Below are 461,373 nucleotides of genomic sequence, written 5' to 3' on the forward strand. Positions count from 1 at the left end.
ACGGTTGGCGTGCAGCACGCTGGTCAGGGTAGGGCTGCCCAGCGCAAAGCGGACTTGCTCGCGGCTCATGCCCGGCTGGAGCAGCGCGACTTGCTCCTGGGTGATCCAGTTGCCTTGCTGGACACCGGCCTTGTAAGGGAAGCCCCACTTGTCCCCCGAGCAGCCGGCAAGGGCAATGGCCAGGGCGGCGACGGCCAATCCGGTCTTCAGCGAGCGGGAGGGAATTCGTGCAATCATGGACACTACGCGCCCCTATTATTTGGAAGCAGACAAAACCGTTATCATAAAGGTTTCATAAGGATAGTTCCGCGAGGCGGCATGAAATCAGGTGAGCCGACTCGCGGTGCACCCTTGATCCTGCCCATGCCTACGCGGACGGAGAGCGATTACACCATGAGCGACCAAAGCGAACTGAAGAACATGGGTTTGAAGGCGACGTTTCCGCGCCTGAAAATTCTTGATATTTTCCGAAAATCCGACCAACGCCACCTTAGCGCCGAAGACGTCTACCGCGCGCTGATCGGCGAAAACGTCGAAATCGGCCTGGCAACCGTCTACCGTGTGCTGACCCAGTTCGAGCAGGCCGGCATCCTGGCCCGCAGCCAGTTCGATAGCGGCAAGGCTGTGTTCGAACTGAACGACGGCGATCACCACGATCACCTGATCTGCACGAATTGCGGCACCGTGGTCGAGTTTTCAGACCCGGAGATCGAAAAGCGCCAGCAGAAGATCGCCAAGGACAACGGTTTCGCGCTGGAAAGCCACGCGATGGTGTTGTACGGCGTGTGCAGCAGCTGCGTGAAAGGGCGCTAAACCGCTAGCGTCCGCCCCACGGTCCGTGGCCGCGCTCGTTGCGGGCCAGTGAGATCAAAAGCCCCTTCTTGATGAAGGGGCTTTTTTTTGTCTGCGAGGGGGCGGGGCTTTTGCCTGGCTTTGCCTGGTTTTTGCCTGGCTTTCTCGCGGCTTCGGGCCGCATTTTGTACGGCGTTCGCGCGAATTTGCCTTGGAACCCGGGCTGGACTTGCCCCCGGCTTGCGCCCAACCGGCTCAGGCCGCGGGCTGGCCGAAACCTTCCAGCATTTCGCGGGCGTGCTCGCGCGTGGTGGCGGTCAGCTTGATGCCGCCCAGCATCCGGGCGATTTCCTCAACACGCGCCGCCGCGTCCAGTTCTTCGATGCTGGAGCGCGTGGTGCCGCGAGATTCCGTCTTGCTGACCAGGAATTGGTTGTTCGCGCAGGCGGCTACCTGGGGCAAGTGGGTCACGCACAGCACTTGATGGCGTTCGCCCAGCTCGCGCAGCAGCTTGCCCACGGCTTCGGCCACCGCGCCGCCTACGCCGCTGTCGACTTCGTCGAAGATCAACGTCGGCACGCGCGCCGCGCGGCTGGCAATGACGGACAGCGCCAGCGAAATCCGCGACAACTCGCCGCCCGAAGCCACTTTGGCCAGGGGGCGCGGGGTGGTGCCGGCGTGGCCGGCCACCAGGAATTCAACCTGCTCGTTGCCGTGCGCGGACGGCGCGGCGGCGGTCAAGGTGGGTTCGAACTTGCCGCCCTGCATGGCCAGCGTCTGCATGGCCTGGGTGACTTGCTTGCCCAGGTCCTTGGCAATCTTGCGGCGGGCGCTCGTCAGCTTGGCCGCCGCCGTGTCGTATTGCGACTGCGCCGCAACTGACTGAGCCCGCAGCGCATCGATATCGCCCGCCGCTTGCAAGGCGGCCAGCTCGGCATGCAGGGAATCGCGCAATTCGCACAGGGCGTCGGGCTCGACGCGGAATTTGCGCGCGGTCTCGAACACCAGGCCCAGGCGTGCTTCGAGGTCGGCCAAGCGCTTGGGGTCCAGATCGACGCGGCTGACGTAGTTGTTCAGGTCGGACACGGCTTCGCTGATCGCGATGCGGGCGGACTCCAGTTCGTCGTACACGCCTTGCAGGCCGGGGTCATGCCGCAGCATTTGCTGAATGCGGTGATTGGCGGCTGTGACGCGGTGGTGCGCGGAATCGCCTTCGCCGTCCAGCGCTTCCAGGATTTGCGAGGCGCCGTCCAGCAGCGACTGCGAATGCGACAAGCGCGTGTGCTCGGACTGCAAGGATTCCCATTCGTCGGGGCCCAGTGCCAGCTGATCCAGTTCGTCCACCTGCCATTGCAGTCGGTCGCGTTCGTTGGCCAGGCTGGCGGCGTCTTTTTCGGCGGCTTCAAGTTGTCGCGCCAGCGCGCGCCATTGCTTCCACGCCTGACCCACGGCCTGGCGCAGATCGCCATGGCCGCCGTGCGCGTCCAGCAGATCGCGCTGCGCGTCGGGGCGCATCAGGCTTTGATGGGCGTGTTGGCCGTGGATGTCGACCAGGCTGTCGCCCAATTCGCGCAGCTGCCCCACGGTGGCGGGCGTGCCGTTGATGTATGCGCGGCTGCGGCCCTGCGCGTCGATGACCCGGCGCAGCGACAGTTCGTCATCGACGTCGATCTCGCGTTCGTTCAGCCAGCTGTGCAATGACTTCGGCGTATCGAACACGGCAGTGATGTCGGCGCGCGGTGCGCCTTCGCGCAGCATGCTGGCGTCGCCGCGTTCGCCCAGCGCAAGCGCCAGCGCGTCCACCAGGATGGATTTGCCCGCCCCGGTCTCGCCGGAGAACACGGTGAAGCCGGGGCCGAAATGGATTTCGGTCTGTTCGACGATGACGAAGTCGCGGATATGCAGGGTGCGCAGCATGTCGGGGCGCTTACTACTCTACGTTGTCGGTGGCCTGGGGCATCAGGTTCCAATGCAGCTTGCGGCGCAAGGTGGAAAAGAAGCTGTAGCCCTCGGGGTGCACGAAGCGAATGGTGTACGGCGCGCGCTGCACGACGATGCGGTCGCCCGGTTGCAGGTCGGACCAGGTCTGCATGTCGAAATGCACGCTGGCGCCCACTTCCACGCGGCCCATCGCGGTCAGCGTCATGTTCAGCACACCGGTGTCCGGGATGACGATGGGGCGATTCGACAGCGTTTGCGGCGCCACGGGCACCAGCACCATGGCGTTCATGCCGGGGTGCAGGATGGGGCCGTTGGCGGACAGCGCATACGCGGTCGAGCCGGTAGGGGTGGCGATGATCAGACCATCGGCGCGCTGTGTGTACATGAAGGCGCCGTCCAGTTCGACACGCACTTCGATCATGCCGCCGCGCCCGGCGCGGTTCAGCACGACGTCGTTGAGCGCCGACGCGGAATACATTTTCTGGTCGCCACGCCACACGCTGCCTTCCAGCAGCATGCGTTCTTCAATCTGGAAGCTGCCTTCAAGCACGCGCGCCAATGCACCGTGCGCGTCTTGCAGCGGGATGTCGGTGATGAAGCCCAGGCGCCCGTGGTTGATGCCCACCAGGGGGACACCAAATGGCGCCAGATGCCGGCCGGCGCCCAACACCGTGCCGTCGCCGCCCATCACGACGGCCAGCGATGCGTTCTGGCCGATCTCTTCGAGGGTAGCTATTGGGTATTCGGTCAGGCCGGTGTTGCGCGCGGTGTCGGCATCGATCAGCACATGCCGGCCCGCTTGCGTCAGCGCGTGCGCAAGGGCTCTTAGCGGGGTGTCCAGGCCGGTGTCCTGGTATCTGCCGATCAGGGCGACGGTAGGAAAGTGCATGGATGCGGGCGTATCAAAAGGGCGAAGCCGAAGCCAAAACCTGCCCGGAATGGGCCGATTAGCCGATTATATGGGGCCGCATATCTGCTTGCGGGACAAAAATCGCCTTTATCCTAAAAGATTCCTTAAAATGCCCGCTATGGATGACCGCGCACGCGCACTACTGAAAGCGTTGATAGAACGCTACATCGCCGATGGGCAGCCCGTCGGCTCGCGGACGCTATCGAAAGTCTTTGACTTGTCCCCGGCTACCATCCGCAATGTCATGGCGGACCTGGAAGAGCTGGGGCTGATCCATAGCCCGCACACCTCCGCCGGCCGCGTGCCTACGCCGCGGGGCTATCGCATGTTCGTCGATTCCCTGCTGGCCGTGCAGTCTTATCAGCTGCAACCGCACAACATGGGCGAAATGCTGTCGGCGGCCGAACCTACCCGCGCCGTCAATGCCGCCGCCGCGTTGCTGTCCAACCTGACGCAATTCGCGGGCGTGGTGCTGACCCCCAAGCGCGCCCAGGTGTTCCGGCAGATCGAATTCATCCGGCTGTCGGACAAGCGCGTGCTGCTTATCATCGTCACGCCGGATGGCGATGTCCAGAACCGCATTCTCTTTGTCCAGCGCGATTACGCCGAGGCGGAATTGCTGGAAGCCGGCAATTTCTTCAACATGCATTTCGCGGGCAAGTCGTTCAACGCCGTGCGCCAGACGCTATCGACCGAACTAGCCCAGCTGCGCGAAGACATTTCGCGGCTGATGCAGGCGGCGGTCGAGGCCAGCGCCGAGGCCGCGGAAGACGGCGACACCATGGTCATCTCGGGCGAGCGCAAGCTGCTGGACGTTACCGATATCGCGTCCGACATGGATCGGCTGCGCAAGATGTTCTCGCTGTTCGAGAAAAAGACCGACCTGCTGCAACTGCTGGACGTGTCCAGCCGCGCGCAGGGCGTGCAGATCTACATCGGCGGCGATTCCCAATTGGTGCCCATGGAAGAGGTCTCGGTCATTACCGCGCCCTATGGCGTGGACGGCAAGGTCGTGGGCACGTTGGGCGTCATCGGCCCGACCCGCATGGCTTACGAACGCGTGATTCCCATCGTGGACATCACGGCGCGCCTGCTGTCCAACGCGCTCAGCCACAACCAGTAGTCCCATTCAAAGCTACATCCTCCTCGCGGAGGAAGGGGAGTTTTTGTGTTTCTTCGCCTGTTCAAGTACCTGTGGCCTGAACGCTACCTGCCGGAAGCCGAGCAGGACGACCCCTTCAACGAAGACCCGCCGGCCCGCGCGCCCGGCAAAGTCGGGGTGCTGCTGGTCAACCTGGGTACGCCGGATACGCCGGACAAACAGGGCATCCGCAAATACCTGGGCGAATTCCTGTCCGACCCCCGCGTCATTGAAATTCCACGTTATTTATGGAAACCCATCCTGTACGGGCTGGTGCTGACGCTGCGACCCAAGAAGCTGGCGCCGCGCTATGCGGGCGTCTGGCTGAAAGAAGGGTCGCCCCTGATGGTCTATAGCCAGCGTCAGGCGGACGGCGTACGCGCCGCGCTGGAGGCGGCGGGCATCGACGCCGTGGTGGAACTGGGCATGCGCTACGGCAACCCGTCCATCCCCGACGCCATCACCCGTTTGCGCGCGGCCGGTTGCGAACGCATCCTGACCGTGCCGCTTTACCCGCAATACGCGGCCAGCACCACAGCCACGGTCGTGGACGCGGTTACCCGCCATGCCGGGCGCCTGCGGGATCAGCCCGAACTGCGCTTTACCAAGCGCTTTCACGAGGACCCCGCCTGGCTGGACCCGCTGGCCGCCCGCATCGAGTCGTTCTGGCGCGAGCACGGCAAGCCGCAGAAGCTGGTCATGAGCTTTCACGGCTTGCCGCGATATTCCATCGAATTGGGCGACCCCTACTACCGCGACTGCATGGAGTCGGCCCGCCTGTTGTCCCAGCGGCTGTCGCTGCCGCGCGAACAGATCGAAGTCACCTTCCAAAGCCGCTTTGGTACTGCCCGCTGGCTTGAGCCCTATACCGAACCGACCCTGAAAGCGTTAGCCGCTTCGGGTGTTACCGAGGTGGATGTGGTGTGCCCGGGATTTGTGGCAGACTGTCTGGAAACCCTGGAAGAGATCAGCCTGGAATGCCGGGACGCCTTTATTGAGGCGGGCGGCAAGCAGTTTCGTTACATCCCTGCGCTGAACGACGATCCCGCGTGGATCGCCGGCTTGGCCACTTTGGTGGAACGCAACTTGCAGGGCTGGCCGTTGAAGATCCAGGCCAACACGGACTTGAAGGAGAAGGCGCATGCACCATGATCCCAAGAGCGGCAAGAGCGTAAAAAAGGGGACCGTTGCCACCCCGGTGGACGAGGATCAGGTCGAACACGATCTGGACGAAGCGCTAGCCGAGACCTTTCCCGCCAGCGATCCCATCGCCATCCGCCCTGAACCGGACGACGATGACGACAAGGTGGATCGCGGGCTCGAAGAGAGCTTCCCCGCCAGCGACCCGGTCGCCCCGGCGCAGCCCCACAAGAAGTAAGCAGCCGGCCCCGCCGGGCCAAGCCCGGGCGGGCTTGCTGCCTCGGGCGGGCGCCGTCAGGGAATATTTCCCTTTCCCGGGCTTGAAATAGGGGTATTGGCCCCCATTCATGTCTGCGAAAGCCATTCTTTTTGGAGGATTCCCCATGACGGCACCCCACGAGCCTGTAGATAAGACGCCCGAAGCCGGCCAGAACGCCGACGCGGCACCCGCCGACCAGGGCGCGGCAGAGGCCGAGCTGAACGAGTTGCGCGCCCAGCTGGACGCCGCCCAAGCTACCGTCAATGAGCAGCACGATCAGCTTCTGCGTGTGCACGCCGAAGCTGAAAATGTGCGCCGCCGCGCGCAGGAAGAAGTGTCCAAGGCGCGCAAGTTCGGCATCGAATCGTTTGCCGAAAGCCTTGTGCCGGTCAAGGACAGCCTTGAAGCCGCCCTGGCCCAGCCCGACCAGACCGTCCAGACGCTGCGCGAAGGGGTCGAAGTCACCCTGAAGCAGTTGTCGGCCGCGTTCGAGCGCAACATGCTCAAGGACATCGCGCCGGCCCAGGGCGACAAATTCGACCCGCACCTGCATCAGGCGATTTCGTCGATCCCCCACGAGCAACCCGCCAACACGGTGGTGCAGCTGCTGCAAAAGGGCTACGCCATTGCCGACCGCACGCTGCGTCCGGCGCTGGTAGTCGTATCGGCCGGCCAAGGCTGAAACGCCGGCAGCGTGTCATGACCGATCCCCGTTTCGATCCGGCTCAAGTCTTCCAGGTGTTCGGCATGCGTCATGTCGACACCGAGGGCTTTGATGCCACCGTGGTCCAGGCGCCGGGAACGGATCTGCGCTGTGTGTTTTTATGGGGACAGGATTGCTATAACTGCAATCTTTTCAAGCAGGCGGCGCTGCTGCACCAGGAAACGTTGCTGAAGCTGGGCCTGACCTGGTTCGAGGCCGACGTTTACGCCGACGAACCCCTGGGCCGGCGCTTTTCCCTGCATGGTGTCCCCACTTTCGTGCTGTACCGGGCTGGCAAACGGCTGGGTCGTATCACCGGTTGGCCCGGATTGCCCCAGTTCACGGCGGCAATTTCGCGGTTGCAGGACCCGAATGCGGAAAATTCCGGCAAGGCGTCTTGAAAACCCTGCGACTAACCCCAGTTATGTGGGGACAAGAAGTTTCTCTCTATTTTCATAGATCAATTCAAGGTAACCCACCATGAGCAAGATTATTGGCATTGACCTGGGCACGACCAACAGCTGCGTGGCTGTGATGGACGGCGGGCAGGTCAAAATCATTGAAAACGCGGAAGGCGCCCGTACCACCCCCTCGATCGTCGCCTACATGGACGACGGCGAGACCCTGGTTGGCGCTCCCGCCAAGCGTCAGGCCGTGACCAATCCCCGCAATACCCTGTACGCAGTCAAGCGCCTGATTGGCCGCAAGTTCGAAGAAAAGGCCGTGCAAAAGGACATCGACCTGATGCCCTACACCATCGCACGCGCCGATAACGGCGATGCCTGGGTCGAAGTGCGCGGCAAGAAGATGGCGCCTCCCCAAGTGTCGGCCGACGTGCTGCGCAAGATGAAGAAGACCGCCGAGGACTACCTGGGCGAAGAAGTGACCGAGGCCGTGATCACCGTGCCCGCCTACTTCAACGACAGCCAGCGCCAGGCCACCAAGGACGCCGGCCGCATCGCCGGTCTGGAAGTCAAGCGCATCATCAACGAGCCCACCGCGGCCGCGTTGGCGTTCGGCCTGGACAAGACCGAAAAGGGCGACCGCAAGATCGCCGTCTATGACTTGGGTGGCGGCACGTTCGACGTGTCCATCATCGAAATCGCTGACGTTGACGGCGAAAAGCAGTTTGAAGTGCTGTCGACCAACGGCGACACCTTCCTGGGCGGCGAAGACTTCGACCAGCGCATCATCGACTACATCATCTCCGAGTTCAAGAAAGAACAAGGCGTTGATCTGTCCAAGGACGTGCTGGCGCTGCAACGCCTGAAGGAAGCTGCTGAAAAGGCCAAGATCGAGCTGTCCTCGGCCCAGCAGACCGAAATCAACCTGCCGTACATCACGGCGGATGCCTCGGGTCCCAAGCACTTGAACCTGAAGATCACGCGCGCCAAGCTGGAAGCGCTGGTTGAAGAACTGATCGAACGCACGATCGAGCCCTGCCGCGTCGCCATCAAGGACGCTGGCGTGAAGGTTTCCGACATCGACGACGTGATCCTGGTCGGCGGCATGACCCGCATGCCCAAGGTTCAGGAAAAGGTGAAGGAATTCTTCGGCAAGGATCCGCGCAAGGACGTGAACCCTGACGAAGCCGTCGCCGCTGGCGCCGCCATCCAAGGTTCCGTGCTGTCGGGCGACCGCAAGGACGTGCTGCTGCTGGACGTGACGCCTCTGTCGCTGGGTATCGAAACCCTGGGCGGCGTGATGACGAAGATGATCCAGAAGAACACGACGATCCCGACCCGGTTCTCGCAAACCTTCTCGACCGCTGACGACAACCAGCCGGCCGTGACGATCAAGGTGTTCCAGGGCGAACGCGAAATCGCCGCGGGCAACAAGGCGCTGGGCGAGTTCAACCTTGAAGGGATCCCGCCGTCGCCGCGCGGCATGCCGCAAATCGAAGTCACGTTCGACATCGACGCCAACGGCATCCTGCATGTGTCCGCGAAAGACAAGGGTACCGGCAAGGAAAACAAGATCACCATCAAGGCCAACTCGGGTCTGTCGGAAGACGAGATCCAACGCATGGTCAAGGATGCCGAGGCCAACGCCGAGGAAGATCACCGCGTTGCCGAACTGGCTCAGTCGCGCAACCAGGCCGATGCGCTGGTGCACGCCACCCGCAAGTCGTTGACCGAGTACGGCGACAAGCTCGAAGCTTCCGAAAAGGAAAGCATCGAGGCCGCCATCAAGGACCTGGAAGACACGCTGAAGGAAGGCGACAAGGCCGCGATCGACGCCAAGGTGGAAGCCTTGTCGACCGCGTCGCAGAAGCTGGGCGAAAAGATGTACGCCGACATGCAGGCGCAACAAGCCGCCGGCCAGCAGCAAGCGGCCGATAACGCGAAGCCGGTGGACGACAACGTCGTCGACGCCGACTTCAAGGAAGTCAAGCGCGACCAATAATGGCCGGGCGCTGACCAGCCTCTGCCGCCCGGTAGCCGGAGAAATCCGCCTACCGGGCGTACTCATTCTGTAGCACTGAAAAGACGGCTCTATTCGAGCCCACGGATCATGGCAAAACGCGACTATTACGAAGTTCTGGGCGTAGCAAAAAACGCCTCGGACGACGAACTCAAGAAGGCCTATCGAAAGCTGGCCATGAAATACCATCCGGACCGCAATCCGGACAGCAAAGAAGCCGAAGAGAAGTTCAAGGAAGCCAAGGAAGCCTACGAGGTCCTGGGCGATGAACAAAAGCGTGCCGCCTATGACCGCTACGGCCATGCGGGCGTGGATCCCAATTCCGCCGGCATGGGCGGGGCAGGGATGGGCGGCGGCTTTGCCGACGCTTTCGGCGACATCTTTGGCGAGATCTTTGGCGGCGCGGGCGGCGGCGGCCGTCGCGGCGGCCCGCAAGTGTATCGTGGCGCCGACCTGAAATACGCGCTGGAAATCACGTTGGAACAGGCTGCCGCCGGTTTCGACACCGAGATCCGCGTGCCCAGCTGGGAAAACTGCGACACCTGCCACGGCTCCGGCGCCAAGGTCGGCACGTCGCCCAAGACCTGCCGCACCTGCGGTGGCTCGGGCGCCGTGCGTATGCAGCAGGGCTTTTTCAGCGTGCAGCAAACCTGCCCGACCTGCCACGGCAACGGCAAGGAAATCACCGACCCGTGCCCGTCGTGCGATGGCGTGGGCCGCATCCGCCGCAACAAGACCTTGCAGGTGAAGATTCCGGCCGGCATTGATGACGGCATGCGCATCCGCTCCAGCGGCAATGGCGAACCGGGCATCAACGGCGGTCCTCCGGGCGACCTGTATGTGGAAATCCACATCAAGCAGCACAAGATCTTCCAGCGCGATGGCGACGACCTGCACTGCGAGCTGACCATTCCGTTCACCACGGCGGCACTGGGCGGCGAATTGCAGGTGCCCACGCTGGGTGGCAAGGCCGAGATCTCGATTCCCGAGGGCACGCAGTCGGGCAAGACTTTCCGCTTGCGCGGCAAGGGTATCCGCGGCGTGCGCGGCAGCTATCCGGGTGATCTGTACTGCCACGTGGTGGTGGAAACGCCGGTGCGCCTGAGCGAAGACCAGAAGAGCATCCTGCGCCAGTTCGAGACGTCGCTGAACGACGGGGGCGATCGCCACTCGCCGCAAAGCAAGTCCTGGACGGATCGGGTGAAGGAATTCTTCAGCTGATCGGGTTGAAGGACGCTAAAAAGCCGCGATGGAAATCGCGGCTTTTTCTTTTTGGGGGGCGTTTGGCAATGCGCGATCATCCTGGCCCCGGGGGCGTGGAGGATCGCCCAACGTAAAAAGGCCGCGGCTGGCTCGCCGCGGCCTTACTGCTGGTACTGCAACTGCTTGGTACTTCAACTGCTGGGTACTTCAACTGCTTGGTACTGCAACTGCTTGGTACTGCAACTGCTGGGTACTGCAACTGCTGGGTACTGCCACTGCTTGGTACTTCAACTGCTAAGTACTGCTACTGCTAAGTACTGCTACTACTACTGCGGTTGCCGCTGTGCCGGAAAAAACCGGTCCCAGGCCATGATGCCGCCCGAGACCGGCCGGGCTACAGCAAGCAGCTCACCGGGTGATCGGCGGGTATTCGAGCTCGCCGAACGTGTACTGGCCGCTGGCCTTGGCTTGCGCCAGTTCCTGCTGCACCTGGGCGCGGGACTTCGCGCTGGCCGAGGTGGCAATGACGGGCGGGTATTGCAGTTCACCAAAGGTGTATTCGCCGCTGATCTTGGCTTGTTGCAGCTGGGCGCGCACTTCGTCCGAGCTCAGGCTGGCTGCCTGGGGTTGGGCGGGCGGGTAGTCCAGTTCGCCAAACGTGTATTGGCCGCTGGCCTTGGCTTGCTGCAATTCGGTCACGACCTGGTCGCGGGTCTTGGCTTGTTCCAGACCGGCGGCTTGGGCGCCAACGCCAACAAGCGCCAGGGATAGCAACAGGGTGGTGGTTAGGGTTTTCATGATTGAGACCTCCGTGTCATCTTGGATGGGGACCGAATCCGGCGGCCCTCCGTCGTGGTTCGTTGTTTGTTCCCGATGACTGAATTCTGCGCTTGATCCCACCTGGGATAAACCCTTGCTTGTTGAAAACATCTTTCCAAATAACCGAGTAATAAGCGTGATAGTGAAAAATCTCCCCGTTTTTGGCATGGTCTTGGCATGGTCGCGCCCTCCAGGGAAACTTCCCTTACCGCCGGGACGGCAGATGGCGCAAAAAAGCCCCTGCCGTCATCCGGCAGGGGCTAGGGCGTAACTGCCGGGGATCCGGCGCGCTCAGGCGCCGGCAGTACCCGGATCGGTTCAGGTCAAGGCGCGGCTTTCTTCTTGAAGTCGCCGGCGACGGCGGTACTGAAGCCGTCGGGACGCAGGTACTTGCGCAGCGCGGCGTTGACCGCATCTGGCGTCAGGGCCGAGATCTTCTTGTCCATCTCGGCTGACCACTCAAACGTGCGACCACGTTGCAGATAGTCCAGCCAGGTGCTGGCCAGGATGTCGTCCTGCGCGCGCGCCAGGTTGCGGTAGTTGAGCAGCGCGTTGATGCCATCGGTGATTTCCTTGTCGGAAAAGCCGTCTTTCAGCACGCGAGCCAGTTCCTCGTTGATGGCCTTTTCCAGCCGTTCACGATTCTGCGGCGCGTAGATGGCGTACATGGTCCAGCTGGCGCTGGGTTCGAACGAGGACACCGACAACGAACTGCGCACGTTGTACGACAGCCCTTCGGTCTCGCGCACGCGATTCCACAAGCGTGACGTTTCCGACGCACCGAACAGGTAATTGCCCAGATACAGTGCCGCGTAGTCGGCATCGGTGTCTTGCAGCTTGAGCGGCATGCGCGACAAGTAGAACGCATTGGCCTTGTCAGGCGTGTCGATATCGAACTGCTTGGCGGGGATGTCGCGATACGGGTTGGGCACGCGCGTGTAGGCGGGCGCCTTCTTCCAGCCGGCAAGGCCCGTCTTGATGGCCTTTTCGACGGCCGCCGGTTCAAAGTCGCCGACGGCGGAATACTCGATCTTGCCGGCGCCGTAGAACTTGGCGTGGAATTTGACGAGCGCGTCGCGGTTCAGGCCACGTACATTCGTCAGCGACTCTTCGAACGTGGGCACGTAGCGCAGGTCATCCACGGGCCACGGATTGTCCTGGCGGGCCAGGGTGCGTCCGGCCAGGGCTGACGGTTCGGTCATGGCGTTTTGGATCGACGTTTCCAGCTGACGCTGGTATTCGTCCAACTGCTCTTTCGGGAAGTTGGCGTTGCGCACGATGTCCAGCGCCAGGGCAGTGAGCTCGGGCAGGTTTTCGCCCTTGGTCGACATGGCGATCTTCAACGTGGTGCCGCCGCCGCTGAAACCAAGTTCAGCCTGGAGCTTGTCCAGCCGATCCTGGATGTCCTGGCGCGACAGCTTGGCCGTGCCGCGTAACAGCAGGTCGGCCACCGCGCTGGCGTTCACGCGTTGCCCGCGCAGGTCTTTCTCGTTGCCGAACTGGATCAGCATCTGCGCCTGCACGCGGTTGCCGCGCGTGGCCTTGGGCAGCAGCGCCAGTTGAACCGGCCCGTTGGGCAGGTCCAGCTTCTTCCTTTGCGTCAGCTTGTCGATGTTTTCCGGCGTGGGATCGAATGCCGAGGCGGCCTTGAAGTCCGGGTCGCCCTTGTAGTCCTTGAACACGGCGGTCAGGTCCACGCGTTGCGTCTGCGGAGCGCGCAGCGGCTTTTCGGTGGGGATATAACGACCTTCGATGCGATTGCTTTGCAGCAGGTACGTGGTGGCCGCCTGCTGGACTTCAGCCAGCGTGGCCTTGCGGGCGCGGTCGCGCTGCAAGAAGAACAAGCGCCAGTCGCCGGCCGCAATGGCTTCGGACAGCGCCACGCCGACTTGCTCGGGATCGCTGTAGGTTTGTTCCCATGCGGTCAGCCACTTGCTGCGGGCGCGGTCCAGTTCTTGCTGAGTGAACGGTTTTTTACCCAGGGATTCCAGCGTGCCGGTCAGCGTCTTCATGGCGGCGTCCAGGTCTTTGCCGGGCGGCAATTGCGCGCCGAACATCGCCAGGCCCGGATCGCGGTTTTCCATGGTGAAGCCAAATACGCCCGAGGCCATTTTCGTGGCGACCAGCGCGTGGTACAGGCGGCCCGACGGCGTGTCGGACAGGATCACGGTGGCCAGGTCCAGCGGCACGAAGTCGGGGCTGCCAGCGGCGGGGATGTGGTACATCGCGGCAACCAGCGGCGTGCCGCCCGTGCGGCGCAGCGTGACGGAGCGTTCGCCGTCCTGCACGGGTTCCACGGTGTATTCGGGCGGCAGCTTGCGCTCGGGCTTGGGCAGCTTGCCCAGCGTTTGCTCGATGTCTGCCAGGGTGGCTTGCGGGTCGAATTTGCCGGCCACGATCAGCACGGCGTTATCGGGCTGGTAGTACTCGTGATAGAAGGCGCGCAGCTGGCCGATGTCTACGTTTTCAACGTCGGAGCGCGCGCCGATGGTGTTCTTGCCGTAGCTGTGCCACTGGTAGGCGGCGGCCTGCATCTTTTGCATCAGGATGCGTGACGGGCTGTTTTCGCCGCTTTCCATTTCGTTGCGGACGACGGTCATTTCCGAATCCAGGTCTTCCTTGGCGATCAAGGAATTGACCATGGCGTCGGCCTGCCAGCCCAGATACCACTTCAAGGTGTCGGGGTTGGCGGCAAAGCTGGCGAAGTAGTTGGTGCGGTCGCTGGAGGTGGACCCGTTGGCTTGCAAGCCTCGGCGCGAAAACTCGCCCATGGCGTTGCGGGTGGTGGACGTGCCCTTGAACAGCATGTGTTCAAGCAGGTGAGCCATGCCGGTCTGGCCGTAGTTCTCGTTGCGAGAGCCGACCAGGTACGTCATGTTGACCGTGGTGGATGGTTTGGATTCGTCGGGTACCAGCAGCACCCGAAGGCCATTGGCCAAGCGATATTCGGTGATGCCTTCAACCGAGGCGGCCTCCGAAACGCCGGCCGGAAGATTGGCGGCGCCGGCCTGGAAGGCCAGGAAGGAGGAGAACAGCAGCGCACCCAACGGGCGCGGCAGCTTCGACAGGGACAGGCGCATGGCAGACAATTCCTTTGGCATGGCAGAATTCGTTGGAGTGTATACGTTGGCAATGGTTCAGGGGCTGCGGACCTGGGCGCAAGACAAGGAAGTGCGACATGTCGTTATCTCTTGAAGTAGAAACACCGCGTCTGGTGCTGCGGCAATGGCGGGCGGACGACCGCAAGCCCTTCGCCGCCATGAATGCCGACCCTTGCGTAACGGAATTCCTGATCCCGCTTTCCACCGAGCAAAGCGATGCGCTGGCCCAGCGGCTGGCAGCGGGCATCGACGAGCACGGCTGGGGCTTTTGGGCGGTAGAAGCGCCTGGCGCGGCGCCGTTCATCGGCTTTGTCGGCATCAAGCCGTTGCCGGCCCTGCTTCCGTTTGCGCCAGGCGTGGAAGTGGGCTGGCGGCTGGCTCGTCCCTTTTGGGGGCGGGGCTACGCCAGCGAAGCGGCCGAGGCGGCGCTGCGCGTGGGCTTCGACCAGGTGCACCTTCCCGAAATTGTGGCGTTCACCGCCGTGGGCAACCAGCGTTCGCAGGCAGTGATGAGGCGTCTGGGCATGCAGGCCGAGCCCGGCACGTTCGATCATCCCGCCTTGCCCGAGGGGCACAAGCTGCGCGAGCACGTGCTGTATCGACTGCGCCGCGAACAATGGCTGCGCCAGAATAACGGTGACGCAGAGATAGGCGGCGTGCCGGTTGCAGCCGCATAATCGGCCGAAAGTGGCGTCGTCACAGGGTGCTGCACCGCAACACCGTTCGTGCACAAGGCAAATTTGAGCTTGCCCGGCTTGCGGGTGTAAGCTTTTCAACACGTAGTAGCTGTTGCCGACGGGATGCGCGACAGCCGTCTACCCGGCTTCCCGTCCAACGCCAGACGCCGCTGCAAGCGCGGCGCCGGTGCTTGTCGTTCGCGCCTTCGCTGCCGGCATCCTGCCGGCGCATTTTTCGGAGGAACGACCCATGCTGACCGAAATCGTCACGCGTGCCTTGTCCCAATTGACCGGTAGCGCCCTGAACGGCGACGGCATCAAAGGACAGTTTCAGTACGCCTATGCCAGTGATGACGGCCAATTCGTGGCCATACTGACCCATGATATGACCACCTATGTGGTGGACCTGAACGCCCAACGTTATTTTGCCGAGTGCGGTGGTTCGCCCCGTGGGTTTGCCGGGCACGTGCTGGAGATGGAAGGCGCAGCCACGCGCAGCCACCCCTGGCCGGCCGCGAACGATCTCTTTGACTTGGATATGGACGGCGACGACCTGTCCTGGCGCCAATGTCCCGGCCTGCGGCATGCGTCCGCCAACAACCGATCAGTGGAGAGCCGCGCCGCCTGAGAGTGGCCAGAAGCGGCAACACCTCATTGAACCGGCGGATTCGCCGGTCTTTTTTTTGTGCGGACGCTTTCGGCCGATGCGATCGACGCGGCTCGTGACAGTACAATTTCGCGCCATGAACTCGCCCGACATCCACGTCCCACCAGGCGCCACCCTGGTTGATTGCACGCATGCGCGCCATGCCGATCAGATACTGGCCATCTTCAACGACGCCATCGTCAATTCCACGGCGTTGTACGACTACAAGCCGCGTCCGCCAGAGGCCATGCAAGGCTGGTTCCAGGCCAAGCAGCAGGGCGGTTTTCCGGTGGTGGGCTTCGAAAACGAGGCCGGTGAGTTGATGGCCTTTGCCAGCTACGGCACCTTCCGTGCCTGGCCCGCGTTCAAGTATTCGGTCGAGCATTCCGTTTACGTGGACGCGCGTTTTCGCGGCAAGGGGCTGGGCGAAGCGATGATGCGGGTATTGATCGAACGTGCGCGCGCCAACCAGGTGCACGTGTTGGTCGGCGGCATCGACGCCTCGAACGAAGGCAGCATCCACCTGCACGAAAAGCTGGGCTTCACGCATTCCGGCACGATTCGCCAGGCCGGGTTCAAGTTCGGCCGCTGGCTGGATCTGGCGTTTTATCAACTGACGCTGGACACGCCCGAGCAGCCGGTCGACGGCTGACGCCCCGCAGGGCCTTACCGCGCGCCGTTACCGCAACCCCTTACTTGGACAGCAGCCGCATGGCCTGTTCCAGGCCGGCGACGGTGACCGGGTACATGCGGTCCTGCATGATGTCGCGCATCAGCGCGATGGACTGCCGATACTGCCACGACGCGGTGGGCTCGGGGTTCAGCCATACCGACTTGGGCCACGCGTCCAGCAGCCGCCGCATCCATTGGGCGCCGGGTTCCTTGTTGTAGTGCTCGACGGACCCGCCCGGTTGCAGGATTTCGTACGGGCTCATGGTGGCATCGCCCACGATGATCAGGCGCCAGTCCGGGTTGTATTTGCGCAGCACATCCCAGGTGTCGAAGCGTTCGTTCTGGCGGCGGCGGTTGCTTTGCCACAGGCTTTCGTACGGGCAGTTGTGGAAGTAATAGACTTCCAGATTGCGAAATTCGCTGCGCGCCGCTGAAAACAATTCTTCGACGCGGCCGATGTGGTCGTCCATGCTGCCGCCCACGTCCAGCAACATCAGCACCTTCACGGTGTTGTGGCGTTCGGGCACCATGCGCAGGTCCAGGTGGCCGGCGTTGCGCGCGGTGCTGGCGATGGTGTCATCCAGGTCCAGTTCCATTTCGGCGCCTTGGCGCGCGAAGCGGCGCAAGCGCCGTAGCGCCACCTTGAAGTTGCGCGTGCCCAGTTCGACCTGGTCGTCGTAGTCCTTGAACTGGCGCATGTCCCAGACCTTGACGGCCGACCGGTTGCCCGCCGACGCGCCGCCCACGCGAATGCCCTCGGGGTGGTAGCCGCCGTTGCCGAACGGCGACGTTCCGCCGGTGCCGATCCATTTGCTGCCGCCCGCGTGGCGCTCTTTCTGCTCTTGCATGCGTTCCTTGAAAAGCTCCATCAGCTTGTCCCAGCCGTGCTTTTCGATGGCCGCTTTTTCTTCGGGCGTCAGGTTCTTTTCAAACTGCTTGATCAGCCAGTCCAGCGGAATTTCCTTGCCCGGCGGCAGCGCGGCCTCGATGCCCTTGTAATAGGCGCCGAAAGCCTTGTCGTAGCGGTCGTAAAGCGATTCATCCTTGACCAGCGTGGCGCGCGCCAGGAAGTAGAACTCGTCCAGCGTGGGCGCCATCAGATCGTGGCGCAGGGCGTCCACCAGGGTCAGGTATTCCTTGACCGAGACGGGCAGCTTGTGCGCCCGCAGGTGATAGAAAAAGTCGATCAGCATAGGGTGCGCCGGTGGCTGCAAGATCAGCGGCGCTGGCCGCCGCGGGTCATGGCCGCCAGGCGTTCCAGCAGGTGCACATCTTGCTCGTTCTTCAGAAGCGCGCCGGCCATCAGCGGCACGGCGGTTGCTGTGTGGGCGTCGATCTCGGCCGCCGTGGCGTTTTCGGCCAGCAGCAGGCGCAGCCAGTCCAGCAGTTCCGAGGTAGACGGCTTTTTCTTCAGGCCGGGCGCATCGCGCAGCGCAAAAAAGGTGTCCAGCGCCGCGCGCAGCACGTCCTGTTTCAAGTGCGGATAGTGCACGGCCACGATGTCGCGCATGGTGTCGCGATCGGGGAAGCGGATGTAGTGAAAGAAGCAGCGGCGCAGGAACGCGTCGGGCAGGTCTTTTTCGTTGTTGGACGTGATGATGACCAGCGGGCGATGGCGCGCCGAAATGGTCTCGCGCGTTTCGTACACATGGAATTCCATGCGGTCCAGTTCGCGCAGCAAGTCGTTGGGAAATTCGATGTCGGCCTTGTCGATCTCGTCGATCAGCAGCACCACCGGCTCATCGGCCTGGAAGGCTTGCCACAGGGTGCCTTGCACGATGTAGTTGCGGATATCGCGGACTTTTTCGTCACCCAGCTGCGAATCGCGCAGGCGCGAAACGGCGTCGTATTCGTACAGGCCCTGGTGCGCCTTGGTGGTGGATTTGATGTGCCATTGCAGCAGCGGCCGCCCCAGCGCGCGCGCCACCTCTTCGGCCAGCATGGTCTTGCCGGTACCGGGTTCGCCTTTGATCAGCAGCGGGCGCTGCAAGGTCAGGGCGGCGTTGACGGCCAGTTTCAGGTCATCGGTGGCGACGTAGCTGTCGGTCCCGTTGAAGCGGGCAGGCGAGGCGGAGTGTGCGGACTGGGCTGCGGACATTGGCTTATGGCTTCCGAGGATTGACGGTGATCAATACCCATCGCAAGGTATTAATCCTGAGCAATTATCGTACAATCAGGCGGTTTTGCAGTTGGGTTCGACCCGCAACGTGTTTGCAGGGGGCCGACGTGTGAGCAGGCCCTAGTCCTTAAGCCATACCAAGAAGAGCCATTCCAATGAAGTTGCGAACCTCTCTGAAGTGCACGGTTTACGTGTTGGCCGCGATGGCATCCTGTGCGATCGCCGGTCAGGCTGTTGCTGCCGACGCAGCGCCTGTCGGTAATATCCAAAACGCCCGCGACAAGGTCTCCATGTGCATCGGCTGCCACGGCATCGAAGGCTACAAGGCGACGTTCCCCGAGCTGTATCACGTGCCGATGATTGCTGGCCAGAACGCCAAATACATCGAAACCGCCCTGAACGAGTACAAGAAAGGCGCGCGCAGCCATCCCACGATGGACGCCATTGCCGGCAGCCTGTCCGACCAGGACATCGCCGATCTGGCCGCGTACTACTCGAATCTGAAATAAGGGGCAAACAATGAATCGCACGATGCTTGCCCTTCTGGGCGCGACTTTCGCCATGGCGGGCGCCTCCGTCCAGGCGCAGGACCTGGCGGCCGGCAAGGCCGTTTTCGACAAATTCAATTGCGCGTCGTGCCACGGCGCCGACGCCAAGACCGCGGTGGACCCGGCCTACCCCACGCTGGCCGGCCAGCATGCCGACTACCTGTCGCATGCCTTGAAAGCCTACAAACGCGGCGCCTCGGGCAGCGCGGCCACCGCCAACGTGCGCAAGAACCCCATCATGGGCGCCTTTGCCACGCAGCTGTCCGACCAGGATATTTCCAACGTGTCGGCATGGCTCGCGTCTCAGCCCAGCGACCTGGGCGTACGCAAATAAGCCATAACGCTTGCGCGTTGCACGCTACATAAGCGTCAAAGCAAGCATCAAAGGCTGGCGCGGCGCCGGATCAGATCGATATAGGTGTCGCTGTCCAGCGGCGTGCCCAGGCGCTGCGCCTCCCATACGACTTGCCCCAGGCATTCCATGATTTCATGGGCTGCATGGTGCGCGTCCGAGCGGGCGGTCAACTGCTGGTAAGCCAGACGGATGCCGGGCGGATGGTCGATGGACAGCTGCTCGGCGATGGCCAAATGCATGGACAGGTGCAGGAAGGGGTTGGTGCGCCCCTTTTCCACCGCGTATTCCATGGTCATGGCCTCGGGGCTTTCAAGGTCGCCGTGGTATTCGGGATGCTCGATGATCCAGTCCAGCGCGATGGCCTCGAGCGGGGTCAGCACCTCGTTGGCGCGGTGCTTGCGCCAGGTGTCGATAAAGAATTCGCGGACTTGGTCGCGTGAGGGATTGAACATCGGTGGGGGCGCAATGCGGTCTATGGACGCATTATTTTACCGCGCGCCCGATGGCCGCTGGTTGCCGGGAACCCTTTGCGATATAGAATTGGTTGCTATCCGCCATCCGGTGTGCGGTCAGACAGGGGTTTTTCCCTGCGGAATCGGACGCTTTTCGATGCGGCGCGTGCAGAAAAACCACCCGGAGCAAATGGAGCATTCATGTCCTACCAACATATCAAGGTTCCCGCTGGCGGCCAGAAAATCACGGTCAACGCTGATTTCTCGCTGAATGTGCCTGAACAGCCCATCGTTCCCTTCATTGAAGGCGACGGCACGGGCGCTGACATCACCCCGGTGATGATCAAGGTTGTCGATGCCGCGGTGCAAAAAGCCTACGGCGGCAAGCGCAAGATCCATTGGATGGAAGTCTATGCCGGCGAGAAGGCCACCAAGGTCTACGGCCCGGACGTCTGGCTGCCCGATGAAACCCTGGAAGTCGTCAAAGACTACGTGGTGTCCATCAAGGGCCCGCTGACCACCCCCGTGGGCGGCGGCATCCGGTCGCTGAACGTGGCGCTGCGCCAGCAACTGGACCTGTACGTCTGCCTGCGCCCGGTGGCGTACTTCAAGGGCGTGCCTTCGCCGGTGCGTGAACCGGAAAAGACCAACATGGTGATCTTCCGCGAGAACTCGGAAGACATCTATGCGGGCATCGAATACATGGCCGAAAGCGAACAGGCCAAGGAACTGATCCAGTTCCTGCAGACCAAGCTGGGCGTCAAGAAGATCCGCTTTCCGAACACCTCGTCCATCGGCATCAAGCCGGTGTCGCGCGAAGGCACCGAGCGCCTGGTGCGCAAGGCCGCGCAGTACGTTATCGACAACGATCGCACGTCGCTGACGCTGGTGCACAAGGGCAACATCATGAAGTTCACGGAAGGCGGCTTCCGGGACTGGGGCTACGAGCTGCTGCAAAAGGAATTTGGCGCGCAGCTGATCGACGGCGGCCCGTGGTGCAAGTTCAAGAACCCGAAGACGGGCCGCGAGATCATCGTCAAGGACGTGATCGCCGACGCCTTCCTGCAACAGATCCTGCTGCGTCCGGCCGAATATGACGTAATCGCCACGCTGAACCTGAACGGCGACTACATCTCGGATGCGCTGGCCGCGCAGGTGGGCGGCATCGGCATCGCCCCGGGCGCCAACCTGTCGGATTCGGTTGCCATGTTCGAAGCCACCCACGGCACCGCACCCAAGTACGCCGGCAAGGACTACGTGAACCCCGGTTCCGAAATCCTCTCGGCCGAAATGATGCTGCGCCATATGGGCTGGACCGAAGCGGCCGACCTGATCATCTCCAGCATGGAAAAGTCCATCCTGTCCAAGAAGGTCACGTATGACTTTGCCCGCCTGCTGGAAGGGGCGACGCAGGTGTCGTGCTCGGGCTTCGGCCAGGTCATGATCGAAAACATGTAAACCCGCGGTTCGTATCAAGATGGTCCGCTGAACCCGCCCGCCGTCATGGCGGGCGGGTTTTGTCTAACGTATCCGCATGAAGCGCGCTGGCGCTTACGCTGCTCTTTCCAGGTTGATCGCTGTGCCCCGACTGTATGTATCCCTAGCCACCTGGCTTGTATTGCTGGTTCCCGCGCTGGCGTTGACCAGCCCGGTGGGCGGCCCCGCCGTTCTCTATCTCAGCGCGCTGATTGCGCTGACCGCGCTGGCCGTGAACGCCGTCAAGCGCTACGAACCCATGGACTTCCGGGCCTTGTGGCCCATGTCGCTGGTGCTGCTGCTGCCCCTGGCCTGTATGTTCATCACGTCGGCGGTGCGCGGCGTGTGGAGCAATTCCGAACTTGAAAAGCTGTTGCGCTTCGCCTTGGCGCTCCCGGTGCTGTGGCTGCTGCTGCGTGCGCCGCGCCCGTGGTTGAAGGCGGTGCAATGGAGCGTGCTGGTGGGCGCCTTCGGCGGGGCCATGCTGCTGATCGTCACGATGGCGACGGTGGGCCGCAACGGCATGGTGGACGTGGGCGGGCGCTATAACGCGGTGGCGTTCGCCAACCTGACTCTGCTGCTGGGCGGCATGACCTTGCTGTCGATGGGCTTTGGCGCCTGTACGCGCTGGCCGCGCATCGAAATGGCGGTGAAGCTGGCGGTGGTGCTGCTGACCGTCTACGCCACGTGGCAGTCCGAGACGCGCAGCAGCTGGATGTTGCTGCCGATTCTGGCGCTGGTATTCCTGCTGGGCCTGCGCAACTGGAGCCGTCGCCACAAGGTGTATTGCGCGCTGGCGCTGTGTGTGGCGCTGGCCGCCAGCGCCGCCGCGATCTGGACGTTCAGCAGCCGCATGCACGAGATCACGTCCGACGTGCAGGGGTTTGCCACGTCGTCCAACCGCGATACCTCGTTTGGCATCCGCTTGCAGCTGTGGCATGCGTCGCTGCTGATGTTCCAGAAAAGCCCCATCGTGGGCGTGGGCCCCAGCATGTTCCGGGAAGAGCTGCGGCACTTGCAGACGCAGGGGATCGTGACGCAAGAGGTGGTTGAAGGCTTCGGTGAGCCTCACAACGATATGCTGGGTGCGTTGTCCGGATATGGCTTGCTGGGCTTGATGACCATCCTGACCTTGTATCTGGTGCCGGCCGCCGTTTTCTTCCGGCGCATGGCCAGCGACGACCGCGTGATACGGGTGGGAGCGCAGCTGGGCTTGTTGTTCTGCCTGGGTTATTGCGCGTTCAGCTTGACGGAGATGATGTTTCGCAACATGCGCAGCGTGCCCAATTACTCGCTGATCGTGGTCACGCTGATCGCGCTGACGACGCCGCGGCCGACCAAGCAACCAGTGACACCGCCGGCGGTGCCCCCGAGGCCGGTACCCCCGCAGCCATGACCTCCCATCCCTGACGACCCGGCATCCAGTCGCCGGGCCCGCACCAAACAAAACGCAAGGCGTCCCGCGCCTTGCGTTTTTTTTGCGCCCGGCGCTTGCGCCAGATCAACAAGCCCGCGCGCGCTTGGTGAAAACCCTGTGTCTTCTCCGTATCCTGACAAATCTCAATACATAAACAGTCACATTTTGCCGTCTATCGTTTCAGGCGCGCAGTGGGCATGACAAGCACTACAAGGAAATCCGGTGAAGAACTCCAGTCTGCGCAGAGAGTTGTTGTGGTTCGTTTTCGCGATAGGCGCGGCCGTGCTGGCGCTGGGCGCCTGGGATGCGTGGCAGCGTCGGGGTGAAATGGTCGAGGACCGCAAGACGGAACTGCGGCACGTGCTGGACCTGTCGGCCGGCATTTTGCGCAACGGCAAGCAAAGCGTCAGCGAAGGCATGCCGCTGGCCGAGGCCAAGCGCAACGTGGCCAAGCGCCTGTCGCAACTGCGCTATGGCGCCGACGGCTATGTGGGCGCTTTTGGCGATGACTACGCCTTGCTGGTGCACCCTGACCCGAAATTGGTGGGCACCAACGTGCGTGACATCAAGGACGTGGACGGGCTGCCCATATTCCAGCGGCTGTATGCCGGCGGCAAGGCGGGCGGCGGCTATGTGCACTACCGCTTCCCACGGCCCGGCGCGGAGGAAGCGCTGCCGAAGATCAGTTACGCAACCTACGACGCGGAATGGGGCTGGCTAGTCTTCACGGGCCTGTATGTAGACGATGTGGACGCCGCGTTCTATCAGACGCTTTGGCGTCAGGGCGGGGCCACCATCGGTCTGTTGGTGTTGTTGCTGTTGGCGGCGCTGCGTTTTTTCCACACCCATGTGATCCGCCCCTTGGACGAGGCCGTGGCGCTGTGCGAACGCGTGGCCAACGGCGATCTGGCTGGCGAAGTGTCCAGCAACCATCGTGGCGAGATCGGGCAGCTGTTCGAAGCCATGGGGCGCATGCAGACACGGTTGGAAGTGGCCTTGCGCAGCATCGTGCAATCGACCGGGTCCATCGCGGCGGCCTCGCGCCAGATCGCGGCGGGCAGCCTGGACCTGTCGGACCGCACCGAAAAGCAGGCGGCCGCGCTGGAACAGACGGCGGCCAGCGTTGAAGAGATTACGGCTACTGCCCGCCAAAGCGCGGAACACGTGCGCGAAGTCAGCGCGCTGGCCGCGCAGTCGGCAAAGTTGGCGCGTCAGGGCAGCGAAGAAACGCAGCACGCCATCGACGCCATGCGCGAGATCTCGCACAGCTCGCAGCGCATCGGCGAGATCATCAGCGTGATCGACGGCATTGCGTTCCAGACCAACATCCTGGCCCTGAACGCGGCGGTGGAAGCCGCGCGCGCGGGCGAGCAGGGGCGTGGGTTTGCGGTGGTTGCGGGCGAGGTGCGGGCCTTGGCGCAGCGCTCGGCCACGGCCGCCAAAGAAATCAAGGACCTGATCGAAGCCTCGTCCGATTCGGTGGCGCGCGGCAGCGAACGCGTGGGGCAGGCCAGCGCCACGATGGGCAGCGTGCTGGAATCGGCGGCCACCAGCGCGCCGTTGATGGGGGAAATCGCCACGGCGTCGGCTGAACAAAGCGCGGGCATCGAACAGATCAACCAGGCCGTCACGCACCTGGACAGCGTGACGCAACAGAACGCCGCACTGGTCGAAGAGTTTGCCGCGTCGGCCTCGACCCTGCACGATCAGGCCGACGGCCTGGCGCGCGCCGTGTCGGTATTCAAGCTGTCTGCAAGCGGCTCGGCAGCGCCTGCATTGCGCCCAGTGCTCGTTGCAGCCGCGGCGTAAGCTCGCGGCTGGCGGGCATCATCGGCATGCGCAGTTCGTCGGCGATCAGGCCTTGCATGGCCAGCGCACGCTTGATCGGCGCGGGGTTCGGTTCGGCGAACAGCAGCCGGATCAACGCGCGCAGCGGTTCGAATAGCGCCCGGGCGGCGTCGGCCTGGCCCGCGCGCGCCAGCCGCATGATTTCAACGTGGCGTTCGGGAAACAGATGCGCGGCGGCCGGTATGGCGCCGTGTCCGCCGGCCAGCCAGTGGTCCAGCAAGGACAAGTCGTCGCCACACAGCGCATCCAGCTTGCCGCGCGCATTCAGGGCGGCAAGCACGGGCGCATCGCATTCCTTCACCGCCGAAAAATTGGGCAAGGACGCCAGTGTTTCCATGGTTTCCACCGTCATCGTCACGCCGGTGCGCTTGGGGATGTTGTACAGGATGATGGGGCGATCGGTGGCCCAGGCGATCTGCCGGTAATGCCAAAGAATGCCCGCCTGCGATGGGCCCAGATAATAAGGCGGCGGCACCAGATAGCCCGCCGGCCGTAGCTTGTCCAGGCGCCGGATGGCCGTGGCCACGCCGCGCGTGTCCACGCCGCCCGCGCCGAACACCAGCGGCAGCGCGTGCGGATCGCTGTTGATCGCCTGCGCCATGTCGATCTTTTCGGACAGGCTTAGCAAGTTGCCTTCGCCGGTGGACCCGAACAGCACCAGCCCGGCGATGCCCGCGTTGCGGTAATAGCGGGCCAGCGCCTGGGCCGCGTCCACGTCCACATAGCCGCCACGCAGCGGCGTGATCATCGGCAGCCAGATGCCTTCAAAGCGGGGGGTGACGGGCATGTCCATGGTTATTGCCCCGTCAGGGTGGCGGCCGGGCGCACGGTGCCGAATTCGGCCTGCGGCAGCCCACGCATGACGGCTTGCATCATGTCATCCAGTTGGTCCCGGCTGCATTGCAATTGCAGCGTGCTTTGCGCGCGGGCGTGGTCCACCGACAGCAAATAGATGCCGATGCGCGTGCCCAGGGCCCGATGCAGCGCCAGGCGCACGTTCAAGGCATCCAGCGTATCGATCCTGACCGTCAGCGCCACCTGTTCGTTGCGCGCCTGCGCAGGCGCGGGAAAGGGGGCAAGCAAGGCGGGGCCAGAGGAATTGGGTTGGGCGATCATGGCGGGGGCGGGGCGGAAGGCGCTGCTTGCGGCGATCCGCGTATCGGTTGGTTGATGACGATTCCACTATAGGAAGGGCGCCGTAAACCGCGCCGATAAAAGCGGGTGCGGCGCGTAAAAATCGCGTCAACGCCCGGGGGGATCAAAAGGTTTTGGTCAAGGACAGCACGCCTGTCGCGCGGCCCATGTCGCGACCGCGGGTGTTGGTGTAGACGGCGCGATCCGCGTTGGTGTCCAGGTAGGCCAGCGATACCGACAGGCCTTGTCCAAAGTCCTTGGTCAGCCCCAGCTTCCAGTCGGTATACGACCCGTTGTCCACGTTTTTCACCATCTGGCGGCCGGCATGGGCGTTCAGGGTCAGGCCCCACACCCCGGTGTCGACGTTGGCGCTCAGGTCGAAGTATTGGCTGTATTTGCTGTCGGCAAAGCCGAACAGGTTGGTCATGGCAATGGAATACTTGAACATGACCGGGCCATAGCCGATGCCGGCGTAGAGTTCGGTGGTGTCGGGGCTGGTGTAGCCGGACGGGAAATCGCCCGGGTAGTAGTACTGCAAGACACCCAGGTCCACGGGCACGCCGTCGGCCACATTGCCCTTGTAGCCGCCGTAGAAATCCATTTCCACGGGGGCGGAAACGTCGGGGTTGCTGTCGCCGAGCCAGCTGATGCTGGAATTCCAGTTGCCCAGATAAAAGCCGCTGCGGTGGGCAAGGTCGAAGCCGCCTTGCACGGCGGGTTTGTTGTCCGACTGCATCAGGCCGCGATAGCGGTATTGGCTGGTCAGGCTGAGGTTTGCGGACAAAGTGAAGTCGGGGTCGGCGGGGGCGACCGGGGCGTCATTGGCTTGGGCGGTGGCGGCCAGCGTCAGCAGCGCCAGCGCGGCCAAGGAATTGCGGGACATGGAATGCTCCTGCTGTTGAACGGATGGCAACAATAGGAGGATCGGCATAAAGCGCGAGACAAGACACAGGCGGCACGCGTAAAGATCGCGTCAATGTGGATTACAGGCACGACGATCGCAGGCACGGGGATCACAGGCACGTTGATTACATCCACGTTCACTACATCCACGTTCACTACATCCCGGTCACCGCGATCCGTTGCCCCGCTCAGCCCGCGAAGCGGTACCCCACGCCGATCTCGGTCAGCAGGAACACGGGCTGCGCGGGGTCGGCTTCGAGCTTTTGCCGCAGGTGCCCCATGTAGATGCGCAGGTAGTGGTTGCTTTCGATATGCGACGGCCCCCACACCTCGCGCAGCAGTTCTCGATGCGTCATGACCTTGCCCCGGTGCGCCAGCAGTGCGGCAAGCAGTCGGTATTCCATGGCGGTCAGGTGCACGTGCTGGCCGCCGCGTTCGACGACGCGCCGCGAGAAGTCGACGCGCACGTCGCCAAAGCTGATCTCGGCGGCGCTGGCCGCGCCCGCCCGCGCATGGCGGCGCAACAGCACGCGCAGCCGCGCGAGAAGTTCGCTGACGCCGAACGGCTTGGTCAGGTAATCGTCGGCGCCCGCGTCCAGCGCCGCCACCTTGTCCGGCTCGGCGCTGCGGGCCGATAGGACCAGCACCGGCACCTGCGTCCAGCCGCGCAACTCGCGGATCAGCGTCATGCCGTCTTCGTCGGGCAGCCCCAGGTCCAGCACGATGGCGTCGGGCTGGCGCGTGCCGGCCTCGATCAGGCCGCGCTTGACCGTGTCGGCCTCGTGCACGGCGCAGCCCTCGCTTTCCAGGGCCTGGCGTACGAAGCGCCGGATGTTGGCGTCGTCTTCAATGATCAGGACGGTAGGCTGGTAGTCGAACATGCAAAAGGCGCTTTCAATGGGAATTGGGGGAATTGGGGGAATCGGCGGATTCGGTGGATTCGGGCTGGACGTCGGGCGGGGTGCCCAGCGGCAGGCTGAAGACGAACTGCGCGCCATGGGCCTGGCCCGGCGTGTGCTCCACCCAGATACGGCCGTGGTGGGCCAGGATGATGGCTTCGCATACCGCCAGGCCCAGGCCCACGCCGGGGGTGGCGGATTCGCGGTCGCCGCGCGTGAATTTTTCGAAGATGCGGCGCTCGGCGCCCGGTGTGACGCCCGGGCCGTTGTCGCAGACGGCCACGCGCAGCGAGTCATCGTGCACCGCCGCGTGGATATGCACGGTACTGCCGGGCGGCGTGTACTTGGCGGCGTTTTCAAGCAGGTTGCACAGCACGCGTTCGATCAGCACGCCGTCGCATTCCACCAGCGGCAGGTCGGACAGGCGCGCAACGGTGACGTGGTGCGCGGCAAGCGGCTCGCGCATGGCGGCCAGCGACGCGCCCACCAGTTCTTCAATGGACTGCCATTCCAGGCGCAGCGGCGTGTCATGGCTTTGCAGCCGCGCCATGTCCAGCAGATTGACCACCAGCGCATGCATGCGCTGCGCCTGGTCGCGCATGGCGCGAATGGTGTCCTGCACATCGTCCGGCAGCGTGCCCGGCCGGCGCGTCAGCGTGTCCGTCATGCCGACCAGGCTGGTCAGCGGGGTGCGCAGGTCATGCGACACCGCCGCCAGCAGCGAATTGCGCAGCCGTTCGGATTCCATGCTGACCAGTGCCTGCTGCGCGACTTCGACATAGTGCAGCCGCTCCAGCGCAATGGCGATCAGCGTGGCGTAGGCCTCGATCTGGCGGCGCGCGTCGGGATGCGTGAACAGACTGCGGCGCGGCGCGGCCAGGGCCAGCACGCCGCGCGTGCGCATCGGCGCTTTCAGGGGAAGGTACAGCAGGTCGCTGTTGGACAGCGTGGCGGTCCCCGCGCCGGCGGGTTGGCCATGGTCGTACACCCATTGGGCCAAGGCGGACTCCAGCGCCGGCATATCGTCGGCGGCGGGCGAGGCCAGCTTCAGGCGGTCGTCCAGCCCCAGGATATACAGCGCGCAGCGCGAGCCGAACGTGGCGTGCACGAATGCGCCGGCCAGCGCCACGATCTGTTCCGGCAACAATGCCGACGACAGCTCGCGCGCGAATTCGTACAGGCTGCGCGCGTCGGCTTCGCGCTTGACCGACACCTGCGCCTGTAGTCGCAGCCCGGCCGTCAACTGCCCGATCAGCAAGCCCACGGCCAGCAGCACGGCGAACGTCAGCAGGTACTGCACGTCCGACACGGCAAAGGATGCCAGCGGCTGTACGAAGAAAAAGTCGAACAACGCCACGCTGACCACGGACGCCAGCGCGGCCGGGCCACGCCCGTGACGCAGCGCCACGGCCACTACCGCCAGCAGGAACAGCATGACGATGTTGGTCTGGTGCAGCGCCGGAAACGCCAGCATCGACAAGCCCGTGGCGGCCGCGCAATAGCACAGCGCCCAGGCATAGCCCGACCAAGGTGTGGTGTTGCGGTCATCGGCTGGCGTGCGTGCGCGATGCCCCAGCGTCAGCGGGTCGCGCCCTGGCGCCGCGCTGGCGGGCAGGGGCGGTGCGCCCAGCCGGATGATGTCGATTTCGGGGCAGCCCGCGGCCAGCATGTCGGCAAAGCTGTGGCGGCGCCACAGCCAGCCCGGCGCCAGCGCCGCCGACAGCAAGGCGGATAGCGACACGCGCAGCCGTTGCAGGCCGCTTGCGCGGGTGCGCCCCACGACGGCCTTGGTGATGTTGTGCCGACGCACGTAGCGCACAACGGCATCCACCATGTCGCCGCCGGGCAGCGTTTCCGTGCGCGCGCCCAGGCCGTCGGCAAGCGCCAGGCTGCGCTGCATGCGGTCTTGCTGGGCCTGGGGGGTGGGCGCCGCGCGCGGCGTGTCGATGGTGACCACGTGCAGGTCGCAGTCCAATTGCTGGCTCAGGCGGTGCGCGCTGCGGATCACGTATTCGGCGTCCGCGTCCGGGCCGATGCAGGCCACCACGGCTTCGCGCGTGCGCCACACCGAATCAATGGCGCGGTCGCGGCGATAGGCCTGCACGTCGTCGTCCACGTGGTCGGCGGTGCGGCGCAAGGCCAGTTCGCGCAGCGCGATCAGGTTGCCCTTGCGAAAGAAATTGCGCGTGGCGTGGCGCGCCTGCTCGGGCAGATAGACCTTGCCTTCTTTCAGGCGCCGCAGTAGTTCGTCGGCCGACAGGTCCACCAGGATGACCTCGTCGGCGGTGTCGAAGACCTCGTCCGGCACGGTTTCCCACACGCGCACGCCGGTGATGCTGCCCACCGCTTCGTTCAGGCTGTCCAGATGCTGCACGTTCAGCGTGGTCCAGACGTCGATGCCGGCGGCCAGCAATTCGTGGATGTCCTGCCAGCGCTTGGCGTGGCGCGAGCCCGGCGCGTTGGAATGCGCCAGCTCGTCCACCAGCACCAGCGCGGGCCGGGCGGCCAGCGCGCCGTCCAGGTCGAATTCGCGCAGCACGTGGCCCCGGTACGCCACGTCTTTCAAGGGCAGCGTTGCCAAGCCATCCAGCAGGCTTGCCGTTTCGCGGCGGCCGTGGGTTTCGACGATGCCGGCCAGCACGTGCACGCCTTGCTCGGCTTGCGCGCGGGCGGCCACCAGCATGGCGTAGGTCTTGCCCACGCCGGCCGATGCGCCGAAGTACACGCGAAGCTTGCCGCGCACCGCCTGGCGCGCGGCGTCGTCCAGCGTTTTCAAGAGCGCGTCGGGATCGGGACGCTCGCCAGCAATGTCAGCCATGAAGCGCAAAGTGTGGGGTGGAAAAGGCTGGCGCTACTATACGCCGCGCCGTCATGGCGCAGGGCGCAATGCATCCAGCGCCAGGTTCAAGGTCAACACATTGACGGTCGGGTCACCCAGCACGCCGATCCAGGGCTTTTCGGTGTGCGCCTGAATCAACGCATCCACTTGAGCGCGCGGCAGATGGCGGAGGCGCGCCACCCGCGCGGCCTGATAGTTGGCGGCGGCCGGGCTGATGTGCGGGTCCAGGCCGCTGCCGGACGCGGTGATCAGGTCCACCGGCACCGGCGTGGGGTTGTCCGGATCGGCCGCTTTCAAGGCCGCGATGCGTTCCTGGATGGCTTGTGCCAGCGCGGGGTTGCGCGGGCCCAGGTTGGACCCGCCGGAGGCCGCGCCGTTGTACGGCATGGGCGCGGTGGCCGACGGCCGGCTCCAGAAGTACCGCGGTTCGCTGAACGCCTGGCCGATCAGCGCCGACCCGACGACCTTGTCGCCCTGCGTGATGAGCGAGCCGGCCGCCTCGTGCGGGAACACCACGGCGGCCACGCCGCGCGTCAGGAAGGGGTAGGCCAGGCCGGTCACGAGCGACAGCGCGGCAAAGACGACCAGCGCGGGGCGCAGGATGCCGCCTTGGCGGGCCGGGGTGGGGGCAGTGGCGGCTGCGTTTGGGGAAGTTGTGGCTTGCATGATGAATTCCTTGAATGAGGCAGGCTCTGGGCGGGCTCACCGGCGGGCGCGAGGCGCGCGCCGGGGGCCGGTAGTGACTGGGTGCGGGTTACGTCGGCGGCATGACAGACGTGGGCTACGTGCTTATGTTGCGGGCCGCGCCAGGCCGGCGCGGGCGTCAGGCCCACCCCAGCGCGGCCAGCACCATGTCGACCAGCTTGATGCCGATGAATGGCACCAGCAGGCCGCCCAGGCCGTAGATCAGCAGGTTGCGGCGCAGCAGCACCGAGGCGCCCAGCGGCCGATAGCGCACGCCCTTGAGGGCCAGCGGAATCAGCACCACGATGATCAGCGCGTTGAAAATCACGGCCGACAAGATGGCCGAGGCTGGCGTGGCCAGCTGCATGATGTTCAGCACGTTCAACTGCGGATACACGGTGGCGAAGGCGGCCGGAATGATGGCGAAGTACTTGGCTACGTCGTTGGCCACGCTGAACGTGGTCAAGGCTCCGCGCGTCATCAGCATCTGTTTGCCGATTTCAACGATCTCGATCAGCTTGGTGGGGTTGGAATCCAGGTCCACCATGTTGCCCGCTTCCTTGGCGGCCTGGGTGCCCGAGTTCATCGCCACGGCCACGTCGGCTTGCGCCAGCGCGGGCGCGTCGTTGGTACCGTCGCCCGTCATCGCCACCAGCCGGCCTTCGGCTTGATAGGCGCGGATCAGCTTCAGCTTGGCCTCGGGCGTCGCTTCGGCCAGGAAGTCGTCCACCCCGGCTTCGGCGGCGATGGACGCGGCGGTCAGCTTGTTGTCGCCGGTGATCATTACCGTCTTGATGCCCATGCGGCGCAGTTCGGCAAAGCGCGACTGGATGCCCGGCTTGACGATGTCTTTCAGCTCGACCACGCCCAGCGCGCGATTGCCGTCGCTGACCAGCAGCGGCGTGCTGCCGCGCCGGGCTACGTCTTCGGCTTGATGCAACACGGCGTCGGGCACGTTGGCGTCCAGCGCTTTGAGCCAGGACTGTACGGCGTCTATCGCGCCCTTGCGGATCATGCGTTCGCCCAGGTTCACGCCGCTCATGCGCGATTGCGCGGTGAACGGGACGAACTCCGCGTCTTCCACACGCGTGGCGGGGGCGTGCGTGGTCTTGTCGGCCAGCGCCACGATGCTGCGTCCTTCGGGCGTTTCATCGGCCAGCGAAGCCAGCCGTGCCGCGTCCGCCAATTCGCGGGCCGACACGCCCGGGGCGGGCAGGAAGGTGGACGCCTGGCGGTTGCCGAAGGTGATGGTGCCCGTCTTGTCCAGCAGCAGGACATCGACATCGCCCGCCGCTTCAACCGCGCGGCCCGAGGTCGCGATGACGTTGGCGCTCATCATGCGGCTCATGCCCGCCACGCCGATGGCCGACAGCAGGCCGCCGATGGTGGTCGGGATCAGGCACACCAGCAGCGCCACCAGCACGGTCACGGTCACCGCCGCACCGCCGCCCGCCGCGCTGACCGCGTAGATGGAGAAGGGCATCAGCGTCACGACCACCAGCAGGAACACCACCGTCAGGCCGACCAGCAGGATGGTCAGTGCCAGTTCGTTGGGCGTCTTCTGGCGCTTGGCGCCTTCCACCATGGAGATCATGCGGTCCAGGAAGCTCTCGCCGGGGTCGGCCGCGATGCGCACGAAGATCCAGTCGGACAGCACGCGCGTGCCGCCGGTGACGGAAGAAAAATCGCCACCCGATTCACGGATGACGGGCGCCGACTCGCCGGTGATGGCGCTTTCGTCCACCGAGGCCACGCCCGCGATGACCTGCCCGTCGCCGGGAATGGTTTCACCCGCTTCGATCAGCACCACGTCGTCCCGGCGCAGCAGGCCCGAAGCCTGGCTGACGGCCTGGCCGCGCCATTGATCGGGATGTGCGTCGCGGGCGTCGGCATCGTGAAAGTTCTTGAGCAGGCGCGCGTTGATGGTGGTGCGCAAGCCGCGCAGCGTCGCCGCCTGCTGCTTGCCGCGGCCTTCAGCCAGGGCCTCGGCGAAGTTGGCGAACAACACCGTGAACCACAGCCATACGGCGATGGCCAGGATGAAGCCGGCGGGCGCTTCGGCCTGGCCGCGCAGGGCCATGACCCACAGCACGGTGGTCAGGATGCTGCCCACGTACACCACGAACATGACGGGGTTTTTCAGTTGCGCGGCGGGCGACAACTTGCGCAGGCTGTCCAGCAGCGCGGGCGCGACCAGCGATCGGGACCACATGCCGAACGGGGGCTCTTGGGGGGTGACGTCGGGTGCGCGGGCGGCGCCGCCGCCTGCGCTTGAGGTTTGCATTTCAATCTTGGCCATGTTGTTTCCTAGCCTGTTGCATTCAAGGTTGCAGGTGTTCAGCGACCGGCCCCAGGGCCAGCGCGGGCACATACGTCAGCGCGCCCACCAGCAGCACCGCGCCGATCAGCAGCACGACGAAAAGCGGGCCGGTGGTGGGCATGCTGCCGGGGCCGGCGGGCAGGCGCCGCTTGGCCGCCAGCGAGCCGGCCATGGCCAGCACCGCCACGATCACGGCAAAGCGGCCAAACCACATCGCGATGCCCAGCAGAACGTTGTAGAAAGGCGTGTTGGCCGATAGCCCGGCAAACGCGCTGCCGTTGTTATTGGCGGCCGATGACAGTGCGTACAGGATTTCCGAAAAACCGTGGATGCCCGGATTGAGCACGCCCGCCTGGCCCGCCGATACCGACACGGCCAGCGCGGTGCCGCCCAGCACCAGCAAGGGGGTGACAAGGATGATGATGGACACCATCTTCATGTCGTAGGCTTCGATCTTCTTGCCCAGGTATTCGGGCGTGCGTCCGATCATCAAGCCGGCGATGAACACCGCCAGCACGGCGAAGGCCAACATGCCGTACAGCCCGGAGCCCACACCGCCGTAGACCACTTCGCCCAACTGCATCTGCAACATCGGCGGCAGGCCGCCCATGGCGCTGAACGAATCGTGCATGCCGTTCACCGCGCCGCACGATGCCGCCGTGGTGATGATGGCAAAGAGCGACGTGGCCGCGATGCCGAAGCGCGATTCCTTGCCTTCCATGTTGCCGCCCGGCGCCAGGGCCGTCATGGCGCTGTCCGCGCCGGCTTGCGCCGCCATGGGGTTGGGCTGCTGTTCGAAGTAGGCGGTGGTCAGCGCAAACGCGGCAAACAGCACCGTCATCGCGGCCAGGATGGCGATGCCCTGCCGACGGCTGCCCACCATTTCGCCAAAGGTGAAGCACAGCGCGGCGGGAATCATCAAGATGGCCAGCATCTGCATGAAGTTCGCCAGCGGCGTGGGGTTCTCGAACGGGTGCGCGGAATTGGCATTGAAGAAGCCGCCGCCGTTGGTGCCCAGCAGCTTGATGGCTTCCTGCGAGGCCACGGGGCCCATCGCCAACGTTTGTGTCGAGGTGACGGCCGGGTCCGTCACGGCCTGGCCGGACGCGTCCAGCACCGGCTGGCCGTCGGCGCCCACGCGCGGCTGTTCGTAGTGCAGGGCCTGCACCGTCTGCACGTCTTGATACGGGCTGAAGTTCTGGATGACGCCCTGGCTGACCAGCAACAGCGCCAGCACGAACGACAGCGGCAGCAGCACGTACATCGTGCAGCGAACCATGTCCGCCCAGAAGTTGCCCACCGTGGCCGAACAGTGGCGCGACAGGCCGCGTATCAACGCAAACAGCACGGCGATGCCGGTGGCGGCCGAGACAAAGTTCTGCACCGTCAGCGCCAGCATCTGCGTCAGGTAGCTCATGGTGGATTCGCCGCCGTAGCCTTGCCAGTTGGTGTTGCTGACAAAACTGATCGCGGTGTTCAGCGCGGAATCCGGGCTGACGGCGCCCAGGGCGGCAGGGTTCAGCGGCAGCATGCCTTGCAAGCGCTGCAAGCCATAGACGACCGCGATGCCGACCATGTTGAACACCAGCACGGCCACGGCGTAGCGCTTCCAACCCATTTCGGCCTGCGGGTCAATGCCCGCAAGCCGGTAGATGCCGCGCTCCAGCGGGCGGCCCCAGGCGGTCAGCCTGGATTGCCCGTTTTCCATGGCGACGCGGATGTAGCGCCCGAGCAGCGGCGCGATCGCAAGCAGGATTGCCAGGTACAAGGCCAGCAATCCGACGAATTCGGCGGTCATCAGAATTTCTCCGGTTTGAACAGCGCCACCAACAGGTAGACGAACAGCACGGCCGCGGTCAGGCCGCTAAGCCAGTAAAGCCAGTTCATGACGGCTCTCCTCCGGACAGGGCTGCGCAAAATTGCAGCAGGGCTAGCGTCGCGCCGGCCATGACGGCGAAGGCGGCGATATAGATGGCATCCACGTTTTTCCTCCCGGGAGCAGCGCTCCCTTCGAACGACGGGCCTGCGCGGCAAAGGCGGATGCGCGCCGGGGCAGGCCAGGTGACCAATCAGGACACCGGCAGGTTACGGAGCGGGGGGTAAAAACGGGATATAGGTTGGGCGGGCGGGTGTAAACAAGAAATAAAAATGGCGCGGCGTCCGGGGCGGACCAGGGGGCTAATGGGCCGGACCGGCGCGCCCGATTCCGGGCATGGCGCGGTGGCGGCCGTCATATTGCGGGACGCGCCAGATTCCTGAATTCGGCTCAATTCCGGCTTTTTTGCCAAAAAATCCCAATATTTAGAACTTTCCGGTCAAATGGCACCGTTGTGGTGCGAGGAATATGTAAATGAATGCTCCGTCTTAGGGCATTCCCCTAGTGTGGCATTCCCGCACTTGGTGCAGAATCTCTTCCCATGCAGGTGAGGAGACAAAGCCCTGCATGGGCAAATACCGGCGGCACCGGTACATAAAAAAAGTAAAGCAGTACTCAAAAAAAGCAAAACGCACAACGGCTGGCACCAAAGAGTGCCAGCCGTTGTCGCATAAAAAGCCTGGATTTCATCCGCAAGGGCTTTTCAGACGCAGCGTTTCGCGCTATCCAGATAGGGTCTGAAAACATCCTAGCTATGCCGAAATCCCGCGCATCTCTTTCCCCGCCTATCACCACCCCCTATTGGCGCCGCAATCTGCGGCTGATTCTGTTGCTGCTTGTGGTCTGGGCGGCACTGACGTTCGTGCCCGCATTCTTCGCGCGTAGCCTGAGCTTTGATTTCATCGGATGGCCCTTCGCGTTCTGGATGGCGGCCTATGGCGCGCCGTTGGCATATCTGATCATCGTTGGCGTCTACGCGCGGGTCATGAACCGCGCCGATGAAGCCGCCGAGGCGGCGCTCGATGCGGGCGGTGGAGGGGGCGCTGAAGTGGAGACCCCTGCGGGCGGCAACGGCAACGGCAACACCCCCGGCAACGGCGATCGCGCGGGCGGGGGCCGCTGATGCCGTTCAGCGGAGATACCCCACAGGAATTCAAGATCCGGCTACGCCGTATCTACGTGCTGTACACGGCCGGCTTTGCCCTGATGATCCTGCTGATGGCGCTGGCCGAGGTCCTGGGGATGCCGCGCAACTGGATCGGCTACGTTTTCCTGCTGGTCACGGTCAGCCTGTATGCCGGTATCGGCATCGTCTGCCGCACGTCGGACCAGGTCGAATACTACGTGGCGGGCCGACGCGTGCCCGCTATCTATAACGGCATGGCCACGGCGGCCGACTGGATGTCGGTGGCATCGTTCATCGGCGTGGCGGGCACCCTGTACCTGACCGGCTACGGCGGGCTGGCCTACATCATGGGCTGGACGGGCGGCTACGTGCTGGTCGCCATGTTGCTGGCGCCTTACCTACGGCGCTTTGGCCAATACACCATTCCCGACTTCATGGGCGCGCGCTACGGCGGCAACATGCCCCGGCTGGCGGGCGTGGCCTGCGCCATCCTCTGTTCGTTCACCTACCTGGTCGCGCAGATCTACGGCGTGGGCATCATCACCACGCGCATGACGGGTATTTCGTTCGAGCTGGGCATCTTCGTGGCGCTGGGCGGCATGCTGGTGTGTTCGTTCCTGGGCGGCATGCGCGCCGTAACGTGGACGCAGGTGGGGCAGTACATCATCCTGGTCATCGCCTACCTGGTGCCGGTGGTGTGGCTGTCGGTCAAGCATACGAACATGCCGGTGCCGCAATTGTCGGCCGGCGTGGTCTTGCAGCAGGTGACCGAAAAAGAAATCTATCTGCAAAACGATCCTTCCGAAATCGAGGTGCGGCGGCTGTGGCAGCAGCATGCCGATGAAATGGCGTCGCGCGTACAGGCCCTGCCCGAATCTTGGACCCTGGAAAAGGACAAGCTGCGCAGCCGGCTGGCGCAATTGAACGCGTCGGACGCGCCGATGGTCGAGATTCGTTCGGCCGAGCGCGAGCTGGCCGCCTACCCCGCCAGCGTGGAAGACGCGCGGGTGGCGTGGTCGCAGGCACGCGCCACGTTCGAGGCGCGGGCCGCCCCGGCCACCCCTCACGCGGAACCCTTTCCCGCCAAAGACCCCGAAGAACAGCGCAACATGCGCGTCAACTTCCTGGCGCTGGTCTTGTGCCTGATGCTGGGCACGGCGGGCATGCCGCACATTCTGATGCGTTCATACACCACGCCCTCGGTGATCGAGGCGCGCAAATCGGTGTTCTGGTCACTGCTGTTCATCCTGCTGCTGTACTTCATGGCGCCCGCGCTGGCGCTGCTGGTCAAGTACGAGGTCTATACGCAGGTGGTGGGGTCGAACTTTCTCAGCCTGCCCAATTGGGTGCATGCCTGGAGCGCGGTCGACAGCAACCTGCTTGACGTGACCGACATCAATCGCGATGGCGTCGTGCAGCTAAGCGAGATCAGCATGGGGGCGGACGTGGTGGTGCTGGCGATGCCCGAGATAGGCGGCTTGCCTTATGTGATTTCGGGCCTGGTGGCGGCCGGCGGGCTTGCCGCCGCCTTGTCCACGGCCGACGGCCTGCTGCTGACGCTGTCCAATTCCTTGTCGCACGACATGTGGTACCGGATGGTGTCGCCGCGCATGTCGGCGGCGCGCCGGGTAATGGTGTCCAAGATACTGTTGCTGGTGGTGGCGTTTGGCGCGGCCTGGGTCGCCGCGCGCAAGCCTGCCGACATCCTGTTCATGGTGTCGGCCGCGTTCTCGTTTGCGGCCTCGTCGTTCTTTCCTGCCCTGGTCATGGGCGTGTTCTGGCGCCGCGCCAACAAATGGGGCGCTACCTTGGGCATGGCGGCCGGGCTGCTGGTTACCTTTGCCTACATGACGCATACGCATCCGTGGTTGCGCGAATGGGTGCTGGGCATTTCACGCACGCAGCCGGTGGACCTGTGGTGGGGCATCCAGCCGATTGCCGCTGGCGTGTTCGGCGCGCCGGTGGCCTTCCTGACGATCATCGTGGTGTCGCTGCTGACCCCGCCGCCGGACCGTGCCACCTTGGCGCTGGTGGATTATGTGCGGCATCCGGGCGCGCGCCATCCCGGCGATTCGCTGCCGCCCCCCAACAATTCCTAGGGGGCACCGCAGGCATTCGCCTGCCGGTTGTCGGCGTTGGTGCACGCTTCCCACACGCCTGGGGGCAGCGTCTGCAATAGCGTGTAGACCTGGCCCGGCGCCCACAGCCAGTGCACGCCGCCGGGGTTTTTCCCTGCCGCTTCCCAGACTTGGCGGCGCTGCGCCACGCTAAGGGTGAATTGGCCGTCCGGGCCGCTATTGCCCTGCGCCAGGATGGACGATGGATCGCGCCTGGCGCCGTAGACGTCGCCGTCATCGCCCTTGGGCTGCACGATGGCCCAGTCGTAGTGATACGACTCCATGGCCGGCGCCGCCCAGTTCGCGCCGGGCAACACCAAGACGGCAAATTCGGATGGGCGTTCCTGATAGGGCAGCCCCAGCATCAACTTTTCGTTGTGCCAGTCCAGCCGTTGGCGACGATAGCGCTGGGCGGGTTGGCCTTGCTGATCGAACTGCGTGACTTCCCGGGCATCGCCCTGGTTTTCCACATACGAAATCGTGCGCAGCAGCCGACCGGCGGCATCGTGTACATAGCGCATCAGCGGTCGAGACGGGTCGCTGCAAGCGTTGGCGCCATGTTCCGCCAGCCATCCGTTGCTGTCATAGCGCAGACAGAAATAGGCCGAGGGGTTGGGCCCGCCCTGCGCATTCCGAGAACGCATTTCGTAGCCCGCAAGCCGGCCGGCGCTGTCGTATTGAAAGCGGGTTTCGTAGTAGGGCTTGGGCAGCCCGGGCCGCCCGGCGGCTTGCGCTGCCTGGAGGGTGCCGGGGTCGAATTGGGCGATGCCGCACAGGTGGCGGACGCCGTCGGGGCCGCGCTCGAACCGCAGCACGGTGGGGCCGAGCGTGGCGTTGGCGATGGGGTTGGCCTTGGACCCCGCGTTGATGGGGGCGGGAGACGCGGCCCCAGACGCGGGGGAGGCGTTCGCCATCGGGTCGGTCACATACACCGACCAGTCCACCTGCTCGGCCCAGATGACGGGCGTGGCGCGTGTGCCCGTTTGCACCGCAACGGGCGGTTCCCAGGTCTTGATGCGCGAGCCGTCCAACGCCAGCAAAGTGGCGGTTTCGTCCAGCCGTACCTGGGCCACCACCGTCTCGCGCTGGGCCGATGCGGCCATGGGCTGGCACAGCGCGTGCGCCCACGTGGACGCGCACGACAGCCCGGTCAGCAGCAGCAGGCGCAAGGTGCGATCAATAGGCGGCATTGTGCAGGTAGACGATCAGGCCCCAGAGTTCGCTGCTGATGCCGCCCAGGCGCAACGCCTTGTCGCGCGTGTCCATCAGCAGGAAAGGGTAGGCGTCGCGTTCCAGCTTGCCGGGCGGGGGTAGCCGGTAGGGCTTGAAATGCTCGGGTGACAGCAGGTAGGTATTGGCCATGTCGCCCACGTCCACGTGCAGGTACCAGACGGTCAAATCGCCGACATCGACGGCGGGCGTGGTCTCGGGGTAGACGCCGCCCTGGCCGGCCGGGATGGCGGTGGCCAGCACGCCCGTGAACACCGCGCGCGACCCGGCTTGCGGATAGTACAAGCCGTCGTCGCCGCGCCGCGTGAAGGTTTGGCGCAGGAAGCTGGCAGCGCGCGAACCCGGCACGACGGAGCGTGCAAAGCGTTCGTCCAGCTGCGCCTCGGTCAGCGGGCCGCGCGTGGCGGCAAGCGCATCAAGATCGTGGGTGAATGCCTGGAACCAGGCGCGGTAGCGGACGAGTTCGGCGGCGCGGTTGAAGTCCTGCGCCATGGCGTTGGCGCTCCAGAGCCCGCCCAGGCAGGCCAGGCTGACGAAGCACAGCCAGGCAAGCCATCGGCGCCAGAGCGGCATTCTGGCCACGCGCCAGCAGGCCGCGCCGGACAATTCCGCGTCACATACAGCGGCTGCACCCCCCGCGGCAGGCGCGGTCAATGGGATACCGACTTCGAAAATACGTTCATTACCACCACGCCGGCGATGATCAGGCCGATGCCAACCAGCGCGGGCGTGTCCAGGTGCTGCTTGAACAGCACCGCGCCCACGATGGAGATCAGCACGATGCCCACGCCGGACCAGATGGCATAGGCGATGCCCACCGGGATCTCGCGCAGCGTCAGAGACAGGAAGTAGAACGAAATCAGGTAGCCGCACACGGTGATCAGCGACGGCACCAGACGGGTGAATCCTTCGGAACCCTTTAGCGCGCTGGTGGCGAAGATCTCGGCGATGATCGCCACGCCCAGGTACAGCCATTTCATTTGCGCGACCCTTCGGATTGCCGCAGCAGCACCAGCAGCGCACCGGCGCCGCCTTCGCGTTCGGGGGCCTCGGAAAAAGCCAGCACTTCGTTCTTTTGCACCAGCCAGGTCCGCGCCTTGTCTTTCAGCACGGGCTCCAGCCCTTCGGATCCGTAGCCTTTGCCGTGCACGATGCGCACGCAGCGGATGCCATGGTCCTGGCATTCGTCCAGAAACGACAGCAGCGCGTGGCGCGCCTGTTCGACGCGCAGGCCGTGCAGATCCAGTTCAGCGCCCGCGCGCCATTGGCCGCGCCGCAGGTTGCGCGCGGTGTCCGGCGCCGCGTCACCACGCACAAAGGCGGTGCCGCCTTCGGACAACAGGTGCGTAATTTCGCCACCATCGGATACGCCCACATCGGCGCGCGACGGCGTTTCGCCCAGCGCGTTGGCCCGGCGTAACGCCGGGGCAGGTTCCGCCACGGGTTTGTGTTCAACCCGGGCGTCCTGCTTGATCGGCGTGACGGACTTCATCGTGCGCTGAAACGCCGCCATGTCATCCATGGGGGCGGTTTCAGGCTTCTTGATGGCGGCAACCCGCTTGGCAAGCGCTTCCCGTTCGCGCTCGGTTTGCAGGTCTTTCTTCAGGCGTTTCAGGTCGGCCAGGCCGACCTTACTGCCCCGCATTCTCCAACCACCGTTGGGCGTCCAGCGCGGCCATGCAGCCCGTCCCGGCGCTGGTGATGGCTTGGCGATAGACGTGGTCCTGCACGTCGCCGGCGGCGAACACGCCGGGCACGGACGTCATCGTGGCCATGCCGGACAAGCCGCTCTTGGTGACGATGTAGCCGTCCTTCATTTCCAGCTGGCCCTGGAAGATTTCCGTGTTGGGCTGGTGGCCGATGGCGATGAAGGCGCCGGTGACCGGCATGTCTTCCGTGACGCCGGTGTCCACGTGGCGTACGCGCACGCCAGTTACACCGCTGTTGTCGCCCAGCACTTCTTCCAGCGTATGGAACAGCTTCAGTTCCATGTTGCCGTTCTCGACCTTGGACATCAGCTTGTCCACCAGGATGGGCTCGGCGCGGAACTTGTCGCGGCGATGGATCAGGGTGACCTTGCGGCAGATGTTGGACAGGTACAGGGCTTCTTCCACGGCGGTGTTGCCGCCGCCGACCACGACCACGTCCTGGTTGCGGTAGAAGAAACCGTCGCAGGTGGCGCAGCCCGACACGCCGCGGCCCATGAAGGCCTCTTCAGAGGGCAGGCCCAGGTATTTGGCCGATGCGCCAGTGGCGATGATGAGGGCGTCGCAGGTGTAGATCTTGCCTGTGTCGCCGGTCAGCGTGAACGGGCGCTTGGACAGGTCGACCTTGGCGATGTGGTCAAACAGCATTTCGGTATTGAAGCGTTCGGCGTGCTTCTGGAAGCGCTGCATCAGGTCCGGACCTTGGACGCCATCCGCGTCGGCGGGCCAGTTATCGACGTCCGTGGTGGTCATCAACTGGCCGCCTTGGGCCAGGCCGGTCACCAGGACGGGGCTCAGGTTGGCGCGTGCCGCATAGACGGCCGCCGTGTAACCGGCGGGGCCGGAACCGAGTATCAAAACTTTAGCGTGCGTGGGCGTGGACATGGGCGGGTATCTTTAGGTTAACGCCCAATTATAATGAGCCGCATGCCGCGTATCTCGACTGCTTCCCCGCGCGCCTCGCGCAACACCCGCAACGGGCCTTCGCCGCTACAAACGCGTATCTCCGCGTTGCTGCGTGAAGCCCGCTGGATCCTATTTGCCGCCCTGGCGGCCTGGCTGACTCTGGTGCTGGCCACCTGGAGCGCGTCCGACCCTGGCTGGTCGCACTCGGTGCCAGGCGACGTGGTGCGCAACCACGGCGGCCGCCTGGGCGCCTACCTGGCCGACATCCTGCTCTACCTGTTCGGTTTTTCCGCCTGGTGGTGGGTAATTCTGCTGCTGCACCGGGTTCGCGCGGGCTACCGGCGCCTGGCCAGCCAGCTTAAGGTAACTAACAGTAAGCAACCGGAAGTGCTGCCGCGCGTCCATTGGGAAGAGGGCATCGGCTTCTTCCTGCTGCTGGTGGGGTCGCTGGGCATGGAAGCCCTGCGCCTGTCCAGCCGGGGCACGCACCTGCCCGGCGCGTCCGAAACGGCCAGCGGCGCCGGCGGCGTCATCGGCCACACGCTGGCCGACTTGATCAGCCGCAGCATCGGTTTTACGGGCAGCACGCTGGCCTTTTTGGTCATGCTGGCCATCGGCCTGAGCCTGTTTTTCTCTTTTTCGTGGTTGGCGGTGGCCGAACGCGTGGGCTCCTGGCTGGAAGGCCTGGTGCGCCGCGTCCGTAATTCCTACGCCGCTCGCGAAGACCGCAAGGTCGGCCAGGTGGCCAAGGCCGTGCGTACCGAGCAAGTCGTGGCCAAGCAGGAAAAACTGGTGCACGAACAGCCGGTGCGGATCGAACCCGCCATTACGGTGGTGCCCAAGTCCGAGCGGGTCGAAAAGGAAAAGCAGCAGTCGCTGTTCTTCGCGCCCGCCGGCGGCGCCGAAGGCGACCTGCCCGCGATCAGCCTGCTGGACCCCCCGCTGACCAACCAGGAAACGGTGTCGGCCGAAACCATCGAATTCACCTCGCGTCTGATCGAAAAGAAGCTGGCCGACTTCGGCGTGTCGGTCACCGTGGTGGCGGCGCAGGCCGGCCCGGTCATTACGCGCTACGAAATCGAGCCCGCCACCGGCGTCAAGGGCAGCCAGATCGTCAACCTGGCCAAAGACCTGGCGCGCGCCTTGAGCCTGGTCAGTATCCGGGTGGTGGAAACCATACCCGGCAAAAACCTGATGGGCCTGGAATTGCCCAACCCGCGCCGCCAGATGGTCCGCCTGTCGGAAATCCTGGGGTCGCAGACTTATCACGCCAGCCATTCCGTCGTGACGATGGCGCTGGGCAAGGACATTGCCGGCAACCCGGTCGTGGCCGACCTGGCCAAGATGCCCCACCTGCTGGTGGCGGGTACCACGGGGTCGGGCAAGTCGGTGGGGATCAACGCCATGATCCTGTCCCTGCTGTACAAGGCCGACGCTTCGCACACGCGCCTGATCCTGATTGACCCGAAGATGCTTGAAATGAGCGTCTACGAAGGTATTCCGCATCTGCTGGCGCCGGTTGTCACCGACATGCGCCAGGCCGCCAACGCGCTGAACTGGTGCGTGGGCGAAATGGAAAAGCGCTATCGCCTGATGAGCAAGATGGGCGTGCGCAACCTGGCGGGCTACAACACCAAGATCCGCGACGCCATCAAGCGCGAGGAACCTATCCCGAACCCGTTCTCGCTGACGCCCGACCAGCCCGAGCCGCTGGCGCCGCTGCCCACCATCGTGGTGGTCATCGACGAATTGGCTGACCTGATGATGGTGGTGGGCAAGAAGATCGAAGAACTGATCGCCCGCCTGGCGCAAAAGGCGCGCGCTGCCGGTATCCACCTGATCCTGGCCACGCAGCGCCCCAGCGTGGACGTCATCACCGGCCTGATCAAGGCCAACATCCCGACGCGCATCGCGTTCCAGGTGTCGTCCAAGATCGACTCCCGCACCATTCTTGACCAGATGGGCGCCGAAACCCTGCTGGGCCAGGGCGACATGCTTTACATGCCGCCGGGCACCGGCTTGCCCGTGCGCGTGCACGGCGCGTTCTGCAGCGACGATGAAGTGCACCGCGTGGTGGAAAGCCTGAAGGCACAAGGCGAGCCCAACTACATCGAAGGCCTGCTGGAAGGTGGCGTCGAGGGCGATAACGGCGAAGGCGCCAGCAGCGTCACCGGCATCGGTGGCGACGCGGAATCCGACCCGATGTACGACCAGGCCTGCGAAGTGGTGCTCAAGCATCGCCGCGCGTCGATTTCGCTGGTGCAGCGCCACCTGCGTATCGGTTACAACCGCGCGGCCCGGTTACTGGAGCAGATGGAGCAATCGGGTATGGTGTCGGCGATGCAGTCCAATGGCAATCGCGAGATCCTGGTCCCCGCCGCTGCCGCCGCCCGAGAGGAAGCCTGATGAAGACGTTTCACCGCCTGGCCGTTGTCGCCGCCCTGAGCCTGGCGCCCGCGCTGACGTTCGCCGCCAGCGCGCAAGAGCAGTTGAAGTCGTTCGTGGCCACGGTCACCTCGGCCACCGGTTCGTTCTCGCAATACACCGTGAACAACCAGGGCCGCACGCAGCCTGCCCAGATCGGCGTGTTTTCATTCCAGCGCCCGGGCAAGTTCAAGTGGGCGGTGCAAAAGCCCTATGAACAGCTGGTGGTGTCCGACGGGCGCGTGCTGTTCCAGTTTGACCCCGACCTGGCGCAGGTTACCGAACGCAAGGTGGACGCCGCCATCGGCACGTCGCCGGCCGCGATCCTGTTCGGATCGGGTTCGCTGGAACAGTCGTTTGATGTGTCGGCCTTGCCGTCCAAGGACGGCGTGGACTGGCTGCGCGCCAAGCCGCGCACGGCGGATGCGGGCTTTTCGCGCGTGGACATCGGCATGAAAGACAACCTGCCCGTGCGGGTCGAGCTGCTGGATTCGTTTGGCCAGACGACGCGCGTGGACCTGTCGTCCATTGCCGCCAACCCCAGCCTGCCCGCCAAGGAATTCCAGTTCACCGCGCCCAAGGGCGTGGACATCGTCAAGATGTAAGGCCGCGCCGCGCGCCGGCAGGCGCGTGGCCGGCGATTCACCGCATCAAGGGCGCTTGTACGCCACGCAATCGATTTCCACCTTGGCGTCCACCATCAGGCTGGACTGCACGCAGGCGCGGGCGGGCGGATTTTCACCGAAGTATTCCTTGAACACCTTGTTGAACGACGGGAAATCGCGCGCGTCGTCCAGCCATACGCCGCAGCGCACGACGTGTTCCGGGCCGTAGCCCGCTTCCTTCAAGATGGCCAGCAATTGCTGGATGGCCTTGTGGCATTGCGCCACCGTGCCGCCCTCAATCACTTCCCCGTTTTCCATCGGCACCTGGCCGGATACGTGCAGCCAGCCGTCGGCGGCGACCGCGCGCGCGAACGGCATGTGCGAACCGCCCTGGCCGGTGCCGCCACCGACGCCGTAGCGGGTGATGCCGTTTTGATCGGGGGTGGGAGTGTTGCTCATGGAGGTGCTCCTTAATTCGTAGTGGGCAAGGAAGATTCGGGCAAGGAAATTCAGGCCAAGGCCGAATAGGGCGAGGCCGCCGCGAAGCTGGCGCGCAAATCGCCATTGCGCGGCAGCCAGCGGCCCGCGCGTTCGCCGGTGGCCTGGCCGTGCCGGTAGGACAGCGCGCCGTTGACCCACACGGCCTCGATGCCAGCGGCCGTTTGCACCGGCTCGGCGAAGGTGGCGCGGTCGATGACGGTATCGGGATTGAACAGCACCAGGTCGGCGTGATAGCCCTCGCGCACCAGGCCGCGATCAGCCAGGCCGAAGCGGGCGGCGGAAAGACCGGTCATCTTGTGTACGGCCTGGATCAGCGGCAGCAAACCCACGTCGCGGCTGTAGTGACCCAGCACGCGCGGAAACGCGCCCCACAGGCGCGGGTGCGGCATCGGGTCATTGGGCAGGCCGTCGGACCCCACCATCGTCAATGGATGCGACAGGACGCGGCGCACGTCGTCCTCGTGCATGTTGTGATACACGGCGCCGGCCGGTTGCAGGCGGCGCGCGGCGTCCAGCAAGGACACGCCCCAGTCGGCCGCCACGTCGGCCAGCTTGCGCCGCGCCTGCTCGGGATGCGGCACCGACCACGTGATGTCGATATCGAATTCGTCGGTCACCTGCTTCAAATCCAGCGTGGACGAGCTGGCCGAATACGGATAGCAATCGCAGCCCACATGCTGCATGCGGCCTGCGTTTTCCAACGCGAACAGCACTTCCTTCGTGCGGCCCCAATTGCCCGCGCCCGCGCATTTCAGGTGCGACACCACCACCGGCACGCGCGCGTGCCCGGCAATGTCGAAAGCTTCCTGCATGGCATCCAGAATGGCGGCGAACTCGGAACGCAGGTGCGTGGTGTACAGCGCGCCGAATTCATCCAGGGCTTCGGCCAGCAACTTGACTTCAGCGGTGTCGGCTTCAATGGCGGACGCATAGGCCAGGCCGGTGCTCAGGCCGATGGCGCCGTGCGCCAGCGCATCGCGCAGCTGTTCGCGCATGGCCAGCACTTCGTCGCGCGTGGCGACGCGGTCCAGGCGGTCCATGTGGTTGCTGCGCAGGGCGGTATGGCCGACCAGCGCGGCCACGTTCACGGCCGGACGCGCCGCTTCGATGGCGCGCGTGTAGTCGCTGAACGAGGGGTAGTTGAAGTCTTCACGGCCACCCAGCAGGTTCATCGGATCCGGCGGGTCGGCGCGCAGCGACACGGGCGAGGCGCTGATGCCGCAGTTGCCCACCACCACGGTGGTCACGCCCTGCGACAGCTTGGGCAACATGCCCGGAGTGCGGATCACGTTGGTGTCGTCGTGCGTGTGCACGTCGATGAAGCCGGGCGCCAGCGCCAGGTCGGTGCCATCGATGATCTGGCGTGCCTGCGCGCCCGGCAAGGCGCCGATGGCTGCGATGCGGCCGTCGGCCAGCGCAACGCTGGCGCGGTACTCGGGGCCGCCGGTGCCGTCCAGGATACGGACGTTGCCGATAAGGGTGTCGTACATCTTGGGTTCCAGGTTCAATCGCCCAGCGGCAAGCGGTTGGGGCCACCACGGTGTTCGTCCAGCGCCAGCTTGATGCGGCGCAGGCGTTCGCGGTTTTCCTCTTGGTTCAGCATGGCCAGTTCGGTGGACAGCAAGTCGATGGCCAGCATCATCGCGTAGCGCGATGCCGAGGGTTTGTAGATGAAGTCGGTTTCGTCCGTGCGGATGGGCAGCACCACATCGGCCAGCTTGGCCAGTTCGGACGTGGCGTCGGTGATGGCGACGATGCGGGCGCGATACTGCTTCACGATGCGGGCCGCGCCAAGGATTTCCGGCGTCAGGCCCGACGCCGACAACACCAGCACGGCGTCGTGCTCGGTAAGCGTGGCGGCCACCATGCGCAGCAGCACGGCATCGCTGTACACCGCGATGGGGTAGCCCAGCCGCACCAGCCGCGACTGCACTTCCTGCGCCAGCACGGCCGACGCGCCGCCCATGCCGAACACGTAGATCATCCGCGCGCCGTCCACGATGGATGCCGCCTGTTCGAATAGCGGTTCGGTGAACGTGGGCAGATGCGCGCGCAAGGTGCTTTCGATGTCGGCGTAGATGCGTGCGTAAAAGGTGCTTTCCTCGGCCGGCGCGCTGGGGTCCAGAAAGCGGCTGCCCACCGTGCTGGCCTGCGCCAGTTTCATTTTCAGGTCACGCGTGTCGTCGCAGCCCACGGTGCGCGCAAAGCGCGAAATCGTGGCGATGCTGACCCCGGCCTTGGTGGCCAGCTGGTCGACGGTGGCGCTGGCGCCCCAGATGATGTCGTCAAGAATGGCGTCGGCCACCTTGCGTTCGGTCACGCTCAATGCGTCCCGCCGACTGCGTATCTGGAAGACGATGTCGCGGATGATGTCCATGTGGGGTTTCCTGGGTCTGATCGGGTCGTGCAATGCGCTAGGCCGCCAGCTCGGGGGCGTCCAGGCGCGAACAGGCCACGAAGTGGCCCGCGCCCACCTGGACGGCTTGCGCCTCGATGGTGGCGCAGGCGTCGATCGCGTGGGGGCAGCGCGTGCGGAACACGCAGCCGGACGGCGGATTGACCGGGCTGGGGATATCGCCCTTGAGCAGAATACGCGATCGCGGGGCGCGCGGATCCGGCACGGGCGCGGCCGACAGCAGTGCGCGAGTATAGGGGTGGCGCGGCCGTGCATAGACTTCGCTGGTCGGCCCGCGTTCCATCACGCGGCCCAAGTACATGACGACGACTTCATCGCACAGGTAATCCACCACGGCCAGGTCGTGCGCCACGAACAGCATGGTCAGGCCCAGGTCGCGTTGCAGGTCTTGCAGCAGGTTAAGCACCTGCGCCTGCACGGATACGTCCAGCGCCGACACCGGCTCGTCCGCCACGATGAAATCGGGTTCAACGGCCAGCGCGCGTGCGATGCCGATGCGCTGGCGCTGTCCGCCCGAGAATTCATGCGGGTAGCGGCGGCTGTGGTCCGCGTTCAGGCCCACGCGTTCCAGCAGTTCGCCGATGCGCGCGGCGCGGCGATGTTGCGCCAGCTTGTGCGTGTCCAGCGCTTCGCCCAGGATCTCGGCCACCGTCATGCGGGGGTTGAGGCTGGCGTACGGGTCCTGGAACACAATCTGCATGCGGCGGCGCCACGGCAGCATCTGCTTTTCATTTAGATGCGTGATGTCGGTGCCGTCAAACAGCAGGCGGCCGGCGGTGGGCTTGAACAGGCGCAGCAACGCGCGGCCCGTCGTGGTCTTGCCCGAGCCCGATTCGCCGACCAGGCCGACGATGGTGTTGCGCGGCACATCGAAGCTGACGCCATCCACGGCACGCACGACCGGCGCATTACGGGCTTGCGACGTGGGAAAGTGGACCTTCAGGTCTTCAATGCGGACCAGCGGGTCTTGGGCCCGCACGGTGGCTTGGGGGCTAGTCATATCGGATTCACCTTGATGCAGCGCGCGCGGTGTTCCGCTTGCACCGCAACCAGTTCGGGCACGGCGGCGCGGCAATCGTCCGCCGCCAGTTCGCAACGCGGGGCGAAGGTGCAGCCGGCGGGCAGCGACAGCACGCTGGGTACGTTGCCGGGAATGGCGCGCAGCCGTTCGCCCGAAGCCAATAGCGCGGCCGTGGGCAGGCAGGACAAGAGGCCGCGGGTGTACGGGTGCGTGGGTTTTTCGAACAGGTCGTAGACACCCGCGTCTTCCACCACGCGGCCGGCGTACATGACGGCGACGCGGTGCGCGATTTCCGCCACCACGCCCAGGTTGTGCGTGATGAACAGGATGCTCATGTTCATTTCTTTTTGCAGGCGGCGCAGCAGGTCCAGAATCTGCGCCTGCACCGTCACGTCCAACGCGGTGGTGGGCTCGTCGGCGATCAGTACCGCCGGGTTGCAGGCCAGCGCCAGGGCGATCATCACGCGTTGCCGCATGCCGCCCGACATCTGGTGCGGATATTCGTTGACGCGCCGGTCGGCGGCCGGGATCTCCACGCGTTCCAGCATTTCGCGGGCGCGGCGGATGGCCGACGCGTACGAGCCGCCTTCGTGCTGCAACACGGCTTCGGCGATCTGGTCGCCCACCGTGTACAGCGGGTTCAGGCTGGTCATGGGTTCCTGGAAGATCATGGCGATTTCGGCGCCGCGTATCTTCTGCAGGGTGGCGGACGAAGCGCGTGCCAGGTCATGCTGCACGCCCTGGCGGTCGCGAAACAGGATCTTGCCCGCTTCGATGCGGCCCGCTGGTTTGGGCAACAGCCCCATGATGGACAGGCTGGTCACGGATTTTCCGGAACCGGATTCGCCTACGATGGCCAGCGTTTCACCGCGCGCCAGATCAAAGGTGACGCCGTCCACGGACTTGGCGATGCCGTCGCGGCTGTGGAACCAGGTCTTGAGCCCTTCCACGGACAGCACGACGTCTCGGTTGCTTGACGTCATGATTACAGCTCCTTGCGCAGGCGCGGGTCGAGTACGTCGCGCAGCCCGTCGCCCACCAATTGCAGCGACAGCACGGACAGCACGATGGCGATGCCGGGGAAAATCATGATCCAGTCCGCCGACCCCATGTATTGCTGGCCGGCGTTGATCATGGTGCCCCAGGTGGGGATGTCGGGCGAAACGCCCACGCCCAGGAACGACAGGCCGGCTTCGGCCAGAATCGCGTAGGCGAAGATGAACGTGCCTTGCACCAGAATGGGCGACACCAGGTTGCGCAGCACGTGCACGGTGACGATGCGCCACGTGGGCACGCCCAGCGCGCGGGCGGCTTCCACGAACGGCAATTCACGGATCACCAGCGTGGAGGCGCGCACGATGCGGGCCAGGCGGGGCGTGTAGACGATGCCCAGCGCAATCACTACGTTGATCAGCGAGGGGCCCAGCGCGGCCACCAGCGAAATGGCCAGCAGGATGTCGGGAAACGCCATCATGGCGTCGATCAGCCGCGAGACAAACTTGTCGGCCGAGCGGAAGAAGCCGGCGATCAGCCCCAGCGCGATGCCCAGCACGCTGGACACGATCACGACCGAAAAGCCCACCATCAGCGAGAGGCGGCCGCCGTAGATGACGCGGCTGAAGACGTCGCGGCCAAAGTCGTCGGTGCCGAACCAGTGCGCGGCGCCCGGCGCCTTCAGCCGGTTCATGATGGACAGCTTGAAGGGATCGTAGGGGCTTACCCACGGCGCCAGCAGCGCGGCGGCCACCAGCACGATGATGACGATCAGACTCAGCAGCACGGTCTTGCGCGACACCAGCAGGCGCAGCACCTGCCAGCGGTCGGCGCCGCCGGCGGATTGGGGGGAAGTTGCAATAGCCATATCAGTAGCGCACCCGGGGGTCGACCAGCAGGTAGAGCAGGTCGATGATCAGGTTGATCAGGACGTAGATGGCCGCGATGATCAGCAGCGCGCCCTGGATGACGGGGTAGTCGCGGCGCAGCACCGCCGACACCACCAGACTGCCCACGCCGGGCAGGCCGAACACGGTCTCGGTCACGACCGCGCCGCTGATCAAGAGCGCGGTGGTCAGGCCCAGCACGGTCAGGATGGGAATCAGCGCGTTGCGCACGGCGTGCTTCAGGATGACCTTGCTTTCCGGCAGGCCCTTGGCACGCGCGGTGCGCACGTAATCGTCGCGCAGTACGTCCAGCATGCTGGCGCGGATAAAGCGGGTGATCAGCGCCGAGTTGACCAGGCCCAGCACCACGGCGGGCAGGATCAGGTGCGACAGGCGAGTGGCCAGCGAGGCGTCCGGGCCGCCATAGCCCGACACCGGCAGCCAGCCCAGCTTCACCGAGAAAATCTGCATCAACAGCAGGCCCAGCCAGAAGCTGGGCACGCTGGAGGTAAACATCGAGAACGACAGCACCGACTGGTCCAGCGTGGTGCCGCGTTTGACCGCCGACAGGATGCCGACCGGCAGCGCGATGGCGCTGGCAATCAGCAGCGACATCAGCGTCAGCAAAATAGTGGGCTCGGCACGGTCAGCCAGCGCCGACAGCACGGGCTTGTTCATGAAGATGGACTGGCCCAGGTCGCCTTGCACCAGCTTGCCCAGCCACGATACGTATTGCAGCGCCATGGGCTGGTCCAGCCCCAGTTGCGCGCGCAGCGCGGCGATGTCCTGCTGGCTGGCCTGTGGCCCAAGCATCACGGCCGCCGGATCGCCGGGTGTGACGCGAATGATGACGAACACGATGGTCGCGACGATAAACATCACGGCCACCAGCCCGACCAGCCGGTTCAAAAGATAACGCAACACGATAGAGTCCTAGAAAAGCGGCAATCAGTGCACGCGGAGCGAAAGACGGCTTGGGGCGCGGCAGGCGGCGGGATCATTCACCGCCTGGCCGCGCGTTTCCCTACTTACTTGGCGCTTTTCCAGGCGTTCCAGAAGTACGGCCACGGAGCGGGCTGCGTGCCTTGCAACGACGGCGAGCGCGCGGCCTGGGCGTTGAAGTCGCCCACCTTCACGAAGGGGATTTCGTCATACACGGCCTGCTGCACGTCGGCCCAGCGCTTGATGCGTTCTTCCTGCGTGCGCGCCTGGTTGAAGGCGTCCATCACCTGCGCGCGGCGCGGCGTGTCCCACCAGCCGGGGGCGTCCTTGGACGGGAAATCGATCAGCGCGGGTTCGGGCAGGAACACGCTGTGGGTAATGAAGATGTCCCACACGGCGGGGTCCTGGCGGCGCTGCGTCAGCGTGGCCCAGTCCACCACCTGCATGTCCACCGTGAAGCCGGCGGCCTTCAGGTATTCCGCGGCCACCAGCGCCATCTTGTAATGGAATTCGTACTGCTGGCTGGTCAGGATGCGGATCTTCTTGTCGGCCACGTTGGCGCCGTCAAGCAGCTTCTTGGCGGCGGCGGCATCACCCTTGTTGTAGACCTTGCCGCCCAGCGACGTGGCCCACGGGTAGCCTTCCGGATACAGGTCGCCGTTCAGCTTGTAGAAGTCCTTGTTGCCGAAGGCGGCGAACAGCATGTCTTCTTCATTCAGCGCCAGCTGCACGGCCTGGCGCACCGCCAGGTTGGACATGATGCCTTGCTTGGTGTTGAGCACCAGGCGCGGCCAGCCGAAAGGCTTGAGCATCACCGGGTCGGAACGGCCACCCTTGAGCTTGGCCAGCGCTTCCACCGGCAACGAGTCGACGTAGTCGAACTGGCCGGCGGCGGCGGCTTCGGAACGCGTGTTGGCGTTGCTGACCGGCACAAAGCGGATTTCGTCCAGGTACTGCTTGCGCGCGCCGCCGTAGCCGTCGGGCTCGCCGTCGCGTTGCTTGTAGCCGTCAAAGCGCACCAACTGGATGTACTGGTCGGGCACGCGGGCCTTCAACTGGTACGGACCCGTGCCGACGATTTCGGTCAGCACCGGCGCAATCTTGCCCTTGGGCATGATGACGGCGGCGGCGTTGTTCATGGCCAGCAGCGCGGTCAGCGGCGCGTAGGGCTGCTTGAGCGTGATGCGGATGGTGTTGGCGTCGGGCGCCTCGATGCTGCTGATGACGTTGGCCGCGCCCTTGCCGCGCGTGGCGGTTTCGGTCCAGCGCTTCAAGGACGCCAGCACGTCGGACGAGTCCATCTTCGAGCCGTCATGGAACGTGATGCCCTGGCGCAGCGCAATCGTGTAGACCAGGCCGTCGGGCGTGACGTCGGGCATCTTCTCCGCCAACAGCGGGGTCAGGTTCCACTTGGCGTCGAAGGTGTAGAGCGTTTCGAAGAAATGCTGCGTCAGGATGCCGACCAGATCCGCCGTGCTGGTCATCGGGTCCAGCGTGGGCGGTTCACCGATGGTGGCGACGGAAATCGTGCCCCCCTTGACCGGCGTGGCACTCAGGGCGGGGGAGGTCATTGCGGTCAAGCCAATTGCGCCGGCCGCGAGCAGGCTGGTCAGCCCACTGCCTCGCCGGGAGGGTCGGAAGTTCATGATTCTCTCTCCAGAGGGTCAAAAACAAACAGGTTGTCGCGTGTGATCGGATTCGCGCCGGGATCCCGGTCGTCGTGCAGCAGCCCCCTTGGGCCAGGCGCTTGCGGCGGGCTAGGGGGCGTTCAGAAGAAGGTTTCGGCTACGTCGGTGACGCGGTACTGCTCGTCCACCAACAACACCTGGCGCCACTTGTCGAACGTCAGGCAGGGGTGGGAAATGTCGAAGGCGATCATGTCGCCGACCTGGATGTCGTCGCCGTCGGCGATCTGCATGAAGGCATGCTGGTCCATCATGGCGGTCAGCTTCCACGCCTGGGGCGCGGCGCTGGGGGCGTTTTGGCCCGGCGTGGCGTCGCCCGGCGAGGCGTCGCCCGGCGTGGCGTCGCCCGGCGTGGCGTCGCTCGGCCTGACGCGGCCCGGCCGATAATGCAGCGCGGGCGTGGGCAGGCCGGCGTCGAAAGCGGCATCGCGCTTGCCCAGCGCAATGATGGCGCGGCCTGGTTCGGGCAGCGACTGCACATAGGCCCAGACTTGCAAGGCGGGCAGCAGGCCCGGTTCCATTTTTTGCGCGACGGGGTTGTGGGCGTTGATGCGTTCAGCGGCGGACCGGTAGACGCCCACGTCGTGCGACAAATAGCAGCCGGGGCGCAGGATCACTTCCAGCGGCGCGCCAATATCCAGCTGCGAGAATTCTTCGGCCACCACATCGAACCAGGCCGAGCCCGCGCCGGAAATAATGGCGGGGCCGTTCTTGCGCAGACGGCCGGCCGTGGCCAGTCCGCGCAGCGCGTCGGTGGCGCGGCGCAGGAACGCGCGGATCGCGCCTTCTTCCTGCAACACGCCTTCATAGACTTCAATGCCCGCCAGCGCCAGGCTGGGCCAACGGCCAATTTCGTCGATCACCGCTTGCAACTGCGCATCATCGCGCACGCCGGTGCGTCCGCCCGTGGGACCAAGCTCGATCAGCACAGGCAAAGTCAGGCTCTGTTCGGCAAAGAACTGGCCTAGCTGGGCGGCGTTGGCGGGGGAATCGACGATGCAGAAGTAGGTGAACGCCGGATCTTGCAACAGGCGCGCGATGATGGCCATGTTGGCGCGGCCCACCAATTGGTTGGCCATCAGCACGCGGCGGATGCCGTGCTGGTACGCGGCCAGCACCTGCGGCGCGGTCGCCAGCGTGATGCCCCATGCGCCGTTGTCGATCTGGCGCTTGAACAGCGCCGGGCTCATGGTGGTCTTGCCGTGGGGCGCCAGCTTGACGTGGTACGCCTCCATGAACTGCTGCATCCATTGCAGGTTGTGGCGCACGCGCGCTTCGTACAACACGGCCACGGGCAGGCTGACGTCTTCGTCCAGCAGGTTCCAGTTCAGGGCGGCCACACCGGCCGTCGTACAGGACTCGGGGAACGCGCCCAGGCCTTTGCCGTTCACATCCAACAGGGCTGCGGGGGAAGAGGAATGGATCATGGCGGCGCGCTCGTTATGGAAAATATTTACGTGGAAATGCTTTTTTTTCATTATCGTGAAAGAAATTTACAAAGGCAGCTAGGACTTACCCGTACGGTGCCGGCCGGCCGAGTTGGCGCGACAATAGGAAATTCGCGAAAAAAACGCGCTCCATGAAGGAATAGCCATGTTGAAAGTTGCCTTGGGCCAGTTCGCCGTCAGCCGTGTCTGGGAAGAGAACGCGCAGGTCTGCATCGACCTGATGGAGCGGGCCAGCGCGGGCGGCGCCGGTCTGCTGGTCTTGCCCGAAGGCATCCTGGCGCGCGACATCACCGACCCGCAAATCGTGCTGAAAGCCGCGCAGTCGCTGGATGGCCCGTTCATGACGCGCCTGCTGGAGGCCAGCCGGGGCTCGTCGCTGGCGACCATGATGTGCGTGCACGTGCCGACCGGCGAAGGCCGGGTCTGGAACACGCTGGTCACGGTGCAGGACGGGCGCATCGTGTCGCAATACCGCAAGCTGCACCTGTACGACGCCTTCACGATGAAGGAATCCACCAACGTCACGCCGGGCACCGAGATCCCCCCGTTGCTGGACATCGCCGGCCTGCGCGTCGGCCTGATGACCTGCTATGACGTGCGCTTTCCCGAACTGGCGCGCCGCTTGGCGCTGGATGGCGCCGACCTCCTGGTGCTACCCGCCGCCTGGGTGCGCGGGCCGCTCAAGGAAATGCACTGGGAGGTGCTGGTCACGGCCCGTGCGCTGGAGAACACCTGCTACGTGGCGGCCACGGGCGAATGCGGCGAACGCAATATTGGGTGCAGCATGGTGGTGGACCCGCTGGGCGTGGTGACGGCGCGCGCGGGCGAAGCGCCGGCGCTGGTGTTTGCCGACATCGACCCCGAGCGCCTGGCGCATGCCCGCAAGGTGCTGCCGGTGCTGGCCAACCGCCGCTTCGGCCCGCCCGAACTGGCCTAGGCGCCCCGGGGCCAGACGGTCCAATGTGTGGTCCGGCGTGCGCTCCGGGGGCGCCCGGAAAGGGCGCGGCGGTCATGGTGTAATGCTGACTTGATCTTCTTGCCGTCTTCCCCCATCTGCTGCCAATGAGCAACGATCTCTTCGCGGCCGATCCTGCGCATCGGCCCTATGTGCCCCTGGCCGAGCGCCTGCGCCCGCGCACGTTGTCCGACGTGGTCGGGCAGTCGCACCTGCTGGGGCCCGACAAGCCCCTGCGCGTGGCCTTTGAATCCGGTCGCCCGCATTCCATGATTTTCTGGGGGCCGCCCGGCGTGGGTAAGACCACGCTGGCGCGCCTGATGGCCGACGGTTTCGACGCGCAATTCATCGCCATTTCGGCGGTGCTGGGCGGCGTCAAGGACATTCGCGAAGCGGTCACGGTGGCGCAAGTGGCGCAAGGCCAGGGCCGCCGCACCATCCTCTTTGTTGACGAGGTGCACCGCTTCAACAAGGCCCAGCAGGACGCCTTCTTGCCCTATGTGGAAAGCGGGCTGTTCACCTTCATCGGCGCTACAACCGAAAACCCCTCGTTCGAAGTCAATTCGGCGCTGTTGTCCCGTGCCCGGGTGTACGTGCTGCAATCGCTGTCGCCCGAGGAATTGCAGCAGCTGGTCGACCGCGCCGTGCACGCGCTGAACGAAGGGCTGGACGACGGCGACGCCGCCATCCGCATCGAACCCGACGCGCGCGAGCAACTGGCCGCCTGGGCCGACGGCGATGCGCGACGGCTGATCAGCGCGGTGGAAGTGGTGGCGGAATCGGCGCAGTCGGCAGGTCGCGACACGGTGGACGCCGCCTGGCTGGAAATATCCCTGTCGCAAAACCTGCGCCGTTTCGACAAGGGTGGCGACGCGTTCTACGACCAGATCAGCGCCTTGCACAAGTCGGTGCGCGGCTCAAATCCCGATGCCGCGCTGTATTGGTTCTGCCGCATGATCGACGGCGGCGCCGATCCCAAATACCTGTCGCGGCGCCTGGTTCGCATGGCGGTCGAGGACATCGGCCTGGCCGACCCGCGCGCCACCGACCTGGCCGTGAACGGCGCCGACATCTACGAACGCCTGGGCTCGCCCGAGGGCGAGCTGGCGCTGGCGCAAGCCGTGGTCTACATGGCCTGCGCGGCCAAATCCAACGCCGTCTACAACGCCTACAACCAGGCGCGCCAATTCGCGGCGGAACACGGCAGCGCGCCGGTGCCGATCCACCTGCGCAACGCGCCGACCAAGCTGATGAAGCAACTGGGCCATGGCAAGGCCTATCGCTATGCCCACGACGAGCCACACGGCTACGCCGCGGGCGAACAATATTTCCCTGACGGACTCAAGCCTTCCTTCTACCGGCCGACCGATCGCGGCCTGGAGGCTAAAATCCAGCAAAAGTTGGCATTTCTGCGCGAGCTGGACGCGCAGGAACGCGCCAAGAACCGGTAACGGGCCCCGGCCCGCCGCCTTCACCCAACCTCAACCGACATCAACATGCTAGACCCGATACTGCTGCGCAAAGACCTGCAAACCGTCGTCGACCGCCTCAAGAGCCGTGGCGTGTCCTTCGACACGGAACGGTTCAACGACCTGGAGTCCCGCCGCAAGGCCGTCCAGACCGAAACCGAGTCCCTGCAAGCCCGCCGCAACGCGCTGGCCAAGCAGATCGGTCAGTTGAAGGCCAAGGGCGAAGACGCCAGCGCCGTCATGGCCGAATCGCAGGCCGTGCCCGTTCGCCTGAAGCAGCTGGAAGAAGAGCTGGCGGCCTTGCAGGCCCCGCTGAACGACCTGCTGATGTCGGTGCCCAACCTGCCGCACGCCAGCGTGCCGCTGGGCGAATCCGCCGACGACAACGTCGAAGTGCGCCGTTGGCTGCCCGGCGCCGCCGGTGCGGACGGCAACCCGCCCGCCCTGGCGTTCGAAGCGCGCGACCACGTCGCCATTGGCGAGCCGCTGGGCCTGGATTTCGACATGGCCGCCAAGCTGTCGGGCGCGCGCTTCTCGTTCATGCGCGGCCCCATTGCGCGCCTGCACCGCGCGCTGTCCCAGTTCATGCTGGACCTGCAAACGGGCACGCACGGCTACACCGAGTGCTATACGCCTTACATCGTCAACGCCTCCACCTTGTACGGCACGGGCCAGCTGCCCAAGTTCAAGGACGACATGTTCGCCGTGTCCAAGGGCGGTGGCGATGACGACCCCAAGGTCGATGCCGCCGGCAACCCCTATGTGCGTGAAGACCAATACCTGATCTCCACGTCGGAAATCACGCTGACCAGCGTCGCGCGCGACACCATCCAGGCCGCCGCCGACCTGCCTTTGAAGCTGACGGCGCACACGCCTTGCTTCCGTTCGGAAGCCGGCAGCGGCGGCCGCGACACGCGCGGCATGATCCGCCAGCATCAGTTCGACAAGGTTGAAATGGTGCAGATCACGCAGCCGGATCAATCGTACGAAGCGCTGGAAGACATGGTTGGCCACGCCGAACGCGTGCTGCAATTGCTGGGCCTGCCGTATCGCGTCATGCTGCTGTGCACGGGCGATATGGGTTTTGGTTCGGCCAAAACCTATGACCTGGAAGTGTGGTTGCCCGCGCAAAATACCTGGCGCGAGATTTCGTCGGTGTCCAATTGCGAAACGTTCCAGGCTCGCCGCATGCAGGCTCGTTTCCGCAATGCACAGGGCAAACCGGAATTCGTGCACACGCTTAATGGATCGGGCCTTGCCGTGGGCCGCGCGCTGGTGGCCGTGCTGGAAAACCATCAACAAGCCGACGGCAGCGTATTAATTCCGGAACCGCTGCAAGCTTATATGGGCGGTTTGACGGTACTGAAACCCTGATGCGCATTACGTCTATCGGCCATTTGGCGGATAAGAAAACGGAGCCTGGCGGCTCCGTTTTTTTTTATCATAGCGACACATTGCTGTCTTTTTTACTCATTATCATCACAGTGTGAGTGCATGAATTTGATGTGAGCAATTGTGTATTTCTAATATAAGGGCCGGATAGTTGCGGCACAATACACCCGCGTTCTTCACGCTTCATTCACTTATATAACAAGGAGTTGTCCATGACTTCAAGAATGATTGGAGATTTTCGTGTGAGATGCTCTGTCGCTCGCGAAGACGAGCAGGGCTACCGAGTGCAGATATGGACCCGCCGAGTCGGCGGAACCGCGCCGGAAAAATGCTGGACGGTACCCGGACAGGCGCCGTTTTCGGATTTGCACGAAGCAGAGCAGGAAAGCCGTCAGTTGTTCCAAGAAATCAATGGTGTGCGTTTTAACGGTGAGCCGGAGTTTGCCCATGCGTCCGCATAATGGTTGGTGGCGCGCGTCCAGTGCGCCGCGCAGATGGATTGATCTTGTACAGGAATCGCCGCGTTGGGTGGATGGAAAGCCCGCGCCGGTATCGCAAAAATCCGCCTTGGTGGCGGAAAAACCGCTACGAGCCCCCGCGGCTTAATAGGCATCCACCGGGACACCGGACATTGTCCCCACGGAAAAAAGGCCACTCATTTGAGTGGCCTTCGTATTTATCGGCGCCAATCTCCATGGCCCTTGCCATGGCCGTGCCCGTCACGATAATAGCCAGGGCCCGGACCGTAGTAGCGCGGGGGCGGACCGCCGCGCCAGTGGGGGCCGCCGCGGTAATAAACCGGGGCGGGGTAAACCACCGGGGGCGCCACGTAGACGGGAGGCGGACGGTAGTAAACCGGGGGCGGCGGGGCCACGTAAACGGGAGCGGGGGCAACGTATACCGGCGCGGGATACACCACACCCGGCACGCCGATGGAAATACCCACGTCCACTCGGGCCAAGGCCACGCTGGAGATCAGCAGACCTGCGGCACCCACACCAGCAATAAGCCACTTTTTCATGTTGCACCTGCCTGCTGCACGACACAGCAAAGTTATTTGACGCCCCTATTTTCGGGCTTTTCGGCCGCGTATTCGTAAGCGCCCCAAGCGCAATAGCGACAATCCGCAACCGTCCCCCGTCACAAGGCTCGGATCGTGCTGCGATGCGGGACTAGTGCTTCTGCTCTGGTAGGCCCAGATCTGAAATCGATTGAAATGAAGTGGAATGCGATGAAGTCACCGGGGGTCGTTACACCCGGTCACCATCCGCCGGGGGCGGCGTGGCGACATCGCTACAGCGTTTGGGTGCGCCGGTATTCCACGACCCAGACCCAGGGGTTGGCGGCCCAGGCATGCGAGCCATAGCGCTCACACCACATCAATGCAAACGCTGTTTGAAGAGGAACGCCGGGCAATAACGCCGACGCTTGGTAAATCGCTTCGGTGCCTTCGGCCCGGGCGTCGGCTTCGGTCAGGGTTTGCAGCCGTTGAATGCGCACGCCTACTACCAATGCGTGCGCAAACGGGTTGCCCGCTTCGTCGCTCAGGACGATGCTTTCACCGGATTTCCCAAAGGGGCATCTGACCCAGCTGGAAGTGCGGCGTAATTCGGTGGGGTTATCGCGATCAGGGCCCATTGCAACCCAGCGCCCGGCGTCGGCCGCGTCCGCGTACCAAGCCGTTGTGAGCTTGGTGGGCTGCGGTTTCAGGATGCGTCGGCTCTGCACTTTCGTGCCCGCCAGAACGGCTTGCTTGTGCGGCTCGCTGAATTGAAGTGACTGCCTTTTCATGCGCTCGCTGTTCTCCTATCTACCAACGTCCGCGGATTCCAAGTGCCGCAGCGTGACACATGCACCAGCTTATTCAGATCAGGATCACGCAGTATGACGTGTCGTGTTCGCGCTGTCAGGCAAGCTTTGTATTAGTGTTGTCTTTTTGTCTTGTGGCGTTGTTTGTATACTCGAGCAATGACTACTGACCTGCATAATCTCAAGCCCGGGTACTACTGGTACACCATGGCCAATGACCCGCTGGCCGTTATCCACATTCATGAAGACGGTGGCGCATCGCTCATGGGTTCGGACTATCGCATCGGCGCCGAAGGCGTTGCCGACATGGTCCGCCAAGGCGAACGCTTTTTCTGGATCGAACCGCCGCAAGTCTGAGCATTCAGGCTGATACGGCCGGCCCCTCGGGCCGGCCGCTTTCGTTTGTCCGGGAACATCCATGACCGACCTCTTGTTGAAGAACGTCCGCGTGTCGGCGGCCGAAACCGTCGACGTGCAAGTGCGCAACGGGCGCATCCTTCAGATCGGTACCGCCGTGCACTCGCCGGCCGACGTGCTGGTCGAGGAGGGCGGCGGCGCGTTGTTGTTGCCGGGCCTGATAGAAGGGCATACCCATCTGGACAAGACGACCTGGGATTCCCCCTGGTACGTCAACGAAGTTGGCCCGCTGCTGACCGACCGTATCGATAACGAACGCGCCTGGCGCGCCAGTTCGGGTCATGATGCCGCCAGCCATGCGCGCGCGCTGGCGCTGGCGTTTTTGCGTGAAGGCACCACCCGCATCCGCAGCCATGTCGATGTCGACACCGACGCGGGCCTGCGCCATCTGGACGGCGTGCATGCCACCCGCGACGAACTCGCGGGCCGCATTGAAATCCAGACCGTGGCATTTCCGCAGTCGGGCCTGCTGGTACGCCCCGGCACCGCGCAACTGCTGGATCAGGCGCTGGCGCAGGGGGCCGATGTGCTGGGTGGGCTGGACCCGTCCGCCATTGACCGCGACCCCGCCCAATCCCTGGATGTGCTGTTCGGCCTGGCCAACAAGCATGGCAAGCCGGTAGACATCCATTTGCACGAGCCCGGCGAGTTGGGCGCTTTTACGTTGGACCTGATCCTGGACCGCGTGCAGGCGCTGGGCATGCAGGGCAAGGTGGTGATCAGCCATGCGTTTTGCCTGGGGGGCGTGGACGCCAAGCGACTGGACGGCTTGCTGAAACGACTGGCCACGCTGGACGTTGCGCTGCTGACCACCGCGCCGCCATCGCGGCCCGTGCCGCCCGTGCGCGCTTGCCGTGAGGCGGGCGTCACGATCTTCGGCGGCAACGATGGCATTCGCGACACCTGGACGCCCTACGGCAGCCCCGACATGTTGGCGCGCGCCATGATGATCGGCCTGCGCAACGACCTGCGGCGCGACGACGAAGTGGACTGGGCGTTTGATTGCGTCAGCGGCGCCGCCGCCCGCGCCTGTGGTTTCGAGGGCTATGGCCTGACGCCGGGCGCGCGCGCCGACCTGGTGCTGGTCGACGCCAGCTGCGTGGCCGAAGCGGTCGTCACGCGCAAGCCGCGCCGCCTCGTCATATCCGGCGGCGTCATCGTGGCGCGTAACGGCCAGGACGCCATCGCCTAGCCGCGCGTCAGGCCCAGCTGCGTTTCAGTCAACGCCGCGAAGGCCCGCATCAACTCCGACCGCACGCCGGCGCGCTGCCAGATCGCACCCACCGTGCGCATGGGGCAGGGCGCGGGCAGGGGCCAGCGCTTGACCCGCGCCACGGGCTCGCCCATCACCGCCCAATCAGGCAGCACCGCCACGCCCAGGCCCTCGGCCACCAGCTTGGCGATGGAGTCGATACCATCCAGTTCGAACCGTACATGCGGCCGCAAATTGCGCGCGCGCAGGTAATCGTCGGCCATCTTGCCGCCCACCACGCTGCGGTCATAGCAGATGTACGGTTCGCGCGCGATCACCGCAAGCGGGTCGCGCACCTTCATGCCGGCGGGCGTCACCAGCACCAGCGGTTCGTGCCGCAGGTCGCGCCATTCGCAGGTCTTGGGCAGGGAGAACAGCGGGTGCACCAGCAGCGCGCCATCGAGTTCGCCGGACAGTACCTTGCTGTAAAGCAGCGTGGTGGGCGCGGGCTCTATGTAGATCTCGATATGCGGGTGGCGCGCCACCCAGGTCCGCAGCACGGGCGGCATGATGCCGGTTAGCGCGGTGGGCGTGGCGCCCAGCCGCAAGGGGCCGGCGGGCAGCTCGGTGTCGCTGGCCGCCGAACGCAGGTCGCGCACGTCGCGCAGGATATGGCGGGCGCGCTCAAGAATGCGCAGGCCGGCGGGCGTGGGCTTGACGGTGCGGCCCGAGCGGGCAATCAGCGCGCTGCCAACATCCCCTTCCAGCGCGCGCAAGCGCTGCTGCACGGTGGCCGGCGTCAGGCCTTGATGGCGCGCGGCCTGCGCGATGGAGCCTAGTTCCACCACATGCACATAGGTTTGTAGAAAGCGCGAGTCCACGGCGATTGCGCCCCTTTTGAAAGATGGTTTTTCCGTATTCTAAAGATGGATGAAGATAATTGTTGTTTTCTTTGACGGCGGCAAGAATACGTTCAACCCCAGCCGCCCGCGCGCATCAGGCCACGGCGCGGCATGTTGGAAACCCGCCATCAAGGAGCTTGCCGTGCCCATTATTGAATCCATCGACGTTTGCGCCGCCGCCGTGCCGCTGGACAAAGTCACGTCGTTTTCAAACCGCAGCGTATCCACCCGCCACTACGGCCTGGTCAAGGTTCGTTCCGCCGACGGCGTCGAGGGCATCGGCTTTTGCTATGTGGGCAGCGCCGGCGGCGCCATCTTCGAAGCGGCCGTGCAAAGCCTGTTGGCGCCCGTGCTGCTGGGCCGCGATTCGCATGCCGTTGAAGGCCTGTGGCAGGCCATGTACCAAGAGGCGCTGCTGCAAGGCCGCCAGGGCACGGTGATGCGCGCGTTGAGTGCACTGGACATCGCGCTGTGGGACTTGAACGCCAAGACGGCCGGGTTGCCGCTGCACAAATTCCTGGGCGCCGTTGAACTGGAGACGGTGCCGGCCTACGCCAGCGGCGGCTATTACCTGGACGGCAAGACGCCGCAGCATCTGGGCGAAGAAATGGCCAGCTATGCGGACAAGGGCTTTCGCGCCGTCAAGATGAAAACGGGCCGCCTGTCGCCGCGCGAAGAAGAGGCGCGCCTGAAGGCGGCGCGCGAGGCGGTTGGCCCGGACGTCGAACTGATGATGGATTGCAATAACGCCTGGCAGGACGTGACGCAGGCCATGCAGTACATCCGCCGCTTCGAGCAGTACGAACCGTATTTCATCGAAGAACCCTTTGGCCCCGACGATATCGACAGCCATGCCAAGCTGGCGCGGCTGACGCATCTGCCCATCGCCACGGCGGAAATCGGCTATGGCCGCTGGTACCACAAGGAACTGCTGGACAAGGGCGCGGCCGGCATCCTGCAAACCGATGCGGCCGTCTGCGGCGGCATCACCGAATGGAAGCGCATTGCCGCCACCGCCGCCAGCTACGGCGTCGTGGTGTGCCCGCATTGGTTCCACGACGTGCACGCGCCGCTGGTGGCGGCCACGCCTAACGCGCGCTACGTGGAGTTCTTCTGGGACGATCAGGTGCTGAATTTCCGCAAACTGGTCGATCGGCAGTTAACCCACAAGCAAGGTCGCGTGGTGCTGCATCAGGAACCGGGCCTGGGTTTCGGGTTTGACGAGCGCATGGTGGAAAAATTTGGCAAGTGGGTCCGCGTCAGTCGCTAGGCGCCATCACAAGCAGGCGGCGCTTTTCCAATAAAAGCTGCCGGCCTTCGGGACCGGCGCAAGGAGACAAGAATGCAACGCAGGCAATTCATGACCGGCGCCGCGGCGCTGGGGGCGGCGCTCGTGCTGCCCGTGACGGCGCGAGCGCAGCAGGACATGCCGTCCGGCCCGGTGAAAATCGTGGTGGGTTTTCCGGCGGGCGGGGGCACCGATGTGCTGGCGCGCCTGTTGGGGCAAAAGCTGGGTGTGATGTGGAACATACCCGTCATCGTCGAGAACCGGGCGGGCGCGGCCGGCGTCATCGCCGCCGAACAGGTCGCGCGCCAGCCCAATGACGGCAACACCTTGTTGATGGCGCATGTGAACAGCCACGGTATCGCGCCCGGCCTGCATCCCAAGCTTGCCTATTCGGTGGACCGCGATTTCACGCCCATCGCGCTGGTCGGCAAAACGCCCACCATCCTGATCGGCGGCGCCTCGCAACCCGGCAAGACCTTGCCTGACCTGGTCAAGCTGTGCCGCGCGCAGCCGGGCAAGATTGTGTTCGGGTCCGCCGGCGCCGGCTCGGCCCAACACCTGGCGCTGGAGATCTTCAAGGCGCGTGCTGGCATCGACGTGCTGCACGTGCCCTACAAGGGATCGGCGCCGCTGATGAACGATCTGCTGGGCGGCCATGTGCAGTACTGCTTCGAAGGTATGACCACCGCCACGCCGCTGCTGCAATCGGGCAAGGTGATCGCGCTGGCGCAGACGCTGCAACAGCGTTCCAAGAGCCAGCCGGATGTGCCGACGGTGGCCGAACAGGGCTACCCCGGTTTCGAGGCCAGCATCTGGTTCGGCATGGTGGGGCCGAGCAAGATGCCGGACGCCATGGTCCGGCGCATGAATCGAGACATCGACCAGGTGCTGGCGATGGCGGACGTGCAGGAAAAGCTGGCGCAGGTCGGCGCGGAAGACGGTGGCGGCAGCGTGCAGCGCTTTGCCGATTTCATGGCGCAGGAACAGCGCAAGTACGCCAAGACGATCAAAGACGCGAAGATCGTGGTGGAAAGCTGACCCTGCCGGCGCGCCCCGGCATGCACCTGAGCCGGCGTCGCGCGTCAACCGGCGCGCGTTGCCCCGACCGGCTCTGACCCTTCCCATCCCGCCATCGCCGATATCGACCGCGCTTTTTCGCGCAGCAGCCGCGCGGTGCCGGAATCCAGGTCGTCGTCGATGGCGCCCACCGGCCCCATCAGCGTGATGGCGGCCGTCATTTCGCCCAGCATGTCGAAGATGGGCGCGGACAGCGACGTAAAGTGCGGCAGCAGCGCATGGCGGCAGCGGCTGATGTGGTGCTTTTGCACTTCGTCGCGTATGGCTTGCACGTCTTTCAGCGTGTAGGAATTGCCCGGCGCCCCGCCGTGGCTTTCCGGCACGGACGATGCCAGTTCCCGCTCCAGCAGGTCGCGCGTCAAGGCATCGGGCAGATGGGCCAGAAAATTGCGGCCCAGCGCGGATGACAGCAGCGGCATCACGGTGCCCACGCGCAATTCCAGCAAGGGCCGGCTGCGGCTGCCTTCCACGCGGTAGACGATGGTCGGCCCCTTGTTGCCCCACACGCCCAAAAACACGGTGTGCCCGGTGACGGCGGCCACTTCGGCCATGATCGGCCGCGCCGTGGTGAAGACGTCGAACTGTTCCAGCGCGGCCAGCCCCAGGCGCAGCGCGTAGGGCCCCAGGCCGTAGTGCCCCGTGTCCGCATGCTGCTGCACCACGCCCACCTTCTGAAAACTGACCAGGTAGTAGTGCACGTTCGGCACGGTCAGCTCACAGGCGTCCGCGATGTCCTTCAGAGGCAAGGGCCGGCCCGTCTTGCGGATCAGGTCCAGGATGCGAAAGCCCACTTCAATGGACTGGATGCCCCTGCGCGCCGCGGTCGGCGTCTTTTCCGTGTCCTTGTCTACCTTGCCGGCGGGCCTTGCCATCACTGCCTCCACTGTGTGTTTGGCGGCAGTGTAGCAGCGGCGTCCGGCCGCTTTCGACGGGTCCCCGCGGCCCGTTCCGGGTTTCCCCCAGCTTTGTCCGCCCGGGTTTTAAGTTTGATAATAGTTAATGCGTACAGCAGTATCAATCTAAAAACACAGGGGAAAGCAAGCATGGAAGCTAATGTGGCAATGGGGCGCGCGGCTGCGGCGCCGACGCTAAGTCGCAAAGAGGAACGCCAGGTGGTGGTGGCCTCGACCTTGGGCACGTTGTTCGAGTGGTATGACTTTTTCATCTACGGGACGCTGGCGGTTTTCATGAGCCAGGTGCTGTTCCCGCAGGACAATCCCACCGTTGCGCTGCTGGCCGCCTTGGGCGCGCTGGCGGTCGGCTTCATCATCCGGCCGCTGGGCGCGGTGATGTTCGGGTACCTGGGCGACAAGTGGGGCCGCAAGTACACCTTCCTGATCACGGTTGTGATGATGGGCGGGGCTACCGTGCTAATCGGCTGCCTGCCCACCTATGAATCGGCGGGCCACCTGTCCTGGATTCTGTTGCTGACGCTGCGCGTGGTGCAGGGCCTGGCGGTCGGCGGCGAGTACGGCGGCGCGGTGATCTACGTGGCCGAGCACTGCGAACCCAAGCGGCGCGGTCTGCTGACGGGCTGGATCCAGATCACCTCGTCGGCCGGCCTGATCCTGTCGCTGATCGTCATCCTGTGCACCCAGGCATCCATGAGCGCCGATGATTTCCGGCAGTGGGGATGGCGCCTGCCGTTCATCCTGTCGATCGTGATGCTGGCCATTTCGATCTACGTGCGCGCCAAGCTGCACGAATCGCCCGTGTTCACGCGGATGAAGCAGCAGAACCGCCTGTCGAAAAACCCCATCAAGGAAACGTTTGGCCAGTGGTCCAGCTTGCGCCTGGTGATCCTGGCGCTGATCGGCGTTACCGCCGGCCAGGGCGCCACGTATTTCACGGGCCAGTTCTACGTGATGATCTTCCTGCAACAGGCGGTGCAGCTGGACCAGACCAGCGTCTACACCCTGATCCTGATCGGCTTCATCATCGGCGCGCCGACCTTTGTGCTGTTCGGCTGGCTGTCCGACCGCATCGGCCGCAAGTGGATCATGATGGCGGGGCTGTTCATCGCCGCCCTGGGTTATCACTCGATGTTCGACGTGCTGCTCAAGGCCGGCAACCCGGCGCTGGCGCAAGCCATGCAAAGCACGCCGGTCCGCGTGCACGCCGACACCAGCGGCGGCGCGTGCGACTTCGGCTTGCAGGCCGCCATGATCGGCAGCCACGCCGATCACAAGAAGGTGTGCGTGCAGGCCAAGAAATTCCTGGTCGGCAAGGGCATCAACTTCGAATACGCCGCGCCGCTGCCGGGGCAGGAAATCGCGATGAGCGTAGGCGGCACCACCGTCAACGGCTTTGACCGCGCCGCCTACGCCCGCGCCCTGAGCACGGCGGGCTACCCCGATCGCGCCGACCCCGCGCGCGTGGACCGCGCCACCATCATCCTGATCCTGGTGCTGATGACCGCCGTGGTCGCCATGGTGTACGGTCCGGTCGCGTCGTACCTGGTGGAATTGTTCCCGGCCCGCATCCGCTACACCGCGCTATCCTTTCCGTATCACATCGGCGCCGGCATCTTCGGCGGCATCGTGCCCTTTACCGCCACCTATCTGGCCCAGGCCAGCGGCAATATCTTTGGCGGGTTGATGTACCCGGTTGTCGTGATGGTGGTAGTGGGCGTTATCGGCAGCCTGTTCCTGCCGAACACCCGCGCCCAAGCCATCGACGAAGACCCCATCCACTAAAAAAGCGAGGAGAAACATGTCCGTGCAAGCGAGTTTCAAGGCCGCCGTGATCCAGGCCGCGTCCATCCCCACCGACAGCGTTGCCTGCGCCAACAAGGCGGCTTCGCTGATCCGGCAGGCGGCCGAGCAGGGCGCGCGGGTGCTGGTGTTTCCCGAAGCCTTTCTGGGCGGCTATCCCAAGGGCAATTCCTTTGGCGCGCCCATCGGCATGCGCAAGCCCAAAGGCCGCGACGCGTTCGCCAGCTACCACCGGCAGGCCATCGCGCTGGATGGCGAGGAAGTGGCCATCGTGGCGCAGGCCGCGGCCGACACGGACAGCTTCGTGGTGATGGGCTGCATCGAAGCGGACGGCGGCACGCTGTATTGCACCGTGCTGTATTTCAACGGCGCCAAGGGCCTGGTCGGCAAGCATCGCAAGCTGATGCCCACGGCCGGAGAACGGCTGATCTGGGGCTTTGGCGATGGCTCGACCATGCCTGTTTTCGACACGCCTTACGGCAAGATCGGCGCTGTGATCTGCTGGGAAAACTACATGCCCATGCTGCGCATGTACATGTACAGCCAGGGCGTGGCGCTGTATTGCGCGCCCACGGCCGATGACCGCGACAGCTGGATTCCCAGCATGCGCCACATCGCGCTGGAAGGCCGCTGCTACGTGTTGACGGCGTGCCAGCACTTGCGCCGCCAAGCCTACCCGGAAGACTTCGAATGCGCGCTGGGCGATGCGCCCGACACCGTGTTGATGCGCGGCGGCAGCGCTATCATCGACCCCCTTGGTGAAGTGCTGGCGGGGCCGGATTTCGCGGACGAGACCATCCTGTACGCCGACATCAACCCCAACCAGATCCTGCGCGGCAAGTACGACTTCGATGTGGCCGGCCATTACGCTCGCCCCGACGTGTTCCAGTTGCAGGTCGACACCCGAGAAAAGCGGGCCGTCTCAGCGCTTGGCGCGGGCGGCCAGGAGCCCTAAGCCATGCATTTTGATTTCAGCGCGCTGCCTTCGCAGACGGTCTATAAGCTGCTGACCTCGACCGTCACCCCCCGGCCGATCGCGTGGGTCACCACGATATCGGCCGACGGGTGCGTCAACGCCGCGCCGTTCAGCTTCTTCAACGTCATGGGGCACCAGCCGCCCACCGTCGCCATCGGCCTGATGCGCCGCGCCAACGGCGACTTGAAGGACACCAGCGCCAACATCATCGAAAACGGCGAGTTCGTGGTGAACCTGGTGCCCGAAGCGCTGATGCAGCAGATGAACCAGACCTGCGCCGACTACCCTCCTGGCGTGGACGAACTGGCCAAGGCCGGGCTGACCGCGCTGCCCGCCGCGCATGTTCGTCCACCGCTTATTCAGGGCAGCCCGGTGTCGCTGGAATGCGTCAGCCAGGCCTCGATCGTGACCGGCCCGCACCAGGTCGTTGTCATCGGCCGCGTGCTGGGCGCGCATGTGGACGACGCCTTTGTGCAGGACGCCGAGCGCGGCTATGTGAACACGACCGAGATGGGGCTGGTGGCGCGCATGCACGGCAGCGGCTGGTACGCCCGCAGCACGGACCTGTTCCAGCTGGCGCGGCCCACCGTGACGGATTGACGCAACAAGGCGGCCATTACGGCCGCATCATTTTTCAGCGGCCGCGCATCGTGCATCGGCCGCTTTTTTTTCGCCCTCGGCGGCGGGCGGGCGGTTACGCAAACGCGCGAGCTTGTGGCAAAAAGTTCTCCATTTCGCCCGATGCCGCCCAAATCCGGGCTGCTAGCATTTCCCGGACCGTCAAGAGAATCCTCGAATCCGACTTCTCCGGCGGCATTTACCTGACACAACGAACACCAATATTTTTGGGGGCGGATCATCCAGGGGCTTGCGGGCGTCTGGCTTGCGACGGCGGCGGCATAGTCCGGCGCCATGCAGCTGCCAAAACCCGCATTCACGCGCCTGGGTGGATGCTGGAGGCAGTATGAAAAACATGAAGCTTGGAACCCGTCTTGCGGGTGGCTTTTCCGTCTTGCTGGCGATGATTATCGTCATGTGCATCGTGGGGTTGGTCAGTCTGGCCAACATCAACGAATCGGTCGAAACCGTGACGCAGCGCTCGCTCATCAAGGAACGCCTGATCAGCGACTGGGGCCGCAATATCCAGACCGGCGTGACGCGCACCACCGCCATCGCCAAAAGCGCCGACGCCAGCCTGGCCGGTTTCTTCACGGAAGAGGCGGCCGCGTCCACCCGTAATTCGTCGGCGCTGCAACAAAAGATCGAACCGCTGATCGAGACCGACGAGGAAAAACGCCTGTGGGAAGGCATCCGCAAGTCTCGCGGCGACTACCTGCGCACGCGCGACGCCATCTTCAAAGCCAAGCAGGACGGCGACGTCGAGGCGGCCAACCGCGTCTTCACGCAGGAATTCCTGCCGGCCACGCGCCAGTTCATCGACCAGATCAACAAGCTGTCGGACCTGCAACGCGCCGAGATCGATGCCAGTGCGGCCGACATCCAAAGCGCCTACGGCGCCGCCAACTTGTGGATGATCGTGATCGGCTCGATTGCGCTGGTTACGGGCCTGGTACTGGCCGTGTTGCTGACGCGCGGCATCACTCGCCCACTGGCCGACGCCGTGCGCGTGGCGCGCACCGTTGCCGCCAATGACCTGACCAGCACGATCACCGTGCGTTCGCGCGACGAGATCGGCCAGCTGATGCAGGCGCTGGAATCCATGAACGCCAACCTGGCCGGCACGGTTGCCAGCATCCGCACCGGCGTGGACAGCATGGCGTCCGCGTCGGGCGAAATCGCGGCGGGCAACACCGACCTGTCGTCCCGCACCGAACAGCAGGCGGCATCGCTGGAGGAAACGGCGGCCTCGATGGAGCAACTGTCTTCCACCGTGAAGCAGAACGCCGACAGCGCCCGCCAGGCCAACCAACTGGCTGCGGCCGCCTCCGACACGGCCTCGCGCGGTGGCGCGACGGTGTCCGAGGTCGTCAGCACGATGAACGCCATTTCGTCCAGCTCGGTCAAGATCGCCGACATCGTGTCCGTCATCGACGGCATCGCGTTCCAGACGAACATCCTGGCGCTGAACGCGGCAGTGGAAGCCGCGCGCGCGGGCGAGCAGGGCAAGGGCTTCGCGGTGGTCGCAGCGGAAGTTCGCACGCTTGCGCAACGCAGCGCGCAAGCAGCCAAGGAGATCAAGACGCTGATCGAAGACACCGTCCAAAAGATCAGCCAAGGCTCGATCAGCGCCGAACGCGCCGGCACTACCATGCAGGAAATCGTCAGCTCGGTGCAGCGCGTGACCGACATCATGGGCGAAATCGCGGCGGCCTCCGCCGAACAGGCCGACGGCATCGAACAGGTGAACCGCGCGGTATCGCAAATGGACGAAGTCACGCAGCAAAACGCAGCACTGGTAGAAGAAGCCGCCGCGGCCGCCGGGTCGATGCAGGACCAGGCAGCGGAGCTGACCCGGGCAGTCAGTGCGTTCAAGTTGCCGGGGGTTGTCGCGGTAGCGCATGCCTCGCCGCGCGTCGCGATCGGCCACGCATTGGCCCGCGCAGGGTAGGGCGGGGTAGGGCACGGCACGGCGGGGTCACCTGACTCTTCAGCCGTCTGCCCGCCGCACAAAGAAAAAAGCCCCTGATTTCTCAGGGGCTTCGTTCTTGAATACTGGCGGAGAGGGTGGGATTCGAACCCACGGTACGGGGATACCGTACGCCTGATTTCGAGTCAGGTACATTCGACCACTCTGCCACCTCTCCGTGGCTGGGTTCCAAAACGGTGGTGCCTCTTGCTTTAAGGCTAAGACCTTTAAGGCTTAGACCTTTAAGACCCCAGACTTCAAGTTCTTAAAAGAGGCTTCACTGAAAGATCCCTGGTCGGAAGGATCTTCGTTGTTGGAGCAGCGAAGCCCGCAATTCTACAGGAATTTTTTCTTGTGTGTAAAGGGGGTGCGAAAAAATCTTTGAAGGGAGGCATCGCACGCTTCCGGTGGTCGCGATCTTTGCCCAGAATCCTTCCATTCGCGCTGCGCGCCTTCGGCCTTCCCCCATCATCCCCAGCCGGCATCCTGTTCCATGGACCTGATCCTTATCCTTCTGCTTGCCGCCGTGTTGTGCGTGCCGATCACCCAGCGGCTGGGGCTGGGCGCCATACCGGGCTACCTGATCGCGGGCGTGCTGATCGGGCCGTCCTGCCTGAAGCTGGTGACCAACGTCGACACCATGATCAACGTGTCGCAATGGGGCGTGGTGATGATGCTGTTCATCATCGGACTGGAACTGTCGCCCAAGCGCTTGTGGGCCATGCGCAGCGAGGTCTTTTTGCTGGGCACCTTGCAGATGCTGGTTTGCGGCCTGCTGCTGGGCCTGGTGTTTGGCGCGGCGCTGCGGCATCTGGCCGGTATGGGATGGCAGGCTGCCGTGCTGTGCGGCTTGTCGCTGGCGTTGTCGTCGACGGCGGTGGCGCTGCGGCTGCTGGATGAGCGCACGTTGACCCGCACGCCGCTGGGGCGATCGGCCCTGGGGGTGCTGCTGTTTCAGGACATGGCAGCCATTCCGATGTTGGTGGCGGCGGGGCTGCTGGGCTCCGACGGCACGTCGGCCCCGTCTTTCAAGGAAGCGCTGGTGGCCGTGGCGGTGGTGACGTTGGCCTATCGGCTGCGCCTGCTGGGCTGGGCCGCCAAGGCGCAGCTGCAAGAACTGTTCACGGCGGCCGCGCTGTTGATGGTGGTGGGCGCCGCGCAGTTGTTCGACTACGCCGGCCTGTCAGCCGGTCTGGGCGGTTTCCTGGTGGGCGTGTTGATGGCGGAATCGCGCTATCGGAACGACCTTGAAAGCGCCATCGAACCCTTCAAGGGGCTGCTGCTGGGCCTGTTCTTCCTGGCCATCGGCATGTCCGTCAACCTGAAGGTGGTGGCCGACCACTGGTCGTTCATTCTTGGCGGCGTGGCGGCTTTGCTGGTCGTCAAGGCGCTGGTCCTGTATGGGTTCGCGCGATTTCTGGGCTTGCCGCGCTACCACCGGCTGCTGTTCGCGATGGTGCTGGCCCAAGGCGGCGAGTTCAGCTTCGCCATCTTCAACGAAGCCTGGGACAACCACCTGGTGAATCTTGAACAGCGCGATGTGCTGTCCGTCGTGGTTGCGATTTCGATGGGCGTGGTGCCGGTGCTGATCAAGCTGCTGGAGCGCGTGCCGGAGAACCGGGGCGGCATGGCGGATCTGCCCGGCGCTGCGCAGACGGCGCCTTCGCCGGAGTCGGAGCCGTTGTCCGGTTCTTCAGCTGACACGTCGACAAGCGTCTCGGCAAGCGCCGCGGCAAACACGCCCGCAAGCCCCTCGACAACCCCCTCGGCAACCCCCTCGGCAACCCCCGCCGACAGCCCCCCTCGCGCTTGACCCCGCACGGCGTGGGGTCATGGCATGATTGCCGTCTTGTTGGGCGGCTACACTTGTCTCCGCTCTGCTTTTCGACCCCACGGTCACCCCACCGTCACCCCCGCCAGACCCCAGGAGAATGCGCATGCTTAAAGGAAAAGTCGCCCTAGTCACCGGTTCCACCAGCGGCATCGGCCTGGGTATCGCCACGGCCTTCGCGCAGCAAGGCGCCGATATCGTCCTGAATGGGTTTGGCGAGGCCGCCGAGATTGAAAAAGTGCGCGCCGGCCTGGCCGACAAGCATGGCGTGAAGGTCGTCTACGACGGCGCCGACCTGTCCAAGGGCGACGCGGTGCGCGGCTTGGTCGAGAACACGGTGCGCCAGCTGGGCCGCATCGACATTCTGGTCAACAACGCCGGCATCCAGCACACCGCGCTGATCGAGGATTTTCCCGCTGAAAAGTGGGACGCCATCCTGGCGCTGAACCTGTCCGCCGTGTTCCACGGCACCGCCGCCGCGCTGCCCCACATGAAGAAGCAGGGCTTTGGCCGCATCATCAATATCGCGTCGGCGCATGGCCTGGTCGGGTCGGCCAACAAGTCGGCCTATGTGGCGGCCAAGCATGGCGTGGTGGGCTTCACCAAAGTCACGGCGCTGGAAACGGCCGGGCAGGGCATCACCGCCAATTCCATCTGCCCGGGCTGGGTGCGCACCGCCCTGGTGGAAAAGCAGATCACCGCGCTGGCGCAAAAGAATGGCGTCGACCAGGAAGCCGCCGCGCGCGAACTGTTGGGCGAAAAGCAGCCGTCGCTGCAATTCGTGACGCCCGAGCAATTGGGCGGCACCGCCGTGTTCCTGGCCTCGGACGCCGCGGCGCAAATTACGGGCACGTCCGTTTCGGTCGATGGTGGCTGGACGGCGCGCTGATAAAGGAACTACGAATGTTGTTTTTGCTTTCCCCCGCCAAGAAGCTGGACTACGACTCGCCTTTGCATATCGAGACGCACACCCAGCCGCTGTTCGTGGATCAGGCCGCCGGCCTGATCAAAGTGCTTAAGACCAAGTCCGCCGAAGACATCGCCGGCCTGATGAGCCTGAGCCCGGCGCTGTCGGAACTGAACGCGCAGCGCTATGCACACTGGAAGCGCAGCTTCACCCAGACCAACTCGCGCCAGGCCGTGCTGGCCTTTAACGGCGATGTGTACGAAGGGCTGGACGCCTCCAGCCTGTCGGCCAAGCAGCTGGACTGGGCGCAAGAGCACGTGGCCATCCTCAGCGGCCTGTACGGCGTGTTGCGGCCGCTGGATCTGATGCAACCGTATCGCCTGGAAATGGGCACGCGGCTGGAAACGCCCAAGGGCAAGAACCTGTACGAGTACTGGGGTTCGACCATTGCGGACTATTTGAACGAGCGCCTGGAAGGCAAGAAGGCGCCGGTCATCGTGAACCTGGCGTCCGAGGAATATTTCAAGTCAGTTGACTTGAAGACGCTGAAGGCGCGCGTGGTGCAGTGCGTGTTCCAGGACTGGAAGAACGGTGCCTGGAAGATCATCAGCTTTCACGCCAAGCGGGCGCGTGGGTTGATGGCGCGCTACGCGATCCAGCACAAGGTGACCAAGCCCGAAGGCTTGCAGGGCTTTGACCTGGAAGGCTACGCCTACGACGCCTCGGCATCGACGGACGACAAGCTGGTGTTTCGCCGCAAGCTGGCGGATTGATGCTGTGATGCTGTGATGCGGTGATGCGTGGACGGCGTGGTCCGTCGACGCCGTCATCAGTCGACGCGGTAAGCGCGCGGTTGACGTGAGTACTGTTCCACGTCTTCGCGCGCTTTGCCCGTCTTGCGGGTTACCGATACCTTCGGCTTCAGGCCGCCGCCGCCAGCGGCGGTGCGTGCGTCGGGTCAGCCAGCGCCTGCAACTCCTGGCGAATCATGTGCGAGGCCTTCAGCATCTGTTTCAGCGGATAGGCCAACGCCGCCTGCTCTCCGGATGTGTCGAACTGCGTGGGCAGGGTGGTGGCGATCTGCGGGCGCTTTTCGTCCAGCAGGTCGACCATGCCGTTCATGGCAAGCTGCACCGCCTCGGGCGTTTTGGGCAGCGCGGCCAGGATGGGAATCGCCGCCGTGATCTGTGATGCCAGCACGTGGTTCTGGATCAGCAGGTTATTCAATTCCGGCACGCTTTGCTGGTGCGACTTTGGCTCGCTCATCATTCGATAGAACGCTTCGGCGAAGTTGCTGAACGCAATGTGCACGTTCTTGCGCGCCAGCCGCCAGGCCAGGTCGGCGTCGATGACGGCGGGCGTGTCGGCGGCGGATGTGGCAGTGGGGCTGGCGGCGGGGGATGCAGGGGTTGTGCCGGCAGTCGTGGCGGCATTCGTGGCGGTAGCTGTGGTCGCGTTTGACGGCGCGCCATGCGCCTGCATGGCTTCCACGTAGCGCAGGCCCGCAACCAGGTACTCGCGGTTGGCGCGCGTGGCGGCGGCGGCCAGCGGCTTCAGGTAGCGCGCTTCCCACCACGGCAGGATGTAGCTGCATATCAGCGCCAGCGCGCAACCCAGCAGCGTGTCGATGGCGCGTTCGCCAATCACCGACATCGACACCGTGCCCGGCGACACGAAGTGGAACACCAGCACCACGAAGAGCGTGTTGAATATGGCGCTGGCCATGTAGTTCAGCTGCACCAGGCTGTTGCCCATGATGCAGGCGCCCAGCAGCACGGCGAACAGGATCTCGGGGCTGTCGGTCAGGTTGAACAGCAGCAGGGCGCAGATGCAGCCGATCAGGGTGCCGCCCAGGCGCCAGCCGTTGCGTTGCCGCGTCAGCGCGAAGCCGGGCTTCATGATGATGACGATGGTCAGCATGATCCAGTAGTTGTGCGCGGAAAACTCCGGCGACAACCAGCGGCTGGCCAGCGTCATGGCAATGGCGGCGGCGGCCGTCACGCGCAGCGCGTAGCGAAAATGGGGGGAATCCAGCCGCAAGTTGCTGGTCAGGAGCCCAAAGCGGAATTCCTGCCGCGAGATGAATCGCGTCAACGACTTGTTGATGCGCAAGACGTCGGTGGGCTTGGCGTCGGGCGATGCCGCCGTGTGGTCGGCCAGGCGGTCCACGATGCGGGCCGAATTGCGCAGGCGGCGCAGCACCTGGATGATCAGCGCCAGCATCTCGGGTTCGCGTTCGCCCAAGCCTTGCTGTTTCAGCTGTTCGATTTCGTATTCGATGGCGCGCAGCTCGGCCTTGGCGCTGCTGCGGTATTGCACCGGGCGGCCGCGCGACACGTCCAGCGCGATGCGATTCAATTCCAGCGACATCTTGACCAGCGCGTCACGCATGAACATCAGGCAGTCGTTGCCGGCCAGCGTGCGGCGCAGCGACGCGTAGTCGGTATGCGTGGCAACCAGCGTGTCCAGCAATTGCAGCATGTCCACGAACATGTTCCAGATCATCACGCGCTGGCGGTCACCCACGCCCTTGCCGCGTGGCAGCGCGCGCAGCACCATGTCGCGCGCGGCCTGGTGCTTTTCCGTCATGATGGACTGGCGCTGGATCAGTGCGCGGTAGGCCTCGTCCAGGTCGGCCGTTTCGTCGTAGAAAGCGGCGCGAGCGGCCACGTAGTCGGCGGTGGCGAACAGCGCCACCGACATGGCCTGCTGTTCTTCGCGCAGCCAGAACAGGCGCGAAAAGCCCAGGCTGAAGACCACGTAGAACAACGCGCCGCCCAGCGTCGCGGCGGCATGCGCCAGCACTTGGTGCGGCTCCAGCGGCGAATGCATGGTCAAGGTCATCAGCAACAGGCCGGCAAAGCCGATCAGCCCGCCGCGCTTGCCGAACACCGTGAACATCGAATAGACAAAGCACTGCGCAATCACCACCAACCAGATCAGGACGGGGTTGCTGGAGGCCAGGCCGGTAATGATGACGGTAAGCGTACCCAGCGCCGCGCCGCCCAGCATTTCGTTGGTGCGATGGCGCTGCGGCCCGCCCGGCTGGTCGATGATGGCCAGGCACTGCGCGCCAAACGTGGCGACCAGCCCGGTGGTGTAGTTGCCGAACAGCCCACCCAGCACCAGCACGGGCAACAGCATGCCAACCCCCTGGCGCACCCCCCCGAAGAAGTAGTGGCTGTAAAGGAAGCGGCGGATGCTGGCGATGCGCAAATCCATGGGGGCGGGGCCTAATTCTCGCGATGCGGCAAGTATATAGATGCGCCCGCGAGTTAGGGCCTTTCCCCGCCGGGCCGCCCCAAGGGGAAAGCTGCCCCCCTTGGGGGGCAGAGAGCGCACGAAGGGCGCGAAGCGTGGGGGCCCCTTTTTCCGCTGGGCCGCCCCAAGGGGAAAGCTGCCCCCTTGGGGGGCAGAGAGCGCACGAAGGGCGCGAAGCGTGGGGGCCCCTTTCCCCGCTGTGGCCGGCCCAGGGGGCAATGCTGCCCCCGTGGGCGGCATATATTCTGGGGTCGGATGGTTGCGGGACTTTCTCGCAATTTGCCTTGCATCGCGCGTGCAACGGTCGCTTCACGCCGATTTGCTACCTTTGACGCAACGCGGTAAATTCCATCTCTTGCGCCGGTCTGCCTATCCGATACCGGTGCGTTGAGGCGGATGGTAACGGGTCACCTCCCCAGCCATCCCGCCGCAGTGATACTTGCTGTTGGCCGCGCCACAAGCGTGTGTTGCCAAAGCTTCCATTTCGACCTCCAGCGTCCCCCAGGGGCGTTTGCACTGCGTTCTGTCGAGCGTGTGCCGGGTCGGCAGGGTGTCCGGGTGGCGTGGCTCCGTGAGCCGCTAAGCGCCGGATCATGTTGTCGTAGCCGGTATGGGTTCCGTTGCCGCCGTATCCGGGCGAGCAGCAGTCAGGGTTGCAGGGCCGGTACTGAAAGGAAATACAACATGGAAATGAATGGCGCCGATATCGTCGTGCGCTGCCTGGCCGATGAGGGCGTGGAACACGTTTTCGGCTATCCCGGCGGCGCAGTGCTTTACATCTACGACGCGATCTTCAAGCAAGACAAATTTCAGCATATCCTGGTTCGTCACGAGCAAGCCGCCGTGCACGCCGCCGATGCCTATTCGCGCTCGTCGCAAAAGGTTGGCGTCTGCCTCGTGACCAGCGGCCCGGGCGTGACCAATGCCGTCACCGGCATCGCCACCGCCTATATGGATTCCATCCCCATGGTCATCATCAGCGGGCAAGTGCCCACTGCGGCCATCGGCGAAGATGCGTTCCAGGAATGCGACACCGTCGGCATCACGCGTCCCTGCGTCAAGCACAACTTCCTGGTGCGTGACGTCAAGGACCTGGCCGAAACCATGCGCCGCGCGTTCTATATCGCGCGCACGGGCCGCCCCGGCCCGGTGCTGGTCGATATCCCCAAGGACATCACCGTCGCGCAGTGCAAATACACGCCGCCCAAGGGCGAGATCTCGATGCGTTCCTACGCGCCCGTCAACAAGGGCCACCAGGGGCAAATCAAGAAAGCCGTGCAGATGCTGCTGGCCGCCGAACGGCCGATGATCTACACGGGCGGCGGCGTCATCCTGTCGAACGCCGCGCCCGAGTTGAACAAGCTTGTGTCGCAACTGGGTGCGCCTTGCACCAGCACCCTGATGGGCCTGGGCGGCTACCCGGCCAGCAGCGGCCAGTTCGTGGGCATGCCCGGCATGCACGGCACGTACGAAGCCAATATGGCGATGCAGCACTGCGACGTGCTGCTGGCCATCGGCGCGCGTTTCGATGACCGCGTGATCGGCAACCCCAAGCACTTTGCGCAAAACGCCCGCAAGATCATCCATATCGATATCGATCCGTCGTCGATCTCCAAGCGCGTGCGCGTGGACGTCCCGATCGTCGGCAACGTCAAGGATGTGCTGGCCGACCTGTCCGCCCAATTCGAAGTGGCGGCCGCCGAGCACAAGCCCGCGTCCATCACCAAGTGGTGGGAGCAGGTGGAAACGTGGCGCGGCAAGGAATGCCTGAAGTTCGCCAACTCGGACGAAGTCATCAAGCCGCAGTACGTGGTGGAAAAGCTGTGGGAAGTGACGGGCGGCGACGCCTTCGTCACGTCCGACGTGGGCCAGCACCAGATGTGGGCGGCCCAGTACTACAAGTTCGACAAGCCGCGCCGCTGGATCAACTCCGGCGGCCTGGGCACCATGGGTGTGGGGCTGCCGTACGCGATGGGCGTGCAGATGGCCAACCCTGGGCACGACGTTGCCGTCATTACCGGCGAAGCGTCGATCCAGATGAACATCCAGGAACTGTCGACCTGCCATCAATACCGCCTGACGCCCAAGATCGTCTGCCTGAACAACCGTTTCTTGGGCATGGTCCGGCAATGGCAGCAGATCGATTACGGCTCGCGCTATTCCGAGTCCTACATGGATTCGCTGCCCGACTTCGTCAAGGTGGCCGAGGCCTATGGCCACGTGGGTCTGCGCATCGAGCGTCCGGCGGATGTCGAACCCGCGCTGCGCGAAGCCTTTGGCAAGCACAAGGAACGCCTGGTCTTTCTGGACTTCATCACCGACCGCACCGAAAACGTGTGGCCGATGGTCAAGGCCGGCCGTGGGCTGACCGAAATGCTGCTTGGCTCTGAAGACCTGTAAGGAGGCCACCATGAAGCACGTGATTTCCGTCCTCCTCGAAAACGAACCCGGCGCGCTGTCGCGCGTGGTGGGGCTGTTTTCCGCGCGGGGCTACAACATCGAAACCCTGACCGTGGCGCCCACCGAGGATTCCACGCTGTCGCGCATGACGATCGTGACGACCGGTTCCGATGAAGTCATCGAACAGATCACCAAGCACCTGAACCGCCTGGTGGATGTCGTTAAAGTGGTGGACCTGACCGAAGGCGCCCACATCGAGCGCGAGCTGATGCTGGTGAAGGTGCGCGCCGTTGGCAAGGAACGCGAAGAGATGAAGCGCATGGCGGACATTTTCCGCGGCCGCATCATCGACGTGACCGACAAGTCCTACACCATCGAATTGACCGGGGTGCAGGAAAAAGTACAGGCCTTCCTGGAAGCCCTGGACCGCAGTGCCATCCTTGAAACCGTACGCACCGGCGTGTCCGGCATCGGACGCGGTGAACGGATTTTGAAGATTTGACCGGCCTTCCAGGCCACGCCACACCCTACATCTGAATTAATCGAATATCCAAAATACTGGAATCTGGAGCACAACCATGAAAGTTTTCTACGACAAAGACTGCGATCTGTCCCTCATCAAAGGCAAGACCGTTGCCATCATCGGCTATGGTTCGCAAGGCCATGCGCACGCGCAGAACCTGCATGAATCGGGCGTGAAGGTCATCGTCGGCCTGCGCAAGGACGGCGCTTCGTGGAACAAGGCCGCCAACGCCGGCCTGGAAGTCAAGGAAGTGGCTGATGCCGTGAAGGCCGCCGACATCGTCATGATGTTGCTGCCCGACGAGAACATCGCTTCGGTCTACAACAAGGAAGTGCACGGCAACATCAAGGCCGGCGCCGCCCTGGCTTTCGCCCACGGCTTCAACGTCCACTACGGCCAGGTCGTGCCGCGCGAAGACATCGACGTCATCATGATCGCCCCGAAGGCCCCCGGCCACACGGTGCGCAACACGTACAAGCAAGGTGGCGGCGTGCCCCACCTGGTGGCCGTGTACCAGGACAAGTCGGGCGCCGCGCGTGACGTGGCTCTGTCGTACGCCAGCGCCAACGGCGGCGGCCGTGCCGGCATCATCGAAACCAACTTCCGCGAAGAAACCGAAACCGACCTGTTCGGCGAACAAGCCGTCCTTTGCGGCGGTACCGTCGAACTGATCAAGGCCGGTTTCGACACGCTGGTGGAAGCCGGCTACGCGCCCGAAATGGCGTACTTCGAATGCCTGCACGAACTGAAGCTGATCGTCGACCTGATCTATGAAGGCGGTATCGCCAACATGAACTACTCGATTTCGAACAACGCTGAATTCGGCGAATACGAAACGGGTCCGAAGATCGTCACCGACGAAACCCGCAAGGCCATGCGCCAGTGCCTGACGGACATCCAGACCGGCGAATACGCCAAGAAGTTCATCCTGGAAAACACCGCCGGCGCCCCGACGCTGACCTCGCGCCGCCGCATCAACGCGGAATCGCAGATCGAGCAAGTGGGCGGCAAGCTGCGCGCCATGATGCCCTGGATCGCCGCGAACAAGCTGGTGGACAAGTCCAAGAACTGATCGACGTCCGGTGCGGGGCTGGCCCCGCGCCCCGTCCTCAAAGACGGCATGCTCGCAAGGGCGTGCCGTTTTTTTATGGCCTTTTCGTCAGGCACGGCTCTTGCTCTGTCCCGCAAGCGGGGCCATATGAGTTAATCTTTCACAGTCCGTTGTAAGTTATTGAGACTATGCCCAATTTTTCCATGCGCGATTCCGAGAACCGCCACCGAAGCATCTACTTGCTGCCCAACGCATTCACCACCGCGGCGCTGTTCGCGGGGTTCTATGCCGTCGTGCAGGCCATGAATGATCGCTTCGAAGTCGCCGCCATCGCCATTTTCGTGGCGATGGTGCTTGATGGCATGGATGGCCGCGTCGCCCGGTTGACCAATACGCAGTCTGCCTTCGGCGAGCAATATGATTCGCTGTCGGATATGACGTCGTTCGGCGTTGCGCCCGCGCTGGTCATGTACGAATGGATCTTGAACGACCTGGGCCGCTGGGGTTGGCTTGCCGCCTTCGTCTATGTCGCCGGCGCCGCGCTGCGCCTGGCACGCTTCAATACCAATATCGCCGTCGTCGACAAACGCTATTTCCAAGGCTTGCCCAGCCCGGCGGCCGCTGCCTTGGTTGCCGGCTTCGTCTGGCTGGCTGTCGATAACAAGCTGCCGATCCATGACAGCCTGATGGCCTGGGTGGCCTTTACGCTGACCATGTACGCCGGCATCACCATGGTGTCGAACGCGCCGTTCTTCAGCGGCAAGAGCTTTGCGCTGGGCCGCAGCGTGCCGTTCTGGGGCATCTTGCTGGTGGTGGCCGTGTTCGTGTTCGTGTCCAGCGATCCCCCGGTGGTGCTGTTCGGCCTGTTCGTGCTGTATGGTCTTTCGGGCTGGGTCATGTGGGCGTGGCGCTGGAATAAGGCGCGCCGCCTGACGCAAGAGCGTCGCGGGCAGTCATCCTCCTGACCGCTGTCGGTATTACTTACCGCTTACACAAAACCCGCCAGTCGGCGGGTTTTGTATTTCATCTTTGACGTTTGACGTTTGACGTTTGGCGTCGGGCGATTATTGCCCGGACACCTTAGCGCCACATGAACCTTTCATCGTCATACATCGGGTCCGGGCCAGGATGGAAGTGCGTCAGCTTGCTGCCGTCGCGGCTCATGTAGACGTACATCAGCGAATTCCAGACGCCGTTTTCCTTGTAGCGATACGACCACACGACTTCGCGCTTTTCGCCCAGCCCTGCCTCTTCGATGCGGGCGGGCGGGCCAAATTCACAGCGCACCCGGTCCGGCCCCCAATCGCCGACTTCCAGCACCTTGAAGTGCGCGTCCGTCAGCAAAGGCACGACAGGACCCACGCGCCCATCGGTGCCCACGTTGGTGCCCCAGGCAAATTGCCCCATCGGCTGCTGGGTCCAGATGACGCGTTGCCCGCCGCCCGCTTGCGGGCAGGTGTAATTGGGCTTGCCAAACTGGGTCAACACATCGGCGTACGGGGTGCCGGGCGGCACCTGGGCCAGGTTCGCGCAGGCGGCCAGGCCGGTCAGGGCCAGGGAGGCGAGGGTGATGCGGGCTGTTCTGTAATATTTAGACATCTATTGCTCCTCTAGGCGCCGTGGGCGCTTGCCGGCCTCTGCCGAACAGGCGAAACCGTCTCTGGGGTAATTCTAGCGTTTCAGCTATAATCACCGAGCTTTATCAAACGTATTGATTGATTTTGCAAGATGCTTTGCGCCGGCAGTCCGGCTGCACGGTAGCCGAAAGCGGCCACTTTGCAGCTATTGAAGCAGCAGTGAGAAAGCAAAAACGCTTATCGCCGGGTCTTACGCAAAATTTTCCCAACCACGTCAGGGCACCTCGGCCCTGTCGCATGTCCGAAGAGGTCATCAATGTCTGTAGCTGACATCAAGAAATCCGATATCGTTGCGCAGTTCCAACGCGCTCAAGGCGATACCGGCTCCCCCGAAGTTCAGGTGGCTCTGCTCACCGCCCGTATCAACGAACTGACCGGTCACTTCAAAGAACACATGAAGGACCATCACTCGCGCCGCGGTCTGCTGCGTATGGTCAGCCGTCGCCGCAAGCTGCTCGACTATCTCAAGGGCCGCAATCCCGATTCGTACCGCGCTCTGATCGAAAAACTCGGTCTGCGCAAGTGATCGACGGGGCTGGCTCCCCATGACGCAACCGTGGTCGGTGCGACGTATTGTCGCAGCGGCCACGGTTTTTCATTTGTAAGGAATAATCGTCATGTTCAACAAAGTGACAAAATCGTTCCAGTACGGCCAGCACACGGTCGTCCTGGAAACTGGCGAGATCGCTCGCCAGGCCTCCGGCGCCGTTGTGGTGTCGATCGAGGACACCGTTGTCCTGGCTACTGTCGTAGCTTCCAAGAAGGCCAAGCCGGGTCAAACGTTTTTCCCGCTGACCGTCGACTACATCGAAAAGACCTACGCCGCCGGCCGTATTCCGGGTGGGTTCTTCAAGCGCGAAGGCAAGCCGTCCGAAAAGGAAACGCTGACCTCGCGCCTGATCGATCGTCCGCTGCGTCCGCTGTTCCCCGAAGACTTCTACAACGAAGTCCAGGTGGTCATCCACACGCTGTCGGTCAATCCCGAGATTGATCCCGACATCGCCGCCATGATCGGCGCCTCGGCCGCTCTGGCCATTTCGGGCATCCCGTTCAACGGCCCGATCGGCGCCGCTCGCGTGGGCTACATCGACGGCCAATACGCACTGAACCCGACCGCCACGCAGCTGAAGTCCTCGAAGCTGGACCTGGTGGTTGCCGGTACGGAAAACGCCGTGCTGATGGTGGAATCGGAAGCCCAACAGCTGTCCGAAGAAATCATGCTGGGCGGTGTGGTGTTCGGCCACGAGCAAATGCAGGCCGTCATCAACGCCATTCACGAATTGGTGAAGGACGCCGGCAAGCCCGAGTGGGACTGGCAAGCGCCCGCCAAGGACGAAGCCCTGATCGCCGCCGTGACCGCGGCTGCCCAGGAAGGCTTGAACGCCGCCTACCAGATCCGCGAAAAGCAGGCCCGTACGGCCAAGCTGCGCGAAGTGTCGGCCGACGTGTCGGCCAAGCTGGCTGCCGCCGCTGCTGAAAAGGGCGAGCCCGCGCCTGACGCCGTCACCGTCGACAACATCATGTTCTCGCTGGAATCGGCCATCGTTCGCGGTCAGATCCTGAACGGCGAACCGCGTATCGACGGTCGCGACACCCGCACCGTTCGCCCCATCAGCGTGCGTCTGGGCGTGCTGCCCCGCGCACACGGCAGCGCGCTGTTCACCCGTGGTGAAACGCAAGCGCTGGTCGTGGCCACGCTGGGCACCAAGCAAGACGAACAGATCATCGACGCGCTCATGGGTGAATACCGCGACCGCTTCATGATGCACTACAACATGCCTCCGTTCGCCACCGGCGAAACGGGCCGCATCGGTGTGCCCAAGCGCCGCGAAATCGGTCACGGCCGTCTCGCCAAGCGTTCGCTGATCCCGCTGCTGCCGGCTCCGGAAGACTTCCAATACACGATTCGCATCGTGTCGGAAATCACCGAGTCCAACGGCTCGTCGTCGATGGCTTCGGTCTGCGGCGGCTCGCTGGCCATGATGGACGCCGGCGTGCCGGTCAAGGATCACGTGGCCGGTGTGGCCATGGGCCTGATCCTGGACGGCGGCAAGTTTGCCGTGCTGACCGACATTCTGGGTGACGAAGATCACCTGGGCGACATGGACTTCAAGGTTGCGGGCACCGAAAACGGCGTCACCGCACTGCAGATGGACATCAAGATCCAGGGCATCACGAAGGAAATCATGCAAGTGGCGCTGGCGCAAGCCCGCGAAGGCCGCCTGCACATCCTGACCAAGATGAAGGAAGCGCTGGACGGTTCGCGCGGCGAGCTCTCGGCTTTTGCCCCGCGCATGCTGACCATCAAGATCAACCCCGAGAAGATCCGCGACGTGATCGGCAAGGGCGGCGCCACCATCCGCGCGCTGACCGAAGAAACCGGCACGCAGATCGACATCTCTGACGACGGCACGATCGTGATCGCCAGCGTCGACGAAGCGCAGGCCAAAGAAGCCCAGCGCCGCATCGTCGAACTGACGGCCGATGTCGAAGTGGGCCAGATGTACGAAGGTTCGGTCCTGCGTCTGCTGGACTTCGGCGCCATCGTGCAAGTGCTGCCGGGCCGTGACGGCCTGCTGCACATCTCGGAAATCGCCAACTACCGCATCGCGAACATCAACGATGTGCTGAAGGTCGGCCAGCAAGTCCGCGTCAAGGTCATCGAGGCCGACGACAAGGGCCGTCTGCGCCTGTCCATCAAGGCAATCGGCGGTATCGAAGCGCAGCAACCCGCTGCCGCTCCCGATGCAGCCCCCCAATCGGAACCGCAAGCTGAATAAGCTGGCAGGCTGATTGAACAAGAACGGCGCCGCAAGGCGCCGTTTTTTATTGCGGCGCCGCAAACCGCGACTGACGCGCTGATTCATCTTCTTGCGACTTCACCCCGCTGTCGTCCCCCAACTTCGCCGACCTTGCTGTAAAGTCGTGCGCGAGAAAAGGGGGAATCGGATGATCCAAGCATGACCAGATGGCCTGCCGCCGCGGGCGCGGTGCTGTGTGGCGCGCTGTCCGCCGCAATGCTGACCGGCTGCATGAGCAGTCCGGGCCCGGGACAGCGCGGCCCCAACAGCGAAGCCATGTCGGCCGACCAATTCGGCCAGACGGATTTCAATCGCACCGTCACGCTGGAAGTGCGCGACAACCTCACCAGCCTGTATTCGCTGCTGGACAAGCTCTACCGGCGCAATCCGCGCGAATGGCGCAAGACCGGCGTGGCCGATCAAAAAGCCGCCGTGAACCGGGTCAAACACGCCATCGAAGTGCGCATCCCGCCCAGCGACCTGGCCGGCCTGCGAGACATCCAGATCCTGGCCGTGTCGCTGGACCCGAACTACTCCGGTGACCGCGTCGGCGCGTTCATCTACGGCATGGCCGACACCATCATCGCCGCACACAACGGCAAGACCCGCCTGTATGCCACCGACGCGCTGGACGGCCAGCGGGTCTACAATGCCGCACGGAACGTCGAGGCTGCCGCCTGGCTGCTGGCCTCGCGCCGCAACAATCAGGGCGAGCTGCTTTTGCTGGCCAATGAAATGTCTCCCAATGCCACGAACCTGAGCTTCGAACGCGAGTTCGGCGCCATCATTGGCAGGCTGGACCTGATCGCCAACCTGCTTGGCGAGAATTCCCGCCGCATCGGGATCAACTATGCGCAAGGCCTCTTGCTGTTCAATTTTCTGCCTGTGCGTTAACAGGACCCACCCATCGTGATCGATATCGCTTCCATCCAGACCGCCCGCGAACACTTGCGCGGCCAGGTCTTGAAGACCCCGTTTACCTTGTCCCGCACGCTGTCCGACATCTTCGGCGCCGAGATCTGGCTGAAGTTCGAGAACCTGCAATTCACGGCGTCGTTCAAGGAACGCGGCGCGTTGAACCGCATGCTCAGCTTGTCGGACGAGGAGCGCGCCAAGGGGGTTATCGCGGTGTCCGCCGGCAACCATGCGCAAGGCGTGGCCTACCATGCGCAGCGCATGGGCGTACCGGCCGTGATCGTGATGCCGCGCTTCACGCCCACCGTCAAGGTGGCCAACACGCGCCGCTTTGGCGCCGAGGTGGTGTTGGCGGGCGATACGTTCGACGATGCGAAGGCGCACGGCTACGAGCTGGCGCAGGCGCGCGGGCTGATCATGATCCACCCCTACGACGACGAAGCCGTCATTTCGGGGCAGGGCACCGTGGCGCTGGAAATGCTGGAAGACCAGCCGCGGCTGGACATGATGGTCATCGCCATCGGCGGCGGCGGGCTGATTTCAGGCGTGGCCACGGCGGCCAAGGCCTTGAAGCCGGACATCGAGATCGTGGGCGTGCAGACCGAGCGCTTTCCGTCGATGTACGCGGCGGTCCAGGGCGTGGACATGCCGCAGGGGCAATACACCATTGCGGAAGGCATCGCCGTGAAGTCGCCCGGTGCGCTGACGCAGCCCATCGTCGCCAAGCTGGTCGATCACATTGAACTGGTCAGCGAAAGCGACATCGAGCACGCCATCGTCGTGCTGCTGGAAATTGAAAAGACCGTGGTCGAAGGCGCCGGCGCGGCGGGCCTGGCGGCCCTGCTGCGCGCGCAGGAAGCGGGCAGCGACCGCTACAAAGGCAAGCGCATCGGCCTGGTGCTGACGGGCGGCAACATTGACCCGCTGATGCTGGGCGAGCTGATCGAACGCGGCATGGTGCGCGCCGGCCGCCTTGCCCGTATCCGCGTGGACTTGCGCGACCTGCCGGGTGCGCTGGCGCATGCCACCAAACTCATTGCCGACGCGCAGGCGAATATCACCGAAGTGCATCACCAACGCGCTTTCACGTCATTGCCGGTGCGCAATGTCGAAGTGGATTTTGTCTTGCAGACCCGTGGCCCGGACCACATCCTGGAAGTCATCGACGTACTGAACGCCGCGGGCTTCGCGGCCAGCAACCACGACCACTGACCAGGGCGGCGGCACCGGCTTGAGGCCGCCTTCACCCGACACCGAATCCACCTCACGGACGCCCGCAACTTGCGGGCGTTTTTGTTTTCGCGCGCACGCTTGAAGTCGGACGTTGTTGCAAAAAAAGTTGCGCAGCGCAGCCACTGCGAAAATTTTTTCACGTCACCCCTGGAACTTTTTCGTCCTTGGCCAACATCCCCGCAGTGCCTGCGTTGAAAGCAAAGTGAAGGGTGTTTGTAAGCCGCCATCACGGCCAGACAGGTGAAAAATGTCCACTATTTGACTCAGGGATATCCCCAAAAAAGTCATGGTTCTTACGGATGTTCGATATGTCGGCATGCGATTTAGGATCTCCCACTTCGCTTTTCTGCCTGTCGTTCGCGACGGTGCCGCAAGGCGTTGGGATAAGCACGCGCCGTTGTTTTCAGTGATGGTTCGGCGCGTCAGACAAGGGAGACCGCAGCTTGATTAGAAACAGACAGGACTTTTGGTCCGGAGCCATGTTCATTGCTTTGGGAGGGGCCTTTTCCGCGCAGGCCACCGAATATTCCATGGGAAGCGCGGCACGTATGGGACCGGGATATTTCCCTTTCTGGCTGGGCATCGTCCTGGCGCTGATGGGCGCGGTCGTGCTGATCAGCGCGCTGGCCAAGAACGCCCAGACGACCACCATCAGCCGCTACGACTTCCGCATTCTTTTCCTGGTGGTCGGGTCGGTGGTGTTGTACGGTTTCGCGCTTTCGCACCTGGGGCTTTACCTTTCAGTTTTTCTGCTGGTGCTCATCAGCAGCCTTGCCAGCCACGAATTCAATTGGAAAGTCGCCGTTGCCAACGGCCTGTTCCTCGTGGCGTTCTCCTACCTTGCGTTCATCCGCGGCCTGGGCTTGATATTTCCCCTGTGGCCCAGCGCATTCGCCAACTAGGAGACGGCAATGGAACTACTGCAAAACCTGATGCTGGGTTTCTCCGTGGCGTTCACGCCGGAAAACCTTAGCTACGCATTCCTGGGCTGCCTGCTGGGCACGTTGGTGGGCGTATTGCCGGGCCTGGGTCCGGTGCCCACCATCGCGATGCTGCTTCCCATCACGTATGTGTTGCCGCCCACGGCCGGCCTCATCATGCTGGCGGGCATTTACTACGGCACCCAGTATGGCGGCTCGACGACGGCCATTCTGGTGAACCTGCCGGGCGAAACATCCGCCGTGGTGACGGTGCTGGATGGTCACCAGATGGCGCGCAACGGACGGGCCGGCGCGGCCTTGTCGCTTGCCGCCATCGGGTCCTTCTTCGCGGGTAGCGTCGCCACCGTGTTGATCGCCGCCTTCGCGCCGCCCTTGGCGGAAGTCGCCTTTGCATTCGGCCCCGCCGAGTATTTTTCATTGATGGCCCTGGGTCTTATCGGCGCGGTGGTGCTGGCGTCGGGGTCGCTGCCCAAGGCGATTTGCATGATCCTGTTGGGCTTGCTGCTGGGCATGGTCGGGACCGATGTCAATTCGGGCGTCGCCCGCTACGATTTCAGCATCCCGGAATTGCAGGACGGTATCGACTTCGCCATCGTCGCGATGGGCGTTTTCGGGCTGTCCGAGATCATGGCCAACCTGGAGCAGAAAGAGAATCGGGTCGAGATCACCGACAAGGTGGGTTCGCTGTATCCCAGCCGGCAAGAGTTCCGCGAAGCCGCGCCCGCCATCGTCCGGGGCACGGCCCTGGGTTCCGCATTGGGCATCTTGCCAGGCGGCGGTTCTGTCTTGTCGGCGTTTGCCTCGTACACGCTTGAGAAGAAACTGTCGAAACAGCCCGAGCGTTTCGGCAAGGGACATCCGGCCGGCTTGGCAGGTCCGGAATCCGCTAACAACGCGGGCGCGCAAACCTCGTTCATCCCGCTGCTGACGTTGGGTATTCCGGGCAACGCGGTCATGGCCTTGATGGTGGGCGCGATGACCATCCACAACATCCAGCCCGGCCCGCAAGTGATGACGAGCCACCCCGAGCTGTTCTGGGGCCTGATTGCGTCCATGTGGATCGGCAACCTGATGCTTGTCATCCTGAACCTGCCGTTGATCGGCATCTGGGTGAAGCTGTTGCGCGTTCCCTACCGCATGCTGTTCCCGGCAATCCTGGTGTTCTGCACGATTGGCGTGTATTCGCTGAACTACAACGTGTTCGACATCTTCATGTTCGCCATCTTCGGCGTCATCGGGTATGTCTGGAGCAAGCTGGGCTGCGAAGGCGCGCCGCTGTTGCTGGGCCTGGTGCTGGGTCCGATGATGGAAGAAAACTTCCGTCGGGCGCTATTGCTGTCGCGCGGTGAATTCAGCACCTTCGTCACGCGTCCGCTGTCCGCCACATTGCTGGCGCTGGCCGCCATTTTGCTGGTGCTGGTGATGCTGCCGGCGCTGCGAAAGAAGCGCGAGGAAACGTTCGTCGAGGTCGACTGACCACGGGGAACAAGCTTGGCTCCGGGCCTGGTGCGGCGCAAGCTGGCCAGGCCCTTTTTTTGCCCTCTTGTCGCCCTGCAAGGCGCCCCAGCAGGCGTCTTAGCAGGCGCCTCAGCAGTCGTGTCGGAAGCCGCCCCGCCTTTTTACCCCGCGTCGCGCGCCACCAGGCTCTTCAAGCCATACAGGCGTTCGCGATGCAGCGTCGTGGCCAGCGGTTCGGGCTCGCGGCCCAGCGCAACGTAGTCGTCGGGAATCTGCGCAATGGCCGCGCGCATGGCGCTCGCGTCCGCCTGCCACCATTGCACCAGCATGCGATCGGGGTTGTACACATCAAGCCCCTGGCGCCGCAATTCCGACCGGTTGAAATCCTTCAGGTTCCAGGTCAGCACCTGCACCACGGGCGGCTGCTGCCAGCCACAACGCGCGCGGCGCGCCAGGCCGGCGGCAATCACGTGAAAGTCCTTGGGGTCGCTGTAGCGCAACGAGGCCTCATACACCTGGGTGTCGGCTTCGTTGGCGTCGGGAAAGCGCGCGTTCATCTCGGCCCAGAACTCGGCCAGCACCTCGGGCGGAATATCCCAGATGCGCGACGCGTTGCGGCGCCATTCCTCGCCAATGCGTTCGGTCCACACCGGCGTGTACACGCCGGCATCCGCCAGACGCAACAGCAACCGCCGCAAGATGCCGGACATCAGGACGCACGCGTCCAGGACGATGAAAGGGGGGCGGGCGGCGGGGGCGTTCAAGACGACAGGAAGAAAGGGAAAACCGGGGAAAGCGCAGGGCAGGCGCAAGACAGGCGACCCGAAAGGCCGATGCCTTTCGATCGCAAAAGTGGTGCCCGAGACCGGAATCGAACCGGTACGACCTTGCGGTCGAGGGATTTTCTTACCACTTCGGCTTTCGCCGCCAGCGCGGGTGCGCTGTTCGTGGTCTGGAGCACGCCTTCACCATAGCCTTGCGGCCTTAGGTGCCCGCCGTCTGCTCTCTACACCTTCCCCGATTTTTCAATCGGGGCTTGGCTCGGCGTTGGCTCGGAACAAGTCCAGGGCATTCGCCGAGTTTGACGGGCTACACCTTTGAAGTTTCCTCCAAAGGGCTCAAATTTTTTCAAGTCCCTTGTGTCTACCAATTTCACCACTCGGGCGATGCGCGGCCCTTTGCAAGGGTCGGCAGCGGGCGTGACTATAACATCCCGCCGCGCGCGTTCCGGCTACTTGCGGCCGAACAGCCGTCCCAGGAAGCCGGCGGGTTTGGCGGCGGCCGCTTCCGCTTCCAGCGCATTCTTCATCGACAGCTCCTGAAAATACGGCTTGCCGTTTTGCTGGTAGGACGAGGAGGCCTGGCGGTAGGCCACGGCCGATTCCGCGTGGCGCTTCATCTGGCCGTAGATCCGGCCGCGCGCGAACAGCGCCCAGCTTCGGTAGTCGGGGTCCAGCGCCAGCAGGCGGTCGCAAGCGGCCAGCCCTTCGTCATTGCGCTTGGCGGCGATCAGCGCGTTGATGCGTTCGGCGTGCAGCGGGCCGCTGTCGGGCCAACGTTCCAGGGCGGTGTCGGCGTAGGCCACGGCCTCGTCGGCGCGGTTCAAATTCGTCAGCGCTTCGATGCGGACGCGACGCCATTTCAGCCAGTCCGGGTCCAGCGAAATGGCCACCTCGGCCAGCGGCAGCGCTTCGTCGTAGCGTTCCAGGTAGTTCAGCATGTCGGCCGCGTTGCCGGGCAGGAAGTCGTCGCTGGGGGCGAGCTCATAGCCTTTCAGGTAGTACGCCAGCGCGGCTTCCCAATTGCGCTGGTCGCGCTGGGCGTTGCCCGCCACGAACAGCAGTTGCGCGTCGCCGCTGTCAAGCGGGTCCAGGCCGATCAGCGCTTCTTCGGCAAGTTTCGGTTCGCGGCTGCGCACGTATTCGCGCGCTTGCTCCTTGCGGCCCTCCCAGCCGGTGTCGGACAGCGTATCCAGATGGCGCCACAAGGGCACGGCTTCGTCCGCGCGACCCAGCCGGTGCAGCGACCGCGCCTTGCCTTCCAGCGGCCAGTCCCAGTCGGGCTCGCGTCGCAGCAGGCTGGTCCATTCCTCGATGGCGTCGGCGTGGCGTTCCATGGCTTGCAGGCAGGACGCGCGGTTGTGCTGGATGGCGTTTTGTTCGCCCAGGATGGCGCGGGCGCGGTCGAACATGGCGATGGCGTTTTGCAGGTCGCCCAGGCGCCGGTAGTTGTTGCCGGCGTCGTACAAAAAGCCGCCATTGTTGGGTGCCAGCGCGACGGCACGCTGGTGGTAGGGCAGGGCCTCGGTATAGCGACCGGCGTTGTGCAGGTTTGATCCGATATAGCAGTGCGGCGCGGCGGCGGCCGAACGCACTTGAGAGGCGCGGGTCCAGCTGGCGATGGCGTCTTCCAGGCGACGGTCGTTGATCAGCAGGTAGCCTTCGGCCATCAGCAGGCCAAAGTGCGAAGGCGCCCGTTGGCGGGCGTCCCGCAATCCGCGCCACGCCTGCTGCTTGTCGCCGTCGTCGTATTGCACCACCGCCTGCACGGCGATGGCGTCGCTGCATTGCGGGTCCAGCGCCAGCGCGCGCGCCAGGTCGGCGTCACGCTGGACATAGGCTTTGCGTTGCGCGTGGCAGCGGGCACGCAAGGCCCACGCGGTGGCCGATGCCGGCTGTTCGCGCACGGCCTGGTCGCACAGCGACAGCATTTTTGGCAGGTCGCTACCGTCTTCGGCGCGGTGGATGGCTTCGATCAAGGCGGACATGCGTGGGTTCCGTCGTTACGTCGGTTGCTTGGCGGGTGCTGAGAATGGCCGGGCGGCCTAGCGCGAGAAGGCGCTGGCGTCGTGGCGGCAACTGTAGGTACGGTCGCTGGCGGGGATGTCGTCGCTGCCGCATTGCCACCGGCGCACGCCGCCGCCTTTGCGTTCGGCGCGCAGTTCCGGCACGTAGACCAGATGCTTGCCCGCCAGGCTGGGCGTGCCGTCGGTGCTGGGCGTGCCGGCAATGGTGAAGCGCAATACGCCGTTGACCGGGTTCATCTCCACCTTGGAAAAGCCGCTGTCTTGCATGGACTGCTGGCTGATGCCCAGGTCGTCCAGGCTGGCCGGAAACTTCTGCGTGCGCCGATAGTGGTTTTCCGCCAGGCGGCGCACCGGGTCGGACACCAGGTCATAGCGGTTGATATCCGCATGCAGCGGGTTGTCGCTGTTGCGATCGCCGGTGGCGTTCACGCCAATGACGATGCCCACCACCACCAGGACCAGGGTGCCGAAAACAAAAAACAGGAACTTGCCCGCGCCGGTGACAGACGGGGCGCGCGCCACGGCCGCCTGCATCGCGTGAGGGTTCGCATCGCGTGTGATCACGTGCGTGCCGGCCAAGGCGTTGTGCATGGCGCGTTCGCCAAAGATCATTTGCTGCAAGTGGTGAAACAGGCCCGGCAGCAGCATGTTCACCGTGTACTTCAACGTGTGCCGCCACAACGACCGCACCAGGCCCGGCGCCTTGCCTTTGCGATTGACCACGCGCAGTTTCACCGCGCGCTTGCCCGGCGACCCGTTGCCCCACGCGTCCATGATGGCGGGCAGAAACCAGCCGATCAATCCGGCGATCAAGGCAATCCAGAAGGGCGCCTTGTCACCGGTCAAGCCCTCGTAGGTCAGCTGGGACGCCAGGATCAAGACGGTCATCCCCACCGCCATCACCACGGCGTCTATTGCGCTTGCGCCCAGCCGTGGCCAGATGCTGGGGAACACCAGCGCGTTGCCTTGTCCGGCGGGGGCGGACCGGGCGGCGGCTTTAGGCGCGGAGGCCTTGGCGGGTTTTGTTTTTTTCTTGCCCGTGGCGAATGCGCCGGCGGGTTGGGCGGCCGACGAAGCCGGGACAGGCAGCGGCGCCTGGCAACTGAAGCATTGCGTATTCGAGGCGGGGTTCTGCCAATTGCAGCGAGGGCATTGCATGGAAACTGAGATCCTGGAGGCGCCTGGGGCCGTACAACAACGACCGGAGCGCGGATGATACTCAAGTCTTGCGCTAGGGAAAACCCGGATCACCGCGTGTGCGAACAGCCGCCACTGAAACAGAGGTGGGGCGCAGCGCTCCGCGGTGTCGCAAGGTTCCGTCGCGATGCCGGGCGCGGATCATCGCCCGGCGCCGGCCCATGTTTATGCGCCCGTGGCCTCGCGCAGGGCAACAATGAAAGCGTTCAGTGCTGCATCGCGGTCTGGCTCGTTGGGGCTCGCGTAGCGCGGCTCGGGATAGGCGGCAAGCTGCACCACCGCCAGCTGTGCGCGCGTATCGATGAAGATGCGCTGACCGGAATGGCCCATGGCCATCATCGCGCCGTCCTCGCGCAGCCACCAGCTGTAGCCGTACGCCGCGAGGCCCAGCGCCTCTCGATGCGCGGTGTGCTGGTCGGCCGGGATCTGGAATGCCGGGGTGCCGGACCGTGCGACCCAGCCTTCGGGCAGGATGCGCTCGCCGCCCGCCACGCCATCGTCCAGGACGAACTGTGCGAAGCGGCCGATGTCGCGTAGCGTCATGCCCGCGCGGCTGCCTCCGATCTCCTGCCCATCGTCAGATTCCAGCGTGTAGAACCCGTCGAATTCCATGCCGCACGGCTGCCAGATTCGCCGTGACATATAGTCGGCCAGCGTCCCGCCGGTGGCGGCGCTGAGTACCGCGCCCAGCAGATACGTATCCCCGGTGTTGTAGTGCCATACCCGGCCGGCGTCGTGGGCGCGATGGCAGGCGCGCAGCAAGCCCAGCACGCCGCCCGGCACCTTGTCGGCCAGCGATTTGCTATAGCGATTCACATCCGAGGACTTGTCGGTGTAGTTTTCTTCCCAGGCGATACCTGATGACATTGTCAGCAGGTGGCGCACCGTCACGGCATCGTAGGCGCAGCCGGCCAGCGCCGGCACATAGGCCGTCACCGGGTCGTCCAGGCTCGCAATCCAGCCGTCGTGCAAGGCCGCGCCCGTCAGCATGGCCGTCATGGACTTGACCGTGGACATGGTCGACCAGCGCTCATGCGCCTGGAAACCCAGGCCATAGCGTTCCAGAACAATGTGGCCGCGATGGATCGCGATCAGGCCGGCAACGTTGTTGCGGTCCATCAGATCGGCCACACCCAGCTGTTCATCGCCCTGCGTGAAGCGCACGTCGATTTCGGGAGCGCGCGGCAAGGGGCGTGGCTGCGAACCACGGCGGATGGCGCGGGTGGCGAACAGGCGATCGACGATGCGATAGCCATACGACTGCAGGCAGGGCGGCCACAGCAGGAAGTCTTCACCGCGCGGCAGGTGTTCAACGGCCTCGGCCAACCGCGGGGAGGGGATAGCGTTCATGGATACCTCAATAAAAAGCCGGGCGCGCGGCCCGGCATAAATCAGTCGTTGCGCACGCCCAGGCGTTTCACGATCGGGCCCCACACATCGGCCTCGGTTTTCATCGACTCCGCCACCGAGGCGGGTCCAAGCTCCTTGGGCGGCGTCATGTAGATGTCGGCCATTTGCTTGCGCACCGCCGGATCAGCCCAGAACTTGCGCGTGGCCTCGGTAAGCCGAGTCACGATCTCGGGGGGCGTGCCCTTGGGCGCCATCAAGCCGTACCAGGCGTCGCCGGGAAAGCCCTGCACGCCGACCTCCGCAATCGTGGGCACATCGGGAAGCTGCGCGACGCGGTCTGCGCCGAAGATCACCAGCGGTACCGCCTTGCCGGTCTTGACCTGCGGCACCGCGCCGGTAAGCGCGTCCGCGGTCAGGTCGATTTGTCCGCCGATCAAATCCATCATTGCCGGCGCTGCGCCCTTGTACGGTACGTGCGACAACTCGATCTTGAAGTGCTCGGCCAGAAATGCCACGTTCAGGTGTGTGGAATTGCCGATACCGGCCGAGCCGTAGTTCAGATGACCGGGGCTGGCCTTGGCCTTCTTCACCAGGTCATCCACCGACCGGATGCCGGTGGCGGGATTGGCCACCAGCACCTGTGAGGTGCCGGCGATCTTCGTGACCGGATCGAAGTCGCGCGTGGGGTTGTAGGCCAGCTGCGAGTAGGTGAATGGGTTTACCGACATGTTGGACGTGCTGCCGAACAGCAGCGCATAGCCGTCGGCCGGCTGCTTGGCCACATAGGCGGCCGCGATGCTGCCATTGGCGCCGGGCTTGTTTTCCACCACCACGGTGCCGCCGATCTCTTTGCCGGCGTAGGCGGCCCAGGCACGCGCCAGCGCGTCGGCCGCGCCGCCGGCAGCCACGGGAACAAATACCGAGACCGGGCGGGCCGGCCAGTCGGCGGCGCTAGCTGGCGCGGCGCAAGCCATGGCCAGCGTGCCGGCTGCGGCCAGGCCTATCAGGCGTTGAAAACGGGAAGAAGCCGACTGCGGAAAGCGCGAACCGAGGGCCATGGCCTGTTGCTCCAGTTGAATTCGGATGGTGAACCCGCATTCTGGAAGTCCCGATTCATTACGTCCAATGCATAATTAATCATCAAAGCATAATTAAGAAGTAATAAAACCACGGGGTCCGCATGAACTTGCAGCAGCTGGAACACTTTCTTGTGTTGGTGGAGACTCGATCTTTCAGCCGTGCAGCCGTCAAACTGCACCTGACACAGCCCGCCCTCAGCCGCAGTATCCAGGCGCTTGAAGAAACGCTGGGCGGCCGCTTGCTTGAACGCGACAAAGAGAAAACGCTGACAGCGCTGGGCGAGTTGGCCATCGTGCGTGCGCGGCGCATCCGGGTCGAACTGTCCGAGCTGCGTCGCAGCGCCAGCCTGTTGGCCGACTACGCGGGCGGCACGCTGCGGCTGGGCCTCGGCCCCACGCCCACCGCGATTCTTTCGGTGCCGCTGCTGCGCGAGATGAAGGAGCGCTATCCGGCAATCAAGCTGCTGCTAAGCGGCGGTGCACCCGAGATGCAGGTGCAAGAGCTGCGCGAGGGGGCGGTCGACGCGCTGGTGGTTCACCGCAATCACATCCCGGCCGACGCGGATCTGCATCTGATGTTCTTTCCCCGCACGCCGCTGGGCTTCGTGGTTCGGACCGGGCATCCACTGGCCGGCCGGACCGATCTCGATTTTCAGGCCTTGCGTCGTTTCGGCGTAGCCGCCAGCGGACGAGCCATGAGCGACGAGGTGATGCACCGACTGAATGCCTATTTCGGCCCAACAGCGCATTTCATCGAAGCGATCCAGTACCAATCGAACGACATCCACCCGCTGGTCGATTTGGTCCGAACCAGCGATACGGTGTTCTTTGGCGTGCTGCGCGTGGCGCAGCCTGGAATCGCCCATGGCGAGTTGGTGCACTTGGATATCCGACCGGCATTGGAGTTGTCGTCCCAGTTTGTGTTTGTGACTCTGGAAGGCAAAACACTGCCACCCGCGCTATTGCGGCTCAGGGAACTGTGCACGCGCTACATGTCGGGAGAGGATGCCCCGTGACGCGACGGGAAGCCGGTGTCTTTGCGTGGCGACTGCCGATATAGCGCGCGAGCGCCGGGGCGAAGGCCGTATTTCGGGCCGGTCTGCAACGCAGGTAGGGGAACGCAGCCGCGCCGCAAAGGCGCGTGGGCTGCTGTCGAGGGTCTGGCGGAAGCGGTGAGATTCGAACTCACGAACGGTTGCCCGTTGCCGGTTTTCAAGACCGGTGCAATCGACCACTCTGCCACGCTTCCGGGGTGATGCCGCGCCGCGCGTCGGTTCGCGGCGTTACGGTTTGGGGATTCGGCCGTCAGGCAAACATTCTGCCCGAACGATCCCGCGAGATGCCGTAAAGGGCGCAATAATAATCTATTTGCTGCAAAGGAGGCACGCGATGCACGCTGTAGAAATCTCCCGCCCCGGCGGCCCCGAGGTCCTGGTCCCCGTAGAACGCCCCACGCCCGAACCCGGCGCGGGTGAAGTCCTGATCAAAGTCAGCGCCGCGGGCATCAATCGCCCCGACGTTTTCCAGCGCAAGGGCAACTATGCCCCGCCGCGTGGCGTGTCCGACCTGCCGGGCCTGGAAGTGGCCGGTGAGATCGTAAGCGGTGACGTTGCCGACAGCGGTTTTGCCATCGGCGACAAGGTCTGCGCCCTGGTGGCCGGCGGTGGTTACGCCGAATATTGCGTGGCGCCCGTGGCGCAATGCCTGCCCATTCCCAAGGGCTTGTCAGACGTTGAAGCGGCCGGTTTGCCCGAGACCTATTTCACGGTCTGGAGCAACGTGTTCGATCGCGGCCGCCTGTCCGAAGGCGAGATCCTGCTGGTGCACGGCGGCGCCAGCGGCATCGGCACCACGGCGATCCAGTTGGCGCGCGCCATGGGCAACCGCGTGTTCGCCACGGTCGGCAGCGACGACCGCGCCCGTGCCGTCGAGGCACTGGGTGCTGAAAAAGGCATCAACTACAAAACCCAGGATTTCGTGAAGGAAGTCATGGGCGCGACCGATGGGCGCGGCGTGGACGTCATCCTGGACATGGTGGCCGGCGACTACATCGCCCGCGACATGCAGTGCCTGGCCGATGACGGCCGCATCGTCATCATTGCGCAACTGGGCGGTTCGCGCGCCGACGTGGACACCTCTCAAGTCATGCGCCGCCGCCTGACCATCACGGGCTCCACCCTGCGTCCCCGTCCCGTCGCCTTCAAGGGCGCCATCGCCCGCGCCCTGCGCGAACAGGCTTGGCCCTTGCTGGAAAAAGGGGCCATCAAGCCCATCGTTCACGCCACCTTCCCGCTGGCCGAGGCCTCCAAGGCGCACGCCATGATGGAAGGCGGTGAAAACATCGGCAAAATCATCCTGACAATGTAAGAATCGCGCGGCGATCGGCGTATCGCCGCGCAACAGGATACAATCTTGGGTTTCGCCTGGAATTTTTTCCAGGCAGGCCCGTGGGCGGTTGCATCATTGCCCGGGGCTCACCCCCACTCTGACACCTGCCATGACTTCAGTCGACAATCGCGCCCGCCTCGTGCTGGGCAACTGGAAGATGCACGGCAACCTGGCCGAGAACGCCGCGTTGCTGACCGAGCTGCGCGCCGCGGATGCCGCGAGCCACTGCGAGATCGGCATCTGTGTTCCGTTTCCCTATCTGGCGCAAGCTGGCTCGGCCCTGACCGGAAGCAGCGTGTCGTGGGGCGCGCAAGACGTCAGCGCACACGAAAAAGGCGCCTACACCGGTGAAGTGTCCGGTGCAATGCTGAAAGAATTCGGTTGCCGCTGGGCATTGGCCGGCCACTCCGAGCGCCGCGTGCTGCACGGTGAAACCGACGAAATCGTTGCCGCCAAGGCGCAAGCCGCGCTGGCCGCAGGCCTGACCCCGGTGGTCTGCGTCGGTGAATCGCTGGCGGATCGCGAAGCGGGCAACACGCTGGCCGTCATCGAGCGCCAGTTGAAGCCCGTGCTGGCCCTGGGCGCCGAATCGGTGGCGCGCATGGTCCTGGCCTATGAGCCCGTCTGGGCCATCGGCACCGGCCGCACTGCCAGCCCCGAGCAAGCGCAGGAAGTTCACGGCGCCATCCGCGCCGCCCTGCGCACGCTGGGCGCGGCGCAAGTACAAGTTTTATACGGCGGTAGCGTCAAAGCTGCCAACGCCGCCAGTTTGTTCGCCATGACTGATATCGACGGGGCCCTGGTCGGCGGCGCGTCGCTAGTGGCTGAAGAATTTTTGCGTATTGCCGCCATCTAAGTTTCCGTTCCGGAGTCTGTAATGCCCTTGATGCTTAAACTTTTGCTGGCCGTCCAAGTACTTTCGGCGCTGGCTATCATCGTCCTGGTCCTGCTGCAGCAGGGCAAGGGTGCCGACATGGGGTCCGCTTTCGGTAGCGGCTCGTCCGGCAGCCTGTTCGGTGCCACTGGCGCTGCCAACTTCCTGTCGCGCGCCACGAAGTGGGCCGCCGTGGTCTTCTTTGCGTCCACCGCCGGCCTGGCCTACGTCAGCCACAAGGGCACCAGCGGCCCGGCCGTTGACTCCGGCGTGATGCAAAGCTTCCCGGCCGACCGCTCCGTGCCGCAAGTGCCGGGCGCAGCCCCCGCTGCTCCCGCAGCCGGTGGTTCTTCGGTTCCGGGTGCCGCTTCGGTTCCGGCGGCGCCTGCCGCGCCGGCCAAGCCCGACGCTTCGGTGCCCGCTGCCCCGGCCGCTCCGGCCACCAAGCCGGCTGAAACGCCCGCCAAGTAAGATCGGGCAAGGTTGAAAAAGCCGGCGTGCGCGCCGGCTTTTTTATTTTGCGCCGTTGGGACCGGAGCCCGAAATCTGCTCCATTCCGGGTTCTACTAAATCCATGCTAGAATGCTCGACTTTCTGGCCTTGCCTATCGGTAGGGTTACAGAAATCTGGTGAATGCCGACGTGGTGAAATTGGTAGACACGCTATCTTGAGGGGGTAGTGGCGAAAGCTGTGCGAGTTCGAGTCTCGCCGTCGGCACCAAGAATTCCTCGCAAAAAAGCCCGCTGAAACGCTACGTTTCAGCGGGCTTTTTGCTTTGAGTGTGCGTTTGCCTTTGCCTTTGGCCTTGGACACATGGCCATTGATCCCTCAATGCAAGTTCCCGCCAAACGCCACCACCGCCACCACGAACGTCGCGAGCCCGACCGCTGCCAATCGATACGCCCGCTTCGCGTCATGCGCGTTGTTTCGGCTTAGCCCGATCAGCGTCGCCACCGTCGACCACAATCCCGTGAACGCCAGCAGCGACAGCGTGTACACCCAATCCGACAGGTCATAGCCGCCACCCCCAATCGATACAGGCGCCGACGTCCGTGGCCACAGCAACGCAATCAGTGTGCCGGCCACCACGGCAAAGACGGCGAGCCAGGCCAGAAATGCGCGGTCCTTCAACATGGTTTCGATCCTAGGGTTTCAGTTAGGGGATGTAATGCGCACGCCCCTGCACGCCAAAACAGTGATGCGGCACTGTTATAAAGGGCGTTGTAGATTCAACGGTAGGGCAAGCTTATGTCGATTCAACAGTTGATCCGTTGCGGTGCGGCAGCGTCGCTAATCGCGATGGGTACAGGATGTTCCATGGTTGGCTTGGGAGACTCCCGTAGCAGCGAGTGCCAGTGGTATCGCAGCAGCTGCATGCACGAAGGCTCATACGACCCCGGCGAAGAAGACTACGCCGAAGAAGAGGCAAAGCGCTTGAACAAGCAGTCTTCCGATCGGCTGCGCCGCAGCTCGGGCGACTGAAGCAACTGAAGCAACTGAAGCGGCTGAAGTAGCTGAACCCGCCGAAGCCACTGAATCGCGCCCGCGCGGCAAGATTCAGGCTTCCAGGTAATGATTGCGCAAGACGTCGGCGTCTATCTTCAGCGCGTCTTTCAGATACCGGTCCATGCTGCCGTATTCCTGCTTGATGGCCTGCACCGACGCGTCCAGGTACGCGGGCGCCACTTCCAGCAGCGGCATCATCACGTCGTCCTTGATGCCGCTGGCGCCGGACTTTGCCAGGATGTCCTCAAAGAACCGGGCGTTGCAGTGATTCGATTCCAGATAATTCGACAGGATATCGTCCTGCGCCACGCCCAGCGCCGATAGCAGCAACAGCGATGCGAAGCCGGTGCGGTCCTTGCCCGCCGTGCAATGAAAGAGCAGCGTCTTGCCCGTCATCGCCGTGTTCATGAAGCCGCCAAACGCGGCCTGGTAGTGCGACGGAAATTCTCGGTAGATCTCGACCATCATGGTCGTCGCGAATGCCGGGCTGGCGTCGCGCAGGCGCGGCAGCAGGGATGCCATGGCCATATTGCCGTCCAGCACGGGCGATGCAATCCAGTGAAAGCGTTGGCCGAAGTGCGCCTCGTCGTGGGCCTTTTCCGGTTCAGCGCGAAAGTCGATGACGGCTTCCAAACCCAGCGCGCCCAGCCGTTCCAGGTCGGCGGCGCTGGCGCGGCCCGGGTTGCCGCTGCGAAACAGTTTTCCCCGCCGCACGCGCCGGCCGTCGATCCCGGCCAGCCCGCCCAGGTCGCGCGCATTGTGCACGTTCTCAAGCTCCAGGCGGCGCTGCATGGCTTCGGGCGTTGGCATGAATGGGTCTTGCTGGCGCATGGGGGTCGGCATGGGTTCCTTCACGTGTAAACGGGTCGGTGGATCGTAGCACCACGGGCGCGCTCGCAGCGGCCATGCCGCCCTTGTGGGGGGGGGGCGCCGGCGCTCGTTTGGGCAATAGCCGCCCGGGCCTAAGCCCCCAGCTTGCCCAGCAATTCAATCAGCTGCCGCTTTTCCGCCGCACCCAGTTCCTGGCTGATCCGCGCGTCATGCGCCTGCACGGCCTCTGTAATGTCGGCCAGCACGGCGCGGCCGGCGTCGGTGGCTGCCAGGGAATAGGCGCGCTTATCGTGCTCGGCGTCCTGCCGTTCCACATAGCCCAGCGCCTGCAACTGGTTCACGATCTGCACGGCGCCCGACCGCGCAATGCCCTGGATGCGAGCCAGGTCCGTTAGTTTCAGGTGAGTATTCGCCGCAATCAATGTCAGCGCCGAAAACCGCTGGGGCGTGATGTCCCACGGTGCCAACGCGGCCAGGAAGTCCTCATAGATAACGATCTGCGCGCGTCGGATGGCGTAGCCGACCAGACCGTCCAGTGCGCCGTACTGGACGCCGGGGACGTGGGGCTGAAACTGCTCGCCTCGCGCGCCGGGGCGGCGGGGGCGTTGGGATGCGGCTCGTGACATGGCGGTGGCGCGGGGCAGGGTCCTGGTGTCAGGGGGCTCAACACTAATGCAGTCATGCGCGCCGCGCTACCGGATTACGGGAAATCCCCGGTGCGGAATCGGCGGCAATTTTGTTATGTTGCATAACAAATAAGACCAGGAGTAGACATGCAAATCGTCATCGCCGGCGCCGGCATCGGCGGGCTGACGCTCGCGCTGATGCTGCATCGGCGCGGCATCGAATGCCGCGTATATGAAAGCGCCCAGGAACTGAGACCGCTGGGCGTGGGCATCAACCTGCTGCCACACGCGGTCAGCGAGCTGGAACAGCTGGGCCTGATGCCCGCGCTGGCCGAGCGCGCCATCGAAACGTCGCAGCTGCACTACTACAACAAGTTCGGCCAGCCCATCTGGCGCGAGCCGCGTGGCGTTCAGGCGGGTTATCCGCTGCCGCAATTCTCGGTGCACCGGGGCGAATTCCAGATGCTGCTGGCGCAGGCGGTGCGAGACCGTTTGGGCAACGATGCCATTGTGACGGGCATGGTGCTGGAATCCGCCGAGCAGGACGCGGACGGCGCCACGGCAGTGTTCCGGCGGCGCGCGGACGGATCGTTGCACCGCGTGCGCGGCGATATCCTGGTGGGCGCCGACGGCATCCATTCCGCGTTGCGCCGCCAACTGCATCCGGTGGGCGACGAACCCCGCTTCTCTGGCCGCATGCTGTGGCGCGCGGTCACGGAGGCCCCGCCCTACCTGGACGGGCGCAGCATGTTCATGGCCGGTCATCAGGACCAGAAGTTCGTCTGCTACCCGATCTCTGAACCGCTGCGCCGCGAAGGGCGCTCGCTGATCAACTGGATTGCCGAACTTTCCGTGCCGGGCGCCGAACTGCCGGCCACCGACTGGAACCGCCAGGTGGACAAGTCGGTGTTCGCGGACAGGTTCGCCAACTGGCGCTGGGACTGGATCGACATTCCCGCGATCATCGACGGCGCAGAAGCCATCTACGAATTTCCCTTGGTGGACCGCGACCCGCTGCCGCGCTGGACGCGGGGGCGCGTGACGCTGTTGGGCGACGCCGCGCATCCCATGTACCCCATTGGTTCGAACGGATCGGCGCAGGCCATTCTGGACGCGCGCTGTCTGTCGGATTGGCTGGCGCAGGCGGCCGGCGGTCGCGTGCGCACGCCGGAAATCGCATTGTTGGAATATGAGGCCGAGCGCCTGCCGCGCACGGCCGGCATCGTGCTGCGCAACCGCTTGAACGGCCCCGAACAGGTCATGCAGATGGCCGAAGAACGCGCGCCGCAAGGTTTCACCGACATCCACGATGTGATGGCGCACGAGGAATTGGCGGCCGTATCGCTGCGCTACAAACAACTGGCGGGATTCGATCCCGCCGCCTTGAAGAAAAGCCGGGAATCCACGCCATGAGCGCCATCGATGCATTGACCGACCCGGAAGCCCCCCGGCTCGAACACGTCACCACCGTTATCGTCCAGGTTGGCGCACCGCAGGAAGTGGGCGACACGCCGCAAGGCCGCCGCCGCGTCATCCCGATTACGGGCGGCACCGCGCAAGGCCCACGCCTGACAGGCAAGGTGCTGCCGGGCGGCGCCGATTTTCAGGTGATCCGCTCGGCCACGTACACCGATATTCACGCGCGCTACGTCATCGAAACGCCCGAGGGCGATCGCGTCTACGTCGAGAACACCGGCATACGCACCGGGCACGCGGACGACATCGCCCGGTTGGTGCGCGGCGAACCCGTGGACCCCGCCAGGATTTACTTCCGCAGCTATCCGCGCTTTGAAACGGCGGCGCCCGCACTGGGCTGGATGAACGAAAGCCTGTTCATCGGCACGGGCGCACGCTATCCCGACCGGGTCGAACTGCGCTTCTACCGCATTTGCTGAACCCGCGGCATCCGCCGTGGCATGACGATAAAAACGACTCGGAGACAACCATGACTTCAATGCTGCGCCGCCTGTTGGGCGGCTTCCTGCTGTGCGTGCCGCTTGCCGCGATGGCGCAATTTCCCAATGGGCCGGTGCGGCTGAATGTGGGGTTTCCGCCCGGCACCGGGCCCGACATCGTGGCGCGCACGCTGTCGCAACACATGGCTCCGTTGCTAGGCCAAAGCGTGGTCGTGGAAAACAAGGTGGGCGCGGGCGGGCAGATCGCCGCGCAGACCGTGGCGCGCAGCCCGGCCGATGGCCAGACGATTCTGCTGGGCGAAGTCGGCTCCATCAGCATCTCGCCCGCCACCTACCGCAACCTGAATTACGATCCGCCGCGCGATTTTGCGCCGATCTCTGAAGTGGTGCGCGCCGACTTCGTGCTGGTCGTGCCGGCCGATTCCCCGTATCAGGACCTGACGGCGTTTATCGACGGCGCGAAGAAGGCGTCCGATCGTATCAACTTCGCCACCTTCGGAGCGGGTACGCCGGGCCACTTTGGCGCCGAATTGTTTGCGCGCGAAGCGGGCATGAAGATCGAGGCCATCCACTACCGCTCAACGGGCGACGCGGTGTCCGGCCTGGTGTCCGGCGCGGTGCAGGCCGCGTTCGTGACAACGGCGCTGGCCGTGCCGCAAGTGCAGGGCGGCAAGCTGCGCGCCTTGGCCATCACCGGCGCGCAGCGCTCGCCGGCGCTGTCGGCGGTGCCGACCTTTGCCGAACGCAGCCTGCCCGCCGTGAACTTCGGCGCGTGGTTCGCGCTGTTCGCGCCCGCCGGCACGCCGGATGCGGTACTGGACCGCCTGCAAAAAGACAGCGCCGCCGCGCTGCGCCAGCCCGCTGCCGTACGCAGCCTGGCCGAGGCCGGCTTCGTGGTGGTGGGATCCGACCGCCAGACGCTGCAAGCGTTGTTGACCAGCGAATCCAAGCGCTGGAGCGATGTGGTGAAGGCCACGGGTTTCCGCGCCGACTGATCGTTGCCGGCCCCTCCCGTTTGCCGGCATCCACGTTGCCGGCATCCCGTTGCCGGCATCCCGTTGCGGGCATCCCGTTGCGTGGCCGCAAGCCATCACGGCGCCATCAGCGCTTCGGCCTGATAGGCGTCGTGCAGCAATGCCATGAACGCGGGCGCGTCCGGCATCGCGGTGTCGCCGATACGCCTCACCGCGACGCCCGGCGTCCAGGAGTTCATCACGGCGGCCCCCGCCATGGCCGGCAGGTCGGCCAACGTCACGGGCTGCACCCGCTGCGGTATCTGCCTGTCGCGCAGCTGCCGCTGCACGATGCCCATCGTCGTGCCGGTCAGCATTTGGGCATCGGGCCACACCACGGCCTGCCCATCCCAGAACGCAAGGTTCCAGATGGACGCCTCGCTCAAACGACCCTGCCGGTCGACGAAGGCTGCGTCGTCGGCGCCTTGCCGGGCCGCCTGCCGCAACAGATACGTCTTGGCGACTTCGCCCACATGCTTCACGGCCGGCAGCATCCGCTCGTGCTGCATCGCCGCCAACGACAGGGGCCCGGCCGGGCCATTTGAAGGCGGCCCGGTCCGTACCAGGATGTCCAGCGGGGTATCGCCCTGGGCAACGGTGAATTCGCCGGCTGGGGAATAGACGGTGGCGACCAGGGATAAGTCCTCGGGGCTGGCGCGGATGGCTGAACGCAGCGCATCCACGATGGCGGTATCGGGCAACGCCCGCCCGAACATCGTCAGCGAGGCCGCGCGCAAACGTGCCAGGTGCAGGTCCAGGCCCCGGACCCGTCCGCCGCGTACCTGCATCGCGGTGAAGTGGGCGTAGCCGGCAAACGCCAGCGGGGCCAGGTCGGCGGCGGTGGCGGGCAGGCCGTTGCGCTGCATGACATAGGGAAAGCTTTCCAAGGCGGGCATGAGGGATATCCGGGCTGATCATCAAGTTTCGCCACTATCCTGCATTGCCATTACCAGGCGAAACGAGTTATTTTCACGCCATTATCAAATTTGGCTTGAAGATCATGAATCGCCTGCTGCCCGGCACCCGTGCTCTGCGTACCCTGGAAGCGGCAGCGCGTCACCTGAACTTCACGCGCGCTGCCGACGAACTTGGGCTGACGCCGGCAGCCGTCAGCTATCAAATCAAAGAGATCGAAGAACAACTGGGCGTGGTGCTATTCACGCGCACCAGCCGCAGCATTCAATTGACGCCTGCCGGCACGGTGCTGTTCGACGCCGCTGCCGACGCGTTGCACACGTTGCAGCAGGCGGTGTCCAAGGCGCGACGGCTGACGCGGGGCGATGCCCAACTGCGGCTGTCAGTGGGCGCGCGCTTTGCCACGCACTGGCTGTTGCCGCGCCTGCCCCAGTTTCAGGCCGAACACCCCGGCTTGGCATTGACGTTCGACATCAGCGATGCCGTGCGCGACTTTGCCGCTGACGATGTGGACGCGGCCATCCGATTCGGCGCGGGCGATTACCCCGGTGCGGTGTCCCATCGGCTGTTTCATACCGTCGTCGTTCCCGTGTGCAGTCCGGCGCTGTTGCAATCTGGCCGCCCATTGGGTCGCCCGCAGGACTTGTTCAACCACACGCTGTGCTACGTAGACTGCCGGCCCGGCGGCATTGTCTGGCCGAACTGGCCGATGTGGATGGCGGCGGCGGGCGTTGATGGCTTCGACGATAGCCGTAGCGTCGCCTTCGCGGAATCCAGCCACGTGGTGCAAGCCGTGATGGATGGCGCGGCGGTGGGCTTGGTGGAATGGGAACTGGTCGAACGCGATGTGCAAGCCGGCCGCCTGGTCCGGCTGTTCGATGTTGGGGTTCGGGTGGCGCCGGAATACGCCTATCACCTGGTGTATCCGGCGGCCAGCGCGTCCGACCGCCGGGTATGCGCGTTGCGGGATTGGATGCTGCGGACCGTCAGCGCCGCGGATGCCGTCAAACAGCACTATCAACCCGGCTCGTTCCACGAATAGAACAGTTTGTTCCGTCCAAAACCAGCCGTTTTGGCCGTGCTGCTAGTGCGCGTGTCACGGTTCGACCGTTAGAATTCGTTCCCATACCACCCCCTATCTACCAGTCGAAAGGTCAAGTCCCATGAGCAACGCTTATCTCGAGGCACTCAAGAAGCGCCGTACGCAGTATTCGCTGGGCCGTAATGTGTCGGCCTCCAAAGAAGAACTGGCCAGCCTGATCCAGGAAGCCATCAAGCACAGCCCTTCGTCGTTCAACTCGCAAAGCTCGCGCGCCGTCATCCTGTTTGGCGATGAAAGCGTGAAGCTGTGGGACCTGGCCATCGAAGAAGTGCGCAAGGTTGCACCGGCCGAAGGTTTCGACAAGACCGAAGCCAAGCTCAAGAGCTTCGCCGCCGGCGTGGGCACCGTGCTGTTCTTCGAAGACCAGGACGTGGTGCGCAGCTTGCAGGAAAAATTCGCGCTGTATGCCGACAACTTCCCGGTGTGGTCCGAGCAGTCGGGCGGCATGGCTCAATTGTCCACCTGGGCAGCCCTGGCCAACGCCAACGTCGGCGCCAGCTTGCAGCATTACAACCCGCTGATCGACGGCGTGGTCGCGCGTGAATGGAACGTGCCGGCCTCGTGGAAGCTACGCGCGCAAATGCCGTTCGGCTCCAACGAAAACGGTTTTGGCGACAAGCCTTTCATGGACGATGCCGAGCGTTTCCGCGTGGTTGGCTGAATGCCCTGACGTGACGTGACGCAGGCGCCGGTCGCCTGATCAAAAACGCCATGCAAGCCCGCACTTCCGACACAGGAAGCGCGGGCTTTTTCATGGGCCGGCGCAAATTGTCGACAAGTGCATAATGGTCGTTTGTCCGGCCCGACTCCTTTGGGCCGGCAGCGCTGCCGCGCGGCGGCAAGCGCGCTTGAAGGAGAGATGCCGTATGGATCCGATACTTGCCGGGCTGTCCAGATCCTTGCCCCAAGCCAAAACGGTCGAGCAACTGACCCGCCCCTTGCTGGACATGTTGGGCAGCGTGACGGGATTGGAATCCACGTACCTGACCGAGATCGATCTGAAGGCCGATTTGCAGCATGTGCGCTACGCCCGCAACGTGGGCGATTTGCAGATTCCCGAAGGCTTGTCCGTGCCATGGTCGGACACGCTGTGCAAGCGCGCCCTGGAAGACGGGCGCATGTGCACCAGCGACGTCGCCAATTGCTGGCCGGATTCCGAAGCCGCGCGCCAGCTGGGCATCCAGACCTACGTCAGCGCGCCGGTGCGTACCGACGAAGGCCAGTTGTTGGGCACGTTGTGCGCCGCCAGCGCGCGCCAATTGCAGTTGGCGCCGCAGGCCGAGTCCGTGTTGAAGCTGTTCTCGAACGTGATCGCCAACTTCCTGCAACGCGAAATGTTGATGGAACAACTGCACTCGGCCAACGTCCAGCTGATGTCCTACGCGATGACGGACCCGCTGACGGGCCTGCCGAATCGCCGTGCCCTGTACGAAGAGCTGGAACGCCTGGAGCAGCGTGCGCTGCGCGAAGGCGGCAGCGTGTTGGTGGGCGTGATCGACCTGGATGGTTTCAAGGGCATCAACGATACGTACGGCCATCAGCAAGGGGATGTGTTCTTGCAGGAGATCGCACGCCGCGTCGCCGCCGCCTTGCGCACCTCCGACATGCTGGGCCGCATCGGTGGCGACGAATTCGTGCTGGTGGGGCCAGGCCCCGAGCTGGATCGCACGGACGCCACGGCGGGCGCCGCCGCGCAACGGGGTGACGCCATGGAAGCCGCGCGGTCGCTGGAAGAACGCGCCACGGCGGCCACGGCAGGGCGCTACCAGCTAGGCGATGCCGTGGTGTCCTACGAAGGAGCCAGCGTGGGTGTGGTGGCCGTGGACCCGCGCGGCCTGGATGCCGAAGCGGCGGTTCGCCTGGCCGATGCGCGCATGTACGAGATCAAGCGCGCGCGCAAAGGGGCGCGCACGATCCATTAAGCATCACCGATACGCCCGCTCGGCCGCCGACCACTTCAACGTCTTGCGCCACTTGCCGCCTTGTTGGCGCAGTTGCAGGTCAAAGTAGCCGTCGGTTTTCTCGGGCAGCACAATCAAGAGGTTGCTGGCGTCGGACATGTCGTGATCGCGCGTGCCGTCGGGATGCCAGTCGCCCGCGATGGACTTGAAGAAGGACATGGGCTGCGCGAACACCACGCGCAGCGTGGGGCCGTCGATGTGAAACAGGTACAGGGCCTCGAAGTTGGCGCCGCCGCCTGAATAGCCTTCGCTCCATCCGGCGCGCACGCCGAAGGCCACGGCGCCGGGGGCGATCTTGTAGGCGGCCAGATCGAAGCGTTTCCATTCGGTGGGCACCGACAGCAACGGCGCGTTGGCGTCTTCCGTTGCCACGTCCTGGGGCAGGTCGATATCGGTATCGCGCCAGTCGGTGGGCGTCTTGACCGGGCCGTTGGTGCGCGCCAGCAGCGTTGGGGCGGCGCCCGGCGTCGTGCCGAACACGCCAAACCAGACGCCGTTCTTGTCGTCGTCGCTGGACAGGTCGGCGCATTCGCCGCCACCGTATTTGATCAGCTGCGCCGCGCGTTCGGGCGTGGACGCCAGGCAGACCATTGCGACAAACGTGCCCGGGCGCTGCCCCCACGGCTTTGCGCCGGCGACCAGCAGCCGCTTGGGATCCTGGCCCGGGGCCAGTTGCTGCACCAGGAATTCACGCGTGAAGCCGTCGGGCAGCGCAACGCCCAACCCGTCCGGTTGGGGCGCGCCGCTCATTTGGCTGTCGTACATCCGGCGGGCATCTTCCGTCTGGATGGCGCCGCGCGCCTTGTCCAGCGACGGCACCGTCGTGTCTGCCCATGCTTGCGGCACATATGACGCGCAGGCCAACAGGGGGGTCAACAGTAGCGAGGCGAATCGGATGCGCATGGGTAAGGGAAGCGTGTTAGGGGTTGAGGAAGCCGGCGCAGGATAGCGCGGGTGCACGTTTCAGAACGTTGAACTCTGTTTCTATTTTGTAAGTTGATTTCATGCAGAATGGCACGCCGGGGGTCCGGCGCCACGCTGGCCCCGCTGGCTTACGCAAAGAGAGAAGACGCAATGACATTGGCACGTTTCCCACTGAACGCGGTGAAGGGCGTTTTTCTGGCCGGCGTGTTCGCGCTGTCCGCGCCGGCGATGGCCATCAATTGCGCCAAGGCGGGTACCGCCGTCGAAAAGCTGATCTGCGCCGACAAGGCCACCGTCGCGGCCGATGCGAACTTGAATCGCGCTTACCAGGCGATCTTGAAGCAGGCGCCCGACGACAGCATCCGCGCGATGCTGGTCGCCAGCCAGAAGCGGTGGCTGGCCGCGCGCGATCGTGCGCTGGACCGCTTGCTTGGCGACCCGGACACCGTGCCCGATGACAAGACCGCCGGCGAGATTGCGCGCGAGCTGATCGAGAACCGCAGCGCGCAGTTCAAGGAAACCGGCAAGGGCGCCACCACGCCCACGATCATCAGCAGGGCGGTTCAGCAGCAGAAGTTTCAATCGCAATTCACGGGCGGCGCGTTCGCCGGCTATTGGACGACTTGCGACGTGCTGCCGCACGATTATGTCGACTACGAGTGCTTTGCGATTCGTCATTACCAGAACAACGACCGCGTGTGCACGGTGGACGAATCCTGGGCGTCGGGCGCCGTCTACACCAAGCGCTACGTCGCCAACGTGGTTGACGGCAAACCGCGCGTCATCGCGTCGTGCTCGTTCAATAGCGCCGACGAAGCCTGCGCGACCGTCGCGGACACCAAGGCGAACTGGAACCGGCATCCCGAGGCGCCCCAGTACGTGTATGCCGACACGCCGCTGCCCAAGCTGGATGGCGAGATCGATGCGTCGGACGATGCAGAATGGGTGCAGGCCTGCCTGACCGACCCGGCGTATCCGCCGGCGCAATAGCCGCGCGGCGGGGGCTGGCATGGCGCACGCATGGGGTGCTCGGGCCTCATGCCATCGATATTCAAACCGATACGCAAAACTTGCTGTTTCCCGAGGGCAGAGGCGCCATCGCGTCTTAAAATCCGGCATTGCAGATTTTCGCTGCCGGCATCGGCCCGCGCGGAACGAACCGAGAGATATCGATGGATAAGCGACAAGACCTGGAACCCCCGGCGATCCAGGAGGGCGCGGCCCAGACCGGCGCGGCGCAAACCGGCGCGTTGCTGATCGACGTGGTGCATGCTGACCTGGTGCATGCCACGGCGTCTGGCGCGCGGGATGCCATCGACGCCATCGCCATCGACATCGAAGCTGACCCCACGCTGGGCTACGCCTCGATTCAGAACGCGGTGCCCATCGTGCGTACGTTGCGCCTGACGAACCGTTCCGAGCACACATTCGAGAACATCGAGGTGCGGCTGCGCTGCAACCCCGCCTTTGCCCAACCCGTAACGCTGCGCTTTGACGTGCTGGTGCCGGGAGAAATTCGCCGTATTTCCCCGCTCGACCTGACGCCCGACCACAGCTACGTGGCCGATCTGCAAGAGGCCGTGCGCGCCAGTATTGACGTGGTGGTGCAGTCAGGCTCGCAGGAACTGGGTCGGGCCTCGCAACCGATATCCGTGTTGGCGTATGACCAATGGGCCGGCACGCGCGCCTTGCCGGAATTGCTGGCGGCGTTTTCCATGCCGAACAATCCGGCCGTGGATGGGCTGATCGGCAAGGCGTCCAAGCTTCTGCGCGCGCAGTACGCCGACCTGCAAATGAACGGCTACCAGTCCAAAAGCCGCGACGTCGTCTGGAAGCAGGTGTCCGCCATCTACAGCACACTGGCTGCGGAATCGCTGCACTATGCCGAACCGCCCGCCTCGTTCGGCGTGGACGGGCAGAAAATTCGCACGCCGGATCGCATCATGGACGCGCGGGTGGCAACGTGTCTGGACCTGGCGATGCTGTTCTCGTCCTGCCTGGAGCAGGCGGGATTGCGTCCGGTAATTTTGATGAAAGACGGGCACGCCTGGGTGGGCGTGTGGCTGCATCAAGCGTGCTTTGCAGACCCGCTGACCGACGACGTGCAGGCGGTAAGAAAGCGCGTGGACAGCGGCGAATTCCTGGTCTTCGAAACCACCGGAATCGCGCAGCATCCCAACTTCCGGCCGTCGTTGCGGCGCGCGTTGGAGCAGGGCGCGGCGCATCTGCGCGAAGAAAATACCTTCCGCTACGCCATCGACGTGCATCGCGCGCGCGAATTGCAAATCAAACCGCTGCCTTCGCGCGGGGTGTCGGTGGCGCCCACGGATGCCGACGACGCCGAACACCCCGCCGCCATCGAGCCCACGCCCGAACTGCCGCCGCTGGATCCGGAATTCGTGATCAGCCTGGAGCCCGCCGATGACACGCCGGAAGGCCGGCTGGCCAAGTGGAAGTCGCGCCTGCTGGACCTGACGCTGCGCAACCGGCTGCTGAACTTCAAGCTGACCAAATCCACCTTGCCGCTTGTTGTGCCGGACCTGGCAAAACTGGAAGACGCCATTGCCGACGGCAGCGAATTCCGTATTCGTCCGCTGCCCGCCTTGATGGACGGCAGCGACCCGCGCATGGCCGAGGTGCATGTGGGCCGGGGCGGCCGCGCGCCGCTGGACGACATGGCGCTGGACGCGCTGGGCAACAAGGAACTGATCGCACGGGTTACGCAGGAAGCGCTGGACGCCAACCTGCTGACCATCTTCGGCGCGGCGCGCATCGGCCTGGAAGAGGGCGGCGCCAACACGCTGTACCTGGCGATGGGCATGCTGCGCTGGACGGAAAGCCCCGGCGCGGAAAGCGCGCATCTGGCGCCGCTGATCCTGGTGCCGGTCTCGCTGCAACGGCAGTCGGTGCGCAGCGGCTTTCGCCTGGTTCGCCACGACGACGAGACCATCATCAACCCCACGTTGCTGCAAATGCTGCGCAACAACTACGAGCTGCGCATTCCGGGGCTGGACGTTTTGCCCGCGGACGACAAGGGCGTGGACGTGGCCCGGGTGTTGCAGGCGTTCCGCTTGGCCGTGCGGGAAATCGCGGGCTGGGAGGTACTGGAACAGGTGCATCTGGGCATTTTTTCGTTCACCAAGTACCTGATGTGGAAGGACTTGCAGGACCGCACCGAGCAGTTGAAAGCCAACCGCGTCGTCAAGCATCTGATTGACCACCCCGGTCAGGCGTTTGCCAAAGAGCCTTTGGATCAGCGCTTTGACCGCCTGGACGACAGCTATCGGCCCCAAGACCTGCTGACCCCGCTGCTATCCGATTCGTCGCAACTGAAAGCGATCTGCGCGGTGGACGCGGGCCGCGACCTGGTGTTGGAAGGGCCGCCCGGCACGGGCAAGAGCCAGACCATCACGAACCTGATCGCGCATCTGCTGGCGCGCGGCAAGACGGTGCTGTTCGTCTCGGAAAAGATGGCCGCGCTGGAAGTGGTGCATCGCCGTTTGGCCAATATCGGGCTGGGCCCGTTCTGCCTGGAACTGCATTCATCCAAGGCGCGTAAATCCGAGGTGTTGCAACAGCTGGGGCGTGCGTTGGATCACAGCGGGCAGCGCACCAGCGACGATTGGGCGCGCGAGGCCGAACGCGTGAGCGTGCTTCGCCACGACTTGAACGGGCTGGTCGACGCGCTGCATCACGCGCATGCCAACGGCCTGACGGTTTATGACGCCATTGGCACCTGCATTCAGAATGCGGGCAAGGAGCCGTCGCCGATGTTCTGGGCCGACGCGCAGGCGCATCAATACCAAGACCTTGCGCAGCTGCGCGAGACCGCGCGCCGCATGTCGACCTTGTCCAAGGAGCTTGGCGTGCTGCATCGCCATCCGCTGGCGCATATCGGCATGGCCGAATGGAGCCCCAGCTGGCAAGACGCGTTGCTGGCTGCGGCGCATGCGCTGGAGCAGGCGGTGGCAAGCTTGCAGACGCAGGCGGCCACCGTGGGCGATGGGTTGGGTGTGCCGGCGCAGGGTTTGAGCCTGAATGCCTACGCGCGTCTGGATACGCTGGCTGACGTGCTGCTCGCCGCACCGCAGGTGCCCGCCGGCTTGGCCACGCAGGCGCACGACCCCGGCGCGCGCTTCCAGGTGCAGGCGCTGGTGCGTCACGGGCAGGCGCGCAACGCGCATTGGGAACAGGTGGGGGCGCAATGGATTGCGCAGTTGGCCGAGCTGGACGCCAATACGCTAAAGGCCGAGTGGCTGTCTGCCTGCTCGGCATGGTGGCCGAAGTCTGTCTTCGCCAAGGGCGGTATCCGCAAGCGGCTGGCGGGCTATCGCACGGACAGCCAGCGGCCGGACGAGGGGTCGATTACCGCCATGCTGGCGCCCTTGGCGCTGGTGAACATCGAAGACCGCGAGCTGGCTGCGTTGAAGGCGGACGCGCAGCGCTTGCTGCAAGACCGCTACACGGGACTGGCCACGGATTGGGAGCAGGTGCAGCGGCATGAGCAATGGGCCGAACGCTTTGCCGATGCGGTCACGCAGGCGGCGGGCGACCCGCTTTCCGCAGCGGACCTGCGCACCCGGCTGCACGCATTGGTGGGCGAAAACCGCGCCTTGCTGCAACCTGGGGCACCGTTGGGCAAGGCTTTGCTGGGCTACCGGGATGCGTGGCGCGGTCTGCAAGACTGCTTGGCGCAAGTGGACGCGCTGGCCAAACCGCCCGAACCACTGGTGGGCGCGCCCGAGGCTAATGGCGCGCTTGAGCGCATCCTGGGTGTGCTGGCGGGCTGGCGTCACAACAAACAATTGCTGATGCCGTGGTGCGTATGGCGTCAGGCGCGCGAGCAGGCCATTGCGATGCAGCTGCAAGGCTTGGTCGCATCCCTTGAGCAGGGCCGCGTGCCGCTGGAGCAGGTCGAAGCGCATTTTGAATTCAGTTATCGCAACTGGTGGGTGAAGAAGGTCATTGACCATACGCCCGTGCTGCGCGCGTTTTCCAGTGCCGACCACGAGCGCAAGATCCGAGAATTCCGCGACGCCGACGACCGCTTCCAGACGCTGACGTCTGCCTACATCGCCGCCGTGCTGGCTGCCAAAGTGCCCGATGGCAACGGCGTGCTGGTCAGCCCGGATAGCGAGCTTGGCCTACTGCGCCGCGAACTGCAAAAAAAAACGCGCCACGTGCCCGTGCGCCAGTTGATGCAGCGCTTGCCGTCGCTGCTGCCCAAGCTCAAGCCCTGCCTGCTGATGTCGCCGTTATCGGTGGCGCAGTATCTGGACGCCGGGCATTCGCAGTTTGATGTCGTGGTGTTTGACGAGGCCTCGCAGATTCCGGTGTGGGATTCGGTGGGCGCCATCGCGCGCGGTCAGCAAGTGGTGGTGGTGGGTGACACCAAGCAGTTGCCGCCCACCAGCTTCTTCAGCAAGTCCACGCCCGAAGACGACGGCGCGGGGGATGACGGACAGGTCGAAGACCTGGAGAGCATTCTGGACGAATGCCTGGGCGCCGACATGAATCGCCTGCGTTTGCAGTGGCATTACCGCAGCAAGCATGAAAGCCTGATCACGTTCAGCAACGTGACCTATTACGACTCGCAGCTGATCACCTTCCCGTCGCCCGTGACGGATGACGTGGCCGTGCGTCTGGAAAAGGTTGCGGGCATCTACGACCGGGGCGGCAGCCGCACCAATCGCCTCGAAGCCGAAGCCATCGTGCAGGGCATCGAGCAGCACTATCTGGACGAGTCGCGCCGCCGCCAGACATTGGGCGTTGTGACCTTCAACCAGCCGCAGCAAGCCCTGATCGAAACGCTGCTGGACGCCCGCCGCCGCGCCAATGCCGAACTGGACAAGGCGATTTCGGCGCAATCCCGCGAGCCGCTTTTCATCAAGAATCTGGAGAACGTGCAGGGCGACGAGCGTGACGTCATTTATTTCTCGATCACCTTCGGCCCGGATGCCGCCGGCAAGATGACGATGAACTTCGGACCACTGAACGGCGAAGGCGGACACCGCCGCCTGAACGTGGCCATTTCGCGCGCGCGCGAAGGCGTGGTGATCTACAGCACGCTGATGCCGGAACAGATCGACCTGTCGCGGGTGCGCGCCACGGGCGTGCGCGACTTGAAGCATTACCTGGAATTTGCGCTGAAAGGGCCGCGCGCCTTGGTCGAGCAGTCGCTGCCGACCGGCCGCGAACCGGACAGCCCGTTTGAAACGCAAGTCATCAAGGTGCTGCGCGACCATGGCTGGGTGGTGCATCCGCAGGTGGGCTGCTCGGGCTACCGCATTGACATGGGCGTGGTGGACCCGCGCGCGCCGGGCCGCTATCTGATGGGTATCGAGTGCGACGGCCGCGCGTACCACTCGGGCGCCACCGCGCGCGATCGCGATCGCTTGCGGCAGGTGGTGCTTGAAGGGCTGGGCTGGACGCTGCATCGGGTGTGGTCCACCGATTGGTGGATCAACCCCGAACGCGAAGTCGAGAAGATCCTGGCCCGCTTGAACGCGGAACTGGAACGCACGGTGCAGGACGAATCGCCCGTCGAATTTGTGATCACCACAGAAGAAGGCGATACCGCCTGGCCGTCGGCAGACGGCGTGACCGCGCATGGGGTTGCACCCTATCGCGTAGCGGATTTGAGCACGGCCCCGGAGGGCGCTGACGCGTTCTACAACCGCGCCAACAACGCGCTGCTGGCGGAACAACTACGCCTGGTGATCGACACGGAAGGCCCCATCGCCGAGACGGTGCTGCACCGTAAAGTGGCTCGTGCGTGGGGCCTGGAGCGCACGGGCGTTCGGATCATTGAACGGTTGCGCACGTTGACGCCGATGGACGTGGGTCAGACAGACGAAGGCGAGGCCACCTTCTATTGGCCCGCCGGCGTCACCCCCGAAACCTGGAGCGGCTTTCGCGGCGCAAGCGACGACGACGCCACGCGCCGCCGCGTGGACGATGTCTGCATTCAAGAACTGGCGAACGGCGTCCTGCACGTACTGGCGATGACCGGCAACGCGCCGAAAGCGGATGTGATCAAGTCCGTGTGCCGGCTGCTGGGCATGTCGCGTACCTTGGCCGATGCGGAAGCACGCATCGGACACGCGATGGCGGGGCTGGCGCAACGGGGCGCGGTGCGGGAGGAAATGGGGATGTTGCGGGTGGGGTAGGGGGGCATGAAACCCTATCGCCGGACGTAAGGTGTCAGTCTGTAATCACCGGGGCGAGATGGCGGGGTTAATGACCTGGATGTGTTGGTCCTCCGACCTCCGTATGAAAGCACTGCTCGTCAGGCGGGCAAATAGCGGGTCCGCCAATCCCATCCTTCAGCAAGATTTTGAAACCCTCTGCCCGGCGCTTCGCCTGACCCGTCCACATCACGGACGTAGAATGCCGCTTTGCTTTAAGTGCCATTCGGCTTCCAGGAACGAACCATGAAAAAAATAATTCTTCTTGCGTCCGCATGCGCCGCGCTGCTTTCCGCTTGCGCTCCGGTTTCCTCTCCCAGCGTAGGATCCTCTTCCATGCCCGACACCACTGCCGCCTCGCCCGCCAGCCAGCTGACCTTGCCCGCGTATTACTGGCGCCTGGTTTCTGCCACCGATGCATCCGGCAAGTCGATTCCGACGTTGCAGCCGGGCGTCGAGCATCAGCTGCGCCTGGCCTTCACGAACGATGCGTTGAATATCCGGGGCGGTTGCAATACGCAATTTGGCGGTTACCGCTACCAGAACGGCGTGTTGACGGTGGATAACCTGGCGTCCACGATGAAGGCGTGCGAGCAGAGCTTGATGCAGCTGGATGCCGAGATCAATGCGCGCCTGAAAGGCGATCTGCGGGCCACGCTGTCGGGCGACACGCACGAGCCCGCGCTGGAACTGGTGGGTAAGGACGGCACCGTGCTGAAGTTTGTTGGCGAACCCACGCCCGAAACGCTGTACGGCAGCGCCGGCCAGATCATGTTCCTGGAAGTGGCCGCGAAAAAGGCCGAATGCAGCCACCCCATGATTCCCGATTACCAGTGCCTGATGGTGCGCGAACGCCGCTACAACGAAGCGGGCGTGCAGCAGCCGACGCAGGATAAATGGCATCCGCTTTATCAATCCATCGAAGGGTTCAAGCACCAGGAAGGCGTGCGTACCGTGTTGCGCGTCAAGCGCTACGACTGGAAGAACCCGCCGGCGGACGCGCCGTCCAAGGTGTATGTGCTGGATATGGTGGTGGAGCAGGACGCGTCGAAAAAGTAGTCGCGAGTAGTCGCGGTTACTGCAACAAAAACGCCAAGCAAAACGCCAAGAAAAACCCCAACCAAAACCCCAACAAAAATGCCGGGCCGCCCAAGCGACCCGGCATTTTTTTGTGGCCCGCCCGTCAGTTCCCCGACGGCTTGAGCGTCAGCGTATCGGCGCGTTCGCTATCCACCTTGGCGCGGCTGAACGCCATGGGGAAGTACTCGCCGGTTGCCCAGCCCTTGAGCAAGTCCTGGTAATGCGGGCTGCGTGGGTCAGCGGACTGGCCCGGCACGTTCTGCACGCGTGAGTTATCCCAGTTGGCCACGTCGATCACCTGCCGATACGACGAGCCGCTGATCTGCCGGAAATCGCTCTTGCGGAACGTCGCCCGATGCACCGTGTCGTTGTCGCCGCCCACCGGATAGCGCGGGGTGCCCCAGGCCTTGGCGGTGTCCGGCGGCAGCAGGCTGGCCAGGCTGTGTTCGAACTGGATGTGATGCAGTTTGCCCCACTGCCACTGGGTGGAATCCGGCCCGAGCTTGGCGCGCAGTTTCTGTACGCCATCGTTCAGCGCTTGCAGCAACAGCGCGTCGCGGCCCCGATCCGGCGGCGTGCCAAAGGCGGCATCCGGCGTGGCCAGCTTTTCCAGCGTCTTGCGGGTGGACAAGTCGCCGAACGCCGCGCGGCCATTCGCGGGCACGTAAAGGTCGGACACCCGTTTGACGACCTCGGGCAGCCAGAACGCGTAGACCGTGGCGGCGCGCGAATCGGTGTCCATCCGGTAATCCCAATCCTTCAACAGGCCCAGCGCGTCGTTCAGCGCCGGGTCGGCGGAATTCAGTGCCTTGGCATAGCCGCCCAGCGTGCGCGCGGGTATCGAGAGGTTGTCGTACTGCAAGTCCTGCGATTGCTGCACCGTCAGCCGGCTGCCATCGGCCAGCACTTCGCGAATACGCTGGACGCGATAAGGTTCAGCCCAGGTGCGCGCCGACATGTCCTTGTAGACGTAGTCCGCCGGCAGGTTGTATTCGTTGGCGGTCGCAACATAGCCTTCCGGCGGGTTGTACGCGCGGGGCAGGGCGCTGCCGGGCAAGACGCCGCGCCATTCGAAATCGCCATTGCCGGGCACGGGCAACATGCCCGACCAGTCGTTGCGCGGGCGTATCGGCGCGATGCTGCCGCCGAACCAGCCGATGTTGCCGTCCACGTCCGCGTACACCATGTTTTCGCTGGGCGTGTAGTGCTTTTCCATGCCGGCCACGAATTCATTCCAGTTCTGCGCCTGGTTCAGGCGCAGGCTGGCCAGGTAGGCCGCTGTGCCCGGAAATTCAAGATAGGCGGCGCGCAGTGCGTACGCCTTGTGGCGTACGGGGTCTTCGTGAATCACCGGACCGTGACGCGTGAATTTCAGCTGGCGCACCGCCGCCGCCTGGCCGCGCACGGGAATGGATTCGTCCGTCTGCCGCATTTTTTCCCAGCCGCCCCGATAGCGGTATTCGTTGGGATTGGCGGGGTTGGTGTCATAGACGTACAGGTCTTCTTCGTCGCCGAAGGCGAAGATCGTCAAGCCGAACGCGATGCGGTCGTTATGCCCCATCGACACGCCGGGCAACGACGGTTCGCCGGCGCCGATCACGTTCCAGCCCGGCGCGTTCAAGTGCACCATGTAGCGCAACGACGGCATCGTGATCGACCGGTGGGGGTCGCCGGCCAATATGGGTTTGCCGGTGTCGGTATGCTGCCCGCCGATGGTCCAGTTGTTGCTTTCGTATCGCGTCGCCATCGGATCAAAGTTCGGATCCAGCGACGCCAGCTTGCCTTCGGACAGCGCGCTGGCAAGCGCTTCGCGCTTGTCCAGCGCCAGGGGGCTTTGCGGGAAGTCCGCCGCGACAAACTTCTGGCCATTGCGCGCCAGCGTGTAGTTCGCCAGGACGGACTTGTCGATCTGACGCACGTCCAGGCCAGCCGGCACTTGCAACGCCAAAGGCGGCTCGAAGGTGCTCAGGCCTTGCACGGCGTTCAGGCCCAGGCCGGCGACCTGCTGCGCCATCTTCACTTCTTCATTCAGGTTGCGCGTCAGCCCGTAAATGCGGATCAGCGAGGTCTCGGGGCGCCAATAGCCGGGCAGCGTGCCGGTCAGCTTGAACTCGGGCGGCAACTGGTCGGGGTTGGCCTTCACCCAATCCACGTAGGCGTTGATGCCGGCGGCAAACGCAGTAAGGATCGCCTGGCCCTCGGGGTGATAGCTGGCGAATTCGGCCTGCATGTCGCCTCGGAACAGGAACAGGCGCGCGGCGCGGTCCTGTTCGACGAAGCGCGGCCCGAATTGCTCGGCCATCTTGCCTTCGCCTTGCCGGCGCCACAGGTCCAGCTGCCAGAGCCGGTCGCGCGCGGCGGAAAAACCTTGCGCGAAGAACAGGTCATTCTGGTTCTGTGCATAGATGTGGGACACGCCATGGCGGTCCCGCACGATTTCCACGGGCTGGCTCAGCCCGGCCATGTTGATGGTGTCCTTCTTGCCGGTTGACGCGCACCCCGCCGTCAAGGCAATCAGCCCGCTCGCCAGCAATGCGGCGATCCTGCGATTAAACAAACGCATGGCTCCTCCTCCAGGTTTATTGCTTTTTTATGCCTGTGGGCCCCGGGGCCTCCTGCCGCCGGGTCAACCGCGCAAGCAACTGCTAGAACTAAAGCAGTTAGCGCGGCAAAGCTGTTTTATTTGTTGAGATTTGGGATGGCTTGTAACGCCGTGGTCGGTTGGCACGCCGATCGAATCTGATGGATACATGTGTGGGCTGCAAAACACAGGGTGAGCGGACCGGTGAATGGGTCCGACAACCGGGGCATATCTCTGTTCGACGCCAAAACCGCTACGCACAATGGCCGCATCAACACAGCCAAGCCGGTATGAGCCGGTGGCAAGGAGACCTGATGCAGCCCAACTTTCTGCTATTCATCACCGACCAGCAACGTGCGGACCACGTGGGCAGTTACGGCAACGCCGTGCTGCGCACCCCGGCGCTGGACGCCCTGGCTAGGCAGGGGTGGTCCGCCGACCGCTTCTATGTCGCCTCGCCGATCTGCATGCCCAACCGCGCGACCCTGATGACGGGCCGCATGCCGTCGGTGCACGGCGTGCGCCACAACGGCATCGCGCTATCGCAGCGCGCAACGACTTTTGTGGATCGGCTGCGCGACGCGGGCTATTCCACGGCGCTGATCGGTAAATCGCATTTGCAGAACATGACGGGCATCGGTCCCGCATGGCCACCGGCAGGCGCCGCCGCGTCGCAAGGCGAGGCCTGGCGGCTTGACCGCGGTGACTACGATCAAGAGTGGGCGCCCAAATGGCGAGCCGATCCCGGCCACGAAGTGCAGACGCCCTTCTACGGTTTTGACCACGTGCGCCTGGCGCTGGACCACGGCGATCAGATCGGCGGCCATTACGCACGCTGGCTTGCCCAGCAGCATCCCGAGGCGCGGCGGCAGTGGGGGCCCGAGCATGCGCTGCCCACACCGGACTTCGTGCTGACGCAACACCGGCAGGCGTGGCGCACGCGCGTCCCCGAAGAATGCTCGTCCACCGCCTACATCGGTGATCAAACCATTGCGCAGCTGCGGCGGCTGGCGGGCGGCCGTGCACCTTTCTTCATCCAATGCTCATTTCCCGATCCGCATCACCCGTACACGCCGCCGGGCACGTACTGGGACCAATATCGGCCGGAAGACGTAACGCTGCCGGTATCGTTTCACGCCAGCCGGGCCGTCCACCACCACCCGCCGCCGCATGTGGCGTGGCTGTATCGGCAGCGCGATCTGAACATGGCGGTCAAGCACACGCCGGCCGTGTTCGCCTGCACCGAGCGCGAGGCTCGTGAAGCCATCGCGCTGAACTACGGGTCCATCAGCCATATCGATGCCACGATCGGCCGGGTCATGCAGGCGCTGCGCGAGACGGGGTTGGACGACAACACCGTGGTCATCTTCACCAGCGACCACGGAGACTTCTTCGGCGATCACCAACTCCTGTTCAAGGGCCCTATCCATTACCAAGGGCTGATTCGCACCCCCTTCATCTGGCGCGACCCGCAGGCCGCGCCCGCCGCCCCGCGCAGCCAGGCGCTATGCGCCACCCCCGATATCGCCGCCACCGTGCTGGCCCGCGCGGGCCTGCCGCCCTACAACGGCCTGCAAGGCCAGTCCCTGCTGCCGCTGATGTCCGCTGCGGTCGACACGCTGCGCGACGCCGTGCTGATCGAAGAAGAAGGTCAGCGCACGATGTTCGGTTTTCCGGGGCGCACGCGGATGCGCACGCTGCAAACGGCCCGCTATCGCCTCAGCGTGTATGCCGACGCGGACTGGGGCGAACTGTACGACCTGCACGAAGACCCGCACGAGCTTCGCAATCTGTGGCACGACCCCGCCGCCGAGGCGCGGCGCGGCGAACTGCTGATTGCGCTGTCGCAAACAATGATCCGCCATGCGGAAACCAGCCCCCACCCCACGGCCATTGCCTGAAGCATGACCAAAGGCGGTGGCCAGCCGGCCGCCGCCACACCGGAGAGCAACATGAGTCACCCGTTCAAGCGCTTGTGGTTTGTCGCAGTCTCGTCTCTTGCAGCCCGTGTTGTCGCCTTGCTTGTCGCGGCAATGCTTGTTGCAGCCCCTGGGTCAACGGCCAGGGCCGCCCCGGCCGACTACCCGTCCCGGCCCATCCGGCTCATCGTCAATTCCTCGCCCGCCGGGCCGTTGGACATCGGCGCCCGCGCCATCGCGATGCACGCCAGCAAACTGATGGGCCAGACGATCATTGTCGAAAACCGCCCCGGCGCGTCCGGTAACGTCGGCGCAAAGGCGGTGGCCAATGCCGCGCCCGATGGCTACACGCTGCTGATGACGCTGGACACCTTGATGACCGTCAATCCGCACGTTTTCAAGGACGCCGGCGCCACTTACTTGCGGCTGCTTGAGCCGCTGAGCATCGCCGGCAGCTTCGGCCTGGCGCTGACGGTGCGGCCCGACTTGGGCGTTGCCACCGTGGATGAGTTCCTGCGTTATGCCAAGGCCAACGCGGTGACCTATTCGTCAGCCGGCTACGGCAGCCCCGGCAACCTGGCGTTTGAAAAACTGAAGCTGGCCACCGGCATCAATACCACGCACATCCCGTTCCGGGGCAGCGCCGGCGCGGTCAACGCGTTGCTGGGCAACCAGATCCAGGCCGGCTTCCTGGCCGCCTCGGCGGTGCAGGCTCATGTGCAGGCAGGCAAGGTGCGCGCGCTGGCCATCTCGGCTCGCGAACCGGACCCCGACCTGCCGGGCGTGCCGGCCCTGCGCAGCGTGGGCGTGGAATCGCTGAAAGACTTTGACGCCGCCTTCGCCTTCCTCATCATGGCGCCGCAAGGCATGCCGCCCGACATCGCTCGCAAATGGGATGAAAGCCTGGCGGCCGTCTACGCCATGCCGGAGTTTTCACGCAGCATTGCAAGCCTGGGTCTGGGCGCGCCGTTCGCGGGAAGCGCAGGGGCCAGGCAATGGGTATCGGCGCAGATCGAGAACTGGGCCCAGGTGGTGGAGGGGGCGGGGATCAGGGGGGAGTAGGGATAGGGAGACGCACGGAGGAAAGGTCGGGAAATAGGTGTCGGAGAGCTGCCTGCGGATGCGCGTCGTTTGCGACATCAAGCGCGGTGTTGCCAATGGAGGAATCCTCGTCTATGTTTCCGCGACCCCTTCCGAATATTCCAAAGGCTGCGCATGCCGACCCCTTTCGCCGATCTCGCCAGCGTCCTTTCCGTGCCCGTCCAATCCGCCGACGACCTGGACACCCTGGAGCAGTTCTTCGACCACGCCGAAGTCCGCGCCTTCTATGCGCAGAGCCAGGACCCGGCTTACACGTCGGCGAACCTGTTGGCGTGCGCCACGCTTCTTCCCGACCTGCACCCGAACCGGGCGTCGGCCCTGGCCCTGCTATGCGGATCCATGGTTGAGGACGGCGCCGATCCGGCCATTCTGTTCGACAGCCTGCATGCGCTGCTTCGCCAGTGGTTGCGCACGCTGCGGCCCTATTGCGCGCAGGAAGTGGACGAGGACGACGAAGAGGTGGACCAGGCCGACCGCAAGGCGTGGGTTGACGCGCAGGCAGAGCTGGCCGCCGTGCCGTTGGACACGCGCTGGGAAGTGGAATCCTTGCAGCAGGCCGTTGACGTGCTTGTCCTGCCGATGATGGCGATGCTGATGCGCAGTCAGCGCAACCATGAAGCATTTATCGCGGACACCAGCCTGATGGCGCTGCTGCATCCCATGGCCACAACCAACGACAGTTTTCCGTTTGAAGAGCTGCATTTTTTGTGGCTGGCGTCGCAAATCAGTTATGTCGACGAGCTTGTGGTGGTCTTGCCCACGTCAAAAACCGGATTCGTGGCGCGAGCGCATGGCGTCAACAATAGCTTTCACGCTTTCACCTTGCTGCAAATCCTGATTGGCGAGCATGCACAAGCCCTGCAAGTCAAACGCGACATTCCTGCCCGTCAGCCAGACATGGACCGGGACTCGGCGGATTTTCAATGGCTGCAAGCCGGCGCCTACACCAACGGCGAACTGACTCAGCCCATGCTGTGGGCCTGGGGCGAAGCGGCCTTGCGTCACAACATGGCCCGGCACGGCAGGCCCGTGCTGATCGCACTGGAAACGGACGAAGGCACAAAGCGAAACTGGTCCGGCTTCAACGGCGCCATTCACGACGCGCAAGCGCCATCGATGACGTTCAAGCGGTATTTGACGACGGAAGAAGTCGCGTCTTACCTGGCTTGAGCGTCATCGCGGGAATGGATTTTTGCTGCCCTACCACTTGCCCGTACTCTGCGACTGCATGGGCGGCACGGCATTGCTCGGGTGCACCATGTCCACGTACTTCCTGTAGCTGGCGATGTATTCCGGGCTGTTGATGTCCGGCGTGTTGTCGCTATTCCAGTTTCTTTCGACGCCGGATTCGCGCCACGCGGCCAGGTCGCGCATGACGTCGTCGCGGGTCAGGGCGATATTCGGTCCCGGCGTGGCGGTGGTGGGCGCAACTGCCTGCTGGGCGTGGGCGGGGCTGGATAGCAGCGTGGCCGCGATCAAGGCGGTGGGGGCAAGGGCGCTGAACAGATGAATCGTCTTCATGATGAATCCTTAATAACGAGAGCGACCCCTCCCTCTCATGGCTTCGGACTCATCGTAGGGCCGCATGGGTGCCCACCGCATACCCAAGATTGATTACGCCTGCTCGGGCCGACCGGACGGCTACCGGGCGGGCGTGGCGCGTTACAGCAGTGAAGCCAGCCTGACGAGTTCCGCCTGCCGGCTGCATTCCATCTTGTTGAGCAGGGACGCGACCTGCTTGCGCACCGTCAGCACCGACGACTGACGCAGCGTGGCGATTTCTTCGACGCTGTGGCCGGCCGCCAGGCCCGCCAGCACGGCGGCTTCGGCGTGGGTGATGCCGAACACGGACTCCAGCTTGTCGACGTCGGGCATGGCGAACGCGCTTTTGCGGCGCAGCCGGGCCAGCAGCAGGCGGCCGCCGATCAGGCTCAATGAATCGGGCGCGACGCTGATGTCCATCCAATGAAATTCGCCCCAGCCCGTGGTGGTGGCCAGCGAGCGGGAATGGCCATCGCGAAACGCCGCGGCGCAGTGGGCGTCGAACAGACGCTGGCATTTGGAATCGGCGTGGCGCAGCTTGCCGCCCTGGACCCGCCAGCCGCGGGCCTCGTCCAGCAGCTGCCGGGCAAGCGCCGACATCTTGTTCACCATGCCGTCCTGGTTGATGAGCAGCACCGCCTCGTTGACTTCCGAGAACGCGCTTTCCACCGACTTCCAACCAATGGACAACGCTTTTTCCCGTTGACCCAAATGGCTTTGCAGGGTGCGGAAATATTGGCCGAAATTGCCAGACTGCAAGCGTTCGCTGGCCTTGGGGTCGACCGTGGAACGCTGGAACCCGATCGATGCGTGCAGCACGGCGTTGGATTCGACGATCAGCGACAGGATTTGCGCCATGCGGTGCTTGAGCATGAAGTCGGCGTAAAACTCGGTGCGTTGCAGCTGCGAACGGCTATACATGCGCGCGGTGTCCAGCCAGGTGCCGGCCGGGGCGTGACGCGAATCGCGCTCCAGCACGTCGTGACGGTAGTAGTGCCCCTGGTAGTCGGCAAAGCAGGCGTCCGAGAAACCGATCGCGGACAGGTTTGAAAGATGGTTGCGCGCGTCAAAGACGATCAATGTGCCGCTGTCCGCGCCTACCAGATCGCGCGCGGTGCGCAGAATGTCCTGCCAGGGGGGATTGGGATCGGCCAGGTGTTGTACGGCGTCCATCGCGCGCGTGAAGGCTAGCTGATGCTCGACCATGGTGTCTCCAACGGGGCTGAATCGCAAAGGCGTTGCTGCGTACCACCAGGGGGCGGCTGCGCGGCGCGGCTACGGGTGCGGCTACAGGTGCGAAAACGGGCGCGGCTACGGGAGCCGGTACGGTGCTGCCTTGCCATCGCGCAGCGGCGATGCGCTGGCGGAAACCGGATCAGTGCGGGGACGGCGTTGGAGAAAGCAGGCGGATGCCGTTGGCCCCAACGGAAATTATGCTCGCGAATTTGCGATAGTGGGCAAATTCCATGTGCCTGCGTGGCCGTGGCGACGGCATGCCCGCGCCAACGGTGCAAGCGCACCGGGTCAGTTCCATCACCAGGCGTTCAGCGCGCGTCGGTGGGCGCGAGGATGGCCGCGCGCCAGAGATCCAGGAAGTGGCGTTTTTTCAGCGCATCCAGGTACACCAGCAGCCCGACGCCCAGCGCCATGGGGCGCACGCCCGCTTCGGCGATGACCGACGCGTTGACGGGCCGCATGCCGGATTGCTTGGCCAGCATCTCCTGCCCCCGCGGCGAAAGCAGGTAATCCAGCAGCAACGCACCCAGGTCACCGCGCGGCGCCTGTTTCGGAATGATGGCCGACCGCGACAGCATCAGCGTGTAGTCCTGCGGATAGATGATGGCAAGCCTGGCGCCCTGGTCGATGCGGTGGCGCGTATAGGATTCCAGCAGGTTGTACGCCAGCGTAACCTCGCCGCGCTCCAGCTTGTCCAGCGCGTCTTCGGTGGACTGATGCGTAGTGACGCCGTTGCGGCCGAACGCGGCCAGCAGTGCGCCCGCCATGCTGTCCAGCCGCGTGTCCTGCGTGGCGGCCAGATAGCCGATGCCGCTGCCTTGCACGTCGTACGTCGATATGCTTTGCGCCAACGGCCGGTCGGGCGCTTGCAACAGGGACAGCAGCTCGCGGCGCGTGTGCGGGGCGCGCGCGGCATCCAGCTTGTCGGTGTTGTAGACCATGACGATGGGATCGGTGCCAATGCTGAACACCTCGTCGCGCCAGTTCGCCCAGGCGGGCAGGGCGCGGGTGTGCGGCGAGACATGGGCTTGGGCGTAGCCGTCGTTCACAAGCTTGGTCTGCAAATCCATCGCGCTGCTGATGATCAGATCGGGGCCACGCTTGGTCAAGGCGTCTTCTTTGGCGCGATCCACCGTGTCCTGGTAAAGCTGCTGCGTGGATAGTTCGGTGTATTCCAGCCGGATGCCAGGGTTCATCTGGCTGAAGTCTTCCAGCACGCCCTTGAAGACCTGCACGCTGTTGGACGCGTGCAGCACCAGCACCTGCCTGCTGTCGGCCGGCCCCAGTGTAAGGCCGTCGCGGCTGACTTCGGCGGCCTGCGTGGCGGGATGAGCCCCGCTGAGCAGCAGCAGGGCGGCCGCGCCAAGCAGCCTTTTGGCCCAGTGCCAGGTACGTGCGTCACGCATCGCGACGCTCCGCCGGCAAGACGATCACCGCCTCCAGGCCGCCGCCCACGCGGTTGCTGAGGCTGAGCGTGCCCTGATGGATGTCGACGACGCGTTTGACGATGGACAGGCCCAGCCCCGCGCCGGGCGTGCGGGGGTTGGGGCCGCGGGCGAAACGTTCGAAAGCGGTGTTGGCCAGGGCGGGTGGGATGCCCGGCCCGTGGTCGGCAACGGTGACGCGCCAGCCGCTGCCATGTTGGTCCAGCGTGATGTCGATGTGGTCGTGGGCGGAGTCTTCGATGCGGCTTTCTATGCGGCTTTCTATGCGCCCTTCGATGTGGCCGTCTTTGGATACGTCGATGCTCCCGTCCCCCTCCTCGCCCCGCGCTACGCCGGCATCCCCCTTGCCAACCGATCCGTGGCGCAGCGCGTTGTCGATCAGGTTCTTGAAGGCTTCGCGCAGCATCAGGCTGTCGCCCGGGAAGCGTGGTGCCGGGCTTGCGCCGGCGGCAGGCAGGTGCAGGCGCACATCGGGAATGGGATCGGCTTGCGGCACGGTGTCGTAAGTCGCTTGGCGCAGCAGCTCGGCCAGGTCCACGGGCTGGAACTGCTTGACGTTGCTGCGGTGGATGACGCTGGCGTCGCTAAGCAGCTGGTTGACCAGCCGCGACAGCTTTTCGGCGTTGCGCAGCACCGCCAGCAGGCTGCGGCGTTGCTCGCCTGGGTCTTCTTCGTCCAGAGCCACTTCCATTTGGGCGTGTAGCGCGGCAAGCGGCGTGCGCAGCTGGTGTGCGGCTTCGGCGATGAACAGGCGCAGCGTGTCCAGGTTGTCGGACAGGCGCGCCATGAAGCCGTCCAGCGATTGCACCAGCGTGTCCAGTTCTTCGGGCACGGGCGCCGCGATGGGATGCAGGTCGGACGCGCTGCGCGCGGCCAGTTCCCGTTCGATGCGCTGGATGGGCGACAAGGAACGCCGTAGCCCCCAATAGGCCAGCGCCAGCGCCGCACCGGTGAACCCGATCAGCGCCAGGGTGCCTTGCCACAAGATGCTGTCGGCCAATGCGTTGCGCGCTTCGCGCGTTTGCGCCACCTGAATCACGGCGGCCTCGGCGTTGCGCGGGCCGGCGATCTTGCGTTCCATCCACGCGACGCGCACGGGCTCGCCCTGGTAGCGGGACGTGTACAGCTGCGGCGTATCGGCCGCCTCGGTACGTTCGGGCGCGGCGGGCAGGTCATAACCGGAAACCAGGGACCCGGCGCCGGTCGCAACGCGATAGAACACCCGGTCGCGCGGGGCCTGTTCCAGCAAGGCCAGGGCGGCATAGGGCATGTCCATCTGCCATTCGCCCTGCACCAGTTGCAGGCTGTCGGCCATGGACAGGACCGAGGCGCGCAGCAGTTGATCGTAAGTCGTGTCGGCGGTTTGCTGGGCGTAGCCGCGCACCAGCAGATACAGCGCGGCCAGGCCGACGGCAAACAAGCCCAGCAGCATGGCCAGCAGACGGCGGCGGACTGAAATGCGGCCAGGCTGCACGGTCAATCCTGCTGCGAGTGGGGCGAGGGGCTGTCCGGCGGCGTTGTCGAGGTCAGCAGGTAACCCGTGCCGCGCTGCGTTTCGATGCGTAGCGGCGACCCTTCCAGCTTGCGGCGCAGGCGGGCGATGTAGACCTCGATGGCGTTGGGCGCGGCATCGTCATCGAAGGCGAACAGCTTGTTGGCGATTTCTGTTTTGCTGACGGCGCGGTTCATCCCGGCCAACAGGATCTCCAGCAGGCTGTATTCGCGCTTGGGCAGGTCGATGCGCTGTCCGGCCAGCGACACGTGGCGCGCGGCGCTGTCGATGACCAGCTCGCCAAAGCGCTGCACACCCGTGGCCTGCGCAATGGGGCGGCGCAGCAGGGCACGGCAGCGGGCTTCCAGTTCGCGGAAATCAAACGGCTTGGCCAGGTAGTCGTCGGCGCCGGTATCCAGGGCGTGAACCCGGTCTTCGATGTCGATGCGGGCGGTCAACGCCAATACCGGCGTCTTGCTGCCACGGTCGCGCAGCCGGTGCAGGATGTCAAAGCCCGACATGCGCGGCAGGCCGATGTCCAGGATGACGAGATCGAAGGTTTCGTATTGCAGCACGCCATCGGCGCTAAGCCCGTCGCGTTGCAGGTCCACGGCGTGGCCAAGACGGCGCAACCGGCGGACAAGGGCGTCGGCCAGATCCTCGTCGTCTTCGATTACCAGGATGCGCATCGGCCGATTGTAGCTGCCCGGAGCCGGCCGATTTTCGGGCTTCGCGGGGGTGGGGCGGCGGGTTGAAACAGGGCGTCGGATTTCCAAAAACGACAGGTTCCAGACAGCTTTTATTCCTAGTCTTCGGCTCCTGCTTCCCTTGCTGGAGGCAGCGTCAAACATAACAACGATTAGTCGGAGATACCCCCTCATGCTTCTGACCCTGCTTGGCTTCGGCATGGTGATCACGTTCATGACGCTGATCATGACCAAGCGCCTGTCGCCGTTGGTCGCCCTTATCCTTGTCCCTATTATTTTTGCGTTGCTGGGCGGCTTTGGCGCCGGCATCGACAAGATGATGCTGGACGGTATCCGCAAGATCGCGCCTACCGGCGTGATGCTGATGTTTGCCATCCTGTACTTCGGGGTGATGATCGATGCGGGGCTGTTCGACCCCATCGTCGGCCGCATCCTGCGCGCCGTGAAGGGCGACCCGTTGAAAATCGTGGTGGGCACCACGGTGCTGGCGCTGGTGATTTCGCTGGACGGCGACGGCTCGACCACCTACATGATCGTGGTGGCGTCGATGTTGCCCCTGTACCGCCGCCTGAAGATGAACGCGTTGTCCATGACCTGCCTGGCGATGCTGGCCAGCGGCATCATGAACCTGACGCCGTGGGGCGGGCCGACGGCGCGCGCCGCCAGCGCGTTGCACGTGGACGCGGGCGATATCTTCATTCCGCTGGTGCCGGTGATGGGCGTGGCCATCGTGTCGCTGCTGATGCTGGCGTTCTTCCTGGGTCTGAAAGAACGGCGCCGCCTGGGCGTGCTGTCGCTGCCGGACGGCGCCTCGCTGCATGCCGGCTATGACGAGGACGGCCCCAAGAATCTGCCCGAGATCGAAGTCGATCACGACCTGCGCCGCCCCAAGCTGCTGTGGGTGAATGCCGGGTTGACGCTGGCGCTGATGGTCAGCCTGGTGATGAACATCCTGCCGCTGCCGGTGCTGTTCATGATTGCGTTTGCGATTGCGCTGATCATCAACTATCCGAACCTGGCCGAGCAGCGCCGCCGCGTTGCGCAGCATGCGGGCAATGTGCTGTCGGTGGTGTCGCTGATTTTCGCGGCGGGGATCTTCACGGGGATCCTGTCCGGCACGGGCATGGTGGAAGCCATGTCCCGCAGCCTGCTGGCCGTGATCCCGGACGCGATGGGTCCCTATCTGGCGGGCATTACCGCGCTGGTCAGCCTGCCGTTCACGTTTTTCATGTCGAACGATGCCTTCTACTTCGGCGTGCTGCCCATCCTGAGCGAAGCCGCGCAGGGCTATGGCATTTCGGCAGTGGAAATGGCGCGCGCGTCCCTCATTGGCCAGCCGGTGCATTTGCTTAGCCCGCTGGTGCCGTCCACCTACCTGCTGGTGGGCCTGGCGGGCGTGGAATTCGGCGATCACCAGCGCTATGCGCTCAAGTGGGCCACCCTGGTCTGCATGGTGATGCTGGCTGCCGCCCTGGCGTTCGGCCTGTTCCCGTTGATGGGATCGGTCGGCTGATTCGCGGCGCACGCCGCACGTTGATAAAGGAAGGTCATGGCTTTGCGTATCGCTTATGTCACCAGCGGAATGGGCCACACGGGCACCGCGATCTGCCAGGCGCTGCATCGCGCCGGACACCGCGTGGTGGCCGGCTGCGGACCGCGTTCATCGCGCCGCGATAGCTGGTTGAAAGAGCAGAAGTCCCTGGGGTATGACTTCGTGGCGTCCGAGGGCGACGCCACGGACTGGGCATCCACCGAAGCGGCGTTTGCCAAGGTGCGGCGCGAAGTCGGCGAGATCGACGTGTTGGTCAACAACGCCGGTTCCATGCTGGACATGCGCTTTCGCCAGATGAGCTATGCCGACTGGGCGGCCGTTTTGCGCAGCAACCTGGACACGCTGTTCAACAGCACCAAGCAGGTGGTCGACAGCATGGCGGACCGGGGCTGGGGGCGCGTCATCAACATCGGCTCGGTCGCCGCGGAAAAAGGCCAGATCGGGCAAATCAACACTGCCACCGCCAAAGGCGCGGTGATCGGCTTCACGCGATCGCTGGCCCAGGAAGTGGCGGCGCGCGGCGTGACGGTAAACCTGGTGTCGCCCGGCTTCATCGCCGACGACACCGTCAAGGCATTTCCCCCGGCGCTGCTGGACCGCATCATCGAAAGCGTGCCCGTCGGCCGGCTTGGCACCGCGCAGGACCTGGCGGGCCTGTGCGCCTGGCTGGCCTCGGACGAGGCCGCCTTCGTAACGGGCGCCAACTACGCCATCAACGGCGGCGTTTATATGAGTTGAGTTGACGTTGGCCCGCGCGCCGGACAGCCCCGGCCGGGCAAGCTTGCAAGTCTGGCCCGAGCGTAACCGGGCTTAGTGCGTCAAGGCCAGCTGCGCGATGTAGCCCGATCGGCTTTCGCCGGCGGCGCGGGCCTTCGCATCGATTCTGGCCAGGATGCGGCGCGGCAGCGTGATATTGACGCGTTCGATCGTGTCGTCCATCACGGCGGGGTCGATGTCGACTATGGCCCAGACCCACCCGGCGAATTCCGGATTGGCTTGATGAGCCGCGATGCTTCCTGGCGGTGGCACGGCGGCGCCAGTGTCCAGTGCTGTTTCGATCCAGAGCGCTATCGCTTCTTTGGCACTTTCGATGGCATCGTCAATGCCCGTGTCGGATGCGGAATAGCAGCCAGGCAGATCCGGTACGACCACGCCCCACGCTTGCGTGTCGCTGTCGGGCTCTATGGCGATGGGGTATTTCATGAGGTTCCTTGGTAAGCCTTGAAGAAGCCAAAGGCGCCAGCCGTAGCGCCGCGAGCGGTCTACTTCAGTCCTGCCAGCGTCAGCAGCTTGGCGACCAAGCCGATTCCCAAATCCTTTTTCGGATGGGGCACGCTGATATGTCCGGGCTTTGGCGGGTGGACATAAATGTGTTGCAAGCCTCTCGCGTTGCGGTAGACCCAACCCGCCAGGCGGAGCTGTCTGATGATTTCGCGGCTGTCCATGATGCTTACCATACACATCGGAAAGTTGAAAAGGTCGCCAACAGGGACAAACAGGTCCTGGTGTAATGACAGCCCTATGCCAAAATGCACGCCGTTCAATAGTTCAACAGGGGCGGTTCATGCGGCGTATGGGGTGGGCAGTGGCGGGGGTTGTGGTATTGGCGGGGCTTGCCGGTTGTGGCAAGAAGAACGAGTACCCCGAAGGCATACGCCTTGTGACCTATAGCTCGTGCGTGGAAGGCTTTAAGAAAAGCGCCGGGGCGCTGCCGGATGTGGACGCGCGTTCGGCAACGTATTGCAGCTGCGTGCTGGACGGTTTGCAGAAGTCGGTGCCGATCAAGGACTACACCGCGTATGACCGCATGCTGGTCACGGACGAAAAAGGTCCCGAGCGTGACCGCATCGAAAAGCTGGTCAACGGCGTCATCAATATGTGCGTGGAAGCGCAGCTGAAGAAATAAGCGGGCGCGCCGGGCAGGGCGCGTGCCGGCCTGGCGGCCTAGCGGCCCAGCTTCATCGACACGTCGGTGTGGGTGCCTCGGTCCAGGTCGGCGCCCAGTGGCTGGTCCCAGTCGGACAGGTCCAAGAGTTCCGTGCTGACTTCGCCGGCTTCGATGCGGCGCGCGATGTCGTCCAGCAGCAGCGTGCGCGTGGCGAAACCCTTGCCTTGCAGGTCGCGCGCGAACAGGCGGTAAGTCAGGTTCGGCTCTTCGCCCTTCATGACGCCCAGATCAAGAATGCGGCCTTGTTCATTGCGCATCAGCAGATGCCCGGGGCGTGCATAGATTCGGTAGATGCGCCACGGCGAGGACACCGCGGCATGGTCGCGAGCCACATTGCGCTGGCCGTCGCGCTGCGCAGGGTTGCCCCGGGGCGGGGGCGCGGACGGAAGCAGCTTGACGAAGGCGTTGGCGAATCGGGCGATCGACTTTTTGATGGCGCTCACGCGGGATTCACGATTCGCACAATTGTGCGAGCTGAGCCGGTGGCGATTTTGCGCGCGGAAAATTCCGCAGGCGAGCAAATGTGCGCGGTGCGCGGGCAATGATGACGCAAGGCCATACTCCTGTATGGCGATACGGCGAGGCAACGCACGTTCAAAGCACCATGGCGCGAGCATACGCGCTTTATCGTTCACGCGTATTTGCCGATGTGCCCATGGGGGAAAAAGCCGCTTAATACGCGGCTAACCGTTGGCATCATTTTGTCGTTAATCGAGCATTATTCAACGCGCGCGGGATGAATCCAGTAATTGGAAACGCTAATTGACTTTGCCGACCGCTGCACCCATAGTGGGATTGAAGCTTTTCGAGCATCGTGATTTTCGTCCGGTCTTGCTGCCCACGTGGCGCTACATTGTTCGCTGTCCTTTCCTTGATAGGCTCATCTTCGCGGGCAGTGCCCGCATTTAAAGGAATGAGATTATGGAAACCGGAATCGTGAAGTGGTTTAACGACGCAAAAGGATTTGGCTTCATCATGCCCGAGAACGGCGGCAAGGATTTATTTGCACACTTCTCGGAAATCGTGAGCGACGGACACAAAGTGCTGGTCGAAAACCAGCGCGTCAGCTACGTGACCGCACAGGGCGCCAAGGGCCCCCACGCCACTCAAATCCGCGCTCTGTGAATAAAGGCCCATTGGGCCTTTTTTCCAATTAGGGGGTTATATGTTTCACAATAATATGGTTTACAAGGGCTATCGGCTTACCGCGAACGTGTCGCGGATCGTCGTTGGCGGCACCGGCAGCCCGGCATTTACGGCTACCGTGGCAGTTGAATTGGCCGCTGACCGCGACCAGCTCAACGAACATCACGCCGTACCGCTGTTTGAATCGGGCGGGTTTGTATCCAGCCCCGGCATGGCGGTGGATGCGGCGATCAACCACGGACGGCTTGTCGTTGACGCCCATGCCCGGCCATCTTGATTCCCCGCAGTGCGACGCTGCCCGCTTGCCGACCGGCCGCCCCAATGGGCGGCCTTTTCATTTGTACGGCCGCCTGTAAACTCTGAACACCTAAAAAGCACAGGGGATGCTTGATGGCTGGTAGCAGTTTCTTCGCATTGTTCGATGACATCGCCACCATTCTGGATGACGTGTCGGTGATGACCAAGGTGGCGGCCAAGAAAACCGCCGGCGTGCTGGGCGACGACCTGGCGCTGAACGCTCAGCAAGTAACCGGCGTGCCGGTCAACCGGGAACTGCCTGTGGTGTGGGCAGTGGCCAAGGGATCGTTCATCAACAAGCTGATCCTGGTGCCGTCGGCGCTGCTGATCAGCGCGTTCGTGCCGTGGTTGGTGACGCCGCTGCTGATGCTGGGTGGCGCATTTCTCTGCTTTGAGGGCGTTGAAAAACTGGCGCACAAGTTTCTGCCGCATGACGAGTCCGACGAAGGCAGCCACGCCGCGCGTGCCCAGGCCTTGCAGGACGAGTCGGTGGATATGGTGGCGTTCGAACGCAGCAAGATCAAGGGCGCGGTGCGAACCGACTTCATCCTGTCGGCGGAAATCATCGTGATCAGCCTGGGCGCGGTGGCCGGCGCCGACTTCACGCGCCAGGTGGCCGTGTTGTCGATCATTGCCATCGCCATGACCATAGGCGTCTATGGCCTGGTGGCCGGCATCGTCAAGCTGGACGACCTGGGCCTGCACCTGAGCCAAAAGCGCGCGCAAGCCGTGGCATGGCTGGGGCGCGGCATCGTCGGCGCCGCGCCGTATCTGATGAAGACCTTGTCGGTGGTAGGCACCGCGGCCATGTTCATGGTGGGCGGCGCCATTCTCACGCACGGCATTCCCCCCGTGCACGCGGCCGTCGAACACGCCGCGGCCGCTGTCGGCGGGGGCGCCATGGTGCAGGCGCTGACGTCCACCGTGCTGAACGCACTGTTTGGCGTGGTGGCCGGCGCCGTGGTGCTGGGCGTGGTCACCGCCGTCAAGCGGATCTTCAAAAAGCACTGACCTGACGCGGCGAAGGCAGCGTGCCGCGCGCGTGGCGCCCGCGCTGCCGCCACGCGCCACCCGCCACGCGCCAGCCGCCAGCCGCCAGCCGCCAGCCGCCACCCGCGCGATCGCCGGGATGGCAAACCCGCCCGCCATCTCCCTAGCCTAGGGAATCCCCTGCCTTGTTGCCTTGAACCGCATCCTCCTAAAATTGGCGCCAATTTATGTGATCATTATTTCGATCTGGCAGCCACCATGCGCCCGCGTGTAACGGCCATGGAGATGAGGAAATCATGCAGTCCAACGCAGCTATCGCTCTGACTCCCGACGCCGCCATGGCTCGGGCCATCTACGACCTGGGCCACAGCACGGTGTTCGCCGCGCGCACCGACCCGCGTTTTTCCTATTGCATGTACGTGCCGCCGCATATCGACACGGCCAGGCACCCCATGGAACTCGTCGTCATCATGCACGGTACGGGCCGCGCCTTTGTGGAATACCGCGACGCCTTCTCGGAGTTCGCCCGCTGGAACGACTGCATCGTGCTGTGCCCGCTGTTTCCGGTGGGACCGCTGGGCGACGGTAACCGCGACGGCTTCAAGCAACTGCGTGAAGGCGACATCCGCTACGACCAGATCCTGTTGGACATGGTGGCCGAAGTGGGCGAGAAGTTCGGCTTGCGCTTCGACAAGTTCGGCCTGTTCGGCTATTCCGGCGGCGGCCAATTCGTGAACCGCTTTGCCTACCTGCATCCCGAACGCCTGTGGGCCGTGTCGATTGGCGCACCGGGCTCGGTGACGCTGCTGGACCCCAGCCAGGACTGGTGGGTGGGCGTGCGCGATGCCGAGACGCGCTTTGGCAAGGGTGTGGACATCGAAGCGCTCAAGCAGGTGGCGGTGCACATGATTGTCGGCAAGGCGGACCTGGAAACGTGGGAAATCACGCATCGCGAAGGGGGCAAGTTCTTCATGGCCGGCGCCAATGACGCCGGCAAGACGCGCCCCGAACGGTTGGAATCGCTGCGCCGCTCATTCGAATCGGCCGGTGTGAAAGCTGTGTTGGACCTGGTGGACAACGTGCCGCACGACGGCCTGAAGTGTGTCGGCCACGTGCAGGACTTTCTGGCGCGCGCGCTGCGCAAGCGGCGCAATGCAGAAAACTGAAATCGCGCAAGCCGGGCGCCTTGGCCGCCCGCGCCGTCGCGTCCAGGAATAGGAGAGGGCCATGCTGCGTTTCGCGCTATCCCGAATTGTCATGGCTGTGCCGACCCTGCTGATCGTGGCGGTGGCGGTATTCGTGATGATCCGGCTGATCCCGGGCGACCCCGCCCAACTACTGCTGGGCGACCTGGCAACGCCGGCCGCGCTGGCGGACCTGCGGGCGCGGCTGGGCCTGGACCAGACCTGGCTGACCCAGTTCGGCATCTGGTTCGGCAACATGCTGCACGGTGACCTGGGGGCGTCCATCAACACCGGCCAGCCCGTGCTGGCGCTGGTGTGGGACCGCTTCCTGATCAGCGGCCGCGTGGTGCTGGTGGCCGTGGTGTTCGCCGCGCTGGTCGCGGTGCCGGCCGGCATGATCGCCGCCTGGAAGCAGAACAAATGGCCCGACCTGTTCCTGGTGGGCTCGGCCACGCTGCTGGTGTCGATCCCGACGTTCTGGCTCGGCCTGCTGCTGTTGATCTTCTTCGGCCTGAAATTGCAGTGGCTGCCCGTGGTGGGCTATGTGTCGATCGGGGAAGACTGGAAGGCCGGTCTGCTGTACCTGGCCATGCCGATCCTGACCTTGTTCCTGCACGAGATCGGTGTGCTGATGCGCATGGCGCGCGCCAGCACGCTGGAAGTGCTGCGGCTGGATTACATCACCCACGCGCGCGCCAAGGGGCTGTCCGAATCCGCCGTGCTGATGCGCCACGCGTTTCGCAACGCGTTCGGCCCGACCTGGACGCTGATCGGCCTGGTGCTGGGCAATCTGCTGGGCGGCATCGCCGTGGTGGAAACCGTGTTCACCATCCCCGGGTTGGGACGCCTGCTGGTCGATTCCATCTTTGCGCGCGACTACCCCGTCATCCAGGGCTGTTTGTTGTTCGTGGGCGTGGTCTACGTGGTGGTGAACCTGCTGATCGACCTGTGCTATCCCCTCTTCGACCCGAGAGTAACCGCCGAATGAAAACGCGAATTCCGAAAAGGCGAATTCCCGCCAACGCGCTCCTGGGTGGCCTGATCGTCGGGGCGATGATCGTCGCGGCGCTGATGGGCACTTTCTGGACGCCGCATGACCCGCTGAAGATCAACTTCCTCTCGCGCCTGAAGCCGCCCGGCGGCGACTTCCTGCTGGGCACCGACGAGTTCGGCCGCGACGAGCTTTCGCGCTTGTTGGCCGGCGCATCAAGCAGTGTGTGGATCAGCCTGTTGACGGTGACCTTCGCCATCGTCGTGGGCACCGCCATCGGCACGTTGACCGGCTTTGTGCGCGGCTGGACCGACCGCATCATCATGGCCTTCAACAATGCGCTGCTGGCCTTTCCCGGCCTGTTGCTGGCGTTGGGGCTGCTGGCCGTGGTGGGCGCGAACAAGTACGGCATCATCCTGGCGCTGGGCCTGGCGTACACGCCGTCGGTAACGCGCATCGTGCGCGGCACGGTGTTGTCGCTGCGTGAAAAAGAGTTCATCGAATCGTCCCGCGTGCTGGGCAATTCCGAGCTCTACACGATGTTCCGACACGTGCTGCCCAACTGCGTGGCGCCCCTGACCGTGCTGGCCACGTCGATGTTCGGCTGGGTGATCCTGGCCGAAAGCGCGCTGTCCTTCCTGGGCCTGGGGGTGCCGCCGCCCGCGCCCACCTGGGGCAATATGCTGGCCGCCGCGCGCCCGTTCATGGCGCAGGCGTCCTATCTGTCCATTCTTCCCGGCCTGGCCATCGCGCTGGCGCTGCTGGGCATCAACCTGTTGGGCGACGCGGTGCGAGACCGTCTCGACCCCCGCATGAGGGGCGTGCAATGAGCGCACTGGTATCCGTATCGAACCTGACGCTGACGGTCGGGCAGGGCGGCCGCGAGATCGTCAGCGGGGTGTCGTTTGACGTCGCGCCCGGCGAAATGGTCGGCATCGTGGGCGAGTCGGGCAGCGGCAAGACGCAAGCCGCGCGCGCCATCATGGGGCTGACGCCCGCGCCGCTGGTGGTGGCGGGCGGCGCCATCCTGTTCGAAGGCGTGGACGTCACCCAGGCCCAGGCGGCAGTGCTGCGCAAGCTGCGCGGCGCCCGCATCGGCATGGTGTTCCAGGAACCCATGACGTCGCTGAACCCGTCCATGCCCATCGGCCGGCAACTGGACGAAGGCTTGAAACTGCATCGCCGCGCGATGTCGCCCGCGCAACGCCGCGAGCGCATTCTTGAAATGCTGCGCCGCGTGGGCATCAGCGACCCCAAAGGGGCGATGGACGCTTGGCCGCACGAGTTTTCCGGCGGCATGCGCCAGCGCATGATGCTGGCCTCGGTAATGTTGCTGGAGCCAGCGCTGCTGATCGCCGACGAGCCCACCACCGCGCTGGACGCCGTGGTGCAGCGCGACGTGCTGGAACTGATGGTTGACCTGACCCGCGAACACAACACGGCGGTGCTGATGATCAGCCACGACCTGCCGATGGTGGCGCGCTACACCGAGCGCATGGTTGTCATGCAGCACGGCAAAGTGCTGGAAGCCGGCACGACCGCGAGCATCCTGGAACGCCCGCGGCACCCCTACACGCGCAAGCTGCTGGACGCCATGCCGCGCCGCCTGCCGGCCCGCAAGCTGACGCAGGAAGCGCCCATTGTTGAAGTCAGGAACCTGGTGGTGGACTACGCGGACCATCAGCGCCTGTTCTCGCGCACCGGCGCCAAGCGCGCGCTGGACGGCATCGACCTGCACGTCAAGCCGCGCGAAGTGGTGGCCGTGGTGGGCGGATCGGGCTCGGGCAAGACCACCTTGGGCCGCGCCATTGCCGGGCTGCTTGCGCCTACGTCCGGCCAGATCCTGTTTCGCAACCAGCCGGTGGATCGCCGCTCGGCGGCATGGCGCGACTATCGCCTGAACTGCCAGATGGTGTTCCAGGACCCGTATTCGTCGCTGGACCCGCGCATGACCATCGGCCAGCTGGTGGGCGAGGGCCTGCGCATGGTGGGCGACCTGTCGGCGGCGGACAAGCGCCGCCGCGTGGACGAGGTGCTGGCCGAAGTGGGCCTGGGGTCGGAATACGCCAAGCGCTTTCCGCACGAAATGTCGGGCGGCCAGCGCCAGCGCGTGGCCATTGCCCGCGCTATCGTGCGCCGGCCGGCGTTCGTGATTGCCGATGAACCCGTGTCGGCGCTGGACGTGACGGTGCGCGCGCAGGTGCTGGACCTGTTTGCCGATTTGCAGGAACGCCACGGGTTTTCGTGTCTGTTCATCAGCCACGACCTGGGCGTGGTGGAACAGGTGGCGGACCGCGTGGTGGTCATGCGCAACGGGGCGATTGTGGAGCAAGGCTCGCGCGACGCGGTCTTCGACCGCCCGCAAGAGGACTACACGCGCAGCCTGTTGCAAGCCATTCCCGCCCTGGAGTCAACCGAAAGCGGCGGCGTGCGGCTGCGGTGGCGTCTGGACGGGCAGGAACCCATGCGTGCCATCGCCTGATGGCGGGCGGGGAACTCCCCGCTTTCCCTGCAAGGACTTACGCCTAAAATACGCGCTTTGGAATTGATAGACGGGAGTGGTCCATGCCGAAAACGGCAGCGACGCAACCCGGCCTGGTCGACCGTATTGCCCATGATATTCAGTCGGGCGTGTATGGTCCTGGCGCCTGGTTGAAACAGATCGACCTGCAAGAGCGCTATGACGCCAAGCGTTTGGACGTGCGGCGGGCGCTGGACCAATTGGCTGCCAAGCGGCTGATTGCGCACATCCCGAATCGGGGCTATCACGTCTACGCGATGGACCCGGACGTGCATCACCAGATCCGCGATATCCGCATACTGCTGGAAAGCGGCGCGGCTGCGGACTTGATGCCGAACGTCACCGCCGCCAAGGTACGCGCGCTGCGCGCGCTGGCCGAACGTTTCGCCAAGCTGCTGCAAGACGGCACCTTGTTGGAACAGTACGAGGTCAACCTGGCGTTTCACGCGGCCATGTACGACATGTGCCGCAATCGCGAACTGGCCGCGTTGATCCAGGACACGCGGGCGCGCGGCCCCGCCGCGCCGGCCAAGGAATGGGTGACGCGATCGCGCATCGAAATCTCGGCGCGTGAACACTTCGACATGGTGGATGCGCTGGAAGCGCGCGATGTGAAGCGGTTGCAGAAAATCATCTCGCAGCACGTCGGGCAGGATATTTCTTGATCGCTGTCTGCTGAACTGTTTGCTTGCGGCGGCGTGAATCGCGGCGGCCCTTCCTGCGAAGGGGCCGCCATTTTTTTGCCCGTGGCTTTGCTTCAGGGATACCCCGTATGGCGGCACAAGCCAGAGCCGCCATAATTAGCAGATTATTTTGGCGCCAAAAATACGCGTGACATCTGCGCCGCACGCCGGGGAGTCTTCTGCATGCACCACCATTTCGTACCCAGAGCGCTTGCGCTCTCCCTGGCGCTTGCCGCCACCGCCGTTCCGGTCCACGCCGCCGTGTTGACCATCGCGCAACCGGCCGACATCCGCTCGACCAATCCGGGTGTCAACCGCGACAACACGACCGACGGCGTGGTGCTCAATATTGTTGAAGGGCTGGTCGGCTACCGCGAAGACGGCACCGTTGGCCCCTTGCTGGCCAAATCGGTCGATTTGTCGCCGGACGGGTTGACCTATACGTTCACATTGCGCGACGGCGTCAAATTCCATAACGGCGCCTCGCTGACCTCGGCGGATGTGCTGTGGAGCTGGCAGCGCTACATGGATGCCAAGACGGACTGGCGCTGCCGCAGCGACTTCGACGGCCGCAATGGCCTGAAGGTCACCGACGTAACCGCGCCGGATGCGAAGACCGTGGTGATGAAGGTGGACCGCAAGTCGGCGGTGTTCCTGGATTCCCTGGCGCGCACGGACTGCGGCATGACCGCCATTATTTCCAGGGACTCGGTGGCGGCGGACGGCTCGTGGGTCAAGCCGATCGGCACCGGCCCGTACATGTTCAAGGAATGGAAGCGCGGCGAATACACGCTGCTGACCGCGTTCAAGGACTACGTGTCGCCCTCGGGCGAGAAGCCGGATGGGTACGTGGGATCAAAGCGCCCGCTGGTGGACGAGGTGAAGTTCCTGGTGGTGCCGGACCCGTCCACGTCCAAGGCCGGGCTGATGTCCGGCGCCATTGACGCCAGCCAGATCACCAACACCGACGTCGGCGAACTGAAAAGCGTGAAGACGCTGACCGTGTTCAGCCCGCATGACGCCGTCAAGCACGTGTTGTTGTTCCAGACGCAGGACCCGGTGCTCAAGAACGTGAAGATGCGGCAGGCGATTGCCGCTTCGCTGGACATTCCGCAGGTGGTGGCGGCCGCGTCGGAAGGGCTGGGCCAATTGAACAATTCCGCGGTCTACGCGGGCTCGGCCTACTACAAGGACGCCGAGAAGAAGGGCTACAAGTACGACCCGGCGCGGGCGCAGCAGCTGCTGAAGGAAGCGGGCTACAAGGGCGAGCCGGTGGTGATCTATGCCAACAAGCGCGCCCACGTGCCCAGCTACCAGGTGGCGGTGATCGCGCAGGCGATGATGCAGTCGGTGGGTATCAACGCCAAGATCGAAGTGCTGGAATGGGCGACGCAGCTGGACCGCTACAACACCGGCAAATACCAGATCAGCTCGTTCTCGTTTTCGTCGCGGTTGGACCCCTCGTTAAGCTTCGAGCAGTTCTCGGGCGACAAGACCAAGCAGCCGCGCAAGGTCTGGGATGACCCGGCGGCGCAGAAGTTGATCGACGAAAGTTTCCTGGAGTCCGACCCGGCCAAGCGGCAGGCGCTGTTCGATCAGCTGCATGCGCTGATGCTGGAACAGACGCCGATGCTGATGCTGTATAACGGCGCCGACGCGTGGGCAACGAATAAGCGCGTCGAGGGCTTCTCGGTATGGGAAGGCAAGCCGCGCGCCTGGGAGACCAAGGTGGTCGGCGCCAAGTAAGCGGGGCAGGGGCCGGCGCCCATTAAGGGCGAAGGCCCCTGATAACGGGGAGGCGGCGCGGCGCTACGGCCTTGCTGCGCCGCCCCATCCCTGCGTAGCGTTACGGTCCGACGCGTTCGACTTCCCACGCGCGCGGCTTTTTCACCGCCCAAGGCTGGTAGCCCTTGATGTTGCTGCGAAACGCGCCGATGTCCAGCCCGTTGTAGAGCGGGATGCTGGGCACATCGGCCAGGAACAGCTTGTGCAGCTGATCAAATGAAGCCTGTCGCTTGGCCCGGTCGGAATCCACCGAGGCGGCTTCCACCAGCTTCAGGGCGTCAGCGTTGTCCCACACTTTGCGCGGCTGCTTGGCCTTGTCGCCCGTCACCATCTCGTAGTTCAACGCCGCATCCAGGCGCGCCGAATACGGGAACGTCATCATCTGGTAGGTGCCCGCGTTATAGCGGTCCAGCTGCGTGGCCCATTCAACAACGGACAACTGCGCATTGATGCCCACGGCTTGCAGCATCGCCTGCACGATCACGGCCGAGTTATACGACTGCGGATAGCGCTTGGTGGTCAGGATCGTCAGCGGCTGCCCCTTGTAGCCGGCCTCTTGCAACAGCTTTGCCGCCCGGGCCGGATCGTAGTCCCACCCCTGCTTTTGCGCGGCATCGTAGTAAGGCGACACCAGCGGCACGATGGAATTGTTGGGCTGCGCCAGGCCTTCGGTGACGGCGGCCGCCAGCTGCTTGTAGTCGATGGCATGGGCCAGCGCGAGGCGTAACTTGGGGTTGGCCAGCACGGGGTCTTTGGTCTGCAACAACAGCGCCGTCATGCTCATCACCGGCGCATAGGCCACCTTCACGTTCGGCGTGTTTTGCAGCACCGGCACGTCGTTGTTGGAGACGTCTTCAATGATGTCGATGTTGCCGCGTTGCAGGGCGGCTTTGGCGGTGGAGTCGTCGGGCACGATCATGAAGCGCACTTCGTCCACCAGGGGGCGCTTGGACCCGGTGTAGCCGTCGCGCTTGCCGTCCAGGTTGGCGTAGCCGGCGAACCTGGTCAGGCGGATGTATTCGCCGCGCTTCCATTCGGCCAGCTCGAAAGGGCCGGTGCCGATGGGTTTGATCCAGGCGCCGTCCGCGCCCACTGAATCTCGCGAAAGTATGCCGGTGCCGCCGCAGTCGATGCGCGCCAGCGATGCCAGGAACAGGCTGGTGGGCTTGTCCAGGTGATAGACGACGGTACGCGCATCGGGCGCCTCGACGCGGGTGACCTTGACGCTGCCGCGCCCGTCGAATTCGCTGGCGCAGCGCCAGCCGGAATTCGCGGCGGTGTAGTGCTGCCAGCTCCAGAGCACGTCGGCCGATGTCATCGGCTTGCCGTTGTGAAACGTCACTCCATCGCGCAAGGTAAATGTGTAGGTCTTGCCGTCGGGGCTGATGTCCACCGATTTGGCCAGCAGCGGACGCACCTCGGCATCTTCGCCATAGGCCACCAGCCCTTCAACAATGTGCATGACGACCGCGTCGCTGTTGCTGTCGCGGTTGACGCCGGGTTCGGTGGAGCGGATGTCGGCGGTCATCGAAATGCGCAGCGGCGGGGCGGGCTGCGCGCTGACGGGGCCGGCGGCGCCGGACAGCCCGGCAAGCGCCAGCGCAACCGCGGCGCCAAGATTGGGGTTTTTCATTGGAACTTCCTTCGGTTGCGCCAGCGCGTCAGGGATCAGGCGGCGGCCAGCAGTTCGGGTTCGGCGGTCAGGCTATAGCGGGTAAACGTACGATTCAGCGCGGGCAGGGGCGCGACTTCCATCAGGCCGACGGCCGGCTCCATGACCACCATGGCGACCGTGGCGGAAAGATTGTCGTGGCTGCCGGGGCGCGGCGGGCGGCACACGGAATAGGGCGCGCCAAAATCATCGAACAGCGCGCGCTTGAGGTCCTCGCGCGTCAAGTCCGTTTTCTCGTTCAGCAAGCGGCGTACGCGCCAGTCGCGGTACGCGCTTTCGGGCGTGCTGGCGCGGCCGGTGTCGCGCAGCTTGGACAAGGCTACTTCGCTGACCCAGTGGTTGGCGTGCACGATCAGGTCGTCGCTGCCCGGATAGATGGGAAAGGCTTCATCGGTGGTGCATTCGTAGTCCACGCCAAACCCTGCCGCCATGCCCAGCATGATGTTGTTCGAGCAGGACTTGGCGGTCGTGGCCACGGCCTTGATCGCCAGCGCGAAATGCTGCTGCTCCAGCACCTTGCGACGAATCAGCGACAGCGGCACGCCCAGTTGGCGGAAGTCGCGGTCGGACTCCAGATAGTTGGCGGTAATGGATACGCCCGCGCTGTTCAAGCCGCTGCGGGCCAGGCCACCGGCTTCGACGAACGTCAGGATGTCCGGGCCGTTGTCGCTGCGCACGCGCAGCACGATGGCCGTCTCGGCGCATTCCGCGCGCCAGTCCCAATTCTGCCCATGGATCAGGTTGCCGTTGGCCGAACGCGTGGGCAGGATCAGCGCGCCGGTGCAGCCGTCGCCGGGTTCCAGTTCGGCCGCTTTCTTCTTTTCGGCGCGCGCCTTGGCCACCACTTCCGTGCGCGCGTTGACCATCACGATGTCTTCGAACGGCACGTCGGCGCCCGCGGCGATGCCGCGCATCTCTTCCAGGTAGTGCGGCGCAAAGGCTTCGATCTCGCGGGCGAAATGGGCGATGAGCTCGGTGCGCGCCATGGCGTCGTAGCCCAGGTCGACCAGCGTCTGGCCGTACATGGCGGCGCTTTTGCGCACGCGCGCGGCAGCTTGCTGGCCGTAGGAACGGCCGCGGGCCTCGGGAGTGCCGGAAACCGATACGAAAGGAAATTGGGGAATCTGGGTCATGGACGGGGAGGCGGCGCCGCGCGCCGTGGGGTCGGGGAGGTGGAAGGGGAAAAAGGCAGGGAAGCAAGCTGCGAAAATGTTAGCTTATTTTGGCGCCAATATTGCTCAGGGTTTACCCAGTGCGGGCTAGATCCGCACGGCGCGACGGTTGGCAAAGGGCTTGCCACGGCGGGTGCTACAGCGGGTGCCAAAGTAGGTGATAAAGCGGGTGCCACAGCAAGTGCCACAGCAGGGACGCTCGCGCGAACCGGCATGAAAAAGCCCCCGCGAATCCATCGCGGGGGCCAGCGTCGTCCGTTCAACAGCAAGCAGTTCAGAGTTGGCCGGCAGCCACCTCCGGCGCGCGGGTGGGTGACCCCATGGCCTGGAACAGCGCCGCTGTTTCCGTCAGCCGGGCGTTGGCGTATTCCAGTTCGCGCAGGCGCGCGGCCACGTAATGCTGTTCGGCCGCGTATTCGGTATAGGGCGCCAGCGCACCCAGGCGCACGCGGCTGGCCGTGTTGCGGTAAGACTGTTCGGCCGCGCGCCGCGAGGCCTCGGCCGAGGCCAGTGCCTGCCCGTCCGCGTCCAGGCGCGCCAGGGTGTCGGCCACGTCCTGGAACGCCGTCAGTACCGTTTGCTTGTATTGCAGCACCGCCGCTTCGTAGCGTTCTTTAGCGGCGCGGCGCTCGGCCAGCAAGGCGCCGCCGTGGAAAATGGGCTGCGTCAAGGACGCGCCAATCGCCCAGATCGACCCCGCGCCGGACAGCGCGGCCGGCCAGCTGAAGCCGCCCTTGCCCATCGACGCGGACAACGACAGGCTGGGGAACAGCTGTGCGGTGGCCACGCCCACGTCGGCCGACGCGGCCTGCACCACGGCGTCCGCCACCAGGATGTCGGGGCGCGACGCCAATAGCTCGGACGGCACTACCACCGGCACCTGCGGCGGCACGGCCAGCGTGCTGAATGCCAGGTCGTCCGGCGCCTGGTCCGGGCGGCGGCCCAACAGCACGGCCAGCGCGTGGCGCGTGGCCTGCCATTGCGCGCGCAGGCCGGGCAGCGAGGCTTCCAGCGTGGCGGCGTCCTGGTCGGCGTCCAGCGCATCGTTTTGCGAAGCGGAGCCCAATTCGTAGCGGCGCTGCGTATCGCGCGCCACTTGCCGCAGCAGCACCACCTGCTTTTCGGTCAGCGCCACGCGTTCGGCCAGCGAGGCCGACGTGATGGCGCCGGTGACGATATTGCCGGCCAGCGACCGCCGGGCCGATTCCAGCCGGAACGCCTGCTGCTCAACCTGCGCCGCCAGGGACGCGTTGGCGAAACGCGCCGCGCCGAACAGGTCCAGGTCGTAAGTGGCCTGGATCTGGCCGGTGAACACGTTGTAGAGCGCCGTGGACTCGGGCAGATCGGGCATGGTCAGTGCGCGGTTGCGCGTGCCGCTTGCGCCCGCGTCCACCGACGGCAGCAGTGATGAATTGACCTGCGCGCGCAGTTGTTCGCGCGCGCCGGCCAGGTTGCGTTCGGCGGCGGCAAGGTTCGGGCTGTTGGCCAGCCCTTCCTGCACCAGGGCGTTCAGCGCGTCGGAACCATAGCGCTTCCACCACTCGGGCACGGGCCGCGCGCCCTGTTCGAATTGCTGCGCGACGCCCTGGGCCGTGGCGCCCTGCGGGGGCGGGGCTTCTACGCCGTATTGCGGGGGCGAGGCGGTTGCCGGGGGCTTGCTGTCCGGGGCGAACGCGCAGGCGCTCAAGGCCAGCGACAGAGCCGGCAACAGGGGCCGCAACAAGGGCCGCAACAAGGTCCGCGCCGGCGGCAGCCTGGAATAACGTGTGGGATGGGACTTCATCATCAGGCTCCTCGTTGCAGCGTATCGGCCGCGTTGGCGCCGGGCGGCACGCCTTCGGGCTCGTCGCGCTCGTCATGGCGCACGCGGAACCATGCCGCGTACAAGGCCGGCAGGAAGAACAGCGTCAGCACCGTGGCGCTGGTAATGCCGCCCATCAAGGCCGTGGCCATCGGGCCGAAGAAGTTGCTGCGCAGCAGGGGAATCAACGCCAGCACGGCGGCGGCGGCGGTCAGCACGATGGGGCGGAAACGCCGCGCGGTGGCGCCCACGATGGCGTCCACGCGCTTGTGGCCGTTCAGGATGTCCTGCTCGATCTGGTCCACCAAAATCACCGAGTTGCGCATGATGATGCCGAACATCGCAATGACGCCCAGCATGGCCACGAAGCCGAATGGTTTGCCGAACAGCAGCAACGCCGCCACCACGCCGATCAGGCCCAGCGGCGCGGTCAGCACCACCATCAGCACGCGCGAGAAGCTTTGCAGCTGCACCATCAACAGCGTCAGCACCGCCACCGCCATCAGCGGCATTTGCGCGTTGATGGACGATTGACCTTTGCCGCTTTCCTCGACCGGGCCGCCCACTTCAATGCGGTAGCCCACCGGCAGGTCCGCGCGGATGGCGTCCAGCTTCTTGTCGATGGCGTGGGTGACGTCGATGCCTTGCGCGCCGCTGGTCACATCCGCCTGCACCGTAATGGTGGGCTGGCGGTCGCGTTCCCAGATGACGCCGTATTCCAGGTCATAGTGCACCTGGCCCAGGCTGCCCAAGGGCACGGGGCCGTTGGGCGTGGGCATGGCCAACGTGGCGATGCGGGCGGGGTCCACGCGTTCTTCTTTCGGCGCGCGCAGGCTGACATTGATCAGCTTGTCGCGTTCGCGGTATTGCGTCACGGTGTAGCCCGACAGCGTCATCGCCAAAAAGTCGGACACATCGCTGGCGCTGATACCCAGCTCGCGCGCTTTTTGCTGGTCGATGTCGAATCGCACCGAGCGTTCCGAGGGTTCGTCCCAATCAAATTGCACGTTCACCGAGCGCGTGTCGGCGCGCACTTCGGCGGCGACCTTTTCCGCCACCGCGCGCACTTCCGAGATTTTGTCTCCACTGACGCGAAACTGCACCTGATAGCCGACGGGCGGGCCGTTTTCCAGGCGCGACAGGCGGGTGCGTATGGCGGGGAATTTTTCACGCAGCATGGGCTCAAGCCACTGGGCCAGCTGTTCGCGCTCTTCTACGGAGTGCGCGGTGATGACCAGCTGCCCGAAGTTCGGCGTGGGCAGTTGCTGATCCAGCGGCAGGTAGAAGCGCGGCGCGCCGGTCCCCACGAAGCTGACCGAATGGTCGATCTCGGGCCGGCCTTCCAGCGCTTTTTCCAACCGTTCGACCTGGCGCAGCGTGGCCGCGAACGACGCACCCTCTTGCAGCCGCACGTCCACCATCAGCTCGGTACGGTCCGAGCTGGGAAAGAACTGCTGGGGCACAAGCTTGAAGCCCGCCATCGCCACGACGAAGATCACCACCGTGCCCGCCAGCACCCAGAAGCGGCGGTCCACGCACCACGCCACCCAACCGCGCAGACGCTGATAGAAGCGGGTGTTGTAGATATCGTGTTCGTGGTCGTGCGGCTGATGGGCTTCGCGCTTGCGCTCGGGCAGCAGCCGATAGCCCAGAAGCGGAATCAGCACCACGGCGGCAAACCACGAAGTGATCAGCGCAATGGCCGACACCTGGAAAATGGACCGCGTGTATTCGCCGGTGCTGGACTTGGCCAGCGCGATCGGCAGAAAGCCGGCCACGGTGACCAGCGTGCCGGTCAGCATGGGAAACGCGGTGCTGGTGTAGGCGAAGGCGGCGGCGCGCGCGCGGCTCCAGCCCTGTTCCAGCTTCACCGCCATCATTTCCACGGCGATGATGGCGTCGTCCACCAACAGGCCCAGCGCCAGCACCAAGGTGCCCAGCGACACCTTGTGCAGGCCGATGCCGAACATGTCCATGAACAGCGCGGTGATGGCCAGCACCACCGGGATCGAAATCACGACGACCATGCCGGTGCGCAGGCCCAGCGACACCAGGCTGACGATCAGCACGATGGCAACCGCTTCTGCCACCGAACGCAGGAATTCGTCAACGGAATCCGATACCGCGTCCGGCATGCTGGACACTTCCGTCAGCGTCAGGCCGGCGGGCAATTGCGCCTTGAGCTTGTCAAAGGTCTTGTCCAGCGCTTCGCCCAGGCGCACCACGTCCTGGCCCGGTTGCATGGTGATGCCGATGCCCAGCACGGGGTTGCCGTTAAAGCGCATCTGCTCGGTGGGCGGGTCGTCATAGCCGCGATGGATGGTGGCGATGTCGCCCAGGCGGATCGACTTGTCGTTGACGCGGATCAGCGTGTCGGCCAGCGCGCGGCTGTTTTCGAACTGCCCCGTCGGCCGCACGAAGATGCGGTCGTCGGCCGTGGTCAGGGTGCCGGCGCTGGACACCGCGTTTTGCGTGTTGATGGCCTGCGCGATCTGCTGAGGCGTCACGCCCAGACGGCTTAGCTGTGTATTGGAGATTTCGACATACACGTGTTCAGCCTGGTCGGCAAAGTAATCGACCTTGGCCACGCCCGGCACGCGCAGCAGCACGGTGCGCAGATTGTCGGCGTAATCGTGCAGTTGCGCGGGCGAAAAGCCGTCGCCATGCAGCGTGTAGATGTTGGTATAGACGTCGCCGAATTCGTCGTTGAAGAACGGGCCTTGCACGCCTTGCGGCAACGTGGCCTGGATATCGCCGACCTTCTTGCGCACCTGATACCACTGGTCGGCCACCGTGTTGGCGGGCGCCGAGTCTTTCATGGTGTAGAAGATCAGCGATTCGCCGGGGCGGGAATAGCTGCGGAGAAAGTCCGTGTTGGCGGTCTCCTGTAGCTTCTTGCCGATGCGGTCGGTGACTTGTTCCTGCACCTGCTTGGCGGTCGCGCCCGGCCATAAGGTCTTGATGACCATCACGCGGAACGTGAAGGGGGGGTCTTCGGACTGGGCCAGCTTGGAATACGACAGCACGCCAAACAGCGTGACCAGCGTGATCAGGAAAATGACCAGCGGCTGGTGGCGCAGCGCCCAGGCCGACAGGTTGAACTTGCCTTCTTTGTGATCGTGGCCGGGATCTTCGGCGGGTGCGCTCATGATGCGAAGTCCTCGGCGTGCAGTGGCGCCACGGGGCGCACCTTTTCACCGGCGGTCACGGTGTGCACGCCTTGCCAGACCACGCGTTCACCCGCCGACACGCCGCCGGTCAGCGTTACGGTGCGCGCGTCAAAGCGCAACACCTGTACGCGGCGCAGCTCCAGCGTGTCTTCCTTCGGTTTGACGATCCATACGGCGGGGTCCTTGCCGTCATGGAATAGCGCGGTGGCGGGCACGGTGTAGGTGGCCTGGTCGGCCGCGCCGTGATTGTCGAAGCTGATGTTGGCCGTCATGCCCAGCCGCACTTGCGGCGACGGCGATTCCAGCGTGAGCTTGACGCGGTAAGTGCGGCTTTGCGGGTCGGCGGCCGGCGCGATCTCGCGCAGCGTGGCCGTGAAGTTCTGGCCGGGCAGCGGGCCCAGCGTCACGTTGGCGCGTTGGCCGATCGTCAAACCGGCCAGTACGCTTTCCGGCACGTCGCAAATGGCGTCGATGTCGCCTGCCCAGGCCAGCTGGTAGACGGGAGTGCCGGCCGCCACGTTCTGCCCGGTGTCGGCCTGTTCGGCGGTGATGACGCCCGCATGGTCGGCCTGCAACGTCGTGTACTTGAGCTGGTCGGCCGACAGCGCGGCCTGCTGGGCGGCCTGATCGCGTTGGGCCAGGGCCGAGGCGTAGGCGTTGCGGGTCTGTTCCAGCTGGGTGGCGGCGATGAGGTTTTCGCGCGCTTGGGCGCGGTCGCGGTCCAACTGTTGGCGGGCGTAGCCCAGTTGATGCTGAGCGGCCGACAACTGGGCCTTGGCGGCCGCGGCGTTCTTGGTGGCGTCGGCCGGGTCGAGCTTGGCGACGACCTGGCCGGGCACGACGCTATCGCCCAGCCGAACCTGCCGCTCGATGATCTTGCCGCCTACGCGGAAGGAAAGCGGCGTGCTGTAGCGCGCCTGCACTTCGCCCGGCAACGTCCACGCCGGCAGCCGTTCATCCGCCTGCGTCGGCATGGCGACCACGGGACGCGGCGCCGGGGCCGGTTCTTCTTTGCGGCCGCAGGCCGAGACGGTCAGTGCCAGCGCCAGTAGCGCGGGCAGCGTGATGCGGCGAGTCCATGGGGACGGAGCGGGCGTTGTCACGGTTGCGGCAAGGGGGCGCGCCGACGGTTGTGGGCTGGAGCCAGGAAAATTCACGAAATACCTCGCGGCGCGATAGGGGCGAAAAAGGGGAAGGCATCGGCGAGTCAAACTCGATACGGGCTGAATTCTAATGCGCATATGTATTCGGATACAAGGCTGTATTTGAAATCGTGGCCGGTGCTAAACTCCCGCCATGTCAAAAGTGCGCTTAACCCGAGAGCAAAGCAGAGACCAGACGCGTCAGCGTCTGCTGGACGCTGCGCAATCGGTATTCCTTACCAAGGGCTTCGTGGCCGCCAGCGTCGAGGACATCGCCGAACTGGCGGGGTACACGCGCGGCGCCTTCTATTCCAATTTCGGCAGCAAGACCGAACTTTTCCTGCAATTGCTCAGGCGCGATCACGAAAAAGTGATGGCCGACATGCGCGCCATCTTCGAAGAAGGCGAAACGCGCCAGCAGATGGAAGCCAGCGTTGTGCAGTACTACAGCACGCACCACCGCGAAAACGATTGCTTCCTGCTCTGGATGGAAGGCAAGCTCCAGGCCGCGCGCGACCCCGATTTCCGTGTGGGTTTTACCGATTGCCTGCGCGAATTGCGCGCGGCCACCACGGAATACGTCCGCCAGTTTTCCGCGCATGTGGGCACTCCGCTGCCCATGCCGGCCGAACAATTGGCGATCGGGCTGCTGGCCCTGTCGGACGGCATGCAATTTAGCTACGCCTTTGATCCGCAAGGCGTGAGCCTGGAAATGACCGAGGCCGTGCTGGCCGGTTTTTTCCGCCGGGTGGTGTTTGGTGACTCGCAACCCGACGCGGCGCCCGCCGCCTTGCCGCCCGGGGCGCCAACTTCGGTCGGATAGCCTTGCCCTGGCCGCTGCATGGCGGCCACGAATCACCGATACAGATCGCCGATACACATTGTCAGCCGCATGCCGGCCGTGATAGTAATAACCGCGGCGCAACGGTCGGGCTGAGGGGGCCGGCGCCGAAATTCGCAACCCTGGGCGAAAGGAGCTGCTGCATGTCTTCAGAAACCCGACCATCCACCATCAACCGCCCGGTGTTCTTCCCGGCGGCGATCTTCACGCTGTTGTTGGTCGGATTCGCGATTCTTGCGCCCGAGCGTGCGCAAAGCCTTTTTGAATCCGTGCAAGGCTGGATCCTGGGCAACGTCAGCTGGTTCTACATCCTGGTCGTGGCCATCATCTTGCTGGCCGTGGTGTTCCTGGCCTTGAGCCGCTACGGCGACATCAAGCTCGGGCCGGACCATAGCGAACCCGATTACCGCAATTTCACCTGGTTTGCGATGCTGTTTTCCGCGGGCATGGGCATTGGCCTGATGTTCTTCGGGGTTGCCGAACCGGTGATGCACTTCATGTCGCCGCCGGTCGGCGAGGGCGGCACGGCCATCGCCGCGCGCGAGGCCATGAAGATCACGTTCTTCCATTGGGGCCTGCATGCGTGGGCGATCTATGCGGTGGTGGCGCTGATCCTGGCGTTCTTCAGCTACCGCCATGGGCTGCCGCTGACGCTGCGTTCGGCCCTGTATCCGCTGATCGGCAACCGCATCCACGGCCCCATCGGCCATGCCGTCGACATCTTCGCCATCATCGGCACGGTGCTGGGCGTGGCGACGTCGCTGGGCCTGGGCGTGGCGCAGATCAACAGCGGGCTGAACCACCTGTTCGGCGTCCCGGTGGGGGTGACGACGCAGATCATCCTCATCGTCGTCACTTGCGGCCTGGCCACGCTGTCGGTGGCCAGCGGTCTGGACAAGGGCATCCGCATCCTGTCCGAGACCAATCTGGTGCTGGCGGCCGTGTTGCTGCTGTTCGTGCTGGTGGTCGGCCCCACCGTGTTCCTGTTCCAGACCTTCGTGCAGAACACGGGCGCGTACCTGTCCGACATCGTCAACAAGACCTTCAACCTGTATGCCTACGAGCCCACCGACTGGATTGGTGGCTGGACCTTGTTCTACTGGGGCTGGTGGATTGCGTGGTCGCCGTTCGTGGGCCTGTTCATCGCGCGCATCTCGCGCGGGCGCACCATCCGCGAATTCGTCACCGGCGTGCTGCTTGTGCCGGCGGGGTTCACCCTGTTCTGGATGACGGTGTTTGGCGACACGGCCATCCACATGATCCTGGTGGACAAGGTGCAGGGCCTGGCCGAGGTGGTCGAAGCCGATTCGTCGCTGGCCCTGTTCGCCTTCCTGGAACATCTGCCCTGGAGCAGCGTGCTGTCGGTGGTGGCCATTGCGATGGTTGCGGTGTTTTTCGTAACCTCCGCCGACTCGGGCGCGCTGGTGGTTGACCTGCTGGCCTCGGGCGGGTCGGACCGCACGCCCGTGTGGCAGCGTATTTTCTGGTCGGTGCTGATGGGCGCGGTTGCCATCGCGCTGTTGCTCGCCGACGGGCTGACCGCCTTGCAGACGGCCACCATCGCCAGCGCGCTGCCGTTTTCCATCATCTTGCTGCTGTCCCTGTGGGGGCTGTTCAAGGCGCTGAAACTGGACGCCACCAAGCGCGGCATTCGCTATCAGTCCTTGACCTTGTCGCGCCCCGCGCGTGGCGGCCAATCGTGGGAACGTCGGCTGCGCAACATGGTGATGATGCCGCGCCGCTCGCACGTGCAGCGCTTTATCAGCGACGTGGTGCGGCCCGCGCTGGACGACGTGGCCGAGGAACTGCGCAAGCAGGGCTATGCGGTAGAAGTGCGCGAAGTCGAGGCCGACGGCAGCGCCATTCTTGAGGTCTCGCACGGCGAGCACCTGGACTTCTCGTATGCCGTGCAGCCCGAGGCGTTCGTGCGCCCCAGCCTGACGCCCGACGAAGCGGCCGACGAAGAAGAACGCAAGTACTTCCGCGCCGAAGTCCACCTGCGCGAAGGCGGGCAGGACTACGACATCATGGGCTGGAGCCGCGACGCCGTCATCGGCGACATCCTGGACCAGTACGAACGCCATCGCCATTACCTGCACATGGTCCGCACCTGACCGTCGGCCGGCCGCCTACCGCCCGGCCGACACGCCAACCCTGAAAACCGCCAGCCTTGTCTGGCGGTTTTTTTTCGCCCCTGTGCCGCCGCTGAAGGCCGATAGCGGCGCGCTATGCGGCGTATTGCAATGTCCACTTTGACGAAATGGGGCGAATCAAGGATTATCCAAGCTTATTCTTGGATAAATAAAGAGAAGATCATGAAGGCGAAATCTGGAGCCTGGGCCGTAGGGGCCCTTGTGCTGGCGGGGGCGTTGGCAGGTGGGTGGGCGTGGAAGGCGGGCCGCGCGCCGCAGCAGGGCGGGTGGGCGATGGCGCCGGCCAAGGTTGCGGTGGCGCCCGCCGTGCAGGCGGACTTTCCGATGGCGCTGACCGGCATCGGCTCGTTAGAGGCCACGCGCCAGGTGCAGGTGCCCGCCGAAGTGGATGGCCGGGTCACGCAGATTCTTTTCACGGCAGGCCAAACGGTGAAGGCCGGCCAACTGCTGGTGCAGATGAACGACGCGCCGGAACGCGGCGAGCTGGCGCGGCTGGAGGCGCAGGCCCGCAATGCGCGCGCCTTGTTGGAACGCACGCGCCGGCTACTGCCGCAACAGGCGGCCACGCGTGAACAGCTGGATCAGGCGCAGGCGGATTACGACCAGGCCGCCGCCGATATCCGGCGCGTACAGGCGCTGATCGAGCAAAAGCGCGTCAAGGCGCCGTTCGACGGCATGTTGGGCGTGCGCCGCGTGCATCTGGGCCAGTTCGCCCGCGCCGGCGATCCGCTGGTGTCGCTGACCGACGCTTCCACGCTGTACGCAAATATCACCCTGCCCGAACAGGCGCTGGGCGCCGTGCGCGCCGGCCAGACGGTGGCGGTGACGGTGGATGCGTATGCCGACCGGCAATTTCCCGGTCAGGTCACTACCGTGGAACCGCAGGTGGACGCCGGATCGCGCACCGTGCGCGTGCAGGCGACCTTGTTCAATGCCGATGGCGCGCTGGCCGCCGGCATGTTCGCGCACGGCCGCATCCGTTTGCCCGACCGGCCCGATGTGATCACGGTGCCGGAAACGGCCATCAGCTATAGCGCGTACGGCGATTCCGTCTACGTGCTGACGCCGCCCGAGCCGGGCGCGGCCGCCGCGCCCGACACGCCCGCCACGGTGCGGCAAGCCTACGTCAAGACGGCCGAGCGCGTGCATGGCCGGGTCGTTGTCACTGAAGGCCTGAACGCGGGCGATCAGGTGGTGACGTCGGGCCAACTGCGCCTGCACAACGGCGCGGCCGTTGACGTGACCGGCACAGACACCGTCGCGTTGGGCGCACCGGCGGAGGCATCATGACATTTACCGATCTTTTCGTGCGCCGGCCCGTGCTGGCGCTGGTGGTCAGCACGCTGATCCTGTTGCTGGGCATCAAGGCGTTAAGCGGCCTGCCGGTGCGGCAGTACCCGCTGACCGAAAGCACCACCATCACCATCACCACCCAATACCCGGGCGCCTCGCCCGACCTGATGCAAGGTTTCGTCACGCAGCCCATCGCGCAATCAGTCGCTACGGTGGAAGGCATCGACTACCTGTCGTCCTCGTCCACCCAGGGCCGCAGCGTGATCACGGTGCGGATGAAGTTGAACGCCGATTCCAACAAAGCCATGACCGAAGTGATGGCCAAGGTCAACGAGGTGAAGTACCGGCTGCCGCAGGACGTGTACGACCCCGTGCTGGTCAAGTCGGCGGGCGAGGCGACCGCCGTCGCCTATGTGGGGTTTGCCAGTTCGACGCTGTCGCTGGCGGCATTGACCGATTATTTGTCGCGCGTGGTGCAGCCGCAGCTGTCCTCGATTGACGGCGTGGCCAGTGTGGAACTGTATGGCGGCCAAAAGCTGGCCATGCGCGTCTGGCTGGACCCGGACCGCATGGCCGCGCGCGGTATCTCGGCGGGCGAACTGGCGCAGGCGCTGCGCGATAACAACGTGCAGGCCGCGCCGGGCCAGGCCAAGGGCCTGTACGTGGTGTCCAACATCCAGGTCAATACCGACCTGGTCAATGTGGCGCAATTTCGCGACCTGGTCGTCAAGCGTGACGGCGACGCCATCGTGCGGCTGGGCGACGTGGCCACCGTGGAATTGGGCGCGGCATCCACCGATTCCAGCGGCTTGATGGACGGCGAACCCGCCGTGTACTTCGGTTTGAACGCCACGCCTGTGGGTAACCCGCTGGTCATCGTCAAGCGCTTGCAGGAACTGTTGCCCAACATCAAGCAGAACCTGCCGCCGGGCACCAGCGTGCAAGTGCCGTTCGAGCTGGCCCGCTTTATCAGCGCGTCGATCGATGGCGTGATGCAGACGTTGCTGGAAGCCATCGCCATTGTCGTGGTGGTGATCTTTCTTTGCCTGGGTTCGTTGCGCGCGGTGCTGATTCCCGTGGTCACCATCCCGCTTTCCATGCTGGGCGGGGCGGCCATCATGGCGCTGTTCGGCTTCAGCGTGAACCTGCTGACCTTGCTGGCGATGGTGCTGGCCATTGGGCTGGTGGTGGACGACGCCATCGTGGTTGTGGAAAACGTGCATCGACACATCGAAGAAGGAAAATCGCCCGTGCGCGCGGCGTTGATCGGCGCGCGAGAAGTTGCCGGGCCGGTGATCGCCATGACCATCACGCTGGCTGCCGTGTATGCGCCCATCGGGCTGATGGGCGGGCTGACGGGGTCGCTGTTCAAGGAGTTTGCCTTTACGCTGGCCGGCGCGGTGGTGGTGTCCGGCGTCATTGCGCTGACCTTGTCGCCCGTCATGAGTTCGTTCCTGCTGAACCGCGACGTGTCGGAAGGCAAGATGGCGCGCAACGCCGAGCTGATGTTCGGCCGGCTGGGCAAGGCCTATGGGCGCGTGCTGGACGTGTCGTTGCGGCATCGTTGGGTGACGGGGCTGATCGCCGTGGCGGTGCTCGTCAGCCTGCCGTTCCTGTACAACGCCGCGCAGCGCGAGCTGGCGCCGGTCGAAGACCAATCCACCGTGCTGACCGCCATCAAGTCGCCGCAGCACGCCAATATCGACTACGTAGAAAAGTTCGGCAAGAAGTGGGACGACGTGATGAAGACGGTGCCCGAGCAAAAAGGGCGCTGGCTGATCAACGGGTCGGACGGCGTGTCCAACAGCATCGGCGGTGTGGACTTCGTGGACTGGCAAGACCGCAAGCGCAACGCCGATGCCATCCCGGCCGACATGCAATCGCTGGCCAATCAGGTAGAAGGCAGCAACATCTTTGCGTTCCAGTTGCCGTCGTTGCCCGGGTCCACGGGCGGCCTGCCCGTGCAGATGGTGCTGATGAGCGCGGCCGATTACCGCGTCGTCTACGAGGCCATGGAAAGCTTGAAGCAGGCCGCGCGGGCCAGCGGGCTGTTCATGGTGGTGGACAGCGACCTGGACTACAACAACCCGGTGGTGCAACTGACGGTGGACCGCGCCAAGGCCAACAGCCTGGGCGTCACCATGAAAGACATCGGCGATACGCTGGCGGTGCTGGTAGGCGAAAACTATGTCAACCGCTTCGGCATGGACGGGCGCTCGTATGACGTCATTCCGCAAAGCCGTCGCGATCTGCGTATGTCGCCACAGGCCTTGGCGCAGTTCCACGTCAAAAGCGCCAGCGGCGCGCAGGTGCCCCTGTCGAACCTGGTGTCGGTTTCCATGGGCGTGGAGCCCAATTCGCTGACGCAGTTCAACCAGTTGAACGCCGCCACGTTCCAGGCCATTCCGATGCCCGGCGTCACCATGGGCGACGCGGTGACATTCCTGTCGGAGCAGGCAAAAAACCTGCCCGCCGGCTTCAGCTATGACTGGCAATCGGATGCGCGCCAGTTCAGCCAGGAAGGGTCGGCACTGATGATTACGTTTCTGTTCGCCATCATCGTCATCTATCTGGTGCTGGCCGCGCAGTACGAAAGCCTGCGCGACCCATTCATCATCCTGGTCAGCGTGCCGATGTCGATCTGCGGCGCGCTGATTCCGCTGGCGCTGGGCATGGCCACCGTGAACATCTATACGCAGATCGGGCTGGTGACGCTGATCGGCCTGATCAGCAAGCACGGCATCCTGATGGTGGAATTCGCCAACGAAATGCAGGTCAGCCACGGGCTCGACCGGCGCGCGGCAATGGAGCAGGCCGCCCGCATCCGCTTGCGTCCCATCCTGATGACGACGGCGGCGATGGTGATGGGGCTGATCCCGTTGCTGTTCGCCACGGGGGCGGGCGCGCACAGCCGTTACAGCCTGGGCCTGGTCATCGTGGTGGGATTGCTGGTGGGCACGTTGTTCACGTTGTTCGTGCTGCCCACCGTCTACACCGTGCTCGCGCGTGACCACCGCGCCGCCAGCGACACGCCGCGCGCGCGGGAACTGGCCGTGGCGCAAGCCGAAGACGGCCGCGCTGCCATCTCGCATTAAGGAGCCAACCATGATTGAAGTTTCCGCATCCGCACCGCTGCGCCGCCCGGCCCTCGGTGCCGGCCCCCAACGCGCGATTCTCCCCGCCTTCGTCTTTGGACTCGAACGTCCGCGCCGCCCGAGCGCCGTGCCGCGATCAACGCTGCTGGCGCTGGCACTGGCACTGGCGCTGGCGTTGGCCGGCTGCGCCGTGGGCCCCGACTACCAACGCCCGCAGGACGCGCCGGTGGTGCTGGCCAGCCCCGAGCAGGCGCTGTTTTCCTCCGACGCGCTGCAACGCGACTGGTGGAAGCAACTGCAAGACCCCCAGCTGGACCAGCTGGTGGACCTGGCCTTGAACCGTAATCACGACATCCGGATCGCCCAGTCTCGCCTGGCGGAGTCGCGCGCCGTGCTGGACGAAAAAGAACTGGATCGCTTGCCCGCCGTGACGCTGGACGGGCGCTATGAACGCAGCCTGTCGCAGGCCAACGCGGGCACGGCCGGGCAGCGCAACCTGGCCCAAAGTTATCGGGCCGGTTTTGACGCCACCTGGGAACTGGACCTGTGGGGGCGGCTACGCCAAGCGGCCGACGGCGCGGCGGCGCGCAGCCAGGCGCAGGCGGCGGATCTGGCCCAGACGCGCATCGTGGTGGCGGCCGAGGTTGCCCGCAATTACTTCGAACTGCGCGGCGCCGAGCAGCGCCTGGCCGTGGCGCGCGCCAACCTGGAAAGCCAGCGCGACAGCCTGCGTGTGACCCAGGCGCTGGTGCAGGCCGGGCGGGGCGACGAGGGCGATCTGGCCAGCGCGCGGGCCGAACTGGAAACCGTGCAGGCCAGCGTACCCGTGCAAGTCACGGCCAAGCGGCTGGCGCAGTATCGGCTGGCGGTATTGGCCGGGCTGCGCCCGGTTGAACTGGCTGAACTGGATGCCGGCAAGCCGCTGACCCCGTTGGCGACACGCCTGCCGATCGGGGACGTGGCGGCGCTGCTGTCGCGTCGGCCGGACGTTGCCGCTGCCGAGCGCAATATGGCCGCCGCCAATGCAGACATAGGAGTAGCCACGGCGGAGCTTTATCCCCGCATCGACCTGGGCGGGTTCCTGGGTTTTGTGGCGTTGCGTGGTGCCGATTTCGGCGCGGCGTCCAGCCGGGCGTTCAGCGTGGCATCGGGCGTGAACTGGCCGGCCTTGCACCTGCCGACGGCGCTGGCCAGACAGCGCGCGGCCGTCGCCCGTGCCGACGGGGTGGTGGCGCGCTACCAGCAAACGGTGCTTCAAGCGGTGCAAGAACTGGAGTCGGCGCTGACCGAGTTTGGCCAGACCCAACAGCGCATGGGCAATCTGGCGCAGGCGGCGGCGCACAGCCGGCGCGCGGCGGAACTGGCGCAGCTGCGCTATCGCGAGGGGAGTGCGCCGTATTTGACGGTGCTGGACGCGCAGCGTACGCTTTTGCGCGCCCAGGACGCCGTGGCGGTTGCCGAAACGGATTCCTATACCCGTCTGGTGGCGCTGTACAAGGCGCTGGGAGGCGGCTGGGAGGCGGAGGCGGCGATGTGAGGCGATGACCTGAGGCGCTGACCTGAGGCGCTGAATTTGGCGCCGGAGGTGGGAGCCGGAGGTTGCTCCCGAGGCCGGCGCTGAAGGCCGGCGCTGATGCAACCCGCTGATGGGCCGCCAAGTTCATGGCACCATAGGAACCTTACGCCCGGAGTATCGTTATCGCCATGTCCGACAGCCTGTCCCACCCCGTCACGTGGATGCCGCATCAGCCGGCGGACCGCGTGTTGATGACCTTGAAGACGCGCGGCCCGCAGTCGGTTGCGGTCATCGCCAAGGCCATGGATGTGACCGCCGAAGCGGTGCGTCAGCAAATGACGAGGCTGCATGCAGACGGGCTGGTCGACTCCGAGAGCCACAGCGCCGGGCGCGGCCGGCCTACCCAGATCTGGTTCCTGACCGATGCCGGCCATGGCCGCTTTCCCGACACGCACGCCGAAATGACGGTGCAGATGATCGGGGCCGTGCGCCAGGTGTTCGGCGAGGACGGCGTGGACAAGCTGATCCAGGCGCGCGAGGCCTCCATGTTGGAAGGCTACCAATGCGCGATGGCGGGCGCGCACGACCTGCCATCCCGCCTGGACCGCCTGGTGCAGGTGCGCTCGTCCGAAGGCTATATGGCCGAATTGCGCAAGGACGGCGCCGACTTCCTGTTTATCGAAAACCACTGTCCGATCTGTTCAGCCGCCAAGGCCTGTATGGGCTTTTGCCGCAGCGAGCTCGATCTGTTTCGGAAAGTGCTGGGCACGGACGTGCAGGTGGATCGCGAAGAACATATCCTGAGCGGCGCGCGCCGCTGCGCCTACCGCGTGCGCCAGCAAGGGCCCGCCCTACAATCCGCGCATGACTCTCAAGCAACTTGAAGCGTTCTACTGGGCCGCTACCTGCGCCAGCTTTGCCGTGGCCGCTGAACGGCTGCACCTGTCGGTGTCGTCCCTATCCAAACGCATCACCGAACTTGAGGACGCGCTGGGCCGGCCGTTGTTTGACCGCAGCGGCCATAAGGCCGCGCTGACCGACGCCGGCCAGCGCCTTGTGCCGCAGGCGCGGGAATTGCTGGCCGCCGCCGACCAGGTGCGGGCGTCCATGGCGGAAACCCCCGGGCTGCGCGGCCGCTGCCGCTTCGGCGTGGGCGAATTGACCGCCCTGACCTGGCTGCCACGCCTGATCGGCGTGGTGCGGGCCGCCTATCCCGACCTGGTGCTGGAGCCGTATGTGGACATCGGGCAGGTGCTGGAGCAGCGCGTGGCCGATGGCGAGCTGGATTTTGCCGTCATCGCCGGCCGGTCTTCGCGAGCGAATATCGCCTCGACTCCGATCGGCCAGGCCCGCTTTGCCTGGGCGGCGGCGCCCGCCGCCTTGGGCTCGGACACCCGCATGACGCCCGCGCTGCTGGCCCGCCTGCCGCTGGTGACGTTGCCGGCCGGCGCGGGCACGACCCGCATCATCGATGACTGGCTGGCCGGGCGCGATGCCGCGGGCGAACGGCTCTGCTGCAACAACTGGGGGGCCATTGTCGGCCTGCTGATCGAAGGCACCGGGATAGGGCTGATACCCGAACACTGGGCCCAGGCCCTGCAAGCGGAAGGCAGCTTGCGCGTGCTGCAAGGCGACCCCGAACCGGCCGCCTTGCCGTATTCGTTCCAGTACCGGCGCGACGACGCGCGCCCGCTGGTTGCCCGGCTGCGCGAGTCCGTGACGGCGGCGGTGGACTTTTCCGCCCCTTGCCGCCTGCCTTGATTGCCCAGTCACCCGGCGTCCGCGAGGCGGCCGGTCATGGGCCGTGTTTAGCAGCCAGACAGCCGCCGCTCTATACAATCGCCGCGCGCCTGGCGCAGAATTCCACAGATGCAACGACGGAGAACACTCATGCGTAAACTTTGCCTCGCCATGGCCATGGCGGGAATGCTGGCCAGCGGTCTGGCGCAAGCCCAGTCCACCCTGCGTATCGGTCTGCAAGACGACCCGGACGTGCTGGACCCGGTGCGTGCGCGCACCTTCGTGGGCCGCATCGTCTTTGCCTCGCTGTGCGACAAGCTGGTCGACATCACCCCCGACCTGAAGATCGTGCCCCAGTTGGCGCAGTCCTGGACGATCGGCCCGGACAACAAAACGCTGACGTTCAAGCTGCGCACCGATGCCGTGTTCCATGACGGCACGCCGGTCAATGCCGCGGCGGTCAAGGCCAACCTGGACCGCGCCCGCACGCTGCCGGACAGCAACCGCAAGAGCGAACTGGCCACCGTCGCCAGCGTGGACGCGCCCGATGCCAACACCGTGGTGCTGACCCTGTCCGAGCCCGACGCCTCGCTGCTGTCGCAACTGTCGGACCGCGCGGGCATGATGATGTCGCCGGCCAGTTTCGACAAGGATCCTGGCAGCAAGCCGGTGTGTTCCGGCCCGTATCAGTTCAAGGAGCGCGTGCAGAACGACCGCATCGTGCTGGAGAAATTTCCCAAGTACTGGGACGCCGCCAACTTCCATTTCGACCGTCTGGTCTACACGCCGATCCCCGACAACACCGTGCGCCTGAACAATCTGCGCGCCGGTGACCTGGACATCATCGAACGCGTGGCGCCCAGCGACGCCAAGGCGGTCAAGGACGACGGCAACCTGCGCCTTGCTCCGGTGACGGGCCTGGGCTTCCAGTCGATCTCGGTCAACCTGGGCAATGGCGCGCGCGCCAACAACCCGCTGGCCAAGGACAAGCGCGTGCGTCAGGCGCTGGACCTGGCCATTGACCGCGACGTGCTGAACCAGGTGATCGGTGAAGGCATGTTCCAACCCGCCTACCAGCCGTTCCCGCCCGCCAGCTTTGCCTACAACACCGCTTTCGAACACAAGGGCCGCGACCCGAAGAAGGCGCAGGCGTTGTTGAAGGAAGCCGGCTATGACCGCGTGAAGTTCGAAATCACCTTCGGCAACAATACGACCATGCAGCAAGTGTTCGAACTGGTGCAGGCCATGGGTGCCGAAGCCGGTTTCGACATCACGTTGCGTCCGGTGGAATTCGCGTCGTTGCAATCGTCGCTGGCGCGCGGCGACTTTGAAGTGGGCCAAAGCGGTTGGTCGGGCCGGGTCGATCCCAGCGGCAATATCCATCAATACGTCAGCTGCAAGGGCAACCTGAACGACGGCAAGTTCTGCGACGCAGGCGTGGACAAGCTGCTGAACGATGCGCGCGGCGAGGCCGACACGGCCAAGCGCCGCGCGCTGTACGACCAGGTGCTGACCAGCATGCAGGACCAGCGCCCCATCGTTTACCTGTTCTATCTGCCGTGGACCTTCGGCGTGCAAAAGAAGGTTGAAGGCTTTGTGCCTTACCCCGATGGCCTGATCCGCCTGAAGGGCGTGACCGTCGCCAAGAAGTAAGCCGGGCGGCCAACGACGGGATCCGGAATCGGATCCCGTTTTTCTTACTTGCGGGCGGCGTGCGCCGCCGCTACAGGAAGCATCATGTTTACGACTCGCCCGGAAATCCTTGGCACCTTTGGTGTCGTGACCTCTACCCATTGGCTGGCCAGCGCGACCGGCATGTCGCTGCTGGAACGTGGCGGCAACGCGTTTGACGCCTGCGCGGCGTCGGCCTTCGTGCTGCAAGTGGTTGAGCCGCATCTGGTCGGCCCCGCCGGCGAAGTGCCGGCCATTTTCTATTCGGCGCGCACGGGCAAGCTGGAAGTGCTGTGCGGGCAGGGCACGACGCCGGCGGCGGCCACGCTTGAGCGATACCGCGCCGAAGGGCTGAAGCTGATTCCGGGCAACGGCCTGTTGGCCACCGTGATCCCCGGCGCGTTCGACGCCTGGATGCTGCTGCTGCGCGACCACGGCACGATGCGCGTGCGCGATGTGCTGGAACCGGCCATCTATTACGCCGAGCACGGCCATGCGCTGATGCCGCGCATCTCCAACACCATCGCGGGCCTGAAGGATTTCTTTGAAACCCATTGGCCCACTACCGCGGCGGTCTACGTGCCCGGCGGCAAGGTGCCCGAAGCGCGCAAGCTGTTTCGCAATCCGGCCTTGGCGCGCACGTGGACACGCGTGCTGAAAGAGGCGGAGAGCGTGGGCGCTGACCGCGAACGCCAGATCGAGGCGGCGCGGGACGCCTTCTACCGGGGCTTCATCGCCGAGGAAATCGACCGATTCGCGCGCAATACCGACGTCATGGACGAAAGCGGCGCGACGCACCGAGGCGTCATCACGGCCGAGGATCTGGCCGGCTGGTCGGCCAGCTACGACACGCCGCTGACCTACGACTACCACGGCTACACGGTCGCCAAGGCCGGCGCCTGGAGCCAGGGCCCGGTATTCCTGCAAACGCTGGCGTTGTTGAAGAACATGGACCTGGCGGGCGTGGGGCCGAACAGCGTTGAATTCATCCACCGCGTTACCGAGGCGATGAAGCTGGCTTTCGCCGACCGCGAAGCCTATTACGGCGACCCGGCTTTCATCGACGTGCCGCTGGCGCACCTGCTGTCGGACGCCTACAACGACGAGCGCCGCGCATTGATCGGCGAGACGGCCTCGCACGATCTCTTGCCCGGCCAGGTGCCTGGCTTCGAGGCGCAGGTGGCGCGCGTGATGGACACGCTGGAACGCCTGTCCCCGGTGTCCGCGCCTGGCAGCGCCACCAACGAGCCCACGCTGGCCGATATGCGCGCATCGGCCAAGCGCGGCGACACGACGCATGTGGATGTGATCGATCGCTGGGGCAACATGATTTCGGCCACGCCGTCGGGCGGCTGGTTCCAGTCGTCGCCGGTGATACCCGAACTGGGCTTTGGCCTGAACACGCGCGCGCAGATGTTCTGGCTGGAAGAGGGCTTGCCGGGCACGCTGGCGCCGGGCAAGCGCCCGCGCACGACGCTGACGCCGTCTTTGGCGCTGCGCGATGGCAAGCCGTACCTGGCCTTCGGCACGCCGGGCGGGGATCAGCAGGAACAATGGCAGTTGCTGTTCTTCCTGCGTCACGTGCATCACGGGCTGAATCTGCAGGAAGCCATCGACCTGCCGATGTCGCACACCATGCACTTCCCGACATCGTTTTATCCGCGTGATCGCAAGCCGGGCCATCTGGCGCTGGAGGCAAGCTTTGGCGCCGACGTGATCGACGGCCTGCGTCAACGCGGTCATCAAATCGAGGAATTGCCGGAGTGGTCGGTTGGCCGCTTGACGGCGGCCTCGCGCGATGAAGACGGGCTGCTACATGCAGCCGCAACGCCGCGCCTGATGCAGGCGTACGCCGTCGGCCGTTGATCCTGGGGGACGGGCCTGGCCGCGCGAGGCCCGTTGATTCGGACCGGGCGCGCATGCCGCCTTGCGGCGTTTTACCGGCATGGGCTATCTTTCTCCCATGACTTCATCCGACCAGCGCCCAGGCACCGAAGCGCAATCCCTGACGGGACAAGAGCCGCTATTCATCGTCCTCAATACAGGATCGGGGCGCGGCGACGCGCAGGTCCTGCAAGACACCATCCGCGGCATTCTTGATGAAGCGGGCAGGCGTTACACGCTGATGCCGGTGGACGACCCCACCCGCCTTACCGAAACGGCGCAGTCCGCCGTCAAGCGCGCGCAAGACGAGCAAGGCGTCGTCATCGCGGCGGGCGGCGACGGCACGCTGAACGCGGTGGCGGCCACCGTGCTGGGCAAGGGCGTGCCGTTCGGCATCCTGCCGCAAGGCACGTTCAATTACTTCGGGCGTGCCTACGGTATCTCGCAAGACACCGACGTTGCGCTGCGCGGCTTTCTGCAAGGCCATATCGAGCCGGTACGCGTCGGCCAGCTGAACGGCCGGCCGTTCCTTGTCAACGCCAGCCTGGGGCTGTATCCCACGCTGCTGGAAGACCGCGAGGCCTACAAGCAGCGCTTTGGCCGCAGCCGGCTGGTGGCGTTGTGGTCGGGCGTGGTGACCCTGCTGCGAGCGCCGCGTCAATTGCGGCTGCAACTGGAAGAAAAGGGCCAGGTAAGCGACCTGCGCACACCGACGCTGGTGGTGGGCAACAACAAGTTGCAGCTGGAACACGTCGGCATCGAATCCCAGGATCTGGATCGTGACCGGCTGGTGGCCATGACGGTTAAACCGGTCGGCACGCTGGCGCTTTACGGCCTGCTGGTGCGTGGCCTTTTCAGCCGCCTGGGCGAGGCCGAGCACGTCATCAGCTTCGGCTTTCATCGCATGACGGTGCGCATCCGGGGGCGCCATCGGGTCAAGGTCGCGATGGACGGCGAGATTTCCTGGATGAACACCCCGCTGGAATTCAAGGTGGCCGACGACAGGCTGCCGCTGGTGGTGCCCGCGGACTCGCAATACCTGGATCGCTCATGACGCGGATATTGCAACTGTCCGACACGCATTTCGGCACCGAGCGCAAACCTGTCGTCGAGGCCGCGCTGGACCTGGCGCGATCTCTGAACCCGGATCTGGTCGTGCTAAGCGGCGATATCACGCAGCGCGCGCGGCGCGGGCAATTCGCGGCGGCGCGCAAGTTCATCGAACGCCTGTCGCTGCCCGTGCTGGCCGTGCCGGGCAACCACGACATACCGCTGATCAACGTGTTTGCACGCGCGCTGAATCCTTACGGCAACTACAAGCGGGCGCTGGGCGCGGTGCTGGAGCCAGTGTTCGAAAACGCCGGTCTGTTGGCCATTGGCGTGAACACCACGCGGCCGCGCCGCCACAAGGACGGCGAGATTTCCGACGCACAGATCGCGCGCGTGGCGCAGCGGCTGCGGCAGGCGCGCCCTGGGCAATTGCGGGTGGTCGTCGCGCATCATCCGGTGCGCGCCAAGGTGGAATCCGACCTGTCCAACCTGCTTAACGGGCGCGAACGTGCGCTGGCGGCCTGGGCGCAGTCGGGTATTGATCTGGTATTGGGTGGGCATATTCACTTGCCTTATGTGCTGCCGCTGTCGGCGGCGGGCAAGCCGGCGGGCTGGATCGTGCAGGCGGGCACGGCATGCTCAAGCCGGGTGCGTGGCAGCGTGCCCAATTCCATCAACGTGATCACGCGAGAAGGCGAGGGCGACCAGCAGATGTGCCATGTCGAACGCTGGGACTATGCCGAGGCCACCCACGTGTTCGCACCGGTCGACAAGACGCTGGTCAGCACGGTCGAGCGGTGACCGCGCCATGACAGATTCGTACGCGCAATGGGCTGCGGCCCATGCCCTGGAATTGTTTATTGCGTTGCCGTTATTGACGGGCGCCTTGGCGCTGCTCACGGTCCGTATCGTGGCGGGCCAGCCGACCAACACCCGGCGCGGCGCCATCGCGGCAGGCGTGATGTTGGCGTTGGCCATCTTTGGAGTGCTGGCGTGGGCGGTGCATAGCCAGGGCGATGTGGTGGCCTTCGATGGCGCATTGGCCGAGGCATTGAGCATGTCGATGAACGCGTCGCTGCTGTGGCTGCTGTCGTGGTTCACGTATCTGGGCGACCGCAATTTCCTGACCGTGCTCAGCGTGTTGATGACGCTTTACCTGCTGTGGACAGGGTGGTGGCGCCTGGCCGTGTTCTGCGCGCTTGCCACGGGCTTGGGCGGCGCGCTGAATTGGGTGCTCAAGCACAGCTTTGAACGCGTGCGGCCGGTGCACGATCACGGCTTCGCGGCAGCGGCGGGCTGGAGCTTTCCCAGCGGCCATGCGTCGGCGGCGATGGCGGTCTACGGCACCGCCTGCTACCTGGTGTGGCGCTTGGCGCCGGCCCAGTGGCGCTGGCCGTGCGTGGCGGCGGCGGGTGCGCTGATCATGGCCATCGGCCTTAGCCGCATCTTGCTGCAAGTGCATTTCGCCAGCGACGTGGTGGCAGGCTTTGCCGTCACGCTGGCGTGGCTGGCGCTGTGCGTAGCCCTGGCCGAACGCTATTGCCGATCAGGCCGGGCACAACAAGAGGCGTAGCAGCCGGCGCTGCGCGTTGCCTGCCGGATTGCCGGCAATGCCGCCCGCGATACCACCCGCAATACCACCAGCAATACCGCCAGCAATACCGCCAGCAATACCGCCAGCAATACCGCCCGCCATGGTGCCGGCATCGTCGATGACCAACCCCGGGATGCTGGTATAGCGGCCGCCGGCCAGGGCGACCGCGCGATCCAACCGGTGCGCGCGTTCCGGCGGGGGCGGCGCCAAGTCCACGATCAGCTTGCCCCGGATCGGCGCGGTCACCGCGCCATCACTGAAGCGTTCCAGCGTGCGGTCAATCTCCCGTTCGCGCGGTAGCGCCAGCACGACCGTGTCCGATTCCGCCAAGGCTTCGCGCGCGGAAGTGGCCAACGTCGCCGAGCCGCGAAAAGGTTCGCAGCGTTCCGGGTCCAGGTCGTACACGGTCAGCGCGATGTCGGGCTCGGCCTCCAGCAAGCGCCGGGCGGCCAGGGTGCCGGTGTCGCCCATGCCCACGATGCTGATACGCAGGTTCATGGCTTGGGCACGGACCACGTGCTCACGATATGGGCCACGGGTTCGGCCGAGCCTTCGCCGGTCAGGATGACTTCGCCGGCGGACAACCTGCCCACCTTCAGCAGCCGCGCATCGGCATGAATGGCGCCGGCGGGGCTTTTGCGCAGGAAATTGATGGTCAGGCTTGCCGTGACCGCGTGCGTCTGGCCCGTGGCGCCGACCACGGCGGCGTACATGGCCAGATCGGCCAGCCCCATCAGCATAGGCCCGGCCACGATGCCGCCCAGCCGCTGGTGCGCCTCGCGGGCCGGCAGCACGGCGCGGGCGGTGCCCCGCCCGATGCGCACGACGTCTATGCCCAACAGCAGCGAAAAGGGATGCTGGTCGGCCAGCAGGATGTGAAAGTCGGCCAGGCTGATCAGTGGCGCGTCGGCGTCCGTGGCGGGTAGGGCGGCGGTCATCGTTGCTCCAGGGCAAGGCAATAGTGGTCCAGCAGGGCGTCGGCCTGCTGGCCCAGGGATTTCAGGCGATGCGTGTGCTGCAACAGCAGCAGTCCCATCAGATAGGTGAACACGTTCATCTGTTCGACCGCCACGGTGGCGGGGTCCCAGGACTTGGTACGCGCCAGCGCGGCGCCGATATGGTCCACGCATTGGCGCAACCGGGCGTTGAGCTTTTCGTCCATGTCCCTGCCCAGGCCGCGCGGCCCCAGCCCCTGGAACAGGTACAGGCCCAGCGAAAAATCCGTCGGCCGCTGGGCGTAGTACTCGAAAAAGGCGTGAATGGTCTTGCGCGCCGCCCCGGAAGCGGGCCAGGCCGCCGCGTCAGCCAGATGTTCGTGCAGGCCCAGCAGCGACTCGTCCAGCAGTTCGCCATAAAGCGCTTCCTTGCCGGCAAACCAGGGGTAAATCGCGCCGGTCGTGCAGCCGGCTTCCTTCGCGATTGCCCGGATCGTGGTCTTTTCCAGGCCGTCGCGCGCGAAGACGCGCTGCGCGGCATCCAGGACCATCTGTCGCCGCAGCGCGTTCAGGCGCTCGTTGCGCTCGTTGCGCTCGTTGCGTTCATTGCGTTCGGGATGGTCGGACGGGGAAACGGGCATGGGCAGAAGAAAAAAGCGGGGAAGGGTGGGGGAGAGGGTGGGGTAATAATATCGACGATTTTTAGTAATAACAATGTTATTGGAATTGAACGTGCCGGCGGTCGATACGACGCCCGTTCATTGGGGGAAAACCGATATCCGTGTACAAAGCGGATGCAGCGTGATCCGAAAGGCGCCTGAAAGACAGCCGGGAAAACGCCCCGAATAATTAGGGGCAGGGCTGAAAGTCGCATGGATACGTGCTTGCCCGTTTGGGCTCGGGTTAGCCCTAACACCACTGGAGCGACATCCTCGCGATGTTGCAAGATCCCAACAGGGGTGTCGCAAACCTGCACTTTTCTGATGCCGACCATAGCCAGTCCCCTCGATTTTTGATGCAATAGCGTCAACTTCCCTTCGCGGAGTTAGGGGGGCGGCAGGCTGGTTTGCTGGATTGCTGCTCTTGTCACTCAAATCAACGGAGATTTCTTAAATGAAAAAGACTCTGCTCGCTGCCGCCCTGCTCGCCGGTTTTGCCGGTGTCGCCCAGGCAGAAACGTCTGTCACCCTGTACGGCATCATCGACACGGGCCTCGGCTACAACAAGATCAGCGGCGCCCCGAACGATGCGGCGAACGGCAGCCGTTTCGGCATGATCAACGGCGTCCAGAACGGTTCGCGCTGGGGTCTGCGTGGTTCGGAAGACCTGGGTGACGGCCTGCGCGCTGTTTTCCAACTGGAATCGGGTTTCAACTCCGGTAACGGCAACTCCGCTCAAGGCGGCCGCCTGTTCGGTCGTCAAGCCACCGTCGGTCTGGCCAGCGACAGCTGGGGTCAACTGGACTTCGGTCGCCAAACCAACATCGCGTCGAAGTACTTCGGCTCGATCGACCCGTTCGGCGCTGGCTTCGGTCAAGCTAACATCGGCGTGGCTCTGAGCGCCGCCAACACGAACCGCTACGACAACATGGTCATGTATCAGACCCCGTCGTTCAGCGGCTTCCAGTTCGGCGTCGGCTACTCGTTCAACGTGAACGACACCAACGCTTCGCAAACCGGCTTCAAGACCGCCGACAACACCCGCGCCATCACGACCGGTCTGCGCTACGTCAACGGCCCCCTGAACGTCGCCCTGACGTACGACCAACTGAACGCCTCGAACAAGCTGTCGTCGGCTTCGGTTGACGCCACCCCGCGTCAGTACGCCATCGGCGGTTCGTACGACTTCGAAGTTGTGAAGCTGGCTTTGGCCTACGCTCGCACGACCGACGGCTGGTTCGCTGGTCAAGGCGTCGACACCAACATCGGCAGCGTGAACTTCGGTGCTAACGCTTTCGCTGACGGCTTCAAGGCCAACTCGTACATGGTCGGCCTGTCCGCCCCGATCGGCGGCGCAAGCAGCCTGTTCGGTTCGTGGCAAATGGTTGATCCCAGCAACACCAAGTTGACCGGCGGCGATGAGTCGACCCAAGTCTACTCGCTGGGCTACACCTACGACCTGTCCAAGCGCACCAACCTGTACGCCTACGGTTCGTACGCCAAGAACTACGCCTTCATCGACGATCTGAAGTCGACCGCCGTCGGCGTGGGCGTCCGTCACCGCTTCTAATCCAATGCAGGGCGCAAGCCCTGTCTGGATATAAAGCGCAAGCGAACGAACGGGCTGCGGCTCGTTCGTATAAAGCCACCCTTCGGGGTGGCTTTTTTTTCGTGCTTTGTTCTGATTTTTTATGACGCTCGGGAGCTTGTCAGCTGAGTCCTGTATGCTTGTGCTTCTGGTTCGAAAACTGCGATTGTTCCATTTGAGGAATGCAGTCTTTCACCCCTTGTTCAAGCTACAGAGTTCAGCCGGAAGTAACCACGCGAATGCTACAATCCTAAGGTTTGCGCATTTGACGGACGCCTGAATGAACCTGCAACAGTATTTTCCCGTCCTGCTGTTTATCGTAGTGGCCACCCTTATCGGGTTCGCGCTTCTAACGGCCGGCTCCCTCCTTGGCCCGCGGCGTCCCTACGCTGAGAAGCTGTCGCCCTATGAGTGCGGCTTCGAAGCGTTCGAAGACGCCCGCATGAAGTTTGACGTGCGCTACTACCTGGTGGCGATTTTGTTCATTCTTTTCGACCTGGAAATCGCGTTCCTGTTCCCGTGGGCCATCGCCCAAGGCACAGTCGGACTCGTCGGTTTCTGGACGGTCATGGTTTTCCTAGCCGTGTTGACCGTCGGCTTCATCTACGAATGGAAAAAGGGCGCGCTGGACTGGGAATAAACCCCCACGGGTTTTTCTTCACCGCACGCTATCAGAGACGAATATGGCTATAGACGGCATTCTCAAGCAAGGGTTCATCACAACCAGCGCCGACAAGTTCCTTAATTGGGCGAAGACCGGCTCCATGTGGCCCATGACCTTCGGTCTGGCCTGTTGCGCGGTTGAGATGATGCACGCGGGCGCAGCCCGTTATGACCTGGACCAGTTCGGCATCATCTTCCGTCCCAGTCCGCGTCAGTCCGATCTGATGATCGTTGCTGGCACGCTGTGCAACAAGATGGCGCCGGCGCTGCGCAAGGTTTACGACCAGATGCCCGAGCCGCGTTGGGTCGTTTCCATGGGCTCCTGTGCCAATGGCGGTGGCTACTACCACTACTCGTATTCGGTGGTTCGTGGCTGCGACCGCATCGTACCGGTAGACGTCTACGTGCCGGGCTGCCCGCCCACGGCCGAGGCGCTGGTCTACGGCTTGCTGCAAATGCAGAACAAGATCCGCCTGACCAACACGATTGCGCGCTGATCTCTCGCCCCGTCCGCGGCAGTCCTTGCCGCCGGCCCTGCGATACCAGCGTATCGGTTCACCTAAGCGTACAAGATGATGACCAGGCTCGAAACCCTGAAAAACAATTTGCAGACCACCCTCGGCGCCGATATTGCGCTGACCGAGGCGTTGGGCGAGCTCACGCTCGAAGTGCCCGCGCAGCAATGGTTCTCGGTCTGCAACAAGCTGCGCACCGAAGCCGGCCTGCGCTTTGAAACCTGTATCGACCTCTGTGGCGTCGACTACCTGACCTGGGGCAACGGCACGCGCCAGCTGCCCGAGGAACCCAGCGCCAAGGTGCACCGCGCGCGTTTCGCCGTGGTGATCCACCTGCTGTCGATCGAACACAATTGGCGCCTGCGTGTACGTACCTGGGCCGCCGATGACGAATTCCCGATCGTGGCGTCGCTGATGGAGTGCTGGCCGGCCGTGGGCTGGTTCGAGCGCGAAGCGTTCGACCTGTACGGCATCGTCTTCGAAGGTCACCCCGACCTGCGCCGCATCCTGACCGACTACGGCTTCATCGGCCATCCGTTCCGCAAGGACTTCCCGCTGTCGGGTACCGTCGAAATGCGTTACGACCCCGAACAACGTCGCGTCATTTACCAGCCGGTCACGATCGATCCGCGCGAGATCACTCCGCGCGTGGTCCGCGAAGACTCCTACGGCTTGGGGCGTTAAATCATGGCAGAAATCAAGAACTACACGCTTAACTTCGGTCCTCAGCATCCGGCCGCGCACGGTGTGTTGCGCCTGGTGCTTGAGCTGGACGGCGAAGTCATCCAGCGCGCCGACCCGCACATCGGCCTGCTGCATCGCGCCACTGAAAAGCTGGCCGAGCACAAGACCTACATCCAGGCGCTGCCCTACATGGACCGCCTGGACTACGTGTCCATGATGTGCAACGAGCACGCCTACGTCATGGCCATCGAAAAGCTGCTGGGCGTTGAAGCCCCGCTGCGCGCGCAGTACATCCGTGTGATGTTCGACGAAATCACCCGTCTGCTGAACCACCTGATGTCGCTGGGTTCGCACGCGCTGGACGTGGGCGCGATGGCGGTGTTCCTGTACGCCTTCCGTGAACGCGAAGACCTGATGGACTGCTACGAAGCGGTCTCGGGCGCGCGCATGCACGCGGCCTACTATCGTCCGGGCGGCGTCTACCGCGATTTGCCGGACACGATGCCGCAGTACGGCGACACCAGCAAATACCGTGGCGACAAAGAAATGCGCATCATGAATGACGCGCGTTCGGGCTCGCTGCTGGACTTCATCGAAGACTTCACCAACCGCTTCCCGGGCTGCGTCGACGAGTACGAAACGCTGCTGACGGACAACCGTATCTGGAAGCAGCGCCTGGTGGGCATCGGCGTGGTCGACCCTGACCGTGCCAAGGCGCTGGGCTTTACCGGCCCGATGCTGCGCGGCTCCGGCGTCGCCTGGGACTTGCGCAAGACGCAGCCCTACGAAGTCTACGATCTGCTCGATTTCGACATCCCCGTGGGTGTCAACGGCGACTGCTACGACCGCTATCTGGTCCGCATCGCTGAAATGCGTGAAAGTAACCGCATCATCCGCCAGTGCGTGGAGTGGCTGCGCAACAACCCGGGCCCGGTCATGATCGAGAATCACAAGATCGCCCCGCCCAAGCGCACCGCCATGAAGACCAACATGGAAGAGCTGATTCACCACTTCAAGCTCTTCACCGAAGGTTTCCACGTGCCCCCGGGCGAGGCGTATGCCTCGGTGGAGCATCCCAAGGGCGAGTTCGGCATCTATCTGGTGTCGGACGGCGCCAACAAGCCTTACCGCCTGAAGATTCGGGCCCCCGGCTTTGTCCACCTGCAATCGTTGGATGAAATGTCGCGCGGTCACATGATCGCCGACGCCGTCACCATCATTGGTACGCAGGACATCGTTTTCGGCGAGATCGATCGCTGATCCGCCCAGACAGTCACGAGCACGCCCGCATAACCCGGATTCAAACTATGCTGCTTTCCGAACAGGCCTACCAGAAAATCGACCGAGAACTCGCGAAGTTCCCGGCCGACCAGCGGCAGTCCGCCATCATGGCCTCGCTTGCCATCGCGCAAGAAGAGAAGGGCTGGTTGGCTACCGAAACCATTGAAGATGTGGCCAATTACATTGGCGTCCCGCCCATTGCGGTGCAGGAAGTCGCCACGTTCTACAACATGTTCGACGTCAAGCCCGTCGGCAAGAACAAGATCGCCGTCTGCACGAACCTGCCCTGTGCCTTGCGCGATGGCGACCGTGCCGGCGAATACCTCAAGCGCAAGCTGGGTGTCGACTACCGTCAAACCACCGCCGACGGCCAGTTCACGCTGGTTGAAGGCGAATGCATGGGCGCTTGCGGCGATTCCCCCGTGCTGATCGTGAACAACAAGCATATGTGCGTGCGCATGACGGACGAGAAGCTGGACGCGCTGGTCGCGGCCCTCAAGGTCCAAGGAGAGTCGGCATGAACGCGCCCGACCTGTACAAGCAGTTCGCGCAAGGGCTTGATCCCAACCCGCTGAATGACCTGTCCAATTCGATGTGCCTGCATGGCCGGCACATCAAGCCGCAGATCATGGCCGACGTCGACGGCGCCAACTGGCGCCTCGAAGACTACGTCAAGCGCGGCGGCTACGAAGCCCTGAAGAAGATCCTGACCACCGGCATGAAGCCGGAGGACGTGATCGCCGAAGTCAAGGCATCGGGCTTGCGCGGCCGTGGCGGCGCGGGTTTCCCGACCGGCCTGAAGTGGAGCTTCATGCCGCGTGCGTTCCCCGGCCAGAAGTACCTGGTCTGCAACTCGGACGAAGGCGAGCCGGGCACGTTCAAGGACCGCGACATCCTGCGCTTCAATCCGCACATCGTGATTGAAGGCATGGCGATCGCGGCCTACGCCATGGGCATCAGCGTCGGCTACAACTACATCCACGGCGAAATCTTCGAAGTGTACGAACGCTTTGAAGAAGCGCTGGAAGAGGCGCGCGCCGCCGGCTTCCTGGGCGACAAGATCCTGGGTTCGGACTACAGCTTCCAGCTGCATGCGTTCCACGGTTACGGCGCCTACATCTGTGGCGAAGAAACCGCGCTGCTGGAATCGCTGGAAGGCAAGAAGGGCCAACCGCGCTTCAAGCCGCCGTTCCCGGCCAGCTTCGGCCTGTATGGCAAGCCCACCACGATCAACAACACGGAAACGTTCGCGGCTGTGCCGTGGATCATCCGTAACAGCGGCCAGGCCTACCTGGAGGTCGGCAAGCCGAACAACGGCGGCACCAAGCTGTTCTCGATCACCGGCGACGTTGAACGCCCCGGCAACTACGAGATCCCGCTGGGCACCCCGTTCTCGACGCTGCTTGAACTGGCGGGCGGCATGCGCGGCGGCAAGAAACTGAAGGCGGTGATCCCTGGCGGGTCCAGCGCCCCGGTGCTGCCGGCCGACATCATCATGGAATGCACGATGGACTATGACTCCATCGCCAAGGCCGGCTCGATGCTTGGCTCCGGCGCTGTGATCGTCATGGACGAAACGCGTTGCATGGTGAAGTCGCTGCTGCGTCTGTCGTACTTCTATTTCGAGGAAAGCTGCGGCCAGTGCACGCCGTGCCGCGAAGGCACCGGCTGGCTCTACCGCATGGTGCATCGCATCGAAAACGGTCACGGCCGTCCGGAAGATCTGGACTTGCTGGACAACGTGGCAGGCAACATCATGGGCCGCACCATCTGCGCCCTGGGTGACGCCGCCGCCATGCCCGTCCGTGGCTTCCTCAAGCATTTTCGCGACGAATTCGCGCACCACATCGAGCATAAGTCTTGTGTGGTCCCGCAATATCTGTAGGTCTCAGGAACAGCAATGGTTGAACTAACCGTCGACGGCAATCAGGTCGAAGTGCCCGAAGGCAGCATGGTCATGCATGCCGCTCAGAAAGTCGGGCTTTACGTGCCGCATTTCTGCTACCACAAGAAACTGTCCATCGCGGCCAACTGCCGGATGTGCCTGGTTGAAGTGGAAAAAGCGCCCAAGGCGCTGCCCGCCTGCGCCACGCCCGTGACCAACGGCATGGTCGTCCACACCTGCTCTGAAAAGGCTCGCGCCGCTCAGAAGTCGGTGATGGAATTCTTGCTCATCAATCACCCCCTCGACTGCCCGATCTGCGATCAGGGCGGCGAATGCCAGTTGCAGGATCTGGCCGTGGGCTACGGTGGCTCTTCCTCGCGGTACCAAGAGGAAAAGCGCGTCGTGTTCCACAAGGACCTGGGTCCGCTGGTTTCCGCCGAGGAAATGACCCGCTGCATCCACTGCACCCGCTGCGTGCGCTTCGGCCAGGAAATTGCCGGCGTCATGGAATTGGGCATGCTGGGCCGTGGCGAACACTCCGAGATCACGACGTTCGTCGGCCGCTCGATCGAGTCCGAGCTCTCGGGCAACATGATCGACATCTGTCCGGTGGGCGCGCTGACCTCCAAGCCTTTCCGCTACAGCGCGCGTACCTGGGAATTGGCCCGCCGCCGTTCGGTCAGCCCGCACGACAGCCTGGGCGCCAACCTGGTGGTTCAGGTCAAGGGCGACCGCGTCATGCGCGTGGTTCCCTTCGAAGACGACGCCGTCAACGAATGCTGGATCAGCGACCGCGACCGCTTCTCGTACGAAGGCCTGAACAGCGACGACCGCCTGACCGCCCCGATGATCAAGGGCACCGACGGCAAGTGGCAGGAAGCCTCGTGGGCCGACGCGCTGCAAGCCGTGGCGCAAGGCCTGTCGCGCGTTCGCGACAGCTTCGGCGCCGGCCAGATCGGTGCCTTGGCTTCCGAATACGCCACCACGGAAGAATATGCGTTGCTGGGCCGCCTGGTCCGCGCGCTGGGTTCCGAGAACATCGACTTCCGTCTGCGCCAGACCGACCCGGCCTTTGACGCCGCGTTGACCGGTGCGCCGTGGCTGGGCATGCCCATCGCTGAACTCGACAACCTGGACCGCGTCCTGGTCGTCGGCTCGTTCCTGCGCAAGGACCACCCGCTGATGGCGCAACGCCTGCGCCAGGCCGCCAAGCGCGGCACGCAAATCCTGATGGTCGACAGCGCCGCTGACGATCCCCTGTTGCCCGTCGCCGCCCGCATCACCGTGGCGCCGTCCGAGCTGCCGCGCGCGCTGGCCGAAGTGGCCGTTGCCCTGGCGCAAGCCAAGGAACAAGCCGTGCCGGCCGAATTCGCCTCGGTCACCCCGGGCGAAAACGCCAAGCTCATCGCCGCCAGCCTGGCTTCCGGCGCCAACACCGCCGTGCTGCTGGGCAACATGGCCGTGGCCAGTGCGCAAGCGACGACGCTGGCCGCCAACGGCCGCGCCGTGGCGAACCTGGCCGGCGGCAAGTTCGGCTTCCTGACCTCTGGCGGCAACACCGTCGGCGGTTACCTGGCCGGCGCTGTTCCGGGCAAGGGCGGCAAGACCGCCGCCGCCATGCTGGCCGAGCCGCTCAAGGCCTACATCGTGTTGCACGCCGAACCGCTGCTGGACGCCGATAACGGCCAGCAAGCCATCGCCGCGCTGCGCGGCGCGCAGTTCGCCGTGGCCTTGACGCCGTACCGTTCGGCAGCCGCCGAATGGGCCGACGTCATGTTGCCGGTGTCGCCGTTCACCGAAACGTCGGGCACCTTCGTCAACGCGCAAGGCCTGGCGCAAAGCTTCAAGGGCACGGTTGCACCGATGGGTCAGACGCGTCCGGGCTGGAAGGTCCTGCGCGTGCTGGGCAACGTGCTGCATCTGGCCGGCTTTGACGATGAAACGTCGGAATCGGTGCGCGATGCCGCGCTGGCCGGCGGCATCGAAGGCCGTTTGTCCAACGACGTCAAGGCGCCGCTGGGCCTGGGCCAAGCGCTGACCGGCCTGGAACGCGTGGCCGATGTGCCGATCTACCGCACCGACGCCATGGTCCGTCGCTCGGAACCGCTGCAAGCGGCCCCCGCATCCCGCAAGCCCGCCGCCGCCATGAACGGCCGTACGCTCGCCAGCCTCGGCCTGACGGCCGGAGTCAAGGTGCGTGTGGCCGGTGCCGAAGGCGCCGTCGAACTCGAAACCGTGCAGGACGATGCCGTGGCCGACCGCGCCGTGCGCATCTCCGCGGCCTTTGAAAACACCGCAGCCCTGGGTGGCGCATTCGGTCAACTCAGCGTGGAGCGTGCCTGATGGAATGGCTTAATGTTCTTGAGAGCCACGGGCAGCAATTGCTGGGCCCGACGGTTTGGATGGTCCTCTGGACCCTCATCAAGATTGTGATCATCGCCGTGCCGATCATTCTGTGCGTTGCGTACCTGACGTACTGGGAACGCAAGATGATTGGCGCCATGCATGTGCGCGTGGGTCCGAACCGTGTCGGGTTCAGGGGGCTGTTGCAGCCGTTTGCCGACGTGTTCAAGCTGCTGACCAAGGAAGTCATCGTTCCCAGCGAAGCCAACAAGGTGCTGTTCGTCGTGGCCCCCGTGGTCACGCTGATGCCCGCGCTGGCTGCCTGGGCCGTGATTCCTTTTGGTCCTGATGTCGTGCTGGCCAACGTCAACGCCGGCCTGCTGTACATCATGGCTATTACGTCGATCGGCGTGTATGGCGTGATCGTGGCGGGCTGGGCGTCGAACTCCAAGTACGCGTTCCTGGGCGCGCTGCGCGCTTCGGCACAGATGCTGTCCTACGAACTGGCCATCGGCTTCGTGCTTGTCACGGTGCTGCTGGTGTCGGGCAGCCTGAACATGTCCGAGATCGTCAACGTTCAGAACCGCGGCTGGTTTGCCGACAAGGGCCTGACGTTCATGTCCTGGAACTGGTTGCCGCTGTTGCCGCTGTTCGTGATCTACGTCGTGGCGATCGTGGCTGAAACCAACCGTCACCCGTTCGACGTCGTCGAAGGCGAATCGGAAATCGTGGCCGGCCACATGGTCGAGTACTCGGGTATGGCTTTCGCCCTGTTCTTCCTGGGTGAATACGCCAACATGATCCTGCTGTCCTGCATGGCGTCGATCATGTTCCTGGGCGGCTGGGCTTCCCCGATCGACATCGCGCCGCTGACCTGGATTCCGGGTTGGATCTGGCTCGGTCTGAAGACGTTCGTTGTGGTCTCGTTGTTTGTGTGGTTCCGCGCTTCGTTCCCGCGCTACCGCTATGACCAGATCATGCGTTTGGGTTGGAAAATCTTCATCCCGCTGACCGGCGTTTGGCTGGTCGTGGTGGCGATCTGGATGCAGACGCCCTGGAACATTTGGCGCTAAGCCGCCAGGCAGAGGCAGGATATGGAAGCGATCAAAGATTTCTTCGGCAGCCTGATGCTGACCGAGTTGCTCAAGGGCATGCGCCTGACGGGCAAGTACTTTTTCAAGCGCAAGGTCACCTTGCGTTACCCGCAGGAAAAAACGCCGACGTCGGCGCGATTCCGCGGCCTGCACGCGTTGCGCCGCTACCCCAACGGGGAAGAGCGCTGCATTGCGTGCAAGCTGTGTGAAGCCGTGTGCCCGGCCTTGGCGATCACCATCGAATCGGACCAGCGCGAGGACGGCACCCGCCGCACCACGCGTTACGACATCGATCTGACCAAGTGCATTTTCTGCGGCTTCTGTGAGGAAAGCTGCCCCGTGGACTCGATCGTGGAAACCCATATCCACGAATACCACGGTGAAAAGCGCGGCGACCTGTATTTCACCAAAGACATGCTGCTCGCCGTGGGCGACCGCTACGAAGCCGACATCGCCCGCCGCCGGGCCGACGACGCTCCTTACCGTTGAAGCCCAGGGTCTGATCCATGACTTTTACCACTGTCCTTTTCTACATACTGGCCGCCGTGCTGGTGATCGCGGCGTTCCGCGTGATCACCGCGCGCAGCCCGGTCACCGCCGTACTTCACCTGATCCTGGCATTCTCCAACGCAGCCATGCTGTGGATGCTGCTGGGCGCCGAGTTCCTGGCGTTGCTGCTGGTCCTGGTGTACGTGGGCGCCGTGATGGTGCTCTTCCTGTTCGTCGTGATGATGCTGGACATCCGCATGGACACCATGCGCCAGGGCATGAAGACCTACCTGCCGCTGGGCCTGGTGATCGGTCTGGTGCTGGTGCTGGAAATGTCCTTCGTGTTGGGTTCCACCTGGTACGGTTCGGGTCCGCAAGCCCCGGTTGCCGGCGACTACAACAACGCTCGCGCGCTTGGCGAAGTCATGTACACGCAGTACGTCTACGCCATTGAAGTGGGCGCCGCGCTGCTGCTGGTGGGTATGGTCGCCGCGATTTCGCTGACCCTGCGCCGCCGCCGCGACGTGAAGTACAACGACCCGGTAGCCGCCGTGCGCGTCCGTTCGAAGGACCGCTTCCGCATGGTCAACATGCCCGCCCAAAGCGAGCGTGCCCAGGCCAAGCGTGACGGAACGTCCGCCGCCGCCGCTGCGCCCGAAGGAGAAAAACAATGACGCTGACGCTGGCTCACTATCTGATCCTTGGGGCGATCCTGTTCGCCATCGGGATCTTCGGCATCTTCCTGAACCGCCGCAACCTGATCATTCTCTTGATGTCCATCGAGCTCGTGCTCCTGGCCGTCAACATGAACTTCGTGGCGTTCTCCAGCTGGTTCGGCGATACCGCCGGCCAGGTGTTCGTGTTCTTCATCCTGACCGTGGCCGCCGCTGAAGCGGCGATCGGCCTGGCCATTTTGGTGCTGCTGTTCCGCAACCTGAACACGATCAACGTTGACGAACTCGATCGCCTGAAGGGCTGACGGGGTATTGGAAGAAAATGTCTAGCTCACCCAATCTCTACTTGCTCATCGCGCTGGCACCGCTGGCCGGAGCAATTCTCGCGGGCCTTTTCGGCACCGGCTTCCTGGGCCGTCCCATCGGCCGCCGCGCGTCCCACGTCATCACCATTCTTGGCGTACTTATCTCCGCCATCGGTTCGGTGGTGGTGTTGGGCGACGTGCTCAACGGCCTGCGCTTTGACGGCGCGGTCTACACCTGGAGCCTGATCGGCCAGACCAAGCTGGAAATCGGCTTCCTGATCGATCCGCTGTCGGCCATGATGATGGTCGTGGTCACGTCCGTATCGCTGATGGTGCACATCTACACCATCGGCTACATGGCCGATGACCCCGGCTACCAGCGCTTCTTCTCGTACATCTCGCTGTTCACGTTCTCCATGCTGATGCTGGTGATGTCGAACAACATGGTGCAGCTGTTCTTCGGCTGGGAAGCGGTGGGCCTGGTGTCGTACCTGCTGATCGGTTTCTGGTACACCCGCCCGACGGCCATCTTCGCCAACATGAAGGCATTTCTGATCAACCGCGTCGGCGACTTCGGCTTCGTGCTGGGTATCGGCCTGTTGTTCGCGTACGCCGGCACGATGCACTACGGCGACGTCTTCGCCCAAGCCGACAAGCTGGCCACGATGACCCTGCCGGGTTCCGACTGGATGCTGCTGACGGTCGCGTGTATCTGCCTGTTCATCGGCGCCATGGGCAAATCGGCCCAGGTTCCGCTGCACGCCTGGCTGCCTGACTCGATGGAAGGCCCGACCCCGATCTCCGCGCTGATCCACGCCGCCACCATGGTGACGGCCGGTATCTTCATGGTGGCGCGCTTCTCGCCCCTGTTCGAACTGTCGGACGTGGCGCTGTCGTTCATCATCGTGATCGGCGCCATCGGCGCGCTGTTCCTGGGCATCCTGGGCATCATCCAGACGGACATCAAGCGCGTTGTCGCGTATTCCACGCTGTCGCAGCTGGGCTACATGACCGTCGCGCTGGGCGCCTCGGCCTACTCGGTGGCCATTTTCCACCTGATGACGCACGCGTTCTTCAAGGCACTGCTGTTCCTGGGCGCCGGTTCGGTCATCATCGGCATGCACCACGACCAGGACATCCGCAACATGGGCGGCCTGCGCAAGTACATGCCCATCACCTGGATCACGTTCCTGCTGGGCACGCTGGCCCTGGTCGGCACGCCGTTCTTCTCGGGTTTCTACTCGAAGGAGAACATCATCGAAGCCGCCGGCCACGCCAACGTCTGGGGCGCAAGCTTCGCGTACTACGCCGTGCTGATCGGTGTGTTCGTGACCTCGCTTTACTCGTTCCGCGTGTACTTCCTGGTCTTCCACGGCAAGGAACGCTTTGACACCACCGACCACGGTCACGGCCATGGCCACGACGCGCATGGGCATGACGACCACGGTCACGACGACCACGGTCACGGCCATCATGGCGGCAAGCCGCATGAGTCGCCCTGGGTGGTGACGCTGCCGCTGATCCTGCTGGCGATTCCGTCGGTGCTGGTTGGCGCCTGGGCGGTTGACCCAATGCTGTTCGGCAAGTTCTTCAACGGCGTGATCACGGTGCTGCCGCAGCATCCGGCCATGCACGAACTGCAAGAAGAATGGCACGGCTGGGTCGCCTATGGCCTGCATGCCTTCCAGACGCTGCCGTTCTGGCTGGTCGTTGCCGGTTTCGTCATTGCCTGGTACTGCTACCTGATCAATCCCAAGGTTCCGGCCGCGATCAAGTCCAGTCTGTCCGGCGTCAACAAAGTGCTTGAAAACAAGTACTACGTGGATTGGGTCAACGAGCAGATCATCGCTCGCGGCCTGCGCGCCCTGGGCCGTGGCCTGTGGAATACCGGCGACCGCGGCATCATCGATGGCCTGCTGGTCAACGGTAGCGCCCGCGTCGTGGGTTGGGTGGCAGCGGTCAGCCGCCACCTGCAATCCGGCTTCATCTATCACTACGCGTTCGCGATGATCATCGGCATCATGGCGCTGGTGACTTTCTTTGTGCTGATTCCCCAATGATGGCAAGCGAGATGGCATCCAACACTTTCCCCTGGCTCACGCTTGCGATCTTTGTCCCGATCGTATTCGGCCTGCTGGTGCTGGCGGTGGGCCGTGACGACCGTCCCGGTCTGACGCGCGGCCTGTCGCTGGTCGGCGCCTTTGCCGGCTTCCTCGTCACGATTCCGCTCTACACCGGTTTTGACAACACCACGGCCGCCATGCAGTTCGTGGAAAAGGCCTCGTGGATCGAAGCCTTCAACGTCAATTACCACCTGGGCATCGACGGCATTTCGCTGTGGTTCGTCCTCCTGACCGCGTTCATCACCATCATCGTGGTGCTGGCCGGCTGGGAAGTCATCACCAGTCGCGTGTCGCAGTACATGGCCGCCTTCCTGATCCTGTCGGGTCTGATGGTGGGCGTGTTCGCCGCGCTGGACGGCATGCTGTTCTACGTGTTCTTCGAAGCCACGCTGATCCCGATGTACATCATCATCGGCGTCTGGGGCGGACCGAACCGCGTGTATGCGGCATTCAAGTTCTTCCTGTACACGTTGATGGGTTCGCTGCTGACCCTGATCGCGTTCATCTACCTGTGGCACGCATCGGGCGGTTCGTTCGACATCCTGACCTGGCACCAGGTCAAGCTTGGCCAGACCCCGCAGATCCTGATCTTCGTGGCGCTGCTGGCGGCGTTCGCGGTGAAGGTGCCGATGTGGCCCGTGCACACGTGGTTGCCGGATGCTCACGTGGAAGCGCCCACGGGCGGCTCCATCGTGCTGGCCGCGATCATGCTGAAGCTGGGTGCCTATGGCTTCCTGCGCTTCTCGCTGCCGATCACGCCTGACGCCTCGCACAGCCTGGCGGGCCTGATGATCACGCTGTCGCTCATCGCGGTGATCTACATCGGCCTGGTCGCGATCATCCAGGAAGACATGAAAAAGCTGGTGGCTTATTCGTCCGTGGCCCACATGGGTTTCGTGACGCTGGGCTTCTTCATCTTCAACACGGCCGGCGTCGAAGGCGCCATCGTGCAGATGATCTCCCACGGCTTCGTGTCGGGCGCCATGTTCATGTGTATCGGCGTGCTCTATGACCGCATGCACTCGCGCCGCATCGCCGATTACGGCGGCGTGGTCAACGTGATGCCGCGCTTCGCGACGTTCTTCATCCTGTTCTCGATGGCCAATAGCGGCCTGCCGGCCACCAGCGGTTTCGTCGGCGAGTTCATGGTGATCATGGGCGCCGTCGAACACAACTTCTGGATCGGCCTGTTGGCGGCTACCGCCCTGATCCTGGGTGCTTCGTATTCGCTGTGGATGGTCAAGCGTGTGGTCCTGGGCGACATCGCCAACGACCACGTCCGCGAGCTGACCGATATCAACCGCCGCGAATTTGTGATTCTTGGCGTGATGGCGATCGCCGTGTTGTACATGGGGATCTATCCCAAGCCCTTTACCGACGTCATGCACGTGTCGGTCGAGGCCCTGCTGCAACACGTTGCCGTCTCGAAACTGTAAGACAAGACAATGATGCAATCCCAAATCGATTTCGCCCTGGCGGCGCCGGAAATCCTTCTGCTGGTTTCCGGCCTGGCTATCCTGCTCGTCGACGCGGTCAGCAATCACCCCGAGCGCAAGCCGACGTTCCTGCTGACCATGCTGGTATTGGGCGTGCTGACCGTTGTGTCGGCCGTGCAATGGAAGAACGGCGTTGCGGGCGCAACCTTCAATGGCCTGTACGTCACCGACGAACTGTCGCACCTGCTGAAGATCGCGTCCTACATCGCCGTGGGCGCCACGCTGGTGTACGGCCGCGTCTATGCGCAAGTGCGTGACATGCTCAAGGGCGGCGAGCTCTACGTCCTGACGTTGTTCGCGCTGCTGGGTCAGATGGTCATGATTTCCTCCGGGAACCTGATTTCCATCTACCTGGGCCTGGAACTGATGTCGCTGGCGCTGTACGCGTTGATCGCGCTGCGTCGCGACGACGTCGTGGCCACCGAAGCCGCCATGAAGTACTTCGTGCTGGGCGCGTTGGCCTCGGGCTTCCTGCTGTACGGCATGTCGATGGTCTACGGCGCCACGGGTCACCTGGACCTGGCCGAAGTGTCCAAGGTCATCGCCGCCGGCAAGGCCGAGAAGATGGCGCTGGTGTTCGGCATCGTGTTCCTGGTGTCGGGCCTGGCGTTCAAGCTGGGCGCCGTGCCGTTCCACATGTGGGTGCCGGACGTCTACCAAGGTTCGCCGACCGCCGTCACGCTGATCCTGGGCGGTGCGCCCAAGCTGGCCGCCTTCGCCATCACGCTGCGCCTGCTGGTGGATGGCCTGCATGGCCTGGCCGCCGACTGGCAGCCGATGCTGATGATCCTGGCGGTGCTGTCGCTGGCTATCGGTAACCTGACCGCCATTGTGCAGACCAACTTCAAGCGCATGCTGGCTTACTCGACCATTTCGCACATGGGCTTCGTGCTCCTGGGCCTGATGTCGGGGTCGGTCGCTGGCAAGCCGGAATTGTCGTCCGCCGCCTATGGCGCGTCGCTGTTCTACATGCTGACCTACGTGCTGACCACGCTGGCCAGCTTCGGCATCGTGCTGTTGCTGTCGCGCCAGGGTTTCGAGTGCGAGCACATCGACGACCTGAAGGGCCTGAACCGCCGCAGCCCGTGGCACGCTTTCATCGTGCTGCTGCTGATGTTCTCGCTGGCCGGCATTCCGCCGCTGGTGGGCTTCTACGCCAAGCTGGCCGTGCTGCAAGCGTTGATCAGCGCCGGCCACGTGACGCTGGCCGTGGTGGCCGTGCTGTTCTCGCTGATCGGTGCGTTCTACTACCTGCGTGTCGTCAAGGTCGTGTACTTCGACGAGCCGGTGGCCGATGTTGCCCCGATCGTCGCCACGGTTGGCCAGCGCGGTCTGCTGTCCATCAACGGCGCCATGATGCTGCTGCTGGGCCTGTTGCCTGGTGGTCTGATGGCGCTGTGCGTGCAGGCGATTCGCTCGTCGCTGAGCCTGTAAGCGGAACCCGGCCATGAACCAGACGCTGGCGGTATGGCAGTTGATCGCGCTGGCTTTGGTCAGCGCCAACCTGCCGTTCCTGACCGAACGCGTGTTCGCCGTCTTGCCCTTCAAGCAGGGCGGGGCGGTGACGGTCAAGCCGTTCTGGATGCGTCTGGTGGAAGTGCTGGTGTTCTACGCGCTGGTTGGCGCCTTGGGTTTCGCCTTCGAGTCCACGCTGGGCAATCGGTTTGCCCAGACGTGGGAGTTCTACGCGATTACCCTTAGCCTGTATCTGGTGCTGGCCTATCCGGGCTTCGTGTACCGCTATTTGTTCAAGCGTCACCCTCGCTTGCGGGTGTAAAAGCCCCGCCAGTGCCTTGAAAACGCCCTACGGGGCGTTTTTCTTTTGGGTGCTTGAAACTCTTCACCCTTCGGGCCTCGCGGCTTGGAAAGGCTATGGCGGCCGGCGGCGACCGTGTCCCCCTATGTGCCGTCACTGTTGTTTTTTCATCTTTTCGCGCGCCACTCAGCTTTCATTCAGGTGTCATTCAGCCGCCAGGATCAAAATCGCAACCTGTAAAAAAAACAAGAATCGTTGCTATTCACATTCTGGAGAAGCTGGTTTGAAGCCCCAAGATTCGTATTCGCTGAATACGCTCGCTACCTCGCTTGCCGCGGCCATTGCGGCGCCCGCCCTGTTCATCAGCCCGTACGCCGCCGCGCAGTCCGCGGATTCCGGGGTGACGCAGCTTTCGCCGGTTCGGGTGGAGGGCGAAGGGTCTTCGTACCAGACCAGCACGGTGCCGTCGCCCAAAATGACGGCGCCGCTGCTCGACACGCCGCGCACCGTGCAGGTGGTGCCCAAGCAGGTGATCCAGGACCAGGCTGCATCGACGCTGCAAGACGTGCTGCGCAATTCGCCGGGCATCACGTTCGGCGCTGGCGAAGGCGGCCGTCCGGGCGGCGACTTGCCCATCATCCGGGGTCAGAATTCCGCGGGAAGCCTGTTCCTGGACGGCATCCGCGACAGCAGCACGCAGGTGCGCGACACCTTCAACCTGGAACAGGTGGAAGTCATCAAGGGCCCGGACTCGGTGTATTCGGGCCGGGGCGGCGCGGGCGGCAGCATCAACATGGTCAGCAAGGCGCCCAAGGTGACGGACTTCACTGAAGCCACCGCGCAGATCGGCACCGACAACAACTATCGCGCCACCATCGACAGCAACTGGCGCCTGGCCGATAAGGCCGCGTTCCGCTTGAACGTGATGGGCAACAAGGGCGATGTGGCCGGCCGCGACAATGCCGTGGATTTCGAACGCTGGGGCGTGGCACCGTCCTTGATGCTGGGCGTGGGTACGCCGACGCGCATCACGCTGAGCTACTACCACTATCAAGACGACAGCATGCCGGACTACTCCATCCCGTATGACCCCAAGACGGGGCAGCCGGTGACGGAGACCATGGGGGTCAGCCGCAAGTCGTTCTACGGCCTGACCGGGCGCGACTTCATGAAGACGCGCGACGACGTGGCCACCGTGGACTTCCAGCATGATTTTTCCGACAAGCTGCAACTGCGCAACGTGACCCGCTATGGCCGTGGCACGACGGACTTCGCCGCCACCAACCCGGACGACAGCAAGGGCAATGTGCCCAATGGGCTGGTGTACCGTGCCTTGAAGTCGGGTTACTACGTCACCAAGAGCTTCGCCAACCAGACCGACCTGACGGGTGAATTCGAGACGGGCAGCCTCAAGCATTCGTTCGACCTGGGCTTCGAATACAGCAACATCAAGCAGAACAAAGACGGCTACACCGAGTCGGGCGTGCCCGCCGGCGGCAGCAACTGCGTGACCGCCACCACCAATGGCCGCAACACCTACGCCAACCCCGCGTTGTGCGCGTCGTTGTGGGACCCGGACCCGGGGACCGACTATCCGGGCAAGCTGAACCGCAACAACAACCCCGCCCGCTACAACACCGACACGCTGGCCCTGTACGGCTTCGACACCATCAAGTTCAACGAACAGTGGCAGGCCAGCCTGGGCGCGCGCTGGGACAACTACCGCACCAGCGGCAGCAACATCGCCGCCGGCCGCAACGACCCGGCCGGCACCCCGGACTTCTACAGCACCAGCCGCGACGACAGCCTGTTCAACTATCAGGTCGGCCTGGCGTACAAGCCCGTGCCCAACGGCACCATCTACGCCACCTACGGCACCTCGTCCACGCCATCGGCCATTGCGGCCGGCGCGATCAGCGATGCCACGTCGATCAGCAATTCGTCGCTTGAACCCGAAAAGAGCCGCACCGTGGAAGTGGGCACCAAGTGGCAGGTCTTCGACGACCGGCTGACCTTGTCGGCAGCGGCTTTCCACGACACCCGCAAGAACACCAGCGTGGCCGTGTCGGCCACCGAAGTCGCGCAGGTGGGCGAGGCCAAGGTGCGCGGCATCGAACTGGGCTTCTCGGGCAACATCACGCCCCGATGGAACGTGTTTGGCGGCTATACCTTCATGGATAGCGAAATGACCAAGGGCGCCTACAACAGCGGCGCCGTCGGCCAGGACCTGCCCAACACCCCGCGCAACGCCTTCAGCCTGTGGACCACCTACAAGGTCCTGCCCAAGCTGACGGTGGGCGGCGGCGCCTATTACGTGGACAAGGTCTACGGCAATTCGGATGCCACCCGCAACGCGGACGGCACGCCCAAGGCGCGCTGGGTGCCGTCGTACTGGCGCTTTGACGCCATGGCGGCGTACGAATTCAACGAACACTATTCGGCGCAGCTGAACGTGCTGAACCTGTTCGATGAAACGTACTACACCAAGGCCTACGCGGCGCACTATGCGGCGCTGGGTACGGGGCGCGCGGCGTTGCTGACGCTGAAGATGCGTTACTGATCAGAGGCGAAATCAAACGCCAAAATCAGACGCTGGGATGAAAAATAGCCACCTCGAAGGTGGCTATTTTTTTGCTGCCTGGCGCTACGGCGCGATCGGCTTCTGGCCCGATCAGCTTTCAAACCAGTTCAACACCCCATCCAGCCCCGTGACGTTCAAGGCAAAGCGCGTCTGCTCGCGCACGACCGGCTTGGCGTGATAGGCCACCGGGAAGCCCGCGGCGCCTAGCATCAGCAGGTCGTTTGCGCCATCGCCGATGGCGATGATCTGGTCTTTGGTGGCGCCGTGCGTGCGCGCGAATTCGCGCAGGTAGACGGCCTTGGCCTGGGCGTCCAGGATGTCGCCCAGCACGTGGCCCGTCAGCACGCCGTTGTCGATTTCCAGCGTGTTGGCGTGGGCGCTGTCCAGGTTCAAGCGTTCGCGCAGGCGATCGGTGAAGAAGGTGAAGCCACCCGAAACCAGCAGGACCTTGATGCCCGCGGCTTGCGCCGTGGAAACCAGGCGTTCCGCGCCCGGGTTCAGGCGCAGCTTTTCCACATAGACCTGTTCCAGCGCTGCGGCCGGCACGCCCTTGAGCAGCGCGACGCGGCGGCGCAGGCTTTCCGCGAAGTCCTTGATTTCGCCGCGCATGGCGGCTTCGGTAATTTCCGACACCTTGTCTTTGACGCCCACCACGCCCGCGATCTCGTCGATGCATTCGATGTTGATCAGCGTCGAGTCCATGTCCATCGCCAGCACTTTGCACTGCGACAGTTTCAGCCCGGCGGGCAGGAACGCCGCGTCGACACCGTTGCGGTCGGCCCAGGCCACCACTTCGGCGCGGGTCAGCGCATCGTGCTGCACGTCCAGCAGGCGGGCGGCGGTGTTGCTGATGCGCGCCACGCCCTGGGCCTGGGCCAACGCGGCCAGCTGTTCCGCGTGTTCGACGGTCAGGCCGGGGGATTGGACGACTAAGTGATGGGTGGTCATAAGAAAAAGGAAGGGTCTGGGGAATTACTTCAAGGCACGCAGCACGGCGCGGATGGCGTCTGAGCGGGCGGGGATCTGCGCGGCTTTGATCTCAACGCGCAATTTATCCTGTCCTGCCAGTTTGATGTTGCGTTGGCGCTGCACCAGTTCAATGATGCGCGCGGGGTCAACGCTGGTCTTGGGGCCGAACTGAATCAGTGCCTGCGTCTCGCTGGCGTCGATCTTGATGATGCCCAGCGGTTGCGCCGCCAGACGCAGGCGATGCGTCGTCAGCAGCGTTTGCGCGGCTTCGGGCAGCTTGCCGAAGCGGTCGATCAGTTCTTCCTGGATGTGGATCAGGTCGTCTTCATCGGCCGCGTGGGCCAGGCGCTTGTAGATGCCCAGGCGCGCATGCACGTCGGCGCAATAGTCGGACGGCAGCAGGGCCGGGGCGTGCAGGTTGACTTCGCACGCCAGGTTGAACGGCGCGTCCAGGTCGGGTTCTTCGCCCACGCGCAGCGCGCGCACGGCTTCGTTCAGCATCTCGTTGTACATCGAGAAGCCCACTTCCTGAATGTTGCCCGACTGCGAATCGCCCAGCACTTCGCCGGTGCCGCGGATTTCCAGGTCGTGCATGGCCAGGTAGAAACCGGACCCCAGCTCTTCCATGGCCTGAATCGCTTCCAGGCGCTTCTTCGCATTGGTGGTGATGGCGTCTTCGCCCGGCGTCAGCAGGTAGGCGTACGCCTGGTGGTGCGACCGGCCCACGCGCCCACGCAGCTGATGCAGCTGCGCCAGCCCGAAGCGGTCGGCGCGGTGGATCACGATGGTGTTGGCGCTGGGCACGTCAATGCCCGTCTCGATGATGGTGGTGCACAGCAGCACGTTGTAGCGCTGCTGGTAGAAGCCCTTCATTACCTGTTCCAGCTCGCGCTCGGGCATCTGCCCGTGCGCGACCGCGATGCGTGCTTCGGGCACCAGTTCTTCCAGCCGGGCGCGCCGGTTGTGGATGGTTTCCACTTCGTTATGCAGGAAGTAGCACTGGCCGCCGCGCTTGAGCTCGCGCAGCAGCGCTTCGCGCAGCGTGCTGCCGTCTTCGCGGCGCACGAACGTCTTGATGGCCAGGCGCTTCTGGGGCGCGGTGGCGATCACGGAGAAGTCCCGGATGCCCTCCAGCGACATGCCCAGCGTGCGCGGAATCGGCGTGGCCGTCAGCGTCAGCACGTCGACTTCGGCTCGCAGCGCCTTCAGCGCTTCTTTCTGCCGGACGCCAAAACGGTGCTCTTCGTCGATGATGACCAGGCCCAGGCGTTTGAACTTCACGTCCTTGGACAGGATCTTGTGCGTGCCTATCACGATGTCGACGCGGCCGTCGTTGATGCCTTCGACGGCGGCCGCCACTTCCTTGCCGGAACGGAAACGCGACAGCTCGACGACGCGCACCGGCCAATCCGCGAAGCGGTCGGAAAACGTCTGCGCGTGCTGTTCGGCCAACAGCGTGGTCGGGCAGAGCAGGGCGACCTGCTTGCCGTTGGCCACGGCCAGGAAGGCGGCGCGCAAGGCAACTTCCGTTTTGCCGAAACCGACGTCGCCGCACACCAGCCGGTCCATCGGGCGGCCCGACGTCATGTCGGCAATCACGGCTTCGATGGCGGCGGCCTGGTCAACGGTTTCTTCAAAGCCGAAGCCTTCAGCAAAGGCCTGGTAGTCGTTCAGTGGCAGGTTGAACGCAAAGCCCTCGCGCGCGGCGCGCTGCGCATACAGCGCCAGCAGCTCGGCGGCCGTGTCGCGCACCTGCTTGGCGGCCTTGCGGCGAGCCTTGTCCCACTGGCCCGAACCCAGCTGATGCAGCGGCGCCGCATCGGGGTCCGCGCCGCTGTAGCGGGCGATTACGTGCAGCTGCGATACGGGCACGTACAGCGTGCTGCCGTTGGCGTATTCAAGATGCAGGAATTCCATCTCGCCTTCGCCCATGTCCATGTTGACCAGCCCGTGATAGCGGCCGATGCCGTGCTGGGCGTGGACGACGGGGTCGCCCGCACGCAGTTCGGACAGGTCGCGCACCATGGCTTCGACATTGCTGGCCCGTTCCTGGTCGCGCTTGCCGCGGCGCCCCGTGCCGGCGTGGCCCGGGTACAGGTCGTTTTCGGTCAGGAAGGCCAGATTCGCCTGGGGCAGGCCGAAGCCCGTGGCCAGCGGCGCGGCCACGATGCCGAAGTTGGCGTCGGACGCCAGGAACGCTTCGATGGTGTCGGGCTGCGCATCGGGCGTAACGCCGAACTCGTTCAGCATCTGCACCAGCGTTTCGCGCCGGCCGGCGGAGTCGGCGCACAGCAGCACCCGGGTCTGACGCGTTTGCACCAGGGCACGAAGTTTGGCGATGGGGTCGTCGGAACGGCGCGCCACGCTCACATCGGGCACGGCGCGAAAGTCCGGGTGCGGGTCGCCGGCGGTCAACGACAGACGGCGGAATTCCTTCAAGCGCGTGTACAGCGTTTCGCTATCCAGGAACAGAGCCGAAGGCGGCAGGACGGGGCGCTCGCGATCGCTCTTCAAGAAGCCGTAGCGGCTGGACGTGTCCTGGTTGAAGCGCTGGATGGCGTCATCGATATCGCCGACGGTGACGGTGACCGTGCCCGTAGTCAGGTAGTCGAACAGCGTGGCGGTTTCTTCGAAGAACAGCGGCAGGTAGTATTCGACGCCGGCGAACGGGATGCCGTTGCCGATGTCCTTGTAGGGCAGGGCGCGCGACGGGTCGCCTTCGAACACTTCCCGGAAGCGCGCGCGAAAGCGGGTCCGCGAATCTTCGTCCATCGGGAATTCGCGCCCGGGCAGCAGCTGCACTTCGCGCACGGGGTACAGGCTGCGCTGCGTATCCACGTCGAAGCTGCGGATGGTTTCGATTTCGTCATCGAACAGGTCCAGCCGGTAGGGCACCACCGACCCCATCGGGAACAGGTCGATCAGCCCGCCGCGCAGGCAGAATTCGCCCGGCGCCGTGACCTGGGTGACGTGGTTGTAGTTGGCCAGCGTCAGTTGCGCGCGCAAGGCGGCTTCGTTCAGCTTGTCTTTCTGCTTGAACGAAAACGTGTAGGCCGCCAGGAACGAGGGCGGCGCCAGCCGATACAGCGCGGTGGTGATCGGCACCGTCAGCACGTCCACCGTTTTCATCATCAGCGAATGCAGGGTATGCAAGCGCTGGGAAATCAAGTCCTGGTGGGGCGAAAACGCGTCGTAGGGCAGGGTTTCCCAGTCGGGCAGCTGGCGCACGCGCAGGTCGGGGGCAAACAGCTGGATTTCTTCGGCCAGCCGCTGGGCCTCTACCGGTTCGGCCGTCAGGATGACCAGCGGCGCCTGTGCCTGCCGGGCCAGGTCTGCCAGCAACCAGGCGTCGCCGGAGCCGGGCGGCCGGGGCTGCGCATAGCGCGCGCCGGGTTTCAGCGCGGACAAAGTAGGGGCGGTCGCGGGGACGGGCGGCGCGGCGGTGACGGGGGAAGTGGCGGTGGGCATCAGGGTGGAAGCAGGCATCAAGCGGAAGATTATAAAATCACCGCACCATGTCTGACTCAATCATTGCGATCGTTCCCGCAGCGGGCGTTGGCGCCCGCGCCAGCCAGCCCGGCGTCGAACCCATTCCCAAGCAATACCGTCCATTGGCCGGACAGCCCATGTTGCGCCATGCGGTGAGTGCGCTGCTGGCCGATGAGCGCGTATCGCAGGTACGCGTGGCCGTGACGCCCGGCGACGGCTGGGTCGACGCGGCGCTGGCCGGCTTGCCGCGCACGGTGTGGCGGGCCTGCGGCGGTGCTACGCGAGCCGACACCGTGGCGGGCGCCTTGGCCGAAAGCGGCGTGGCCGACGACACCTGGGTGCTGGTGCACGATGCGGCGCGGCCCGGGCTGCCCCAGGCCGCCTTGCGCCGCCTGATTGACGCTTGCCTGGCCGACCCCGTGGGCGGCTTGTTGGCGTTACCGGTCGCCGACACCGTCAAGGGCGGGCGCGACCGGGTCGAACGCACGCTGGATCGCAATGGGCTGTGGCTGGCGCAAACCCCGCAAATGTTTCGGGCCGGCGTGCTGCGCGATGCGCTGACGGCGGCCTCTGTGAATGGCGTCACGGTCACCGACGAGGCCTCGGCCCTGGAGGCCGCGGGCTATGCGCCGCTGCTGGTCCCCGGTGCCCTGCGCAACTTCAAGGTGACCTGGCCGGATGATTTTGAACTGATGGAAAAATGGCTATGAGCATTCCTTTTCGCGTCGGGCAGGGCTTTGACGTGCACGCGCTGGTGGCGGGCCGGCCGCTGATCATCGGCGGCGTGACGATCCCGCACACGCACGGCCTGCTGGGCCATTCCGATGCGGACGTGCTGTTGCACGCCATCACCGACGCGCTGCTGGGCGCGGCGGGCTTGGGCGATATCGGCCGGCATTTTCCGGATACGGACCCGGCCTTCAAGGGCGCGGATAGCCGGGTGCTGCTGCGCGAAGCCATGGCGCGTGTGCGCGCGGCGGGCTGGGCGCCCGTCAATATCGATGCGACGTTGCACGCGCAGGCGCCCAAGATCGGCCCGCACGCGCCTGCCATGGTGAAGAACATTGCCGCCGACACCGGTCTGCCCGAAGCCGACGTGAACATCAAGGCCAAGACCAACGAGGGCCTGGGCTACCTGGGCCGCAAGGAAGGCATCGCGGCGACCGTGGTGGCGTTGTTGGCGCGTGTCGACAGTTGAGGCGTGTGCCGGCCCCTTGCAAGGGCGTCATTTACTTTGGCATACATCTTTAACAAATAAATAAGCGGGTCCATATGATTCGGAATATTCTGCGCGCTATCTAAATCGGATCACATGAGATATTCGGATGCATCTACGTGGCGCAGCCCTGCTTTTAGCCCTTGCCGCAGTATGTGCGCCCGCGCACGCGGAGTTTGAACAGCAGTTGGGTCCGCTGGCTGGCGGGGTCCGACAGCAGCTGTTGCAGGGTTGGACGGCGGGCTTGCAGGACGGCTGGTTCACCTTGCAGAACAAGGGCACGCCGGGCAGTGAGCAAACGCTGTACGTCACGGCAGGCCCCGCACCGGACGCCGGCCGCATCACCGACGTCAATGTGGTCGTCAATTCGCAGAATCCCAAGGCGTCCATCGGCGTTGTGATGAACAACCGCGCCACCAAGAGCCTGTGCCTGCTTGAAATCATGGCCGACAAAAACACGAAGCTGTTTTGCCTGGAAGGGCAGAACCGCCGTGATTTCGGCTCTGTGCCGAATGTCGCCAAGCTGGACGGGTCGGACCGCATCAAGGTGGTCGAGGTGCCGGGCGCCGCGCGCTTCATCGTGAACGGCCAGAAGATCGGCGACGTGGCGGACGTGTCGGCGCTGGGCGCGGATATCGGCATCATGGCGTATGACGTCGGCACGTTCGGCATCGCGGATTTTTCCATCACGACCAACCAAGGGTCCAAGCAGCCGCCGGCAGCACCGCCGTCCACCGGCTTGCCGCCTCGTGGCGGTGGCGCGGCCAGCCCGCCGCCCGCGGGCCTGCCTCCGCGCGGCGGCGCCACGGGCGCCAGCCCGCAGAACACACAGCCGCGCGTCAATACGCCGCAGGCTGCGCCGTCGCCGGGCGGCAATAATTCCGGCTTGCCGGGCTCGGGTCCGTATCCCCGTTTCGGTGGCGATACCGAACGCATCGTCGCCGTGTATATCGGCTTGATGAAAAGCATCTTCATGCACGAGTTCGGCCACGCGCTGATCGGCGAACTGCAATTGCCGTCCACCGGCGCCGAAGAGGATGCGGTGGATATTTACGCGGCGTTGCAGATCGTGGAACCCACGATGTACCCGTCGGGCAGCAAGGACGTGGACCGCATGGCGCGCGAAGCGGCCACCTACGCCGCGCTGCAGTGGTATTACAGCGGCAAGCTGTCGGAAAGCCGTGGTCAGGCGCCCTCGGCATGGCAGGACGAACACACGGGCGACCTGAAGCGCTTCCGCAACATGCTTTGCATCATGTACGGCGGCAACCCCGCTGTGTTCGAAACGGTGGCTCAACAAACCGGATTCGAAGACCGCACCAAGGCCCGTTGCACGGACGAATTCAACAAGCAGAACCGCGCGTGGCGCAAGATTCTGGCGCCGTACACGCGCGTCGGCACCTGGACGCCGGACGGCGAGCAACCGGCCAACGCGCCCGGCGCGCCGGTGAACGTGGTGTTCGAACCGTCCAAGCGCAAGATCGGCAACCTGTTCGCGAACAACCTGTCGGCCGCCATCGGCGAAAACATCAAGCTGCTGGGCAAGACGTATGTGTTGCCCCGGCCGGTGAACGTGGTCTTCAAGGACTGCGGCAAGCTCAACGCCTGGTACAGCCCGCGCGAAGGCTCGATCACCATGTGCTATGAGCTGATCGAGAACATTGCCGTGATGATTTCGGACATCGAAATGGGCACGGTGGGCGGTGAAATCGTGGCCAAGGACGGCTCGGCGCCGCCTGCCCGCCAGCAGCAGGCGCCGGCGGGCCAAGGGCAGGGCGCCGCCGCCCCGACCGGCGGCTTCGATGAATTGAAGGACAGCGGCGTGCCGGCCACGACCTTGCTGTTCTCGGCGCCGTACAAGGGACCCACGCCGGTCCAGCACTACCGCGCCAAGGTCATCACCACCGGCGATTTGGTTCAGCTGATCAAGAACAACAAAAATCTGATCATCGTGGACAGCAGCGGGCTGCGCGATACCTTGCCCATCGCCTATCCGCTGGCCGACGCGGGATCGGACGGCAGCGTCAAGGACAGCCTGCAAGGTCCGCTGGACGATTGGCTGATGAAGAAGTCGGGCGGCAACCGGGGCGTGCCGATCGTATTGATGGGCGCCGGCATGAACGACCGTTCGTCGTACAACGCGGCGTTGCGCGTCGGCACTTTGGGCTGGGACGCCTACTGGTATCGCGGCGGCCTGGAAGCCTGGGTGGCCAACGGCTTGCCGACCTCGCCCGTGAAGCCGGCGCAGAACTAATCGAGCAGTCCCAGTCGGCGCCATCACCTTGGCGCGCGGCGATAAAAAGCCCGCCTGTTCGCACAGGCGGGCTTTTTTCCGTCTTCAGACCGAGGCTTACTTGCCTTGGGCGGCCAGCGCCAGAGCGGCGGCGTTGACGACGGCGGCGATACGGCCGGCGTCGCGCAGCTGTTCGGTCGACAGGCCGTCGTTCTTCAGGTTTTCATAGTGCGAGGCCACGCAGAAATGGCACTTGCCGATGATCGAAGCAACCAGCGCGAACAGTTCGAAGCGCTTTTTCTCGACGCCGCCATGGGTGGCGTAGGCGTTCATGCGCAGCTGCGCGGGCAGGCTCTTCAGGTTGGCGTCGCCCGTCATTTCGACGTAGGGATACCAGGTGTTGTTCATGCCCATCAGTGCGGAAGCGGTCAGGGCGGCATTGGCGTCGCCTTCCGACAGGCCGCTCTTGAAGGCTTCGACCAGCACCGGGCTGCGCGCGGCGTAAGCGGCGGACAGGGCGGCGCCAACGGCATCTTCAGGCGCCAGCGTGGAACGGGCGATGACGGCGTCCAGATTCAGGCGGATGTCCTTGGCCCAATCCGGCAGCTGTTCCTTAATGGTCGTAAGAAATTCCATAGTTTTTACCTATAATCTAGAGCAAGTAAAGCCCGGCGCCGGGCCTGCGTACAGGCCCTGGGCCGGGCTGGAAATTACAGCGTAGCGCCGCCAACCGTACGGTTGCACGGGCAGAGCTCGTCGGTTTGCAGACCGTCGAGCAAGCGCAGAACTTCTTCCGGGTTACGGCCGACGTTCAGGTTGTTCACCGAAACGTGCTGGATCGTGTTGTCCGGGTCAACGATGAACGTGGCGCGCAGAGCAACGCCAGCACCCTTTTCGCGGACGCCCAGTTGGTCGATCAGGGCACCGGTGGTGTCGCCGAATTGGTAGTGGCCCAGCTTGTTCAGGTCCGGGTGCTCACGGCGCCATGCCAGCTTGACGAATTCGTTGTCGGTGGAGCCGCCCAGCAGAACGGCGTCGCGGTCTTCGAAATCCTTGGCCAGCTTGTTGAAGCCGACGATTTCGGTCGGGCACACAAACGTGAAGTCTTTCGGGTAGAAGTAGATCACCTTCCACTTGCCGGGGAACGAGCTTTCGGTGATGTCTTCAAACGCCGACACGCCATTCTCTTCGTGCTGGTTGAAGCCGGGCTTGACGCCGGTGACCTTGAAGGGCTCGAGTTTGTCGCCAACAGTTTTCATGTTTACTCCCAGTAGTTGTTGGTGGAGATAAGGCAGTGCCTTAAACCATAAATTCTACGCTATGGATTATCGTTGTCTAATTGATAATTCCTAAACTTGGCTTTGGGCAACTCTATGCGCGCGGTCAGCCCGCCGCCTTCGCGAGGCAGCATGCGCAGCGTGCCGCCCACGTGCTTGAGCAGGCGTTCGACAATGGCCAGACCCAGGCCCGCGCCGCTGACACCGGTACGCGCCGCTTCGCCCCGCGAGAAAGGCCGCAGCAGCCGGTCGACGTCTTCGGGCGCGATGCCCGGTCCGCGGTCGCACACTTCGATCACGATCATGCCGCCCTCGGCTTGCAGCGTCATGACAAGGTGCGCCATGCCGTCGCTGGACCGACCATAGCGCCGCGCGTTTTCGATCAGGTTGCTGACCACCCGCTTCAGGTCCAGTGCCGTGATCCGGGCACGCAGCCCGGGTTCCAGCGACGCTTCCAGTTCGCCGCCCAACGACGCGGTGTGGCTGCGTTCACGTTCATAGAGCTCGGCCAGTACCGCGGATATGTCGGTGGCCAGTTGCGGCAGGGTGCCGGCCGGCCGCGCATATTCCATCAGCTGGCCGATGCTGTGGTCGATCTGGCCCAGGTCTTCGTCGATGGCCTGGCGGGCGTCTTCCGACACGCCGCTAAGCTCGATTTCCAGGCGCATGCGGGCCAGCGGGGTGCGCAGGTCGTGCGAGATCCCGGCCAGCATCAGCTCTCGGTCGGCCTCGGCCTGCCGCAGGTCTTTGGCCATGCGGTTGAACGAGGCGTTCAGGTCGCGGATTTCCAAAGGACCCTGTTCGGGTAGTGGCGCGGGCGTCTCGCCGCGCGACAACACCTGCGCGGCGCGGGCAAGCCGGGACAGGGGCCGGTTCACGAACCCCACGCTGACCGCCGCACCGACAAGGGAAAGCAGCAACGCCGTGGCGCCCCATCCCAGCCATTCGATACCACCCGTCAAGCCAATCTGTTCTCGCTCGAACACCAGCCAATACAGATCTTTTTCGATCTGGAAGCTGACCCAGAAGCCGGGCACCTGGTTGACGCCCCAGGCGATCTGCGTTTCCGGGCCAAAGCGCGTGCGGATATGCTGCGCCACACGCTGCCAGTAGTCGTCGTCGGGAAGGGCTTCGGCAAAGTCGGTGACTTCGCGCGGGTAGACCTGAATGCCTTCGTTGGTGGCCAGGTCCAGCAGCAGCTTGCTGCGTTCGCCGTTATGAGAGTAGATCAGGGCCGTGCGCGTGATGTTGACGGCCGTGATCACCCGCTGCGCCATTTGATTGGCGCGCGGTCCCAGCTCCATGCTGAAAAATACTTGTAGCCACGCGCCCAGGCTGACCAGCATCAGCGCTGCGAGCAGCAGGAACGTGCGGCCGAACAAGCCGAGCCGCAAACGTGAAGTCAGGTTCCTGAAGGTTCTGCGCAAGCGGGGCACGAGGCTGCGCTCCTGCCCAGGGCGGGCGAGCCGATCAGCTACCACCGTCCGGCACAAACACGTATCCGAGACCCCAAACGGTCTGGATGAACACGGGCTTGGACGGATTGGGTTCGATCAGTTTGCGCAGGCGCGAGATCTGCACGTCGAGGCTGCGATCGAAAGCTTCGTATTCGCGGCCGCGAGCCAGTTCCATGAGCTTGTCGCGGGACAGGGGAATCTTCGGATGGCGCGCAAACACCTTGAGCACCGAAAATTCGCCGGTGGTGATCGGCACTTGTTCGCCGTTGCGCGTCAGCGTACGGGTGGACAAGTTCAGCACGTAGGGGCCGAAAGCGATCGACTCGTTTTCCTGGCTGGGAGCGCCCGGATGTTCTTCGGTGCCGCGACGGCGTAGGATCGCGTTGATCCGTGCCAGCAGTTCCCGGGGGTTGAACGGTTTGGACAGGTAGTCGTCCGCGCCCATTTCAAGGCCCACGATGCGGTCGATTTCTTCCGCCTTGGCCGTGAGCATGATGATGGGCGTATTGTCGTGGCCACCGCGCAGCCGACGACAGATGGACAGACCATCTTCGCCGGGCAGCATCAGATCCAGCACGAGCAGGTCAAAATGCTCGCGTTGCCAGAGTTTGCCCATCTCTTTGGCGTCTTCGGCGACGAAAACGTTGAATCCCTGCTCGGACAAATACCGGCGCAGCAAATCGCGCAAGCGCGGATCATCGTCAACGACGAGGATTTTTCGGGTGGGGGTGGTGTTTTGCGTATTCATGGCCGGAAATGTAACAGTGACAAGAACCAGCGGCTAGTGGGCGTTCACAAGATATTACACATTGCGAACCATGGTTGAAATCCCCCTTACAACCGGGGGCGGAGCCGCGTATTTCGTACAATCTGCACCTATGGAACTAAACCTGCTGGCTTTGGAAACGTCTTCGTCCCGTTGCGGGGTGGCTTTACTGCGAACGGTCGATGGCCGATTGCAGGTGATTACCCGCGAGCACGAGGGGTCCCAAGAGCATGCGGAACGACTCTTGCCGATGGCGAACGAGCTGCTTGCCGAGTCCGGCATTGCGCCCACGGCCCTGCACGCCGTGGCTTTTGGCCAGGGGCCGGGCGGCTTTACCGGCCTGCGTGTGGCTTGCGGCGTGGCCCAGGGCATGGGCCTGGGGCTGGGGATTCCGGTGCTGCCTGTCGTGTCCCACCAGGCGGTCGCCGCGCAGGTGGCCAGGGCCACGCCCGCCAACGCCATCGTAGTGGCGCTGGACGCGCGCATGAACGAGGTCTATCTGGCGGTTTATCGCCCGTTGGGCGCGCAGGGGGCCGAAGAGTCCGCCTGGCAGGTCCTGCAAGCCCCGCTGTTGATCGCGGCTGCCGAGGTCGTGCCCTGGACGGCGCATCACCTTGTCCAATGGTCGGATTCCGCGGGCCAGGCTTTGCGCCCGCTGCTGGCGGGCGACGCCTGGGATGCCTACGCGTCCGACATGATTGCGCGGGAAGGGTGGGCGCGCGCCGCCGATGCGTTGCGCCCCGAAGCCGCCAGCGTGGCGCGACTGGCGCGACAAGGCTGGCTGCGCGGTGAAGCGCTGCCTCCGGAAGAGGCCGCGCCGCTTTATGTGCGCGACAAGGTTGCCTTTACCACCGCCGAGCGCATGCGGGGCGAAGGCGGCAACCCGAAAGCCGCGCCGTCCCTGTCGTCGGAGGCCAAGCAATCACCGCGCAACGACCCATCTCAGCTCACCGACTCATCGCAGCGTGGTGCACAGCCAGAGCCCGCCGATCGGCCGCAGCAGGGCCGCGTGGCGGAACGTTCCGGGCACCTTGCGCCCGCCGAACAACCCCAGCCCTTGACGCACGACGACCTGGACGAGGTGGCCGCGCTGGAGGCCCACGTGCAGGCGTTTCCCTGGACGCGCGGCAACTTCGTCGACGCACTGGCGGCGGGCTACGGCGCTTGGGTACTTCGCCGCGACGGCAAAGTCGCTGCCTTCTGCATTTTGATGTTTGCGCCGGACGTCGCGCACTTGCTCGTCATTGCCGTGTCCAAACACCTGCATCGGCAAGGGCTGGGCGGCATCCTGCTGCAATGGTGCGAGGCGCAGGCGCGGGAACGGGGGCTTGAGGGCGTGCTGCTGGAAGTGCGCCCGTCCAACGTCTCCGCCGTCAGCTTTTACCGCGACCACGGTTATTTGCAGATCGGTGTGCGCCGTGGGTACTACCCCGCTGAAAAAGGCACGCGCGAAGACGCTCTGGTCATGCAGAAACGCTTTGACGCCACGCCGGAGGTGCTCGCATGACCGTGCCGACGCCCGCCGTGGCGCCCCGCGTCAATCCGCTTCAGCGCATCTGGCTGCGCGAAATTGGCATGGAAAGGCTGTGGCTGCGCCCGGCTCCGGCCGATGCTCGTGCGCCCGTTGCGCCGCAAGCCCCTGTTTCAAAACCGGTTTTGTTGGATTCCGGCGTGGCGGCCCGTGCCCCGGATGCGCCCGCCGCGCATGTCAACGTGTCGGGTCAGCCTGCCGCTGAGCAGGCCCCGGTGGCGGCCGTGCCGCCCGCCGCGGTGCCGGCTGCCGCATCGGCTGCTGCTTCGTCTGCTGTGTCGACTGCGGCGCCGGTCGCTGCTCCGGCCGCCGTCGCGACCGAACGCAGTTCTGGACGCCCGGGCATTCCCGCTTCCATCCTGAACCGCACCGGCCCGCCGCCGCGTCCGGTTCCCAAGACGGCCGAAGAAGAAGCCGTCGAAGCGCCTCGCATCCCCGTGGCCGAGGCGGTGAAAAACGCCAATCTGGACGAACTGCGCGAGCAGGTGGTGGCGTGTACGGCCTGCGGGCTGTGCCAGGGGCGCCGCCACGCGGTCTTTGGCCATGGGGCAACGCCTACCCGCTGGCTGGTCGTGGGAGAGGCCCCGGGCGAGCAAGAAGACCGGCAGGGCCACCCGTTTGTCGGCCGCTCCGGCCAACTGCTGGACGCCATGCTGGCCGCCGTGGGCATGAGCCGCGACACGGACGTCTTCATCACCAACGTCATCAAGTGCCGCCCGCCGGGCAACCGCAATCCCAAGCCCGAGGAAATTGCCGCTTGCAGCCCGTATCTGATGCGCCAGATCGCCTTGCTGAAGCCGGAGCGCATCCTGGTCCTGGGCCGGTTTGCCGCGCAGACGTTGCTGGGTACGGACGCCACTATCGGCAGCCTGCGTGGCCGCGTGCATACACTCAAGACGGAGGACGGCAGCCAGATTCCGCTGATCGTCAGCTATCACCCGGCGTACCTGCTGCGCAGCCCGTCCGAAAAGGCGCGGGCCTGGCAAGACCTTAAGCTGGCGTCCCGCCAGATCTGACCGCGCTTGCTTGCCGCTGGCGGCGGACGATAAAAAGCCGGGCTTGGGCCCGGCTTTTTTTTATTGCGCGTCTTGTCTTGCGCGTCCTATATTGCGCATCTTGTATTGCCCGCCTTTATCGCCCGTTTTTCGTTTCCGATCAACGGCTTGGCGTCTTAGTGGGTATTCGAATCCAGCGCACGCCCATGGCCTTCCTGCCCGATCTGGTCGTGCAGATCGGGGTTGGCCTGCATGTTGCGCTTGCTCCAGCGCATGAACACCACCATCAGCACCGCCACCACCGAGCCAAAAATCACGATGATGATGTTGATCGGCAGTTGCAGCCACAGCAGCAGCGTGTACATCGCCACCATCAGCAGGATGTTGAGCTGTTCATTGAAGTTCTGCACCGCGATGGAATGGCCCGCCGACAGCAGCACGTGGCCGCGATGTTGCAGCAGCGCATTCATCGGCACCACGAAGAAACCGGCCAGCCCGCCCGTGATCAGCAGCAGCAGGTAGACGCTCCAGGGCGAATAGACCAGCGGCATCAGCAACACGACCAGCCCCATGGCGGCGCCCACCGGCAGCACGGCCAGCGCGCGGCGCAGCGGGATGCGGCCGGCCAGGATCGAGCCGACCACGGTACCCAGCGCCGCCACCCCCATCAGCATCGACGCCTTGTCCAGCTGATAGCCCAGGTGGCTGCGGCCCCATTCGATAACGATCAGTTGCAGCGTGGCGCCCGCGCCCCAGAACAGGGTGGTGACCGCCAGCGAAATCTGGCCCAGCTTGTCTTTCCACAGCACGCAGACGTAGCCCCAGAACGTGCGGATCAGGCGCACCGGGTTTTTCTGCTGCGGCGGGTAGCGCACATGGGTGCGCGGAATCATCAGGTTGCACAGCGCCGCCAGCAGGTAGACGAACGCAATGACCAGGATGGCGGCTTCGGCGGGGGTGTGCACCAGGCTGCCGATGAAGGAATGGCTCAACAGGGCGGTCGACACCGAGGACGAAATCAACAGGCCGCCCAGCACCGTGCCCAGAATGATGGAAAACACCGTCAGCCCTTCGATCCAGCTATTGCCCTTGACCAGCATGTGGGGCGGCAGCATTTCGGTGACGATGCCGTACTTGGCGGGGGAATAGGCCGCCGCGCCGATCCCGACCACGGCATAGGCGGCGCAAACCAGGTAGGTCTGGTATTCGGGGGCAACGCCGATGCTGGCGTACGAGAACATCAGCAGACAGCCGGCCACCTTCAGCGCGTTGGTGGAGAACATCACACGGCCCTTGGGGAAAGAGTCCGCCAGGGCGCCGACAAAGGCCGCCAGCACCACGTAGGCCAGCGCGAACGACCATTTCATCATGGGCGCCAACCAGTCGGGGCCGTGCAGCTCCTGTATCAAGGCGATGGCTGCGATGAACAGCGCATTGTCCGCCAATGACGAGAAGGCCTGCGCGGCCATGACCAGATAGAAACCACGTTTCAAGAATGTCCCCGTTCTTTGGCCTGAGCCCGGCCAGTCCGCGTGAAAATTATGTGTCGTGCCAAAAAGTGTCAGGGAGTATAGCCGGTGCCCGAAGGCGCACCATTGCGCGTTTGCCCGTGGGTTGACCATTACTGACGTTTAGCGACAGACTGCCTGCGGTATCATACGACCCATATGTGAGCCGGCCCTTCGTGGGCCGGTTTGCAATCTGTGCGGCAGGTCCGTTAACGCCTTTCGTCAACCCACCCCGTCGTCATCGTACTGTGCGTCTTACTCAGCTAAAACTCGCCGGCTTCAAGTCCTTCGTCGATCCCACCGTGATTCCCGTGCCCAGTCAACTGGTTGGCGTGGTGGGTCCGAACGGCTGCGGGAAATCGAACATCATCGATGCGGTGCGCTGGGTGCTGGGCGAGGCCAAGGCCTCGGAACTGCGCGGCGAGTCCATGCAGGACGTCATTTTCAACGGCTCGGGCAACCGCAAGCCAGCGGCCCGTGCGTCAGTGGAAATGGTGTTCGACAACAGCGAAGGGCGGGCGGCGGGCCAATGGAGCACCTACGCCGAAATCGCCGTGCGCCGGGTTCTGACCCGGGACGGCACCAGCAGCTATTTCGTCAATAACCAGCAGGTCCGGCGCCGCGACATCCACGACATCTTCCTGGGCACCGGCCTGGGCGCGCGTGGTTACGCCATCATCGGGCAGGGCATGATCAACCGCCTGATCGAGGCGCGCCCTGAAGAGCTGCGGGTATTCCTGGAAGAAGCGGCCGGCGTGTCGCGCTACAAGGAACGCCGCCGCGAGACCGAAAACCGCCTGTCCGACACGCGCGAAAACCTGACTCGCGTGGAAGACATTCTGCGCGAACTGAACAGCCAGCTTGAAAAGCTGGAAGCCCAGGCCGAAGTCGCCACGCGATACCGCGAGCTTCAGGCCGACGGCGAAAAGAAACAGCATTCCCTGTGGTTCCTGAAGGAAACCGGGGCTCGCGAAGAGCGCGCCAAGAAAGCCCAGGAAATGGCGCAGGCGCAAAACGAGCTGGAAGCCGCCATCGCCGGCCTGCGGGCGGGCGAAGCGGCGCTGGAATCGCGCCGTCAGGCCCACTACGCGGCCAGCGACGCCGTGCACACCGCCCAGGGCGCGCTGTACGAAGCCAACGCGCAGGTCAGCCGCCTGGAAGCCGAGATCCGCCACGTGGTGGATTCGCGCAACCGTCTGCAATCGCGCCGCGACCAGTTGCAGCAGCAGATCGCGGAATGGACCAGCCAGCGCGAGCACTGCACTGAACAGATCGCCCAGGCCGAAGACGACCTGGCCACCGCCGCCGCCCGCACCGAAGAGGCGCGCGCCGCCGCCGAAGACGCTCAGGCGGGGTTGCCCGCCGTCGAGCAGCGTGTGCGCGAGGCCGCCTCGGGCCGCGACGAAATGCGCGCCGCCCTGGCCCGGGTCGAACAGAACCTGGCGCTGGTCGCCCAGACCCAGCGCGACGCCGACCGCCAGATGCAGGTGCTGGAGCAGCGCCGCGAACGCCTGCAACAAGAGCTACGCGAGCTGCATGCGCCCGACCCCGTCCGCCTGGAGCAACTGGCCGGCGACCGGGTAGCCGGCGAAGACCAGCTGCAAGAAGCCCAGGAAGAACTGGCCACGCTGGAAGGCCGCGTGCCGGAAGCGGATGCCGAGCGCAGCCGCGCCCAGGCCGCCGCCCAGACCGACGCCCAGAACCTGGCCCGTCTGGAAGCGCGCCTGTCCGCGCTGGTGAAGCTGCAGGAAGACGTGCAGAAGCAGGGCGCGCTGGAACCCTGGCTGGCCAAGCACGAGTTGGCCGGGCTGTCGCGCCTGTGGCAAAAGCTGCACGTGGAGCCGGGCTGGGAAACCGCCCTGGAATCCGCCCTGCGCGAGCGCATGGCGTCCATGGAAGTGCGCAATCTGGATTGGGCCCGCGCGTTCGCCGAAGACGCGCCGCCCGCCCGGCTGGCTTTCTATCAATTGCCCGTGGCGGCGCCCGCGCCGGCCGCCCCGGCCGGCCTGACGCCGCTGGCCAGCCTGCTGCGCATCACCGACCCGGACCTGCGCACGCTGCTGAACGACTGGCTGGCCGGCATCTACACCGCGACCGACGTGACGCAGGCTCTGGCCATGCGCGCGACCTTGCCCGCCGGCAGCGCCTGCGTGGTCAAGGCCGGCCACCTGATCGATGCCCATAGCGTCCGCTTTTACGCGCCGGATTCCGAGCAGGCCGGCCTGCTGGCCCGCCAGCAGGAAATTGAAAACCTGCAACGCGAGATCAAGGCCCAGCAGCTGATCGCCGACCAGGCGCGTGCCGCGGTTGCCCGCGCCGAAGCGGCCTGGCAGCAGGTCTCGCAGGCCATCGCCCCGGCGCGCACGCGCGTGGCCGAGGTCACGCGCCGCGTGCACGACATCCAGCTTGAACATTCCCGGCTGCAACAGCAGGCCGAGCAATCCGGCGAACGGGCCTCGCGTCTGCGCCAGGATCTGGAAGAAATCAAGGTCCAGGAAGAAGACCTGCGCGCCACCCGCGAAGAAGCCGAAGCCCGCTTCGAGACGCTGGACGAAGAACTGGCCGAGCACCAATCCCGCTTTGCCGACGCTGAAATGGACGGCGAAACGCTGGCCGCCCAGGCCGAAGCCGCCCGTACGCGCCTGCGCGAGCTTGAACGCGCCGCGCAAGAAGCCGAATTTGCCGAACGCGGCATCCAGGTCCGCATTACCGACCTGCAACGCAACCAGCAATTGGCCGCCGACCAAAGCCAGCGCGGCACGGTCGAGCTTGAACAACTGATGGGCGATCTGGCCGAGCTGGACGCGTCCGCGTCGCAGGCGGGGTTGCAAGATGCCCTGGAAGCCCGTGCCGAGCGCGAAGAAGCGCTGTCGCGCGCGCGCCAGGAAATGGAAAACCTGGCGGCTCTGTTGCGCGGCGCCGATGAAGACCGGCAACAGCAGGAACAGACGCTGGAACCGCGCCGTGCGCGCATCATGGAATTGCAGCTGCAAGAGCAGGCCGCGCGCTTGGCCGAAGAGCAGTTCACCGAACAGCTGAACGCCCGCGAAGTCGACCGCGAGGCGCTGGCCCAGGACCTGGCCACCCGCCCCGAAGAATGGCGCCGCGCCAGCTGGCTGCAACAGGAAGTGGGCCGGATCTCGCGCCAGATTGAATCGTTGGGCTCGGTCAACCTGGCGGCGCTGGACGAATTGAACACGTCGCGCGAACGCAAGGGTTTCCTGGATTCCCAGCACCAGGATTTGATGACCGCCATCGAAACCCTGGAAGACGCGATCCGCAAGATCGACCGCGAAACGCGCGAGCTGCTGCAAGAAACCTTCAACATCGTGAACGGCCACTTTGGCGAGCTGTTCCCCAAGCTGTTTGGTGGGGGCGAAGCCAAGCTCAGCATGACGGGCGAGGAAATTCTCGACGCGGGCGTGCAGGTCATGGCCCAGCCGCCCGGCAAGCGCAACAGCACGATTCACCTCTTGTCCGGCGGCGAAAAAGCGCTGACCGCGACCGCGCTGGTGTTCGCGTTGTTCAAGCTGAACCCGGCGCCGTTCTGCCTGCTGGACGAGGTGGACGCGCCGCTGGACGACGCCAACACCGAACGCTACGCAAACCTGGTCGCCAACATGAGCGAGCAAACCCAATTCCTATTTATTTCGCACAACAAGATCGCCATGCAGATGGCCAAGCAGCTGATCGGCGTAACCATGCAAGAGCAAGGGGTTTCGCGTATCGTTGCGGTAGACATAGATTCGGCCGTGCAAATGATGGCCTCCGAAGCGGCATAAACCCCATATTTAGAAAGGCGCCGCCCTCCTGGCGCGGGATGTACACATGAGTGATTTGCAGATCGGGCTGATAGCCCTGGGCGTCTTGCTGATACTGCTGGTGTTGGGATTCAACTGGTGGCAGGACCGGCGCGTCCGGCGCAAGATGCAAAGCCATTTCCCCACGTCTGAACAGGATCCGTTGCTGGGCGCCGGCGCTGCCGGCGCAGCCGCTTCGGCCACTGCCGCGGGCGCGAGCCGTCGCGAGCCCGGCATGGGCGGCGATGCGCCGCGCGCGCACCCCGGCCAGCCCGCGCCGGTGGACCCGGGTAGCGATGCCGACGACACCGAAGAGCCCGATCCCGCCTGCGAAGTGGTCATCGAAATCAATTTTGCCGAACCCGTGCGTGGCGCCGACCTGCTGCCTTACATGCAAAGCCTGCGCCACGTGGGCCGCAAGCCGATGCGCGTATTCGCCGAAACCGACCAGCGCCGCCATCGTGCCCGCGTGCATGCCGGTGAGTCGTATGCGTCGATGCAACTGGCGGTGCTGCTGGCCAATCGCAGCGGCCCCCTGACTGCCATTGAATGGTCGCAAGCCTGGGCTCGCGCCCAGGACATGGCCGAACGTTTCGACGCCACCATCGAAGGCCCCGACCAGCAAGCCGTGCTGGAGCAGGGCGCCCGCCTGGACGACACCTGCGCCGCGCTGGATACCCAGGTTGGCCTGACGCTGCTGCTGGGCGCGGCCCAGCCTGCCGCCGAAGTGCTGTCCGTGGCCCGCGACACGGGCTTCGTGGCGGACGGCAATCGCCTGGCGTGGCCCGCCGAAAACGGCGTGACCCGCTTCACGCTGTCGCGCGCCGATGGCGCCGCCTTCGACGCCGGCATGGGTGGCGTTGAACGCCTGTACCTGCTGCTGGACGTGCCTTGTGCGCCGGCCGATACGCGTGCCTTTGGCCGCATGGTGGACGTGGGCCGCGACCTGGCCGCGCGCCTGCGCGCCGAGCTGGTCGACGACCAGGGCAAGCCGCTGGCGGATGGTTCCGAAACGGTTATCGACGAACGCCTCCAAGTGCTGTTCGAACAGCTTGAACAAGCGGGCCTGCCCGCCGGAAGCGAGCGTGCTCAACGGGTGTTTGCGTAAATGAGCCGCGCGTCTGGTGAAGTCAACCCGGCGGAAACCGCGGCGCGCCTGCGCGCCGAGCTGGAACAGCACAACGTCCGCTATTACGTCTACGACGAGCCCTCCGTCTCGGATGCCGAGTACGACGGGCTGATGCGGCAGCTTGAAGCCCTAGAGGCCGAGCATCCCGAATTGATCACCCCGGAATCGCCCACGCAACGCGTGGGCGCGGCGCCTGTCTCCGCCTTTGGCAGCGTGCGCCATGCCGTGCCGATGCTGTCGCTGAACAACGCCTTTGCCGAAGAAGAAGTGGTGGCGTTCGACCGCCGTGTCACGGACACGTTGCGCGGCGCGGGCCTGCTGGGGCCGGCGCAGCAAGCCGATTATTTCTGTGAGCTCAAGTTGGACGGGCTGGCGATCAGCCTGCGTTACGAGGACGGCCGTCTGGTGCAGGCCGCCACGCGCGGCGACGGCCAGACGGGCGAAGATGTCACCTCCAACATCCGCACCATCAAGGCCATTCCGCTACAACTGAAAGGGTCCGCCCCGAAAGTGCTGGAAGTGCGCGGCGAGGTGCTGATGAATCGCGCCGACTTTGAAAAGTTGAACGCGGCGCAGGCCAAGCGTGACGAAAAGATCTTCGTCAACCCGCGTAATGCCGCCGCCGGCAGCCTGCGTCAGCTGGACCCGCGCATCACCGCCAAGCGGCCGCTGCGCTTCTTTGCGTATGGCTGGGGCGAAGTGCAGGGCCTGCCCGGCAAGCAAAGCGGCTTGTTCGACGAGGCCACGGCCGGCGCCGGTCAGGCCTCGCAACTGCCCGAAGCGTCGCATGGCGCCATGCTGGCGTGGCTGCACGAGCTGGGCCTGCCGGTCAACTTGAAGCACAACCATCGCGCGACGGGCGCCGAAGGCTTGATGGCCTTTTATGCCAAGGTGGGCGAGCTGCGTGCCAGCCTGCCTTACGACATCGACGGCGTGGTCTACAAAGTAGATTCGCTGCCCGCGCAGAAAGTGCTGGGCTTCGTGGCGCGCGCGCCGCGCTTCGCGCTGGCGCACAAATTTGCCGCCGAAGAAGCCACCACCACGCTGCTGGATATTGAAGTCCAGGTTGGGCGCACGGGCGCGATCACGCCCGTGGCACGCCTGAAGCCCGTGTTCGTGGGCGGCGTGACCGTCACCAACGCGACGCTGCACAACGAAGACGAAATCCGCCGCAAGGACGTGCGCAAGGGTGACACCGTCATCGTGCGCCGCGCGGGCGATGTGATCCCCGAAGTGCTGGGCCCCGTCCTTGAAAAGCGGCCCGACGACGCCCAGGAATTCGTCATGCCCACGGCCTGCCCGGTCTGCGGCTCGGCCATTGAACGGCTGGAAGACGAGACCATTGCGCGCTGTACGGGCGGCCTGTTCTGCGCCGCGCAGCGCAAGCAGACGCTGTGGCATGCGGCCAGCCGCAAGGCGCTGGACATCGAAGGGCTGGGCGAAAAGTTGGTGGACCAGTTGGTCGACAGTGGCCGGGTCAAGACTTTGGCCGATCTGTACAGCCTGCGCCCGCTGGAGCTGGTGGGCCTGGATCGCATGGGCCAGAAGTCGGCCGATAACCTGGTGGCGGCCATCGACAAAGCGCGCGCCCCGGGCTTGAACCGCCTGTTGTTTGCGCTGGGTATTCGTCACGTGGGTGAAACCACCGCGCGCGACGTGGCACGGCATTTCGGCAGCATCGACGCCATCATGGACGCCGATGAAGACGCTTTGTCGTCAGTGCCCGACGTGGGCCCCGTGGTGGCGGCATCCATCCGCCGCTTCTTTGCCGAGCAGCACAACCGGGACGTCATCGAGCAATTGAAGGTGCAGGGGGTGAACCCCGTGGCCGACGCCGCGCCGCAAGGCACGACGCTGGCGGGCAAGACTTTCGTGTTAACCGGCACCCTGCCCAACTGGACGCGCGAGGAAGCATCGATGCACATCCAGGCCGCGGGCGGCAAGGTCAGCGGCTCGGTCTCCAAGAAAACCGCTTATCTGGTGGCCGGCGAAGAGGCCGGCAGCAAACTGACCAAGGCGCAGGAACTGGGCGTGACCGTGTTGGATGAAGATGCGTTGAAAGCGCTATTGGGGATGTCCTAGCCCAAAGGGGATGTCCCAGCCCCAAAAAAAACTGCCCGCGATAGCGGGCAGTTTTGATTTTGGCGCAGGGCAGGCTTACTGAATCTTGGCCTTGTCGCGCAGTTGCTTCTGGTAGTCGGCCAGGGTTTGCTGGCGCAGCATTTCTTCCAGTTGCGGACGCACTTGATCCAGCGGCGGGAACTCCACGGGGCGGGTGTCCTCAACCTTGATGATGTGCCAGCCGAATTGGGTTTGGACCGGCTTGTCGACCAGTTCGCCCTTCTTCAACTGAGTCACGGCTTGCGCGAACGGCTGGACGTAGTTGGTCGGGGGAGCCCAACCCAGATCGCCACCCTTTTCGGCGCTGCCGGGGTCCTTCGAGTTCTTCTTGGCCAGGTCGTCGAACTTGCTCTTGTTGCTCTTGATCTGGGCCAGCAGGTCATTGGCCGTCTTCTCGTCTTCGACGAGGATATGACGGACCTTGTATTCCATCTTGCCGGCTTGTTCCTTCTTGATCTTCTCGTATTCGGCGGTGACCTTGGCGTCCGAAACCGGGTTCTTGGCCAGGTAGTCGGCCATCAGGGCGCGCACCAGGATGCCTTGGCGGGCCAGTTCGATTTCGGTTTGAACGTCGGCTTGCTTGGCGATGCCGCTGGATTCGGCGGCTTGCACGAAGATCTGGCGGTTGATCATTTCTTGCTTGACCTGTTCGCGCAATTGCGGCGAATCGGTCGCGCCCTGGCTGACCAGCAGCTTGACGAATTGATCCAAATTCTTTTGCGGAATGGCCTTACCGTTGACGGTGGCCACGTTTTGCGCGAAAGCGGGCACGGCGATGACGCAGGCCGCAGCCAGCATGACGATGCGTTTCATGAATATCCTTTTACTTTCTATTTGGGAGCCTGGGCATCTAGCGCAAGCGCATGAATCGGATAGGGGATCAAATCTTGCAAATGATGATACACCAGCCTATGTCGCGCCACGGCGGAGAGCCCCGTGAAGCAAGGCGCTACGATATGGACGCGATAGTGGCCGGCGCCGTTTTTACTGCCTTCGTGGCCGGCATGCAAATGCGAGTCGTCCAGGATGTCCAGCGTTACAGGTTCCAGGGCGGCCAGGCGCTCTCGGATCAGGGTGATGCGATCGGTGTTGTCGGACATGGCGGCTAGATGAAAGTTCCGGCGCGCCCACGAGAGTGGGCGCGCCTATGATTGGACCGTGTGGTCGGGCCGGCTGGCGCGTCAGGGCTTGCCCGGCGGCGTGCCGGAACCGGCGGTGTCGTCGGTCTGGATATGCTTGCCCAGCCATACCGACTGGCCGATCACGAAGACGACCATCAAGCCCATCAGGCCGAATGCCTTGAAGCTGACCCATTGCGATTCGGTGAAATGACCCGAGAACGCCACGTACAGGTTCAGCGCGCCGGCGACCAGGAAGAAGGCTGCCCAGACCAGGTTCAGCTTGTCCCAGGCGGCGTCGGGCAGTTGAATCTGCTTTTCCATCAGCCGACGAATCAGGTTGCGCCCGAACACCCAGCGGGAAATCAGCAGCGCACCGCCAAACAGCCAATACAGCACGGTGGGCTTCCACTTGATGAAGACATCGCTGTGCAACCAGATGGTGGCGCCGCCGAAGACCAGGATGACCGTCAGGTTGATCCAGTGCATGGCCTCGGTGGCGCGGCCCGTGAGCTTGAGCCACACGATCTGCAGCACGGCCGCCGCCATGGCGACGCCCGTGGCGATGAAGATGTCCGTGTACCGATAGGCAATGAAGAACAGGAACAGCGGAAACAGGTCGAACAGAAACTTCTTCATTCAGTCTTCTATGGGTTCAAACGTCATCGACAGGGAATTGATGCAATAGCGCAGCCCGGTGGGCGGCGGGCCGTCGGGGAAGACGTGGCCCAGGTGCGAATCGCATACGTTGCACAGGACTTCGGTGCGGACCATGCCGTGGCTGACGTCGCGCTCTTCGCGCACCAGTTCGGGGTCCAGCGGCTGGAAGTAGCTGGGCCAGCCACAGCCGGCGTCGAATTTGGTGTCGGATGCGAACAGGGCCGTGCCACAGCCCACACAGCGGTAAATGCCCGGCGTGGTCGTATTCCAGTAACGCCCGGTGAATGCGCGTTCGGTACCCTTTTCGCGGGTGACCACGTATTCTTCGGGGGAAAGTTGTGCGCGCCATTCGGCGTCGGATTTGCGTACTTTTTCCATATCAGCTCTTGGAGTCCCGATGCCCGAAATGGTTCGGGCATAATCCCGCCCCATGTTAATCGAGTTTGACCAGGCGGTAGTGGCCACGCCCCAGGCGGAAGTGTTGCGCGGGGTGAGCGCGACGCTGGCCGAGCGCCGCATCGGCATCGTCGGGCCCAACGGCGCCGGCAAGAGCACGCTTGCGCGCCTGCTGAACGGGCTGGTGCTGCCATCGTCGGGCAGTGTTCGGGTGGATGGGCTGGACACTCGGCACGATTTGAAAGCCGTGCGCCGCCGTGTGGGCTTTGTGTTTCAAAACCCCGAAAACCAGATTGTTTTCCCGATCGTGCGCGAAGACCTGGCCTTCGGGCTGAAGCGGCTGGAACCGGATAAGGCGCTGCGTGAATCGCGCATCGACGTCCAATTGAATGCGCTGGGGGTCGGGCATCTGGCCGACCGCAGCAGCCACACGCTGTCGGGCGGCGAACGCCAGCTGGTGGCGTTGGCGGCCGTGCTGGTCATGGCGCCGGCGCTGGTCGTCTTCGACGAACCCACCACGCAGCTGGACCTGCGCAACCGCAACCGGGTCCGAGACGCGATTGCCGCGCTGCCCCATGATGCCGTGGTCGTCAGCCACGACCTGGACCTGCTGGAGGATTTTGACCGGGTGCTGGTCGTGCGCGATGGTGTCATTGCCGCCGACGACGCGCCCGCGCCGGCCTTGCGCTGGTACCGGGAGCACTGCGCATGATCGAACCTCTTTACGTCGCCGGCCGCAGTCCACTGCACCGGCTGCCTGCCTGGGTAAAGCTGGTGGCGCTGGTGGCCGCCGGGGCGGGGCTGTTCATGCTGCGCGACCCGCGGTGGCTGGGCGCGGCGTTTACCGTTTCGGCCATTCTGGTCTGGTCCACAGGCGTGTCGGCCGCCGCCGTCTGGCGCCAGGTGCGCGGGCTGCTGTGGGTGCTGCTGGCCGTGGCGCTGTTCACGGGCGTATTCCAGGGGCTGATCGACGCCCTGGCCGTCGTGCTGCGAGTGGGCGCGATGGTGGGGCTGGCGCTGGCCGTCACGCTGGCCACGCGTACGTCGGACTTGATCGCCGTCTGCGAACGGGCCTTGACGCCGTTTGAGCGGATCGGGCTGGTCGACGCCGGCAAAGTGGCGCTGGCACTGGCGCTGACCTTGCGGTTCGTGCCTGAAATCTGGCGCAATTTCCAAGACATCCGCGAGGCCCAGGCGGCGCGGGGGCTGGGCGCCCATCCGGTTGCCCTGATCGTGCCCTTGATCGTGCTGACATTAAAGCGCGCCCAGGAAGTGGCCGAAGCTATCGACGCGCGCAGCCCCTGAGCCGGGCGCCCCTGAGCCGGGCGCCCCTGAGCCGGGCGCCCCTGAGCCGGGCGCCCCTCAGCCGGGCACCCCTCAGCCGGGCACCCCCCACCCCACCCAATAGGTAATGCCATGAAATCCCATAACACCGTGCTGATTGCGCTGTTTGCCGCGCTGATCGTCGTCCTGAGCCTGATCCCGCCGATACCACTGCCCGGCATTCCGGTGCCGATCACCTTGCAGACGCTGGGCGTCATGCTGGCGGGCGCCATGCTGGGCCCCGTGCGTGGCGCGCTGGCGTGCCTGCTTTACCTGCTGCTGGCTGCGATCGGCCTGCCGGTGCTGCCGGGCGGTCGTGGCGGATTGGGCGCGTTCATGGGGCCCACGGGCGGCTTTCTGGTGGGCATGGTGGTGGGCGCATTTGTCATCGGCTGGCTGACCCGCACGCTGGTGGGCCGGGCCCACCGCGACTGGGCGAAGCTGGGCGCGTATGTCGTGGCCTGCGGGGTGGGCGGCATTGTGGTCGTCTATGCGTTTGGCGTGCCGTGGCTGGCCTCGGTGACCAAGATGGGTCTGCCCAAGGCGGCCGCCGCCGTGGCGGTCTTCCTGCCGGGCGACCTGATCAAAGTCGTGATCGCCGCCTGGGTGGCTTCGCGCGTGGAAAGGGTGTGGCCGATGTTGGGCCGCTGACAGATTTGTCAGTGCTCCGTGACAGTAAGGTAACCAGCTGGCGATGCGCTTTGGGGCATGCTGCCCATTACAAGGGAATCCCCCAACTGACGCGCCGAAAGTTTTTCTAGTACAAGTTCGCCATCAAGTTCGCCATTAACGAATGCGTTTGCTGAAACAAGGTTTCCATAGCACATCAGGGATTTACCGTAGTTGCGTGACGTCATCTGATACTGTTTTAACCCTATAATATTTTTTTCTGTATAACTTTAACTAGGCTCGCTTCGCCTCGATCGAGGCACATAAGAGCCACCACAGGAGACAAAAAATATGCGCAAGCACTTCGGCTTGTCCGCGGCGGCTGCCGCTTTCGCCCTGGCCGTGCCGCTCCTGGCAAGCGCGCAGGTCAAGGTCGGCGTCACGGTGTCCAGCACCGGCCCCGCTGCGTCGCTGGGTATCCCCGAACGCAATACCGTGGCATTGCTGCCCAAGGAAGTGGCCGGCCAGAAGATCGAATGGATCGTGCTGGATGACGCCACCGACACCACGCAAGCCGTCAAGAACTCGCGCAAGCTGGCCACCGACGACAAGGTCGACGTGCTGATAGGCACGTCGGTCACGCCGGGCTCGTTGGCCATGGTCGACGTGGCCGCTGAAGCCAAGGTGCCGATGATCAGCGTAGCCGCCAGCGCCAAGATCGTGGAACCCGTGGACGACAAGCGCCGCTGGGTGTTCAAGACCCCGCAAAACGACGCGCTGATGGCCGGCGCCCTGGCCGACGCCATGGCCAAGTCCAAGGTCAAGACCCTGGGCTTCATCGGCTTTGCCGACGCCTACGGCGACGGCTGGCTGGACGTGATGCAAAAGGCCGCCAAGGCCAAGGGCATTGAAATTGTCGCCATCGAAAAATACAGCCGTACCGACACCAGCGTGACGGGTCAGGTGCTCAAGCTGGTTGGCGCCAAGCCGGACGCCATCCTGATCGCCGGCGCCGGCACCCCGTCTGCGCTGCCGCAAAAGGAACTGAAGGCCCGCAACTACGGCGGCACCATCTACCAAACCCACGGCGCCGCCAACAACGACGTGCTGCGCGTTTGCGGCAAGGACTGCGACGGCATGTTCCTGCCGGCCGGCCCGCTGCTGGTCGCCGCCCAGTTGCCCGATTCCAACCCGGTCAAGAAGTCGGCCCTGGCTTATGTTGAAACCTACGAGAAGGCCAACGGCGCCAACTCGACCAACACGTTTGGCGGCCACATGTGGGACGCCGGCCAATTGGTCGTGGCCGCGGTGCCCGTGGCGCTGAAGACGGGCGCCAAGCCCGGCACGCCGGAATTCCGCGCCGCCATGCGCGATGCGCTGGAAAACGTGAAGGACCTGGCCGCCTCGCAAGGCGTGTTCAACATGTCGCCCACCGACCACGCCGGCTTTGACGAGCGTTCGCGCGTCATCGTCAAGGTTGAAGGCGGCAAGTGGGTCTATCAGCCCGGCCTGTAATTCCCTTCGGATTGCCCGATCCACGGATGTGTCTTGCAAGGCCGCGCCAACCGCTGGCGTGTGTCTTGCGGCACCCGAGCAATGCTTCGCACCGGCCTTTCCGGCCGGTGTGTCGTATCAGTGTCCCGGGCGGGGCCGGAACACCAAGAATCAATAAGGTTGTTAGATGGATTCCTCAATTGCGCTGATCCTGCTGCAAGACGGTATCGTCAACGGCGCCATCTATGCCCTGCTGGGCATGGCGCTGGTGCTGGTGTTTGCCGTTACGCGCGTCATTTTCATTCCCCAGGGTGAGTTCGTGGCGTTCGGCGCCTTGACCCTGGCCATGCTGGTCGACGGCAAGATGCCGGGCACCGCCTACCTGCTGCCGCTGCTGGGCGCCCTGTGCCTGGCGATGGAACTGGTGCGCGCCTTGCGCACCCGCAGTTTCGCTGGCCTGCCCAAAACGCTGGTCACCTGCATCGTCCTGCCGCTGGCGCTGTTCTGGGTGACCCAAAGCTACATCGGCCCCGACAACTCGTTGTGGCTGAACATGCTGCTGACGCTGCTGCTGGTGATCCCGATGGGTCCCATGGTCTATCGCATCGTCTATCAACCCTTGGCCGAAGCCACCGTGCTGGTGCTGCTGATCGTCTCTGTCGCCGTGCACTTCGCGCTGACCGGCCTGGCGCTGGTGTTCTTTGGCGCCGAAGGCTGGCGCACCCCGGCGTTCGTCAGCGGGCAAGTCGACCTGGGCTTCATGACCTGGTCCGCGCAAAGCCTGTTCGTTGTCGCCACCTGCGCATTGCTGATCGCCGCCCTGTGGTTGTTCTTCGGCAAGACCTTGTACGGCCGCGCGTTGCGCGCCACCGCCGTGAACCGCCGCGGCGCGCGCCTGGTCGGCATCAGCACCACCATGTCCGGCAGCCTGACGTTCACGTTGGCCACGGCCATCGGCGCCATGTCCGGCATGTTGATCGCGCCGATCACCACCGTTTATTACGACACCGGCTTCCTGATCGGACTGAAGGGCTTCGTGGGCGCCATCATCGGCGGCCTGGCCAGCTACCCCGTGGCCGCCGCCGGATCGCTGCTGGTCGGCGTGCTGGAATCTTTCTCGTCCTTCTGGGCCAGCGCCTATAAAGAAGTGATCGTCTTTACCTTGATTATCCCGGTTCTGGTCTGGCGTTCGTTCAGCACCCATCACGTGGACGAAGAGGAATAAACGTCATGAACCGCATTTTGCTTGCCGTCTTCATCGTCGTCCTGGCGGGCCTGCCCTTGGTGCCGGTCACGCCCGAATTCTGGGTGACGCAACTTAACTACATCGGTCTTGCCAGCCTGGTCGTGCTGGGCCTGGTGCTGCTGACCGGCGTGGGCGGGCTGACTTCGTTCGGCCAGGCCGCGTTCGTGGGCCTGGGCGCCTACACCACCGCTTTCCTGACGACGCAGTACGACGTGTCGCCGTGGCTGGCCCTGCCCGCAGGCCTGGTGCTGACCGCCGTGGTGGCCTACCTGCTGGGCGCGATCACGTTGCGCCTGTCGGGGCACTACCTGCCGCTGGGCACCATCGCGTGGGGCCTGTCGCTGTATTTCCTGTTCGGCAATATCGACTGGCTGGGCAAGCATGACGGCATTGCCGGCATCGAACCCATCAGCATCTTCGGCGTGTCGCTGGCCAGCGGTCGCAACATCTATTACCTGATCTGGATCTTCGTGCTGCTGGCGTTGTGGGCTACCCGCAACCTGCTCAATTCGCGGCCGGGCCGTGCCATCCGGGCGCTGAAAAGCGGCGCGGGCATGGCCGAATCCATGGGCGTGAACACGGCGGCGTACAAGGTCGTGATCTTCGTCTGGGCGGCCTTGCTGGCCTGCATTTCGGGCTGGCTCTACGCGCACATGCAGCGCGCCGTCAGTCCCAGCCCGTTCGGCGTGAACTACGGCATTGAATACCTGTTCATGGCGGTGGTCGGTGGTGCGGGCTACGTGTGGGGCGCCTTGCTGGGCTCGGGCGTCATCCTGGTGCTGAAGGACCAATTGCAAAATTGGCTGCCCAAGCTGCTGGACACCAACGCCAACTTTGAAATGATCGTCTTTGGCGTGCTGCTGATCCTGATGCTGCAATACGCCCGCAACGGCCTCTGGCCCATCCTGGCCACCTGGTGGAGCCGCATCACCGGCGCGGATGGTTCGCGCCGCAATCTGGCGCCGCCCGCGCCGGCGCCCGCGCTGCCGACACGCATGCGTCCTGAAGCCGGGCAGGTGGTGTTGGAAGTGGATGCCATCCGCAAGGAATTCGGTGGTCTGGTTGCCGTCAATGACATTACGTTCAAGGTCCGTTCCGGCGAAATCATGGGTCTTATCGGCCCCAACGGCGCCGGCAAGAGCACCACGTTCAACCTGATCAGCGGCGTGCTGCCCGTGACCCGTGGCAAGGTCACGTTCATGGGCCAGCGCATCGACAATCGTTCCGCGCGCGAGATCGCCAAGCTGGGCGTGGGGCGCACGTTCCAGCACGTGCAATTGCTGCCGGGCATGACGGTGCTGGAGAACGTGGCCTTGGGCGCGCACCTGCGCTCTGACGTGGGCGTGCTGGCCGGCGCCTTGCATTCGGACCGTGCCCGCGAAGCGCAGCTGCTGCACGAAGCCGCCGAACAGATCAAGCGCGTGGGCCTGGGCGAATACCTGTACGAACAGGCGGGCAACCTGGCGCTGGGCCAGCAACGCATTCTGGAAATTGCGCGGGCGCTGGCGTCCGACCCGGTCTTGCTGCTGCTGGACGAGCCGGCCGCCGGCCTGCGCTACAAGGAAAAACAAGACCTGGCGCGCGTGCTGGAGCAACTGCGCTCGGAAGGCATGAGCATTTTGCTGGTCGAACACGATATGGATTTTGTGATGCGCCTGACCAACCACCTGGTGGTGATGGATTTCGGCACCAAGCTGGCCGAAGGCGTGCCGGCCGACGTGCAAAAGAACCCGGCGGTGCTGGAAGCCTATCTGGGCGGCATCGATGACGACCTGCCCGAAGCGGATCAGGCCAAGCCGGTTTCGGCAGGAGGTGTGCAATGAGCGCGACGCAATCGCCCGTGCTGGAAGTCAGCAATCTGTCGGCCCGTTATGGCAAGGTTGGCGCATTGGTCGGCGCGTCGCTGACCGTGCCCGCCGGCAGCATCGTGACCGTGATCGGCGCCAACGGCGCGGGCAAGTCCACCATGCTGAACGCGATGATGGGGTCGCTGCCGCACACCGGCCATGCCGCCGGCACCGTGCACTATGCGGGCGCCGATGTGTCCGGCTGGCAAGTCGAAAAGCGCGTGGCGGCCGGCATGTCGCTGGTGCCCGAGCGCCGCGAACTATTCGGCACCATGTCTGTTGAAGACAACCTGCTGCTGGGCGGCTTCCGTCGTTACCGCGCCCGCGAGGCCGGCTGGCGCGACACGCTGAACGAAGTGTTCGACCTGTTTCCGCGCCTGCGCGAGCGGCGTGGCCAGCAGGCCGGCACCCTGTCGGGCGGTGAGCGTCAGATGCTGGCCGTGGGCCGCGCACTGATGGCCAAACCCAACCTGCTGATGCTGGACGAGCCCAGCCTGGGCCTGGCGCCCCGTATCGTGCGCGAGATCTTCCACATCATCGCGCGCTTGCGGGAAACGGGCGTGGCGATTTTGCTGGTCGAACAAAACGCCCGCGCGGCGCTGCAAGTGGCCGACTACGGTTACGTGCTGGAAACGGGCGAGGTCATTCTGCACGGCCCGGCACGTGAACTGGCGGGCGACCCGAAGGTCATTGAAAGCTATCTGGGCCTGGGCAAGGGCGCCGAGAAAGAATAGGCGGTTTTTGCTGAAATGAAACCGGGCGCCGGCTCAGGCTGGCGCCCGGTTTTTTTTGCGCGCGGGCTTGTCCCGCACCGCGCCGTCAGGCCGCCGGCTTCCAATGCAGGATCAACGCCTGCCCCATGGCGGGATCGGACGTGGACGGGGCACCCGTTTCGATGCGGCCCGCCAATCGGCGCGTAAAAGACGGATCGTCTTCGTCATGCACCGTAATGTCGTACCAGCCCCCGCTTGCCCCCATGTCCCAGGACAGGCTGACCGATTCGCCTGCCGCCAAGTTGGCGCTCGTCTTGCGCGGGAAATCATAGGCATTCGCTTCGATGCGAAATGCCCGTGGCGCGGCGCCCGCGTTGCGCACTGATAGCTGCAACACGGCACCCGCTGCCGCGTAGGCAGCCGTGACCTCCAGCGGGGGCGGCGCATCCGGCGCGGCGCGGCCCGTGCAGTGGCGGTGGAAACCGTTAGGCCCCAACACCCACAAGTCGTAGCGGCGGTCGCCTTCCGCCGCCAGCCATCGACCTTGCAGGCGCTTGCCCGCTTGCACCGTGTACCGACGCGGCCCGTCGTCCAGGCGTAGGCGGTCATAGACGTGCAGCACCGCGCCCGCCATCCCGATATTGTCGAATTCCAGGGTGACGCTTTCGCCATCGATACGCGCATGGGCCTGAAGCGCATAGGGCAGGGCGCGCGACGGCCGCGTGCCGGGCGGCTGGCGAGCCGGCGTGGGCTGCGCAGGCGCCGGTGGGACCACCGTGCCGGCCAGCGCGGATGCCTGCCCCGCGCGCTCGGCGGTGGGCGGCAAGGCGCGCAGCAGCTCGTCGTTGTTGTTCGGTGTAGCGAAATCGAAAATGGACGTCAGGTCGCCGCACACGGCCCGGCGCCATGCGGAAATGTTCGGCTCGGCCACGCCAAAGCGCTGTTCAACAAAGCGCAGCACCGAGGTGTGGTCGAACACCTGCGAGTTGACCCAGCCGCCCTTGGTCCACGGCGACAGCACGTACATCGGCACGCGCGGCCCTAGCCCGTATACGCCGTGCAGGTGCGCCGGGGTGTCGTCCTTTTCCACGCCCGTGATGTGCTCGTGGTATTCGCCCTGCGTGTCCACCGTGGACGCACCGGCCAGCGCGCCGCCGGCATCGCGCGATGGCGGGGCAGGGGGCGGCATGTGGTCGAAGAAGCCGTCGTTCTCGTCGAACATCAGCAACAGGACGGTCTTGCTCCAGACGTCCGGGTTGGCGGTCAGCGCGTCCAGCACGCGCGCCGTGTAGTCCGCGCCCTGCGCCGGGCTGGACGGGCTGGGATGCTCGGACCCGGCCTTGGTGGCGCAGATCCAGGACACCTGCGGCAACGTTCCGTCCAGCACATCCTGGCGCAGTAGGTCCAGGCCGCGAGTGGTCAGTGCCTTGTCCTTCAGCGCGGCCAGCGATCCCGGCACGCCGTGATAGGCGTCGCGATACGCCTTGAAGCCGGCGGTGGGGTTCAGGGAATAGTTGTCGGCCATGTCCTGGTAGATGCGCCAGCTGACACCGGCCGCTTCGAGCCGTTCCGGGTAGGTGGTCCAGGTGTAGGCGCGGGCGGGGTCCCCGCCCGTCAGCTTGTTATAGACGTTGCCCGACGCCGGGCCGTTGCCGCGCCCCGCGCCGTCATTGGTGCCTGTCCACACAAACAGCCGGTTGGTGTTGGTGCCGCCCGTGAACGAGCAGTGATAGGCGTCGCAAACGGTGAAGGCGCGCGCCATGGCGTACTGGAACGGCATGTCGGCCGCTTCGTAGTACGCCATGGAATGGTTTTTCTTGGCGGCGGGCCAGCGGCCCATGCGGCCGGCATCCCAGGCGTCTTGCGCGTTGGACCAGGTGTGCGGCGTGCTGGCTACGCGCACGGTTTCGAAGGCTTCCTGCGTATTCAGCCGATAGGGCAGCACCGTGCGCGGAGCGCCCTCGTCGGGCTTGTCGTTGTATTGCGCCCAGACCGTGCGATGCCGATAGTCGGGGCTGTCCGGCACTGGAATCGGAAAGCGGTCGCCAAACCCGCGCACGCCGGCAAGCGCGCCAAAGTAGTGGTCGAACGACCGGTTTTCCTGCATGAAGATCACGATGTGTTCAACATCGTGAATCGTGCCCGTGCGCCGGTTGGCCGGAATGGCCAGGGCGCGCCGGATCGCGGCGGGAAACATGGCCAGGGCGCTGCCGGCCCCGGCAAGGGCCGCGCTGTTGCGCAGGAAATCGCGTCTGCTGTGTATGGGCATTGGCTCACCTTACGGTCCGAAGCCCGATAGCCTACGCGCCTTTCCTTTTATCTGGCTGACGGCAACGGCGATGGCGATGGCGCCAGATGTGCGCGAGCTTATTTGCTGCCGGTGCTTTCCGCGTAGTCCATGTACAGCTTGTGAGCGCGGCGGGCCAAGGGGCCGTATTCCAGCGCACGGTCTTCGACGCGGTTCACGTGGACGACCTTGCCGTAGTTGCCGGACGAGAACACTTCGTCGGCGGCTTCGATGTCGGCGCGGGTCAGGCTGCGTTCCTGCACGTCAACGCCATCGGCCTTCAGCAGCGCCAGCACGCGGCGGCGCGTGATGCCGTTCAGGAAGGTGCCGTTGTCCACCGGCGTGGACACGACGCCGTCCTTGGCGATCCACAGGTTGCTGGTGGCGAATTCGGCGATGTTGCCCGCGCCGTCCAGCATGATGGCGTTGTCAAAGCCCTTGTCGGCGGCTTCGCGAATGGCGCGCTGGCCGTTCGGATACAGGCAGGACGCCTTGGCGTCGGTGGGCGCCATGTTCGGCCAAGAGCGGGCGTAGCTGGAAAAGCAGGCCGAAAAGCCTTGCTCGCCGGGCATGGGCACCTTGAACACGTGCAGCACGAACTGCGTCTTGTCGGCGTCAGGCAGGAGGAAACCGTCGGCGCAGTAGAACATCGGCTTGATGTAGAGCTCGGTGCCGGCCGGGAATCGGGATACGGCTTCCAGGCACAGCTTCTGGATCTCTTCCCAGCTGATCTGGGGCTTCATCAGCATTTTTTCGGCCGACCGCACGACGCGCTGGCAGTGCAGGTCCAGGTCGGGCGTCAGGCCGCGAAACGCGCGGGCGCCATCAAACACCATGCTGGCCATCCAGAAGGCGTGGTCGGCCGGGCCCAGCAGTTTGGGGTTGTCGGTGGTCCAGTGACCGTTGTGCCAATACAGGGCGTCCATGTCTATCTTCCTTTACTCGAATTGGGGTGGCGCGGCAGCGGCGCCGAAACGTCAGGATACATGAGGAGCCGGCCGCGACCGGGCGTTTATTCGCGCGCGAGAGACGCCTGCACGCGCTCGGCCACGTCGGCCGGCACCCATTGCTGCCACACGGGTCCGTACTGCTTCAGGAAATAGCGCGCGGCGTCCTCGGGTTCCTTGCCCTCGGTTTCCAGCCAGCCCAGCGTGGCGTTGATGGCGTCGTCCGGCACGGTCAGCTTGGTCAGGAATTCAGTGACCTTCGGCGCCTGTTTGGCAAAGGCCGCGTTGACGCCAGTCACCACCGGGTTGGGCTTGAATTCGGTGGCCACGGGGTTGGTGCACTTGGGGTCCGTCATGCAGGTGTAGGCGGCTTGGTCGAACGCGGGCAGTTGCAGCTTGACCAGGTCCAGCGCACCGACCAGCGAGGTGGGCGTCCAGTAATAGAAGACGATGTCGCGCTTGCGCTTGTAGGCCGACACGATGGCCGCCTTTTGCGCGGCGCCCGAGCCGGGCGCGAACAGCGCGTAGTCCTTGTCCAGCTTCAGCGCGCGCAGCAGGTTGTCGTTCAGCGTGCCGCAGGCCCAGCCCGCCGGGCACCCGTAGATGCGGCCGCGGCCGGGGTCTTCGGGGTCGGCAAAGACTTCCTTGAAGCGGGCCAAGTCGGATGCCGCCTTCAGGTCCGGGTGGCGTTCGGCCGTATAGCGCGGCACGTACCAGCCTTCGCCCGCGTCGTACACGTGGCCCACGCCCAGCACCTTGCCGCTGGCCAAGGCCTTCTTCCAGGCCCCTTCGATCTGGCCGGGCCAGACTTCCGGCGTGACGTCCACATCGCCGCGTTGCAGGGCGGCCAGCATGGGTAGCGTTTCGCCGATTTCGACGGTGGTCTTGCAGCCATAACCGTGTTCAAGCACGTAGCGTTCAATGCCGGCCAGCACCAGGTTGGACTCCCAGTTCAAGCCGCTGAAGCGGATGGGGCGGTCGACTTCGCAAGTGGCCGATGGGGCAGAGGCGGGGGCGGCGTTGGCAGCGGGGGCAATGAAAGCGGAGGCCAGCGCGGTGGCCAACGAGATTGCGCCAAGAACGGGGGCGAGCGGATGCAGATTGCGCATGGTCAGGCACCTGTGGGGTTGGGTGCGTTTTATTGTACGGGCCGCGGCGCCTGCGCCCAACGCAAACGGGGCCGCGTGATGCGGCCCCGAAGGAAGAACCCACCGCCGGGATTCAGGCCCGGGCAGCGCGGCGCTTGTCGATGAACGCGCCGACCTCGCCTACGATGCCGCGTCGGAACGCCAGCACGCAGATAACGAAGATCAGGCCGATCACGATGGTCACCGATTCGCCCAGGCGCAGGAACCATTCCACGCCGGTCAGGTTGGCCATCATCTGGCCGAAGTCGCCCACCTTGTTTTCCAGCAGCACCACGATGAAGGCGCCCAGGATCGGTCCGGTCAAGGTGCCCAAGCCGCCGATGAGCGTCATCAGGATGACCAGCCCCGACATCTGCCAGGTGGCATCCGACAGGGTGGCCGATACGAACACCAGCGTCTTGGTCGCCCCGGCCAGCCCGGCCAATGCGGCCGACAGCACGAAGGCCAGCAGCTTGAAGCGGTCGACGTCATAGCCCAGCGAAATGGCACGCGGTTCGTTCTCGCGCAGCGCTTGCAACACTTGTCCGAATGGAGAGTTCACCGTGCGCCAGATGATGAAGTAACCCAGGACGAAGATGGCCATCACCACGTAGTACAGGTTGATGTCCTTGGACAAGTCCAGCATTCCAAGCAAGGTGCCGCGCGGCACGCTTTGCAGGCCGTCTTCACCGCCCGTGAACTTGGCCTGCAGGAAGAAGAAGAACACCATCTGCGCCAGCGCCAACGTGATCATCGCGAAGTAGATGCCGCTGCGGCGAATGGCGATGGCTCCCATCGCCAGCCCCAGCAGCGCCGCCACGCCCACCCCGAACAGCAAGCCGATTTCAGTGGGAAAGCCCCACACCTTCATCGCGTGCCCGGCCGCGTAGGCCGCGCTGCCCAGAAAGGCGGCGTGCCCGAACGACAAGAGCCCGGTAAAGCCCAGCAGCAGGTTGAATGCGCAGGCAAACAGCGCGTAGCACATGATCTTCATGACGAAGATCGGGTACACCCCCAGAAAGGGAAGAGCGGCCACCACGACGGCCAATACCGCATAGCCCAGGAATTGACGATTCATTTTTCTTTTCCGAACAGCCCGGCCGGGCGGATCAACAGAACAATGGCCATGATGATGAACACCACGGTGCTGGACGCTTCGGGCCAGAACACCTTGGTCAGTCCTTCAATCACACCCAGGCCCAGACCGGTGACGATGGCGCCCATGATGGACCCCATGCCGCCGATCACGACCACGGCGAACACGACAATGATGAGGTTGGACCCCATCAACGGCGATATCTGCAAAACCGGCGCGGCCAGCACGCCTGCAAACCCGGCCAGCGCCACGCCGAAGCCGTAGGTCAGCGTAATCATGCGCGGCACATTCACGCCGAAGGCTTCGACCAGGCGCGGATTTTCGGTGCCGGCACGCAGCAAAGCGCCCAGGCGGGTGCGTTCGATCACGAACCAGGTTGCCAGGCAGACCACCACGGACGCCGCCACCACCCAGCCACGGTAGTTCGGCAGAATCATGAAGCCCAGGTTGGTCGCCCCGCGCAATGCCTCGGGCGTCGGATACGGTTGCCCCGACACGCCGTAGAAGCTACGGAACAGGCCTTCGATCAACAGCGTCAGGCCGAAGGTCAGCAGTAGCCCGTAAAGGTGATCAAGCTTGTACAGATGCTTGAGCAGTAATTTTTCGATCAATATGCCGAACAGCCCAACGACCAGCGGCGCCAGGATCAGCATGACCCAGTAGTTCAACCCCAGGTACGACAGCCCCATCCAGGCGATGAACGCGCCCAGCATGTAGAGCGCGCCGTGCGCGAAGTTGATGACGTTCAGCAGCCCGAAGATAACGGCAAGCCCGAGCGACAACATGGCATAGAAGGAACCGTTGACCAGGCCCAGTAATAGCTGGCCAAACAAGGCCTGTATAGGGATGCCGAAAAGGTCAGTCATCTTGTGAAAATCCTGCGCGTACGGATAAAAGTGAGCGAATTCAAGGTGCGGCCGCAGCCCGCGCCGGGCCGCACCCTGGGGTCACATGAGCCGAAATTACTTCTTGACCAGCTTGCAGGTGGATTCGGACAACTTGGTGTAGACCTCGTCGCCGGGCAGCGTGGCCACGACCTTGTAGTAGTCCCACGGGCCCTTGGATTCGGCCGGGGTCTTCACTTGCATCAGGTACATGTCGTGGACCATGCGGCCGTCTTCGCGCACATAGCCGCCCTGGGTGAAGAAGTCGTTGATCTTGTTCGACTTCATCCACTTGATGACGGTGTCGGCGTCGTCGGTGCCGGTGGCCTTGACGGCGTTCAGGTAGAACGACAACGACGAGTAGTCGCCCGCTTGCAGCATCGACGGCTTGCGGCCTACCTTGGCTTCAAACTTCTTGGACCAGGCGCGCGAGGCGTCGGATTGGTCCCAGTACCAGCCGTCGGTCAGGTACATGCCTTGGGTGGCTTGCAGGCCCAGCGAGTGCACGTCGTTGATGAACACCAGCAGCCCGGCCATCTTCATCGTCTTGGTCACGCCGAATTCATTGGCGGCCTTGATGGTGTTGATGGTGTCGCCGCCGGCGTTGGCCATGCCCAGGATCTGGGCCTTGGACGCTTGCGCTTGCAACAGGAAGGACGAGAAGTCAGACGCGCCCAGCGGTGCGCGCACCTGGCCCTTGATCTCGCCGCCGGCGGCTTTTACCACCGCCATCGTGTCGCGTTCCAGCGCGTGGCCGAAGGCATAGTCGGCCGTCAGGAAGAACCAGCTCTTGCCGCCGTCCTTCACCACCGCCGAGCCGGTACCGCGCGCCAGCGCCACGGTGTCGTAGGCGTAGTGCACGGTGTAGGGCGAACATTGCGCGTTCGTCAGGTCGGACGCGCCCGCGCCCACCGCGATGAACGGCTTCTTCTTTTCAGCAGCCACGGCCGCCATGGCCAGGCTGGTGGCCGAATTGGTGCCCGCGACGATGACGTCGACCTTCTGCTGGTCGAACCATTCGCGCGCGCGCGCCGAAGCAACGTCGGCCTTGTTCTGGTGGTCGGCCGAGACCACTTCGATCTTCTTGCCGTTGATGCTGCCGCCGGCGTCTTCGATCGCCATGCGGATCGCGTCCAGACCGGCCTTGCCGTCGATGTCGGAATACACGCCCGACATGTCGGTGATGAAGCCGATGCGGATGACATCGTCGGAGATACCTTGCGCGTGGGCGGTTGCCCCTGCAAATCCCAGGCCCGCCATGGCCAGTGCAGCAGTGATGGTGTGCAGCTTCATGGGATGACTCCTCTTCCCTACGGTGTTGTGTTGCCGGGGTTCCGGCGGATGACAGGTTGTTTTAGACGCCCAACAGTTCGTTGAGCGTGTCCTGTTTTTCTGAAAGTTCCGCGGCTTCGAAATGCTCGACGATCTGGCCGTGCTCCATCACATAGAAGCGATCGGCCAAGGGCGCGGCGAAACGGAAATTTTGTTCCACCATGACGATGGTGTAGCCACGTTGCTTGAGCGTCGTGATCATGCGGGCCAGCGCCTGCACGATGACAGGAGCCAGGCCTTCCGAGATCTCGTCCAGCAGCAGCAGGTTGGCGCCGGTGCGCAGGATGCGCGCCACCGCCAGCATCTGTTGTTCACCGCCCGATAAGCGCGTGCCCGGCGAATTCCGGCGCTCTTGCAGGTTGGGGAACATGTCGTAGATTTCGGCCAGCGACATCCCCCCGCCCAGCGAGCCCACGACGGGCGGCAGCAGCAGGTTTTCTTCGCAGGACAGGCTGGCGAAAATTCCGCGCTCTTCGGGGCAGTAACCCACGCCCAGGTGCGCGATCTTGTAGGTCGGCAGGTCGATGGCTTCGGTGCCGTGTATGCGCACCGAACCCTTGCGTGATCCGGTCAGGCCCAGGATGGCCCGCAGCGTAGTCGTGCGGCCGGCGCCGTTGCGGCCCAGCAGCGTGACGACTTCGCCTTGTCCCACGCGCATATCCACGCCGTGCAGGATATGCGATTCCCCGTACCAGGCTTGCAAGCCCGAGATTTCAAGTGCCGGGGTGCTCATGCGTGCGCTCCTTGGAGTTCGCCGTCGGTGGTGCCCATATAGGCTTGCATCACGGCGGGATGGCGCGAGACTTCGGCGTACGTGCCTTCGGCCAGCACCGACCCGCGCGCCAGCACGGTGATGGTGTTGGCGATGGAGGACACGACATTCATGTTGTGTTCCACCATCAGAATCGTGCGGCCGGCGCTGACGCGTTTGATCAGTTGAGTGACGCGGTCGACGTCTTCGTGGCCCATGCCCTGCGTGGGTTCGTCCAACAGCATCAGCTCGGGTTCCATGGCCAGCGTGGTGGCGATTTCCAGCGCGCGCTTGCGGCCATACGGCAGGTTCACCGTGGTCTCGTCCGCGAAGGCGCCCAGGTCCACCTGTTCGAGCAGCGCGCGCGCCGGCTCGTTCAAGGACGCCAGCCGCTTATCGCTTTGCCAGAAGTGAAACGACAGCCCGGTCTTGCGCTGCAAGCCGATGCGCACGTTCTCCAGCACGGTCAGGTGAGGAAACACCGCCGATATCTGGAACGAACGGATCACACCGCGCCGGGCGATCTGCGCGGGGCGCTCGCCGGTGATGTCGATGCCGTTGAACTTGATGGTTCCCGACGTGGGGGATAAGAACTTGGTAAGCAGGTTGAAGCATGTCGTCTTGCCCGCGCCGTTAGGCCCGATCAAGGCATGAATCTGGCCTCGCTTGATACGCAAATCGACCCCATTGACCGCGACGAATCCGCGGAACTCCTTGGTGAGGCCTTTTGTCTCCAGGATTGTGTCATCCATGTCCGCTGCACCAGCGTTGTATTTATATGGTCTCTGCCTGCCGTCATTGCGCCAAGCCCCCGAAGGGCGGAAAACCTATCGAACATCCTAAGGATCTTTCGTAGTTTTCCGATGAGTTGCCGGCGAGTATGCGGACCTCTTTATTAAAATTCCATGAGGGTTTTACATAGGTTTTGCAGTGCGGAAAGGGCAATTGTCGGCAGGCCGACAATACACGCCGCGCAAGGCGGGAAAACCCTTTTTACGACGCAATGCGTTGCAGCAAATTTGCTTTGATTGTTATCAACGCGTCATGCAATCGTGGGAAGGCGGCGCCCATGGCGGCACCGCCCGGCGCCGCATCAGGCCGGCGTCTTTTGCTTGAATTCGCACAGGTCCGAAATACCGCATTGCGGGCATTTCGGTTTGCGCGCCACGCAGATGTAGCGGCCATGCAGAATCAACCAATGGTGCGCGTCCTGGATATATTCGCGCGGGATGAATTTGACGAGCTTTTCTTCAACTTCCAGCACGTTCTTTCCGGGCGCGATACCGGTGCGATTGGACACGCGAAAGATGTGCGTATCCACCGCCATCGTGGGCTGGCCGAACGCGGTGTTGAGCACCACGTTGGCCGTCTTGCGGCCCACGCCGGGCAGTGATTCCAGCGCCTCGCGCGTGGTGGGCACCTGGCCCCCGTGATGCTCCAGCAAGATTCGACAGGTGGCAATCGTGTTCTTGGCTTTGGTGCGATACAGGCCGATGGTCTTGATGTAGTCGGACAGGCCTTCTTCGCCCAGCGCCAACAAGGCTTGCGGCGTGCCGTATTGCGGAAAGAACTTGCGCGTGGCGATGTTCACCGACTTGTCGGTCGCTTGCGCCGACAGCAGCACCGCAATCAACAATTGAAACGGTGTGTCGTATTCCAGTTCGGTGGTCGGGTTGGGGTTGGCCGCTTGCAGGCGGGCGAAGATCTCACGGCGTTTGGCTGCGTTCATGACTGCGTCGGATTGCGGCGGGCCCGGGCGCGGGCCAGCGCGGATTCAATGGCGGAGCGCTTGCGGTCCTGGCTTTGCGCGTCGTCCTCGGGGGCTGGCGGCGCGCTGGCGGCGGCGGGCGCTTCCGGCGCCATCAGCCGCGCGTTATCAGCGGCCAGGCGCTCGGCGCGCGCCAGATGGCTGCGATGCCGTTGGCGGCTGATGTCGGCGTCCGCATTCGTCCATGCGCGGCCGGCGGGCACCATCTGAATGCAGTCCACCGGGCAAGGCGCCACGCACAGGTCGCAGCCCGTGCACCAATCGGCCAGCACGGTGTGCATGTGCTTGTTGGCGCCCACGATGGCATCCACGGGACAGGCCTGGATGCACAGCGTACAGCCGATGCAGTGCGACTCGTCGATGCGCGCGACCAGCAACGGGCCCGGTTCGCCGCGCTCAAGGTCCAGCGGCAGGGCAGGGGTTTGCAGCAGTTCGGACAGCGCGGCAATGCCGTCGTCGCCGCCCGGCGGGCAGCGGTTGATGGGCGCCGAGCCTTGCGCGATGGCGTCGGCGTAGGGCCGGCAGCCGTCGTAGCCGCACTTGGTGCATTGCGTCTGCGGCAATAAGGCGTCGATGCGGTCGGCAAGTGAGCGACAGGACATGTAAGGCCAATAAAAGAAAAAGGGGCCACTCGGGCCCCGTGGAATACGGATCAGGCTTGAGAAGGCGCGGGCCAGGCCCGCGCGTCAGTTGCAGGACGGCGCCTTGCCGTCGTCAAGCCGATTGCCGGATGAACTCGGCAATTTTAGGACAGATCATTTCGCGCCAGCGGCGGCCCGAGAAAATGCCGTAATGGCCGCAATTGGGCGCCGTGTAATGCGACTTGCGCTCGGCCGGAATGTTCTTGCACAGCTTGATGGCGGCGCGCGTCTGGCCCTGGCCCGAAATATCGTCAAGCTCGCCTTCGATGGTGAACAGGGCAACCTTTTTGATATCGGCGGGGCGCACGGTCTGGCCGTCCACTTCCCAGGTGCCGCTGGGCAAGGCGAAGTCCTGGAACACCATCTTGATCGTGTCCAGGTAGAACTCGGCCGGCATGTCCAGCACGGCGTTGTATTCGTCGTAGAAGCGGCGATGCGCTTCGGCGTCGCTGTCATCGCCACGCAGCAGGTCCAGGTAGAACTCGTAGTGCGACTTCATGTGGCGATCGGGGTTCATGGCCATGAACCCGGCGTGCTGCAGGAAGCCGGGGTAGACCTTGCGGCCGGCCCCCGGATAGCGCGGCGGCACCGGGTGGATCACCTGGTTTTCAAACCACGAATACGGCTTGGTGGTGGCCAGGCGATTGACCTGCGTGGGCGACTGGCGCGGGTCGATGGGGCCGCCCATCATCACCATGCTGCGCGGCTGGCAGGGGTCGTTGGCGGTGGCCATCAACGACACGGCGGCCAGCACCGGCACGGTGGGTTGGCAAACCGAAATCACGTGCACGTCGGGACCCAGATGGCGGATGAAATCCTGCACATAGCGGACGTAGTCGTTCAAATGGAACGGCCCGGCGGACAGCGGCACCATGCGGGCGTCGACCCAATCCGTCACGTAGACGTCATGGCCGGGCAGCAGGGCGCGCACGGTGTCGCGCAGCAAGGTGGCGTGGTGGCCGGACAGCGGCGCCACCAGCAGCACTTTGGGGTCGTCCTTGCCGGCGCCGCGCACGTCGCGGTGAAAGTGCACCAGGCGGCAAAAGGGCTTGTCCAGCGCAACGGTTTCGGTCACGCGGACCGATTTGCCGTTGATGTCGGTGGCGGGCAGATTCCAGGCGGGCTTCTGGTATTCCTTGCCGATACGCGTCATCAACTCATACCCGGCGGCCATTTGGCGGGAAATCGGGGTGTAAGCGAGGGGGCTGTAGGGGCTGGAGAACAGCTGAGAACCGGCATCCGTGAATGCAGCGAACGGAGTCAGGAAGGCGCGCTGCATTTCGTGCAATTGGTACAGCATTTGGGTGATGTCCTTCTGGGTCGTGCGTGTGCCCCGATTATTGCGCCGAGGACTAAAGATATATCCAATCAGCCTAAAGAAACTGCCGCAAGAACCGGGAATATGTTGCTAAAAAGAGACCCGTCATCCCATTAAGCACCAGTTTAGGGCGTTTTACCGCCTTGCACAGAGACCAAACGGAGGATTTATGCACTACGCCAGGCAGTGCGGGATCACCAGTAATTTTCCACCGCCAGGTTGCCGGGAATACCCCGGCGGCCTGGTTTGAAACCGCGTTCGCCCAGCAGCTTGCGGGCGTCCGCCAGCATGTCGGGGTTACCGCAAAGCATGATCTTGGCCTGCTCCGGATCCAGGGGCAGCCCAGCCAATTGCTCCAGCCGGCCATCGGCGATAAGCGTGGTCAGGCGTTCTTGCGGCATGCCGGGCAGGGCTTCCCGCGTGGCAATGGGCAGGTATACAAGCTTTTGCGGGTCAGCCGCGAACAGGTCAGCTAGTTCGGGGCGATTGCGTGATGATTCGATCTCTTCGCGGTAAGCAAGTTCCGCAACGGTGCGCACGCCGTGCACCAGGACGATGCGGCGGTAGGCGCGCCAGGTGGCCGGATCGCGCAACAAAGACAGGTAGGCGGACAGCCCCGTGCCGGAGGCCAGCAGCCAAAGGTCGCCGCCGGGCGCAAAGCGCTCAAGGGTCAGGAAGCCGTAGGGCGTTTTTTCAACGTAGAGCGCGTCGCCGGGGCGCAATTGCGCCATGCGCGGGCTGAACAGGCCGTCGGGCACAACGATGGAATAGAACTCCAGCCCGGACTCCTGGGGGGCGGAAACCATGGAATACGCGCGCCACAGGGTGGGCGGACCATCGGGATCGTCGGCGCCGGGCAAACCGACGCGGGCAAATTGGCCCGGCACGAACGTATACGCGTCATCGCGCGTTACGCGCAAAGAGAACAGCTTGTCGGGCACCCAGGTGTGGACGTGGGTTACGGTCTGGCGCGTGTATTTGGAGTCGTCGGTCATCGAGGCATCGCACGAGGCCGGCTGCCCCGGGGGGCGCCGGCCGTCGCGGATTATTTTTCCAGGTATTGCAGCTTGTCCTGCTTGCCGTTCCAGTCGTCGGCGTCCGGCAGGGGCTTCTTGGCGCGGCTGATGCTGGCGAACTCGGGGGAAAGTTCGGCGTTCAGCGCGATGAAATTCAGTTGGTCCTGCGGTACGTCTTCTTCGGCGTAGATCGCGTTGGCCGGGCATTCCGGAATGCAGACGGCGCAGTCGATGCATTCGTCCGGGTCGATCACGAGGAAGTTCGGACCCTCACGAAAACAGTCCACCGGGCACACATCAACGCAATCGGTGTACTTGCACTTAATACAGTTTTCGGTGACAACGTGGGTCATTCAGGAACTCCGGGATCGGCGGCTTTTGTGTCTTGTTGGGCGGATTTTACCCAATGCGCGCCAGATGTGCCGGTAATACCCGTATTGACATCGTGGCCCATGGCCGTAAACGCCGGGTTCTCTATGCTATGGTGTCGCGAAACGATACGCGCAACCATGATAATCACTTCGCTGCTCGACACCGATCTGTATAAATTCAGCATGATGCAGGTGGTACTGCATCAGTTTCCCGCTGCACAGGTCGAGTACCGTTACAAGTGCCGCACCGCCGGGGCCGACCTGCGCCCCTATCTAGATGAAATCCGCGAAGAAGTGCACCAGCTGTGCCAGCTGCGCTTCACCCAGGACGAACTGGATTATCTGGGCGGCTTGCGTTTCATCAAAAGCGACTTTGTCGACTTCCTCGGCTTGTTCCACCTGCCCGAGCGCTGCATCCACATCAGCGAAGGCGACGCGCCCGGCGAGATCTCGATCGAAGTGAAAGGCCCGTGGCTGCACACGATCCTGTTCGAGATTCCCGTGCTGGCCATCGTCAACGAGGTCTATTTCCGCAACACGCGCAAGAATCCCGATTGGGAAGAAGGGCGTCAGCGCTTGCAGTCCAAGATGCACCTGGTGCTGGACGACCCCGCGCTGGCTGATTTCCGCGTGGCCGAGTACGGCACGCGCCGCCGCTTCTCGAAGGTCTGGCACCAGGAAGTGGTGTCCACCATGAAGGCCCAGATGGGCGAGCACTTCGCCGGCACCAGCAACGTGCTGTTGGCCAAGCAGCATGAAGTGCTGCCGCTGGGCACGATGGGCCACGAATACCTGCAAGCCTGCCAGGCGCTGGGCCCGCGCCTGCGCGATTCGCAAGTGTTTGCGCTGGAAGTCTGGGCCAAGGAATATCGCGGCGACCTGGGTATTGCGCTGTCGGACGTCTACGGCATGGACGCGTTCCTGCGCGACTTCGACATGTACTTCTGCAAGCTGTTCGACGGCGCCCGCCACGATTCCGGCGATCCTTTCGTCTGGGGCGAACGCCTGCTGGAGCACTACCGCAAGAACCGTGTGGACCCGCGCGCCAAGACCCTGGTGTTCTCGGATTCGCTGACCTTCCCACGCGCCATCGAACTGGCGCGCCAGTTTGCCGGCCGCTGCAAGGTGTCGTTCGGCATCGGCACCAACCTGACCAACGACCTGGGCCACGAGCCTTTGCAGATCGTCATGAAGATGGTCCGCTGCAACGGCCAGCCTGTGGCCAAGGTGTCGGACGCGCCCGAAAAAACCATGTGTGACGATCCCGCCTACCTGGCCTATTTGCGCCAGGTGTTCCAGCTGCCTCCCGCCTGAAAGCGGCTCGGGGTAAATTGCTGGTTTCTTGTTTTGATCCAACCCACCACTCGAATCCAAGGGGAATATTCATGAGCAGCATCAAGCGCTTTCACGTAGCCAAGCGCCTGTCGGACATGGCCGTGTACAACGGTGTCGCGTACCTGGCTGGCCAGGTGCCGGACGACGCCAAGCTGGACATCACCGGCCAGACCGAACAAGTGCTGGCCACGATCGATCGCCTGCTGGCTGAAGCCGGCACCGACAAGACCAAGATCCTGATGGCCCAGATCTACGTGGCCAACATCAAGGAATTCGATGGCATGAACAAGGCCTGGGACGCTTGGGTTGCCGACGGCAATTCGCCCCCGCGCGCCACGGTCGAAGCCCGCCTGGCCAATCCCGACTTCAAGGTCGAGATCATCGTGACGGCCGCTATCTAAGCGATCTAAGCGACATCGGTCCGCCAGCAAGAGCCCTTCGGCATGCCGAAGGGCTTTTTTATGTGCGCCGCTGCGCTCAGCCGCCCGTCAAAACCAGCGCCGCAAGCAGCCCGCCCAGGTCCTCGCAGCGGTCAAGATCCGCCTGGGGCACGACCTTGTCCGCCAGGATCTGCTGCGCCGACTGCGCGCCCAGGTTGACGATCAGCGCGGGCGCCACCGGCTTGAGCCGCCAGCCCGTGCAGATGCGCTCGACCTGCCGCGCCGCGCCCGTGCCGTCGCTGCCCGCACTGATCGCGCACGCGTAGGGCCGGCCCTGGATGCGGTCCAGCACCGCGTAGTAGTTGCGGTCAAAGCATTCTTTCATTTCGCCGCTGAGACTGGCCAGGTTTTCGGGCGCGCAGAACAAAAAGCCATGGCTGGCCAGGATGACGTCGGCGTCAACGTCGGCCGCGCGCCGCATTTCAATGTGCAGTTCTCCCGCCTGGTCCAGCTGCGTGGCCGCCGCCGCCGCGCCGCGCGCTGCCGCTTCGGCCATCTGCCGTGCGGCGCCGGTGCGCGAGTGCCAGGCGATCAGCAGCTGTTTCATGCGTAGCGCCCCAGCGTGTCCTGCCGGTAATACGCCCGCAGCAGCGCGTGCCATTCGGGTAGCGCCTGATGCAAGGGGGCGGGGTCGACAAAGAAATGTTCGGAGCTGACGGCGAAGAATTCGGCCTCGTCGGTGGCCGCGTAGGGGTCCAGCGGCAACTGGCCGTACCAGGCGTCCGCCTCTTCGCTTTCCGGGTCCACGTCGGGCGGGATGGCGGCTTCGACGGCTTCCAGCGCGGCAATGAAGCGGTCCAGGCTGTCGTCCAGCACGCGGCGCCACACCTGAGGTTTCAGGTCGGGGTGCGCGGACAGCGCCGGCATGCCGTCGGCCAGGCCCGAACGCAGGTCCAGCTTGTGGGCGAATTCGTGGATGATGACGTTGAAGCCGCCGTCAGAAAACTGCGTGTCTTCCCAGGACAGCACCAGCGGGCCGCCTTCCCAGGCTTCGCCTGCGGCGTCTTCGATGAATTCGTGCACCACGCCGTCTTCATCCTGGCGCGTGCGCGGGATACGGAAGCTGGCCGGATACACGATGATTTCGTCCCAGCCTTCGTACAGCTCGGGCGACAGGTTCAGGATGGGCAGGCTGGCTTGCGCCGCGATCGACAGGCGCATGAAGTCCGAGACTTCCAGGCCCTGCGCGCCGTTGATGGTTTTGCTGGCCAGCAGCCAGGCGGACCGCGCCAGCAATTGCGCGGTTTCGTCGGCGTTCAATGCCGCCAGGAACGGGTGGGCATCCAGCACCTGCCGCCACAGCTGCGGCGCGATGCGGGCTTGCATTTCGGCCACTTCCGAGGGGCGGGCGCCCCGGCCCTTGAGCCAGCGCAACATAAGCTTTGGTTCCTTGTATATGCCGGATATGGCAGGGGATTCAGCACGATCAAACGCTAGTGTAGAGTGTCGGGATATCAACCAACCCGTGCATTGCGCCAGTCATGTCCGCCCCGCCTGTTATCGACGCGCCTTCGCCTTTCGACGCTTCCTGGCGGCAGGAGGTAGGCGCGGGCCTGGACGCCGATGGCGTTGCGCTGATCGACCAGGCCGTGACCTGGGCCATCCCCCGATTTGAAGGCCAGCACGCCCTGACCGGCGAGCCGCTGGCCAGCCACGGCGCCGGCGTCGTGCGCATCCTGGCCGCGCTGCACACCGACGCCGCCACCCGCGCCGCCGCGCTGTTGGCCGCCTTGCCCACTGACTTGATGGCGCCCGCGCCCGCCTTGCGCAACGACCCGGTCGCGGCGGCGTTCGGCGCCGAAGTGGCGCGGCTGGTCCAGGGCACGCGCGCGCTGCTGCGCCTGGGCGTGGTGGCACGGCAAGCCAGCGATGCCGAAGCCGAAAGCGGCTCGCAAAAAGAAATGCAGCGCAAGATGCTGCTGGCCATGGCAGCCGATCTGCGCATTGTGCTGATGCGTCTGGCCTCGCGGCTGCGCACCTTGCGCTGGCATGCCGAAAGCAAGGCCCCATGCTCTACCGATTTTGCGCGCGAGACGCTGGACCTGTACGCCCCGCTGGCCAACCGCCTGGGCATCTGGCAAATCAAATGGGAAATGGAAGACCTGTCTTTCCGCTTCCTGGAGCCCGACCGCTACAAGCAGATTGCGCACCTGCTGGAAGAAAAGCGGGTTGAGCGCGAGGCCTTCATCGCCGGCGCCATCGACCGCCTGCAAACGGCGCTGACCAAGGCGGGCATCGATGCCGAAGTCAGCGGCCGGCCCAAGCATATCTACAGCATCTGGAACAAGATGCGCGTCAAGCGCCTGGACTTTGCCCAGATGTACGACCTGCGCGCGCTGCGCATCATCGTCGAGGACGTGCGCGCCTGCTATACGGCGCTGGGCTTGGTGCACGAGATGTGGACGCCGCTGTCCAACGAGTTCGATGACTACATCTCGCGGCCCAAGCCCAACGGCTACCGGTCGCTGCACACCGTGGTGGCCGATGACGACGGCCGGCCCTTTGAAGTGCAGATCCGCACGCGCGAAATGCACCAGTTCGCCGAATACGGCATGGCCGCGCACTGGCGCTACAAAGAAGCCGGCGCCAAGGGCGGGCAAGTGGCCGCGTCCAGCGAATACGATCGCCAATTGGCCTGGATGCGTCAGCTGCTAGCCTGGAACACCGATGTGGAAGGCGGCGGCCAGCCCGGGCAAGAGCCCGGCAAGCCCGACGCCGCCAAGGCGGAAACCGGCAAGCCCGCGTCCGGCAAACCCGGGTCCAGCAAGAACCGCAACCTGGTCAAACCGCCGGCCCACACCGACGAGCGCATCTACGTGTTGACCCCGCAGGCACGCGTGATCGAGCTGCCCGCCGGCGCTACGCCGGTGGACTTTGCCTATCACCTGCATACCGATCTGGGCCACCGCTGCCGCGGTGCACGCGTTGATGGCCAGATGGTGCCGTTGCAGACGCATTTGTCCACGGGCCAGACCGTCGAGATCATCTCCGCCAAGTCGGGCGGGCCGTCACGCGATTGGCTCAACCCGCAGCTGGGTTTTTTGGCCAGCCCGCGGGCGCGCGCCAAGGTTCGGATGTGGTTCAACGCCATTGAATTGCAGCAGCGCATTACGCAGGGCCAGGCACTGGTTGAAAAAGAACTGCAACGGCTGGGCAAGACGGCCGTCAACCTGGAACAACTGGCGCAGAACCTGGGCTTTGCCCGCGCCGATGACCTGTACGTGGCGGCGGCCAAGGAAGAATTCAGCCTGCGCCAGATCGACAGTGTGTTCCAGCAGCCGGCGCCTGCCACCGAACCGCAACCGGCCGCGCTGCGCCACGCCAGCGCGGGCAGCGCCGAGAAAAGCGGCAAGAGCGGCGTGTTGGTGGTGGGCGTGGGCTCGCTATTGACGCAATTGGCGCGTTGCTGCCGCCCCGCGCCGCCCGACGCCATCGCCGGCTTCGTGACGCGCGGTCGCGGCGTGTCCATCCACCGCTGCGACTGCCACAGCTACCTGGCGCTGGCCGCGCGTGAACCCGAACGCGTCATCGAGGTCGCCTGGGGCGAGACGTCGGACACCTTCTATCCCGTGGACATCAGCGTGCGCGCGCACGACCGTCCCGGCCTGTTGCGCGACCTGTCTGAAGTGTTCGCGCGCTTGCGCTTGAATGTGGTGGGCGTGAACACGCAAAGCAAGCAATCGCTGGCCCATATGGTGTTCACGGTAGAAGTGCGCGGGGGCGAATCGCTGTCCCGCGCGCTGGACGCCCTGGCCGAGGTGGCCGGCGTGTCCTCGGCGTCGCGCCGCTAGGACACCCCCCAAGGCCGGGCGGCCCTGGGGGGCGTGCTTTAGTGATCCAGCCGTTCGTGCGCGCGCTCGCGCATGAAGAACGAGGCGATCAGGCCCAGCGCCACGCCGAACATCACGTAGTAGGCCGGGGCCATCGGCGAACCGGTGGTCTTGATCAGCCAGGTCACGATGAACTGGGCGAAGCCGCCGAAGATCATCACGGCCACGTTGTAGGCCAGGGACAAGCCCACGGAACGCACGCGCGCCGGGAACAATTCCGCCATCACCGTGCTGAACACGCCAAAGAAGGCCGACACGAAGATGCAGACCACGATTTGCACGGTCAGCAGGCGACCGATCGACGGCGCATCCGACAGCCAGTAGTACAGCGGATACAGCACGATCAGGTAGCCGATCAGCGAACCGATCACCAGCGGGCGGCGGCCGATACGGTCGGACCAGGCGCCCATGAACGGCGTCATCAGCACCATCAGCGCGGCGCCAGCCATCTGCACCATGAAGGTGTCCTTCAGCGGCAGCTTCAGAATCTGGGTCGAATACGTGACCAGATACGTGAAGGTGATGTAGATGGACACGGTGGCGGTCACCACCAGGCCCACGCCGATCAGCGTTTCACGCGTGTGGGTCTTGACCATCTGGACCAGGCTCAGGCGCTGCACTTCACCGCGCGCGGCGGCCTGGCGGTCTTCTTCCTGCATCTGCTTGAAGACTTCGGTTTCGTCGATGTTCTTGCGGATATAGATCGCGATAGGAACAATGACCAGGCCGAAGGCAAACGGAATGCGCCAGGCCCAGGCCGCGATCTGCTCTTGCGTGAAGAACTCGGTGATCAGCGTGCCGCAGGCCGCGCCGATCAGCAGCGCCAGCATCTGGCCTGCCATTTGCCACGAGCCGTAGAAGCCGCGCTTGCCGTTGGGTGCCATTTCGATCAGCAAGGCCGTCGACGTGCCGAATTCGCCGCCCGCCGAGAAGCCCTGCAACAGGCGCGCGATCAGGATGAAGATCGGGGCCAGGATGCCGGCGGCGTGGTAGGTCGGGGCCACCGTGATCAGCGCAATCGACACGGCCATCAGCGAGGTCACCATCACCATGGCGGCCTTGCGGCCTTTCTTGTCGCCGTACATCCCCAGGATGATGCCGCCCACCGGGCGCATGAAGAAGCCGACGCCGAAGATGGCCGTGGTCATCAGGATGGCGTTCAGCTCACTGCCGGGCAGGTTGGGGTCGGTGGGGAAAAACAGCTTCGCGATAATCGGCGTCATGAACGCGAAGACCAGGAAGTCATACCATTCGAGGGCGTTGCCTATGACTGCGGCCACGATGTTGCGTGTGGGAACTGCTTTGTGCTGCACGGTTTCTCCTTGGGGGCGTAATTCAATCCGGCGACATTCTAGGCGCTTAACCGGTGAACGGTCGGCCCCACCGTCCAAGACGCGGGCGCTTCCTGGCTTTACACTTGTCGCTTTTCCCCCCAAAGAGAAGTGACATGAACGCGCGCACCTGGCTGGAAACGCTGGTGGGTTTCGATACCACCAGCCGCAATTCCAATCTTGCCCTGATCGAAACCGTCCGTGATTGGCTCAAGGGCCAGGGCGTGGACGCGTGGCTGGCGCACAACCCTGAGCGCACCAAGGCCAACCTGTTCGCCACCTTGCCGGCGCAAGACGGCAACCAGCAGGGCGGCATCGTCCTGTCGGGCCACACCGACGTGGTGCCCGTGGATGGCCAGGACTGGAGCACGGAACCGTTCAAGCTCGTTGAAAAAGACGGCCTTCTCTATGGGCGTGGCGCCTGCGACATGAAGGGTTTCATCGCCGGTTCGCTGGCGCTGGTGCCCGAATTCATGGCCATGCCGCGCAAAAAGCCGATCCACCTGGCGTTCTCGTACGACGAGGAAGTCGGTTGCGCCGGCGCGCCGTACATGCTGGCCGACCTGCACGAACGCGGCATCCGCCCCGAAGGCTGCGTGGTGGGTGAACCCACCGGCATGCAGGTGGTGGTGGCGCACAAGGGCATCAACCTGTTTCGCTGCAAGGTCCACGGCAAGGCCGCGCATTCGTCGCTGACCCCGCGCGGCTGCAACGCCATCGAATACGCCGCCCGCCTGATCTGCCGCATCCGCGACCTGGCAGACAGCTTCAAGGCCAACGGCCCGTACGACCAGTTCTACGACGTGCCGTTCTCCACGATGACCACCAACCAGATCCGGGGCGGCATCGCCGTCAACACCATCCCGGAATTGTGCGAATTCACCTACGAATTCCGCAACTTGCCGGGCATGCAACCCGACCAGATCCAGGCCGAAGTCGAGAAATACGTGCGTGATGAGCTCTTGCCGCGCATGCAGGCCGAATTTGACGGCGCTACCATCGAAATCGAGACGGGCGCCGCGGCCCCCGCGCTGGAGGCCTCCGAAGAAGCCGCCATTACCCAGCTGGTGCGGGCGCTGACCGAAGATCGCAGCACGCGCAAGGTGGCGTATGGCACCGAAGCGGGGCTGTTCCAGGGCATCGGCATCCCCACCGTGGTCTGCGGCCCGGGTCATATCGAGCAGGCCCACAAGCCCAACGAATTCGTGGCCTTCGACCAAATGGCGTCTTGCGAGACGTTCCTGCGTCGCCTGGGCCAGTCGCTGTAAGCGGGTGGCGGGCGGGGAGGGGACCGTTGCGCGGACCCCGGCCCCGGCCGGCTCAGGTAAAATGACGGGTTGCAAACCGGATTTGCGGCTGGCAGTGGCCTGTTGCGATACCGGGGGAGATGCTTGGTGAAACCTTACGACTTTCCGGATGCCCAGGGCCATTTTGGTCCCTATGGCGGTGTTTTCGTGGCGGAAACGCTGATGCACGCGCTCGACGAGCTGCGCGCGTCCTATGACCATTACCGTGTCGATCCCGCCTTCCTGGAAGAGTTCAACTACGAACTCAAGCACTTTGTCGGCCGGCCCAGCCCGATCTATCACGCCCGACGCTGGTCGGAAATGGTGGGCGGCGCGCAAATCTGGTTCAAGCGTGAAGACCTGAACCACACCGGCGCACACAAGATCAACAACTGCATCGGCCAGGCATTGCTGGCCAAGCGCATGGGCAAGCCGCGCGTCATCGCCGAAACCGGCGCCGGCCAGCACGGCGTGGCAACCGCCACGGTGGCCGCGCGCTACGGCATGGAATGCGTTGTCTACATGGGCAGCGAAGACATTCATCGCCAGGCGTCGAACGTCTACCGCATGAAGCTGCTGGGCGCCACGGTAGTGCCGGTTACGTCAGGTTCGCGCACGCTGAAAGACGCGCTGAACGAAGCCATGCGCGACTGGGTCACCAACATCGAAAACACGTTCTACATCATCGGCACGGTGGCGGGTCCCGACCCCTATCCCCGCATGGTGCGTGATTTCCAGACCGTGATCGGCAACGAATGTCTGACGCAGATGCCCGAAGCCATCGGCCGCCAGCCCGACTACGTCGTGGCAGCGGTGGGCGGCGGATCCAACGCCATGGGCATCTTCCACCCCTACATCCCCTACGAAAACGTGCGCCTTATCGGCGTCGAAGCGGCGGGCGAGGGCATGGACAGCGGCAAGCACGCCGCTTCGCTGGCAGCGGGGCAGGTGGGCGTGTTGCACGGCAACCGCACCTACGTCATGCAGAACGCCGACGGCCAGGTACAGGAAACGCATTCGGTCTCGGCCGGCCTGGACTACCCCGGCGTGGGTCCCGAGCACGCGTGGCTGAAGGACTCGGCCCGTGCGGAATACGTGGGGATCACCGACGATGAGGCCCTGAAGGCGTTCCATGACTGCTGCCGTATCGAAGGCATCATGCCGGCGCTGGAATCGTCCCACGCCATCGCCCAGGCCGTGAAGATGGCCGCCACGCTGCCGCGCGACGCCGTCATTCTGGTCAATTTGTCGGGCCGTGGCGACAAAGACATGCATACCGTCGCCGAACGTGCCGGTATCGAGCTCTAACACCATGACAACTCGCACTGATCGTATCGCGGCCGCGTTCGCGCGTACCGCCGAATCCGGCCGTTCGGCCGCGCTGATTCCCTACATCGCGGCCGGCGACCCGTCGCCCGCGGCTACGGTTGCCCTGATGCATGCGCTGGTGGAAGCCGGCGCCGACATCGTCGAACTGGGCGTACCGTTCTCCGACCCGATGGCCGACGGCCCCGTGATCCAGCGCGCCGCCGACCGCGCCATTGCGCAAGGCGTGGGTTTGGCCCGTGTGCTGGAACTGGTGGCCGAATTCCGTCAGCGCGATACCACCACGCCGGTGGTGCTGATGGGCTACGCCAACCCCATCGAACGCATGGGCCAGGCTGAATTTGCCGCCAACGCCGAACGCGCGGGTGTAGACGGCGTGCTTGTCGTGGACTATCCGCCTGAAGAGGTCATCGACTTCGCCGCCACCCTGGGCGCGCACGGCATTGCCCCCATTTTCCTGCTGGCGCCCACCTCCACCGAAGCGCGCATCCAGGCCGTCGCAAAAGTGGCGCGCGGCTATGTGTATTACGTGTCGCTCAAGGGCGTCACCGGCGCCGGGTCGCTCAATACCGAGGATGTGGCCGAACGCGTGGCCGTCATTCGCCGCCACATGGGCGACATTCCGGTTGGCGTGGGTTTCGGTATCCGCGACGCCGAAAGCGCGCAGCGCGTGGCTCGCGTGGCGGACGCCGTCGTCATCGGCAGCAAACTGATTGAAACGATGGAGCAGGCGGTGGCAAACGCCCCGGCTGCCCAGCAAACCAACGCTGCAGTCACCGCCGCCAGCGGCTGGCTGCGCACCATCCGGCTCGCGCTGGATCAAGTAAAACGAGACGACGCGTCGGCCTGAACGGCCGGACGCGCCCTCTAACGGGATGAAAAATCAATGAGCTGGATCGAAAAACTCCTGCCTCCTCGCATCAATAAAACCAGCGACAGCGGCGCCCGCCGCGTTCCCGAAGGCCTGTGGGTGAAATGCCCGTCGTGCGAATCGGTGCTGTACAGCGAAGACTTGGCGGCCAATCTGCACGTGTGCCCCAAGTGCGACCACCACATGCGTATCGGCGCTCGCGCGCGGATCGATTCGCTGCTGGATATGGAAGGCCGGGTTGAAATTGGCCAGAACACGCGGTCCGTGGATTCGCTGAAGTTCAAGGACACGCGCAAGTATCCCGAGCGCCTGCAAGAGGCCGTCAAGCAAACCGGTGAATCCGATGCGCTGGTGGTCATGAGCGGTTCGATTCGCGGTGTGCCGGCCACCTTGGCCTGCTTTGAATTTGAATTCATGGGCGGTTCGATGGGTTCGGTGGTGGGCGAGCGCTTCGCGCGCGGCGCCCAAGCCGCCCTGGACAACAAGACGCCGTTTATCTGTGTTGCCGCATCTGGCGGCGCGCGCATGCAGGAAAGCCTGCTGTCGCTGATGCAGATGGCCAAGACCAACGCCATGTTGACCCGCCTGTCGGCGGCCGGCCTGCCGTTTATCAGCGTACTGACCGACCCCACCATGGGCGGCGTGTCGGCCAGTTTTGCGTTCATGGGCGATGTGGTCATTGCCGAGCCCAAGGCGCTGATCGGCTTTGCCGGCCCGCGCGTGATCGAGCAGACCGTGCGCGAAAAGCTGCCGGAAGGCTTCCAGCGCTCGGAGTTCCTGCTGCAAAAGGGCGCGATCGATATGGTGGTGGACCGCCGCCAGCTGCGTGAGGAAATTGCGCGTCTGCTGGCGCTGCTGACCAACCAGCCGGCGGACGTCGTTACTGCCTGACGGGTAGTCGCAACAAATAATGCCGTCGAAAGCTCTCGCTTTCGACGGCATTTTCCGTTTGAGCCGCCACCGTTTTGTGACGCTGCTTACCGGATCTCGTATCGATTGTGACGGCGCTTTTCGGAACAGTGTTTTCCACGGCAAATTTGTTGCCTTATTGCTACAAGGCTCAAGCCATCCGACCCGTATTTTGCTATGTTGCCGGTTAGACCCAAATCTTCGGAGTTACCCCATGCTGTTGACTAACAAGAAACTGCTCGCAAGCCTCGTCGGTTTGGCAATGGCAGGCGCCGCCACGATGGCCAGCGCCCAATCGTCGGAAGGTACGCAGGGTGGCGTGAGCATGCATTACGGCATCGGCGACCATTACCAGCGCATTACCCTGAACTACGAAACGCCGTCGGTCTGGACGCATCAGTTCGGTGGCAACTGGGGTCGCCTTGACCTCACGCCCGAATTGGGCGCCTCGTACTGGTGGGCGGACGGCTCGCGTTCCCCGGGCCATGTGTGGCAGCTCAATGCTATCCCGATGTTCCGCTGGTGGACCGGCGAACGTTTCTACCTCGAAGCCGGTATCGGCGCGACGGTGTTTTCCAGCACGCGCTTCGCGGACGAAAACATCAGTACCGCCTTCCAGTTTGGCGACCACGTCGGCATGGGCTTTCTGCTGACGCCGAACAACCGCATCGGTGTGCGCTATTCGCACTTTTCGAACGCCAGCATCAAGCGCCCGAACCCCGGGCTGGATCTGGTGCAGTTGACCTACACGTACCAGTTCTAAGCCGCTTTCCGGCAAGACCATAAAACCCTCGTCACCGAGGGTTTTTTTTCGTCTGCTGATCATGGGTGTGGTGGCGACGGACGAAAAAAAGCCCCCGTCATGCGACGGAGGCTTTTTGGCGTGCCAGCGGCTTAGTGGCGCGTTTCGACTTGAACCAGGGGTTCGTTCGACACGGTGGCAACCGGCTTGCGCTCGCGGCCAAGGCGGGCCGGCGTATGCGCGGCGGCAATGCGCAGCTGGGTTTGAGCGTGGCGGTCCGGATCGGTTTCCACCCACTTCAAGCCAGCGGCGTTGACGACGTCATGCAAGGCCTGGGCCTTGGCCGACGGCGTGGCTGCCGGTACCACGATAGGCTGCGACACGGTGGGGGCTGGGGAGGCAGCCGGGGTTGCGGCAGCCGTCGCTGCGGCACCTGGTGCTGCGGCCGGGGCTTCGCGTTCGCCAACCGGAGCGGGCGCCGTCACGACGGGTTCCACCTCGGCGGCCTTCACCGGCGTTTCAGCCGGAGCTTGGGCCGGCTCAGCGGCCTGCACGGCAACCGGCTCGGTCACCGAAGCAGCCGTTTGTACGGGCTGGGCCACGGGCTCGGCGGCTTGTACGGCGGCGGGCTTGGTGGCCTCGACAGGAGCGTCCACAGCGGCGGCTTGGGCCGGAGCTTCAACCGGGGCCTGTGCCGCTGCTTGGACCGGGGCTTGAGCCGCGGCTTGGGCGCGTGCTTGGGTCTGCGTTTCCACCGGAGCCTGAACCGGCGCTTGAACCGGCGCCTGAGCCGGTGCTTCGACCTTGGCGGGCTGCGCTTCGACGGCTTGTGCTTCCGTCACCTTGGTGTCGACGGCCTGCGTCTGCACCGGCGCGGCGGAAGCGGTTTCTACCGGCGCTGCCTGGGCGGCGATGCCTTCAGCTTGATCGGCGATGTCGTCGTCGGAACCGTCGTCCAGTTGCTCGTCGCTACCGGCCAGACCTGCTTCGTCCTGGCTGCGGCGGCCACGGCGGCTGCGACGGCGGCGGCGCTTGCGCTCCGGATCGGCGGCGCCTTCAGCACCTTCGGCCAGGGGCATGCCATCGGCGGTTTGCTCGGCGGCGTCAGCGGCGTCCGTCGACGTTTCGGCGGCGGGCTTGGTGGTGTCGGGCAGGGCGGTCGCAACGGACTGCGCCAGCGCGGCCACCATGCTTTCCTGTTCGCTCATCGGCGCGTCGGATTGGCCTTCTTCGCGGCGGTTGCGGCCACGGCCACGGCGGCGGTTACGACCGGCGCCGGTATCGTCGCCATTGGCCAGTTCAGCCTGGTCGGGGCGGTTGGACGCCAAGACGGCTTGCGCCGCCTGGCCTTCGCGATCACCACGGCCTTCGCCGCGGTTGCTGCGATCGCCACGATCCTGGCGGTCACCGCGTTCGCCTTCGCCACGGCGGTTGCCACGGGCGTGGTGGCGGCTGCCTTCGCCGCCCTCGGCACCTTCACCGCGCGATTCGCCACGGCGATTGTTACGGTTGCGATCCGAGCCATGGCGTTCACCACGGCGTTCCTGGCCATCATGGCCGGCACGACCCTTGCCGCGACCGGAGGCGGCGCGCTTGGCGCTGTCTTCCTGGGCGGTGGGGGCAGGCTTGGCGGCTTCGGAGCCACCGGTCAGCCAGCCGACCAGGCGCTTGAACAAGCCGCCCAGGCCGCCCGTTGCGGCAGCCGGTGCGGCGGGCGCAACGGCGGGCGCGGCCGGCGTGGACGAGACCGGGGCCGGCTGCGAGGGCGTGATGCCCTTGACCAGAGCTTCCGGACGCGCCTTGATTTCGCTTTCGCGCGGTTGCCACGGCGCGTTCGTGGCGGGAGCTTCCACCAGTTCGAAACTGGTCTTCAGCTCTTCCAGGCGCGGGTCGTCATGGCGCAGGCGTTCGATGTGGTGATGCGGCGTTTCCAGATGCTTGTTCGGGATCAGCATCAGGTTGACCTTCAGGCGGGCTTCCATCTTGGTGATGTCGGCGCGCTTTTCATTCAGAAGGTAGGTGGCAACATCCACCGGCACCTGGGCGTGGACCGCCGCGGTGTTTTCCTTCATGGCTTCTTCTTGCAGCAGGCGCAGCACGTGCAGGGCGCTGGATTCCGCATCGCGGATCACGCCGGTGCCGTTGCAGCGCGGGCAGGTGATGTGCGAGCCTTCGTTCAGGGCCGGGCGCAGGCGCTGACGCGACAGTTCCATCAGGCCAAAGCGCGAAATCTTGCCCATCTGCACGCGGGCACGGTCGAAATGGAGAGCATCGCGCAGGCGCTGTTCGACGGCGCGCTGGTTCTTGCTGTCTTCCATGTCGATGAAGTCGATGACGATCAGGCCGCCCAGGTCGCGCAAGCGCAACTGGCGGGCCACTTCGTCGGCCGCTTCGGAGTTCGTGCGCAGCGCGGTTTCCTCGATGTCGGCGCCGCGCGTGGAGCGGGCCGAGTTCACGTCAACGGAAACCAGTGCTTCGGTGTGGTCGATCACGATGGCGCCGCCGGACGGCAGTTGCACCGTGCGCGAATACGCCGTTTCAATCTGGTGTTCGATCTGGAAGCGCGAGAACAGCGGGATGTCGTCGCGGTAGCGTTTGACGCGCTGGACGTTGTCCGGCATCACCACGCTCATGAAGGCGGTGGCCTGATCGGCGATCTCGTCGGTATCGATCAGGATTTCGCCGATTTCGGGCGAGAAATAATCGCGGATGGCCCGGATGACCAGGCTGGATTCCAGGTAGATCAGGATGGGCGCGGAGTTGTCGCGGGCAGCGCCGTCGATGGCGGTCCACAGCTGCAACAGGTAGGACAAGTCCCACTGGAGCTCTTCGACATTGCGGCCGATGCCGGCGGTACGGGCAATGATGCTCATGCCCTGGGGCAGCTCAAGCTGCTCCATCGTGTCGCGCAGTTCCTGGCGATCTTCGCCCTCGACGCGGCGCGAAACGCCACCGCCACGGGGGTTGTTGGGCATCAGGACCAGGTAGCGGCCAGCCAGCGAGATGAACGTGGTCAGGGCTGCGCCCTTGTTGCCGCGTTCTTCTTTTTCGACCTGAACGATCAGTTCCTGGCCTTCGCGCAGCGCATCCTGGATGCGGGCGCTACGGACATCGACGCCTTCCTTGAAGAAGCTGCGAGCAACTTCCTTGAAGGGCAGAAAGCCGTGACGGTCTTCACCGTAGTTGACGAAGCAAGCTTCCAGGCCGGGTTCGATCCGGGTAATGACACCTTTGTAGATGTTGCCTTTGCGTTGTTCGCGGCCGGCAGTCTCGATGTCGAGGTCGATGAGTTTTTGCCCATCAACGATAGCGACGCGTAATTCTTCCTGATGCGTCGCATTGAACAGCATGCGCTTCATGAGAGGGTTTCTCCGTTGTCATGACGCGCCGATATCGGCGCGTGACCTCGGGTCACTCGGGCTGCGGCTGAAGCGGGCAAGAAATGCGGACCGTACCTGGGCGGCGCCCAGGCGTATCCGCCGCGGGTCAGGCGGGCACGTCGTGCCGTGGGGCACGGGGTTCTGTCAGCAGGAGGGTCAGCTTCACTGAATGTGGTTTGACGGAAAAATTGCTGTGAACGGCAGTTGCGGTCGGATTGGTTGCCTACACGCAGCTGGTGCTTTAAATATGCGACGATTCTTGCAGTGCTTCAGAGCCGCTTGCGGCATGCAACGGACCTGCTGGGACAGCGGGCAAAGTGAATGCCACACCACTATCCGGCAGGGCGCGGTTGCGCCGGCGACCAAGAGACCCAGGGGTTGAATCAGCAGGCAGTACAATAGCGGCCCGCGCGCTCGACGGAGTTGCGTACTTGTTTGCATCTCTACGCCAGGCGGCTAGTTCAGCCCCTTAAGGCTGTCCCGATTATATGTCGCTTTCCGCAATGCGCAAAGAAACTTCCTCCCCCATATCCCCCTCTAAAGCCGCCCCCGCCGTCCGTATGGTGGAGGTCGATGGCGAACACGCCGGCCAGCGTCTGGACAACTTCCTGATGCGCTTGTGCAAGGGCGTGCCCAAGACCCACATCTACAAGGCCATCCGTGGCGGCGAGGTGCGCGTAAACAAGGGACGCATCTCGGTCGACTACCGCATCGTCGCCGGCGACATCGTCCGCATCCCGCCCTTGCGCTTGCCCGACCCGGGCAAGCCGCGCCCGGTGCCGGGCGCCGAGTTCCCCGTGGTGTTCGAAGACGACGCGCTGCTGGTGGTGGACAAACCCGCCGGCGTGGCGGTGCATGGGGGCAGCGGGGTGTCGTTCGGCGTGATCGAGCAACTGCGCGCCGCTCGGCCCGATGCCAAGTTCCTGGAACTGGTGCATCGCCTGGACCGCGAAACGTCCGGGCTGTTGATGGTGGCCAAGAAACGCAGCGCCTTGCTGGCGCTGCACGCGATGCTGCGCGAAGGCAAGGGCGACAAGCACTATCTGGCGCTGGTCCAGGGCGATTGGGTGAATGACCGCCAGCACATCAAGCTGGGCCTGTCCAAATGGACGACGCAATCCGGCGAGCGGCGCGTTAAGGTCGACCCCGACGGCCAGACCGCGCACACCATCATCACGCTCAAGCAGCGTTTCGGCGGTTACAGTCTGGTCGACGCGGAACTGCGCACCGGTCGTACGCATCAAATCCGGGTGCACCTGGCGGCCAGCGGCTTTCCCATTGTGGGTGATGACAAATACGGGCATGACGACGTGCGCGCGGAATTTTCGCGCATGGGTTTCGGTCGGATGTTCCTGCATGCTCATCAATTGACTCTGGCCCACCCGGTCACCGGCGAGCCCATGACCCTGACCGCCGAGCTGCCGCCCGCCTGCCAAAAAATACTGAAACAACTGGAGTCGGTCTGATTATGTCGTCGTATTCGCTGGTCGTTTTTGACTGGGATGGCACCCTGATGGATTCCACGCACAGCATCGTGGCCGCCATCCAGGGCGCTTGCCGGGACCTGGAATTGGCGGTGCCGTCGGCGTCCGAGGCTAGCTGGGTGATTGGTCTGTCCCTGGAAAGCGCGTTGCGTCGTGCCGTGCCGGAGCTGACGCAGGCGATGATGCCGCGCTTTCTTGAGCGCTACCGCACCCACTACCTGCTGCGCGACCCCGAACTGCGCCTGTTCGACGGCATTCCCGAACTGTTGCAGACCCTGGCCGACCAGAACGTGCGCTTGGCGGTGGCCACCGGCAAAAGCCGGGTCGGCCTGACCCGCGCGCTGGCGGCAACGGGCCTGGGTCCGCTGTTTGACGCCACGCGCACGGCGGACGAAACCTTCAGCAAGCCGCATCCCGCGATGTTGCACGAGCTCATGCAGGAGCTGGACGTGGACCCCGCTCGCGTGGTGATGGTGGGCGACACCTCGCATGATCTCCAGATGGCGGTCAATGCGGGCGTGCACGGCCTGGGCGTGACCTATGGCGCGCATACCGTGAAGGAACTTCAGGGTTGTGCGCCACAGGCGGTGCTCGATAGCGTGCCGCTGGTGCGTGAATGGCTGCTACCCCGGGTGTCGGCCGGCGCCTGATCCGGGAAAGATCGCACACGGGGCGCGCCGCCGCGGAATATCATGGGGCGGCGCAACGTCTATGACTTGTACCCGGCGGCTACGGCCGACGGTCGGTGAACCGGAGACCACGATGTTGATACGCAAGCCCCACGATATTGCCCCGTCCGAAATTACCGACGAAGCGGTCTGGCGTTCGCGCCGCGACCTCATGTTGCGCGCGGGGCTCACGGCCGCCGCCGTGGGGCTGCCCGGCTGGGCTGCGCGCAGCGCGTTCGCCCAAGACGCCGGCACACTGACCGGCAAGCCCAACGGGTCGCTTAGCGTCATGGACAAGCAGACATCGCTTGCCGACATCACGTCCTACAACAACTACTACGAATTCGGCGTCGACAAGGGCGACCCTGCCGCCAATGCCGGCAAGCTGAAGACGCGTCCGTGGACGGTCAGCGTCGAAGGCGAGGTGGGCAAGCCGCGTACATTCTCCATCGACGATCTGCTCAAGCTGGCGCCCATGGAAGAACGGGTCTATCGGCTGCGCTGTGTCGAAGGCTGGTCGATGGTGATTCCGTGGGTGGGCTATTCGGTGTCCGAGTTGCTCAAGCAGGTGGAACCCACCGGCAATGCCAAATACGTGGAATTCGTCACGGCAGTGCAGCGCGAGAACATGCCCGGCGTGCGCGCCGCGATCCTGGAATGGCCCTACGTCGAGGCGTTGCGCATCGACGAGGCCATGAACCCCCTGGCCATGCTGGTGTTTGGCGTCTACGGCAAGGTGCTGCCGAACCAGAACGGCGCGCCGCTGCGCCTGGCCGTGCCCTGGAAGTATGGATTCAAGTCGGCCAAATCGCTGGTCAAGATCCGTCTGGTGGAAAAGATGCCGGAATCTTCCTGGATCAAGGCGGCGCCCCAGGAATACGGGTTCTACGCCAACGTGAACCCGAACGTACCGCATCCGCGCTGGAGTCAGGCAACCGAGCGCCGCATCGGCGAAGACGGCCTGTTCAGCCCCAAGCGCAAGACGCTGATGTTCAACGGCTATGGCGAACAGGTGGCATCGCTTTATCAGGGCATGGACCTGAAGGCGAATTACTGAATAACGCCATGTCCGAGGTTTCCTCCCGGCGCGCCGCCGCACCGCCCGCCAAGACGCAGCTTTCCGCCAAGACTGTCGGGCGCTTCAAGCCGGTCCTGTTCCTGCTGGGCCTGGCGCCGTTCGCGCGCTGGGTGTGGCTGGGCATGGATAACGGGCTGACCGCCAACCCGGTCGAATTCCTGACTCGTTCGTCCGGTACCTGGACGCTTGTCTGCCTGCTGGTGACGCTGTCGATCACGCCGCTGCGTCGCCTGACGGGGCAGCCCGCCTTGGTGCGCGTGCGCCGCATGTGCGGCCTGTTCGCGTTTTTTTACGGCGCCATGCATTTCATGGCCTGGGTCTGGTGGGACCGAGGGCTGGACCCCGCGGCAATGTTGCAGGATATCGGCGAACGTCCCTTCATCACCGTGGGTTTCGTAGCGTTCGTGCTGATGACCGCGCTGGCGGCCACGTCCACCCAGTGGGCGATGCGCCGTCTGGGCAAACGCTGGCAGCAATTGCACCGCGCCATTTATGCGATCGGCCTGCTGGCGGTGTTGCATTACTGGTGGCACAAGGCGGGCAAGAATGACCTGACTCAGCCGGCCTTGTACGCCGCCGTGCTGGCGCTGCTGCTAGGCTGGCGCATCGTGGCGTGGTGGCGCCGCCGCGCGCGTTGACGCGCCTACAGCATTGCAAACATGATCGAGGCGGTTTCGAGGTCTGGCTGGCCGTCGTGCAAGCTGGGCCGGTAGTGCATCTGGAATGCGGCCAGCGTATTGATCGTGGCGGCGTCCAGCTTGCCGTCCTGCCCGCAGGCGTAGCCCAGCCGTTGCAACTGCTGCTGAAACCATGCCACGTCGGGCAAGCCTTGGGCCTGCAACCGAGCCAGGTGCTGGGCCGCGCCGGCCTCGTCGTACCAGCGGCCGATACCGGCCGCCGCCAGGGCCTTCCAAGGGAACAGTGGGCCGGGATCGACCTTGCGCTGCGGCGCGATGTCGCTATGCCCCACGACGTTTTCGGGCGCTACACCGTGGCGTTGGATCAGATCGCGCAGCAGGATCGTCAGCGCCCGCACCTGACGGTCGTTGTAGGCGTGCCAGACGGGTTTGCCGTCGGTGCCTTCGGTCCAGCCCGGGTTGACGATTTCGATACCGATCGACGTGCTGTTCATGGCGATATTGCCGTACCAGGAGCTGGCCCCGGCGTGCCATGCGGCACGATTTTCATCCACCAGCCGATAGGCGCGCCCGGCGTCGTTGATCAGGTAGTGCGAACTGACCTTGCCCTGCGATAGCAGCTTGAGCGAGGTGGCGTCGTCGACCGTGGTGTAGTGCAGAACGATGCTGCGTACGCGGCTGGCCTGGCCGACGGCGGTGATGGATGTGTCCAGGTCCAGGCCGGCCGGGCCACGCGCGGCGCAGCCGGCTAGCACTGCCGTCGCCAGCAGGGTGGTGATAAGGCGAAACATGAGTCAGCGGGCCAGATAGAGGAAAAGCGTGGGCAACTTGTCGAGTTGGGGCGCCGGCAGTTTCTTCCAGTCGGCCACGGTGTGCGTGACCACCCATTCGTCCGCGGTGGTGACCGAACGGGCCACGCACAGCTTGGTATCGCCTTTCAGCGCGGCCAGCAGGGTGGAGAACATGGCCGCGTTGCGATAGGGGGTTTCGATCAGCAACTGCGTCTGGTTGTGCTTGGCGGAATGCTGCTCCCAGGCTTTCAACTGCTTGGCGCGCTCGGCCGGGTCCACCGGGGCGTACCCGTGGAAGGCAAAGCGCTGCCCGTCCAGTCCACTGGCCATCAGACCCAGCAGGATGGACGACGGGCCCACCCACGGTTTGACCGTGATGCCCAGGCGGTGCGCAGCGTCCACGACTTTTGCGCCAGGGTCCGCCACGGCAGGACAGCCGGCTTCGGACACCAAGCCGATTTCGGCGCCGTGCTTGACCGGCGCCAACCAGGCGTTGATCTGCCCGACGTCAATTTTGTCCGTCAGAGTGTGAATCGTGATTTCCTGAAGCGGGCGGGTTGTGCCGATCAGTTTGAGAAAGGCGCGTGCCGTCTTGGCATTTTCGGCGATGTAGGTGTCCAGGCGTCCGGCCAGCGCACGCACGTCGGCGGGCAACCAGCGTTCGGGCGGGGCATCGCCCAGGCCCACGGGAATCAGGTGCAGGGCGCCGCTCATGCCGGCCCGCCCGGTGCGTCCAGCGGATCCAGGCCAAACCGCGCCAGCATGCGCGTCAGCGCGATCAGCGGCAGCCCGATAATGGCGGTCGGGTCATCGCTCTGGATGCTTTCCATTAGTGCAATACCCAGGCTTTCCGCCTTGGCGCTGCCTGCGGTATCGTAGGGTTCTTCGGCGCGCAGATAGGCGTCGATGGCGCGTTCTGACAGCTGGCGAAAGTGGCAACGCGTGACGATGTCGGCTTGCTCGATGCGCTGGCCGTCCGTAACCGCCAGCGCGCTATGAAATTCCACGATCTGGCCCGACAGGGCCCGCAATTGCGCCTGGGCGCGCGGGAAGTTGCCCGGTTTTCCGATAGGCTGGCCGTCGATGGTCGCCACCTGATCCGACCCGATAACGATGCTGCCCGGATGGTTCGCCGCCACGGCCATGGCCTTGGCCACCGACAGCCGCAAGGCCAGCGCGTCGGGCGTTTCGCCGGGTTGTGGCGTTTCGTCCACATCGGGAGAAACGGCGGTAAAGGGCAGGCGCAGGCGCGATAGCAATTCTTTGCGGTACGGCGAGCTGGAAGCGAGGATCAGGCTAGGCTTTGAAGGCATGCGGTATTTGACGTTAAAGCGTAAGTCGCAGTATTATCTAACGTTTTGCGGGATTTTTGCAGCGCGAAGGCGAAAGCTTTAAGCCTCTGAGTGCAGTGGCCTTAGTGCGGTGGAATCTCGCAAATGCAAAGGATTTGATCATCAAGCGCATCGATGCATTCGCATTTGCCCATAGCGGCAAGCAAGCGCAAGGCACCATACCTCTTGTGCGGTTTACGCGCGCGGTTGAAGGGTTACCCGAACAACCGCCGGGCGATGCCGGGCTTGTGACGTGGTCCGTGCGCGGTGAGATTGGCAAGTCAGGGCTGTTGCTTGGCCGGCCGCTTCTGCATGTTCACGTGCAGGCGAATCCGGTGCTGGTATGCCAACGGTGCAATGCACCGTTCGTGTATCCGGTCGATAGCGAAGTCCTCTTGCAGCTGGTTAAGTCTGAAGCCGACCTTGACGATGGTTTTACCAACGGTGATGTTACCGACGGTCATTCCGCCGGCAGCGACGACGAAGACGAAGAAGGAAATGGTTTTGTGTCCAACCAACCCGAAAAGGTGGTGGGTTCACATCATTTTGATCTGCTGGCCCAGGTCGAAGATGAGCTCATTCTGAGCGTTCCGTATGTGCCCAAGCATGATGTATGCCCGGGCGCGCAGGCCAAAGTCAGCGAAGTTCCTGAAGAACCCGCTGTCAAGCGTCCGTCGCCGTTTGCGGTGCTGGAACAACTGAAGCACAAAGATTGAGATCAACATCGGGCCGCATCGCGTACAATGCGCCCCGTTTCTAGGAGTCATCATGGCCGTTCAACAAAACAAGAAGTCCCCCTCCAAGCGCGGTATGCACCGTTCGCACGATTTTCTGGTTGCTCCGTCGACCGCCATCGAGCCGAACACCGGTGAAACGCACCTGCGCCACCACATCAGCCCCAATGGCTTCTATCGTGGCCGCAAGGTCCTGAAGACCAAGGCCGACGAATAAGGCCCCCGGGCCGAACTCGTACTCGGACCAATTCGGCTGAACGCTGATACCTGGCACCCGTGATACGCATCGCCATAGACTGTATGGGCGGAGACTTCGGTCTGCCCGTCACGATTCCGGCTGCGATCGAGTTCGCCCGGCAATTTCCGGATACCCGGCTATTGCTGGTCGGGCTTCCCGACGCCATCGAAGCGGCGCTCTCCGAGCACCGCGACGTTGCGCGCGATCGTATGGAAATCGTGGCGGCTTCTGAAGTCGTCACCATGGACGACCCGGTCGAGGTCGCCCTGCGCCGCAAAAAAGACTCCTCCATGCGCCTGGCCGCCCAGTCCGTCAAGGACGGGCGCGCCGACGCCTGCGTTTCCGCGGGCAACACCGGCGCATGGATGGCCATTTCACGCTACGTGCTCAAGACGCTGGACGGCATTGACCGGCCCGCTATCGCCACGTCCATTCCCAACCAGACGGGCCGCGCCACCACGGTGCTGGACCTGGGGGCGAATGTGGACTGCACGGCCGAGCACCTACTGCAATTCGCCATCATGGGCGCCGCGCTGTCACAAGCCGTCGACCACCGTGAAAGCCCGACCGTGGGCTTGCTCAACATCGGCGAAGAAGTCATCAAGGGCAACGAAGTCGTCAAGGAAGCCGCCGAGCTTCTGCGCGGCAGCCCGCTGAATTTCTACGGCAACGTGGAAGGCAACGATATCTTCAAGGGCACGGTCGACGTCGTCGTCTGCGACGGCTTTGTCGGCAACGTCGTGCTCAAGTCCGTCGAAGGGCTTGCGAAGATGCTGTCCAGCATCATCCACGAAGAATTCAAACGCAATATCTTCACGTTGCTGGCCGGCGCCATCGCCAAGCCGGTGCTGAACCGTTTGCGCAACCGCGTCGACAACCGCCGCTATAACGGCGCCGCGTTGTTGGGTTTGCGCGGCGTGGTCATCAAGAGCCACGGTTCGGCGGATGTCTACGCCTACGGATTTGCGTTGCAACGAGCCCGCGAAGCCGTAGTGAGTAAACTGCTGGAGCGCACCGCTCAGACGGTCGCTCAGATTACCAAGCGCGTTCAGTCGGAAGAGGGCGCCGCAACGCCTCCCGCGAACGTGGCTGGGGACACCGCTTGATGGATACCGCAATGAAATATTCCGCGATCGCGGGCACCGGCAGCTTCTTGCCGGAACGCGTGGTTTCGAATGACGAACTGGCAGCGGAACTGGCGACGCGCGACATCGCCACGTCTGACGAATGGATCGTCGAGCGCACCGGCATCCGCCAGCGCCATCTTGCCGAGCGTGGCGTCACGACCAGCCAGCTCGCCACGGAAGCATCGCGCCGCGCGCTGGCCGATGCGGGCGTGGACGCCTCCGAGGTCGACCTCATCATCGTCGCCACCTCCACCCCCGATTTCGTGTTTCCCAGCACGGCCTGCCTCGTGCAAGCCAACCTGGGCGCCAAGGGGTCGGCGGCATTCGACGTCCAGGCCGTGTGCAGCGGCTTCGTCTACGCGCTGACCACCGCTGACAGCTTCGTGCGCGCCGGCCGCGCCCGTTGCGCGCTGGTGATCGGCGCCGAAGTGTTTTCGCGCATTCTTGACTGGAACGACCGCAGCACGTGCGTGTTGTTCGGCGACGGCGCGGGCGCCGTGGTGCTCAAGGCGTCCGACGAACCCGGCATCATGGCCGCGCAGTTGCATGCCGACGGCAGCCAGATGAAGATCCTCAGCGCTGCGGGCAACGTAGCCTATGGCGACGTCACCGGCGACCCGTTCCTGCGCATGGACGGGCAAGCGGTGTTCAAGCAGGCCGTCACCGTGCTGGATCGCTCGGCGCGCGACACCTGCGCCGAAGCCGGCATCGAGGTCGCCGACGTCGACTGGCTGATTCCTCACCAGGCCAACGTGCGCATCTTGAACTTCCTGGCGCGCAAGCTTGCCGTGCCGGTCGAGAAAGTCGTCATTACCGTTGATAGCCACGCCAACACCTCCGCGGCCAGCGTGCCGCTGGCACTGGATGCCGCGCGCCGCGATGGCCGCGTCAAGCCCGGCCAGCTCATCCTGATGCAAGGCGTGGGCGGCGGATTCACCTGGGGCTCGGTACTCGCTCGCATGTAAGTGCGCGTCCCGGCGGATGGCGCATCGCGCGCCGCCGCCGCGAGGGCACGCCTGACATCCCACACAGATACTGAATCAATCCAACCGGTCAATCATGAAAATTGCTTTTGTCTTTCCCGGCCAAGGGTCGCAAGCTGTCGGCATGCTGGATGCCTGGTCGGGCGTCGCTGCCGTCACGGATACCGTGGCGCGTGCTTCTGAAGCGCTGGGCCAGGACCTGGGCGCGTTGATCGCGCAGGGCCCGGTGGAACAGCTGAATCTGACGACGAACACGCAGCCCGCCATGTTGACGGCCGGCGTGGCGTTCTACGCTGCCTGGACCGCTGCTGGCGGTCGCAAGCCGGACGTCGTCGCCGGCCACAGCCTGGGCGAATATGCCGCGCTGACCGCCGCCGGTTCGCTGGCGCTTGAAGACGCCGTGCGCCTGGTGCGCGTGCGCGCCGACGCCATGCAGGCCGCCGTGCCGGTCGGTACCGGCGCCATGGCCGCCATCCTGGGCCTGGACGATGACGCGGTGCGCAATGCCTGCGCTGCCGCGGCCCAGGGCGAAGTGGTCGAAGCCGTCAATTTCAACGCGCCCGCGCAAGTCGTGATCGCCGGCCACAAGGCCGCTGTCGAACGCGCCTGCGAACTGGCCAAGGCAGCCGGCGCCAAGCGCGCGCTGTTGCTGCCGGTGTCCGCGCCTTTCCATTCCAGCCTGCTCAAGCCCGCCGCCGACGTGTTGGCCGGCGCATTGGCGAATGCCGCCGTGTCCGCGCCGCAGATCCAGGTCATCAACAACGTTGACGTGGCCTCGCCCACGGAACCTGGCGCGATCCGCGATGCGCTGGTGCGTCAGGCATGGCACCCTGTGCGCTGGGTGGAAACCCTGCGCGCCATGAAGGCGCAAGGCGTCACGCACGTTATCGAATGCGGTCCCGGCAAGGTGCTGGCCGGACTGACCAAGCGTATCGACCCCGAACTTACCGGCCTGGCCATTACCGATCCTGCTTCACTTGAAGCCGCGTTGGCCGTCGTTAACGGAAATTAAAGACATGGACAACTCGATCGAACTGCAAGGCAAGATCGCGCTGGTGACCGGCGCCACGCGCGGGATCGGCCGCGCCATTGCCCAGGAATTGGCCTCGCGCGGCGCAACCGTCGTTGGAACCGCCACCACGGAATCCGGCGCGGCCGCCATCACCGAAGCCTTGGCGCCCCTGGGCGGCCGTGGCGTGGTGCTGAACGTAACCGACGCCGAAGCCTGCGACGCGCTGATTGACGCGCTGGGCAAGGACGGCGGTGGCCCGCACATCCTCGTCAACAACGCCGGCATTACCCGCGATACGTTGGCGATGCGCATGAAAGACGACGACTGGTCGGCTGTGCTGGACACCAACCTGACCTCCGTTTTTCGCCTGTCGCGCGCCGTGATGCGCAGCATGATGAAAGCCCGCTGGGGACGCATCATCAACGTCACCTCGGTCGTCGGTTCCAGCGGAAATGCGGGCCAGGCCAACTACGCCGCCGCGAAGGCCGGCGTGTCGGGCATGTCACGTGCCCTGGCTCGTGAGTTGGGTAGCCGCAACATCACCGTGAACTGCGTCGCGCCGGGTTTCATCGACACCGACATGACGCGCGCGCTGGCCGAGAGCCAGACCACGGCGCTGCTGCAACAGATTCCGCTGGGCCGTTTGGGCTCGCCCGAAGACATCGCCCATGCGGTGGCCTTTTTGTCCGGGCCGCAAGCGGGTTACATTACCGGCACCACCCTGCACGTCAACGGCGGGATGTACATGCAATAAATCACGAATTGCGCACCAGGCGGCTCAGGCCGTCGCGCAGTTCAACCGGAAACGCCGCATACCGATATTCCTGTGCCTGCGGGCGACAGAACCAGTGCGCGGTGTTATTTTTGTCACGGCCAGGCGTTGCTTTCCTCTACGCTTGGCTATAATTCGCGGGATTTTTCCCAATTGGAGATCTGCATGGAAAGCATCGAACAGCGCGTCAAGAAGATCGTCGCTGAACAACTTGGCGTTAACGAAGCCGAGATCAAGAACGAATCCTCCTTCCTTGACGACCTCGGTGCCGATTCGCTCGACATGGTCGAACTGGTCATGGCGCTCGAAGACGAATTCGAGACCGAGATCCCCGACGAAGAGGCCGAAAAGATCACGACCGTGCAACAAGCGATTGACTACATCAATTCGCACGGTAAGCAGTAAGCTCAACCTATATCGTTCCGGTTGCCCGACATTCGGGGCCAGCCGGGAAACGGGGCGGTTTCAGGAATTTGCCGTGTGGTCCGCGTGCGGGAAGGGCGTTGTAATGCCCGACCCGCTTTCGCGCGGGCCACACGTGCAGCGCATCCCGAAAGCCGCCTTTCTTTTGTCTGTTTGAGGAGTCATCCGTGAAGCGACGTGTCGTCATCACCGGCCTGGGTATTGTTTCTCCCGTTGGAAACGACCTGACCACCGCTTGGGACAATATCGTCAACGGACGTTCTGGCATCAGCCGCATCACCCGTTTCGATCCCTCGGCCATCACCACGCACATTGCTGGCGAAGTCAAAGACTTCGACATCAGCACCTATATCTCAAGCAAAGAAGCCCGCCAGATGGATACGTTCATCCATTACGGCCTGGCCGCGGGGATGCAGGCATGGCGTGATTGCGGTTTGGAAGTCACCGAAGCCAATGCCGAGCGCATTGGTGTCATCGTGGGTTCCGGCATCGGCGGTTTGCCGCGCATTGAAGAAACCCAGGTCGAATACATGGCCAAGGGTCCGCGGCGCATCTCGCCGTTCTTCGTGCCGGGTTCGCTGATCAACCTGATCTCCGGTCATTTGTCCATTGCCTATGGCATGAAGGGTCCCAGCTATGCCGTCGTTTCGGCCTGCACGACCGGTCTGCATTGCATCGGCGACGCAGCGCGCCTGATCGAATACGGCGACGCGGACGTCATGGTTGCTGGCGGTGCGGAATCGACCGTGTCGCCGCTGGGTATCGGCGGTTTTGCCGCCATGCGCGCCTTGTCGACCCGTAACGATGACCCGGAAACGGCATCGCGTCCCTGGGACCGCGACCGCGACGGATTCGTGCTGGGCGAGGGTGCCGGCGTTCTGGTCCTTGAAGAGTACGAGCATGCCAAGAAGCGCGGCGCGCGCATCTATGGCGAATTCGCCGGATACGGCATGAGCTCGGACGCGCACCACATCACGGCTCCGGACAAAGACGGCCCGCGTCGCGGCGTTATCAACGCGCTGCGCAACGGCGGCTTGAACGCTGACGACATCCAGTATGTCAACGCGCACGGCACGTCGACTCCCCTGGGCGACAAGAACGAAACCGACGCGCTGAAGCTGGCGTTCGGCGATCACGCCAAGAAATTGGTGGTGAATTCGACCAAGTCCATGACGGGCCACCTGTTGGGCGCGGCTGGCGGCATCGAAGCCGTGTTCACGACCTTGGCCGTGTACAACCAGGTTTCTCCTCCCACGATCAACATCTTCAATCAAGATCCGGAATGCGATCTGGATTACTGCGCGAACGAAGCGCGGCAGATGAAGATCGACATCGGCCTGTCCAACTCGTTCGGCTTCGGCGGCACCAACGGCTCGATGGCCGTTCGCCGGGTCTGATTTGGAAGGCTCCGAGGCAGGGCGCTGGTCATTTCGGGTGCCCGTCGGGCGGCCGGCCAATGGCCACGTCCTGTGCGCGGTGGCCGGCGCCGCCGCTGCGGCTTGCGCGTCGGTAGCAGCGCTTTGGCTAGGCATGGGCGGCTGGGCATTCGTTGCGCTGCTGCTTGTGCCGGCCGGGCTGTTACACTCGGCACGGAGCGGCCTGTCCCCGGTATCGGCATTACGTACGGCAACCGGGGCAGGGCGTTGGCAGGTGCGCCAGCCGCAAGGCTGGCAAGACGCGCGGTTGCTGGATCAGCAGCGCGGCCCCCGCTGGCTTACGCTCACTTTGCAGCTTTTGCCCACCGGGAGTACGGTCTTTACAAATAGCACAATCACCCTCACCGTCTGGCAGCGGACGTTGCAACCCGAGTCCTGGCGGCGGTTATGCCTGCTGACGGGCACGGCGCAACGAGCGCGGCAGGCGGCACGCCCGCAGGAGGCGTCATGAGCGAACGCGAAGTCGACGCGGAGTTGGTCGCGCGCGTTCAACGAGGCGATAAAAAGGCGTTTGATCTACTGGTGCTGAAGTACCAGCGCAAGATCCTGCGCCTGCTGGCCCGGATGATCCGCGACCCATCGGAAATCGAAGACGTGGCCCAGGAAGCTTTCATCAAAGCGTACCGAGCCTTGCCCCAGTTCCGGGGCGACAGCGCCTTCTACACCTGGTTGTATCGTATCGCCATCAACACGGCGCGCAACTGGCTGGCCTCGCAAGGCCGGCGCCCCAGCGCCCCCAATGCGATAGAAACGGAAGACGGTGAAACTTTTAACGAAACCGACAACCTAACCGATATAAGCACGCCGGAATCCATGGTCGCCAGCCGCGAAATCGCCGAGACGGTGAACGCGGCAATCGAGGAATTGCCCGAAGAATTGCGCACCGCAATTGTCCTGCGTGAAATCGAAGGTATGAGTTACGAAGACATCGCCCAGAGCATGGACTGCCCTATTGGTACGGTGCGCTCCCGCATTTTTCGTGCGCGCGAGGCCATTGCAACCAAATTGCGTCCATTGCTTGGCACCGATGCCGAGCGTCGCTGGTAAGGAGTGGCAGTCATGCAAACAGCAGCCAAGTCCGTTGAAATCGCCGAGGCCTCCTGGGAGGAATCGGTTTCCGCCTGGATGGACGGAGAAGATTCCGACGATATTCTTCCCAGTCTGTTGTCCAAGGAAGGACGTCAGACCTGGGACACCTATCATTTGATCGGTGATTCCCTGCGCAATGCCGATCTGGCATTGACCCCTAGCGCCGCGTTCCAATCGCGATTGGCGCGCGCGCTGGACGCGGAGCTGCCGATTGTGGCGGCGCCCCGGCGCCGCTCGCCGTTGCGGGTCGGCCTGTCGGGCCTGGCCGTGGCGGCCGCGGTTGCCACGGTTGCCTGGGTGGCACAGCCTTACCTGACTGGCACGCCGGCAACGGAAGTGCGTGTGCTGGCCGATGCCAGCGGCACGCCCGCTTCCGCCACCGCCGCCGATGACGCCGGCCTGCGCGACTACCTTGAGGCCCATCGCCAGATGGCGGGCCCCAGCGCGGTGCGTCAAGTGTCGTTCGACGTCGGAGCAGGACGTTGATGGCGATAGCGTTACCGACACGTTGGCCGCGCGCAGGTTCCTGGCATGCCCATCGCGCGGGATGGTTCGCCGCTACGCTTCTGACCGCTTTCCTGTCCGCCCATGAGCCGGCGCGCGCCGCCGATGCGGCCCCGGCCACGGACGATGTGGTCCAACTGCTGACCCGCATTCAGCAGGCCGCGCGCAAGCAGGATTACGCGGGCGTCTTCATGTATCAGCAAGGCGAGATGATTCAGTCATCGCGCCTGGTGCATGTGCTGGACGGCACCGGCGAGCGCGAGCGCCTTGAGATCCTGGATGGCCAGCCGCGCGAATACCTGCGGCACAACGACGACGTGCAATGCCTGATCCCGGAACGCAAGACCGTGCTGATCGAGCGCCGTCGTGGCGACCGGTTTCCCGGCCTGCTGCTGGGCGACCCGGCCAATCTTTCCGAACACTACAAAATCCGTACCGAGTCCAAGCTGCATCGGGTGGCAGGCCGTGAATGCCGCCTGATCACGATCGAACCGCTGGACAAGCTGCGTTATGGCTACCGCCTGTGCGCTGACGTTGAAACGAATTTGCTGCTGAAGGCGCAAACGCTCAACGCCGCCCGGGGTGTGGTTGAGCAGGTCTCGTTCACGTCGCTGCGCCTGGGTTCCGAAGTGGATCCGCAACAGCTCAGTTCCCGCTGGAGCACGCGCGACTGGAAGGTGCTGGAACCCTCGATGACCCCAGTGGACCTGATGGCCCAGGGGTGGCGCATTCCGGCGCCCAAGGGCTTCAAGGTCATCATGCAGGTGGCGCGATCAATGGGCCGCGGCGCAACGGTCAGCCAGATGGTGCTGTCCGATGGCCTGGCCGCCATCTCGGTGTTTATCGAACCTTATGACAGTGAGCGCGGGCATCATCCCCCGCCGGGCCCCGCGCAGCGTGGCTCTATCACGGTGTATGGCACGCGCATTGCTGATTTCTGGCTGACGGCCGTGGGCGAGGTGCCCGTGGCCACGCTTGAACAGCTGGCGCAAGCGACCGAATACGTGCCGACCGCGGCAACGGCCGCACCGCCGGCCGGCACCCCCAAGTGACGCACGCCACAGCCACAAGCAGCAAGCAGCAACTTCGGAGTAATTTATGAAAGCAATGACGGTGTCGAACGCTTTTTTCCGGCGCTTTGTGGTGGCCGTGGCGGCGGGCGTATTCATGTCCACGGCCTACGTGCCCGTTGCGACGGCGCAGACCCCGACGGTCGCGCTGCCCGACTTCACGGGCATTGTTGAAAAAGCGGACCCCGCGGTCGTGAACATCCGCACGACCGCCACGGTGCCCGTGCGCGGCCCCGGTCCGGGCGGCGGCAGTGATCCGTACGAATTGTTCCGCTGGTTCTTCGGGCCAGACCTGCAGCCGCCGGGCGGTGGGCAATCGCCCATGCCGCGCCAGCGTCCGCAGCCGCCCCAGCCTGAAGAGCGCACCGTGCCGCGTGGCGTGGGCTCCGGCTTTTTCATTTCGACCGACGGCTATATCCTGACCAACAACCACGTGGTGGTTGACGCCACCGACATCTACGTCACGCTGACCGACGGCCGCGAATTCAAGGCCAAGGTGATCGGTACCGACGAACGCACCGACGTGGCGCTCATCAAGATCGAAGCCAAGGACATGATTCCGCTGGTCATTGGCGACCCCAAGAAATTGAAGAAGGGCCAATGGGTGCTGGCGATCGGCTCGCCGTTCGGCCTGGATTCCACCGTGACCTCCGGCATCGTCAGCGCAATCGGCCGCGATACCGGCGAATACCTGCCCTTCATCCAGACCGACGTTGCCGTCAACCCCGGCAACTCGGGTGGGCCGCTGATCAATCTGGACGGCGAAGTGGTGGGCATCAATTCCCAGATCATCTCGCGTAGCGGTGGTTTCATGGGCATCTCGCTGGCCATCCCGATCGACGAAGCGATGCGCGTGGTTGACCAACTGCGCGCCACCGGCAAGGTCACGCGCGGACGCGTCGGCGTGCAGATCGGCGAAGTGGGCAAGGATGTGGCCGAAGCCATCGGCCTGCCCAAGGCCGAAGGCGCACTGGTCAGCAGCGTGGAAGCCGACGGCCCCGCTGAACAAGCGGGCGTGCAGCCGGGCGACGTGATCCTCAAGTTCAACAACGAGCCGATCAAGCGCTGGTCCGATCTGCCCCGTATCGTCGGCGAAACCAAGCCCGGCACGCGCGCTGACATGCAAGTGTGGCGCAAGGGTAAGAACCTGACGCTGTCGGTCAAGGTGGGCGAGATTCCGACCGAGAAGGCGGCCGCTGCCGCGAAGAAGGCTGCGCCGGCGCCAGAAGTGACCAACGCGCTGGGCCTGGGCGTGGTCGATGTACCGGCCGATGTCCAAAAGAAGCTGCGCATCAAGGGCGGCGTCCAGGTGAAGGTTGCCGAGGGCGCGGCGGCCAAGGCGGGCTTGCAGGAAGGCGACATTGTGTTGGCTCTGAACGACACCGATGTCACCGGCGCCAAGCAGTTCGGTGAACTGGTGGCCAAGCTGGACAAGAGCCGTTCCGCCGGTTTGCTGGTCCGCCGTGGCGAGCAGACCCAGTGGGTCGCGGTGCCCGCATCGAAGTAGGGCGGCTTCGGCCGGTTGGACCGCCTTTTTACCCGGGGGCGGCCCACCGGCAGAAAAATTTGCCCAAGACCGGCTAAAATGGCTGGTTGCCGCAAGAGGGGGCGCTTGGGCGCCCCCTCGTTTTGCCCGGGTTTCGTCCCGTCAGCGCCCCTCTCGTCAGCCGTGTCCTCGCAGGCGGCGGCGTCTTCCGGCTTATTGCCGAGTGTTCCGTCCCTTATAATTTCAAGCATGCAGCATATTCGCAACTTCTCCATCATTGCCCACATCGATCATGGCAAATCGACCTTGGCCGATCGCTTGATCCAGCGCTGCGGCGGATTGGCGGATCGCGAAATGTCGGCGCAGGTGCTCGATTCCATGGAAATCGAGCGCGAGCGCGGCATCACCATCAAGGCCCAGACCGCCGCCCTGCAATACAAGGCGAACGACGGCAAGGTCTACAACCTGAACCTGATCGACACCCCGGGACACGTGGACTTCTCGTATGAAGTCAGCCGCTCGTTGTCGGCATGCGAAGGCGCGCTGCTGGTGGTGGATGCGTCCCAGGGCGTGGAAGCGCAAACGGTCGCCAACTGCTACACCGCCATCGAGCTGGGCGTGGAAGTGGTGCCCGTGCTGAACAAGATGGACCTGCCCCAGGCCGACCCCGAAGGCGCGCGCCAGGAAGTGGAAGACGTCATCGGCATCGATGCGTCGGAAGCCGTGCTGGCCAGCGCCAAGACCGGCATGGGCATTGACGAAATCCTGGAAACCATCGTGGCCCGCGTACCGGCGCCCAAGGGTGACCCGGAAGCGCCGCTGCAAGCGCTGATCATCGACTCGTGGTTTGACAACTACGTGGGCGTGGTCATGCTGGTGCGCATCATCAACGGCGTGCTCAAGCCCAAGGACAAGATCCTGCTGATGGCGTCCGGCGCCACCCACCTGTGCGAGCAGACCGGTGTGTTCACGCCCAAGTCGCAGCAGCGCCCGCACTTGTCGGCGGGCGAGGTTGGCTTCATCATCGCCGGCATCAAGCAGCTGGAAGACGCCAAGGTAGGCGACACGGTCACGCTGGCCAACAAGCCCGCGCCGTCCGCGCTGCCCGGTTTCAAGGAAGTGAAGCCCCAGGTGTTCGCCGGCCTGTATCCGGTCGAAAGCTCCGAATACGACCAGCTGCGTGATTCGCTCGACAAGCTCAAGCTGAACGATGCCGCGCTGATGTTCGAACCCGAAGTCTCGCAAGCGTTGGGCTTTGGTTTCCGCTGCGGCTTCCTGGGCCTGCTGCACATGGAAATCGTGCAAGAGCGCCTGGAACGCGAATTCGACATGGACATCATCACTACCGCGCCGTCGGTCGTGTATGAAGTCGAGCAGCGCGATGGCTCCGTGATTACCGTGGAGAGCCCGTCGCGCATGCCTGAAGTGGGCAAGATCCAGGACATTCGCGAACCGATCGTGAAGGTCACGCTGTTCATGCCGCAGGATTATGTCGGCCCGGTGATGACGCTGTGCAATAACAAGCGCGGCTCCCAGGTCAACATGAGCTACCACGGCCGCCAGGTGCACCTGGTATACGAGATTCCGCTGGCCGAAATCGTGCTGGATTTCTTCGACAAGCTCAAGTCGGTGTCGCGCGGCTACGCCTCGATGGACTACGAATTCCTGGAATACCGCTCGGCCGACGTCGTGCGTGTGGACCTGCTGATCAATAACGACCGCGTCGACGCGCTGGCCGTGATCGTCCACCGCAGCAACGCGCGCCATCGCGCCCGCGACGTTGTGACCCGCATGCGCGGCCTGATTCCGCGCCAGATGTTCGACGTGGTGATCCAGGCCGCAATCGGCGCCGAAATCATCGCCCGCGAAAACGTCAAGGCGTTGCGCAAGAACGTGCTGGCCAAGTGCTACGGCGGCGACATCTCGCGCAAGAAGAAGCTGCTTGAAAAGCAGAAGGCCGGCAAGAAGCGCATGAAGCAGGTGGGTAGCGTTGAGATTCCGCAGGAGGCGTTCCTGGCCATCCTGCAAGTGGAAGACAAGTAGAACCAAAAGAAGGCGGTTAGCTGATGAGTTGGAACTTTGCCCTGATCCTGTTTGTTCTGCTGGTCTTGACCGGCATTATCTGGGTGCTTGATCTGGCGGTGCTGCGGCGTGGCCGTGAAGCGCGGGCCCAAGCGGCAATGGCGCAGTACGATGCGGCCCTGATCGGGGACGCGCAAGAAGCCGAACGCCTGCGCCGCGAAGCCGGTGACGTGGCGCGCCGCGTGCCCTGGTGGGTGGAATACGCCGTCAGCTTTTTCCCTGTCATCCTGTTCGTGTTCATGCTGCGTTCGTTCGTGGTCGAGCCGTTTCGGATACCTTCGGGCTCGATGCTGCCGACGCTGCAATCGGGCGACCTGATCCTGGTGAACAAGTTCAGCTATGGCTTGCGCCTGCCCGTGATCGACAAGAAGGTCGTGGATATCGGCAAGCCCCAGCGCGGCGACGTCTTCGTGTTCCGTTATCCCGTGGATCCGGACGTGGACTACATCAAGCGCGTGGTCGGCCTGCCGGGCGACGAGATCGCTTATCTGGACAAAAAACTGTATGTGAACGGCACCCTGGTGCCTCACGTTCGCGACGGCGACTACTTCGAGCCGGATCGTGTGTCGTATATCGCACAATATAAAGAGAAATTGGGCGACGTTGAGCACAAGATCCTGCTAGATGAGAACAAGCCGCAGGATTATTCGCCCATGTGGCAATTTCCTCACCGCGAAAACTGCCAATACAGCCGCAATGGGGTACGCTGCAAAGTACCCGAAGGCAGTTATTTCGCCATGGGCGATAATCGGGACAACAGCGCGGACAGCCGTTATTGGGGCTTCGTACCTGAGGCCAATATCGTCGGACGCGCGTTCTTCATCTGGATGAATTTCAGCGATCTCAGCCGCATCGGCCGGTTCAACTGATTATGTCGCTAGCCACGCTAGAAAACCGCCTGGATCACCACTTCGGTGATCCAGCCTTGCTTGAACAGGCACTGACGCATCGCAGTCACGGTGCGCGCCACAACGAGCGCTTGGAATTCCTTGGGGATTCCGTGCTGAACTTCGTCGTGGCGGCGATGCTGTTTGAACGCTATTCCAAAATCGACGAAGGCGATCTGTCGCGGCTGCGGGCCAACCTGGTCAAGCAGGCCTCGCTGGCGGACATCGCCCAACGCCTCGAACTGTCGCAGTATCTGCGCCTGGGCGAAGGTGAATTGAAAAGCGGTGGCTTCCGTCGGCCGTCGATTCTTGCGGACACGGTCGAGGCGCTGTTTGGCGCCGTCTTCCTGGATGCGGGCTTTGAGGCCGCGCGCCGCGTGATCGTGCGTCAGTACCAACCGGTGCTGGCCTCGGTTGACCCAAAAACGCTGGGCAAGGACGCCAAGACCTTGCTGCAGGAATTCCTGCAAGGCCGCAAGCTGGCGCTGCCGTTGTACACGGTGGTGGCCACGCATGGCGCGGCCCACAGCCAGCAGTTCGAAGTCGAGTGCGCCATCCCGGCGCTCGAGATCAAGGTTACGGCGCCCGGCGCCAGCCGCCGCGCCGCCGAGCAGTCGGCGGCCAAGCTGGCTTTGGAGGCTGCGCTGGCTATCAGCCCCGCCACCAAGGCTGCCCGCAAGTCGGGCAAGGCGCGCAAAACCGCGCAATTGTCGCTGCCCGTGGCAGTGGCTCAAGAGACTAAATGAGCGATACCCCTTTTCGTACCGGCTTTGTTGCCATCGTTGGCCGTCCCAATGTGGGCAAGTCCACGCTGACCAATGCCCTGATCGGTTCCAAGATCTCCATCGTGTCGCGCAAGGCGCAGACCACGCGCCACCGTATCCACGGCGTGCTGACTCGCGAGCACGAGCAATTCGTTTTCGTTGATACCCCGGGATTCCAGACGCGTCATGGCGGCGCCATGAACCGCATGATGAACCGCGTGGTGACGCAGGCTTTGGCCGACGTCGACGTGGTGGTGCACGTGGTGGAAGCCGGTAAATGGTCCGAAGGCGATGCGAAGCTGTTGCCGCTGTTGCCGAACCCCGAGCGCACCATTCTGGTCGTCTCCAAGATCGACCAAATGAAGAATCGCGACGACCTGTTCGCGTTCGTCTCCAAGATCATGGCGCTGCACCCCTTTGGCGCCGTGGTGCCCGTCAGCGCCACCAAGAAGCAGCAGCTGGACCAGTTGCTGGAAGAAATCGCCACGCGCCTGCCGGAAGGCGAGGCGATGTTCGAAGAAGACACCCTGACCGACCGCCCCATGCGCTTCATCGCCGCCGAACTGGTGCGCGAGAAGATCTTCCGCCTGGTCGGCGACGAACTGCCCTACGGCTGTACCGTTGTCATCGAGCAATGGGAAGAAACCGCCAAGGGCGCCAGCATCAACGCCTGCGTGGTGGTCGAGCGCGACAGCCACAAGCCGATTCTGCTGGGCGCGGGCGGCATGCACATGAAGCGTATCGCCACGGAGGCGCGGCAAGACATCGCCAAGCTGCTGGACAAGCCCGTGCACCTGGAGGTCTACATCAAGGTGCGCAAGGGCTGGTCCGACCGCGAGGGTGCGCTCCGCGATCTGGGTTATGAGTAGACGGGCGCCTCGCGTCCAGGATCGCCCGGGCTTTATGTTGCACGCCACCGCGTGGCGTGAAACCTCCCTTATTGTTCAGACTTTTTCCCGCGATCATGGCTGTGTGGCCATGGTCGCCAAGGGCGCCAAACGCCCTTATTCGGTGCTGCGTCCTGTGTTGTCGGCCTTTCAGCCCTTGCTGCTGTCCTGGACCGGCAATGGCGAAGTCAAGACACTAACGCGCGCCGAGATCGCTGGCATCCGTCCACTGACGGGCACAGCGCTGATGTCCGCCTGGTACATGAACGAGCTACTGCTGCGCTTGCTGCCTCGCGAAGACGCGCACCCCTTGCTGTTCGACGCCTACGACATGGCGTTGCAGCAGTTGTCCAACGGCACGCGTGCCGCCGGCGCGCTGCGCCGCTTTGAATGGACGCTGTTGCGCGAAACGGGTTATGGCGTGGATGAACAAGCGCCGGATTTCGACGACACCACGATCGAGCCCGCGCTGCGGCGCGATCTGCGCGAGCGCCTGGCCGAGATCCTGGCCGGTCGCCCCTTGTCGACCCGCCGCGTCCTGATGGACCTGCAACGCATCTAGCGCGCGGCGCGGCACCATGACCTTCACGCTAAAACAGGTCGAGACCTTTCGCACCGTCTACGAAACGGAAAGCGTGACGGCTGCGGCACGGCGACTGGATGTGTCGCCCGCGACGGTCAGCGCCACCTTGGCCGCGCTGGAAGCCAGCATTGAACTGCGCCTGTTCGAACGCGTGCGCCAACGCATGCAGCGCACGCCCGAAGCCACTTTGCTCTACGAAGAAATCCGCCGCCTGAACGTCGGCCTGGAAAGCCTGGGCCGCAAGATCCGGGCCATACGCGGGGCCGCGCAACCGCGGCTTCGCATCGGCTGCATCCATGCCTACGGCGGGGCTATCGTCAGCGAGTCGATCTCGCGCTTTCGCACCCGTTATCCCGACACGCCGCTGTACCTGCAAATCCGCGACTCCAATACCTTGCGCGACATGGTGGTGTCGGGCGAGCTGGACCTGGCGGTGGTGGCGGACGAATCCGAACTGGAAGGCTTGCGCGGCCATCGGCTGGCAAGCTTGCGCGCGGTGGCGGTGTTTCCCGCCGGACACGCGCTAGCGCGCCTGGAACAGGTGGACTTTGCGCAACTGGCCGACGTCGATGTGATTGCCTTGAACGCCGAGGACGGGTCGCGCAAGCGCCTGGATGCGCTGTTGCGGCAAGCGGGTCACAGCCTGAAGGTGGCGATTGAAACGCCGTATTCCAGCACCGTCTGCCAGTTGGCCTTGGCCGGGCACGGGGTCGGCATCGCCAACCCCGCGACGGCGGTGGGCATGGAAGCCGCGGGGCTGTGTTATCGCCCGCTGACGGCACCCGTGCATTTTGAATGCCACATGATTCTGCATGGCAGCCGGCCCTTGTCCGAAGCGGGGAAATTCTGGGCCACTTGCCTGCGCGGCGCGCTGGCCCCGCTGGTGGATCGGTTCGGCGTTTGATTTGACGTCGTTGCAGGCCGGGAATTTCAGCCTTGGCGCGTGGCCGAAGCCTTCTGCCCCGTAGCGGCCCGACGTCAGTCCGGCCAGTGCGTGCCGTCAGCCCCGGCGCCCGTCGGATGTCAACATCAACACCACTGACGATTCAGCGTCCAGCACGCCCGAGCGGCGTAGCTGCGACACCGCCGCCAAGGCCGCGGCGGATGACAGTTCGGTGCTGATGCCCCGGCGCTCAAGCCGTTGTTGCGCGGCAGCGGCAGCGGCATCGGAAACGTCCACCGGGGTGCCGCCCGAGCGGGCCAAGGCTTCCAGTGATTGCAACGTGCAGGTGCCGCCCGCGATGGAGTATTGCTGGGTGGCGCTTTCCCACAGGCCGCGCGCATCGCCCGTTGCGCGCGCGCGCGACAGGCGTGCATAGGGCTCGACGGCGTGCAGGCGAGGCAGGCGCGCGATGCGTCCGCTTTGCAGCAAATGCTGCCAGCCCAGCAAGATGCCCCACAGCAGATCGCCTCGCGCGGTGGGCACGATGATGTCGGTGGGCGTGGCGCAAACGTTCAGGATTTCGGTGGCGATGGGCTTGTAGCCTTCGACGCCATAGGGGTGCGTGCCGACGGGGGGATTCAGATAATTGGTGCCCGCGAACGCGCCGTGATTGCGGCACAGGTCCTCGACGTAGGGCCAGCGCGCCAGGCTGTCTTCGAACGTACGAAGACGGGCGCCGAAGCGTTCCATGGCTTCCCGCTGCAAGGGCGGGCAGTTTTGGGTAATGGCGATATCCGCCTGCAAGCCGGCGGCGGCGCAGTAGGCCGCAATCGATACCCCGGCGTTGCCGCTGGAAGCCGCCGCCACGCGCGTCGCCCCGGCCAAGAGGGCCCGTGATATCAACTGGGCCGCCATGCGGTCCTTGTGGCTGCCTGTGGGGTTGGCGCTTTCGCACTTGAGCCATAGCTTGCCGATGCCTTCGGCGTCGGCAAGATCGGGCGCCTCCAGGCAAGGCGTATCGCCTTCGCCCAAGGTCACCGCTTGAAGAACGGGCAGTGGCATGACGTTGCCGCTCTCCGTGGCGTCGTAGCGGCATTCCAGCGTGGCGGGGTGGCCGGCGGCAAGGCAGCTGGGGCAGCCTTCGGCGTAGTCGCCGGGCGCCCACAGGGTGGCGCAGCGGATGCAGCGCAGGTCGGTCAATCTGGGGTTCATCTGCATAGTCAGTATTTTGACGCTAGGGAGTCCAGGGGTAGGGCGGGGGCCACTTGCAGCAGGCAGTCGCCGTCGTCGCTGCGCGCGATGGCGCGCAGGCAAACCACCGTGCCGGCTTGCGGCGCGTAGAGCGGCCGCGCGGGGATATCCGGGCGCGCGGGTTCAATCAGGCGGCCGATCGGCTGGTCCGCCGTCACCACCTGCCCAAGCTCGACGCCGGGCACGAACACGCCGGGTTCGCCGGCGCGCAGCGTGGCGGCCGGCGCGTCGAGGTCATAGAGGCGGACGTCCCGATTCGCCGGAACAGGGGAGGCGGGCAATAGCCCCAGTTCGGCAAGGCAGCCCAGCAAGCCATCGCGGCAGCCGTCGACCAGCGCGCCGCGAGTCTGTCTGCCCCCGCCGATTTCGGCGCTTAGACGCAGCACGCCGTGGCGGCTGGCGGCGGCGGGCATCGAACCTGCCTCGTTGCCGCGAAAGAACACACAGTCGGGAAAGCCGAACGCGCGGGCCAGGGCTGGCAGGCGTTCGTCATAGGCGTCGTTGCCGTAACGCGTGATCACCGATGAAGGCAGGTAGCAGAGCGAGGCGCCGCCGCTATGCACGTCGACCATGGCCTGGATGCGGGGCAGCAGCCGTGCTTCCAGGGCCGCCGCCACGCTTTCCGTATAGCCGCGCGCCGGCGCGCCCAGGAACGCGCGATTCAGGTTGCCGCCGTCGCTGGGCGACAGACGCGTGCCGGCCAGAGAGGCCTCGGCATTGACCGCGGGCAGCAGGTACACGGTGCCATGTTGCAGCATGCCGGGAAGTTGCCGCCACAGGTCGAGGATGGCGGCCTGGCCTTCCCATTCATCGCCATGCACGCCGGCGATCAGGGCCACGGCCGGGCCTGGTCCGGCCTCGATGCGCAGTACCGGCACGGTGACTCGGCGATAAGCCGAGTCATTGGTCGCGGCGGCAACAGAGAAGTCTTCCCGGCTTACGCGGACCATGCTTCGGCTCCGGCGGCTCTGGTGGCGGGGCGCGCGCCGATCAATCCAGCGTGGCGGCCTTGATGATGCTTTCCCATTTGGGCAGCTCCTTGCGAATTTGGGTTTGGACGTCCTGCGGCGTGCCGCCCAGCGGCTCTTGCGACCGGCTACGCAGTTCCTTGGCGACGTTGTCCGATTGCAGTGCCTTGTTCATCGCGTCATTCAATCGATTGATCACGGCGGGGGGCGTGCCGGCGGGTGCGATCAGCGCGCTCCAGGCAGACTGCTCGTAGGCCGGATACCCTTGTTCGGCCACCGTCGGCACATCCGGGTTGGATGCCGCGCGGGACTTGGTGGTGACGGCCAATGCGCGCAGGCGGCCATCCTTCAGGTTGCCGATCAAGGGCGGCAGGTTTTCCATCATGGCGTCCACGTGGCCGCCCAACAGATCCGACAACTGCGCGGCCGTGGCCTTGTAAGGGATCTGGCGCACGGCGGCGCCTGTCTGGGCGATGAACAGCTTGACGCCGACTTCACTGGTGGTGCCGGGGTCGGCCGATGTCATCGTCAAGCGGTCCGGCTGGGCGCGGCTGGCCTCGATAAAGCTCTTTAAGTCGCGATAGGGCGATGCGGCGTTCACCACGATCACGTTGGGCGTTTCGGCCACCAAGCCGATCGGCGTTACGTCGCGGTCCAGGTTGTAGAGCTGTTGCTTGAACAGGAAGCGATGCAATACCAGCGTGCCGACGTGCGCGTAGCCGATGGTGTAGCCGTCGGCAGGGGCGCGCACCACGGCCTGCGTGCCGATGCGGCCACCCGCGCCAACGCGGTTTTCCACCACGACGGCCTGGCCCAGCTGTCGGCTCATTTCTTGTCCGATCAAGCGTGCGGTGATGTCGGCGTTGCCACCGGCGGCGGCTGGCACGATCAGGGTGATCGCGCGTTCCGGATAGTCGGCTTGCGCGGTGGTCGCGGCAAGGCAAAGCAGCAGGGCGGCAAGGCAGGCGGTGCGTTTCATGACGATTCCCCAGGCGTTGAGAGCTGCGCCATTGTGCGCGGCAGGCCCAAAGAATCCGTTTGCTTCAATAACATGGGTGTTCAAGAAAACCTAAGGGATTTGACCCTTGTCGTTGTCCTTGTCTTGGTCCTGCCAAGCCCTGGCATCCGCCCGCTTGCCCAGCCCATAGCCGACGGCGGCCGCGCCCAGCGCCACCGCGGCGCCCAGCAGCGCGATCAGCGCCGCGCCATGGCCCAGCATGTCGACGCCAGCCTTGACCCATCCGCTGGCCGCATCGCCGCCCCGGTAGACGACCGTATCGATGACGTTCTTGGTTTTGTATTTGTCTTCGGCAGGCACCGCCGTGAACAGCATTTCGCGGCCCGGCCGGATCAGCGCATATTCGCCGGCACGGCGCAGGATCATCGCGGCGGCCAGGACGCCAAAGACCGGAAACGCGGCAAGGAACAGGAACGACAGCCCCACCGCCAGCGGCACCGCCGCCAACAGAAAGCGCACCCCCAGCCGGGCGGCCACGCGACCCGTGATGAACAGCTGCGACAGCAGCGCCAGCGTCTGCACGGTGACATCCAGCGCGCTGAACACGCGGATGCGCTGGGCCGTGTCGGGAAAGGTATCGGCCACCAGGCGCGCCTGCTCCATGTACAGAAAGGTGTTCAGCGTGGCCAGCAACACCACCAGCAGCGAAATGCCAAGCAGATAGCGCGACTGGAAAATGCGCAGGATGCCGGCCAGCAGCGCGCCTTCGATGGGACGCTGCATGTCTTGCCGCCCGGTCTCGGGGCGTGTGGCGGCCCGCCAGCGCAACAACCATTGTTTGAGCGGCAGCGTGGCGGTCAGCAGCAGCGCGGACAACAGCAGCAAGCCGGCCGGGCCCAGCGCGCCGGCCAGCAGGGCGCCCAGCAACGGGCCGCACAACCCGCCCGCGCTGGCCCCCGCGGCAATCAGCGCAAAGAGGCGTTTGGCGGAGTCCATCCGGAACACGTCCGCCATCAAGCTCCAGGCGATCGACACCACGAACAGGTTGAAAACCGACAGCCACACATAGAATGCACGCGCCGCCCAGACGCTGCCCGGTTGCAGGTACAACAGGGCCGCGAAGCCCGCCATGGTCAGCGCAAAAATGCTGTACACCCAGGTCAGCAAGGTGGCGCGCGGGACGCGGGCGGACAGGGCGCCAAACAAAGGCACGACCGCCAGCGTGGCGACAAAGGTGGCGGTGAACAGCCATTGCAGCTGGTTGACGCCCGCCTGGATCCCCATGGTTTCGCGGATGGGGCGCAGCATGAAATAGCCGCAGAACAAAAAGAAAAAGAACGCGAAGCCGCAGGCGGCCGGGGCGATGTCGGCGTCATGGATGCCCAGCGTTCGTGCAATGCGCGCGCGCGCGGGCTCAAGCCAGGCCCAGGCCATGGCCTTATGCCAGCAGGGCCGCGATGCGGTCGCGCAGCGCGGCGTCGGGCTGCCGCCCGAACCCGTCCAGCGCGTTATCCGCCATGTTGGCGGGCTTGGACGTGGCGGGGATGACGGCGGTGACGGCCGGATGCCCGATGATGAATTTCAGAAAGATCTGTGCCCAGGAGGTGCAGCCGATTTCCGCGGCCAAAGCGGGCAGGGGGCGCCCCTTGACCTGCCGAAAGAGCGCGCCGTCCTGGAACGGGCGGTTGATCAGCACCGCCACGCCGTTGGCCTGGCAGGCCGGCAACAGGCGCTTTTCGGCGCTGCGAGCGCCCACGGACAGGTTCACCTGAAGAAAGTCGGGCTTTTCGCGTTCGACCAGTTCGGTCAGCTCGTCATGGGCATAGTCCGTGTAGTGCGTGATGCCGATGTAGCGCGTGACGCCTTGCTGCTTCAGTTCGCGCAGCAGGGCCAGTTGGTTGCGGGTGTCGATCAGGTTGTGCACCTGGATCAGGTCCAGCTTGTCACGCCCCAAGCGCCGTTGGGACTCGCGGATCTGGCCCATCGCGGCCTCCCGCCCTTGCGCGCCGATCTTCGTGGCCAGAAAGTACGGGGGCGCCGTGGCGGCCTGGCGGGCCAGCAGTGCGCCCACCACGGCCTCGGCCTGGCCGTAGCTGGGGGCGGTGTCGATCAGCGTGCCGCCTTCTTTGGTGAACACCTCCAGCACCTGCGCCAGCGGTGCCATGGCGGCGGCGTCATCGGGCGACGCGTTGAAGGTGTCCGCCGTGCCCAGGCCGATCACCGGAATCTGCTCTTTGGAGGACGGAATGGCGCGGGTCAACATGGCTTGCTTCATGCTGAGTGCGTGCACGGCGCCCGCTCGCCCCAGCAGGGCGGCGCAAGCGGCGGTCTGGAGGAAGCGGCGGCGGTCTTGCATCGGTAGCGCTCCAAAAGAAAAAGGCCTACACGGGAATGTAGGCCTTTGGACCGGACTGGCGGTGCGCGATTACTCGCGGTTGCCGCCGAAGATGCCCAGCAGCATCAGCAGGTTCGAGAAGACGTTGTAGACGTCCAGGTAGATGGCCAGGGTGGCCGACACGTAGTTGGTTTCACCACCATTGACCACGCGTTGCAGGTCCACCAGCATGAAGGCCGAGAACACCAGGATGGCCATGACCGAGATGGTCAGCATCAGCGCGGGCAGTTGCAGGAAGATGTTCGCCAGCGCGGCGATCAGGATCACGACCGCGCCGATGAACAGGAACTTCTGCATGCCGGACAAATCGCGCTTGATGGTGGTGGCCAGCGTGGCCATCGTGCCGAACACGATTGCCGTGCCGCCGAACGCCGTCATGACCAGCTGCGAGCCGTTGCTGAACCCCATGACGAAGCCCAACAGGCGCGACAGCATGATGCCCATGAAGAACGTGAAGGCCAGCAGCAGCACCACGCCCATCGAGTTGTTCTTGTTTTTCTCGATGGCGAACATCATGCCGAACGCGCCCACGAGGAAGACGATGGCGGACAGGCCCGGGCTGGCGCCCATGACGCGGTTGATGCCGGTGTACATGCCGACCGCCGCGCCCAGCACCGTGGGAATCAGCGATAGGGCCAAGAGCCAATAAGTGTTGCGCAGGACCTGGTTGCGAGCGACCTCGCCCGGCGCGCCAGCGACTGCGCCGGAACGATTAAAAGGGGACGGACGATATTCGTTCATGGAGAACTCCTGTATGCGCCAAAAAAGATAGCTTGAAAGCTTAGATGGGAAGGATACCTTACAGTTCCCTGAAGAATCCAGTTTTTGGAAGATTTACACCTGCGGCAAAGTGCCGGTTTCAGCCGGGTCGGACTTCATTCAATACCCGGGAAACGATACCCGGTAATTCAGCGTCCATGCGCGTCTGGATCTGCTCGATGGCGTCGGCCAGCGCGCGGCGCATCAGCTGTTCGACTTCGGCTTGCAGGCGGGCCGTCACGACCGACGGGTCAGGCAGCGCGGCAGCGGGAGCCTGCGTGGCGGCCGAATGAACGGCGGGCGCTTCATCCACGTTCCAGTCCTGCCCGTTGTCGTCGGCGATGTCCGTCAGCAAGGGGAAGGCGTCGTCGGGGTCGGCAGCGCCGGCGTCGTCGGCCAGCTCGGTCAGCACCGGGGCGTCGGGCTCATCGGCCGGGGCCGGCGGCGCGTACAACGTCGGTTCGGCCCGTTGAGTCAGGGTGGGAATGCCAGGGTCGTTGGGGCGAGAGGGCATGGGGGCTCCCGAATATCAGATTGCCGCAGTGGGCGCAGGGCCCACCGGACGGATTGGGCGGGTCAACCGCCGGCCTGTTGGCGGCTGAGATCGTGGCTTTGCGGCGTATGGCCTGCATTCTGGTACGTGCGCCAGCGCTGGCGAGCGGCCTGCTTGTCGTCAGGGTCGTCCGACACGATTTCAAGCACGCGTTCGAAGGTGTCGAAACCCGGCGGGCTGTCGTTGTCCAGATTCAGCAGCCACAGCGCGGGCGCGTCGGCCCCCGCGTTGGGTTGGGCCGCCTGGGCGGCCTGCTGCGGATCGCCTGCGGTCAGCACAACCGGCGTTTCAGGCGCCAGGGGGTCGTTGGCCAGCACGTGCGGGATGAAGGCGGTGTCGTCGAACGCCCACAGCATGCGGTCGAAAGCGGCCAGCCGCGAGCCGTCTTTACAGTACACCACCAGCCGCTGGCCCGCCAAAAATTGCTTGCGCACGACCTGGCAGGCCATGCGCAAGCGGTCGGGCGCGCCGAAGGCGAAATCGATCCGCGTCATGCCCGTTTCCGTTGCGAAGGTTTCAAACCTGATCCAGCAGGTATTGCATCAGCAGCGGCACGGGGCGGCCCGTAGCGCCCTTGTCCTTGCCGCCGCGCCAGGCGGTGCCGGCGATGTCCAAGTGCGCCCACGGGTAAGCCTTGGCAAAGCGCGACAGGAAGCAGGCGGCGGTGACCGCGCCGGCCGGGGGGCCGCCGATGTTGGCCAGGTCGGCAAAGTTGGACTTCAGCTGATCTTGGTAGGCGTCGTCCATCGGCATGCGCCATGCCGTGTCCAGCGACTTGCGGCCGGCAGCCGCCAGGGCGTCGGCCAGGGCGTCGTCCTTGGAGAACAGGCCGCTGTTGACGTTGCCCAGGGCAACGACGCAGGCACCGGTCAGCGTGGCGATGTCGATGACGGCTGCCGGCTTGAAGCGTTCGGCGTAGGTCAGGGCGTCGCACAGGACCAGGCGGCCTTCGGCGTCGGTGTTCAGGATTTCGATGGTCAAGCCGGCCATGCTGGTGACGACGTCGCCCGGTTTGTTGGCGGTGCCGCTCGGCAGGTTTTCGCAGGCGGGGATCAGGCCGACGACGTCAAGCGGCAGTTCCAGCTCTGCCAGGGCGCGGAACGAGCCCAACACGCTGGCTGCGCCGCACATGTCGTACTTCATTTCGTCCATGGTGGCGGCGGGCTTGAGCGAGATGCCGCCGGCGTCGAACGTGATGCCCTTGCCGACCAGCACGATCGGGCCTTGCGCATTCTTGGCGCCTTTCTTGACGGCCTTGGCGCCGGCGTGGCGCAGCACGATGAAGCGCAACGCTTCGGCCGAGCCGCGAGCCACCGACAGGAACGAACCCATGCCCAGCGCTTCGACCTGCTTGCGGTCCAGCACTTCGACTTTCAGCGACTTGAATTCGCGCGCCAGGCGCTTGGCCGTGTCGCCCAGGTAGGTGGGCGTGCAGATGTTGCCGGGCAGGTTGCCCAGGGTGCGGGTCAGCTCCATGCCGTTGGCGATGGCCGCGCCTTCGCGCAGGCCCTTCTGGGCCTGGGCGGCGTCGGCGCGCTCGACGATCTGCACGATCTTCTTGAGTTTGGGGCGGGCGTCGCGATCAGGCTTGCCGAAGCTGGCGTCGTAATGATAGGTGGCGCCGCCGGCCGCGATGGCGGCGCTGCGGGCGCGGGCAATGATGGCGACGTCGGCAATGGGGTTGGCGGCCAGCGTGGACACGCCTTCCGTCAGTTGCGCAGCCACGCAGACCGAGGCGAATGCCTGTTCAGCCGACGCGTGGGCGCGGGCCGAATACTCTTCCTGCTTGCCCAGGCCCACCAGCACCACGCGCTGCGCGGTCACGCCGGGCAGGGTGCGCAGCGTCAGCGTGGAACCGGCGCGGCCGCGGAACTCGGTCTTGACCACGGCGCGCACGGCGCCGTTGGAAGCGCGGTCGATGATGTCGGCGGCGGGGCTCAACACGCCGTCCGCGTACACCCCGACAGCCAGGGCGGCGGTTTTAACCTGGTGCAGGGAAGCAGTGGTCTGTGTGCTAAATTCCATGAGGGTTTCCCGTGTGCGTCTGTGTATGATGCGGTCGATTATCCCGCATATTCTCCCATGTCTCTATTTAAACGCTCTGTCGTCAGCGAGATCACCAGTCACGCTGGCGTTGTCTTTTCCACGTTGCTCATCGTGTGGCTCAGCGTGCTTCTTGTGCGCCTGCTGGGTGAAGCAGCGGGCGGCAACATCGGAGCCGACGTCGTCCTGGTGCTGGCCGCGCTGTCCACGATCACCGCCTTGCCGACCATCCTGGCCGTGTCGATCTTCATTGCCGTGCTGACGACCGTCACGCGCAATTACCGCGAATCCGAAATGGTGGTGTGGTTTGCCAGCGGCTTGTCATTGGCCGACTGGTTAAAGCCCGTTCTGCGCGTTGCCGTGCCCGTGGCGCTGGCCGTGGCGGGCTTGACGCTGGTGGCCGCGCCCTGGGCGTATCGGCAAATCGGCGAATACCATGAACGCTTCGAGCAGCGCTCGGATCTGTCCAAGGTCACGGCGGGGCAGTTCGCTGAATCGTCGGGCGGCAATCGCGTGTTTTTCTCTGAAGACCCGGTTACGCCGACGGATGAATTGGGCAACGTGTTCGCGCGTGAAACCGGCCCTGAGTGGCTGAGCGTCTTGACGGCCAGCAGCGCGCACAGCGAAACGCTGCCCAATGGCGACCGCTTCCTGGTGCTGGGCGAAGGCCATCGCTACGACCTGAAGCCGGGCACGCCCGAAATCCGCCTGGTGCATTTCAACAAATATGGTCTGCGCCTGGAAAGCAAGGCCGGTGACGACCCGATCGGCGAAGCGCGTGCCGCGGCCGAGCGCTCGTCGAAAGCCCGTGCCACGATGCAACTGGTGGCGGACAACACGAACAGCAGCTGGTCGCAGGTGATGTGGCGCATTTCATTGCCCTTGGCCGCGCTGAACCTGGCGCTGCTGGCGATTCCGCTCGGGGCGGTGAACCCGCGCCTGGGCCGTTCGGGCGATCTGTTGATCGCAGGCCTGGTCGGCTTGCTCTATATGAACCTGATCAACCTGTCGCGCGCCTGGATTTCCAACGGCAAGCTCAGTTTCGGCGTGGGGGTGTGGGCGATTCACGGCGCGGTGGCGATGCTGACCGTGTTCCTGCTGATGCGCCGCCTGCGGGTCAAAGCCCCCAAGGACGCCAAGCCGGCCTGAGTGCCGATAACGCTGCAACGAAGCGGGGGCCTATCTGCCCCCGCTTCGCGTCAGGGCAGGTACTTCATCGTGCCGCGCTTGCCCGCCAGCAGGTCGGCGTTTTTCAGCACCGATTTGCGGATGAATTCCCACAGCACCGTCACGCGCTTTAGCTTGCGCAGGTCTTCGTGGCAATACATCCAAAACGATCGCGTGATTTCAATTTCGGTCTGAAGCACCGGCTTCAGGCGCGGGTCCTGGGCGGCGATAAAGCAAGGCAGCACCGCCAGAGACTGGCCCTGTAGCGCGGCGTGGTACTGCGCGACCACGCTGGTGCTGCGCAGCACCACATTGCTCGCGGGCAGCACATCTTCCAGGTAACGCAGGCGTTCACTGAACAGCAGTTCGTCCACATAGCCAATGAAGGTGTGATGCGCCAAGTCGGCGCGCGTCTCGATGGGGGCGTGGCGGGCCAGATAACCCGGCGTGCCGTACAGGCGCAGCGTGTAGTCGCACAGCTTGCTGCACACGTAGGGGCCGCGCTGCGGCCGTTCAATGGTGATGGCCAGATCCGCTTCGCGCTTGGACAGGCTGACAAAGCGCGGCACGGGCAAAATGTCCAAGGTGATGTGGGGATAGCGCCGCTGGAAGTCCGCCGCCAGCGGCGTCAGCACATAACTGCCAAAGCCCTCGGTGGCGCCGATACGCAAATGGCCGGACAGGGCCTGGCCGATGCCCGACAAGTTCTCGCGCGCGGTGTGCACCGTGCTTTCCATCTGCTCGGCGTGAACGAACAGGCGCTGGCCATCGTCCGTCAGCACAAACCCCGCACTGCGCGACTTTTCGAACAGCAGCGTATCCAACTCGGTTTCCAGCGCGCGGATGCGGCGCGACACGGTGGTGTGCTCGACCCCGAGCTTGCGCGCGGCCGCGCTGACCCGCTGGGTGCGGGCCACCTCCAGGAAGTACCGCAGGCTGTCCCAATCCAACACGATTTCGATCTCCGGATCCGCGCGCCCACGGGCTTGGGGCGGCCTTTTTGCGCTGTGCATTAATGCACAAGGAATGTGCATTTCTGGTGTTGCTTGTTGATTTTCACACATCTACACTGGGCCGGCAGGCCTCGGGGCATTGCCCTGGGAGTCGCAGGCCGCAAAGACGGCATCACGCTATCAATCAGCGCATAACACTCAGGAGACAAATCCATGAAATTGCACGCACGCGGGCTGGCCGCAGGCTTGTGTCTGGGCGCAATATTGGTAAGCCAGGCGCAAGCGGCCGACAAGCCGCCAGTGAAAATCGGCATCCTGACGGACATGTCCGGCACGTATGCCGGGATGGGCGGGCCCGGTTCGGTGGCGGCGGCGCAGTTGGCCATCGATGACTGCCTGGCCGCGGAATGCAAGGGCATGAAGATCGAACTGGTGTCGGCCGACAACCAGAACAAGGCGGACGTGGGCGCCGCGAAAGCGCGCGAATGGTTCGACCGCGATGGCGTCACGGCAATTGCCGACCTGACCAATTCGGCGGTGGCGCTGGCGGTGCAGGGCATCGCGCGCGAAAAGAACAAAGTGGTGATGTTCTCGGGTCCGGCCACGACGGCGCTGACCAACAAGGAATGCTCGCCCGTCGGCTTTCACTGGATGTTCGACACGTATTCGCAATCGGCCGGTGGCGCCAAGGCCACGGTGCGGGCGGGCGGCAAGTCCTGGTACTTCATCACGGTGGACTACGCGTTTGGCCATTCGCTGGAAGCCGACACGGTCAAGGCTGTGAAGGCGCTGGGCGGCACGGTGGCCGGCAGCGTGCGGCATCCCCTGAACGCGCCGGATTTTGCCTCGTACCTGTTGCAGGCGCAAAGCTCGAAGGCGCAGGTGGTGGCATTGGCCAACGGCGGGCAGGACACCGTCAACGCCGTCAAGCAGGCGCGCGAATTCGGCATCGTGTCGGGCGGGCAGCGCCTGGTGTCGCTGCTGATTTTCTTGTCGGACCTGCGGGCGTTGGGCCTGGAAAGCGCGCAAGGTTTGTCCTATGTGGACGGCTTTTATTGGGACTATGACGACGCGTCGCGGCAGTGGTCCACGCGTTTCGAAAAAGCCTTCCGGGGCTTGAAGCCGACGATGACGCAAGCGGGCGTGTATTCCAGCGTGCTGCATTACCTGCGCGCCACGGCGGCGGCCGGCAGCACCGATGGCAAGGTCGTGGCCGACAAGATGCGCGAACTGCCAATCAAGGATCCGATCATGCGCAACGCATCGATCCGGCCCGACGGACGCGTGATCCACGACATGTACCTGTACGAAGTGAAGAAGCCCGCGGATTCCAAGGGCGGCTGGGACTATTCCAAGCTGGTGGCCACCATTCCGGCGGCCGAAGCCTTTCAGCCACTGGCCGACTCGACCTGCCCGCTGGTGAAGAAATAACCGGGCGCGCCTGCCCGGCCCTTGCCTGGCAGGCGCGTTGCAAGATCCATGAACGCGGATTCATCCGCATCGACTACGCAGTGTGAGGAGCATCAAATGAGTGAAGTCCCCCGCGTTCCGCTATTGATCGGCGGCAAGCTCGTGCAGTCCAAATCCACCGAATGGCGTGACGTGATCAACCCCGCCACCCAGGAAGTCGTTGCCAAGGTGCCCTTCGCCACGCGCGAAGAGCTGGACCTGGCCGTCTCCAATGCCAAGGAAGCCTTCAAGACCTGGCGCAACAGCGGCCAGGGCGCGCGCATGCGCGTCATGCTGAAATTCCAGGAAATGCTGCGCGCCAACACCGGCAAGCTGGCCGAGATGATCACGCGTGAACACGGCAAGACGCTGCCCGACGCCGAAGGCGAGATCGGGCGTGGCCTGGAAGTGGTCGAGCACGCCTGCTCGATCGCCAACCTGCAATTGGGCGAGTACGCCGAAAATGCCGCGTCGGGTATCGACGTCTACACGCTGATCCAGCCGCTGGGCGTGTGCGCGGGTATCACCGCGTTCAACTTCCCCGTGATGCTGCCGTGCTTCATGTTCCCCATCGCGGTGGCGTGCGGCAACAGCTTCGTGCTGAAACCGTCTGAACAGGACCCGACGTCGTCGTTGTTCCTGGCGCAGCTGGCCCTGGAAGCCGGCCTGCCCCCGGGCGTGCTGAACGTGGTGCACGGCGGCCCGGATACGGCCAACGGCCTGTGCGAACACCCGGACATCAAGGCGGTGTCGTTCATCGGGTCGACCCGCGTGGGCACCGAGATCTACAACCGCGCATCGGCCGCCGGCAAGCGCTGCCAGTCGATGATGGGCGCCAAGAACCATTGCGTGATCCTGCCGGATGCCGACCCCGAAGTGGCGCTGAACCAGCTGGTGGGCGCGGCCTTTGGCGCGGCGGGGCAGCGTTGCATGGCCTCGTCGGTGGCCGTGCTGGTGGGCGACGCGCGCAATTGGCTGCCGGACTTTGTCGAGCGCTCGAAAAAGCTCAAGGTCAATTCGGGCACCGACCGCGAAGCCGATCTGGGCCCGCTGGTGTCGCCCAATGCCAAGAAGCGCGTGGAAAGCCTGATTCAAAAGGGCGTGGACGAAGGCGCCAAGCTGCTGCTGGACGGCCGCAACCTGAAGGTGAAGGGCTTCGAAGAAGGCAATTTCGTGGGCCCCACGATTTTTGACGGCGTTTCGGAGAACATGACCATCTACACCGAAGAAATTTTCGGGCCGGTCCTGTGCTGCGTTGGCGTGGAAACGCTGGAAGACGCGGTCGCCTTCATCAACCGCAACCCCAACGGCAACGGTGTGGCGCTGTTCACGCAGGATGGGGGCGCGGCGCGCTACTTCCAGAACAATATCGACGTGGGCCAGGTGGGCATCAACGTGCCGATCCCCGTGCCGGTGGCGTGGTTCAGCTTCACCGGATCGCGCGGTTCCAAGCTGGGCGACCTGGGCCCCAACGGCAAGCAGGCGGTGCAGTTCTGGACGCAGACCAAGACGGTCACGGCGCGCTGGTCCGCCCATGCCAAGACGGTGAACACCACCATTTCGATGCGCTGAAAGGGGGGACGCCTTGCTCCTAAGCTTATACGAATAAGTTATATGATGAGGTGTCCTTATTACTTATAATTGGCCGATCTATTAAGGGCCAATGTATGAACCTCCAGCAATTTCGTTTTGTGCGTGAAACCATCCGGCGCGACTTCAACCTGACCGAGGCCGCCCGGATGCTCTATACCTCGCAGCCTGGAGTCTCCAAGGCCATCATCGAATTCGAAGACGAGCTGGGCATCAAGATCTTCGAACGGCATGGCAAGCGCATCAAGGGCCTGACCAAGCCGGGCCTGGCGGTGTCGCAGGTTATCGACCGCATCATGCGCGAAGTCGACAATCTGAAAAAAGTCAGCGACGAGTTCGCGCGCCGTGACGAAGGCGGGCTGGTCATTGCCTGCACCCACACGCAGGCGCGTTATCTGCTGCCGCGCGTAATTCCCGCGTTCCGCAAGCAGTTTCCCAAAGTGCACTTGTCCCTGGCAGAGGGCAGCCCGGCGCAGTTGGCCGAAATGGTCTTGCACGAACAAGCCGATCTGGCGCTGGCCACCGAGTCCCTGGCGTTGACGCCGGGCTTGGCCACGCTGCCCGTTTATGCCTGGGAGCACACCGTTGTCGTGCGGCCGGATCACCCCTTGGCCGAGCTGACATCCAGCGCCGCCAAACGCCTGTCGCTGGCGCAGCTCGCCGAGCACCCCATCGTCACGTATGACCGCGCGTTTACCGGCCGTAGCACCATCGACGAGGTGTTCGCCAACCAGGGCATCCACCCCGACATCGTGCTGGAAGCCATCGATGCCGACGTGATCAAGACCTATGTGGACGTGGGCCTGGGCATCGGCATCATTGCCGGCGTGGCGTACGACCCCCGGCGCGATTCCAACTTGGTCGGGCTGCCGGTGGGCCATCTGTTCGGCACGCACACGACGCGGGTGGGGGTGAAGTCCGGCGTGTTCCTGCGCGACTACGTCTACACGTTCCTGGAAATGCTGGCGCCGTCGCTGACGCGCGCGGTCGTGACCGAAGCAGTGCAGGGCGCGCCTAAATAGACCTTAGTTCGCACCAACAAAAAAGCGCGGCGTCTTCTGGACGGCGCGCTTTTTTTTGCGCGCAACATCCGCCAAGTGCGGGCCCCGACCGGCCGGAGAGCCGCGAGTTCCCTGGGCTTGAACAAATCTCGCTATCCCTTCCAGCTAGCTCATATAAATAATTAAATAAGAACCGATCTCATTTGAATTGACTAAAAAATAGGAATCATTATCATTACATCCAGGCTCAACGACCAGTGAGGTTCATCATGACGGCAGGACTCAGTGCAGTAGTGGTTGGCGCGGATCGTCTGGGAAATATCCCGGATCTGCTTAAAGGACACAACATCTCGATCACGCATCACATCAGCGGCCGAGACCCCTCGCACCAGAAGAAAACGCTACAACTGCCGTCGGGCACGCAACTGGTTATTTTGCTGACCGACTTCCTGGGTCACAACGTCATGAAGACGTTCCGCAACGCCGCGCAGCGCGGTGGCATCCGGGTCGTGGCTTGTCGCCGTTCGGTATGCAGCATGCAGCAAGCCCTGCAACAATGCGGCCTGTGCCCGCGCGCGGGTACGGTGCACTGAACCACCGCAATGCCAGCCATCGCCGGACCAAAAAATACTGGGGAGGCCGAAGCGGCCTGCGGCCTTCATGCCGCGAAAGAGCAATGAACATCAAGCACTGAAGCACGCATAATGAAAAACGCCGCCAGACAGAAGTCTGGCGGCGTTTTCTTTTTTTTGGGGATGGCGCCCGGACGGCGTTTTGTGTGACGATGCCCGAGGCGGAAAATCAGGGATTAATCTTGCGCTCAGTTCGCGGCGCGGGCAGAGGCCATCAGGCTGTTGTCCAGGCGGCGGGCGCCGTTGTAGCGCTTGGTCCAGTAGGCCATGGTCATGCTTTCCACACGCACCACGCCACCGGCGCTGGGCGAGTGCACGAAGCGGTCATCGCCCAGGTAGATGCCCACGTGCGAGTAACGGCGGCCCATCGTGTTGAAGAAGACCAGATCGCCGGCTTTCAGTTCGTTTTTGTCGACCGAGACGCCTTGCTGGGCGATTTCGGCGGCGTTGCGGGGCAGCTTCAGGCCCAGCGAACGTTCTGCCGAATAGGCAACCAGGCCGCTGCAATCAAAACCGGTGTCGGGGGAACTGCCGCCGAAGCGGTAGCGGATGCCCAGGTAGTTAAGGGCTTCGCTGACCATGGCGTTGTCGCCGTTGACACCCGAATGGATGCCTTTGGCTTGCTGGCGGTCGCGCTTGAACTTTTGCGTTACCAAGAGGCCGATGGGGTCATCGGCGGTGGCAACCCATTCCATTTCGTACGGATCAATCTCGGACGTATGGGCGGTTGACTTTTGCCCGGTACCTGCACAACCTGCCAGGGTCGCTACACAAGCCATCAACGCGAGCGTACGCAGACCGCGCTTTGCCTGGCCAGTGGATGAATTTAATCGCGCGAGTATGGAGTGTCGATGCATTCGCCTGGGGATGACCTGCTTTTTGACAGCAAAAGCCACGGGATTAGCCGTGGATCGGGCCGAAATGTCAGCAGAATCAACAATTATCTACAACTTCGCGGGGATTCTACCAAACTTTCATTACCAATCATTGCCGAATCGGTAATGGTTCCATGCCGCGTGGACATTTGGCAGAACTTTTTGACTTGTGGCAAGCCTCGTGCAAGGTTTGCCTACCAGAATGACCGAATGATTCGCTAAGAAATCAATCAGCCTTAAGGCGTACGAACAATACCAGGAGACAGAAATGCAAAAAACCCGGGATTTCCATTACAGATCATTGCATGACCGCGATGCGTTCTGGCGCGAGGAGGCCGGGCGTGTGCATTGGGATACGCCCTTTGAGTCTGTACTGGATTTTTCGCGCCCGCCATTCGCCAAGTGGTTCGTGGGCGGCACGACCAATCTTTGCTACAACGCCGTCGACCGGTGGCTGCCCACGCAGGGCGACAAGCCCGCGCTGATCTGGGTGTCCACCGAGGTCGACCAAGAACGCGTCTATACCCGGCAGGAGGTCTATGAAGAGGTCAACGCGGCCGCCGCCATGCTCGTGGAGCTGGGTGTTGCGCGCGGCGACCGCGTGTTGCTGTACATGCCCATGGTGCCTGAAGCCGTGTTCACCATGCTGGCCTGCGCGCGGATCGGCGCGGTGCATTCGGTGGTGTTCGGGGGCTTTGCGTCGGTCAACCTGGCGCAGCGCATCGACGATGCGGCGCCCAAAGTGGTGGTCTGCACGGATGGCGGCTCGCGCGGCGGCAAGGTGGTGCCCTACAAGCCCTTGCTGGACAAGGCGCTGAGCCTGGCGAAATCCCCGCCTGCCTCGGTCGTGGTGTTTGACCGGGGCTTGTCGCCCTTCGAACCCGTGGCCGGACGCGACCATGACTACGCCACGCTGCGCGAACGCCACCGCGGCGCCCGGGTGCCGGTGCAATGGCTGGAGTCGTCCGAACCCAGCTACATCCTCTATACGTCGGGCACCACCGGCAAGCCCAAGGGCGTGCAGCGCGACACCGGCGGCTATGCCGTGGCGCTGGCCTCGTCCATGGAATATCTGTTCAACGGCCGCGCGGGCGACACCTTTTTCTGCACCAGCGACATCGGCTGGGTGGTCGGACATTCCTATATTGTGTACGGCCCCCTTATCGGCGGGCAGACCACGCTGCTGTACGAAGGCACGCCGGTGCGCCCCGACGGCGCCATTCTGTGGCAGTTGGTGGAACGCTTTGGGGTCAACACGCTGTTCTCGGCGCCTACCGCCGTGCGGGTGCTCAAGCGCCAGGACCCCGCGCTGCTCCAGCGCCATGACCTGTCCACCCTGCGCGCGGTGTATCTGGCCGGCGAGCCGCTGGACGAGCCCACTGCCACCTGGATATCGCAAGGCCTGGGCAAGCCTATCATCGACAACTACTGGCAGACCGAGTCCGGCTGGCCGATTCTTTCCGCGCAGCCGGGCGTGGAGAACGTGCCGACCCGGTTCGGCAGCCCGTCCTTTCCCGTCTACGGTTTTGACGCGCGCATCGTCAGCGAGGCCACGGGCGAAGACCTGGGCCCGGACGAAAAGGGCGTGGTGGCCATCGTGCCGCCACTGCCGCCCGGCGCCATGTCCACCATCTGGGGCGACGATGCGCGTTTCGTGCAGACGTATTTCACGTCGATTCCGGGGCGGCAGGTGTATTCCACCTTTGATTGGGGGCGCGTGGACGCCGATGGCTATTGGTTCATCCTGGGCCGCACGGACGACGTGATCAACGTGGCGGGGCACCGTTTGGGCACGCGCGAGATCGAAGAATCCGTCAACAGCCATAGCGCCATCGCCGAATGCGCGGTGGTGGGCGTGGCCGATCCGTTGAAGGGGCAGGTGGCCATGGCGTTCGCGGTCTTGAAGAATCCCGACATGGCCGGCACGCCCGCCGGGGCAAAGCAGCTGGAAGGCGATATCATGCGCCTGGTGGAAGATCAGCTGGGCGCCGTCGCAAGGCCCGCCCGGATCCGATTCGTGGGCGCATTGCCCAAGACCCGGTCCGGCAAGGTGTTGCGCCGCGCGATCGTCGCCGTGTGCGAAGGACGCGAGCCCGGAGACCTGACGACCATTGAAGACCCATCCGCCCTGGAACAGATCAAGGAGTCGCTGCAATGAATACCAAACCCGTGCTGAGCGCCGAAGACGTCAAGAAGATCCTCGCCGCGGCCGAAGCACACGCCGTGCAGAACAAGTGGGCCGTGACCATCTCGGTGGTCGATGACGGTGGCCACCTGCTTGGCATGCTGCGCCTGGACGACGCGGCCCCGATCTCGGCGCACATCGCGCCGGCCAAGGCCAAGACCGCTGCGCTGGGCCGCCGCGAGTCGCGCATCTACGAAGAAATGATCAACAACGGCCGCGTGTCGTTCCTGTCGGCCCCGTTGATCGAAGGCATGCTGGAAGGCGGCGTGCCGGTCACCGTCAATGGCCAGGTGGTCGGCGCGGTCGGCGTGTCGGGCGTGAAGTCGACCGAAGACGTGCTGATCGCCCAAGCAGGCATTGCCGCGCTGGGCCTGTGAGCCAGACGCAATTGCCGGAACCGCCCACGGGCGGTTCCACGCCGGACGCCGGAGCAGGGCGCGACAGCGCCTTGAATCCCGGCGTGGCCAAGCGCGAGGTCTGGGCCTGGGCCATGTACGACTTCGCCAATTCCGGCTACACCACCGTCATTCTCACGGCGGTGTTCAGCACCTATTTTGTTGGCGTGGTCGGCGGCAAGGCGCCGTGGGCCACGCTGGCCTGGACCGCGGCGCTGTCGCTGTCCTATTTGCTCATCATGTTGACGATGCCCACGCTGGGCGCGCGCGCCGACGCCGCCGGCAGCAAGCGTCGGCTGCTGTATTCCAGCACCATTGGCTGCGTGGCCGCCACGCTGGTCTTGACGCAAGCCGGCCCCGGCGATGTATGGCTGGCGCTGGCGGCCATCGTGGTGTCCAACTATTGCTACTGCGTGGGTGAATCCGTGGTGGCGGCATTCCTGCCCGAACTGGCCCGGCCAGCCGCGCTGGGCCGCGTGTCGGGATGGGGCTGGAGCTTCGGCTATTGCGGCGGGATGCTTACCCTGGGCCTGTCGCTGCTGGTTGTGACCTCGGCCGAAGCCGACGGCATGACCGCCGAACATTTCGTGCCCTGGGTCATCGTTGTGACCTGCGCGGTATTCGCGCTGGCGGCGCTGCCGTCCTTCCTGTTGCTGAAAGAGCGCGCACGGCCCAAGGCCGTCAAGCCGCAAGCGCTGCACATGCTGCGCCGCCTGGCCTACGCGTGGCGCGACACGGGCCAGCACTTTCCCGAATTCCGTCGCCTGCTGATGTGCATCGCCTGCTATCAGGCGGGCATTTCGGTAGTCATCACGCTGGCCGCCGTGTATGCATCCGAAGTCATGGGCTTCACGACGCCGCAAATCATGCTGCTGGTGTTCACCGTGAACATCGGCGCGGCGGTAGGCGCGTTTTCGTTCGGCTATGTGCAAGACCGCATCGGCCACAAGCCGGCGCTGGCCATTACCCTGGGCGGCTGGATCGTGATGGTGCTGGTGGCTTATTCGGCCGTGACCGCGCCCGTATTCTGGGTGGCCGCCACGCTGGCCGGGCTGTGCATGGGCACCACCCAAAGCGCGGGCCGTGCCATGACAGGCGCGCTTGCCCCCGCTGGTCGCCTGGCCGAGTTCTATTCGCTTTGGACCTTTGCCGTGCAGCTGGCCGCCGTGATCGGGCCGCTGACCTACGGCGTGGTCACCTGGGCCACCGATGGCAATCATCGTCTGGCCATCCTGGTGACTGGCCTGTTCTTCGTGGGCGGCCTCGCCCTGTTGTCGCGCGTGGACATGAAACGCGGCTTGGCGCGCAGCCCCGCCGCCTGAATGTGCCGGGCCGCCGGCCTGCCAGGGGCGCCGCTGGGCTGCTATCCTTATGCACTGCCTTCAAGGCATCGCGCGTGATGCGCGATGCCTTGCGTTGATTGCCGGCATGTTGGCCTGATGGCCGATGCCGCCGGGTTGCAGCGGTACTGCGGGATACGGCATTGCGGGCTCTGGCCCGCATTTTGCGTAAGGTGCCCGTAAGAGCGTGGCGATACGGTGGTGGGTAGATAAAGAAACTGTCCCTGCGCCGCACTTCCTTTGTGAAGCCCGCGGTGCGGCGGCCAAGGCGAAAACAGCGGCATCAACAACAAAATCACCGTTTGGAGACAAGATCATGTCGAAAGCAATTGAGTCCGTCCTGGTAGAAACCCGCGTTTTCCCGCCGCCCGAGCGCGCGGCCAACGGAGCGGCGATTCCCAGCATGGACGCCTACAACGCGCTGTGCGCCCAGGTTGAAAACGACTTCGACGGTTTCTGGGCCGGTCAGGCCCGGGACAATCTGCAATGGACCAAGCCGTTCACGCAAGTGCTGGACGAATCCGACGCGCCGTTCTACCGCTGGTTCGGCGACGGTGAACTGAACGTATCGGCCAACTGCCTGGACGTGCACCTGACCAACGGCAACGCCGACAAGACCGCCATCATCTTCGAAGGCGATGACGGCACGGTCAACAAGGTCACCTACCGCGAACTGCTGGCGCGCGTGTGCCGCTTTGCCAATGGCCTGACCGGCCTGGGTTACAAGAAAGGCGACCGCGCCATCATCTACATGCCCATGTCGATCGAAGCCGTGGTAGCGATGCAAGCCTGCGCGCGCCTGGGCGTGACGCACTCGGTGGTGTTCGGCGGCTTTTCCGCCAAGAGTCTGCAGGAACGCATCGTGGACGTGGGCGCATCGCTGGTCATCACCGCCGACGAACAGGTGCGCGGCGGCAAGACCATTCCGCTGAAACCGGCCGTGGAAGACGCCATTGCCATGGGCGGCTGCGAAGCCGTGTCCAAGGTGATCGTGTATCGCCGCACCGGCGGCAAAGTCCAATGGAACGAGGCGCGCGACCTCTGGATGCACGATGTCGAGGCCAACCAGCCCGACACCTGCGAGCCCGTGCCGGTCAACGCCGAACACCCGCTGTTCATCCTGTACACATCCGGTTCCACCGGCAAGCCCAAGGGCGTGCAGCACTCGTCGGCCGGTTACCTGCTGTGGGCGCTGCTGACGGTGAAGTGGACCTTTGACGCCCGTAAAGACGACGTCTACTGGTGCACCGCCGACGTGGGCTGGGTTACCGGCCACACCTACATTACCTACGGCCCGCTGGCCGCCGGGCTGACGCAGGTGGTGTTCGAAGGCGTGCCCACCTATCCCAACGCCGGCCGCTTCTGGGACATGATCGCGCGCCACAAGGTCACCACGTTCTACACGGCGCCCACCGCGATCCGTTCGCTGATCAAGGCCGCCGAAGCCACGCCGGAGGCGCATCCCAAAAACTACGACCTGGACAGCCTGCGCATCATCGGCACGGTCGGTGAACCCATCAACCCCGAAGCGTGGATGTGGTATCACAAGCACATCGGCCGCGAACGCTGCCCCATCGTGGACACGTGGTGGCAGACGGAAACCGGCGGCCACATGATCACGCCGCTGCCGGGCGCCACGCCCACCAAGCCCGGTTCGTGCACGCTGCCGCTGCCGGGGATCGCTGCCGCCATCGTGGATGAAACCGGTGGCGATGTCGAAAAGGGCAATGGCGGTTTCCTGGTCATCAAGCGCCCGTGGCCCGCCATGATCCGCAACATCTGGGGCGACCCCGAGCGCTTCAAGAAAAGCTACTTCCCGTCCGAACTGCGCGGGTACTACCTGGCTGGCGACGGCGCGCAGCGCGACGCGGACGGCTATTTCTGGATCATGGGCCGCATCGACGACGTGCTGAACGTGTCGGGCCACCGCCTGGGCACGATGGAAGTCGAATCGGCGCTGGTGGCGCACGAACTGGTGGCCGAAGCCGCCGTGGTGGGCCGCCCGGATGACACCACGGGCGAAGCCGTGGTGGCGTTTGTGGTGCTCAAGCAGGCGCGTCCGGAAGGCGAACAGGCGCAAGCCATCGCCAAGCAGTTGCGCGACTGGGTCGCCAAGGAAATCGGCCCCATCGCCAAGCCCAAGGACATCCGCTTTGGCGACAACCTGCCCAAGACCCGCTCGGGCAAGATCATGCGCCGCCTGCTGCGCGTAGTGGCCAAGGGCGAGGAAGTCACGCAGGACGTTTCCACGCTTGAAAACCCCGCCATTCTGGAACAGTTGGCCAAACCGCTGTAAGCACGATCGGCCATCAGCGGCCGATCGACGTCCTGGCGACAGGAGCATAATGTCAGACGCCCGCACCGGTAAGCGCCGGTCCGGGCGTCTTTTCTTTTATTCCCCTCACAAGACGGAGCCATGGACGTGAGCCGCAGCAGTTTCGATCGCGCAGGGCTAGCCCTGATGTTCAGCACCATCGTGGTCTGGGCAGGCAGCTGGATAGCGATGAAACTGATCGTGCCCTACATCGGCCCGTTCGACTTCGTGGCGTTGCGATACGTCGTGGGCGCCTTGGTGCTGTTCGCGCTAGCCATCGCCACGCGCCGGCCGCTGGGCATGCCGCCCTGGAAGCTGACCTTGCTGATCGGCTTGACGCAAACGGCCGGATTCCAGGGCTTCGTGCAGACGGCGCTGGTGTCGGGCGGCGTGGGCAAGGTATCGCTGATGGCCTACACCATGCCGTTCTGGGTGGTGCTGTTTGCGTGGTGGCTGCTGGGCGAACGCCCATCCGCCAAGCATGGCGTGGGCATCGGCCTGGCGGCGATCGGCCTGATCTGTTTCGTGGAGCCCTGGAATGGCCTGGGCGATATCCGGCCCGTGCTGTTGGGCCTGGGCAGCGGCCTGTGCTGGGGCGTGGGCACGGTGCTGTCCAAGCGCATGTTCGAACGGCACGCGCCTGACGTCATGACGTTCACGGCCTGGCAGATGTTGTTTGGCGGGCTGGTCATGGTGCCCGTGGCGTATCTCGTGCCGCAGATCAGCGCGCAGTGGGGCTGGCAGTTGTGGGCGGGCATGACCTACATCGTCTTGATTGCCACAGCCGCCGGCTGGCTGCTGTGGTTGCAAGTGGTGCGCCGCGTGCCCGCATCCATCGCCGGCCTGTCCAGCCTGGGCGTGCCTGTTGTGGCCATGTTGCTGGCGTGGGCCATTCTGTCCGAACGGCCGTCGCTGGGCGAGCTGGGCGGCATGGTTCTTATCCTGGCCGGCATCTTCGTGGTCAGCCGCGCGGCGCCCGCCGCCCGCGCCGCGTAATCCGCGGGCTTTTCGATTTCCCTTCCCGATCTCCTTTTTCCCTCTCAAGGATTCCCCATGATCGATCTGCGTAGCGACACTGTCACACGACCGACGCCCGCCATGTTGCAGGCCATGGTTTCCGCCCCGTTGGGCGATGACGTGATGGGCGACGACCCCACCGTGATCCAGTTGCAGGCTGCCGTGGCCGAGCGCGCCGGCAAGGCGGCCGGCCTGTTCTTTCCGTCGGGTACGCAAAGCAACCTGGCCGCGCTGATGGCGCATTGCGATCGTGGCGACGAATACCTGGTGGGCCAGCTGGCGCACACCTACAAGTACGAAGGCGGCGGCGCGGCCGTGCTGGGCAGCATCCAGCCGCAGCCCATCGAGCACGCCGAAGATGGTTCCTTGCCGCTGGAAAAGCTGGCGGCCGCCGTCAAGCCCCAGGGCGATCCGCACTTTGCGCGCACGCGTTTGCTGGCGCTGGAAAACACGTTTCACGGCAGGCTGATTCCCGCCGGCTACATCCAGGCCGCCACCGACTGGGCGCGCAAAGAAGGCTTGGCCACGCACCTGGACGGGGCGCGTGTGTTCAACGCAGCGGTGGCCAGTGGCAAGCCGCTGGCCGACATGTGCCAGCCCTTCGACTCGGTTTCCATTTGTTTTTCAAAAGGCCTGGGCGCGCCCGTGGGCTCGGTGCTGGTCGGCAGCGCGGAACTGATCGGTCGCGCACACCGCTGGCGCAAGATGCTGGGCGGCGGCTTGCGCCAGTCCGGCGTGCTGGCCGCGGCCTGCCTGTATGCGCTGGACCATCATGTGACGCGCCTGGCAGAAGACCACGAGAATGCCCGCGCCTTGGCCGAAGGCCTGCGCGGCATTGCCGGCGTTAAGGTGTTGAGCCAGGACACCAACATGCTGTTCGTGGAATTCCAGCCGTCCCGTTGCGATGCGCTGACCGAAGCGCTGGGCAAGGAAGGCATCCTGATGCGCGCGGTGTACGGCGGGCCGACGCGCCTGGTCACGCACCTGGACGTGTCGGCCGACGACGTCCAGCGCGTGGTGCAGGCGGTGGCGCGCCACCTGGCCTGATAGCGGCTGATAGCGGCCCAGGGGGCGGCGGGCAGCGTCAGGCGCCGGCGCGCAGCACGTCCGCCAGCACCGAGAACAGCTCGTCGATCTGGGCGCGTTCGATGATGAGCGGGGGCGACAGCAGCATCGTGTCGCCCGCCGACCGGATCAGGCAGCCGCGTTCCAGGCAGGCGTTGTGCACGGCATAGGCGCGCTGCCCCGGCTGACCCTCCAGCGGCGCCAGTTCAATGGCGGCCAGCAGGCCGATGTTGCGGATGTCCACCACATGCGGCAGCCCCTTCAGGCTGTGCGCGGCGTCTTCCCAGTAACGCGCCAGTTCCTGGCTGCGTTGGAACAAGCCCTCGCGACGGCAGATGTCCAGCGTCGCCAAGCCCGCCGCGCAGGCCACGGGGTGGCCCGAATACGTGTATCCGTGCGAGAGCTCGATGGCGCTTTCCGGCCCTTGCATGAAGGCGTCGTACACGTGTTGCTGCACCAGCGTTGCGCCCATCGGAATCGCCCCGTTGGTCAGGCCCTTGGCGCTGGTGATGATGTCGGGCTTGACGCCGAAATAGGGCGATGCGAACGCGCCGTCGATGCGTCCGAATGCGCAGATCACCTCATCGAAAATCAGCAGGATGCCGTGCGCATCGCAGATCTCGCGCAGCCGTTGCAGATAGCCGCGCGGCGGCACGATCACGCCGGTGGAACCGGCCACCGGTTCAACGATGACGGCCGCGATGGTCGAGGCGTCGTGCAGCGCCACAATGCGCTCCAGCGTGTCGGCCAGGTGCGCGCCCCAATCCGGCTGACCGCGCGTGTACGCCATCTGCTGGCGATCATAGGTGTGGGGCAGGTGGTCCACATAGGGCAGCAGATTGCCAAAGGGTTTGCGATGCCCGCCGATGCCCGACACGGACAGGCCGCCGAACCCCACGCCGTGATACGAGCGTTCGCGCCCGATCAGCCGCACGCGCTGGCCTTGGCCGCGCGCCCGGTGATAGCCCAGTGCAATCTTCAGCGCGGTGTCCACCGCTTCGGATCCCGAGTTGGAAAAGAACACATTGGAAAAGCCGTCGGGCGCCTCGGCGCACAACGCGTCCGCCAGTTCAAAGGCCAGGGGATGGCTCATCTGGAACGACGGTGCGTAATCCAGGTCGTGCGCGGTCCGCGCGATGGCCTCCACGATTTCCGGGCGGCGATGGCCCGCGTTCACGCACCACAAGCCGGCGATGCCGTCCAGGACGCGGCGGCCGTCCGGCCGGATGTAGTGCATGCCTTCGGCGGCGGCAAACAGTACCGGGTTGCGCTTGACCCGCCGGTTGGCGGTAAACGGCATCCAATAGGCGTCGGTTTGAGAAAGGGCGGAGGGGGACGAGGACATGGGGACGATCCTGCTTCAGGAGAGTTCAGGTTCGTCTATTTTGTATTAATACATCGATAAATACAATACGAGTCGTCGCGCAGGCCCATCCGCGGCGCATCATGCAGTCGCGCGCGAGCCCACCCTGGCCGAAGCGGGCGCAGGCGGGGGGGTAAGCGGGTCAGGAGGCTTGGAGCGACGCTTTCAGGTGGCGGCGCATCAATTGCGACGCCCATTCCTGGTCGCCGGATTCCAGCGCGTCGATGATTTGCAGGTGTTCGTTGCTGGAATTGACGAAACGCGCGTCGCGATAGAACGCAGCGTGCTCTTCCAGCCGGCGCAGGTGGTTTTGCTGCTGCACCGCTTGCAGGATGTAGCGGTTGCCGGAGAACCGCGCCAGGAGCTCGTGGAACGACGCATTCAGGCCAAAAAATTCAGTAGCCGAAATGTCGGCGTCGTCGCGCTGGATCAAGGCCTCATGCGCGGCCCGCATGCGCGCCAGCGCCGGTTTGTCCACGCGGAATGTGGGCTCCAGGAGCCCGGCGCATTCCACCGTCATGCGGAAACGATAGCTTTCGTTCAGCGCTTCGGCGCTTTCCAGCGACGGGGCAAATTGCCAGCCATGCCCCTTGCGCTTCTCGATCAGGCCATCCGCCGACAGTTGCAGCAAGGTCTTGGCCAGCACACTGCGCGGCGCGTCATAGCGCTGCAACAGATCACGTTCGGTAAAGGTCTCGGGCAGTTGGCGCGACGCGCGGTCATCGATCAACTGGCGCGTCAGCTCTTCCTGCGTGGGGCCGGCCCCTTCAATGGCCGGGGGCGCTGACGCCGCAGCATGGTCGGACACGGTATAGCCGCTGTTGGGCCGATGCGTGATCAAGCCTTGAGCGGCCAGCAGGCGCAGCGCGCCGCGTACTGGCGTGCGCGACACCTCGTAAGCGGCCGCCAGTGTTTCTTCCGACAGGTGTGCGCCGGGCTCGTGCCGCCGCGCCACGATGTCTTCGGCGATGTGTCGCGCCAGGTCGACTTGCAGCGGAGTAGGGCGGGCAGGAGCGGCGGGGGGCATGGCGCGTCAGAGGGGAAAAGGGCAGGCAAGGATCGTAGGGCAATGGTACCGGAGCGCCATCGCTTTTGAATCAGGCCCGGGCAAACCCTAATATTGAACTTTTTACTATATTAGTACAAAATTTGGCCGTCGATTCTGACCGTATCACCCAGGCCGCCGTTCGGCCCTATCCGGAGTTTTGCTAGCGTGACGATGCCTACCCCGTTTCCCCTGGTCGACGTCCAGGGCAGTCCTTATGAACGCGGCCGCCAGCATGGCTCGGCGGTGCCGGAACACGTGGCGCGCAGCGTGGCCTTGTATCGGGGCCAGCTGGAACGCCGTGGCGTGGACGCCGCCCGCCTGAAGGAACTGGCCGCTGCCATGGTGCCGGTGGTGGGCGACTACGACGCTGCCTACCTGGAAGAATTGCGCGGCATTGCCGATGGCGCCGGACAGTCGCTGGAAGACGTGGTGGTCATCAACTGCCGCACCGAAATGATGTTCGGCCATGCCGAACTGGGCCGGGCCCGCAAGGGGCTGGACGACGGCTGCACCGGCCTGGTCGTATTGCCCGAAGCCAGCGCCGAGGGCAAGTTGATGCACGCCCACAACTGGGACTGGCGCGAAGAATGCGTCGACACCGGCATCGTCGTGCGCATGCGCCGTGAAGACGGGCCCGACCTGTTGATGTTCACCGAGGCGGGCAGCCTGGCGCGCCACGGTTTCAACAGCGCGGGCGTATCGCTGTCCGGCAATTTCCTGTCTTGCGAACAAGACTATCAACGGCCCGCACAGGTGCCGCTGGTGCTGGTGCGCCGCAAGATGCTGGAAGCCACCAACATCTGCAACGCCATGAAAGTGCTGTGGGCGTCGCGCCGCTTCTGCTCCAACAACCTGATGCTGGCCCAGGCACAGGGCGAGGCCGTGGACCTGGAATGCGCGCCGGACGAAATCTTCTGGATCACGCCGCAGGACGGCCTGCTGGTGCATGCCAACCACTGGATCAGCCCGACCGCGCGCGCCAAGTTGTTCGACAAGGGCCTGGCCGCCAACCCTGATTCCATCTATCGCCAGCGACGCGTTGAGGACATGCTTGCGCGCCAGGGCGGCAAGGTCGGTTGGGATGCCGTCAAGCGCATCCTGGCCGATGATTTCGCCGCGCCCGACGGCGTGCTGCGTTCGCCCAAGCCGGCCAGCTTCGACAGCATTTCGGCCACCGTGGCCACCACGCTGATGGAGCCGGAAAGCGGCGTGATGTGGATTGCACGCAAGCCCTATGAGGGCCGCAATTTTGCTGAATACCGGCTGTTCTAAGCCGCGCCAGGAGACCATTTCATGACGTCGAAAGTCTTGCGCGGCAAGCGCGCGCTAATGTTATCCGCTGCCCTGGCCGGCGCCTTGACGGGCCTGCCGGGGCTGAGCCAAACGCAAACCCCCGCGTCGTCCCCGCTGCCCGAGATCCGCTACGCCGAAGGCTCGGGCACGCCCACGTCCGTGCCCGGCGGCCGCTCGCGCAACACGTCCACCGACAACGTGCTGGCTCACGTGGTCGAATCGCTGGTCGCGCTGCGCGCGGACATGAGCGTGGGCCCCATGCTGGCCGACAGCTGGACGCTGTCCGACGACAAGCGCAGCTATACCTTCAAGCTGCGCCAGGGCGTGACCTTCCACGATGGCTCGCCGATGACGTCAAGCGACGTCAAATGGACGTACGGCTACCTGACCGGCGCGCAATCCGAATACGCCTGCAAGAACCTTTACGACGGTAGCAAGGGCGCCAAGGTGGTGGACGTGCAAACGCCGGACCCCGGCACCGTGGTCTTCACGCTGGATGCGCCCTATGCGCTGTTCCTGGACCAGATGGCCAGCGTGCAATGCCCGATGCCGGTGCTCAGCCCGAAAAGCGTCGACGCCGACGGCAAGTGGATCAAGCCCATCGGCACCGGCCCGTACGTACTGGCCGAATGGAAGAAAGAACAATATGTGCTGCTGACGCCGTATGCCGGCTATGTGCCGCGTAGCGAGGCGGCCAGCGGCATGGCCGGCAAGAAAGTGGCATCGGCCAATGTGCGCTTTGTGGTGATTCCGGACGCCGCCGCGCAAAAGGCCGCGCTGATGGCCGGCCAGGTTGACGCCTACAACGCCGACGAAGACAACCTGCCGGCGAAAGACCCGCGCTGGTCCATCGTCACCGAGCAAGGGCTGGATACCGTTAACCTGTTGATGCAGACGCGCGCGCCGCTACTGTCCGACGTCAACATGCGCCGCGCCATCGCGCTGGCGCTGGATTTTCCCGCCATCGCCCGCGCGCTGAACAACGGTCAGGCGGCGTACAACCCGTCGCTGGTGCCCACGGCAAGCGTGTACTACTCCGAGGCCGACAAGGCGGGCTACGAAAAGAACCTGAACGAGGTCAAGCGCCTGTTGCAGGCCGCCAATTACCGAGGCGAAACGCTGAAGTTGCAGGCCAACAAGCGCTATCCCTACCTGTACCGCGTGGCAGTGGTCACCCAGCAGTTGCTGAACAAGGCTGGCATCAAGACCGAGCTGGACATGCTGGAATGGGGCACGCAGGTCACGAACTTTCGCGAAGGCAAGTTCCAACTGATGGCCTTTGCGTATTCGGCGCGCACCGAGCCCGCGCTGATGTATCGCGACGTGATCGGCGACAAGTCCAGGACGCCCATGGCGCAATGGGAAAGCCCCGAGGCCGCGGCCCTGCTTGAAGGCATCGAGGCCGAGTCCGACACGGCCACGCGCAAGCAGGCGTTCGACAAGCTGCACGCGCTGATGCTGCGCGATACGCCGCTGCTGATGTACTACAACAAGCCCGGCTACGTCGTCGTATCCAGCCAGCTTCACGGCTTTACCGGCTGGCCGCTGCGCAAGCCGCGTTTCTTCAACGTCACCAAGAACTGAGGCGCCGTGCTGGGCTATCTAACCAAGCGCATCGCGGCGGCGGTGCCCACGATCATCGTGGTGACAGTGCTGGTCTTCGGCATGATCCGCGCCATACCCGGCGACCCCGCATCGCTGATGCTGGGCGACATCGACAACCCCGCGCTGCTGGCCGAAATGCGCCACGCCCTGGGCCTGGACCGCCCCGTGGGCGAGCAGTTCCTGATCTGGGTCGGCAATGCGCTGCATGGCGATCTGGGCATGTCCATCGCGCGCCGCGAGCCCGTCATGCACCTGGTCCTGACGCATTTCGCGGTGACGGCGCAGGTGGTGTTGACGGCAACGTTGCTGGCCTGCCTGGTGGCCATTCCCGCCGGCATGATTGCGGCGTGGCGGCAAAACCGGCGCGCGGATACGGCCATCGTTTCCACCTCGATACTGTTCGTGTCCATGCCCAGCTTCTGGGTCGGCATTCTGCTGATCTGGCTGTTTGGCGTGAAGCTGAACTGGCTGCCCGTGTATGGCTTTGAGTCGATGGCGCAAAGCGGTCTGGGCGCGTTGAAGTACTTGGTGCTGCCGGTATGCGCCATCGTGTTGACCGAGATTGCCGCGATCACGCGGATGATGCGCGCCAGCACCATCGAAACGTTGCGGCTGGAATACGTGGCGCACGCGCGCGCCAAGGGGCTGCCCGAAAAGCGCGTGATGCTGCGGCACGTGTTGCCCAATTCCTTCGGCCCCACGCTCACCGTCATCGGCCTGATGCTGGGCCATCTGTTGTCGGGCGCGGCGGTGATCGAAACCGTCTTCACCTTGCCGGGGATCGGCCGGCTGTTGGTGGAAAGCATCTATGCACGGGACTACCCGGTGGTGCAGGGCTGCCTGCTGTTTATTGCGTTGTTGTACGTGGCGGTCAATCTGGTGGTGGATCTGCTGTATCCGCTGTTCGATCCGCGCGTGAAGCTTCAATAGGAACGTCATGACGGGTTTCAAACCGGGTTTCAAACATACCAATGCCGTGGTGGGCGGCGCGCTGGTGGCGGGCGTGGTGCTGCTGGCGCTGGTGGGGCTGGTGTACACGCCGCACGATCCGCTGGAAGGCGATCTGCTGGCGCGCTTTTCGCCGCCGTCGTCCGAATATTGGTTGGGCACCGACGAGTTTGGTCGCGACGTCTTGTCGCGCCTGATGGCGGGCGCGGGCGTCAGCGTGGCGGTCAGCGTGTTCTCGGTGCTGCTGGCCTTGGTGCTGGGCACGACCATCGGCGTGGCGGCGGGCTATGCGGGCGGTTGGGTGGATCGTGGCATCAGCGTGCTGGTCGATTCCATGATGGCGTTTCCCGGCTTGCTGCTGGCGCTGGGCATCATGACGGTGCTGGGGCCGTCCAAGTGGGGCGTGGTGCTGGCGCTGGGCCTGGCGTATTCGCCATCCGTCTCGCGCATTGCGCGCGGCGCGGCGCTGTCGCTGCGGCAGCGTGACTTCGTCATCGCCTCGCGCGCCACCGGGCATAGCGGCCTGTGGACGGTGTTCCGCCACGTGCTGCCCAACTGCGTGGCGCCGCTGCTGATCTTCGCAACGTCCATCTTCGGGTCGGCGCTGCTGGCGGAAAGCGCCTTGTCCTTTCTGGGGCTCGGCGTGCCGCCACCGTTGGCGACGTGGGGCGGCATGCTGTCCGAAAGCCGCAACGCCATGGACCAGGCGATCTGGCTGGCGCTGTTTCCGGGCGCGATGATTTCGCTAAGCCTGCTGGGCATCAACCTGCTGGGCGACGCCGTGCGCGACCGCCTGGATCCGCGCATGCGGGGGGTGACGGCATGAACGCACCTGACCTTTCCCTGGCCGGCGCTGCGCCCTTGTTGTCGGTGCGCGATCTGGAAATCCGCTTTCCCGGCAAGCGCGATGCCGCACCGGTGGTAAACCGCGTGTCCTTTGACCTGAAGGCGGGTGAATCGCTGTCCATCGTGGGCGAATCCGGCAGCGGCAAGACGCTGATCGGCAAGGCGCTGTTGGGCCTGTTGCCGGATGCCGCGCGCATGACTAACGGGCAGGCATTGTTCGACGGCCGCGACGTGCTGCCGCAAAGTGCGCGCGACTGGCAGGCCACGCGCGGCACCGGTATCGGCATGGTGTTCCAGGAACCCATGGTGTCCCTGAACCCCGCGTTCCGCGTGGGCGAACAGCTGACAGAAGCCCTGGTCCTGCGGCGGGGCATGACGCGCAGCGCGGCCTGGGATGCGGCCGTTCAGATGCTGGAACGCGTGCGGGTGCGCGATGCGCGCGATTGCATGAAGCGGTATCCCCACGAATTCTCGGGCGGCATGCGGCAGCGCATCCTGCTGGCCGGCGTCATGCTGCTCAAGCCGCGCCTGTTGATCGCCGATGAACCCACCACCGCGCTGGACTGTGTCGTGCAAAAAGAAGTGCTGGACCTGATGGTCGAGCTGACGCGCGAGCAAGGCACGGCGCTGATCTTCATCAGCCACAATCTGGCGCTGGTGGCCGCGTACACGCAGCGCGTGCTGGTGATGTGCCGGGGGCGCGCGGTGGAAACGGGGGAAGTATCGCAAGTGCTGTCGCGTCCGGCGGACCCGTACACCTTGAGCTTGCTGGACGCGCTGCCCAAACGCGGCCCGGCGCGCGCGCCTGTGACGGGTGCGCCGATCTTGCAGGTGGATCAACTGGCCATCGACTACGCCGTACGCGGTGGCTGGTGCCGCAAGCGCTACGTGCGCGCCGTGCATCAGGCGAGTTTTCACGTGGCGCCCGGTGAAACGCTGGCCATCGTGGGTGAATCCGGCAGTGGCAAGACGACCGTCATGATGTCGATTCTGGGCCTGGTGCCGCAGGCGCAGGGGCGCATTGCGCTGGATGGGCAAGCGTTGCCGCCGGGCGGCGAGGGTGGCATCTGGCGCACGGCGCGCCGCCGCATTCAGATGGTCTTCCAGGACCCGTACTCGTCGCTCGATCCGCGCATGACCATCGGCGCGCTGGTGGGCGAGGGGCTGCGGCTGGAAGCGGGCATCACGCCGGATGCCCGGCAACAGCGCGTGGATCAGGCGTTGCGCGATGTGGGTTTGGGCGACGGCTATGCCGAGCGCTATGCGCATGAGCTGTCGGGCGGGCAACGCCAGCGCGTCGCCATTGCGCGGGCGCTGGTGATGCGGCCGGAAGTGATCATCGCGGACGAACCCGTGTCGGCGCTGGACGTGACCGTGCAGAAGCAGGTTCTGGAAACGCTGATGTCATTGCAGCGTTCCTATGGCTTTGCGTGTCTGCTGATCTCCCATGACCTGGGCGTGGTCGAGCAGATCGCCGACCGCGTGGTCGTCATGCTGCGCGGGCATATCGTCGAAGAAGGATCGCGCGACGAGGTGTTCGACCATCCGACGCATCCGTACACGCGCCGGCTGTTGCAGGCCGTGCCCGAATTGCGCGGCAATGCGGCAGACGGATTCCGTGTGCAAGTGCGCGAGCTGCCCGCCGGCACGCGCCGCGCCGATGCGGACTACTTTGATCCGTCCCGCAGCGCGGACGAGGCCGCGCCTGCCATGACGCGGTGGCCGCATCCGGCGCCACGCATCGCGTTGCGCTGGCAGCCGGCGTGGCGTTGGCCGAAACGGTAGCCGCCTGACGCGTCAGCCGTGCCGGCTGCGGCTGTCGGCGGGCGCTTCGTCGCGCGCGTTCATGCCGTAGTCGCGCAGCACCTGCGCGACGCGCAGCCGATAGTTCTGGAACACGCCGCTGCGTCCCGCTTCCTGGGCGCGGCGATGCGACTCCAGCGAGCGCCAGCGCTTGACGGCGTCTTCATCGCGCCAGAACGACAGGGACAGCAGCTTGCCCGGCGTGCTGAGGCTTTGAAAGCGTTCCACCGAGATGAAGCCGTCGATGGCCTTGAGCTCGTCGATCAAACCGGCGGCAATGTGCAGATAGGGATCTGGGTTGCCATTGGCGGGTTCAACTTCGAATATCACGGCGATCATGGTGCGGGTTCCTTTGAAAATGCAAACTGCGGCACGCGTGCGTTGGGCAGCGGCCGATACCGGAAGCGGGATGCCAGGGCGGCCGCGTCGGCGCCTGCGTGCAGCAGATGGAGCAGCGCGCCCGATAGGAAATCCGGCTGCCAGTATCCGCCGCCCGGGCATGCAACGATTCGATGCCGGCCGAACTATGCCTGCGGCGTGTCCGGCACGCGGGCGCCCGCTACGCGCAGCACCGCCGCGTAGCCCTGGCGTGAGTCCGGCCATTGCAGCGTGAAGCCGCTGGCGCGCAGCCGCGCGTTGCTGAGCTTCTTGCTGCCCACATTGGCGGGGGCAGGGGCGATACGTGGCGCGGGCGCGCCTATCATGGCAGCGAGATCGGCGTAAAGCGTGTGCAGTGGCAGCGGGGTGTCGTCGCACCCGATATAAACCGGTTCAACCTTGGGCAACAGCGCCAGATGCAGCACGGCGGCGGCCGCGTCGTCGATATGGATACGGTTGGCCCAATGTTCAGGCTGCGTCGGCGCGCCCGCCGCGCCGCTGCGCAGGCGTTCGATCAATTGCAGCCGGCCAGGCCCGTACAGCCCCGCCAGCCGCAGCGCGGTAGACGACAGGCCGCGCGCGGCCAGCGCGGCTTCTGCTTCAAGCAGAATCTTGCCGTTGAAGCCTTGCGGCGCGGGCGGCGTGTCTTCGGTGACCCAGTCGCCATGGTGTTCGCCATACACGGCGCTGGATGACACGAACACCACGCGCTTGAGCCGCGACGTGTCCAACAGGTTCAGCACGTTCTGCAAGCCGTCGATGAAGACGCCGCGATACAAGGCCGGGTCGCGCCCACCGGGGGCGGGCAGGTGAATCAGCCGTGTCACGCCTGATGGCAACGCGGGCAGGGAATCCGCGCGGGTAATGTCGCCTTGCAGCCATTGGATGCCGCTGTCGTCTTCGGGCGGTTGGCGGCGCAGCGCGTGCACGTGGTCGCCGCGCGCCAGGAAACGCCGGGCCACGCGCTGGCCAAGGTCACCGCAGCCAATGAGCAATACGCGTTCAGTCATGATGTGCCGCCTGAAAAAAAAGGCACCCAAGAGGTGCCTTGTTGCTGGGGATGCGCCCGGCCAGGATTACATACCGCTATACACCGGCCCTTCGCCGCCTTGCGGGGCCACCCAGACGATGTTCTGCGTGGGGTCCTTGATGTCGCAGGTTTTGCAGTGCACGCAGTTCTGCGCGTTGATCTGCAAGCGGTCCTCGCCGTGATCGTCCTTGATGAACTCGTACACGCCGGCCGGGCAGTAGCGCGATTCCGGGCCGCCGTACTTGGCCAGGTTCACCTGCACCGGCACTGACGGGTCTTTCAAGGTCAGGTGGACGGGCTCGTTTTCTTCATGGTTGGTGTTCGAAATGAACACCGAACTGAGCTTGTCGAACGTCAGCTTGCCGTCGGGCTTGGGGTAGTCGATGCGCGCGCATTCCGACGCCGGTTGCAGACAGGCATGGTCGGGCTTGTTGTGGCGCAAGGTCCACGGCATCTTGCCCTTGAGCAGCAACTGCTCGACCCCGGTCATCACGGTGGCCACCGTGCGGCCCTTCTTGAACCACTGCTTGAAGTTGCGGGCCTTGTTCAATTCGGTGTGCAGCCAGGACGCTTCGAAGGCCTGCGGATACGCGGCCAGTTCGTCTTGGCGGCGGTCGGCCAGCAAGGCGTCGAACGCGGCTTCGGCGGCCATCTTGCCCGACTTGATGGCGGCATGGCTGCCCTTGATGCGCGAGGCGTTCAGGAAACCGGCTTCGCAGCCCACCAGCACGCCACCCGGGAAGGTCAGCTTGGGCAGCGACATCAAGCCGCCCGCCGTGATGGCGCGCGCGCCGTAGGCGATGCGCTTGCCGCCTTCGAACGTGCCGCGTATGGCGGGGTGCGTCTTGTAGCGTTGGAATTCTTCGAACGGCGACAGCCAGGGGTTGGCGTAGTCCAGGCCGACAATCATGCCCACGGCCACCAGGTTGTTGTCCAGGTGGTACAGGAACGAACCGCCGTAGGTGTCGGAATCCAGCGGCCAGCCGGCGGTGTGGATAACCAGGCCGGGCTTGGATTGCGCCGGGTCCACTTCCCACATTTCCTTGATGCCGATGCCGTAGGACTGCGGGTTGCGCCCGTCGTCCAGCTTGAAGCGTTCGATCAGCTGGCGGCCCAGCTGGCCGCGCGAGCCTTCGCCGAACACGGTGTAGCGGGCATGCAGTTCCATGCCGGGCTGGTAGTGGTCGGTGTGCGAGCCGTCGCGCGCCACGCCCATGTCGCCGGTGGCCACGCCACGGACGGCGCCGTTTTCGTCGTACAGCACTTCAACCGCGGCAAAGCCCGGGAAGATGTCCACGCCCAGCGCTTCGGCTTGCTCGCCCATCCACTTGACGACGTCGCCCAGACGGACGATGTAGTTACCTTCGTTGTGGAAACAGGGCGGCAGCAGCCAGTTCGGCGTGGTGCGCGCGCCGGTCTGGGACAGGAACATGAACTTGTCCTGCGTGACCGGCACGTTCAGCGGCGCGCCTTTTTCTTTCCAGTCGGGAATCAGCTCGGTCAGCGCCAACGGGTCCATGACGGCGCCGGACAGGATGTGCGCACCCAGCTCCGCGCCCTTCTCAAGCACGCATACGCCGATTTCCTGATTCTTTTCAGCGGCCAGCTGCTTTAGACGGATTGCGGTGGCCAGGCCGGCGGGTCCACCGCCAACCACGACCACGTCATATTCCATCGACTCGCGTTCAGACATTTGCAAAGCTCCCCGTATGTATTCCATATTTGGCTGGAAGTAATATCGGCGATTGTATTGCAGGCGGAGGCCGTGTATGCCTTCGTATTTCTTTTAGTCTTCAGGAGTAATTGGTGAACCCGGACAATCTGTCTGCGCGGATTCTGGCGGTGGGCGATACCCATCAGACCGAATTGCCTTTGCGTTGGGGCGACTCTGACGCCTTGAATCATCTGAACAACACGCTGTATTTCCGCCTCATGGAAGAGGCTCGCATGCAGATCCTGTACGACGCGGGCTTTGCGTTGCCCGCCGATAATGGCGCGATCCTGGCCCACGCCTCGTGCGATTTCCTGCGTCCGCTGACCTACCCGGCTACGGTCCGGGTCACGCACAAAGTCACGCGCATTGGCCGCTCAAGCGCCGAATTCGAGCTGCTGCTTGAGAAGGTCGGCGACGACGCCGGCCCCTATGCGCGCGGTCGCAACGTGCTAGTCTGGATGGATTACGTGGCCAATACGTCCGCACCGTGGCCGCCCGAAGTGCTGGCCCAAATGGCGACGCAATTCCAGGCGGCGGCGTCAGAATAACGGCGCTAAAACGCCCGTCATACCGTTAAAATCAAGCGCAAAATCACGAAAAATAAAGGGGCGCGCCACCCTCGGCGCCGCAACCCGGAGACATCGGGCAGTGTCTTGATGCCATCTGGGGCCGACGCCGGCAGCCGCGCTCCAGGAAAAACAGGGCTCACCCCGGCTTTCTTTGATCCCATGGGACACACCGCGCAAGCGGCGGGGCGGGCTCTCTTCGGTTAGACCTTAACTAGGAGTTGGAGCGATGGACAAGGTTTTTGCAAGCGCCCAGGAGGCGCTGGCAGGCATCGTCAAGGACGGTCAGATGATCGCCGTGGGCGGTTTCGGCCTTTGCGGTATTCCCGAAGCCCTGATCGCCGCGCTGCGCGATTCGGGCGTGAAGGACCTGACTTGCATCAGCAACAATGCGGGCGTCGACGGCTTTGGCCTGGGCCAGCTGCTGAACACGCGTCAGGTGCGCAAGATGATTGCGTCCTACGTGGGCGAGAACAAGGAATTCGAACGCCAGTACCTGTCCGGCGAGCTCGAACTTGAATTCACCCCGCAGGGCACGTTGGCGGAAAAGCTGCGCGCAGGCGGCGCGGGCATTCCCGCCTTCTTCACCCGCACGGGCGTGGGCACCATCGTGGCCGACGGCAAGGAAATCCGCGAATTCGACGGCCAGCAATATGTGATGGAACGTTCGCTGGTGCCGGACGTGTCGCTGGTCAAGGCGCACATCGCCGACCGCAGCGGCAACCTGGTGTTCCGCAAGACGGCCCGCAACTTCAACCCGAACGTCGCGATGGCCGGCAAGTTCACGGTGGTCGAGGTTGAACAGATCGTTGACACCGGCAGCCTGGATCCCGACCAGATCCACCTGCCCGGCATCTATGTGCAACGGATCGTGCTGAACACGACGCCGGAAAAGCGCATCGAACAACGCACCACTCGCCCGGCCTAAGGAGAAGACGACATGGCATGGTCCCGCGATGAAATGGCGGCGCGCGCCGCGCGCGAGCTGCAAGACGGTTTTTATGTGAACCTGGGTATCGGCTTGCCGACCCTGGTTGCCAACCACGTGCCCAAGGGCGTGGAGGTGTGGCTGCAATCCGAAAACGGCCTGTTGGGCATTGGCCCGTTCCCTACCGATGATGAAGTCGATGCCGACCTGATCAACGCCGGCAAGCAGACGGTAACGACGTTGCCGGGCTCGTCGATCTTTTCGTCGGCCGATTCGTTCGCGATGATCCGCGGCGGCAAGATCAACCTGGCCATCCTGGGCGCGATGCAGGTGTCCGAAAAGGGCGACCTGGCCAACTGGATGATCCCCGGCAAGATGGTCAAGGGCATGGGCGGCGCGATGGACCTGGTGGCCGGCGTCGGCCGCGTCGTGGTCCTGATGGAGCACGTGGCCAAGAAGAAAGACGGCACCGAAGACATCAAGCTGCTGCCCGAATGCAATCTGCCGCTGACGGGCGTGGGCGTAGTCGACCTGATCATTACCGACCTGGGCGTGATGGAAGTCACCGAAAACGGCCTGAAGCTGCTGGAAACGGCGCCGGGCGTCACGGTGGACGAAATCCAGTCCAAGACGCTGGCCAAGCTGGACGTGTCTTCGGTCAAGTAAACGGCCCTTGTAGGCGACCCTTGTAGGCGACCCTCGTAGGCGACCCTCGTAGGCGACCCTATGCACCAATGAAAACGCCCCGCAAAGGGGCGTTTTCATTTCCGCGGTAGGGGGGGCGTGGCGCGAGGCGCTACGCCGCCGCGTCCAGGCGCATCCCCACATGCGGGATGCCGTCTTCAATGTATTCCTCGGTGACCTGCACAAAGCCGTGCCCGCCGTAGTAGTTGCGCAGCCGCGCCTGCGCGCCCAGATACATGGCGCGGCCAGGCCAGCGTTGGCGCACTTCGGCCATGGCGTGGCGGATCAGCTCGTGGCCCAGGCCCTGGCCGCGCGTCCAGGGTGCGGTGATCACCCGGCCGACTTCAATCTGCCCGTCTTTCAGCGACGGGTCCAGGATGCGGCAATACGCGGCCAGCTGCCCGTCCTGCCATGCCATCAGGTGCGACGTCTGGCCCATCAGGTCCTTGCCGTCGATGTCCTGGAAAACGCAATTTTGCTCAACGACGAACACTTCCGTGCGCAGCCGAAGAATCGCGTAGATCTCGGGCACGGTGAGTTCCTGGTGGGGTTTGCAGATCCAGTCGGGCATTGCGGCAGTCCAAGTCAGCGGGTCGATAAGGGGAAAGCAGAGCGCCGATAGCGTACCTCAAAGCGGCCCCGTTTTTTTTCGGTGTCTATCCGGCTTGCGCTTCGCCTCCCATTCCGACCTATCCAGCGTTGTTACATAAATTCACGGGTATACCCTGAGTATGAAAAGGAATTTTCTTATTTAAAATTTGCGTGTAAACAGATTTACACAATCGCCAGATAAGCCGAACCCCCGCAAACGATGAACAAGGCCGTACTTACGATCGCTGATCGGATCGCCCGGGCCCAGCCCGCGCTGAGCCGGACGCAGCACAAGATGGCCGAATACGTGTTGGCGCACCAGTTTCGCGTCGCCACCATGACCATCGACGAATTCGCGGCGGCAGTGGGCGTATCCGTGGCCACGGCGAATCGCTTTGCGCGCGCGCTGGACCTGCCCGGCTACCCCCAGTTCCGTGCCGAACTGGCGCGTGGCTTCGAAGCCGCGCTGGAACCCGTGGAAAAGCTGCGCACCGAATTGGCCCATTCCGCCAGTGCCGTGCAAATCTTTGCCGCCACGCTGGAAGAAGACATCCGCAACGCCCAACGCAACTTGCAGTCGCTGGATTCCGCGGCCTGTGAGCAGGCGGTGCAGGCGATCCTGGCGGCCGAACGCGTGTTCATCATCGGTTTCGGCGCCAGCGGTTTCCTGGCCGGCCTGTTGCAACGCGGCCTGTGCATGCACCTGCATTCCGTTGAATCGCTGGCAGGCCCCGGCGGCGTGTCGCACGCGGCTCGGCAGATGTCGCGCATGACGTCCAACGACCTGGTGATCGCGATCGGTTTCCCTCGCTATCTGGCCGACACGGTCACGCTGGCCGCCGCCGCCAAGCAGGCCGGCGTGCCGGTGCTGGTGCTGACCGACAAGCCCACATCGCCGTTGGCGCCGACGGCCTCCGTTGTGCTCTACGCGTTTTCCGCGCGCCAGCTGATTCCCAATTCCGAAACCGCCGCGCTGGGCCTCATCGAAGCCCTGTCCGCGGCCGTGGCCTATCGGGCCAAGAATTCCGTTGCGGCAGCCGCTGGGGTGACCCAGTCCGTGATGCCGTGGCTTATCCATGGAGTAGGTAAACGATGATTCAACCCGTGATTGCCATTCACGGTGGCGCCGGCGCGATGTCCCGCGCGGCCATGTCGCCCGAGAAAGAACAGGAATACCTGGCCGCCCTGGAGTCCATCCTGACGGCCGGCCAGGCCGTGCTGGCCCGTGGCGGCAGCGCCCTGGACGCCGTTACCGAAGCCGTGCGCCTGCTGGAAGATTGCCCGCTGTTCAACGCGGGCCACGGCGCCGTGTTCACCAGCGCCGCCACGCACGAACTGGATGCCGCCATCATGGACGGCGCCACGCTGCGTTCGGGCGCGATTGCCAACGTCAATTGCGTGCGCAACCCCATTTTTGCCGCGCGCAAAGTCATGGAAAACAGCAAGCACGTGCTGTTCGTGGGCGAGGGCGCTGAAGCCTTCGCCAAGGCCGAAGGCCTGGAGATCGTGGATCCGTCCTATTTCTCTACCGACGCCCGCCGCGAACAACTGCTGCGCGTGCAGCGCGAAACGCCTGACGCCGCCGTGCTCGACCACGACGGCCAGGCCATGGTCGCGCGCGGCCAGCCCGCACCCGCCGACCCGCTGGACGCCGACAAGAAGTTCGGCACGGTGGGCGCGGTGGCAGTCGACGCGCAAGGCAACGTGGCCGCGGCCACCTCGACCGGCGGCATCACCAACAAGCAGGTCGGCCGCGTGGGCGATGCGCCCTTGATCGGCGCCGGCACCTACGCCAGCAACAAGACCTGCGCGGTATCCACCACGGGCACCGGCGAGATGTTCATCCGCATGGTCGCCGCTTACGACGTGGCGGCACAGATGGAATACAGCGGCGCGTCGCTGCAAGAGGCGGCCGACCGCGTCGTGATGGAAAAACTGCCCACCATCGGCGGCAAGGGCGGCCTGGTGGCCGTTGACGCCCAGGGCAATGTGGCCTTGCCGTTCAACACGGAAGGCATGTATCGCGGTTACGCCCGCGTTGGCGAAAAGCCGGTCACCGCTATCTACCGATAAGCGTGACGGGTTCTGTTTTGATTTTGGGGATTAATAAAGATGGTTGATCGCGCAAACAGCCTGGCGCTGCCGGAAAACCGCGTGGTCCAGGTCGACGACCTGACGGTGCGCTTCGTGGGTTCCGAGCGCACGGTCGAAGCCGTGCGCAACCTGTCGTTCCATGTGGACCGGGGTGAAACCCTGGCCATCGTGGGCGAATCGGGTTCGGGCAAATCGGTGACGTCCCTGGCGCTCATGCGTCTGGTGGAACATGGCGGTGGGCGCATCGCCCAGGGCCACATGGCGCTGCGCCGCCGCAACGGTGCCGTGATCGACCTGGCCAATTCCAGCCAGCGCGTCATGCGTAATGTGCGCGGCGCCGACATGGCCATGATTTTCCAGGAGCCGATGACGTCGCTGAACCCGGTGTTCACCGCCGGCGACCAGATCGCCGAATCGATCCGCCAGCACCAGGGCAAGGACGCCGCCGCCGCGCGCGCCGAAGCGCTGCGCATGCTGGAACAGGTGCGCATCCCGGAAGCCAGGTCCGTGTTGGACCGCTACCCGCATCAACTGTCGGGCGGCATGCGCCAACGCGTGATGATCGCCATGGCGCTGGCCTGCAAGCCCGCGCTGCTGATCGCCGACGAACCGACCACGGCGCTGGATGTCACCATCCAGGCGCAGATCCTGCAACTGATCCGTCAGCTTCAGGAAGAAATGCACATGGGCGTGGTGTTCATCACCCACGACATGGGCGTGGTGGCTGAAGTGGCCGACCGCGTGTTGGTCATGTACCGCGGCGACAAGGTTGAAGAAGGCCCGTCTGAACAAGTGTTCTCGGCGCCGCAGCACACCTACACCAAGGCGCTGCTGTCGGCCGTGCCCAAGCTGGGCGCCATGGAAGGCACCGATCTGCCCGCGCGCTTCCCGCTGCTGCAAGTGGAAGGCCAGGCCCAGCCCGTGGCCGAGCCTGGCATCACCAGCACGCAGGAAGTGCCGGCCGCCAAGCGCGAACCGATTCTGTCGGTGCGCAACCTGGTGACCCGCTTTGACCTGCGCGGCGGCATTCTCAGCCGCGTGCAGCGCCGCGTGCATGCGGTCGAACAGGTCAGCTTCGACCTGTACCCCGGCGAAACGCTGTCGTTGGTGGGCGAGTCCGGTTGCGGCAAGTCCACCACCGGCCGGTCGCTGCTGCGCCTGGTCGATAGCCAGGCGGGCGAGATCAAGTTCGGCGGGCGCGACATCGTCAGCCTGAAGAACAACGAATTGCAGTCCCTGCGCCGCGACATCCAGTTCGTGTTCCAGGACCCGTTCGCCTCGCTGGATCCGCGCGTCACCGTCGGCTTCTCGATCATGGAGCCGCTGCTGGTGCACGGCGTGGCCAAGGGCAAGGAAGCCGAACGCCGCGTGTCGGAATTGCTGGAACGCGTGGGCCTGCCGCCTGAAATGGCGCAGCGCTATCCGCATGAATTCTCGGGCGGCCAACGCCAGCGCATCTGCATCGCGCGCGCGCTGGCGCTGAACCCCAAGGTCGTGATCGCGGACGAGTCGGTGTCGGCGCTGGACGTGTCGATTCAAGCCCAGATCGTGAACCTGCTGATCGACCTGCAACGCGACATGGGCATTTCGTTCCTGTTCATCTCGCACGATATGGCCGTGGTGGAACGCGTCAGCCACCGCGTGGCGGTGATGTACCTGGGCCAGATCGTTGAGATCGGCCCGCGCCGCGCCATCTTTGAAAATCCGCAGCACCCGTACACCAAGAAGCTGATGTCGGCCGTGCCGATCGCCGATCCGGCGCGTCGCCACCTGAAGCGCACCTTGTTGTCCGATGAAATCCCCAGCCCGATCCGCAAGCTCGGCGACGAGCCGGTGGTGCAGCCGCTGGTGCAGGTTGGAACCGATCACTTCGTTGCCCGCCATCCGGTCGGCGGCGCGTATTGATTCCGTTGTCGTACCTATTTTTCTTCCACCAAACCCCCTAATTCCTTTTTGGAACCAGGAGTTGCAATGATGAAAGTTCTGCGCCCCACCAAGCTGATGGCCGCCGCCGCGGTGGCCTTCGGTGTGCTCACTTCGCCGTTGGCGCACGCTGCCAAGGACGTGACGTTTGCCGTCTCCATCGCACTGGAAACGCTTGATCCGTACAACACCAACAGCACGCTGAACCAGGCTGCCGGCAAGGCCTACTACGAAGGCCTGTTCGAATTCGACAAAGACCTGAAGGTCCAGAAGGTGCTGGCCACCGACTACACCGTCAGCGAAGACGGCCTGGTCTACACGTTCAAGCTGCGTCCCGGCGTGAAGTTCCACGACGGCACCGACTTCAATGCCGAAGCGGTCAAGATCAACTTCGATCGTCCGGCCAACCCGGAAAACCGCCTGTCGCGCTACATCCAGTTCAGCGTCATCGACAAGACCGAAGTGGTTGACCCGATGACCATCAAGATCACGTTGAAGAAGCCGTTCTCGGCCTTCATCAACGCGTTGGCCCACCCGGCCGCCATGATGATCTCGCCGGCCGCCCTGGCCAAGTACGGCAAGGAAATCGGTTTCCACCCGGTGGGCACCGGCCCGTTCGAATTCGTCGAATGGAAGCCGGCCGAATACCTGAAGGTCAAGAAGTTCGACGGCTACTGGAAGAAGGGCTACCCCAAGGTCGACACGCTGACCTTCCGTACCGTGACCGACAACAACACCCGCGCCGCCGTGGTGCAGACGGGCGAAGCGCAGTTCGCTTTCCCGGTGCCGTTCGAACAAGCCGCCGTGCTCAAGAAGAACGACAAGCTGGACGTGGTCGATCACCAGAACTCGATCATGGCCCGCTACCTGTCGATGAACACGCAGCAAAAGCCGTTCGACAACGTCAAGGTGCGCGAAGCCATCAACTACGCCATCAACAAGGAAGCGCTGGCCAAGGTCGCCTTCTCGGGTTACGCCACCATTGTGGACGGCGTGGTGCCCAAGGGCGTGGACTTTGCCCACAAGACCGGCCCGTGGCCGTACGACATCAAGAAGGCCAAGGCCCTGTTGGCTGAAGCCGGCTACCCCAATGGCTTCGAAAGCACCCTGTGGTCCGCCTATAACGACGGCACCTCGGTGAAGGTGGTTCAGTTCCTGCAACAGCAGCTGGCGCAAGTCGGCATCAAGGTGCAGGTTGAAGTGCTGGAATCGGGTCAGCGCGTGCAGCGTGTGCAGCAAGTGCAGAAGCCGGAAGATGCCAAGGTTCGCATGTACTACGCCGGCTGGTCGTCCTCGACCGGTGAAGCCGACTGGGGCCTGCGTCCGCTGTTGACCACCGCCGCTTTCCCGCCGGTGCTGAACAACGTGTCGTACTACTCGAACAAGGCGGTGGACGACGGCGTTCAGGAAGCCTTGGCCACGACCGACCGCGCCAAGAAGACTGAAATCTACAAGGGCGTTCAGGAAACCATCTGGAAGGACGCCCCGTGGGCCTTCCTGATGACCCAGAACAACCTGTACGTGAAGTCCAAGAACCTGTCGGGCGTGTACGTGGAACCGGACACCTCGTTCTGGTTCGGCGACATCGACCTGAAGCAGTAAACCTAGCAGTCACTCTTGGGGCCTTCGGGCCCTTGTAAGGCCACATACGGCGGGGGCGCGGTGTCCCCGCCGATGTTGCAGGAATTTCAATGCTGACCTACATCGTCAAACGTCTTCTGGGCATGATCCCCACGCTGCTGCTGGTAGCCGTGGTCGTGTTCCTGTTTGTGCACATGCTTCCGGGCGACCCGGCGCGACTGGCCGCGGGCCAGGAGGCCGACCAGCAAACCGTTGAGCTCGTGCGCAAGGAACTTGGGCTGGATCTGCCCCTGCCGCAGCAGTTCGTGCGCTACTTCAGCCACATGCTGCAAGGCGACCTGGGTACCTCGCTGCGTACCAAGCGCCCCGTCTCGACCGAGATTTCCGACCGTTTCATGCCCACGCTGTGGCTGACGCTTGCCAGCATGGTGTGGTCCGTGACCTTCGGCATGATCATCGGGATCGTGTCGGCGGTCTGGCGCAATCGCTGGCCTGACCGACTTGGCATGACGCTGGCGGTGTCGGGCATTTCGTTCCCCGCGTTCGCGCTGGGCATGATGCTGATGCAGGTGTTCTCCGTGAACCTGGGCTGGCTGCCGACCGTGGGCGCCTCGACCTGGCAACACTACATCCTGCCGTCCATCACGCTGGGCGCCGCGGTGGCCGCCGTGATGGCGCGCTTTACCCGCGCTTCGTTCGTGGAAGTCATCCAGGAAGACTTCGTGCGCACGGCCCGGGCCAAGGGCCTGACCGAGCGCCGCGTCGTCATCAAGCACGCGCTGCGCAACGCGCTGATTCCCGTAGTCACCATGATGGGCTTGCAGTTCGGCTTCTTGCTGGGCGGCTCGATCGTGGTGGAAACCGTCTTCAACTGGCCCGGCCTTGGCCGCCTGCTGGTTGATGCCGTGACCCAGCGGGACTATCCGGTGATCCAGGGCCTGGTGCTGCTGTTCTCGCTGGAATTCATTTTGATCAACCTGATTGTCGACGTGCTCTATGGCGTCATCAATCCCAGCATCCGTTACAAGTGAGGCGGCCATGAGCAATCCGACACCCGCCACGATGGTCGCCGCCGTTCCGAAGAACGACGTGCGTACGCCCGCCACCGAGTTCTGGCGCAAATTCAAGAAGCAGAAGCTGGCCGTGGGCGCCGGCATGTTCGTGCTGTTGCTGGTTGTGGTCGCGGCGTTTGCGCCGTGGATCGTGCCCTTCGACCCCGAGAATTTCTTCGACTACGACGCGCTTAACGCCGGCCCGTCGCTGACCCACTGGCTGGGCGTGGATTCGCTGGGCCGCGACATCTTCAGCCGCATTGTCATGGGCGCGCGGATCTCGCTGGCCGCGGGCTTCCTGTCGGTGGCCATGGGCGCCATCGTCGGCACCTTCATGGGCTTGATGGCCGGTTACTACGAAGGCTGGTGGGAACGCATCACGATGCGTATCTCGGACGTGCTGCTGGCGTTTCCGGGCATGCTGCTGGCGATTGGCGTGGTGGCCATCCTGGGTTCCAGCATGGTCAACGTGATCGTGGCCGTGGCCGTGTTCAGCGTGCCGGCGTTTGCCCGCCTGGTGCGCGGCAACACGCTGTCGATCAAGCAGATGACGTATGTCGAAGCCGTCAAGAGCGTGGGCGCGTCCGACTGGACGATCATCATGCGCCACATCCTGCCCGGCACGATCTCGCCGATCGTGGTGTACGGCACGATGCGTATCGGCACGTCGATCATCACCGCCGCCAGCCTGTCGTTCCTGGGCATGGGCGCATCGCCTCCGACGCCCGAGTGGGGCGCCATGCTGAACGAGGCGCGCGCCGACATGGTCATCGCTCCGCACGTGGCCATCTTCCCGGCCCTGGCGATCTTCCTGACGGTGTTGGCGTTCAACCTGCTGGGCGACGGCCTGCGCGACGCGCTCGACCCGAAGATCGACCGCAAGTGATACCCGCGGGTAAATAGGAAAGCCCTGCCGCCGGGCCGCCGGACCGCCGGACCGCCGGGCCGCCGGAGCGCCGGACCGCCCAAAGCGGCGCGGCGTGGGGCACTATCCGCGCCGTCGCCCCTTTCCGAAGGGCGGCGGCGTTTTGCATTAAGGAGCGTGGCAACACGCGGCAATCATGAACAAACAAGCGCTGGATATGCCCCGCATCGGCGTACTGCCGTCAGGGCCGCTGGATTCAATTTGCGACGTCGGCGACGTCACCGTCGGCCATCACACGCTGGCCGACGGCGCGCAGCAGACGGGCGTCACCGTCGTGCGCCCACATGCCCGCGACCCATTTCTGGACAAGGTTCCTGCGTCGGCAACCGTGCTGAACGGCTTTGGCAAAAGCACGGGCCTGGTTCAGGTACAAGAGCTGGGGGTGCTGGAAACCCCCATCGCGCTGACCAACACCTTTGGCGTGGGCACCGTCGCCAACGCGCAGATCCGCCAGGCCATCGCGGCCAACCCCGAGATCGGCCGCGGCATGGCCACCGTGAACCCGCTGGTGTTCGAATGCAATGACGGCTATTTGAACGACATCCAGGCGCTGGCCGTGCAGGAATCGCATTACGCCGACGCTTATGCCAGCGCCGCGAAATCGTTTGCGCAGGGGGCGGTAGGCGCCGGGCGCGGCATGTCGTGCTTCTCGTTCAAGGGGGGTATCGGCTCGGCGTCCCGCGTGGCGTCCATCCAGCCCGGCCTGCGTCACACCGTTGGCGCGCTGGTGCTGGCCAACTTCGGCCGCTTGCCCAACCTGACCGTGGCGGGCCGCCCGTTTGGGCGTCGTCTGGCCGACCAGCTGGACCAGGGCTTGGCACAGCAAGGCGAGAACGCCGCGATTGTGCCGGAGAAGGGATCCATCATCTTGCTGCTGGCTACCGACGCGCCGCTGGACTCGCGCCAATTGCGCCGCTTGTCGCTGCGCGCGGGCGCGGGCCTGGCGCGCACCGGGTCCGTGTTCGGCCACGGCAGCGGTGACATCGCGCTGGCTTTTTCCACCGCGTACACCGTGCCGCAATTGGCCGAACAGCCGATGCCCGCCGTGGCGATGCTGCACGAAACCCGTATCGACCCCTTGTTCGAAGCCGCCGCCGAGGCCTGCGAACAAGCCATCATCGCCGCGCTGTGGCACGCCGACGCCGTGACCGGGCGCAGCGGCCATCACCGCGCGGCCATCCGCGACGTAGCGCCGCAGTGGCGCCAATGGCTGTCCGACTCCGCATTCTGAATTCCTTGAAGGCTGACCCCATGAAGATCCTGATTTCCACCGATATCGAAGGCGTCGCCGGCGTCTTTCACGCCGAGCAAGTCCGCGCCGGCAATGGCGAATACGAGCGCGCCCGCGCCTGGATGACCGCCGAGGCCAACGCGGCCGTGCAAGGCGCCATTGCCGGTGGCGCCGAAGAAATCCTGGTCAACGATTCGCACGGCGGGTTTCGCAACCTGCTGCCCGATGGCCTGGACGAACGCGCGCGCCTGGTGCTGGGCAAGCCGCGTTACCTGGGCATGATGGGCGGCTTGGAAGAGGGCTGCGATGCCGTCTTCATGATCGGCTACCACTCGCGTTCGCAAGGGCGCGGCATCCTGGCGCACACGATCAACAGCTTTGCCTTCGCGCGCGTGCTGATCAACGGCATGGAGCTGGGCGAAGCGGGCCTGTACGGCGCGCTGGCCGGCGAAATGGGCGTGCCCGTGATCCTGGGCACGGGCGACGACGTGTTCATCGCGGAAACGCGCGACACGTTCCCCGGCGCTGAATGGGTGCAGACCAAAGTGGCGCACGGCCAGGGCAGCGGCGTGACCTTGTCGCCCGCCGCCTCGCGCCGCGCCATCGCCGCCGCGGCCGAAACCGCGGTGCGCAAGCTCAAGAGCGAGGCCACTTCCGCCGCCGATCCGAAACCCGTTCCTTTCCGCATTCCCGCCCCTATAGAATGCCGGTTGCAGACACAGAGCGCGGCGCTGGCCGACCTGTTCTGCATGTGGCCCACGCTGGAACGCGTGGACGGCGTCACCGTGCGATTCAACGTGGATAGCATGCAGTCGGCCGTCCGCACGTTGAACAGCCTGGCCGCCATGTCTTTCATGTTGCGCTAAGGATCCCATCCCCCATGTCTAGCACCGACGCCCGTATCGCCCAACTGCGGCAGGCCATGAGCCGCCGCGGCCTGTCCGCCTATATCGTCCCGTCCTCGGACCCGCACCTGTCCGAGTATCTGCCGGCACGCTGGCAAGGGCGGCGCTGGCTGTCGGGCTTCACGGGGTCGGTTGGCACGCTGGTCGTCACGGCGGACTTTGCCGGCCTGTGGGTGGACAGCCGCTACTGGGTGCAGGCCGAGACGCAACTGGCCGGCACCGGCGTGCAGTTGATGAAGATTGCGCTGGCGTCCACGCCCGGCCATGTCGACTGGCTGGCCGCCAACACCCGCGCGGGCGATGTCATCGGCGTGGACGGCCAGGTGCTGGGCCTGGGCGCGTTTCGCGCCTTGTCGGCCGCTGCCGCCAAGTCCGGCGCCACGCTGGAAATCCGCATAGACCTGCTGGACGACATCTGGACCGACCGCGCCGGCCTGCCCGACGCAAAGATCTACGAGCACGTCGCGCCCGAAGCCTGCGTGACTCGCGCCGACAAGCTGGCGCAAGTGCGCGACGCCATGCGCGAGCACGGCGCCGATGTGCATTTCATCTGCACGGTGGACGACATTGCCTGGCTGCTGAACCTGCGTGGCGCGGACGTGGACTACAACCCGGTGTTCGTTGGCCATGCGCTGATCGGCCTGGACCACGCCACGCTGTTCGTGGCGGACGGCAAGATCGACGACGCCCTGCGCGCCACGCTGGCCGCCGATGACGTCGAAGTGGCGGGCTATGCGCAGGCGGCCGACGCCTTGGCCTCGCTGGAACTGGACCAGACCTTGCTGATCGATCCGGCGCGTGTGACCTGCGGCGTGTTCCACGCCATGGATCCCGCCGTGCCGCGCATTGAAGCAATCAACCCGTCCACCTTGTTCAAGTCGCGCAAGACGGATGCCGAACTGGCCCATGTGCGCCAGGCGATGGCGCAAGACGGCGCCGCATTGTGTGAATTCTTTTCCTGGTTTGAAGGCGCGCTGGGCAAGGAAACCATTACCGAACTGACGATCGACGAGCAGATCACCGCCGCCCGCGCCCGCCGCCCGGCCTACGTCTGCCCCAGCTTTGCCACCATCGCCGGCTTCAACGCCAACGGCGCCATGCCGCATTACCGCGCCACGCCGCAATCGCATGCCACCATCGAAGGCGATGGCCTGTTGCTGATCGATTCGGGCGGCCAGTACCTGGGCGGCACCACCGACATCACGCGCGTGGTCGCGGTGGGCACGCCCAGCGCCGATCAGAAAGTGGACTTCACGCTGGTGCTCAAGGGCATGATCGCGTTGTCGCGCGCGTCGTTCCCGCGCGGCACGCCGTCGCCCATGCTGGACGCCATTGCGCGCGCGCCCATCTGGGAAGGCGGGGCGGAATACGGCCATGGCACCGGTCACGGCGTGGGCTATTTCCTGAACGTGCACGAAGGCCCGCAAGTGATCTCGTACCGCGCCATGCCGGGCCCGCACACCGCGATGGAGCCGGGCATGATCACGTCGAACGAACCCGGTATCTATCGCCCGGGCCGTTGGGGCGTGCGCATTGAAAACCTGGTTGCGAACCGCAGCTGGCTGACGTCGGAATTGGGCGAATTCCTGTGCTTTGAAACGCTGACGCTATGCCCGATCGACACGCGCTGCATCGAGGTGTCGCTGATGCGCGCCGACGAAATCGCGTGGCTGAACGACTATCACAAGACGGTGTTCGAGCGACTGTCGCCGCTGGTGCAAGGCGAGGCCCTGGCCTGGCTTGAACGCAGCACCGCGCCGATCAGCGCATAGGACGGTCGCCAGGGCGGGGCCGGCGACAACGCTCAGCCCGACTTCGCCGCCTGCCTGGCGCCCCAGTACAGCGCCAGGGCGCCGGCCATGCACCCCATCACCAGCAGCGCGGCGTAGATTGCCAGCACGGCGGCGCTTGCCGAATAAGACTGTGCGGCGCGCATCATCTGGCTCCATGTCATGGCGTTGACGGCCAGATAGGCCAGGCCGATGCCGGCCGCCTGCGCCAGCCAGAAGGCCAGGCTGCCATGGGCCACCGCGCGCCCCATCCGGGCGCGGCCGATGTGGCGCGGCAAAGCCTTCAGGCACGTGACGACGCACAGCGCAAGCAGCAGCGCGGGCAGCACCAGATAGCCCGACACGAAGGCCGTCCAACCGGCATCCAGAAACATCATTTGCAGGTAGCCGCCCGCGGCGATCGATACGGTCAACTGCCACGCCAGCATGGACAACCCGGCGATCCAGGCCGCATGCCGTCGACCGTAAGCGGGTGCGCCCGGCGCGCCCTTGCGTTGCACGGTCCAGGCAGCGATGCGCACGACCAGGCACATGCCGACGATTTCCAGCACGATATTCACGACGCGAAACAGCAGGGCCATGGTCAGGAACTGGCCGGTCAGCTCGAGGCCGAACTGCTGGGTCAGCGCGTCGCGGTTTTCCATGACGAAGTGCATGCCCACGTTGTGCAGGTAGGCGGTGGCGGCCGACACCATCAAGGTGTAGATCAGCTGCAAGGCGATGAAGGTGCCGAACAGCTTGCGCGGCTCGTCCACCGCCGTGGTGTTGTGGCGGCGCAGCCAGCCGTGCATCGTGCCCCACACGGTCAACCCGACCATGACGGCGGACGCCAGGATGTTGGTCAGCAGCGGCATCAGGTATTGCGGCTGGCTGTACATCTCGCGCATTTGGTCGAATTGCGGCAAGGCCAGCATGGTGTAGCCCTGCACCAGCGCACCATAAGCCAGGCGCACGATGACGGCGGTCAACGCCAGGCGCCAGGCAAGCGAAGCGGGGCCATGAGTCGAAGCAGGGGCCGCGGGAGGGGATGTCGGGGAAGGCGGCGCGGAGGCAGGAAACGTGGAAGGGGTCATCGACGGTGGCGGAAGGTTGAGAAAAGCGGGGTCGAAAATTAGGGATCGAACATATCACGGCGCCTTCGGCCCACGTGAATGCGGCGCGCCAGGGCGGGCATTTGAGTGCTGCCAAATGTTACGCGTCATCGCTAGGGGAAAACCCAAATAACTTCCGCCTCCCGGCTATAATCCAAATTTCCCGCACGCGCCCGCTCGTCCCGGGTGCTCATTACGATGACCAAATACGTATTTGTCACCGGCGGAGTGGTGTCTTCCCTGGGCAAGGGCATCGCCGCTGCGTCGCTCGCCGCCATTCTCGAGTCGCGTGGTTTGCAGGTCACCATGCTGAAGCTCGATCCGTACATCAACGTCGATCCGGGCACGATGAGCCCCTTCCAGCACGGTGAAGTGTTCGTCACGGAAGACGGCGCCGAAACCGATCTGGACTTGGGCCACTACGAGCGTTTCATTTCCGCTCGCATGCACAAGGTGAACAACTTCACCACCGGGCAGATCTACGAATCGGTGCTGCGCAAGGAACGGCGTGGCGACTACCTGGGCAAAACTGTCCAGGTGATTCCGCACATCACCAACGAAATCCAGGACTTCATCGCCCGTGGCGCCGAAGCGGGCTGGAACGGCAACACGGACGTCGCCATCGTCGAAATCGGCGGCACCGTGGGCGACATCGAGTCCCTGCCTTTCCTGGAAGCCGCGCGCCAGATGAGCCTGCGCATGGGCCGCAACAACGCGGCCTTCGTGCACCTGACCCTGGTGCCGTTCATCGCTTCCGCCGGCGAACTCAAGACCAAGCCTACGCAGCATTCGGTCCAGAAGCTGCGCGAAATCGGTATCTACCCGAACGCGCTGCTGTGCCGCGCCGACCGTCCCATCCCGGACGACGAGCGCGCCAAGATCTCGATGTTCTCGAACGTGCCGCTGGACGCCGTCATCTCCGTCTGGGATGCCGATTCCATCTACAAGATTCCCGCCATGCTGCACAAGCAAGGCGTGGACAACATCGTCTGCGAAGCGCTGGGCCTGACCCCGCCGCCGGCTGATCTGTCCATGTGGGACAACCTGGTCGAAGCGCTGGAGCACCCGCAGCACCAGTTGACGATCGGCATGGTCGGCAAGTACGTCGACCTGACCGAATCGTACAAGTCGCTGACGGAAGCGCTGGTTCACGCCGGCATCCACACGCGCTCGAAGATCAACATCGAATACATCGATTCCGAAGACATCGAAACCCGCGGCACCGACCAACTGAAGCATCTGGACGCCATTCTGGTCCCGGGCGGCTTCGGCAAGCGTGGCACCGAAGGCAAGATCGCCGCGATCCGCTACGCCCGTGAAAACGGCGTGCCGTATCTGGGCATCTGCCTGGGCATGCAACTGGCCGTCATCGAGTTCGCGCGCCACGTCGCCGGCCTGGGTGGCGCCAACAGCACGGAATTCGACCCGTCGGCGCCCCATCCGGTGGTGGCACTGATCACCGAATGGATGGACCGCGAAGGCAAGGTCGAAAAGCGCGACAATTCGTCCGACCTGGGCGGCACCATGCGCAAGGGCGCGCAGCGCGTGCCGATCAAGCCGGGCACCCGCGCGCAGACCATCTACGGCGACGAAGTGAACGAGCGTCACCGTCACCGCTACGAGGTCAACAACGTCTACGTGCCGCGACTGGAAGAGTCCGGCATGGTGATCAGCGCCCGCACGCCGACCGAAAACCTGCCGGAAATGATGGAATTGCCCGACCACCCGTGGTTCGTGGGCGTGCAGTTCCACCCGGAGTTCACGTCGACCCCGCGTGATGGCCACCCGTTGTTCTCCAGCTATATCCGCGCCGCCATCGAGCAGAAGTCTCGTCGCGGTCAGGAGGCGTAATGCCGGTTCGCGGTCTCGAGTTCCGTAAGCGGATCCTCGGGGCCGCGGCCCATTTCTCCAGCGCCGCACTAGGCGGCGGCGCTTCTTTCGGATACAACCAATTAGCATCGGACAGGTGTCGCCAGGCCGCTTTGCGCGACACTGGCGGCTTTGCCGTATCCGGCGCCCACCCCCTTTCAACGCCACTGCTCTGAAGGAACCCCATGAGTGCTTACATCATCGCCGAAGTCACGGTGACCAAGCCCGCGCAATACGAGGACTACAAGCGTCTGTCCACGCTCGCCATGCGCGCGTACGATGCCAAGGTCCTGGTGCGGGGCGGTGAGACCAAGCACCTTGAGGGCCGTAAGCCTGGCCGCACCGTCGTCATGGAATTTCCGTCGATGACCGCCGCCCAGGCCTTCTACGACTCCTGGCAGTACCGCCGTGCCCGCAACGCCCGCGAGGGCGCGGCCGTCATGAATATGTTTATCGTTCAGGGAATGTAAAGTCATGAGTGCAATCGTCGACATCATCGGCCGCGAGATTCTGGATTCGCGCGGCAACCCCACCGTGGAATGCGATGTGCTGCTGGAATCCGGCGCCATGGGCCGTGCGGCCGTGCCGTCCGGCGCATCCACCGGCGCCCGCGAAGCCATCGAGCTGCGCGACGGGGACAAGAGCCGTTATCTGGGCAAGGGCGTACTGCGCGCCGTTGAGAACCTGAATACGGAAATCTCCGAAGCCTTGATGGGCCTGGACGCCCAGGAACAGACCTTCGTCGATCGCACCTTGATCGAGCTGGACGGCACCGAGTCCAAGGAACGCCTGGGCGCCAACGCGATCCTGGCGGCCAGCATGGCCGTGGCCCGCGCCGCCGCCGACGAATCGGGCCTGTCGCTGTACCGCTATTTCGGCGGCAGCGGCCCCATGAGCATGCCCGTGCCGATGATGAACGTCATCAACGGCGGCGCGCACGCGAACAACACGCTGGACCTGCAAGAACTGATGATTCTGCCGGTGGGCGCGGGCAGCTTCCGCGAAGCCCTGCGTTGGGGCGCTGAAGTCTTCCACATGCTGAAAAAGCTGATCCACGGCCAGGGCATGTCCACGGCCGTTGGCGACGAAGGCGGCTTTGCCCCCAACGTCCCCAGCCATGAAGCCGCCATCCAGCTGATCCTGAAGGCCATCACCGAAGCCGGCTACGAGCCGGGCACGCAGATCGCCCTGGGCCTGGATTGCGCCAGCTCGGAGTTCTACCGCGACGGCAAGTACACGCTGGCCGGCGAAGGCGGCATCTCGCTGTCCTCGCAGGAATTCACCAACCTGCTGGCCACCTGGTGCGACAAGTACCCCATCATCTCGATCGAAGACGGCATGGCCGAAAACGATTGGGACGGCTGGAAGTTGTTGACCGACCAGTTGGGCAAGAAGGTGCAATTGGTGGGCGACGACCTGTTCGTCACCAACACCAAGATTCTGCGTGAAGGCATCCAGAAGGGCGTGGCCAACTCGATCCTCATCAAGATCAACCAGATCGGCACGCTGACCGAAACCTTCGCCGCCATCGAAATGGCCAAGCGCGCCGGCTACACCGCCGTCGTGTCGCACCGTTCGGGCGAAACCGAAGATTCCACCATCGCCGACATCGCCGTGGCGACCAACGCCATGCAGATCAAGACGGGTTCGCTGTCCCGTTCGGATCGCATGTCCAAGTACAACCAGCTGCTGCGTATCGAAGAAGAGCTGGCTGAAGTGGCGTCGTATCCTGGCCTGGAAGCTTTCTACAACCTGCGTTGATGGGAAGCGCGATGGCGACGCCCGACGCCGCCATCGCATCCGCGCCACGACTGCTCTGAGGGTTCTCGCGTATGCGCCTGTTGTTCCTGGTGCTGTTCGTGCTGGTAGGCTTGATCCAATACCCGCTTTGGCTGGGTAAGGGCGGCTGGTTCAAGGTCTGGGATTTGCAACGCCAAGTGGCCGAGCAGCGCGAGACCAACGAAGGCCTGCGCGCGCGTAACGCCGCGCTGGAAGCCGAAGTGCGAGACCTTGAAGGCGGCTCTGGCGCCATTGAAGAGCGCGCCCGCGGCGAGTTGGGCATGATGCGCGACGGTGAAGTGTTCGTTCACATCCTGCCGCAGAATGCGCAGCCGCCCGCCGGTGGCGCCACGCTGGCGACCGACGCGGCCACCAAGCCCGCCACGCCGGCACGCACCAGCGCCCCAGCGGCCAAGCCGCCGGCTGCTCGCGCCACACCCGCCGTCGCACCGAAGCCTGCCAACAGCACGCGTCAGTAAGCTTGCGGCGGCCGGCAACGGCTTGCTGGTCGTTGACAGCTGATCGCCGGTAACTCATAGCCGGTAACTCATAGCCGCTAACTCATAGCCGATAGCTCATAGCCGATGCCCCGCGTCAATCGCAGCGGGCATCGCGGCATGCTCCCATCACGATTTCCGCCGGCCTTGGCCGCGCGCCCGTCCAATCGACCGGGTGCGTGTGCATCTCCATTTCCAGTTCAACGTGAATCGGCAACAACCCATGCCTGCGAGCCACGCCCGCATAGCTGGCGTCGTTGCGCCCCAGCGCGGCGAGCACCGCTCGTACGGGGAACAGCCAAGGCTTGTGCAGATAAGTCAGCCGCAGCTTCAGGGTGTTGGCGTCGAAGATGGTGGCCGCGCCGGGGCGCGGCGGTCGCCTGGCGTGCTGCAAGTCCTGGTAGTCGTTGTCGATGGCGCGTCGGCCCGGCGCGGCCAGGACGGCCAAGTCCGTGCGGCCATGGTCGCGGAACATCCTGGCATTGGGCTGCAAGACTTCGATTCGCCACGCGCCAAGGCCCGTGCCCGCCGAGGCGTCGGCATGTGCGCGCGCCAGCCTGCGCCTCGCACCGGCTTCGCCGTCGGCGCCGGCATGCAGGGCCAGCAAGCCTTGAATGAAGGCATCGCGCATAGGGGCCGGTTGCGCATGGGCGGTGGCGCCGGCGCGCGCGGCTTCCATCAGCGCCACGTGCGCCATTTGGCGCACGGCTTGCCAGCGTGCTGCTTCAATGCCCAGCAGGCCCATCAGCAACACCATGGCGCCCGCCACGGCGAATTCAATGGCGGCGGCGCCCCGCTGGCGCGAGGCGGCAAAGAAAAAGGCGGTCATGGCTGCGCAGTGTGGCGCGGGCATGACCGCCTGTCGATACGGACAATCCGAGGTGATGAAAATGTCCCGCAGGGCGGGACGCGGCGCTATCAGTGCACCGTGGGCGGCGCGTCGTCGGCGGCAGGCTGGTTCGGCGAGAACAACGTGGCGCAATCCACGGCGTCGAACTTATAGGGCTTGCCACAGAAGTCGCATGACACATCCACTTGGCCGCGCTCGGCCAGGACGCTGTTGACCTCTTCTTCGCCCAGCGAACGCAGCATGCTGGCGACGCGCTCGCGCGTGCAAGGGCAATGCCAGCGCACGGGCGCCGGGTCGAACGCCAGCAAGGTGTCTTCCCAGAACAGGCGATGGATCAAGGTGTCGATGTCGGCTTCCAGCACTTCGTCGCGCTTGAGCGTGCTGGCCAGGGCGACCACACGGTCCCAGGTTTCGGCGGCGGCTTGCTCGGTCAACAGTGGGGCGTCGGTGCCACCATGGAACGGCAGGCGTTGCACCAGCATGCCGGCGGCGTTGTCGGCATCGGCGGCCAGCCACAAGCGCGTGTCCAGCTGTTCGGAGGCCTTCATGTAGTGTTGCAGCGCTTCTGCCACCGTGTCGCCTTCCAGCGGCACAATGCCCTGGTAGGTTTGCTGGCCCGGCAGCTTGCGCTGCGGGTCCAGCACGACGATGAAGCGGCCGTTGCCGCCCGGGTTCAGCAGACTTTGCATGGTGCCATCGGACGGCACTTCGTGGCCTTCGCGCACTTTGACGGTGGCGCGCAGGCTCAGGTCCGAACGGCATTCCACCACCAGCAGGGCGATGGGGCCGTCGCCCTGGATCTGAAGCACCAGCGAGCCATCGAATTTGATGTTGGCGGCAAGCAAGGTAGAGGCCGCCACCAATTCGCCCAGCAGATGGGTGATGGCGGGCGGGTAGTCGTGGTTGGCCTGGACGGCCTTCCAGGTCGCGTCCAGGCGGACGGCCTGGATGCGGACGCTGCGGTCTTCGGTAAGGTATTTTTTGAGCTGATCGGTCATGGGGGAATGTTAGCCGATCAGGCCACCCAATTCCCCCTGCTGCCAGCAGGGCTACGGCAACTGCCCCGGGCGCTCAGGCCAGGCGCTTGAGGGCCGTCTTGTAGTGTTGGCCGCGCGCCACGTAATGGGCGGTGTTCTTGTGCAGATTGGCGATTTCTTCTTCGGACAGTTCGCGCACGATCTTGCCGATGCCGATCACCAATGAGTTGTCGGGAATGACGCGGTCTTCCGGGATGATGGCGCCGGCGCCGATCAGGCAGTTGCGCCCGATCACCGCGTTGTTCAGCACGATGGCCTGCATGCCCACCAGCGCGCCTTCGTGGATGGTGCAGCCGTGCAACATGGCCTGATGGCCCACGGTGACATTCGGGCCGATGGTCATGGGACAGCCGCTATCGACGTGCAGGACGCTGGATTCCTGGATATTGGTGCCATGGCGGATCAGGATGGCGTCGTTGTCGCCCCGGATCGACACGTGCGACCAGATGCTGACGCCGGCTTCCAGCGTGACATTGCCGATGATGTCGGCGCTGTCGGCGACATAGGCGGCGGGGTCGATGCGGGGGATCAGGTCGTCAAGCTGGTAGATGGGCATTGCCTAGGTTTCCGATAATTTTTCAGGGCCCGCAGGGGCAGGCGCGACGTTCTCGGCGGGTGCGGCGGCGTCAGCGAGGCCGGGCGTGGCGGCGGGCGAGGGTGGTGGCGTGGGCGATTTCGGCACGGCGGCGGGCGTGGCGGGCGCGGACACCTTGGACGTATCTGCGGGAGCGGACGGCTTGGGCGCTGGCGGCGCGGCGGTGGGCGCTGGCGGCGTGGACGCCTTCGGTGCCACGGTTGCCGCTTGCGTCGCGACCGTCGCAGGTGCCCCGGTTGCCGCAGGCGCCGCTGCCGGTGCCGTCGCCGCGATGTGTGCGCGCTCTTGCTCGCGTTGGCGCAAGATGCGGCGTTGGATTTTCCCGGTCGTGGTCATCGGCAATTCGTCGACGAACTCGATCTCTTTCGGGTATTCGTACGGCGCCAGGCGCTCACGAACATGCTCTTGCAGGTTTTCGATGATCTCGCCGCGGTCGCGCTGGGCGAATTCGGGCGTCAGCACGACATAGGCCTTGACCAGCGCGCCCCGTTCGGCGTCCGGCTTGGGCACCACGGCGGCGTTGGCCACGGCGGGGTGGCCGACCAGGCAGCTTTCGATTTCGCCGGGGCCGATGCGGTAACCGGCCGACTTGAACACGTCATCGGCACGCCCGGCGTACCAAAGGTAGCCGTCCGCGTCGACGGTGGCCAGGTCGCCCGTCAGGCACCAGTCGCCCTTGAATTTGGCTTGGGTGGCGGCTTCGTTGCGCCAATAGCCCAGGAACATCACGGGGTCGGGAAAGCCGTGGATGTCCAGCCGGTTGACGGCAATTTCCCCGGTTTCACCAGGCGCCACCGGCTGCCCATCGTCGTTCAGCACCGCCACCTGATGGCCGGGATACGGGCGGCCCATGCTGCCCGCGCGGGCGGGCCAGCGCTTCTGGCTATTGCCCACCACGTAGTTCATTTCGGTTTGGCCGAACATCTCGTTGGGCGTCACGCCCAGCGCCGACTGGCACCATTCAAATACCGTTTCCCCCACGCTTTCGCCCGCACTCATGATGGAACGCAGCGCCAGCTGGTAATGGTCGCGGGGCTGGGGCACCGCCTTCATCATCATTTTCAGCGCCGTGGGAAACAGGAAAGTATTGGTGACCTGGTAGCGCTCCATGAGCTCAAACGCGCGCTCGGGCGAAAAGCGGCCGCGCGTGCCCACAATGGGATGGCCGAAATACAGGGTCGGCAACAGCGCATCCATCATGCCGCCCGTCCAGGCCCAATCGGCTGGCGACCAGAACACGTCGCCAGGCTTGGGGAACCAGTCTTGCGAGGCGACGAAGCCCGGCAGGTTGCCGATCAACACGCTGTGGGGCAGTAGCGCGCCCTTGGGCGCGCCGGTGGTGCCTGACGTATACAGCAGAATGGCCGGGTCCGACGAACGCGTCGGAACGGCCTTGAATTCGTTGGGTTGGCGGGCAAGCAGGCTGCGCCACGGCAGCACCCGCTCGTCAGCGAAGCCGATGCCGATGATCTGTTGCAGGTTGGGGCAGTTGTCGCTGACGGCCAGCAGATTGGCGCTGGAAGCGTGGTCCACGATGGCGACCCGAGTTTCGGAGTCACGCAAACGGGCTTCCAGTGCCTCGGGGCCGAACAGTGCCGACAGGGGCAAGACGACGCCGCCTACGGTGTAGATGGCCATGTGGGCCACCACCGTTTCCGGCCGTTGCCCCAGCACCACACCGACGCGATCGCCCCGGCCCACGCCCATCTTCACCAGGCCGTTGGCCAGCTGATTGACGGCTTCGGCCAGGCGGGCATAGGTCCAGACTTCGCGGTTGCCCGATTCGTCTTCGTAGTAGATGGCGATGCGCCGCGCATCCGGACTACTGGATGCCCAGCGGTGGCAGCACGCTTCCGCGATGTTGAACTGGGTGGGAACCAGCCAGCGGAATGTTTGGTAGAGCGCCTGATATTGGTCGTTCATGGCCCTATGTTGTAAGCATGTTGCAGCTGCGTGAACGGGCCGGCTCGCCCGTTGCCTCAGATGCAAGCATGACCTAGAGGGCCGTGAACTGCAATATCCCCGTTGCGTAATGGGGACGCATACGGGTTATCACGGGTGTTTGCTTTGGCGGCGAAGCGCTGAGGGCAGGGCGGGTAGTGACAGCGATCGCGGGGGGCGGGCAGCGGGCTCGGCCTGGCGTTCGGCCTGGATGGCGGCCCAGTCCAGCAGCTGCAACTGGCCATCGTGGGTCTCCGCCAGCGCCGACAGGCTTTCGACCCAATCGCCGTCATTGCAGTAGAGGATGCCGCCGACGTCTCGCAATTCCGCCTTGTGGATGTGGCCGCAGACCACGCCGTCCAGGCCCCGCCGACGCGCCTCACCGGCCAGCGCTTCTTCGAAGTCGGTAATGAACGACACCGCGTTCTTGACCTTGTGCTTCAAATATTGCGACAGCGACCAGTAGTGCAGCCCCAGGCGATGCCGCAGCCGGTTGAAGTGGTGGTTGATCCACAGGGCCAGCTGATAAAGCCCGTCGCCCAGGTGGGCCAACCAGCGGCTGTGCTGGATGACGCCGTCGAATTGGTCGCCGTGCAGCACCAGCAGCCGCAAGCCTTTGGCGGTGACGTGCACGTCTTCATCCAGGATTTCAATGTCGCCGAACGCGTAGCCCGCAAATTCCCGCGCGAATTCGTCGTGGTTGCCGGGGATGAACACGACCCGCGTGCCGTTGCGCGCCTTGCGCAGAATGCGTTGAATGACGTCGTTGTGCGCGCGCGGCCAGTGCCAGTGCTTGCGCAGTTGCCAGCCGTCGACGATGTCGCCCACCAGATACAGGGTGTCCGAGTCGTTGTGGTCCAGGAAATCAAGCAGGAATTCCGCCTTGCACCCGGCAGTGCCCAGGTGAATATCGGAAATCCAAAGGGCACGCCAGTGCGCGGGGCGGATTTCGTTCACGGTCGCTTCCATGTGGGCTGTCGTCATGCCTTGGAATCAAACCATCCGGCGATGACGGGCGTGTGAAGCTATCGTGACGCTGTTGTGACGGGTGCGGCCTCGGCGCGGGGCGGCTAGCGGGATTTCTGACGTTGCGGCGCGTTGCGCAGCCGCGTGCCAAGCAGGCGGTCGTGCAGGAACTGGCCGTCCGGGTCGAACCAGGACCAGATAAAAATCGTGAACGGCGCGGCCACGATGAACATGTCCATCGACGCCCAGCCCGTGAGGCGGGCGGCGCCCCACACCACGGCCGCGCCGGCCAGCACCAGCGGCCAGACAAGCACGTAGCGCAAGATCAGGCGGCCGGTTGCCGGCGTGTTGCCGTCACGGTCCACCAGCCGGATATTCCAGGTTTTCATGGGCAGGGTCTGCCCGCGCCGACGCCAGCACAGCACGAAATACGCGCCAATCGCCACAAACAACCACGCTTGCCGCGCTGGGCGCAATTCCAGCGCGTTCTTGCTTTGCGTCAGCGTGTCCAGCAGATAGCCGGCCAGGAAGACGACGCCGAACAGCAACACGGCCTCGTACATCATGCAGGCAAAGCGGCGCAGCCGGTTGGGGGTCTGATCTAGGAAGGCGTCGGTCGTCATGGGTCGGCATTATCCGACAAAAAAAAACCCGCCGGTAAGGGCGGGTCTATAAAAGGGGCTATGCAGCCCCCAAGGGGAAAATCGTTTGGGCCGCGACGTCAGGCCCGGTCCGGCTTCAGGCGGCGGAGTGCGCGTTCTTGGCGCTCGTCTTGCCAACCAGGGCCTTCACGCCGTGAGCCAGCTTACGCAGGCCTGCGGCCAACGCCCGCATCGGGTGCGGACGGAATTGTTCTTCAATTGCCTGGAGCATCAGTTGGCGCTCGAGTTCGTCGGTCAGGCGGATGGTGTTGTTCGGGTTGATCACAATAGCCTCCACGGGCTTGCTCAGTTGTTTAGCTACTAGGGATAACCCGAATTATAGGGGTTTACCCTCAAACTGTGCAAGAGGCAGATGCAAGCTGGTGCAACACGGCAACACCTTGGTGCTGATGATGCCCCAAAACCGGGCGGCGGGGCACCATAAGCAAAGATACGGCCGGCATGTTGCGGCGCTTTTACAACGTGGCGGTGAACGTCGGGGAAGGGGGCTGCCCGGGCGAGAGCCGCCCGGGCAAGGCGGCGATCAGGCGTCGCGGTAGCCGGCGGCAACCAGTTCGAAACCGAACAGGCGGCAGTCCAGCGCGCCGTTGTGCAAGGGCACGCGGCGCTTGGGCTTCAGGCGCATCTGGTTGGGCAGCGTCATGTCGCTGGTGATGACGTGCAGCTGCCAACCGGCAAAATTGCGCTTCAGGCAGGTGGCCCAGTCACGCCACAAATCGGCGTCCTGTTCGGTCTGCATGCGCTCGCCGTAGGGTGGATTGGTGACAATCCAGCCGTGGTCGGCGGGCGCCGTTATTTCGCGGGCGTCGCCGATTTCAAAGCGGATCGAGTCGGCGGTGAGCCAAGCACGTTCGGCATTGTTCTGAGCGAATTCAATGGCTTGCGGATCCAGGTCGTAACCGACCAGGGGTGCGTCCAGCTGAGGCAGGATGCGCGAACGGGCATCGTCCTTCAGGTCGCGCCAGCGGTAGGCGTCGTGGTCGCGCAGGCGTTCAAAGCCAAAGGGGCGCGAAATGCCCGGGGGCACGCCCAGGGCGATCCAGGCCGCTTCGATCAGGATGGTGCCCGAGCCGCAGAAGGGGTCCAGCAGCGGGGCGGCGGGGTCCCACCCTGCCAGGGCCAGCATGCCGGCGGCCAGGTTTTCGCGCAGGGGGGCTTCGCCCTTGTCCAGGCGCCAGCCACGCTTGAAGAGCGATTCGCCGGACGTATCCAGGTATAGCGTGGCGGTGTGGCCCGTCAGGAACAGGTGGACGCGGGCGTCCGGGCGCACGGTGTCGATGCTGGGGCGCTCGCCTTCCAGCTCGCGCAGGCGGTCGCAGATGCCATCCTTGGCGCGCAGATTGCAGTACTGCAAGCTTTGCACCGGGCTCTTGATGGCCGAGGTGTCCACGCGCAGCGTTTGTTCGGCGCCGAACCAGCGTTCCCAGGGGGTGTCGCGGGCGAGGTCCAGGATGTCGTCTTCGTGCGAAATCTCGGCGTGCGCAACCTGCACCAGGATGCGGGTCGCCAGGCGCGAATACAGGTTGGCGCGCTGCACGCCCGACCAGTCGGCGGTGAACGAGCAGCCCGCGCGGCCTGCCTGGGCGTCTTCATAGCCCAGCGCCTGCATCTCGGCCGTCAGGGCCTCTTCCAGGCCTTGAGGGCAGGGCGCGAATACGGTGAACACTTCCGCCTGGCGGGGCTCGCGCGGGCGGCGGCTGCGGGTCTCGACGCTGGGCGCGCGATCCTGGTGGTCGTCGTGCGCGTCGTCCTGGTAATCGTCGTGCACGTCGCGGTAATCCGGTTGCGATGCCTCTACGGACGGTTCGGCCTGGAAGTCGGGCGCGGGGCCGTCATCTTCGAAGGGATCGTAGAAACGGCCTGCCGGGGTGGCCGGTGCAATGTACTGGTCATCGCGCAGGCGCGGCGCGCGTTGCGGCGGGCGGCCGGAACGGGCGCTAGGTGCGGCGTCGCGACGCGTATCGTCGGAGCGGTCACGGGAAGGCTGGTTGCGATCGTATCTGCCACGCTCGGACGTGCCGCGATCGGAGGAGCCGCGCTCGGAGGAGCTACGGCCTGCCGGGCCGCGCCCTTCACCCCGGCTGGGCTGGCCGCGATCGTATTGACCGCGTTCCGCGCCGCCACGGGGCGCCTGGCCACGCGCGCCGGCGCCCGGCTTGCGGCGCGCCTCTTCTTCCTGGCGGCGTTGATAGCCTTCCGGGTCTTTCTGGCGTTCGACGTTTTCCTTGGTGCGCGAGATCTGCGCGACCAGCTTGGCGCGGGCGCCCGTGCGGGTGCGCTTGGGCGCCTCGACGGCGTGGGCGTCACGCGCCGTTTTTTTGATCGTCAGCGTCTTGCGCGGGCGGTCCTGTTCATCAGAGGACATACGAATCCTGGCGAATGTGCAAAGGTAGGGGGAATCAGAAGGGTTTGACGACGACCAGCGCCACCACCACCAAGAGCAGCAAGACGGGAACTTCGTTGAACCAGCGATAGAACTTATGCGAACGGGTGTTTTTGCCCTGTTCGAATTTACGCAGCATCAAGCCACAGGCGTGATGGTAGCCGATGACGAGCAGGACGAAAAAGAGTTTGGCGTGCATCCAGCCGTTGCCCGGGCCCACGCCGATGCGGTAACCCAGATACAGCCACATGCCGAACACAATGGCCACCACGGCCAGAATGGTGGTGAAACGATACAGCCGGCGCGCCATGCCCAGCAGCGTCACCTGGACGGACGCGTCCGACTGCTGCGCCAGATTCACGAAAATGCGGGGCAGGTAGAACAACCCGGCAAACCAGGAAGCGATGAAGACGATGTGAAAGGTCTTGACCCAAAGCATGGCCATGGCGGCATCCAATCTAGGAAAGCCGCATTGTAAGGCCGCCGGATGGTCCCCCGCGCCGCCGCTAGATCACATACAGATCCACGTATTCGTGCACCGGCATGGCCTCCAGCGCCTGCTGGTCCAGCGACACGTCAAGAATGCGCCGCTGCTGCCTGGCCGGGAACATGCGCGCCAGATTGGTGCGGAACTTGGCCTCCAGCAACGGAATGCCGTCGGCGCGGCGGCGCTTGTGGCCGATCGGGTATTCGCAGACGATTTCGTCCAGCTTGGATCCGTCCACGAATTCCACCGTCAGTGCGTTCGCGATCGAGCGCTTGTCCGGATCGTGGTAATCGCGGGTGAAGGCGGGATCTTCCACGCATACGATCTTGTCGCGCAAGACGTCGATGCGCGGGTCGCGCGCCACGTCGTCTTCGTAGTCGGCGGCCGTCAAGCGGCCGAACAGCACGGGCACCGCCACCATGTACTGGATGCAATGGTCGCGGTCGGCCGGGTTGTTCAGCGGACCCTTCTTGTCGATGATGCGGATGCACGCCTCATGCGTGCGAATGGTGATGGCCTTGATGTCTTCCGGCCGTTTGCCCAGCGCATCGAGCTTTACGTGCAGCTCCATGGCGCATTCCACGGCGGTCTGCGAATGGAACTCGGCCGGGTACGAAATCTTGAACAGCACGTTTTCCATCACGTAGCTGCCATACGGCCGCTGGAACTTGAACGGCTGGCCCTTGAAAAGCACGTCGTAAAAGCCCCACGTCTTGGCGGTAAGCACCGACGGGTAGCCCATCTCGCCGGTTTTCGCGATCAGCGCCAGGCGCACGGCGCGGCTGGTGGCGTCACCCGCCGCCCAGCTTTTCCGGCTGCCGGTGTTGGGGGCGTGGCGATACGTGCGCAGGCTTTGGCCGTCGACCCAGGCCAGCGACACGGCGTTGATGACCTCGTCGCGGTCCAGCCCAAGCATCTGCGCCACCACGGCGGTGGACGCGACCTTGACCAGCACCACGTGGTCCAGCCCGACCTTGTTGAACGAATTTTCCAGCGCGATGCAGCCCTGGATCTCATGCGCCTTGATCATGCCGGTCAGCACGTCGCGCATCGTCAAGGGGGCTTTGCCGGCGGCGACCGCGGTGCGGGACAACCAATCCGCCGTGGCCAGGATGCCGCCCAGATTGTCGGACGGATGGCCCCATTCGGCGGCCAGCCATGTGTCGTTGAAATCCAGCCAGCGGATGATCGTGCCGATGTTGAACGCGGCCTGCACCGGGTCAAGTTGAAACGACGTGCCGGGCACCTTGGCGCCATGGGGCACCACCGTGCCCGGCACAATCGGCCCCAGCAGCTTCTTGCATGCCGGGTATTCCAGCGCTTCCAGGCCGCAGCCCAGCGTGTCGATCAGGCAGTTGCGGGCGGTCTCATACGCCAGGCTGCTCTTGATCTCGTAGTTAATAACGTAGTCCGCGATATCGACCAAAACCTGATCGGGATCGGGACGTACGTTTGAGATTGGGGCGGACATTGCGAACCCTCCTTAGCGAAGAAGTGAATACAGGTGGCCATGCCGCGCCTTGTTCTCGTTATGGTTGCGGCCGCCTTATTTGCGCTTGTCCAGCGGCACGAACTTCTGGTCTTCCGGGCCCACGTAGTTGGCGGTGGGGCGGATGATCTTGTTGTCGATGCGCTGTTCAATGATGTGGGCCGACCAGCCTGCCGTGCGCGCAATGACGAACAGCGGGGTGAACATCGACGTGGGCACGCCCATCATGTGGTAGCTGACGGCCGAGAACCAGTCCAGGTTGGGGAACATCTTCTTGATGTCCCACATGACCGTTTCCAGGCGCTCGGCGATGTCGAACATCTTGGTGCTGCCGGCCTTCTTGGACAGCTTCTTGGCCACGTCCTTGATGACCTTGTTGCGCGGGTCGGACACGGTGTAGACCGGGTGGCCAAAACCGATGATGACTTCCTTGGCCTCGACGCGGCGGCGGATGTCGGCTTCAGCTTCGTCGGGCGAGTCATAGCGCTTTTGCACGTCGAACGCCACTTCGTTGGCGCCGCCGTGCTTGGGACCGCGCAGCGCGCCGATGGCGCCGGCAATCGACGAGAACATGTCCGAGCCCGTGCCGGCGATGACGCGCGCGGTAAAGGTCGATGCGTTGAACTCGTGTTCGGCGTACAGGTTCAAGGAGATGTGCATCGCCTTGACCCATTCGTCGCTGGGCTTTTCGCCGTGCAGCAAGTGCAGGAAGTGGCCGCCGATGCTGTCGTCGTCCGTCTGTACGTCGATCATGTGGCCGTTGTGGCTGTAGTGATACCAGTACAGCAGGGCCGAACCCAGGTTGGCCATCAGGCGGTCGGCGATGTCGCGCGCGCCCGGGGTGTTGTGGTCGTCTTTTTCGGGCAGCACGCAGCCCAGCACGGACACGGCCGTGCGCATCACGTCCATGGGGTGGCTCGATGCCGGCAGCGCTTCCAGCGCCACTTGCAACTGGGCGGGCAGGCCGCGCAGGCTCTTCAGCTTTTGCTTGTAGGCGGCCAGTTCCGCCTTGTTCGGCAGCTTGCCGTGGACCAGCAGGTGGGCAATTTCCTCGAACTCGCTGGTGTGGGCGATGTCCAGGATGTCGTAGCCGCGGTAGTGCAGGTCGTTGCCGCTGCGGCCGACGGTGCACAGCGCGGTGTTGCCCGCAACCACGCCCGACAGGGCAACGGACTTCTTGGGTTTAAAACCGGCTTTCTCTTCCGGCTTGGCGTCCGGCTTGGCTTCTTGCTTTTTGGGAGCCGTGCTCATGTCTCTACTCCTTCACTTTCGCTGTGGTCGATGCAATGGGGGACTGGCGTGGCGGGATTACGCTTTGCCCTTTTGAAACAGAGCGTCCAGCCGGGATTCAAACTCGTGATAGCCGATGCGGTCGTACAGTTCTTCGCGCGTCTGCATCAGGTCCACCACGTTTTTCTGGTGGCCGTCGCGGCGGATGGCGGTGTAGACGGCTTCGGCTGCCTTGTTCATGGCGCGGAAGGCGGACAGCGGATACAGCACCATGCCCACACCCACGCTCTTCAATTCTTCAACGGTGAACAACGGCGTCTTGCCGAATTCGGTGATGTTGGCCAGCACCGGCACCTTGACGGCCTTGACGAAGCGGTCGTAGGTGGGCAGGTCATAGGCGGCTTCGGCGAAGATCGCGTCGGCGCCGGCTTCCACGCAGGCCAGCGCGCGCTCAATCGCGGCGTCCACGCCATGCGAGGCGATGGCGTCGGTGCGGGCGATCAGGTAGAAGTCGCTGTCGGTGCGCGCGTCGGCAGCCGCCTTGACGCGATCGGCCATTTCTTCGGTGGTGACGATTTCCTTGCCCGGGCGATGGCCGCAGCGCTTGGCGCCAACCTGGTCTTCGATGTGGCAGGCTGCCGCGCCGAACTTGATCAGGCTCTTGACGGTGCGGGCGATGTTGAACGCCGACGGGCCAAAGCCGGTGTCGATGTCCACCACCAGCGGTACGTCGCACACATCGGTGATGCGGCGCACGTCTGTCAGCACGTCGTCCATGGTGTTGATGCCCAGGTCGGGCAGGCCCAGCGACCCGGCCGCCACGCCGCCACCCGACAGGTAGATGGCGCGGTAGCCGGCGCGTTTGGCCAGCAACGCGTGGTTGGCGTTGATGGCGCCGATGATCTGCAGCGGGCTTTCTTCGGCAAGGGCGCGGCGAAAGAGGGCGCCGGGCGATTCGGGTCTGGACATGGTGGTCTCCGTTCTTATGGCTAGCCCACGACCTTATCGCGGGTCCGGAATATAAATCTGTCCCCTACGCGACAATCCCGGCGCGGCCGGGCCAAGAGACAGGTGTATGTTTCGGCATGAGGGGGGTACAGAAGAATTGGGCCCGCATGAACGGGCCCAATTCTGATTCAAGCGCTGCTTACTTCAGCAGGTCCTTGACGCCGTCGCGCTCTTCCAGGAGCTCTTTCAGCGTGAAGTCCAGGCGCTCGCGCGAGAAGGCGTCGATTTCCAGGCCTTCGACACGCTTGTATTCGCCGTTTTCGGTCGTGACCGGCACGCCGTAGATGATGCCTTCCGGAATGCCATACGAGCCATCCGACGGAACGCCCATCGTGACCCACTTGCCGTTGCTGCCCAGGACCCAGTCACGGACGTGGTCGATGGCGGCGTTGGCGGCCGAAGCGGCCGAGGACAGGCCGCGGGCTTCGATGATGGCGGCGCCACGCTTGCCCACGGTGGGGATGAACGTGTCGCGGTTCCAGGCGTCATCATTGATGAGCTTGGTCAGCGATTCGCCGCCGACGGTGGCGAAACGGAAGTCGGGGTACATCGTGGGCGAGTGGTTGCCCCAGACGATCAGGTTTTCGATGTCGGCAACCGGCTTGCCCGACTTGGCCGACAGCTGCGACAGGGCGCGGTTGTGGTCCAGGCGCAGCATGGCGGTGAAGTTCTTTGCCGGCAGGTCCGGCGCCGACTTCATGGCGATGTAGGCGTTGGTGTTGGCCGGGTTGCCGACCACCAGGACCTTGACGTTGCGGCTGGCCACATCGTTCAGGGCCTTGCCTTGCGCCGTGAAGATCTGGGCGTTGACCGACAGCAGGTCCTTGCGTTCCATGCCGGGGCCGCGCGGACGGGCGCCAACCAGCAGGGCCACGTCGGCATCCTTGAAGGCGGTGCGCGGATCGCTGTGGGCGGTCACTTCCTGCAGCAGCGGGAAGGCGCAGTCATCCAATTCCATGATGACGCCCTTCAGGGCCTTTTGCGCTTTCTCGTCGGGGATTTCCAGCAGTTGCAGGATGACGGGTTGATCTTTACCCAGCATTTCGCCGGAGGCGATGCGGAATAGCAGTGCGTAACCGATTTGGCCGGCGGCGCCGGTGACGGCGACACGCAAGGCAGGCTTGGACATGGACGTTCTCCGTAATGGTTTGGCGAGAAAAATCTCACCAATCAGTGTAATCGTTGGGGCATCAAAAACGGCGCGCACGAACCTGCCGGCGCGGGGCCCTGACAGCCGTGAATCCTAGAACGATTTCAGGGGTCCGTCAAACGCTCTTCTATCTTATATAAGACATAAGACGTTGGACAGCGTCCGGGCCGATATGCCACAATAGAGCGTTTATTCGAATGCGCTACAGGCCGTTTCTTCATACCCCTGGCAGCGCATTTTTGGATGTGGGTCCGCACCCATCTTGCGCTGCCCTCCCATCATCCGGATGAACATGACACTTTCAAGAAGATCCATGGCAGAGCCCCGGCCCGAAACCTCCTTACGCAATCGCGCCGCCCGTTCAACGGGCGAGGGGGCCGCTTTCAGTCCGCTCTATCGCCAGATCAAGGATCTGCTTGTCCAAAGCCTTGAACGCGGCGAATGGAAGCCCGGCGAACTCATCCCCAGCGAAATCGATCTGGCTGCCCGTTTTCAGGTCAGCCAGGGTACGGTGCGCAAGGCGGTTGACGAGTTGGCCGCCGAGCACATGCTGCTGCGCCGCCAGGGCAAGGGCACCTTTGTTGCCACCCACCACGAAGCCCGCGTGCGCTATCGCTTCCTGCGCCTGGCCGCCGATGACGAAAGCGAGGCCGGCCGCGCCGAAAGCCGCATCCTGGAATGCCGCCGCGTGCGCGCGCCCGCCGAGGTCGCCCGTGCGCTGGACTTGCGCGCCGGCGAAACCGTCGTGATGATCCGCCGCCTGCTGTCCATGGGGCAGACGCCCACCGTCGTGGACGACATCTGGCTGCCTGGGTCCATTTTCCGTGGCCTTACCCTGGAGCTTCTGACCGCCAACAAGGCGCCGCTCTATGGCCTGTTTGAATCCGAATTTGGCGTCAGCATGGTGCGCGCGGACGAAAAGCTGCGCGCGGTCATTGCGCCGGCTGAAGTCTGTCCCCTGCTTAATGTTCCGGCCGGCACGCCGTTGTTGCAGGTAGACCGGGTGTCTTACACCTATGGTGACCGCCCCATGGAAATTCGCCGGGGTTTGTACTTGACCGATCGATACCACTACCGCAATAGTCTGAATTGATGAGCTTTTACACTACGATTTGATACCGACCCTATCTCTGGGCGAAAATAGCGTGTTTGCCCGAAAGGGCCACGGCAATTTCGCCGTCACGATTCCCTAGTTCCGAAACACCGAGGCCGTCATGTCCGACACCGCTGCCAAGCCACGTCCGCAGTTTCGCAATATTGGGCTTGCCCAAGTTGCGTTCTCCTATCGCCTGCCCCTGGCCGGCAAGCTGTCCATCCTGCACCGCATCAGCGGCATTTTGCTGTTCCTCTGTTTGCCCTTGGTCATCGTGCCGCTGTTCGCAGCTAGCGTGGCCGCACCGCAATCGTTTGCCTGGATCGCCTCCATTGCGACCAACCCGATCGTCAAGCTTGTCTTCCTGGTTCTTGTCTGGGGCTACCTGCACCACTTCTGTGCCGGCATCCGCTACCTGCTGCTGGACCTGCACATCGGTATCGACAAGCTGTCGGCCAAGAAAAGCGCCGGCGTGGTCTTCGGTGTCAGCCTGGCGCTGACGCTGGTGTTCGGTCTCAAACTGTTCGGAGTGCTGTAAATGGCCGCCGCTAAAAACTACGGACCCAAGCGCCTGGTCGTCGGCGCGCACTATGGCGTCATGGATTTCATCATCCAGCGCATCACCGCCGTCATCATGGCCGTGTATACGCTGGTGCTGCTCGTCGGCATCTTGATGATGCCTGCCTTCACGTATGAACACTGGGTCAAGCTGTTCAATTTCTACGTGGGCTTCATTCCGGTTGGCCAGATCCTGGCCTCCCTTGCATTCATTGCGTTGGCCTGGCATGCCTGGATTGGCGTGCGCGACATCTGGATGGACTACGTCAAGCCGGTGGGCTTGCGCCTGCTGCTGCAAGTGCTGACGATCCTCTGGCTGGTCGGTACGGTCGTTTACTTCGCGCAAATCCTCTGGAGCATTTAAGCCGTGGTCTCTGTCATGAAATCCTTGCCGCGCCGCCAGTTTGATGTGGTGGTCGTTGGCGCCGGTGGAGCCGGCATGCGTTGTTCGCTGCAACTGTCCCAAGCGGGGCTGTCCGTTGCAGTGCTGTCCAAAGTGTTCCCCACGCGTTCGCACACCGTTGCCGCGCAAGGCGGCGTGAGCGCCTCGCTGGGCAACATGAGCGAAGACAACTGGTACTGGCACATGTACGACACCGTCAAGGGGTCGGATTGGCTGGGCGACCAGGACGCCATCGAATTCATGTGCCGTGAAGCGCCGAACGCCGTGTACGAGCTCGAGCACTTCGGCATGCCGTTCGACCGCAACCCCGACGGCACGATCTACCAGCGTCCGTTCGGCGGCCACACCGCCAACTTCGGTGAAAAGCCGGTGCAGCGCGCCTGTGCCGCCGCCGACCGCACCGGCCACGCGCTGTTGCACACCCTCTACCAGCGCAACGTTGCCGCGCGCACCCAGTTCTTCGTCGAATGGATGGCGCTGGACCTGCTGCGCAACGAAGCCGGTGACGTCGTGGGCGTGACCGCCCTCGAAATGGAAACGGGCGAAATCTACATCCTGGAAGCCAAGACCACGGTGCTGGCCACCGGCGGCGCCGGCCGTATCTGGGCCGCTTCCACCAACGCCTTCATCAACACCGGTGACGGCCTGGGCATGGCAGCGCGCGCGGGCATCCCGCTGCAAGACATGGAATTCTGGCAGTTCCACCCCACCGGCGTGGCCGGCGCGGGCGTGCTGATCACGGAAGGCGTGCGTGGCGAAGGCGGCATCCTGTTGAACAAGGATGGCGAACGCTTCATGGAGCGCTATGCGCCCACGCTGAAAGACCTGGCCCCGCGCGACTTCGTGTCGCGCTCGATGGACCAGGAAATCAAGGAAGGCCGCGGTTGCGGTCCGGACGGCAGCTACGTCGTCCTGAAGCTTGACCACCTGGGCGCCGACGTCATCAACAAGCGTCTGCCCTCGATCCGCGAAATTGCCATCAAGTTCGGCAACGTCGACCCGATCAAGGAACCGATCCCCGTCGTTCCGACCATCCACTACCAGATGGGCGGCATTCCGGCCAACTACCACGGCCAGGTGCTGTCGCGCGAAAACGGCGAGAACAAGGTCGTCAACGGCCTGTACGCCATCGGCGAATGCGCTGCGGTGTCCGTGCACGGCGCCAACCGCCTGGGCACGAACTCGCTGCTGGACCTGATCGTGTTCGGTCGCGCCACCGGCAACCACATCGTCAATTCGCATCCCGAGCGCCAGCGCGCGCATCAGGACCTGCCGAAGGAAGCCGTGGACTTCTCGCTGGACCGCGTGAACAAGCTGGAATCGCGTACGTCGGGCGAAAAGACGCAAGACATCGGCAACGCCATCCGCTTCTCGATGCAGCGCCACTGCGGCGTGTTCCGCACGCTGGAACTGCTGAACGAAGGCGTGACGCAGATCGAAGATCTGGCCAAGCAAGCCGACAGCATCTACTTCAAGGACAAGTCCAAGGTGTTCAACACCGCGCGCGTCGAAGCGCTGGAACTGGCCAACATGACCGAAGTGGCCCGCGCCACGATCAAGTCGGCCGCTGCCCGTACGGAAAGCCGTGGCGCTCACGCGCTGGACGACCACCCGACGCGCGACGACGAGAACTGGCTCAAGCACACGCTGTGGTATTCCGAAGGCAGCCGCCTGGATTACAAGCCCGTGCAGATGAAGCCGCTCACCGTTGAGTCCTTCCCGCCCAAGGCGCGTACCTTCTAAGTCCGGATAGAGCCCATTATGAGCACCAAGAGAATCGTCAAGTTCGAAATCTACCGCTACGATCCGGACAAGGACGAGCGCCCCTACATGCAAAAGCTGGACGTTGAACTCCAGCCCACCGACAAGATGCTGCTTGATGCGCTGGTGCGCATCAAGAACGACGTCGATGACAGCCTGGCCCTGCGCCGCTCGTGCCGTGAAGGCGTGTGCGGTTCGGACGCCATGAACATCAACGGCAAGAACGGCCTGGCCTGCACGACGAACCTGCGTGAATTGAAGGAACCCATCGTTCTGCGTCCGCTGCCGGGCTTGCCCGTCATCCGCGACCTGATCGTGGACATGACGCACTTCTTCAACCAGTACCACTCGATTCGTCCGTACCTCATCAACGATGCGCCGCCGCCCGAAAAAGAGCGCCTGCAATCGCCCGAGGCACGCGAGGAATTGGACGGCCTGTACGAGTGCATCCTGTGCGCGTGCTGTTCCACGTCCTGCCCGTCGTTCTGGTGGAATCCGGACAAGTTCGTCGGCCCGGCCGGCCTGCTGCAAGCCTACCGTTTCATTGCGGACAGCCGCGACGAAGCCACCGGCGAGCGCCTGGACAACCTGGAAGATCCGTACCGCTTGTTCCGTTGCCACACCATCATGAACTGCGTCGACGTCTGTCCCAAGGGGCTGAACCCGACCAAGGCAATCGGCAAGATCAAGGAACTGATGGTCCGCCGTACGGTCTAGTGTCTATCTAGCGTGAAGACTTTTGTTTTTATGGTGTAAAGATGAGCAGGCTAACTGAACTGGAGCGGGCGCGTCTGCGTTGGCGGGCGCGCCGCGGCCTGCTCGAAAACGACTTGATCATCACTCGGTATCTTGACGCTTACGAGGCTGAACTTACCGATGATGATGTGGCCGCATTGACCCAGCTGTTCGAGATGGGAGACAACGATCTTCTCGACCTGCTGCTGGCCCGCAAGGAACTCGAAGGTGAACTGGATACTCCCAGGCTTCGGGGCATTATTGGCCAGATGCGCGCACTCTGATTAATGTGAGAGGAATAAACATGAACCTGTCTGACAAAAAAGCCACTCTATCCTTCTCGGATGGCAGCGCACCCATTGAGTTCCCTGTCTACAAGGGCACGGTCGGTCCGGATGTGATCGACATCCGCAAGCTGTATGGCCAGACGGGCATGTTCACGTTTGACCCCGGCTTCATGTCCACCGCGGCTTGCGAATCGGGTATCACGTATATCGACGGCGACAAGGGCGAACTGCTTTATCGCGGCTACCCCATCGAGCAATTGGCCGTCAATTGCGACTTCATGGACATCTGCTACCTGATCCTGAACGGCGAACTGCCGAACCAGGAACAGAAGGCCGACTTTGATTCGCAAGTGACCCATCACACGATGGTCAACGAACAGCTGCACTTCTTCCTGCGTGGCTTCCGCCGCGACGCCCACCCGATGGCCGTCCTGACGGGCCTGGTCGGCGCGCTGTCCGCGTTCTACCACGACTCCACCGACATCACGAACCCGCAGCATCGTCACATCTCGGCCATCCGCCTGATCGCCAAGATGCCGACGCTGGTTGCGATGGCGTACAAGTACTCGCAAGGCCAACCGTTCATCTATCCGCAGAACGACCTGTCCTACACGGGCAACTTCCTGCGCATGATGTTCGCCACGCCGTGCGAAGACTACAAGGTCAACGAAGTTGTTGAACGCGCGCTGGATCGCATCTTCATCCTGCACGCCGACCACGAGCAAAATGCCTCGACCTCGACCGTGCGCCTGTGCGGTTCGTCGGGCACCAACCCGTTCGCGGCCATCTCGGCTGGCGTGGCTTGCCTGTGGGGCCCGGCTCACGGCGGCGCCAACGAAGCTTGCCTGCAAATGCTGGAAGAGCTGCAAGCCAACGGCGGCATCGACAAGGTCGGTGAGTTCATGGAGAAGGTCAAGGACAAGAACTCGGGCGTGCGCCTGATGGGCTTTGGCCACCGCGTCTACAAGAACTACGACCCGCGCGCCAAGCTGATGCAGGAAACCTGCAAGGAAGTGCTCTCGGCCCTGGGCCTGGAAAACGACCCGCTGTTCAAGCTGGCCATGGAACTGGAACGCATCGCCCTGTCGGATCCGTACTTCGTCCAGCGCAAGCTGTACCCGAACGTGGACTTCTACTCGGGTATCGTCCAGCGCGCCATCGGCATCCCGACCTCGCTGTTCACGGCCATCTTTGCGCTGGCCCGCACGGTGGGCTGGATTGCCCAGTGGAACGAAATGCTGTCGGATCCCGACTACAAGATCGGCCGTCCGCGCCAGCTGTTCACCGGTTCGGTGACCCGCGACGTGCCCCCGATGGACAAGCGTTAATCCGCTTTCCGTTTCGGCAAGTCAGTGACAAGAAGCCGCCTTCGGGCGGTTTTTTGTTGCGCGCTCGGCAGCGGCGATGGCGCGATTGATATCCGGATATCATGCTGGCCATGATTCCCATCTCATTGCCATCGGCCAATTTTTACCTGCTGCTTTTGTTCGGCATGCTTGCCGGCGTCGTGCTGGGCGTGTGGGCCCTGGTGCTGGCCATCAGCGCCAGCCATCGCCGCACCGTCCGCAAATATTGGAAGACGTCGGCCGCGTTGTTCGTGGTGCTGGCGGTGCCCTTTGCGTTCTTCGCCTGGGTGCAGATCATCATCGGCCAGATCGAACGCGAGAGCGAACGGGCCGAGGCTGCGCGCAATGTCACGCTTGAACAGGCAAGCACAGTGGGTGGCGTGGCCATGCCCGCCGGCACCCGCTTGAAGCTGCAAGACGAAGGGCAGTTGGAAACATATGTGGCGGCCGAATTCCCGGCGCCCACCCCGATCTTCGGGGTGCAAGCCACACTGGCGCGCCGCTATCTGGACGCCGAATACGAAAAAGAAACGTACGCGCTGATCCGCCGGTATCCCCGCAGCATCATCCTGAAAGGCCAGGGCGATCAGACCGTGCTGGGATGGCGCTGTGACAGTACGCACGACATCGAATTCGATACCCAGCCCGACGGCACGATGAAGGCCTTGGACCAATGCCGCCTGGGTACCGGCAACAACGTCGACGGCATGGCCATTCACGCGGGCTCGGTGCTATATGGCTCGACCGGTACGGTGTACGTGGATGGCTCGACCGACCCTGACCGCTGGCGCATTGAAGTGAAGGACCCCGTGGCGGTCAAGGTGTTCGGGCTGATGTTGAGCGAGCCCAGGATTTATCTGGATGCAGACCGCCATCTGCTGCGCGTCAGCGATTCGGAGCTTGCCTGTCGGGCACGGTTCGGCGGGTTTGACTACGCCGAGGGCACGCAGGTCAAGACCATCAGGCGTGTGATTGATGGGCAGCGGGAACCCTTTCCCGGCGTGCTCGTGTTCAGCCCGTCATCGGGGCAGGTGGCCAACAGGGAAGGCCATGCGGACGTGCCGCAGGGCATGTCCGTCATGCAGGAGTTCGATGGAACCTTGCTGGGCATCGTCACGAACGAGGAGGTCGGCGTCTTCAAGTTTGCAACGTTCAGCGTTGGCGACGAAGCACCGACCGCACCGGCTCGGGCGCGCTGCCCTCAGTAGCGGCGCGGTGCTTGCACGGGCGCACCGCCGCAGCAGGGCAGTCGCACCCGCCGCGCCTACACGCTGATATGGCGCGCCATCAGCACCGCGAACAGCGGCAGGAAGATGAACAGGTGTGATTCGATCATCACCCAGCGACGCACGCGCTTGATCTCGGGCAGCGTGGGCACGAAGCCAGCCTGCTGGCGCGACTGTTTTGCCCAACGGAATATCGCCAAGGTGGGCGGGATCGAACAGAGCGCGATGATGACGAACAGCGTGATCTTGGCGTGAAACCACGGGCTGCTCATGTAGAACGCCGCGCCCTTCACGCCCTGCGTCAGGCGCAGCAGACCGGTAATCAGCACCAGCACGGCGCTGACGCCGTAAAGACGGTCGTAGATCACCAGGCGCTTGACGCCCGCGGCGGTCAGGTCCGGGCGTAGCAATACGGCTTCGGCGGTCAGCACAACCACCAGTACAAATATCGCAAGGTAATGGAACCAGGCGTATAGCGCGTCGGCCAGCATGTCGTCTCCAGGGTAGGGGTGAAGCATGGTTTTACCATTGGCCGGTGGCGGCGCGTGGTGCGGTGGATATAAAAAAACGCACCGGGGCGATCAGCCGGCGCCGTCGAAAAGACAGCATGAAAAAAGGCGCCCCGAAGGGCGCCTTTGCGTCAGGACAAGCGCGGTATCAACGGCGCTTCTTGGCGGCGTCGGCGGCTTCCTGCTGCGCGTCCACAACGGCCAGCGCCGTCATGTTGACGATACGGCGCACGGTGGCGCTGGTCGTCAGGATGTGCACCGGGCGCGCGGCGCCCAGCAGGATCGGACCCATCGCGACGCCATTGCTGCCCGTCATCTTCAGCATGTTGTACGTGATGTTGCCCGTGTCCAGGTTCGGCATGACCAGCAGGTTGGCGCGACCCTTGAGCGTGCTGTCCGGGTAGGCCAGCACACGGATCTTTTCCGACAAGGCGGCGTCGGCGTGCATTTCGCCGTCTACTTCCAGATCCGGCGCGCGGTCTTGCACCAGCTTGCTGGCGGCGGCCATCTTCTTGGACGATTCCGTGACGCGGCTGCCAAAATTCGAATGCGACAGCAGGGCGATCTTCGGCACCACGCCAAAACGCAGCATTTCGTCCGCGGCCTGGATGGTGATGTTAGCCACTTCTTCCGCCGTCGGGTTTTCGTTGACGTGGGTGTCGGTGACGAACAGCGTCTGGTCGGGCAGCATCAGCACGTTCAGCGCGGCGTACGTCTGGCCTTCTTTCTTGCCGATGATTTCGTCGACGTACTTGAGCTGGTTGTCGTATTTGCTGGCCACGCCGCACAGCAGCGCGTCGGCGTCGCCGCGACGCAGCAGCATCGCGCCGATCAGCGTGTTGTGCTTGCGGATCATCGCCTTGGCGATGGCCGGCGTCACGCCTTCACGGCCCTTGAGCTGGTAGTACGCATTCCAGGTTTCGTTAAAGCGGCTGTCGTCTTCAGGGTCGACAATTTCGAAGTGCTCGCCGGCCACCAGGCGCAGGCCGGCCTTGTTGATGCGCATTTCGATGACCGACGGGCGGCCGATCAGGATCGGGCGCGCCAGCTTTTCGTCGACCACGGTTTGCACGGCGCGCAGGACGCGCTCGTCTTCGCCGTCGGCGTAGATGACGCGCTTGGGCGCCTTCTTGGCCTGGGCGAACAGCGGACGCATCAGCTGGCCCGAGTGGTACACAAAGCCCATCAGCTTCTGGCGATAGGCCTCGATGTCTTCGATGGGGCGGGCGGCCACGCCGGAGTCGGCGGCGGCTTGGGCCACGGCCGGCGCTATCTGGAAGATCAGGCGGGGGTCGAAGGGCTTGGGGATGATGTAGTCGGGGCCGAACGACAGTTCCTGGCCGGCGTAGGCGCGGGCCACTTCATCGTTTTGTTCGGCTTGTGCCAGCTCGGCAATGGCCTTCACGCAAGCCAGCTTCATTTCTTCCGTGATGCGCGAGGCGCCGGCGTCCATGGCGCCGCGGAAGATGAACGGGAAGCACAGCACGTTGTTGACCTGGTTCGGGTAGTCCGAACGGCCGGTGGCGATGATGCAATCCGGGCGGGCGGCCTTGGCCACTTCCGGGCGGATTTCCGGTTCGGGGTTGGCCAACGCCAGGATCAGCGGACGGTCGGCCATGGTCTTGACCATGTCGCCCGTCAACACGCCGGAGGTCGAGCAGCCCAGGAACACGTCGGCGCCGTTGACCACATCGGCCAGCGTGCGCGCGTCGGTCTTTTGCGCGTAGCGCTTCTTGTTGGCTTCCATGTTTTCGTCGCGGCCGTCCCAGATGACGCCGCGCGAGTCCACCACATAGATGTTCTCGCGCTTGACGCCCAGGTGCACCAGCAGGTCCAGGCAGGCGATGGCGGCAGCGCCCGCGCCCGAGCAAGCCAGCTTGACCGCGCCGATGTCCTTGCCCACGACCTTCAGGCCGTTCAGGATGGCGGCCGACGAAATGATGGCGGTGCCGTGCTGGTCGTCATGGAAGACGGGAATCTTCATGCGCTCGCGCAGCTTCTTCTCGATGTAGAAGCACTCGGGCGCCTTGATGTCTTCCAGGTTGACGCCGCCCAGCGTGGGCTCCAGCGCCGCGATGATGTCGACCAGCTTGTCCGGATCGTTCTCGGCCAGTTCGATGTCGAACACGTCGATGCCGGCAAACTTCTTGAACAGGCAGCCCTTGCCTTCCATGACCGGCTTGGCGGCCAGCGGGCCGATGTTGCCCAGACCCAGGACGGCGGTGCCGTTGGTGATCACGCCCACCAGGTTGCCGCGCGAGGTGTACTTGGACGCCGCGTCTTCACCCTGGTCGAAGATGGCCATGCAAGCTGCCGCCACGCCGGGCGAGTAGGCCAGGGACAAGTCGTCCTGGTTGGCCAGCGTCTTGGTCGGCACGACCGAGATTTTGCCGGGGGTGGGATAGGCGTGGTAATCCAACGCCAGTTTGGTAAGAGTTTCGTCCATGGGATCGGGGCCTCTGAGGCACTAACTGAGAAAGAAAACGGGATGAAAAGCGAAGATGACAAACGGCGGGCTCGCGGCCCGCCGGTTTCTTTGCGAAATGCTTAGGGAACACCCGTATTTCACCAGAAAGCGCGGGCGCTTGGTTGTTGCAGTGCAGCGATCAGGCGGGTTTGGTCAAAAACCCGTCGGATTTATTTGAAGCTGCACGGAAGCCGGCGATGCCTTTGCTGAAGGCGCGGGCACGCGCTTCGACGCGGCGGCCGTAGCCCGTAGCCCGTACCCGTACCGGTGTGTGCCTCGTCTACAACTCCCAGGGCGGCGTCTGGCGCGTGCGCGCGTTCAGGCGCTGACGCAGGGCGTCGGCGTCTTCCTGCCGGCCCAGGCTGTCCAGCGCGTACAGCACGATCCAGTCGGCGCTGACTTCGAAGAAGTCGCGCAGTTGCGCGCGGGTGTCGCTGCGGCCGAAGCCGTCGGTGCCCAGCGTGCGGTATGGCGCGGGCACCCAGGCGCGGATCTGTTCAGGCACGGCGCGCACATAGTCGGTGGCGGCAATCACCGGCGCGTCGCTGCCGCCCAGGCAGGTGCGAACCCAATCCGCGTCGTCGGCGGCTTCCAGGCCCAGGACGCGGGCGCGCTCGGCTTGGCGGCCATCGCGGGCCAACTCAGAAAAGCTGGTCACGCTCCAGACCTCGGCATCCACGCCGTAGTCAGCGTGCAGCCGGTCGGCCGCCATGTCGGCTTCGCGCAGCATGGGCCCGGCGCCCAGCAGCCGGACCTGTGCCTGTACGCGCGCGGCCCGCAGCCGGTACATGCCGCGCAGGATGCCGACGCGCACGGCGGGGTCGGTGGGCATGTCGGGCTGCGCCAGGTTTTCGTTGGTGACGGTCAGGTAGAAGAATTCGTCGTGCTGCTCGTCCAGCATGCGGCGCATGCCGTGTTCGACGATGACGGCCACTTCAAACGCATACGCGGGATCGTAGGCGCGGCAGTTCGGCACGGCGGCGGCCATGATGTGGCTGGAGCCGTCCTGATGCTGCAAGCCTTCGCCGCCCAACGTGGTGCGGCCCGACGTGGCGCCGATCAAAAAGCCGCGCGTGCGTTGGTCAGCGGCGGCCCAGATCAGGTCGCCGATGCGCTGGAAGCCGAACATCGAGTAATAGATATAGAAGGGCAACATCGGCAAGCCGTTGACCGAATAGCTGGTGCCCGCCGCCGTCCACGACGAAATCGCGCCGGCTTCGGTAATGCCTTCCTCAAGGATCTGCCCGTCGCGCGCTTCGCGGTAATACAGCACCGAGCCGATGTCCTCGGGTTCGTACAACTGGCCTTGCGCTGAATAGATGCCGATCTGCCGGAACAGGTTGGCCATGCCGAAGGTGCGGGCCTCGTCAGCCACGATGGGCACAATGCGCGAGCCCACCGTGGCGTCTTTCAGCAGCCCGGTCAGCATGCGCACGATGGCCATGGTGGACGACATTTCCTTGCCGTCGGCGGCCAGCGCGAAGCGCGCCCACTGTTCGACGGCGGGCGGCGCCAGGCGTGGAGATTCGGTGCGACGGCGGGGGATGTGGCCGCCCAGCGCCGCGCGGCGGGCTTGCAGGTGGCGCAGTTCGGCGCTGTCTTCTGCCGGGCGGTAGAACTTCAGGGCCAGGCAGTCGGCATCTGAAATGGGCAAGGCAAAGCGGTCGCGAAACGCCAGCAGCGCTTCATCGTCCAGCTTTTTCTGCTGATGCGTCGTCATCTTGCCCTGGCCCGCGGCGCCCATGCCGAAGCCTTTTTTCGTCTGCGCCAGAATCACGGTAGGTTGTCCGCGATGCTGCGCGGCGCGGTGATAAGCCGCATGGATCTTCACCATGTCATGGCCACCGCGATGCAGGCGGTCGATGGCTTCGTCGGTCCAGTCGGCCACCAGCGCCGCCAGTTCCGGGTTCTGGTTGAAGAAGTGGGCGCGGTTGAAGGCCCCGTCATTGGCGGCAAAGGTCTGGAATTGCCCGTCCACCGTGTTGGCGAAGGCTCGGGCCAGCGCGCCGTTGGTGTCGCGGCGAAGCAGGGCGTCCCAGTCGCTGCCCCACACCAGCTTGATGACGTTCCAGCCGGCGCCGGCGTACAGGGTTTCAAGCTCGTCGATGATGCGGCCGTTGCCGCGCACCGGGCCGTCCAGCCGTTGCAGGTTGCAGTTGACGACGAACACCAGGTTGTCCAGCTTTTCGCGCGCGGCGAGCGTCAGCGCGGCAATGGACTCGGGTTCGTCCATTTCGCCGTCGCCGAAAATGCCCCAGACCTTGCGGTCGCCGGCGGGCACCAGCGAGCGGTGTTCCAGGTAGCGCATGAAGCGCGCCTGGTAAATGGCGTTGATGGGTCCGATGCCCATGGACCCTGTCGGGAACTGCCAGAAGTCCGGCATCAGCCAGGGGTGCGGGTAGGACGACAACCCGCGCAGGCCGCGCGCGGTGGCGGTGATTTCCTGTCGAAAATGTGCCAGGTCGTCTTCGCCCAGAAAGCCTTCAAGGAAGGCGCGGGCGTACACGCCGGGCGCGGAGTGCGGCTGCATGTAGACCAGGTCACCCGGGCCGTCGGCGGTTTGCGCACGGAAGAAGTGGTTGAAGCCGACTTCGAACAAGTCGGCGGCCGATGCATAGCTGGCAATGTGGCCGCCAAGTTCCCCGTGCGCCTGGTTGGCACGCACGACCATGGCCAGCGCGTTCCAGCGGTTGATGCGGGCGATGCGTTCTTCAACGGCCAGGTTGCCGGGAAAAGGCGGTTCCTGGTCGGCCGGTATCGTGTTCAGGTAGGCGGTGCGCGTCTGGCTGTTGGCGCGCAGGCCCAGGGACGCGGCATGCCCGAGCAGGCTGTCCAGCACGTAGCCCGCGCGGCTTGCTCCGTCCGCGTCGACCAGTGATTGCAGGGCATCGCGCCATTCGGCGGTTTCAGCCGGGTCGGCATCGGTGGGGTGGTCATGTCCCGGGGCGGGGTGGCTTGCGTCACGCATGGGGTGTTGTCTCCTGTTATCGCTCCATCCTAGACCTGTGTGGATGGCAAGAGTCATCAAATTGCGGGGAAGACGCCGTGAATTTCAGCATAATATTTTGCGGATATTTCCAATGCCGGCAGCTTCTGCGGCGTGCATGCGCTTACTCGTGGTGACCACTGGGTGGACGCCAAAGCGCTAGAATGCGCGCTTTATTCGCATTCATAACGGGAGACTTCAATGACCCAACCCGTCAGCGTCCCGGCAAATGTCACGCTTCCCGAGCTTACGTTCCGGGGCATTTTGCTGGGCGCCCTGATCACCGTGATCTTCACGGCGTCGAACGTCTTCCTGGGGCTGAAGGTGGGCCTGACGTTTTCGTCCGCGATTCCGGCAGCCGTGATTTCGATGTCGGTGTTGCGCCTGTTCAAGGACGCGAACATCCTGGAAAACAACATGGTGCAGACGCAGGCTTCCGCGGCCGGCACCTTGTCTTCCATCATTTTCATCCTGCCCGCGCTGGTCATGATGGGCCACTGGCAAGGCTTTCCTTTCTGGCAGACGCTGGGCATCTGCGCGGCAGGCGGCATGTTGGGCGTGATGTTCACGATTCCGCTGCGCCACGTCATGGTGGTGCAAAGCAATCTGCCGTATCCGGAAGGCGTGGCGGCGGCCGAAATCCTGCGCGTGGGCAGTGCCGAACGCGCACAAGATGCGGCGGACGATGCCCAGGCAACGTCGGGTCAGCCGGTGACCAATACCGCTACCAAGCCCGTGGCGACCGGCATGGGCGACATCGTCGCCGGGGGCCTGGTGGCGGCGGCGGTCAGCTTTGCGGCCAGCGGCTTGCGGGTGCTGGGCGATAGCGTCAGCGGGTGGTTCGCCCTGGGCGGCGCGGTGTTCCGGTTGCCCATGGGCTTTTCGTTGGCCTTGCTGGGCGCGGGTTACCTGATCGGCATCGTGGCGGGCCTGGCCATGTTGACGGGGCTGATCATCTCGTGGGGCATCGCCGTGCCGGTGTTGACCGCGATGGGCGACATGCCGGCCGGCCAATCGCTGGCGCAATACGCCACCGGCCTGTGGGCGTCGCAAGTGCGCTTCATTGGCGCGGGCGTGATCGGCGTGGGCGCCATCTGGACGCTGGCAACCCTGTTCATGCCGATGGCGCGTGGCGTCAAGGCCTCGTTCTCGGCGCTGACCGGCGCGGGCGCGGCCCGTGCCGGACAAGCGCCTCGTACCGAACGCGACTTGTCGGCCGGCTGGATTTCAATAGTGACGCTGGTGCTGGTGGCGGTGTTGGTGGTGACCTTCCAGGTGTTCCTGTCGGGCGCGCCCGTGTCTGCCGCCGCCGTCTGGAAGCTGGTGGCGTACGCGGTGCTGTTCGCCTTTGTGTTCGGGTTTCTGGTGGCGGCCGCTTGCGGCTACATGGCGGGTTTGGTGGGTTCGTCGACCAGCCCGATTTCCGGCGTGGGCATCGTGGCCATCGTGTTGGTGTCTTTGTTGATGCTGACGTTGGGCGGCGAACTGCTACAGGCGCAAAACGGCGTGCAGATGGCGATTGCGTTGTCCATTTTCAGTACGTCGGCGGTGGTGGCCGTGGCTTCCATTTCCAATGACAACCTGCAAGATCTGAAGACCGGCTGGCTGGTTGGCGCCACGCCATGGCGCCAACAGGTAGCCTTGCTGATTGGCTGCGTGGTGGGCGCGGCGGTGATTTCACCCGTGCTGGAACTGCTTTACAACGCCTACGGTTTTGCCGATGCGATGCCACGCGCTGGCATGGACCCGGCGCAAGCCTTGTCCGCGCCGCAGGCCACGCTGATGCTGGCGATTACGCGCGGCATCTTCACGCACCAACTGAACTGGACGATGATCCTGATCGGCATGGCGGTGGGCGTGGCGCTGATCGTGGTGGACGAAATCCTGAAGCGCACCTGCCGCGTGGCGCGCATTCCGGTGTTGGCCGTGGGCATCGGCATTTATCTGCCGCCCACGGTGGCCGCGCCAATCGTGGCCGGCGCGGTGCTGGCGTGGTTGCTGGAACGCGCGCTGCGTCGTCGCGCCGCCGCGGCGGGCAGGCCTTACGAGCAATTCGCCGACGCCGCGAACCGGCGTGGCGTGCTGATTGCGTCGGGCTTGATCGTGGGCGAAAGCCTGGTGGGGGTGTTGATGGCCGGCATCATCGGCGCGGCGGGTACGGATGCGCCGCTGGCCATCGCGGGCGAGGGCTTCGCGGTGACGGCGTCGTACCTGGGCTTGGCCGTGTTTGTATGGGTGGCGGTGCTGTTCTGGCGGCGCGTGATGCGGCTGGCCTGAGCCGCGCCATGGGCATTGAGACGGGCGCGTCGTGACGCGCCCGCCGCTGCCCGCCATCAAATCAATGTTCCTCGGCCTGCAAGGCCGCCGCGATGATGGCGCGGCGGTCGTGCGTCGCGCCGTTCAGGAACAGGTTCAGCAACACGGCCGACAGCGAGGCCAGCAAGATGCCCGATTCGATCAGGGTGTGCAGCGAATGCGGCATCCATTGTTTGAAGTTGGGCGCGATCAGCGGCACCATCCCGATGCCGATCGACACGGCCACGATCATGGAGTTGTGGCGGTTGCCCTTGAAATCCACGCCAGACAGAATGCGGATGCCGGTCGCCGTCACCATGCCGAACATGACGATGCCCGCGCCGCCGAGCACCACGGTGGGCAACGATTCCACCAGCGCGGCCATTTTGGGCAGCAAGCCCAGCACCAGCAGGATGATGCCCCCCGCGACGCACACGAAGCGGCTCTTCACGCCGGTTACCGCAACCAAGCCCACGTTCTGCGAAAAGCTGGTGTACGGAAACGTGTTGAAGATGCCGCCGATCAAGGTGCCCAGCCCGTCCGTGCGCAGGCCGCGCGCCATGTTCTGCTGACTGATTTCGCGTTCGGTCATTTCCCCCAGCGCCAGGAACATGCCCGCCGATTCGATCATCACGACGACCATGATCAACGCCATGCTCAGGATCAACATGGGGTCGAAACGGGGCATGCCGAAATGGAAGGGCAGCACGATGTCGAACCAATCCGCCTGGCCGATTTTTTCGAACGTCATGATGCCGGTGGCCGATGCCACGATGGCGCCGATGACGATGCCCAGCAACACCGAAATGTTGGCGATGAAGCCCTTGGTGAATTTCACGATCAGCAGGATCGACGCCAGCACCAGCACGGCAATGCCAAAGCCGGTCAGGTCGGCATAACGCGGGTTCGGCATCGAGGGCATGATGGCGAAGCCTTGCGGCACGGGCGGGATGGCGCTGCCCGGTGAGGTGACGTCGGCCAGCCATTTGGCATAGATAGGGTCGACGATGACGGGGGCGGTGGGGCCGGATGGGTTGCCGAACACCCAGTTGATGCCGACGCGCATCAACGTAATGCCGATGACCGTGATGATGGTGCTCGTGACCACGGGCGGGAAGAACCGCAGCATGCGGCTGATGACCGGGGCGATCAAAATCGAAATGATGCCGGCCCCGATGATGGTGCCGAACAGTAGCTGCGCGCCGCCCGGACCCGGGTTGGCGTTGGCCATCGCGACCATTGGCGCCACGGCCGCGAACGTGACACCCATCATGACGGGCAGCTTGATGCCGAACCACTGCGTGGCGCCCAGGGTCTGGATCAGCGTGACCAGCCCGCAACAGAACAGGTCCGCCGAGATCAGCATGGCGACTTCGTCTGGCGTCAGGTTCAAGGCGCGGCCGACGATCAAGGGCACGGCCACCGCGCCGGCATACATCACCAACACATGTTGCAGGCCCAACGCCGCGAGTTTGCCGGTAGGCAGGCGTTGGTCGACGGGATGGAGGTCTTGAGACGCGCCGGACGGCGCGGGCGATGCAGCCTGCATGGGAGTGTCTCCTGGCGGAGTGGGATGTCGGTCGGAAAATCCTGAAAAGCGTTCTTGTGTACGAGGAATGTATACAGGTATGCGCGGTCCTCGAAATGGAGGAAAACCCGCATCGTATAAACATGTTTAGTTACGTTATGTAGGAATTGTCGCAGCTGGGCCGCGCGATGGGGCAGGAGCCCCGCGGCCCCCGCCCCGATCCGGCGCGATCAGGCCGGTGCCAGCAGGTCGGCCAACGTGCGCGCAATCACCTTGGTGGCGCGGCGCAGGTCTTCCAACACGACCCGTTCGTCGTTGCGTTTGGCGTGGGATTCCAGCACGGTGCGCGGCCCGGCGCCGTAGATGACTCCGGGGATGCCGGCTTCGCCGTACAGGCGCACGTCGGTGTACAGCGGCGTTCCCATGGCCGGGATCGGTTCGCCGAACAGCACTTCACCGTGTTTCTGGATGGCGTCGACCAGCGGCTGGTTGCCCGGCAGCGGACGCATCGAATTGGCCAGCAGCAGGCGCTTGATGTCGATGGTGATGCCGGGGGTGGCGGCAGCGGCTTCCTGGATGATCCGGCGGATGTCTGCTTCCACTTCAACGGCGTTTTCTTCGGGAATCATGCGGCGGTCCAGCTTGAAGCTGACCTTGCCGGGCACCACGTTCGTATTGGTGCCACCTTCAATGCGTCCGACATTCAGGTACGGGTGGCTGATGCCGGGCACCTCAGACGTGATGTTCTGGTACAGCGTGTTCTGCGCATACAGCGCGTTCAGGATCTTGACCGCGCCTTGCAGCGCGTCCACGCCCGTGGACGGAATGGCGGCGTGCGCCATTTTGCCGTGTACCGTCACTTCCATTTGCAGGCAGCCGTTGTGCGCGGTGACGACCTCGTAGCTGAAGCCCGCGGCAATCATCAGGTCGGGCTTGGTCAGGCCTTGCGACAGCAGCCAGCCGGGGCCCAGCAAGCCGCCGAATTCTTCGTCATAGGTGAAGTGCAGTTCGACCGCGCCGTGGCTGGGCTTGGCCACCGCTTCCAGCGCGCGCACCGCGTAGGTAAAGCTGGCGAAGTCGCTTTTGCTGACCGCGGCGGCGCGCCCGTACAGGCTGCCGTTTTCGATTTCGGCACCGTAAGGGTCGTGTTGCCAGCCGTCGCCCGGGGGCACGACGTCGCCGTGCGCGTTCAGCGCGATGCGCCGGCCAGGGCCGTATTCGCGCCGCACGATCAGGTTGGTGATGGATTGCATGCCGTAGTCCTGCACCGCTTGCGCGGGCACGGGGTGCGCTTCGGCCTCAAGGCCCATTTCCTTGAGCAGTTCGGCGGTGCGCACGGCGTGCGGCGCGTTATTGCCGGGCGGCGTGTCGGTGGGCACTCGTACCAGCGATTGCAGGAAGCTCACCTGCTCGTCGAAGTGGGCGTCGATCCAGGCGTCTAGTCGGGCGTAATCGGTCATGGCGTTAGCGTTTGATGTCATTGGCAAGGTCGTCCAGCAGGTGCTGCATGGCATGCGCGGCCAGCTGGATGTCGTCGCGGGTGGTGGATTCGCGGGGGTTGTGGCTGATGCCGTGGTTCTGGCCGCGCACGAACAGCATGGCTTGCGGCATGACTTCGTGCAGCTTCATGGCGTCGTGCCCGGCACCGCTGGGCATGCGGTGCAGCGGCACGCCCAGCGCGTCGACGGCGCGTTCCCAACGCTGTTGCCAGGCAGGGTCGCTGGGCGCGGCGGCGGCGCGCATGGTTTCTTCAAGCGCATAGCGCAGGCCCCGGCGCGTGCAGATGGCGTCAAGTTCGGCCAGCACGTCATTGACCAGCGCGTCGCGTTGCGCATCGCTGGGCGCGCGCAGGTCCAGGCTGAAGCGGCATTCGCCCGGCACGACGTTGATGGATCCGCTGGGCACTTCCAGCATGCCGATGGTGCCTACCGAATCGCCATCGCGCGCGGCGCGTTGTTCGACATACAAGGCCAGTTCGGCGGTGGCGGTGGCGGCATCGCGGCGGCGGTTCATCGGCGTGGTGCCGGCATGGCAGGCCATGCCGAAGATCTGCGCCTGATAACGCACGCTGCCGTTGATCGATGTGACGATGCCCAGCGGCAGTCCCATTTCATACAGCACCGGGCCTTGCTCGATATGGACTTCGACAAACCCCAGATAGCGCGCCGGGTCGCGGCGCAGCTTCGGAATGTCGTCAATGCACAGGCCGGCATGCAGCATGGCGTCGCGCATGGTGACGCCTTGCGCGTCCTTCTGGTCCAGCCATTCGGGCTTGAAGTCGCCAATCAAGGCGCCGGAGCCCAGGAAGGTGGCGCGGTAGCGCTGGCCTTCTTCTTCGGCAAAGCCGATGACTTCCAGGTGATAGGGCAGGCGGCGACCTTGTCGATGCAGTTCACGCACGCAGGCCATGGGCACGAAAATTCCCAGGCGGCCGTCGTATTTGCCGCCATTGCGCACGGTGTCGTAGTGGCTGCCCGTCATCAATGTGGGGGCGTCGGGCTGCTGGGCACGATAGCGGCCCACCACGTTGCCGACGGCGTCGATTTCAACTTCGTCAAAGCCGCAATCTCGCATCCAGTGCGAGATGCGCTGCGCGCAGGCGCGGTGCGCTTCGGTCAGGTACGTGACGGTCAGCTGGCCTTTTTCGGCGTAACCGGGATCGCTGTGGATACTGAGCCGTTCCTGCCAGTCCCAGATGTCGTTGCCCAAGGTCAGGTCGCGTCCGAACTTGTCGGTCAGGCGAATTTCGACGATGCGATGGATATTGCGCAGCGCTTCTCGGATTTCGACGTCGGGCGGGTTATCCAGCCGCCGCGCAAATTCATCGATGATCTGCTGGCGCGACAGGCCCGTGCCGCGCGCGCCGCGCACGGCCAGAATGAACGGAAAACCGAAGCGCGCGCTGTAGTCGTTGTTCAGCTGTTGCAGCCGCGCCAGTTCGTCGGGCGAGCAATGCGTAAGCCCCGCCTGATCCTGTTCCTGGGTGGACTCGGCGGTCAGGCTGTTTTGCTGCATGGCGCGCCCCGCCAATTCCGGGTGCGCGCGGATCAGCGCCAGTTGTGCGTCGATATCGGCTTGATCCAGCACGTGGCGCAACTGGTCCTGCAAACGCGCCAGCGACCGAAAAGGCCGGGCGGCGAGCGCCTGGCGGGCAATCCACGGCGAATGTTCGTACAGGCCGTCCAGCATGGCCAGCGCCGCGTCGGGCGTGGCGGCATTGAGTTGTTCCAGCGTGTGGGGCATGGTGGGTGCGCTCAACGGTTGGGAAGATAGGGGTGGGTGGCCTTCCAGTGCCGGGCGATGTCCAGGCGGCGGCATACCCAGACGCGGTCGTGGCGGGCAATGTGGTCCAGAAAGCGCTGTAGCGCCGTGATGCGCCCCGGGCGGCCCAGCAGCCGGCAATGCATGCCGATACTGAGCATCTTGGGCGCTTCGTCTCCTTCGGCGTAAAGCACGTCGAAGCTGTCCTTCAGGTACTGAAAGAAGGGGTCGGCGTGCGAATAGCCTTGCGGCAGCGCGAAGCGCATGTCGTTGCAGTCCAGCGTATAGGGCACGATCAGTTGCGGGACGACGGCGCCGTCGCTCTTTTTCACCTGCATCCAGAAGGGCAGGTCGTCGCCGTAGTAATCGCTGTCGTATTCGAAGCCGCCGTAGTCGGCCACCAGTCGGCGCGTGCGCGGGCTGTCGCGCCCGGTGTACCAGCCCAGCGGGCGGCTGCCTGTCAGTTGGGTGATGGCTTCCATGCCCAGGCGCATATGTTCGCGTTCGGTGGCTTCGTCCACGTTCTGGTAATGCACCCAGCGCCAGCCATGGCAGGCAATTTCGTGGCCCAGTTCCGTGAACGCCGCCGTCAGTTCGGGGTGGCGCTGTAGCGCCATGCCCACACCGAACACGGTCAAGGGCAACTGCCGCTTTTCAAATTCGCGCAGGATGCGCCAGACGCCGGTGCGCGACCCGTATTCGTAGATGCCTTCCATGCTGAGATGGCGGTCGGGGTAGCTGGCCGGGTTGAACATTTCCGACAGGAATTGTTCAGAACCCGCATCGCCATGCAGCACGCTGTTTTCGCCGCCTTCTTCGTAGTTCAAAACGAATTGCACGGCAATGCGAGCCCGGTCGGGCCATTGCGCGTGGGGCGGATTGCGGCCGTAGCCGATCAGGTCGCGGGGGTACGGAAGCGTGGAGTCGTAGGTGTTCATGAATAGAGCGGGCATGGAGCCTGGAGGCGCGCGCAGCGGTAAGGAAAGAACTCAGTGGGCCAAGCGCGGATGAACGGACGGTTTCATGATGGGCTAAACAATAGCTGGAAAGCAATTAGCTGTATACAATTTATGTACATCATTAAGGATAACCATGAGACCGCCCCGCAGCCTTCGGGGCACACAGGAGACAACATGGGACTGACCACGCACGTACTTGACACCATGCACGGTTGCCCGGCCCAGGGCATGTCCGTGGCGCTATACGCCACACGCGGCGAATCCGCCACCTTGATCCAGCAATTCACGCTAAACCAGGACGGCCGCAGCGCCAAGCCCTTGTTTGCCGACGCGGACTTGAAAGTGGGTACCTACAGACTGGTGTTCGACGTTGCCGCCTACTTCCAGGCGCGCGGCGTTGCCTTGCCCGAGCCCAACTTCTTGAATCGGGTCAGCCTTGACTTCGGGGTGGCGCATGCGGACCAGCACTATCACGTGCCGCTGTTGGTCAGCCCCTGGAGCTATTCCACGTATCGGGGCTCGTAAGCGGCAAGGCCCCTCACATCAGGGTATTCCTGATGCCACAGCGGTTGCGCGCGCATAGCCTTGTGAACAAAACCTGCATACAATTTCGTCCATCCTGATCGCAGCGGTGCGGGGCCTTTAGCCTTGTGCGCGATCTATCTTCTGCTTACAGCGCCCGCGGTGGTAGGCAGTGCGGCGGAGCCTATCAAGGCCCGCCCACTGCGGGGGCGTGGATGGAAAGTTACTACCTGGATTGGGTCAACCTGTTGCTGCGTTGGGCCCACATCATTACCGGCATCGCATGGATCGGCACGTCGTTCTATTTCGTGATGCTGGACAACAGCCTTGAAAAACCGCAAGACGCCGAATCGCTCGCCAAGGGCGTGGGCGGCGAGCAATGGGCCGTGCACGGCGGCGGTTTCTACAACATGCAGAAGTACGCGGTGCAGCCCAAAAAGCTGCCCGAACATCTGCATTGGTCGTTCTGGGAAAGCTACAGCACCTGGCTGACCGGCTTTGCGCTGTTCACCATGTCGTACCTGTGGAACGCCAGCACCTACCTTATCGACCGGTCAAAAATGGACTGGCAGCCCGGCACCGCCGTGGCCGTCGCGCTGGCCTTCTTTGTGGTGTTCTGGATGGTCTACGACGGCATCTGCCGCCTGTTCGGGCGCGGCAAGCACGGTGACACGATCGTGGGAGTGCTGGTGGCGGTGTTCATCGCCCTGGCGTCCTGGCTGGCCTGCCACTGGTTCGCGGGCCGCGCGGCGTTCTTGCTGGTGGGCGCGATGATGGCCACCACCATGAGCGGCAACGTGTTCTTCTGGATCATCCCCGGCCAGCGCAAGAACGTGGCCGCGATGCGGGCGGGCAAGCCCGTCGACCCCGTCCATGGTCAGCGCGGCAAACAGCGCAGCGTGCACAACACGTATTTCACGCTGCCGGTGGTGTTCACCATGATGAGCAACCACTACAGCTTTACCTATACCCATCAGTACAACTGGATCGTTCTGCTGCTGATCATGCTGGGCGGCGCGGCGATCCGGCAGTTCTTCGTGGTGCGCCATCGCTTCAAGCTGGGCAACGCGCGCAACCCGCTGCCGTATGTGCTGCTCGGCGTGGTGGTGCTGGGATTGACCATCGTGTGGATGCGGCCCGCGCCCGTGGCGGCCTCGGCGGCGGTGGCCGCGCCCGCCGAGGTGGCGTTTGCGGAAGTACGCCATGTATTCGACCAGCGGTGCCTGCTATGCCACGGCGCACAGGTGCAGATGAAGAACGTGCGCCTGGATTCCGTTGAGCAGATCGCGGTTCACGCCCAGGCCGTATACCAGCAAGTGGTGGTGTCGAAAATCATGCCGATGGCTAATTCCACCGGCATGACCGACGACGAACGCGCGTTGATTGGCGCGTGGTTTCAGGCCGGCGCAAAAACCCGGTAGCCGGAGCGGGGCCGGTCAGCGCAAGTCGCCGGCCGGCCAGCCCATGGCCCCGAAGCCGGCGGGCGGGCCGTCGGCTTCAGCCGTTGCGGTACAGAAAGCTGTAGGCGTTGATCGCCGGCACCCCTCCCAGGTGCGCATACAGAACCTTCGACCCAGCCGGAATCTCGCCTCGGCGCACCAGATCCATCATGCCCTGCATCGACTTCCCCTCGTACACGGGGTCGGTCATCATGCCCTCCAGCCGCGCGCAGGTGCGGATGGCGTCGTTGGTTTCGGCTGACGGCAAGCCATACGCAGGATAGGCGTAGCGCGTATCCAGCACCACGTCGCTGTCGGCGATGCCTGCTTCCAGCCCGACCATATCCGCCGTGCGGCGCGCGATGCGCAGGATCTGCGCGCGGGTTTGTTCCGGTGTGGCCGATGCGTCGATGCCGATGACGCGGTTGGCCCGGCCGTCCGCCGCAAACCCGACCACCATGCCCGCCTGCGTGCTGCCGGTGACGGCGCAGACCACGATGTAGTCAAACTTGAATCCCAGGTCGGCTTCCTGGCGCCGCACCTCTTCGGCAAAGCCCACATAGCCCAGCCCGCCCAGTTCGTGGTCGGACGCGCCGGCCGGAATGGCGTAGGGCTTGCCGCCGCGTTTGCGCACGTCTTCCAGCGCCTCTTCCCAACTGCGGCGAAAGCCGATGTCAAAGCCTTGGTCCACCAGGCGCACGTCGGCGCCCATCAGGCGGCTCATCATGATGTTGCCGACGCGGTCGTAGACGGCGTCGGAATAGTCCACCCAGTTTTCCTGCACCAGCACGCAAGCCAGCCCCAGCTTGGCGGCCACCGCGGCCACCATGCGGGTGTGGTTGGATTGAATGCCGCCGATGGTGACCAGAGTGTCGCAACCTTGTTCCAGCGCTTGCGGAATCAGGTATTCCAGCTTGCGCAGCTTGTTGCCGCCGAACGCCAGACCGCTGTTGCAGTCCTCGCGCTTGGCATAGATGTCGACCTTGCCGCCCAGATGCGCGGACAGGCGGTCCAGCTTTTCGATGGGGGTGTCGCCGAAGGTCAGGCGATGTCGGGGAAAGCGTTGCAGATCCATGCGGGCTCCTGTGATGGGATTCCGGCCGGCAAGTGAGGCTCGGGTGGAAAAATCATAGGAATCGCGGGCGGTAGCGGTCAATTGCGTATTTATGGATGAACGCGATATTAAAAATAGCAAAGAAAGATAATTTAGATTTATTATTTTCTGAAGAAAAAGAATAACGAGATAATATTTTTAGGGACGCATGCAATGAGCGCGCTTGCCGGATTGGACCGTATCGATCGCCACATCCTTCGTCTCTTGCAAGACGATGCACAGATCACCAATCTGGATTTGAGTGCGCGCGTGCACCTGAGCCCGGCCGCCTGCTTGCGCCGGGTGGAAAAGCTGAAGGCCGAAGGGATCATCAAAAAGACGGTGGCGCTACTGGAGCCGGCCGACGTCGACATGGCCACGCTGGTCATCGTGGGCGTGGTGCTGGACCGTTCCACGCCCGACTCCTTCACCGACTTCGAGGAAGCGGCGCGCGGCATCAGCGGCTGCCTGGAATGCCACCTGGTGGCGGGCGAATTCGACTACTTCCTGATGCTGCGCATACGGGACCTGGAGCGCTTCAACAAGCTGCATGCGGGCGAGATCATCAAGCTGCCTGGCGTACGCCAGATTCGCACCTTTTTTGTGTTGAAAGAGATCTTGTCGACGACTGCCTTGCCGGTGTGACGCGGCTAATGCACAACACTCACGCATCGACGTGCTCGGCAATGACGCACTGCGGCATTTTGGAATGGCGGAAATTGATGGCGCGTAGACGTCGCAATGTCAGGGGTTGGCCGGACATTCCACGGCCGCATGCAGGCATTCCGAAAGGGCTTTTGCGCCACAAAAATGTCTCAAGACGCCCGTAAACTCAAAGGGTTATACTGCTCGGCATACGGCTTTCAAGGCTTGTACGCGCCTTCTGCCCCCTGCGATCCGCTAAACGGGAAGCCCGTGTCGCGGAAGGTTTTTCCTGCATCGTGTCGAGTGAAGCACTCGTAAAGGTGAAGCGATATGTCTTCGGAAATAGAATCTCTATCCACGTCTTATCTCTTTGGCGGTAACGCGCCATATGTTGAGGAGCTTTACGAAGCCTACCTCGACAATCCCGGTTCGGTTCCTGATAACTGGCGCGAATATTTCGACCAGTTGCAGCACGCTCCCGCAACCGACGGCCAGGAATCCACTCGCGACCAGGCCCACGCTCCCATCGTCGAATCGTTCGCCCAGCGCGCCAAGGCCAATGCCTTCGTGCAACGCTCCGCCGAACCCGACCTGAGCGTCGCCAGCAAGCAAGTGTCGGTGCAATCGCTGATTGCCGCCTACCGCTCGCTGGGTTCGCGCTGGGCCGATCTGGACCCCCTCAAGCGCCAGGAACGTCCGCAGATCCCGGAACTCGATCCCGCCTTCTACGGCCTGACCGAATCCGACCTGGACCAGACCTACTCGGCCACCAACACCTACTTCACGACCGCCAGCACCATGACGCTGCGCGACATCCTGAAGGCGCTGCGCGACACGTATTGCCGCAGCATCGGTGCTGAATTCACGCACATCTCCGACCCTGCCGCCAAGCGCTGGATCCAGGAACGCCTGGAAACCACGCTGGGTGCGCCCGCCTACTCGGTCGAAGAAAAGCGCCACATCCTGCAGCAGCTGACCGAGTCCGAAGGGCTTGAGCGCTTCCTGCACACCAAGTACGTCGGCCAGAAGCGCTTCTCGCTGGAAGGCGGCGAAAGCTTCATCGCCTCGATGGACGAAGTGGTGAACCACGCCGGCGAAAACGGCGTCCAGGAAATCGTGGTCGGCATGGCCCACCGCGGCCGCCTGAACCTGCTCGTGAACATCATGGGCAAGATGCCTGGCGACCTGTTCGCGGAGTTCGAAGGCAAGCACGCCGAAGGCCTGACCGACGGCGACGTGAAGTACCACAACGGTTTCTCGTCCGACCTGTCCACCCGTGGCGGTCCGGTCCACCTGTCGTTGGCCTTCAACCCGTCTCACCTTGAAATCGTGAACCCCGTCGTTGAAGGCAGCGCACGCGCTCGCCAGGAACGCCGCGGTGACACCGAAGGCAAGACCGTTCTGCCGGTGCTGGTGCACGGCGACGCGGCTTTTGCCGGCCAAGGCGTGGTCATGGAAACGCTGAACCTGGCCCAGACACGCGGCTACGGTACGGGCGGCACGCTGCACATCGTCATCAACAACCAGATCGGCTTCACCACGTCCGACCCGCGTGACTCGCGTTCGACGCTGTATTGCACCGACGTGGTCAAGATGATCGAAGCCCCGGTGTTCCACGTCAACGGCGACGACCCCGAAGCCGTGGTGTTCGTCACCAAGCTGGCCCTGGACTACCGCCTGCAATTCCGTCATGACATCGTTGTGGACATCGTTTGCTTCCGCAAGCTGGGTCACAACGAACAAGACACCCCGTCGCTGACGCAGCCGCTGATGTACAAGCGCATCGGCCATCACCCCGGCACGCGCAAGCTGTACGCCGACAAGCTGACCACGCAAGGCGTGCTGGCCGAAGGCGAAGCCGATCAACTGGTCAAGGACTACCGTCAGCTGATGGAAGACGGCCAGCGCACGATTGAACCCGTGCTGACCGACTACAAGAGCAAGTACGCCATCGACTGGTCCCCGTTCCTGGGCGCCAAGTGGACGGACCAGGCCGACACGGCCGTGCCGCTGGCTGAACTCAAGCGCATCGGCGAACGCATCACGACGGTTCCGGAAGGCTTCACGGTGCACCCGCTGGTCGCCAAGCTGCTGAACGACCGCCGCACGATGGCCAAGGGCGAAATGAACCTGGACTGGGGCATGGGCGAACACCTCGCCTTCGCAACCCTGGTTTCCTCGGGCTACGCCATCCGCATCACCGGCCAGGACTCGGGCCGTGGCACGTTCACGCACCGCCACGCCGTGTTGCACGACCAGAACCGCGAACGCTGGAACGACGGCACCTACATTCCGCTGCAGAATGTCTCGGAAGGCCAGGCTCCGTTCACCGTCATCGACTCCGTGCTGTCCGAAGAGGCGGTGCTGGGCTTCGAATACGGTTACTCCAGCGCTGAACCGAACACGCTGACCATCTGGGAAGGCCAGTTTGGCGACTTCGTCAACGGCGCCCAGGTCGTGATCGACCAATTCATCAGCTCCGGCGAAGCCAAGTGGGGCCGCCAGTCGGGCCTGACCCTGATGCTGCCGCACGGCTACGAAGGCCAAGGCCCCGAGCACTCGTCGGGCCGTATCGAGCGCTTCCTGCAACTGTGCGCCGACAACAACATGCAAGTGGTCCAGCCGACCTCTGCCTCGCAGATCTTCCACGTTCTGCGTCGCCAGATGATCCGCCCGTTCCGCAAGCCGCTGGTGCTGTTCACGCCGAAGTCGCTGCTGCGTAACAAGGACGCGGGTTCGCCCCTGACCGATCTGGCAGGCGGCAGCTTCCAGCCGGTGATCGGCGAAGTCGACGACACCATCGACGCCAGCAAGGTCAAGCGCGTTCTGGCTTGCTCGGGCAAGGTGTACTACGACCTGGTCAACGCCCGCCGCGAGCGTGGCGCCGACAACGTCGCCATCGTCCGCGTCGAGCAGCTGTACCCGTTTGCGCACAAGTCGTTCGAAACGGAACTGCGCAAGTACCCGAAGGCCACCGAAGTGATCTGGGTTCAGGACGAACCGCAGAACCAAGGCGCCTGGTTCTACGTTCAGCATCACGTGTACGAGAACATGGTGGAAGGCCAGAAGCTGGGCTACGCCGGCCGCGCCGCGTCGGCATCGCCGGCCGTGGGCTACCTGGCCAAGCACCAGGAACAGCAGAAGGCCCTGATCGAGACGGCTTTCGCGCCCAAGTTCAAGGTCATGTTGACGAAGTAACCCTGACTTGATGCACGCGCTGCGCGCGGCAAGCGTTTTGGAACCTGCTTTCGAACCTTGCCGCGCCGCGTGACCAGAACACACACTTTACGGAACAAACAAAATGGCTATTACCGACGTCGTCGTCCCCCAACTTTCCGAATCCGTCTCCGAAGCGACCCTGCTGACCTGGAAGAAGCAGCCGGGCGCTGCCGTTGAAGCGGACGAAATCCTGATCGAAGTCGAAACCGACAAGGTCGTGCTGGAAGTGCCGGCTCCCGCCTCGGGCGTGCTGGCTGAAATCGTCAAGGGCGATGGCAGCACCGTGACCTCGGGCGAAGTGCTGGCCCGCATCGACACCGCCGCCAAGGCCGCCGCCGCCGCGACCGCCCCGGCCGAAGCCCCCAAGGCCGCTGAACAAGCCGCTGCCGCCCCGGCACCCGCCGCCGCGCCCGCTTCGTCGGCTGCCGCCGGCGTGGCATCGCCCGCCGCCGCCAAGATCCTGGCCGAGAAGGGCGTTGACGCCGCTTCCGTGTCCGGCACCGGCCGCGACGGCCGCGTGACCAAGGGCGACGCCCTGGCCGCCGGCGCTCCTGCCGCCAAGGCCGCTCCGGCCAAGGCGCCGGCTGCTCCCGCCCCGACCACGCTGTCGCTGGACGGCCGTCCGGAACAGCGCGTGCCGATGAGCCGCCTGCGCGCCCGCATCGCCGAGCGCCTGCTGCAATCGCAGCAAGAAAACGCAATCCTGACCACGTTCAACGAAGTGAACATGCAAGCGGTCATCGATCTGCGCAGCAAGTACAAGGACAAGTTCGAAAAGGAACACGGCATCAAGCTGGGCTTCATGTCGTTCTTCGTCAAGGCCGCCGTGGCTGCCCTGAAGAAGTACCCGCTGATCAATGCCTCGATCGACGGCAAGGACATCATCTATCACGGCTACTTCGACATCGGTATCGCTGTCGGCAGCCCGCGTGGCCTGGTGGTGCCGATCCTGCGCAACGCCGACCAGCTGTCCATCGCTGAAATCGAAAAGACCATCGCCGACTTCGGCCGCCGCGCCGCTGACGGCAAGCTGGGCATTGAAGAAATGACCGGCGGTACGTTCTCGATCTCCAACGGTGGCGTGTTCGGTTCGATGCTGTCGACTCCGATCATCAACCCGCCGCAATCGGCCATCCTGGGCGTGCACGCCACCAAGGATCGCGCTGTTGTCGAAAACGGCCAGATCGTCATCCGCCCGATGAATTACCTGGCGCTGTCCTATGACCACCGCATCATCGACGGCCGCGAAGCCGTGCTGGGCTTGGTCGCCATGAAGGACGCCCTGGAAGATCCGCAGCGTCTGTTGCTGGACCTGTAATCTCGACGCCCCGCGTGGCGCCGCTCCGGGCCTTCCGGATCGCGGCGCCCCGGCCGGCCTGGCGCCGGCCTCCGGCTCACCAGCGTCGGGCGGGGCGTGTTCCACCCCACACTCATCCGCGAGAACACTATGTCCAAACAATTTGACGTCGTCGTGATCGGCGCAGGCCCTGGCGGCTACATCGCCGCTATTCGCGCAGCCCAACTGGGCATGTCGGTCGCTTGCATCGACGCCTGGCAAAACGGCCAAGGCGGCCCGGCTCCCGGCGGCACCTGCACCAACGTTGGCTGCATCCCGTCCAAGGCGTTGCTGCAATCGTCCGAACACTTTGAACAAGCCAACCACCACTTCGCCGAACACGGCATCGAAGTCAAGGGCGTCAGCCTGAAGCTCGATACGCTGATCGGCCGCAAGAACACGGTGGTCAAGCAGAACAACGACGGCATCCTGTACCTGTTCAAGAAGAACAAGGTCACCTTCTTCCACGGCAAGGGCGCGTTCAGCGGCCAAGTGGAAGGCGGCTGGGCCATCAAGGTCACCGGCACCGCCGAAGAAGACCTGGTGGCCAAGCACGTGGTGGTGGCGACCGGTTCGTCGGCTCGCGAACTGCCCGGCCTGCCGTTCGACGAAAAGGTTGTGCTGTCCAACGACGGCGCGCTGAACATCGGCGGCGTCCCCAAGACGCTGGGCGTGATCGGCGCCGGTGTGATCGGCCTGGAAATGGGCAGCGTGTGGCGCCGCCTGGGTTCCGACGTCACCATCCTGGAAGCGATGCCGGAATTCCTGGCCGCCGCTGACAGCCAGGTGGCCAAGGAAGCGCTGAAGGCGTTCACCAAGCAAGGCCTGAACATCCAGATGGGTGTGAAGATCGGCGAGATCAAGGCCACCGCCAAGTCGGTGACCGTGCCTTATGTCGACGCCAAGGGCGCCGAGCAAAAGCTGGTGGTCGACAAGCTGATCGTCTCGATCGGCCGCGTGCCTTACACCGGCGGCCTGAACGCCGACGCCGTGGGCTTGAAGCTGGACGAACGCGGCTTCGTGGCCGTGGACGGCGACTGCAAGACCAACCTGCAAAACGTCTGGGCAGTGGGTGACGTCGTGCGTGGCCCGATGCTGGCGCACAAGGCCGAAGAAGAAGGCGTGGCGGTTGCCGAGCGCATCGCCGGCCAGCATGGCCACGTCAACTTCGACACCGTGCCGTGGGTGATCTACACGTCGCCGGAAATTGCTTGGGTCGGCAAGACCGAGCAGCAGCTCAAGGCCGAAGGCCGCGAGTACAAGGCCGGCAGCTTCCCGTTCCTGGCCAACGGCCGCGCCCGCGCGCTGGGCGACACCACCGGTTTTGCCAAGGTGATCGCCGATGCCAAGACCGACGAAGTCCTGGGCGTGCACATCGTGGGCCCGATGGCCTCGGAACTGATCTCGGAAGCCGTGACCATCATGGAATTCCGTGGCGCCGCCGAAGACATCGCCCGCATCTGCCACGCGCACCCGACGCTGTCGGAAGCCGTGAAGGAAGCCGCTCTGGCCGTGGACAAGCGCGCGCTGAATTTCTAAGCGTCCTTGACCTGAGCTAGACAGGGGGCGGGTTCAAGGACCCGCCCTTTTTTCATTTTGGTTGCTTGAGCTGAACCCCATGAACGTCCTCGAATACTACGAACACGCCCTGGCCGAACGTGGCTACAAGCCCGATGCCGCGCAAAAGCTGGCCATCGACCGCTTGCAGCGCTATTACGACGAGTGGGTCAAGTTCAAGTCGATGCGCTCGAATGCCCTGAAAAAGCTGCTGAACCGGCCCGACGTGCCGCGTGGCGTGTATCTGTGGGGTGGGGTGGGGCGCGGCAAGAGCTTCCTGATGGACGCCTTCTACGCGACCGTGCCCGTGGTGCGCAAGACGCGCCTGCACTTTCACGAGTTCATGCGCGGCGTGCATCGCGAGCTGGAAGAAGTAAAGGGCATGCAAGACCCGCTGGACGAAGTGGCCAAGCGCGTCGCCAAGCGTTACCGGCTGATCTGCTTTGACGAGTTCCACGTGTCGGACGTGGCCGACGCGATGATCCTGCATCGGCTGCTGCTCAAGCTGTTTGAATACGGCACGTCGTTCATCATGACGTCCAACTACGAACCGTCCACCTTGTACACGGACGGCCTGCACCGCGACCGCGTGCTGCCCGCCATTGCGCTGATCCAGTCGCGCATGGACGTGATGAACGTGGACGCGGGCGTGGACTACCGCCGCCGCTCGCTGGAGCAGGTGCAGTGTTATCACACGCCGCTGGACGAACACGCGCAGGCTGCGCTGAAGAAGGCGTTCGACAGCCTTGCCGATACGCCGCCGCAGGAACCCTTGCTGCACATCGAGCACCGCGAGATCCGCGCCGTGGCGCTGGCCGGTTCGGTGGTGTGGTTTGATTTCGCCACGCTTTGCGGCGGCCCGCGTTCGCAGAACGACTACCTGGAATTGGCCAACCGATTCCACGCCGTGATCCTGTCGGGCGTGCCCAGGATGGGCCCGCGCCAGGCATCCGAGGCGCGCCGCTTCACCTGGTTGATCGACGTGTTCTACGACCACCGCGTCAAGCTCATCATGTCGGCTGAGTGCGAGCCCGAAGAGATCTACACGGAAGGGGCGCTGGCCAACGAATTCCATCGCACCGTCTCGCGCATTCTTGAAATGCAATCGCGCGAATATCTGGAATCCGAGCGCCGCCTGACGGCGACGTTGTAGTAATGCCGCAAGCGGCCCGTCTGGGGCGAGCCGCTTGTACATAGCATTGGTAATGCAAGTCATTATCACTTAAGATTTTGACACTTCAGGTTCCGCACCGCGGTCTCAATTGTGTCTTCCTCTTTGTTTTCCCCACCGGCTACGTGCGCGGACGCCGCGATCGCGCCTGTTGACGGGCTGTATCGCGAGCACCGGCCATGGCTGTTTGGATGGTTGCGCCGCAAGCTGGGCTGCGAGCATCGCGCCGAAGATCTGGCACAGGACGTTTTTGTCCGGCTGATTCAGGGCCGCAAGGCGGTGCGCGCGACCGATGCACGCGCCTTGCTGACCACGATCGCGAAGGGGCTGGTTGTGGACCATCAGCGCCATGCCGCGCTGGAATATGCCTATCTGAACTACCTGGCCACGCTTGAGCAGGCTTACGCCCCGTCGCCCGAGACACAGGCCGAACAACTGCAAGCGCTGGTGCGTCTGGACCGCCTGCTTGACGGCTTGCCGCCCAAGGCGCGTTCCGCATTTCTGATGTCGCAGCTGGATGGGCTGACCTATCCCGACATCGCGCAGCGTCTGGGCGTATCGCTCAGTTCCGTTCAGCAGTACATGGTGCGGGCGATGGCCGCCTGCTATGCCGCATTCTATGAATAACGCCGCCCGAGGCGCCCCGCCGGATGCCGTGGTGCGCCAGGCCATCGCCTGGTGGACCCGCTTGCAAAGTGGCGTGGCGAATGCCCGCGACCACGAGTCCTGTCGCGCGTGGCTGGATGCGGATGCTGCCCATCGACAAGCCTGGGATCGCCTGGAGGCCATCGGCCGCGATACGCGCCGCGTGCCGGCGGCGTTGGCCCATGCCGCGTTGAGCTCGCCAAGCTCCCCGGGCCGCCGCAACGCATTGCGCGGCTTGCTGAGCCTGACGGGCGTGGCCGCCATCGGATGGGCAGGCTATCGGCACACGCCCTGGCAACGCCTGGCGGCTGACCTTAGCACCCGCGTGGGGGAACGCCGTACCGTGGCGCTGGCCGACGGCCTGACCATCACGCTGAACAGCGATAGCGCCGTGCGCCTGCATCTGTCGGGCGCCGCGCGCGGCATCGACCTGCTGCGCGGCGAGATGTTGGTAAATACGCAACCGCGCGCGGGCGTGGATGCGCTGCGCGTGATCGCGGGCGATGGCGAACTGCGTGCCGAGCGCGCGCGGTTCGATCTGCATCGCACCGACGCAGGCTTGCGGCTGGGCGTGTACGAAGGCAGCGTGGGACTGCTGCGCCAGGGCGCCTGGACGCACGCCGACGCCGGCGAGCGGCTGGCCTACACCGACCCCGACGCCGGCGCCGACGAGCTCGTGCGCAGCGCCGTCGACCCCGATCGGTTGGCCTGGGTGGACGGCATGGTGGTGGCCAAGGAGTGGCGGCTGGACGCGTTTGCGCGCTATCTGGCGCGCCAGCGCGTGGGCGTGATCCGCGTGGACCCCGCCGTGGCCGCCCTGACGCTGTCGGGCGTGTTCCCGCTGGACGATGCGGAACGGGCGTTGAAGGCGCTTGAGCCCGCGCTGCCCATCACGGTCACGCGGCACACGCAGTATTGGTTGCAGGTCGATCCTCGGCAAATCTGAGCGTTACAACTTTTTTGCCGGATGTCTTGCAGGTTTTTGCTTCCCGTACGGAAAGGCAGGGATAGATCACCGTACAGGGAGAGTTTCGTGTCTGCTTCATCTCAATCGCGCCTGCGCGCCACACTGACGGCCGGCCGCAAGGCCGTGCTGACCGCCACTTGCGCGGGCGCGCTTGCCGCCGGCATGCCCGCTGCGTGGGCACAGTCCGCGCCCGCCGCCGCCAACGCGCAGCGCAGCTACCAGATTCCCGCCGGTGCGCTGGCCGATGTGCTGACGCAATTCGCCCGCACGGCTGGCGTGGTGCTGTCGTTCGATCCGGCTTTGGTGCGCGGCCAGCGATCCGGCGGTTTGAATGGCGGCTATTCCGTGGGCGCCGGCTTTGCGCGCATCTTGGCGGGCAGCAGCCTGCAGGCGCGTGCGCAATCCGGCAATACCTGGACGCTGGTGCCCGCGCCTGCCTCGCCGTCAGGTGACGCGCATGTGCTGGCGCCGGTGACGGTGTCCGGCATGGCGGAAAGCGCGCTGGCGCCCACGGTGGGCTATGTGGCCAGCGCCAGCGTCAGCGCGACCAAGACCGACACACCGCTGATTGAAACGCCGCAATCGGTGTCGGTCATTACGCGCGAACAGATCACGGAGCAGGGCGCGCAGACGCTCAACCAGGTGCTGCGATACACCGCCGGCGTGGCGACCGAATCGCGCGGCGCCACCGCCACGCGGCTGGACCAGTTCAATGTGCGGGGCTTTTCCGCATCGTCTTATCTGGACGGCCTGCGCGTATTCGGTGGCCGCGATGCGCTGCCGCAAGTCGATGCCTATCGCCTCGAACGGGTGGACGTGCTGAAGGGCCCGGCGTCGGTCATGTACGGCCAGGGAGGCCCGGGCGGCGTGGTGAACCAGGTCAGCAAGCGACCGCTGGAAGAGACGCTGCGCGAAGTGGAGGTGCAGGTTGGCAACTACGACTATGGCCGAGCCAACTTCGACTTTGGCGGGCCGGTCGATGAAGACGGCAAGTTCTTGTATCGCCTGGTCGGCGCCGGCTATATGTCGGACGGCCAGGTGAAGGACACCAAAGAGCGCCGCTATTTTGTGTCGCCGGCCTTCACGTGGAAGCCCAGTGGCGATACCTCGCTGACCGTGCTGACCAATTTCCAGCGCGATCCGGACATGGGTTCGTACGGCAGCGTGTCGTCCATGCGTACGCTGTTGTCCGCGCCGGACGGCATCCGCCTCCCGGCGGATTACTACGATGGCGACGCCAATTTCGAAAAGAGCGACCGCAAGAGCTATTCATTGGGCTACGTGCTGGACCATCGGTTCAACGACACGTTCAAAGCCACGCAAAGCCTGCGCTGGACCCGTTCCGAAGCCAAGTACCGCAGCGTGTACGGCGCCATGACGAACAACTACGGCTATACGGACCGCACCTATCTGTACCAGCAGCGCGCGGCGATCGCCACGGACGTGGATGTGGGCGCACTGACCATCGACAACAATGTGCAGGCCCGCTTCAACACCGGCAGCTTTGGTCACACCGCGTTGCTGGGCTTTGACTACCAGCACGTGAAGACGGACACGTTGTCGGGATCCGGCAGCGCGCCGCCGCTGTACGTGTTGAACCCGGATAACCGACAGCACATCGCCACTCCGGCATTTTCGTCGGATGCCACGTCCAGGCAGTACCAGGCCGGCTTGTACTTCCAGGACCAGATCAAGATCGACCGCCTGTCGGTGTTGCTGGGCGGGCGCTATGACTGGGCCCGCACCGTGGGCGAAACCACGGCAATTTCCAGCGGCCGCGTCACCCCGTCGTCGCTGACCGCCGAGAAGTTCACGGGCCGCGCGGGCGTCATCTACAACTTCGATAATGGCGTGGCGCCGTACTTCAGCTATTCGGAATCGTTCGAGCCGCAGTCGGGCACGGGTTGGCAAAACGTGCCGTTCAAGCCCATCGAGGGCAAGCAATACGAAGTCGGCATCAAGTACCAGCCGCCGGGCAGCGCAACGTTGCTGACCTTCGCCGCCTTTGATATCCGACGCGAGAACATGACGACAACCGATCCGGATCCCACCCACGTATGCGGCACGGCCGGCGGGCGCTGCTCGATCCAGGCGGGCGAGCTGCGCACGCAGGGGATTGAGCTGGAAGCCAAGAGCGAGCCGCTGCGCGGTCTGACGCTGGTGGCGGCGTATTCGCTGATGGACAACGAATATTCCAAGGCCAATCCGAACCTGACGGGCTTGAACCTCAAAGGTAAATCGCCGGCCGGCGTACCGTCGCAACAGGCGTCCGCATGGGCACGCTACCAGCTGCAAGGGGGGCCGCTGGCGGGCATGGGCGTGGGCGGCGGCGTCCGTTATATCGGCTCGTCGTTCGTTGACGAAGCCAATACCTACAAGGTGCCTTCCGTCACGCTGTTCGACTTGATGCTGGACTATGACCTTGGCCGCGTGTCGCCCTCGTTGAAGGGCATGCAAGTGGCGTTGAACGTGCAGAACCTGTTCGACAAGGAGTATGTCGCGTCGTGCCTGGGTGAGTCCTGGTGCTGGTACGGTTACCAGCGTTCGGTGAAGGCCAGCGTGCGTTATCGCTGGTAAACCGGGAGTACAAAGCGCGGCAGGTTGCGCCGCAGCGGGCGGACCGATGGCCCGCCCGCTGCGCTCAGGGGCTGCACTTCAGGGGCTGCACTTCAGGGGCTGCATTTCGAGGGCTGCATTTCGAGGGCTGCACCTCCGGGGCTGCACCCCGGAGGCCGCGTTTCGAGCACCGTGCCTCAGGCGCTGCGCGCCTCTGCGACAAACGCGCGCCAGCGTGCAAGAAACGCCTCGCGACCGGCAGAGGCTTCGGCTTCATCGACCGGCACGATCTTGATGTCGGCAAGCGGCGGCATGTCCAGGTGCTTGCTGACGTCGATGTCGTCGCGGCTGGGGCGGCGATAGGCGTTTTGCAGCAATGCCAATTGCATCTCGCGCGACAGCAGCAGGTCGTACATCAGGCCGGCGGCCTGCGGGTTGGGCGAGTTCTTCACCATGGCCATGTTGTCGGCCACGGTGAAGGTGCCGTCCGACGGGTACATGATGCCGATTTCCTTCTGGCCGCCCGCCACATAGGGATACGCCGTCGATTCGAAGGTGATGCCCACGGCGTATTCCCCCTGGCCCACGCTGCGCACCACATGCGAGGCCGCGCTGGAGACGCTGACGTTGCGCGCCAGCGCCCGCAAGCCGTCGGTACCGAGGACACGCTCGATGCCCCACAACGCGGTAAAGGCTGTGGAACTGTTGCCGGGGTCGCCGATGATGACCTTGCCTTTGAAGCGGCGGTCGGTCAGGTCGGCCCACGACGTGGGCGCGGGGCCGGACAGCTGCCGCGCATTGACCATGCCGACCACGACGTGCAGGTTGGCGGCCATCCAGAGGTCGTCCGGGCCATGCAGGGGTACGGGAATCGCGGCGATGTGCCGTGAGCGGTAAGGCTCGAACAAGGCGCGGTAGCCGTGCATGACGTTGGCGCTGGATGTCCAGAAAAGATCGCCCTTGGGCTGGCCCGCTTCGGCTTCGATTCGTTTCAGCAACTGGCTGCTGCCGCCCGCCACCGTGCTGGGCTTGATATGGGGCAGCAGGTCGCGCGCGAGATCGCTGGCGGTCTCGACGGACTGCGCGTTCAAGGTGGTGTACAGAACGACTTTTTCGGCCCGCTGCGCCAGCGCCTGGGCGGGCAGCGCGCCGATGCCTCCGGTGACGGCCAGCAGCTTGAGCACCTGGCGGCGGTTGAAAGAGGGAAGCTGGATCATGGCGGTTCCTTGTTGGGTGGGGTGTAAGAGCCCGGCTCAGGCAAAGAGCCGGATATTGAAGACACGGGTCGCCAGCAGCACCGGCGCCAGAATCACGGCGATCAGCACCAGACCATAGGCCGATGCCTGCGCCATGAGGCCGCTGTCGATCAAGCGGAAAATCTGGATGGGCAGCGTTTCATGGCCCGGCGAATACACAATGACTGACGCGCTCAGTTCGGAGACGGTGGTGGTCCAGGTCAGGACGGCGGCCGCGGCGATCGCGGGCGCCATCAATGGCAGCACCACCTTCAAGAAGGACGCCAGCGGCGGCACTCCCAGGCTGATGGATGCCTCTTCGATGGAATCGGGCAGGTTGAACAGCGTGGACGACGCGTTGCGCACGCCAAACGGCAGCCGCCGCACGATGTAGGCCAGCACGATCAATGACGCGGTGCCGGACAAATCGAACGCGCCATGGCCGAAGGTCATCAATAGGCCGATGCCGATTACCGTGCCGGACAGCGCCAACGGAATCGAGCTGAGGTAATCCAGCCAAGGCGTCAACACATTGCGCTTCTTGACGATGAGGTAGCTGGCCAGCGTGCTGAAGGCAATGGCGATCAGCGTGGCGGCGCCGGCGAACAAGACGGAGTTCAGCACCGGGCCGGGGGCATTGATCAGCACGCGTTCCAGATGCGCAAGCGTCCATTCACCCCAACGCATGACCGGGCCGTGCGCGCGCGTGAAGGCGCCCACGGCCAGGGTGGCCAGCGGCAACATCGACAGCGTCATCACAGCCAGCGCCGCCCCCGCCATCGCCAGCCCGCCCGGCCCGCGTATCGGCGTCTCGGGCGCGGCGCGCCCTTGCGTGATTTCATAGCGGCCACGCGACACGATCCAGCGTTGTAGGAACAGGGCCAGCATCACCAGGGCAATCGATGTGGTGGCCAGCGTGCTTTGCATGACCGGGTCGCTGCCGGTTTCGGACACGGACGCCTGATAGGTCAATACCGATAGCAGTTCGACCCGATGCCCGAGAATCATCGACGTGGCGAAATTGCCCACCACCATGGTGAAGACAAGCAGCGCGCTGGCCAGCACGGCGGGCAGCACGACGGGGGCCATTACCTTCAGGCGCGATATCGGCGGCGACGTACCCAGGCTTTGGGCGGCCTCTTCAAGCTGCGCATCAAAGCCACGGATAGCGGCCAGCGTGCCTATGTAGATGTACGCGTAATACGTGAACGTCATGACGGTCAGCAAGCCCGGCCAGCCGTAGAACGACGGCGGGTCCAGCCCCAGGCCGTCGCGCAGCGCGCGCGTCAGCACGCCGTTGTTGCCCAGGATCATCAGCCAGGTTTGCGCCCCGATGACTTCGGGAATGATGAGCGTGATCAAGGGCAGGATCGACACCAAGGCCTTGCCGGGATAGCGGTGTCGCGCGGTCAGGTAGGCCAGCGGCACGCCGATGGCGGCGGCCAGCAGCGTGACGCCGGCGCCCAGCAGCAAGGTGTTGCCGATGGCGCGCACATAACGCGGATCCGCCAGCATGATCTGCCAGCCGGACAGGCCTTCGTCGTTGCGGGCCAGCACGCTGGCCGACAGGATGTTCAGCACGGGCCACACCAGGAATACCAGCAACACGGCCAGCACCGCCAGCGACAACCACGTCCAGGGCGACCGCAGAATGGGGACCAGGCGCTTCATGATGCCAAGACCAGGGTTTTTTGCGGGTTGAACACCAGGTCCACCTCGGTTCCTCGTGCCAGCGCCGCGATCGGGTCGCCGTGCACGTCCACGTTCATATGGCGGCCGCTGGGCAGTTCGACGCGGTAGTTTGTCTTGATGCCCAGGTACTGCTGCGTCAGGATCCGCGCGGGCACGCCGGCCCCGGCGGTGGTGGACAGCAGGATGTCTTCGGGGCGCGCCACCAGAACGGCCTGGCCCGTCACGGGCACCGGGGCATGCGCGGCCACGGGGTGTCCATCGACCTGCAAGCGGACCGGCCCGATCTCATGCACGTGGCATTGCACGGGCAGCAGGTTGGCCGCACCGATGAAGTCCGCCACGTAGCCGCTGGCCGGCTGGCTGTAGATGTCGCGCGGCGTGCCCAACTGCGCCACGCGGCCCTGCTGCATGACGGCGATCTGGTCGGATAGCGCCAGCGCTTCTTCCTGGTCGTGGGTGACAAAGACGGTGGTGATGCCGGCCTCGCGCTGGAGCTCGGCGATGGTCTGGCGTACCTGGATGCGCAGCTTGGCGTCCAGGTTGGAAAGCGGTTCATCCATCAGCAGCACCTGCGGCTGGATGACCAGCGCGCGTGCAAGCGCGACGCGCTGCCGCTGTCCGCCGGACAATTCGGCGGGTAGTCTTGCCGCGTATTGCCCCAGGCCCACCCGTTCCAATGCCGCGGTCACCCGCTGCTGGATCTGGGCGGACGCCACCTTTCTTGCGCGCAGCCCGTACGCCGCGTTGTCGAACACGCTGCGGTTGGGAAACAGTGCGTAGTCCTGGAACACCATGCCGATGTTGCGTTGGTGCGCGGGCAGGCGGGTCACGTCCTTGCCGCCGAAACGCAGGTGGCCGGATGCAATGGGCGTGAATCCCGCGATGGCGCGCAGCAGGGTGGTCTTGCCGCAGCCGCTGGGCCCCAGCAAGGTAAAAAAGGCGCCGGGAGGAATATCCAGGCTCAGGCCGTCGATGACGCGCTGATCGCCGTACGAAATGCAGAGTTTTTCAATGCGGATGTCCATGCCCGGGGGCTCCTGATGCGTGCAAGTGTGGGGGTGGAAGAATCAATCCATTGCCATTGCCTGGCGCACCAGCTGCAGGGCTTGCCGATGGCGTTCCGGGTCGCCCGCGGCCAGGATGCGCGACGCCGGGTTGTCCAGCCCGAGCGGCCGGCCGTTCCAGTCCGTAATGACGCCCCCGGCGCCCTGGATGACGGGGATGAAAGGCGCGTAGTCGTAAAGCGCCAGGCGAGCGTCGATGGCGATGTCGGTGCGGCCGGCGGCCAGCAGCCCATACGCCAGGCAGCATCCGCCGTAGATGCGCCAGCGGGTACGTTCCCGCAGCGCCTGGAAGGCGGGAAGCTCGTCGGGCGCGTAGAAGTCCGGGTTGCTGGTGCTGAGCATCGCATCGCCCAGTTGGGCGCAGGCGCGCGTGTGGCAGGGCACGCCGTGATGCAGGGTGGGGCGTCCGGCAGCGCCGACCCAGCGGTCGCCCGTGGCGGGGAAATCCATGACGCCCAGCACCGGCGTGCCGCGCTGCATAAGCGCGATCAAGGTGCCGAAGACCGGCACGCCGGCAAGAAAGGGCGCGGTGCCGTCGATGGGGTCAAGCACCCAGACATACTCGGCGTCCAGCCGGACGGTGCCACCTTCTTCTCCGTAGATGCCGTGTTGCGGGTAGGCGGCTTCAATGCGCTCGCGCAGGTGCGCTTCGATGGCCTGGTCCAGGGCGGTGACCAGGCTGCGGTCCGGTTTGATTTCCGTGCGCGGCAGGCGGGGTGTGGCGGCGTCGGCGCTGGCACTGGCGTCGGCACTGGCACTGGCACTGGCATTGCCGCTATCGGCGTAGGCTGAGTCGCGCAGGTATGGCGCGTACATTTTCCGCGCCTCGTCAGCCAAGCCTTGCGCGAACGCGATGTGGGCGTCCAGGGTGTTCGTCATGAAGGTTTCCTTAGTCGAGCGAATTGCCGGATGAGGACGCGATGGCCGCCAGCGTGTCGATGCGGGCGGGCGCAAGCAGATGCCGCGGCGGTAAGGGCTGCCAGCCATAAAGCGCTTGGGTGGCGGCGCCGCAGATGCGGCCCTGGCAGGCGCCCATGCCGCAACGCGTGTGCAGCTTGGCGTCGGTCCAGTTTTGATGCGCCGCAAGCGCGGACTGCGGCACGTCTTCGCATCGGCAAATCAGGGTGTCGGGGCGTGCCAGGGACAACAGCGGCGCGCGGAGCGCGAAGGGGGTGCGTAGCGCGTCGGCGAACTCCTGCCAACGTGCAAGATCGTTCGACAGGCGCGCGGCCTGGGTAAGTTCGCCCACCGCCGCATGGCCGGCGCGCGCGCCCTGTACCCGGGCGCGTTCGTTGCCGCCGATGCCCGTGCATTCGCCTGCCGCGAAGATGCCTGGGACGGTGGTTTGCTGCATGTCATCCACTTGCAGGCCTGCGTGCGGGTCCAATTCGCAGCCCAGCATCTGGCCCAGCTTGATGTTGGGCACCAGGCCAAAACCGCAGGCCAAGCGATGGCAGGCGATGGTTTCTTCGCCGTCGGCTCGGCGCAGCCGCACCTGTTGCACGCGCCCATCGCCGGTGGCTTCCAGCACGTGGCTGGAAGCTCGGTAGTGCGGGTTGAACAGCGCGGCGGCCTGCGCGGCCTTGGCGGGCCAGCGGTGCAAGCGATAGCCAAAGCGCAGCAAGGCGCGCCAGTCTGCTTGCTCGGCAATGCGCACGACGCGCGCGCCCGCCCGATGGGCGGCATGCGCCGCGGCAAGCAGCAAGGGGCCCGTGCCGGCGATGACGATGCGCTTGCCGCGCAGCCTTACGCCCGCCTTTATCAAGGCTTGCAGGCCGCCCGCGCCGGTCACGCCAGGCAAGGTCCAGCCGGGAAACGGCAACAGCAGCTCGCGAGCGCCGGTGCACAGGATCAGCGCGCCATAGTGCTGCGCCCAACCTTGGCGCGCATTCTCCAGCATCAGCGCCCGTTGGCCAGGCAAGCCGGCCATGCCGATGACACGGGTGTCGCCAAGCAGCGTGATATTCGAATATCGCGCCAGTTGTTCACGCAGGCGTCGGGCCAGGGCGGGCACGGAGGCGCCTGGCCCATCACGCCAGATCTGGCCGCCGGGTGCGGCGTTGTCGTCGACCAGCACAATGGCGCGTCCGCTGGGCGCGGCCGCCAGCGCGGCGGACATCCCCGCAGGCCCGGCGCCGATGATGAGCAGGTCGCAGGCGTTAGCGGCATCGTCTTGTGCAAGGGGGGCGTCAGGCGGGGTGCCGTGCTCCAGTACCGTGTCCACGCGCATGCCTTCGTGGCAGCGGGCTTGGCAGGCCAGGCGCAGGTGGCCATCGACCAGGACCCGGCATTCGTGACAGACGCCCATGCCGCAGAATGCCGCGCGTTTTTCGCCTGACACCGATACGCGCGAGTTGCCGGGCGACCTGGCGGCCAACGCGGCGGCGACGCTGCTGCCCGGCTCCACGCGCATCGGCCGGCCGTCCAGCAGGATACGAAGGCGGGCGGAGTCTCGCGGATGCGTCATGGCGTTACCTCGTCAAATGAGCGGGATGGTGCAAAGGGCGCGGCAGCCAGCGGCGGCGTTGCGTTGGTCATCAGGGCGGTCAGCAAGGCGGCGGTGGCGGGCGCGGTGGTGACGCCCAGGCCTTCATGGCCCAAGGCCAGCCAGAGCCCGGCGCGGGTGGGATGCGGACCGATCAGCGGCAGGCCGTCGGGTGTGGCGGCACGCACGCCTGTCCAGGTGCGGATAAGGTTCATGCCCGACAGGCCCGGCAGGAAGTCGGTGGCCCGCTTGAGCATGCGGGCCAGCACCATGGGATCGATGTCGGAATCGGCTTGCCCGATCTGCCGTGAAGAGCCGATCAGCAGTTGCCCGGTGGGACGGGGCTGCACATTGAATGCCACGGCGGCCCCGTCGCGCTGCTGGGTGCTGGCCATGTAGCCAAGCTCGACCAGTTGGTGGCGGATGCCGGTTGGGTAGCGGTCCGTGATGGCCAGATGGCCTTTTTTGGGTGCAAGGGGCAAGTCGTCGCAAAGGTGGGCGGCCAACATGCCTGCCGCCAGCACGACGGCCTTGGCATTGCGCCGCGAGCCATCGGCCAGCATGGCGCCTTGCTCGTCGATCATGTCGACGCGGACGGCCTCGAATGACACGCCGGGTGGCGCATGCGTCAACAGCCAGCGCGCCGCGTTGGGGGCGTACAGCAGGCCGTCGCCGGGTACGTGCAGCGCGCCGGCCAGGCCGCTGCGCAAGAATGGTTCGGCATCGGCCAGTTGCCGCGCGGTAAGCAGCGTGGCGGCTACCCCCAGGTGGCCAAGCCGCGCGTGCTTGCGTTCGGCTTCGGTCATGTCGTCGCTAGTGGCAGCGACCCACAGCGTGCCGCATTCGGTGTAGGCGCAGGCGGGGTCCGCTGCGTTCATGCGCGGGCCCCATTGCCGCCAAGCGTCCATCGACAGGCTGCTCAGCGCCAGTTCGGCGGGGTCGCTGTCCATGACGACCAGATGCCCCATGCCGGCCTGCGTGGCCCCTTTCAGGCCGGCATCCAGCACATGCACCGACAGGCCGGCGGCCGCCAAGTGGTGCGCACAGGCAGCGCCGATAATGCCCGCGCCGACGATCAGCACGTCCTTCGAGGGGTGTGGCATGCGTAGGCTTCCGTGGCGATTAGCGATTAGCGATTAGCGATAACGATCAGCAAACGGCGATCAGCGTTCAGCAAATAACGGCCAGCAAATAACGGCCGGCAAATAACGGCCGGCGATCAAAGCCGGATGCCCCAACCGAAGGGGTCGTCGGGCTGGATCAGCAACGTGGATTCGGCGCAGATGTGCGCGCGCCCGCGGATGGTGGGAATGATCTGCCCGTCCGCCAGTTCATAGCTGCCCTGAAAGGTACTGCCGATGACACTGGCCTGCCGCCAGATTTGCCCGGGGGCCAGCTTGCCGTCCGCGGCCAGGCAGGCCAGCTTGGCGCTGGTACCGGTGCCGCACGGCGAGCGGTCATAGGCTTTGCCGGGACACAGCACGAAGTTGCGGCTGTCGGCGTTGGGGTCGGGGGCGAACAGTTCAACGTGGTCGATTTCCGCGCCATCGCGGCCGGTGATGCCCGACGCCTGCAACGCCTGGCGGATGGCCCAGGCGTACTCGGTGAGGGCATCAAGATTGTCTGGCGCAACGCGCTGCGTGTGCTGGCTGACCAGGAAGAACCAGTTACCGCCCCAGGCAACGTCGCCGATGACCTTGCCGTATTCGGGTACCTCGACGCATACGCCTTGGCGCAACCGGTAGGCGGGCACGTTGCGCACACTGACCGAGCCGTCTTCGTGCAGGGTGGCGCGGATCGTGCCCACCGGCGTTTCGATACCGTGCGCGCCGGGCTTGATGCGGCGCAGGTAGGCCAAGGTGGCGACCAGCCCGATGGTGCCGTGGCCGCACATGCCCAGGTACCCGGCGTTGTTGAAGAAGATCACGCCGGCGGCATTGACCGGGTTTTGTGGGGGGCACAGCAAGGCGCCCACCATGACGTCGCTGCCTCGGGGTTCAAGGACGGTTGCCGCGCGCCATGCGTCGTGCTTGTCGGCAAGGCGGCGTTGCCTTTGCGCCATGTCTCCGGCGCCCAGATCGGGAAAACCGGAGACGACCAGCCGGGTGGGTTCACCGCCGGTGTGGGAGTCGATGACACGGATCTGATTCATTGACGCGCCTTGTGCAGAGGTTGTGGACGTGCAGCGAGAAAGCGGTCCGGCAAGCCGTGGCTTGCCGGCGGACGAACAAGAAGCGAACGAACAAGCGAACGGGCTAGTCTAGGCAATTAAACGCGTGGCGTCGTGTCGTAGAGACCGCAACGCCACGCAATTTTTCACTTGGCGATTCAGCGATAACGCCATGACATTGCAGGTAATTCCTGGATGTCATCGGACGGAGTCATCGCCGGGCGGCAAGGGCGGTCAGGGCACCGACTGGTATTGCGCGGGGCGCGTTGCCAAGGCCTGCGCCACCACGCGTTCGATCAACGCGCGCTCTTCGCCGATCACCGGCAAGCGGGGCCGGCGCACGTGCTCGGTGCCCACGCCAACCAGCGCGTCGATCAGCTTCAGGTTCTGAACCAGCTTGGCGGATACGTCCAGATGCAGCAACGGCGTCATCCATTGATAAAGCGACAACGCTTCGGCGTATTTGCCGGCCTTCATCAGGTCGTAAAGCGCGACGGTTTCGCGGGGAAACGCGCAGCCCACGCCGGCAAGCAGGCCATCGCAACCCAGCGCCAGACCTTCGTAGGCCAGATCGTCCACGCCCAGAAAGATCTGGTAGCGATCGCCCACGGTATTGCGCAGGTCGGTCACGCGGCGGGTATCGCCCGAGCTGTCCTTCACGGCGGCGATCCACTTGCAATCGGCCAGCTCGGCCATGTGGGCCGGTGTCAGGTCCACGCGATAGGCCAGCGGGTTGTTGTAGACCATGATGGGCTGCTGCGCGGCCTCGGCCATGGTGCGCACATTGAGCATGGCCTCGCGGGCGTCCGCCACGTAGATCAGCGACGGCATGACCATGAAGCCCGCCACGCCCAGCTTGTTGGCGCCTTCGATGTATCGCAGCGCCTCGCGCGTGCTGGTCTCGGATACGTTCGCCAGCACCGGCACGCGGCCGCCGGACGCCTCCAGCGCGATCTTGGTGACCTCAAGCTTTTCTTCCAGCGTCAAGGTGCTGGCCTCGCCCAGGGAACCGCAGGTGACCATCCCATGGATGCCGTTGCGGATCTGGAAATCGATGTGTTTGGCGGTGCCTTCGGCGTCGATCCGTTCATCGGCGTGGAACTTGGTGGTGATGGCGGGAAAGATGCCTGTCCAGCGAGGGTGCGTCATGAGGAACTCCAGGGTTCACGTGCGGTGGGTGGCTTCAGATATATGGCTAATATATTTAATCCACAGGTTAAAGGAATGGGGGTTAACCAGGAATGGGGTTAACAGCGCCCGGCGTTCCGGCCCAAATTTCGATGGAAGTGGTAGTGAGAATGGTTATAATTCAGGCCGATAAAAAACAGGCATCGGCCGCGGGGCTTGTCTGTTGTCTTTATCAGACTAAAAAACCAAAGGAACCAGAATGAACCTTGCAAGGACTTTGGCGGCCATCGCCCTCATGGGGTGCGCGGGCGCTGCGCAGGCACACTTTGTTTGGCTGGAACGGGGCGGCGAAGGCGCGGCCAAGGCGTACTTCGGCGAATGGGCCGACGACGTGCGCGAAAAGCAGGATGGCTTGCTGGGCAAGGTCCTGGTGGCGCCTGTCGTGACCGCCGCTGACGGCACCGTGCTGAAGGCCTCGGCCAAGGGCACGGACTTTGTGGAGTACGCGGTGTCTGGAAAGGGCGACGTACGCCTGGCCCAGCCGATGCAGTTCAAGGAAACGCTGGTCAAGTACGGCGCCAAGGCCGGCCGCACCGATACGCAGGCCAAGCTGGACCTGGAACTGGTGCCCACCGCCGCCGGCGCCAACTCTTTTGTCCTGAACTTTGAAGGCAAGCCGCTGGCCAAGACCGAAGTGACCGTCTTTGGTCCGCCGAAGTGGGAAAAGCGCTTCTGGACCGATGAAAACGGTCGTATCGAAATCACGACGCCGTGGCCGGGCCAGTACGTGCTGGAAGCGGCGCACATGCAAGAGAAGGCGGGCGAGGCCGACGGTAAGACCTACGCCAAGATCCGCTACGTTTCCACCCTGACCTTCAACGTGAATCCGTGAAAGCTCCCGCAGCCGGCGCAGGCATGATGCGCTATCGCATGGCCGTGTTTTCCAGGGCGGCAGCCGCCATTCTGGGCGGCTATGCCCTTGCCTCGGCGGCTGCGGCGTGCCTGGCCGTCTGGCTGCCGATGGGGCGGGCAGACGCCGTCACCACCGCCTTGATGTTGTCGTTCGTCGTCTACACGTGCGGCGTGATCTGGGTGTTTGCCACGCGTAGCGCGTGGCGCGCCTGGATCGGAATTTTGCTGCCGGCCGCATTGTTGGGCGGCCTATTTCTGGCAGGGCGCGGGATGGGGATGGCATGACGGCACGCAAGCCCAAAGCGCAGGGCGAAGAAGGCCTGCGCCAATCGATGTCGTGGTTGCACACCTGGGCCGGGTTGATATTCGGATGGGTGTTGTTCGCGATGTTCCTGACCGGCTCGCTGGCATTCTTCCGGCCCGAGATCACGCGCTGGATGCAGCCCGAAATCCAGGTGCAGCCGGCGCCTGCGGTGCAGTCGGTGGAGATGGCGCAGCGCTATCTGGACGAACATGCACCGGACGCCAAGCGCTGGTTCATCACGCCGCCGTCCGATCGCGAGCCGCTGATCCTGTTGCTGTACCAACTGCCCAAGCCCAAGCCGGGCGAGCGCGGGTTTGTGCGCGTGAAGCTGGACCCCGCCACTGGGCAGGCGGTCCAGGGGCGCGAAACACGCGGCGGCGATTTTTTCTACCGCTTCCATTTCGAACTTGAGACCGCGTTCCCGTGGGGGCGCTGGCTGGCCAGCATCGCGGGCATGTTCATGCTGGTGGCGATCATCAGCGGCATCATCACCCACAAGAAAATCTTTGCCGACTTCTTTACCTTCCGTCCTGGAAAGGGCGGGCAACGCGCCTGGATGGATGGCCACAATGCCCTGTCGGTGCTGGGGCTGCCTTTTCATCTGATGATTACTTTCAGCGGCCTGGTGCTGTTCATGGTGATGTTGATGCCGGCCGGCATCAAGGCCGTCTACGACAATCCGCGCCAGTACACGGATGATGTCTTCAAGTCGTTCAAGGTCACGCCGCCGCTGAACCAGCCCGCGCCGTTGGTGCGGATTGCGCCGCTGGTGGAGCAGGCGCAGCAGCAGTGGCAAGGTCGACTGGGCCGCGTCACGGTCAACAACCCGGGCGACGCCGGGGCCACCGTGACGTTGACGCAGGCGGCGGCCGACGGCGTGTCGTACGGCTTGATGGCGCCGTGGATGCGGGTTGACGGGGTGACCGGCAAGCTTACGGAAGGGCAGGACGAATTGGGCGCTACCGCCAGAACCGCCGGCACGATCACCGGGCTGCACCTGGGTTTGTTCGCCGAGCCTTTGCTGCGCTGGTTCTATTTCCTGGTCAGCCTGGCCGGCACCGGCATGGTGGCCACGGGCTTGGTGCTGTGGATCGCCAAGCGCCGCCAGAAGGCGCGGCCGCAGGATGCGCGTGAAGCGTTTTCGTTGCGGCTGGTGGACGGCCTGAATGCCGGCACCATCGCCGGGGTGGTGCTGGGCGTTGCCGTGTTCTTCCTTGCCAACCGCCTGCTGCCGGCCGACCTGCCGGGGCGCCAGTTGTGGGAGTCCCGTAGCTTCTTCGCGGCGTGGGCCGTGTCATTGGTCTATGCCTTTTTGTTCCAGCGCCGCAAGTGGCAGGACCTGCTGGGAATTGCCGCCGCCGCGCTGGCCCTGGTGCCGGTGGTCAACGCGTTGACCACGTCGCGCCACCTAGGCGTGTCGTTGCCGCAGGGCGATTGGGTCATGGCCGGGTTTGATCTGACCTGCCTGGCCAGCGCCGTGTTGTTCGCCTGGATGTCGCGCAAGGCGGCGCGCGCGCGTCGTGCGCCGGCCAGGGGGCCAGCCCGTGGGCGGGCCAATGCGTCGGCCCCTGCGACCGCAACGGCCACAACGACCGCAAAGTCCGGAAAGTCCGCAACGGCCCCAACGTCCCCAGCGCCCGCTGCGCCTGGCGCCGTCGTTTATGAACCGCGAGGTGATACGCCATGACGCTTGCCGCTTTCTGCCTGGCCTACGCCGGTTTTTCCGCGCTGTGCCTGGGGATGGACCGCCACTACGAAGATCTGTTCGATCGCGCCATCCCACGCCGCCACCGCGTGCCGTTGCGCATCTTCGGCTGGATCGCGCTGGCCCTGTCGCTGTACGCATCGGCCACGGTCTGGGGCTGGAGCTACGGCACGGTGGAATGGATCGGCATCCTCAGCATCGCCGGCTTGCTGCTGATCTGGTTCCTGACGTTCCGTCCGCGCGCGGCGTTGACCACGGGCGGAATCTGCGCGCTGGCCGCGCCCGTGTTTGCGGTTCTGTAGGCGGTGCGCTCGCCAAGCCGGCGCACCGTGCGCGATGGCGATTTGCCCAACGCCAGGCGGGCACCCGCCGTCGCCACGGGGCAAGGCGCCGATGCGCCGGCACGTTACACTGCTTGTTTCCCCTAGCACACGCCTCTTCGCCTTATGAATACCCGCGTCCTTACCGGCATTACCACCACTGGCACCCCCCACCTTGGCAATTACGCGGGAGCTATCCGGCCCGCCGTGCAGGCCAGCACCCAGCCTGGCGTGGACGCGTTCTTCTTCCTGGCGGACTATCACGCGCTGATCAAGTGCGATGATCCGGCGCGTGTGGCGCGTTCCCGCCTTGAAATCGCTGCCACCTGGCTGGCGGTGGGCCTGGACCACGAACGCGTGACGTTCTACCGGCAATCCGACATTCCCGAAATTCCCGAGCTCAGCTGGCTGCTGACCTGCGTCACCGCCAAGGGCATGATGAACCGCGCGCACGCCTACAAGGCGTCCGTGGATCAGAACGTGGCCAAGGGCGTGGACCCGGATGACGGCATTACGATGGGTTTGTTCTCGTATCCGGTGCTGATGGCCGCCGACATCCTGATGTTCAACGCCAACCGCGTGCCGGTGGGCCGCGACCAGATCCAGCATCTGGAAATGGCGCGCGATATCGCGCAGCGCTTCAATCATCTTTATGGCCGCGACTACTTCACGCTGCCCGAGGTAGCCATTGAAGAAGACGTGGCGACCTTGCCCGGCCTGGATGGCCGCAAGATGTCCAAGAGCTACAACAACACCATCCCGCTGTTCGAAGGCGGCGCCAAGGCGCTGCGCGCGTCCGTGATGCGTATCGTGACCGATTCGCGCGCGCCGGGCGAAGCCAAGGACGCCGAAAATTCGCACCTGTACACGCTGTACCGTGCCTTCGCCACGCAGGCGGAATCGGCGGCGTTCCGCAAGCAGCTGGAAGACGGCATGGGCTGGGGCGACGCCAAGCAGGCGCTGTACGAGCACCTGGAAAACCTGCTGGCGCCGATGCGCGAAAAATACGTGGACCTGATCGCCAACCCGGGCCGCATCGAAGACATTCTTCAGGCGGGCGCCGACAAGGCGCGCAAGCAAGCCTTGCCGTTGATGCAGGAACTGCGCGTGGCCGTCGGCTTGCGCAACCTGAATGCGGGCGCGGCGACGGCGAAGTCGCAGGGCAAGAAAGACAAGGACAAGGGCGCGCGCTTTGTCAGCTTCCGCGATGAAACGGGCGGCTTCCGCTTCCGCTTGCTGGCGGCTGATGGTGAAGAGCTGCTGTTGTCGCAACGCTTCGCGGACCCGAAGCTGGCGGGCGCCTTAATGCGCCGGCTGCAAGAAGAATCGCCTGACACCGTGCTGCAAGCGTCCGGCGAAACCTACACCGCCGTCATTGACGGCGAGACGGTTGCCGAAGCGCCGGCCGGCGCGCAAGGTGATGCAGAGTCGCGCCTGACGCGCACGCGCGACGCGCTGGCGTCACTGGCAAAAGAATAAGCGGCCGGGCAGCGCGTTAGTGCCTGCTGCCCGCCACCGTCTACCGCTCGTGCGCCGTTACGCCGTACGGGCGCCCGCCACGATGCGCCCATCGCGCACCTGGAAACGCTGTGCGCTGCCTTGCCCGGCGATTTCCAGCAGATCGCCTTCTGAATAGCCGGTCACGTTCGGGCAGTCGAGCCATTCCGGGTTGATGAACGGAAAGTACTTCAGCGTGCCGCTGCCCTGGCTGGCAAAGTCGAACGTTGTGTTGGCCACCACTTCCGGGTCCCATTGGCTGGCGTCGAAAGTCAGCGCGCAGCCCACGCCGATGCGGTACACGATGCTGGCGCCCATGCTGGCAAAGCCCAGAGCGCCCACTTGAAGCTGCGCGCCGTTGCGCAATTCAATTACGCGGCTGCCCAGGCGTTCCAGGGTGATGTGCTTGAAGGCGACTTCGGCGCCGTCAACGACCAAGTGCGAGTATTGGCCCAGCGTGACTTCGGCGTAGGTGCCGCTGTGGCCAACTTCTTTTTCGGTGATCGTTGCCGCTTCATTGGCGGCAAGCGTAATGGTCGTACTCATGTTCAATGGCTCTCCGGGGGGGCTATCAGGGTGGGGCGCTTTTTCTTTTACTTCTTGCCTGATAGACGGTTCGCGCCGCAGTTCGCCTGATCATGGATGTTTGCGTCTGCCGTGTTCCCCAACGCCACCGGCTTTTATTATTTGGACACAATTCGATATTTTCCCTTATTTTTAGATTTCCTGATTGAGCGCGCGCAAGGAAAACGCCCAATCTAGGGGAAAGTCCTAGGGTAGGAATCGGCAAAGAAAGCGGACAAAGAAGCGGACAAAGAAGCGGACAAAGAAGCGGACAAAGAAGCGGACAAAGAAGCGGGCAAAGAAAACGGGAAAAGAAAAAGCCAGGGCATCAGCCCTGGCTTTGTTTTAGCGCCGCGCGAAAAGATCAGCGCTTGAGCTTGGCGAAGGCGTCCGCCATGGCGCTGTTCATGCCGCCGGCACCGCCTGCCGCGTTGCCACGGCCGCCGTCACCTTGCGGGCGGCGCGGGCGGTCGCCGCCCTTGGGGGCGTCACCGCTGCGGCGTGCGGGGGCGGCGGTGTCGTTCAGGCGCATGGTCAGCGCCACGCGCTTGCGGGCCGCGTCCACTTCCAGCACCTTCACGCTGACCGTCTGGCCAACACGCACGACATCGCGCGGGTCTTTCACGAACTTTTCGGCCAAGGCCGAAATGTGGACCAAGCCGTCCTGGTGCACGCCGATGTCGACAAACGCGCCAAAGTTGGCCACGTTGGTGACGACGCCTTCCAGCACCATGCCGGGGTACAGGTCGTTCAGTGTTTCGACGCCTTCCTTGAACTGCGCCGTCTTGAATTCCGGGCGCGGATCGCGGCCGGGCTTTTCAAGTTCGGCGAAGATGTCGCGCACCGTCGGCAGGCCGAATCGTTCGTCCGTGAAGTCGGACGGCGATACGCCCTTCAAGGCCTCGCGCTGGCCGATGATCTGTTTGACCTCGGCCTTGATCTTGGCAACGATGCGTTCGACAACGGGATAGGCTTCCGGGTGCACCGACGAGGCATCCAACGGGTTCTCGCCGTTGGGAATGCGCAAAAAGCCCGCAGCCTGTTCGAACGCCTTTTCGCCAAAGCGCGGCACCTTGCGCAGCACTTCGCGGGTGTGGAACGCGCCGTTTTCATCGCGCCAGGAAACGATGTTCTTGGCCAGCAGCGAGTTCAAGCCCGACACGCGTGCCAGCAACGCGGCCGACGCCGTGTTCACATCCACGCCCACGGCGTTCACGCAATCCTCGACCACGGCGTCCAGCGAACGGGCCAGCTCGCGCTGGTTGACGTCGTGCTGGTACTGGCCCACGCCGATGGCCTTGGGATCAATCTTGACCAGCTCGGCCAGCGGGTCCTGCAAGCGGCGGGCGATGGACACGGCGCCGCGCAGCGTCACGTCCAGATCCGGGAATTCCAGCGCAGCCATTTCCGAGGCCGAATACACGGATGCGCCCGCTTCGGAAACCACCACGCGGGTGACCTTCAGGTCGGGGAAGCGTTCCATCATGTCGCCCACCAGCTTTTCGCTTTCACGCGAAGCGGTGCCGTTGCCGATGGCGATCAGGTCCACGTTGTGGCGCGCCACCAGCGCGGCAAGCGTGTTGATCGTGCCGTCGCGGTCGCGGCGCGGTTCAAACGGGTAGACGGTGGTCGTGTCCACGACCTTGCCGGTCTGGTCGATGACGGCGATCTTGCAGCCCGTGCGGATGCCCGGGTCCAGGCCCAGCACGGCCTTGGGGCCGGCCGGCGCGGCCAGCAGCAGGTCTTTCAGGTTGGCGGCGAACACGCGAATGGCTTCGGCTTCACCGCTTTCGCGCAGGCGGCCGATCAGTTCGCTTTCGAACGCCGTCAGCAGCTTCACACGCCAGGTCCAGCGGCACACTTCGCCCAACCAGCGGGCGCGCGGCGTCGCGTCCAGCGCGAACAGGCCGTTGCCCAGCTTCAGGAAGTTGGCGATGCGCGCGACGCACGGGTGCGGCACCTGCGCTTCAAGCTCGGCTTCCAGTCCCAGACGCAATTCCAGCACGCCTTGCTGACGGCCGCGCAGCAGCGCCAGGATGCGGTGCGAGGGCAGGGTACGCAGCGGCTCGTTGAAGTCGAACCAGTCGCGGAAGTTGGCCCCTTCGGTTTCCTTGCCGTCGATCATCTTGGAATAGATCAGGCCGGTGGACCACAGGTGCTCGCGCATGTCGGCCAGCAGGTCCGCATTTTCGGCGTAGCGTTCGGCCAGGATGTCGCGCGCGCCGTCCAGCGCCGCCTTGGCATCGTTGATGGACGCCTCGGGGTTCAGGTATTGCGCGGCCAGCGCGGCGGGGTCGCAGGCGGTGTCGGCCAGGATGGCGTCCGCCAGGGGCTCCAGACCGGCCTCGCGGGCGATCTGGGCGCGCGTGCGGCGCTTGGGCTTGTACGGTGCGTACAAGTCTTCCAGGCGCTGCTTGGTGTCGGCCGTGGCGATTTCTTGCTGCAACGCGGACGTCAGCTTGCCCTGCTGCGAGATGGACTCAAGGATGGCGCCACGGCGCTCTTCGAGCTCGCGCAGGTAACCCAACCGCACTTCCAGGTTACGCAGCACGGTATCGTCCAGGCCGCCGGTGGCTTCCTTGCGATAGCGCGAGATAAACGGCACGGTGGCGCCGTCATCCAGCAGTTCCACGGCCGAAGCGATTTGGGAGGTGCGCGCGCCCAGCTCGGTGGCAAGCTGCGCGATGATGCGGGCGTTGTCGACGCCGGCGGCGACGTACGTGATAGCGGAAGTTTCAGACATCTCTATACGACGGCAAAAAGGAAAAACAAGGGGCGGATTGTGCCATAAGCGGCTATTACAAAACGTGCCAGGGGGGACCGATCTGTCCCTTGCTCAGCCGGAAAGGCGGCGTGGCAAGGGGTATCATTTGGTCCTTTCCCACATCAGTGTCTGGCGCCCGAACCGTTACCGGTACCGGTTCACCATAGACTCCGACCGACACTAGGCTGCCGTAATGCTGGACCTGGATATTTCCGAATTCTTTGACGAGGACGGGCCGTTGGCCACGGCCATGCCCGGCTACAAGCCTCGCCCTTCGCAAGTGGAGCTGTCGCAGGCCATCGGCGACGCCATCCAGGACCGCGCCACGCTGGTGGCCGAAGCGGGCACCGGCATCGGCAAAACCTGGGCCTATCTTGTACCCGCCTTCATCCAGGGCGGCAAGGTGCTGATTTCCACAGGCACGCGCACGCTGCAAGACCAGTTGTTCGCGCGCGACCTGCCGCGCGTACGCGCCGCGCTGGCCGCGCCCGTCACCGCCGCGCTGCTCAAGGGGCGGGGCAACTATGTCTGCCACTACCACCTTGAACGCCTGCAGGGCGATGAGCGGGCCTTGAAGTCGCGCACCGAAATCCAGCAGCTGCGCCAGATCCAGGTGTTCGCGGGCATTACCAAGACCGGCGACCGCAGCGATCTGGCGCAAGTGCCCGAGGACGCCGACATCTGGCAGCGCGTGACCTCGACCCGCGAAAACTGCCTGGGCCAGGAATGCCCGCGCATTCGCGACTGTTTTGTCGTCAAGGCGCGCCGGCAGGCCCAGGAGGCCGATGTCGTCGTGGTCAACCACGCGCTTTTCATGGCTGACCTGGTGCTGCGCGAAGAAGGCGTTACCGATCTGCTGCCCGAAGCCGACACCGTCATCTTCGACGAAGCCCATCAACTGCCCGACACCGCCACGCGCTTCCTGGGCAGCAGCGTGTCCACGCACCAATTGATGGACTTTGGCCGCGCGCTGGAAGTGGCCGGGCTGGCGTATGCGCGCGAAGCCGCCAAGTGGAGCGACGTCAGCCGCCACCTGGAAACCGCCGCGCGCGAATTGCGCCTGGCCTGTGCGCCGCTGGACAAGATGCCCGGCCGCAAGGCCACGTTTGAAGCCATCCCCAACCCCGAGGAATTCGACGAGGCGCTTGCCGCCTTGCGCGAGGCCGTGGACACGGCGACCAAGGCGCTGGGCGTGGTGGCTGAAAAGCACCCCGACCTGATGGCGGCCGCGCGCAGCGGCGCCGAAATATCGATTCGGCTGAAACGCTGGGCCACGCCGGGCCGCGCGGGTGGCCACATGGAAGACGAAGGCTGGGGCCGTGATGACCAGGCGCCCGAGCCCGCCGCCGACATCGCGCTGGCCGACGGGCCGTCCACACCCGCCGCCATCCTGGAAGGCGTGGCGGCCGCCCAGCAATGGACCGGCCCGGCCGTGCGCTGGGTCGAACACGGTTTGCATCATGTGCGGCTGCATTCCGCGCCGCTGTCCGTGGCGCAGGCGTTTTCCAAATACCGCAAGCCGGGGCAGGCCTGGATCATGACGTCGGCCACGCTGTCGGTGAATGGCGAGTTCACCCACTTCACCAGCCAGCTTGGCCTGGAACAAGCGCGCACGGGCAAGTGGGAATCCCCGTTCAACTATCCCGAACAGGCGCTGCTATTCGTGCCGCGCGGCATGCCCGAGCCGCAGTCGCCACAATTCCTGGATCGCTTTGTCGACACGCTGATGCCGCTGCTGGAAGCCAGCCCGGGCGGCACGCTGGTGCTGTGCACGACGCTGCGCGCCGTTGAAAAAGTGGCTACGTTGCTGGCCGACGCGTTTGACGACGCCGGCCATGACTGGCCGCTGTTAAAGCAGGGCGAGGGTACGCGCCGGGATCTTCTGGACCGCTTCTGCAAGCTCAAGCACCCGGTGCTGGTGGGTAGCGCCAGCTTCTGGGAAGGCATAGACCTGCCGGGCGACGTGCTGACGCTGGTAGCCATCGACAAGCTGCCGTTCGCGCCGCCTGACGACCCCGTCATCGAAGCGCGCCTGCGCGCGTGTCGGGCACACGGGGGCAATCCGTTTTCGGAATACCAGTTGCCGGAAGCCGCCATTTCGCTCAAGCAGGGCGCGGGCCGTTTGATCCGCACGGAATCGGACTGGGGCGTGTTGATGGTGGGTGATGCGCGCCTGGTCGAAAAGCCCTACGGCAAGCGTCTGTGGCGAGGCCTGCCGCCGTTTGCTCGCACGCGCGAACTGGAAGAGGTGCTGGCGTTCTACCGGCGCAAACAGGGCGACGACGACGTGGCGGCGTAGGGCACGGGCGTTGCCGCCGACGTTGCGGCGCGAATGTTTATTGCGGCAACGCCGCCAACGCACAACCCTCGGGCCCAATTAAAAGCCCCTCGAATCCAAGGATCCGAGGGGCTTTTTCCCATGCGGGCAAATCCGCTGATCAATCAGTCAAACGGATTCCACCAGCTGCGGTCGGCCTTCAGGCCCTTGGTCTTGAATTCGCTGTTGGGGAAGTTCTTGTCGTAGACGCGCTGCGCGTCGTTCTTCAAGTCGGTCATGCCCAGCTTGTCGTAGGACTCGACCATCAGGTAAAGCGCTTCTTCGGTGGCGGGGGCGCCTTCGAAGTCGGTGATGACGGTTTGCGCGCGGTTGGCGGCGGCCACGTAGGCGCCGCGTTCGTAGTAGTAGCGCGCCACATAGACTTCGTTCATGGCGATGGTATTGACCAGCCAGGCGATGCGCTTTTCGGCATCAACCGAATACTTGCTTTCCGGGTAGCGCTTGATCAGTTCGTTGAACGCGTCGTAGGACGCGCGCAGGCCCTTGGGGTCGCGCTCGGCGGGGTCCTGGCCCGTGATGTTGGTCATGAACGCGCTGGCGGGCGTGAAGTTGATCAGGCCTTTCAGGTACAGCGCGTAGTCGGTGCCGGGGTGGTTCGGGTAAAGCTGCTGAAAGCGATCGATGGCGGCCAGGGCCTGCTCGTTTTCGCCGTCTTTCCAGTTGACGTAGGCCAGCTCAAGCAGGGCTTGCTGGGCGTACACGCCGAAGGGGTAGCGGCTTTCGATGGCGGTCAGGCGCTCGCGCGCTTCTTTCCAGCCTCCGGAGGACATTTCCGACTTGGCGTCGGCGTAGAGCTGTTCGGCGCTCCAGTTGGTGGTCTTGTCATATTTGCTGTTGGTCGAGCCGCAACCGGCGATGACGATGACGGCAAATAGCGCGATAACCACGCGCAAAACCGGCCCGCTTCGGGATGCGGGGTTCGAGGGAGCTGCGGGGTGGTGAATCACGAGAATCGTATCCTTGGTGTTAGCATGGCAGGCTGATTATATGATTTGTCTCCATGTCCGATACAGCCGCCGGCACAGATCTCGTTTCCGACGACGAACTCCTGGGCCTTCCTGACGAAAACTCCGACGAAATCACCGAGGCAAACCCCGCCGAAAACCGGGGTGAACCGCAACGTGTAACCGTGCCTTCCAGCACCCGCGCCGACCGGCTGGACAAGGTGCTGGCCGGCTTGCTGCCCGACCATTCCCGCAGCCGGCTGCAAGGCTGGATCGAATCCGGCAACGTGCACGTCAACGGCGCGCCCGGCAAGATTCGCCAGACCGTTGGCCCGGGCGACGAACTGCTGGTGTGGGCCCAGCCCGCCCCTGACGCGCGCGCCTTCACCCCCGAACCCGTTGAATTCACCGTTGTGGACGAAAGCCCCGACTGGATCGTCGTGAACAAGCCCGCGGGCCTGGTGACGCATCCGGGCGCCGGCAACTGGAGCGGCACGCTGCTCAACGGCCTGCTGTACCGCTACCCGGAATTGGCGGCCGTGGCGCGTGCCGGCATCGTACACAGGCTGGACAAAGACACCTCGGGGCTCATGGTCGTGGCCCGCAATGAAAAGGCCCAGACGCATCTGGTGCGCCAGTTGCAGGCACGCAGCATGGGCCGCGAATATGTCGCCCTGGCCCATGGCTGGATGGCGGCGGCCGGCCGGGTCGACCGCGCGATCGGGCGCGATGCCCGCGTGCCCGTGCGCATGAGCGTCGAGCGCCCCGTTGCCCCGAAACCCGCCATTACCAATTACGCGCCGGTCCGGCGCGGGCAGGTGGACCCGGGTGGTCGCGTCACGGAAGTGGTGTGTCGCCTGGAAACCGGCCGCACCCACCAGATCCGCGTCCACATGGCCAGCCTGGGGCACCCGCTGCTGGCCGATACCATCTATGGCGGCAAGAACATTGCCGGGGCCACGCGCCAGATGCTGCACGCGCGCGCCCTGCATTTCGATGACCCCGGCGGCAACGGCGACGTGCAATTCACCGCTGACGTTCCGGCCGACATGGCGTTAGTTCAGGAAACCGTTGCATGGACCGCGTGATCGCCAGCCTGCCCGTTGTGACCGGCCCGTCGTGGCCCGGCGTGTCGTACTTCTGCACGACCCGTGCCGGGGGCGTGGGCGTGGCGCCGCATGATTCCCTGAACCTGGGGCGCCGCGCCGGGGACAACCCCGACACGGTCTCCGAAAACCGACGCCGCGTGCGCGCCGCCGTCCCGGGCGAGCCCCTGTGGCTGCGTCAGGTGCACGGCAGCGAGGTAGTCGATGCCGATGCGCCTGACTTGCCCGACGAACCCGCGGTGGACGCCAGCGTCACGGCGCAACCGGGGCGCGTGCTGGCCATCATGGTGGCCGACTGCCTGCCCGTCGTCATCGCCGACGGTCGGGGCCAGGTGCTGGGCGCGGCGCATGCCGGCTGGCGTGGCCTAGCGGGCGGGGTGCTGGAACACACGCTGGCGGCCATGCAAGCCAAGGCGCCCGACGCCGGCGGCTGGCGCGCCTGGGTCGGCCCCGGCATCGGCCCGACCGAATTCGAAGTGGGGCAAGACGTGCTGGACGCCTTCACGGCGGACGACCCGGCCACGCTGCGGTTCTTCACGCCGCGTCCCGGTCTATCGGGAAAGTGGCTGGCCGACCTCGCCGGACTGGCCGATTTCCGCCTGCGCCGCGCCGGGGTACAAGAAGTGGCCCTGAGCGGCATGTGCACGGTGTCGGACCCGCAGCGCTTCTTTTCATACCGCCGCGATACCGAAACCGGACGCATGGCGTTGCTGGCTTGGCTCGACCCGGTTTGATCTGGCGCAAGGCCGCTGCACAGGGCGCAAACCCGTGCGGCGAAACTCCTTGTATACCCGCATTGACAGTGATGGACCCGGAATGCAACATCAATCGAGCAGTGTCGATAACAAGGTGTGGAAGTGAACGCCAATCTCTCCGCAGGACCCATTCCGGTGAGCGTGGCACCGGAAATCCTGGCCGAAATTCAGGCCGAATTCTCTCGCGAGTGGCAGCGCCTTTGTGACGACGCCCGGCGCGGCGCGCTTGTGCCTCCCGCTGACCGCCGCTTTGCCGGCAACGCCTGGGCCGCCAATGGCTCGCACCTGCTGCTGGCCCACACGTACCTGCTGTCCGCGCGCGCCATGCAGCGCATGGTCGACGCCGCCCAGGTCAGCGAACCCATGCGCGAGCGCCTGCGTTTTTCCATCATGCAGTGGGTGGACGCGCTGTCGCCGTCCAACTTCCTGGCATTGAATCCAGACGCCCAGCAGTCCATCGTCGAAAGCGCCGGCCGCGCGTTGAATGAAGGCCTGGCCAACCTGCTTGGCGACGTCAAGAAAGGCCGCATCACCCAAACCGATGAATCGCAGTTCGAGATCGGCCGCAACGTGGCCGTATCGCCCGGCGAAGTGGTGTTCGAGAACAAGCTGTTCCAGCTGATCCAGTACGCGCCCTCGACCGCCACGGTCTACGAGCGGCCGCTGGTCATCGTGCCGCCGAACATCAACAAGTTCTACATCCTGGACTTGCAGCCCGAAAATTCCTTTGTGCGCCACGCGGTGGGGCAGGGCTACACGGTATTCCTGATTTCCTGGCGCAACCCGTTGGCCAGCGACACCGACGGCGTGGACCGCGCCACCTGGACCGACTACCTGGACGACGCCGTGCTGCAAGCGCTGCGCGTGGCCAGCGACATCACCAAGCAACCCAAGGTCAACGCGCTGGGTTTCTGCGTGGGCGGCACGATGCTGGCGGCGGCGCTGGCGCTGGCCGAGGCGCGCGGTGAACAGCCGGTAGCGTCGCTGACGCTGCTGACTTCGCTGCTGGATTTTCACGACACGGGTGTGCTGAAGGTCTTTGTCGACGAAGCCCATGCGCTGCTGCGCGATCAACAACTGGGCAACGGCGGCTTGATGCCCGGCCGTGACCTGGCCACCACGTTCTCGTTCCTGCGGCCCAACGAGCTGGTCTGGAACTACGTGGTTGGCAACTACCTGAAGGGTCAGAAGCCGCCACCGTTTGATCTGCTGTTCTGGAATGGCGACAGCACCAATCTGCCCGGGCCGTTCTTTTCCTGGTACTTCCGCAATACCTACCTGGAAAACAACCTGAAGGTGCCGGGCCGCGCGCAAGCGGCCGGCACATCGCTGGACCTGACGCGCCTGACGATGCCGGCGTACATTTTTGGCTCGCGCGAAGACCATATCGTGCCCTGGGTGTCTGCCTATGCCTCCACGCAATTGCTGCGCGGGCCGCAGCGCTTCGTGCTGGGGGCCTCGGGCCACATCGCGGGCGTGGTGAACCCGCCCGCCAAGAAGCGCCGCAGCTATTGGGTCGCGGACAAGCTGGGCAAGAAAGGCCATGACATGCCGGGCGACCCGAACGCCTGGTTCGCGCAAAGCACCGAACACGCGGGCAGTTGGTGGCCCGACTGGACGGCCTGGCTGGCTGACCATTCGGGCAAGCAGATCAAGGCGCGCACAAAATTAGGCAATGCCAAGTACCAGCCGATCGAGCCGGCGCCTGGCAGGTATGTGAAGGTCCGGGCAGCCTGAAACCGCACGACGCGGTTTACCCCGGGCTAATAAGAAGTTAATCAACGAGGCGTCCGTCGCACACAGGAGGAAGTCCAATGAGCGGAAAACTGGCTTACGTAACAGGCGGGATGGGCGGTATCGGCACCTCTATTTGCCAGCGCTTGGCCAAGGATGGCTTTCGCGTCGTGGCAGGTTGCGGCCCCAGCCGCAACTACCAGCAATGGCTGGATGAGCAGGCTGCGCAGGGCTACACGTTCTACGCGTCGGTGGGCAACGTGTCCGACTGGGAATCCACGGTGAAGGCCTTTGAAAAGGTCACCGCGGAGCTGGGCGGGGTCGACGTGCTGGTCAATAACGCGGGCATCACCCGCGATGGTTTGTTCCGCAAAATGAGCGCCGACGATTGGCGCGCGGTGATCGACACCAACCTGAACAGCCTGTTCAACGTGACCAAGCAGGTCATCGAGGGCATGGTTGAACGGCAGTGGGGCCGCATCATCAACATCAGCTCGGTGAACGGTCAGAAGGGCCAGTTCGGCCAGACCAACTACTCCACGGCCAAGGCCGGCATCCATGGTTTCACCATGGCGCTGGCGCAGGAAGTGGCCAGCAAGGGCGTCACCGTCAATACGATTTCGCCGGGCTACATCGGCACGGACATGGTTCGCGCCATCCGCCCCGAAGTGCTTGAAAAAATCGTGGCGACCATTCCGGTGCGACGCCTGGGCACGCCCGAGGAAATCGCCTCCATGACGTCGTGGTTGGCGTCGGACGAATCCGGTTTCTCGACCGGCGCGGACTTCTCGCTGAACGGCGGCCTGCACATGGGCTGATGAAGGCTAGCGGGCCGCCCCCCGGCGGCTCAAGGCGCTGGAAGGCCTCGGGGAGAGGGCCTTCCGGCATTACACTCCACCCTATTCGAAGTCTTAGAGATCGCCCGATCCGGGGACACACATGACGCAAGCACAAACCGGCGCCAGCCTGCGCCTGATTAAAAAATACCCCAACCGTCGCCTATACGACACCCGGACCAGCACCTACATCACTCTGGCAGATGTCAAGCAACTGGTCCTGGCCAATGAAGAATTCCAGGTGGTCGACGCCAAGAGCGGCGAAGACCTGACCCGCAGCATCCTCTTGCAGATCATTCTGGAAGAGGAAAGCGGCGGCATGCCCATGTTCTCGTCGAACATGCTGTCGCAGATCATCCGTTTCTACGGGCACGCCATGCAGGGCATCATGGGTTCTTACCTTGAAAAGAACATCCAGGCCTTCATGGAAATCCAGACGCGCATGGCGGAACAGTCCAAGGGGCTGTACGGCAGCCAGTTCGGGCCGGAAGCCTGGACGCAGTTCATGAACGTGCAAACGCCCATGCTGCAAAACATGATGAACAACTACATCGACCAGAGCAAAAACCTGTTCGTGCAGATGCAGGATCAAATGCAAGACCAGACGCGCGCGATGTTCTCGACGTTCCCGTTCACGCCGGGCAGCACGCCGGGCCAGGGCCGCAAATAGCGCCAAGCGGCAAGGGCGCATCCGCGCTTTTTGCCCTGCCAGCAGCCGGTGTGGCATCGTCCCCGCCGGCTTTTTTGTGGCCGCTTTTCCCTTTGAGATAACGCAACGAACTGATGCATCCCGGGCCTTTTGGTTCAGGGATATGTCAGTTTTTTTCGTTACATTAATGCAAACGGTTCTTGTTTATGTTTTTAGAGCCGATACCCAATTTGAGTCTCTCAGGATGATGCACATGATCAAGAAAGCCTTGGCGCTGGCCATTGTTGCAATGAGCGTGTCGGCCGCCAACGCGGCCGAATACCCCATTGGCAAGCCGGTTGAGAAGGGCGGCATGGAAATCGGCGCAGTGTATTTGCAGCCGATTGAAATGGACCCGCCCGGGATGATGCGCCCCGCCAAGGATTCCGATGTGCACCTTGAGGCCGATATCCACGCCACGGCCGGCAACAAAACCGGCTTCCCGGAAGGCGAATGGGTGCCTTACCTGGTCGTGAATTTTGAGATCCAGAAGGTCGGCAGCCAGAACGTGCAGAAAGGCACCTTCATGCCGATGGTCGCCAACGACGGTCCGCACTATGGCGACAACGTCAAGCTGGAAGGCCCGGGCAAGTACAAGCTGAAGTACTCGATCCTGCCGCCGTCCGAAAACAAGATGGCTCACTTCGGCCGCCACGTCGACAAGGAAACCGGCGTGGGCCCGTGGTTCGAGCCCTTTGAACTGGAATACGAATTCGTCTACGCCGGCACCGGCAAGAAGGGCGGATATTGATCGTGCGCCGCCTGCTTCGCGTTGTTGCCGCCGCACTGATCGGCCTGGCCGGCCTTGCCGGCATGGCGCCCGCGCAGGCGGACGAATTGCCGACGTTCACGCTCAGGTTCAAGCCGGACGGCACGTTCGAGCCGGCAACCCTGGAAGTGCCCGCCGGCCGTTTCAAGATTGAACTCATCAACGAAAGCAACGAGCCGGTGGAATTTGAGAGCATTCCGCTGCGCAAGGAAAAAGTGTTGGGGCCGGGGGTTAAATCCTTCGTCGTCATCACCATTTCCCGCCCCGGCGAGTACCCCTTCTTTGATGACTTTCACCAAAGCGTGAAAGGCACCCTGGTCGTCAAGCCCAAGGAATAAGCGGTAGCCATACATGGAACAGGTCCTTTTTATCGTCTGGCGCGAAAGCGTTGAAGCCCTGCTGGTGGTAGGCATCTTGTACACCTGGCTGCGCGCGACGCCGGAAGGCAAGCGCGGGCTGAACTACCTGTGGGGCGGCGTGGCGGCGGGCCTGGCGCTGGCCGTGGCGCTGGCCCTGGTGTTGCTTGGCGTGTCGTCCTGGCTTAGCGACGAAGGCCAGGAATGGTTCCAGGCCATTATGTCGCTAGCCGCTTGCGCGCTGGTCGTGCAGATGGTCGTGTGGATGAAAAAGCACGGCCGCACGCTTAAAGGCGAACTGGAAAGCGGTGCGCGCAGTTCCGTTGCCAATGACAACTGGTGGGGCCTGTTCGTGCTGGTGGCCATTGCCGTGGCGCGCGAGGGCAGCGAGACGGTGGTGTTTCTGTACGGCACCGTATCGGCGGGCGAGGGCGGCGGCGACATGGCCAAGCTGGCCCTGGCCGGTGTGGCCGGTTTTGCCGTGGCCCTGCTGACGTTCTGGCTGTTGCAGTTGGGCGGCAAGATGATTACGTGGCGCCGCTTCTTCCGCGTGACCGAAATCCTGCTGCTGCTGTTGGCCGGTTCGCTGCTGGTCGGCGGCCTGGACCACCTGATTTCGCTGGACGTGCTGCCCACCATCATCGACCCCGTCTGGGATAGCTCGTGGCTCTTGAGCGACAGCACCGGCGTGGGCAAGGTCCTGGCCGACTTCGCCGGCTACCGCGCGCTGCCCGCCCTGATTTCGGTGTTGTTGTGGGTGGCTTACTGGATCGTGGTGTGGGCGCTGCTGCGCTGGGTGGGCGGCAAGCCGGCCCGCGCGCCGGTCCCCGCACGCAACGCATCTTGATTCCGACGTGATGCCGGACTGAATATTGAAGGTTTAACCATGGCTGCTGTACTCGGGAGGGTGACTTCCCGGATCGCCGATTTTCTCCGTGACCATGCCCCGCTGTTGCGCAAGCTTCAGTGGGGCATTGTTGCGTTGTACGCGTTCCTGCTGATCGTGCCCGCAATCATGCCCTTGCCCGACAACGCGGCATCGGTGTTCAACAACCTGACCATCGTTGCGCAGTTTGCCTTCTGGGGCGTCTGGTGGCCGTTCGTGCTGATCTCGATGCCGATCCTGGGCCGCGCGTGGTGCGGCTGGCTTTGCCCGGAAGGCATGCTGACCGAATGGGCCAGCGAGCGCGGGCAGGGCCGCGCCATCCCGAAGTGGATGCGCTGGGGCGGCTGGCCGTTTGTGGCGTTTGCGTTGACGACGGTGTACGGCCAACTGGTCAGCGTGTATCAATACCCGCTGGCGGTGCTGGCCGTGCTGGGCGGTTCGACCGTGGCCGCCATGATCGTCGGCTGGCGGTATGGCCGCAGCAAGCGCGTGTGGTGCAAATACCTGTGCCCGGTCAACGGCGTGTTCAACCTGTTGGCCAAGCTGGCGCCGTGGCACTTCAAGGTCGATGAAGAAAAGTGGCGTCACCCCGTCATCCGCATCGAGCCCATCAACTGCGCGCCGCTGGTGCCGCTGCGTCACATGAAGGGCGCGGGCGATTGCCACATGTGCGGTCGGTGCAGCGATTATCGCGGCGCCATCGCCCTGACGCCGCGTTCGCCCGAAGAAGAAATCGTGCACGTTTCGGATGGCGACGCCTGGCAGACCGCCTTGCTGTGCTTCGGCCTGATGGGCATCGCCATCGGGGCGTTCCTCTGGAGCGCCAGCCCCTGGTACGTGACGGCCAAGCAATGGGCCGCGACGTGGCTGGTCGAGCACGACATCATGTGGCCGCTGATGGACAACGCGCCCTGGTTCATCCTGACGCACTACCCCGACGTCAACGACAGCTTTTCGTGGCTGGACGGCGCGGGCATCTTGATGTTCGTCATCGGCGCCACCGTGATTGTGGGCGGCGCGAGCTTCCTTTCGCTGTGGCTGGCCGACCGCCTGGCGCCCGCTGCGCCGTCGGTCGATGCCGCCTCGGCCGATGCCCCCGCAACGCGCTGGATCCGCCCCGGCGTGCACAAGCTGGCGCAGGCGCTGATCCCGTCAGCCGGCATTGGCGTGTTCCTGGGCCTGTCCGCCACCACCGTTAACCTGCTCAAGCACGAAGGCGTGCAAGCGGGCTGGGCCGGCCCGGTGCGCTTCACGCTGTTGACGCTTGCCGTGCTGTGGACCTTGCGCCTGTTTGCCCGCCTGCTGGCGCCGCGCCCCGTCACCGCCACGCGCAAGGTAGCGGCGTGGGTGGTGCTGGCCGCGGGCTTGGCACCGTTCTGCATGGCATGGGTGTTTTTCTTTGCAATCTGGTAAGCGATGCGCGATGGATCGCGGCGGGGCGCTGCGATAAAGTGGGAAGCCTTGCCGGGTGCGCCGGCCCTTTCCCTGCTTGATTCCCCTCATGACCTCCTACGCCTTTCGCCTGCTTAACGTCTTTGCGTCGTCCACCTTCGGCGGCAACCAGCTTTGCGTGTTTGAAGACGCGCGCGGTATGGACGACGCCACCATGCTGAACCTGGCCGCGCAGTTCAATCTGTCCGAAACCACGTTCATCCTGCCGTCCGATAAGGCCGATGCGCGCGTGCGCATCTTCACGCCGGGCTACGAAATGAAGTTTGCCGGCCACCCCACCATCGGCACGTCGCAAGTGGTGCGCGACATTCGTGGCACCGGCGATGCGTTGACGCTGGAATTTGCCGCGGGCGTGGTGCCGGTGCAGGCGCAAGGTGACGCCTGGACCTTCACCGCGCCGTGCCCCAACGGCGTGCAGACGGCGCCGCCCGAGCAAGACCGCGCGGCAATCGCGTCGCTGGTCGGATTGTCGGCCGATGACCTGGCAAGCGATCCCATCTGGGTGGATACCGGGGCGGACCAATTGCTGGTCCCGTTGGCCAGCGTGGACGCGGTGCGCCGCGCCATGCCCGACTCCGCCAAGCTAAGCCGCTGGCAAGCCAGCAGCCTGGGCCGCAAGACGATGTACCTGTTCGCGTTTGACGAAGGCAATGTGCGCGATGCACGCCAGGTGGTCGTGGCGCGCTACTTCTTTGCCAAGGCGGGCGGCGGCGTGGACGAGGACGCCGGCACGGGATCGGCCTGCGCCAACCTGGGCGGTTGGTTGATCCATAAGCAGCAGCCTTTGCCCGCCAGCATCCTGGTCGAGCAGGGCGATCAGATGGGCCGGCCGTGCCGCTTGCTGCTGGACGTGCATGCCGACGGCCGCATCCAGGTGGGCGGCCGTGCGTTGGAAATCGGGCGGGGCACCGTCACGATCTGACGATCTGATTGGGGGCGTGTGGCCCGGGGCGTACCGCCCGGGGCAGCCCCCCGGGGCAAGGCGGGCGCTGCGTGGTTGCCGGTTCTTGGCGGTGGCGGCGCCGTGCGGCTGCGCTGCGGCCGCTGCATTGTGTCCGCTGCATTGTGTTCGCCCATAGAAAACGGCGCCTGTGTCTCCACAGGCGCCGCCCTCTCTCTCTAGGCCCCGGTATGGAACGCGGCCGTCCTGACAAACCTGCCTTACTTCTTGTTCTTGGCCGGGTCGACCTTGATGTTGTTCTTCACCTGCTTCACCCCTTCAACGCCACGGGTGACGGTAGCGGCGTGGTCGGCTTCAGCCGCCGTGCCCACGGTACCGGTCAGCGTCGCGACGCCGTTGTTGGTTTCCACGGCGATGTCCAACGCGCTCAGTTGCTTGTCGGCAACGAAAGCGGCCTTGACCTTGGTCGTTACGGTTGCGTCGGAGGCATATTCGCCCACGGATTGCTTGGGCTTGCCATCATCCGCCGCGAAAGCCATGGAAGTGAAGACAGCGCCAGTTCCCAGTGCGGCGGCGGCGATCAGCTTGCGAAATTCCATAGTCGTGCTCCTTATTAGTATGGTCTGCCGCGTGATGCGTCTGCGCGGCAGAGGATCAAATTTTCAGTAGGGTATGCGTGCTATCGGCGTGTTCTATTTTTTTCGCAGCGCGCCGCTCAAGATGGACAAGAGCGCCAGCACCAGGAATACGAAGAACAAGATCTTGGCGATACCCGCGGCCCCAGCGGCAATACCGCCAAAGCCGAGAACCGCCGCGATGATCGCGATGACGAAGAAAACTACGGCGTAATGCAACATGTCAGCTTCTCCAGTGAGTTCGACCGATCAAGGCGGTGGGAGGATTCAGGGATTGCGGTCGAAGAAATCCCGGACTTCCTTTTGCGCTTCATCCTTGGTCTTGCCATAACGCTCTTGAATCAGGCCAGCCAGGCGTTCGGCGTTGCCTTCCGTGCGAGTCAGTTCGTCGTCGGTGAGCTCACCCCAGGCGGCTTTGGCCTTGCCAGTCATTTGCTTCCACTTGCCGGCGATGATGTCGTTATTCATGGTGACCTCTCTTCTTATCTTCGTGCGACACAGGGCTTATGGCCTATAAGTTCCTGCTGTCGCGGTTGACTTGAACGCTGATCAGCTAGCCCCTAACTTACGAGTGGCCAAAGGGGCTGTCAAACGCGGCTGTGGGTATATGTAACAGCGCCGGATGGCTTGGCGGACGCGATTTTTCGAGGGAAAAATCCCGGGGGAAAGCGCCTCTCGGGAGTTACATTCCGGCAATGTCTTGTCCCCTTTTGAGCGGGGCTGGTAACGGAAGATGCGTCGATTTCCCCGCCGGCGCGTGGGGCAACCACCTTCGCCACGCTGGTGGCGGCAAGGCCCGGCCGGTATAGTCGTGCCCAACCCTCAAGCTTTTCATCAACGAAAAAGGAAGGTACGCATGACGCAACGACTTTGCAGCGCTCTCTTGCTGACGCTGGCCGCGCTGGCGGCCGTGGGATGCACGCACGTGACGGACAAGTACCAGGCCACCGGCCCCGCGCTGGAAGCGGCCACGCCCAGCACCTGAACGCAGGGGATCTCAGGCCCCCCTCGTCTTGCGCACGGCGGGCGAGAACATGGCGGGCGGCATGCGGTGAGTGGCATGCGTCGGCAGAAATGCGGGGACTGAAATGCGGCGGCTGAAATGCCGCGCTTGAAATGCCGCGATTGAAATGCCGCGATTGAAATGCAAACGGGGCGCGCTGCGCCCCGTTTGCGTATTGCGGCGTGTCCGCCGCGCCGCCCCTCAGGGCTGGGCGATGCGGTGCGCGATGTGCGCCAGCGCTTCTTCCACCTGGTCAACCAGGATCAGGCACAGATCGCCCGCTTTCAGGCGGCCCAGCGCCGTATCGATGGCCAGGAATTCGCCATGGATTTCCTCGATGTGCGTCGTGCGCGGCGCCCCCACCAGGCCTTCTTGCAGCAGCGCCAGCACCTCGCCGTCGGCGCGTCCGCGCTGGCACTGGTCCTGGTACAGCAGCACGTCATCAAAGGCGGCGCCCAGGATTTCCGTCTGCATGCGGATGTCTTCATCACGGCGGTCGCCCGCCCCGCTGATGACCACCGAGCGGCGCTTGGCCGGCATGGCGTCCACCGCGCGTACCAGCGCCAGGATGGCGTCGGGGTTGTGGCCGTAGTCGGCAATGACTGTGGCGCCGCGATAGTCGAACACATTGAAGCGGCCCGGGGCCGTCTGCGCGTCGTTCACGAACGTGGCCAGGCCCCGGCGTACAACGTCCCAGTCCAGGTTCAACGCCCATGCCGCGGCAATCGAGGCCATGGCGTTTTCAACTTGGAAGGTGATCGTGCCATTGCGCGTCAGCGGAATGTCGGCCAGCGGGAAACGCGTTTCTTCGGCGCCTTGCGCCGCCACGATCGCATTGCCGTCGCGGTACACCGACCGCAGCCCCTGCGCGCGGTGCGTGGCCAGGACGGGGTGGTTGCGGTCTTCCGCAAAGTACGTGATTGAACCGGGGCAGCTGGCGGCCATCTCGGCCACGATCGGGTCAGCGGCGTTCAGCACGGCGGTGCCCGACGGGTGCACGTGCTGCACGATCACGCGCTTGACCACGGCCAGGTCTTCTACGGTGCTGATGTAGCCCAGGCCCAGATGGTCGCCCATGCCGATGTTGGTCACGATGGCCACGTTGCAGCGGTCGAACGCCAGGCCCTCGCGCAGGATGCCGCCACGCGCGGTTTCGAACACGGCGGCGTCCACGTCCGGGTGCATCAGCACGCTGCGCGCGCTGCGCGGGCCGCTGCAATCGCCGGTGTCGATGCGCAGGTTGTCGATATACACGCCGTCGGAATTGGTCATGCCGACGCGGTTACCGGCGGCGCCCAGCAGGTGGGCCGTCAGGCGCACCGTGGTGGTTTTGCCGTTGGTGCCGGCCACGGCCACGACCGGAATACGCCCGTCGTCGCCGTCCGCGTACATGTTGGCGATGATGGCCTCGCCCACCGCGCGGCCCTTGCCGAACGACGGGTTCAGGTGCATGCGCAGGCCCGGCGCGGCGTTGACTTCGACCACGCCGCCATGCTGCTCTTCCAGCGGGTACAGCACGCTTTCGGCCACCACGTCCACGCCGCAGATGTCCAGACCGATCATGCGCGCGGCGGAGACCGCGCGCGCGGCCATCTCAGGGTGCACTTCGTCGGTCACATCGGTGGCCGATCCGCCCGTGCTCAGGTTGGCGTTGTTGCGCAGGAAGATGAGGGTGCCGGGGGGCGGCACGGAATCCGCGTCAAAGCCCTGTTTTTGCAACGTGGCCAGCGCGATGTCGTCAAAGCGGATCTTGGTCAGCGAGGTAGCGTGCCCGTCGCCGCGCAACGGGTCCGCGTTGACCTGGTCGACCAGTTCGCGGATGGTGTGCTGTCCGTCTCCGGTCACTTGCGGCGGGTCGCGGCGCGATGCCGCAACCAGCGCGCCGCCCACCACCAGCAGGCGGAAGTCGTGGCCGGGAATATAGCGTTCGACGATAACTTCCGAGCTGACTTCCTCGGCCACTTCGAATGCCTGGATCACGCGTTCCCGCGTTTCGATGTTGACCGCCACGCCCCGGCCCTGGCTGCCGTCGCGCGGCTTGACGACCACGGGGCCGCCCAGCTCTTGCGCGGCTTCCCATGCCTCTTCGGCGCTCGTTACCGAGCGGCCCATGGGCACCGGCACGCCGGCCGCGTCCAGCAGCATCTTGGTCAGGTCTTTGTCTTGCGCGATCGATTCCGAGATGGCGCTGGTCAGGTCGGTCTCGGCGGCCTGGATGCGGCGCTGCTTGCTGCCCCAGCCGAACTGCACCATGCTGCCTTGCGTCAGGCGGCGATAGGGAATGTTGCGGGCGACGGCGGCGTTCACGATAGAACCGGTGCTGGGTCCCAGGCGCACGTCTTCGTCCAGATCGCGCAAACGCTTCAGCGCATCGGGCAAGTCGAACGGCGTGTCGTCCAGCGCGGCGCGCACCAGTTGCTGCGCCAACTCCATGGCCAGCAAGCCGACTTCTTCTTCGCTGTATTCGACCACCACCTGGAACACGCCGGGCTCGACGGTGGACGAGGTGCGCCCGAAGGTGACGGGGCAACCGGCGTGCGCCTGCATCGTCAACGCGACGATCTGCAACACGTGCGCGATCGACACCGCGCCTTGATGGCCTTCCGGCCGCATCAGCCCGGTTTGCGGCAAGCGCGCGCGCAGGCGGGCTTCGAACTCGGGCAGGTTATCGATGGAGCACTCGGCGTCGGCGCACGAAACGATGGCCTCGATCGCGGTGTTCTTGCTCCACAGATTGGGGCCGCGCAGGGCACGGATACGGGAAACTTCCATGGCAGGTATTCCTGTCAGTATTGTTGAATCCAGCGGCGGACCAGATCGATGGTGGGGCCCGAAAAGGCTTCGTCGGATTGCAGCAGGACGAAGTCGCCCGCTGCAATGCCGTTCAGCACGCTTTCGATGGCCTTGCCATGATCCGGCTCGTCCTGGATGTCTTTCACGCGGCTGCCTTGCGACAGTCCCTGGCGCAGCAGCGCGCGCGCCTGGCCTTCGGGGCGCTTGCTTTGCACGGTCATGTCGTCATAGAGCACGACGCGGTCAAAGGCGTCGCCCAGCAGGCGGCCCTGTTCGATCAGGTCGGCGTCGCGGCGGTCGGCGCCGGCGGAATACACCGCGGCGCGTCGCGTTGACGGGAACTGGTCGATGGCGGCAATCAGCGGGCGCAGGGCGGACGCGTTGTGCACGTCGTCCACCACTACCGTGCTGCCGTTGCGTTCAAAAAGCGTGAACTGCCAGGGCGCGTCGGCCTGATCGATATCGAAGGTTTCGATACCGGCGCGGATCAGCTCCACGGGAATGTCCAGCGCCCAGGCGGCGCCCACGGCGGCCAGTACGTTTTCCACCTGGAAGGCCACGCGGCCACCATGCGTCAACGGGATGGCGGCCACGTCGGCCAGCCGTTCTTCGCGGGTGCCTTGCGCCAGGATGATGCCGCCGTCGCGCACAAACACCGCGCGGCCGTCTTGCTGCACATGCGCGGCAATGGCGGGCAGGGCGGGGTCGATGCCGAAGAAGATCACCGCGCCATCGGACAGCTCGGCCATTTCCACCACGCGGGGGTCGCGCGCGTTGAGCACGGCGGCGCCCGTCGGCAGCACCACGTCGACCTGCGTGCGGAACACATTGAACATGCGCTCCGTTTCGTTGATGTCGAAGTCGCCAAGATGGTCGGCGTCGTCGATATTGGTCACCACGCCGACCTGGCAGCGGTCATAGGCCAGGCCCTGGCCCAGGATGACGCCGCTGTCGTTTTCGATGACGGCTGCGTCCACGTTGCGGTTCATCAGCAACCGGGTGCCGGACGCGAAATCGGCGCGGTCGCCCTTTTGCACCAGGCGGCGGTCCAGGTACAGCCCTTCGCTGCACGCCAGGCCGGTGCGCTTGCCGGACAGGTGCAACAGGCGCGCAACCAGGCGTGCCACCACGGTCTTGCCGTTGGTGCCCGTGACGCCCACGATGGGAATGCGGCCGGCGTCGCCGTCGGGAAACAGGTGGTCGACAATGGCGCGGCCCACCGGACGCGGGGCGCCGTCGGCCGGCTTTAGGTGCATCAGCAAGCCTGGGCCGGCGTTGACTTCAACAATGGCCCCGCGCTGTTCCGCCAGCGGGCGCGTGATGTCTTCAGCCACCAGATCCACGCCGGCAATGTCCAGGCCCACCACGCGGGCGGCCAGCGTGACGGTGGCGGCAATGCTGGGATGCACGCGGTCGGTTACGTCGAACGCCACGTTTCCGCTGCGCTGCACCAAGACGCGCTGGCCGTCGGCCGGCACGCTGTCTTCCGACATGCCCTGGCGGGCAATTTCCAGCCGGGCGGCTGAATCCAGGCGGACCAGGTTCAGCGGATGGTTTTCGGTGCGGCCACGGCGCGGATCGATGTTGATCTGGCTGTCGATCAATTCGGTGATGGTGGACTTGCCGTCGCCCGTCACCCAGGCCGGTTCGCCGGCGGCGGCGGCCACCATGCGGTTGCCGACCACCAGCAAACGGTGTTCGTTGCCCAGCACAAAGCGTTCGACGATGACGCCGCTGCCTTCGTCCACCGCCACGCGGTAGGCGGACACCACGTCTTCGCGGCTCGTCAGGTTGGTGAAGACGCCACGGCCATGGTTGCCGTCATACGGCTTGACCACCACGGGCAGGCCGATGTCTTCGGCGGCTTCCCAGGCGTCGTCCTCGCTGCGCACCAGGCGGCCTTCGGGAACCGGCACGCCGCAGGTCGACAGCAGTTCCTTGGTCAGGTCCTTGTCGCGCGAGATGCCTTCGGCGATGGCGCTGGTGCGGTCGGTCTCGGCCGTCCAGATGCGGCGCTGGGCCGAGCCGTAGCCGAATTGCACCAGGTTGCCTTCAAACAGGCGGATATAGGGAATGTCGCGGTCATCGGCGGCATCCACGATGCAGGCGGTGCTGGGGCCCAGGCAGTGCTTGTCCACCAGGCTGCGCAGCTTGGCGATGGTGGCGGGCACGTCGAACGGGCGGTCTTCAATGGCGGCCATGACCAGGTCGCGCGCTTCGTTCAGGGCGGTGCGGGTGACCTGTTCCTGCCAGGCGCGCACCACCACCTTGTAGACGCCGCGGGTCGACGTTTCGCGGGCTTTGCCGAAGCCGCCGCGCAATCCGGCCAGGTTCTGCAATTCAAGCGTGACATGTTCAAGAATGTGGCCGGGCCAGGTGCCCTCTTTCAGGCGGGCCAGGAAACCGCCGCGCACGCCGGGGCTGCATCGGTGTTCGATCAGCGTCGGCAGCCATTCGGACAGGCGCTCGTAAAACCCGGGAATGGTGTTGGACGGATAGTCTTCCAATTCACCAATATCCACCCATGCTTCAAGGACCGGGCGATACGTCCAAATGTTCGGGCCGCGCAAAGCCACGACATCGAGAAATTCAATGTCTTTCTTTTTCATGTTTTAATTTACTTGAGAAGCAGGTTGGCACGCGCGGACGCCCCTATGTAAGACCGCGAATTTATTGCGAATTTTTGGGGTTGCGCTGTAAGAATAATGCCAACGAGTGGGGGATCCCAGATATTCCTAATTAGAAAAATCGGCTGCTACTATACGACGCCTTCAAGGCGTGAACTCGTTGTGTTGTAAGGAAGGGACACGTTTGCCGCCATAGGTGGTAAACCGGTTGCCGCCTAGTAGGGCAGAGTCCTGGCCCGGTATGCGTTCCAATGAAAAAACCACACCTGCTTTCCGGCCTTGCCGATGCCTTTCCTGCCCGCTGGCGGGATGAAATCCGCGCTGAATTAGCGGATGGCGAAACCTTGCTGGCCTGGGTTGAAATAGACCTGGACCAGCGGCTGAAGTTCCAGCCCGGGCTGGTCGCCGCGACTGACCGGCGCCTTCTAGCCCGAAATTCCGCCGATAACGGTTGGGATTCGTGGGCCTACGGGCCGCAATTAACACTTAATCTGACGGACCACGCTGGGGCCGCCGTGCTGGAATTGCACGATGACACGGCGCGTCTGGCCGTCTGGCGTTTCACGCTGGCCCGCAACCCGGCCGCGCTGCGCCTGCTGGCGCAGTTTGAATCGCAGCAGGCGATCCGGCTTTCGGGCAAAGCCGAAGAACCGCCGCAGGAACGCAATTGCACCGTCTGTAATAACGTTATCCCCGCAGGCGAGGAAGAATGCCCGACCTGCAACCAGGAACAAGCCGCACCGTCGTCCACGTGGGCGTTGTTGCGGCTTTGGCGGTTTGCGCGGCCGTATCGCGGCCACTTGCTGGTCGGTTTCGTGCTGACGTTGCTGGGTACGGCCGCGACCTTGGTGCCGCCTTACCTGACCATGCCGCTGATGGACGACGTGTTGATTCCGTTCCAGAACGGCGCGCCTATCGACTACAGCAAGGTGCGCATGTATCTCAGCGGCTTGCTGGCGTCCGCCTTCCTGGCCTGGGGGCTGGGGTGGGCCCGAACCTACATCCTGGCCTGGGTCAGCGAGCGTATCGGCGCCGATTTGCGCACCACTACCTATGAGCACTTGCAACAGCTGTCGCTGGAGTACTTTGGCGGCAAGCGCACGGGCGACCTGATTTCCCGCATCGGTAGCGAGACCGACCGCATTTGCGTGTTCCTGTCTTTGCACCTGCTGGACTTCGCCACCGACATCCTGATGATTTTGATGACGGCGGTGATCCTGGTGTCGATCAACCCGTGGCTGGCCTTGGTGACGCTGGTGCCGCTGCCGTTCATTATCTGGATGATTCACGCGGTGCGTGACCGCCTGCGCCACGGCTTTGAAAAGGTTGACCGCATCTGGTCCGAAATCACCAACGTGCTGGCCGACACCATTCCCGGCATTCGCGTGGTCAAGGCATTCGCCCAGGAAAAGCGTGAAGTCGCGCGTTTTCGCGAAGCCAATAATCGCAATCTGGAAGTGAACGACCGCGTCAACACCACGTGGTCGCTGTTTTCGCCCACCGTCACGTTGTTGACGGAAGTGGGGCTGCTGGTGGTGTGGATATTCGGTATCTGGCAGGTGTCGCAAAAGCAGATCACGGTCGGCGTATTGGCTGCGTTTTTGGCGTATATCGGGCGCTTTTATCTGCGCCTGGATTCCATGAGCCGCATTGTGTCGGTCACGCAAAAGGCCGCTGCCGGCGCCAAGCGCATTTTTGACGTGCTGGACCATGTGTCCAGCGTGCCCGAACCGCAAAAGCCGGCCACGCTGCCGCACATCAACGGCCGCATCGAATTGCGCGACGTAGGCTTTCGCTACGGCAACCGCCAGGTGATACGCGGGCTGAACCTGACCATCGCCCCGGGCGAAATGATTGGGCTGGTCGGTCACAGCGGCTCGGGCAAGAGCACGTTGATCAATTTGATCTGCCGTTTCTACGACGTATCCGAAGGCGCGGTGCTGGTGGACGGCATCGACATCCGCTCGGTGCGCGTGACCGACTATCGGCGCAACATCGGCTTGGTGCTGCAAGAGCCTTTCCTGTTCTTCGGCACCATTGCCGAGAACATTGCCTACGGCAAGCCTGATGCCACCCGCGATGAAATCGTCGCAGCGGCCCGTGCCGCCCATGCGCATGAATTCATCCTGCGACTGCCGCACGGCTACGACTCGCTGGTGGGCGAGCGCGGCCAAGCCCTGTCCGGCGGTGAACGCCAGCGCATCTCGATTGCGCGTGCGTTGCTTATCGACCCGCGCATCCTGATCCTGGACGAAGCCACGTCGTCGGTGGACACCACCACCGAAAAGGAAATCCAGAAGGCGTTGGACAACCTGGTCCGTGGCCGCACCACCATCGCCATCGCGCACCGGTTGAGCACGCTGCGCAAGGCGGATCGGCTGGTCGTCCTGGACCGTGGCCAGATCGTCGAGCAAGGGCCGCACGAAGAACTGATGGCCCGCGAGGGCGCCTACTATCGCCTCTACCAGGCGCAAGCGCGCCAGGCGGAAGCCGACGCGCAGGCGTCGGGCAGCGAAGACATGGCCGCCGTGGCCTGACGCCGAACCGGGATTATCTTCATGACGTTGCCGACCTTTCAGCTACGCCGCAATGCCTTTGGGCGTCTGGAATATCAATCCGCCGACGGCCAGACGCACGAAGGCGTCATCCCCGTGCGCGCCTTCCCTATCAGCGAAGCGGGACGCGGCCTGTCGCTGGTGACCAGCGACGGCCACGAACTGCTGTGGATCGAACACCTGTCCGACGTGCCGGCGCCGCAACGGGCGTTGATAGAAGAAGAGCTTGCCGGGCGTGAATTCATGCCCGAAATCCGCAAGCTGGCCAGCGTATCGACCTTTGCCACGCCCAGCACCTGGAAGGTTGAAACGGATCGCGGCCCCACGTCTTTCACGCTGCGCGGCGAGGAAGACATCCGCCGGCTCAGCCCGCAGACGCTGCTGATTGCCGACAGCCACGGCATCTTCTATCTGGTGCGCGACATCCTGGCGCTGGACAAGCACAGCCGCAAGCTGCTGGACCGCTTTCTGTAGGAATTACCGCGCTGGCGCGCTAGGCGCTGCCCTTGAACGGCGTGTGCGATTCCAGTTCGCCCAGATAGTCCGTGACCGCCGAGGTTTCTTCGTCCAGGAAGTTCTGGATCGCCTCGGCAAAACCGGGGTGCGCCACCCAGTGCGCCGACCATGTCGGCGTCGGCAACAAGCCGCGCGCCATCTTGTGTTCGCCTTGCGCGCCGCCTTCAAAACGGCGGATGCCATGCGCGATGCAGTACGCAATCGACTGCATATAACAGGTCTCGAAATGCAGGCCCGGCACGTATTCGGTGGCGCCCCAATAGCGCCCGTACAGCACGTCGCCGCCCGCCAGATTCAGCGCTGCCGCCACCCGCACGCCGTCGCGTTCGGCCAGGATCAATACAAACGCGTCCGGCTGTTCCCGATGCGCGCGTTCAAAGAAATCGCGGTTTAAATAGGGCGGATTGCCGTGGTTGAAATACGTGCGGCAATAACAGTCGTAGAAAAAGCCAAGGTCGGCGGGGGTAATGTCGCCACCGCGCAACCAGCGGAAAGACAAGCCGGCGGCGGCGACCTTCTTGCGGTCCTGGCGGATCTTCTTGCGCTTGTCGTGGCTCATCAGCGCCAGGAACGCGTCAAAATCCGCGTAGCCCGGGTTGGTCCAATGAAACTGCACGCTTTCCCGGATCATGAAGCCGGCCTCGCGCAGCACGTGCATGTCCTCGTCCGCCGGAAACAGCAGGTGTAGCGACGACACCTTGATTTCCTCGGCAAAGGCGACCAGTCCGCGCACCAGCGTGGCGCGGTCTTCGTCGTTGGTGGCCAACAGGCGCGGCCCCGTGACGGGCGTGAACGGAATGGCCGACAGCAGCTTGGGGTAATAGCGCATGCCGTGGCGCTGGAAGGCGTCGGCCCAGGCGTAATCGAACACGTATTCGCCACGCGAGTGCGACTTCAGGTAAAGCGGCGTGGCGGCGGCCAGCGCGCCGTCACGCCACAGTGCCAGATAATGCGGCGCCCAGCCCGAGGCCGGCGCGGCGCATCCCGTCTCATGCAGTGCGCACAAGAACGCGTGCCGCAGAAAGGGTTGATCACCGGCCAGCGCGTCCCAGGCATGGGCGTCGATGCGGGACAGGTCGGTTTCAATGGTCAAGCGCAGGGAATCCATCCGTGAATGATAAAGTCTTCGCCAGCACGCGGGTTTGAAACCGTGGGCTTTTTCAGGGATTGCGGCGGCACGGGCCGCCTGGGATTGGAAACACCATGGACAGCAACACCATCGCCGCGGCAGATGCCGCGCCGATTGCGGAATGCTTGCGCGGGCAGGCCTTGTCCGCGCTTGCCGCCAAGACGTGGCCGGAAAAACTGGCGGCCGTGCACCATATCGCCGATAGCGCGCCGCTGGACCGCACCCGCGAATTCGTCGCGCCGCACGGCTTGCCCGGCCGGCCGGAACATCCCGAATTGGTGCCGCCCGCGCAGGTCAGGCATCGGTCCATGGCCACGGTCGAAGGCCGCGCCGCGCTGCTGCACGCGCTGGCCCATATTGAATTCAACGCGGTCAATCTGGCGCTGGATATTCTGTGGCGTTTTGCCGGCATGCCCGACGCCTTCTATCACGACTGGCTGCGCGTGGCGCGCGAAGAGGCCTATCACTTCGACCTGTTGCGCCAGCGGTTGGCGGCGCTGGGCTACGCCTATGGCGACTTTCCCGCGCACAACGGCTTGTGGGACATGGCCGAGCGCACGCGGGGCGACCTGCTTGCGCGCCTGGCGCTGGTGCCGCGTACGCTGGAGGCGCGCGGGCTGGACGCCTCGCCCATGATCCGCAACAAGCTGGCCGGGGCAGGGGACGCGCCCAGCGCGGCCATCGTCGACATCATCCTGCGCGACGAGATCGGCCATGTGGCCATCGGCAACCATTGGTTCAAGCACCTATGCGCCCAATCGGGCCTGGAGCCCGTGGCCTGCTACGCCGACCTGGCGCGGCGTTATGACGCCCCCCGGTTGCGCGGCCCGTTCAACCTGGAAGCGCGCCGCGCGGCGGGATTCGACGACGCCGAGCTGGCCGCGTTGCAAGCCGACCAGCCGGAACCGAACACCCGATGACACCGATCACCATTGATGCCTTGCTGACCGGCACCGTGCGTCCGCTGGGCGATTCCGGCCGAGATAGCGGTATCGACAAACACCCGGTTGCCCAGCGCCTGTGGCTGGGGGCCGAAGGGCTGCGCGGCGACGAACAAGCCGACCGCCGTTTTCATGGCGGCCCGGAAAAGGCGCTGCATCATTACGCCCGCGAGCACTATCCCGCCTGGCAAGCCGAGCTGGGCGAACGCGCGGTATTGCAGGCGCCGGGCGCATTCGGCGAAAACATATCCACCCAAGGCATGACCGAAGCCGACGTTTGCGTGGGCGATGTGTTCCGCGCGGGCACCGCCTTGGTCCAGGTGTCGCAAGCGCGCCAGCCGTGCTGGAAACTGGATCACCGATTCGCCCGGCGCGGCATGGCGGCCCGCGTGCAGGCCAGCGGCATGACGGGCTGGTATTACCGCGTGCTGCAAGAGGGCTGGCTGTGCGCGGGCGACACGCTGACGCTGTCCGAACGCCCGCATGCACAATGGCCGCTTGCCCGCGTGCAAGACGTGCTGAACCGGCGCGTGCTGGACGCGGATGTGCTGCACGCCTTGGCCGCGCTGCCCGAACTGTCGCCAAACTGGCGGGCGCTGTTCGAAAAGCGCGCCCAGGCCGGGCAGGTTGAAGATTGGACCCGCCGCCTGCAAGGCGATGTGGACGCCCCGACATCGCAGGAACGTTAAACATGAAAGTGTCCTTACCGACCACATCCGCCCTGGCCCGGGCACTTTGCTGCGCGGCGCTTGCCGTGCCTGCTTTCGGCGCCCAGGCGGCCGACCCTTACGCCGCCTGCCTGTCGCAGCTGCGCGGCCCCGCGCAGAAAGCGGGCGTGTCCGCCGCCACCTTCGACACCCATACGGCGGGCTTGTCGCCCGACATGGCGGTCATCGATCTGCTGGATGCACAGCCCGAATTCAAGACGCCCATCTGGGACTACATGGCGGGCCTGGTGGATGACGAGCGCGTGGCGGACGGGCAGGCGGGCATGGCGCGCTGGCAGGCTGACCTGGCGCGTGCGGCGTCGCGCTACCAGGTAGACCCAGCCACCATCGCGGCGGTCTGGGGTGTGGAGAGCAACTTCGGCCGTACGCTGGGCGGGCGCCCCTTGTTGACGTCCCTGTCCACGCTGTCGTGCTTTGGCCGGCGGCAAGCGTATTTCCGAGGCGAGTTTTTTTCGACGCTGAAAATCATCCAGGACGAACACATCGCGCCGGAGCGCCTGGTGGGTTCGTGGGCCGGCGCATTTGGTCAAACGCAGTTCATGCCGTCGACCTATCTGCGGCTGGCCGTGGATTTTGATGGCGACGGCCGCCGCGACCTGGTCGACAGCGTGCCCGACGCACTGGCCTCAACCGCCAACTTCCTGAAACGCGCCGGCTGGAATCCGCAATTGGTCTGGGGCTATGAAGTCCGCCTGCCCGCCGCGCTGGATACGGCCGGGGCGGGGCGCAAGAACAAACGGGCAATGTCCGCGTGGGCAAAACAAGGCGTGACCCGCGCGGACGGGCAAGCGCTGCCCGCGGGCGATACGCCCGTCGGCCTGCTGCTGCCGGCCGGCAGGAAAGGCCCCGCGTTTCTCGTAACTCGCAATTTCGATGCGCTGTATTCGTACAACGCGGCCGAAAGCTATGCCCTGGCCATCGCCCATCTGTCGGACCGCTTGCGCGGCGGCGGCCCGCTGCTGCAAGCCTGGCCCACCGACGACCCGGGGCTGTCGCGGGCGGAACGCCGCGAACTGCAACGCTTGTTGATCGCCAAGGGCTATGACGTGGGCGAACCCGATGGGATGGTGGGCACCCGCACGCGTCAGGCCTTGCAAGCCGCCCAACGTGAACTGGGGCTGCCCGCCGACGGGCGCGCGGGCCAGAAAGCGCTACGGGCGCTGCGGGCGTCACAGGCATCCCAGGCGCCCACTCTGCCGCGTTGATCCCGCCCAGCGGCCCGATTTACAAGTTTTGCAAAGATCCGGCCTCGGGTAACCGCCTTGACATGCCGCGCGCCGGTCCCGGCCCTATACTGGTTTTCCCACTTTTCAGGAGCACCGCGATGAGCTTGTTGGATACCTTGGCCTCGATGGCCGGCGGCGGTCAGCAAGGAGGCTCGGCATCGCTGCTGCCGGCGCTGATCGAACAATTGAACAAATATCCGGGTGGTCTTACTGGCCTGATCGCCAGCTTTCAGAAGGGCGGCTTGAGCGAAATCGTGGCGTCTTGGGTGGGCACGGGGCAGAACCTGCCCGTCAGTCCCGACCAGCTGGGCGCCGTGCTGGACCCGGGCGTCGTCAACGAACTGGCCGCCAAGACCGGGCAGGACACCGATTCGGTGCTGGGCTCGCTGTCGTCGCTGTTGCCGCAACTGGTGGACAAGGCCACGCCGCAAGGCGAGGTCCAGCCTGGCCAGGATTTCAACCCGACCGATCTGCTGGCCTCGTTGTCCGGCATGTTCGGCAATCGGGGCTGACCCGGCGGGACGGGCTTACCCCTGATACGTCAACCGCTTTCCTCTCCCACCCGCCGGCGCCTGTTGCAGGCGCTGGCCGTGGGCGCGCTGGCGCCCTTGGCCGCCTGTGCGCCACCCCTGTCCTTGAACGCCACGTTTCTGCAACTGTGGCGCAGCCATCTGGATTTGACGCCTGAAGACTGGCGCGTGCGGCTGTCCGCCTATCGGCGCCTGGGATGCCGCGAGATCTTCCTGCAATGGGTCGGCCTGGAAGGCGGACGCCCTGACGACTGGATGGCGTCCGATGCCACGCTGCGCATGATTTTCGACGAGGCCGAACACCAGGGCCTGGGCGTGCATGTGGGCCTGCCTTACGACCAACGCTGGTGGGAGATGCTGGGCAACGCCAACCCGCGGGCATTGGCAGCCTACCTGGACCACACCCGCACGCGCGGCGTGGCCTACATGCAGGCCGCGCCCTGGCCCAAGCGCAGGTCGTTTCGTGGGTGGTACCTGCCCTACGAGTTGGAACAATACAACTGGGCCTCTGCCGCGCGGCAAGCGTTGCTGATGCCGTGGCTGGACGCCTTGTCGCGCGCGGCGCAGGACACCAGCCGGGGGCGCCCGCCCTGTATTTCCACCTACCATTCCCGCCTGCCCACCGACGGTTCGCTGATGAACCTGTGGAGCGCCATCCTGGACCAGGTGGCGATTCATCCCATGATCCAGGATGGCGTGGGCGTGTCCGGCCTGGCCAACTACCAGGCGCTTGCGCCGCTGCATGACATGCTGCTGGCGCGCCGCGCATCGTTCGATCTGGTCCTGGAACTGTTCGAAGAACTGCCCTCGGGCAGCACCGACGGCTCGACCTTCAAGGCACGCTCGGCGGACTTCGATCGCGTCAAGCAACAGTGGGAAGTCGCGCGTGGCTATGGCGCCAAGCGGGTGGTGGCGTTTGCGATTGACCCCTGGGTCATCGACAACACGCCCGAGGCGCGGGCGCTGATGCGCGCCTGGCTGGACGCGCGCGTCTAGTACGACAGCGTCAGGTTGATGAACAGCCCGCGCGCCCGGTCGGCCGCGCCCCCGCCGATGTTGAAACGGTACTGCGTGGTCAGGTCCAGATAGGATCGTGGCGCGTTGTAGTGGTCTTCACGGAACCAGTAACGCACGTTGAAGCCGGGGCCCGCGCCCAGTGACCATGACGAGCCATTGCCTTGTTGGTCGATGGAATATGAATCGCCTTGGATGTTGAAGGAGGCGCGGTTCTTGTTCCACAGCCAGTCGGCGCCCACGACCGCATACGGAAAGAACACCAGCCGGTCGCTGATGGCATCCATCCGATAGCTGCGGCCCACTCGCAATTCACCGGCGCCAAACGCCTGGTCGCGTTTCATGCGGCCCGAGACCTTGTCGCCGTCTTCGCCGGTGGCGTTGTCACGCAGCCAGAATTTTGCGGGCATGTCCTGCCAGGAATAGCCGCCCTGCAAATAGCCTTCCATCGTGAACCAGTCGGGGCGGTCGATGCGCAGGTTCGTGCCTTCGTACAAGCCATAGGTGATGTAGGCCAGCCACGCGCCGTTGTCCGCCGTGGTCTGGTAGTGGGGCGATTGATTCGTCTGATTCAGCGCGCAACGCAGGGCCGCCGGTGCGGGGCTGAACGTGCCCTGGCGCGTGGCGGTGCCCAGGTTGAACTGCCGTTCGATGCCGAACGTCAGGCCCACCTCGGTGGATGGCGTGAAGCGCATGCCCAGCGACCCGACCGTCGTGGGCAAGCCCGCGATGCCTTCGTTGCGGGTCTCTGCGACATCGATGCTGCCCCCGCATGGGTCGGCGACGGTCTGGCCCGTAGTCTTGCCGCCTTTGTCATACAAAGTGTTGGAAAAGCGGCCATACAACTCGAAGGTCTGTGTGGCCGAATTCAGGAAGTCAGCCGGGCGCCAGAAGATCTCGGCCGTGCTGAAGACGGCGTCGCCAGGCACCGTGATTGCCGCGCCGCCCAGCCCGGAGGACGCCGGCCGTGCGCCGCGATAGCCGGCGGACACATAGCCGCCCCATTCGCGCGACAACTCGGCAACGCCGCTGCGCGTGTCGAAGCGCTGCTGCGGTGTCAGTTCCAGTTTGCCGGCATCGGCTTCATCGATAGCGTGCTTTAAATCCGCCACCGCGCCGCGCTTGTCGCCCGCGCCGGCGCGCGCATAACCTTCGTCCAGGATCACCGTGGGCGGCGCCTTGCCGGTGGCGCGCGCGGCCTGGAAGTCTTGCAATGCCAGGGCCGGCTGCTTCATACGTTGGCGCAAGTAGCCGCGCTGCATCAGCAGCGTGGGGTCGTTGGGTTGCGCCACCAGCGCGTCGGTCATGCGTTGATGGGCCTCGGCCAGCTGTGCGCCTTTGCCGGCCGCAAGCGTGGTGGTCAACAGCCGCTGGTATTCCGGGTTGGCCGGGTCTTGCTCGACGGCCAGGCGGGCCTGAGCGATGGCTTCGGCATAATCTTCGCGCGCATAGGCGGCATAGGCCCGCGCGGCGGGGCCGCCGCTGCCGACCGCGTCGGACGGCAGCAGTTCGCAGTAGGCGCCGGGCGATGTGTTGCGGCAGTCCTGGACAGGCGCGGGGTAATTGGCCAGCGTCAGCGTGGCGGGCACGGCGGGCCGGGAACGCGCACGTTTTATCCGCGCATCGGCGGCGTTGTCCTGGTTGCCCAATGGCGTCATCAAAGCCAGCGCGCGGGCATTTTCGCCGCCGGCCAATGCGGCATCGGCGGCCAGCAGCCGGACGTTGCGGCGCTGGGCTTCGGTTAATTGTCCTTGCTTGAGCGCCGCGTCAAAGTCCGCGTTCGCCAGATCGGTCTTGCCTTGGCGCTGGCGCAGGTAGCCGCGCATGACCAGTGCCGTGGTGTTGCCGCTGCGCGCGCGGGGGGCGGGGGTGGCTTCGGCGCCGACGGTGGCGTTGGTGACCCCGGTGGCGTTGGTGACACCGGTGACGCCAGTGACGCCGGGGGCTTCGGCGCCTGCGGTGGCGTTGATGGCGTCGGTGGCGGCCGCTTCGGCTTCGGCCAGGCGGTCGCTTTGCATCAGCGCCGTTATCAGCAGCATGCGATAGCTGGCGGTGTTGGGTGACGCCGCCACGGCCTGGCGCGCCAACGGCACGGCATCATCCACACGGTTGTTGCTTAATGCCTGGTAGGCGGCGTCGGCCTGTTTGGCGGCCATGCGCGCTGCCATCGTCTGGCGCCGAGCAGCCAGATCCTTTTTGTTCGGAGCGCCCAGCGCAATTGCGCGGTCGATGGCGGCGTCGGCCTGGGCGTATTGGTTCTGCGCTTCCAACGCGTCCAGCCACAGCATGGCCCAGGCGCCTTGCTTGGGGTCGATGCGAAATGCGCGCTCGGCGCCGCTTGCGGCAGCGGCATAGTCGCCGCGCTTGTAGTCGGCGTAGGCGCGTGTGGCGATGGGATAGCCGCGACGGTAGGCCGAGGCGGCGGGGGATGCGGCAGGCGATGCAGAGGCCGATGCAGCGGCCGATGCGGAGCCGGGCGCGGTGGCGGCAGCAGTACCGGGCCCCGGCCCTGGCCCAGGCACGGTCGCCGGGGCGGGCGTGGAAGCCGAGGCGGCTGGCGGTGCCGCGCGCAGATTGGCGCGGGCCTGCCGTAACGCTGGCGTATCGATGCCTTCCTTGATGGCGTCGGCGGCGGCCTGGTCGGCTTCTTTCAGCTTGCCTTGTTTTTGCAGCGCGTAGATTCGCAGCAGGTGCAAGCGTTCCACGTCCGGGCGCAGCACAATGGCCGATGCGGCCTGCCGCGCAGCCAGCTCATAGTTGCCGGCATCGAAATTCTTGTAAGCCTCTTCGGCGAACCGAAACGCGGCGCCTTCCAGCGGCGCTTCCGTTTTCGCGGTGGCGGGCGTGGCGCTTTGCGCGCTGGCTGGCGGCGCAACCCCCATGCCGGCCAGGGCGGCGGACAGAATCAGCGAACGGGTCAACGGTGTCATGTCGGCGCGGGTTTGTCTTTGGAGTGCGGCGGTGTGGTCGCCTGTCCTGATTGTTGAAAGTCGATGGCTTCGCTTAGCGTGCCTTCGTCCAACCAGCCTTGCTCGGTCAGGATCTGTCCCAACGGCTTTTTTTCGCGCGCCTGGATCTCAAGCGCGCGCGCCAGCGTGTCCTGGTCAATGGCCTGCCAGGACAACAACAATTCGCCAAGCCGCTGGCGTTGCTGCGATAACTGGTCCGTGCTGGGGAAGTCGTGCATGGTCTTGTCCCATGCCAGTCGCTTGCCCGTAATCAGGTGTGCGATGAACAGGCGCCATGCGCGCGCCGCGGCCATGGCGTTGATGAAGTTGCCCACGATCATGCGGGGAATCGACAGCACCGCGTGTTCCCAGCCATACATGCGCCCGACGAAGTACGCGCGCTGCACAACGCGAAGCAGCAGCGCCACGGCGTTGAGCCACATCAAAATCACCAACCATCCTCCGGGCCGGAAATACGACGGGTAGTACACCTTCCACCATCCAAATTTATCGGCCAGGAAGAACACGAAGAAGTTCGCCAGCAACACGTAGGCCAGGATGGCGATAAAGGACGTCACCAGACCCTTGCGGTCCCGAAACAGCAAGTACCGATTGGCCAGGGACCCGGTCCAGCCCACCTGTTGCCACCCCTGCAAACCGATGCCCAATGTCCAGCGCGCCTTTTGCCGGTACGCGGTGCGAAACGTGTTCGGAAAATACTCACGCACGCCCAGCGGCATGCGGATCGTGGAAACTCTTTCTGGCCCCAGGCCGAACCACGAGCGGCGGCGCGTGACGTATTCCACTTCGAACTTGCCGAAGATCTGCTTCATGCCGCGCTGCGCCAACCGCGCCCCGATGTCGTAGTCCTCCGTCAGCGTGTCGGTATTGAACGGCTGGTTGTTGGTTTCGGCCGCCAGCTCCTCCAGCGCGCGTCGCGAGAAGCAGGTGCCCACGCCGGCGGACGGCACCATCTTCGACAAGCTCTCGCGCACCACGAGGTCCTTGGTGTGCCATTCGGCGAATTCGTCCATGTAGGTGCCGGCCACCAGCTCGTGCCAGTGACGTTCCAGCGACGTGACCGGCAGCTGGATGAAGTCGATGCGCGGTAGCAGATAGTTGTAGTACTTGAGCTCCAGCGGATGCAGCACGTCTTCGCTGTCGTGCAGGATGACGCCGGCAAATGGCACCGGCTGCTTCGCGTTCTGCGCGAAGATGGCCTGCACGATCCAGTTCAGGCAATCGGCCTTGCAGGTAGGCCCGTCGTGCGGCACTTCGACGCGGATCAGCTTGCGGTAACGCCGCCGCATCCGCTCGACTTCGTCGATGGTGCGCTGGTCGTTCTGGTAGGTGCCCGCGAAGATCATGTAGTCCTTGTATTCCAGCGTGGACACCATGGTTTCAAGCATCGACGAGATCACGTCGTACTCCAGCCAGGCAGGCACCATGATTGCCAGCGGCTGTTCGGGCTTGGCGCGCAACGCCTCGGCGGACAGCGCGGTGTAGCGTCGCTTGACGGTCAGCGAACGGCGCAGCTCGCGCAGCCAGAACCAGGCGTCGATGAACAGATCATCCAGGCTGGACAGCAGGATGATGACCCCCACGACGGCGGTCACCACTTCCAGCCCGCGGTAATAGTCCGCGATGAAATACGGCCAATAAAGCGTAGACATGGCGGTGTCCGGCTTACGGGTTGCCGCGGTTCTTCTTGCGGCCCACGCGCCGCGCCACGATCAGGATCAATATCAGGACCAGCAGCGCTACGCTGATCGCCGGCACGCTCCAGGCGATGTAGCGGCGCCATTCGAAGAACGCGCTGCCTCCGGGGCCCGCGGGGTTGCTGGCTTGCGGGTTGGCGCTGTCTATCCAAGCAATCGGTCCGTTGACGCCGACGACGGCCACGTTGCCGCGGTTCAGCACGAAAGGCGCGTCCAGCATGCCCGGGTGTTGGCCCACGGTGTGCCAAAGCACACCGTCCTGGCCATTGCCGCGCACCACTTCGGCGGTGCTCAGGTGGTCCAGCCCGGAGATGTCCAGCCAGCTTGCGTTGCGGCCATCCACCTTCAATTGCTTGCGGTCGGTGACCTGGACCATGGGCTTGGCGCCGTCCACCGGCACTTCCATGGCCAGGAAGGCGCGGGCCGGCTTGAACGGCTGGCCTGCCGGCGCCACCGATAATTCCGCGCGCGTGGGCGACACGCCGCTTGCCGAAGCGATGCCGATCACCCGCTTGATGTTGTCTGGCGCGTCGGCCAGGTAGCTGTCCGGAATGATCACTTGCGGGTTGCCGGCCATCAGCGGCAACAGCCCCACAAAGGTGCCGTCCGGCTGCGGCTTGCCGGGCTTTACGTAGCTGGTGGGCAGCACGTTTACCGGGTAGCCCTGGGGAATTTCGTTGCAGTCGACCGATACGGGCTGGCGTTGGAACTGGACGCGCAGCGCATTGGTCACCCCCAGGGCATAGCCGGGCACGCGCGCCGTCAGGCGCTCGGGTTTGCCGTCGGCATCCATCTGCCGGGCGGCCAGCAAGATGCCGTTCCAGAACACCGATGCCACGGGCCGCGTCGACGATGCGCCGGGGGCCGCCGCCAGGTCCAGCACAAGCTCGTCGGGCATCAGGCCGTCCGAGGACACGGTCCCCAGCGGGAAAGTGGTGGTCCAGTCGCCACGCGCCACGACGTCGAAGCTGGTCGCCGATCCGCCCAGCGTGGTCAGGCGCACGGCGCCGTCGTCGGAAGCCTGCGGCGAGGTGGCCGTTTTGACGTTGACCTGCCGTGTGACCAGGATGCGGCGCCATGCGCTGTCGAACGCGCCCGCCGCTTGCGCGCCGGCATCCGCCGCCACGGCGATGACGGCCTGCCGGCCCAGCGGCAGCAAACGGATATCGCCCGAGGGCAGGTCGGTGCCTGCCAGCGGCATGCGCGCCTGGCGCCAGGTCTTGAAGGCGGCGGCCGCATCGGTGTCGCCGGCAAGCTGCGCGGCCAGCGCATCCAGCGCTTCGTTATAGCGGCCCCGCAGCGCGGCGTCGGCAATCACGACGTCGCCGCTGACGGCGGGGGCGCCCAACACCAGCAGCGCGCCGATTTCCGCCGGGCCGGCCAGTTTGTGCGCAGGCTTGTTGGCAACGGCGGCAAATGCCGCAACCTGTTCCAGCCCCGCCGGTGCTTGCAAGCCCCGCGTATCGACCTCGTCGCCTACCGATGGGAACGCACGAACCGCGACGCGCTTGCCCGACCTTTCCAACGCCACCCCCAGGCGCCAGGCGCTGTCGAAGGCCTGCTGGTCCAGCTTGGCGCCCGCCACCATCAGCACTGGCTTGCCGGGCAGCGTGCCCCACGCGTCGTCCAGATTGCCGATGGCCGAGGCGTCGTAGCGATAGCTCAGGTGCGTTTGCGGTGAAATGACCAGCGCATTGGCGGTGGCGCGGTTGCTTTCGCAGTGGCGCAGCGCGATCTCAGATTGCCAGTCCACGCCCAGGCGCAAGAAGCCGGACTCGCGGTTGCGGTTATCAACGTTCAGGCTGCGTGTGACCGACCCGTCGCCATCGGCGATGCGCTCCGCCGTTTGCGGCACGCCGTCCAGCCACAGCACCAAGGTGGTCCGGCCGGCCTCGCCCTTGGCATATCTGGCATCAAACGTCAGTGTGGCGTCCGAGATCGGCACGCCGCGCGGCACGGGCAGATAGAACTCCTGGCGTGCATCGCTGTTGCTCAGCACGACGGGGTCCTTGACGCCCAGGTCCAGCAAGGTGGTGTCGCGCGTGATCCAGCCGTCGCCCTGCAAGCGCCGCAACGCATCGCCGGCCGGGCTGGCCAGGCTGCTTAGCGGCATGGCCAACCCCGCCATCATCAAGGCATGGCAAAGGACTCGGGCAACGGGGACGGGCAGGGCGCTGGGGTGCATTGGGGGCTCCGGGGCGGAATGCGTCGCGAATAAGGTCGGGCCGATTAAGGCAACGGCTCGGGATGGCTGATCGGGCTTCTGTTCAGGGCTATTGATCGGGGCTATGGATCGGGGCAGGGGCGTTACGTCAGGGCAAGGGCGCGTTGGCGTCCCGGTACGGATCGAACTCGGAAACCTCCCGCCCGCATAGCGCGTCCACGATGCGCTGGCTGGCGCGGCCGTCGCCGTAGGGGTTGATGCGCCGTGAGAACGAGGCGTGCTGGTCGGCGTCGTCCAGCAGCCGGTTGACCTGGGTCACGATCCGCCGCGTGTCGGTGCCCACCAGGGCCACCGTGCCGGCTTCCACGGCCTCGGGGCGCTCGGTCACGTCACGCATCACCAGGACCGGCTTGCCCAGATAGGGCGCCTCTTCCTGCACGCCACCCGAATCCGTCAGGATGAGATGGGCGCGCTGCATGAACCACACGAAATCCAGGTAATCCAGGGGATCGATCAGATGGACATGCGACAGCCCGGCCAGGTCCGTCATGACCACATTGCGCACCTGCGGGTTCAGATGCACCGGGTACACAATCTGCAAATCATTGCGGCGCGCCAGTTCCGCCAGCGCCGCGCAAATGTTCTTGAAGCCGCCGCCGAAACTCTCGCGTCGATGGCCGGTGACCAGCAGCAGGCGCCGCTTGGGGTCCAACCAGTCGTAGCGCGCGTCCAGACCTTGTGCGAGCGGCCCGGCCGGGTCCAGCTTGGCGCAGGTCATCGCCAGGGCGTCGATCACGGTGTTGCCCGTTACGGTGATTTTTCCGGCAAGGTTTTCGCGCATCAGGTTGGCGCGCGATTGCGCCGTGGGGGCAAACAACCAATCGCCCACGGCATCGACGACGCGCCGGTTCATCTCTTCCGGGAACGGCATCGCCAGATTGCCGGTGCGCAAACCGGCTTCGACGTGGCCGATGCGCACGCGCCGGTGGAAAGATGCCAGCGCACACGCCGACGCAGTGCTGGTGTCGCCGTGCACCAGTACGCAGTCGGGCTGCTCCGCGTCCAGTACCCTGTCCACGCTTGCGATCAGCCGCGCATACAGGCCGTTGAGCGTTTGGTTGGGGACCATGACGTCCAGGTCGTGCTGGGCGCGCAGGTCAAACAGCGCCAGGACCTGGTCCAACATCTCGCGGTGCTGGCCGGTCACGCAAACCACGCTCTGTATCTGTGGCTCTTTGCCAAGCGCGGTGACCAGCGGTGCCATCTTGATCGCTTCGGGACGGGTCCCAAAGATGGATAGGACTTTCATCACAAGATGACCCTCCCCAGAGCGTGGTGGCGTCCATTATGTCGTGAAAGTATTCGTAATATGTGACGGATTATGTCTGTAACTGCAATATTCCGAGACGCAGGGGACGACGACCGCGAGGTGTCATGGCCCGTTCTTAAGACGCAAAAAAGCCAACTTTGTGAGCTGGCGAGGAAGGGTTTGCTGCGGGGCGGCGCTACGGCTGCGCGTCGTCGGCCCGGTAACGCAGCGCTTCGATCACGAGCGCCAGCGCAGGCGAGATCTGGCGTCGGCTGGCGTAGTAGAGGTGGTAGCCGGGAAATTGGGGCCACCAATCCTCAAGCACCGGGATCAGGCGGCCGCTGTCGATATGCGGCTTCATCAAGTCAAACGGAACGTACGCCAGGCCCAGACCGTCCAGCGCCGCTTGCAGCATCAGGAAGGTGTTGTTGAACACGGTCTGGCCATCAACGCGGACATTCAAAGCCTGCCCATTCTTTTCAAAATCCCAGGCATACAGGCCGCCATGGGTGGGAAGGCGCAAGTTCACGCAGCGATGCTCGGTCAGCTCATGCGGTGTGGTCGGCAGCGGCTTGCCCGCCAGATACTCCGGAGATCCCGCTACAGCCATGCGCAGTTCGGGCGCGATGCGTACCGCGATCATGTCCTTATCCACCCGGTTGCCCACGCGCACGCCCGCATCAAAACGATGCGCGGCAATATCCGTGAACGCGTAATCCACGCTGAACTCGATCTGGATGTCGGGATATTGCTTCAGCAAGGGCGCCAACCGTGGCCAAAGCACCGTGGCGATGGCGTGGTCGTGCGCCGTGATGCGCACCGTGCCGGCTGGTTTGTCACGCATCGCGCTCAGCGAAGCCAGTTCCTGCTCGATCTCGCCAAGCCTGGGCGCCAGCACGTCCAGCAGCCGCTTGCCGGCCTCGGTGGTGGAAACGCTGCGGGTGGTGCGCGTCAATAGGCGCACGCCCAGGCGCGCTTCCAGGGCAAGCATGGCATGGCTGAGCGCAGAGCGCGACACGCCCAGTTGCGCAGCCGCCCGGGTAAAGCTGCGTTCGCGAGCCACGGCCACGAAAGCTTGCAGGTCGTTCAGGTTTTCTTTCGCCATTGGTGAATTTTGTACACCGGTGTGTGCGTATTTTGCAGTCTTCTCAGCTAATGGTTCGGATCATACAGTGTGAAAAAGCGATCGGCGCAACGGCATTGCGCCGCCTTTCCAACACAGAACAGGACCCATCCATGAACACGCTTTGTAAAACAGCCATCTGTCTGGCGGCGCTGCACACGGGTTCCGCGGGTTCCGCGGGCCCTGCGAGCGGCGCGGGCCCCGCCGAAGCGCTCGAATCCAAGCCGGCCAAAGGCAGCCAACAGCTAACGCGCGCGGGCAGTCAGCCTTCGATGGCCGGACCCGAGGATTACTTCACCGGACCTGTGCGGGTGGATCCGGTCTGGCCGGCCGACGCGCACATCAACGCGTCGGGGGGCTTGGTCACCTTCGAGCCCGGTTCGCGTTCCGCCTGGCATACGCACCCCGCGGGCCAACGCCTGGTCGTGGTGTCGGGCGTGGGCCTCACTCAGGAATGGGGCGGCCCCGTGCAGGAGATACGCCCAGGCGACGTGGTCTGGTGCCCGCCCAATGTCAAGCACTGGCACGGCGCGGCGCCCCACACCGCGATGACCCACCTTGCGGTCACCGGCACGGCTCAAGGCAAGAACGTGACCTGGATGGAAAAAGTCAGCGATGAACAATATAACGCGCGCTAAATCCGCCGCTACGCGGGGTTATGGCCGCGCATTGGCGATGAGCCTGAGCCTGGCTTGCACGGGCGTCCAGGCTGCTCCGCCCACCCCGACCGCGCCGCCCACCCCGACCGCCCGGTCCGCCGCGAATCCACAGGAGTCCCCACCCATGTCCCCCGCACAAACCGCGTCTTCGCTTACCGACCAGACGCTTTCTATCCGTCAACAAGCGATTGTGCCGATTGCGGCTTTTGCAGCCGCCGGCGACCTGGGCAAGCTGAACGCCGCTTTAAATCAAGGCTTGGATGCCGGCATGACGCTTAGCGACGCCAAGGAAGTGCTGGTGCAGCTTTACGCGTACGCCGGATTCCCGCGCAGCCTGAACGCCCTGGGCGAGTTGATGAAAGTGCAACAGGCGCGCAAGCAGCGCGGCATCAACGACGCACCCGGCACCGAACCCAGCCGTCCCATCCCGAAAGGCGACGCCTTGCTTGCGGCGGGCACCGCCAATCAAACCAAGCTGTCGGGCGGGGAGGTGGCGGGGCCGCTGTTCGACTTCGCACCCGTCGCCAACGAATACCTGCGTGCGCATCTGTTCGGCGATATTTTTGAACGCGACAATCTGGATTGGCAAAGCCGGGAGCTCGCCACGGTGGCAATGCTGTCGGCACTGCCGGGCACTGAACCGCAGTTACAGGCGCACATGCGCATCAGCATGAATGTGGGCATTACCGAGGGCCAGCTTCGTCACCTTGGGCAGATTCTGGATGAACGCGCGGATCCCGCGTATGCGCAGCGGGCCCGTGCAGCGCTGGACCGCCATTTAGCGACGAAGGCGGCGGGCTGATCGGCCAAACCGTTTCGGAAATCCCAGAAGAAAAAGCCGCTCGACGATATGTCGAGCGGCTTTTTGCGTCTAGCGGTCAGTGCCGGTCAGTAATGTGCCTTTCGGCAAAAACGTTATTCCTGAAAATCAAAATGTCGAAAATCAGAAAAACCGGCATCAAGGGTATTTGGTGGAGCCGGGGGGAATTGAACCCCCGTCCGCAAGCCCTCTGCAATCAGTTCTACATGCGTAGTCGATTTATTTAGTTTTAACTTTGGACTTAGCCAACCGACAGGCCGGACCAAAGCGATTCACGTAATTTAAATCTGAGCCGTGTGACCCCAGCGCAGACCGATTCCTTGTGAATGTCGCTGCTGCGGTTCGAGGGTTACCCCCCTAGGAAGTTGCCTTCCTCCGCCTGACCCAAGGACAGATCAGTGCAGCGGCTCACCGCTTAAGCGGCGAGAGCGAAACGCTCGTCGTTGGCGTTTGTAGTGTTTCCAGTGGTTTAACGAGCGAACTGGTGCTCGGCATGCCCTGAGTTGTTTCGCGACCCACGTCGAATCCGGATCGGCCCCAAGAACTTTCTATTGTACTGGTAAATGCCATAGCCTGCTGTACTGTCCGCATGCCCGCCAAACAAGGCGTGGCGTGGGGGCGACAGCGGTTTCGGCCCGTGTCTAACTCGGCTTAGACGGCGTTTGCGCACGCAGGTTCCGCGGGCGCGCGGCCGCGTGAAGCCGCCATCAGCGCCAGCGCCAAACCCACGGAAACCGCCACGATCAGCGCGGCCGCCCAGCCCAACGATGCCAGCCCATAGTTATCGATGACATGGCCGCCCACCACGGCGCCCAGCCCGATGCCGATATTGGCGCCCGAAATATTCAGCGACGCGGCAAAGGCCGGCGCCTGCGGAGCCGCCTTCATCAGCCGGACGTGGCACACAATGAACAGCGCCGCCTGGGCGATACCCCAGAGCCCCAGGGCCACCGCCAGCAAACCGTGCGATTGCATCACCGGCGCGACGAACACCAGCCCGGCCGCCATCATGGAAGAAAACAGCGCCGTTGCGGCCAGGGGGCTGCGGTCCACCATGCGGCCGCCCAGCGTGTTGCCGATCAAGCCCACGGCGCCAAACGCCATCATTGTCCAGCCCACGATCTGGCCGTTGAACCCTGCCAGCCGCTCAAGCATATCGGCCAAATAGGTGTAGGCCGTGAACATGCCGGTAAACACCAGCAGCGACAGCACAACATGGCCCAGCACGATCGGGTCGCGCAGGATGCGTAGCTGTGTCACCAGCTTGACGCTGTCGGCGCGGATACGGGTGCTGGGAAAGGTCAGCAGCAGCAGCAGGGCTTTGGCGAACGCCACGCCGGACAGCACCCAGAACGCGGCACGCCAACCGAAAGCGTCCGATATCAGCACGCCGATCGGGATGCCGAACACGGTGGCCGCCACGATGCCGAAGGCGACCAGCGAGATGGCTCGGCCGGCACGCGCGGGGCCCACCAGTTCAACGGCGGTGGCGCTGGCCAGCGACCAGAATACGGGCAAAGCCAAGGCCGGCACGAAGCGGGCCACGGCCATGACCCAGATGTTTGGCGCCATGGCGGCTACGGCGTTTGACACGCCGAACAACGCCAAGACGCCGATAAACAGGCGTTTGCGCTCTACGTTGGCCATCAAGGCCGTCAATAAGGGACCCGTGGCGGCAACCGTGAAAGCAAACAGCGTGACCAGCAGGCCTGCCTGTGAAACGGTCACATTCAGATCGCGGGCCAGGCCGGGCAAGAGGCCGACGATCAGGAATTCGGTGGTCAGGATGGTGAAACCGGCGGCGGAAAGTAGCAGGATGGGCAAAAGCATAGGCATTCCTCTAGCGCGATGCCGACTGGCGGCGCGCGGGGGCAGGGCGTTGTGGTCGAAAAGGTCGGGTATGCGCCGCGGAATTAGCGTGGCGCGCTGCTGGCGGCGCTATGTCCGCCTGCGGAAGGGCGTGTGCGGTAAAGCGTGTGCGGTAAAGCGTGTGCGGTGATGCGTGTGCGGTGAAGGAAGCGGGGCGGATAAAACCGCAGTCCTGCGCCGGCAAAGGCCGAGTCGGTTATCGGGAAGTTCCTGATTGCCGGGGATGGTTCACACTTTAAGGGAGTTCGAAATCGGGATAAAGCAGGCACGCGCGGAAAGATTGTTCGCCCCGATCAACTAATACCAGCGCTAATACCAGCGCTAATACCAGCGCTATTACCAGCGCAGCCCCGGGCCGGACAGGACGCTTGGGATGATCAGCGCGAGCAGGGCGACCGGGAGGCGGCGCGTAAGGGGGATGAATCAGGCAGGCTGAGGGAGAGGCTGAAGGAAGAGGCTGAAGGAAGAGGCCGATGTGGACAGGCCGATGGGGACAGGCCGATGGGGACAGGCCGGCCGAGACAGGCCGATTGGGGGACGCCGATCGGGACAGGCCGATTGGGACAGGCCGATCGGGACAGGCCGATCGAGTGAGGCCGGTCGTGAAAGGCGGCGGACCCTGGGTCCGCCACCAGCCCGCTTCAGCGCACGTCGCTGGGCAGCAACGGTTGGATGGCGGCCCAGAGCTCTTCCGGGGTATTGGCGCAGGTTTCGGCCTGCCAGCTGATGATGTCGTCGTCTTCGCCCACGTACCCGTACGCGGCTGCCACGGCGGGCATGCCCGCGGCGTGCGCTGCCTGAATATCGCGAAGGTCGTCGCCCACGTAGACGCAGCGGTCCGTGGCAAACCCGGCTTCACGAGCCGCATGTTGCAGGGGCAGCGGGTGCGGCTTGGCGTGGGCGGTGGTGTCGCCGCAGACCAGCACGGCGCTGTCGCGGGTCAGATCCAGGAACTCGACGATGGGCAGCGTCAGATACGTCACTTTATTGGTGACGATGCCCCACGACAGGCCGCGTTCGCGAATATTCGCCAGCAATTGCTCGATGCCGGGAAACAGCTTGCTGTGCACCGTGGAGCTGGCTGCGTAGTCTTCCAGGAACTGGAGGCGGGTCGGCTCGTAATCCGGATGGCCGGGCGCCAGGTCCAGCGCCACGCGAAGCAGGCCACGCGCGCCTTGCGACGCTACCGGACGCAAGGCTTCATACGGCATGGGCTCCAGGCCGCGACGCGTGCGCTGCTGGTTGGCGGCGGCGGCCAGGTCGGGGGCGGTGTCGGCCAGGGTGCCGTCGAAATCAAACAGGATCAGGGCGCTCATTTGCGGGTAGCCATCAGGTAGTTGACCGAGGTGTCGGACGACAGCGAGTAGATCTGTGTAATCGGGTTGTATTCCATGCCCCGCATGCTGACCGGCTCAAGCTGGGCGGCGCGGGCGGCGGCGGACAGTTCGCTGGGCTTGATGAACTGGTCGTAGCTGTGCGTGCCGCGCGGCAGCAGTCGCAGAACATATTCGGCGCCAATGATAGCGAAGAGGAAGGCCTTGGCGTTGCGATTCAGTGTCGAAAAGAACACCCAGCCGCCCGGTTTGACCAGCGTTGAGCAGGCGCGCACGATGGACGCCGGGTCCGGCACGTGTTCCAGCATTTCCATGCAGGTGACCACGTCGTACTGGCCGGGCTGTTCGACAGCCAACTCTTCAACCGGCACATTGCGGTATTCCACCTTTACGCCCGATTCCAGTCCGTGCAAGCGAGCCACTTTAAGGGACTTGTCCGCCAGGTCGATACCCGTGACTTCCGCGCCGCCGCGCGCCATGGCTTCAGCCAGGATGCCTCCGCCGCAACCGACGTCCAGCACTTTCTTGCCCGCCAGGTTGCCCGCACATTCCTGAATCCATTCCAGCCGTAGCGGGTTGATGGCATGCAGCGGCTTGAACTCGCTTTCGGGATCCCACCAGCGGCTGGCCAGGGCGCTGAACTTGTCCAGTTCGGCTTGGTCGGCGTTGACGGCAGGGCGGTCGGAGTCGTGAATTTGCGTGGTCATGGGAAGGTCCAGCGAAAGGCGACGCTATATATATAGAGGGGCGGCTGACGCGCAAGGGCGAGGCAAGCCGCAGGCCATGGCACCAAGCTGGTGCATGACGGGCGAAAAAAAGGGCCTCGCTATGCGAGGCCCCTTATTGTAGCTAGTCCGGCAATTACTTGCGGCTACCCACGATTTCGATTTCAACGCGACGGTTTTGGGCGCGGCCCTCTTTCGTCTTGTTGGAAGCGATCGGGTTCGACTCGCCCTTACCTTCCGTGTAGATACGGTTGGGGTCGATACCCTTGCTGACCAGGTAGGTCTTGACCGAAGCGGCGCGGCGCTCGGACAGCTTCTGGTTGTAGGCGTCAGTACCGATCGAATCGGTGTGGCCAACAGCAATGATGGTTTCCAGCTCGATACCGCGAGCTTGCTGGGCGACTTGATCCAGCAGCTGACGACCTTCGGGCTTCAGGGTCGACTTGTCGAAGTCGAAGAACGTGTCAGCATTGAACACGACCTTTGCCGCCATCGGGGCCGGCTTCGCCTTCTGTTGTGCAACCGGGACACCGTCGCAACCGGGGATACCGGTGGCAGGGGTCCAGAAAGCATCGCGCCAGCACAGTTCGTTCGTACCGTTTTTCCAAACGTTACCGAACGGGTTGCGCCAGTTGTCCACGGTTTGCGCGGAAGCTACACCAGAGGCCGTGACGGCGGCGAAGGCGAGCGCCAGAGCGAATTTGGAGGGTTTGTTCATGTTTCTCCTCGTTGAGCTTGAAGCTGGATAAGTGACTCGCAGCGAACCCCCGCCGCATATCAGGAAAACGGGGCCAGTATAGCAACGCCAAGAGCTGGTTCAAAGGATTAGCTACTGGGTTTCCTGCGTGCTGGAAACAATCTTAAGGCATTTGGGCACCTTTGGCTTCCCTGGAGAGGCGCATTAATGCTGGATACGGCGTTTTCGGCGCTCGTTCGGTTTTCCATGTTGGTTTTTGACAACAGGGGCGGAGGGCGTGGCCCGGCGGTCCAAGGACCTGTCCGACCGGCCACCCGGGCCGACGCCTTGCGGCACACCGCAAGCAAGCCGGGCAAACGGGAACGGAATCGAATGATAGAATTTCCTGTTTACCCGGCCCGGGTTCCTCCTTACACGATTCTGTCGTTATATATATGGATTCCTTTGCCAAGGAGACGCTTCCGGTTTCGCTGGAAGAAGAGATGCGCCGCAGTTACCTCGATTACGCAATGAGCGTGATCGTTGGGCGGGCGCTACCGGATGTGCGGGATGGGCTCAAGCCCGTCCACCGGCGCGTGCTCTACGCGATGCATGAGCTGAACAACGATTGGAACCGCGCTTACAAGAAGTCGGCGCGTATCGTCGGGGACGTAATCGGTAAATACCACCCCCACGGTGACCAATCCGTGTACGACACCATCGTCCGCATGGCGCAGGATTTCTCCATGCGCTACATGCTTGTGGACGGCCAAGGTAACTTCGGCTCCATCGACGGCGATAACGCCGCAGCGATGCGGTACACCGAAATCCGCCTGGCGAAGATCGCCCACGAGCTGCTGGCCGACATCGACCAGGAGACGGTGGACTTCGGCCCCAACTATGACGGCAGCGAACAAGAACCGCTGCTGTTGCCTTCGCGCCTGCCCAACCTGCTGGTGAACGGCAGCTCTGGCATTGCCGTGGGCATGGCCACCAATATCCCGCCGCACAACTTGCAGGAAGTGGTCGACGGCTGCCTGTACTGCCTGCGCAATCCGGCCTGCACGGTCGATGAACTCATCGAGATCATCCCGGCGCCGGACTTCCCCACGGGCGGCATCATTTACGGCATGTCTGGCGTGCGCGAGGGTTATCGCACGGGTCGCGGTCGCGTCATCATGCGCGCCAAGACGCACTTCGAAGACATGGAAAAGGGCAACCGCCAAGCCATCGTCATCGACGCCATCCCCTACCAGGTCAACAAGAAGACGCTGCAGGAACGTATCGCCGAACTCGTCAACGACAAGAAGATCGAAGGCATCTCCGATATTCGCGACGAGTCCGACAAGGACGGCATGCGCCTGGTCATCGAGCTCAAGCGCGGTGAAGTGCCCGAGGTTGTGCTGAACAACCTGTACAAGAATACGCAGTTGCAAGACACCTTCGGGATGAACCTGGTGGCACTGGTCGATGGCCAGCCGCGCCTGCTCAACCTGAAGCAGATGATCGACTACTTCCTGCAGCATCGCCGCGAAGTGGTCACGCGCCGCACGGTGTTCCAGTTGCGCAAGGCTCGCGAACGCGGCCACGTGCTGGAAGGCCTGGCCGTTGCGCTGGCAAACATCGACGACTTCATCACGATCATCAAGGCCGCGCCGACGCCTCCCGTCGCGCGCCAGGAATTGATGGCCAAATCGTGGGATTCGTCGCTGGTTCGCGACATGCTCTCGCGCGCCGATGGCGACACGCCGGGAGGCCGCGCGGCCTTCCGTCCGGATGACCTGGGCGACGAGTTCGGTCTTCAAGGCGACGGCCTGTACCGTCTGAGCGACACGCAGGCTCAGGAAATCCTGAACATGCGCCTGCAACGCTTGACCGGGCTTGAGCAGGACAAGATCGTTGGCGAATACAAGGACATCATGTCCACCATCGCCGACCTGCTCGACATCCTGGCACGCCCCGAGCGCATCACGACCATCATCAGCGACGAGCTTCAGGCCATCAAGGCCGAATTCTCGACGAACACGAAGGATTCGCGCCGTTCGGAAATCGAACTGAATGCGACCGAGCTCGACACCGAAGACCTGATCACGCCGACCGACATGGTCGTGACCCTGTCGCACGGTGGCTACATCAAGAGCCAGCCGCTGTCCGAATACCGTTCGCAAAAGCGCGGTGGACGCGGCAAGCAAGCCACGGCGATGAAGGAAAACGACTGGATCGACCAGCTGTTCATCGCGAACACGCACGATTACCTCCTGTGCTTCTCGAACCGTGGCCGTGTGTACTGGCTGAAGGTCTGGGAAGTGCCGCAAGGCACGCGCAACTCGCGCGGCAAGCCGATCGTCAACATGTTCCCGCTGGCTGATGGCGAGAAGGTCACGGTGGTGCTGCCGGTCAAGGAATTCAGCGAAGATCACTACGTCTTCATGGCGACCTCGCGCGGTACGGTCAAGAAGACCCCGCTGTCCGACTTCTCCAACCCGCGCAAGGCCGGCATCATTGCCGTGGACCTTGACGACGGCGACTACCTCATCGGCGCCGACCTCACGGACGGCAAGCACGACGTCATGCTGTTCTCGGATTCGGGCAAGGCCGTGCGCTTTGACGAAAACGACGTCCGTCCGATGGGCCGCAACGCCCGCGGCGTGCGCGGCATGATGCTGGAAGAAACGCAGACCGTCATCGCGCTGCTGGTGGCCGGCGACGAAACGCAGACCGTGTTGACCGCAACCGAAAACGGTTACGGCAAGCGCACCCCGATCGGCGAATACACGCGCCACGGCCGTGGCACCAAGGGCATGATCGCCATTCAGACCACCTCGCGTAACGGCAAGGTGGTGGGCGCGGTGCTGGTCAACCCGACCGACGAAATCATGTTGATCACCACCGGCGGCGTGCTGGTGCGTACCCGTGTCGCGGAAATCCGCGAAATGGGCCGCGCTACGCAGGGCGTCACGCTGATCAACGTTGACGACGGCAGCACGCTGTCCGGCGTGCGTCGTGTTGTGGAAAGCGACGCGGACGACGACGGCGAACTGGACGACGACGTCCAGGCCGAAGACGGTCAGGCGGAAGGCGGCGACGATAGCAACGGCGCAGCGGACTCGACGGATTCGACGGAACCTACGGAGCAATAATGGCCCGCCCCTGGAACTTCTCGGCAGGCCCCTCGGCCTTGCCCGAGGTGGTATTGCAGCAAGCAGCAGCTGAGATGCTGGATTGGCATGGCAGTGGCATGTCGGTGATGGAAATGTCCCATCGCGGCAAGCACTTCGTGCAGATCTGCGACGAAGCCGAATCCGATTTGCGCGATCTGCTGGGCTTGCCCGCTGATTACGCGGTCATGTTCATGCAAGGCGGGGGTTCCGGGGAGAACGCCATCGTCCCCATGAATCTCATGGGGCGCCGCGGCACGCCGGCCGCCGACTTCGTCGTGACGGGCCATTGGTCCAAGCGTTCGTACAAGGAAGCGGCTCGCTACGGCAGCACCCACGTGGCGGCCAGCAGCGAGCAAGCCATCCAGCTGGATGGCCGCGAGCAGGCGCCGTTGACCTGGGTGCCGCCGGTCGACACCTGGAACGTGCGCCAGGAATCGGCCTACCTGCATCTTTGCAGCAACGAAACGATTGGCGGCGTCGAGTTCATGGGCTGGCCCGACACCGCCGCGCTGGGCGCGCCCGATGTGCCGCTGGTGGTGGATGCGTCGTCGCATTTCCTGTCCCGGCCCATGGACATCACGCGCTGCGGCATGGTGTATGCCGGCGCGCAGAAAAACGCAGGCCCGGCAGGCGTGACCATGGTCATCGCCCGCCGCGACCTGATCGGCCACGCCTTGCCCATCTGCCCGTCGGCGTTCGACTACGCCAACGTGGCCGCCGAACATTCGCGCTACAACACGCCGCCTACCTTCGCGATCTATGTCGCCGGCCTGGTGTTCAAGTGGGTCAAGGCCAACGGCGGCGTGGCGGGCATGGAAGCCGCCAACAAGGCCAAGGCCGATCTGCTGTACGGCTACCTGGACAGCAGTGGGTTCTACCGCAATCCCATTCACGCGCCCGTGCGTTCGCGCATGAACGTGCCGTTTGTGCTGCGCGACGAATCGCTCAACGACACCTTCCTGCAAGGCGCCGATGCGGCGGGGCTGACCCAACTGAAGGGTCACAAGAGCGTGGGCGGCATGCGCGCGTCCATCTACAACGCCGTACCTCTTGCGGGGGTTGAAGCGTTGGTCGAGTACCTGAAGGAATTCGAGCGCCGCTATGGATGAAGACCTGCAACGCAAGTTGCGCCCCTTGCGCGAACGCATCGATGCGCTGGACGCGCAGATCCTCGACCTGCTGTCGCAGCGCGCCCGCGCCGCACTGGAAGTCGGCGAAGCCAAGCACGCCGCGCAAGCCGATGGCCCGGTGCTGCGCCCCGAGCGCGAGGCCGAAGTCATCCGCCGCTTGCAGCAGATCAACCCCGGCCCGTTTCCGAATGCGGGCGTGGCGTCGGTCTGGACCGAAATCATCTCGGCCTGCCGAGGCCTGGAACGTGGCATGACAGTTGCCTACCTGGGCCCGCAAGGTTCGTTTTCCGAGCAGGCGGCGCTGGAGCATTTTGGCCACGCCGTTCAGAAGCTGCCTTGCGCGTCGTTTGACGAGGTGTTCCGCGCCGTCGAGGGCGGGCAGGCCGATGTGGGCATGGTGCCGGTGGAAAACTCCACCGAAGGCGCCGTCAACCGCAGCCTGGATCTGCTGCTCAATACGCCGCTGACGATCCTGGGCGAGCGCTCGCTGGTGATCCGCCATTGCCTGATGTCGCAGTCGGGCACCATGGACGGCATCAAGACCATTTCCGCGCATCCGCAAGCGCTGGCGCAGTGCCAGGGTTGGCTGACACGCAACTATCCCGATGTGGAACGGGTTGCCGCGTCCAGCAACTCCGAAGCGGCGCGCGCCTCGGCGGGCGACCCGACCATCGCGGCGATTGCCGGTGAAGTGGCCGCGCCCGCCTGGAATCTTCAAGTCATCGCGGCCGGCATCCAGGACGATCCGCACAACCGCACCCGGTTCTTGGCCATCGGCAATATCCAGCCGCTGGTCAGCGGCAAGGACAAGACCAGCCTGATCCTGGCCGTGCCCAACCGCGCCGGCGCCGTCTACGAAATGCTGGCGCCCCTGGCGGACAACGGCGTGTCGATGACCCGCTTCGAGTCGCGCCCGGCGCGCACCGGCCAGTGGGAATATTATTTTTACGTAGACGTCCTCGGTCATCGTAATGATCCGAACGTTCAGCGCGCGCTTGCCACGTTGCAGGCGCAGGTTGCCTACCTGAAGGTGCTGGGTTCGTACCCGGCGCCGTGAGCCCACACCATGACCACCGCATCCAAGCCCCTCGTTGCCCCGGCGCACGTCAGCGCCATTGCGCCCTATCAGGCGGGCAAGCCCATTGAAGAACTGGCCCGTGAATTCGGGTTGGATCCGGCGGGCATCGTCAAGCTGGCCTCTAACGAAAACCCCTTGGGCATGCCCAAGTCGGCGCGCGCCGCGATGTTGGCCGCAGCCGAGTCCCTGGCGCGTTATCCGGACCCCAACGGCTTCGATCTGAAGGCCGCGCTGGCCGAACGCTATGGCGTGCCGATGAACTGGATTACGTTGGGCAACGGCTCGAACGACATCCTGGAAATCGCGGCATTGGCGCTGCTGGAGCCGGGTTCGTCGGCCGTCTACGCGCAACATTCGTTTGCGGTCTATCGGCTTGCCACGCAAGCGCGCGGTGCACGCCACATCGTGGTGCCGGCAAAAGACTACGGTCATGACCTTGACGCCATGTTCGACGCCATTGCCGACGACACGCGCTTGCTGTTCATTGCCAACCCGAACAATCCCACCGGTACGTTCGTGCCTGGCGACAAGATTGCGTCTTTCCTGGAGCGCGTGCACGTCGCTCACGGCGATCGCGTCACCGTGGTGCTGGACGAGGCCTACAACGAATACCTGGATCCGGAATATCGCTTCGACAGCACCGCGCTGGCACGCCGTTTCCCGAACCTGATCATTTCTCGCACGTTCTCCAAGGCCTATGGGCTGGCGGGGTTGCGGGTGGGTTTTTCGGTGTCGCAACCGCCGTTGACCGACTTGCTTAATCGCGTGCGTCAGCCGTTCAACGTGAACACGTTGGCACAGGCAGCGGCGATCGCCGCCTTGGGCGATGCCGCCTACCTGGAAGAAGCCTACGCATCGAACAAGTCGGGCAAGGCGCAGCTTTGCACCGCCTTCGATCGGCTTGGGCTGCGCTATGTGCCCAGCTTCGGCAATTTCGTGCTGGTGCACGTGGGCGACGCGCCCCGCATCAATCTGGAATTGCTCAAGCGTGGCGTAATCGTTCGTCCCGTCGCGGGCGATGGCCTGCCGGAATGGTTGCGTGTGTCGATCGGGCTGCCTGAAGAGAACGCCCGCTTTATTGATGCCCTGACCGACATCCTGGCCACATGAACGACGCGTTACCTTCTTCCGATCAGGGGGCCGCTGGCCCCCTGATTCCTGTATTGGCCGTGGTGGGTGTGGGCTTGATCGGTGGTTCGTTTGCCGCCGCGCTGCGCCAGGCAGGGCAGGTGGGGCGCGTGCTGGGCGTGGGGCGTAACGCCGCATCGCTGGCGCGCGCTGTTGAGCTGGGACTGATCGACGAAGCGGTCAGCGCCGAAGATGCCGCCGCACACGCGGATCTGGTTCTTCTATCCACACCGGTCGGTGGCCTGAAAAACGTGTTGTCGCGGATGCTTCCCCATCTGGGCGCCAACACCGTCGTCACCGATGCGGGCAGCACCAAGGCCGAAGTGGTCGATGCGGCGCGCCAAGCGTTGGGCGAGCAAATCGGGCGCTTCGTGCCGGGGCACCCGATTGCCGGCGCCGAGCGCACGGGCCCCGACGCCGCCGATGCCGCGCTGTATCGCGGCCGCACCGTCATCTTGACGCCGTTGCCGCAGAACAGCGCCGCGTCCATCGCGCTGGTGCGTCGTGCGTGGCAAGCCTGCGGCGCCAGCGTCATCGACATGGACGCCGACGCGCACGACCGCGTGCTTGCGTCGGTCAGCCACCTGCCGCATCTGCTGTCCGCCGTCTATATGAAGCAGGTGGCCACGGCCGCCGATGCCCGCACGCGCCTTGACCTGGCGGGTAGTGGGTTTCGCGATTTCACGCGCATCGCGGCGGGTTCGCCCGAGATGTGGCGCGATATCTTTTTATCCAATCGCGACGCGATGCTGGCCGAGCTTGCCGAGGTGCGCGCCGTGCTGGACCGAGCCGAACGCGCCATTGCCAATGGCGACGACGCAGCCTTGCTGGCTTTGCTGGACACTGCGGCCCAGGCGCGCCGCAAGTGGCAACAGGAGTAACTGACATGGGCGCTTTGCCTTATCTGGACCTGCCGCGCGTGCGGCAGGCGCACGGCGTAATGGCCTTGCCCGGTTCAAAAAGCATTTCCAACCGCGTGTTGCTGTTGTCGGCCATTGCCGAAGGCAGCACGCTGATCACCGGGCTGCTGGATTCCGATGACACGCGCGTCATGCTTGGGGCCTTGCGCCAATTGGGCGTGCAGGTGTCCGACCTGGATGCCGGTCGCGTCACGGTAGAGGGCGTGCGTCGTTTTCCGGTGGAAAGCGCGGATCTTTTCATGGGCAATGCGGGCACTGCGATCCGTCCGCTGACCGCCGCGTTGGCGCTGATGGGCGGTGACTACCGACTGTCGGGCGTGCCGCGCATGCATGAACGGCCCATCGGTGATCTGGCGGATGCCCTGAATGCGCTGGGCGCCCGCATCGATTATCTGGGCCAGCCCGGCTATCCGCCGCTGCATATCGGCCGCGGCCAGATCGCCGACGAGGCGGTTACGCGCGTGCAGGGCTCCGTTTCCAGTCAGTTCCTGACGGCCTTGTTGCTGGCCGCGCCGTTGCAGGCCGGCAGCAGTGGCAAGCCCGTGACCATCGAAGTGGTGGGCGAGCTGATCTCCAAGCCTTACATCGAAATCACGCTGAACCTGATGGCGCGGTTTGGCGTGCAGGTGCAGCGCGACGGCTGGAGCCGGTTCGTAATCGAAGGCGGGGCGGGCTACCGCAGCCCGGGCCAGATCGCGGTCGAAGGCGATGCCTCGACAGCGTCCTACTTTCTTGCGCTGGGCGCGATCGGCGGCGGCCCGCTGCGCGTGACTGGCGTGGGCGCGGACAGCATTCAGGGCGATGTCGCCTTCGCCGACACGCTGGCGCAAATGGGCGCCACGGTCACCTACGGGCCCGATTGGATCGAGGTTGCCGGCGTAAGCGTGGCGGACGGGGCGCGTCTGAAGGCCTTCGATACCGACTTCAACCTGATTCCGGACGCGGCCATGACGGCTGCGGCGCTGGCCTTGTATGCCGACGGCCCTTGCCGGCTGCGTAACATCGGCAGCTGGCGCGTCAAGGAAACGGACCGCATCCATGCGATGCAGACCGAGCTTGAAAAGCTGGGGGCAACGGTGGAATCCGGGCCCGATTGGCTGCGGGTCATCCCGCCGGCCCAGGACGCCTGGCGCGACGCGCACATCGGCACCTGGGACGATCACCGCATGGCCATGTGCTTTTCATTGGCGGCTTTCGGGCCCGCCGCCGTTCGAATTTTGGACCCGGGTTGCGTCAGCAAGACGTTCCCGGGTTATTTTGATGTTTACGCAAGCCTCGTGTCGGCCTAGCGCACTTTCACCATGACTTCCTCTTCATTGACTGACTCTTTTGCCGCCGTCATCACGATCGATGGCCCCACCGCGTCCGGCAAGGGCACGGTGGCTCATCGCGTTGCCAAGGCGCTGGGATGGGCCGTGCTGGACAGTGGCGCGCTGTACCGCCTGACCGCCCTGGCAGCCTTGAATCAAGGCGTGTCCGTCGACGATGAGCCCGGTGTGGCGCGCGTGGCCGAAACGCTGGACGTCCGCTTTGACGGCCCGCACGTATACCTGGCCGGCGTCGATGTCGGGCACGACATCCGGCGCGAGGAAGTCGGTAATTTCGCTTCTCGTATCGCCGCGTTTCCGGGCGTGCGCCGGGCTCTGCTGGAGCGCCAGCGCGCGTTTCGGCGGCCTCCCGGGCTGGTCGCCGACGGCCGCGACATGGGCACCGTGGTCTTCCCGGACGCGTCGCTGAAGGTGTTCCTGGTTGCCGATGTGGTGGCCCGGGCCGAGAGGCGGCGTAAGCAGTTGATCGAAAAGGGAATTTCTGCTAATCTAGACGACCTTCTGCGAGACATGCGCGAGCGAGACGCCCGCGATACCGAACGCGCCACGGCGCCGCTGGCTCCCGCAGCAGACGCACACGTACTGGATTCCTCTGATTTGACGATTGCAGAAACGGTGCAGGCAATACTGGATTTTTGGCAGCAGGCCGGCAATAAGGCAGATAGCTGAGGCTATAGCCCAGGCAATTAGCCGATTTGTCGGATTCTGCGCTGCAAAATCGCCCGGACGGTACAACGTATTACGAACGTACAACGTCCGGGCCTAGTTTTATTTGATTAGGCCCTGTCCTCGCCAGGCGCAACCCCCACGGGCCACCCCGCAGGGCAAACCGGCAGGCAGGTATTTTGACTCCACTGTGGCGGGCAATCCGCTGCGGTGTGTTCTTAACGGCCATTTCGGCCCAATGGATTTCAACCCCATGTCTTCCGTTTCCACTACCGCCACCGGCGGCGAAAGTTTCGCCGACCTTTTCGCACAAAGCCTCAAGAGCCAGGACATGAAGTCCGGCGAGGTCATCAGCGCCGAAGTCGTGCGCGTCGACCATAATTTCGTCGTCGTCAACGCCGGCCTGAAGTCCGAAGCGCTGATCCCCCTGGAAGAGTTCCTGAATGACCAGGGCGAGCTCGAAGTGCAACCCGGCGATTTCGTCTCGGTGGCCATCGATTCCCTGGAAAACGGCTACGGCGACACCATCCTGTCGCGTGACCGCGCCAAGCGCCTGTCGGCCTGGCTGCAACTGGAAAAGGCCCTGGAAAACGGCGAGCTGGTTACCGGCACCATCACCGGCAAGGTGAAGGGCGGCCTGACCGTCATGACCAACGGCATCCGCGCGTTCCTGCCCGGTTCGCTGGTGGATCTGCGTCCGGTCAAGGACACCACCCCGTACGAAGGCAAGACCCTCGAATTCAAGGTCATCAAGCTCGACCGCAAGCGCAACAACGTTGTGCTGTCGCGTCGCCAAGTGCTGGAAGCTAGCATGGGCGAAGAGCGTCAAAAGCTGCTCGAAACCCTGCACGAAGGTGCTGTGGTCAAGGGCGTGGTCAAGAACATCACCGACTACGGCGCGTTCGTTGACCTGGGCGGCATCGACGGCCTGCTGCACATCACCGACATGGCATGGCGTCGTGTGCGTCACCCGTCCGAAGTCCTGCAAGTGGGTCAAGAAGTCGAAGCCAAGGTCCTCAAGTTCGACCAGGAAAAGAGCCGCGTCTCGCTGGGCGTCAAGCAGCTGGGCGAAGACCCGTGGGTGGGCCTGGCTCGTCGCTACCCGCAAGGCACCCGCCTGTTCGGTAAGGTCACGAACCTGACCGACTACGGCGCGTTCGTCGAAGTCGAAGCTGGCATCGAAGGCCTGGTCCACGTGTCCGAAATGGACTGGACCAACAAGAACGTCGACCCGCGCAAGGTTGTTACCCTGGGCGAAGAAGTCGAAGTCATGGTCCTGGAAATCGACGAAGACCGTCGTCGTATCTCGCTGGGCATGAAGCAGTGCCGTCAAAACCCGTGGGAAGAGTTCGCCACGAACTTCAAGCGCGGCGACAAGGTCCGCGGCGCCATCAAGTCGATCACCGACTTCGGCGTGTTCGTTGGTCTGCCTGGCGGCATCGACGGCCTGGTTCACCTGTCCGATCTGTCGTGGACGGAAACGGGCGAAGAAGCCGTGCGCAACTTCAAGAAGGGCGACGAGATCGAAGCCGTGGTTCTGGGCATCGATACCGACAAGGAACGCATCTCGCTGGGCATCAAGCAGCTGGAAGGCGACCCCTTCAACAACTTCGTCGCCACGTTTGACAAGGGCGCGGTTGTTCCGGGCACCATCAAGTCCGTCGAAGCCAAGGGCGCTGTTGTCACGCTGTCCGTGGACGTTGAAGGCTACCTGCGCGCTTCCGAGATCTCTTCGGGTCGCGTTGAAGATGCCACCACCGTGCTGAACGCCGGCGACAACATCGAAGCCATGATCGTCAACATCGACCGCAAGACGCGTTCGATCCAGCTGTCGATCAAGGCCCGTGACAACGCCGAGACCGCCGATACGATCCAGCGCATGTCCGACGCCAGCGCTTCGTCCGGCACCACCAACCTCGGCGCGCTGCTGAAGGCCAAGCTGGACCAACAGCGCAACGACGGTTAATTCGTGACCAAGTCGGAGCTGATCGCCGCCTTGGCGGCCCGCTATCCTCAGCTGGCCGCCCGCGACACCGATTACGCCGTCAAGACCGTGCTGGATGCGATGACCCAGGCCCTGGCCTCGGGTCAGCGCATCGAGATCCGCGGCTTTGGCAGCTTCTCGTTGTCGCAGCGGTCTCCCCGCATCGGCCGCAATCCGAAGTCCGGCGAACAGGTGCTGGTGCCTGGTAAACAGGTACCGCACTTCAAGGCAGGCAAGGAATTGCGCGAACGGGTTGACCTGGTCGGCGGCAATGACGAGGACGCCCAGTCTTCTGGATCGGGTGAACCGATGACGTCAATGGCAAGTTTGCACGCCATGCACTGACGAATCGGCTAGTAAGGCTGCCTACGGGCAGATCGGACCGAGAACAGGCCCCTTGAGAAATCAAGGGGCTTTGTTTTTTCCGCTTGGGATTCGTCCCGCTTTTGCGGGGATTTTTTTTCTTGGACGCTTAAGACGTCGCTTACAATTGGCAGTCTTGAATTCTCTGGAGCATGCGTCATGCGCTATCTAGTCTGGGCCCTGCGATTGCTCGTGTTTATTGCGGTGTTGATGTTCGCCTTGAAGAACACCGACCCGGTCGCCGTGAAGTTCTACGCTGACTATGTCGTGCAAGATGTGCCGCTGATTGTCGTGATGCTGGTCGTGTTCGTTGCCGGCGCGTTGTTCGGCCTGTTGCTGACTGTGCCCGCCGCCATGCGCCGCCGCCGCGAGGCCATGCGCTTGCGCCGCGAACTGGACCGCGTCCAGGCCGCTGTCAACGGCACCACGCCCGTCGTGCCCCCCGAAGCCGTTGCCCCGATGTCGCCGCTTTGATGGCGCGCCGATCACTGTACGTGCCGCACTCGCATCCCGCACTGAATAACAGCAAGAGCCCGAAACGTGGATTTTGAACCTTGGTGGCTGATTTTCGTGCCGGTGTTGTTCGCGCTGGGCTGGCTGGCCGCGCGTTTTGACATCCGGCAAATGCTTCGCGAAACGCGCAGCCTGCCCGATTCCTATTTCCGCGGGCTGAACTTCCTGCTCAACGAAGAGCCAGACCGTGCCATCGACGCCTTCGTCGAAGTGGCCAAGCTAGACCCGGAAACAACCGAACTGCACTTCGCGCTGGGCAGCCTGTTCCGTCGCCGTGGCGAAATGGAACGCGCCATCCGCGTGCATCAAAGCTTGCTCAGCCGTTCCGATCTGCCTGAGGCCGAGCGTGAACATGCGCAGCATGAACTGGCGCAGGACTTCCTGAAGGCCGGCATGCTGGACCGCGCCGAAAGCGGTTTCGAACAGCTCAAGGACACGCGCTACGCCTTGCCGGCGCTGCGCTCCTTGATCCGTATCTTTGAATCCGAACACGACTGGCCGCGCGCGATCGAAGCGGTCAAGACCTTGCAGGGCCTGGTCGATGAACCTGTCCCGCAAATCGTGCATTACTACTGCGAGCAGGCGCAGACCGCGCTGTCGGCCAAGCCGGCCGACGTGGACGCGGCGCACAAAGCGCTGGACGCCGCCGACCATGCCTTGTCCACCACCGATGCGGCGGTGGGCAAGGGCGCCAAGGTGCGCACGGCGATGCTGCGTGCGCGCCTGGCGTCGCTGGAACAGGACCCCAAGCGCGAGCGGCTTTATCTGGAATCGGTCATGACCGACGCGCCGGAATTCGCCGGGCTGGTGGCCGAGCCGCTCCTGGCCAACTATCGCGCCGCCAATCAGGTCGTGGCGGGGCTTGATTTCCTGCTCAAGCAATATCAACGGCACGCGTCGCTGGACCTGTTCAACGTGGTGTTTCGCGAACTGCGCGTGCAGCAGGGGGCGGACGTGGCGTGGGCGTTCGCGCGCGGTGCGTTGCGCAGCCATCCGTCCTTGCTCGGCCTGGACCGCCTGCTGGAAGCCGAACTGGCCAACCCGGAAAGCGGCGCCGAAGGCGGGCCGGTGCCTGGCGCCGACCTGACGCTGCTGCGCAGCCTGATTCACAAGCATACGCAACGCCTGGACCGCTATGCGTGTCGTAGTTGCGGATTTCAAGCGCGTCGTTTTTACTGGCAATGTCCCGGCTGCAACGCCTGGGAGACCTACGCGCCGCGCCGCCTGGAAGAACTTGAATGAAGCCTTTTCCCGCCGAAGCCATTTCCCAAAGCCGCGTCCTTGTCGTGGGCGACGTGATGCTGGACCGCTACTGGTTTGGCGAAGTCGAACGCATCTCGCCGGAAGCACCGGTGCCCGTGGTGCGGGTCGCGCGCCGTGAAGACCGCCTGGGCGGCGCCGCCAACGTCGCGCGCAACGTCGCGGCGCTGGGCGGGCAGGTGACGCTGGTGGGCGTGCTGGGCGAGGACGAGGCGGGCGACAGCATCCGCCGCTTGTCCGCCGAAGCCGGCATCCGTGCCGATCTGATTGCCGACCCCTCGCTGCACACCACGTTGAAGATGCGCGTGCTGGGCCGTCAGCAGCAATTGCTGCGCGTGGACTTCGAGCAGCATCCCGAGCAAGCCGCCCTGGACAGCGTGGACGCCGCGCTGGCGCGTCATCTGGCCAACCACGATGTGCTGGTGTTGTCCGACTACGCCAAGGGCGTGCTGACCCGCGTCGAAACGTTGGTCTCCATGGCGCGCCATGCAGGCATACCGGTGCTGGTGGACCCCAAGGGCGACGACTATTCGCGCTATCGTGGCGCGACCCTGGTCACGCCCAACCGGGCCGAAATGCAGCAGGCCGTGGGCCGCTGGAATTCCGAAGCTGAACTTACCGATCGCGCGCAACGCCTGCGCTCCGATCTGGATCTTGAAGCCCTGCTGGTGACACGGTCCGAGCAGGGCATGACATTGTTTACCGATGCGGGACGTGACCACATCGATGCGCAGGCGCACGAAGTGTTCGACGTGTCCGGTGCCGGCGATACGGTATTGGCCACGCTGGCGGTGTCGCGCGCCATTGGCTTGCCGTGGGCCGAATCGATGGGCTGGGCCAACAAGGCCGGCGGCATCGCCGTGGGCAAGTTGGGCACCTCCGTCGTCACCGCCGCGGAACTCGCAGGAGAAATTTCATGATCGTCGTAACCGGAGCCGCGGGCTTCATCGGCAGCAACCTGGTGCGCGGGCTTAACCGCCGTGGCATCCATGACATCATCGCGGTCGACGACCTGACCGAAGGCGACAAGTTCGTCAACCTGGTCGACTGCCAGATCGCCGAGTACATGGACAAGGACGACTTCCGCCGCCGCGTGGCCGACGGCAGCCTGCCCGCCGTGCGCGCGGTGTTGCATCAGGGCGCCTGCTCGGACACCACCGAGCGCAACGGCCGCTACATGATGGACAACAACTACCGCGTCACGCTTGAACTGTTCGAGTTCTGCCAGACGCGACGCATTCCCTTCCTGTATGCCTCGTCCGCCGCCGTCTATGGCGGCTCGTCCGTCTACGTCGAGGACCCGGCCAACGAAGGGCCGCTGAACGTCTACGGGTACTCCAAGCTGTTGTTCGATCAGGTATTGCGCAAGCGCATGGACAGCCTGACCGCGCAGGTGGTCGGCCTGCGTTATTTCAACGTTTATGGCCCGCACGAACAGCACAAGGGCCGCATGGCCTCGGTGGCGTTCCACAACATGAACCAGTTTCTGGAACACGGCCATGTGCGTCTGTTCGCGGGCTGGGACGGTTATGTGGACGGTGGCCAAAGCCGCGATTTCATCTCGGTTGAAGACGTCGTGGCGGTCAACCTGCATTTTCTGGACCATCCCGATCAATCCGGCATCTTCAATTGCGGCACGGGTCGGGCGCAGCCCTTCAATGACGTGGCCGCCGCCGTGGTGAACACGTTGCGTGCCGAACGCGGCGAGGCCGAGCTGACGTTGGCGCAGTTGGTCGAGCTGGATCTGATCCGCTACATCCCGTTCCCGGAAGACCTGAAGGGCCGCTACCAAAGCTATACGCAGGCGGACGTCACCCAGCTGCGCACCGCCGGCTTCCATGCGCCGATGCGAGACGTGCAGACTGGTGTTGCCGAGTACGTGCGCTACTGGCGCGCACGCCGCTGAAACGGGCTACCCAAGCGCGGCCCTACGCCGCGCACCGAGCGAAATCCAGGCCACCCTTCAGGGTGGCCTTTTTTTGCACCCGTAGTTTCCGAGGTGGATCAATCCGTTCACTGCGCGGCCCGCAGGCAGGGCAAACGTCCATGATCCGGGGGTGGTTCGGCATTCGCCGCACCCTTATTTTCCGGAGACCCTAATGAACCCTTTTCTTGTACCCGCCATCGTCCGTCGCGGCGTGTCCATGCCGTGGCGCAAAGCGCGCTTGCCGCAGGCGCCGGCTGGCGCACACAAGGGGCGCCGCCTGTGGCAACACGTGCTGGGCGTCATGCTGGTGAGCGCCGCGCTGGGCTTCACGGCGCCAGAAGCCCGGGCGGTGGACGTCAACCAGGCCACCGCGCAACAGCTGGAGACCATCCGCGGCATCGGCCCGCGCACGGCCGAGATCATCATCAATGAACGCGATCGCGGCGGCCGCTTCGATTCGTTCGAAGATCTGGCCGAGCGCGTGCGCGGCATTGGCGAGAAAAAAGCGCAAGCCTTGAAGGCGGCGGGCTTGCAGGTGGGCGAGGGCGACGGCGCGGCAGGATCGGGCCAAAGCCAGAGCCAGGGCGGGGCGGCGCCCACTGCCAAACCGGCCAAGGGCACACCCAGCACGGCACCGGCGCCTGCCCGACCCTGACGAGGCGGGTCGGCGGCTAACCCCTGGCGAGAGCGCGGCTTTTGCCCGCGCCCGGCGCCAGGCAGAGTTATTATCTTTTGCATGACTACTACCTATCCCACTATCGAGCAGACCGTCGGCAATACGCCGCTGGTGCGTTTGCAGCGCATTCCCGGTGCCGCGGGCGACGCGCGTGGCAACGTCATCCTGGCCAAGCTGGAAGGCAATAATCCCGCCGGTTCCGTGAAGGACCGCCCGGCCTTGTCGATGATCCAGCACGCCGAAGCGCGTGGCGACATCAAGCCAGGCGATACCCTGATCGAGGCTACCAGCGGCAATACCGGCATCGCGCTGGCCATGGCGGCGGCGATGAAGGGGTACCGCATGATCTTGATCATGCCCGACAACCTGTCCGTGGAGCGCAGGGCGGCCATGGCCGCCTACGGCGCCGAGCTTATCCTGACGCCCGCAGACAAGGGCGGCATGGAATACGCCCGCGATCTGGCCACCGAAATGCAGGCCGACGGCCGGGGCGTGGTACTGGACCAGTTCGCCAACCCCGACAACCCCCGCGCGCACGTGGAAACCACCGGCCCCGAACTGTGGACGCAAACCGAAGGGCGCATCACGCATTTCGTCAGCGCCATGGGCACCACGGGCACGATCATGGGGGTGTCGACTTACCTGAAATCCCGCAACCCCGCCGTGCAGATCGTCGGCGCACAGCCGGCCGAGGGCTCGCAGATCCCGGGTATCCGCAAGTGGCCCGAGGCCTATCTGCCCAAGATTTTCGACCGTAGCCGCGTGGACGCCTACGAATCCATCGAGCAATCGGAAGCTGAAACCATGGCGCGCCGGCTGGCTGCCGAAGAAGGCATCTTTGGCGGAATTTCGTCCGCTGGTGCGCTGGTGGCCGCCTTGCGTGTCGCGGAAAGAGTCAACGACGCCACCATCGTGTTCATCGTTTGCGACCGCGGCGACCGCTACCTGTCCACGGGCGTTTTCAACTGATCACGCACGGCAGTGGCGGGGCGCATGCAGCCCCACAATAAAAAAATGCCCCGTTCATCCCGACGGGGCATTTTCGTTTCCGGACGGGCAGATCAGCGCGTGACGCGGGCTTCGATCTCGTACGCCAGGTCCGCCACCGACGTCGCGTAGAAGTAGCTGCGGTTGTACTTGGTCAGCGCGAAGAAGTTGGGCGTGCCGACC

The 461,373-nt window shown here is 64.4% G+C and carries 399 protein-coding genes, 3 tRNA genes, 1 other RNA gene and 2 pseudogenes (2 of these 405 only partly in view); 240 read left to right on the top strand and 165 right to left on the bottom strand.

The window, feature by feature from the left end; genetic code table 11:
* Positions 1–237: the 5' portion of an outer membrane protein assembly factor BamE gene (locus KYT87_RS05360; protein WP_046803420.1), read on the bottom strand. Its footprint begins 300 nt before the window's first position; 237 of the gene's 537 nt are visible here — the first part of the coding sequence; it begins with the start codon at positions 235–237; the stop codon falls past the left edge of the window.
* A gap of 156 nt (positions 238–393) precedes the next feature.
* On the opposite strand from KYT87_RS05360, the gene fur reads away from it, so the two are divergent.
* Positions 394–813, top strand: a complete 420-nt coding sequence (fur, locus tag KYT87_RS05365) for a ferric iron uptake transcriptional regulator (protein WP_046803419.1) — start codon at positions 394–396, stop codon at positions 811–813.
* Between the two features lie 234 nt (positions 814–1,047).
* On the opposite strand, the gene recN is transcribed toward fur, so the two are convergent.
* A complete protein-coding gene (gene recN, locus KYT87_RS05370) occupies positions 1,048–2,709 on the bottom strand; it encodes a DNA repair protein RecN (RefSeq protein ID WP_219991795.1) in 1,662 nt (553 codons plus the stop codon).
* A 13-nt stretch (positions 2,710–2,722) separates the two neighbouring features.
* Positions 2,723–3,622 carry an NAD kinase gene (locus tag KYT87_RS05375; RefSeq protein WP_046803417.1) on the bottom strand — a complete coding sequence of 300 codons (900 nt, stop codon included), beginning with the start codon at positions 3,620–3,622 and terminating at the stop codon, positions 2,723–2,725.
* A 139-nt stretch (positions 3,623–3,761) separates the two neighbouring features.
* Between KYT87_RS05375 and hrcA the strand changes: the two genes are divergently transcribed.
* The 7 genes from hrcA (at position 3,762) to dnaJ (ending at position 10,531) form a co-directional block, all read left to right on the top strand.
* Entirely contained in the window at positions 3,762–4,766 is a 1,005-nt protein-coding gene (gene hrcA, locus KYT87_RS05380; protein WP_046803416.1) for a heat-inducible transcriptional repressor HrcA, read from the top strand.
* A 45-nt stretch (positions 4,767–4,811) separates the two neighbouring features.
* Positions 4,812–5,936 (top strand): ferrochelatase, encoded by a 1,125-nt coding sequence (gene hemH, locus KYT87_RS05385; RefSeq protein WP_219991796.1) that lies wholly within the window; start codon positions 4,812–4,814, stop codon positions 5,934–5,936.
* On the top strand, positions 5,926–6,162 hold the full coding sequence (locus KYT87_RS05390) for a hypothetical protein (RefSeq protein ID WP_046803414.1): 237 nt from the start codon (positions 5,926–5,928) through the stop codon (positions 6,160–6,162). Before hemH ends, KYT87_RS05390 begins: the two co-directional genes overlap by 11 nt.
* 145 nt (positions 6,163–6,307) lie before the next feature.
* The gene (gene grpE / locus KYT87_RS05395) at positions 6,308–6,865 is read left to right on the top strand and encodes a nucleotide exchange factor GrpE (RefSeq protein ID WP_046803413.1); all 558 of its coding nucleotides are present in this window, start codon (positions 6,308–6,310) and stop codon (positions 6,863–6,865) included.
* Positions 6,866–6,882: 17 nt separating this feature from the next.
* Positions 6,883–7,287 (top strand): thioredoxin family protein, encoded by a 405-nt coding sequence (locus KYT87_RS05400; protein WP_120154091.1) that lies wholly within the window; start codon positions 6,883–6,885, stop codon positions 7,285–7,287.
* A 79-nt stretch (positions 7,288–7,366) separates the two neighbouring features.
* On the top strand, positions 7,367–9,292 hold the full coding sequence (dnaK, locus tag KYT87_RS05405; protein WP_046803411.1) for a molecular chaperone DnaK: 1,926 nt from the start codon (positions 7,367–7,369) through the stop codon (positions 9,290–9,292).
* A gap of 108 nt (positions 9,293–9,400) precedes the next feature.
* Entirely contained in the window at positions 9,401–10,531 is a 1,131-nt protein-coding gene (gene dnaJ, locus KYT87_RS05410; RefSeq protein WP_046803410.1) for a molecular chaperone DnaJ, read from the top strand.
* Between the two features lie 390 nt (positions 10,532–10,921).
* Here dnaJ and KYT87_RS05415 read toward each other — a convergent pair whose 3' ends face one another.
* Complete coding sequence (locus KYT87_RS05415; protein WP_104143605.1) at positions 10,922–11,311, bottom strand: DUF4148 domain-containing protein; 390 nt, start codon at positions 11,309–11,311, stop codon at positions 10,922–10,924.
* A gap of 344 nt (positions 11,312–11,655) precedes the next feature.
* Positions 11,656–14,412 (bottom strand): pitrilysin family protein, encoded by a 2,757-nt coding sequence (locus KYT87_RS05420; protein WP_219991797.1) that lies wholly within the window; start codon positions 14,410–14,412, stop codon positions 11,656–11,658.
* Positions 14,413–14,510: 98 nt separating this feature from the next.
* Here KYT87_RS05420 and KYT87_RS05425 point away from each other — a divergent pair, with 98 nt between their 5' ends.
* From KYT87_RS05425 to KYT87_RS05435, 3 genes are all read left to right on the top strand, one after another.
* Entirely contained in the window at positions 14,511–15,110 is a 600-nt protein-coding gene (locus KYT87_RS05425; RefSeq protein WP_104143608.1) for a GNAT family N-acetyltransferase, read from the top strand.
* 250 nt (positions 15,111–15,360) lie between these two features.
* Positions 15,361–15,738, top strand: a complete 378-nt coding sequence (locus tag KYT87_RS05430) for a hypothetical protein (RefSeq protein ID WP_104143610.1) — start codon at positions 15,361–15,363, stop codon at positions 15,736–15,738.
* A 115-nt stretch (positions 15,739–15,853) separates the two neighbouring features.
* Positions 15,854–16,408: a GNAT family N-acetyltransferase gene (locus KYT87_RS05435; protein WP_046803406.1), complete on the top strand. Its 555-nt coding sequence runs from the start codon at positions 15,854–15,856 to the stop codon at positions 16,406–16,408.
* A gap of 40 nt (positions 16,409–16,448) precedes the next feature.
* Here KYT87_RS05435 and KYT87_RS05440 read toward each other — a convergent pair whose 3' ends face one another.
* Positions 16,449–17,621, bottom strand: a complete 1,173-nt coding sequence (locus KYT87_RS05440; protein WP_219991798.1) for a VWA domain-containing protein — start codon at positions 17,619–17,621, stop codon at positions 16,449–16,451.
* A gap of 23 nt (positions 17,622–17,644) precedes the next feature.
* Positions 17,645–18,526 carry a MoxR family ATPase gene (locus tag KYT87_RS05445; protein WP_046803404.1) on the bottom strand — a complete coding sequence of 294 codons (882 nt, stop codon included), beginning with the start codon at positions 18,524–18,526 and terminating at the stop codon, positions 17,645–17,647.
* 176 nt (positions 18,527–18,702) lie between these two features.
* Here KYT87_RS05445 and KYT87_RS05450 point away from each other — a divergent pair, with 176 nt between their 5' ends.
* Positions 18,703–19,056: a cytochrome c gene (locus KYT87_RS05450; RefSeq protein ID WP_046803403.1), complete on the top strand. Its 354-nt coding sequence runs from the start codon at positions 18,703–18,705 to the stop codon at positions 19,054–19,056.
* Positions 19,057–19,066: 10 nt separating this feature from the next.
* Positions 19,067–19,429, top strand: coding sequence for a cytochrome c (locus tag KYT87_RS05455; RefSeq protein WP_046803402.1), 363 nt, complete (start codon positions 19,067–19,069; stop codon positions 19,427–19,429).
* A gap of 47 nt (positions 19,430–19,476) precedes the next feature.
* Here the strand turns inward: KYT87_RS05455 and KYT87_RS05460 are convergent, their stop codons facing one another.
* A complete protein-coding gene (locus KYT87_RS05460) occupies positions 19,477–19,902 on the bottom strand; it encodes a DUF1841 family protein (protein ID WP_046803401.1) in 426 nt (141 codons plus the stop codon).
* A 201-nt stretch (positions 19,903–20,103) separates the two neighbouring features.
* On the opposite strand from KYT87_RS05460, the gene icd reads away from it, so the two are divergent.
* The 3 genes from icd (at position 20,104) to KYT87_RS05475 (ending at position 24,604) form a co-directional block, all read left to right on the top strand.
* The gene (gene icd, locus KYT87_RS05465) at positions 20,104–21,360 is read left to right on the top strand and encodes an NADP-dependent isocitrate dehydrogenase (RefSeq protein WP_006217809.1); all 1,257 of its coding nucleotides are present in this window, start codon (positions 20,104–20,106) and stop codon (positions 21,358–21,360) included.
* A gap of 121 nt (positions 21,361–21,481) precedes the next feature.
* Positions 21,482–22,774: an O-antigen ligase family protein gene (locus tag KYT87_RS05470; protein ID WP_370638749.1), complete on the top strand. Its 1,293-nt coding sequence runs from the start codon at positions 21,482–21,484 to the stop codon at positions 22,772–22,774.
* Between the two features lie 243 nt (positions 22,775–23,017).
* Positions 23,018–24,604, top strand: coding sequence for a methyl-accepting chemotaxis protein (locus KYT87_RS05475; protein ID WP_219991799.1), 1,587 nt, complete (start codon positions 23,018–23,020; stop codon positions 24,602–24,604).
* On the opposite strand, the gene KYT87_RS05480 is transcribed toward KYT87_RS05475, so the two are convergent.
* From KYT87_RS05480 to kdpF, 9 genes are all read right to left on the bottom strand, one after another.
* Positions 24,537–25,436 carry a 4-hydroxy-tetrahydrodipicolinate synthase gene (locus KYT87_RS05480; RefSeq protein ID WP_219991800.1) on the bottom strand — a complete coding sequence of 300 codons (900 nt, stop codon included), beginning with the start codon at positions 25,434–25,436 and terminating at the stop codon, positions 24,537–24,539. The two genes, KYT87_RS05475 and KYT87_RS05480, sit on opposite strands and share 68 nt — an antisense overlap.
* A gap of 2 nt (positions 25,437–25,438) precedes the next feature.
* Positions 25,439–25,759: a hypothetical protein gene (locus tag KYT87_RS05485; RefSeq protein ID WP_046803398.1), complete on the bottom strand. Its 321-nt coding sequence runs from the start codon at positions 25,757–25,759 to the stop codon at positions 25,439–25,441.
* Between the two features lie 142 nt (positions 25,760–25,901).
* Positions 25,902–26,660, bottom strand: a complete 759-nt coding sequence (locus KYT87_RS05490) for a TorF family putative porin (protein ID WP_219991801.1) — start codon at positions 26,658–26,660, stop codon at positions 25,902–25,904.
* Positions 26,661–26,868: 208 nt separating this feature from the next.
* Positions 26,869–27,561, bottom strand: a complete 693-nt coding sequence (kdpE, locus tag KYT87_RS05495) for a two-component system response regulator KdpE (protein ID WP_046803396.1) — start codon at positions 27,559–27,561, stop codon at positions 26,869–26,871.
* Between the two features lie 13 nt (positions 27,562–27,574).
* A complete protein-coding gene (locus KYT87_RS05500; protein WP_219991802.1) occupies positions 27,575–30,397 on the bottom strand; it encodes a sensor histidine kinase KdpD in 2,823 nt (940 codons plus the stop codon).
* Positions 30,398–30,448: 51 nt separating this feature from the next.
* Positions 30,449–31,084, bottom strand: a complete 636-nt coding sequence (gene kdpC / locus KYT87_RS05505; protein ID WP_046803395.1) for a potassium-transporting ATPase subunit KdpC — start codon at positions 31,082–31,084, stop codon at positions 30,449–30,451.
* Between the two features lie 157 nt (positions 31,085–31,241).
* Positions 31,242–33,401: a potassium-transporting ATPase subunit KdpB gene (kdpB, locus tag KYT87_RS05510; RefSeq protein WP_219991803.1), complete on the bottom strand. Its 2,160-nt coding sequence runs from the start codon at positions 33,399–33,401 to the stop codon at positions 31,242–31,244.
* Positions 33,402–33,423: 22 nt separating this feature from the next.
* The gene (gene kdpA / locus KYT87_RS05515; RefSeq protein ID WP_104143622.1) at positions 33,424–35,220 is read right to left on the bottom strand and encodes a potassium-transporting ATPase subunit KdpA; all 1,797 of its coding nucleotides are present in this window, start codon (positions 35,218–35,220) and stop codon (positions 33,424–33,426) included.
* On the bottom strand, positions 35,220–35,309 hold the full coding sequence (gene kdpF, locus KYT87_RS05520; RefSeq protein WP_046803392.1) for a K(+)-transporting ATPase subunit F: 90 nt from the start codon (positions 35,307–35,309) through the stop codon (positions 35,220–35,222). Before kdpF ends, kdpA begins: the two co-directional genes overlap by 1 nt.
* Before the next feature lie 743 nt (positions 35,310–36,052).
* Here kdpF and KYT87_RS05525 point away from each other — a divergent pair.
* Positions 36,053–36,421 (top strand): DUF4212 domain-containing protein, encoded by a 369-nt coding sequence (locus tag KYT87_RS05525; protein ID WP_255593940.1) that lies wholly within the window; start codon positions 36,053–36,055, stop codon positions 36,419–36,421.
* Positions 36,421–38,523, top strand: coding sequence for a sodium:solute symporter family protein (locus KYT87_RS05530; protein WP_120154112.1), 2,103 nt, complete (start codon positions 36,421–36,423; stop codon positions 38,521–38,523). The genes KYT87_RS05525 and KYT87_RS05530 overlap by 1 nt, the downstream gene beginning before the upstream one ends.
* On the opposite strand, the gene KYT87_RS05535 is transcribed toward KYT87_RS05530, so the two are convergent.
* The 5 genes from KYT87_RS05535 to trxB all read right to left on the bottom strand — a co-directional run bounded on the left by KYT87_RS05535 (position 38,520) and on the right by trxB (position 42,362).
* Positions 38,520–39,731 carry a hypothetical protein gene (locus tag KYT87_RS05535; protein ID WP_219991804.1) on the bottom strand — a complete coding sequence of 404 codons (1,212 nt, stop codon included), beginning with the start codon at positions 39,729–39,731 and terminating at the stop codon, positions 38,520–38,522. The two genes, KYT87_RS05530 and KYT87_RS05535, sit on opposite strands and share 4 nt — an antisense overlap.
* Positions 39,718–40,344 (bottom strand): hypothetical protein, encoded by a 627-nt coding sequence (locus KYT87_RS05540; RefSeq protein ID WP_219991805.1) that lies wholly within the window; start codon positions 40,342–40,344, stop codon positions 39,718–39,720. The genes KYT87_RS05535 and KYT87_RS05540 overlap by 14 nt, the downstream gene beginning before the upstream one ends.
* Before the next feature lie 77 nt (positions 40,345–40,421).
* Entirely contained in the window at positions 40,422–40,751 is a 330-nt protein-coding gene (locus KYT87_RS05545; RefSeq protein WP_046803388.1) for a multidrug efflux SMR transporter, read from the bottom strand.
* Positions 40,748–41,416 carry a Smr/MutS family protein gene (locus KYT87_RS05550; RefSeq protein WP_046803387.1) on the bottom strand — a complete coding sequence of 223 codons (669 nt, stop codon included), beginning with the start codon at positions 41,414–41,416 and terminating at the stop codon, positions 40,748–40,750. The genes KYT87_RS05545 and KYT87_RS05550 overlap by 4 nt, the downstream gene beginning before the upstream one ends.
* Positions 41,403–42,362: a thioredoxin-disulfide reductase gene (trxB, locus tag KYT87_RS05555; RefSeq protein ID WP_104143627.1), complete on the bottom strand. Its 960-nt coding sequence runs from the start codon at positions 42,360–42,362 to the stop codon at positions 41,403–41,405. The genes KYT87_RS05550 and trxB overlap by 14 nt, the downstream gene beginning before the upstream one ends.
* 42 nt (positions 42,363–42,404) lie before the next feature.
* On the opposite strand from trxB, the gene KYT87_RS05560 reads away from it, so the two are divergent.
* A complete protein-coding gene (locus tag KYT87_RS05560) occupies positions 42,405–44,789 on the top strand; it encodes a DNA translocase FtsK (protein ID WP_120154118.1) in 2,385 nt (794 codons plus the stop codon).
* Complete coding sequence (gene lolA / locus KYT87_RS05565) at positions 44,789–45,412, top strand: outer membrane lipoprotein chaperone LolA (protein WP_219991806.1); 624 nt, start codon at positions 44,789–44,791, stop codon at positions 45,410–45,412. The genes KYT87_RS05560 and lolA overlap by 1 nt, the downstream gene beginning before the upstream one ends.
* 45 nt (positions 45,413–45,457) lie before the next feature.
* Here the strand turns inward: lolA and KYT87_RS05570 are convergent, their stop codons facing one another.
* The 9 genes from KYT87_RS05570 to KYT87_RS05610 form a co-directional block, all read right to left on the bottom strand.
* On the bottom strand, positions 45,458–45,871 hold the full coding sequence (locus KYT87_RS05570; RefSeq protein ID WP_104143630.1) for a RidA family protein: 414 nt from the start codon (positions 45,869–45,871) through the stop codon (positions 45,458–45,460).
* Between the two features lie 50 nt (positions 45,872–45,921).
* Complete coding sequence (locus KYT87_RS05575) at positions 45,922–47,403, bottom strand: amidohydrolase family protein (protein WP_046803382.1); 1,482 nt, start codon at positions 47,401–47,403, stop codon at positions 45,922–45,924.
* Positions 47,404–47,417: 14 nt separating this feature from the next.
* The gene (locus tag KYT87_RS05580) at positions 47,418–48,290 is read right to left on the bottom strand and encodes a MurR/RpiR family transcriptional regulator (RefSeq protein ID WP_046803381.1); all 873 of its coding nucleotides are present in this window, start codon (positions 48,288–48,290) and stop codon (positions 47,418–47,420) included.
* Positions 48,291–48,327: 37 nt separating this feature from the next.
* On the bottom strand, positions 48,328–49,329 hold the full coding sequence (locus KYT87_RS05585; protein ID WP_104143633.1) for an ABC transporter ATP-binding protein: 1,002 nt from the start codon (positions 49,327–49,329) through the stop codon (positions 48,328–48,330).
* Complete coding sequence (locus tag KYT87_RS05590) at positions 49,326–50,333, bottom strand: ABC transporter ATP-binding protein (RefSeq protein WP_104143635.1); 1,008 nt, start codon at positions 50,331–50,333, stop codon at positions 49,326–49,328. The genes KYT87_RS05585 and KYT87_RS05590 overlap by 4 nt, the downstream gene beginning before the upstream one ends.
* Before the next feature lie 2 nt (positions 50,334–50,335).
* Positions 50,336–51,211: an ABC transporter permease gene (locus KYT87_RS05595; RefSeq protein ID WP_046803378.1), complete on the bottom strand. Its 876-nt coding sequence runs from the start codon at positions 51,209–51,211 to the stop codon at positions 50,336–50,338.
* Position 51,212: 1 nt separating this feature from the next.
* Positions 51,213–52,154: an ABC transporter permease gene (locus tag KYT87_RS05600; RefSeq protein WP_046803377.1), complete on the bottom strand. Its 942-nt coding sequence runs from the start codon at positions 52,152–52,154 to the stop codon at positions 51,213–51,215.
* A gap of 104 nt (positions 52,155–52,258) precedes the next feature.
* Positions 52,259–53,818 carry an ABC transporter substrate-binding protein gene (locus tag KYT87_RS05605; protein ID WP_219991807.1) on the bottom strand — a complete coding sequence of 520 codons (1,560 nt, stop codon included), beginning with the start codon at positions 53,816–53,818 and terminating at the stop codon, positions 52,259–52,261.
* A gap of 122 nt (positions 53,819–53,940) precedes the next feature.
* Positions 53,941–55,284, bottom strand: a complete 1,344-nt coding sequence (locus KYT87_RS05610; RefSeq protein ID WP_219991808.1) for an amino acid deaminase — start codon at positions 55,282–55,284, stop codon at positions 53,941–53,943.
* Positions 55,285–55,450: 166 nt separating this feature from the next.
* Here KYT87_RS05610 and KYT87_RS05615 point away from each other — a divergent pair, with 166 nt between their 5' ends.
* The 4 genes from KYT87_RS05615 to KYT87_RS05630 all read left to right on the top strand — a co-directional run bounded on the left by KYT87_RS05615 (position 55,451) and on the right by KYT87_RS05630 (position 59,582).
* Complete coding sequence (locus KYT87_RS05615) at positions 55,451–56,242, top strand: deaminated glutathione amidase (protein ID WP_219991809.1); 792 nt, start codon at positions 55,451–55,453, stop codon at positions 56,240–56,242.
* Positions 56,243–56,367: 125 nt separating this feature from the next.
* Positions 56,368–57,711 (top strand): replication-associated recombination protein A, encoded by a 1,344-nt coding sequence (locus tag KYT87_RS05620; RefSeq protein ID WP_120154126.1) that lies wholly within the window; start codon positions 56,368–56,370, stop codon positions 57,709–57,711.
* Positions 57,712–57,756: 45 nt separating this feature from the next.
* On the top strand, positions 57,757–59,103 hold the full coding sequence (gene serS / locus KYT87_RS05625; RefSeq protein ID WP_046803374.1) for a serine--tRNA ligase: 1,347 nt from the start codon (positions 57,757–57,759) through the stop codon (positions 59,101–59,103).
* Positions 59,104–59,333: 230 nt separating this feature from the next.
* Positions 59,334–59,582: a hypothetical protein gene (locus tag KYT87_RS05630; RefSeq protein WP_082134366.1), complete on the top strand. Its 249-nt coding sequence runs from the start codon at positions 59,334–59,336 to the stop codon at positions 59,580–59,582.
* 215 nt (positions 59,583–59,797) lie between these two features.
* Here the strand turns inward: KYT87_RS05630 and KYT87_RS05635 are convergent, their stop codons facing one another.
* Together KYT87_RS05635 and KYT87_RS05640 are read right to left on the bottom strand one after the other, a co-directional pair.
* Positions 59,798–60,142: a virulence factor gene (locus tag KYT87_RS05635; protein ID WP_104143641.1), complete on the bottom strand. Its 345-nt coding sequence runs from the start codon at positions 60,140–60,142 to the stop codon at positions 59,798–59,800.
* Positions 60,143–60,414: 272 nt separating this feature from the next.
* Positions 60,415–60,912 carry a PmgT domain-containing protein gene (locus KYT87_RS05640; protein ID WP_046803373.1) on the bottom strand — a complete coding sequence of 166 codons (498 nt, stop codon included), beginning with the start codon at positions 60,910–60,912 and terminating at the stop codon, positions 60,415–60,417.
* Positions 60,913–61,089: 177 nt separating this feature from the next.
* Between KYT87_RS05640 and KYT87_RS05645 the strand changes: the two genes are divergently transcribed.
* On the top strand, positions 61,090–61,287 hold the full coding sequence (locus KYT87_RS05645; protein WP_082134365.1) for a hypothetical protein: 198 nt from the start codon (positions 61,090–61,092) through the stop codon (positions 61,285–61,287).
* Between the two features lie 61 nt (positions 61,288–61,348).
* Positions 61,349–62,539, top strand: a complete 1,191-nt coding sequence (locus KYT87_RS05650; RefSeq protein ID WP_219991810.1) for an amidohydrolase family protein — start codon at positions 61,349–61,351, stop codon at positions 62,537–62,539.
* On the opposite strand, the gene KYT87_RS05655 is transcribed toward KYT87_RS05650, so the two are convergent.
* Positions 62,536–63,420 carry a LysR family transcriptional regulator gene (locus KYT87_RS05655; protein ID WP_219991811.1) on the bottom strand — a complete coding sequence of 295 codons (885 nt, stop codon included), beginning with the start codon at positions 63,418–63,420 and terminating at the stop codon, positions 62,536–62,538. The genes KYT87_RS05650 and KYT87_RS05655 overlap by 4 nt on opposite strands.
* A 163-nt stretch (positions 63,421–63,583) precedes the next feature.
* Here KYT87_RS05655 and KYT87_RS05660 point away from each other — a divergent pair, with 163 nt between their 5' ends.
* A complete protein-coding gene (locus KYT87_RS05660) occupies positions 63,584–64,711 on the top strand; it encodes a mandelate racemase/muconate lactonizing enzyme family protein (protein WP_219991812.1) in 1,128 nt (375 codons plus the stop codon).
* A 72-nt stretch (positions 64,712–64,783) separates the two neighbouring features.
* A complete protein-coding gene (locus tag KYT87_RS05665) occupies positions 64,784–65,767 on the top strand; it encodes a tripartite tricarboxylate transporter substrate binding protein (protein WP_219991813.1) in 984 nt (327 codons plus the stop codon).
* 44 nt (positions 65,768–65,811) lie between these two features.
* On the opposite strand, the gene KYT87_RS05670 is transcribed toward KYT87_RS05665, so the two are convergent.
* Positions 65,812–66,678, bottom strand: coding sequence for an IclR family transcriptional regulator (locus tag KYT87_RS05670; protein WP_046803369.1), 867 nt, complete (start codon positions 66,676–66,678; stop codon positions 65,812–65,814).
* Between the two features lie 171 nt (positions 66,679–66,849).
* Between KYT87_RS05670 and KYT87_RS05675 the strand changes: the two genes are divergently transcribed.
* The 4 genes from KYT87_RS05675 (at position 66,850) to KYT87_RS05690 (ending at position 72,065) form a co-directional block, all read left to right on the top strand.
* Complete coding sequence (locus KYT87_RS05675) at positions 66,850–68,502, top strand: MFS transporter (RefSeq protein ID WP_219991814.1); 1,653 nt, start codon at positions 66,850–66,852, stop codon at positions 68,500–68,502.
* 16 nt (positions 68,503–68,518) lie between these two features.
* Positions 68,519–69,475 carry a carbon-nitrogen hydrolase family protein gene (locus tag KYT87_RS05680; RefSeq protein WP_219991815.1) on the top strand — a complete coding sequence of 319 codons (957 nt, stop codon included), beginning with the start codon at positions 68,519–68,521 and terminating at the stop codon, positions 69,473–69,475.
* A gap of 3 nt (positions 69,476–69,478) precedes the next feature.
* Positions 69,479–70,096 carry a flavin reductase family protein gene (locus KYT87_RS05685; protein WP_219991816.1) on the top strand — a complete coding sequence of 206 codons (618 nt, stop codon included), beginning with the start codon at positions 69,479–69,481 and terminating at the stop codon, positions 70,094–70,096.
* 373 nt (positions 70,097–70,469) lie between these two features.
* Positions 70,470–72,065, top strand: coding sequence for a methyl-accepting chemotaxis protein (locus KYT87_RS05690; protein ID WP_370638750.1), 1,596 nt, complete (start codon positions 70,470–70,472; stop codon positions 72,063–72,065).
* A 105-nt stretch (positions 72,066–72,170) separates the two neighbouring features.
* Here KYT87_RS05690 and KYT87_RS05695 read toward each other — a convergent pair.
* Positions 72,171–72,261: transfer RNA gene (locus tag KYT87_RS05695), tRNA-Ser, on the bottom strand.
* A 315-nt stretch (positions 72,262–72,576) separates the two neighbouring features.
* On the opposite strand from KYT87_RS05695, the gene KYT87_RS05700 reads away from it, so the two are divergent.
* The 3 genes from KYT87_RS05700 (at position 72,577) to yaaA (ending at position 75,594) form a co-directional block, all read left to right on the top strand.
* A complete protein-coding gene (locus KYT87_RS05700; RefSeq protein ID WP_219991817.1) occupies positions 72,577–73,896 on the top strand; it encodes a cation:proton antiporter in 1,320 nt (439 codons plus the stop codon).
* 124 nt (positions 73,897–74,020) lie between these two features.
* Positions 74,021–74,803, top strand: coding sequence for a 3-hydroxybutyrate dehydrogenase (locus KYT87_RS05705; RefSeq protein WP_046807010.1), 783 nt, complete (start codon positions 74,021–74,023; stop codon positions 74,801–74,803).
* Positions 74,804–74,817: 14 nt separating this feature from the next.
* On the top strand, positions 74,818–75,594 hold the full coding sequence (yaaA, locus tag KYT87_RS05710) for a peroxide stress protein YaaA (RefSeq protein WP_046807011.1): 777 nt from the start codon (positions 74,818–74,820) through the stop codon (positions 75,592–75,594).
* A 148-nt stretch (positions 75,595–75,742) separates the two neighbouring features.
* Here the strand turns inward: yaaA and KYT87_RS05715 are convergent, their stop codons facing one another.
* Entirely contained in the window at positions 75,743–78,043 is a 2,301-nt protein-coding gene (locus KYT87_RS05715; RefSeq protein ID WP_219991818.1) for an FUSC family membrane protein, read from the bottom strand.
* Between the two features lie 723 nt (positions 78,044–78,766).
* On the opposite strand from KYT87_RS05715, the gene KYT87_RS05720 reads away from it, so the two are divergent.
* From KYT87_RS05720 to pssA, 4 genes are all read left to right on the top strand, one after another.
* Entirely contained in the window at positions 78,767–80,482 is a 1,716-nt protein-coding gene (locus KYT87_RS05720; protein ID WP_046807013.1) for an acetolactate synthase 3 catalytic subunit, read from the top strand.
* 10 nt (positions 80,483–80,492) lie between these two features.
* Complete coding sequence (gene ilvN, locus KYT87_RS05725) at positions 80,493–80,984, top strand: acetolactate synthase small subunit (protein ID WP_006223608.1); 492 nt, start codon at positions 80,493–80,495, stop codon at positions 80,982–80,984.
* Positions 80,985–81,060: 76 nt separating this feature from the next.
* Positions 81,061–82,077 (top strand): ketol-acid reductoisomerase, encoded by a 1,017-nt coding sequence (ilvC, locus tag KYT87_RS05730; protein ID WP_046807014.1) that lies wholly within the window; start codon positions 81,061–81,063, stop codon positions 82,075–82,077.
* A 167-nt stretch (positions 82,078–82,244) separates the two neighbouring features.
* Positions 82,245–83,021 carry a CDP-diacylglycerol--serine O-phosphatidyltransferase gene (gene pssA, locus KYT87_RS05735; protein ID WP_046807015.1) on the top strand — a complete coding sequence of 259 codons (777 nt, stop codon included), beginning with the start codon at positions 82,245–82,247 and terminating at the stop codon, positions 83,019–83,021.
* A 115-nt stretch (positions 83,022–83,136) separates the two neighbouring features.
* Here the strand turns inward: pssA and KYT87_RS05740 are convergent, their stop codons facing one another.
* Positions 83,137–83,655 carry a lipoprotein gene (locus KYT87_RS05740; protein WP_046807016.1) on the bottom strand — a complete coding sequence of 173 codons (519 nt, stop codon included), beginning with the start codon at positions 83,653–83,655 and terminating at the stop codon, positions 83,137–83,139.
* A 294-nt stretch (positions 83,656–83,949) separates the two neighbouring features.
* Between KYT87_RS05740 and rpsO the strand changes: the two genes are divergently transcribed.
* The 6 genes from rpsO to KYT87_RS05770 all read left to right on the top strand — a co-directional run bounded on the left by rpsO (position 83,950) and on the right by KYT87_RS05770 (position 91,059).
* Entirely contained in the window at positions 83,950–84,219 is a 270-nt protein-coding gene (gene rpsO, locus KYT87_RS05745) for a 30S ribosomal protein S15 (protein ID WP_006223612.1), read from the top strand.
* A gap of 91 nt (positions 84,220–84,310) precedes the next feature.
* A complete protein-coding gene (gene pnp / locus KYT87_RS05750; RefSeq protein WP_104143657.1) occupies positions 84,311–86,473 on the top strand; it encodes a polyribonucleotide nucleotidyltransferase in 2,163 nt (720 codons plus the stop codon).
* A gap of 237 nt (positions 86,474–86,710) precedes the next feature.
* A complete protein-coding gene (locus KYT87_RS05755; RefSeq protein ID WP_370512779.1) occupies positions 86,711–87,388 on the top strand; it encodes a hypothetical protein in 678 nt (225 codons plus the stop codon).
* 15 nt (positions 87,389–87,403) lie between these two features.
* Complete coding sequence (locus tag KYT87_RS05760) at positions 87,404–88,621, top strand: threonine ammonia-lyase (protein ID WP_104143660.1); 1,218 nt, start codon at positions 87,404–87,406, stop codon at positions 88,619–88,621.
* A 500-nt stretch (positions 88,622–89,121) separates the two neighbouring features.
* A complete protein-coding gene (locus KYT87_RS05765) occupies positions 89,122–89,544 on the top strand; it encodes a tripartite tricarboxylate transporter TctB family protein (RefSeq protein WP_046807020.1) in 423 nt (140 codons plus the stop codon).
* A 9-nt stretch (positions 89,545–89,553) separates the two neighbouring features.
* Positions 89,554–91,059: a tripartite tricarboxylate transporter permease gene (locus tag KYT87_RS05770; RefSeq protein WP_046807021.1), complete on the top strand. Its 1,506-nt coding sequence runs from the start codon at positions 89,554–89,556 to the stop codon at positions 91,057–91,059.
* Between the two features lie 143 nt (positions 91,060–91,202).
* On the opposite strand, the gene KYT87_RS05775 is transcribed toward KYT87_RS05770, so the two are convergent.
* The 5 genes from KYT87_RS05775 to KYT87_RS05795 all read right to left on the bottom strand — a co-directional run bounded on the left by KYT87_RS05775 (position 91,203) and on the right by KYT87_RS05795 (position 97,452).
* A complete protein-coding gene (locus KYT87_RS05775; RefSeq protein WP_240434040.1) occupies positions 91,203–91,751 on the bottom strand; it encodes a PIN domain-containing protein in 549 nt (182 codons plus the stop codon).
* Positions 91,752–92,272: 521 nt separating this feature from the next.
* Positions 92,273–93,808, bottom strand: coding sequence for a tetratricopeptide repeat protein (locus tag KYT87_RS05780; protein WP_219991819.1), 1,536 nt, complete (start codon positions 93,806–93,808; stop codon positions 92,273–92,275).
* Between the two features lie 57 nt (positions 93,809–93,865).
* Positions 93,866–95,005 carry an RDD family protein gene (locus KYT87_RS05785; RefSeq protein ID WP_255593946.1) on the bottom strand — a complete coding sequence of 380 codons (1,140 nt, stop codon included), beginning with the start codon at positions 95,003–95,005 and terminating at the stop codon, positions 93,866–93,868.
* A gap of 204 nt (positions 95,006–95,209) precedes the next feature.
* Positions 95,210–96,394, bottom strand: coding sequence for a serine hydrolase (locus tag KYT87_RS05790; RefSeq protein ID WP_219991820.1), 1,185 nt, complete (start codon positions 96,392–96,394; stop codon positions 95,210–95,212).
* Positions 96,395–96,435: 41 nt separating this feature from the next.
* Positions 96,436–97,452, bottom strand: coding sequence for a tripartite tricarboxylate transporter substrate binding protein (locus KYT87_RS05795; protein WP_255593948.1), 1,017 nt, complete (start codon positions 97,450–97,452; stop codon positions 96,436–96,438).
* Positions 97,453–97,574: 122 nt separating this feature from the next.
* On the opposite strand from KYT87_RS05795, the gene KYT87_RS05800 reads away from it, so the two are divergent.
* Entirely contained in the window at positions 97,575–98,489 is a 915-nt protein-coding gene (locus KYT87_RS05800) for a LysR family transcriptional regulator (RefSeq protein WP_046807026.1), read from the top strand.
* Between the two features lie 145 nt (positions 98,490–98,634).
* Here the strand turns inward: KYT87_RS05800 and KYT87_RS05805 are convergent.
* Positions 98,635–98,722: transfer RNA gene (locus KYT87_RS05805), tRNA-Ser, on the bottom strand.
* A 140-nt stretch (positions 98,723–98,862) separates the two neighbouring features.
* On the opposite strand from KYT87_RS05805, the gene KYT87_RS05810 reads away from it, so the two are divergent.
* The 4 genes from KYT87_RS05810 to KYT87_RS05825 all read left to right on the top strand — a co-directional run bounded on the left by KYT87_RS05810 (position 98,863) and on the right by KYT87_RS05825 (position 101,455).
* Positions 98,863–99,840, top strand: a complete 978-nt coding sequence (locus tag KYT87_RS05810) for an NAD(P)H-quinone oxidoreductase (protein WP_219991821.1) — start codon at positions 98,863–98,865, stop codon at positions 99,838–99,840.
* 130 nt (positions 99,841–99,970) lie between these two features.
* Positions 99,971–100,717 (top strand): triose-phosphate isomerase, encoded by a 747-nt coding sequence (gene tpiA, locus KYT87_RS05815; protein ID WP_046807028.1) that lies wholly within the window; start codon positions 99,971–99,973, stop codon positions 100,715–100,717.
* A gap of 21 nt (positions 100,718–100,738) precedes the next feature.
* Positions 100,739–101,206: a preprotein translocase subunit SecG gene (gene secG, locus KYT87_RS05820; protein ID WP_046807029.1), complete on the top strand. Its 468-nt coding sequence runs from the start codon at positions 100,739–100,741 to the stop codon at positions 101,204–101,206.
* Positions 101,207–101,370: 164 nt separating this feature from the next.
* Positions 101,371–101,455: transfer RNA gene (locus tag KYT87_RS05825), tRNA-Leu, on the top strand.
* Between the two features lie 108 nt (positions 101,456–101,563).
* On the opposite strand, the gene KYT87_RS05830 is transcribed toward KYT87_RS05825, so the two are convergent.
* From KYT87_RS05830 to KYT87_RS05845, 3 genes are all read right to left on the bottom strand, one after another.
* Positions 101,564–101,869 (bottom strand): hypothetical protein, encoded by a 306-nt coding sequence (locus KYT87_RS05830; protein WP_219991822.1) that lies wholly within the window; start codon positions 101,867–101,869, stop codon positions 101,564–101,566.
* A gap of 423 nt (positions 101,870–102,292) precedes the next feature.
* A complete protein-coding gene (locus KYT87_RS05840; protein WP_219991824.1) occupies positions 102,293–103,084 on the bottom strand; it encodes a tyrosine-protein phosphatase in 792 nt (263 codons plus the stop codon).
* Between the two features lie 119 nt (positions 103,085–103,203).
* Positions 103,204–103,698: a MarR family winged helix-turn-helix transcriptional regulator gene (locus KYT87_RS05845; protein ID WP_046807032.1), complete on the bottom strand. Its 495-nt coding sequence runs from the start codon at positions 103,696–103,698 to the stop codon at positions 103,204–103,206.
* 147 nt (positions 103,699–103,845) lie between these two features.
* Between KYT87_RS05845 and KYT87_RS05850 the strand changes: the two genes are divergently transcribed.
* The 3 genes from KYT87_RS05850 to KYT87_RS05860 are packed head-to-tail and all read left to right on the top strand — an operon-like array spanning position 103,846 to position 106,609.
* The gene (locus KYT87_RS05850) at positions 103,846–105,111 is read left to right on the top strand and encodes a flavin-dependent oxidoreductase (protein ID WP_219991825.1); all 1,266 of its coding nucleotides are present in this window, start codon (positions 103,846–103,848) and stop codon (positions 105,109–105,111) included.
* Complete coding sequence (locus KYT87_RS05855; protein WP_219991826.1) at positions 105,108–105,593, top strand: DUF3237 domain-containing protein; 486 nt, start codon at positions 105,108–105,110, stop codon at positions 105,591–105,593. Before KYT87_RS05850 ends, KYT87_RS05855 begins: the two co-directional genes overlap by 4 nt.
* Before the next feature lie 50 nt (positions 105,594–105,643).
* Positions 105,644–106,609 carry a tripartite tricarboxylate transporter substrate binding protein gene (locus KYT87_RS05860; protein WP_219991827.1) on the top strand — a complete coding sequence of 322 codons (966 nt, stop codon included), beginning with the start codon at positions 105,644–105,646 and terminating at the stop codon, positions 106,607–106,609.
* A gap of 95 nt (positions 106,610–106,704) precedes the next feature.
* Here the strand turns inward: KYT87_RS05860 and KYT87_RS05865 are convergent, their stop codons facing one another.
* On the bottom strand, positions 106,705–107,523 hold the full coding sequence (locus KYT87_RS05865) for an aminotransferase class IV family protein (protein ID WP_219991828.1): 819 nt from the start codon (positions 107,521–107,523) through the stop codon (positions 106,705–106,707).
* 104 nt (positions 107,524–107,627) lie between these two features.
* Between KYT87_RS05865 and KYT87_RS05870 the strand changes: the two genes are divergently transcribed.
* From KYT87_RS05870 to KYT87_RS05880, 3 genes are all read left to right on the top strand, one after another.
* Positions 107,628–108,584 carry a LysR substrate-binding domain-containing protein gene (locus tag KYT87_RS05870; RefSeq protein ID WP_219991829.1) on the top strand — a complete coding sequence of 319 codons (957 nt, stop codon included), beginning with the start codon at positions 107,628–107,630 and terminating at the stop codon, positions 108,582–108,584.
* Between the two features lie 121 nt (positions 108,585–108,705).
* Positions 108,706–109,305 (top strand): nitroreductase family protein, encoded by a 600-nt coding sequence (locus KYT87_RS05875; protein WP_046807037.1) that lies wholly within the window; start codon positions 108,706–108,708, stop codon positions 109,303–109,305.
* A gap of 205 nt (positions 109,306–109,510) precedes the next feature.
* Positions 109,511–110,566, top strand: coding sequence for a sensor domain-containing diguanylate cyclase (locus tag KYT87_RS05880; protein ID WP_219991830.1), 1,056 nt, complete (start codon positions 109,511–109,513; stop codon positions 110,564–110,566).
* 3 nt (positions 110,567–110,569) lie between these two features.
* On the opposite strand, the gene KYT87_RS05885 is transcribed toward KYT87_RS05880, so the two are convergent.
* Entirely contained in the window at positions 110,570–111,508 is a 939-nt protein-coding gene (locus tag KYT87_RS05885) for a hypothetical protein (RefSeq protein WP_104142908.1), read from the bottom strand.
* A 171-nt stretch (positions 111,509–111,679) separates the two neighbouring features.
* Between KYT87_RS05885 and KYT87_RS05890 the strand changes: the two genes are divergently transcribed.
* The 3 genes from KYT87_RS05890 (at position 111,680) to KYT87_RS05900 (ending at position 119,775) form a co-directional block, all read left to right on the top strand.
* Positions 111,680–112,519: a lysozyme inhibitor LprI family protein gene (locus KYT87_RS05890; protein WP_219991831.1), complete on the top strand. Its 840-nt coding sequence runs from the start codon at positions 111,680–111,682 to the stop codon at positions 112,517–112,519.
* Positions 112,520–112,701: 182 nt separating this feature from the next.
* Positions 112,702–118,698, top strand: coding sequence for a DUF3320 domain-containing protein (locus tag KYT87_RS05895; protein WP_219991832.1), 5,997 nt, complete (start codon positions 112,702–112,704; stop codon positions 118,696–118,698).
* Positions 118,699–119,052: 354 nt separating this feature from the next.
* Positions 119,053–119,775: an META and DUF4377 domain-containing protein gene (locus tag KYT87_RS05900; protein WP_240434041.1), complete on the top strand. Its 723-nt coding sequence runs from the start codon at positions 119,053–119,055 to the stop codon at positions 119,773–119,775.
* A gap of 124 nt (positions 119,776–119,899) precedes the next feature.
* Here the strand turns inward: KYT87_RS05900 and KYT87_RS05905 are convergent, their stop codons facing one another.
* The gene (locus KYT87_RS05905) at positions 119,900–122,359 is read right to left on the bottom strand and encodes a penicillin acylase family protein (RefSeq protein WP_104142915.1); all 2,460 of its coding nucleotides are present in this window, start codon (positions 122,357–122,359) and stop codon (positions 119,900–119,902) included.
* Between the two features lie 332 nt (positions 122,360–122,691).
* Between KYT87_RS05905 and KYT87_RS05910 the strand changes: the two genes are divergently transcribed.
* The 3 genes from KYT87_RS05910 (at position 122,692) to KYT87_RS05920 (ending at position 126,567) form a co-directional block, all read left to right on the top strand.
* Entirely contained in the window at positions 122,692–124,278 is a 1,587-nt protein-coding gene (locus KYT87_RS05910) for a sulfatase (protein WP_219991833.1), read from the top strand.
* Between the two features lie 51 nt (positions 124,279–124,329).
* Positions 124,330–125,358 carry a tripartite tricarboxylate transporter substrate binding protein gene (locus KYT87_RS05915; protein WP_219991834.1) on the top strand — a complete coding sequence of 343 codons (1,029 nt, stop codon included), beginning with the start codon at positions 124,330–124,332 and terminating at the stop codon, positions 125,356–125,358.
* 153 nt (positions 125,359–125,511) lie between these two features.
* Positions 125,512–126,567 carry a hypothetical protein gene (locus KYT87_RS05920; RefSeq protein ID WP_219991835.1) on the top strand — a complete coding sequence of 352 codons (1,056 nt, stop codon included), beginning with the start codon at positions 125,512–125,514 and terminating at the stop codon, positions 126,565–126,567.
* A gap of 30 nt (positions 126,568–126,597) precedes the next feature.
* On the opposite strand, the gene KYT87_RS05925 is transcribed toward KYT87_RS05920, so the two are convergent.
* The 5 genes from KYT87_RS05925 to KYT87_RS05945 form a co-directional block, all read right to left on the bottom strand.
* Positions 126,598–126,918, bottom strand: a complete 321-nt coding sequence (locus tag KYT87_RS05925; RefSeq protein WP_219991836.1) for a DUF4148 domain-containing protein — start codon at positions 126,916–126,918, stop codon at positions 126,598–126,600.
* Positions 126,919–127,059: 141 nt separating this feature from the next.
* Positions 127,060–128,145, bottom strand: a complete 1,086-nt coding sequence (locus KYT87_RS05930; RefSeq protein ID WP_219991837.1) for a LuxR C-terminal-related transcriptional regulator — start codon at positions 128,143–128,145, stop codon at positions 127,060–127,062.
* 338 nt (positions 128,146–128,483) lie between these two features.
* The gene (locus tag KYT87_RS05935) at positions 128,484–129,581 is read right to left on the bottom strand and encodes an ABC transporter substrate-binding protein (RefSeq protein WP_219991838.1); all 1,098 of its coding nucleotides are present in this window, start codon (positions 129,579–129,581) and stop codon (positions 128,484–128,486) included.
* Positions 129,574–131,094, bottom strand: coding sequence for a sensor histidine kinase (locus KYT87_RS05940; protein ID WP_219992601.1), 1,521 nt, complete (start codon positions 131,092–131,094; stop codon positions 129,574–129,576). The genes KYT87_RS05935 and KYT87_RS05940 overlap by 8 nt, the downstream gene beginning before the upstream one ends.
* Before the next feature lie 2 nt (positions 131,095–131,096).
* Positions 131,097–131,801: a response regulator transcription factor gene (locus KYT87_RS05945; RefSeq protein ID WP_219991839.1), complete on the bottom strand. Its 705-nt coding sequence runs from the start codon at positions 131,799–131,801 to the stop codon at positions 131,097–131,099.
* Positions 131,802–131,991: 190 nt separating this feature from the next.
* Between KYT87_RS05945 and KYT87_RS05950 the strand changes: the two genes are divergently transcribed.
* A complete protein-coding gene (locus KYT87_RS05950; protein WP_104142927.1) occupies positions 131,992–133,332 on the top strand; it encodes a CitMHS family transporter in 1,341 nt (446 codons plus the stop codon).
* Positions 133,333–133,368: 36 nt separating this feature from the next.
* Entirely contained in the window at positions 133,369–134,109 is a 741-nt protein-coding gene (locus KYT87_RS05955; protein WP_104142929.1) for an SDR family oxidoreductase, read from the top strand.
* 72 nt (positions 134,110–134,181) lie between these two features.
* Here KYT87_RS05955 and KYT87_RS05960 read toward each other — a convergent pair whose 3' ends face one another.
* Together KYT87_RS05960 and KYT87_RS05965 are read right to left on the bottom strand one after the other, a co-directional pair.
* The gene (locus KYT87_RS05960) at positions 134,182–134,574 is read right to left on the bottom strand and encodes a type II toxin-antitoxin system HicB family antitoxin (protein ID WP_219991840.1); all 393 of its coding nucleotides are present in this window, start codon (positions 134,572–134,574) and stop codon (positions 134,182–134,184) included.
* A gap of 59 nt (positions 134,575–134,633) precedes the next feature.
* The gene (locus KYT87_RS05965; RefSeq protein ID WP_219991841.1) at positions 134,634–134,816 is read right to left on the bottom strand and encodes a type II toxin-antitoxin system HicA family toxin; all 183 of its coding nucleotides are present in this window, start codon (positions 134,814–134,816) and stop codon (positions 134,634–134,636) included.
* A gap of 119 nt (positions 134,817–134,935) precedes the next feature.
* Between KYT87_RS05965 and KYT87_RS05970 the strand changes: the two genes are divergently transcribed.
* Positions 134,936–135,277 (top strand): hypothetical protein, encoded by a 342-nt coding sequence (locus tag KYT87_RS05970; RefSeq protein ID WP_046802511.1) that lies wholly within the window; start codon positions 134,936–134,938, stop codon positions 135,275–135,277.
* A gap of 38 nt (positions 135,278–135,315) precedes the next feature.
* Here the strand turns inward: KYT87_RS05970 and KYT87_RS05975 are convergent, their stop codons facing one another.
* Positions 135,316–135,762, bottom strand: coding sequence for a hypothetical protein (locus KYT87_RS05975; RefSeq protein WP_104142933.1), 447 nt, complete (start codon positions 135,760–135,762; stop codon positions 135,316–135,318).
* A 478-nt stretch (positions 135,763–136,240) separates the two neighbouring features.
* Here KYT87_RS05975 and KYT87_RS05980 point away from each other — a divergent pair, with 478 nt between their 5' ends.
* The 9 genes from KYT87_RS05980 (at position 136,241) to KYT87_RS06020 (ending at position 144,877) form a co-directional block, all read left to right on the top strand.
* The gene (locus KYT87_RS05980; protein WP_006217928.1) at positions 136,241–136,444 is read left to right on the top strand and encodes a cold-shock protein; all 204 of its coding nucleotides are present in this window, start codon (positions 136,241–136,243) and stop codon (positions 136,442–136,444) included.
* Positions 136,445–136,484: 40 nt separating this feature from the next.
* Positions 136,485–136,742, top strand: coding sequence for a hypothetical protein (locus KYT87_RS05985; RefSeq protein ID WP_046802513.1), 258 nt, complete (start codon positions 136,485–136,487; stop codon positions 136,740–136,742).
* 113 nt (positions 136,743–136,855) lie between these two features.
* A complete protein-coding gene (locus KYT87_RS05990; RefSeq protein WP_046802514.1) occupies positions 136,856–137,773 on the top strand; it encodes a DUF808 domain-containing protein in 918 nt (305 codons plus the stop codon).
* Positions 137,774–138,048: 275 nt separating this feature from the next.
* Positions 138,049–138,918 (top strand): alpha/beta hydrolase, encoded by an 870-nt coding sequence (locus KYT87_RS05995; RefSeq protein ID WP_219991842.1) that lies wholly within the window; start codon positions 138,049–138,051, stop codon positions 138,916–138,918.
* 61 nt (positions 138,919–138,979) lie between these two features.
* Positions 138,980–139,924, top strand: a complete 945-nt coding sequence (locus tag KYT87_RS06000) for an ABC transporter permease (RefSeq protein WP_120154195.1) — start codon at positions 138,980–138,982, stop codon at positions 139,922–139,924.
* A complete protein-coding gene (locus KYT87_RS06005; protein ID WP_046802517.1) occupies positions 139,921–140,757 on the top strand; it encodes an ABC transporter permease in 837 nt (278 codons plus the stop codon). The genes KYT87_RS06000 and KYT87_RS06005 overlap by 4 nt, the downstream gene beginning before the upstream one ends.
* Positions 140,754–142,409 (top strand): ABC transporter ATP-binding protein, encoded by a 1,656-nt coding sequence (locus KYT87_RS06010; protein WP_219991843.1) that lies wholly within the window; start codon positions 140,754–140,756, stop codon positions 142,407–142,409. The genes KYT87_RS06005 and KYT87_RS06010 overlap by 4 nt, the downstream gene beginning before the upstream one ends.
* Positions 142,410–142,492: 83 nt before the next feature.
* Positions 142,493–143,113 (top strand): GntR family transcriptional regulator, encoded by a 621-nt coding sequence (locus tag KYT87_RS06015; RefSeq protein WP_046802519.1) that lies wholly within the window; start codon positions 142,493–142,495, stop codon positions 143,111–143,113.
* Between the two features lie 201 nt (positions 143,114–143,314).
* On the top strand, positions 143,315–144,877 hold the full coding sequence (locus tag KYT87_RS06020) for an ABC transporter substrate-binding protein (protein ID WP_219991844.1): 1,563 nt from the start codon (positions 143,315–143,317) through the stop codon (positions 144,875–144,877).
* 100 nt (positions 144,878–144,977) lie between these two features.
* Here KYT87_RS06020 and KYT87_RS06025 read toward each other — a convergent pair whose 3' ends face one another.
* The 5 genes from KYT87_RS06025 to KYT87_RS06045 all read right to left on the bottom strand — a co-directional run bounded on the left by KYT87_RS06025 (position 144,978) and on the right by KYT87_RS06045 (position 153,834).
* Complete coding sequence (locus KYT87_RS06025) at positions 144,978–146,549, bottom strand: ABC transporter substrate-binding protein (RefSeq protein WP_120154201.1); 1,572 nt, start codon at positions 146,547–146,549, stop codon at positions 144,978–144,980.
* A gap of 35 nt (positions 146,550–146,584) precedes the next feature.
* Positions 146,585–147,721, bottom strand: coding sequence for a C45 family peptidase (locus KYT87_RS06030; RefSeq protein ID WP_219991845.1), 1,137 nt, complete (start codon positions 147,719–147,721; stop codon positions 146,585–146,587).
* A 313-nt stretch (positions 147,722–148,034) separates the two neighbouring features.
* Positions 148,035–149,546, bottom strand: coding sequence for an efflux transporter outer membrane subunit (locus KYT87_RS06035; RefSeq protein ID WP_255593952.1), 1,512 nt, complete (start codon positions 149,544–149,546; stop codon positions 148,035–148,037).
* A complete protein-coding gene (locus KYT87_RS06040; protein WP_046802523.1) occupies positions 149,546–152,710 on the bottom strand; it encodes an efflux RND transporter permease subunit in 3,165 nt (1,054 codons plus the stop codon). The genes KYT87_RS06035 and KYT87_RS06040 overlap by 1 nt, the downstream gene beginning before the upstream one ends.
* Positions 152,707–153,834: an efflux RND transporter periplasmic adaptor subunit gene (locus KYT87_RS06045; protein WP_219991846.1), complete on the bottom strand. Its 1,128-nt coding sequence runs from the start codon at positions 153,832–153,834 to the stop codon at positions 152,707–152,709. The genes KYT87_RS06040 and KYT87_RS06045 overlap by 4 nt, the downstream gene beginning before the upstream one ends.
* 193 nt (positions 153,835–154,027) lie before the next feature.
* Here KYT87_RS06045 and KYT87_RS06050 point away from each other — a divergent pair, with 193 nt between their 5' ends.
* From KYT87_RS06050 to KYT87_RS06105, 12 genes are all read left to right on the top strand, one after another.
* Positions 154,028–154,696 (top strand): TetR/AcrR family transcriptional regulator, encoded by a 669-nt coding sequence (locus KYT87_RS06050; protein ID WP_046802525.1) that lies wholly within the window; start codon positions 154,028–154,030, stop codon positions 154,694–154,696.
* A 161-nt stretch (positions 154,697–154,857) separates the two neighbouring features.
* Positions 154,858–156,828, top strand: a complete 1,971-nt coding sequence (locus KYT87_RS06055; RefSeq protein ID WP_104142947.1) for a choline BCCT transporter BetT — start codon at positions 154,858–154,860, stop codon at positions 156,826–156,828.
* A 201-nt stretch (positions 156,829–157,029) separates the two neighbouring features.
* Entirely contained in the window at positions 157,030–158,157 is a 1,128-nt protein-coding gene (locus KYT87_RS06060; protein WP_219991847.1) for an efflux RND transporter periplasmic adaptor subunit, read from the top strand.
* A complete protein-coding gene (locus KYT87_RS06065; protein ID WP_219991848.1) occupies positions 158,154–161,255 on the top strand; it encodes a MexW/MexI family multidrug efflux RND transporter permease subunit in 3,102 nt (1,033 codons plus the stop codon). Before KYT87_RS06060 ends, KYT87_RS06065 begins: the two co-directional genes overlap by 4 nt.
* A 10-nt stretch (positions 161,256–161,265) precedes the next feature.
* A complete protein-coding gene (locus KYT87_RS06070) occupies positions 161,266–162,792 on the top strand; it encodes an efflux transporter outer membrane subunit (protein WP_255593956.1) in 1,527 nt (508 codons plus the stop codon).
* Positions 162,793–162,959: 167 nt separating this feature from the next.
* The gene (locus tag KYT87_RS06075; protein WP_120154213.1) at positions 162,960–163,655 is read left to right on the top strand and encodes a metalloregulator ArsR/SmtB family transcription factor; all 696 of its coding nucleotides are present in this window, start codon (positions 162,960–162,962) and stop codon (positions 163,653–163,655) included.
* Positions 163,636–164,532: a LysR family transcriptional regulator gene (locus tag KYT87_RS06080; RefSeq protein WP_219991849.1), complete on the top strand. Its 897-nt coding sequence runs from the start codon at positions 163,636–163,638 to the stop codon at positions 164,530–164,532. The genes KYT87_RS06075 and KYT87_RS06080 overlap by 20 nt, the downstream gene beginning before the upstream one ends.
* 129 nt (positions 164,533–164,661) lie before the next feature.
* Complete coding sequence (locus KYT87_RS06085; RefSeq protein WP_046802531.1) at positions 164,662–166,164, top strand: ABC transporter substrate-binding protein; 1,503 nt, start codon at positions 164,662–164,664, stop codon at positions 166,162–166,164.
* A gap of 84 nt (positions 166,165–166,248) precedes the next feature.
* Positions 166,249–168,048: a gamma-glutamyltransferase family protein gene (locus KYT87_RS06090; protein ID WP_219991850.1), complete on the top strand. Its 1,800-nt coding sequence runs from the start codon at positions 166,249–166,251 to the stop codon at positions 168,046–168,048.
* A 97-nt stretch (positions 168,049–168,145) separates the two neighbouring features.
* Positions 168,146–169,120, top strand: a complete 975-nt coding sequence (locus tag KYT87_RS06095) for a diacylglycerol kinase family protein (protein WP_162941164.1) — start codon at positions 168,146–168,148, stop codon at positions 169,118–169,120.
* A complete protein-coding gene (locus tag KYT87_RS06100; RefSeq protein WP_219991851.1) occupies positions 169,117–169,917 on the top strand; it encodes a metallophosphoesterase in 801 nt (266 codons plus the stop codon). Before KYT87_RS06095 ends, KYT87_RS06100 begins: the two co-directional genes overlap by 4 nt.
* 7 nt (positions 169,918–169,924) lie before the next feature.
* On the top strand, positions 169,925–170,689 hold the full coding sequence (locus KYT87_RS06105; protein ID WP_104142959.1) for a phosphatase PAP2 family protein: 765 nt from the start codon (positions 169,925–169,927) through the stop codon (positions 170,687–170,689).
* Positions 170,690–170,821: 132 nt separating this feature from the next.
* Here KYT87_RS06105 and KYT87_RS06110 read toward each other — a convergent pair.
* The 3 genes and pseudogenes from KYT87_RS06110 to KYT87_RS06120 all read right to left on the bottom strand — a co-directional run.
* A pseudogene (locus KYT87_RS06110) lies at positions 170,822–171,208 on the bottom strand (NAD(P)-binding domain-containing protein); the annotation flags it as partial.
* On the bottom strand, positions 171,205–171,648 hold the full coding sequence (locus KYT87_RS06115) for a PaaI family thioesterase (RefSeq protein ID WP_104142960.1): 444 nt from the start codon (positions 171,646–171,648) through the stop codon (positions 171,205–171,207). The pseudogene KYT87_RS06110 and the gene KYT87_RS06115, both read right to left, overlap by 4 nt.
* Positions 171,645–172,286 (bottom strand): TetR/AcrR family transcriptional regulator, encoded by a 642-nt coding sequence (locus KYT87_RS06120; protein WP_370638751.1) that lies wholly within the window; start codon positions 172,284–172,286, stop codon positions 171,645–171,647. Before KYT87_RS06120 ends, KYT87_RS06115 begins: the two co-directional genes overlap by 4 nt.
* Before the next feature lie 472 nt (positions 172,287–172,758).
* Between KYT87_RS06120 and KYT87_RS06125 the strand changes: the two genes are divergently transcribed.
* The 17 genes from KYT87_RS06125 to KYT87_RS06205 all read left to right on the top strand — a co-directional run bounded on the left by KYT87_RS06125 (position 172,759) and on the right by KYT87_RS06205 (position 191,760).
* Positions 172,759–173,874, top strand: coding sequence for a porin (locus tag KYT87_RS06125; RefSeq protein WP_104142964.1), 1,116 nt, complete (start codon positions 172,759–172,761; stop codon positions 173,872–173,874).
* Between the two features lie 298 nt (positions 173,875–174,172).
* Complete coding sequence (locus KYT87_RS06130) at positions 174,173–174,532, top strand: NADH-quinone oxidoreductase subunit A (RefSeq protein ID WP_006217959.1); 360 nt, start codon at positions 174,173–174,175, stop codon at positions 174,530–174,532.
* A gap of 43 nt (positions 174,533–174,575) precedes the next feature.
* On the top strand, positions 174,576–175,052 hold the full coding sequence (locus KYT87_RS06135) for an NADH-quinone oxidoreductase subunit B family protein (RefSeq protein ID WP_006217960.1): 477 nt from the start codon (positions 174,576–174,578) through the stop codon (positions 175,050–175,052).
* A gap of 75 nt (positions 175,053–175,127) precedes the next feature.
* Positions 175,128–175,754, top strand: a complete 627-nt coding sequence (locus tag KYT87_RS06140; RefSeq protein ID WP_046802538.1) for an NADH-quinone oxidoreductase subunit C — start codon at positions 175,128–175,130, stop codon at positions 175,752–175,754.
* A gap of 3 nt (positions 175,755–175,757) precedes the next feature.
* On the top strand, positions 175,758–177,014 hold the full coding sequence (locus KYT87_RS06145; protein WP_046802539.1) for an NADH-quinone oxidoreductase subunit D: 1,257 nt from the start codon (positions 175,758–175,760) through the stop codon (positions 177,012–177,014).
* Between the two features lie 47 nt (positions 177,015–177,061).
* Complete coding sequence (nuoE, locus tag KYT87_RS06150; RefSeq protein ID WP_006217963.1) at positions 177,062–177,556, top strand: NADH-quinone oxidoreductase subunit NuoE; 495 nt, start codon at positions 177,062–177,064, stop codon at positions 177,554–177,556.
* Positions 177,553–178,920: an NADH-quinone oxidoreductase subunit NuoF gene (gene nuoF, locus KYT87_RS06155; RefSeq protein WP_046802540.1), complete on the top strand. Its 1,368-nt coding sequence runs from the start codon at positions 177,553–177,555 to the stop codon at positions 178,918–178,920. The genes nuoE and nuoF overlap by 4 nt, the downstream gene beginning before the upstream one ends.
* A gap of 15 nt (positions 178,921–178,935) precedes the next feature.
* Complete coding sequence (nuoG, locus tag KYT87_RS06160; RefSeq protein ID WP_219991852.1) at positions 178,936–181,263, top strand: NADH-quinone oxidoreductase subunit NuoG; 2,328 nt, start codon at positions 178,936–178,938, stop codon at positions 181,261–181,263.
* Complete coding sequence (gene nuoH / locus KYT87_RS06165; RefSeq protein WP_046802542.1) at positions 181,263–182,336, top strand: NADH-quinone oxidoreductase subunit NuoH; 1,074 nt, start codon at positions 181,263–181,265, stop codon at positions 182,334–182,336. The genes nuoG and nuoH overlap by 1 nt, the downstream gene beginning before the upstream one ends.
* Before the next feature lie 21 nt (positions 182,337–182,357).
* A complete protein-coding gene (gene nuoI, locus KYT87_RS06170; protein ID WP_006217967.1) occupies positions 182,358–182,846 on the top strand; it encodes an NADH-quinone oxidoreductase subunit NuoI in 489 nt (162 codons plus the stop codon).
* A 17-nt stretch (positions 182,847–182,863) separates the two neighbouring features.
* Positions 182,864–183,520, top strand: a complete 657-nt coding sequence (locus KYT87_RS06175; RefSeq protein WP_219991853.1) for an NADH-quinone oxidoreductase subunit J — start codon at positions 182,864–182,866, stop codon at positions 183,518–183,520.
* On the top strand, positions 183,517–183,825 hold the full coding sequence (gene nuoK / locus KYT87_RS06180; protein ID WP_006217969.1) for an NADH-quinone oxidoreductase subunit NuoK: 309 nt from the start codon (positions 183,517–183,519) through the stop codon (positions 183,823–183,825). Before KYT87_RS06175 ends, nuoK begins: the two co-directional genes overlap by 4 nt.
* Before the next feature lie 17 nt (positions 183,826–183,842).
* Positions 183,843–185,885 (top strand): NADH-quinone oxidoreductase subunit L, encoded by a 2,043-nt coding sequence (gene nuoL / locus KYT87_RS06185; RefSeq protein ID WP_046802544.1) that lies wholly within the window; start codon positions 183,843–183,845, stop codon positions 185,883–185,885.
* Complete coding sequence (locus KYT87_RS06190) at positions 185,882–187,384, top strand: NADH-quinone oxidoreductase subunit M (protein WP_046802545.1); 1,503 nt, start codon at positions 185,882–185,884, stop codon at positions 187,382–187,384. The genes nuoL and KYT87_RS06190 overlap by 4 nt, the downstream gene beginning before the upstream one ends.
* A gap of 9 nt (positions 187,385–187,393) precedes the next feature.
* Complete coding sequence (nuoN, locus tag KYT87_RS06195; protein WP_046802546.1) at positions 187,394–188,878, top strand: NADH-quinone oxidoreductase subunit NuoN; 1,485 nt, start codon at positions 187,394–187,396, stop codon at positions 188,876–188,878.
* 13 nt (positions 188,879–188,891) lie between these two features.
* The gene (locus KYT87_RS06200) at positions 188,892–189,221 is read left to right on the top strand and encodes a DUF2818 family protein (RefSeq protein ID WP_219991854.1); all 330 of its coding nucleotides are present in this window, start codon (positions 188,892–188,894) and stop codon (positions 189,219–189,221) included.
* Positions 189,222–189,483: 262 nt separating this feature from the next.
* Positions 189,484–191,760: a TonB-dependent siderophore receptor gene (locus KYT87_RS06205; protein ID WP_219991855.1), complete on the top strand. Its 2,277-nt coding sequence runs from the start codon at positions 189,484–189,486 to the stop codon at positions 191,758–191,760.
* Positions 191,761–191,871: 111 nt separating this feature from the next.
* Here KYT87_RS06205 and serB read toward each other — a convergent pair whose 3' ends face one another.
* Both serB and mfd read right to left on the bottom strand, forming a co-directional pair.
* Positions 191,872–192,729, bottom strand: a complete 858-nt coding sequence (serB, locus tag KYT87_RS06210) for a phosphoserine phosphatase SerB (protein WP_104142974.1) — start codon at positions 192,727–192,729, stop codon at positions 191,872–191,874.
* A gap of 24 nt (positions 192,730–192,753) precedes the next feature.
* Positions 192,754–196,236, bottom strand: a complete 3,483-nt coding sequence (gene mfd, locus KYT87_RS06215) for a transcription-repair coupling factor (protein WP_185975316.1) — start codon at positions 196,234–196,236, stop codon at positions 192,754–192,756.
* 29 nt (positions 196,237–196,265) lie between these two features.
* Between mfd and ispD the strand changes: the two genes are divergently transcribed.
* From ispD to KYT87_RS06230, 3 genes are all read left to right on the top strand, one after another.
* Complete coding sequence (ispD, locus tag KYT87_RS06220) at positions 196,266–196,949, top strand: 2-C-methyl-D-erythritol 4-phosphate cytidylyltransferase (RefSeq protein ID WP_219991856.1); 684 nt, start codon at positions 196,266–196,268, stop codon at positions 196,947–196,949.
* Complete coding sequence (ispF, locus tag KYT87_RS06225) at positions 196,946–197,437, top strand: 2-C-methyl-D-erythritol 2,4-cyclodiphosphate synthase (protein WP_046802551.1); 492 nt, start codon at positions 196,946–196,948, stop codon at positions 197,435–197,437. Before ispD ends, ispF begins: the two co-directional genes overlap by 4 nt.
* A gap of 127 nt (positions 197,438–197,564) precedes the next feature.
* Positions 197,565–199,709, top strand: coding sequence for a DUF4344 domain-containing metallopeptidase (locus KYT87_RS06230; protein WP_219991857.1), 2,145 nt, complete (start codon positions 197,565–197,567; stop codon positions 199,707–199,709).
* Between the two features lie 96 nt (positions 199,710–199,805).
* On the opposite strand, the gene KYT87_RS06235 is transcribed toward KYT87_RS06230, so the two are convergent.
* From KYT87_RS06235 to ompR, 4 genes are all read right to left on the bottom strand, one after another.
* A complete protein-coding gene (locus KYT87_RS06235) occupies positions 199,806–200,324 on the bottom strand; it encodes a carboxymuconolactone decarboxylase family protein (protein WP_006223770.1) in 519 nt (172 codons plus the stop codon).
* Between the two features lie 74 nt (positions 200,325–200,398).
* Positions 200,399–200,947, bottom strand: a complete 549-nt coding sequence (locus KYT87_RS06240) for a peroxiredoxin (RefSeq protein WP_006217982.1) — start codon at positions 200,945–200,947, stop codon at positions 200,399–200,401.
* 59 nt (positions 200,948–201,006) lie between these two features.
* On the bottom strand, positions 201,007–202,401 hold the full coding sequence (locus tag KYT87_RS06245) for an ATP-binding protein (protein ID WP_006217983.1): 1,395 nt from the start codon (positions 202,399–202,401) through the stop codon (positions 201,007–201,009).
* 34 nt (positions 202,402–202,435) lie between these two features.
* The gene (gene ompR / locus KYT87_RS06250) at positions 202,436–203,170 is read right to left on the bottom strand and encodes a two-component system response regulator OmpR (protein ID WP_003813882.1); all 735 of its coding nucleotides are present in this window, start codon (positions 203,168–203,170) and stop codon (positions 202,436–202,438) included.
* A 130-nt stretch (positions 203,171–203,300) separates the two neighbouring features.
* Between ompR and tsaB the strand changes: the two genes are divergently transcribed.
* Positions 203,301–204,695 carry a tRNA (adenosine(37)-N6)-threonylcarbamoyltransferase complex dimerization subunit type 1 TsaB gene (tsaB, locus tag KYT87_RS06255; RefSeq protein WP_219991858.1) on the top strand — a complete coding sequence of 465 codons (1,395 nt, stop codon included), beginning with the start codon at positions 203,301–203,303 and terminating at the stop codon, positions 204,693–204,695.
* A complete protein-coding gene (locus KYT87_RS06260) occupies positions 204,692–205,735 on the top strand; it encodes a uracil-DNA glycosylase (protein WP_219991859.1) in 1,044 nt (347 codons plus the stop codon). The genes tsaB and KYT87_RS06260 overlap by 4 nt, the downstream gene beginning before the upstream one ends.
* 155 nt (positions 205,736–205,890) lie before the next feature.
* On the opposite strand, the gene lplT is transcribed toward KYT87_RS06260, so the two are convergent.
* A complete protein-coding gene (lplT, locus tag KYT87_RS06265) occupies positions 205,891–207,207 on the bottom strand; it encodes a lysophospholipid transporter LplT (protein ID WP_046802555.1) in 1,317 nt (438 codons plus the stop codon).
* A gap of 263 nt (positions 207,208–207,470) precedes the next feature.
* Between lplT and smc the strand changes: the two genes are divergently transcribed.
* From smc to ligA, 3 genes are read left to right on the top strand one after another with little or no spacing between them, the layout of a single operon-like run.
* On the top strand, positions 207,471–211,004 hold the full coding sequence (smc, locus tag KYT87_RS06270) for a chromosome segregation protein SMC (protein WP_046802556.1): 3,534 nt from the start codon (positions 207,471–207,473) through the stop codon (positions 211,002–211,004).
* Positions 211,005–211,050: 46 nt separating this feature from the next.
* Positions 211,051–212,130, top strand: a complete 1,080-nt coding sequence (locus tag KYT87_RS06275) for a cell division protein ZipA C-terminal FtsZ-binding domain-containing protein (RefSeq protein ID WP_104142985.1) — start codon at positions 211,051–211,053, stop codon at positions 212,128–212,130.
* Positions 212,131–214,233, top strand: a complete 2,103-nt coding sequence (gene ligA, locus KYT87_RS06280; protein WP_219991860.1) for an NAD-dependent DNA ligase LigA — start codon at positions 212,131–212,133, stop codon at positions 214,231–214,233. It begins immediately after the preceding gene.
* Between the two features lie 75 nt (positions 214,234–214,308).
* On the opposite strand, the gene KYT87_RS06285 is transcribed toward ligA, so the two are convergent.
* The 4 genes from KYT87_RS06285 to msrB all read right to left on the bottom strand — a co-directional run bounded on the left by KYT87_RS06285 (position 214,309) and on the right by msrB (position 216,428).
* Positions 214,309–215,085: a peptidylprolyl isomerase gene (locus KYT87_RS06285; RefSeq protein WP_046802559.1), complete on the bottom strand. Its 777-nt coding sequence runs from the start codon at positions 215,083–215,085 to the stop codon at positions 214,309–214,311.
* A gap of 17 nt (positions 215,086–215,102) precedes the next feature.
* Positions 215,103–215,372 carry a BolA family transcriptional regulator gene (locus tag KYT87_RS06290; protein WP_046802560.1) on the bottom strand — a complete coding sequence of 90 codons (270 nt, stop codon included), beginning with the start codon at positions 215,370–215,372 and terminating at the stop codon, positions 215,103–215,105.
* Between the two features lie 81 nt (positions 215,373–215,453).
* Positions 215,454–216,029, bottom strand: coding sequence for a septation protein A (locus KYT87_RS06295; protein WP_046802561.1), 576 nt, complete (start codon positions 216,027–216,029; stop codon positions 215,454–215,456).
* The gene (gene msrB / locus KYT87_RS06300) at positions 216,030–216,428 is read right to left on the bottom strand and encodes a peptide-methionine (R)-S-oxide reductase MsrB (protein WP_046802562.1); all 399 of its coding nucleotides are present in this window, start codon (positions 216,426–216,428) and stop codon (positions 216,030–216,032) included.
* A 52-nt stretch (positions 216,429–216,480) separates the two neighbouring features.
* Between msrB and KYT87_RS06305 the strand changes: the two genes are divergently transcribed.
* A complete protein-coding gene (locus KYT87_RS06305; RefSeq protein ID WP_104142988.1) occupies positions 216,481–217,158 on the top strand; it encodes an energy-coupling factor ABC transporter ATP-binding protein in 678 nt (225 codons plus the stop codon).
* Positions 217,155–217,751, top strand: a complete 597-nt coding sequence (locus KYT87_RS06310; protein ID WP_046802564.1) for an energy-coupling factor transporter transmembrane protein EcfT — start codon at positions 217,155–217,157, stop codon at positions 217,749–217,751. The genes KYT87_RS06305 and KYT87_RS06310 overlap by 4 nt, the downstream gene beginning before the upstream one ends.
* Here the strand turns inward: KYT87_RS06310 and KYT87_RS29990 are convergent.
* Positions 217,729–217,941 (bottom strand): pentapeptide repeat-containing protein, encoded by a 213-nt coding sequence (locus KYT87_RS29990; protein WP_370638752.1) that lies wholly within the window; start codon positions 217,939–217,941, stop codon positions 217,729–217,731. The two genes, KYT87_RS06310 and KYT87_RS29990, sit on opposite strands and share 23 nt — an antisense overlap.
* On the opposite strand from KYT87_RS29990, the gene KYT87_RS06320 reads away from it, so the two are divergent.
* From KYT87_RS06320 to KYT87_RS06340, 5 genes are all read left to right on the top strand, one after another.
* Positions 217,863–218,420, top strand: coding sequence for a biotin transporter BioY (locus tag KYT87_RS06320; RefSeq protein ID WP_104142990.1), 558 nt, complete (start codon positions 217,863–217,865; stop codon positions 218,418–218,420). The two genes, KYT87_RS29990 and KYT87_RS06320, sit on opposite strands and share 79 nt — an antisense overlap.
* Positions 218,421–218,729: 309 nt before the next feature.
* On the top strand, positions 218,730–219,893 hold the full coding sequence (locus KYT87_RS06325; RefSeq protein WP_046802566.1) for an ABC transporter substrate-binding protein: 1,164 nt from the start codon (positions 218,730–218,732) through the stop codon (positions 219,891–219,893).
* Positions 219,894–220,059: 166 nt separating this feature from the next.
* Positions 220,060–221,097: a branched-chain amino acid ABC transporter permease gene (locus tag KYT87_RS06330; RefSeq protein ID WP_046802567.1), complete on the top strand. Its 1,038-nt coding sequence runs from the start codon at positions 220,060–220,062 to the stop codon at positions 221,095–221,097.
* Between the two features lie 5 nt (positions 221,098–221,102).
* A complete protein-coding gene (locus KYT87_RS06335; RefSeq protein ID WP_052945917.1) occupies positions 221,103–222,941 on the top strand; it encodes an ATP-binding cassette domain-containing protein in 1,839 nt (612 codons plus the stop codon).
* Complete coding sequence (locus tag KYT87_RS06340) at positions 222,938–223,699, top strand: ABC transporter ATP-binding protein (protein WP_046802568.1); 762 nt, start codon at positions 222,938–222,940, stop codon at positions 223,697–223,699. Before KYT87_RS06335 ends, KYT87_RS06340 begins: the two co-directional genes overlap by 4 nt.
* Positions 223,700–223,784: 85 nt before the next feature.
* Here the strand turns inward: KYT87_RS06340 and KYT87_RS06345 are convergent, their stop codons facing one another.
* The 13 genes from KYT87_RS06345 to fdxA form a co-directional block, all read right to left on the bottom strand.
* Positions 223,785–225,941: a phosphocholine-specific phospholipase C gene (locus tag KYT87_RS06345; protein ID WP_219992603.1), complete on the bottom strand. Its 2,157-nt coding sequence runs from the start codon at positions 225,939–225,941 to the stop codon at positions 223,785–223,787.
* Between the two features lie 104 nt (positions 225,942–226,045).
* Positions 226,046–226,891 (bottom strand): branched-chain amino acid aminotransferase, encoded by an 846-nt coding sequence (locus KYT87_RS06350; RefSeq protein ID WP_219991862.1) that lies wholly within the window; start codon positions 226,889–226,891, stop codon positions 226,046–226,048.
* Positions 226,892–226,977: 86 nt separating this feature from the next.
* Positions 226,978–228,021 (bottom strand): ABC transporter substrate-binding protein, encoded by a 1,044-nt coding sequence (locus KYT87_RS06355; RefSeq protein ID WP_219991863.1) that lies wholly within the window; start codon positions 228,019–228,021, stop codon positions 226,978–226,980.
* A gap of 112 nt (positions 228,022–228,133) precedes the next feature.
* On the bottom strand, positions 228,134–229,117 hold the full coding sequence (locus KYT87_RS06360; protein ID WP_046802571.1) for a branched-chain amino acid ABC transporter permease: 984 nt from the start codon (positions 229,115–229,117) through the stop codon (positions 228,134–228,136).
* A complete protein-coding gene (locus tag KYT87_RS06365) occupies positions 229,114–230,001 on the bottom strand; it encodes a branched-chain amino acid ABC transporter permease (protein ID WP_006223794.1) in 888 nt (295 codons plus the stop codon). The genes KYT87_RS06360 and KYT87_RS06365 overlap by 4 nt, the downstream gene beginning before the upstream one ends.
* 96 nt (positions 230,002–230,097) lie before the next feature.
* The gene (locus KYT87_RS06370) at positions 230,098–231,312 is read right to left on the bottom strand and encodes an ABC transporter substrate-binding protein (RefSeq protein WP_104142997.1); all 1,215 of its coding nucleotides are present in this window, start codon (positions 231,310–231,312) and stop codon (positions 230,098–230,100) included.
* Positions 231,313–231,373: 61 nt separating this feature from the next.
* A complete protein-coding gene (locus tag KYT87_RS06375; RefSeq protein WP_006223796.1) occupies positions 231,374–232,084 on the bottom strand; it encodes an ABC transporter ATP-binding protein in 711 nt (236 codons plus the stop codon).
* The gene (locus tag KYT87_RS06380; RefSeq protein ID WP_046802574.1) at positions 232,081–232,854 is read right to left on the bottom strand and encodes an ABC transporter ATP-binding protein; all 774 of its coding nucleotides are present in this window, start codon (positions 232,852–232,854) and stop codon (positions 232,081–232,083) included. The genes KYT87_RS06375 and KYT87_RS06380 overlap by 4 nt, the downstream gene beginning before the upstream one ends.
* A 341-nt stretch (positions 232,855–233,195) precedes the next feature.
* Complete coding sequence (gene nth / locus KYT87_RS06385) at positions 233,196–233,831, bottom strand: endonuclease III (protein ID WP_104142999.1); 636 nt, start codon at positions 233,829–233,831, stop codon at positions 233,196–233,198.
* A complete protein-coding gene (gene rsxB / locus KYT87_RS06390) occupies positions 233,828–234,472 on the bottom strand; it encodes an electron transport complex subunit RsxB (protein ID WP_219991864.1) in 645 nt (214 codons plus the stop codon). Before rsxB ends, nth begins: the two co-directional genes overlap by 4 nt.
* 112 nt (positions 234,473–234,584) lie before the next feature.
* On the bottom strand, positions 234,585–235,811 hold the full coding sequence (locus tag KYT87_RS06395; RefSeq protein ID WP_046802577.1) for a polyhydroxyalkanoate depolymerase: 1,227 nt from the start codon (positions 235,809–235,811) through the stop codon (positions 234,585–234,587).
* 212 nt (positions 235,812–236,023) lie between these two features.
* Positions 236,024–236,824, bottom strand: a complete 801-nt coding sequence (locus tag KYT87_RS06400; protein WP_104143002.1) for a ferredoxin--NADP reductase — start codon at positions 236,822–236,824, stop codon at positions 236,024–236,026.
* A 50-nt stretch (positions 236,825–236,874) separates the two neighbouring features.
* Entirely contained in the window at positions 236,875–237,198 is a 324-nt protein-coding gene (gene fdxA, locus KYT87_RS06405; RefSeq protein ID WP_006218015.1) for a ferredoxin FdxA, read from the bottom strand.
* Positions 237,199–237,354: 156 nt separating this feature from the next.
* Here fdxA and pncB point away from each other — a divergent pair, with 156 nt between their 5' ends.
* Positions 237,355–238,530, top strand: coding sequence for a nicotinate phosphoribosyltransferase (gene pncB, locus KYT87_RS06410; RefSeq protein WP_006218016.1), 1,176 nt, complete (start codon positions 237,355–237,357; stop codon positions 238,528–238,530).
* 71 nt (positions 238,531–238,601) lie between these two features.
* A complete protein-coding gene (locus KYT87_RS06415) occupies positions 238,602–238,952 on the top strand; it encodes a RidA family protein (protein ID WP_006218017.1) in 351 nt (116 codons plus the stop codon).
* Between the two features lie 76 nt (positions 238,953–239,028).
* Here KYT87_RS06415 and KYT87_RS06420 read toward each other — a convergent pair whose 3' ends face one another.
* Together KYT87_RS06420 and KYT87_RS06425 are read right to left on the bottom strand one after the other, a co-directional pair.
* On the bottom strand, positions 239,029–239,538 hold the full coding sequence (locus KYT87_RS06420) for a flavodoxin (RefSeq protein WP_046802580.1): 510 nt from the start codon (positions 239,536–239,538) through the stop codon (positions 239,029–239,031).
* Positions 239,535–240,368 carry a zinc-dependent peptidase gene (locus KYT87_RS06425; RefSeq protein WP_219991865.1) on the bottom strand — a complete coding sequence of 278 codons (834 nt, stop codon included), beginning with the start codon at positions 240,366–240,368 and terminating at the stop codon, positions 239,535–239,537. The genes KYT87_RS06420 and KYT87_RS06425 overlap by 4 nt, the downstream gene beginning before the upstream one ends.
* A 104-nt stretch (positions 240,369–240,472) precedes the next feature.
* Between KYT87_RS06425 and KYT87_RS06430 the strand changes: the two genes are divergently transcribed.
* Positions 240,473–242,782 carry a bifunctional (p)ppGpp synthetase/guanosine-3',5'-bis(diphosphate) 3'-pyrophosphohydrolase gene (locus KYT87_RS06430; protein ID WP_219991866.1) on the top strand — a complete coding sequence of 770 codons (2,310 nt, stop codon included), beginning with the start codon at positions 240,473–240,475 and terminating at the stop codon, positions 242,780–242,782.
* Between the two features lie 38 nt (positions 242,783–242,820).
* Here the strand turns inward: KYT87_RS06430 and KYT87_RS06435 are convergent, their stop codons facing one another.
* Positions 242,821–244,134 carry an MFS transporter gene (locus KYT87_RS06435; protein ID WP_219991867.1) on the bottom strand — a complete coding sequence of 438 codons (1,314 nt, stop codon included), beginning with the start codon at positions 244,132–244,134 and terminating at the stop codon, positions 242,821–242,823.
* 134 nt (positions 244,135–244,268) lie between these two features.
* Here KYT87_RS06435 and argE point away from each other — a divergent pair, with 134 nt between their 5' ends.
* The 5 genes from argE (at position 244,269) to KYT87_RS06460 (ending at position 249,307) form a co-directional block, all read left to right on the top strand.
* The gene (argE, locus tag KYT87_RS06440) at positions 244,269–245,420 is read left to right on the top strand and encodes an acetylornithine deacetylase (protein WP_219991868.1); all 1,152 of its coding nucleotides are present in this window, start codon (positions 244,269–244,271) and stop codon (positions 245,418–245,420) included.
* A 126-nt stretch (positions 245,421–245,546) separates the two neighbouring features.
* The gene (gene trpB, locus KYT87_RS06445) at positions 245,547–246,746 is read left to right on the top strand and encodes a tryptophan synthase subunit beta (RefSeq protein WP_104143339.1); all 1,200 of its coding nucleotides are present in this window, start codon (positions 245,547–245,549) and stop codon (positions 246,744–246,746) included.
* A 4-nt stretch (positions 246,747–246,750) separates the two neighbouring features.
* A complete protein-coding gene (gene trpA, locus KYT87_RS06450) occupies positions 246,751–247,614 on the top strand; it encodes a tryptophan synthase subunit alpha (protein ID WP_046802585.1) in 864 nt (287 codons plus the stop codon).
* 36 nt (positions 247,615–247,650) lie between these two features.
* A complete protein-coding gene (gene accD / locus KYT87_RS06455) occupies positions 247,651–248,526 on the top strand; it encodes an acetyl-CoA carboxylase, carboxyltransferase subunit beta (protein ID WP_046802586.1) in 876 nt (291 codons plus the stop codon).
* 232 nt (positions 248,527–248,758) lie between these two features.
* Entirely contained in the window at positions 248,759–249,307 is a 549-nt protein-coding gene (locus KYT87_RS06460; RefSeq protein ID WP_219991869.1) for an acyloxyacyl hydrolase, read from the top strand.
* A gap of 131 nt (positions 249,308–249,438) precedes the next feature.
* Here the strand turns inward: KYT87_RS06460 and KYT87_RS06465 are convergent, their stop codons facing one another.
* Positions 249,439–252,645, bottom strand: coding sequence for an Rne/Rng family ribonuclease (locus KYT87_RS06465; RefSeq protein WP_219991870.1), 3,207 nt, complete (start codon positions 252,643–252,645; stop codon positions 249,439–249,441).
* 524 nt (positions 252,646–253,169) lie between these two features.
* Here KYT87_RS06465 and KYT87_RS06470 point away from each other — a divergent pair.
* From KYT87_RS06470 to msrQ, 4 genes are all read left to right on the top strand, one after another.
* The gene (locus KYT87_RS06470) at positions 253,170–254,132 is read left to right on the top strand and encodes an RluA family pseudouridine synthase (RefSeq protein WP_185975318.1); all 963 of its coding nucleotides are present in this window, start codon (positions 253,170–253,172) and stop codon (positions 254,130–254,132) included.
* Positions 254,133–254,134: 2 nt separating this feature from the next.
* Positions 254,135–254,800 (top strand): HAD family hydrolase, encoded by a 666-nt coding sequence (locus KYT87_RS06475; RefSeq protein WP_104143016.1) that lies wholly within the window; start codon positions 254,135–254,137, stop codon positions 254,798–254,800.
* 112 nt (positions 254,801–254,912) lie between these two features.
* Entirely contained in the window at positions 254,913–255,875 is a 963-nt protein-coding gene (gene msrP, locus KYT87_RS06480; RefSeq protein WP_046802591.1) for a protein-methionine-sulfoxide reductase catalytic subunit MsrP, read from the top strand.
* An 8-nt stretch (positions 255,876–255,883) separates the two neighbouring features.
* A complete protein-coding gene (gene msrQ / locus KYT87_RS06485; protein ID WP_219991871.1) occupies positions 255,884–256,534 on the top strand; it encodes a protein-methionine-sulfoxide reductase heme-binding subunit MsrQ in 651 nt (216 codons plus the stop codon).
* A 5-nt stretch (positions 256,535–256,539) separates the two neighbouring features.
* Here the strand turns inward: msrQ and KYT87_RS06490 are convergent, their stop codons facing one another.
* The 3 genes from KYT87_RS06490 to KYT87_RS06500 are packed head-to-tail and all read right to left on the bottom strand — an operon-like array spanning position 256,540 to position 258,638.
* Positions 256,540–257,325, bottom strand: a complete 786-nt coding sequence (locus KYT87_RS06490; protein WP_219991872.1) for an N-acetylmuramoyl-L-alanine amidase — start codon at positions 257,323–257,325, stop codon at positions 256,540–256,542.
* A 3-nt stretch (positions 257,326–257,328) separates the two neighbouring features.
* The gene (locus KYT87_RS06495; RefSeq protein ID WP_046802594.1) at positions 257,329–258,039 is read right to left on the bottom strand and encodes an SAM-dependent methyltransferase; all 711 of its coding nucleotides are present in this window, start codon (positions 258,037–258,039) and stop codon (positions 257,329–257,331) included.
* The gene (locus KYT87_RS06500) at positions 258,036–258,638 is read right to left on the bottom strand and encodes a Maf-like protein (RefSeq protein ID WP_219991873.1); all 603 of its coding nucleotides are present in this window, start codon (positions 258,636–258,638) and stop codon (positions 258,036–258,038) included. Before KYT87_RS06500 ends, KYT87_RS06495 begins: the two co-directional genes overlap by 4 nt.
* A 134-nt stretch (positions 258,639–258,772) precedes the next feature.
* Between KYT87_RS06500 and KYT87_RS06505 the strand changes: the two genes are divergently transcribed.
* The 18 genes from KYT87_RS06505 (at position 258,773) to KYT87_RS06590 (ending at position 275,637) form a co-directional block, all read left to right on the top strand.
* Positions 258,773–259,372 (top strand): DUF177 domain-containing protein, encoded by a 600-nt coding sequence (locus KYT87_RS06505; RefSeq protein WP_046802596.1) that lies wholly within the window; start codon positions 258,773–258,775, stop codon positions 259,370–259,372.
* 52 nt (positions 259,373–259,424) lie between these two features.
* The gene (gene rpmF, locus KYT87_RS06510; protein ID WP_006218037.1) at positions 259,425–259,607 is read left to right on the top strand and encodes a 50S ribosomal protein L32; all 183 of its coding nucleotides are present in this window, start codon (positions 259,425–259,427) and stop codon (positions 259,605–259,607) included.
* Positions 259,608–259,666: 59 nt separating this feature from the next.
* The gene (gene plsX, locus KYT87_RS06515) at positions 259,667–260,734 is read left to right on the top strand and encodes a phosphate acyltransferase PlsX (protein ID WP_046802597.1); all 1,068 of its coding nucleotides are present in this window, start codon (positions 259,667–259,669) and stop codon (positions 260,732–260,734) included.
* Positions 260,734–261,720 (top strand): beta-ketoacyl-ACP synthase III, encoded by a 987-nt coding sequence (locus tag KYT87_RS06520; protein ID WP_046802598.1) that lies wholly within the window; start codon positions 260,734–260,736, stop codon positions 261,718–261,720. Before plsX ends, KYT87_RS06520 begins: the two co-directional genes overlap by 1 nt.
* Positions 261,721–261,814: 94 nt before the next feature.
* Entirely contained in the window at positions 261,815–262,750 is a 936-nt protein-coding gene (gene fabD, locus KYT87_RS06525) for an ACP S-malonyltransferase (RefSeq protein ID WP_219991874.1), read from the top strand.
* A gap of 4 nt (positions 262,751–262,754) precedes the next feature.
* Complete coding sequence (gene fabG / locus KYT87_RS06530) at positions 262,755–263,504, top strand: 3-oxoacyl-ACP reductase FabG (protein ID WP_046802600.1); 750 nt, start codon at positions 262,755–262,757, stop codon at positions 263,502–263,504.
* Between the two features lie 183 nt (positions 263,505–263,687).
* Positions 263,688–263,927 (top strand): acyl carrier protein, encoded by a 240-nt coding sequence (gene acpP / locus KYT87_RS06535; protein ID WP_003813816.1) that lies wholly within the window; start codon positions 263,688–263,690, stop codon positions 263,925–263,927.
* 185 nt (positions 263,928–264,112) lie between these two features.
* Positions 264,113–265,342: a beta-ketoacyl-ACP synthase II gene (fabF, locus tag KYT87_RS06540; RefSeq protein ID WP_046802601.1), complete on the top strand. Its 1,230-nt coding sequence runs from the start codon at positions 264,113–264,115 to the stop codon at positions 265,340–265,342.
* 486 nt (positions 265,343–265,828) lie between these two features.
* A complete protein-coding gene (gene rpoE, locus KYT87_RS06545; RefSeq protein WP_006218045.1) occupies positions 265,829–266,428 on the top strand; it encodes an RNA polymerase sigma factor RpoE in 600 nt (199 codons plus the stop codon).
* 12 nt (positions 266,429–266,440) lie between these two features.
* Positions 266,441–266,956 (top strand): sigma-E factor negative regulatory protein, encoded by a 516-nt coding sequence (locus KYT87_RS06550; RefSeq protein WP_046802603.1) that lies wholly within the window; start codon positions 266,441–266,443, stop codon positions 266,954–266,956.
* Positions 266,956–268,026 (top strand): MucB/RseB C-terminal domain-containing protein, encoded by a 1,071-nt coding sequence (locus tag KYT87_RS06555; RefSeq protein ID WP_219991875.1) that lies wholly within the window; start codon positions 266,956–266,958, stop codon positions 268,024–268,026. The genes KYT87_RS06550 and KYT87_RS06555 overlap by 1 nt, the downstream gene beginning before the upstream one ends.
* 115 nt (positions 268,027–268,141) lie before the next feature.
* The gene (locus KYT87_RS06560; protein WP_370638769.1) at positions 268,142–269,551 is read left to right on the top strand and encodes a DegQ family serine endoprotease; all 1,410 of its coding nucleotides are present in this window, start codon (positions 268,142–268,144) and stop codon (positions 269,549–269,551) included.
* Between the two features lie 228 nt (positions 269,552–269,779).
* The gene (gene lepA, locus KYT87_RS06565; protein ID WP_006218049.1) at positions 269,780–271,573 is read left to right on the top strand and encodes a translation elongation factor 4; all 1,794 of its coding nucleotides are present in this window, start codon (positions 269,780–269,782) and stop codon (positions 271,571–271,573) included.
* Positions 271,574–271,596: 23 nt separating this feature from the next.
* Complete coding sequence (gene lepB, locus KYT87_RS06570; RefSeq protein ID WP_104143027.1) at positions 271,597–272,481, top strand: signal peptidase I; 885 nt, start codon at positions 271,597–271,599, stop codon at positions 272,479–272,481.
* Between the two features lie 2 nt (positions 272,482–272,483).
* Positions 272,484–273,245 carry a ribonuclease III gene (gene rnc, locus KYT87_RS06575; protein ID WP_046802607.1) on the top strand — a complete coding sequence of 254 codons (762 nt, stop codon included), beginning with the start codon at positions 272,484–272,486 and terminating at the stop codon, positions 273,243–273,245.
* Positions 273,242–274,132, top strand: coding sequence for a GTPase Era (era, locus tag KYT87_RS06580; protein ID WP_046802608.1), 891 nt, complete (start codon positions 273,242–273,244; stop codon positions 274,130–274,132). Before rnc ends, era begins: the two co-directional genes overlap by 4 nt.
* Positions 274,125–274,712, top strand: a complete 588-nt coding sequence (recO, locus tag KYT87_RS06585; RefSeq protein WP_046802609.1) for a DNA repair protein RecO — start codon at positions 274,125–274,127, stop codon at positions 274,710–274,712. The genes era and recO overlap by 8 nt, the downstream gene beginning before the upstream one ends.
* A gap of 16 nt (positions 274,713–274,728) precedes the next feature.
* On the top strand, positions 274,729–275,637 hold the full coding sequence (locus KYT87_RS06590) for a LysR family transcriptional regulator (RefSeq protein ID WP_219991876.1): 909 nt from the start codon (positions 274,729–274,731) through the stop codon (positions 275,635–275,637).
* A gap of 96 nt (positions 275,638–275,733) precedes the next feature.
* Here KYT87_RS06590 and KYT87_RS06595 read toward each other — a convergent pair whose 3' ends face one another.
* The 9 genes from KYT87_RS06595 to KYT87_RS06635 all read right to left on the bottom strand — a co-directional run bounded on the left by KYT87_RS06595 (position 275,734) and on the right by KYT87_RS06635 (position 284,525).
* Positions 275,734–276,834, bottom strand: a complete 1,101-nt coding sequence (locus KYT87_RS06595; protein WP_219991877.1) for a pyridoxal-phosphate dependent enzyme — start codon at positions 276,832–276,834, stop codon at positions 275,734–275,736.
* 2 nt (positions 276,835–276,836) lie between these two features.
* Positions 276,837–277,817 carry a succinylglutamate desuccinylase/aspartoacylase family protein gene (locus KYT87_RS06600; protein ID WP_219991878.1) on the bottom strand — a complete coding sequence of 327 codons (981 nt, stop codon included), beginning with the start codon at positions 277,815–277,817 and terminating at the stop codon, positions 276,837–276,839.
* A gap of 40 nt (positions 277,818–277,857) precedes the next feature.
* Positions 277,858–278,814 carry a tripartite tricarboxylate transporter substrate binding protein gene (locus KYT87_RS06605; RefSeq protein WP_219991879.1) on the bottom strand — a complete coding sequence of 319 codons (957 nt, stop codon included), beginning with the start codon at positions 278,812–278,814 and terminating at the stop codon, positions 277,858–277,860.
* A gap of 90 nt (positions 278,815–278,904) precedes the next feature.
* Positions 278,905–280,227 (bottom strand): NTP/NDP exchange transporter, encoded by a 1,323-nt coding sequence (locus KYT87_RS06610; RefSeq protein ID WP_219991880.1) that lies wholly within the window; start codon positions 280,225–280,227, stop codon positions 278,905–278,907.
* A 4-nt stretch (positions 280,228–280,231) separates the two neighbouring features.
* Positions 280,232–281,149 carry an aldo/keto reductase gene (locus KYT87_RS06615; RefSeq protein WP_219991881.1) on the bottom strand — a complete coding sequence of 306 codons (918 nt, stop codon included), beginning with the start codon at positions 281,147–281,149 and terminating at the stop codon, positions 280,232–280,234.
* A 69-nt stretch (positions 281,150–281,218) separates the two neighbouring features.
* Positions 281,219–281,929 carry a Bax inhibitor-1/YccA family protein gene (locus KYT87_RS06620; RefSeq protein ID WP_006218060.1) on the bottom strand — a complete coding sequence of 237 codons (711 nt, stop codon included), beginning with the start codon at positions 281,927–281,929 and terminating at the stop codon, positions 281,219–281,221.
* Positions 281,930–282,047: 118 nt separating this feature from the next.
* Positions 282,048–282,461 carry a hypothetical protein gene (locus KYT87_RS06625; protein WP_104143034.1) on the bottom strand — a complete coding sequence of 138 codons (414 nt, stop codon included), beginning with the start codon at positions 282,459–282,461 and terminating at the stop codon, positions 282,048–282,050.
* 62 nt (positions 282,462–282,523) lie between these two features.
* Positions 282,524–282,994, bottom strand: a complete 471-nt coding sequence (locus KYT87_RS06630; protein WP_046802616.1) for a DNA polymerase III subunit chi — start codon at positions 282,992–282,994, stop codon at positions 282,524–282,526.
* A gap of 22 nt (positions 282,995–283,016) precedes the next feature.
* A complete protein-coding gene (locus KYT87_RS06635; RefSeq protein WP_219991882.1) occupies positions 283,017–284,525 on the bottom strand; it encodes a leucyl aminopeptidase in 1,509 nt (502 codons plus the stop codon).
* A gap of 57 nt (positions 284,526–284,582) precedes the next feature.
* Between KYT87_RS06635 and lptF the strand changes: the two genes are divergently transcribed.
* Positions 284,583–285,692 carry an LPS export ABC transporter permease LptF gene (gene lptF, locus KYT87_RS06640; protein ID WP_120154287.1) on the top strand — a complete coding sequence of 370 codons (1,110 nt, stop codon included), beginning with the start codon at positions 284,583–284,585 and terminating at the stop codon, positions 285,690–285,692.
* A gap of 50 nt (positions 285,693–285,742) precedes the next feature.
* Here the strand turns inward: lptF and KYT87_RS06645 are convergent, their stop codons facing one another.
* Complete coding sequence (locus KYT87_RS06645; RefSeq protein ID WP_046802858.1) at positions 285,743–286,663, bottom strand: LysR family transcriptional regulator; 921 nt, start codon at positions 286,661–286,663, stop codon at positions 285,743–285,745.
* Positions 286,664–286,876: 213 nt separating this feature from the next.
* On the opposite strand from KYT87_RS06645, the gene KYT87_RS06650 reads away from it, so the two are divergent.
* From KYT87_RS06650 to KYT87_RS06665, 4 genes are all read left to right on the top strand, one after another.
* Complete coding sequence (locus KYT87_RS06650) at positions 286,877–288,094, top strand: ABC transporter substrate-binding protein (RefSeq protein ID WP_046802618.1); 1,218 nt, start codon at positions 286,877–286,879, stop codon at positions 288,092–288,094.
* Positions 288,095–288,190: 96 nt separating this feature from the next.
* The gene (locus tag KYT87_RS06655; protein ID WP_219991883.1) at positions 288,191–289,684 is read left to right on the top strand and encodes a CoA-acylating methylmalonate-semialdehyde dehydrogenase; all 1,494 of its coding nucleotides are present in this window, start codon (positions 288,191–288,193) and stop codon (positions 289,682–289,684) included.
* 95 nt (positions 289,685–289,779) lie between these two features.
* Entirely contained in the window at positions 289,780–290,724 is a 945-nt protein-coding gene (locus tag KYT87_RS06660; protein WP_006218069.1) for a CysB family HTH-type transcriptional regulator, read from the top strand.
* A 248-nt stretch (positions 290,725–290,972) separates the two neighbouring features.
* On the top strand, positions 290,973–291,296 hold the full coding sequence (locus KYT87_RS06665; protein ID WP_035212827.1) for a DUF2325 domain-containing protein: 324 nt from the start codon (positions 290,973–290,975) through the stop codon (positions 291,294–291,296).
* A 227-nt stretch (positions 291,297–291,523) separates the two neighbouring features.
* Here KYT87_RS06665 and KYT87_RS06670 read toward each other — a convergent pair whose 3' ends face one another.
* Positions 291,524–292,192, bottom strand: a complete 669-nt coding sequence (locus KYT87_RS06670; RefSeq protein ID WP_219991884.1) for a C40 family peptidase — start codon at positions 292,190–292,192, stop codon at positions 291,524–291,526.
* Positions 292,193–292,478: 286 nt separating this feature from the next.
* On the opposite strand from KYT87_RS06670, the gene KYT87_RS06675 reads away from it, so the two are divergent.
* From KYT87_RS06675 to ltaE, 6 genes are all read left to right on the top strand, one after another.
* Positions 292,479–294,368 carry a propionate--CoA ligase gene (locus KYT87_RS06675; protein WP_219991885.1) on the top strand — a complete coding sequence of 630 codons (1,890 nt, stop codon included), beginning with the start codon at positions 292,479–292,481 and terminating at the stop codon, positions 294,366–294,368.
* Positions 294,365–294,772 carry a heme-binding protein gene (locus KYT87_RS06680; protein WP_120154293.1) on the top strand — a complete coding sequence of 136 codons (408 nt, stop codon included), beginning with the start codon at positions 294,365–294,367 and terminating at the stop codon, positions 294,770–294,772. The genes KYT87_RS06675 and KYT87_RS06680 overlap by 4 nt, the downstream gene beginning before the upstream one ends.
* Complete coding sequence (locus KYT87_RS06685; protein ID WP_219991886.1) at positions 294,769–296,112, top strand: MFS transporter; 1,344 nt, start codon at positions 294,769–294,771, stop codon at positions 296,110–296,112. Before KYT87_RS06680 ends, KYT87_RS06685 begins: the two co-directional genes overlap by 4 nt.
* Before the next feature lie 334 nt (positions 296,113–296,446).
* Complete coding sequence (gene acs, locus KYT87_RS06690) at positions 296,447–298,426, top strand: acetate--CoA ligase (RefSeq protein ID WP_104143045.1); 1,980 nt, start codon at positions 296,447–296,449, stop codon at positions 298,424–298,426.
* 126 nt (positions 298,427–298,552) lie between these two features.
* Positions 298,553–299,440, top strand: a complete 888-nt coding sequence (locus KYT87_RS06695) for a DMT family transporter (RefSeq protein ID WP_143215205.1) — start codon at positions 298,553–298,555, stop codon at positions 299,438–299,440.
* Positions 299,441–299,497: 57 nt separating this feature from the next.
* Positions 299,498–300,508 carry a low-specificity L-threonine aldolase gene (gene ltaE, locus KYT87_RS06700; protein WP_219991887.1) on the top strand — a complete coding sequence of 337 codons (1,011 nt, stop codon included), beginning with the start codon at positions 299,498–299,500 and terminating at the stop codon, positions 300,506–300,508.
* A 37-nt stretch (positions 300,509–300,545) separates the two neighbouring features.
* Here ltaE and KYT87_RS06705 read toward each other — a convergent pair whose 3' ends face one another.
* Both KYT87_RS06705 and KYT87_RS06710 read right to left on the bottom strand, forming a co-directional pair.
* On the bottom strand, positions 300,546–301,871 hold the full coding sequence (locus tag KYT87_RS06705; protein WP_219991888.1) for an aspartate aminotransferase family protein: 1,326 nt from the start codon (positions 301,869–301,871) through the stop codon (positions 300,546–300,548).
* Between the two features lie 160 nt (positions 301,872–302,031).
* Positions 302,032–302,916, bottom strand: a complete 885-nt coding sequence (locus KYT87_RS06710; protein ID WP_046802625.1) for a GntR family transcriptional regulator — start codon at positions 302,914–302,916, stop codon at positions 302,032–302,034.
* Positions 302,917–303,108: 192 nt separating this feature from the next.
* On the opposite strand from KYT87_RS06710, the gene KYT87_RS06715 reads away from it, so the two are divergent.
* The 5 genes from KYT87_RS06715 to KYT87_RS06735 are packed head-to-tail and all read left to right on the top strand — an operon-like array spanning position 303,109 to position 309,414.
* Positions 303,109–304,209: a C45 family peptidase gene (locus tag KYT87_RS06715; protein WP_219992604.1), complete on the top strand. Its 1,101-nt coding sequence runs from the start codon at positions 303,109–303,111 to the stop codon at positions 304,207–304,209.
* Between the two features lie 21 nt (positions 304,210–304,230).
* Positions 304,231–305,814 (top strand): ABC transporter substrate-binding protein, encoded by a 1,584-nt coding sequence (locus KYT87_RS06720; protein ID WP_219991889.1) that lies wholly within the window; start codon positions 304,231–304,233, stop codon positions 305,812–305,814.
* Positions 305,815–305,820: 6 nt separating this feature from the next.
* A complete protein-coding gene (locus tag KYT87_RS06725) occupies positions 305,821–306,765 on the top strand; it encodes an ABC transporter permease (RefSeq protein ID WP_046802627.1) in 945 nt (314 codons plus the stop codon).
* 7 nt (positions 306,766–306,772) lie between these two features.
* Positions 306,773–307,609, top strand: coding sequence for an ABC transporter permease (locus KYT87_RS06730; protein WP_104143054.1), 837 nt, complete (start codon positions 306,773–306,775; stop codon positions 307,607–307,609).
* On the top strand, positions 307,606–309,414 hold the full coding sequence (locus tag KYT87_RS06735; protein ID WP_255593976.1) for an ABC transporter ATP-binding protein: 1,809 nt from the start codon (positions 307,606–307,608) through the stop codon (positions 309,412–309,414). Before KYT87_RS06730 ends, KYT87_RS06735 begins: the two co-directional genes overlap by 4 nt.
* 12 nt (positions 309,415–309,426) lie before the next feature.
* Here the strand turns inward: KYT87_RS06735 and KYT87_RS06740 are convergent, their stop codons facing one another.
* From KYT87_RS06740 to KYT87_RS06750, 3 genes are all read right to left on the bottom strand, one after another.
* Positions 309,427–309,771 carry an antibiotic biosynthesis monooxygenase gene (locus KYT87_RS06740; protein ID WP_046802630.1) on the bottom strand — a complete coding sequence of 115 codons (345 nt, stop codon included), beginning with the start codon at positions 309,769–309,771 and terminating at the stop codon, positions 309,427–309,429.
* Between the two features lie 185 nt (positions 309,772–309,956).
* A complete protein-coding gene (locus KYT87_RS06745) occupies positions 309,957–310,820 on the bottom strand; it encodes an NAD-dependent epimerase/dehydratase family protein (protein ID WP_219991890.1) in 864 nt (287 codons plus the stop codon).
* Positions 310,821–310,886: 66 nt separating this feature from the next.
* On the bottom strand, positions 310,887–312,533 hold the full coding sequence (locus KYT87_RS06750) for an electron transfer flavoprotein-ubiquinone oxidoreductase (protein WP_046802632.1): 1,647 nt from the start codon (positions 312,531–312,533) through the stop codon (positions 310,887–310,889).
* 113 nt (positions 312,534–312,646) lie between these two features.
* On the opposite strand from KYT87_RS06750, the gene KYT87_RS06755 reads away from it, so the two are divergent.
* From KYT87_RS06755 to KYT87_RS06765, 3 genes are all read left to right on the top strand, one after another.
* Entirely contained in the window at positions 312,647–313,102 is a 456-nt protein-coding gene (locus KYT87_RS06755) for a thioesterase family protein (protein ID WP_046802862.1), read from the top strand.
* A gap of 247 nt (positions 313,103–313,349) precedes the next feature.
* On the top strand, positions 313,350–314,048 hold the full coding sequence (locus KYT87_RS06760) for a CoA transferase subunit A (RefSeq protein WP_046802633.1): 699 nt from the start codon (positions 313,350–313,352) through the stop codon (positions 314,046–314,048).
* Between the two features lie 12 nt (positions 314,049–314,060).
* A complete protein-coding gene (locus tag KYT87_RS06765) occupies positions 314,061–314,714 on the top strand; it encodes a CoA transferase subunit B (protein WP_046802634.1) in 654 nt (217 codons plus the stop codon).
* Between the two features lie 130 nt (positions 314,715–314,844).
* Here the strand turns inward: KYT87_RS06765 and KYT87_RS06770 are convergent, their stop codons facing one another.
* Positions 314,845–315,303 carry a GNAT family N-acetyltransferase gene (locus KYT87_RS06770; RefSeq protein ID WP_046802635.1) on the bottom strand — a complete coding sequence of 153 codons (459 nt, stop codon included), beginning with the start codon at positions 315,301–315,303 and terminating at the stop codon, positions 314,845–314,847.
* Between the two features lie 240 nt (positions 315,304–315,543).
* Between KYT87_RS06770 and KYT87_RS06775 the strand changes: the two genes are divergently transcribed.
* The 9 genes from KYT87_RS06775 to KYT87_RS06815 all read left to right on the top strand — a co-directional run bounded on the left by KYT87_RS06775 (position 315,544) and on the right by KYT87_RS06815 (position 326,806).
* The gene (locus KYT87_RS06775) at positions 315,544–316,419 is read left to right on the top strand and encodes a MurR/RpiR family transcriptional regulator (protein ID WP_046802636.1); all 876 of its coding nucleotides are present in this window, start codon (positions 315,544–315,546) and stop codon (positions 316,417–316,419) included.
* Complete coding sequence (locus KYT87_RS06780) at positions 316,416–317,396, top strand: isoaspartyl peptidase/L-asparaginase family protein (RefSeq protein WP_046802637.1); 981 nt, start codon at positions 316,416–316,418, stop codon at positions 317,394–317,396. The genes KYT87_RS06775 and KYT87_RS06780 overlap by 4 nt, the downstream gene beginning before the upstream one ends.
* 39 nt (positions 317,397–317,435) lie before the next feature.
* Positions 317,436–319,322, top strand: coding sequence for a dipeptide ABC transporter ATP-binding protein (locus KYT87_RS06785; protein ID WP_219991891.1), 1,887 nt, complete (start codon positions 317,436–317,438; stop codon positions 319,320–319,322).
* A 66-nt stretch (positions 319,323–319,388) separates the two neighbouring features.
* Positions 319,389–320,942 (top strand): glutathione ABC transporter substrate-binding protein GsiB, encoded by a 1,554-nt coding sequence (gsiB, locus tag KYT87_RS06790; protein ID WP_219991892.1) that lies wholly within the window; start codon positions 319,389–319,391, stop codon positions 320,940–320,942.
* A gap of 89 nt (positions 320,943–321,031) precedes the next feature.
* Positions 321,032–321,952 (top strand): glutathione ABC transporter permease GsiC, encoded by a 921-nt coding sequence (gsiC, locus tag KYT87_RS06795; protein ID WP_046802640.1) that lies wholly within the window; start codon positions 321,032–321,034, stop codon positions 321,950–321,952.
* Positions 321,953–321,959: 7 nt separating this feature from the next.
* On the top strand, positions 321,960–322,859 hold the full coding sequence (gsiD, locus tag KYT87_RS06800; protein ID WP_046802641.1) for a glutathione ABC transporter permease GsiD: 900 nt from the start codon (positions 321,960–321,962) through the stop codon (positions 322,857–322,859).
* Between the two features lie 175 nt (positions 322,860–323,034).
* Positions 323,035–324,129, top strand: coding sequence for a P1 family peptidase (locus KYT87_RS06805; protein ID WP_219991893.1), 1,095 nt, complete (start codon positions 323,035–323,037; stop codon positions 324,127–324,129).
* A gap of 20 nt (positions 324,130–324,149) precedes the next feature.
* Positions 324,150–324,995, top strand: coding sequence for a M55 family metallopeptidase (locus tag KYT87_RS06810; protein WP_046802643.1), 846 nt, complete (start codon positions 324,150–324,152; stop codon positions 324,993–324,995).
* A gap of 14 nt (positions 324,996–325,009) precedes the next feature.
* Entirely contained in the window at positions 325,010–326,806 is a 1,797-nt protein-coding gene (locus KYT87_RS06815; protein ID WP_219991894.1) for an aminopeptidase P family protein, read from the top strand.
* Positions 326,807–326,838: 32 nt separating this feature from the next.
* Here the strand turns inward: KYT87_RS06815 and KYT87_RS06820 are convergent, their stop codons facing one another.
* Positions 326,839–327,792 (bottom strand): hypothetical protein, encoded by a 954-nt coding sequence (locus KYT87_RS06820; protein ID WP_255593978.1) that lies wholly within the window; start codon positions 327,790–327,792, stop codon positions 326,839–326,841.
* Between the two features lie 321 nt (positions 327,793–328,113).
* On the opposite strand from KYT87_RS06820, the gene KYT87_RS06825 reads away from it, so the two are divergent.
* From KYT87_RS06825 to ftsB, 4 genes are all read left to right on the top strand, one after another.
* The gene (locus KYT87_RS06825) at positions 328,114–329,766 is read left to right on the top strand and encodes a CTP synthase (protein WP_046802645.1); all 1,653 of its coding nucleotides are present in this window, start codon (positions 328,114–328,116) and stop codon (positions 329,764–329,766) included.
* Between the two features lie 203 nt (positions 329,767–329,969).
* A complete protein-coding gene (locus KYT87_RS06830) occupies positions 329,970–330,254 on the top strand; it encodes a DUF1330 domain-containing protein (RefSeq protein ID WP_046802646.1) in 285 nt (94 codons plus the stop codon).
* Positions 330,255–330,258: 4 nt separating this feature from the next.
* Positions 330,259–331,545: a phosphopyruvate hydratase gene (gene eno / locus KYT87_RS06835; RefSeq protein ID WP_046802647.1), complete on the top strand. Its 1,287-nt coding sequence runs from the start codon at positions 330,259–330,261 to the stop codon at positions 331,543–331,545.
* Between the two features lie 71 nt (positions 331,546–331,616).
* A complete protein-coding gene (gene ftsB / locus KYT87_RS06840) occupies positions 331,617–332,042 on the top strand; it encodes a cell division protein FtsB (protein ID WP_219991895.1) in 426 nt (141 codons plus the stop codon).
* A gap of 115 nt (positions 332,043–332,157) precedes the next feature.
* On the opposite strand, the gene KYT87_RS06845 is transcribed toward ftsB, so the two are convergent.
* The 13 genes and pseudogenes from KYT87_RS06845 to KYT87_RS06905 all read right to left on the bottom strand — a co-directional run bounded on the left by KYT87_RS06845 (position 332,158) and on the right by KYT87_RS06905 (position 345,837).
* A complete protein-coding gene (locus tag KYT87_RS06845; protein WP_219991896.1) occupies positions 332,158–332,889 on the bottom strand; it encodes a TadE/TadG family type IV pilus assembly protein in 732 nt (243 codons plus the stop codon).
* 89 nt (positions 332,890–332,978) lie between these two features.
* Entirely contained in the window at positions 332,979–333,908 is a 930-nt protein-coding gene (gene hslO, locus KYT87_RS06850; protein ID WP_046802650.1) for an Hsp33 family molecular chaperone HslO, read from the bottom strand.
* A 73-nt stretch (positions 333,909–333,981) separates the two neighbouring features.
* Positions 333,982–334,503 (bottom strand): gamma carbonic anhydrase family protein, encoded by a 522-nt coding sequence (locus KYT87_RS06855; RefSeq protein ID WP_006218111.1) that lies wholly within the window; start codon positions 334,501–334,503, stop codon positions 333,982–333,984.
* Positions 334,504–334,818: 315 nt separating this feature from the next.
* Positions 334,819–336,465: pseudogene (locus KYT87_RS06860) on the bottom strand (acyl-CoA synthetase); the annotation flags it as partial.
* A 129-nt stretch (positions 336,466–336,594) separates the two neighbouring features.
* On the bottom strand, positions 336,595–337,467 hold the full coding sequence (locus KYT87_RS06865) for a UDP-2,3-diacylglucosamine diphosphatase (protein ID WP_088588017.1): 873 nt from the start codon (positions 337,465–337,467) through the stop codon (positions 336,595–336,597).
* 86 nt (positions 337,468–337,553) lie between these two features.
* Entirely contained in the window at positions 337,554–338,072 is a 519-nt protein-coding gene (locus KYT87_RS06870) for an RDD family protein (protein ID WP_219991897.1), read from the bottom strand.
* Positions 338,073–338,187: 115 nt separating this feature from the next.
* Complete coding sequence (locus tag KYT87_RS06875) at positions 338,188–338,376, bottom strand: hypothetical protein (RefSeq protein ID WP_046802652.1); 189 nt, start codon at positions 338,374–338,376, stop codon at positions 338,188–338,190.
* A gap of 258 nt (positions 338,377–338,634) precedes the next feature.
* Complete coding sequence (locus KYT87_RS06880) at positions 338,635–340,011, bottom strand: class I SAM-dependent RNA methyltransferase (protein ID WP_370638770.1); 1,377 nt, start codon at positions 340,009–340,011, stop codon at positions 338,635–338,637.
* A 499-nt stretch (positions 340,012–340,510) separates the two neighbouring features.
* Positions 340,511–340,939 carry a CopD family protein gene (locus tag KYT87_RS06885; protein ID WP_185975319.1) on the bottom strand — a complete coding sequence of 143 codons (429 nt, stop codon included), beginning with the start codon at positions 340,937–340,939 and terminating at the stop codon, positions 340,511–340,513.
* Between the two features lie 61 nt (positions 340,940–341,000).
* Positions 341,001–342,452 carry a bifunctional 2-methylcitrate dehydratase/aconitate hydratase gene (locus tag KYT87_RS06890; protein WP_219991899.1) on the bottom strand — a complete coding sequence of 484 codons (1,452 nt, stop codon included), beginning with the start codon at positions 342,450–342,452 and terminating at the stop codon, positions 341,001–341,003.
* A gap of 75 nt (positions 342,453–342,527) precedes the next feature.
* The gene (gene prpC, locus KYT87_RS06895; RefSeq protein ID WP_104143074.1) at positions 342,528–343,721 is read right to left on the bottom strand and encodes a 2-methylcitrate synthase; all 1,194 of its coding nucleotides are present in this window, start codon (positions 343,719–343,721) and stop codon (positions 342,528–342,530) included.
* Between the two features lie 57 nt (positions 343,722–343,778).
* Positions 343,779–344,669, bottom strand: coding sequence for a methylisocitrate lyase (gene prpB / locus KYT87_RS06900; protein ID WP_006218121.1), 891 nt, complete (start codon positions 344,667–344,669; stop codon positions 343,779–343,781).
* A 178-nt stretch (positions 344,670–344,847) separates the two neighbouring features.
* The gene (locus KYT87_RS06905; protein WP_006218122.1) at positions 344,848–345,837 is read right to left on the bottom strand and encodes a malate dehydrogenase; all 990 of its coding nucleotides are present in this window, start codon (positions 345,835–345,837) and stop codon (positions 344,848–344,850) included.
* A gap of 334 nt (positions 345,838–346,171) precedes the next feature.
* On the opposite strand from KYT87_RS06905, the gene KYT87_RS06910 reads away from it, so the two are divergent.
* From KYT87_RS06910 to KYT87_RS06945, 8 genes are all read left to right on the top strand, one after another.
* The gene (locus KYT87_RS06910) at positions 346,172–346,951 is read left to right on the top strand and encodes a GntR family transcriptional regulator (RefSeq protein ID WP_104143076.1); all 780 of its coding nucleotides are present in this window, start codon (positions 346,172–346,174) and stop codon (positions 346,949–346,951) included.
* A 121-nt stretch (positions 346,952–347,072) separates the two neighbouring features.
* The gene (gene sdhC, locus KYT87_RS06915) at positions 347,073–347,489 is read left to right on the top strand and encodes a succinate dehydrogenase, cytochrome b556 subunit (RefSeq protein ID WP_046802658.1); all 417 of its coding nucleotides are present in this window, start codon (positions 347,073–347,075) and stop codon (positions 347,487–347,489) included.
* Positions 347,490–347,873, top strand: coding sequence for a succinate dehydrogenase, hydrophobic membrane anchor protein (gene sdhD / locus KYT87_RS06920; protein WP_046802659.1), 384 nt, complete (start codon positions 347,490–347,492; stop codon positions 347,871–347,873).
* 3 nt (positions 347,874–347,876) lie between these two features.
* Positions 347,877–349,655, top strand: coding sequence for a succinate dehydrogenase flavoprotein subunit (gene sdhA, locus KYT87_RS06925; RefSeq protein WP_046802660.1), 1,779 nt, complete (start codon positions 347,877–347,879; stop codon positions 349,653–349,655).
* An 18-nt stretch (positions 349,656–349,673) separates the two neighbouring features.
* On the top strand, positions 349,674–350,390 hold the full coding sequence (locus KYT87_RS06930) for a succinate dehydrogenase iron-sulfur subunit (protein WP_006218127.1): 717 nt from the start codon (positions 349,674–349,676) through the stop codon (positions 350,388–350,390).
* Positions 350,391–350,431: 41 nt separating this feature from the next.
* Positions 350,432–350,692: a succinate dehydrogenase assembly factor 2 gene (locus tag KYT87_RS06935; RefSeq protein ID WP_046802661.1), complete on the top strand. Its 261-nt coding sequence runs from the start codon at positions 350,432–350,434 to the stop codon at positions 350,690–350,692.
* A gap of 20 nt (positions 350,693–350,712) precedes the next feature.
* Positions 350,713–352,023: a citrate synthase gene (locus tag KYT87_RS06940; RefSeq protein ID WP_006218129.1), complete on the top strand. Its 1,311-nt coding sequence runs from the start codon at positions 350,713–350,715 to the stop codon at positions 352,021–352,023.
* Between the two features lie 110 nt (positions 352,024–352,133).
* Positions 352,134–353,249 (top strand): hypothetical protein, encoded by a 1,116-nt coding sequence (locus KYT87_RS06945; RefSeq protein WP_219991900.1) that lies wholly within the window; start codon positions 352,134–352,136, stop codon positions 353,247–353,249.
* Between the two features lie 56 nt (positions 353,250–353,305).
* Here the strand turns inward: KYT87_RS06945 and KYT87_RS06950 are convergent, their stop codons facing one another.
* The 3 genes from KYT87_RS06950 to mdeB form a co-directional block, all read right to left on the bottom strand.
* A complete protein-coding gene (locus KYT87_RS06950; RefSeq protein ID WP_046802662.1) occupies positions 353,306–353,758 on the bottom strand; it encodes a DUF2214 family protein in 453 nt (150 codons plus the stop codon).
* Positions 353,759–353,924: 166 nt separating this feature from the next.
* Positions 353,925–356,222 (bottom strand): NADP-dependent malic enzyme, encoded by a 2,298-nt coding sequence (locus tag KYT87_RS06955; RefSeq protein WP_046802663.1) that lies wholly within the window; start codon positions 356,220–356,222, stop codon positions 353,925–353,927.
* Between the two features lie 301 nt (positions 356,223–356,523).
* Positions 356,524–359,211: an alpha-ketoglutarate dehydrogenase gene (mdeB, locus tag KYT87_RS06960; protein WP_219991901.1), complete on the bottom strand. Its 2,688-nt coding sequence runs from the start codon at positions 359,209–359,211 to the stop codon at positions 356,524–356,526.
* Positions 359,212–359,430: 219 nt separating this feature from the next.
* Here mdeB and KYT87_RS06965 point away from each other — a divergent pair, with 219 nt between their 5' ends.
* A complete protein-coding gene (locus KYT87_RS06965; protein ID WP_219991902.1) occupies positions 359,431–361,506 on the top strand; it encodes an OPT family oligopeptide transporter in 2,076 nt (691 codons plus the stop codon).
* Positions 361,507–361,567: 61 nt separating this feature from the next.
* Here KYT87_RS06965 and KYT87_RS06970 read toward each other — a convergent pair whose 3' ends face one another.
* The 4 genes from KYT87_RS06970 to puuE all read right to left on the bottom strand — a co-directional run bounded on the left by KYT87_RS06970 (position 361,568) and on the right by puuE (position 367,251).
* Positions 361,568–363,073 (bottom strand): nucleobase:cation symporter-2 family protein, encoded by a 1,506-nt coding sequence (locus tag KYT87_RS06970; RefSeq protein ID WP_219991903.1) that lies wholly within the window; start codon positions 363,071–363,073, stop codon positions 361,568–361,570.
* 209 nt (positions 363,074–363,282) lie between these two features.
* On the bottom strand, positions 363,283–364,512 hold the full coding sequence (locus KYT87_RS06975; RefSeq protein ID WP_219992606.1) for a M20/M25/M40 family metallo-hydrolase: 1,230 nt from the start codon (positions 364,510–364,512) through the stop codon (positions 363,283–363,285).
* Positions 364,513–364,516: 4 nt separating this feature from the next.
* Positions 364,517–366,295, bottom strand: a complete 1,779-nt coding sequence (uraD, locus tag KYT87_RS06980) for a 2-oxo-4-hydroxy-4-carboxy-5-ureidoimidazoline decarboxylase (RefSeq protein ID WP_219991904.1) — start codon at positions 366,293–366,295, stop codon at positions 364,517–364,519.
* A gap of 11 nt (positions 366,296–366,306) precedes the next feature.
* Entirely contained in the window at positions 366,307–367,251 is a 945-nt protein-coding gene (puuE, locus tag KYT87_RS06985) for an allantoinase PuuE (RefSeq protein WP_046802668.1), read from the bottom strand.
* Positions 367,252–367,446: 195 nt separating this feature from the next.
* Here puuE and uraH point away from each other — a divergent pair, with 195 nt between their 5' ends.
* A complete protein-coding gene (gene uraH / locus KYT87_RS06990; protein WP_120154352.1) occupies positions 367,447–367,797 on the top strand; it encodes a hydroxyisourate hydrolase in 351 nt (116 codons plus the stop codon).
* Positions 367,798–368,009: 212 nt separating this feature from the next.
* Positions 368,010–369,215 (top strand): urate hydroxylase PuuD, encoded by a 1,206-nt coding sequence (locus tag KYT87_RS06995; protein WP_219991905.1) that lies wholly within the window; start codon positions 368,010–368,012, stop codon positions 369,213–369,215.
* A gap of 76 nt (positions 369,216–369,291) precedes the next feature.
* Here KYT87_RS06995 and KYT87_RS07000 read toward each other — a convergent pair whose 3' ends face one another.
* On the bottom strand, positions 369,292–370,308 hold the full coding sequence (locus KYT87_RS07000) for a 1-aminocyclopropane-1-carboxylate deaminase (protein ID WP_046802671.1): 1,017 nt from the start codon (positions 370,306–370,308) through the stop codon (positions 369,292–369,294).
* Positions 370,309–370,500: 192 nt separating this feature from the next.
* Between KYT87_RS07000 and KYT87_RS07005 the strand changes: the two genes are divergently transcribed.
* The 8 genes from KYT87_RS07005 to KYT87_RS07040 all read left to right on the top strand — a co-directional run bounded on the left by KYT87_RS07005 (position 370,501) and on the right by KYT87_RS07040 (position 382,443).
* Positions 370,501–370,971 (top strand): Lrp/AsnC family transcriptional regulator, encoded by a 471-nt coding sequence (locus KYT87_RS07005; protein WP_219991906.1) that lies wholly within the window; start codon positions 370,501–370,503, stop codon positions 370,969–370,971.
* A 330-nt stretch (positions 370,972–371,301) separates the two neighbouring features.
* Positions 371,302–374,169 carry a 2-oxoglutarate dehydrogenase E1 component gene (locus KYT87_RS07010; RefSeq protein WP_046802673.1) on the top strand — a complete coding sequence of 956 codons (2,868 nt, stop codon included), beginning with the start codon at positions 371,302–371,304 and terminating at the stop codon, positions 374,167–374,169.
* A gap of 103 nt (positions 374,170–374,272) precedes the next feature.
* Complete coding sequence (gene odhB / locus KYT87_RS07015; protein WP_046802674.1) at positions 374,273–375,508, top strand: 2-oxoglutarate dehydrogenase complex dihydrolipoyllysine-residue succinyltransferase; 1,236 nt, start codon at positions 374,273–374,275, stop codon at positions 375,506–375,508.
* Positions 375,509–375,637: 129 nt separating this feature from the next.
* On the top strand, positions 375,638–377,065 hold the full coding sequence (gene lpdA, locus KYT87_RS07020; RefSeq protein ID WP_046802675.1) for a dihydrolipoyl dehydrogenase: 1,428 nt from the start codon (positions 375,638–375,640) through the stop codon (positions 377,063–377,065).
* A gap of 79 nt (positions 377,066–377,144) precedes the next feature.
* On the top strand, positions 377,145–378,236 hold the full coding sequence (gene zapE, locus KYT87_RS07025) for a cell division protein ZapE (RefSeq protein WP_046802676.1): 1,092 nt from the start codon (positions 377,145–377,147) through the stop codon (positions 378,234–378,236).
* Between the two features lie 111 nt (positions 378,237–378,347).
* On the top strand, positions 378,348–378,881 hold the full coding sequence (locus tag KYT87_RS07030; RefSeq protein ID WP_104143085.1) for a sigma-70 family RNA polymerase sigma factor: 534 nt from the start codon (positions 378,348–378,350) through the stop codon (positions 378,879–378,881).
* Positions 378,874–379,845, top strand: a complete 972-nt coding sequence (locus tag KYT87_RS07035; RefSeq protein ID WP_219991907.1) for a FecR domain-containing protein — start codon at positions 378,874–378,876, stop codon at positions 379,843–379,845. The genes KYT87_RS07030 and KYT87_RS07035 overlap by 8 nt, the downstream gene beginning before the upstream one ends.
* Before the next feature lie 183 nt (positions 379,846–380,028).
* Positions 380,029–382,443, top strand: coding sequence for a TonB-dependent siderophore receptor (locus tag KYT87_RS07040; RefSeq protein WP_255594152.1), 2,415 nt, complete (start codon positions 380,029–380,031; stop codon positions 382,441–382,443).
* 176 nt (positions 382,444–382,619) lie between these two features.
* Here KYT87_RS07040 and KYT87_RS07045 read toward each other — a convergent pair whose 3' ends face one another.
* From KYT87_RS07045 to KYT87_RS07080, 8 genes are all read right to left on the bottom strand, one after another.
* Entirely contained in the window at positions 382,620–383,639 is a 1,020-nt protein-coding gene (locus tag KYT87_RS07045) for an extracellular solute-binding protein (RefSeq protein WP_219991909.1), read from the bottom strand.
* A gap of 36 nt (positions 383,640–383,675) precedes the next feature.
* Entirely contained in the window at positions 383,676–385,328 is a 1,653-nt protein-coding gene (locus KYT87_RS07050) for an iron ABC transporter permease (RefSeq protein ID WP_046802680.1), read from the bottom strand.
* On the bottom strand, positions 385,325–386,374 hold the full coding sequence (locus tag KYT87_RS07055) for an ABC transporter ATP-binding protein (protein ID WP_219991910.1): 1,050 nt from the start codon (positions 386,372–386,374) through the stop codon (positions 385,325–385,327). Before KYT87_RS07055 ends, KYT87_RS07050 begins: the two co-directional genes overlap by 4 nt.
* 42 nt (positions 386,375–386,416) lie before the next feature.
* A complete protein-coding gene (locus KYT87_RS07060) occupies positions 386,417–387,292 on the bottom strand; it encodes an inositol monophosphatase family protein (protein ID WP_219991911.1) in 876 nt (291 codons plus the stop codon).
* A gap of 10 nt (positions 387,293–387,302) precedes the next feature.
* Positions 387,303–388,880, bottom strand: a complete 1,578-nt coding sequence (locus KYT87_RS07065) for an FAD-dependent oxidoreductase (RefSeq protein ID WP_219991912.1) — start codon at positions 388,878–388,880, stop codon at positions 387,303–387,305.
* Positions 388,877–390,001, bottom strand: a complete 1,125-nt coding sequence (locus KYT87_RS07070; protein WP_219991913.1) for an FAD-binding oxidoreductase — start codon at positions 389,999–390,001, stop codon at positions 388,877–388,879. The genes KYT87_RS07065 and KYT87_RS07070 overlap by 4 nt, the downstream gene beginning before the upstream one ends.
* A gap of 116 nt (positions 390,002–390,117) precedes the next feature.
* Positions 390,118–391,050, bottom strand: a complete 933-nt coding sequence (locus KYT87_RS07075) for a 4-hydroxyproline epimerase (RefSeq protein WP_219991914.1) — start codon at positions 391,048–391,050, stop codon at positions 390,118–390,120.
* A 252-nt stretch (positions 391,051–391,302) separates the two neighbouring features.
* Entirely contained in the window at positions 391,303–392,217 is a 915-nt protein-coding gene (locus KYT87_RS07080; RefSeq protein ID WP_046802685.1) for a dihydrodipicolinate synthase family protein, read from the bottom strand.
* A 238-nt stretch (positions 392,218–392,455) separates the two neighbouring features.
* On the opposite strand from KYT87_RS07080, the gene KYT87_RS07085 reads away from it, so the two are divergent.
* From KYT87_RS07085 to KYT87_RS07105, 5 genes are all read left to right on the top strand, one after another.
* The gene (locus tag KYT87_RS07085; RefSeq protein ID WP_104143099.1) at positions 392,456–393,088 is read left to right on the top strand and encodes a DUF4198 domain-containing protein; all 633 of its coding nucleotides are present in this window, start codon (positions 392,456–392,458) and stop codon (positions 393,086–393,088) included.
* Between the two features lie 23 nt (positions 393,089–393,111).
* On the top strand, positions 393,112–393,393 hold the full coding sequence (locus tag KYT87_RS07090) for a DUF3649 domain-containing protein (RefSeq protein ID WP_046802687.1): 282 nt from the start codon (positions 393,112–393,114) through the stop codon (positions 393,391–393,393).
* Complete coding sequence (locus tag KYT87_RS07095; protein ID WP_219991915.1) at positions 393,390–395,099, top strand: PepSY domain-containing protein; 1,710 nt, start codon at positions 393,390–393,392, stop codon at positions 395,097–395,099. The genes KYT87_RS07090 and KYT87_RS07095 overlap by 4 nt, the downstream gene beginning before the upstream one ends.
* Positions 395,096–395,419 (top strand): DUF3325 domain-containing protein, encoded by a 324-nt coding sequence (locus KYT87_RS07100; protein ID WP_219991916.1) that lies wholly within the window; start codon positions 395,096–395,098, stop codon positions 395,417–395,419. Before KYT87_RS07095 ends, KYT87_RS07100 begins: the two co-directional genes overlap by 4 nt.
* A gap of 144 nt (positions 395,420–395,563) precedes the next feature.
* A complete protein-coding gene (locus KYT87_RS07105; RefSeq protein WP_219991917.1) occupies positions 395,564–396,916 on the top strand; it encodes a tryptophan--tRNA ligase in 1,353 nt (450 codons plus the stop codon).
* A 57-nt stretch (positions 396,917–396,973) separates the two neighbouring features.
* Here KYT87_RS07105 and KYT87_RS07110 read toward each other — a convergent pair whose 3' ends face one another.
* Entirely contained in the window at positions 396,974–397,480 is a 507-nt protein-coding gene (locus tag KYT87_RS07110) for a hypothetical protein (protein WP_046802691.1), read from the bottom strand.
* 382 nt (positions 397,481–397,862) lie between these two features.
* Positions 397,863–400,241, bottom strand: coding sequence for an RNA-binding transcriptional accessory protein Tex (gene tex, locus KYT87_RS07115; RefSeq protein WP_219991918.1), 2,379 nt, complete (start codon positions 400,239–400,241; stop codon positions 397,863–397,865).
* A gap of 214 nt (positions 400,242–400,455) precedes the next feature.
* Between tex and KYT87_RS07120 the strand changes: the two genes are divergently transcribed.
* The gene (locus KYT87_RS07120; RefSeq protein WP_046802693.1) at positions 400,456–402,561 is read left to right on the top strand and encodes an ATP-dependent DNA helicase; all 2,106 of its coding nucleotides are present in this window, start codon (positions 400,456–400,458) and stop codon (positions 402,559–402,561) included.
* 143 nt (positions 402,562–402,704) lie between these two features.
* On the opposite strand, the gene KYT87_RS07125 is transcribed toward KYT87_RS07120, so the two are convergent.
* Entirely contained in the window at positions 402,705–403,493 is a 789-nt protein-coding gene (locus KYT87_RS07125) for an outer membrane protein assembly factor BamD (RefSeq protein ID WP_046802694.1), read from the bottom strand.
* Positions 403,494–403,600: 107 nt separating this feature from the next.
* Between KYT87_RS07125 and KYT87_RS07130 the strand changes: the two genes are divergently transcribed.
* The 10 genes from KYT87_RS07130 (at position 403,601) to KYT87_RS07175 (ending at position 413,048) form a co-directional block, all read left to right on the top strand.
* Positions 403,601–404,632 carry an RluA family pseudouridine synthase gene (locus tag KYT87_RS07130; protein WP_223264781.1) on the top strand — a complete coding sequence of 344 codons (1,032 nt, stop codon included), beginning with the start codon at positions 403,601–403,603 and terminating at the stop codon, positions 404,630–404,632.
* The gene (pgeF, locus tag KYT87_RS07135; RefSeq protein WP_120154379.1) at positions 404,620–405,384 is read left to right on the top strand and encodes a peptidoglycan editing factor PgeF; all 765 of its coding nucleotides are present in this window, start codon (positions 404,620–404,622) and stop codon (positions 405,382–405,384) included. Before KYT87_RS07130 ends, pgeF begins: the two co-directional genes overlap by 13 nt.
* 123 nt (positions 405,385–405,507) lie before the next feature.
* Complete coding sequence (locus KYT87_RS07140; protein WP_104143350.1) at positions 405,508–407,142, top strand: alpha/beta hydrolase; 1,635 nt, start codon at positions 405,508–405,510, stop codon at positions 407,140–407,142.
* A 77-nt stretch (positions 407,143–407,219) separates the two neighbouring features.
* Positions 407,220–407,957: an acetoacetyl-CoA reductase gene (phbB, locus tag KYT87_RS07145; RefSeq protein WP_046802696.1), complete on the top strand. Its 738-nt coding sequence runs from the start codon at positions 407,220–407,222 to the stop codon at positions 407,955–407,957.
* Between the two features lie 121 nt (positions 407,958–408,078).
* Complete coding sequence (gene phaR / locus KYT87_RS07150; protein WP_006218172.1) at positions 408,079–408,645, top strand: polyhydroxyalkanoate synthesis repressor PhaR; 567 nt, start codon at positions 408,079–408,081, stop codon at positions 408,643–408,645.
* Between the two features lie 232 nt (positions 408,646–408,877).
* Positions 408,878–409,414 carry an iron transporter gene (locus KYT87_RS07155; protein ID WP_046802873.1) on the top strand — a complete coding sequence of 179 codons (537 nt, stop codon included), beginning with the start codon at positions 408,878–408,880 and terminating at the stop codon, positions 409,412–409,414.
* Between the two features lie 62 nt (positions 409,415–409,476).
* Positions 409,477–409,770 (top strand): cupredoxin domain-containing protein, encoded by a 294-nt coding sequence (locus KYT87_RS07160; protein WP_054424672.1) that lies wholly within the window; start codon positions 409,477–409,479, stop codon positions 409,768–409,770.
* 13 nt (positions 409,771–409,783) lie between these two features.
* Entirely contained in the window at positions 409,784–410,635 is an 852-nt protein-coding gene (locus KYT87_RS07165) for an FTR1 family protein (RefSeq protein ID WP_219991919.1), read from the top strand.
* A 39-nt stretch (positions 410,636–410,674) separates the two neighbouring features.
* Positions 410,675–412,087, top strand: a complete 1,413-nt coding sequence (locus tag KYT87_RS07170) for a 4Fe-4S binding protein (protein WP_219991920.1) — start codon at positions 410,675–410,677, stop codon at positions 412,085–412,087.
* 88 nt (positions 412,088–412,175) lie between these two features.
* Positions 412,176–413,048, top strand: coding sequence for a PhzF family phenazine biosynthesis protein (locus KYT87_RS07175; protein ID WP_104143111.1), 873 nt, complete (start codon positions 412,176–412,178; stop codon positions 413,046–413,048).
* A gap of 239 nt (positions 413,049–413,287) precedes the next feature.
* Here KYT87_RS07175 and KYT87_RS07180 read toward each other — a convergent pair whose 3' ends face one another.
* From KYT87_RS07180 to KYT87_RS07190, 3 genes are all read right to left on the bottom strand, one after another.
* A complete protein-coding gene (locus KYT87_RS07180; RefSeq protein ID WP_046802700.1) occupies positions 413,288–413,626 on the bottom strand; it encodes a BON domain-containing protein in 339 nt (112 codons plus the stop codon).
* 93 nt (positions 413,627–413,719) lie between these two features.
* Positions 413,720–413,884 carry a DUF1328 domain-containing protein gene (locus tag KYT87_RS07185; RefSeq protein ID WP_006218179.1) on the bottom strand — a complete coding sequence of 55 codons (165 nt, stop codon included), beginning with the start codon at positions 413,882–413,884 and terminating at the stop codon, positions 413,720–413,722.
* Between the two features lie 45 nt (positions 413,885–413,929).
* Positions 413,930–414,130 (bottom strand): CsbD family protein, encoded by a 201-nt coding sequence (locus KYT87_RS07190; protein ID WP_046802701.1) that lies wholly within the window; start codon positions 414,128–414,130, stop codon positions 413,930–413,932.
* Positions 414,131–414,518: 388 nt separating this feature from the next.
* Here KYT87_RS07190 and KYT87_RS29730 point away from each other — a divergent pair, with 388 nt between their 5' ends.
* A complete protein-coding gene (locus KYT87_RS29730) occupies positions 414,519–414,647 on the top strand; it encodes a hypothetical protein (protein ID WP_255593987.1) in 129 nt (42 codons plus the stop codon).
* A 219-nt stretch (positions 414,648–414,866) separates the two neighbouring features.
* On the opposite strand, the gene cphA (KYT87_RS07195) is transcribed toward KYT87_RS29730, so the two are convergent.
* Both cphA (KYT87_RS07195) and cphA (KYT87_RS07200) read right to left on the bottom strand, forming a co-directional pair.
* Positions 414,867–417,437, bottom strand: a complete 2,571-nt coding sequence (gene cphA / locus KYT87_RS07195) for a cyanophycin synthetase (RefSeq protein ID WP_219991921.1) — start codon at positions 417,435–417,437, stop codon at positions 414,867–414,869.
* 14 nt (positions 417,438–417,451) lie between these two features.
* On the bottom strand, positions 417,452–420,067 hold the full coding sequence (cphA, locus tag KYT87_RS07200) for a cyanophycin synthetase (protein ID WP_219991922.1): 2,616 nt from the start codon (positions 420,065–420,067) through the stop codon (positions 417,452–417,454).
* A gap of 269 nt (positions 420,068–420,336) precedes the next feature.
* Here cphA (KYT87_RS07200) and KYT87_RS07205 point away from each other — a divergent pair, with 269 nt between their 5' ends.
* Positions 420,337–422,622 carry an ABC transporter ATP-binding protein gene (locus tag KYT87_RS07205; RefSeq protein WP_219991923.1) on the top strand — a complete coding sequence of 762 codons (2,286 nt, stop codon included), beginning with the start codon at positions 420,337–420,339 and terminating at the stop codon, positions 422,620–422,622.
* 21 nt (positions 422,623–422,643) lie between these two features.
* A complete protein-coding gene (locus KYT87_RS07210; protein ID WP_046802705.1) occupies positions 422,644–423,114 on the top strand; it encodes a DUF1854 domain-containing protein in 471 nt (156 codons plus the stop codon).
* A 19-nt stretch (positions 423,115–423,133) separates the two neighbouring features.
* Here the strand turns inward: KYT87_RS07210 and KYT87_RS07215 are convergent, their stop codons facing one another.
* Positions 423,134–424,264 carry a GNAT family N-acetyltransferase gene (locus tag KYT87_RS07215; RefSeq protein ID WP_219991924.1) on the bottom strand — a complete coding sequence of 377 codons (1,131 nt, stop codon included), beginning with the start codon at positions 424,262–424,264 and terminating at the stop codon, positions 423,134–423,136.
* 95 nt (positions 424,265–424,359) lie between these two features.
* Here KYT87_RS07215 and KYT87_RS07220 point away from each other — a divergent pair, with 95 nt between their 5' ends.
* From KYT87_RS07220 to KYT87_RS07240, 5 genes are all read left to right on the top strand, one after another.
* The gene (locus KYT87_RS07220) at positions 424,360–425,205 is read left to right on the top strand and encodes a ferritin-like domain-containing protein (RefSeq protein WP_219991925.1); all 846 of its coding nucleotides are present in this window, start codon (positions 424,360–424,362) and stop codon (positions 425,203–425,205) included.
* Positions 425,202–425,915 (top strand): MOSC domain-containing protein, encoded by a 714-nt coding sequence (locus KYT87_RS07225; protein WP_219991926.1) that lies wholly within the window; start codon positions 425,202–425,204, stop codon positions 425,913–425,915. Before KYT87_RS07220 ends, KYT87_RS07225 begins: the two co-directional genes overlap by 4 nt.
* A gap of 2 nt (positions 425,916–425,917) precedes the next feature.
* Positions 425,918–427,159 (top strand): lytic murein transglycosylase, encoded by a 1,242-nt coding sequence (locus tag KYT87_RS07230; RefSeq protein ID WP_143215210.1) that lies wholly within the window; start codon positions 425,918–425,920, stop codon positions 427,157–427,159.
* Between the two features lie 119 nt (positions 427,160–427,278).
* Complete coding sequence (locus KYT87_RS07235; RefSeq protein WP_104143120.1) at positions 427,279–427,692, top strand: YidB family protein; 414 nt, start codon at positions 427,279–427,281, stop codon at positions 427,690–427,692.
* A 63-nt stretch (positions 427,693–427,755) separates the two neighbouring features.
* Positions 427,756–428,706 (top strand): DUF4434 domain-containing protein, encoded by a 951-nt coding sequence (locus KYT87_RS07240; RefSeq protein WP_104143122.1) that lies wholly within the window; start codon positions 427,756–427,758, stop codon positions 428,704–428,706.
* On the opposite strand, the gene KYT87_RS07245 is transcribed toward KYT87_RS07240, so the two are convergent.
* From KYT87_RS07245 to KYT87_RS07265, 5 genes are all read right to left on the bottom strand, one after another.
* Positions 428,703–431,654: a bacteriophage N4 adsorption protein A gene (locus tag KYT87_RS07245; RefSeq protein ID WP_219991927.1), complete on the bottom strand. Its 2,952-nt coding sequence runs from the start codon at positions 431,652–431,654 to the stop codon at positions 428,703–428,705. The two genes, KYT87_RS07240 and KYT87_RS07245, sit on opposite strands and share 4 nt — an antisense overlap.
* Complete coding sequence (locus KYT87_RS07250) at positions 431,651–433,345, bottom strand: glycosyl transferase family protein (RefSeq protein ID WP_219991928.1); 1,695 nt, start codon at positions 433,343–433,345, stop codon at positions 431,651–431,653. Before KYT87_RS07250 ends, KYT87_RS07245 begins: the two co-directional genes overlap by 4 nt.
* A gap of 13 nt (positions 433,346–433,358) precedes the next feature.
* The gene (locus tag KYT87_RS07255; RefSeq protein WP_219991929.1) at positions 433,359–435,575 is read right to left on the bottom strand and encodes a cellulose biosynthesis cyclic di-GMP-binding regulatory protein BcsB; all 2,217 of its coding nucleotides are present in this window, start codon (positions 435,573–435,575) and stop codon (positions 433,359–433,361) included.
* Between the two features lie 127 nt (positions 435,576–435,702).
* The gene (wecB, locus tag KYT87_RS07260; protein WP_304505148.1) at positions 435,703–436,863 is read right to left on the bottom strand and encodes a non-hydrolyzing UDP-N-acetylglucosamine 2-epimerase; all 1,161 of its coding nucleotides are present in this window, start codon (positions 436,861–436,863) and stop codon (positions 435,703–435,705) included.
* A 196-nt stretch (positions 436,864–437,059) separates the two neighbouring features.
* Positions 437,060–437,968: a LysR family transcriptional regulator gene (locus tag KYT87_RS07265; protein WP_219991931.1), complete on the bottom strand. Its 909-nt coding sequence runs from the start codon at positions 437,966–437,968 to the stop codon at positions 437,060–437,062.
* Between the two features lie 131 nt (positions 437,969–438,099).
* Here KYT87_RS07265 and KYT87_RS07270 point away from each other — a divergent pair, with 131 nt between their 5' ends.
* Complete coding sequence (locus KYT87_RS07270; RefSeq protein WP_046802716.1) at positions 438,100–438,624, top strand: cupin domain-containing protein; 525 nt, start codon at positions 438,100–438,102, stop codon at positions 438,622–438,624.
* Positions 438,625–438,769: 145 nt separating this feature from the next.
* Entirely contained in the window at positions 438,770–439,447 is a 678-nt protein-coding gene (locus KYT87_RS07275; protein ID WP_046802717.1) for a carboxymuconolactone decarboxylase family protein, read from the top strand.
* A 167-nt stretch (positions 439,448–439,614) separates the two neighbouring features.
* On the opposite strand, the gene ssrA is transcribed toward KYT87_RS07275, so the two are convergent.
* The 5 genes from ssrA to ompA form a co-directional block, all read right to left on the bottom strand.
* Positions 439,615–440,004, bottom strand: a transfer-messenger RNA (tmRNA) gene (ssrA, locus tag KYT87_RS07280).
* 112 nt (positions 440,005–440,116) lie between these two features.
* Positions 440,117–441,295, bottom strand: a complete 1,179-nt coding sequence (locus KYT87_RS07285; RefSeq protein WP_219991932.1) for an MFS transporter — start codon at positions 441,293–441,295, stop codon at positions 440,117–440,119.
* A 680-nt stretch (positions 441,296–441,975) separates the two neighbouring features.
* Complete coding sequence (locus KYT87_RS07290; RefSeq protein ID WP_046802719.1) at positions 441,976–442,650, bottom strand: HAD-IA family hydrolase; 675 nt, start codon at positions 442,648–442,650, stop codon at positions 441,976–441,978.
* A complete protein-coding gene (ubiG, locus tag KYT87_RS07295; RefSeq protein WP_046802720.1) occupies positions 442,647–443,375 on the bottom strand; it encodes a bifunctional 2-polyprenyl-6-hydroxyphenol methylase/3-demethylubiquinol 3-O-methyltransferase UbiG in 729 nt (242 codons plus the stop codon). Before ubiG ends, KYT87_RS07290 begins: the two co-directional genes overlap by 4 nt.
* A 154-nt stretch (positions 443,376–443,529) precedes the next feature.
* Positions 443,530–444,111, bottom strand: a complete 582-nt coding sequence (gene ompA / locus KYT87_RS07300; protein ID WP_006225153.1) for an outer membrane protein OmpA — start codon at positions 444,109–444,111, stop codon at positions 443,530–443,532.
* 413 nt (positions 444,112–444,524) lie between these two features.
* Here ompA and gyrA point away from each other — a divergent pair, with 413 nt between their 5' ends.
* The 15 genes from gyrA (at position 444,525) to cysM (ending at position 461,172) form a co-directional block, all read left to right on the top strand.
* Positions 444,525–447,209, top strand: coding sequence for a DNA gyrase subunit A (gene gyrA, locus KYT87_RS07305; protein WP_104143133.1), 2,685 nt, complete (start codon positions 444,525–444,527; stop codon positions 447,207–447,209).
* Positions 447,209–448,339 carry a 3-phosphoserine/phosphohydroxythreonine transaminase gene (gene serC, locus KYT87_RS07310; RefSeq protein ID WP_046802722.1) on the top strand — a complete coding sequence of 377 codons (1,131 nt, stop codon included), beginning with the start codon at positions 447,209–447,211 and terminating at the stop codon, positions 448,337–448,339. Before gyrA ends, serC begins: the two co-directional genes overlap by 1 nt.
* Positions 448,332–449,417 carry a prephenate dehydratase gene (gene pheA / locus KYT87_RS07315; protein ID WP_046802723.1) on the top strand — a complete coding sequence of 362 codons (1,086 nt, stop codon included), beginning with the start codon at positions 448,332–448,334 and terminating at the stop codon, positions 449,415–449,417. The genes serC and pheA overlap by 8 nt, the downstream gene beginning before the upstream one ends.
* A gap of 9 nt (positions 449,418–449,426) precedes the next feature.
* Positions 449,427–450,548: a histidinol-phosphate transaminase gene (gene hisC, locus KYT87_RS07320; RefSeq protein WP_219991933.1), complete on the top strand. Its 1,122-nt coding sequence runs from the start codon at positions 449,427–449,429 to the stop codon at positions 450,546–450,548.
* Positions 450,545–451,447 (top strand): prephenate dehydrogenase/arogenate dehydrogenase family protein, encoded by a 903-nt coding sequence (locus tag KYT87_RS07325; RefSeq protein ID WP_219991934.1) that lies wholly within the window; start codon positions 450,545–450,547, stop codon positions 451,445–451,447. The genes hisC and KYT87_RS07325 overlap by 4 nt, the downstream gene beginning before the upstream one ends.
* A gap of 5 nt (positions 451,448–451,452) precedes the next feature.
* Positions 451,453–452,775, top strand: a complete 1,323-nt coding sequence (gene aroA / locus KYT87_RS07330; protein ID WP_046802726.1) for a 3-phosphoshikimate 1-carboxyvinyltransferase — start codon at positions 451,453–451,455, stop codon at positions 452,773–452,775.
* Positions 452,776–452,787: 12 nt separating this feature from the next.
* Positions 452,788–453,483 (top strand): (d)CMP kinase, encoded by a 696-nt coding sequence (cmk, locus tag KYT87_RS07335; RefSeq protein WP_104143140.1) that lies wholly within the window; start codon positions 452,788–452,790, stop codon positions 453,481–453,483.
* 250 nt (positions 453,484–453,733) lie between these two features.
* Complete coding sequence (gene rpsA / locus KYT87_RS07340; RefSeq protein ID WP_046802876.1) at positions 453,734–455,446, top strand: 30S ribosomal protein S1; 1,713 nt, start codon at positions 453,734–453,736, stop codon at positions 455,444–455,446.
* 3 nt (positions 455,447–455,449) lie between these two features.
* Positions 455,450–455,809, top strand: a complete 360-nt coding sequence (locus KYT87_RS07345) for an integration host factor subunit beta (RefSeq protein ID WP_046802728.1) — start codon at positions 455,450–455,452, stop codon at positions 455,807–455,809.
* A 177-nt stretch (positions 455,810–455,986) separates the two neighbouring features.
* The gene (locus KYT87_RS07350) at positions 455,987–456,301 is read left to right on the top strand and encodes a lipopolysaccharide assembly LapA domain-containing protein (RefSeq protein WP_006225143.1); all 315 of its coding nucleotides are present in this window, start codon (positions 455,987–455,989) and stop codon (positions 456,299–456,301) included.
* Between the two features lie 66 nt (positions 456,302–456,367).
* On the top strand, positions 456,368–457,582 hold the full coding sequence (gene lapB, locus KYT87_RS07355; RefSeq protein ID WP_046802730.1) for a lipopolysaccharide assembly protein LapB: 1,215 nt from the start codon (positions 456,368–456,370) through the stop codon (positions 457,580–457,582).
* On the top strand, positions 457,579–458,520 hold the full coding sequence (gene rfaE1 / locus KYT87_RS07360; RefSeq protein ID WP_219991935.1) for a D-glycero-beta-D-manno-heptose-7-phosphate kinase: 942 nt from the start codon (positions 457,579–457,581) through the stop codon (positions 458,518–458,520). Before lapB ends, rfaE1 begins: the two co-directional genes overlap by 4 nt.
* Complete coding sequence (rfaD, locus tag KYT87_RS07365) at positions 458,517–459,506, top strand: ADP-glyceromanno-heptose 6-epimerase (RefSeq protein ID WP_046802731.1); 990 nt, start codon at positions 458,517–458,519, stop codon at positions 459,504–459,506. Before rfaE1 ends, rfaD begins: the two co-directional genes overlap by 4 nt.
* Positions 459,507–459,699: 193 nt before the next feature.
* Entirely contained in the window at positions 459,700–460,182 is a 483-nt protein-coding gene (locus tag KYT87_RS07370; protein ID WP_219991936.1) for a DUF655 domain-containing protein, read from the top strand.
* 81 nt (positions 460,183–460,263) lie between these two features.
* On the top strand, positions 460,264–461,172 hold the full coding sequence (gene cysM / locus KYT87_RS07375; protein WP_046802732.1) for a cysteine synthase CysM: 909 nt from the start codon (positions 460,264–460,266) through the stop codon (positions 461,170–461,172).
* A gap of 92 nt (positions 461,173–461,264) precedes the next feature.
* Here the strand turns inward: cysM and mltB are convergent, their stop codons facing one another.
* Positions 461,265–461,373: the 3' end of a lytic murein transglycosylase B gene (gene mltB, locus KYT87_RS07380; RefSeq protein WP_219991937.1), read on the bottom strand. The gene runs 1,046 nt beyond the window's last position; 109 of the gene's 1,155 nt are visible here — the last part of the coding sequence; its start codon lies off the right edge, out of view — the gene reads right to left on this strand; it ends in the stop codon at positions 461,265–461,267.

Source organism: Achromobacter sp. ES-001 (assembly GCF_019448355.1).
In the GTDB taxonomy this organism is placed as follows: Bacteria; Pseudomonadota; Gammaproteobacteria; order Burkholderiales; family Burkholderiaceae_B; genus Achromobacter; species Achromobacter spanius_B.

Coding starts and splice junctions, on each gene's coding strand:
- fur (WP_046803419.1), top strand. CDS start 394: ATGAGCGACCAAAGCGAACTGAAGAACATGGGTTTGAAGGCGACGTTT.
- recN (WP_219991795.1), bottom strand. CDS start 2,709: ATGCTGCGCACCCTGCATATCCGCGACTTCGTCATCGTCGAACAGACC.
- KYT87_RS05375 (WP_046803417.1), bottom strand. CDS start 3,622: ATGCACTTTCCTACCGTCGCCCTGATCGGCAGATACCAGGACACCGGC.
- hrcA (WP_046803416.1), top strand. CDS start 3,762: ATGGATGACCGCGCACGCGCACTACTGAAAGCGTTGATAGAACGCTAC.
- KYT87_RS05390 (WP_046803414.1), top strand. CDS start 5,926: ATGCACCATGATCCCAAGAGCGGCAAGAGCGTAAAAAAGGGGACCGTT.
- grpE (WP_046803413.1), top strand. CDS start 6,308: ATGACGGCACCCCACGAGCCTGTAGATAAGACGCCCGAAGCCGGCCAG.
- KYT87_RS05400 (WP_120154091.1), top strand. CDS start 6,883: ATGACCGATCCCCGTTTCGATCCGGCTCAAGTCTTCCAGGTGTTCGGC.
- dnaK (WP_046803411.1), top strand. CDS start 7,367: ATGAGCAAGATTATTGGCATTGACCTGGGCACGACCAACAGCTGCGTG.
- dnaJ (WP_046803410.1), top strand. CDS start 9,401: ATGGCAAAACGCGACTATTACGAAGTTCTGGGCGTAGCAAAAAACGCC.
- KYT87_RS05415 (WP_104143605.1), bottom strand. CDS start 11,311: ATGAAAACCCTAACCACCACCCTGTTGCTATCCCTGGCGCTTGTTGGC.
- KYT87_RS05420 (WP_219991797.1), bottom strand. CDS start 14,412: ATGCGCCTGTCCCTGTCGAAGCTGCCGCGCCCGTTGGGTGCGCTGCTG.
- KYT87_RS05425 (WP_104143608.1), top strand. CDS start 14,511: ATGTCGTTATCTCTTGAAGTAGAAACACCGCGTCTGGTGCTGCGGCAA.
- KYT87_RS05430 (WP_104143610.1), top strand. CDS start 15,361: ATGCTGACCGAAATCGTCACGCGTGCCTTGTCCCAATTGACCGGTAGC.
- KYT87_RS05435 (WP_046803406.1), top strand. CDS start 15,854: ATGAACTCGCCCGACATCCACGTCCCACCAGGCGCCACCCTGGTTGAT.
- KYT87_RS05440 (WP_219991798.1), bottom strand. CDS start 17,621: ATGCTGATCGACTTTTTCTATCACCTGCGGGCGCACAAGCTGCCCGTC.
- KYT87_RS05445 (WP_046803404.1), bottom strand. CDS start 18,526: ATGTCCGCAGCCCAGTCCGCACACTCCGCCTCGCCTGCCCGCTTCAAC.
- KYT87_RS05450 (WP_046803403.1), top strand. CDS start 18,703: ATGAAGTTGCGAACCTCTCTGAAGTGCACGGTTTACGTGTTGGCCGCG.
- KYT87_RS05455 (WP_046803402.1), top strand. CDS start 19,067: ATGAATCGCACGATGCTTGCCCTTCTGGGCGCGACTTTCGCCATGGCG.
- KYT87_RS05460 (WP_046803401.1), bottom strand. CDS start 19,902: ATGTTCAATCCCTCACGCGACCAAGTCCGCGAATTCTTTATCGACACC.
- icd (WP_006217809.1), top strand. CDS start 20,104: ATGTCCTACCAACATATCAAGGTTCCCGCTGGCGGCCAGAAAATCACG.
- KYT87_RS05480 (WP_219991800.1), bottom strand. CDS start 25,436: ATGGACATGCCCGTCACCCCCCGCTTTGAAGGCATCTGGCTGCCGATG.
- KYT87_RS05485 (WP_046803398.1), bottom strand. CDS start 25,759: ATGATCGCCCAACCCAATTCCTCTGGCCCCGCCTTGCTTGCCCCCTTT.
- KYT87_RS05490 (WP_219991801.1), bottom strand. CDS start 26,660: ATGTCCCGCAATTCCTTGGCCGCGCTGGCGCTGCTGACGCTGGCCGCC.
- kdpE (WP_046803396.1), bottom strand. CDS start 27,561: ATGTTCGACTACCAGCCTACCGTCCTGATCATTGAAGACGACGCCAAC.
- KYT87_RS05500 (WP_219991802.1), bottom strand. CDS start 30,397: ATGGCTGACATTGCTGGCGAGCGTCCCGATCCCGACGCGCTCTTGAAA.
- kdpC (WP_046803395.1), bottom strand. CDS start 31,084: ATGCAAGCCACAACTTCCCCAAACGCAGCCGCCACTGCCCCCACCCCG.
- kdpB (WP_219991803.1), bottom strand. CDS start 33,401: ATGGCCAAGATTGAAATGCAAACCTCAAGCGCAGGCGGCGGCGCCGCC.
- kdpA (WP_104143622.1), bottom strand. CDS start 35,220: ATGACCGCCGAATTCGTCGGATTGCTGGCCTTGTACCTGGCAATCCTG.
- kdpF (WP_046803392.1), bottom strand. CDS start 35,309: ATGAACTGGCTTTACTGGCTTAGCGGCCTGACCGCGGCCGTGCTGTTC.
- KYT87_RS05525 (WP_255593940.1), top strand. CDS start 36,053: ATGCCGAAATCCCGCGCATCTCTTTCCCCGCCTATCACCACCCCCTAT.
- KYT87_RS05530 (WP_120154112.1), top strand. CDS start 36,421: ATGCCGTTCAGCGGAGATACCCCACAGGAATTCAAGATCCGGCTACGC.
- KYT87_RS05535 (WP_219991804.1), bottom strand. CDS start 39,731: ATGCCGCCTATTGATCGCACCTTGCGCCTGCTGCTGCTGACCGGGCTG.
- KYT87_RS05540 (WP_219991805.1), bottom strand. CDS start 40,344: ATGCCGCTCTGGCGCCGATGGCTTGCCTGGCTGTGCTTCGTCAGCCTG.
- KYT87_RS05545 (WP_046803388.1), bottom strand. CDS start 40,751: ATGAAATGGCTGTACCTGGGCGTGGCGATCATCGCCGAGATCTTCGCC.
- KYT87_RS05550 (WP_046803387.1), bottom strand. CDS start 41,416: ATGCGGGGCAGTAAGGTCGGCCTGGCCGACCTGAAACGCCTGAAGAAA.
- trxB (WP_104143627.1), bottom strand. CDS start 42,362: ATGTCCACGCCCACGCACGCTAAAGTTTTGATACTCGGTTCCGGCCCC.
- KYT87_RS05560 (WP_120154118.1), top strand. CDS start 42,405: ATGCCGCGTATCTCGACTGCTTCCCCGCGCGCCTCGCGCAACACCCGC.
- lolA (WP_219991806.1), top strand. CDS start 44,789: ATGAAGACGTTTCACCGCCTGGCCGTTGTCGCCGCCCTGAGCCTGGCG.
- KYT87_RS05570 (WP_104143630.1), bottom strand. CDS start 45,871: ATGAGCAACACTCCCACCCCCGATCAAAACGGCATCACCCGCTACGGC.
- KYT87_RS05575 (WP_046803382.1), bottom strand. CDS start 47,403: ATGTACGACACCCTTATCGGCAACGTCCGTATCCTGGACGGCACCGGC.
- KYT87_RS05580 (WP_046803381.1), bottom strand. CDS start 48,290: ATGGACATCATCCGCGACATCGTCTTCCAGATACGCAGTCGGCGGGAC.
- KYT87_RS05585 (WP_104143633.1), bottom strand. CDS start 49,329: ATGACTAGCCCCCAAGCCACCGTGCGGGCCCAAGACCCGCTGGTCCGC.
- KYT87_RS05590 (WP_104143635.1), bottom strand. CDS start 50,333: ATGACGTCAAGCAACCGAGACGTCGTGCTGTCCGTGGAAGGGCTCAAG.
- KYT87_RS05595 (WP_046803378.1), bottom strand. CDS start 51,211: ATGGCTATTGCAACTTCCCCCCAATCCGCCGGCGGCGCCGACCGCTGG.
- KYT87_RS05605 (WP_219991807.1), bottom strand. CDS start 53,818: ATGAACTTCCGACCCTCCCGGCGAGGCAGTGGGCTGACCAGCCTGCTC.
- KYT87_RS05610 (WP_219991808.1), bottom strand. CDS start 55,284: ATGATCCATTCCTCTTCCCCCGCAGCCCTGTTGGATGTGAACGGCAAA.
- KYT87_RS05615 (WP_219991809.1), top strand. CDS start 55,451: ATGTTGAAAGTTGCCTTGGGCCAGTTCGCCGTCAGCCGTGTCTGGGAA.
- KYT87_RS05620 (WP_120154126.1), top strand. CDS start 56,368: ATGAGCAACGATCTCTTCGCGGCCGATCCTGCGCATCGGCCCTATGTG.
- serS (WP_046803374.1), top strand. CDS start 57,757: ATGCTAGACCCGATACTGCTGCGCAAAGACCTGCAAACCGTCGTCGAC.
- KYT87_RS05630 (WP_082134366.1), top strand. CDS start 59,334: ATGACTTCAAGAATGATTGGAGATTTTCGTGTGAGATGCTCTGTCGCT.
- KYT87_RS05635 (WP_104143641.1), bottom strand. CDS start 60,142: ATGAAAAAGTGGCTTATTGCTGGTGTGGGTGCCGCAGGTCTGCTGATC.
- KYT87_RS05640 (WP_046803373.1), bottom strand. CDS start 60,912: ATGAAAAGGCAGTCACTTCAATTCAGCGAGCCGCACAAGCAAGCCGTT.
- KYT87_RS05645 (WP_082134365.1), top strand. CDS start 61,090: ATGACTACTGACCTGCATAATCTCAAGCCCGGGTACTACTGGTACACC.
- KYT87_RS05650 (WP_219991810.1), top strand. CDS start 61,349: ATGACCGACCTCTTGTTGAAGAACGTCCGCGTGTCGGCGGCCGAAACC.
- KYT87_RS05665 (WP_219991813.1), top strand. CDS start 64,784: ATGCAACGCAGGCAATTCATGACCGGCGCCGCGGCGCTGGGGGCGGCG.
- KYT87_RS05670 (WP_046803369.1), bottom strand. CDS start 66,678: ATGGCAAGGCCCGCCGGCAAGGTAGACAAGGACACGGAAAAGACGCCG.
- KYT87_RS05675 (WP_219991814.1), top strand. CDS start 66,850: ATGGAAGCTAATGTGGCAATGGGGCGCGCGGCTGCGGCGCCGACGCTA.
- KYT87_RS05680 (WP_219991815.1), top strand. CDS start 68,519: ATGTCCGTGCAAGCGAGTTTCAAGGCCGCCGTGATCCAGGCCGCGTCC.
- KYT87_RS05685 (WP_219991816.1), top strand. CDS start 69,479: ATGCATTTTGATTTCAGCGCGCTGCCTTCGCAGACGGTCTATAAGCTG.
- KYT87_RS05690 (WP_370638750.1), top strand. CDS start 70,470: ATGAAGCTTGGAACCCGTCTTGCGGGTGGCTTTTCCGTCTTGCTGGCG.
- KYT87_RS05700 (WP_219991817.1), top strand. CDS start 72,577: ATGGACCTGATCCTTATCCTTCTGCTTGCCGCCGTGTTGTGCGTGCCG.
- KYT87_RS05705 (WP_046807010.1), top strand. CDS start 74,021: ATGCTTAAAGGAAAAGTCGCCCTAGTCACCGGTTCCACCAGCGGCATC.
- yaaA (WP_046807011.1), top strand. CDS start 74,818: ATGTTGTTTTTGCTTTCCCCCGCCAAGAAGCTGGACTACGACTCGCCT.
- KYT87_RS05715 (WP_219991818.1), bottom strand. CDS start 78,043: ATGGATTTGCGCATCGCCAGCATCCGCCGCTTCCTTTACAGCCACTAC.
- KYT87_RS05720 (WP_046807013.1), top strand. CDS start 78,767: ATGGAAATGAATGGCGCCGATATCGTCGTGCGCTGCCTGGCCGATGAG.
- ilvN (WP_006223608.1), top strand. CDS start 80,493: ATGAAGCACGTGATTTCCGTCCTCCTCGAAAACGAACCCGGCGCGCTG.
- ilvC (WP_046807014.1), top strand. CDS start 81,061: ATGAAAGTTTTCTACGACAAAGACTGCGATCTGTCCCTCATCAAAGGC.
- pssA (WP_046807015.1), top strand. CDS start 82,245: ATGCCCAATTTTTCCATGCGCGATTCCGAGAACCGCCACCGAAGCATC.
- KYT87_RS05740 (WP_046807016.1), bottom strand. CDS start 83,655: ATGTCTAAATATTACAGAACAGCCCGCATCACCCTCGCCTCCCTGGCC.
- rpsO (WP_006223612.1), top strand. CDS start 83,950: ATGTCTGTAGCTGACATCAAGAAATCCGATATCGTTGCGCAGTTCCAA.
- pnp (WP_104143657.1), top strand. CDS start 84,311: ATGTTCAACAAAGTGACAAAATCGTTCCAGTACGGCCAGCACACGGTC.
- KYT87_RS05755 (WP_370512779.1), top strand. CDS start 86,711: ATGCTGACCGGCTGCATGAGCAGTCCGGGCCCGGGACAGCGCGGCCCC.
- KYT87_RS05765 (WP_046807020.1), top strand. CDS start 89,122: ATGTTCATTGCTTTGGGAGGGGCCTTTTCCGCGCAGGCCACCGAATAT.
- KYT87_RS05770 (WP_046807021.1), top strand. CDS start 89,554: ATGGAACTACTGCAAAACCTGATGCTGGGTTTCTCCGTGGCGTTCACG.
- KYT87_RS05775 (WP_240434040.1), bottom strand. CDS start 91,751: ATGTCCGGCATCTTGCGGCGGTTGCTGTTGCGTCTGGCGGATGCCGGC.
- KYT87_RS05780 (WP_219991819.1), bottom strand. CDS start 93,808: ATGTCCGCCTTGATCGAAGCCATCCACCGCGCCGAAGACGGTAGCGAC.
- KYT87_RS05785 (WP_255593946.1), bottom strand. CDS start 95,005: ATGCAATGCCCTCGCTGCAATTGGCAGAACCCCGCCTCGAATACGCAA.
- KYT87_RS05790 (WP_219991820.1), bottom strand. CDS start 96,394: ATGAACGCTATCCCCTCCCCGCGGTTGGCCGAGGCCGTTGAACACCTG.
- KYT87_RS05795 (WP_255593948.1), bottom strand. CDS start 97,452: ATGGCCCTCGGTTCGCGCTTTCCGCAGTCGGCTTCTTCCCGTTTTCAA.
- KYT87_RS05800 (WP_046807026.1), top strand. CDS start 97,575: ATGAACTTGCAGCAGCTGGAACACTTTCTTGTGTTGGTGGAGACTCGA.
- KYT87_RS05810 (WP_219991821.1), top strand. CDS start 98,863: ATGCACGCTGTAGAAATCTCCCGCCCCGGCGGCCCCGAGGTCCTGGTC.
- tpiA (WP_046807028.1), top strand. CDS start 99,971: ATGACTTCAGTCGACAATCGCGCCCGCCTCGTGCTGGGCAACTGGAAG.
- secG (WP_046807029.1), top strand. CDS start 100,739: ATGCCCTTGATGCTTAAACTTTTGCTGGCCGTCCAAGTACTTTCGGCG.
- KYT87_RS05830 (WP_219991822.1), bottom strand. CDS start 101,869: ATGTTGAAGGACCGCGCATTTCTGGCCTGGCTCGCCGTCTTTGCCGTG.
- KYT87_RS05840 (WP_219991824.1), bottom strand. CDS start 103,084: ATGCCGACCCCCATGCGCCAGCAAGACCCATTCATGCCAACGCCCGAA.
- KYT87_RS05845 (WP_046807032.1), bottom strand. CDS start 103,698: ATGTCACGAGCCGCATCCCAACGCCCCCGCCGCCCCGGCGCGCGAGGC.
- KYT87_RS05850 (WP_219991825.1), top strand. CDS start 103,846: ATGCAAATCGTCATCGCCGGCGCCGGCATCGGCGGGCTGACGCTCGCG.
- KYT87_RS05855 (WP_219991826.1), top strand. CDS start 105,108: ATGAGCGCCATCGATGCATTGACCGACCCGGAAGCCCCCCGGCTCGAA.
- KYT87_RS05860 (WP_219991827.1), top strand. CDS start 105,644: ATGACTTCAATGCTGCGCCGCCTGTTGGGCGGCTTCCTGCTGTGCGTG.
- KYT87_RS05865 (WP_219991828.1), bottom strand. CDS start 107,523: ATGCCCGCCTTGGAAAGCTTTCCCTATGTCATGCAGCGCAACGGCCTG.
- KYT87_RS05870 (WP_219991829.1), top strand. CDS start 107,628: ATGAATCGCCTGCTGCCCGGCACCCGTGCTCTGCGTACCCTGGAAGCG.
- KYT87_RS05875 (WP_046807037.1), top strand. CDS start 108,706: ATGAGCAACGCTTATCTCGAGGCACTCAAGAAGCGCCGTACGCAGTAT.
- KYT87_RS05880 (WP_219991830.1), top strand. CDS start 109,511: ATGGATCCGATACTTGCCGGGCTGTCCAGATCCTTGCCCCAAGCCAAA.
- KYT87_RS05885 (WP_104142908.1), bottom strand. CDS start 111,508: ATGCGCATCCGATTCGCCTCGCTACTGTTGACCCCCCTGTTGGCCTGC.
- KYT87_RS05890 (WP_219991831.1), top strand. CDS start 111,680: ATGACATTGGCACGTTTCCCACTGAACGCGGTGAAGGGCGTTTTTCTG.
- KYT87_RS05895 (WP_219991832.1), top strand. CDS start 112,702: ATGGATAAGCGACAAGACCTGGAACCCCCGGCGATCCAGGAGGGCGCG.
- KYT87_RS05900 (WP_240434041.1), top strand. CDS start 119,053: ATGCCCGACACCACTGCCGCCTCGCCCGCCAGCCAGCTGACCTTGCCC.
- KYT87_RS05905 (WP_104142915.1), bottom strand. CDS start 122,359: ATGCGTTTGTTTAATCGCAGGATCGCCGCATTGCTGGCGAGCGGGCTG.
- KYT87_RS05910 (WP_219991833.1), top strand. CDS start 122,692: ATGCAGCCCAACTTTCTGCTATTCATCACCGACCAGCAACGTGCGGAC.
- KYT87_RS05915 (WP_219991834.1), top strand. CDS start 124,330: ATGAGTCACCCGTTCAAGCGCTTGTGGTTTGTCGCAGTCTCGTCTCTT.
- KYT87_RS05920 (WP_219991835.1), top strand. CDS start 125,512: ATGCCGACCCCTTTCGCCGATCTCGCCAGCGTCCTTTCCGTGCCCGTC.
- KYT87_RS05925 (WP_219991836.1), bottom strand. CDS start 126,918: ATGAAGACGATTCATCTGTTCAGCGCCCTTGCCCCCACCGCCTTGATC.
- KYT87_RS05930 (WP_219991837.1), bottom strand. CDS start 128,145: ATGGTCGAGCATCAGCTAGCCTTCACGCGCGCGATGGACGCCGTACAA.
- KYT87_RS05935 (WP_219991838.1), bottom strand. CDS start 129,581: ATGCGTGACGCACGTACCTGGCACTGGGCCAAAAGGCTGCTTGGCGCG.
- KYT87_RS05945 (WP_219991839.1), bottom strand. CDS start 131,801: ATGCGCATCCTGGTAATCGAAGACGACGAGGATCTGGCCGACGCCCTT.
- KYT87_RS05950 (WP_104142927.1), top strand. CDS start 131,992: ATGCTTCTGACCCTGCTTGGCTTCGGCATGGTGATCACGTTCATGACG.
- KYT87_RS05955 (WP_104142929.1), top strand. CDS start 133,369: ATGGCTTTGCGTATCGCTTATGTCACCAGCGGAATGGGCCACACGGGC.
- KYT87_RS05960 (WP_219991840.1), bottom strand. CDS start 134,574: ATGAAATACCCCATCGCCATAGAGCCCGACAGCGACACGCAAGCGTGG.
- KYT87_RS05965 (WP_219991841.1), bottom strand. CDS start 134,816: ATGGACAGCCGCGAAATCATCAGACAGCTCCGCCTGGCGGGTTGGGTC.
- KYT87_RS05970 (WP_046802511.1), top strand. CDS start 134,936: ATGCGGCGTATGGGGTGGGCAGTGGCGGGGGTTGTGGTATTGGCGGGG.
- KYT87_RS05980 (WP_006217928.1), top strand. CDS start 136,241: ATGGAAACCGGAATCGTGAAGTGGTTTAACGACGCAAAAGGATTTGGC.
- KYT87_RS05985 (WP_046802513.1), top strand. CDS start 136,485: ATGTTTCACAATAATATGGTTTACAAGGGCTATCGGCTTACCGCGAAC.
- KYT87_RS05990 (WP_046802514.1), top strand. CDS start 136,856: ATGGCTGGTAGCAGTTTCTTCGCATTGTTCGATGACATCGCCACCATT.
- KYT87_RS05995 (WP_219991842.1), top strand. CDS start 138,049: ATGCAGTCCAACGCAGCTATCGCTCTGACTCCCGACGCCGCCATGGCT.
- KYT87_RS06000 (WP_120154195.1), top strand. CDS start 138,980: ATGCTGCGTTTCGCGCTATCCCGAATTGTCATGGCTGTGCCGACCCTG.
- KYT87_RS06005 (WP_046802517.1), top strand. CDS start 139,921: ATGAAAACGCGAATTCCGAAAAGGCGAATTCCCGCCAACGCGCTCCTG.
- KYT87_RS06010 (WP_219991843.1), top strand. CDS start 140,754: ATGAGCGCACTGGTATCCGTATCGAACCTGACGCTGACGGTCGGGCAG.
- KYT87_RS06015 (WP_046802519.1), top strand. CDS start 142,493: ATGCCGAAAACGGCAGCGACGCAACCCGGCCTGGTCGACCGTATTGCC.
- KYT87_RS06020 (WP_219991844.1), top strand. CDS start 143,315: ATGCACCACCATTTCGTACCCAGAGCGCTTGCGCTCTCCCTGGCGCTT.
- KYT87_RS06025 (WP_120154201.1), bottom strand. CDS start 146,549: ATGAAAAACCCCAATCTTGGCGCCGCGGTTGCGCTGGCGCTTGCCGGG.
- KYT87_RS06030 (WP_219991845.1), bottom strand. CDS start 147,721: ATGACCCAGATTCCCCAATTTCCTTTCGTATCGGTTTCCGGCACTCCC.
- KYT87_RS06035 (WP_255593952.1), bottom strand. CDS start 149,546: ATGATGAAGTCCCATCCCACACGTTATTCCAGGCTGCCGCCGGCGCGG.
- KYT87_RS06040 (WP_046802523.1), bottom strand. CDS start 152,710: ATGAGCGCACCCGCCGAAGATCCCGGCCACGATCACAAAGAAGGCAAG.
- KYT87_RS06050 (WP_046802525.1), top strand. CDS start 154,028: ATGTCAAAAGTGCGCTTAACCCGAGAGCAAAGCAGAGACCAGACGCGT.
- KYT87_RS06055 (WP_104142947.1), top strand. CDS start 154,858: ATGTCTTCAGAAACCCGACCATCCACCATCAACCGCCCGGTGTTCTTC.
- KYT87_RS06060 (WP_219991847.1), top strand. CDS start 157,030: ATGAAGGCGAAATCTGGAGCCTGGGCCGTAGGGGCCCTTGTGCTGGCG.
- KYT87_RS06065 (WP_219991848.1), top strand. CDS start 158,154: ATGACATTTACCGATCTTTTCGTGCGCCGGCCCGTGCTGGCGCTGGTG.
- KYT87_RS06070 (WP_255593956.1), top strand. CDS start 161,266: ATGATTGAAGTTTCCGCATCCGCACCGCTGCGCCGCCCGGCCCTCGGT.
- KYT87_RS06075 (WP_120154213.1), top strand. CDS start 162,960: ATGTCCGACAGCCTGTCCCACCCCGTCACGTGGATGCCGCATCAGCCG.
- KYT87_RS06080 (WP_219991849.1), top strand. CDS start 163,636: ATGACTCTCAAGCAACTTGAAGCGTTCTACTGGGCCGCTACCTGCGCC.
- KYT87_RS06085 (WP_046802531.1), top strand. CDS start 164,662: ATGCGTAAACTTTGCCTCGCCATGGCCATGGCGGGAATGCTGGCCAGC.
- KYT87_RS06090 (WP_219991850.1), top strand. CDS start 166,249: ATGTTTACGACTCGCCCGGAAATCCTTGGCACCTTTGGTGTCGTGACC.
- KYT87_RS06095 (WP_162941164.1), top strand. CDS start 168,146: ATGACTTCATCCGACCAGCGCCCAGGCACCGAAGCGCAATCCCTGACG.
- KYT87_RS06100 (WP_219991851.1), top strand. CDS start 169,117: ATGACGCGGATATTGCAACTGTCCGACACGCATTTCGGCACCGAGCGC.
- KYT87_RS06105 (WP_104142959.1), top strand. CDS start 169,925: ATGACAGATTCGTACGCGCAATGGGCTGCGGCCCATGCCCTGGAATTG.
- KYT87_RS06115 (WP_104142960.1), bottom strand. CDS start 171,648: ATGACCGCCGCCCTACCCGCCACGGACGCCGACGCGCCACTGATCAGC.
- KYT87_RS06120 (WP_370638751.1), bottom strand. CDS start 172,286: ATGCCCGTTTCCCCGTCCGACCATCCCGAACGCAATGAACGCAACGAG.
- KYT87_RS06125 (WP_104142964.1), top strand. CDS start 172,759: ATGAAAAAGACTCTGCTCGCTGCCGCCCTGCTCGCCGGTTTTGCCGGT.
- KYT87_RS06130 (WP_006217959.1), top strand. CDS start 174,173: ATGAACCTGCAACAGTATTTTCCCGTCCTGCTGTTTATCGTAGTGGCC.
- KYT87_RS06135 (WP_006217960.1), top strand. CDS start 174,576: ATGGCTATAGACGGCATTCTCAAGCAAGGGTTCATCACAACCAGCGCC.
- KYT87_RS06140 (WP_046802538.1), top strand. CDS start 175,128: ATGATGACCAGGCTCGAAACCCTGAAAAACAATTTGCAGACCACCCTC.
- KYT87_RS06145 (WP_046802539.1), top strand. CDS start 175,758: ATGGCAGAAATCAAGAACTACACGCTTAACTTCGGTCCTCAGCATCCG.
- nuoE (WP_006217963.1), top strand. CDS start 177,062: ATGCTGCTTTCCGAACAGGCCTACCAGAAAATCGACCGAGAACTCGCG.
- nuoF (WP_046802540.1), top strand. CDS start 177,553: ATGAACGCGCCCGACCTGTACAAGCAGTTCGCGCAAGGGCTTGATCCC.
- nuoG (WP_219991852.1), top strand. CDS start 178,936: ATGGTTGAACTAACCGTCGACGGCAATCAGGTCGAAGTGCCCGAAGGC.
- nuoH (WP_046802542.1), top strand. CDS start 181,263: ATGGAATGGCTTAATGTTCTTGAGAGCCACGGGCAGCAATTGCTGGGC.
- nuoI (WP_006217967.1), top strand. CDS start 182,358: ATGGAAGCGATCAAAGATTTCTTCGGCAGCCTGATGCTGACCGAGTTG.
- KYT87_RS06175 (WP_219991853.1), top strand. CDS start 182,864: ATGACTTTTACCACTGTCCTTTTCTACATACTGGCCGCCGTGCTGGTG.
- nuoK (WP_006217969.1), top strand. CDS start 183,517: ATGACGCTGACGCTGGCTCACTATCTGATCCTTGGGGCGATCCTGTTC.
- nuoL (WP_046802544.1), top strand. CDS start 183,843: ATGTCTAGCTCACCCAATCTCTACTTGCTCATCGCGCTGGCACCGCTG.
- KYT87_RS06190 (WP_046802545.1), top strand. CDS start 185,882: ATGATGGCAAGCGAGATGGCATCCAACACTTTCCCCTGGCTCACGCTT.
- nuoN (WP_046802546.1), top strand. CDS start 187,394: ATGATGCAATCCCAAATCGATTTCGCCCTGGCGGCGCCGGAAATCCTT.
- KYT87_RS06200 (WP_219991854.1), top strand. CDS start 188,892: ATGAACCAGACGCTGGCGGTATGGCAGTTGATCGCGCTGGCTTTGGTC.
- serB (WP_104142974.1), bottom strand. CDS start 192,729: ATGACCACCCATCACTTAGTCGTCCAATCCCCCGGCCTGACCGTCGAA.
- mfd (WP_185975316.1), bottom strand. CDS start 196,236: ATGCCTGCTTCCACCCTGATGCCCACCGCCACTTCCCCCGTCACCGCC.
- ispD (WP_219991856.1), top strand. CDS start 196,266: ATGTCTGACTCAATCATTGCGATCGTTCCCGCAGCGGGCGTTGGCGCC.
- ispF (WP_046802551.1), top strand. CDS start 196,946: ATGAGCATTCCTTTTCGCGTCGGGCAGGGCTTTGACGTGCACGCGCTG.
- KYT87_RS06230 (WP_219991857.1), top strand. CDS start 197,565: ATGCATCTACGTGGCGCAGCCCTGCTTTTAGCCCTTGCCGCAGTATGT.
- KYT87_RS06235 (WP_006223770.1), bottom strand. CDS start 200,324: ATGGAATTTCTTACGACCATTAAGGAACAGCTGCCGGATTGGGCCAAG.
- KYT87_RS06240 (WP_006217982.1), bottom strand. CDS start 200,947: ATGAAAACTGTTGGCGACAAACTCGAGCCCTTCAAGGTCACCGGCGTC.
- ompR (WP_003813882.1), bottom strand. CDS start 203,170: ATGAATACGCAAAACACCACCCCCACCCGAAAAATCCTCGTCGTTGAC.
- tsaB (WP_219991858.1), top strand. CDS start 203,301: ATGGAACTAAACCTGCTGGCTTTGGAAACGTCTTCGTCCCGTTGCGGG.
- KYT87_RS06260 (WP_219991859.1), top strand. CDS start 204,692: ATGACCGTGCCGACGCCCGCCGTGGCGCCCCGCGTCAATCCGCTTCAG.
- KYT87_RS06275 (WP_104142985.1), top strand. CDS start 211,051: ATGAGTGATTTGCAGATCGGGCTGATAGCCCTGGGCGTCTTGCTGATA.
- ligA (WP_219991860.1), top strand. CDS start 212,131: ATGAGCCGCGCGTCTGGTGAAGTCAACCCGGCGGAAACCGCGGCGCGC.
- KYT87_RS06285 (WP_046802559.1), bottom strand. CDS start 215,085: ATGAAACGCATCGTCATGCTGGCTGCGGCCTGCGTCATCGCCGTGCCC.
- KYT87_RS06290 (WP_046802560.1), bottom strand. CDS start 215,372: ATGTCCGACAACACCGATCGCATCACCCTGATCCGAGAGCGCCTGGCC.
- KYT87_RS06295 (WP_046802561.1), bottom strand. CDS start 216,029: ATGAAGAAGTTTCTGTTCGACCTGTTTCCGCTGTTCCTGTTCTTCATT.
- msrB (WP_046802562.1), bottom strand. CDS start 216,428: ATGGAAAAAGTACGCAAATCCGACGCCGAATGGCGCGCACAACTTTCC.
- KYT87_RS06305 (WP_104142988.1), top strand. CDS start 216,481: ATGTTAATCGAGTTTGACCAGGCGGTAGTGGCCACGCCCCAGGCGGAA.
- KYT87_RS06310 (WP_046802564.1), top strand. CDS start 217,155: ATGATCGAACCTCTTTACGTCGCCGGCCGCAGTCCACTGCACCGGCTG.
- KYT87_RS06320 (WP_104142990.1), top strand. CDS start 217,863: ATGAAATCCCATAACACCGTGCTGATTGCGCTGTTTGCCGCGCTGATC.
- KYT87_RS06325 (WP_046802566.1), top strand. CDS start 218,730: ATGCGCAAGCACTTCGGCTTGTCCGCGGCGGCTGCCGCTTTCGCCCTG.
- KYT87_RS06330 (WP_046802567.1), top strand. CDS start 220,060: ATGGATTCCTCAATTGCGCTGATCCTGCTGCAAGACGGTATCGTCAAC.
- KYT87_RS06335 (WP_052945917.1), top strand. CDS start 221,103: ATGAACCGCATTTTGCTTGCCGTCTTCATCGTCGTCCTGGCGGGCCTG.
- KYT87_RS06340 (WP_046802568.1), top strand. CDS start 222,938: ATGAGCGCGACGCAATCGCCCGTGCTGGAAGTCAGCAATCTGTCGGCC.
- KYT87_RS06350 (WP_219991862.1), bottom strand. CDS start 226,891: ATGGACGCCCTGTATTGGCACAACGGTCACTGGACCACCGACAACCCC.
- KYT87_RS06355 (WP_219991863.1), bottom strand. CDS start 228,021: ATGCGCAATCTGCATCCGCTCGCCCCCGTTCTTGGCGCAATCTCGTTG.
- KYT87_RS06360 (WP_046802571.1), bottom strand. CDS start 229,117: ATGAATCGTCAATTCCTGGGCTATGCGGTATTGGCCGTCGTGGTGGCC.
- KYT87_RS06365 (WP_006223794.1), bottom strand. CDS start 230,001: ATGACTGACCTTTTCGGCATCCCTATACAGGCCTTGTTTGGCCAGCTA.
- KYT87_RS06370 (WP_104142997.1), bottom strand. CDS start 231,312: ATGAAGCTGCACACCATCACTGCTGCACTGGCCATGGCGGGCCTGGGA.
- KYT87_RS06375 (WP_006223796.1), bottom strand. CDS start 232,084: ATGAGCACCCCGGCACTTGAAATCTCGGGCTTGCAAGCCTGGTACGGG.
- KYT87_RS06380 (WP_046802574.1), bottom strand. CDS start 232,854: ATGGATGACACAATCCTGGAGACAAAAGGCCTCACCAAGGAGTTCCGC.
- nth (WP_104142999.1), bottom strand. CDS start 233,831: ATGAACGCAGCCAAACGCCGTGAGATCTTCGCCCGCCTGCAAGCGGCC.
- rsxB (WP_219991864.1), bottom strand. CDS start 234,472: ATGTCCTGTCGCTCACTTGCCGACCGCATCGACGCCTTATTGCCGCAG.
- KYT87_RS06395 (WP_046802577.1), bottom strand. CDS start 235,811: ATGCTGTACCAATTGCACGAAATGCAGCGCGCCTTCCTGACTCCGTTC.
- KYT87_RS06400 (WP_104143002.1), bottom strand. CDS start 236,824: ATGACCGACGACTCCAAATACACGCGCCAGACCGTAACCCACGTCCAC.
- fdxA (WP_006218015.1), bottom strand. CDS start 237,198: ATGACCCACGTTGTCACCGAAAACTGTATTAAGTGCAAGTACACCGAT.
- pncB (WP_006218016.1), top strand. CDS start 237,355: ATGATAATCACTTCGCTGCTCGACACCGATCTGTATAAATTCAGCATG.
- KYT87_RS06415 (WP_006218017.1), top strand. CDS start 238,602: ATGAGCAGCATCAAGCGCTTTCACGTAGCCAAGCGCCTGTCGGACATG.
- KYT87_RS06420 (WP_046802580.1), bottom strand. CDS start 239,538: ATGAAACAGCTGCTGATCGCCTGGCACTCGCGCACCGGCGCCGCACGG.
- KYT87_RS06425 (WP_219991865.1), bottom strand. CDS start 240,368: ATGTTGCGCTGGCTCAAGGGCCGGGGCGCCCGCCCCTCGGAAGTGGCC.
- KYT87_RS06430 (WP_219991866.1), top strand. CDS start 240,473: ATGTCCGCCCCGCCTGTTATCGACGCGCCTTCGCCTTTCGACGCTTCC.
- argE (WP_219991868.1), top strand. CDS start 244,269: ATGAACGCGCGCACCTGGCTGGAAACGCTGGTGGGTTTCGATACCACC.
- trpA (WP_046802585.1), top strand. CDS start 246,751: ATGACAACTCGCACTGATCGTATCGCGGCCGCGTTCGCGCGTACCGCC.
- accD (WP_046802586.1), top strand. CDS start 247,651: ATGAGCTGGATCGAAAAACTCCTGCCTCCTCGCATCAATAAAACCAGC.
- KYT87_RS06460 (WP_219991869.1), top strand. CDS start 248,759: ATGCTGTTGACTAACAAGAAACTGCTCGCAAGCCTCGTCGGTTTGGCA.
- KYT87_RS06465 (WP_219991870.1), bottom strand. CDS start 252,645: ATGAAGCGCATGCTGTTCAATGCGACGCATCAGGAAGAATTACGCGTC.
- KYT87_RS06470 (WP_185975318.1), top strand. CDS start 253,170: ATGCGCAAAGAAACTTCCTCCCCCATATCCCCCTCTAAAGCCGCCCCC.
- KYT87_RS06475 (WP_104143016.1), top strand. CDS start 254,135: ATGTCGTCGTATTCGCTGGTCGTTTTTGACTGGGATGGCACCCTGATG.
- msrP (WP_046802591.1), top strand. CDS start 254,913: ATGTTGATACGCAAGCCCCACGATATTGCCCCGTCCGAAATTACCGAC.
- msrQ (WP_219991871.1), top strand. CDS start 255,884: ATGTCCGAGGTTTCCTCCCGGCGCGCCGCCGCACCGCCCGCCAAGACG.
- KYT87_RS06490 (WP_219991872.1), bottom strand. CDS start 257,325: ATGTTTCGCCTTATCACCACCCTGCTGGCGACGGCAGTGCTAGCCGGC.
- KYT87_RS06495 (WP_046802594.1), bottom strand. CDS start 258,039: ATGAGCGGCGCCCTGCACCTGATTCCCGTGGGCCTGGGCGATGCCCCG.
- KYT87_RS06500 (WP_219991873.1), bottom strand. CDS start 258,638: ATGCCTTCAAAGCCTAGCCTGATCCTCGCTTCCAGCTCGCCGTACCGC.
- rpmF (WP_006218037.1), top strand. CDS start 259,425: ATGGCCGTTCAACAAAACAAGAAGTCCCCCTCCAAGCGCGGTATGCAC.
- KYT87_RS06520 (WP_046802598.1), top strand. CDS start 260,734: ATGGATACCGCAATGAAATATTCCGCGATCGCGGGCACCGGCAGCTTC.
- fabD (WP_219991874.1), top strand. CDS start 261,815: ATGAAAATTGCTTTTGTCTTTCCCGGCCAAGGGTCGCAAGCTGTCGGC.
- fabG (WP_046802600.1), top strand. CDS start 262,755: ATGGACAACTCGATCGAACTGCAAGGCAAGATCGCGCTGGTGACCGGC.
- acpP (WP_003813816.1), top strand. CDS start 263,688: ATGGAAAGCATCGAACAGCGCGTCAAGAAGATCGTCGCTGAACAACTT.
- rpoE (WP_006218045.1), top strand. CDS start 265,829: ATGAGCGAACGCGAAGTCGACGCGGAGTTGGTCGCGCGCGTTCAACGA.
- KYT87_RS06550 (WP_046802603.1), top strand. CDS start 266,441: ATGCAAACAGCAGCCAAGTCCGTTGAAATCGCCGAGGCCTCCTGGGAG.
- KYT87_RS06555 (WP_219991875.1), top strand. CDS start 266,956: ATGGCGATAGCGTTACCGACACGTTGGCCGCGCGCAGGTTCCTGGCAT.
- KYT87_RS06560 (WP_370638769.1), top strand. CDS start 268,142: ATGTCCACGGCCTACGTGCCCGTTGCGACGGCGCAGACCCCGACGGTC.
- lepA (WP_006218049.1), top strand. CDS start 269,780: ATGCAGCATATTCGCAACTTCTCCATCATTGCCCACATCGATCATGGC.
- lepB (WP_104143027.1), top strand. CDS start 271,597: ATGAGTTGGAACTTTGCCCTGATCCTGTTTGTTCTGCTGGTCTTGACC.
- rnc (WP_046802607.1), top strand. CDS start 272,484: ATGTCGCTAGCCACGCTAGAAAACCGCCTGGATCACCACTTCGGTGAT.
- era (WP_046802608.1), top strand. CDS start 273,242: ATGAGCGATACCCCTTTTCGTACCGGCTTTGTTGCCATCGTTGGCCGT.
- recO (WP_046802609.1), top strand. CDS start 274,125: ATGAGTAGACGGGCGCCTCGCGTCCAGGATCGCCCGGGCTTTATGTTG.
- KYT87_RS06590 (WP_219991876.1), top strand. CDS start 274,729: ATGACCTTCACGCTAAAACAGGTCGAGACCTTTCGCACCGTCTACGAA.
- KYT87_RS06595 (WP_219991877.1), bottom strand. CDS start 276,834: ATGCAGATGAACCCCAGATTGACCGACCTGCGCTGCATCCGCTGCGCC.
- KYT87_RS06600 (WP_219991878.1), bottom strand. CDS start 277,817: ATGGTCCGCGTAAGCCGGGAAGACTTCTCTGTTGCCGCCGCGACCAAT.
- KYT87_RS06605 (WP_219991879.1), bottom strand. CDS start 278,814: ATGAAACGCACCGCCTGCCTTGCCGCCCTGCTGCTTTGCCTTGCCGCG.
- KYT87_RS06610 (WP_219991880.1), bottom strand. CDS start 280,227: ATGGCCTGGGCCTGGCTTGAGCCCGCGCGCGCGCGCATTGCACGAACG.
- KYT87_RS06615 (WP_219991881.1), bottom strand. CDS start 281,149: ATGCAAGACCGCCGCCGCTTCCTCCAGACCGCCGCTTGCGCCGCCCTG.
- KYT87_RS06620 (WP_006218060.1), bottom strand. CDS start 281,929: ATGAACGAATATCGTCCGTCCCCTTTTAATCGTTCCGGCGCAGTCGCT.
- KYT87_RS06625 (WP_104143034.1), bottom strand. CDS start 282,461: ATGCCCTCTCGCCCCAACGACCCTGGCATTCCCACCCTGACTCAACGG.
- KYT87_RS06630 (WP_046802616.1), bottom strand. CDS start 282,994: ATGACGCGGATCGATTTCGCCTTCGGCGCGCCCGACCGCTTGCGCATG.
- KYT87_RS06635 (WP_219991882.1), bottom strand. CDS start 284,525: ATGGAATTTAGCACACAGACCACTGCTTCCCTGCACCAGGTTAAAACC.
- lptF (WP_120154287.1), top strand. CDS start 284,583: ATGTCTCTATTTAAACGCTCTGTCGTCAGCGAGATCACCAGTCACGCT.
- KYT87_RS06650 (WP_046802618.1), top strand. CDS start 286,877: ATGAAATTGCACGCACGCGGGCTGGCCGCAGGCTTGTGTCTGGGCGCA.
- KYT87_RS06655 (WP_219991883.1), top strand. CDS start 288,191: ATGAGTGAAGTCCCCCGCGTTCCGCTATTGATCGGCGGCAAGCTCGTG.
- KYT87_RS06660 (WP_006218069.1), top strand. CDS start 289,780: ATGAACCTCCAGCAATTTCGTTTTGTGCGTGAAACCATCCGGCGCGAC.
- KYT87_RS06665 (WP_035212827.1), top strand. CDS start 290,973: ATGACGGCAGGACTCAGTGCAGTAGTGGTTGGCGCGGATCGTCTGGGA.
- KYT87_RS06670 (WP_219991884.1), bottom strand. CDS start 292,192: ATGCATCGACACTCCATACTCGCGCGATTAAATTCATCCACTGGCCAG.
- KYT87_RS06675 (WP_219991885.1), top strand. CDS start 292,479: ATGCAAAAAACCCGGGATTTCCATTACAGATCATTGCATGACCGCGAT.
- KYT87_RS06680 (WP_120154293.1), top strand. CDS start 294,365: ATGAATACCAAACCCGTGCTGAGCGCCGAAGACGTCAAGAAGATCCTC.
- acs (WP_104143045.1), top strand. CDS start 296,447: ATGTCGAAAGCAATTGAGTCCGTCCTGGTAGAAACCCGCGTTTTCCCG.
- ltaE (WP_219991887.1), top strand. CDS start 299,498: ATGATCGATCTGCGTAGCGACACTGTCACACGACCGACGCCCGCCATG.
- KYT87_RS06705 (WP_219991888.1), bottom strand. CDS start 301,871: ATGTCCTCGTCCCCCTCCGCCCTTTCTCAAACCGACGCCTATTGGATG.
- KYT87_RS06710 (WP_046802625.1), bottom strand. CDS start 302,916: ATGCCCCCCGCCGCTCCTGCCCGCCCTACTCCGCTGCAAGTCGACCTG.
- KYT87_RS06715 (WP_219992604.1), top strand. CDS start 303,109: ATGCCTACCCCGTTTCCCCTGGTCGACGTCCAGGGCAGTCCTTATGAA.
- KYT87_RS06720 (WP_219991889.1), top strand. CDS start 304,231: ATGACGTCGAAAGTCTTGCGCGGCAAGCGCGCGCTAATGTTATCCGCT.
- KYT87_RS06730 (WP_104143054.1), top strand. CDS start 306,773: ATGACGGGTTTCAAACCGGGTTTCAAACATACCAATGCCGTGGTGGGC.
- KYT87_RS06735 (WP_255593976.1), top strand. CDS start 307,606: ATGAACGCACCTGACCTTTCCCTGGCCGGCGCTGCGCCCTTGTTGTCG.
- KYT87_RS06740 (WP_046802630.1), bottom strand. CDS start 309,771: ATGATCGCCGTGATATTCGAAGTTGAACCCGCCAATGGCAACCCAGAT.
- KYT87_RS06745 (WP_219991890.1), bottom strand. CDS start 310,820: ATGACTGAACGCGTATTGCTCATTGGCTGCGGTGACCTTGGCCAGCGC.
- KYT87_RS06750 (WP_046802632.1), bottom strand. CDS start 312,533: ATGTCTGAACGCGAGTCGATGGAATATGACGTGGTCGTGGTTGGCGGT.
- KYT87_RS06760 (WP_046802633.1), top strand. CDS start 313,350: ATGGACAAGGTTTTTGCAAGCGCCCAGGAGGCGCTGGCAGGCATCGTC.
- KYT87_RS06765 (WP_046802634.1), top strand. CDS start 314,061: ATGGCATGGTCCCGCGATGAAATGGCGGCGCGCGCCGCGCGCGAGCTG.
- KYT87_RS06770 (WP_046802635.1), bottom strand. CDS start 315,303: ATGCCCGACTGGATCTGCAAACCCCACCAGGAACTCACCGTGCCCGAG.
- KYT87_RS06775 (WP_046802636.1), top strand. CDS start 315,544: ATGAACAAGGCCGTACTTACGATCGCTGATCGGATCGCCCGGGCCCAG.
- KYT87_RS06780 (WP_046802637.1), top strand. CDS start 316,416: ATGATTCAACCCGTGATTGCCATTCACGGTGGCGCCGGCGCGATGTCC.
- KYT87_RS06785 (WP_219991891.1), top strand. CDS start 317,436: ATGGTTGATCGCGCAAACAGCCTGGCGCTGCCGGAAAACCGCGTGGTC.
- gsiB (WP_219991892.1), top strand. CDS start 319,389: ATGATGAAAGTTCTGCGCCCCACCAAGCTGATGGCCGCCGCCGCGGTG.
- gsiC (WP_046802640.1), top strand. CDS start 321,032: ATGCTGACCTACATCGTCAAACGTCTTCTGGGCATGATCCCCACGCTG.
- gsiD (WP_046802641.1), top strand. CDS start 321,960: ATGAGCAATCCGACACCCGCCACGATGGTCGCCGCCGTTCCGAAGAAC.
- KYT87_RS06805 (WP_219991893.1), top strand. CDS start 323,035: ATGAACAAACAAGCGCTGGATATGCCCCGCATCGGCGTACTGCCGTCA.
- KYT87_RS06810 (WP_046802643.1), top strand. CDS start 324,150: ATGAAGATCCTGATTTCCACCGATATCGAAGGCGTCGCCGGCGTCTTT.
- KYT87_RS06815 (WP_219991894.1), top strand. CDS start 325,010: ATGTCTAGCACCGACGCCCGTATCGCCCAACTGCGGCAGGCCATGAGC.
- KYT87_RS06825 (WP_046802645.1), top strand. CDS start 328,114: ATGACCAAATACGTATTTGTCACCGGCGGAGTGGTGTCTTCCCTGGGC.
- KYT87_RS06830 (WP_046802646.1), top strand. CDS start 329,970: ATGAGTGCTTACATCATCGCCGAAGTCACGGTGACCAAGCCCGCGCAA.
- eno (WP_046802647.1), top strand. CDS start 330,259: ATGAGTGCAATCGTCGACATCATCGGCCGCGAGATTCTGGATTCGCGC.
- ftsB (WP_219991895.1), top strand. CDS start 331,617: ATGCGCCTGTTGTTCCTGGTGCTGTTCGTGCTGGTAGGCTTGATCCAA.
- KYT87_RS06845 (WP_219991896.1), bottom strand. CDS start 332,889: ATGACCGCCTTTTTCTTTGCCGCCTCGCGCCAGCGGGGCGCCGCCGCC.
- hslO (WP_046802650.1), bottom strand. CDS start 333,908: ATGACCGATCAGCTCAAAAAATACCTTACCGAAGACCGCAGCGTCCGC.
- KYT87_RS06855 (WP_006218111.1), bottom strand. CDS start 334,503: ATGCCCATCTACCAGCTTGACGACCTGATCCCCCGCATCGACCCCGCC.
- KYT87_RS06865 (WP_088588017.1), bottom strand. CDS start 337,467: ATGACGACAGCCCACATGGAAGCGACCGTGAACGAAATCCGCCCCGCG.
- KYT87_RS06870 (WP_219991897.1), bottom strand. CDS start 338,072: ATGACGACCGACGCCTTCCTAGATCAGACCCCCAACCGGCTGCGCCGC.
- KYT87_RS06885 (WP_185975319.1), bottom strand. CDS start 340,939: ATGGCCATGCTTTGGGTCAAGACCTTTCACATCGTCTTCATCGCTTCC.
- KYT87_RS06890 (WP_219991899.1), bottom strand. CDS start 342,452: ATGTCCGCCCCAATCTCAAACGTACGTCCCGATCCCGATCAGGTTTTG.
- prpC (WP_104143074.1), bottom strand. CDS start 343,721: ATGAGCACGGCTCCCAAAAAGCAAGAAGCCAAGCCGGACGCCAAGCCG.
- prpB (WP_006218121.1), bottom strand. CDS start 344,669: ATGTCCAGACCCGAATCGCCCGGCGCCCTCTTTCGCCGCGCCCTTGCC.
- KYT87_RS06905 (WP_006218122.1), bottom strand. CDS start 345,837: ATGTCCAAGCCTGCCTTGCGTGTCGCCGTCACCGGCGCCGCCGGCCAA.
- KYT87_RS06910 (WP_104143076.1), top strand. CDS start 346,172: ATGGCAGAGCCCCGGCCCGAAACCTCCTTACGCAATCGCGCCGCCCGT.
- sdhC (WP_046802658.1), top strand. CDS start 347,073: ATGTCCGACACCGCTGCCAAGCCACGTCCGCAGTTTCGCAATATTGGG.
- sdhD (WP_046802659.1), top strand. CDS start 347,490: ATGGCCGCCGCTAAAAACTACGGACCCAAGCGCCTGGTCGTCGGCGCG.
- KYT87_RS06930 (WP_006218127.1), top strand. CDS start 349,674: ATGAGCACCAAGAGAATCGTCAAGTTCGAAATCTACCGCTACGATCCG.
- KYT87_RS06935 (WP_046802661.1), top strand. CDS start 350,432: ATGAGCAGGCTAACTGAACTGGAGCGGGCGCGTCTGCGTTGGCGGGCG.
- KYT87_RS06940 (WP_006218129.1), top strand. CDS start 350,713: ATGAACCTGTCTGACAAAAAAGCCACTCTATCCTTCTCGGATGGCAGC.
- KYT87_RS06945 (WP_219991900.1), top strand. CDS start 352,134: ATGATTCCCATCTCATTGCCATCGGCCAATTTTTACCTGCTGCTTTTG.
- KYT87_RS06950 (WP_046802662.1), bottom strand. CDS start 353,758: ATGCTGGCCGACGCGCTATACGCCTGGTTCCATTACCTTGCGATATTT.
- KYT87_RS06955 (WP_046802663.1), bottom strand. CDS start 356,222: ATGGACGAAACTCTTACCAAACTGGCGTTGGATTACCACGCCTATCCC.
- mdeB (WP_219991901.1), bottom strand. CDS start 359,211: ATGCGTGACGCAAGCCACCCCGCCCCGGGACATGACCACCCCACCGAT.
- KYT87_RS06965 (WP_219991902.1), top strand. CDS start 359,431: ATGACCCAACCCGTCAGCGTCCCGGCAAATGTCACGCTTCCCGAGCTT.
- KYT87_RS06970 (WP_219991903.1), bottom strand. CDS start 363,073: ATGCAGGCTGCATCGCCCGCGCCGTCCGGCGCGTCTCAAGACCTCCAT.
- KYT87_RS06975 (WP_219992606.1), bottom strand. CDS start 364,512: ATGACCGATTACGCCCGACTAGACGCCTGGATCGACGCCCACTTCGAC.
- uraD (WP_219991904.1), bottom strand. CDS start 366,295: ATGCCCCACACGCTGGAACAACTCAATGCCGCCACGCCCGACGCGGCG.
- puuE (WP_046802668.1), bottom strand. CDS start 367,251: ATGAACACCTACGACTCCACGCTTCCGTACCCCCGCGACCTGATCGGC.
- uraH (WP_120154352.1), top strand. CDS start 367,447: ATGGGACTGACCACGCACGTACTTGACACCATGCACGGTTGCCCGGCC.
- KYT87_RS06995 (WP_219991905.1), top strand. CDS start 368,010: ATGGAAAGTTACTACCTGGATTGGGTCAACCTGTTGCTGCGTTGGGCC.
- KYT87_RS07000 (WP_046802671.1), bottom strand. CDS start 370,308: ATGGATCTGCAACGCTTTCCCCGACATCGCCTGACCTTCGGCGACACC.
- KYT87_RS07005 (WP_219991906.1), top strand. CDS start 370,501: ATGAGCGCGCTTGCCGGATTGGACCGTATCGATCGCCACATCCTTCGT.
- KYT87_RS07010 (WP_046802673.1), top strand. CDS start 371,302: ATGTCTTCGGAAATAGAATCTCTATCCACGTCTTATCTCTTTGGCGGT.
- odhB (WP_046802674.1), top strand. CDS start 374,273: ATGGCTATTACCGACGTCGTCGTCCCCCAACTTTCCGAATCCGTCTCC.
- lpdA (WP_046802675.1), top strand. CDS start 375,638: ATGTCCAAACAATTTGACGTCGTCGTGATCGGCGCAGGCCCTGGCGGC.
- zapE (WP_046802676.1), top strand. CDS start 377,145: ATGAACGTCCTCGAATACTACGAACACGCCCTGGCCGAACGTGGCTAC.
- KYT87_RS07035 (WP_219991907.1), top strand. CDS start 378,874: ATGAATAACGCCGCCCGAGGCGCCCCGCCGGATGCCGTGGTGCGCCAG.
- KYT87_RS07040 (WP_255594152.1), top strand. CDS start 380,029: ATGCCCGCTGCGTGGGCACAGTCCGCGCCCGCCGCCGCCAACGCGCAG.
- KYT87_RS07045 (WP_219991909.1), bottom strand. CDS start 383,639: ATGATCCAGCTTCCCTCTTTCAACCGCCGCCAGGTGCTCAAGCTGCTG.
- KYT87_RS07050 (WP_046802680.1), bottom strand. CDS start 385,328: ATGAAGCGCCTGGTCCCCATTCTGCGGTCGCCCTGGACGTGGTTGTCG.
- KYT87_RS07055 (WP_219991910.1), bottom strand. CDS start 386,374: ATGGACATCCGCATTGAAAAACTCTGCATTTCGTACGGCGATCAGCGC.
- KYT87_RS07060 (WP_219991911.1), bottom strand. CDS start 387,292: ATGACGAACACCCTGGACGCCCACATCGCGTTCGCGCAAGGCTTGGCT.
- KYT87_RS07065 (WP_219991912.1), bottom strand. CDS start 388,880: ATGACGCATCCGCGAGACTCCGCCCGCCTTCGTATCCTGCTGGACGGC.
- KYT87_RS07070 (WP_219991913.1), bottom strand. CDS start 390,001: ATGCCACACCCCTCGAAGGACGTGCTGATCGTCGGCGCGGGCATTATC.
- KYT87_RS07075 (WP_219991914.1), bottom strand. CDS start 391,050: ATGAATCAGATCCGTGTCATCGACTCCCACACCGGCGGTGAACCCACC.
- KYT87_RS07080 (WP_046802685.1), bottom strand. CDS start 392,217: ATGACGCACCCTCGCTGGACAGGCATCTTTCCCGCCATCACCACCAAG.
- KYT87_RS07085 (WP_104143099.1), top strand. CDS start 392,456: ATGAACCTTGCAAGGACTTTGGCGGCCATCGCCCTCATGGGGTGCGCG.
- KYT87_RS07090 (WP_046802687.1), top strand. CDS start 393,112: ATGATGCGCTATCGCATGGCCGTGTTTTCCAGGGCGGCAGCCGCCATT.
- KYT87_RS07095 (WP_219991915.1), top strand. CDS start 393,390: ATGACGGCACGCAAGCCCAAAGCGCAGGGCGAAGAAGGCCTGCGCCAA.
- KYT87_RS07100 (WP_219991916.1), top strand. CDS start 395,096: ATGACGCTTGCCGCTTTCTGCCTGGCCTACGCCGGTTTTTCCGCGCTG.
- KYT87_RS07105 (WP_219991917.1), top strand. CDS start 395,564: ATGAATACCCGCGTCCTTACCGGCATTACCACCACTGGCACCCCCCAC.
- KYT87_RS07110 (WP_046802691.1), bottom strand. CDS start 397,480: ATGAGTACGACCATTACGCTTGCCGCCAATGAAGCGGCAACGATCACC.
- tex (WP_219991918.1), bottom strand. CDS start 400,241: ATGTCTGAAACTTCCGCTATCACGTACGTCGCCGCCGGCGTCGACAAC.
- KYT87_RS07120 (WP_046802693.1), top strand. CDS start 400,456: ATGCTGGACCTGGATATTTCCGAATTCTTTGACGAGGACGGGCCGTTG.
- KYT87_RS07130 (WP_223264781.1), top strand. CDS start 403,601: ATGTCCGATACAGCCGCCGGCACAGATCTCGTTTCCGACGACGAACTC.
- pgeF (WP_120154379.1), top strand. CDS start 404,620: ATGGACCGCGTGATCGCCAGCCTGCCCGTTGTGACCGGCCCGTCGTGG.
- phbB (WP_046802696.1), top strand. CDS start 407,220: ATGAGCGGAAAACTGGCTTACGTAACAGGCGGGATGGGCGGTATCGGC.
- phaR (WP_006218172.1), top strand. CDS start 408,079: ATGACGCAAGCACAAACCGGCGCCAGCCTGCGCCTGATTAAAAAATAC.
- KYT87_RS07155 (WP_046802873.1), top strand. CDS start 408,878: ATGATCAAGAAAGCCTTGGCGCTGGCCATTGTTGCAATGAGCGTGTCG.
- KYT87_RS07160 (WP_054424672.1), top strand. CDS start 409,477: ATGGCGCCCGCGCAGGCGGACGAATTGCCGACGTTCACGCTCAGGTTC.
- KYT87_RS07165 (WP_219991919.1), top strand. CDS start 409,784: ATGGAACAGGTCCTTTTTATCGTCTGGCGCGAAAGCGTTGAAGCCCTG.
- KYT87_RS07170 (WP_219991920.1), top strand. CDS start 410,675: ATGGCTGCTGTACTCGGGAGGGTGACTTCCCGGATCGCCGATTTTCTC.
- KYT87_RS07175 (WP_104143111.1), top strand. CDS start 412,176: ATGACCTCCTACGCCTTTCGCCTGCTTAACGTCTTTGCGTCGTCCACC.
- KYT87_RS07180 (WP_046802700.1), bottom strand. CDS start 413,626: ATGGAATTTCGCAAGCTGATCGCCGCCGCCGCACTGGGAACTGGCGCT.
- KYT87_RS07185 (WP_006218179.1), bottom strand. CDS start 413,884: ATGTTGCATTACGCCGTAGTTTTCTTCGTCATCGCGATCATCGCGGCG.
- KYT87_RS07190 (WP_046802701.1), bottom strand. CDS start 414,130: ATGAATAACGACATCATCGCCGGCAAGTGGAAGCAAATGACTGGCAAG.
- KYT87_RS29730 (WP_255593987.1), top strand. CDS start 414,519: ATGACGCAACGACTTTGCAGCGCTCTCTTGCTGACGCTGGCCGCGCTG.
- cphA (WP_219991921.1), bottom strand. CDS start 417,437: ATGGAAGTTTCCCGTATCCGTGCCCTGCGCGGCCCCAATCTGTGGAGC.
- cphA (WP_219991922.1), bottom strand. CDS start 420,067: ATGAAAAAGAAAGACATTGAATTTCTCGATGTCGTGGCTTTGCGCGGC.
- KYT87_RS07205 (WP_219991923.1), top strand. CDS start 420,337: ATGAAAAAACCACACCTGCTTTCCGGCCTTGCCGATGCCTTTCCTGCC.
- KYT87_RS07210 (WP_046802705.1), top strand. CDS start 422,644: ATGACGTTGCCGACCTTTCAGCTACGCCGCAATGCCTTTGGGCGTCTG.
- KYT87_RS07215 (WP_219991924.1), bottom strand. CDS start 424,264: ATGGATTCCCTGCGCTTGACCATTGAAACCGACCTGTCCCGCATCGAC.
- KYT87_RS07220 (WP_219991925.1), top strand. CDS start 424,360: ATGGACAGCAACACCATCGCCGCGGCAGATGCCGCGCCGATTGCGGAA.
- KYT87_RS07225 (WP_219991926.1), top strand. CDS start 425,202: ATGACACCGATCACCATTGATGCCTTGCTGACCGGCACCGTGCGTCCG.
- KYT87_RS07230 (WP_143215210.1), top strand. CDS start 425,918: ATGAAAGTGTCCTTACCGACCACATCCGCCCTGGCCCGGGCACTTTGC.
- KYT87_RS07235 (WP_104143120.1), top strand. CDS start 427,279: ATGAGCTTGTTGGATACCTTGGCCTCGATGGCCGGCGGCGGTCAGCAA.
- KYT87_RS07245 (WP_219991927.1), bottom strand. CDS start 431,654: ATGACACCGTTGACCCGTTCGCTGATTCTGTCCGCCGCCCTGGCCGGC.
- KYT87_RS07250 (WP_219991928.1), bottom strand. CDS start 433,345: ATGTCTACGCTTTATTGGCCGTATTTCATCGCGGACTATTACCGCGGG.
- KYT87_RS07255 (WP_219991929.1), bottom strand. CDS start 435,575: ATGCACCCCAGCGCCCTGCCCGTCCCCGTTGCCCGAGTCCTTTGCCAT.
- wecB (WP_304505148.1), bottom strand. CDS start 436,863: ATGAAAGTCCTATCCATCTTTGGGACCCGTCCCGAAGCGATCAAGATG.
- KYT87_RS07265 (WP_219991931.1), bottom strand. CDS start 437,968: ATGGCGAAAGAAAACCTGAACGACCTGCAAGCTTTCGTGGCCGTGGCT.
- KYT87_RS07270 (WP_046802716.1), top strand. CDS start 438,100: ATGAACACGCTTTGTAAAACAGCCATCTGTCTGGCGGCGCTGCACACG.
- KYT87_RS07275 (WP_046802717.1), top strand. CDS start 438,770: ATGTCCCCCGCACAAACCGCGTCTTCGCTTACCGACCAGACGCTTTCT.
- KYT87_RS07285 (WP_219991932.1), bottom strand. CDS start 441,295: ATGCTTTTGCCCATCCTGCTACTTTCCGCCGCCGGTTTCACCATCCTG.
- KYT87_RS07290 (WP_046802719.1), bottom strand. CDS start 442,650: ATGAGCGCCCTGATCCTGTTTGATTTCGACGGCACCCTGGCCGACACC.
- ubiG (WP_046802720.1), bottom strand. CDS start 443,375: ATGACCACGCAAATTCACGACTCCGACCGCCCTGCCGTCAACGCCGAC.
- ompA (WP_006225153.1), bottom strand. CDS start 444,111: ATGAACAAACCCTCCAAATTCGCTCTGGCGCTCGCCTTCGCCGCCGTC.
- gyrA (WP_104143133.1), top strand. CDS start 444,525: ATGGATTCCTTTGCCAAGGAGACGCTTCCGGTTTCGCTGGAAGAAGAG.
- serC (WP_046802722.1), top strand. CDS start 447,209: ATGGCCCGCCCCTGGAACTTCTCGGCAGGCCCCTCGGCCTTGCCCGAG.
- pheA (WP_046802723.1), top strand. CDS start 448,332: ATGGATGAAGACCTGCAACGCAAGTTGCGCCCCTTGCGCGAACGCATC.
- hisC (WP_219991933.1), top strand. CDS start 449,427: ATGACCACCGCATCCAAGCCCCTCGTTGCCCCGGCGCACGTCAGCGCC.
- KYT87_RS07325 (WP_219991934.1), top strand. CDS start 450,545: ATGAACGACGCGTTACCTTCTTCCGATCAGGGGGCCGCTGGCCCCCTG.
- aroA (WP_046802726.1), top strand. CDS start 451,453: ATGGGCGCTTTGCCTTATCTGGACCTGCCGCGCGTGCGGCAGGCGCAC.
- cmk (WP_104143140.1), top strand. CDS start 452,788: ATGACTTCCTCTTCATTGACTGACTCTTTTGCCGCCGTCATCACGATC.
- rpsA (WP_046802876.1), top strand. CDS start 453,734: ATGTCTTCCGTTTCCACTACCGCCACCGGCGGCGAAAGTTTCGCCGAC.
- KYT87_RS07350 (WP_006225143.1), top strand. CDS start 455,987: ATGCGCTATCTAGTCTGGGCCCTGCGATTGCTCGTGTTTATTGCGGTG.
- rfaE1 (WP_219991935.1), top strand. CDS start 457,579: ATGAAGCCTTTTCCCGCCGAAGCCATTTCCCAAAGCCGCGTCCTTGTC.
- rfaD (WP_046802731.1), top strand. CDS start 458,517: ATGATCGTCGTAACCGGAGCCGCGGGCTTCATCGGCAGCAACCTGGTG.
- KYT87_RS07370 (WP_219991936.1), top strand. CDS start 459,700: ATGAACCCTTTTCTTGTACCCGCCATCGTCCGTCGCGGCGTGTCCATG.
- cysM (WP_046802732.1), top strand. CDS start 460,264: ATGACTACTACCTATCCCACTATCGAGCAGACCGTCGGCAATACGCCG.